This window comes from Cupriavidus sp. PB-02 (genome assembly GCF_058252315.1).
On record NZ_CM177694.1, the window covers coordinates 556057 to 1005807 of the forward strand.

A 449751-nucleotide genomic window follows, 5' to 3' on the forward strand; every position below is an offset into this window, starting at 1 on the left:
ATAGGCCAGCGACACGAACACCCGCTGCGGCCCGTTCTGGAAGAACCAGGCGCCGCGCTCGTCGCACAGGTAGTTGCGTTCGATGAAGGCGACCAGCGCCTCGTGGCGGATCGGATCGCCCGAGAGCCCGTGCTCCTGGGCGTACTCGTTGCGCAGGCGCCACTGGCCGCGCCGGTCCAGCGCGAGCCAGCCGTAGGCGTTGGGCACGTTGGGCCAGCGCGCCATGGCTTGCCTGACGATCTCGTCCATGTTCTGTCTCCTCTGCGGGCGGGCGGCGGTACCGCGCCCGCCTCACATCATGCTGTCGAAAAAGCGCAGGATCCGCGCCGGCAGCCATTCGATATGGCCGCCGAACTGCCCGGCGGGCAGCAGCGGCAGGTGGCGTCGCCAGCTGGCGTCCGGGGTCATGAAGCCGACATGGCCACCGTGCTCGGGCTGCTCCAGCCACACCTGCGGGCTGACCTCGGCCGGGCCGGGCAGGTGCCGGGCCGGCATGAAGGGGTCATTGCGTGCGTTCAGCACCAGCGTGGGCACGGCGATCTCGCGCAGCACGGGTTTGCTGGCGGCGCGGCGCCAGTAGTCGTCGGTATCGACAAAGCCATGCAGCGGCGCGGTGACCACGTTGTCGAAGGCGTACAGGTCGCGGCTGGCCAGCATGGTGTCGCGGTCGAACAGGCCGGGGAACTGCTCCAGCTTGGCCAGCGACTTGCGCTTGAGCGTCTGCAGGAACATGCGCGTATAGACCATGTTGAAGCCCACCGACAGCGCCACCCCGCCTGCCGCCAGGTCCAGCGGCGCGGAAATGGCCGCCGCCGCATGCACATGGCTGGCGGCGCCACCTTCCTCGCCCAGGAAGCGCAGCAGCGCGTTGCCGCCCAGCGAGATGCCCACCACCAGCAGTTTGCGCCCTTCGGCGCAGTGATGCCGGCGCATGCGCTCCAGCACCCAGCGGATCTCGGCGGAATCGCCCGAATGGTAGAAGCGCGGCGCCACGTTGAGCTCGCCCGAGCAGCCGCGGAAGTGCGGGATCACGCCCTGCCAGCCGCGCACGGACAGCGCATGCATCAGCGCCTGCGCATAGTGGCTGCCCGAGTCGCCCTCGAGGCCGTGGAACATCACTACCAGGGGCGAATCGGGCTCGACGGCGTGGGTGGTCCAGTCCAGGTCGATGAAATCCTGGTCGGGTGTGTCCCAGCGCTCGCGGCGGAATGTCACACGCGGTGGCCGGCGGGTGAAGCGGGCGGGGATGATGGTCTGGGCGTGGCCGCCGCGCAGCCACCAGGGCATCGTCATGCCGTCGCCGTCGCCGTAGCCATGCGCCGGCGGGGCGGAAGGATCGGCCTGCACGACGGGCGGCAGGCGATGGTGCGGAAGCTGCGTCATGCCAGCTCGGTGTTGCAACAAGCCGCGGCGCGGCCGTGCGGGTTCAGTGCAGCGCCTGCCCCGGCGCGGCCGCCACCGCGGCGACCTGCACGGCGTTGGCCGGGCTGCAGTGGATATGCGCCAGGCGCCAGCCTTCGTGGTTCTGCATCAGCACATAGGTGGTGTGCACGAACAGGTCGGCCTCGACGCGGTCGCTGCCAAAGCGCAGCGCCTCGGTCACGTCGAAGATCGACACGGCCATCGAAGCATGGCTGCTGGTTTCGATGGCATCGACCAGCACCGGCTGCTCCTCGAGCAACTGCGAGAACGCCTGGCGCAGTTGTTCGTGGCCGATCAGGCGCTGGCCGTCGGGCAGCACGCAGGTGATCGAGTCCTCGTCCAGCCACAGGCGCAGCGCGCCGTCGGCATCGCGCAGCTTGAGCGCTTCGCGAAAGGCTTCGACGATGTCTTCGGCGGAATCGAACAGGCGGGCAAAACGAGGCATGGTGGCAGTGTCAGGGGTCTTCAGGGCTGCGGCCGGGGCCGGTGCAGCAGCGTGCGCAACTCGACGAACACCATTTCTGGTTCGATTTCTTTCAGGCAGCGCAGGTGCCCCAGCGGGCACTCGCGCTTGAAGCACGGACTGCACTCCAGCTGCAGCCACATGATACTCGCAGCCTGTGATAGCGGCGGCGTGTGGCGCGGATCGCTCGAGCCGAATACGGCCACCTGCGGCCGGTTCAGCGCCGCCGTGACGTGCATCAGGCCGGAGTCGTTGCAGACCGCGGCCTCGGACAGCGCCAGCAGGTCCACGGCGTCGTCCAGCGAAGTCTGGCCGCAGAGGTTGCGCACGAACGGCGCTTCCTTGACGATCTCGTTGGCGATCTCGGCGTCCTTGGCCGAGCCCAGCGTGATCATCTGCGCGTACGGGTAGGAGCGCCGCAGCATCTGCGCCAGCTTGGCAAAGTGGCCGGCCGGCCAGCGCTTGGCCGGGCCGAACTCGGCGCCCGGGCAGAACGCGATCACGCGTGCGTGCGGCGCGATGCCGAAGCGCTCGGCGGTGGCCGCCACGCGCGCCGGGTCGACGCGCAGGCGCGGCTCGGTCAGGTTTTCAGGCAGGCGCGCGCCGGGCTTGAGCGCCAGGCGGGCGTAATGCTCCACCATCGGCGGGCGCTTGTCGCGCGGCGGGTTGGCGTGGCGGATGTTGAGCATGCCGAAGCGCGCTTCGCCGCGATAGCCGATGCGCAGCGGGATGCCGGCCAGCCACGGGATCAGCGCCGACTTGAGCGAGTTCGGCAGCACATAGGCGAGATCGTAGCCTTCGTTCTTGAGCTGCTGGGCGAACATCAGCCGCGCAGACAGCTGCAGCTTGCCGTGCGCGAGGTCGGACGGGAACACGCGGCCGATCTCGGGCATGCGCGCGAGCACGGGCGCCACCCACTTGGGCGCGAGGGCGTCGATGACCAGGCGCGGATGGCGCGCCTTGAGCAGCGCGAACAGCGGCTGCGCCATCAGGGCGTCGCCGATCCAGTTGGGGGCGATGACGAGGGCTTTCTTCATGGGCGGGGCGCTTGGAGCCGGAACGCCGGCGCGGACGCCGGGAACGCTGACGCTCCGGGCCGCCTGTGGGCGGCGGCCCGGAGCGTCAGGGTCATGCGAAAACCGGCGGCTCGGGTCAGTGGTGGCCCTTCAGCACGGTGCCCGGCTTGAGCTTGTAGACGGTACCGCAGTAGGGGCACTTGGCCTCGCCGGTGTCCGCCACGTCGAGGAACACGCGCGGATGGTAGTTCCATGCCGGGGTGTTGGCGGTGGGGCAGTGCAGCGGAATGTCTTCAGCGCCGATTTCGATGATGGTGGCGGTTTGCGTCATGGTGTTGCGGGGAGTCAAGCTTATTGTTCGATGAAACAGCGGGTGTGCCGCGCCCGCAATCACGGGCGCATGGCGCAAAAGGGCTGGAAGCCGGTGCTCAGACCAGCGTCAGCCACTTCTTGTACTTTTCTTCGGTGCCGCCCACGGCGGCAAAGAACGCGTCCTGGATCTGCTTGGTCACCGGGCCGCGGCGGCCTTCGCCGATGATGCGGTCGTCCAGTTCGCGGATCGGCGTGACTTCGGCGGCGGTGCCGGTGAAGAAGGCTTCGTCGGCGCAGTACATCTCGTCGCGGGTGATGCGCTTTTCACGCACCTCGATGCCCAGGTCGCGCGCGATGGTCAGCGTGGCGTCGCGGGTGATGCCGTCCAGGCATGAGGCCAGGTCCGGGGTGTAGATCACGCCGTTGCGCACGATAAACACGTTCTCGCCCGAGCCTTCGCTGACGTAGCCCTCGGTGTCGAGCAGCAGCGCTTCGTCGTAGCCCAGGCCGGTGGCTTCCTGGTTGGCCAGGATCGAGTTGATGTAGTAGCCGCTCGCCTTGGCGCGCACCAGCGACACGTTGACGTGGTGGCGGGTGAAGGAGGAGACCTTCACGCGGATGCCGCGCTCCATGCCTTCCTCGCCCAGGTAGGCGCCCCACGGCCAGGCCGCGATCGCCACGTGGATGGTGTTGCCCTTGGCCGACACGCCCAGCTTTTCCGAGCCGATCCACACCAGCGGGCGGATGTAGCAGGATTCCAGGTTGTTGGCGCGCACCACTTCGCGCTGGGCGGCTTCCAGGGTGGCCTCGTCGAAGGGCATGACCATCTGGAAGATCTTGGCCGAGTTGAACAGGCGGCGAGTGTGCTCCTTCAGGCGGAAGATGGCGGTGCCTTCGGGGGTCTTGTAGGCGCGCACGCCTTCGAACACGCCCATGCCGTAGTGCAGCGTATGCGTCAGCACGTGGATCTTGGCGTCGCGCCATTCGATCAGCTTGCCGTCCATCCAAATCTTGCCGTCGCGATCCGCCATCGACATGTCTATTCTCCCAGCGCCGTCAAATTAGCAAAAACGACATTGTAAGCCGCGGGGGCATGGGTCACAACGCGATGCAGGCGTTGCGGCGGTCTAGAATCCTCTTTTCCGGGCGTTTGCCGCATTTCGGACGCCATTTCTTGCTGTTCCCGCCGTTGTTGCACGTTCCCACATCCCAGAACCGCCGTGCCTTTGACCACACATCCCGGCCATGACGACCTGCCCGAACCCGGCGAGGACGGCGCCAGCCCAGCGCCGGGCCGCGACTGGCAGCAGGCGCTGGCAGCACTGCGGGCCCTGGCCGGCGCCGAACCCACAGCAGGCGCCGAGTCCCGGCGCCTGCTGTGGGCCCTGACGCTGGACGCCGACGGCGCGCCGGGCACGATCGAGCCGCTCGAGCAGGTGCGCGGCGCGCGCGGCTGGGGTAAGCCGAAGCCGGTGCCGCTGGCCCGGGTCGCCGAGGACGACCGGCTCGAGCCGTGGGATGCCCGCGTGGCGCGCGCCATCCGCCGCGACCAGTCGCACAACCGGCGCTATGTGCTGGACCGTGCCGCCGCGGTGATGGCGTTGGTGGGCCACCCGGGCGTGGTGCTGGCGCATGCGCCGTCGCAGACGCTGGAGATGGTGGAGGACGCGCCCGCGCTGGAAGCCGTCCACAGCGCCGGCCGCTACGTGCTGCGCATCTTCCCGCCGGTGCGCGAGGCGCCGGCGATGGAGGCCTACCTGCCCGCCGCCGCGCGCCAGGAGGCCGAGGGGCTGCGCCAGGTCACGGTGGTGCGCGACGGCCCGCACCGGCTGCGGGTGATCCGCTACACCCCGGCGCAGTTCGATGCCGCGCGGCTGGTCGGTGACGGCCTGGCGATCCCCGCGGACGGCCAGGCCCAGCTTGACCAGACCCTGCGCGCGCTGGCCGGCCACTTCCAGGTCCATGCCGACCAGGCAGTCGGCACGCGGGCGGTGGAGGCCGAGACGCAGCTGCGCGCCGAAGTGGCGCCCGTGGCCCGCGGCATCTCGCTGCGGCTGGTGGTGACGCCGCTGGGCCCGCTCGGGCCACGCCTGGCCCCCGGTGCGGGGCGCGAGCGCCTGATGGCCGCGGTGCGCGGCGAGACCCTGGCCACGCAGCGCGACCTCGAGGCCGAGCTGGCGAGCGTGGCCGAGGTCTTCGCCGCGCTGCCGGTGCTGGTGACCCAGTCGCCGCCGGGCGGCGAGTACACCTGGACCCTGGACGATCCCGAAGACGCGCTGTCCGTGCTGGAAGCACTGCCCGGACTGCCCGCGGTGCAGTCCGTGGAATGGCCGCGCGGCAAGGAGATCCGCGTGCTGCCGGCCGACCTGCCGCAACTCGGCGTGCAGATCGAAAGCCGCGGCGCGTGGTACCGGCTGGCGGGCGAGCTGCGCGTGGCCGAGGGGCTGGTGCTGGAATTGGGCAAGCTGATCGACTGGACCGGCAGCCAGGCCGGGCGCTTCGTGCCGATGGGGCAGGGCGTCTACGTGGCGCTGACGCGCGCGCTGCGCGGCCGGCTGCGCGACCTCGCCGGCGTCGGCGAGCGCGTCCCTGACGGCATCCGCGTGCCGCAGATGGCCACGCCGTGGCTGGACGACGTGCTGGCCGGCGTTGGCATCGACCCCGATGCGCACTTCCGCCAGCGCATCGCCCGCCTGCGCGCGGCGCGCGAAACCGAGATCGCGGTGCCGCCGACGCTGGCGGCCGAACTGCGCCCCTACCAGGAGGCCGGTTATCGCTGGGCCATGACGCTGGCCGCCTCGGGCCTGGGCGCCTGCCTGGCCGACGACATGGGCCTGGGCAAGACGCTGCAGGCGCTGGCGGTGCTGGTGGCGCGCGCCGGCGGCGGCGCCGCGCTGGTGATCGCGCCGACCTCGGTGTGCGGCAACTGGGCCGCCGAGGCGCGCCGCTTCGCGCCCACGCTCAACGTCCATGTCTACGCGGAAGGCGAACGCGAAACCCTGCTGGCCCAGGCCGGTCCGCATGACCTCGTGATCGTCTCGTACACGCTGCTGCAGCAGGCGCGCAAGGACTTCTGCGCGCGCGACTGGAACACCGTGGTCGCCGACGAGGCGCAGGCGTTCAAGAACGCGGTCACGCGGCGCGCGCAGGCGATGTACGAGCTGCCGTCAGGCTTCCGCATGGCGCTGACCGGCACGCCGGTGGAGAACCGGCTGGCCGAGCTGTGGTCGGTGATGCGCTTCTGCAACCCGGGTTTGCTGGGCTCGCTGGCGCGCTTCAACGAACACTTCGCCAACCCGATCGAGCGCGGCGGCGTGCGCGAGGCGCGCCAGCGGTTGCGCCGCATGATCGCGCCCTTCGTGCTGCGCCGGACCAAGGCGCAGGTGCTGGACGAACTGCCGCCACGCACGGAGCTGGTGATCCGGGTCGAGCCCGAGCCGGTCGAGGCTGCCCACTACGAGGCGCTGCGCCGCCAGGCCCAGACCGAAGCCGAGGCCGCGCTGGCGCGCGTGGAAGCCGCGCGCAAGGCCACCCAAGGCGCGCCGGCGGGAGCACGGGCGCGCGCCCTGGCGCAGGCCCAGCACCAGGCGCAGGCACGCATCCACGTGCTGGCGCAGCTGATGCGGCTGCGCCGCGCGGCCTGCGATCCGCGCCTGGTCACGCCCGAGATCAGCGGCCAGCTATCGGAGGGCGCCAAGCTGCGCGCCTTTGTCGACCTGGCCGGCGAGCTCGCCGCCAGTGGCCACAAGACGCTGGTGTTCAGCCAGTTCGTCGATTTCCTGCAGCTGCTGCGCCAGGGGCTTGAGTGCGCCGGGCTGGCGCTGCAATACCTGGACGGGGCCACCCCCGCGGCCGAGCGCACGCGCCGCGTGGCCGCCTTCCAGGCGGGCGAGGGCGATGTCTTCCTGATCAGCCTGAAGGCCGGCGGCTTCGGCCTGAACCTGACCGCGGCCGACTATGTGATCATCGCCGACCCGTGGTGGAACCCCGCCGCCGAAGACCAGGCCATGGGCCGCGCGCACCGCATCGGCCAGCAGCGCCCGGTGACGGTGTACCGGCTGATCAATGCCGGCACCATCGAGGAGCGCATCGTCGACCTGCACCGCGACAAGCGCGCGCTGGCCGACGGCCTGCTGGAAGCCGACGACGACAGCGCGGCGGGCACGGGCGCGCCATTGCCGGAGATCGACGAACTGGTGGGGTTGCTGCGGCGCTGACCGGTGCGGTGCGGGACGCTGTGGTGCACCATATGCCCGCACGGCATACCCTCAAGCGAACTTGGTCGTTTGGTTTTGGCAGGAACCTTGCTATCTTGTGGCGCTGGCCCGGGGCTCAGATCCCGGCCGGCCCCTTGTTCAGTCCTGACTCTTTCCGACGGTGCCCCCATGCCTAATTCGTCCCGCCTGCTTCCGCGCTTGTCCTTCCGTTCCGCTTCCCGCCTGGGCGCCGGCCTGGCCGCGCTGTGCGCCGCCGCCGCCGTGACCGGTCCGGCGCGCGCCCAGGGCCCGGGCGAATGGCCGACGCAGCCGGTGACGATCCTGATGGGCTTTACCGCCGGCTCGGGCGTCGACATCGTCGGCCGCACGCTGCAGGAATCGCTGCAGAAGTCGCTCAAGACCACCATCATCTACGACTACCGGCCCGGTGCCGGCGGCAACGTCGCCTCCGAAGTGGTGGCGCACGCCAGGCCGGATGGCTACACGCTGCTGCTCGGCACCGCCGCCACTCACGGCATCAACCCGGCGCTGTACAAGAACCTGCCGTTTGATGCCGAAGCCGATTTCACCCCGGTCGCGCCGCTGGTCGAGGTTTCCAACGTGCTGACCGTCAACCCGGCCGTGATCGACGTGAAATCGGTCAAGGAATTCATCGAGAAGGTCAAGGCCAACCCCGGCAAGTACAACTTCGCGTCCACCGGCAACGGCACCGGCACGCACCTGGCGTTTGCCGAGTTCAACGCGCGCGCCGGACTCGACATGGTCCACGTGCCGTACAAGGGCGGCCCCGATGCGCTGCAGGCGGTGGTGAAGGGCGAGGTCTGCTGCATCTTCAACCAGGTGCAGAGCGTGCTGCCGCAGTACCGCGCCGGCAAGGTGCGCCTGCTGGGCGTGACCACCAAACAGCGCGTGCAGGTGATCCCCGACGTGCCGACCATCGCCGAGAGCGGCGTGCCGGGCTTCAACAGCACCATCTGGTTCGGCTTCTTCGGCCCCAAGGGCCTGGACCCGAAGATCGCGCGCAAGATCAATGACGCGGTCAAGGTGGCGCTGGAAACGCCGGCGATTCGGCAGAAGCTGGTTGACGCCGGCAACACGCCGCGGGTTGAGACGGTGGATCAGTTCAAGGCTACGGTGAAGGCGGATCGGCAGAAGTGGGCGGGGGTGGTTAAGACGGTGGGGGCGTCGGTTGATTGAAGGGGGGCCGTCGAACATCTACCAGACGCAAACCGCAGAGGTGGCCGTCGCGCAGCTACGAGATGCCGGCCGCAGCGGAGGGCCGTCGAGCACCTACCCGATGCCTGCCACAGGCACAGCTTCAGCACGAAGACACCCCAACCCAATCCCCCTTACCCCCTAACCCCCAACCGCGTCAACAAATGCGCCAACTGCGCCTGCGTCCCCGTCGCAGTCTTGGTAAAAATCGCCTTCAACTGCGTGCGCCCAGTCTCCCGCCGGATGCCGATCAACTCACACGCCTCGGGCAGCCCGATGCCAGATGACAACTGCATCGCCAGCCGCGTTTCCGCCGGCGTCAGCCCGTAGAGATCGCGCAGCACGGCCGGCAGCGTCACCGGCGCGATGCCGGGTTCGTGGATCGCCACCAGCACGGTCGGGCGCTGCCAGTCGATGGCCAGGTGATGGGCCGGCGGCAGTGGCAGCAGGATGATCTGCGCCTGGCGGCCGGCGCCGTCGACCGCGCGCAGCGCCTGCGCCGGCTGCGGGTTGGCCGGGTCGGACACGGCGCGCAGCGCCTCGGCGAACGGGCGCGACAGGCGCCATTCTTCCTGGCGCAGGCCCGTGGCAGACATCGCCGCGGCGCTGGTTTCGACCGACACCGCGGGCAGCAGCCGCCGCACCCAGGCTTCGCCGATGCTGTTGGTCAGCAAGGCCTTGCCGTCGTCCTGGAACACGATCACGCCAAAGGGCAACCGCTCCATCAGCTGGGACGAGGCATGCGCCAGCGCCGACACCTGGTGGGTGCGGTCGCGCAGCGCGATGGCGTGGCGCACGTGCGGGATCACCCAGTCGAGCGCGCGCGCATCCTCGGGCGAATAGTGGTCGCGGCCCTGCGGGCGCTGCAGCGACAGGAACACCTCGTAGTGCGGCTTGCGCTCAACCAGGCAGGCCATCAGCGATGACAGCCCGAACTGGCGGAAGAACTCGCCATAGAAGGGCGAATGCCGCATCGCATACGCGCCCAGCTCGCGCGAATCGATATACCAGCTGCCCACCGACATGCGCGGCGCGAACGGCAGCGCCGGGTCGATGGCTTCGTAGTACTCGTGATAGGCGGCCACTTCTTCCGGCACCTGGTTGATTACCTGGTTGACCAGCACGCGCTCGTGGACGGTGTCCAGCACCACCAGCGCGGCATGCACGCTGTCGCTGGCCTGGCACAGTGCGCCGAGGCTGCGCTGCCAGGCCTCGGCATCAAAGATTCCCTCGTACAGCGCGCGAATGGTCTCGTGCATCTGTGTGTCGCTCATGGGTTCCCTTCTTCTTTTTTTGTATTTTTGGTACTTTTCGTGCCTGCTAACGCGCCGGGGGCCGGCCGCCGGATCGGCGCCGGCTGGCACGCCAGGCGTGCTCCAGATGGTGAGCTGGGGACGGCCCGTCAGGCAGGCGGCGCGCCCCCCTCCAGCGCCGCACCCAGGCGCGCCAGCAGGTGGGTCAGCTGGGCCTGGCTGTTGGTGCCGGTCTTGTGGAACACGGCCTTGAGCTGCGTGCGCGCCGTTTCATGGCGGATGTTCAGCTGCTGGCTCACTTCGGGCAGGCCCTGGCCGGTGGCCAGTTGCGTGGCCAGCCGGGTTTCCGCCCGCGTCAGGCCGTAGAGGTCGCGCAGCACGGGCGCCAGCAACAGCGGCGCGCTGTCCGCCTCATGCACCACCACCAGCGCCGCTGGCTCCTGCCACTGCTCGGCAAAGGCATGTGAGGGTGGCAGCGGCAGCACGATCACCTGCGCGGTGGTGCCGTTGCCGTCGCTGGCGCGCGCGGCCTGCGCGGCTACCGGGTGCTGCGGATCACAGGCGGCCTGCAGCATCTCGGCGAAGGGGCGCGACAGGGTCCATTCGGAGACCTTGCCGGCCGGGTCCAGCCGCCGCACCCAGCGCTCGCCGGCGCGGTTGCTCAGCAGCACCTGGCGCTGTGGCGAGAACACCAGCAGCGCAAAATTCAGGCGCTCCACCAGCTGCGTCGACAGGCGCGCCAGCACCGTCAGCCCCAGCGTGCGGTCGCGCATCGCCATGGCGCTGCGCATATGCGGGATGATCCAGTCCAGGCCGCCGGTATCGCCAGCCGAGAACAGCGGCTGCGTGCGCGCGCGCTGCATCGAGAAATAGACCTCATAGTGCGGCTGGCGCGCGACCAGGCAGGCCACGTAGGAGTGCAGGTCGAAGCGATGGAAGAAATCGCGGTAGAACGGGTGGCGCGCCATTGCGCCTTCGCCCAGTTCGCGCGCGTCGATATACCAGTCGCCCGGCCGCATGCGCGGTGCGAAATGCTTGGCCGGATCGATGGCCTGGTAGTCCGACTGGTATTCCGAAAACAGCTCCACCACCGGATTGACGATTTCGTTGACCGTGACCTGGTCGCGCACGGTGTCCCAGACCATCATCGAGGCGTGGGCCGTGCCGACCAGTTCCGTCAGGGTGCGCAGGCTCTGCTGCCAGGCACCGGGATCGAGAATGCCCTCGTACAAGCCACGGATCGCTCCGTGCATGTCGGCTTCTTTCATCTGACTACCCCCTGCATTCGCGACAAAAATGCGCGGTCCCGGCGGTGCGCCCCCGCGCACGCCCGGATGATTATTGTTATTTCCGCTTTCTTTGTTCTTATGGCCGCTATCGGGGCGGCTCTGCATTGGCTACGTGTCTGATCTAGCAGACGTTGCATACATTACCGCACTCGGGGGAACACGGGGGTATCCCCAGGACCCTTCTTCGGTGGGGGTGGGATGCCCCGCGGTGCGGAAGGTCGTTACGGTTGTGCCGATGGCGGCACACGGGAAGGCGATTCAGCCCGGAATCGGCAAAGCGTTGACCGCGATCAGGTAAAATGCCCGTTTCCCCGATTTTTCAGCGAAATCTCGCGCCAACCACCGCCATGACCTCTGTCCTGCGTCTTTCCGATCTGATTTCCCAAGGCAAAATCTCCGGCAAGCGGGTGTTTATCCGCGCCGACCTGAACGTGCCACAGGACGACGCCGGCAATATCACCGAGGACACCCGCATCCGCGCCTCGGTGCCCGCCATCCAGGCGTGCCTGGACGCCGGCGCGGCGGTGATGGTCACGTCCCACCTGGGCCGCCCGACCGAAGGCGAGCTCAAGCCCGAGGATTCGCTGGCACCGATCGCCACGCGCCTGTCCGAGCTGCTGGGCAAGCCGGTCAAGCTGGTGCAGGACTGGGTCGACGGCGTCGAAGTGGCGCCGGGCCAGGTGGTGCTGCTGGAGAACTGCCGCGTGAACAAGGGCGAGAAGAAGAACAGCGACGAGCTGGCGCAGAAGATGGCCAAGCTGTGCGACGTCTACGTCAACGACGCTTTCGGCACCGCCCACCGCGCTGAAGCCACCACCCACGGCATCGCCAAATACGCCCCGAGCGCCTGCGCCGGCCCGCTGCTGGCCGCCGAGATCGACGCGCTGGGCAAGGCCCTGGGCCAGCCGGCGCGTCCGCTGGTGGCGATCGTGGCCGGTTCCAAGGTCTCGACCAAGCTGACCATCCTGAAGTCGCTGGCCGACAAGGTCGACAACCTGATCGTCGGCGGCGGCATCGCCAATACCTTCATGCTGGCTGCCGGCCTGAAGATCGGCAAGTCACTGGCCGAAGCCGACCTGATCGGCGACGCCAAGGCCATCATCGACATCATGGCCAGGCGCGGCGCCTCGGTGCCGATCCCGGTCGACGTGGTGTGCGCCAAGGAATTCAGCGCCACCGCCGCGGCCACCGTCAAGGACGTCAAGGACGTGGCCGACGACGACATGATCCTCGACATCGGCCCCAAGACCGCCGTGCAACTGGCCGAGCAGCTCAAGGCCGCCGGCACCATCGTCTGGAACGGCCCGGTAGGCGTGTTCGAGTTTGACCAGTTCGGCAACGGCACCAAGGTGCTGGCCGAGGCCATCGCCGATTCCAAGGCGTTCTCAATCGCCGGCGGCGGCGACACGCTGGCCGCCATCGCCAAGTACGGCATTGCCGACCGCGTGGGCTATATCTCGACCGGCGGCGGTGCGTTCCTGGAATTCCTGGAAGGCAAGAAGCTGCCCGCGTTCGAAGTGCTGGAGCAGCGCGCCGCAGGCTGACGCATCCGCCGGCCCCGGCGGCATGCCACATCCCCGCGCCTCCCGGGACATCGAGCTCTGAACAAGGAATTCCGCGCATGACTCGTTCTACCAAGATCGTTGCCACCATCGGCCCCGCCTCCAGCTCGCTGGAGGTGCTCACGCGCATGATCGCGGCGGGGGTCGACGTGGTGCGGCTGAATTTCTCGCACGGCACCGCCCAGGACCATATCGACCGGGCCAGCATGGTGCGCGAGGCCGCGCAGGCGTGCGGGCGCGAAGTTGCCATCATGGCCGACCTGCAAGGCCCCAAGATCCGCGTCGGCAAGTTCGAGCACGGCAAGATCACGCTGAAGCCGGGCGATCCCTTCATCCTCGATTCCAATTGCCAGCTCGGCAACGAGGAGCGCGCCGGCCTGGACTACCAGGACCTGCCGCGCGACGTCGGCCCGGGTGACCTGCTGCTGCTCAATGACGGCCTGATCGTGCTGGTGGTGGACCGCGTGTTCGGCACCGAGATCTTCACCACCGTGCGCGTGGGCGGCGAGCTGTCCAACAACAAGGGCATCAACCGCCAGGGCGGCGGGCTGTCGGCGCCGGCGCTGACAGCCAAGGACATGGACGACATCAAGACCGCCATGGCCCTGGGCGCGGACTACGTTGCCGTCAGCTTCCCCAAGAACGCCACCGACATGGAAATGGCGCGCCAGCTCGTCGCCGTGGCCGGCCAGCCGCACGGCCACAAGGCCCGCATGATCGCCAAGATCGAGCGCGCCGAGGCCATCCATCCGGGCGTGCTGGAAGAGATCCTGCAGGCCTCCGACGGCATCATGGTGGCGCGCGGCGACCTGGCCGTGGAAGTGGGCAATGCCGCCGTGCCGGCGCTGCAGAAGCGCATGATCAAGCTGGCGCGCGAGGCCAACAAGCTGACCATCACCGCCACGCAGATGATGGAAAGCATGATCGTCAACCCGGTGCCGACGCGTGCCGAGGTCTCGGACGTGGCCAACGCCGTGCTGGACGGCACCGACGCCGTGATGCTGTCGGCCGAGACCGCCGCCGGGCGCTACCCGGTGGAGACCGTCGAAGCCATGGCCGCGGTCTGCGTCGAAGCCGAGAAGTCCGAGGTGGTGCAGCTCGACACCGATTTCCTGAACCAGACCTTTTCGCGCATCGACCAGTCGGTGGCGATGGGTGCGCTGTTCACGGCCTATCATTTGCAGGTGAAGGCGATTGCCGCGCTGACCGATTCCGGCGCCACCGCATTGTGGATGAGCCGGCACCGCATCCATGTGCCGATCTATGCGATGACGCCCAACCTGGCCTCGCAGCGCAAGATGCAGCTGTACCGCAACGTGGTGCCGCTGCCGTTGCAGTCCAGCGCCGACCGAGACACCGCGCTGGAGCAGGCGGAAGAACTGCTGCTGGCGCAAGGCGTGGTGCAGCGCGGCGATTTCATCGTGCTGACCATCGGCGAGCCGATGGGCCAGCCGGGCGGTACCAATACCCTGAAGATCGTCAGGGTAGGTAGCTGATGGTGATGGTGAAGCCGTGTGTGCCATGCCCGACTGAATGCCCGCGCGAGATGCGCGAACATGGCGCCGCCGGCAGGCTTGGGCAATAAGCGCCGACAGAAGAATACGCAGAGACACCCCATTTTTATTTAGGAGTTAGACATGCCACTCGTATCGATGCGCCAGCTGCTGGACCACGCTGCCGAGAACAGCTACGGCCTGCCGGCCTTCAACGTCAACAACCTCGAGCAAGTGCAGGCCATCATGCAGGCCGCCGACGAGGTCAACGCTCCGGTGATCATGCAAGCCTCGGCCGGCGCGCGCAAATACGCCGGCGAGCACTTCCTGCGCCACCTGATCGAGGCCGCGGTCGAGGCTTATCCTCATATCCCGGTGGTGATGCACCAGGACCACGGCCAGTCGCCGGCGATCTGCCAGGGCGCGATCGACCTGGGCTTCTCGTCGGTGATGATGGACGGTTCGCTGCGTGAAGACGGCAAGACCCCGGCCGAGTACGAGTACAACATCGACGTGACCCGCAAGGTGGTGCAGCTGGCCCACGCCGTCGGCGTGACCGTCGAAGGCGAACTGGGCTGCCTGGGCTCGCTCGAAACCGGCGAAGCCGGCGAAGAAGACGGCATCGGCGCCGTAGGCGTGCTGGACCACTCCATGCTGCTGACCGATCCCGAGCAGGCCGCCGACTTCGTCAAGGCCACCCAGCTCGACGCCCTGGCGATCGCCATCGGCACCTCGCACGGCGCCTACAAGTTCACCCGCAAGCCGACCGGCGACATCCTGGCGATCAGCCGCATCAAGGAAATCCACGCCCGCATCCCCAACACCCACCTGGTGATGCACGGCTCGTCGTCCGTTCCGCAAGAGCTGCTGGAAGAGATCCGCAAGTTCGGCGGCGACATGAAGGAAACCTACGGCGTGCCGGTCGAGGAAATCCAGGAAGCGATCAAGTACGGCGTGCGCAAGATCAACATCGACACCGACATCCGCCTGGCCATGACCGGCGCGATCCGCCGCTTCTTCGCCGAGAACCCGAGCAAGTTCGACCCGCGCGAATACCTGAAGCCGGCCCGCGAGGCCGCCAAGCAGGTGTGCAAGGCCCGCTACATCGCCTTCGGCTGCGAAGGCCAGGCCAGCAAGATCAAGCCGATCGGCCTGACCGACGTCGCACAGCAGTACAAGTCGGGCAAGCTGGCGCAGGTCGTGCAGTAATGTCCCTTGTCCGCCTTCCACGCAAGCGGAAGGCGGATTGCAGTTCCGGCCGCCGCGGCACGCTTCCAGCGCCCGGCGGCTTCGCCGTTTTATCGGAACCATCATGTCCAACGCTCTCTACCAGTCCTCCATCAATTCGCTGCCGCTGCTGGGCCACGGCAAGGTGCGCGACAACTACGCCGTCGGCGACGACAAGCTGCTGATCGTCACTACCGACCGGCTGTCGGCCTTCGACGTCATCCTGGGCGAACCGATTCCGGCCAAGGGCCGCGTGCTGAACCAGATGGCGAACTTCTGGTTCAAGAAGCTGGCGCACATCGTGCCGAACCACGAGACCGGCATCGCCCCGGAAACCGTGGTCGCGCCCGAGGAAGTGGAGCAGGTCAAGGGCCGCGCCGTGGTGGTCAAGCGCCTGAAGCCGATCCTGGTGGAAGCGGTGGTGCGAGGCTACCTCGCCGGCAGCGGCTGGAAGGACTACCAGGCCACCGGCAAGGTGTGCGGCATCCAGCTGCCGCCGGGCCTGCAGAACGCGCAGAAGCTGCCCGAGCCGATCTTCACCCCGGCCGCCAAGGCCGAGATGGGCGAGCACGACGAGAACATCTCGTTCGCCGAGGTCGAGGCCCGCATCGGCATCGCGCTGGCGCGCAAGATGCGCGAGATCTCGATCCGCCTGTACAAGGAAGCGGCCGAGTTCGCCGCCACGCGTGGCATCATCATCGCCGACACCAAGTTCGAGTTCGGCCTGGACGACAATGGCGTGCTGACCCTGATGGACGAGGTCCTGACCGCCGATTCGTCGCGCTTCTGGCCGGCCGATTCGTACCAGGTCGGCACCAACCCGCCGTCGTTCGACAAGCAGTTCGTGCGCGACTGGCTCGAGGCCGTGCGCATCGACGGCAAGCCGTGGCCGAAGACCGCGCCGGCGCCGAAGCTGCCGGACGACGTGGTCGAGAAGACCGCGGCCAAGTACCGTGAGGCGCTGACGCGGCTGACGGGCGAAGAACTGCAGTAAGCCATGGCCGTCGTTCCCGCGCGTGCGGGAGCGACCATCGAAGGAACAGATAAAGTGAGCAAGCAAGACAAGCCGCTGGTCGGCGTGGTGATGGGCAGCAGTTCCGACTGGGACGTGATGCAGCACGCGGTGGCCATGCTGAAGGATTTCGGCGTGCCGTTCGAGGCCCAGGTGGTGTCCGCGCACCGCATGGCCGACGACATGTTCCGCTATGCCGAGAGCGCGCGCAGCCGCGGCATCCGCGCCATCATCGCCGGTGCCGGCGGTGCCGCGCACCTGCCGGGCATGATCGCCGCCAAGACCATCGTGCCGGTGTTCGGCGTGCCGGTACCGTCCAAGTACCTGCGCGGCGAGGATTCGCTGCTGTCGATCGTGCAGATGCCCAAGGGCGTGCCGGTCGCCACCTTCGCCATTGGCGAGGCCGGTGCCGCAAACGCCGCGCTGCACGCGATCGCCACGCTGGCCACCACCGATGAAGCGCTGGCCGCCGCGCTGGAAGCCTTCCGCGCGAAGCAGACCGAAGCCGCGCGCGCGATGACGCTGCCGCTGTAATTCTTCGCGCAGTCCTTCTCCGCCCCATACGGAACCGAGCAATGCCCACCGATATCCATCCCTACCTCTCCGAAGCCCACACGCCGGAATCGCGCGCCGAGTTCGGCGTCGACCGTCCCGACGCGCCCATCCTGCCCGGCGCGTGGCTGGGCATGCTGGGCGGCGGCCAGCTTGGCCGCATGTTCACGCATGCGGCGCAGGCCATGGGCTATCGCGTGTGCGTGCTCGATCCGGACCAGGATAGCCCGGCGGGCGTGGTGGCGGACAAGCATATCTGCGCCCAGTACACCGACGAGGCCGCGCTGGCCGAGATGGGCAAGCTGTGCGAGGCGGTGAGCACCGAGTTCGAGAACGTGCCGTCGCTGTCGCTGGACCGCCTCGAGCAGCTCGGCGCCTTCGTCGCGCCGCGCGGCTATTGCGTGTCGATCGCGCAGAACCGCATCGGCGAGAAGAAGTTCTTCGCCGCCTGCGCCGAACGCACCGGCGTGCCCACGGCCCCGCACTGGGTGATCCAGCACGACGCCGACGTCGACCAGCTGCCCGACCACGTGCTGCCCGGCATCCTCAAGACCGCGCGCATGGGCTATGACGGCAAGGGCCAGGCGCGCGTGAAGACGCGCGACGACGTGCGCGCCGCCTGGAAGGCGATGCAGCACGTGCCATGCGTGCTGGAGCAGATGCTGCCGCTGGCCTATGAAGTGTCGGTGCTGGCCGCGCGTGCCGCGGACGGTTCCACCGCCACCTGGCCGCTCGCCGAGAACGTGCACCGCGACGGCATCCTGTTCTCGACGGAAATGCCGTCGACCAGCGTTTCGCCGGAAATCGCGGACCGCGCGCGCGCCGCCGCCGCGGCCATCGCCACCGAGATGGGCTACGTGGGCGTGCTGTGCATCGAGTTCTTCGTGCTGACCGACGGCTCGCTGGTCGCCAACGAGATGGCGCCGCGCCCGCACAACTCCGGCCACATCACCATGGACGCGTGCGAGACCAGCCAGTTCGAGCAGCAGGTGCGCGCGATGGCGCGTCTGCCGCTGGGCAACACGCGCCAGCACTCGGCCGGCAAGATGCTGAACCTGCTGGGCGATGTGTGGTTCGAGTTCGGCCTGGAACGCACCCCCGCCTGGGACGAGGTGGTGGCACAGCCCGGCGCCAAGCTGCACCTCTACGGCAAGAGCGACGCACGCCCGTCGCGCAAGATGGGCCATATCAACTGCGTGGGCGAGCATGCCGACGCGGCCGACGCTGCCTTTGCCGCTGCGGCGCAGGCGCTGCATATCCCCCTCTGAAGCCAGACTCCAAGGAACACGATGTCGCCGCGCATACCCACGGCCGCCGAACTGGACGAAGCCGTCCGCCTGCTTGAGGCCGGGGAACTGGTCGCCTTTCCCACCGAGACCGTCTACGGCCTCGGCGCCGACGCGGAGAACCCCGAGGCGGTCGCCCGCATCTTCGCGCTCAAGGGCCGGCCCTCGAACCACCCGATGATCGTGCACGTGGTCGACGGCGCCGACATCGGCTACTGGACCGACGAGGTCCCCGAGGCCGCGCAGAAGCTGATCGACGCCTTCTGGCCCGGTCCGCTGACGCTGATCCTCAAGCGTGCCGCCCATATCCACGCGGCGGTGGCAGGGGGCCAGGACAGCATCGGCCTGCGCTGCCCGTCTCACCCGGTGGCGCAGACCCTGCTGTCGCGCTTCAAGCGCGGCCGTGGCGGCATCGCGGCGCCTTCGGCGAACAAGTTCGGGCAGGTCAGCCCGACCACGGCGCAGCATGTGCGCGACGAGTTCGGCGATGCGGTGTATGTGCTGGAAGGCGACGGCGTCGAAGTCGGGATCGAATCGACCATCGTCGACCTGTCGCGGCTGGACCAGGGGATTGGGCCAGTATTGCTGCGCCCTGGTGCGATTACTGCCGCGATGATGGCGGAAGTGTTGGGGGAGGCGCCGTTGCCGCCCGACGCCGCGGCGCCGCGTGCCTCCGGCACGCTCAAGGCCCACTACGCTCCGCATACGCCGTTGTTGCTGGCCGATGCGCAGTCAGCTTCCGCGCATCTCGCAGCACTGCCGGAGGACGCCCGTGTGGCGTGGGTCGGGCGCGCGCCCTTGGCGGACCAGCGCTGTACCTGGGTGCAGGCGCCTGCGGATGCTGCGGCCTTTGCGCGGGAGTTGTATCGGCTGCTGCGCAAGCTGGATAAGCAGGGCTACACGCAGCTGATGTTCGAGCCGCTGCCGGAAGGGCCGGACTGGGCCGGCGTGCGCGACCGGTTGGAACGGGCGGCTGCGGCGTTCGCAGGGTAGGGCCCCGGCACAGGCGTCACGCAAGCGAAAACGGCTTCGCGCTCCATCGGAGGCGAAGCCGTTTTATTTTTTTCCCCTGCAGGCTCGGCGGTATCAGCCGCCAAACAGCCGCAACCCTGTATAAACCGCCATCCCCACCGCAATCATCCCCACCATCTTCCTGGTCAGCAGGTAGAACAGCGTAGCCGCTACCCCCGCCATCAGCTTGTCGTTCGACAACGCCACCGTGAAGTGCCCCTGCCACGTCATCAGGTCCGGCAGGATGATCGCCGCCAGCGCCGCCGCCGGCGCATAACGCAACGCGCGCTGGAGCCGGTCCGGCACGGTGACATGCTCGCCGGCCATCAGGAACAGCGCCCGCGTCACCACGGTCACAACGCCCATGCCAACGATGGCAATCCAGATCTCGCCATGGCTCATGCGCGGTCTCCCGGTGTTGTCTGCGTCGAGGCTGCCCGCGCGATTGCCCTGGTCTTGCGCCGGCGGCGGATCCCCCGCAATGCCGCGCGCGCTGCAAGGTCATCACTGGCCATGCCGGCAGCAATCGCCCCCACCACCGCCACCACCAGCCCGAGCCGGTATGGCAAGTCGAAGCACAGCAGCGCCAGCACCGCCGAAATCACCACCGCCATCAGCGTCGAGCGCGAACTGATGGTGGCGATCATCACCGGGATCAGCGCCAGCGTCCCCGCCACGCCCAGCCCCCAGCTGTCGGGGAAGAGACTGGCCAGCACGATGCCGATGACCGACGACACCTGCCACATCGCGAAGTTGGTCAGCGCCATGCCCCAGAAGTAGCCTTCCTTGCCGGGCTCATAGCCCGGCGTGCTGTACTTCTGCATGAAGTAGACGAAATGCAGGTCGCCGTTGAAGAAGCCCAGCACCGTGCGCCGCGGCAGCGTCAGGTAGCTGAAGTGGGGCTGCATCGCCGCGCTGAAGATCACGAAGCGCAGGTTGACCATGGTCGCGGTCAGAAAGACCGTCCACAGCGGCAGCCCGGCCGCGAACAGCGGCAGCACCGCCAGCTGCGCCGAGCCGGCGTAGACCAGCAGCGACATGCCGATGGCTTCGGGCACGGTCATCACGGATTTGCTCATCGCCACGCCGGTGACCAGGCCCCAGGAAAACACCGCGGGCAGGGACGGGGCAAAGTAGCGTGCGCCGGCGATAAAGCCGGCGCGTTCGGCGGGTGCGAAGCGATGCCAGAGGCGCAACCACACCGAGGGTTGTCGGGAAGTCATGTCTGAGGAAGAGGGGGCAATGCGGGCCCGGGGCCGAGGGCCCGCCCGGAAGGCTGCCGCCGCAGGACGCGGTCGGCACCTTGCCATTATAGGGGTGGATCGCAGCCTGGTAAGTGGCCGCTTAACAAAATGCCGCCCGGCGTTGGCGGCAGGCCACGGCCATCCGCCGCGGCCTGTCGTCGCGCGGCGTCAGGGTGCGCCGCGGTACACCCACTGCATCAGCGCGTCGTGCGCCTCCTGCGCCTGCGACGCGTTGGGGTGGTTGATCATGCTCACCACCACATAGCGGCCGCCCTCGGCCGAATCGACATAGCCGGCCAGGGCGCGCACGTCGGCCAGCGTGCCGGTCTTCAGGTAGCCGCTGCCGGCCGCGTCGGCGCGCGTCAGCCGGTTGCGCAGCGTGCCGTCGACGCCCAGGACCGGCAGCGAATCGATCAGCACCGGGCCCACGTTGCTGGCCGCGGCCTGCTGCAGCAGGCGCGCCATGTCATAGGCGCTGATGCGTTCCTCGCGCGACAGGCCCGAGCCGTTGTCTAGCACCAGGCCGGGCATTTCGAGGCCCTGGCGCGCCAGCCAGCGCCGCACCACGCGTACGGAGCGCTCGGTACTGGCCGGCCCGCCGCGGTCGATCTCGGCGCCGATGGTCAGGAACAGCTGGCGCGCCATCACGTTGTTCGAGAACTTGTTGATGTCGCGCACGATGTCGGCCAGCGGCAGCCCGTAGTGGCGCGCCAGCAGCGCCGCGCCGCGCGGCACCTGGCCGCTGCGCAGCGCGGGCACGTGGGTAAAGCGCCCGCCGGCGCGCTGCCATTCGGCGACGAAGCCGCCCCAGGTAAATTCCGCATGGGAGAGCGTGGCGATATTCAGCACCTGCTCGCCGCAGCCGCTGGAATAATCGCCGGCAAAGGACGCCAGCACGGTGCCGTCCGGCTGCGCCGCCACGGTCGGGCCGGCGCTCGATTGCCAGTCGCCGCAGCGGCCGTTGGTCAGCGTCAGCCGGTTGTCGAGCTTCAGTTGCGCCAGCGCGGGCGTGACGCTGACCGCCACGGTCTGGGTGGCCGGGTCCGGCGTCAGCGTGAACGACAGCGTCTTGAAGGCATAGAGCAGCGCATCCGGGCCGACGTTGTAGGCGCGCTGCACCTCGCCGTCGATGGTGCCGTTGCCGTCCAGGCCATCGGCAAAGTAGCTGCGGTCCAGCACCAGGTCGCCGTTGATGGTGGTGGCGCCGCCGGCGCGCGCGCTGGCCACCAGCTTGGCCATTTCCTCCGGCACCAGCTTGGGATCGCCGCGCCCGCGCAGGTAGACGTTGCCGTTGACGGTGCCGTCGCCGGTGGGCTGGGTGTCGGCGTAGAGCGAGGTCTGCCAGCGGTAATCCGGGCCTAGCAGCTGCAACCCGGCGAAGGTGGTGACCAGTTTCATGGTCGAGGCCGGGTTCATCGGCTGCTGGGCATTCCAGCTGGCGCGCGCGGCGGGCGCGCCCATCCGGATCACGTAGAAGCTGGCGGCCGAGGCCGGCACACCGGCGCGACGCAGCGCGGCGGCCACCTGCGCCGGCACGCCGGCTTGCACCAGCGCCGGGTCGGCGGCGCGGGCGGCTTTTCCTGTCTTGGTCGCCCGCTCTGCCTTGGCGGCTTTGGCGGCCTTGGTGGCACTAAGCGCCTTGGCCGGCGGCTTGGCCAGCGCCGGCGAGAGGGCGGGGCCCGCCGCCAGCAGCAGGGCAGCAGCAAGGAGGGGCGACAGGCGGCGCAGCAGCGCGCCAGGTCGCAATGCGGTTGGCGTGGCGGTTGTTCTTGGCATGGCGGCCATGTTAACGCATGCAAACCGCCAGCCGGATGACAGCAGGCTTGCCCGCTACGCCGTCAGCCGGCACGCGGCGGTGCCAGCCGTGCCAGCAGCGACTTCAGCGTAGCCTGTTCCGCCTCGGTCAGCGCCGAGCCGACATGCGCATCGTGCTCGACCACCGCCTGCGTGGCGGCTTCCAGCGTGCGGCGCCCGGCCGGGGTCAGCACCAGGCTGTAGGCGCGGCGGTCGCCCGGCGCCGGGCGGCGCGCCACCAGCTTCATCTCCTCCAGCGCATCGACCAGCAGCACCGCGCCCGAGCGCGCAATGCCGAGGATGCGAGCCAGCTCGGTCAGCTTCAGGTGCGGGTTGCGCGAGATGATCACCAGCGCCGAGAACCGCGGCGGCGTGATCTGCCACTGCCCCAGCGACACCACGAAGTCTTCGTAGATGCGGATCTGCGCGCGGCGGATGGCGTAGCCGACCAGGCTGTCGAGCACGCCATAGTCCACGTTCGGCACATGGGGATCGAAGCCGGTGTCGGCCCCCGTGCCCGCGGGATTGGGGGCGAGCGGGTCCTGCGCCTTGCGCCGCGTGCCGGCGGCGCCTGCGCCACTGTTGTTGCCTGCGGTGGCGGGTGGGTCGCCGGATGCGTCGGGATTCATTTGAGGAGCTTCCAGTTGCCGTTATCGATGGTCAGCATAACGCGGCCGCGCTGGTCAAAGCCATAGTGGTCTTGCGCGCTGAAGTTCAGCACGCCGTGCGAGACCACGATGTCCTTCTCGGTCTCCAGCGCGTGGCGCAGCGCCTGGCGGAACGCCGGCGTGCCCGGCTTGGCGTGCCTGAGCGCCACCGGCACGATCCGCTCTAGCACCAGTCCGGCATCGTAGGCGTGGGCGCCGAACTGGGTGCGGGTGTCGGCGCCGTACTGCTTCTCGTAGCGGGTGACGTAGTCCAGCCCCGGCTTGCGCACGGGGTCGCCCGCGGGCAGCTGCTCCGGCACGATCACCGGTCCGGCCGGCAGGATCGCACCGTTGACCATGCGCCCGCCGATGCGGATCAGGTCCTTGGTGGCCGCTCCGTGCGTGTGGTAGATGGTCCCGCCGTAGCCGCGCTCGCGCAGCGTGGTGTGCGGCAGCGCCGCGCCGGTGCCCGCGCCGGCGATCAGGATGGCGTCCGGCTTGACGGCGATCAGCTTGATCGCCTGCGCGGTCACGCTGGTATCGGCGCGGCCGTAGCGCTCGGTCGCGACCAGGCGGATGCCGTTGGCCGTGGCCGCGGCGGTGAAGTCCTTCAGCCAGGTCTCGCCATAGGCGTCGGCAAAGCCGATAAAGCCGATGGTCTTGATGCCGTTGTTCTTGGCGGTGGCGGCCACGGCATTGGCCATCAGCCGCACCGGCTGCGCCAGGCGGAAGGTCCAGGCGCCGCGGCCGGGCTTGAGTTCGATCGGCGAGAACGCGAGCTGCACGGTCTGGCTTTCGTCCGCGACCTCGGCGATGGCGATCGACGGTGCGACGGCCGACGAGCCGAGGATGATGTCGACCTTGTCCTCGGCGACGAAGCGGCGTGCGACCTTGGCGCCTTGCGTGGGGTCGGAGGCGTCGTCCAGCACGATGTAGCGCACCGCTTCGCCGCCGATGCGCTGGGGCAGGTAGGGCAGGGAGTTCTTTTGCGGGATGCCCAGCGATGCCGACGGGCCGGTGGTGGACAGGCTGATACCGACGGTGATGTCGGCCAGGGCGGTGCCGGTGCAAAAGGCGAGGGCGGCGGCGAGCGCCAGGCGGGTGAGCTTGGTAGGGGGCAGGGGCACCATGGTGTCTCCTCTGTCTGAATGGTCTTGTGTGTTTCTCAACCGCTTGTTTGCTCCCCTCTCCCGCTTGCGGTAAGGGCGGGGGAGAGGGAGAACACCTTGCTTAGGCTAGCTCGGGTGGCTTTGGAGCACCGGCCTATGTGTTGCCCTGCATCGACTGCCGGTCGAACCCCGCCAACTGCTTGTAGCGCAGCGAAATCGCCTCCAGCTCCGCACGCGGAATCACCTGCCCGATATCGGCAAAGCCCTGCGGCGCGCGTTCCTCGGCGAGCTGCATCACCTGCTCAGGCCCGTTCATCCGGTTGCGCAGCACGATACCCGCGGTGCGCGGCAGCCGCTCGGCCTCGTACTCGCGCAACGCGTAGCCGGTGTCGGGCGTGCCAAGCAGGCTGTCGACCAGGTAGCGCGCATCCAGGATCGCCTGCGCGCTGCCGTTCGAGCCGATCGGGTACATCGGGTGCGCGGCATCGCCCAGCAGCGTGACGCGGTCGAAGGTCCAGCGCGGCAGCGGGTCCTTGTCGACCATCGGGAATTCATAGATCGCTTCGGCGCCGTCGATCAGCGCGGGGATGTCGATCCAGTCCCATTGCCAGCCGGCGAAGGCGGCGCGGAACACGGATTTGTCGACCTGCTTGTTCCAGTCGCTGCGCGGCGGCGGGTTGGGCACACTGCCGGGCACGCTGTCGGGCACGCGCAGCTCGGCGATCCAGTTGACCAGCGAGCGGCCCTGGCGGCGCAGTGGTTCCGAGATCGGATAGGCAACGAACTTCTGGTCCTGGTGCCCGGCCATGAACATCGAGCGGCCGTCCAGGTAGGGCGGCGCCTCGGTGACCGCGCGCCACAGCATGCGGCGCGAGAAGCGGGGCGCGTCGCCGGTGGGATAGAAATGCCGACGCACCGCGGAGTGGATGCCGTCGGCGCCGACCAGCACGTCGGCGCTGGCCTCGATCTCGGCGTCGTTGTCGCGGCGGCGCAGCCCGAAGCGCACCGGCCCGCCCGCGCCGGTATCCAGCACGGTTTCGAACGCATGCCCGGTATGCACGGCGCCGTCACCGAGCCGTTCGACCACGGTGCGATGCAGCAGCATCTGGAACTCGCCGCGATGGATCGAGAACTGCGGCCAGTCGTAGCCGGCCGCGAGCCCGCGCGGCTCATGCCAGATGCGCTGGCCGAGCTTGTTGTAGTAGGACAGGGACGAGGTTTCGATGGCGAGTTCCGCCAGCGCATCGCGCAGCCCCAGCTCGGACAGGATGCGCACGGCGTGCGGCAGCAGGTTGATGCCCACGCCCAGCGGGCGCAGCGATTCGCTGGCTTCCCACACTTCGGCCTCGATGCCGTGGCGATGGCACAGCAGCGCCAGCGTCAGTCCGCCGATGCCGCCTCCGGCGATTGCGATCTTCATGGTGTCTCCTCGCTTGCAGGCGATGCCGGTGCGCGAGCGCAACGGCATCGAGTCCAGTCGAATCGAATTTTGTTATGGAGTATAACAATTCGACCGCGCGCAGCAAGGCGGGGAAAGCCCCGGAAGTGACCTGTCCGGGGTCAGGAAAAACCCGCGCTCAGCTCAGCGCCGCGCCGTCGGGCTTGGCCGTCGCGCGCTTCAGCGACGGCACCGGGAAGACGATGTCGTAGACCCAGTTGTACACCAGCGCATAGACCATATAGAAGCCGGCCACGGCGATATCCATGATCAGCGCGTCGAGCAGGCTGATATCGAGGTACCACGCCAACGACGGCAGGAACACTACCAGCAGGCCCAGTTCGAACAGGATCGCGTGCAGCACGCGCACCAGCACCGACTTGCGCAGCTGGCCGGTGATGCGCAGCATCGCCTTGTCGAACAGCAGGTTGTACAGGTAGTTCCAGCCGGTGGCGATCAGCGAGGCGACCGCGCCGATCAGTCCCATCTGGTGCAGATCGTAGCCGAACGCCCAGCTCGCCAGCGGAGCGAAGAGCAGCAGGCCGATCGCCTCAAAGCCGATGGCGTGGCGGATACGGTCCCGGGTGTTGCGCATTGGGTTCCTCCTTGCGGGGCAGAAGTACAGACCGGGCCAAGTCTATCTGCTGGGCAGGGATTGCCAAGTTGGATACTATCGGCATATCCGATAGATGCCCCAATGAGGCGCCGCATGAGTCTCTCCCTCGATCAACTGCAGGCCTTCGTTGCCGCCGCCGATACCGGCTCTTTTTCCGCCGCCGCGCGCCGGCTGGGCAAGGCCCAGTCGGTGGTCAGCGCGGCCGTGTCCAACCTGGAGATCGACGCCGGCAATGCGCTGTTCGACCGCACTGCCCGCTACCCGGTCCTGACGCCCGCCGGCGAGCGCCTGCTGGCCGAGGCCCGCGTGATCCTGGAGCGATGCGAACACTTCCGCGGTGTCGCCAAGAGCCTGGGCGAGGGCGTGGAGACGCGGCTGGTGCTGGCGGTCGACGAGCTCTATCCCGAAGAGACACTGGGCATGCTGCTGGAGGAGTTTTCCAGCCGCTTCCCCGCGGTCGAGCTGGAACTGCTGTTTCCGCTGATGGAGGACGTCAGCCGCCTGGTGCTGGAGGGCGGTGCCGATCTCGGCATCATGTGGCGGCAGGAGGTGCTGCCGCCCGCGCTGGGCTTCCATGCGCTGGGCTGGGTGCCGATGCAGATCCTGTGCGCGCCCGAGCATCCGCTGGCGGGGCAGCGCGTCGACTGGGAAGAGCTCAAGCGCTATCGCCAGCTGATGGTCGCGACCCGCACCGACAGCGAAGAGAAGATGCGCCTGCGCGTCGCTGCCGACGTGTGGTGGGTGGAAAGCCAGTGGGTGATCGTGGAGCTGGTCAAGCGCGGGCTGGGCTGGGCCTTCGTACCGTGGCACGTGGTGGCCAATTCGCCGGCCGCGGCGCGGCTGGTGTCGCCGCCGCTGGCGTTCCAGCAGCAGGACTGGCCGGTGGCGATGGAGCTGGTGTGGCACAAGCAGCGGCCGCTGGGCAAGGCCGCCACCTGGCTGCGCGAACGGATCTGCCGGCAGCCGCTGCCGCGCGCGCCGGCCGACGTCCCGGGAGAGAGCCCCGGCGCTTCCGCCTAGCGCTGGCCCACCGTGGCAGTGGCAGCGCCCCTGGTGCTTCCCGTGGTGGGGTCCCCCAGCGCCTGCGGATGCCAGCCGCCGCCCAGCGCCTTGATCAGCACCACTGCTGCCGTGTACTGGCGGCCGGTGATGGACAGCGCGGTGCGTTCGGCAGTGTAGGCGCTGGTCTGCGCGGTCAGCACGTCGAGCAGGCCCGCGGTGCCGGCGCGGTAGCGGTTGTTGACCAGCACCAGCGCCTCGCGCGCCGAGCGCAGCGCGTCGTTCTGCACCACCGCTTCCTGCTCCAGCAGCCGCTGCGCAGCGAGGTTGTCCTCGACTTCCTGGAACGCCGTCAGCACGGTCTGGCGGTAGTTGGCCACGGTCTGGTCGTAGACGGCCACCGCCTGCGCCTTGGCCGCGCTGCGCAATCCGCCGTCAAACAGCGTGCCTGCCAGCCCGCCGCCGATCGACCAGATGCGGTCGGGCAGCGACATCCAGCGCGCCAGCGTGCTGGCGGTCAGCCCGCCGCTGGCCGACAGCGACAGCGTCGGATAGTAGGCCGCCTGCGCCACGCCGATCTGCGCATTGGCCGAGGCCATGCGGCGCTCGGCCGCGCCGATGTCGGGGCGGCGCTCCAGCAGTTCCGACGGCACCGCCGCGGGAACGAGCGGCGGCGCGGCACGGAAGTCGTCGGCGGCCAGCGTCAGCGCCGCGGGCGGCTTGCCGACCAGGATGGCGATGGCGTGCTCGAGCTGCGCTCGCGTGATCTGGATATCGATCTGCTGCGCCTGCGCGCTCTTGAGCTGGGTTTCGGACTGCAGCACGTCCGAGCGCTGCGCGGTGCCGGCGGCGTACTGGTTCTGCACCAGTTGCAAGGACTTCGCGTAATCCGCCACGGTGCGGTCCAGCAACGCCTTCTGCGCATCGGCCACGCGTAGCAGGAAATAGCTCTGCGCCAGCGTCGCCTGGGTCGACAGCAGCGTCGATGCCAGGTCGGCCTGGCTGGCCTGCGCGCTCGCCTCGCTGCTTTCCACCTGGCGCCGCACGCGGCCCCACACGTCGATTTCCCAGGTCGCGCCCAGCGTCGCGCTCTGGCCGTTGAGCGTATTGCCGCCGGTGCCGCGCGCGCGCGAGGCCCCCGCCTGCGCGTCGACGATCGGGAAAAAGCCGGCGCGCGCCGCCTGCAGCGCGGCCACGGCCAGGCGGTACTGCGCCTCGGCGGCCTTGATGTTCTGGTTCGAGATCTGCACCTCGGACATCAGCGCATCGAGCTGGCTGTCGCCGAACACCGTCCACCAGTTGGCGCGCGTGGTCGCGTCCTGCGGCTCGGCAGTCTTCCAGTCGCCGCGCCAGGCGGTGGCGTCGGCCGTGCTGTCCGCAGTGCCTTCCTTGAACGCCTCCGGCACCGGCGCGTCCGGGCGCTTGTAGTCAGGGCCGACGGCACAGCCGGCCAGCAGCAGCGCGCACGCCAGCGGCACCGGCAGGGCATGGGTCAGCAGACGGGTAAAAACAGTCATCAGTTTGCGCGAGAAACCTCGGCCTTCAGGTCGGGGAGGGATAGCGCGCGACGCGAAGCGTCGCCCCTGGTCTCGCTCTCCTTTGTGGTGGGCGTTATGAAGAAATATCCATACCCGTCGCCGCGCTGGAGCAGATTGCAGTGCTTGTAGGAAATACCCTGCACGGCGCCAGCGACGGTTTGGATGTTAAAAGAGCCGGTTGCTCGGATGGCAACCCGGCCAATATGCGTACCTGCCTTTTTCCCGGAGGGAACCACCGCCTTGACCATGTCGCCGGTCTGAAAGCCGAACACGCGTTTGCTGCGCATGAGATAACCGCGCGGGAAGCCGTGAGCGGTAACGCGAGTGCGCTGATAACTACCGCGGCCGGCGCATTTGATGCGCAGTATGGGCCGTTGCCAGGGCCAGACGGAATGCACGTTGCCAACGCAGGCCGCGTCTAGCGCATGCGACTTTGGGATGTCGAGACGCCTCCGGTTGTACTTCGTCTGACCGCCGGATCCGGTTTCGACCGGCAGCCCGAAGGATTTGAGGGCATTGAGCAGGGCGAAGCGAGTTGCATTCACGGCTGCGGCGTTTCGCAGCGGTGCTTTCGCGCGCGCCAGGATGCGCTTGGCGCGATCGGGGTCCTTGCGCAGGAAGACCTCTAATGGAAGGTTCCCCTTCTTCTGGTTGCAGGGCCGGCACGCAAGCGTCAGGTTCGAAACGCGGTTGGACCCGCCTTTGGCCTTGGCGACAATGTGTTCAGTCTCCAAGGGGCGATCCGTTGCGTCGCAATATGCGCAAGTTCGGCCGAGCTTCGCCAGCAGGTACTCCTTGACCTCGTAGCCCAGGAGCGTGCCTTGCTGGTACTCAACGCCGGAGATCTCCGGGTTTTCCATGGCCTGCATGTCAAAGCGCACCAATTCCATGCTGAGGGCGGTGATTGGGGCAAGCTTGCGGAAGCGGCGCACCCATGCCGCAGTCGTCTCGACGCGGTGACGAAGGCTGGGCGCGAGCCAGCCTTCCGGCTTTCGACGATTGTCGAATCTGGCCGCGCGATAGCGCGTCATGCGCCCGCGCCGGGCCCGCCGCATGGCGCGTCGGGCAGTAAGTGCCTCGTTGATCTGCCGGCCGCGGTGGATGATCTCGGCCAGCGAAAGCACGAAGGCGTCTGGCGCGCCGCCGGCGTGCGAAGCCATTTCGCGGACGATGGCGACACCGGTCTCCTTGCTGCCTGGATCGAGCTTGAGGCGCAGCGGCTGGAGCTCACTGTCCACCAGTCGCCGGTCGGTCAGCCGGATTGCGAACGGCACCAGTCGATGCACGCGAGCCCGCCCGCGCTCGAGCAGCAAGCGGGCCCGCTTCTCGCTGCACGGCATGAGCGACTTGCCGTGCCTGTCCAGCACAAAGACTGCCATGCAATCTCTCCTACTAGGTGCCCTTACGGGCCTGGTTACGCGCCCCTTGCGGGGCGTCTCCCTTCGGCAATGTTGCGAACCGGCGATCTGCCCCGATCCGTTTCGTGCTTACCCTGTCGCTTGTCTGCAACCGGGGCTTCGAGAGGTTGGGACTAAGGAAGCATCCCAACGTCGGCCTTGCACCTGCGCGCAACGTAGCGGATTGGCTACCGCTTTGCCTGGTCAACCCGAGCTTGTCAGTTGCCTTTCAAGCTCCGGCCTTTAGGCCGGGGTAGTTGACAGCGAGTCTCTGCAAATCTAGACGGCGGCCGGCTGGTCCGGCGTGCCAGTGCCACGGCGGCGCTGGCGCCAGGCCTTGACCTTCAGGCGCCAGCGGTCCAGCGTCAGGTAAACCACCGGCGTGGTGTACAGGGTCAGCAGCTGGCTCACCACCAGCCCGCCGACAATGGAGATGCCCAGCGGCGCGCGCAGCTCGGCACCGTCGCCGCGGCCGATCGCCAGCGGCACCGCGCCCAGCAGGGCGGCCATGGTGGTCATCAGGATCGGGCGGAAGCGCAGCAGGCAGGCGCGGTAGATCGCGTCGCGCGGCGACAGCCCTTCGCGCCGTTCGGCGTCGATGGCGAAGTCGATCATCATGATCGCGTTCTTTTTCACGATGCCGATCAGCAGGATCACGCCGATCAGCGCGATGATGCTGAAGTCCGTTTTCGACGCCAGCAGCGCCAGCAGCGCGCCCACGCCCGCCGAGGGCAGCGTCGACAGGATCGTCAGCGGATGCACGTAGCTTTCATACAGCACGCCCAGCACGATATAGATCGTGATCAGCGCCGCCAGGATCAGGACCGGCTGGCTCTTGAGCGAGTCCTGGAACGCCTTGGCGCCGCCCTGGAAGTTGGCGCGCAAGGTCTCCGGCACGCCGATGCGCGCCATCTCGCGCGTGACGGCATCGGTCGCCTGCGACAGCGACATGCCCTCGGCCAGGTTGAACGAGATCGTCGACGCCGCGAACTGCCCCTGGTGGTTCACGCCCAGCGGCGTGCTGGTCGGCACCACGCGCGAGAACGCCGCCAGCGGCACGCGGTTGCCGTTGCCGGTAACCACGTAGATGTCCTTGAGCGCGTTCGGGCCCTGCAGGTATTCCTGGCTCAGCTCCATTACCACGCGGTACTGGTTGAGCGGGTGATAGATGGTCGACACCAGCCGCTGGCCGAAGGCATCGTTGAGCACCGCATCGATCTGCTGCGCGGTCACGCCCAGACGCGAGGCCGCATCGCGGTCGATGATCACCGAGGTCTGCAGGCCCTTGTCGTTGGTGTCGGTATCGATGTCCTCCAGCCCCTTCAGGTTGGACAGCGCTGCCCGCACCTTGGGCTCCCACACACGCAAGACCTCCAGATCGTCGGACTGCAGCGTGAACTGGTACTGCGAGCTGCTCTGCCGCCCGCCCACGCGGATATCCTGCACCGACTGCAGGAACAGTCTCGCGCCCGGCTCCTTGGCCAGCTTGTCGCGCAGTCGCGCAATGATCGCGTCGGCGGATTCCTTGCGCTCGGACAGCGGCTTGAGCGTGACGAACATCTGCCCCGTATTGCGCTGCGAACCGCCGGTAAAGCCGGTCACGTTCTCCACCGCCGGATCCGAGCGCACGATCGTGATAAAGCTGTCGAGCTTGCCGCGCATCGCCTGGAACGAGGTGGCCTGGTCGGCGCGGATAAAGCCGATCAGCCGGCCGGTGTCCTGCTGCGGGAAGAAGCCCTTGGGCACGATCACGTACAGGTACACGTTGAGCGCGATGGTGGCGATCAGCACCAGCCACACCAGCGGGCTCAGGCGCAGCGCCGTGGACAGCGAGCGCGCATAGCCGTCGTGCAGCCACTGGAACATGCGCTCGGTGGCGCGGAAGAAGCGGCCCTGCTTCTCCGGCTCGGGCGGACGCAGCAGCCGTGCGCACATCATCGGCGTGGTGGTCAGAGACACCACCAGCGAAACCAGGATCGCCACCGACAGCGTGATCGCGAACTCCTGGAACAGCCGGCCCACGATCCCGCCCATCATCAGCAGCGGAATGAATACCGCGATCAGCGACAGGCTCATCGACAGCACCGTGAAGCCGACCTCGCGCGCACCGCGCAGCGCCGCGGCGAGCGGCTTCATGCCTTCCTCGATGTGGCGAGAGATATTCTCCAGCACCACGATGGCATCGTCGACCACGAAGCCGGTGGCAATCGTCAGCGCCATCAGCGACAGGTTGTTCAGCGAGAACCCGGCCAGGTACATCACCGAGAAGGTGCCGATCAGCGACACCGGCACCGCCACACTGGGGATAAAGGTGGCGCGCACATTGCGCAGGAACACGAACACCACCATGATCACCAGCGCCACCGAAATCATCAGCGTGTGCTCGACCTCGCGCAGCGAGGCGCGGATGGTGGGCGTGCGGTCCATCATCACGTCCATCGAGATCGCCGCCGGGATCATCTTCTGCAGTTGCGGCAGCATCTCGTTGACGCGGTCGACGGTCTCGATGATGTTGGCGCCCGGCGAGCGGTTCAGCACCAGCAGCACCGACGGCTTGCCGTTGGCCGAGCCTGCATTGCGGATGTCCTGCACCGAGTCGACCACATTGGCCACGTCGCGCAGCCGCACCGGCACCGCGAACGAATTGGGCCCGCTGGTGGCGCTGGTGCCGCCGGTGGCGCCGCTGGTAATGGTAGTGGTGCCGCTGCTGGTGGTCAGCGTGGTCACGGTCACGCCGTTGACCACCTTGGTGCTGACGCCGCCGCTGGCGGCGGCGTTGGCGGTGCTGGCAATCAGCGCACCCGCCGACGTCGACGAGAAGGTCCCCGGCGTGGCGTAGCGGATGATCAGCGGCATGTAGTCTTCCGCCTTCATTGCCTGGTCGTTGGCGTAGACCTGCCAGTTGCTGGTGGTGTTTTCCAGCGTGCCCAGGGGCCGGTTGGCGTTGGTCGCGCTGATGGTGTTGCGCACGTCCTCCAGCGAGATGCCGTAGTTGTTCAGCGCGGTGGGATTCAGTTCCACCCGCACAGCCGGCAGCGACGCGCCGCCGATAGTGACCTGGCCCACGCCCTCCACCTGCGACAGCTTCTGCGCCAGGATGGTCGAGGCCGCGTCATAGAGCTGCCCTCGTGTCATCGTCGGCGAGGTCAGTGCGATGATCATGATCGGCGCGTCGGCCGGGTTGACCTTGCGGTAGGTCGGGTTGTTGGGCAGGCTGGTCGGCAGCGTGGCGCGCGAGGCATTGATCGCCGCCTGCACGTCGCGCGCGGCGCCGTCGATATTGCGCGACAGGTCGAACTGCAGCGTCACGCGGGTCGAGCCGAGCGAGCTGCTCGACGTGATCTCGGTCACGCCAGCGATGGTGCCGAGCGCACGCTCAAGCGGCGTGGCCACGGTGGCGGCCATCGTTTCAGGACTCGCGCCCGGCAGCGAGGCCGACACCGAGATGGTGGGGAAGTCCACCTGCGGCAGCGGCGACACCGGCAGCAGCCGCAGCGCGGCAAGCCCCGCCAGCAGGATGCCGAGCGTCAGCAGCGCGGTCGCGACCGGCCGGTGGATAAAGGCAGCGGAGAGGTTCATCGCTGCACCGGCTCCTGCGGGCCAGGCGGTTCGTCACCCGTGCCGCCTTCCTCAGGATCGCCGAAGCGCCGCTTGCGCCAGCCCTTCACGCGCGTGGCCACGCGGTCGAACGCCAGGTAGATCACCGGCGTGGTGAACAGCGTCAGCACCTGGCTGACCAGCAGGCCGCCCACCATGGTCACACCGAGCGGCCGGCGCAGCTCGCTGCCGATGCCGGAGCCCAGCATCAGCGGCAGTGCCGCCAGCAGGGCCGCCATGGTGGTCATCAGGATCGGGCGGAAACGCAGCAGGCAGGCCTGGAAGATCGCGTCGCGCGGGCGCATGCCGCCCTCGCGCTCGGCCTCGAGCGCGAAGTCGATCATCATGATCGCGTTCTTCTTGACGATACCGATCAGCAGGATGATGCCGATGATGGCAATGATGCCCAGGTCCTGCCCCGCCACCAGCAGCGCCAGCAGCGCGCCCACGCCCGCCGACGGCAGCGTCGACAGGATGGTGACGGGATGGATGGTGCTTTCATACAGCACGCCCAGCACGATATACATCGTCACCACCGCGGCCAGGATCAGCCACAGCGTGTTCGACAGCGAGGCGCGGAACGCCAGCGCGGCGCCCTGGAAGCTGGTCTGCATCGAGATCGGCAGGCCCAGCTCCTGTTCGACCTTGGTGATCTTGTCGACCGCGGCGCCCAGCGATTCGCCGTGCGCCAGGTTGAACGAGATCGTCGCCGCCGGGAACTGCCCCTGGTGGTTGATCACCAGCGGGCCGGTGCGCTCGGTGATGCGCGCGAACGCGCCCAGCGGTACCTGGCCGCCCGAGGAGGAGGGCAGGCGCAGGTCGGCCAGCGACTGCGGGCTCTTGCGGAACTCGGGCATGGTCTCCAGCACCACGCGGTACTGGCTCGACTGCGTGAAGATGGTCGACACCAGGCGCTGGCCGAAGGCACTGTACAGTGCGCTGTCGATCACCGCGGTGGTGATGCCGAAGCGCGCCGCGGCGTCGCGGTCGATATCGACATAGGCGCGCAGGCCGTTGTTCTGCTGGTCGCTGGTGACGTCGCGCAGCTCGGGTTCCTGGCGCAGGCGTTCCACCAGGTTCGGTACCCACGTGGCCAGCGTCTCGGGATCGGGATCTTCCACCGTGAACTGGTACTGCGTGCGCGACACCTTGTCTTCGATGGTCAGGTCCTGCACCGGCTGCGTGAACAGCGACACGCCGCCCAGGTCGTGCACCGCCTGCTGCAGCCGCTGCGTGACCACTTCGATGGGGTCGCGCTCGCCCTTGGGCTTGAGGTTGATCAGCATGCGCCCGGCGTTGAGCGTGGTGTTGGTGCCATCCACGCCGATAAACGACGACAGGCTTGCCACGGCCGGATCCTGCATCACCACCTTGGCCACCGCGTGCTGCTTGCGCGCCATGGCGTCGAACGAGGTGGTCTGCGCGGCCTCGGTGATGCCCTGGATCACGCCGGTGTCCTGCACCGGGAAGAAGCCCTTGGGCACCAGCAGGTACAGCAGTCCGGTCAGCACCAGCGTGGCCACGGCCACGACCAGCGTCGCCTTCTGGCGATCGAGCACCCACTCCAGCGCGCGGCCGTAGCGCTCGATCACGTTGTCGAAGAAGCGGCCGGTGGAGCGGTGGAAGCGCGACAGCTTTTCTTCCGGCACGTGGTGCAGCAGGCGCGCGCACATCATCGGCGTGAGCGTCAGCGACACCACCGCCGAGATCAGGATCGACACCGCCAGCGTGATCGCGAACTCGCGGAACAGGCGTCCGACCACGTCGCCCATGAACAGCAGCGGGATCAGCACCGCCACCAGCGAGAAGGTCAGCGAGATGATGGTGAAGCCAATTTGTTTAGAACCCTTCAGCGCCGCCTCCATCGGCGAATCGCCTTTCTCGATGTAGCGCATGATGTTCTCGATCATCACGATCGCATCGTCGACCACGAAGCCGGTGGCGATGGTCAGCGCCATCAGCGTCAGGTTGTTGATCGAGAATCCGGCCATGTACATCACGCCGAAGGTGCCGACCAGCGACAGCGGCACCGCCACGCCCGGGATGATGGTGGCGGGGATGTTGCGCAGGAACAGGAAGATCACCAGAACCACCAGCGCGATCGCCAGCAGCAGTTCGAACTGCACGTCCTCGACCGAGGCGCGGATGGTGGTGGTGCGGTCGGTCAGCAGCTGCACGTGGACCGAGGCCGGCAGCGCGTTCTGCAGCTGCGGCAGCAGCGTCTTGATGCGGTCCACCACCTCGATCACGTTGGCACCCGGCTGGCGCTGGATATTCAGCACGATCGCGGGCTTGTCGTTGGCCCATGCGGCCAGGCGGCTGTTCTCGGGGCCGTCGACGATCTCGGCCACGTCGGTGATGCGGATCGGCGCGCCGTTCTTGTAGCCCAGGATGATCTGGCGGTACTCGTCGGCCGAGCGCAGCTGGTCGTTGGCGTCGATGGTGGAGGCGCGCGCGGGCCCGTCGAAGCTGCCCTTGGCGCCGTTGACGTTGGACGACCCGATCGCGGTGCGCAGGTCGTCGATCGACATGTCCAGGGAAGCCAGTGCGGTCGGGTTGGCCTGGATGCGCACCGCGGGGCGCTGGCCGCCGCTGATGGTGACCAGCCCCACGCCCTGGATCTGCGAGATCTTCTGCGCCACGCGCGTGTCGACCATGTCCTGCAGCTTGGGCAGCGGCATGGTGTCGGAGGTCATGGCGATGGTCATGATCGGCGCGTCGGCCGGGTTGACCTTGCTGTAGACCGGCGGCATCGGCAGGTCGGACGGCAGCAGGTTGCTGCCGGCATTGATCGCGGCCTGGACCTCCTGCTCGGCCACGTCCAGCGGCAGCGTCAGCTCGAACTGCAGCGTGATCACCGAGGCGCCGCCCGACGAGGACGACGACATCTGCTTCAGGCCCGGCATCTGGCCGAACTGGCGCTCCAGTGGCGCGGTCACCGACGAGGTCATCACGTCCGGGCTGGCGCCGGGGTAGAGCGTGGTGACCTGGATGGTCGGGTAGTCCACTTCGGGCAGCGCCGACAGCGGCAGCAGCCGGTAGGCCACCAGCCCGGACAGCAGGATGGCCAGCATCAGCAGCGCCGTGGCGACCGGGCGCTCGATGAAGAGGCGTGAGGGGTTCATGCGGCGTCCTTACTGCTGCGTGCCGCTGGCGGGCGGGGCGCTGGCGCCGGCCTGGCGGTGGCGGCGGTGTTCCGCCGCCGCGCCCGACGCTGCCGCGCCGCTGGCATCGCCGTGCGCACCGCTGGCGCCGCCAGCGCCGCCACCATCGCGGCGCCGGCCGCGTGCGCGCGGCTGGCTGGCCGGCACCACCGCGGCGGCGCGCGCGGCCGGGTCCACGGCTTCGACCGTCATGCCTTCCTTGAGTCGGTCGGCGCCGTCGATGACCACGCGCTGGCCCGGCTCCAGGCCCTTGAGCACCGCATTGCGGCTGCCATCGCCCGGCCCGAGCGTGATCACCTGCACCTTGACCTTGCCGCTGTCGTCGACCGTGTAGACGAACGTGCCCTGCTGGCCGCGCTGGATCGCCGCCACCGGGATCACGGTGGCGTCCTTGAGCGTATCCACGCGCGTGCGCACGTTGACGAACTGGTTCGGGAACAGCATGCCGTCGGCATTGGGGAAGACCGCCTTGAGCTTGACCGTGCCGGTGGTGGTGTCGATCTGGTTGTCGGTGGTCAGCAGCGTGCCTTCTCCCAGCTGGTTGCGCACCTGGCGGTCCCACGCCTGCACCGGCAGTTCTTCGCCGGCATTGAGCTTCTTCAGTACCGACGGCAGGTTGTCCTCGGGGATGGTGTACATCACGGCGATCGGCTGGATCTGCGTGATCAGCGCGATGCCGTTGGTGTCGCTGGTGTTGACGATATTGCCCGGGTCGACCTGGCGCAGGCCGATGCGGCCCGACACCGGCGCCACGATCTTCGTATAGCCCAGCTGCAGGCGCGCGTTGGCGACATTGCCCTGGTCGGTCTTGACCACGCCCTCGTACTGGCGCACCAGCGCGTCCTGGGTATCGACCTGCTGCTTGGAGATCGAGTCCTGGCCCAGCAGCGTGCGGTAGCGCTGCTGGTCGAGCCTGGCGTTCTGCAGCAGCGCCTGGTCGCGCGCGAGCTGGCCCACGGCCTGGTCCAGCGCCGCCTGGAACGGGCGCGGGTCGATCTCGGCCAGCACGTCGCCGGCCTTGACCATCTGGCCTTCCTTGAACAGCACCTTCAGCAGCGGCCCCGACACCTGCGCGCGCACGGTGACGTTGGACACCGGCGTGACGTTGCCCAGGCCGTTGAGCACCACGTCCATGTCGCGCCTGGCTACCTCGGCCACCACCACCGGCGAGCGCGGCATGCCGGCGCCGCCTGGGCCCCCGCGTGCGCCGGGCCCGCTGGCGCCACCCGGCGCGCCCGCCGTGCCGGCCGGGGCCGGGCTGCGGTGGGCGTACCAGTACCAGGCGCCGCCGGCCAGCAGCAGCACCAGCAGGCCAATATAGAGCCCACGCCGGGCCGGGCGCCGGGGCGGCTTGCCTTCGGGCGGGCGCGAAGACGGAGGAGGCGAAGCGGGGGAGGGAGTAGGTTGGCCTTGTTCGGGGTTGGACATATCCGCAAATCCTGGGAGCGGCGCGCGCGGCGCGCCGGCAGTGTTCGGCTGGCAAGTGGCGATGCAGCAGTATGCCGCAACGCAAACAGCACCGGCCCGGGAGCGCGCCTGGGTGCTGCGCGGGGCCGGCGGCGGGCCGCCAAGTGCCGTGCGGCGCGCATACGCGTGGCGCCGAAGGCAAGTCATGCCGCAAGGATAATGTGCGGGGCCGGGCGCCCGTATTTCCGCGCCTGGCGGTTTTATTACAGCGGATTACCAGCGCCCCGGGTGTAACCTCCGGAAACAAAACCGCCCGGCCAATCCGGCGTGTGCGCCGCCCGGGCTGACTATCATGTGCCTATGCGAACGAACCAGCCTACCCAGATCCTCGTCGTCGACGACGATCCCGAACTCCGCGACCTGCTGCGCGAATACCTGACCCAGCAAGGTTTTGCCGTCTCGGTGATGCATGACGGCGACGGCCTGCAGGCGCGCCTGGAGCGCGAGCGCCCGGCGCTGATCGTGCTGGACCTGATGATGCCCAAGGTCGACGGCCTGACCGCGCTGCGCAACCTGCGCGCCAAGAACGACGATATCCCGGTGATCCTGCTGACCGCGCGCAGCGACGAGATCGACCGCATCGTCGGCCTGGAGATCGGCGCCGATGACTACCTGGGCAAGCCGTTCTCGCCGCGCGAGCTGCTGGCGCGCATCAACGCCGTGCTGCGCCGCAAGCTGGCGCGTCCCGCGGCCGCGCCCGAGGACCGCGAATCGGTCGCCTTCGGCCCCTTCCGCGTCAATTTCCGCCAGCGCACGCTGCAGCGCGCGGGCCAGCCGCTGTCGATCAGCGATACCGAGTTCGCGCTGCTCAAGCTGCTGCTGATGCATCCGCTCGAAGTGCTGTCGCGCGAGCGCATCGTCGAGCTGATGTACGGCAGCGCCAGCGGCATTAGCGACCGCGGCATCGACGTGCAGATCTGGCGCCTGCGCCGGCTGCTCGATGAAGACGCGCAGCGCCCGCGCTATATCCAGACCGTGCGCGGGCGTGGCTACACCTTCGTGCCCGACGAAGCGGAAGAGATGTCCGCGGGGCTCCCCGAATAAAAGCCGCGGCGCCCGCCCCCTGGCGCCGCGTGCCACCAGACCCTGCTACCCGATGAAGTTGCGACGTATCGACACCCTGTTCGGCCGCATTGCCCTGCTGATTGCTGCCGTGCTCGTGATCAGCCATTTCTCCTGGCTCGCCATCCTGCGCATGGACCGCCGCCAGCAGCAGGTCGACTACTCCGTCGAGCAGATGCTGTTCCAGCTCGACAGCATCGAGCGCGCGCTCGATGCGCGCCCGCCGGCGAAGCTGCCCAGCCTGGTGGAGACCGCCAGCACCGCCAGCGCCGAGGAGCTCGCCACTGTGCCCAAGGGCGGGCGCTCGCGCCGGCTGGTCGAGCAGTTCATCTCGCGGCTGCCGCAAGGCACCGAGATCCGCCTCGAGGACGAGACCACGCCGCGCATCTGGATCAAGCTGCCGGACCGCGCCAACTGGATCGCCATGCCGATCCTGTGGGTTCACAACCCGCCGCCGGACAACCGGCTGGTGCCGGGCGTGATGCTGGTGGTGGGCGTGGCAATCGTGTTCGCGGTGCTGATCGCGTGGCAGATCCAGCGGCCGGTGCGCGACATGGCCAATGCGGCCGAGCTACTGTCGCGCCAGCACGCGGTGCCGCCCTTGCGCGAGCGTGGACCGCACGAGCTGCGCCAGCTGATCGAGCGCTTCAACCGCATGGTGGCCGACCTGGCGCGCATCGACCAGGAGCGCAACACCATGCTGGCCGGCATCGCGCATGATTTGAAGACGCCGCTGGCGCGGCTGCGGCTGCGCGCGGAGATGCTGGCCGATCCCAAGGCTGCGGCAGGGGTCACGCGCGACGTTGAGTCCATGTCGGCGATCGTCGAGCAGTTCCTGAGCTTTGCGCAGACCAGCGAATCGACCGCGCGGCCGGTGCCGGTGGACAAGCGTGTCAACGAGCTGGCCGCGTCGCTGGCGGAGCAGGAGCGGCAGGTGGTCCTGTCATTGGGCGCGGGCGAAGGCTTCCGCATGATCGCCACGCAGCTCGACCGCATCGTCGGCAACCTGGTCGACAACGCCTATGCGTATGGCAAGCCGCCGGTGTGTATTGCCACTACGCGCACGCCCGAGGGCTACCTGCTGGTGGTGGAGGACCATGGGGCAGGCATCCCGGACGAGGACAAGGAGCGCGTTACGTTGCCCTTCGTGCGGCTGGACCCGGCACGCGGGGGGAACGCGCATTCCGGGTTGGGCCTGGCGATCGTGGACCGGCTCGTGCGGCAGGCAGGGGGGAAGCTGAACCTGGTGAATGCCGACGGTGGCGGGTTCCGGGTGGAGATGCTGTTCGGGGGAGCCGAAGCGTAAGGCTCAGACCTTCTTCTTCTCACCGATCCGGCTTTCCTTCCCAGCCAGCAGCTTGGCGATATTCTGCCGATGCCGCGCGATCAGTAGCACGCTGATCAGGGAGATCGCCCCGGCCATGATGTCGACGCCGTTCATCAGCACATGGAAGAACGGCGCGAAGATCGCCGCCACCAGTGCCGCCAGCGACGAATAGCGGAAGAAGAACGCAATGATCAGCCACGTGGCCAGCGTGCCCAGGCCCAGGATCGGGTTGATCGCCAGCAGGATGCCGGCCGCGGTGGCCACGCCCTTGCCGCCGGCAAAGCGGTGGTACACCGGGAACAGGTGACCCAGGAATACCGCCAGCGCCACCATGGCCAGGCCGGTCTCGTTCAGGCCGTAGGCAGGGCCGAAGCGCGCCGCCAGCCACACTGCCAGCCATCCCTTCAGTGCATCCCCGATCAGCGTGAAAATCGCGGCCTTCTTGTTGCCGGTGCGCAGCACATTGGTGGCGCCGGGATTGCCTGAGCCGTACGAGTGCGGGTCGGGCAGGCCCATCAGCTTGCTGACAACGACAGCGAAGGAAATGGATCCGATCAGGTAGGCGGCGAGGGCGAAAAGCAGGTTGGCCATGTGTAGTGGGGTGTTTTCGGGCTGGCGCGATTGTAGCGCGGCGGCGGGGTCGCTATGTCCGTGTCTTCCCGGATTTGCATCGAGGGACCCTTCGAATGTCTGGCGGCAGCGCCGTACCCCGCTGGATGTCCTGTACTCCGGAGTGGTGTGGCGTTCACTCGCGCGGTGGCTTGCGAGATATCGCTGACAAACGTCAAACATTCAAACCATAGCATCTGATATTTCCGCATCCCGGCTATTGGCGGCCGTTTCATCATGTGCGCCGCTGTATGGCCCGTGTGCCCTGTGCGAAGTCTCGCATCGGTGCCGGTTCCTTTTCCTGATTGTTCCCAGAAATCCCCAGCATGAATCACGCCTTACGCCGGCTTGCCAGTCGGTCCCCGGCATGTCGCGCCCTGGCCGCGCGGCCCATTCCGCTACTGTCCATCAATGCCCGGTTCGGCCGGCGCACGCTGGCCCTGTCTGCCGCCACCACCTTGCTCGCCTCCGGCTACGCAGTGGCCGGCGCCGTGGATGGCGGCACCGTCAGCGGCAACAACACCAATATCGCCATCGGCACCGGCGCGAGTTCGACCAACGCCACCAGCGAGCCGAGCATCGCCATCGGCGTAGACAGCAGGTCTACCGATGAGGCCACCGTAGCCATCGGCTACGACGCCTGGGCGATCGGCCAGCGCGGCCTCGCCCTGGGCGGCAACACCACGGCAGCCATGGATGCCGTAGCCATCGGCAGCGGTGCGCAGGCCAACTACAACAATTCGCTGATCATCGGTTCGAACACCTATGACACCAATTCCTGGGCCACGGCTTTCGGTAGCGGTTCGCGCGCGGGCCAGTTCGGGCTGGCGCTTGGCATCGAGGCGGATGCGACGGCCACGCATAGCATCGCTATCGGCCGGCAGACCGTCGCGGCGGAAGAAGCGGTCTCCCTTGGCAACCAGTCGGGGGCGACGGCGAAGGATGCGGTGGCGGTCGGCTTCAGCGCAAGGGCCGACGCTGTCAACAGCGTGGCGCTGGGCGCGTATTCCGTGGCCACGCCGATGACCAATGCCACGGCGTTCAACCCCAACCCCGGCTTTGCGCTCGCCGGCCTGGTGCCGGTGGGCCAGGTGTCGGTCGGCGCGCCCGGCGCGGAACGCCGGCTGACCAATGTCGCGGCAGGCGCCGCGCTCACCGATGCGGTCAATGTGAGCCAGCTGCAGTCGGCGTTGAGCACAATCACCCCGGTCGCCGATATCTATGCACAGTTCAACAGCCAGATCAGCGCGCTGGAACAGCAGATCACCAACGTAAGCACCGCCCAGGGCGTCGATGCCCTGTATTTCCGTGCGGATGGCAGCCAGACCAGCGCCGATGCGGCCCACGCCGCGCCGGGCACGCACGGCGTGGCGGCAGGCGCGAATGCGGTGGCCGCTGCAGACCGCAGCGTCGCCGTCGGCAACGGTGCCAGCGCCAACGCCGCGGGCGCGGTCGCGCTGGGCGCGGGCGCTTCCGCCACGGCCGCTGGCAGCGTGGCGCTGGGGGCCGACTCTGTCGCCACCCGCGAGAACACCGTATCGGTGGGCGCGGCCGGCAACGAACGCCAGATCACCAACGTGGCAGCCGGCACGGCGCCGACGGATGCGGTCAATGTGTCGCAGCTGCAGTCGGCGCAGGCCGATACGATCAACGCGGCCAACACCTATGCCGACCGCCAGGTCGCCGATGTGCGCCGCGACAGCTACGCCGGCATCGCGTCGGCCATGGCGATGGCCAGCCTGCCGCAGGCGGTGCTGCCGGGCCGGGGCATGCTCGCCATGGCGGGCAGTACCTATGGCGGACAGTCCGCGATGGCGTTGGGGCAAGTGAGCAGCCCCTTGTAAACTGCTTATAGGTGTGCAATTATTATCACTCATGAGCATACTTGCTAAAGTTACGATGAAGGAGGCGTGCGCGATGCTGGGCATCCACCCTGGCACGCTTCGCCGATGGGAGTCCGACGGGAAGATCTCCGCCGATCGGACTCCGGGTGGTCATCGTCGCTATAATTTGACCGCTCTAATGGAGTTGGCCGGCAAGAAGGTCGAGGAAGCAGAGCGCGGGCGTACTACGCTCGCCTATGCGCGCGTTTCCAGCCACGACCAGAAGGCCGATCTGGAGCGTCAGTGCCAGGTGCTGGAGTCGTTCTGCGCTGCGAAGGGATGGCCCTTCGAACTCATCCGGGATCTCGGCTCCGGCATGAACTATGAGAAGAAGGGCCTCAAGCAACTGCTCAAACGTATCTGCGCCGGAGGCGTTGATCGGCTTGTCATCACACACAAGGACCGGCTCTTGCGATTTGGTGCAGAGCTCGTTTTTGCTCTGTGCGAGCAATTCGGAACGGAAGTCGTCATCATCAATGCCAAAGGCGATTCGACGTATGAGGAGGATCTTGCCTGCGACGTGCTTGAGATCATTACCGTCTTTTCGGCGCGCCTCTATGGCAGCCGTTCCCACAAGAATCGTCACGCCATGAAAGCCCTGAAAGAGGCTGCAGATGCCATTCAAGAGGGCTGATCCCACCACTATCCAGTTCGCGAGGAAGGTCCGTCTGGTGGTGGACGCTGATGCTGCGGGCAAGCTCGACGGGCAATCCAAAATCTGCAACTGGCTATGGAATCGACTCAAGGACGAAGTCGAGACGCGCATGGCGGAGTTGTCCATCGTCGGCGGCTATGGCTATCTTGATGAGGCGCGAACCAAGAAGCTCCTGTCGGAGGTCTATTCCGAGATCGGGCTTCGCAACCTCGTGCCGCCGCTCAAGGAGCGTCATCCGTTCTTGCGCTGTGTGTTTTCTTCACCGCTGAAGAATGTCGCGCTGCGCATGGCCAAGGCCATTGCCTCGCATCGAAAGTCGAAGAATGGACAGCGCTGCGGCCCAGACGTGGGCTGGGTCAAGTACAAGGCATGGGCCAAGCACTGGATGAGCCTGGAATACGACGAGCCAGGCAAAGGCTGGAATGTTTCCCAGTTCGGTTGGCTCAACCTATCGTTCGGCGCGAACGCGCAAGGACAGCGGCTGTCGCTGCGCCTGAAGATGGAGAAGACACCCAAGGAGATCGCGAGCGCTCGCACTTGCCGGATCGTCCGCGAGGGCCGCGACCGCTATTTCGCTGTGTTCACGCTCAAGGGGCAGAAGAAGGCCAGGCAACGCGGCACGCGCGTGGTCTACATCGATCCGAACCTGAAGAACTTTGGCTACGCTCTGGATACTGAGGGGCGCGCCTTCGAATTGTCCAATCTTGAGAAGTTGAAGGAGTCGGAGCGCATTCTCGATCGGCTAACGAGTCTGCGTGACCGGTGCATAGCAAAGTCGCTGTGGGTAGATACCGTCCACGGCGATGGCACGGTGTCGACGCATTGGCGTCCCAGTCGCCGCTGGAAGCGTTTGGACGACGCTGTGGAGCGAATGCAAACCAAAGTGCGAGAACAGAAAAAGCACTTCATGTATTCGCTGGCGAACCAGCTCTGCAGGCACTACGACGTGATTGGGATCGGCAACTACGTGCCGGAGAACACCAACCACGGCAAGGGCCGCAAATACAACCGTGCGGTAAGAAACAGAACGATGCACGGTGCATTCAAGGACATTCTCTCGTGGGTCGCGACGCGCTCCAGAAAGCATGCGCTGGTGCTGGATGAAACCGGCACCACGCGAACGTGCCATGCGTGTGGTCACGTTGTCGAGGGCGGGATAGCGCCCGCAATTCGGGAGTGGGATTGCCCGGGCTGCGGCACCTGCCACCTGCGCGACGAGAATGCCTGTCAAAACGGTCTGCGGCGGCTGCTGACGCAAGTCGGCGACGCTGTGGACTGCTCCCATCTGCCCTGCTCGGGCCCCGTTCAGATTATCGGGCGGTGTGATTGGCGATTCCATCCGCAAGGATGGACGGGAGTCCCGAGAGGGGGCGCCAATGTGAATTCAATGCGCCTGCCGGAGTACCGGCAGCGAATGCGCGCGTTACCGCGCGCTCGGGTTGGTGACCGCGCGTCCAAATCTGCAAAGACGTCGCCATCAGCGATGCGTAGGCTTGCTTAGATTTGGAAGAGCGGCTTCGCGCATGTCAGACAGCGGTAACTGGGTCTACAAGGCCAACGCCACCGCGGCTACGCACGGCAGGTATGGCGTCGGGGTCGGGGCCGGCTTTCACTGGTAGCGCGCCGGCCGGGCGGCAGCTCAGTCAGGCAGCGCGCATTGCACGGGTTTGGCATCGACCAGCCCCGGCAGCAGCTTTGGGTCCAGGCTGACCAGGTAGCCGCGCCGGCCGCCGTTGATGTAGATGCGTTCCAGCTCCAGCACGGTCGCTTCCACATACACCGGCATGCGCTTGCGCGTGCCGAACGGCGAGGTGCCGCCCACCATGTAGCCGCTGTGGCGCTGCGCCACCTCGGGTTTGCACGGCTGCACGCTCTTGCAGCCGATCTGGCGCGCCAGGTTCTTGGTCGAGACCGAGCAGTCGCCGTGCATCAGCACCACCAGCGGCTGCGCGCGCTCGTCTTCCATCACCAGCGTCTTGATGACATCGTGCTCGGGTACGCCGAGCTGGCGGGCCGATTCGCCGGTGCCGCCATGCTCGACGTATTCATAGGGATGCTCGCCGAAGGCCACGCCGTGCTTGCGCAGGGATTGCGTGGCCGGGGTTTCGGAGACGTGCTTGTTTTTGCTCATGTCCTGGATGCCGCTCAGCCGCGCGGGTGGTGCTGCTGGTGCAGCTCGCGCAGGCGTTCGCGCGCGACGTGCGTGTAGATCTGGGTGGTGGAGATGTCGGCGTGGCCCAGCAGCAGCTGCACCACGCGCAGGTCGGCGCCGTGGTTGAGCAGGTGCGTGGCAAAGGCGTGCCGCAGCGTATGCGGCGACAGTGGCGCATGCACCCCGGCATCGCGCGCATGGCGCTTGATCAGGTGCCAGAACGCCTGCCGCGTCATGCCTTCGCCGCGTTGCGTGACGAAGAGGGCGTCGCAGGCGCGCCCGGCGAGCAGCGCGGGGCGCGCGCTCGCCAGGTAGCGGCGCAGCCAGTCGCCGGCCTGCTGGCCGAACGGCACCAGCCGCTCCTTGTCGCCCTTGCCGCCGACCACACGGGCCACGCCTTCGTTCAGGCCGATCTCGATGGTCTTCATCTGCGTCAGCTCCGACACGCGCAGGCCGCTGGCGTACATCAATTCGAGCATGGTGCGGTCGCGCAGGCCCAGCGGCGTGCCGGTGTCGGGCGCTTCGAGCAGCGCGTCGACCTGGGCCTCGGTCAGCGTCTTGGGGTAGCGCGGCGGCTGCTTGGCCGGGCGCAACAGCAGGCAGGGATCGGCCTCGATCATGTGCTCGCGCAGTGCCCACTGGTAGAAGCGGCGGAACACCGCCAGGCGCCGGTTGGCCGATGACGCGCGCGTCTGTGTGTGGCGCGCGTTGAAGTAGGCCGACAGCACGCTGTCGTCCACGCCCAGCAGCTCGCCACGGCCTTCATGCTGCAGCCAGCGCGCCAGCAGCGTCAGGTCGCGCCGGTAGGCGTCGATGGTGTTGCGCGACAGGCCGTCTTCCAGCCACAGCGCGTCGCAGAAGCGGCCGACCAGCGCCACGTCGGCGTCGCTGGGGGCGGCGGTACTGTCTGGCTGTATCGCGTGGGCGCCGCTCATATCAGCATGGCGCCCTCATGGCGCAGCAGCCAGCGTTTGACGTCGAGGTAGAAGCCGTCTTCGGCATGATGGGAGAAACCGCCGATGCCGCGCGCGGATACCACGCGATGACAGGGGATCACGATCGGGAAAGGGTTCTGCCCGCAGGCCTGGCCCACCGCGCGCGGCATCGCGCCGATGGCGTCGGCGATGGTGCCGTAGGTGGTCACCGCGCCGCGCGGCACCGCGGCAATGGCTTGCCAGACGCGCTGCTGGAAGTCACTGCCGGCCGGGGCCAGCGGCAGGTCGAAGCGGGCGTCGGGATCGGCGTAGTAGGCCTCGAGCTGCACCGCCAGCCGTTGTGTCAGTGCGTCGGCGGGCGCGCGGGCCTCGACGTGCTCCGGCAGGTACACGATCGCACGGATGCGTTCGCCGTCCGTGCGCACGCCGATCTTGCCGAACGGGGCAGGGAGGATGGCGTCGTAGGTGGCGGGCATGGTGGTCGGGCTGGGGCGAATGCTGGATTTTAGTGCTTTTTGGCCGGACAAGAAAAAAGGGCCGCCTTGCGGCGGGCCCTTCTGCGGTGAGATCACACCAGCCTGATCATTGCTCCAGCTTGATGTTCTGTACCTTCACAAGATTCTTCATCTTGTCGAATTCCTTCTTGATCTCCGCCGCGTGCTGCGCCGGCGTATTGCCCGACGGCTCGGCGCCGGCGGTGCGCAGGCGCTGCTGGAAGTCCTTGTCCTGCAGCGCCTTGACGGCGGCGTCGTTGAGCTTCTTGATGACGTCGTCAGGCGTGCCGGCAGGCGCCACCAGGCCGTACCAGGCCGGGTCGTTCGGCTCCTTCAGGCCCATTTCGCCGAAGGTCGGCACGTTCGGCAGCGACTCCAGGCGCTTGTTCCATGCCACCACGATCGGGCGCAGCTTGCCGGCCTTGATGTAAGGCATCGATGACGGCAGGTTGTCCACCATGATCGGCACCTGGCCGGCGAGCACGTCGTTCAGCGCCGGGCCCGCGCCACGGTAGGGGATATGGACCATGAAGGTCTTGGTCGAGACCTTGAACTGCTCGCCCAGCATATGGCCGAAGCCGCAGGTGCCCGACGAGGCGAACGAGTACTTGCCCGGGTTGGCCTTCAGCACGGCCAGGAACTCTTTGTAGTCCTTGGCCGGGAAGTTCGGGTTCACCGCGATCACGTTGGCCACGTTGGCCAGGTTGGTGATGGGCTTGAAGTCCTTGATCGGGTCGTACGACAGCTTGGGGTTGCAGGCCGGGTTCACGGCCATGGTCGACACCGTCGAGATGCCGATGGTGTAGCCGTCCGGCGCCGCCTTGGCAATCGCGTCGGCACCGATCGAACCGCCCCCGCCGGCGCGGTTTTCCACCACCACCGGCTGGCCCAGGATGCGGCTCATCTGGTCCGCCGCGCCGCGGCCGACGATGTCGGTGGTGCCGCCGGGTGCGAACGGAATGATCAGGCGGATGGGCTTGGTGGGGTAGCTCTGCGCGTGCGCCGCGCCAGCGGCGGCCGCCAGGGCCAGGGTCAGTGCGAGTTTGCCAGCTTGCATGAGATCATGTCTCCCGTCAGGAAATCCGGGCAGGGTGCCGCCCGGAAGCAAAAAAACCGTCGCAGTGCCACAGGTGGGGCAGTGCGTCGGCAGCGTAATCGAAAGGGGGGCGCCGCGCCCGGGTCAGCCGCCCGCTTATCAGCCGCCCAGCAGCCCGCGCTTGACGTCCGGATCGACCGGCCGCTCGCCCAGGAACACCCGCAGCACGGCCTGGTAGAAGTCTTCGCCCGGGATCGGACGGCCGCGCGGCGTGCCGTTGATGGCGATCACGGTACCCGTCTGCGGTGAAAAATCGAGGTTGATCACGTCGCCCTTGTGCGCGGTGCCGAGCTCTACCAGCGTGCGCTCGAACTGTGCCAGCCGCGCGGCGAGCCCCTGTACCTGCGTTTCGCTGTGGTTGTCGCTGATGCCCTGGCGCAGCGAACGCACGATCGCCGGCGGCTCGGTCTCGCGCAGCATGCGCAACTGTAGCCGCTTGGCCCCGGAGGTGCCCAATACCACGGTCGCGTTGCGGGCCTTTTCCTGCAGGTACAACGCGGCCACGTAGCCTTTGGCGAGGAAGCCGGCGCGCAGCGCGGTGCCGTTGAGCAGTAGTTCCTTGCCGCCCACTCGCGCGGCATCGTCAAAGCGCATGCCCTCGACCTCCACCGCGCGCGCCGGCGACGGCACGGCGCCCGCCGCGGTGGTGGCGCACAGTGCGACCAGCAGGGCAGCCAGGTGCAGGCGCATACCGTGCGGCAAGCCAGGGCGGGAACGGGAGCGGAGGTGGGTGTCCGGGCGCGGCGGCGCGGAACGGGTGCGGGACAACATGGCGGCGGACGTACAACTAGGCATGCCATGCTGGCGCAAATCTGGAAAAATACCTATCCGTATCTGCCCTAGTCCGCACATTACGGTTTTTTCGCCTTTATCTTCCCCAGCCTCGCTCTCGCTACAGGATGGCGGCGGCCGGATGGCACCATAGGGCACCTCAGGGCGGCGTGGGCGGATGCCGCGCCATGCTGCCATCCTCACTACAACAACGACAATGTCTCCTGCCCTGCTGCTGGTGCCGGATTTCAGCCTGATTCTGATCGGCTGGCTGCTGGTGCGCTATTCCCCTTTCGATCGCGCCTTCTGGTCCGGCGTGGAACGGCTGGTGTACTTCGTGCTGTTCCCGGCGCTGCTGCTGCAGTCGACCAACAGCGCGGTGTTCGATTTCTCGTCGACCTCGGCCATGCTCGGGCTGGCGCTGCTGGTGCTGGCCTGCGGCATGGCCGGCGGCTACGCCGTCAAATGGGTGTTGCGGCCCGACGCGATAAGCTTTGCCTCCGGCGTGCAGACTGCGTTCCGCTTCAACTCCTATATCGGGCTGGCGCTGGCCTCGCGCCTGGGCGGCACCGAGGGGCTGGCCATGATGGCGGTGATCGTCGGCTGTACCGTGCCGCTGTGTAACGTCGCGGCGGTGTGGGCGCTGGCGCGCCACGGCGAGACCGCGCTGTGGAAGGAGCTGGCGCGCAACCCGCTGATCCTGGCCACCGCGGGTGGCCTGCTGACCAACCTGATGGGGCTGCACGCGCCCGAGGTCTTGGCGATGACGCTGAACCGGCTGGGCTCGGCCTCCACCGCGCTGGGGCTGATGACGGTGGGCGCGGGCCTGCAGATGAGCGGCGCCACGGGCACGGTCGGGCCGGTGGCCTGGTGGACCGGCGTCAAGCTGCTGGCGATGCCGTGTGTGGCGTGGCTGGTGGGGCGCCACCTGCCGCTGACCACCCTGCAGTACCAGATCGTGGTGCTGTACGCTTCGCTGCCAACGGCGTCGAGCGCCTATATCCTGGCGGTGCGCATGGGCGGCAACGGGCCGATGGTGGCGGCGACGATCTCGGTGATGACGGTGGCGGCGATCGTGACCACGCCGCTGTGGCTGGCGCTGGTCAGCTAGCCACCATTGTTTGCCGCTGCCGGCGGCGGCTGGCCCTGCGCCAGCGCCCAGTCAATATGCTCGCGCACCAGCGGCGTAGCGGTTTCGCGCTGCGCCAGCAGCGCCGTGCGGATGCGCGCGGCCAATGCGGCATCCTCCGGGCGCGTGCCGGAAACCGCCGCGCGCAGGCTGTTGCCCAGCCCGACCGCCAGGTTGCGCAGCCAGCGCTCATGGCCGATGCGCCGGATCGGGCTGCCTTCCAGCCGCTGGTTGAATGCTTCCTCGGTCCATTCGAACAGGCCGACCATATCGGGCGCATCCAGCCCGTTGCGCACGTCGAAGTCCGGCACCGTGGCCACGTGCGCGAACTTGTTCCAGGGGCAGGCGAGCTGGCAGTCGTCGCAGCCGTAGACGCGGTTGCCCATCGGCGCACGGAACTCGACCGGGATTGGCCCCTTGTGCTCGATGGTCAGGTAGGAAATGCAGCGGCGCGCATCCAGCCGATAGGGCGCCACGATGGCGCGCGTGGGGCAGATATCGAGACAGCGGTGGCAGTTGCCGCAGTGGTTGGATTCGGGCGGATCGGCGGGCAGCGGGATGTCGACCAGGATCTCGCCGAGGAAGAACATCGAGCCGCCGTCGCGGTCCAGCAGCAGCGTATGCTTGCCGCGCCAGCCGAGTCCGCCCTGGCTGGCCAGCGCCACTTCCATCACCGGCGCGGAATCGGTAAAGACGCGGTAGCCGAACTTTCCGATTTCGGCCTCGATCCGGCTGGCCAGTTGCTGGAGACGGCTGCGCAGCACCTTGTGATAATCGCGGCCGCGCGCGTACAGCGACACCACCGCGGTGGCCGGATCGTCCAGCCGGGCCAGTTCATGGCGGCGCCAGTCGCCGGCATCCGCCGCCGCCCCGGCGGCGGGAACGTACGGCATGCGCGCCACGATGGCGCGCACCGTCCCGGGCACCAGTTCGGCCGGACGGGCGCGCCGCAGGCCGTGGTTCGCCATATAATCCATGTCGCCGTGGTAACCCTGCTCGAGCCAAGCCATCAGCCCCGGCTCGGCATGGCTCAGATCGACATCGGCAATGCGCACCGACGCAAAACCCAGCGCAGCGCCCCATGCGCGGATCGATGCCGCGAGCGCCGCCAGCTCCCCCGGGCCCGCGGCCGGCTGGCCGGCGTGGCTGGAGGTGGGGGCGCTTGTGGGCACGCCTGGGGGCACGTCCGTGGGCACACTGGGCGCGCCTGGCGCGCTGGCCGGCGGCTTGACTGCTGGGTCGATCATCCCTGAATTGTACGCAATGCCCTTGCTCCAAGAACGCACCCTGACGTTGCCCGACGAAGCCGCCACCGCGCGCCTGGGCGCCGCGCTGGCCTCCGCCGTGCAGGCCATGCCGCCACGCACGGTACATGTGCAGCTGTCCGGCGACCTGGGCGCCGGCAAGACCACGCTGTCGCGCGCCATCCTGCGCGCGCTGGGCCATGCGGGCAAGGTCCGCAGCCCCACCTATACGCTGTGCGAGCCCTATGAGGTCGCCCGCGCCGACGGCTCGCCGCTGACCGTCTACCACTTCGACCTGTACCGCTTTGCCGACCCGGAGGAGTGGATCGACGCGGGGTTTCGCGACTGCTTTGCCGAACCGGCCTTCAACCTGGTCGAATGGCCCGAGAAGGCCGGCAGGCTGCTCGGGGAACCGGACCTGCATGTGTTGCTCCAATCGGACATGGCCGGGCCGGATGACATGGAAAGCGATACCGGCGAGCGCCGTATCGCCGCCATGCGCGCCTATACTCACACTGGACTTACCCTGCTGAACGCATGCTGATCAAGCGACTTGCCACCGACCGCCCTGATGGACCCGACGGACTGCTGCAGGCGCGCCGCAAATGGATGGCGCAAGCACTGAAGCTGGGCGCCGGCACGGCGGTACTGACCCTCGCCGGCCCACAGATCGTGTTCGGCGCGGGCATTGTCGCGGTGCGCGTCTGGCCCGCCGAGGAATACACGCGCGTCACCATCGAGTCCGATGCGCCGCTGGCCGCGGTCCACCAGATCATCCGCGACCCCGACCGGCTGGTGGTGGACATTGACGGCCTGGACCTGTCGCCCACGCTGCGCGAGCTGGTCGCCAAGATCACCCCCAATGACCCCTATATCCAGACCGTGCGCGTTGGCCAGAACCGCCCACGCGTGGTCCGCATGGTGTTCGACCTGAAGGAAAACGTGGCGCCGCAGGTGTTCACGCTGTTGCCGATCGGCAGCTACCGCAACCGGCTGGTGTTCGACCTGTATCCGGTCAACCCGCCCGACCCGCTGTGGAAGCTGGTGCGCGAGACCGAGGAAAAGCAGCGCCGCTTCGCCACCACCGATCCCGAGCCGGGCGCCGAAGGCGTGGCCGGCGCGCCGGCCGGTGCCGAGGAAGACGCGATCGGCGCCCTGGTGCGCAGGTTCGACGAGAAGGGCGAGGTGCCCCCGACCACCGCGCCACCGCCGGTGGTCGCGGCCCGGCCCAAGCCGTCCGCACCCGTGGTGCCCACGCCCAGCGCCCCCGTGGTGCCCCCTGTGGCGCGCGACAATCCTACCGCCGAGCGCCCGTTCAAGATGCGCCGGCTGCTGACCGTGGCGATCGATCCCGGCCACGGCGGCGAAGACCCGGGCGCGATCGGCGCGGCGGGCTCGCGCGAGAAGGACGTGGTGCTGCAGATCGCGCACCGGCTGCGCGCCAAGATCGATGCCCAGCCCAATATGCGCGCGATGATGACGCGCGACGCCGACTTCTTCGTGCCGCTGAACGTGCGCGTGCAGAAGGCGCGGCGGGTGCAGGCCGACCTGTTCGTGTCGATCCACGCCGATGCCTTCCTGTCGCCGGAGGCGAAGGGCGCGTCGGTGTTCGCGCTGTCCGAGCGCGGCGCGTCGAGTACCGCGGCGCGCTGGCTGGCCAACAAGGAAAACGCCTCCGACCTGATCGGCGGCGCCAATATGGGCAACAAGGATGCGCAGGTCGCGCGCGTGCTGCTGGACCTGTCCACGACCGCGCAGATCAATGACAGCCTGCAGGTCGGCAAGGCTGTGCTGGGCGAGATCGGCGGCATCAACAAGCTGCACAAGGGCAGCGTCGAGCAGGCGGGGTTTGCCGTGCTGAAGGCGCCGGACATCCCGTCGATCCTGATCGAGACCGCCTTCATCAGCAACCCGGAAGAGGAGCGCAAGCTCAACGACAACGCGCACCAGGAGCAGCTGGCCAACGCGATCCTGAAGGGAATCCGGGCGTATTTTGCGCGCAACCCGCCGCTGTCGAAGAATCCGTCGGTCTGAGCGCCGGCAACGCATGAAAAAAACCCGGGGCACGCCCCGGGTTTTTTATCGCCGCGCGGTTCAGGCCCGCGCCGCGGCGCGATCCTCCAGCAACGCATCGCGGTTGGCATAGCGCGACGCCATCACCGAACACACGATCAGCTGCAACTGGTGGTAGACCATCAGCGGCAGCACCAGCAGCCCCAGCGCGGGATGCCCGGCGAACAGGATCTTGGCCATCGGGATGCCGTTGGCCAGGCTCTTCTTGGAGCCGCAGAACACCGCGGTGATCTCGTCCTCGACCGAGAACCCGAGCCGGCGCGCGGTGAGGGTGGTGATGCCCAGCACCACGAACAGCAGGATCGCGGCGATCAGCATCACCGCGCCGATGGTCTGCCACTGGTACTGGTGCCACAGGCCTTCCGCGGTGGCGTCGCAGAACGAGGAATAGACGATCAGCACGATCACGCCGCGGTCGATCTTGGTGGTGATGTGCTTCTTCTTCGCCAGCCAGTTGCCGATCAGCGGACGCAGCAGCTGGCCCAGCGCGAACGGCAGCAGCAGCTGCAGCGCCACGCCGGTAAGCGCCTTGCCCAGCGGCATCGACGCGCCGCTGGCGCTGATCACCAGGCCCATCAGCAGCGGCGTGACCAGCATGCCGATCAGGCCCGAGATGGTGGCGTTGAAGATCGCGCCCGACACATTGCCGCGCGCCATCGAGGTCATCGCCACCGACGACGACACCGTCGACGGCAGCGCGCACAGGAAGAACACGCCCAGCAGCAGGTCGGCCGGCAGCTGGTTGCGCAGCGACAGCATCAGCAGCACGCCGACGATCGGGAAGACCACGTAGGTGAAGGCCTGCACGAACACATGCAGGCGCCAGTGCTTGGCGCCCGCCACCAGCTTGTCGCGCGACAGCGCCGCGCCGTGCAGGAAGAAGACCAGCGCCACGCCCACGCTGGTGACCACGCCCAGGTGCAGCGGCCCGTCGCCGGCGCCGAGTTCAGGGGCCGCCAGCGCGATGGCGATGGCGGTCAGCATGATGAGGACGAAGCCGTCGATCAGGTCAAAGAGTTTCTTGAGATTGCGGACAATGCGAGACATGACTGCTGGTGGGTTAGGGTTTTGCCTAGTATTGGACGCCAGCCGGGTCTAGAATGCAAATTCATTTATAGAATCTATTTATCCGGCCGTTGCATGAATTACACACTGCGCCAGTTGCGCGTCTTCCTGGCAGTGGCGAATACCGGCGGGTTCAGCCGGGCCGCCGACACAGTCGGCCTGACCCAGCCTGCGGTGAGTCGGGGCGTCGCAGAGCTTGAGGAATCACTTGGCGTACGCCTGCTGGACCGGACCACGCGCGAAGTGGTGCTGACCGAAGCCGGCCACGCGCTGGCGCCCGCGCTGGAGCGGCTGCTGGGGCAGCTGGACGACACGCTCGAAGAAACGCGGCAGCTGGGAGAACGCTATAGCGGCCGCGTGGTGATCGCCGGCGCGCCGACCATCTCCGCCCGGCTGATGCCGATGTACGTCGCCGCCTGTGCCGCCCAATACCCGGAAATCCGCCTGACCGTGCGCGACAACGTGCAGGCCGACGGCCTGGAACAGGTGCGCGCGGGTGCGGTGGACTTCGGCGTGGTGATCGATCCGCTGGTGCGCGACGGGCTGGTGGTCGAACCGGTGGCGACCGACCCGTTCTGCTTTGTCTGCCGGCGCGACCATCCGCTGGCGCAGTCGGCCTCGGTGCCCTGGTCGGCCCTGGACGGCATGCGACTGGTGCTGCTGGACTTTGCGTCCGGCAGCCGGCCGCTGATCGACCGCGTGTTCGGACGGCACGGCGTGGTGCCGCAGGTGGTGCAGGAGTTGGGCCACTCGGCCAGCGTGTTCGGCATGGTCGAGGCCGGCATCGGCGCCTCGGTGCTGCCGTCGTTCGCGCTGCCGCTGCCGGCGGCGTCGCCGCTGGTGTGGCGCCCGCTGGTGCCGCGCGAGGAGCGCAGCATCGTCATGGTCCGGCGCGAGGATCGTTCGCTGTCGCCCGCCGCGGCGGCGGTGTGGGAGCTGGTGCGGCGCCTGACCGTGCGCGCCGAGGCGCCCGCGATGGGCGCCGCGGCCTGACCTGGCCCCATCAACCTCAGCGCGCGGTGACCATCACCGCTTCCAGTTCGAAGCTGCCGTCTGCCTGTACGCGATAGTGCTCGCGCACTTCGGCGGGCGCGACCTGCCACAGGTGGCGGATCGCCTCGATCGCCACCGGCGGGGTGCGCATGCGCTTGACCCAGCTGTCGAACTCGATGCCGATGCGCCAGATATCGGACACGTTGATGCCCTCGGCAGCAAAGCCCGCCGCCTCGAACATCGCGTGCCAGCCAGCCGGCGTGTAGTCGCGCACGTGCGAGGGATCGCGCAGCAACTCGACCGACTGCAGCCAGGTATCGCGCAACGGGTCTGGCGCACCGGCGATATCGATCAGTATCACCTTGCCGCCCGGCCGCAGCACGCGGCGGATCTCGGCCAGCGCCGCCGGCACGTCGCGCCAGTGGTGCGCGCTCATGCGCGAAACCACCGCGCAGAAGCTGGCATCCTCGAACGGCAACTGCTCCGCCGCGCCCTGGCGCGTGCGCACATTGGCCAGCCCGCGCGCTTGCGCCGCGGCGTCGACCACGGCCAGCATCTCGGCCGACAGATCGTAAGCCGTCACTTCGCCCACGACCGCTGCCGCGGCAAAGCTGGCGTGGCCGGCGCCACAGCCCAGGTCCAGCACCCGGCTGCGTGGGCGTTTGGCCTCGGGGATCAGTGCCGCCAGTTCATCCTTCAGCTGCTGCAGGTCCGCGCCCTGGGCATGGACGGCGCTGGTGAGGTAGGCGCTGGCGGTGGCGCCGAACTGGGCGGCAACGAGTTGCTGTTGTTGCATGGTGCTGGCTCCTTGGGCCGGAAGTCAGGCCTTCTTGTCGGGAGGTTGAAGGGTGGGGACTTGCCCGCGAGGCGGGTTCGGCCTACTGTAGGCGGGCTGTTTTCCCGGTACAAGTCAGCGATTTATCCTGGTATAACCGCCACCAGCCTGCCATGCCTCTGTCTGCCGATCTCTCCGATTCCTTGCCCGCATCGCCATCTTCGCGCGAAGCCGTGCTCGGCGCCTTCCTGCGCGCGCACCGCGAACGGCTGGTGCCGGCCGACGTCGGCCTCGCACCCGGACGCCGCCGCCGCACGCCAGGGCTGCGCCGCGAGGAGGTGGCGCAGCTGGCGGGCTTGAGCACGACCTGGGTGACCTGGCTGGAGCAGGGCCGGCCGGTCTCGCTGTCGGCCCGCGCGCTGGCCAGCCTGGCCGCGGCGCTGCGCCTGTCGCGGGCCGAGCGCGCCTACCTGTTCGAACTGGCCGGCAGGCGCGATCCACAGCAGGCCGCCGACGAGACCGTGCCGCCCACGGTCCTGGCCAGCGTGCACGCGGTGGCGGGGCCATCCTACCTGCTCGACCGCCAATGGACCGCGCTGGCCTGGAACGACGCCGCCGCGCGCCTGTTCACCGGCTGGCTCGACGCCGCCGGCAACGAGCGCAACCTGCTGCGCGCCATGTTCCTGTCGCCGGCGCTGCAGGTGCTGGTGGAAGACTGGCCCCACCGCGCCGCGCGCCTGGTGGCCGAATTCCGCGCGCACAGCATCCGTCACGCCGACGAGGCGCCGACGCGCGCATTGATCGATGGACTGATGGAAGAGAGCGCGGCCTTCCGCGATGCCTGGCTGTCGCAGGACGTGGAAGACCGCGAGGGCGGCCGTCGCGGCTTTCGCCATCCGGTGCTGGGCGCGCTGCAGTTCGAGCAGTTGACGCTGGTGCCGGCGGCGGCGCCGGGCCTGATGCTGGTGATGCTGCTGCCCGGCTGAGCGGGCAGCGCCTGGCAATTACTTGGGCTGCATCCGGATCGCGCCGTCCAGGCGAATCACTTCGCCGTTGAGCATGGTGTTCTCGATGATCGAGCGGGCCAGCTTGGCATACTCCGCCGGGCGGCCAAGGCGCGGCGGGAACGGCACCATATTGCCGAGCGCGTCCTGCACCTCCTGCGGCATGCCCAGCAGCATCGGCGTCTCGAAGATGCCCGGTGCAATCGTCATGCAGCGCACGCCGTCGCGCGACAGGTCGCGCGCGATCGCCAGCGTCATCGCCACCACGCCGCCCTTGGACGCGGCATAGGCCGCCTGCCCGATCTGGCCGTCGAAGGCCGCCACCGACGCGGTATTGATGATCACGCCGCGCTCGCCCTCGCCGTCGGGCGTGTTCTGCACCATCGCCGCGGCCGCCAGCCGGATCATGTTGAAGGTGCCGATCAGGTTGATGCGGATGGTCTTGTCGAAGGCATCGAGCGGATGCGGGCCGTTCTTGCCGACGGTCTTGTTGGCCGTGGCGATGCCGGCGCAGTTGACGATGCCCGACAGCCGGCCCAGCGCCTGGGCAGCCGCAACCACGGCCTGGCCATCGGCCTCCGAGGTGACATCGCAGCGCATGAACTGTCCGCCCAGTTCGGCGGCCAGCGCCTGGCCGACCGACTCGTTCAGGTCGGCGATCACGACCTTGCCGCCGGCTTCGGCCAGCATGCGCGCGGTGCCCGCGCCGAGCCCGGAGGCGCCGCCGGTGACGATGAATACGTTGCCCTGGATCTGCATTGCTTGTCTCCTCGGTGTCAGGTGGTTTTTGTTGCCGTTTACGTAAACGTCAATTCGATCGACCGTATTTTACGGAGTGACAGCGGATGTGCAAGGGGAACGGGTAAGGGGATCAAAAACAAAAAGCGGCCCGAAGGCCGCTTTCCACGTCGCGAGAAGGCGAGATGATTACTTCAACGCCTCAAATACCCGCGCGGTAATCTCATCCACATTGCCCAGCCCGGCGATCTTCCGATACTTCGGCGGCGAAACCTTTGCCGACGGGTCACCCTTGGCCGCCCAGTCCGAGTAGTAATCGACCAGCGGCCGGGTTTGTTGCGAGTACACGTCCAGGCGCTTCTTGACGGTCTCTTCCTTGTCGTCGTCGCGCTGGATCAGCGGCTCGCCGGTCTCGTCGTCCACGCCTTCCGCCTTGGGCGGGTTGTACTTGACGTGGTAGGTACGGCCCGACGCCACGTGCACGCGACGACCGCTCATGCGCTCGATGATGGCGTCGAACGGCACATCGATCTCCAGCACGTAATCGATCGCCACGCCCGCTTCCTTCATCGCCTCGGCTTGGGGAATCGTGCGCGGGAAGCCGTCGAACAGGTAGCCGTTCTTGCAGTCGTCTTCCTTAAGCCGGTCTTTCACCAGGCCGATAATGATGTCATCCGACACCAGTCCGCCCGCGTCCATGACCTTCTTGGCCTCCACGCCCAGGGGCGTGCCGGCCTTCACCGCGGCGCGCAGCATGTCGCCGGTGGAGATTTGCGGAATGCCGAACTTCTCGCAGATGAACTTGGCTTGCGTGCCTTTGCCGGCGCCAGGCGCGCCCAACAGGATCAAACGCATTTACGGGTCCTCAGAGTTTTGAATCTGGTGTGGCGGGAGATCTAGAAGGAGGGTAACGCCGTAACTTGACGCAAGACTTACTGCTGTCCTGATGCGTTCTGACTGCGTTCAACGCGGGCATTGCTCACGCATGCCTCACGCATACGGCCGGCGGCGGCTGCCAGGGGGATGGCGGCGCGGCGCACCGGACGGGCTCTATCTTTATCTCCCCACCGAGCCTTGGCCAGGCGGCGCGTTGCTTCGCGCCTGCCGGGCGGCTCTGTATCGGCAAGCATTATGCCATGAGGCGGCGCGAAATCGGCCCGAAATCCGCCCCCCTGTTCAGGTTGCAGCAGTATGAACCTGAGCGGGCAGGCGTCTTTCGGGTGTCGCATGGGCCTGGCCGTCAGGGCCCTTCCTGCGCCATCGACTGTGCCCACAACACGCGCACGCGCTCCAGGTCGGCCTGGGTGTCGACACCCGGCGCGGGCGCCGCATTGGTTTCGAGCACGGCAATGCGCTCGCCATGCCACATGGCGCGCAGCTGCTCCAGCGCCTCGACCTGCTCCAGCGGCGCCGCCGCCAGCGTCGGGAAGCGGCGCAGGAAGCCCGCGCGGTAGGCGTACAGCCCGATATGGCGCAGCACCGGCATGGCCGGCAGCGGCACCTGTGCCATCGAGGCGGGCACGGCCGGCACGCCCGACCAGGCATCGCGCGCCCACGGGATCGGCGCGCGCGAGAAATACAGCGCGCGGCCGGCGGCGTCGCACACCACCTTGACCACGTTGGGATTGAAGACCTCGGCGATCTCGTGCAGCGGGTGCGCAGCGGTGGCGATGGCGCAGTCGGCGTGGTGCGCCAGGTGCAGCGCCACCTCGTCGATCAGCGCCGGCTCGATCAGGGGCTCGTCGCCCTGCACGTTGACGACGATGACGTCGTCTGCCAGGCCCAGCTGCGCGGCCACTTCGGCCAGGCGGTCGGTGCCGGAAGGGTGGTCGGCGCGCGTCAGCACGGCTTCGACGCCGTGCGCGGCACAGGCCTGCGCGACCGCCGGCGCGTCGGTCGCGACCACGGTGCGCTGCGCCGACGACGCATGCGCGCGCTCGGCCACGCGCACGATCATCGGACGCCCGCCGATATCGGCCAGCGGCTTGTCAGGCAGCCTGGTCGAAGCCAGCCGCGCGGGAATGACGACGGTAAACGCCGGGACAGTCATGGCGCCCCCGCTCAGTTGCCGGCAGGGGCGTCGGGCTCGGGATTGACCACGCGGCCGGGGACTGACTGGCGTGCCTCGTCGGCCAGCATCACGGGGATGCCGTCGCGGATCGGGTATGCCAGCTTGTCGGCGTGGCAGATCAGTTCCTGCGCGGCGCGGTCGTATTCCAGCTTGCCCTTGCACAGCGGGCAGACCAGGATTTCAAGCAGCCGGTTGTCCATCTCGGTGTTCCTCGTTGCGTCCGGCGGCGCCGGGCGTGGCGGCCGCAGCGGCCGGCGCGGGTTTGACTTGCGCCAGCACGGCGCTGCGGATTTTGTCGATCAGGCCCGCGTCGATCACGGGCCTGGTGGGCACGACCCAGATGCGCGGGTCGTCGAAGCGCTCGCATTTTACGGCATCCTTCTCGGTGATCAGGATCACGTCGGCATCGAGCGCGTCGGGGTGGTCGGCGAACGGGTCGACGACAAAGTCATAGTGGTCGGGCAGCGGCAGCGTCTTCGGCGACAGCCCCGCGGCGCGCAGGCTGGCGAAGAAGCGTTCGGGATTGCCGATACCTGCCGCGGCCAGCACGCGGCGGCCGGCAAAGGCGCTGACCGGGCGCGCCATGGTCGGGTCGTTCAGCTGCCAGGCGTCGTCCAGTTCCAGCCGCATGCCATAGACACCGGGGCGGTCCGGCGTGGCGCGGAAGTTGGGGTCGTTGATCAGCGTGGCGTCGCGCGGGCGCGTCAGCGGTTCGCGCAGCGGGCCCGCCGGCAGCATCAGGCCATTGCCGCCCATGCGCGAGTCGAACATCACGATTTCAAAGTCGCGCTGCAGCTTGTAGTGCTGCAGCCCGTCGTCGAGCAGCAGCACGTTGACGCCGGGGTGTGAGACCAGCATGGTCTGCGCGCACAGCGCGCGGTCGGGGAAGACCCACACCGGCACGTCGGCGGCGCGCGCGATCAGCAGCGGCTCGTCGCCCACGTCGCTGGCCTGCGAGGTCGGCTTGACGCGGCGCGGGTGCCTGAGCTCGACGCCGTAGCCGCGCGATACCACGCCCGGCCGCAGCCCGGCTTCGGTCAGCGCCTGCGCCAGCGCGATCACCGCCGGCGTCTTGCCGGTGCCACCCACGGTCACGTTGCCGACCACCACCACCGGCATCGGCATCCGCGTCGACTTGAACCAGCCGCGCTGGTAGCCATGGCGGCGCACACGCGCCACCAGCCCGAACAACAGCGAAAACGGCAGCATCACCCACGCGAACCAGCCGCGGCGCTGCCACTGGGCGGTGACGAAGTCGGCAAGGGCGTGGCGGGGAACGGGCATGGATGCGGCGGGCGGTGAGTCGTGGTTGGGATGGGATTGTAGTGCGCTGGGGATCTCGCCCCCGGGCTCGCGGAGGCTCAACCATTATGGGCACTGCGCAGCGCATGCGGCAAGCCAGCCTGCCGCGTGCGCTCCAACGCGGACGCCGCTCAGCGCGGCTGGGCGCTCTGCGTGGCGAAGGTCAGGCGCGACAGCCCGGCCAGCCGCGCGGCCTCCATCACGTTGACCACGGCCTGGTGCGAGGCCTGCGCATCGGCGTTGACGATCACCACCGGCGGCTGGCCGCTGCCGGCGTCGCCGGAGGCCGCACGCAGCTGGTCCGCCAGGCTGGTGACGTCCTTCTGCTCCAGCACGTGCTTGTTGACCGAGTACACGCCGCGCGCCGACACCGACACCACGATCTCCCGCGGCCGCTGCTGGGCGCGCTCGGCGTCGGCGGTGGGCAGCTGGATCTGCAGCTCGGTATAGCGCGAGTACGTGGTCGTGATCATCAGGAAGATCAGGATCACGAGCAGCACGTCGATCAGCGGGATCAGGTTGATCTCAGGCTCTTCGCGCCGCTGGCGGGAACGGAAATGCATGGCGATGGCGTTCCGGGATCAGGCGCGCCGCTGCGGCAGGATCGCGTCCAGGAACGCGGTGGCGCGGAATTCCAGCTCGGCCACGTAGTCGTCCACGCGGCGGCGGAAGTAGCGCCAGAAGATCAGCGCCGGGATCGCCACGATCAGGCCGAAGGCGGTGTTGTACAGCGCCACCGAGATGCCGTGCGCCAGCTGTTCCGGGCTGGCGCCGGTGCCGCCCTGGCTGCCGAAGATCTCGATCATGCCAATCACCGTGCCCAGCAGCCCCATCAGCGGCGCCACCGAGGCAATCGTGCCGAGCGCGTTCAGGTAGCGCTCCAGTTCATGCGCGACCGCGCGGCCGGCTTCCTCGACCACGTCCTTGGCGGCATCGCGCGAGGTATGCGGCTGCAGCACCACGTGGCGCAGGCCGGCGGCCAGCACGCGGCCCAGCGGCGAGTTCTGCTCCAGCGTATTGACCACTTCCGGCGTGGCGCGGCGTTGCTGCGCGGCGGCCAGGGCCTCTTCATAGAGGCGGGCGGGCAGCACCTTGCTGCGCTTGAGGGTAAGGAAACGTTCGACGATCAGCGCCAGCGCGATGACCGAGGCGAGCAACAGCGGCCAGATCGGCCAGCCAGCCGCTTGAATGATGGAAAACAATTGGACCCCCGGGATCGACAAGCAATAACAAAACCCCAACCACCTGGTCGGCATGCCTTGATGCGCAGCTGGCACGCTAGCGCGGCGCGCGCTCCGGCATTGCTCTGAAAAATCAGGCGCCACTCTAACCTGCGCCCTGTCGCGCGGCAAGCGACGGCGTGCGCCGGTGTCTCGGGCGCGCATCGCCGCGCGGGGTTGCGGCGCCGTCTTTCCACAGCGCGGCGGGACAGTGTTGTGGATCGATTGTGGACAGCTGCCTGACAAGCGTGCTAACCCCTTGATCCGAAAGGCCTATGCGAGGAGTGCTTAAATCTTGTGCAAACACCTGCCATGGGCACGGCGGCGTATTGCGCACTCCCGCCGTATCCGCTTTCCCCACCCGCGAAGGCCTGGTCTGTGCGTCGGCGCACAGTCGCGCTGCGGGTGTCCACACAGGAGCGGGACAGTACTGTGGAGGGCTTGTGGAAAGCTATCTGAGAAAGTGCCTAAGTCGTTGATTTCAAAGACGCGAGTGACCGCTGCTTAAAAAACAGGCAGAAGGGCGTGGCGGAGTGGCGCGGGCCCGGCCTGAGGCCTGGCTTGGGTAAACACGGGTTTTTCCACAATCCGCAGGGAGAGCGTTGTGGATGCCCTGTGGACAATGTCGGGAGAAGCGAGATAACCCATTGATTTGTATGGCCAGATGACCTATTGCCTACAAAATATGCAGGTATGGCGGGCGTCTCTTTGGGGGCATGAGACAAAGCTGAGGACATGCTCTACGCGCAGAGAGCGCCGCTTTGCGAGTGATGCCGAAACGTCTAACGGCTTTTTCCGGCCGAAAAGTGAGGTATACGAGCCTTTTTATCCAGAGTTTCTGTGGATAACTTTGTGAACAAGCGCATCCGGGGTTCTGTAAGTGATTGATGCATAAGAGAATCAGTTACATTGCCTAATTTTTATTGCGAACACAATCCACATAAAAATCAAAGAGTTGCACGGGCCTATGCGGCTTCCGGGGCAGGCTGCGCGCATCAGCGCAACCCCCTTGACAGACCAGTTATGCTGTGGACATGTCCCATTCACGCCGCTTGCCAGCGCCGCACCATGCCCGATCTGTCGAACTTTTCGCGTGACTCTTCCTCCACCGCGTTGCGCAGCGGCCGGGACGTTATCGCTGTTGGTGAGCTAAACCACACAATCGCCAAGTTGCTCGAACGCAGCTTCCCGCTCGCGTGGGTGCGCGGCGAGATCTCCAACTTCACGCGCGCGGCCAGCGGGCACTGGTATTTCTCGCTGAAGGATGCGCGCGCACAGATCCGCTGCGTGATGTTCCGCGGCCGTAACCAGCATGTCGACTTCCAGCCACGCGAGGGCGAGGCGGTGGAGGTGCGCGCCGTGGTCACCATGTACGAGGCGCGTGGCGAACTGCAGCTGGGCGTGGAGGCGATGCGCCGCGCCGGCCTGGGCAACCTGTACGAGGCCTTCCTGCGGCTCAAGGAAAAGCTGGCGCAGGCGGGGCTGTTCGCGCCCGAGCGCAAGCGCCCGGTGCCGGCGCATCCGTGCACCATCGGCGTGGTCACGTCGCTGCAGGCCGCCGCGCTGCGCGACGTGCTGACTACGCTGCGCCGGCGCGCGCCACACGTGCCGGTGGTGGTCTACCCGGTGCCGGTACAGGGTGCGGGCGCGGCGCAGAAGATCGCCGACATGATCGACGCCGCCGATGCGCGGCGCGAGTGCGACGTGCTGATCCTGTGCCGCGGCGGGGGCAGCATCGAAGACCTGTGGTCGTTCAATGAAGAGGTGGTGGCGCACGCGATCGCGCGCTGCGCGCTGCCCGTCATTTCCGGCGTGGGCCACGAAACCGACTTCACCATTGCCGACTTCGTTGCCGACGTGCGCGCGCCCACGCCCACCGGCGCGGCCGAACTGGTCAGCCCCGACCGCGCCCACCTGCTGGCGCAGGCCAACCGCGCCCGCGACGCCCTGGCGCAATGCATGCGGCGCGGCCTGGACCTGCGCGCCCAGCACCTGGACTGGCTCGCGCGCCGGCTGCGCAGCCCGCAGGCGCAGCTGCAGGAGCGGCGCGCGCGCGTGGACAATCTGGCCCGACACTTGCGGTCGGCATTGCGCGACACCGTGGTGTCGCAGCGCCATCGCCAACAACTGCTGGCGATGCGCTGGAACGCATGCCGTCCCGACACCGCCGCCGAACACGCCCATGTGGCACGGCTGTGGCAGCGCCTGCAGAACGCCGCCGTGCGCCAGCAGGAGCGTGCCGGCCAGCGCCTGGCGCGCGCCGCCGGCGCGCTCGAACTGCTGGCGCCGCAGCGCACGCTCGAACGCGGCTACGCGGTGCTGCTCGACCAGCGCGGGCGCGCACTGCGCTCGCCCACCGAGATCCGCCCGGGCAGCGTGGTCGAAGCCCACCTGGCCGAGGGCGTGGCCGACCTGGCGATCGCCGGCGTGCAGGCCAAGCTGGCGGATTTCTGAAGCGTTGCGACGGTGCCGCGGCCGCGCCAGGAATCGCTTGCGAGACCTGCGGGAAATCCCCCGGAAACCCCCGCCCGGACAAACTAACATCGGACTTGGGGGCATTGCCCCGCGGTTTGCGCGGGTGTGGCAAGTCCCCTACAATCGGCAATTCCGGACCCCACAACCCCAACCCACAGAGACAGAACAATGGAACACAAGCTCCCCCCGCTCCCGTACGCGCATGATGCCCTGGCTCCGCACATCTCCAAGGAGACGCTGGAGTTCCATCATGACAAGCACCACCAGACCTACGTCACCAACCTGAACAACCTGATCAAGGGCACCGAGTTCGAGAACTCGACCCTCGAGGAAATCGTCAAGAAGTCGTCGGGCGGCATCTTCAACAACGCTGCCCAGGTGTGGAACCACACCTTCTACTGGGACTCGATGAAGCCGAACGGCGGCGGCCAGCCGACCGGCGCGCTGGCTGACGCCATCAACGCCAAGTGGGGCTCGTTCGACAAGTTCAAGGAAGAGTTCACCAAGACCGCCGTGGGCACCTTCGGTTCGGGCTGGGCCTGGCTGGTCAAGAAGACCGACGGTTCGCTGGACCTGGTCTCGACCTCCAACGCCGCCACCCCGCTGACCACCGACGCCAAGGCGCTGCTGACCTGCGACGTGTGGGAACACGCCTACTACATCGACTACCGCAATGCCCGTCCGAAATACGTCGAAGCATTCTGGAACGTCGTGAACTGGGACTTCGCCGGCAAGAATTTCGCTGGCTGACCGACGGTTCAGCGCGAATCGACAGCAAGGAAGCCCTCCAGCGCGAGGGCTTTCTTTCTTTTCGCCTTACTCCTTACCTGGCCATCGCGCCAGCCTGGCAGGCGGGGTTGCGGCCCGTCAGGAACCACGTATGCAGCGTGCCGATTCCTTTCGCCTCGATTGCGCCGCGCTCTTCGAACAGGAACGACTTGCCCAGCAGCTGCCTGGTCGCGTCGGTGACCTGCACCCGTCCGGCCACGCCGTGGGATTCCATCCGGCTGGCGATGTTGACCGCCGCACCCCACAAGTCGTAGATGAACTTGCGCTTGCCGATGACTCCGGCGACCACTGGCCCGCTATTGATGCCAATGCGCATCTGCAGGTTAAAGCCGGTGCGCTGGTTGAAGTGCATGAACGCTTCTGTCATGTCCAGTGCCATCTGCGCTGCCCGCACCGCGTGATCAGGCGCCGGCTCCGGCAGCCCCGCGGCTGCCATGTAGGCGTCGCCGATGGTCTTGATCTTCTCGAGGCCGCGATGGTCGGCAATGGTGTCGAACTCGGTGAAGATCTCATTGAGGACGGCAACCAGCTGCTCGGGGCTCATGCCCGCTGAAAACCGCGTGAAGGCCACGATGTCCGCGAACAGGACCGTCACGTCCGGAAAGCTGTCGGCGATGAGTTCCGGATCGCCGCTGGCGATCAGGTCAGGACGCGCTTTGAGCCGTTCAGCGATCGAGCAGGGCAGCAGATTGAGCAGCAGCCGCTCCGACAATTCCTGCTCGGCCAGAAGCCTGTCATAGAGGCTCCGGAGCTCGTCGTGCTGGCGGCGGATCAATTCCCAGCTTGCCTGCAGTTCCTCGTTCTTCCGCGCCAGCGCGGCCTCGGCGCGCTTCTTCTCGGTGATATTGCGGCCTTCCGGGAGCAGGAATACAACGTTCCCGTTCGCATCCCGGATCGGCAGCAGCGAGAAGTCGACAATGATCGTCTCCTCGCCCTCGGCCTGGACGTAGTTTTCGAAGTCGCAACGGACAAATTCGCCCTGGCTGGCGCGCTGGATCATTTCTCGCAGCAACGCCTGGGTCTCGGGCGAGACAACCCACCAGCGGGCCTCCCAGAACGGCTTCCCCCGAATGTCGTCCATCCGTATGCCAATCGCCTCGAGCGCGGCACGGTTGATCTCGAGCATCGTTCCGTGCACATCCAGCAGTCCCACGAACTGGTACATCGCGTCCAGCATGATGCGCGCGAGCTTGTCCCGCTGGGCCTGGAAATCGTCGCTCGCAGAAAGCGTGACATCTCGCACCCGGAGTTCCAGGGGGGCGGGGAACACCCGGCGGTGAATGGTAGCCATGCTTCACCTCCCGCGCCTCGGGCACCGCGACGAGCGTGGGCCCATTTTCGTCAGAAGACCGTGACTACCTTGAACCATAGTTTGTGGCCGCCAAACCGGTTCTTTTAATGCGCTGCAACCGTGCGAGGCCGTGGCTCACTCATGGTTGTCTCCCGTCAGGTGATTTTTCCTTGAGATGGATGTCGCCCGCTTCCTGGCGAGCGCATTGGCGACGTGGTATCCGGACGTGCCGCCGAGACCCGGCCCCGGATGGGTAGACGCGCCGATATGGTGGAGATGCCTGACCGGGGTCGCGTGATCCTTGACGCCCGGGACCGGCCGCCAGAACATGAACTGATCGATGCTGCATTCGCCGGAATAGGGATCGCCGCCGACGAGATTGATGTTCATCGCTTCGAGGTCTGCCGGCGACAGGACAGTCCGCCCGACGATGCTCGCCTTCAGGTTGGGAACCTGGCGCGCAATGCGGTCGATGATGCGGTCGGCGTAGCGTTCCCTGAGTTCCGGCGTCCAGCGACCGTCCGCGGGCACCGCAATCTCTCCCAGGGCATCGCCCTTGACCTGCCGCGGGCACTCGGGGACCTGGATCCAGAGCACCCAGCCACCGGCCGGGCTGCGGGATGGATCGACCGCGCACGGCTGGGCAACGCAGATCGTGCCTTCGGCCGGAAGCAGCCCTCGCTCTGCTTCGCTGACAGCCCTGGAGACGCCGTCCAGGCCCGAGCTAAGGTGCAGGTAGATGACATCCCTGAGATGGTCCTGGGGCCAGTCCGGTGGGGCGGACAGCGCCAGGTGGATCTGCATATTGCCCTTGCCATAGCGGTACTCCGCAGCCTGCTGGCGCAGGCCCGGCGGGACGTGCGCGGGGGCGAGCAGCTTGCCGTAGAGCTGGCCGGGCGTGACGTTGCAGACGATCTCCTTGCCCATGAATACGCGATCGTCCCGCGTCCGCACGCCACGCGCCGAGCCGCCTTCGACCAGGATGTCCTCGACGTCGGCATTGACATGGAAAGCGCCGCCCCGGCTCTCGACGATCCGGCGGAATGCATCGACGGTGCGGGCGTTGCCGCCCTGGACGATCGGCAGCCCCACCGCCTCCAGCGTGAACGCGACCACTTTCCCCATCAGGGCCGACATCGCGCTCTCAGGGCCCAGGCCGGTATGCAAGACCCAGGGTGCCAGCAGCGCCCGGACCAGGTCGGACCTGACCCGGGTCTCCAGCCAGCTCCGGCAACTCATCAGGGCAGGGGAGAAGAAGGCAACCGTGTCGTGCACGCCCTGCTTCCACAGACGGCCGGCCACGGTCTTTGCGACGCCGGCACTCCACAGTTTGTTGCCGAGGAGCGAGAACACCAGGCCGGCATTCTGCTCGACCTCCTGCATCGCGGCCAGATACGCATCGCCGTCGCCGTTTGCCAGGGCATTGAAGGCGCTGACATTGCGGTCGCGGGAGGTACTCAGGATCAGCGAACGGTTGTCGGGCAACAAGACGCCGGTGGGCGTGTCGTTGTTGCCATAGCTGAGTCCTGCGTGATGGAGATCGTCCTTCAGTTCGGCGTAGCCGGGCGAGGTGACAAACAACGGGTGCGCCGTCGACAACGTATCGTGCAGATAGCCGGGGGCGTTCAAGGCCTCGGTGCGAATGCATCCGCCCAGGGTGCTGTTCCGTTCCAGCACGCAGACGCGCTTGCCGCGCCTGGCGAGGACGGCGGCACAGACGAGCGAATTGATACCACTGCCGACAATGACGGCGTCATACGTATTCATGGAATATCCCGGGGGCAAGGATGAGAGGGGGGCCAGACGCTGGCATGCATATGCCATCGGCGTCTGGCCGCCGGCAGTAGCGGAATCAGGTCGCGGCAGCGTATTCGCCGCGGATCAGGTCGGCGAGATCGCTCAGGTCATTCGCGGCCCGGGCATAGCCGCCTTTGTAGAAGAGCAGGGCTTCGCGGTCCGACGTGTCGTAATGCTGGACCTCGCCAATGAAGATGACGTGGTCGCCGCCGTCGTACTGGTGCGTGTTCCGGCATTGGAACACCGCCGCGCATCCTGGCAGGACGGGAGAGCCGTCGATGCCGTCCGTGCACGGGACACCAGCGAACTTGCCGTCCGCGCCGCGTGCAAAGCGGTTGGAGACGTGCTCCTGGTCGGCTGCCAGGACGTGAATCACGAAACTGCCGGCCGTCTGGAATGCCTCGAGGCTGTAGGACTTCTTGGCGAGGCTCCACAGCACCAGGCGAGGCTCCAGCGATACCGAGCTGAAACTATTGACGGTCACGCCCCACGGCTCTCCGTCGAGGGTGCGGGTGGTGACGATGGTTACGCCCGTGGCAAAACGGCCGAGGGCATTCCGAAAATCGCGAACGTCGGTCATGGTTGTCTCCTGTGGCCTGCTTCACCAGCGATGAGGCGAGCAGGCGGCTTGTTTTCGTGTGGCTGTGGTGCTGTCTCAGGCAGCCCGGGACTGCGACTCTTGCGCGATCCAGGCCTCGGTGGCTTCCTCGTTGAACCAGTAGCTGCCGTAGTCGCGTGGATCGTTGAAGCCGTTGGCGATGCGCTGGGCGATGCGCGGTGCGTGCTGCGCAGTGGCCAGGAGCTTGACGATGTGGTCGGGCGGCGGGAACAGCAGGGAGTTGGTCCAGCGGATGACCGGCTCGGCGTAGCCTTCGTAAAGGCCGTCGAAGGTCTTCTGCATCCATGCCTTGTCGAAGGGCTGGTCGCCATGGCGCAGGATGGCTTCGAAATAGTGAAGGGCGCCCTTGGTAGCGTTGTTCGAGCCCTGGCCCGTGATCGGATCGTTGACCATGACGGCGTCGCCGAGACCCATCACCAGCCGGCCGGAGGGCAGCGTAAGGCTGGGATTGCGCACGGTCGGCGTGACGCGCCCGCTCAGGATCCCGTTGGCATCAGTGAGCTGTACGCCGGCGCAGCGCTCGCTTTCCCAGGGAAGGTAGTCGCGCAGAATGCCCAGGCAGACCTCCAGATGCTGGTCGGCGGACCTGACGTCGGCCCAGCGGTCCATCGGGCCGCCCGGAATGGCTTCGAAGACCATGATGTCGCAGGCCTGTGTTTCGCTGCTGCCCTTGGTGGTCAGGGCCGGAAACACGAAGTACTCGCCGACGCCGGGAATCAGGTTGAAATTGACGCACTCAAAGGGGCCGCTGCGCTGCATGCCGGTCACGTAGGCCAGTGCCAGCTGGCGCTGCGGTTGGCGCACGGGAGAGCGCGCATCGTTGCGGGTCAGCAGGTTGACGATCTCCCCCTTCCCGCCTGCCAGCAGGACCAGGTCATGGCTTTCGGCCAACGTTTCAAGCTCGGCGATCTCGACGTTCTCGATCCGCAAGGTGCCGCCGCGACGTTCGAACTCCGCCATCCAGCCGGGCATCTTGACGCGCTGGTCCACCGACTGCGCATAGGCATTCAGGCGGGCGCGCCAATGGATGGCCATCTCGCCTTTGCCATCTGGCGTAGGGATGGTGAGGCCGATGCCGTCCACCGTGGGGCAAAGCGCTTCCCATTGATTCATGCTCCAGTTGCGCTCGATCTGCAGGGACTGGTCGAAGATGCACTGCGAGGACATGACCTTGCCGCTCCAGACTTCCTCCGCCGTGCGGTTGGTCACCAGCGTGACCTCGTAGCCTTGATCCAGCAAGGCGCATCCGAGCAACAGGCCGGCCTGGCCTGCGCCAACAATGGCAATCTTGCGCGGCGTGATCCTGGCAATGGGATGGGTTGTCATGCGTCTCTCCAGTGGGGGGTCTTGTGCGTGTTTGGCGCAGGGCTGGCGCCAACCTGGTTGCCTGCGCGAGGGTTTGGCGGACAGCGTTATGCCGTGAGCCGGTGGATGGCTGCCTGCCGGCCCTCCGGGCCCAGGGCGCCATAGCCGCCGTCGCAGGCGTAGTCGGTACCGGTGACGAAGGCCGACGCATCGGACAGGAGAAAGAGCACCACTTGCGCAACTTCCTCAGGCTTGCCGAGACGTCCGAGCGGGTGGAAGTCGGCGGCAACGCTGTCGGCCTTTGCCTTGTCGCCGCCGCTGAGCGCGCTGATGACCGACGACCACGTCCATCCTGGCGAGACCGAGTTCACACGGATGTTGTCGGGGGCAAGGTCAAGCGCGGCGCCGCGGGTGAACTGCTGCATCGCCGCCTTGGTAATCGGGTACAGCCAGCGCCCCGACTGCGCCACGCCCGCGGAGATCGAGGCAAAGTTGACGACCGCTCCGCCGCCGCGCTTTTTCATCTCCGGCACGCATGCCTTCAGCATCATCGCCGCGCCGACGACATTGACGTTGTAGGACTCAAGCCATTGCTCGCGTGTGGAATCGGCGCCGTTGTCCACATAGGTGCAGGCGCAGTTGACGAGCAGGTCGATGCCGCGGAAGGCATCGACCGTGTCGCCGATACAGGCAGCGATGTCGGCATCGCTGGTCACGTCCACGGCGATATAGCGGCAGCGCCCCGGATGGCGCTCAGCCACATTGCGGCCGCCTTGCTGGTCGATGTCGACGACAACGACGTTGGCGCCTGCCGAGACCAGGGCCGAGACCACCGCCTCGCCAATCATCGTCGCGCCGCCGGTCACGATCGCTGTCTTGCCTTCGATTCCTTGCATGTCCGTCTCCACTTGTTGTGTTGGCTCGCACGTAGCCATGTGCAACGTAGTTTGGTGTAGCGGTGATGACGCTGCTATCCACAATCCGCCGTCCGATATCCAGATAACGAGCCGTTGCTGGCGGGCCGGGAAAAGGGGGGCGGTGGCGTCAGGAGAGAGCGGGGCGGTAGCCTTGCCGGCTGGCTGGGCGTGAAGGTATCGATTCATCCGCGAGCGCGGGGCTGAATTTGATGTATCAACGACTACGAGGAAGGGGAATGCCGCTCTGTTGCCGCCCGGCGCAGGGTCGCCGACGGAGACACGCCGAAGCGCTTCTTGTAGTAAGCCGCAAACCGGCCGAGATGCGTAAAGCCAAAGCGATATGCAATATCCGTGATGGAGGCCTGCTCAGCTCCGGCGGCGGCAATCAACGCCTGTCGCACGCAGTCCAGCCTGACGTCCCGCAGGTATGCGACCGGCGTCGTATTGAGATGGCGGCGAAAGCCTTCCTCCAGCGCCCGGATGCTCACACAGGCGACTTGCGCAAGGTCGGCGACGGTCAGCGGTGTGTCGGCATTGGCGCGGACATAATCGATCACCCGCTGCATATGACGCGGCCTGGCGGGTTCGGCGCTGCGCGCCAGGAGATAGGTGTAGGAGTGCGGCTGAAGCAGCAGCAGCGTCCGCAACAGGTAGTCCTCCATCGACGCCACCGCGGCCGGGAACTGGAGCCAGTGGGTGCCGTGCTGGTCGATATTCCTGGCAAGGTCGAGCACGGCCTGGCTCCATGGACTTGAAAGCCCTGCGTGCTGGGGCAGCGCCGGATCGAATGAAAGAGGACCGCCGGGATCGCGCCCGGTCAGCAAGGCGAAGCGGTGCTCGATCGCTTCCTTCTGGATCCACAGCAAGACTTGCGCACAATCCTCGTGCCAGTGCATCCGGGTCGGAGTATTGGGACTCAGCAGGCTGGCCGTGCGGACGTCAGAGAGTATCTGCTGCGGTCCACACTGGATTTCCGCATGCCCCGCTACCGGGATCTGGGCGAGATAGAAGTGCCCCAGGCAGCCAGGGTCGATTTCTACGTGGGCGCCATAGGCAAGGAAGTTGATGGCAGTCTCATGCAGCCGCACCAGGTTGTGCTGGACGTGCAACTGCTGCAGCGCGCCGACCACGCGCAGTTCATGCGGGCAAAAGACCGCAGCGATCTTGCCCTGGGCCTCCTCTACATCCTCGGAGCGGAAAGAGGGGTAGTTCGCCAGCATGGCTTGCGGCGAGCAGTTGTCATCACTCGCCGGGGAAGACGGTAGCTCGGCGGGTGACTGGGGGGCGGTCTGCATCGTCTCGCTCCTGGAGGATTGCAGCGTGTCTGGCTCGCCTGCGCAGCGAGAGAAGCCTGCGCAATCAGTTGCTTTATACTTAAAGTTCCTGCGGGCAGCAAGAAGGGCGCCACCCTGCCGGGCTGCCTTGCCGTGGACGAACGCTCCCGCCGTGGTATGTTCTGCCCGCGCGGCCGACGAGGCCGCTTCCCGCCACCGGACCGCATGAACCAGCCCATCGACACCGCCGACGACGATTTCGTCGACAACTACACCCCGGCCCTGCTGGCCCAGGCCAGTCAGCTGATTTCGGGGGAATTCCACGTGATCGTGCAGGCCAACGGTTTCACCATTTCGGACTGGCGCGTCCTGTCCACGCTGTCCGGCGGCAAGCCAATCAGCATCGGGGAACTGGCGCAAATCTCGGTGACCAAGCAGCCCACCGTGACGCGCCTCCTCGACCGCATGGAGGCGCAGGGCTACGTCAAGCGCATCCCCCACGAGACCGACCGGCGCATCACGCTGGTACGCATCACGCCGCGCGGGCAGAAGCTGACCTCCAGCCTGATCGCACAGGCCCGGGCTCATGAAGACCACGTGCTGGCGCCGCTCGGCAAGAAAAAGGCCGACGAACTGCGCACCACGCTGAAGCTGCTGATCGACCTGCACCGCCCGGCCAACTGAGACCAGAACTGAGCCCGGCTTCGCGCCTCAGGCCGGCCGGCGCATCTGGAACAGCGTCGATTTGCTGACCTCGTAGTAGTCGGCCGGGCCGCCACCGCGCAGGATGGGACGTGCGGCGGCGGTGTCATAGACCCCGTCCGGCAGGAAGGCGCGGTCGATATGCACGCCGACTACCTCGCCCAGCACCATCCATGTCTGGAGCATGGCGCCGTCGGCCTGGTTCAGTTGCATGACCCTGGTCGCGCGGCACTCGAACGATACCGGGCTCTCCTGCACGCGGGGCGCCGACACCAGGCGCGACGGCGTTGGCGTCAGGCCCGCCAGGCCGAATTCGTCGACCTCGGGTGCCACGCCGGCGCTGGTCATGTTCATGCGCTCGGCCAGCGGGCGCGTCACCAGGTTCCAGACAAAGTCGCCGGTGTCCTCGACGTTGCGCACGGTGTCCTTGTAGCCGACGCTGGAGAACGCCACCACCGGCGGCGTGTAGTTGAAGACGTTGAAGAATGCGTAGGGAGCCAGGTTGGCGCGCCCGGCCTTGTCAACCGTCGAAATCCAGCCGATCGGGCGCGGACCGACAATGGCGGCCAGCGGATCGTGCCGCAGCCCGTGGCCACGCGTGGGCTCGTAGAAGTGAATGTCGTCCATGTGCATATGCGCGACGTCGTCCCCGCACGGGCAGGGACGACGGAAGCGTTGGATGGCGCTCAGTACTTGCCGCTCAGCAGCTCGCCGCAACCGGCGACCTCGGTGCGCAGGTTCAGCTTGCGCAGCATCTGCCAGGTGGTGGCCACGGCGGCCGAGACGGTCGGAATGCCCGACTCGTCCTGCACCTTCTGGATCGACGGCAGCGACTGCATCTGCACGCAGGCCGACAGCACGATGGCGTCGACACCGGTGGTGTCGATGCGCTTGTAGATCTCCAGCAGGTTGGCCGGGTCCTGCGCGGCGACCTGCAGGTTGTCGGGGATCTCCAGCGCGGCGTAGTCCTTGACCTCGATGCCTTCGCTCTCGATGTACTCGACCACCATCTTCGTCAGCGGCTTCATATACGGGCACACCACCGAGACGCGCTTCGCGCCCATGGCGTGCAGGCCGTCCACCAGCGCGCCGGCGCTGGTCACCACCGGCGCGGGGTTGCCGTTGTCGACGGTGCGCTGCGTCAGGCGCGCCTCGGAGACGCGGTGATAGCCCTTGCCCATGCTCATGATGGCCACCAGGCAGGCATAGCCCAGCACATCCACGCGCGCGTCGGACAGTTCTATGGCGCAGCGGTCGCTATCGCGGTCCATGGCTTCCAGCTCTTCCTTCACCACCTTCTTCATGCGCATGCGGCTGGAGTGGAAGGTGAAGCGCTCGGCGAAGTCCTTCTCGCGCTCGCGGAACATGGCGGGGATTTCCGTCTCCATGGTGGTATTGGAAGACGGCACGATCTGCCCGATGCGCAGCGGCTTCTGGGGCGTCAGCAGGAAAGACATTTACTTGCTCTCGGAAAGGTCGAATGCGTTGAGTTCCGCTTCCTCGGCAGCGAGGTCGAAGGCCTGGCTGGCGCCGTCCAGGAACTGGGCGGGCTGCAGCGGCCGGCGGTCGACGCGCAGGTCGAAGATGTCGAAGCGGTTGTAGTGGCCGGTGATGTCGTGCATCTGGCGCGGCTGGATGCAGCGCGACAGGTCGATGTCGGCGTAGACGATGCCTTCCGCGTCGATCAGCGGCTCGCCGATGACGCGGCCGTCCGGCCCCAGGAAGCCGGAGAAGGCGCTGTTGCGGCGCGACAGCAGTTCGCGTGCCTTGGGATTCAGCGGGCTCATGGCCTCGATGATTTCCTCCGACACCGTCGAGCATGAGACCGCGGTGAACACCTTGCCCTCGAAGCAGTGAGCGGCGGCGCGCACCTTGATGGCCTCGGCCATGTCGTAGTCGGCCGGGGCCACCGGCAGCGCGATGTAGCTGGCCACGTGCATCAGCTCCCCCTGCGACAGCAGCGAAAAGCGCGCCAGCGTGTTGGTGTTCTCGCCGCAGGCCAGCGAGCCGAGCGGGCCGACGCTGGTCTGGTGCACGCGCAGCGCCGAGGCGTCGCCGTTGGCCCAGGTCAGCTTCTCGGCCCAGGTCGGCACCAGCTTGCGGTGGCGGCCCAGGATGCGGCCTTCGTGGCTGATGGTCACCAGCGTATTGAAGAGGGTGCCGACGCCGGTGCGGCTGCGTTCGTTGACGCCGACGATCACGTTGATGTGGTTGGCCTGCGCCGCCTGCGCGATCTTGCGGATCTCGGGGCCGGGGATCTCGATGGAAGCCTTGACCAGCCGCTCGAACCAGGGGCTGGCGTCGACCGGGTTGGTCAGCCAGCTCCAGTAGGGGTAGCCGGCCACGAATACCTCGGGGAAGGCGACCAGGCTGGCGCCGTTGTCGGCGGCTTCCCTGATCAGCCGGCAGACCTTGTCGACCGTGGCATCGGCATCGAGGAAGACGGGGGCGGCCTGTACGGCCGCGGCCTTGAACTTGGGCAGGTTGAGCATGTGTGTGCCTCGCTTGCAGCGGTCATCCCCGCTTGCGCGGGGACGACGGGGTTTAGACGGCCACCACCGGGTGGCGCAGCTCGCCGATGCCTTCCACCGTGGCCACCACGGTGTCGCCCGGCCACAGCCACTCCTGCGGGGTGCGGCCCGCGCCCACGCCGTCCGGCGTGCCGGTGGCGATGACGTCGCCGGGTTCCAGTGCCATGCCCTTGCTGATGTCGGCGATCAGTGCGGGCACCTTGAACAGCATGTGGCGGGTGTTGGAGCTCTGCTTGGTCACGCCGTTGACGGTCAGCGACAGGTCCAGCGTGTGCGGGTCGGGGATTTCATCGGCGGTGACGATGACCGGGCCGAACGGGGCATAGGTGTCCTGGCCCTTGGAATAGATCCACTGGCCGGCGCGGCGGCAGTCGCGCGCCGAGATGTCGATCATCACGCTGTAGCCGAACACGTAGTTGAGTGCGTCGGCTTCCTTCACGCCCTTGCCGCGCGTGCCGATGATGACGGCCAGCTCGACTTCCCAGTCCATCTGCTGGGTGATTTCCTTGTTGTGCTCGATGGCGTCGCCCGGGCCGATCACGGTGGTGGGGGGCTTGGAGAAAATCACCGGCTCCTTCGGCAGCTCCTTCGAGGTGTCCAGGCTGCGGCTGGATTCGGCGACGTGCTCGACGTAGTTCAGGCCGATGCCCCAGATGTTCTTGCGCGGACGCGGGATCGGCGCCAGCAGCTTCACGTTGGAAGCCGGCACGGCCACGCCGAACGGGAGCTTGCCGCGACATTCGTTCAGCAGCGCGCTGGTCGAGCGGACTGCCTCGGGGCCCAGGTCGATGAATTCGAGCATGGTGGAGGGAATGTCCACGCCGACGGCGGCGCCGAAGCGGGCGAGGTCAACGACATTGCCGTCGACGATGGCGCCCAGGCGGGCGGCGGCAGCGACTTCAGCGCGATAGGTTACGAGACGCATGGTTTGATGACTCCGTAAATGCCGCGTGCTTGCGGCTGCATAAGTTGGACGGTTTTCTCCCCTCTCCCATTGCATGGGAGAGGGGAGAAAACCGTCAGGAAATAATCGCCTGATGCCCGCCGTTCTCTGCCAGCGCCTGCTCGCGATACAGGCCAAGCGAATGCATCACCGGCAGGTCGTTGAAGCAGAACAGCACGGCGTCATCGCTGGCCGACGCGTTCGCGTGCTCATGGAAGGCCCACGACGGCACGCAGAAGATGTCGCGCTCGGTCCAGTCGAAGCGCTGGCCGTTGATGACCGAGTAGCCACTGCCCTTGGCGACCTGGTAGATAAAGCTGCCGGTGTGGCGGTGGGCCTTGGTGGCTTCGCCCGGACGCAGCAGCTGCATGCTGGCGCCGATGGTCGGCATCACCGGGCCGCCGGTGACCGGATTGACGTAGTGCATCAGCACGCCGTCGTAAGGGCTGCCATCGGTGACCTTGCTGTGGCGCACCAGCGCCTCGTAGGTCGGCGCCCATTCGTACTTGTAGAGCGGCGAATACGGCTTGGTCCAGTTGCCTTCATGCGGGCGCAGGCCCTTGCCGCCCCAGATCGCCGGCATGTCATCGACCGGGTGTGTCACGGCCTGCTGCAGGTCCGGGTGCACGGCATAGAAGCCGGCTTCCATGGCGTTGACCAGCGGAATATCCAGGCCGTCCTGCCAGATACAGGTGGTGCCTTCGGCCGCCACGCCATGCTCGTGCCAGGTGCCGTTGGGCGTGAGCACGAAGTCGTTGGCGTTCAGCGTCATCTTGTGGCCGTCGACGATGGTGTAGGCGCCGCTGCCTTCCATGATGAAGCGCAGCGCCGACGACGAGTGCGCATGCGCAGACGCGGCTTCGCCGGGATGCATCACCTGCAGGCCCGAGTAGAGCCAGCCCACCGCTGCCGAAACGTCCTGGCGGCCCGGGTTGTTCAGGTAGATCACGCGACGGCCGGCCTTCTCCGGCGTTACCAGGTCGACCGAACGCAGCACGTGATCCCGAAGGTCGCGGTAGCGCCATAGCACCGGCACCGATTCGGACTTCGGTTGCCACGGTTCGATCTTGTTAGCCACCGTCCAGAGCGCGCCGGTCTTGAGCGCATCGAGCTCCTTGTAGTAGGCGACCAGCTCGGGCGTGTCTTCCACGTCGGCGCGGCCGGCTACGTTCTCGCGGTAGGTGTCATACGAGGTATTCGACATCGTCTTCCTCTTGGTCTGGTTTTCTCCTCTCCCGTGGAGCGAGAGAGGGACGAGCCATCGTCAGGCGGCCGCGCGCTTGATGTTGCGCTCCAGCTGATCCTTGGCGAACAGGTACTGCTTGGGCCATTCCACGCGGCGGTAGCCCAGTTGCGCGGTCTCGCGCAGCAGCCAGGCCGGATCGGCCAGGTACGGGCGCGACAGCGCGCACAGGTCGGCGCGGCCCGAGGCGATGATCCCGTTGACGTGGTCGGCTTCGGTGATCGCGCCCACGGCGATGGTCGGCACGCCTGCCTCGTTGCGCACGCGGTCGGCGAACGGGGTCTGGAACATGCGGCCGTAGACCGGCTTCTGCTCCGGCGTGACTTCGCCGGAAGAGCAGTCGATCATGTCGGCGCCAGCTGCCTTGAACAGGCGTGCCATGGCCACCGCGTCATCGGCGCTGTTGCCGCCTTCGACCCAGTCAGTGGCGGAAATGCGCACCGACACGGGCTTGTCCTGCGGCCATGCTGCGCGCACCGCGCGCAGCACTTCCAGCGGGAAGGCCATGCGGTTTTCCAGCGAGCCGCCGTATTCGTCGCTGCGCTGGTTGGTCACAGGCGAGAGGAAGTTCGACAGCAGGTAGCCGTGGCCGGCCTGCAGCTCCAGCCAGTCAAAGCCGGCGGCTGCGGCACGCAGGGTGGCGGCGACGAAGTCATCGCACACGCGGTCCATGTCTGCGCGGGTCATGGCGCGCGGCGTCTGCGAAACGCCCGGCAGGTACGGCAGTGCGGAGGCCGAGATCAGCGGCCAGTTGCCCTCGGCCAGCGGGTGGTCCATCTGTTCCCAGCCCAGTTGCGTCGAGCCACGGCGCCCGGCGTGGCCGATCTGCACGCCGATGCGCGCGCTGGTGTGCTCATGCACGAAGCCGACGATGCCGGCGAATGCCGCGGCCTGCTGGTCATTCCACAGGCCCGGGCAACCCTGCGTGATGCGGCCCTCCGGCGACACCGCCGTCATTTCCACCATCACCAGGCCCGCACCGCCCAGTGCGCGGCTGCCCAGGTGCACCATGTGGAAATTGCCCGGCACGCCCATCTGGCACGAGTACATGGCGGTGGGCGACACCACCACCCGGTTCTTCAGTTCCACGCCGCGCACGGTGTACGGCGTCAGCATCGGCGGCACGGCGGCAGCATCCGTGCCGGCGCGTTCGGCCAGCCACGACTCGTAGCCTTCCAGCCAGGCCTTGTCGCGCACGCGCAGGTTCTCGTGCGAGATGCGCTGCGAGCGGGTCAGCAGCGAGTAGGCGAACTGCTCGGGCTCCAGGTCTTCATAGCGCCTGACGTTCTCGAACCATTCGGTCGAATTGCGCGCGGCGTTCTGGATCTTGAGCACTTCCACCGAGCGCACGGCTTCGTAGTGCTTCAGTGCATCTTCCAGCGGGCCGTCGGTGTTGCGAAGGGTGCGCGCCAGCTCGATGGCATCTTCCAGCGCCAGCTTGGTGCCGGAGCCGATCGAGAAGTGCGCGGTGTGGGCGGCATCGCCCATCAGCACCACGGGCACCTTCTTCTCCAGGCCGCTGTCGTCGGTCAGGTTGTTCCAGTGCACCCACTTCTCGCAGATCACGCGCGGGAACTGGATCCAGATCGCCGAGCCGCGCAGGTGGCCAGCGTTGCTGATCAGCGGGTTGCCATCCAGGTACGGGGCGAACAGCTTCTCGCAGTAGGCGATGCCCTCTTCCTGGCTCATCTGGTCGATGCCGGCGGCCTTCCAGGTTTCTTCCGGGGTCTCGACGATGAAGGTTGAGGTGCCGTCCTCGAAACGATAGGCGTGTGCCTGGAACCAGCCATGCTCGGTCGGCACGAAGATGAAGTTGAAGGCGTCGAACACCTTTTTCGTGCCCAGCCAGACAAAGCGGCAGTTGCGCGTGTCGATGTCGGGGCGGAAGGTGTCGGCATAGCGCTTGCGAACCACGCTGTTGAGGCCGTCGGAAGCCAGCACCAGGTCGGCGTTGTACTTGCGCGCGATGGCCTGGTCGTCCTCGACGTAGTTCTCGAACACCAGCTCCACACCGACTTCCTCGCAGCGCGCCTGCAGGATGTTCAGCAGCTTCTTGCGGCCGATACCGATAAAGCCGTGGCCGCCACTGCGCACCGCGCGGCCCTTGAAGTGGACTTCGACATCGTCCCAGCGGTTGAACGCATCGCCGATGGTCTCGGCCGAGACCGGGTCGGCCTCGCGCAGGTTGTCCATGGTGGCGTCGGAGAACACCACGCCCCAGCCGAAGGTGTCATAGGGGCGGTTGCGCTCGACCACCACGACCTTGTTGGCGGGATCCTGGAGCTTCATCAACAGGCCGAAATACAGGCCGGCGGGGCCACCGCCGATACATACAATGTTCATGGCTGCTTCCAATGAGGTTACTACCGGAGCCTTCGGCACTCGCGCTGCGGGTACGTCGGCATTCAGACGGTGGTTTCGGGAAAAGGCCGGTCTGCGAGGGCAGGGCCGTGTTCGATGGCGGCCCGCAGGTCGTCGGGCACCGGAATCGCCAGGTGCGTGTCCAGCGAGGTCATCACGATGGTCTGCGTGGCCGCCATGCGCAGCTCGCCGTCTGCGCCGGTGCAGCGCCAGGCCAGCGTGATCGACTTGCCCCCAAGGCGCACCAGTTCCAGCTCCAGCCAGACCTGGTCGCCAAAGCGGCTGATCGCCTTGAAGTCCACCTCCAGGTGCACGGTCGGCATGCCCAGCCGGCGCGCGCCGATCACGCCGTGGTAGCCGTCCGGCAACAGGGTGTCGACCCAGCGTTCGATCAGGTCGTTGAACAGCACGAAGTACTGCGGGTAGAAGACGATGCCGGCCGGGTCGCATTCCGAGAAATGGATCTTGTGCCGGCGCCGGAAGGTATGCGTAGTGCTCATGGTCTGCGGTATCTGCTATGGGGTTGGCACGTGAAGGTCACGCCAGCGCATGGCGGAGGAGGGCTTCCTTCAGCTTCTTGCCGTGCTCGTCTGCCAGCGCCGCCTCGCGCAACTCGCGCAGCGTGGCCGGGGCCAGGCGGGCACCCGCCCGCATCACGGCGTTCATCAGGGTCTGGTAGTTGGTCAGGCCGCGCACATGGGTGTCGCTGTAGCCTTTCACCAGCCGCTGGCACTGCACCACTTCCAGCGCCAGCGCCGGGTTGAGGCGCGCGGCGGCCAGCACCTGGGCCAGCCAGCTTTCGATACGCTCGGTTTCCAGCGTATAGCGCAGCGTGCTGCGGCGGATGCCGCGCAGGCGCGACACGGCCCACAGCATCAGGTAGCCGCGCAGCGAGCTGGTGGTGACCACGCGACCCGAGGTGGTGAAGCGGCGCACCAGGTGGTGCAAGAAATGCGGCTTCATCAGCCAGCGGCCGAGTCCGGCCGGCAGCGTCTCGCAGATTTCTTCCAGGCGCGGGTGCATGAACTCGTTGATCGCCAGCAGCTGCTTGTCGCCGGCGCGCACCTCGCCCCGCACGCGCGCGAAGCGCGAGTCGCGGGTCTTGAGGTCGGCCACGCGAATGGTGTCTTCGTACGACATCCACAGCGCCAGGTGGCGCGCGGTTTCGCGCAGCAGCGCGATGTCGTTGTTGCCGACGGCCCGGTGCACGGCCGCCAGCCGATCCAGGTACAGGCCGGCGTAGGCCACGTCCTGGTAGTCGATCATGCGGCGCACGCCTTCGATCACGACGGGCCAGTTCTCGGCCGGTTGTTCGACGCGGGCGCGCTGCAGTAACTGCGCAACCCTGGGATCCTGCGGCTTGAGTTCGCCCAGCGGCTTTGCAGCTTCCGCGGCGGGCGTCTCAGCGGCCTCGGCTGTGGCGAACGCCGCGCCAAAGGCGCGCAGGCTGGGCTTCACGCCCACACCGCCGCGCTCGATGGTGGCTTCGAACTGCGCACGGCTGAACGGCAGCACGCCGGTACCCGCCAGCGCGCCGAACAGCACGGCGCTGATGACGCTGCCGCTGGCTTCGGCGGCCTGCGCCATGTCGAAGCGTACAAAGCGTTTGGCGGCCTTGCCGGCATGGGCGATCAGCTCATTGCTGTCGACCCGCCCGTCGCCCATCGCGGATTTCTCCGCAATCGAATACACGCGGTGGGTGGAAGACACCAGCGTGGTACGCTCCGGCGTCACCAGTCCGCGCTGCACGGCGCGGCCGGCTTCCATCAGTTCGGAGGCGAGTACCACATCGACATCGCCAGGGGTGGGCATCAGCGCCAGCACCGGCTGGCGGCCGGCCTGCTCGGCCAGGTCGCGCGGGAACAGCTCGACGTAATAGATGGTGGCGCCGGTGCGCTGCGCCACGCCGGGCACCGACGTGGTTTGCGCGATATAGCCGTTGTGCTCGCCCAGATCCACGATCCAGTCGGCCAGCACACCGCCGCCCTCGCCACCCATGGCTAGGATGGCGACCTTGATCGGCTTGGCGCTGAGGTTGTTGGGTGCGTTCACGATTGAACCTCTCGAAACTTGGTGTTCAGAATGCAAGGCGGGTGCGGCGCGCGGCATCGCGACGCTGCAGGAAGCCGATCACGCCGTCGCGCAGGCGCTGGCGCAGCTTGTCGATGCGGGTCGGGTTGGTGACGATCTGCGCGCGATAAAACGACGGACACAGCACCGCTGCGTGCGAGACCTCGCCACACAGGCCGCAGCCCACGCAGCTGTCCAGCACGGCGGCGACCGGATCGGTGCGCAGCGGGTCCGGATTGGGCTTGATCGTCAGCGAAGGGCAGCCGGATAGCCGGATGCACGAGTGATCGCCGGTGCAGGTGTCCGAATCCACGCCAAAGCGCTCGCGCACCACGCGCTGGCCGTCGGCGATCGCCTTGCGCGTCTTCGGCTTCTCGCGGCGCTGCTTGTTCAGCATGCATTCGCTCTGCGCGATCAGCACCTTGGGACCCTTGGCGCCGGTGGTCAGCGCTTCCTTGAGGGTGGCCTTCATCGCCTTCAGGTCATAGGTGTGGCGGATGGTGCGCACCCACTTGACACCCACGCCCTTGACCGCGTCCTCGATGGCGTGGCCGGTGCTGCGGGTGTCGTTCAGCGCGGTCGAGGACAGGATGTCCTGCCCGCCGGTGGCCGATGTGTAGCTGTTGTCGACCACGATGGTCAGGTTGTCGCTCTTGTTGAAGACTGCGTTGGCGATGCCGCTGGTCAGGCCGTTGTGCCAGAAGCCGCCGTCGCCCATCACGGAGATGGCGCGCTTGCCGCCGGGCGCGTTCAGGGCCGCGGCGCTGGCGCTGCCCAGGCCGTAGCCCATGGTGGTGTTGCCCAGGTTGAACGGTGGCAGGATCGAGAACAGGTGGCAGCCGATGTCGGCGCTCACGTGGTGCTCGCCGATCTCGCGCTCGACCAGCTTCATCGCGGTGAAGATCGGGCGCTCCGGGCAGCCGGTACAGAAGCCGGGCGGGCGCGCATGCACGCTCTCGTCGACGAGCTTCTGCGGTTCCAGCAATTCGGCGGCCACGGCATCGACGGTGGCGGCCGGGGCCTGCACAAGCGGGATTACCTTGCGGGCGGGCTTCGGCTCAGGCAGCGGATCAATCTTGCCGTACTGCTCCAGGAAGGCGCGCAGCCCCTTGAGCACGGTCGCGGTGTTGTACTCGCCAGCCAGCGGCAACAGGTCCTTGCCATGCAGCGCCGCGGTGGCACCGGCCATGCGCAGGATGTTGGCGGCGTTCTGCTCGATAAAGTTGGGCTGGCCTTCTTCCAGCACCAGCACCGCGCGCTTGCCCGCGCAGAAGCGTTCCCACTCCGAATCGATCAGCGGGTAGGCCACGTTCATCACGTACAGGGGGATCTTCGACTCGCCGAACACATCGGCCAGGCCGAGCTGCTCCAGTGCGCGGATCAGCGTGTTGTAGCTGCCACCCTGCACGGCGATGCCGATGTCATCCATCTCGCCGTGGAAGAACTCATTGAGCTGGCGTTCCTCGATGAACTTCACGGCGGCGGGCCAGCGCTGCTTGATCTTCTCATGCTCGTGCACGAAGCTCGCCGGGGGCAGCACGATGCGGCTGAGGTCGCGCGTGGGATGGTCCAGCGCGTCCTGGATCGAGAAGCGGCTGCGGCGGTTGTCGGAGGCGACGAACTGGCCATGTACATGGCACGAGCGCACGCGCAGCTGGAGCATCACCGGCGTATTGGAAGCTTCGGACAAGTCAAAGCCGTCCTTCACCGCCTGCACGATGCACGGCAGGTTGGGGCGCGGATCGAGCAGCCACATCTGGGACTTCATCGCGAAGGCATGGCTGCGTTCCTGCATGATCGAGGAACCTTCGCCGTAGTCCTCGCCGACGATGATCAGCGCGCCGCCGGTGACGCCGCCCGAAGCCAGGTTGGCCAGCGCGTCCGACGCCACGTTGGTGCCCACAGTGGCCTTGAACGTTACCGCGCCGCGCAGCGGGTAGTTGACCGAGGCCGCCAGCGACGCGGCCGCGGTGGCTTCGCTCGCGCTGTTCTCGAAGCGGATGCCATGCTCGGCAAGGATGTCCTGCGCGTCGGCCAGCACGTCCATCAGGTGCGAGATCGGCGAGCCCTGGTAGCCGGCCACGTAGGCGACGCCAGACTCCAGCAGCGCCTTGGTGACCGCAAGGATGCCCTCGCCGCTGAATACCTCGCCGGAACCCAGGCGCAACTTCTTGACCTCTTCGACAAACGAACGCTCAGCCATGGCTTTTCTTCCTGATGCTCACGTTGGGGTGAGACGGATATCGTTTAAACATAAACATTTCCATAATCATATATATGTGCGGAGCTAGGGGTCACTGGGACGGCTTCCGCGGAAGCCGAAGCCCCTCCTCAGGCGATTTCTGCGTTGCTTTGCTGGCCGCCGCGAGTCACGACGACTGGTTCCCTTGCCGATGGCAGCAGCGCCACAGCCAGCGCAGCGGCGAGGCCGGCAATGGAGAACGTGATGAAATTCCAGCCGAAACTCAGGCCTGAGCCGGCGACGTAGCCGCCGACGAGCGGGCCGCTCATGGCGCCGAATCGCGCGAAGCTCAGGGCCCATCCTGTTGCCGCGGCCCGTGCGTGTGCCGGGTAGTATCCGGCCAGGTAGCCGGTGAGGATCAGGGATGCCGAGACGCTGCCCACGCCTGCCAGAGCGACCAGCAGGTAGTTGACGGCAACGGAGTTGCGGAACATCAGCGCGCCGATGGCGAGAGCGCCGATCAGGTAGAAGAGCGCAACGGTGCCACGTGCGCCCATCCTGTCGGCCGCGCCGCCCAGGAAGAGGCCGCCCACCGCGGAAGCAAGGCTGAAGATAACCAGGAAGGAAAGACTGGAGCCGAGGTCGTAGCCATTCTTGCGCATGATGGTCGGCAACCACGTATTGAGGCCGTAGACCAGCAGCAAGCCGAAGAACAGTGCGATCCAGAAGCACGCCGTCGCGCGTAGCTGCTTGCGGGCGAACATGCTCGACATCACGTCGCGCCAGGCGGCGCGGGCGGCGCTGTTGGCGGGCCGGGCTTGTGACGGCAGCCGGCCATGGCCAGTGCGATCGGCCAATGCCTGCGCTTCAGCGATTCGCCCTTGCCCCACCAGGTACTCCAGCGACTCAGGCAGCATCCACGCCATCAGGGGTATCAACACCATGGGCACGGCACCCAGGCCAATCACGCCACGCCAGCCAAGACTGGGCAACAGCCACATCGCAATGAGCGCGGCGCAGAGGATGCCCACCGAATACCCCGAGTACATCAGCCCATAGTTGAAGCTGCGGCGGTGCGGCGGCGAGTACTCGATGGTCAAGGCGGCGGCGACGGGAATGACGCCACCGAGGCCGAGCCCGCCGATGAATCGCAAGACGCCGAAGATGGCGGGCGTCGGTGCATAGGACGCGCCCAGCATGGTCAGCGAGAACAAGGAAACGCAGAGCAGCAGCATGCGGCGGCGGCCGATCATCTCGCTCAGCGTGCCGATCAGGAAGGCGCCAAAGAACATGCCGACGAGGGCATAGCTGCTGAGGGCGCCGAGTTCCAGCGGCGTCAGGTTCCAGTTGCGGTCGTCGGCGAGTGCGGGCAGTACCGCTCCCATGACGCCGACGTCATAGCCTTCAAAGAGAATCGCAAGGAAGCATACGAAAAGTACGGTATAGGTCGCGCGGGAAGCGGGGCGCCAGGGCTGAACGGTGCCAGCTGGGATCATTGTCTGTCTCCTGATGGGTGGCGGATATGGAACCGGAGAAGCCGCCAGGGAACCTGTTTCGCGCGATCGGCGCCACGCGCTCGTTGTTGTTCCACATAGTTTAGGCATAAATATATGATTGTGGAAATAGTTTTTTGAGGCGACGAAGGGAGTCTGGTCGGCGCCTCGAAGGGAGGCGCCGAGGCCGCAACTAGAACTTGTGGCGCAGGCCCAGGCCGAAGGTGTTGCCCGGGTTCAGGTCGGTTACCTTGTCATAGCGCCAGGCGGCGTAAAGGTCAGTGCGCTTGGAGAACGGGTAGTCGTAGGCCAGCGTGGTGGTATCGCGGCGGGCCGAGCCCAGCGTCTCGTTGCCGCCCTGCCAGGTACGCACCCACGTTGCCATCAGCGAGCCCGGTCCCAGCGGCGCGCTCGCGCCCACCTGCATGGTGCGGTTGCGCTGGCGGCTCAGCGTGCTGAAGCTGTTGTCCGACTGCGCGTACTGGCCGAACAGCTTGACCACCTTGAAGTCGTAGGACACGCCCGCCAGGTAGGCCATCTGGTAGCTGGCGCCGCTGGCCGCGAACTCTGGCGCATTGACCCCCACCCGCTGCACCGCCAGCGTGGCGCCAAAGTTGCCGTTGAAATAGGTGGCATTGCCGCCGTAGTTCTGCTTGCCCTGGTGGCCAGTGCTCTCCCCGGTCGCGTAGATCGCATTGAAGCGCAGCCCGCCGAAGCCCGGACTCTGGTACAGCACCGAGTTGTCCCAGGCGGTGTCGCCCGCCACCGAGTTGCCCACCGGCGCGCCCGGCGGCGTGGTGTAGGTGTGCAGGAACATCGGCGAGAACACCGCCGAGTCGGCCAGCGGGTTGAACAACAGCATGGACAAGAACCACGGCGTGGTGTTGCGTCCCAGCTTGATCGCGCCGAAGCCGCCATTCAGGCCGACAAAGGCATTGCGCCCGAACATGACGTCGCCGTCGAAGCGGCCGACCTTGCCATTGTCCGTACGGAAAAAGCTCTCCAGCGTGAACTCGGCGTTCAGGCCGTTGCCCAGCGCCTCCTGCCCCCCAATGCCCCAGTACGAGGTGGTCAGGCCGGAACTGTCGACGATCGCGGTGCCGTGGGCATCGCCACTGGCGCGCACGGAGCCGGCAAAGGCGTCGATCGTGCCGTAGAGCTGCACGGCGCTCTGGGCATGTGCGGCGCCGGAGACGAGGCTGCCGGCGGCCGCCACGGCGGCGAGGATCCTGCGTTGGTACTTCATTGTCTTCCCTTCTCTCTCTCTCTCTCTCTCTTCTCTTGTGGACGTCTGCGGTTCTGTCAGGTGGCCGCGATCGCCAGTACACGCAACGGACTGCCCGACCCGTTCTGGATCTTCAGCGGTGCCGCCACGATCAACGCGCCGGTAGGCGGCAGCTGGTCCAGGTTCTTCAGGCATTGCAGGCCGTACTTGTTCGCGCCGTGCATCAGCGTGTGGCAGGGGTACGGCAGCGGCCAGGCGTAGGACTGGCCGGCATCGGTGTTGATGGTTTCGACGCCGAAGCCGTGGACGTTGCGTTCATGGATCAGCCACTCGACCGTGGCCTGTTCCGGGCCGGGCGTATGGGCGCCGTCCTCGCGCAGGCCGAGGAACTCGGCAGGGTCGGTCTTCTTGCTCCAGTCGGTGCGCAGCAGCACCCAGGCGCCGGCGGGAATGCGGCCGTGTTCGGCTTCCCAGCGCTGCAGGTGCGAGACCGTCAGCACCCAGTCGGGGTTCTCCGCCACTTCGGCGCTGGCATCGACCACTACCGCGGGGGCGATGAAGTTGGCCGGGTCGATGGTGTCCACGGTGTTGTTGGCGTGGTCCTTGCCCGAGATCCAGTGCACCGGCGCGTCGAAATGCGTGCCGGTATGCTCGCCACAGGAGAAGTTGTTCCAGTACCAGCCCGGTCCCTTGTCGTCGTACTGGCTGATGCGTTCCATCTTGAACGCCCACACCTGCCCGAATTCGGGGGGCAGCACCAGCGCGGGGAAGTCCGGCGACAGGGTCTGGGTCAGGTCGATGATCCTTGCCTTGCCGCCGGAAAGGTCCGCGGCAAGCTGTTGCAGGGTGTTGCTCATGGGGTCTCCTTGTTGTATTCGCCGTGTCAGGCCGACGCGTGCGCCAGCCGCGTGTACCGTCCCTGCCAGTAGAGCAGCGGCGCCGGGGCCTGCTCGGCCACATGTACCGCCCGCACCCGCCCGATGATCAGGATGTGCCCGTGGCGCTCCAGCAGTTCCTCCGCCTCGCAATCCATGGCCACCACGGCATCGGCCAGCACCGGGGCACCGTCGCGGGTGAGCTGGGTCCAGGCGTCGCTGCCGTAGCGCGCGGCGCCGGCCTCGCCGCCAAAACCGGTGAAGCGCTGCGCGATCGCCTGCTGCTCCACGTGCAGCAGGTTCACGCCGAAGCGCCGCGTGCGCTGCAGCAGCCCGGCCGACGAGCTGGTCGCCTTCATCGACGCCACCAGCATCGGCGGCTCGGCCGAGAACGACGACACCGAGGTTGCGGTGAAGCCGCTGCGCTCTTCGCCTTCGGCCACCGTCACCACGGTCACCGCGCCGGCGAAGCCGCGCATCGCCTGCTTGAACTGCTGCTGTAGCGCCGCCAGCGGATCATGCTTACTGGCCGCCATGTTTCGACCCTCCGGGCTGGCGCAGGCCGCGTGCCTCCAGGATCGGCAGCACCGTGTCGCGGAAGTACGGGAACTCCTTCACGTAGTCGACGAACGACAGCGTGGTGCCCTTGAAGCCGGCTTCGGCCAGCGCACAGATGCCGTCGGCCACCTGCTCGGGCGTGCCCACCAGCGGGAAGCCGCCGTGGCCCGCCGCCATGCGGTCGCGGATCAGTGCCAGCAGGTCGTGCGGGAACGACTGCGCGTTGGCAAACTGCAGCGCCACCAGGTTGTCCACCGCCGCCCAGTCGGCGTTGTCCTGCGCAAAGTGGCGCAGGTAGTCGCGCGCTTCCTGCTCGGTCGGGCGGCACACCACGTGCGAGAAGGTCAGCACTTGCACCGGCTTGTTTGCCGCACGGGCCTTGGCTTTCAGCTCGGCCACTTCCACTTTGGACCGCGCCAGGTCGATCGCCGGCGTGAACAGAAAATTGGCGTTCTGGATGGCGAAGTCGCGGCCTTCGCCGGAACCCGCGGCGTTCAGGATCGGCGGGCGCTCGCCGTGCCACGGCTTGGGCAGGCCGTAGATGCCCTTCAGGTGGAAGTTCTCGCCGTCATAGTTGAAGGCGCCGTCGCGCTCCCAGATCTGCTTGATGACGTCGAACCACTCCTGCGCATAGCTGTAGCGCTTGTCGTGACCGGCGGCCAGCGGCAGGCCCAGGGCCTCGTACTCGGGGCGGTTCCAGCCCGCCACGATGTTCAGGCCCGCGCGGCCCTGGCCGATCTGGTCCAGCGTCGCGATCTGCTTGGCCACCACCGCCGGGTGGTTGGCCGCGGTGTGGATGGTCGCGAATACCGTCAGGTTCTTCGTCTGCGCCAGCAAGCCGGCAGCCCACGTGATCGTTTCCAGCACCGAGCCGTGGAAGTCGGTCTCGCCGCCGTAGCCGATCCAGCGCGCGATCGGCAGCATGAAATCGATGCCGGCTTCGTCCAGCATCTGCGCCAGCTTCGCGTTGTTTTCCCACGAGTTGTCCCAGCGCTCGCCGATCTTGGTCACCGACATGCCACCCGAGCAATTGGTCGCAAACGTGCCCAGTACAAAGTCCTTCGTGTTCAGAATTTTTCTCATGCGTATCTCCCGGCCAAGTAGAATCCCTGAAGCAGGCGCCGCCCGCGGATAATGCGGCGCCCGTACTGCCCTGAAAAACCCACGCACGCAACGTGCGTCGAGCTGACAATGCCCAAGACCTCGAGTAACTCCACGCCATCCGCGAAAATCGACCGCACTGCCGAGCAACATCGCTGGCACCTGGCGACGGATGATTTCAGCGTCGAGATCACCGACCTCGAATACGCCGTCATGCGGGCTTATCAGTCGTTCCTGCGGTGGCAGTCCGAATGCCTGGCGGCCGTGACCGGGATTACGCTGAGCGGGCAGGAAAATACCCTGCTGCACATCATCCGGATGCACGAGCGGCCCAAGACCATCAAGGACCTGCTGCACATGACCAATCGCCAGGACGTGCCCAACATGCAATATGAGTTGCGCAAGCTGCTCAAGGCCGAACTGGTCGACAAATACGGCAGCGCACGCACGGGCATTTACTACTTCGCCACTGACGAAGGCATAAGGGTGTGCGACGAATTCGCCCGGTTGCGGCGCGAGACACTGCTCGAGACCGCGCAAGGCGAATTCGGCCCTAAATCCGGCGCCCTGAAGGCTGCCGGACAGCTGGAACAACTGGAAAAGGTCTACGAGATCGCTACGCGTGAAATCGCGACCTATCACCGCCGTCGCTAGAAGGAGTGGTTTTGGAAACTCATCGGGGGGCGCTGTCTCCTGGTGGCGCGTGACGTACCGCGCGCATCGAATAAATAATCAAATAGAAGATTTATTTGATGCAAATGTAGCGCACTGCGGCGGGCTTCGCCACGGTTTTTACACTAGGGGAAACACTAGGGGGCTGACGGTTGCGTGTGCGCCGGTTCGGCCACAATCCTGGCGCCGACATCGCGCAGCAGCCGCTGGAAATCGGGCGACGCCAGGATGATCTTGCCCGCCGCCGCGCGCAGCCGGTCGACGGCCTCGGGAGGCAGGGAGAACGAGGTGGGCAGCTCGTTCAGGTAGGCCAGTTCCGCCTTGTCCGCCAACTGGGCGAACGAGACATCGATGGCGTAGATGGTCGAGTCCGGCGTGCGCAGCGTGGCGGCGACCGCGGCATCCTTGTTCGCCTTGAAGGCAGAGGACTGCCGGACCTGGCCCATGGAGTGCCAGCGCGCCTGGCTGTCCCTGAGCAGCTCGGTCGCCTCGTAGGAGTAGTGGTCGATGGGAACGCCCGTCGCCTTGACCAGGATCTCCAGCGTACCGGGCGCGGACTCCGATTTATCCCATGCCGTCTTTGGCGTGGACAGCGAGTTGACGACAAAGACCACGATCCTGCGCGTATGGTCGAGCGGGGTAGGCTGGCCGACCAGGTGCAGCGCTTCCATCAGCTCCAGCGCGTCCAGCACGCTGCGCATGCCCAGGTTGTCGGAAACACCGCCATCCACGAGATGGATGTAGGGCCGGTTGATGCTGTCTCCGAGTTCCGCCTCTTCCTTCAGGTGCCGGGTCGCACGCGCAGCCGGCCTGGGCGGGTCGGCGGCATCGATAAAAGGCTGGACCCAGTCGGGTGGTGCGTAGCCACAGTTGCCGCCGTAGTTATTGAGTGTAATGGGCGTCAGCACGACCGGCACGGCAGACGATGCGGCAGCGGCGCGGGACAGCCGTACCGCATTCAGGTCCGAGCAGAGTACGTCGAAGGCGCCCTGGGTGAAAGGCAGGCGGGCGCCTGTGGAAATATCCGTGGCGGATGCAATGATGAAGGGGCCTTGCCCGCGGTTCAGGTCGCCGAAAGTCGCCCCGTTGAACAGGATCTCGTCATACAGATCGGCCGCCAGTTCGGAGCGGCCCCAGCCGCCCGACCACAGGGACGGCCAGTAGGCGGGGTTGAGCGTGCGGAACGTAATCTCGCCCTGTACGTCGCGCTTGAGAAAGCGCTGCTCGTAGTCGTCGAAGAGCTTGTCGCCATAAAGGCCATAGGCGAGCGCGGTGAAGCTCCCGCCGGACACGCCGGTAATGACGCCGACATGGTCGAGCAGGCGCGACTTGACGCCTCTGGGGCCGACCACTTCCGTATTGCGCAGGAATTCCAGCACGCCGTACGAGAAGGCGGCGGCGCGTGTCCCGCCGCCCGAGAAAGCCAGGATCACCAGGTTTTCGCTGGTCTTCGCATAGTTGGGGCGCGTCGTGTATCGATAGCCGGTAGCCGGATCGGCGTGGGCAAGCGGCGGGTTGACAGGCCGGCTGGCGCAGCCGCCGAGCAGAAGCAGCAACGAAACGGCGATTACCCATGCTGGCGTCGGCAATCTGGCCATAGGTCCTCCGCAGCGAATTAGGACGAGCAAGACCGGACGTGTCGGCGTCCTTTGGCTATCACCATACTAGGCGGCTTATGTGGCGGCAGGCGCAACTTTCGAGGTTGTCCCGGCCAGCGCCGATGGACTAGACTAGATTTCACCGGTCCAAGAGACCAGTAATTAACCTCGTTGGGCTGATGCGCGGCGGTGAGATTGCCAGGGCCGTGCGTTGGCGTGGATGACACGGCGGGCGCGCCTTTTGCAGGCGGGACTCGGCCGCCCGTTGAGCCAGCAAGTGGCTTACCGATCCGATACCTTTGCGGCGATCTGCAAGGAGGCAATCGATGTTGCCCACGCCCACTTCCGAGAGAGCGCTGTCCCGGGGACTGCTCGACGTACTGATCCGTGCCGGGCTGATCGCCGTGCTGGCGATTTTCTGCTTCCAGATATTCAACCCCTTTCTCGATCTCATCGTCTGGTCCGTGATCCTGGCGATTACGATCTATCCGCTGCAGGTCAGGCTCAGGCGCAGGCTGGGCAACAATGACGGCCGTGCCGCCACGCTGATCGTCGTGATCGCGATCGCCATCATCGCGGTGCCGGCCTATCTGTTGGGCTCCGCCATGGTCGATTCGGTGGAGAATGCCATGGCCATGGTCAAGAGCGAGGGCATTCATATTCCGCCGCCGGCAGAGTCGGTAGCCGCCTGGCCGTTGATTGGCCAACGCGTGTACGACTTGTGGCAGTACGCCGCCACGGACCTGACCGGCCTGGCACAGAAGTATGCGCCGCAGATCAAGGACATCAGCCTTGCCCTGCTGGTCGCGATCGCCGGCATTGGCAAGGGTTTGCTGATCTTCATCTTCGCGCTGATCATCGGGGGCATCTTCATGGCCTACGGCGAGGCCGGCAGCCGCAGCGCCGAGCAGATTGCCTCGCGCATCTTTAGCCCGGCCAAAGGCCCGCACATCGCCAGGCTATGCACCGCGACCATCCGCGCGGTGGCGCAGGGCGTGGTCGGCATCGCCTTTATCCAGATGCTGTTGATCGGTGTCGCCTTCGTGATCAAGGGTGTTCCCGCGGCGGGCGTGCTGGCCTTACTTGTGCTGCTCCTGGGGATCGCGCAGTTGCCGGCCACGCTGATCACCATCCCGGTGATTATTTATGTCCTGGCCTCGGAGGGCGCCAACGTTGCCACCATTGTCTTCTCCATCTATGTCTTCATCGCGGGGCTGGCCGATAACGTGCTGAAGCCGCTGCTGCTGGGGCGTGGCGTCGATGTGCCGATGCCGGTGGTGTTGATCGGGGCCCTGGGCGGCATGGTCACCGGCGGCGTGATTGGCCTGTTTATCGGCCCGGTGGTGCTCGCGGTCGGCTACCAGCTGTTCTGGCAATGGGTGGAAGACCAGCCGCAGCCGCAGGCGCAGGCGCAGGAGCAGGAGGGAGACCTGGCAAACCGGCAGCAGGTCTGAGGTGGTCCGGGGCGCCCATGTCGCGCTGGCATCTTCCGTTCCGCGTCTTGCTGACCGGCGCATTCTGCCTCAGCGGCTGCGCGCGCGTGGGACCGGACTTCCAGCCGCAGCGTGAGCCCTGGGCGCAGCAGTGGCGCAGCCCGGCGCTCGACCAGGCGACGGAAATGCGTACGCAGCCGGACATCCGCGAGTGGTGGCAGGTGTTCGCCGACCCGACCCTCGAACGCCTGATTGCCGAAGCCGATGCGAACAACGCCGGCCTCAGGATCGCGGGCCTGCGGGTGATGGAAGCCCGCGCGCAGCTGGGCATTGCCCAGAGCGGGCGCTACCCTCAGCTGCAGCAGGCCAGGGCCGATGTCCTGTACACGGATAGCCGGCAGGCCGGCGGCCGCAACCCGCAAAACAATCGTTTCTGGCAATACAGCGCCGGTTTCGACATCGGCTGGGAACTGGATTTCTGGGGGCGCTTCAGCCGCGCCATCGAGTCTGCCGATGCCGCCTATTTTGCGGCCCGCGCCAACCATGAAGACGTGCTGGTACTGCTGCGGGCCCAGATGGCGGAAACCTACTTCGCGCTGCGCACAGCCGAGGCGCGGCTGCGCATCGCCCGCGACAATGCCAGGCTGCAGAAGCGCAGCTTTGAGATCACCGAGCGGCTGTTCAAGAGCGGCGAGACCGACGAGCTCGACCTGCAGCAAGCCAAGACGCAATACCTGGGCACGCTGAGCAGCATTCCTGAGTTTGAAAGCCAGATCATGCGCACGCGCAATGCGCTGGCGGTGCTGGTGGGCCGCCCCCCCGGCCCGATGCCCGAACTGTCGGAGCTGGCGGAAAAGGAAGGTGAGATCCCCCTGATCGACCGGGCCGTGCTGCAGGACGTGCCCGCCAACCTGCTGCTGCGCCGCCCCGATATCCGCGCCGCCGAGCTGCAGATTGCCGCGCAATCGGCGCTGATCGGCGTGGCGCAAGCCGAGCTCTATCCGTCGCTGACACTGCTGGGCAGCATTGTCTGGTCCGCCACCACGCTGGCCGGCACGCCCAACAGCCTGGCCCTGGTCGGCGGCCCCAGCCTGCGCTGGAACGTGTTCGACTATGGCCGGATCCGCAACAACGTGCGCGTCCAGGACGCCCGCCTGCAGCAACTGATCGTCGCCTACCAGGACGCCGTGCGACAGGCCGCGCGCGAGGCCGACGATGCCGCCAGCGGCCTGGTCAAGGCGCTGGAGCGCGAGGAAATCCTGCGCGACGGGACGGTCGCTGCCAATCGCTCGCTGACGCTGGCCAACGCGCTGTACCGCGAAGGCTATTCGGACTTCCAGCGCGTACTGGATGCCCAGCGCGCGCTTGCCACCCAGCAGGACGCCTACCTGCTCAATCGCAGCAGTGCCGTGAGCAACCTGATTGCCTTGTACAGGGCCCTGGGCGGCGGGTGGTACAGCGAGCGGCCGCTGGTCGACGCGGCCACCCGTGAACAGATGCAGCAACGCACCAACTGGGGGGACCTGCTGAATGAGCCGGGTCCCAGACCCGTCGATGCCAGCCTGCCTGAAGACCAGAGGCAGGTTCCTGTCAGCGAGCAACGATGAGCAACGACACGCCGAAGCCAGCCGAAGCGCCTGCGCCGCCCGCGCCAGCGGCGCCATCCGCGCCTGAATCCGCCGCCGCCACCGATCCGGCCAGGAAGGGGATCAGGTGGGTCCTGCTGGTGATCCTCATCAGCCTGGCCTGGTACCTCCTGGCCGACCGGCTGACCCCCTACACGCAGCAGGCGCGGGTGCAGACTTTTATCGTGCCGGTCGCGTCTGAAGTGTCCGGGCGCGTGACCCGGGTGTATGTGCGCAACAACCAGGACGTTGCGGCAGGTGCGGTCCTGTTCGAGGTCGATCCGCAGCACTACAAGATTGCCGTCGACCGCGCCCGTGCCGATCTCGAGTCGACACGCCGGCAGATCGGCGCCAGCACCGCCGGCATCGAGTCGGCGCAGGCCTCCCTGCGTGCCGCGCGCGCCAACGAGCTCAAGGCACGCCAGGACAGCGAACGCCTGGAACGCCTGTACCGCGAGGATCCCGGCACCATTTCACTGCGCCGCCTCGAAATCGCGCGCGCCAGCCTGGAGGCAGCCACCAGCCAGGTGGCCGCGGCCAAAGCCGAGGTGCAGCGCGCGCGCGAGCAGCAGGGGGGCAGCGAGGAAGAGAATGCCAAGCTGCGCAGCGCCGCCACGGCGCTGGAGAAGGCCGAGCTGGACCTTGCCAATACCCGGGTGCGGGCACGCTCGGCCGGCCTGGTCACCGACCTGCGCACCGATGCCGGCCAGTTTGCTGCTGCCGGCAACCCGGTCATGACGCTGATCACGATCCACGATATGTGGATCAATGCGGAAATGACCGAGAACAACCTAGGCCACGTCGAGCCTGGCACACCGGTTGCCATCGTGCTGGACGCACTGCCAGGCAGGATCTTCGAAGGCCGCGTGCGCAGCGTCGGCTACGGCGTCAACACCGGCCCCAGCACGCCGCCCGGCAGCCTGCCGACGGTGCAGAACAGCCGCGACTGGCTGCGCCCGGCCCAACGCTTCCCGGTGATCGTCGAGTTCAACCCGGGCGAACTGACCACGCTGCGCGGCATCCGCGTAGGCGGACAGGCCGAGGTCATGGCGTTCCCGCTGCATGGCAATCCGCTCAATCCGCTCGGCCGCGTGTTCCTGTTCCTGATGAGCTGGCTTTCCTATGTCTACTGACAGCACTGCGCCCCTGTCCGGCGCGCGCTCGCGCTCGCCCCGCGCGCAGCGCGCGCTGCGGCTGGCCAGCGGCACCGCGCTGTGCCTGGCGGCCAGCTTCGGCCTGCAGCTGCCGATCCCCATGGTCGCCCCGGTCCTCGCCGTGTTCCTGCTTGCCAGCCTCAACCGGCCGATGTCGCTCAAGGCCGGGCTGGGCCTGGCGCTGGTCGTGATGCTGACCACCGGCAGTGGGCTGCTGCTGATTCCCTTGCTGCGCCACTACGGCTTGAGCGGCGTGCTGCTGATCGGCCTCGGCCTGTTCCTGGCCTTCCGCCTTGGTCTGAGCGGCGGCAACAACCTGGTCTCCACTTTCCTGGTGGTCGGCCTGACCATGATCTCGGCCGCCGGCACTTTCGATTTCGGACTGGCGGTCACGGTCATCGAGGCGCTGGTCAAGGGACTGCTGGTCGCGGTGGCAGTGCTGGCGATCGGCCATTGGCTGTTTCCCGAACCCGCCGGTGCGCCGGCAGCGCCCGCGGCCCCGGCCTTGCCGGCTGACCAGGCTGCCTGGATCGCGCTACGCGCTACCCTGGTGGTGATGCCGGCCTACCTGCTGGCGCTGAACGATCCGGCCGGCTACATGCCGATCATCATGAAAGCGGTCAGCCTCGGCCGGCAAAGCTGCACCACCACGGCTCGCAACGCCGGCCGCGAACTCATCGGCTCGACGCTGCTCGGCGGCGCGCTGGCGATACTGTTCTGGGGCGCGCTCAGCCTGTTCGTGCACCTGTGGATGTTCTTCCTGTGGATGCTGCTGTTCGGCCTGCTGGTCGCGCGCAAGCTCTATGGCCTCAGCCCGACGCGGCAGCCGCCGAGCTTCTGGCTGAATACCCTAGTGACCCTGATTATCCTGCTGGGGCAGTCGGTGCAGGACAGCGCCGCCGGCAAGGATGTCTACACGGCATTCGCCGTGCGCATGGCACTGTTTATCGGCGTTACCCTGTATGCCTGGATGATGCTCCAGTTGCTCGATCAACCCCGCCGTGTGCGCCGACACGGCACCTGAACCGGCCCATCATGCTGCGCAATCTGCTAATCGGCCTTCCCGTGATGATGCTTTGCCTGCTGCTGCAGGCCGTCTTCATCACCATTTGCCTGCGCTACTACGTACGCTTCGACAATGTCCGGCGAAACCGCGCAGCGCTGTCGCTGGATATCCTGATGCTGGCGATGGTGATGCTGGTGACCTTGCTCGGCAATTTCGTGCAGATGGCGATCTGGGCGGTCCTGTTTATGCTGCTTGGCGAATTCAGCGACTACGCCACCGCGCTGTACCACTCCGGTGTCAACTTCGCCACGCTGGGCTACGGCGATATCGTCATGTCCGCGGACCGGCGTTTGCTGGGGCCGCTGGAGGCGGCCAACGGGATCCTGATGTTCGGCGTCTCCACCTCGGTGATGACCGCCGCGGTGCTGGACGTGATCAAGCACAACCTCGCCGGACTGCGTGGCAGCGAGCAGCCATAACCTCAGGCAAGCGGGACTCGCCGGGCTTCAGACGCCCGCCGCGCCGGACAAGACGCAAGGAGACACCATGACAATCCGAGTTGGACGATGGCTGAGCCGCAACGGCGGCGGGCTCGAGATTCTTTCCATCGGGCCGGGTGCCCATTTCACCGGGCGCTACCAGACCAAGGTGGGAAAGCCCGACCCCAATGCCTGGTTCGATACCCACGGCATGACCGACGGCGCGCTGATCGGCTTCACGGTGCTTTGGAAGAACCAGTCGGAGCAGCATGCCTCGCTGACCACCTTTGCCGGCCGCTACCTGGCCCAGGGCGAACAGGATGGCCTGGGCGATCCATCGCGCGAGCGCATCGAGGCCCAATGGGTGCTGGCCCGCCGCTACGAGGACGATGATCCCGGCAAGCCGCACGCGATGTGGGAGACTTTTATCTCCAACTCCGCCATCTGGTACTGGACGCCCTGACCGGTCATCCCAGCGCGAGGCCGGCATGGACCAGCAACTGGCGGAACACCGCCAGTCGCGCCTCGCCGGTCTGCGCCAGCCTCTGGCAGACGTGGACGTGCGCGGTCCTGTCGCTGTGGCCTAGCAAGGCGTCCTTGCACTCGCGCTCCGAGATCTCCAGGTGGACGCCGGTCAGGATCGCGCTGCCCTTGCCCACGCGTGAGCTCACGATCGCGGGCGGGTCGCCTTCGATGCCGGTATAGACGGCCAGCACCTCGGCCTCGGGCCCCGGGGCATGGCCGAAATCGAAGCGGCAGCCGCCGTGGTAGTGCGTGTAAAGCGACACCGGGGCAGTGGTCAGCCGGTCCGTCGTCCGGATCTCCACCGCGGCGGTGCTGCGCGGCGTGCCGTCATAGGCGACGCCTCCCGTGAGTTCGGGCAAGGAGCCAACCGCGACCGCATCCACGAAGCTCAGCTCCCGCGTGCCGCAAATCTCGCCCGCGCTGCCGGCGTGAAAGGCGAGTTCCCTGCACGCGTAGTACGCACCCGCGCAGATGCCAAGGTAGACCCCGCCTTGTTCGACAAAGCGCCGGATACGCGCGTTGGGGGCACCGTTCAGCGCCGCGCAATAGGGCAGGTCGGCACCGCCCGGCATGACGAACAGCACCGCGTCATCGAAGAGCGATGCGTCATGCCGGATGTCATCGGCCATGACCGCACGGATTTCGTACGCACCGGAACGAAGCTGCTGCCCGATGGTGCGCATCAGGCGCGCGGTGCCGTCGGAGGTGCCGGCATCGATATAGGTCAGGATCTGGGGCTTTGACATGATGGTTCGTCGTGATTCAGCGCAGTCTCTCGCTGTGGCTCGTGATCTTCCCCACGCAGTTGTGGTCTAATCTCATGCTTACATTGCGTTTGTCTACAATCGTAGTTCCTGAATTGCGCAGTTTCGAGTTTTCGACATGACCACACAATCCAATCGTCCCGCCAGCCGCCAACTGAGGACACTGCCTGAGCAGATCGCCGATAGCATCTTCACCGCCATCGCGAACGGCGAGTACGCCCCGGGCGAGCGCATCCGCGAAGAAGGGCTGGCCGAGCAGTTCGCAGTCAGCCGCGGACCGGTGCGCGAGGCCTTGCGCATCCTTGAGAAGGATTCGGTGGTGAACATCCTGCCCAACAAGGGCGCCCACGTCACCCAGCTCTCGATCAAGGAAGTCGCCGATATCTTTGAGATCCGCGGCAAGCTGTCCGGCACCATGATCAGCCGGCTGAGCACGGAAGAGGCGGCGCAGCTTGCGGCGACCATCGAAGCCGACGTGCGCGCGCTGGAAACGCTGGCGCAGGAGCCGGACGGCGCCGCCGCCTTCATCGAAACCTCGTTCCGCCTGGGGCGCATCCTGCGCGAGGCTTGCACCAATGAGCGCCTGGCCGAGATCCTGGGTTCGCTGGCGCGGCAGACGCTGCGCTACACCCAGCTTGGCCTGTCCACGCCGGCACGGCGCAAGGAATCGGCACGCAACTGGCGCACGCTGCAGAAGGGCCTCAAGTCGGGCAACCTCGATGCCGCGGCGGAAGCGGTCGAAAAGCTGATCGGCGATTCGATGCGCGAGGCGATCAGGCAGCTCGAAGCGCAGCGGGATGCCGCGCCGCGCGCCGCCGGAAACTGAGCGGCGGGCACAGGCTGGCAGACTGGCTTCTGGTGTCATGGCATAACCCGCTAAGCCGTGCCCAGCACCATCACCATATACGCGGACATGACCAGGCCGCCTGCCTGCACCAGGCAGTTGCGAGCGCCAGGCACCTGGCGCTCCCCGCAATCCCCGCGTAGCTGACGGACCGACTCGATCATCAGCGGCATGCCGAACATGCCGCCGTGATTGAAGGACAAGCCGCCGCCCGAGGTATTCAGCGGGAACGCTCCTCCCGGCGCGATGCGTCCCCCTTGCACGAAGGCGCCACTTTCGCCGCGCCCGCAGAATCCCAGCGCCTCCAGGCCGATCAGCACGTTGCTGGTGAACGCGTCGTAGATCTGCACGATGTCGATCTCGCTACGGCTCAGGCCGGCGCGCTCCAAGGCCAGCCGGCCCATCTCCGCGAGCACGCCGTTGTCGATCCAGTCGTCCATGCCAAACGGCGTGGCGTGCTGGATATATTGCTCCGCGAACCCTTGCACCAGCACCGGCGGGCGGCGCAAGTCGCGCGCGCGCCTGGTCCGCACCAGCACCATGGCGCCGGCGCTGTCGGTGACCTGGCAGATATCGAGCTTGCGCAGCGGGTCGGCAACCATGGGCGAGGCCAGGTAGTCGGCCATGGTCAACGGCTCGCGCGCCACCGCATGCGGATTGAGCTGCGCCCAGCGCCTGGCCGCCAGCGCGACTTCCCCAAGGTCTTCGGCGCGCGTGCCGTAGCGGTGCATGTGCAGGCGTGCCTGCATCGCGTAGAAGCCGATCGGGCTCAGCATGCCATACGGCTGCACGAACTGGCCGTTCGGCACGCGGGCATCCTGCGCGTGGCCGCCGCGCGCGCGGCTGCGGTCCAGGCGCTGTGTGCTGCCATAGGTGATCAGCGCAACATTGCACAGGCCCGCCTCCATCGCCGCCATCGCGTGGACGATATGCGTCAGGTTGGATTGCCCGCCGACCACGGTGCTGTCGACATAGCGCGGTTGTAGCCCCATGTACTCGGTCACCAGCAAGCCGGCGGCGCGGTCATCCCAGTGCGCGAAAACGGCGTCGATGTCAGAGGGCTTCAGCCCCGCGTCCAGGATCGCGAGCCGCGCCGCTTCGCATTGCAGCGACAACGCGGTGTCGCCCGGCTGGGCCTTGCCCATGCCCGCCTCGCCGACGCCCGCGATGGCATAGCGGCCACTCAGTGCTTTCGGGTCCATGTCCATCCATTCAAACCGGCTTTGATGCAGCCGTAAGCTGCGATCGCACATCCTTCTTCAGCACCTTGCCGACCGGGCTGCGTGGCAGCGTGGGCCAGAATTCCACCTGCTTGGGCGTCTTCAGGCTGCCGAAGCGCTTGCGGCACAGATCGACGATCTCGTCGGCGGTGGCATTGCAGCCGGGTTTGAGCTCGATCACGGCGGTCAGGCGCTCGCCCCAGTCGGCGTCGGGTACGCCAACCACGGCGCAGTCCTGCACCGCGGGATGTCCCCAGATCACCTGCTCGATCTCGCTCGGGTAGATGTTGAAGCCGCCGGAGATGACCATGTCCTTCTTGCGATCGACCACATACAGGTAGCCGTTCTCGTCGAACACGCCGATGTCGCCGGTATGGTGCCAGCCGAACGCGCGCGCCTCGGCGGTGGCCTTGGGGTTGTTGTAATAGCCGGGCGAAACGAGGTCGCCGCGGGCCACGATCTCGCCGCGTTCGCCCGTGCCCACGATATTGCCCTCGTCGTCCATCAGCGCAACCTCGCAGGCGCCTGACGGGCGGCCGGCGGAGGCGAGATGCTTGTCGAGCTCGGGGTCGTTGTGCACGAAATGGTCCTTGCGCGACAGGCAGGTGATGACTCCGGGCACTTCCGACTGGCCATAGCTCTGCATGAACACCTGGCCCCAGAGGGCAATGCCTTCGCGCAGCTTGTCGACCGACATCGGCGCGGCACCATACAGCACGTACTCGAGGGAGGAGCAGTCGCGCGTGCGCGCATCGGGGTGGGCGAGCAGGCGATAGATCATGGTGGGCGGCAGGAAGATATGCGTCACGCGTTCGCGCTCGATCGCTTCGAGGATCACGCCCGGATCGGCCGACGGCGCGATCACGTTGCGCGCGCCGATTCGTGCCAGTGCCACCATCGTAGCGCCCGCGGCATGCGTGAGCGGCGCCACCACCAGGTGCACGGGGTCCTTGCGCGGCGGCATGAACTGGTTGCTGATCCGGTACGCCGTCTCGAGCGAGCGGTGGCTCTGCATGATCGCCTTCGGGCGGCCGGTGGTGCCGCCGGAGGACTTGATGATCGCGATGTCGTCGGCTTCGCGCCGCACCGTCACGCGTTTCCCGGCGAAGTCCTTCACCCATTGCGCGATGTAGTGGCCGTTCGGTTCCAGCGGCTCGGTCAGCCCGATGACGCGTCCGAGCGTCGGGATTTCCCGCTTCAGGCGTTCGAGATGGGGCGCATATTGTGCGTGGCAGATCAGCACCGTGATCTCGCAGAAACTGGCGAACCAGATGATGTCCTCGATGGGATCGCGCGCGTTGAGCGGTACGAACACCGCGCCGCTGCGCATCACGCCCAGCATCGCCGGCAGCACCATCGGATGATTGGGCGAGAGCACGCCGACATGCGTGCCCGGTTGTACGTCGCGCACCAGCGCGGCGGCAACCGCATGCGATGCGCCGGCCGCGTCCTGGTAGCTCATGCGCACGTCGCCACCCTGGACGAAGATGCGGTCTGGAAATGCCGTGGCGCCGGCGTCGAAGGAATCGATGATCATGGTTTGTCTCCGGTATCGGGAATGGGCCGGGCGCTGGCGCTGCCCGTGAGCCGGAACATTGGCAGTGCGATGTCGTCGCTGATGCGTTCAAAGCACACTTCAACCGGCGCGCCGACGGCAAGGCAATCGGGGTCGGCATCGACAATGCCTGCCAGCATGCGCACGCCCTCGTCGAGCTCGATCATGCCGATCGCATAGGGCACGTGCGACGCAAAAGCGGGATGCGCGGCGACATGGCACACGGTGTAGGTGTAGATCCGCCCGCGGCCGCTGGCCTGCACCCACTCGAGCTGGTCGGACAGGCATTGCGTGCAGAAGCGGCGCGGGTAGAACTGGTGGCGCGAACAGGCGCGGCAGTACTGGAGCTCGAGCCGGCCTTCGCCCGCCGCCCGCCAGTAGTGGACGGTTTCGACGGTGGGAATCGGCTGCGGCCTTGCGAGGGAAACGTTCATGTGGCTCTCCTCAGTTCGCGCTCAGCGAGAAATCGCTGCCGGAGACCTGCACCTTCGCCTTGCTCTGGCGCTGTGCCAGGCCGGCCACGAGATCGACGACCGGGTGGTGGACGCTGAAGCTGTCGCCCGTGCCCGTCGGCGCCAGGCCGTTCACCTTCTCGTCGCCGTACATATAGCGCAGCAGCAGTTCGTCGTCGCCGATATTCTTGTAGCGCTTGCGCAAGCCCGGCAGTACCGGTTCGATCACGGGCGGCGTCAGGCTCACATCCTTCGAGCCGTTGGCAATGACCTTGTCTTTCACGTTCGCGTTGACCGGCAGCGGCAGGGCACCGAAGTACCCGCAGACATACTTCTTCACTTCGTCGGGCACGACCTTGTAGCGCTCGCCGTTGATCACGTTCATCACCGCCTGCGCGCCGATGATGGCGGGATAAGGCGTGACCATGATCGGCGAGCCGAGCTCCACGCGCACCCGCCCGATCTCTTCCAGCACGGCAGGCAGCTTGTCGGAAATGCCGGCGAGCTTGAGTTGCGATTCCAGGTTGCTCATCGCACCGCCCGCGTACTGGGTGATGTAGTGGCTGGGCTCGTATTCGGCAGGCACGCCGACCGGATGGCCTTCGCGCTCGGCCAGCGCGCCAAGATACGCGCCCACTTCGTCGAGCAAGCCGTCATTGACCACCACGTCGAAGCCGATCTCGCGCAGGTTGCGCGCAATCATCTGGCTGGCCGGCAGCGAATTGCCGTTGGCCATCGGGTCCACCGCCGTCAGGATGCTGTCGGCGCCGTGCACCGCGGCCTCGAGCGCGAGCAAGGGCCCGAGTCCGGTCAGGCAGTGGGTGTTGAATTCCAGTCGTGCCTTATCACCGATGGCCTGCTTCATTGCCGGCACCAGGGTGCGTACGCGGTCGATCGTCAGGATGCCGGCCGCATCGGCCAGCGTGACGGTCTGCACGCCAAAGCGTTCGACGGCCTCGCGCGCCTTGCGCACATACAAGGCGTCGTCATAGCCGGGCGCGATGTTGTAGCCGAGCAAGAGCGTCACGTTGGCGCCGAGCCGGCGCGCCATGGCGATGCTGGGGGCGAGGTTGTCCGAGCACATCAGCGCATCGAAGATGCCGATGTCGCGGACGCCGTTGGCGATCTGCCGCTCGACGAAGAGCTCGGTGATGTCGTCGGCCACCGGGAAGAAGCCACGCATCAGGTTGCTGCGGATGGCGGCGCGCAGCGGCGTGCGCGTGAACCGCTCGCGCAGCAGGCGGATGCGCTCGAACGGGTCCTGGTTCAGGAACAGCACGCTGGCATCGAACTGCACCAGCGCGATCGCCTGCAGCGACAGGAAGCCGGCCTGGTCCATGCGTTCCGCGATCGGCAGCATGTGCTCGGTGCGCATGCGGGTGGCCCACAGGCATTGCTGGCCGTCGCGCAGGGTGTCGTCGGTCAGGCGGATGGTGCGGCGCTTGCCGGTGCGCGCGGTTTCCGCGGCAACGAGTTTCTTGAGGTCTTCGAGCATGAGTTCAGCCCTCCGTGCCCTGGAGTTGAATCGAAACGCCGGGCCCCTGCACGCTGAGCTGTGCATAGCGGGCGGCGCGTGCCGTGAGTCCGGCGAGGAGTGCATCCGCTGGCGTGGTGGGTACATAACGCAGCGCTTCCAGCGAAGCCGGTGCGGGAAGCCCCTCCGGTGCGACGCCGCAGGCCAGGAAAAGCACCAGCGCCGCGTCATTCGACGTGGGATGTGCCGCGCGCAATGCGGCGAGCGATGGTGCCGCTGCCTTGGGCACCGCACCGACACGCTGGAGCAACGTGGCGTCGACGTTGCCTGCCGCCGCGCCGTGAACCTGTTGCAAGGCGCGGCGGACGCCGGGCCGAAGCTCGGCATAGCGCGGCAGGCCCTGCAGATGCTGCAGCGCCTGTTCCGCGATCGGCCGCGCGAACGGCGCCAGCATCGGTGGCATACCGATCTCGCTGCGGATCAGCGCGCACTCGTTGGCAAAGGCGTGCAGCTTGTGCGTCAGCCCCAGTTCGGCCAGCCGTTGCATGCACTGCGCGGCGACTTCGCCCGGCAACTGGTGCGCGTAGGGGGCGATGTCAAAGACCCAGGGGCGTGCCGGCGCAAAGCCGTGGCGATCGGCCAGTTCCGCGAGCAGCCGGTCGGCTTCGCCGACGGCATGCAGCGTCTGCTCGCTGGCTGGTGTTCCCAGTGCCAGCATGCGCAGCGATTTCAGCAGCGTGCCCAGCGCCGGCACCGAGGCGCCGTTGCCCAGTGGCGCGAACGCGGTGTCGAGCCCGTCGATGCCGAGCCGTACCGCCTCCAGCGCAACCATGGGGCCGAGCGCGGTCTGGCAGCGCAGATGGAGATCAAGAGGTGTGGCACCCGGTCCCGTGCCCAGTCCTGCGCGCAGCGCGGGCAGCAGCGTGGCCAGCCGGTCCGGGGTCAGCAGGCCGGCCTCGTCGCGCAGCATCACGCGGGTGGCGCCTGCCTCGGCCAGTGCCGCGGCCTGCTCCTGCAGCGCATCGTCGCTGTGCGTGGAGCCGTGCGCAAACGGCAGGGCGGCGATCATGGTCAGGCCAAGCGCCTTGCCGGCCTTCAGCACCGGCGCGATGCGCGCGATCTCCACCATCGGGTCGATCAGCACGATCTCGGACACGCCGCGCTGCACCAGTTCGCGCAACCACAGCGTGGCGGCCTCGGTCGGGATCACGTCGATGCCGCGCCTGCCGTGTTCCGTCAGCAGCGCAATGGCGGCGCGCAGTGCAATGCCGGGGCAGCGTTCGCGCAACAGCTCGACGCGCTGCCAGGGGTCTTCGCCCCTCGCCACGCATTGCTGCAGCGTGGCCGGGGAAGCGACTTCGATCGCCGCGGGGGCGACTGCCGCCAGCCGGGTGGCAACGGCAAGCATCATCGGCGTCGTCATGGCGCCGGCCCAGCGCGCGCTCTGGCCGTCGGTCAGGCTGACGTCTGTGTAACGCAGGGCGGGCTTGCTCATGACTTCACCTCGGCGGCAGCCTGCGCATCCTTGGCAGCCTGTTTGGCGGCGTCCTTGGCGGCCTTTTGCTCCGCCTTGCGCTGCGGCAGGAAGGTCTCTTCGACCCAGCGCGTCGTGACCCGGCCGCCGACGAAGTCTTCATGCGCCAGCACGGCGTCATGGAAGCGCGCGGTCGTGGTCGGGCCTTCGACCTGCAGGCCCTCCAGTGCAGCGCGCATGCGTGCGATGGCTTGCTCGCGCGTGGCTGCGTGGACGATCAGCTTGCCGAGCAGCGAATCGTAGTAGGGCGGCACGGTGTAGCCAGCATAGCAATGCGTATCGACGCGGATGCCTTCGCCGCTGGGCACGTCCCAGCGCGAGATCACCCCCGGACGCGGCAGGAAGTTGCGGTCCGGGTCCTCGGCGTTGATACGGCATTCAATGGCATGACCCTGCAGCTGGACGTCGTCCTGTGTGAACGACAGCGGCAACCCGGCCGCAACCCGGATCTGCTCGGCGACCAGGTCAAAGCCGGTAATCATCTCCGTCACCGGGTGCTCGACCTGGATGCGCGTGTTCATCTCGAGAAAGAAGTACTTGTTGTCGCGCTGGTCGACCACGAACTCGATCGTGCCCGCGCCGCAGTAGCCGGCGTTGCGCGTCAGGCTCACCGCGCATTCGCCCATGGCCTGGCGCATTTCCGCATCGACCGCCGGGGAGGGTGCCTCTTCGATCAGCTTCTGGTGGCGGCGCTGGGTCGAGCACTCGCGCTCGCCCAGGTAGACCACGTTGCCGTGCGCATCGGCCATCACCTGGATCTCGATGTGGCGCGCATGCTCAATGAATTTCTCCATATACAGCGTGGCGTCGCCGAACGCGGACTGGGCTTCGTTGGCGGCCGAGCGCATCAGCGATTCGAGTTCGCTCTCATCCCTGACCACCCGCATGCCGCGCCCGCCGCCGCCAGCGGTGGCCTTGATCAGCACCGGGTAGCCGATCTGCGCCCCGACGTGGCGCGCATGCGCCACATCGGCCAGCGCGCCGGAGCCGGGTACCCGCGGTACGCCAGCCTGTTCGGCCAGGCCCACGGCGGTGATCTTGTCACCCATCGCATCGATGGCTTCGGCGGACGGCCCGACGAACACCAGCCCGGCCTTGAGGCAGGCGCGCACGAACGACGAGCGCTCGGACAGGAAGCCGTAGCCGGGATGCACCGCGTCGCAGCCAGTGCGCAATGCCGCCTCGACGATCTTGTCGGCACGCAGGTAGCTCTCGGCAGCGAGCGGCGGACCGAGCACTACTACTTCGTCGGCCAGTCTGGCGGCCAGCGTATCGGTGTCCGCTTCGGAAACACCTACCACCGCCTCGATGCCCAGGGTGCGGCAGGCGCGGATCACGCGCACGGCGATCTCGCCACGGTTGGCGACGAACACGCGCCGGATATTGCGCTTTGCCACGGGGGCTTGTGCATTGTTGTGCATATTCAGCCCTCCTGTGCCGGCTTGATCAGCATCACGATCTGGCCGTGCTGCACCGGCTTGCCGTCCTCGACCGCGATGCGCTCGACGGTGCCAGCCACTTCGGCCTTGACCGAGTTGAACATCTTCATCACCTCGACCAGGCACACCGTGTCGCCGATGTTGACCGTGCTGCCCACCGCGACAAAGGCCGGCTGCTCGGGGCTGGGGTGCAGATAGAAGGTGCCGACCATCGGCGCGCGTACTGCGATCAGGCCCGCAGGCACATCTTCAAGGGGGGGCGGGCTGGCGGCCACGTCAGTCGTGGCGGGGGCTTGAGCCGGCGCGGCGGCTCGCGTTGCCGCAGGCATAGGCGCCAGCTGGGAAGCGCCTGAAGCGGCCCCGGGCTTGCGCGCATGCAGCGCGAACTCGCCGACCGTCACGTCCAGCGATTCCAGGTGTTCAGCGCTGTCGAGGATTTCGAGGATACGACGTACGTCGGTATGGGATAGGGGCATGGCTTTGTCTCCATCTACGGAAGTGTGCGCGTCTTCGTCAGCGCATGGATTCATTAAATCATGCTCACATTACTATTGTCAACAATCACAATGTAGAATAAAGTTCAGTCATCCGACGTAGGGTCGGGCTAATTCAGGAACTCGACATGACGACAGAGACGATTCGATCCGAGATCACCGGCACCGTGTGGAAGGTAGTCGTGGAGCCAGGCACCGCGCTGCAGGCCGACGACACCATCATGATTCTCGAATCCATGAAGATGGAGATCCCGGTGCTGGCGCCCGAAGACGGCCGGGTGCTCAGGCTACTGATCGCCGAGGGCGAGCCGGTGCGCGAAGGGCAGGAAATCGCGGTCTTCGAGGAAGAGTGAGCGCCATGAAGCACCCGGACGCGGAAGGAGACTGGCAAGGGGCGCCGATGCGCGTCTGTGCCGGGCATCACTTGCAAACGGTGCCGGAGCAGATCGCAGAGCGCATCTTCGCGGCCATCGAACGGGGCGAGTACGCGCCGGGCGAACGTATCCGCGAAGAAACGCTCGCCGAGCAGTTCGCGGTCAGCCGCGGACCGGTGCGCGAAGCGCTGCGCATCCTGGAGAAGGACTCGGTCGTGCGCATCCTGCCTAATCGTGGCGCGCACGTCACGCAGCTCTCCATCAAGGAGGTCTGCGACATCTTCGATATCCGCCGCGACCTGGTGGCAGCGATGATCCGCCGGCTTGGCCGCCGCAACGAAGCGGTCATTGCCTGGCTCGACGCGGAAGTGCGCGAGCTTGAAACGGTGGTACAGGGCTCCGGCCCGGGCGACGCCTATCTCGCCATCACCGACCGACTGGGGCGCATGCTGGCCGACAGTTCCGGGAACGAGCGGCTGGCGGAAATCCTGGGCTCGCTGGCGCGGCAGACGCGGCGCTACACAAAGCTCGGGCTGGCCACCGCGGCGCGGCGCGAAGAATCGGCACGCACCTGGCGGGCGCTGCTGAACGACCTGAAGGCCGGCGACGTGAACCGCGCGGCCAATGCCGTCGAACACCTGATCGACGCTTCGCGCCACGAAGCCGTCAGGCAACTGGAGGCGGACACGGCGAGCGCCGGACACGAAGCCACCGGACACGAAAGGGCGAATGCCGCCCTCCGAACAAAGGACTTGCTTCAATGAGTGCAAAGAGAATCGCAGGCCATGCCTTGTCATGGGCCGCTGGGCAGTTTCGCGACCGGCCCGCGGTCGTGTTCCGCGACCGCAGCTTCAGCTATACGCAGATCGAACGGCGCAGCAACCAGCTCGCCAACGCGCTGATCGGCCTGGGACTGCGTCCCGGCGAACGGCTCGCCGTGCTGCTCAACAACTCGGTGGAGAGCATCGACAGCCAGTTCGGCGCCGAGAAGGCGGCGCAGACCTACGTGGCCCTGAACGCGCGCCACACCTTGCGCGAACAGGCGGCGATCCTCAACGACGCCGAGGCTTCGGTGCTGATCGCCGGCGCCGAGTTTCGCGAGATTGCGCAGCAGGTGCGCCATCTCGTGCCGTCGCTGCGCCACGTGATCGGCGTGGGCTGGCAGGGCGCCGGTGTGCTCGGGTTCGATGCGCTGCTCGCCTGCGCTTCGGACCGTTTCCCGGGTCTTGAGGTGCCGGCCGACCTGCTGCTGCGTATCGCCTACACCTCGGGAACGACCGGCCAGCCGAAGGGCGTTGCCTACAGCATCGAACGCTGGGAGGCACGCCTGGCCAACCAGTTTGGTGCCATGGAATACGGCCTCGGCATCGACGACGCGATGCTTCACGTCGGCCCGCTCACCCATGCGGCCGGGGTGCACCTGCTGCCGTGCTACTTGCGTGGGGCACGCAATATCGTGGCCGACCGCTTCGATGCCGGGCAGGTGCTGGCGCAGATCGCCAGCGATCGCATCACCCAGTTGATGGTGGTGCCTACCATGCTGAGCCGCCTGCTTGAAGCGCTGGCCGCCAACCCCGCAGCCGACGTGTCTGCCCTGCGGCGCGTGCACTACGGCACCGCGCCGACGCCAACCAGCACGATCCACGAGGCGTTGCAGCGGCTGGGTCCGATCCTGCGCCAGCAATACGGCATGACCGAAGCGGTCCAGCCCTTGTCCGTGCTCTACCCGCACGAGCACCTGGAGCACGGCCAGCCCTCGGCGCGCATCGCCTCGTGCGGCCGGCCGACCACGAATGTCCGGATCACGGTGCGCGATGCCGACGGGCAAGCCTTGCCGACCGGTGAAGTAGGCGAGATCGCGCTCGCGCACCAGGGCATCGGCGCAGTGGCGTTCTGGCGCCGGCCAGACCTGGAGCGCGAATCCATCCGTGACGGCTGGTACTACAGCGGCGACCTTGGCCGCTTCGACGACGAAGGCTTTCTCTACATCGTCGGCCGCAACAAGGACATGATGATCAGCGGCGGCTTCAACGTCTATGCGCGCGAAGTCGAGGACGCGCTGCACGCGCATCCGGCAGTAGCCGAGGTGGCGGTGCTGGGCCTGCCCGACGCCGAGTGGGGCGAGGTGGTCGCCGCATTCGTGGTGCGCCGGCCCGGACAAAGCGGCGACGCCGATGCGCTCGGCCGGCATTGCGCCGGGCTGATCGCCGGCTACAAGAAACCACGCGTGATCGAGTTTGTCGACGCGCTGCCGCGCAACCATGCCGGCAAGGTGACCAAGAACGACTTGCGCGACGCCTATCTGGCGCGCCATGCAGAAGGAGCGATTTCCAAATGAACACGACTCAGGCAACCCAGCCCGCAACGCAGCCCGCAACCCAGCCTGTTACGGGCGAATGGACGGACGAACTCCATGAGCTGACACAGCGCCGCGCCATCGCGCATGCACTCGGCGGCGAGGAACAGGTCGTGCGCCATCACGCACAAGGCAAGCTCACGGCGCGCGAACGTATCGATTACTTGCTCGACGCCGGCAGCTTCGCCGAGATCGGCGTGCTGGCCGGTTCCGTCAAGTACGGTGCAGATCGCAAGCGCGAGCAATTCACGCCCAGCAATGCGGTGGTCGGCATCGGCAAGATCGATGCGCGGCGCACGGTGGTGGCGGCCGACGACTTCACGATCCGCGCCGGCTCGTCCGAAGGTTCGGTGTCGGAAAAGTGGATCTATGCCGACCGCTACGCCTGGGAGTACAAGCTGCCGATCGTGCGCATGGTCGACAGCGCCGGCGGCAGCGTCAAGCTGCTCGACAAGCTCGGCCATACCAAGATTCCGGGCTATGCCATGTTGCCGATGACGCAGCTGCTCGGCGCCGTGCCTGTGGTCGGCATCGCGCTGGGCGCCTGCGCGGGGCTCGGCGCCGTGCGGGTCGGTTCCGCCCATCTGTCCATCATGATTCGTGGCAAGAGCCAGGTCTTCGCCGGCGGGCCGCCGGTGGTGAAGCAGGCGTTGGGCCTCGACATCGACAAGGAGGGGCTCGGCGGCTACGACGCGATGCACCGTTTCAGCGGCGCGGTGAGCCTGGCCGTTGAAACCGAAGAGCAGGCCCTGGAGGCCACGCGGCGTTTCCTTTCGTACCTTCCCGGCAATGTGTGGGAACAGCCGCCGCGCGTGGCCTGCGAGGATCCGGTCGATCGCTGCGACGAGTGGCTCAACCGGGCGATCCCCGCCGACAAGCGCAAGGTCTTCCAGGCACGCAAGATCCTAAAGGCGATCTTCGACGAAGGCTCGTTGTTCGAGATGTCGCCGGACTTCGGCGGCTCGACCATCACCTGCCTGGCGCGCCTGAACGGCCATGCCGTGGGCGTGATGACCAACAACCCGATGGTGATGGGCGGCGCCCTGACGCGCGCCGCCGCGCTGAAGATGGCGCGCTTCGTCGACCTGTGCGACACCTTCCACCTGCCCATCGTCAACCTGGCCGATCAGCCGGGCGTGATGACCGGCCCCGACGCCGAACGCGAAGGCACGCTGTCCGCCGCGCTGCAGGCCATGCATGCGATCGAGCAGTCTGGCGTGCCTTGGCTGGCGATCGTGCTGCGGCGTTGCGTGGGCCTGGCCGGCGCCATGCTGAGCCCGTGGCACGGGCCGTCGGGCACCGCGCTGCCGAACCGCTATGCGTGGCCGTCGGCACGCTGGGGCTCGATTCCGGTTGAGGGCGGCGTCGCCGCGGCCTACAAGCAGGATATCGCCGCCGCCGCCGACCCGGTCGCGCACCGCCTGGACCTTGAAGCGCACTACCACGCGATCTCGTCGCCGCTGCGCACCGCCGAGCGCTTCGGTGTGCTCGACATCATCGAACCGGCGAGCACGCGGCCGCTGCTTTGCGCCTGGGTCGAAGACGCCTACCAGGCCACCGCCCGCCGCCTCGGCCCGGTCGGCCGCACGATGCGCTGAGCGAGGAGACCGTACATGACAATCACATCCGCAGTATCCGCAACATCCGCACAATCCAGCCCCGCCACCAACGTCGCGGGGGCAGGCCTCTCCACCTACGAAGAACAACGCGCCCAACTCGACGCCCGCGTCCTTGACGCTCTCGCGATGGGCGGCGAAGCCAAGCTCGCGAAGCGCCGCGCCAGCGGCCACCTGAATGCGCGTGAGCGTGTCGAGCAACTGCTGGACGCAGACTCGTTCAGCGAAACCGGGATGCTGGCCGTCTCGCTCCTGCCCGCCGATCGCGACAGCTCACCGGCCGACGCCAAGATCACCGGCACCGGCCGCATCGAAGGGCGGCGCGTGGCCGTGGTGTCGAACGACATGACGGTCATGGGCGCGTCGTCCTCTGCGATCAACATGCGCAAGATCGCCCGCTTGAAGGAGACGGCCACGCGCAGCGGCATGCCGCTGATCTTCCTGGGCGAGTCGAGCGGTTCGCGGGTGCCTGACAGCCTGGGCGCGGAAGCGATGGCCGGTGCCGGCCAGGACCCGCAGCAGTACTGCCGCCGGCGTGAAATCCCTTGGGTGAGCGCCGTGCTCGGGCCCTGCCTGGGCTCGTCGACCTGGTACACCTGCCTTTCCGATTTCGTGGTGATGCGCAAGGGCGCGTTCCTCGCGGTGTCGAGCGCGCGTGTCACGTCGCTCGCCATCGGCGAAGCGGTCGATCCCGAGGAACTCGGCGGCTGGAAGCTGCATGCCGAGCAGACCGGGCTGGTGGACGTGATTGTCAACAGCGACGAGGAAGCGCTCGCGGCGATCCGCCGCTTCCTCAGCTACCTGCCCTCGCACGCCGGTGCCCGCCCGCCGAGCGTTCCGGCTGCCGAGGCGATCGCGCCCGACGCGGACAAGCTCCTCGAACTGGTGCCGTCCGCGCGCAGCAAGACCTACGACATGCGCAAGGTCATCGCTGGCATCGTCGACGAAGGCAGCTTCCTCAACCTGAAGGATCGCTTCGGTCGTGCCGCGGTGACCGGCCTGGCGCGGCTGAATGGCGAGAGCGTCGGCATCGTCGCCTCGAATCCGATGTTCAAGGGCGGCGCGATGGACCCCGAGGCTTGCCGCAAGGTCACGTCGTTCCTGGTGATGTGCGATTCGTTCAACATTCCTGTCCTCTTCCTGGTCGACACGCCGGGCTTCCTGGTTGGCATCGAGGGCGAGCGCAAGGCTGCACCCGCGCACATCATGAACATGATTCACGCCGTGCAGCTGTGCAGCGTGCCTAAGCTGTCAGTAATCCTGCGCAAGAGCTACGGCCAGGCCTATATCAACATGGGCGGCGGCCGCAACAGCGACGAGGTGGCGGCCTGGACCAGCGCCGACACCAGCTTCATGGACCCGCAGATCGGTGTCAGCGTGCTCCACGGCATCAAGCGCGAGGACGACCCGGCGCGCTTTGACCAACTGAAGGCCGAACTGGCACGCGATACCTCGGCCTACGCACTGGCCGGCGCCTTCGGCGTGCAGGCCGTGATTGCCCCGCAGCAGACCCGCGCCTGGCTGATCGAAGCATTGGCCACCCATCGCCGCGAACGCAACGGCGGCATCGGCCAGCACGAGATGCGCTCGTGGCCGACGTACATCTGAGCGCACTTCGACCAGAAGGCTTAACCCAAGGGATGCCAGACGTGAAAACCACTACCCTGTCGGCCGTAACGGCCAACACCCCCCTGAACGCGCCCACCGGGCTGTCGCGTGCCTATGCATGGGCCGTGTTCGCGCTCACCTTTGGCCTGATGCTGTCCGACTACCTGTCGCGCCAGGTCATCGGCGCGGTCTTCCCAGCCCTGAAAGCCGAATGGGCGCTGTCCGACTCGCAGCTCGGGATGCTGGTGAGCGTGGTCTCGCTCGCCGTGGGCGTGCTGTGCGTGCCGATTTCCCTGGTCTCGGACCGCTGGGGACGCGTCAAAAGCATCACGCTGATGGCCTTCGTGTGGTGTCTTGCGACCATCGCCTGCGGCCTGGCGCAGAGCTATGGCCAGTTGCTGTTGGCGCGGATGTTCGTCGGCCTCGGCGAGGCGGCCTACGGTGCAGCGGGGGCCGCGTTGCTGGCCCATGTATTTCCCGCCAGGCAGCGCGCCGCGGTGCTGGGCGCGTTCCTGTCGGCCGGCTTGTTCGGGTCCGTACTCGGCGTGGTCGTCGGGGGCGCTGTGGCGGCCCAGGCGGGGTGGCGCATGGCGTTCTTTGCCGTGGGTGCGCCGGGCCTGCTGCTGGCCGTGATCTATCCCTTCGTCGTGCGCGACTACAAGACCGTCGCGTTGAGCGCCGAGGGGCAGGGCGATGCCGCGCCGGCCCGGCTGCGCATCGGCCAGATCGCGCGCGAAGTGTTTGCCGCGCGCTCGGGCAATCTCACCTACATCGCGAGCGGATTGCAAATGGCAATACCCGCGATCCTCATTGCATGGCTGCCGACATACCTCGGCCGCTACCAGGGCATGGATGTGAAGCAGGCCGGGCTGATGGCCGGCGTGGCCGTATTGGCTTCCGGCATCGGCATGATCTTTGGCGGCGGTCTGGCGGACCGGCTCAGCGCCAGGCACCCGCGGCGCCGGGTGCTGGTGCCCGCCGCCTATGCGGTGCTGTCGGCCCTGGTGCTAATCACCGCGTTCGCGCTGCCGCCCGGTCCGTTGGCCCTGGGCCTGATCTTCCTTGGCGCATTGTTCGCCGCGGCGCACGGCGGCTGTTCCGGGGCCATCGTTTGCGATGTCACCCATCCCGGCGTGCGCGCGACGGTGACGGCGACCATCGCCCTGGCCAACAACCTGATTGGGCTTGCGCCAGGCCCGCTGCTCGTCGGGGCGTTCTCGGACGTTCTCGGCCTGAAGCTGGCACTGACGCTGGCGCCGGTGTTTGCGCTGGCGGCTGCGGTCTTCTTCGTCCTGGCTTCGCGCAGCTACGAGGCAGACGCCGCACGCCATCGCACAAGCGGGACGCAGGAGCCGGCCTGATCGTATTCCACGACCGTTCGACCCAAATCACTGACATCAAAAGACAGGAGCGAGACATGACCATTTCCCTTTCCCCCCGCAGCCTCGGCGTCGTCCTGGGCATGGCGGTCGCCATGCTGGCGCCAACTGCGGCGTTTGCGCAGGTGCAGTCCGACAAGCCGCTTCGCATCATCGCAGCCGGGCCTGCCGGCGGTTCCCTCGACATCGTGTCGCGCCTGCTGGCCGAAGGCATGCAGAAGGAACTGCACCAGCCGGTGATCGTCGAGCCGAAGCCGGGCTCCGGCGGTGCGCTCGCGGTCAACGACCTGACGCAGGCGGCGCACGACGGCAACACGATGCTGGTTGCGCTCGATGCGCTGGTCAGCGAGATCCCCCATATCGTCAAGCTGCGTTTCGACATGTTCAGGGAGGTCAAGCCGATCGCCGAACTCGCGCGCGGCGGGCTGGTGATGGTGGGAAATCCGTCGTTGCCTGCAAAGAACCTCGCCGAGGTGATTGCCTACGTGAAGGCGAATCCGGGCAAGGTCAACTACGCCTCCTACAGCCCCGGCACCGTCTCGCACGTGATGGGGTTGCAGCTGAATCGCGCCGTCGGCATCGACATGTCGCACATCGGCTATAAGGGCACGCCCCCGGCGCTCGCCGACGTGATGGGCGGGCACGTGCAGCTGATGTTCGCAGGCATACCGAACGCGATTCCCCTGATCAAGAGCGGGAAGATCGTGCCCTTCGCCGTCAGCCTGCCCCAGCGTTCGCCGATGCTGCCCAATGTGCCGACCTTCTCCGAACTCGGCTACCCCCAGCTCGAGGCGCTGGTCTGGCTGGGCCTGTGGGTCACGCCAGACGTCCCGGCCGCGGCGCAGGCCAGGTTGCGCGAAGCCGCGCTGAAGGTCATGGCGCAGCCGGCCACGCGTGAGCGCCTGAGAGAGTTCGGCCTCGACGCGGGCCAGCCGCGCACGCCCGAAGAGATGACGAAATCGCTGCGCAGCGACTACGCGCGCATCGGCGCCGTGCTGAAGTCGATCGACTTCAAGCCGGAATGAGCGGCGTGTCATTTCCTTGGGAGGGCTCTTATATCGGAAATCGAAATAACTGAATTCCCCAATCACTGAAAGCCGACGATGATCTCAGGCAGGGCCCGGGAAGTCATTGCCCCCCGATCTCTGCAAATACTGGCCCGTTGCGGACGACCGTCAGGCCGACTGCACTCGCCATCCAAATATCCAGGGAGACTCTGATGATTGCACGACAGCTTTCGCTTGCCGGCCTGGCGCTGGCCGCATGCTTCGCCTCCGGAACCATCGGCGCCCAGCAACAGCCAATGAATCCCAAGGAAGCCATGGCGAAATTCTCCGAGAAGTTCAAGGCGGCGGACGCCAACCACGATGGCAAGCTGACCCGTGACGAAGCGCAGGCCGGTATGCCGGAGGTCTACAAGCAGTTCGACCTGATCGACACAAAAAAGAAGGGCGAGGTGACCGAGCGGCAGGTTGGCGCGTACTGGGCGGCCAAGGCGAAGCAGCGCGGTGCGGCGCAGAACCCGGGTGGGTTGAACTGAGCAACTGGTGTCGGCGGGGAACGCGCGCGGCAGTCGCGATTCCTTGCACGGCGCTGTCGGTATGCCTTGAAAGTTCGCTGACGCGATCGATCTTCAAATCGCCGGACGTGGCACATCTGCTGTCCGCCATCGCGCCGAATGATGTGAGGGCGTTGCAGCGCCCTCACGTAGCGACTGCCGCCCAGTGACCAAAGCCGCTATTCATCCCCCCTGCCTGCGTTGAACAAGCGCCCGCCACGCTCCTGCAAGAGCGCCATCAGGCGATGCGCCGCAGGCGACAGGTAGCCTTCGCGCCGGTATGTCACGCCGAGCCGGCGTTTCAGCGTTGCCTCCTTCAGCGGCACTTCGCGCAGCGGGTGCTGGCTGCCGTTCCCGGCAGCCAGCGTGTGGCGGGACAGGAAGCTGAGCAGCTCGCTCTTCGCAATGAGGCGTGGCAGCAGGGGGATCGAGTTCGCATCGATCTGCGCCGTGGGCGGCGGCAAGCCATGCGACTGGAAGGCCGCATCGAGCCATTGCCGGCTGGGGATGGACCGGGCCGGCAATACCCAGCGCCACGACAGCAGTGATTTCATCGTGATGCGGGGCAGGTCGAAGACCGGGTGATTGCGGCTCGCCGCAACGACGACCACGTCCTCGACGATGGCGCAACTGACGAAGGCGTCGTCGGACTCGGGCATGAGGCCGATCAGCAGGTCGATCGCACCTTCCCTGAGGCGCTCCCGCAAAACCAGGCTCGGTGCGACGGTGATCTCGATCGTGGTCTCCGGCGCTTCGGCGAGAAGGAGATTGCAGATCTCCGGCAACACATGTTCGGCGGCAATCGGTCCGCTGCCGATGCGGACGTGTCCCGCGTTCCCCCTGGCGAAGTCGCCAACCTCCCTGAGCGCCTCTTCCGTTGCGCCGCGCAGCATGCGCGCCCGCGCGAGCAGCACCTCGCCCACCGCGGTGAGGTGTATGCCGCGGCCTTTGCGCTCGAACAGGGCGCTGCCGAACGCATCTTCCAGCCGCTGTACCGCCTTCGTGATCGCAGGCTGCGTTCGCCCCAACTGGTCGGCAGCCTTGCCGACGTGGCCGAGTTCGGCGACTGCCTCAAAGTACCTGAGGTCCCGAAGCTGGATGTCCATCGATAACTTCCAGGAATGAAAACATGAACATTATCAAATGGACGGAATGATTTGGCCAGCCAACAATACAAGCCATAACACAGGAGACATGATGACGAAAACGCGATTCCTCGCGGCTGCCGCCGCGCTTGCCATGCTCGCGGGCAGTGCGTTCGCGCAAGCCTGGCCAGCCAGGCCGATCCGGCTGGTGGTCCCGTTTCCGCCCGGCGGCGGCACCGACACGGTTGCGCGGCTGGTGGCGGAGAAGCTGACGTCGCAGGCGGGCTGGGTCGTCGTGGTGGAGAACCGGCCCGGTGCCGGTGGCAACGTTGGTCTCGACGCGGTGGCGAAGGCGCCGGCCGACGGCTACACGATCGGTCTGGGCCAGACCGCCAACCTCGCGATCAACCCGGCGCTCTATCCGAAGATGCCGTTCGATCCGCTGAAGGACTTCGCACCCATCACGACGGTTGCCTCCCAGCCCGTCGTGCTGGTGGTCAATGCCGCGTCTTCGTTCAGGACGCTGGCAGACGTCGTTACGGCATCGAAGAGCAAGCCAGAGTCCCTGCGCATCGGCCTTGCCGGCAACGGCACGGTAGGCCATCTTGCCGGCGAGATGCTGGAGCGGCGCGCGGGCATCCGGATGCTGAACGTGCCGTACAAGGGCGCCGGCCCGGCCATGGTGGATCTGCTCGGCAACCAGGTGGACCTCAATTTCGCCAATACCGCGGCAGCGATTCCGCAACTCGCGGGGAAGAAAGTTCGCGCGTTGGCGGTGAGCTCCGCGCAACGTGTAAAAAACGTACCTGAGCTGGCGAACGTGCCCACGGTTGCCGAATCGGGGTACCCCGGCTTTGATGCGATCACCTGGACCGGCCTGATCGCGCCGGCAGGCACGCCTCAGGCCGTGGTTGACCGCATCAACGCCGAGGTGCAGAAGGCGCTGAAGAACCCTGACGTGCAAGGCAAGCTGGCCGCCGAGGGCAGTACGCCCATGGGTGGAACGCCCAGGCAGTTCGCCGAATACATCCGTACCGAGCATCAGAAGTGGGGCGCGCTGATCCGCGAGGCGAATATCAGGCTCGAATGAGCTTCCGAACGAATTCTCTGCACCCACCCGGCAAAAGCTCCACGGATCCGTCCCCCGTCTGAATGCTTGCGCTTCAACATTGAAATGTCATGACTACCATCTTCGTCACCGCTCCCAAGCTGGCGCCAGCCGGCGTGGAACTGCTCGCCCAGGCCGGCGCCCGCGTGCTCTATCTGTCCCAGCCTGACAGCGTGGAGGAAGTGGAGCGCGTCATGGCATCGGAGCCCATCGACGCGGTGATCTCGAGGACGGTCCGGCTATCGGCGAAGGCCATCGAATCCTGTCCGACGCTCAAGGTGATTTCGAAGCACGGTGTTGGGGTCAGCAATATCGATGTGGACGCGGCCACGCGCCGAGGCATTCCGGTCTACGTCACGCCGGGGGCAAACGCGCAGTCGGTGGCCGAGATGACGCTGGGCCTGATGTTCGCCGCCGCGCGGCGCATCGGCTGGATGGATGCCGAGTTGCACGGGGGCCGCTGGTCGCGCGCGCAGGACGGCGTGGAACTGCGCGGAAAGACCATCGGCCTGGCCGGTTTCGGGCAGGTCGGCCAGCGCGTGGCGACGGTATGCCTTGCGTTGGGCATGAAGGTCGTGGCGTTTGATCCGGCGCTGACGGACGGTCCCAGCCCGGTCGATGGCGCGCAACTGCTGCCGTCGCTGGCCGAACTCCTGCCGCGTGCCGACGTGTTGAGCCTGCACGTGCCGCTCAACCAACACACGCGCAACATGCTCGGTGAAGCCGCGTTCAGCCGGATGCCGCGCGGCGCGATCCTGGTCAACACGGCGCGCGGTGAGGTGGTGGACGAGGCTGCGCTGATCGCCGCCCTCCAGAGTGGCCAGCTCTATGCCGCCGGGCTGGACACCATGGCTGTCGAGCCGCTGCCTGCCGACAGCCCGCTTTCGACACTGCCGAACGTTGTGCTCACACCGCATGTGGGCGGCTCCACGCCCGCAGCGCTGGCCGCCATGGCGAGCGCCGCCGCCCGCAATGTACTGGGATGTCTGGACGGCGTTCCGGCAGAACGCTCCGCTTGTGCCAACCCGCAAGTCTTTTCCTGACCGCCCGATTACCGTTGATCCCTGGAGACCCTGATGACCACTTCCGAAACCACCGCGCCAGTGCAATGGCCCGCCGGTTACCGCATCAACCCGCGTGTCGACGGACCCGCTCCGGATATCGTGGAGGCTTTCCGCGACATGCCGGTCGCAGCCATCGGCGACTCGATGAGCCGCAACATCGGCACGGTCGGCTTGCGGCAATACCATGCCCGCCTGGACACCGTGCTGTGCGGACCCGCCGTGACGGTCCGGGTGCGCCCCGGGGACAACCTGATGATCCACAAGGCCCTGATGATGGTGCAGCCTGGCGACGTCCTGGTGATCGACGGCGGCGGCGATGTCACGCAGGCGATCGTCGGCGGCCTGATGCGGACGACGTGCATGGCGAAGAAGCTGGGCGGACTGGTCATCGACGGGGCCGTCCGCGACCTGTGCGAATGGGCGCAGGACGGCATGCCCATCTTCGCCAGGGGGCACACCCATCGCGGACCGGGCAAGGATGGCCCCGGGGAGATCAACATTGCCCTTGCCTGCGCGGGTCTGGCGGTGTTGCCCGGTGATCTCGTCGTCGGCGATGCGGATGGGGTGATCGCAGTGCCCGCCGCCGAGGCTGCCGACGTTCTCGAACGCTGCCGGGCACACCTGAAGAAAGAAGCCAGGATTCGCGCGGATAACGCGGCCGGCACATCGGATCCGGAGCGCTTCGATGCAGCGCTGCGCGCGAAGGGCCTGCCGGTCTGAAACGCCTTCCGCAACGCCTGGTGCGGCTGTCCGTTCGAGGCCATCAGCCCGCCGTCGACCGGCGGGACCTTGTCCGCAAAGCGTTGCATCGGGTTCGCCATCCGTAGGATGGCGAGTCTGCGCCCGCGGGGCTCAGCGCCCCTTCGCGTTAGGCACGCGGGTCTGGTCGATGGACGCGCCGCCGGTGCCCTTGCGCGGTTGGCCGTGCAGGCCGTCGCGGGCCGCCTTGCCCGCGCTCTCGGAGGCACTTGACCGCATTGGTCATGAAGAGCTTGTCACGGTCCAGGCCGGCCTTGCCCAGCGCCTCGTCCAGCAGGTGGCCCGCCGGGCCGACAAAGGGAGAGCCCTGCAGGTCCTCCTGCGCGCCGGGCTGCTCGCCCACCAGCATGATGCGCGCGTGCGCGGCCCCCTCGCCGGGCACGCCCTGGGTGGCGTTGCGCTACAGCGGCCGCGTGCGCGGCCCCCTCGCCGGGCACGCCCTGGGTGGCGTTGCGCTACAGCGGGCAACGACGGCATTGGTTCAGCTCAGTGCGGCTGACGGGGGGCTTCTTGCGCTCGGGCATGACGTCGGCGGCGCGGCCGCTGCCGGGTTCATGCTCGATATCCGGACGCAGCGGGCGCAGCGCGCAGCCGCACACGCGTGCCGGCCGAGGCCGTGCAGCAGACCAGGTAGTACGCGCGCTTGAACTGCTGCGCGGCTTCCAGCCTGCGCCCCGCGGCGGCTTCGGCGAACGCCGCGTGCAGGCAGCGCGCGATGCTCTCAGCCGTGCCGCCGTGCTCGAACAGGCCGGGCGGGCGTTCCTGCCACAGCTGCATCAGCACCGCCTGGCGCCGCGCTAGGGTGTGTGGTGGCCAGGCCTGGTCGCGGCTCAGCAACTCCAGCCGCGTGGCCAGCAGCGTTTCAAGCAGCACGGTCGGGCGCGCGAAGTGCCGCGGCCCGCCGGGGCGGGCATGCAATGACGGCGGGGACGAGGGGGTAGAGGGTGTGGAAGCAAGTTGCGCGTGCGTCAGCGCACTGCCGCCGCCGGCCGGATCGGCCAGGGCCGGCGGCATGCCCACGGCTTTCTGCAGTCGGATAGTCATGTCGATGCGCCAAGGGCCGCGTCGGGCGGCGTCGCATGACGGGGCTGCGCGGTTGCCTTGCAAAGGTGGTTCGGGTGCCGGTCCCGCGGCGGCGGGGCTGTGTTCAGCAGGACTTCGTTGCCGGGGACGTTCTGCTCAGACTACTTTCGCAAGGAACGTTCCAAGCCGCGGGCGGCGCCAGGTGGGCGCGCGCGGCCCGGCAACGCATGGGATTCTTGCAACGGTGCGCGTAAATACGTCGACCCACGGCCAGCCCGAGGCTGGTCAGCGTCAGTCGTCGGCAGTTTCCGCTTCCGGTTCCGTGGCCGGCGCAGCAGAGGGCCGCGTGTCGTGCCGCGCCGGCTGCACGGCCGGTTCCGCGGCGCGGATGCGCAGCACCGTCTGGCGCGAGGTATTGAACTGGCGCGCGATCTCGCTGACCGAATGGCCGGCGCGCAGCGCATGCAGGATGGCGCTGCGCTGCTCGGGCGTGTGCTTGGGCGGACGGCCGACCTGCCGCCCCATCGCCTTGGCCGCGGCGAGGCTTTCGCGCACGCGCACGCTGCGCGTGGTGCCTTCCAGCGCTGCTACGGCGCGCAACACCTCCACCGCTTCGGGTGGCGAGGCGCTGGACAGGTTCGTGCGCGACAGCTGCGCGCAATGGAGCGCCACGCCCAGCAGGCGGAAGCGCCGGATGGTGGCCAGCACCTCCTGCACGCTCCAGCCCATGCTGCACAGGCGCAGCATGACCACGGCATCGCCGGCCTGCACCTGCTGCTGCAGTGCGCGCAGGCGGGGGCGCTGCAAAGCCGGCACCGAGGCCGGCTCGCACTCCCAGAAGGCGTGGCGCGCGTCCACGTTGTAGCCGGCTTCAGCAGCGGCTTGTAGTTCTTCGTCGATGGCCTCGGGGCCAACGGCGCGATTCGAATATATGAATGTTGACGGCATGGCGGGATCTCGCACGGCAGTCTGCAATAAACGTCTGCGGCGAACGCGGAGCAAACGCAGCTGTCGCGTTTCAGTCCTTCAGTCAAAGCATTGAGCAGCCCTGCACCGGCAGCCGCATAGTGTGCGGGAAAAACGCATTAAATGCGGCTGTGCATAAGCGGGTGCTTTCGGACAGGGGGCCTGGGCTTGACGGTGGGCACTAACGCGGCTCACTCAAGCGGCTCACTGAAGCGACGCACTGACGACGCACCAACGCGACACCTCGGAGGCCATCGTCCTGGCTGCTCCAGGCGATGCTCCGGCGTGGGCAATGTCGTCGCGAACTCGCGCACATCGCTGTCGCGCGCTCCCGTCGCGATGCCTTGTGGAACAGCAAGCCGGCCAGCGCGGGGCCGGCATGGCGTTTCAGGGACCTGCGTTTGCGGATCCTGGTGCGGGCTTCTGCGATCACGGTTGTCTCCTGTCTGGAATATGCGCGGCGGCGGGGACCGCACGGATGACCGACCCGCGCAACTTTCATGCCGCGCCGCGCACGCCCGCATTGCGTCCCACGCTGCCCTCGCCGGCGCGGCGCCGCGGGCACAATTACAAGCCTTCGCGCAGGAATTGCAATGCGGCATGCGGCGCGGGTGCGCACGCTGCCCACACACGTCCTGCGGGCGTCGTGCGGTGGGCGGCAGTTGTACGGGCACGGAACCTGCCTCCCACGTAGCGAAGCCGGAACACCGCACCCCAGCCAAGGAGAACATCGTGGACAAGTCGAAGATCCCCGCAGACCAGGCCGAAGCCCTCGGCGCACTGATGGACGAGCACCGTGCGGTCAAGAAGCAGTTCAAGGCGTTCAAGGACACCGAGAACCGCGACGAGAAGGAGTCGATCGCGCTGGACGTTTGCCACCAGCTCACGGTGCATGCCACGGTCGAGGAAGAGATCTTCTACCCGGCGCTGCGCGGCGCCAGCGACGAGATCGATGACATGCTGGACGAGGCCCAGGTCGAGCACCAGGTGGCAAAGGACCTGCTCGCCGCGATCGAGGAGGACCCCGCCGGGGACCTGCTGGAAGCCAATTTCACGGTGCTTTCGGAATACGTCTCCCACCATATCGAGGAAGAGGAAGGCGAACTGTTCAAGAACGTGATCAAGGAAAAGGTCAACCTGCGCGAGGTGGCCAAGACCATGGCCGCGCGCAAGGACGAGCTGATGCGCGCAACCGCCTGATCCGCCGCGGGTGGTGGCGGGCGGACCGGTGGGCGGCCGCTGCAATGGCGGCCGCCCTTGCGCCATCACCCGCGTCTTCTTCGATGGCCTTCGTCCGCGAGGGCTTCATGCCAGCCCGGCGCAGCCGGCGCCGATAACGGGCTGCGCCCACGCAATGCCATCCCGCGCGATCTCCCGCGCCGCTCTCCCGCTTTGCGGCCCTGCGCACCTGTGGCGCCGCTACCACTGATCCTCGCTGCCAACTCGCCGCCGTGACCTGCGTCGCCCACAATGCGGTGTCGCCAGCTTGCCTGCCTACCACCTGCAGGTAGGGTCAAGCGTTGCGGTTTTGCTGCCGTTATCGTCGGATACCGCCGCAAACCGCCCGCTGTCTTGGCCGTTGCCCTGGCTGCGGCCGGCGGCCCTGACGTTTCAGATCCTGATTACCACCTTCAACGGAGTTGCGCGGAAATGCCCCGGATTGCCGATGGACTGCACCTGCCCCTGAACCTGCTCGCCGCCGCCATGGCGGCGGCCGTGCTTGCCGCCTGCGGCGGCGGTGGCGGTGATGACGCGGCATCGTCGCAGCCGCCCGCGACCACGACCACCACCACGGACAGCGAGCCCGTCACGGTCGCGCAGCCGCTGGTGATCAACGGCCTGGAGCAGGCCTGCACCGGCTGCGGCGCGGCCACCGGCTCGACCTATGCGGGCAGCGGCACCGGCATCTGGCAGCAGCGAAACGCGGGCAGTGCCGATATCGACGTCAGGTTTTCGATCAGCGGGCTGGGCGGCCAGTCGCTGTCGCTGATGCTGACCAATACCAGCGGCACCAGCCTGACGCTGCCGTCGATCAAGCCCTCGGTGCTGAGCGAGTCGGTGACCGGCCTGTCGATGCGCTCGCTCGCAAGCGTCAGCGACCCGGCTGCGTCAGCCAGCGCCGACGCCGAAGCCACGCGCCGCGAGATCGCCGGTTTCAACCGCAGCGGCTGGGCCGAGCGCGTCGCGGCGGCAGCGCCGCTGCGCAGCGTGATGAGCGCGCCCGCGCCGCAAGCCGCGTCGATGGCCACCACCCGAGGGTGGTACCACACCGACGCGACCACGCGCACCGCCAGCGTGGTACAGCAAGTCACCACCAAGGATGGCGTGACGGTCAGGCTGTGGGTGGAAGACGCGGAATACACCACGGGCAAGGTCGATGCCGCGCTGGTCGGCGCGCTGGCCAATGCCTTTGTCGGTGCCGGCAGCGCCCAGGGCGTCTACGACATGCTGAAGTCCGTGGGCGGCCCGCTGTGGGGCGCGCACAACTACCCGACCACGCTGATCGCCGGCAGTGCCCAGCCGATCGATATCGTGATCCTGAACTTCGACCGCAACAACAAGCCGTTCGGCATGGTCGGCTACTTCTGGGGGCTGCACAACCTGCTGCGCTCGGTCGATCCCACCAGCAATGAATCGGTGTCGCTGTACCTGGACGCCGAGACGCTCTACCTCGGCGGCGCCGACGGCATTCAGTCGATGAAGATGGTGATGGCGCATGAAGGCATGCACATGCAGAACTTCTACCGTCGCAGCGTGCGGATGGGGCCGTCTTACTCGTTCGACGACTGGCTCGAGGAAATGACCGCGATGATGATGGAAGATTTTGCCAGTCACACCATCGACGCCAGCTTCAACAATATCCGCGACGTGCGCATGCCCGACTATGTGCGCACCAACAGCAGCAACTGCAATCTGTTCTCGTTCACCGGCTTCGGCGCGTTCTGCGAAAGCTATTCGGTGTCCGGCACCTTCGGTGGCTTCCTGAACCGGCACCTGGGCCTGGCCTTCTTCAAGGACCTGCTGGCGCGCGGTACTACCACCGATTCCAAGACGGCGCTGGAGCAGTCCATTGCCAGTGCGCAGGTTGGCGTGACGCTGGCCGAGCAGATGCGTCGCTGGGCAGTCAGCACCAATACGCTGATGCCGAGCACGGGCCTGCCAGCCGGCTATGGCTACCCGGCGCGCACGGACAGCGGCTTTACGCTGCCGGCGATCGACCTCCAGAGCTACGCCGCGATCAAGACGGCGGCATCGACGCTGCCGTACCTGTCCGCCTACGGCAGCTACCTGGTCCGCACCGGCGCGGTCACGGGCACCTACAGCAACACCGTGCGCGTGCCGGCCAGCACCACCTTGTCGGTGGTGGCGTACTGACGCAAGAAAGATGCCGCTTCAGGCGATTTGAACGAGTCGCACAAGGCGGCCCGCCCCGCGCGGCAGGGCGGGCCGCTACGATCGATAGGTCTTTACCGCCGTACTGCCGTACCGCCCCCGCCCCATGACCTTTGTCGTAACGGATGCCTGCATCCAGTGCCGCCATACCGACTGCGTGGAAGTCTGCCCGATGTCGTGCTTCCACGAAGGGCCCAACTTCCTCTCCATCGATCCTGACCAGTGCATCGATTGCTCGATGTGCGTCCCGCTTTGCCCCGTCGGCGCGATCTACTCGGAGCACGACCTGCCCGAGGACAAGCGCCATTTCATCGCGCTGAACGCCGAGCTGTCGCGCCGGCCCGACTGGCCGCCGCTGCTGCAGGCCAAGGGCCCGATCCCCGGCCATGAGCAATGGGCCGATCATCCTGACCGGCTTGCGCTGCTGCAACGCTAGCGCACACGCGCGCCCGCGTAATCCGGGAACGCCTCCGCCAGCGTCAGCACCGTGCCGGTCAGCGCGCCGTCATAGCCCGGCAGCGCATTGACGCGCTGGCGGAAGGCCTCGCTGGTGAGCGCGCCCACCGCGCCGGCCAGCGCGGCGCTGCGCAGCATGGTCTTCTCGATCGCAAAGAAGTAGCGCTCCTTGATCACCGGCACGAACCCCAGGCCGAAGCGCCGCGCCGCCGTTTCCACGCCGAAGCCCACGTCGGCCATGCCGCTGCCGATATACGCCGCCACCGCGGCGTGGGTGAACTCGCCGTTGCTGTAGCCTTCGATGCGCGCCGGGTCGATGCCGCGCGCGGCCAGCATCAGGTCCAGCAGCAGGCGCGTGCCCGAGCCCACCTGACGGTTGACGAAGCGCACCTCGCGCCGCGTCAGGTCTTCAAGCGTGTGGATGCCGAGCGGGTTGCCCTGCCGCACGAACAGCCCCTGGCTGCGCACCGCCAGGTGCACCAGGCAGTGCGTGTCGGGTTTCAGCCACGTGGTGAAGTGACGCCACATGCCGTGTTCAAACTCGCCCACCGGCACGTGGAAGCCGGCGATATCGCACGCGCCCTCGGCCAGCGCCGCAACCGCTTCGACGCTGCCGCAGTACTTCAGGTCGTGCCGCACCTGCTGCTCGTCGAGGAAATCGCGCAGCGCCGCGACCGCAAAGCCGTGGCTGGCATGCAGCCGCACCGCCGCCTCGGACTGGTCCATTAGCTTCTTCAACTCGATTTCCAGCTCGGAAGCCAGGCTATCCAGCGTCGGCGACAGGCGCGCGCCGATCCGCTTGCTGGCCCACACCAGTTGCTGCGCCAGCGGCGTGAGGGCGCTGCCGCGGCCGCGGGTCTTGTCGATCAGCGGGCCGCCGAACAAAGCCTCGGCGTCGCGCAGGATGCCCCAGGCATAGCGGTAGGACAAGGACACGGCCTGCGCCGACTGGCTGATGCTGCCCGATTCCCCGATATGGCCGAGCAGGGCCACCAGCCGGGAAACGTCCAGGGCCTCGTCGCCAGGGCTGGCGTCGTCCCGGATCTGCAGGTGGGGAAGGATCGAGATGCGAATCATATGTAGAAAATAGCTTATTGAAGGGGCGCTGTCACTCTCATATAGTCGCTTCAACGGGCAGCCAGGCCAGATCGCAAGCCCGGAAATAGGAAAAAAATAGCATATAACGGCCCGCGCAGCCCGCTCCGTGCGGCCCCCACAGGAGACGCCATGCCAGAAACCGCTCCCATCGCACCGGCATCCGCCGACGCCGCGCGCACTGCTGCGATCGCGGCGATCGTGGCGGCACGGCAGGACCTGCCGGGCGCCTTGTTGCCGATCCTGCACGAGATCCAGGACACGCAGGGCTACATTCCCGACGACGCCGTACCCGTGATCGCCCGCGCACTCAGCCTGTCGCGTGCCGAGGTGCATGGCGTGATCACCTTCTACCACCACTTCCGCCAGCAGCCGGCGGGCCGGCACGTGGTCCAGGTCTGCCGCGCCGAAGCCTGCCAGGCGGTCGGCGCCGAAGCACTGGCCGAGCATGCGAAGCGGGCGCTGGGTTGCGGCTTCCATGAAACCAGCGCGGACGGCCAGGTGACGCTTGAGCCGGTCTATTGCCTGGGCCAGTGCGCCTGCGGCCCGGCCGTGATGGTGGGCGAGCAGCTGCACGGCTATGTCGATGCGAAGCGCTTCGATGCGCTGATCCGGTCGCTGTTCGAGGCGCAGGCCTCCAACGAAACCACGGAGGCCCAGGCATGAGCGCCACTACCACCATCTTCGTGCCGCGCGATTCCACCGCGCTGGCGCTCGGCGCGGACGATGTCGCCCGCGCCATTGCCCGCGAAGCCGCGGCTCGCGGCGACGACGTACGCATCGTGCGCAACGGCTCTCGCGGCATGTTCTGGCTGGAGCCGCTGGTCGAGGTGCAGACCGACGCCGGGCGCGTGGCCTACGGCCCGGTTGGGGTGGCGGACGTGCCCGCGTTGTTCGACGCCGGCCTGCTGCAAGGCGGCGCGCATGCGCTGGCGCACGGCCTGACCGATGAGATTCCGTTCCTGAGGAAGCAGGAGCGCCTGACCTTTGCCCGCGTTGGCATCACCGATCCGCTGTCGCTGGAGGACTACCGCGCGCATGAAGGCTTTGCCGGCCTGGAACGCGCGCTGTCCATGCAGCCCGCCGACATCGTGCAGGAAGTCACCGACTCCGGCCTGCGCGGCCGCGGCGGCGCAGCGTTCCCCACTGGCATCAAGTGGAAGACCGTGCTGGGCGCGCAGTCCGCAGTCAAGTACATCGTCTGCAATGCCGACGAAGGCGATTCGGGCACGTTCTCCGACCGCATGGTGATGGAAGACGATCCCTTCATGCTGATCGAAGGCATGACGATTGCCGGCCTCGCGGTGGGCGCGGAGCAGGGCTACATCTACTGCCGCTCCGAATACCCGCATGCCATCGCGGTGCTGGAAAGCGCGATCGGCATCGCGCGCGCGGCCAGCTGGCTGGGCGACGATATCCGCGGCAGCGGTAAGCGCTTCCACCTCGAAGTGCGCAAGGGTGCCGGCGCCTACGTCTGTGGCGAGGAAACCGCGCTGCTCGAAAGCCTGGAAGGCCGGCGCGGCGTGGTGCGCGCCAAGCCGCCGCTGCCTGCGCTGGAAGGGCTGTTCGGCAAGCCCACCGTGATCAACAACGTGATCTCGCTGGCCACCGTGCCGGTGATCCTGGCGCGCGGCGCGCAGTACTACCGCGACTACGGCATGGGCCGTTCGCGCGGCACGCTGCCGTTCCAGCTCGCAGGCAATATCAAGCAGGGCGGACTGGTCGAGAAGGCATTCGGCGTCACGCTGCGCGAACTGCTGGTCGACTACGGCGGCGGCACCCGCAGCGGCCGCGCCATCCGCGCGGTGCAGGTTGGCGGCCCGCTGGGCGCCTACCTGCCCGAGTCGCGCTTCGACGTGCCGCTGGACTACGAGGCCTATGCCGCCTTCGGCGGCGTGGTCGGCCACGGCGGCATCGTGGTGTTCGACGAGACCGTCGACATGGCAAAGCAGGCGCGCTACGCGATGGAGTTCTGCGCGGTCGAATCCTGCGGCAAATGCACGCCGTGCCGGATCGGCTCGACCCGCGGCGTCGAGGTGATGGACCGCATCATCGCCGGCGAGCAGCCCGTGAAACACGTGGCGCTGGTGCGCGACCTGTGCGACACCATGCTCAACGGCTCGCTGTGCGCGATGGGCGGCATGACGCCGTACCCGGTGCTGTCCGCGCTGAACGAATTCCCCGAGGACTTCGGCCTCGCCTCCAACCCTGCCAAGGCCGCCTGAGCGTCAACTGAGCCGCCAGGTCCCACAAGAATCGGGAGACAGATCGCCATGAATGCCCGCAACGAGATCGACTTCGGCACACCCGCCAGCGAATCCACCGAACTGGTCACCCTGGAGGTCGACGGCGTCAGCGTCACCGTGCCCGCCGGCACCTCGGTGATGCGTGCCGCGATGGAAGCCCAGATCGCCGTGCCGAAGCTGTGCGCCACCGACAGCCTCAAATCCTTCGGCTCGTGCCGCTTGTGCCTGGTCGAGATCGAGGGGCGCCGCGGTTATCCGGCATCGTGCACCACGCCGGTCGAAGCCGGCATGAAAGTGAAGACCCAGAGCGACAAGCTGGCCGACCTGCGCCGCGGCGTGATGGAGCTCTATATCTCCGACCACCCGCTCGACTGCCTGACCTGCCCGACCAACGGCAACTGCGAGCTGCAGGACATGGCCGGCGTGGTGGGACTGCGCGAAGTGCGCTACAACGACGGCGGCCCGGAAGCAAAGCCGATTGCCACGCACACAGAGATGAAGAAGGACGAATCCAATCCTTACTTCACCTACGACCCGTCCAAGTGCATCGTCTGCAATCGCTGCGTGCGCGCCTGCGAAGAAACGCAGGGCACCTTCGCGCTGACCATCAGCGGCCGCGGCTTTGACTCGCGCGTCTCGCCCGGCACCAGCCAGTCGTTCATGGAATCGGACTGCGTCTCGTGCGGCGCCTGCGTGCAGGCCTGCCCGACCGCGACGCTGACCGAGACCTCCGTCATCAAGCTCGGCCAGGCTTCGCACAGCACCGTGACCACTTGCGCCTACTGCGGCGTGGGCTGCTCGTTCAAGGCCGAGATGAAGGGCAACGAGGTGGTGCGCATGGTGCCGTACAAGGACGGCAAGGCCAACGAAGGCCACGCCTGCGTCAAGGGCCGCTTTGCCTGGGGCTATGCCACGCACAAGGACCGCATCCTCAAGCCGATGATCCGCGCGAAGATCACCGATCCGTGGCGCGAAGTGTCGTGGGAAGAAGCGATCGACTACGCCGCGTCGCAGTTCAAGCGCATCCAGGCGGAGCACGGCAAGGATTCCATCGGCGGCATCGTGTCGTCGCGCTGCACGAATGAAGAGGGCTACCTGGTCCAGAAGCTGGTGCGCGCCGCCTTCGGCAACAACAACGTCGACACCTGCGCACGCGTATGCCATTCGCCGACCGGCTACGGCCTGAAGCAGACGCTGGGCGAATCGGCCGGCACGCAGACCTTCAAGTCGGTCGAGAAGGCCGACGTGATCATGGTGATCGGGGCCAACCCGACCGACGGCCACCCGGTGTTCGCCTCGCGCATGAAGAAGCGCCTGCGCGCCGGCGCCAGGCTGATCGTGGTCGATCCGCGCCGTATCGACCTGGTCGATTCCCCGCACATCCGCGCCGACTATCACCTGCAGCTGCGCCCTGGCACCAACGTGGCGCTGGTGACGTCGCTGGCGCACGTGATCGTGACCGAAGGCCTGCTCAACGAAGCCTTCATCGCCGAGCGCTGCGAGGACCGCGCGTTCCAGCAATGGCGCGACTTTGTCGCGCTGCCGGAGAACTCGCCGGAGGCAATGGAATCCGTCACCGGCATCCCCGCTGAACAACTGCGCGGTGCCGCCCGCCTGTACGCCACCGGCGGCAACGCGGCCATCTACTACGGCCTGGGCGTGACCGAGCATGCGCAGGGCTCCACCACCGTGATGGGCATCGCCAACCTCGCCATGGCCACCGGCAATATCGGCCGCGAAGGCGTGGGCGTGAATCCGCTGCGTGGTCAGAACAACGTGCAGGGTTCGTGCGATATCGGTTCGTTCCCGCATGAACTGCCGGGCTACCGCCACGTGTCGGACTCGACCACGCGCGGCCTGTTCGAAGCCGCGTGGAATGTCGAGATCAGCCCCGAGCCGGGCCTGCGCATCCCCAATATGTTCGAGGCCGCGCTGGCCGGCAGCTTCAAGGGCCTGTACTGCCAGGGCGAGGACATCGTCCAGTCCGACCCGAACACGCAGCACGTGTCCGAAGCGCTGTCGTCGATGGAATGCATCGTGGTGCAGGACATCTTCCTGAACGAAACTGCCAAGTACGCGCATGTGTTCCTGCCGGGTTCGTCGTTCCTGGAGAAGGACGGCACCTTCACCAATGCCGAGCGCCGCATCTCGCGCGTGCGCAAGGTGATGCCGCCCAAGGCGCGCTATGCCGACTGGGAAGCGACCGTCCTGCTGGCCAATGCGCTGGGCTATCCGATGCACTACAAGCACCCGTCGGAGATCATGGACGAGATCGCGCGCCTGACGCCGACGTTCTCGGGCGTCAACTACAAGCGCCTGGACCAGCTCGGCAGCATCCAGTGGCCGTGCAACGCCGACGCGCCGGAAGGCACGCCGACCATGCATATCGACACCTTCGTGCGTGGCAAGGGTAAGTTCATCATCACCAAGTACGTGCCGACCACCGAGAAGATCACGCGCGCATTCCCGCTGATCCTGACCACCGGGCGCATCCTGTCGCAATACAACGTCGGCGCGCAGACGCGCCGGACCGAGAACGTCCACTGGCACTCCGAAGACCGGCTCGAGATCCATCCGCACGATGCAGAGGAACGCGGCATCAAGGACGGCGACTGGGTCGGCGTGCAGAGCCGGGCCGGCGATACCGTGCTGCGCGCCATCGTCAGCGAGCGCATGCAGCCGGGCGTGGTCTACACCACCTTCCACTTCCCGGAATCCGGCGCCAACGTGATTACCACCGACAACTCGGACTGGGCTACCAACTGTCCGGAATACAAGGTGACCGCGGTGCAGGTGATGCCGGTGGCGCAACCGTCGGCGTGGCAGCAGCAGTACCACGACTTCAATACGCAGCAGCTGCAGTTGCTGGAAGCGGCCAGCGCCGATCCGGCGCAAGCCGCGGCGAACTGAGCGGAGGGTGAAATCATGATGCGCTGCATGCAGTCACCGGAGATTGATCCGGCCGCGTCGGAAGACGCCGTGCCGGCTACGCACAGCACCTTTGCGGTCAACCGCTGGCGCCAGGGCGAAATCATGCTGAGCCCGGACGAAGTGGCCGAGGAAGTGCCAGTCGCGCTGGAGTACAACGGCATCTCGCACGCGGTGATGCTGGCGACGCCGGCCGACCTGGAGGACTTTGCGCTGGGCTTCAGCCTGAGCGAGGGCATTGTGTCCGCGCCGCGCGATGTCTATGACATCGAGGTCGAGATGCGCCAGCACGGTATCGCGGTGCGGCTGGAGATTGCGTCGGAAGCCTTCATGCAGCTCAAGGACCGCCGCCGCTCGCTCGCGGGTCGCACCGGCTGCGGGCTGTGCGGCACCGAGTCGCTGGAGCAGGTGATGCGCATGCCGGCACCGGTGCAGAGCGATGTCAGCTTCCACACCGACGTGATCCAGGCTGCATTTGTGCAGCTGCAGCTGCGGCAGGAGCTGCAGCGCCACACCGGCGCCACGCACGCCGCGGCGTGGCTGCGCGCAGACGGCCATGTCTCGCTGGTGCGCGAGGATGTGGGGCGCCACAACGCGCTGGACAAGCTGGCGGGCGCGCTCGCGCGCAGTGGCGAGGATATCGCCAGCGGCGCGGTGCTGGTCACCAGCCGCGCCAGCTATGAAATGGTGCTGAAGACCGCAGCCATCGGCGCCGGCCTGCTGGCGGCCGTGTCCGCGCCCACCGCGCTGGCTGTACGGCTGGCGGAGCAGTCCAACATCACGCTGGCCGGCTTCGTGCGCGCTGGTGCGCACGTGGTGTACGCCCATCCCCAACGTTTGCAACACGAAGCGAGCCTGGCATGAATGTCGACAACCTGATTACCATGGCCAACCAGATTGGCAGCTTCTTTGAGGCGATGCCGGATCGGGAGGAGGCTGTTTCGGATATTGCCGGGCATATCAAGCGGTTTTGGGAGCCGCGGATGCGGAAGGCGTTGCTTGGGCATGTGGATGCCGAGGCCGGCAATGGGCTGCTTGAGATTGTGCAGGAGGCGGTGGGGAGGTATCGGGGGATGTTGGAGTGAGAAACATCTTTTGGGATGATCGACGGCCCGGCGCTGCTGGTGACATGTTGTCGCTGTTGAAGCGCTGGGTTCAAACATCGACAACATGTCACAAGCAGCGACCAGCCGTCGAGCATCTACCAGCCCCCTTCACCTAAGCCTCAACGGCTCCAACAACGCACCGTCATACTCCCCTCGCGAAATCCTCCCAAGCTCCAGCATCCGATGCAGGATATAAGCCTGCCGCTGCCGCGCCCGCCTGGGATTAGCCACCGGATTGTTCGCCGACGGCGCCTTTGGTAACCCCGCCAACATCGCGCACTCCGCCAACGTCAGCTGATCCAGCGGCTTGCCGAAATAAGTCCGCGCCGCATCGGCGAATCCATACGCCCCCTGTCCCAGGTAGATCTTGTTCATATACAGCTCAAGGATCTCATCCTTGCTCAGCGCCTTCTCGATGCGGTAGGACAGCAGCACCTCATAGAGCTTGCGCGTATAGGTCTTGTCGCGCGACAGGTAGAAATTCCGCGCCACCTGCATGGTGATGGTCGACGCGCCCTGCGACAGGTCATCCGACAGGTTGGCAATCCCCGCTCGAATCACGCCGACATAGTCGATCCCCTCATGCACATAGAACCGCTCATCCTCGATCGCAATCACCGCGTCCGTCAGTTCGCGCGGGATCTTGTCGAAGGGCACGTAGTCGGGCGTGCGGCGGAACGCAGTGAGCGCATCGAGCGACGGCAATTGCCGGTCGACAGCCAGGATGGCGATGGTGGCGAGCAGCATGCCGCCAATGACGGCGAGCACCAGCAGCTTGATGAAGGCGGACCAGAGGCTTTTCATGCCGCATATTGTGCCAGCGCGCGGCGGCGAGGTCGCCAAACCGCCGCCGCCGCTCCCTACACCCAGCCCAGCCAGCGCCAGTACGTCGCCGCGAACAGCAGCATCATGGCGTAGCCCACGATCGTCACCGGGATGCCGATGCGCGCGAACTGCCGGCCGTTGAAGGTCTCGGTGCCCAGGCACACCATGTTCTGCGGCGCGTTGATCGGCAGGATAAACCCGAAGCTCACCGTGTAGCCCAGCAGCATGGTCATGCCGACGCGGTTGATGTCGCCCGGCAGCGTCTGCAGCACCGAGATCAGGATCGGCAGCATCGCCGCGGTCAGCGCGGTGGCGCTGGCAAAGCCCAGGTGGATCAGGATCAGGAAGGCGGCAAGGATGGCGAACACCATCACCGGACCCTGCGTGGCCAGGCCTGAATGCGCGACCACGAACTTGCCGAGCCACTGGCCGGCCTGCGTGCTCAGCAGCGCGGTGCCCAGGCTGATGCCGACGCCGAACACGATCAGTGCCCCACGGCGTGCGTTGCTGCATGGTCTTCCAGTCCATCACGCCGATGCGCGGCAGCATCAGGATCACCAGGCCGACGAAGGTCACGGTGGCGGTGTCGAAGCTGTGGAGCTTGCCTTCAGTCGCCCAGAACAGCAGCAGGCCGATCGAGACCGCGGCCAGCCGCTTCTGCGGCCCGGTCATGGGGCCGAGCGCGGACAGTTCGCGCTGCACCGCTTCCTTGCCGCCGGGGATGGCGTCGGTCTCGGCAGGCAGCAGGAAGCGCACCAGGAAGTACAGCACAACGGACATCACGATGGCCCACGGCGCGCCGGCGATCAGCCATTGCAGCCAGGTGATGCGCTCGCCCAGCAGCTTGTCCATGAAGCCCACCGTCAGCAGGTTCTGCGCCGCGGCGGTCTGGATGCCGACGTTCCAGATGCTGGTGGCCTGCGCCACGGTGATCATGATGCCGGCGGCGATATTGGATTTCTTGTCGACCCCGAAGGCAGCGATCACGCCCATCATGATCGGCACCACGCAGGCGCTGCGCGCGGTGGCGCTCGGCACCACCAGGCTCAGCGCGATGGTGACGGCAATGGTGCCGACCAGGATGCGGCGCGTGCTGGTGCCGATGGCCGACAGCGTGACCAGCGCGATGCGGCGGTCCAGCCCCGTCACGGTCATCGCCGCCGAGATAAACAGCGCCGCGGCGACTAGCGCCAGCGCGGTATTGGAGAAGCCGGCCAGCGCCATGCCCAACGCGCGCGAGGTGCCGTACAGCACGTTGGGGTCGTTGACGGTCGGCGCAAAGCCGATCAGCCCCGCCATCAGCGAGGTGATCATGATCGCGCTGGTCTCGTACGAGACCGCTTCGGTGATCCACACCACGATGGCAAAGGCCAGGATCGCGAGCATGCGGTGGCCGGCGACGGTCAGGCCTTCAGGCAGCGGGATCGCCAGCACGCCGATCAGCACGGTGACGGCGACATAGAGGCCCCAGTGCAGCGTCACCTTGGGCGCGGCTGGAACGACTGCTGCAGTGGGCGGGGCGGGCGGCGTGGGAGTGGCCGCGGAGGCGGTGGAGGAAGTGTCGGGCATCGCCATCATCCTTGTGGTTGATGATCCTCGTTGGACACCACGGCACGGACTGCTCTCGGCGATCGGGCGGCGCACCGGCGCGAAGTACCGGCGGGTTGCCGGCGCGGCGGGCAATGTCGGTCGCGAGATGGCATCCGCGTTGTGCGTGCTGCTAGCGGCCGGGCTTTTGACGCGGCCGCCGCGTCGACTAGGAATTCTCTGATGTGACGAGGAGGCTGTCGAGGCCGTGCGGCGCCTGTTTGCGCCGGCCATGACGTAGATCAAGTTTTGCTATAGGTGACGGATTTCTGAGCCGCTTCCGGCATCCCAACCTGTAAACGCAGGCGCTGCAACGCCTCGCGGCGGTTGCCGGACACCATGCGCACCGCCGCCTCGCGCGGGTGATGCATGCGTCGGGGTGATCTGAAATAATTGGAGCCGATGATGAAGGTTTTAGTACGCGGGCTGAAGGCAGGACTCAGTGCAGCGGCGCTGCACAAGGCACTCGCACGGTACGCCAGCATCCGCTCGGTGGAACTGGTGGAGGCCGGTGACCCGAAGCATCCGTGGGCTTGGGTCGATATCGACGCCAGCGCACTCGCGGTGTGGAAGCTGGTGGCGAAGCTGGACCGGCGCTATATCGCCGGGTGCCATCTGCGCTGGCATGTGCCGGCCTACCGGAGCCGCTGAACTTGCTGCAGCGCACGAGCCCGCCTCGACAAGAACAGTCAGGGAACAACAATGACCAAGTGGATTCACCGGGCGGGCTTGCTGCACGCCCATGCGGTCGTGCCGCCGGCACCGGCGGCAGGCATCGACGGGGCTGTCAGCGAAATCAGCAACGGCACTGCCAGCAACGCCATTCAGGCAGAGCTTATTTTCGACACCATCAGCAACGCGCGCGACCTCGGCGGCCTGGCCGGCGCCGATGGCCACCGGGTGCGCCACGGCCGGCTGTACCGCAGCGGCAACCCGGCGCTGGCCAGCGCCGCGGATCTTGACCGGCTGCATGCGCTGGCACTCGACATGGTGGTGGACTTCCGCTCGCCCGGCGAGAAATCGCCCGACGAGGCTGCCTTCGGCCAGCGCTTCCGCTGGATGGCGGTGCCGGTGCTGGACGGCAGCATGGCGATGGATGTGCTGATGCCGCGCCTGCGCGCCAGCACGCCGGCGCAGATGGATGCCTTCATGCTGGAGGTCTACCGCGACTTCCCGGGGCGCTACCGCGACGCCTTCGCCGGCTTTATGCGCACCGCGCAGGGCGGCAAGACGCTGCTGTTCCACTGCACCGCGGGCAAGGACCGCACCGGCTTTGCCTCGCTGCTGCTGCTGGCGGCGCTGGGCGTGGCGCAGGACGACATCCTGGCCAACTACCTGGAATCGAACCGGCGCAACGCGCAGTTCAATGAGACGGCGCTGGCGCGCATGGGGCAGCTCGGTGTGCCGGCTGAAGTGATGATGCCGCTGCTGGAAGTCCGCGCCAGCTATCTCGATGCCTCGGTGCAGGCCATCGAGCAGGGGTGGGGCAGCCTGGACAACTACCTGCGCGACGCGCTGGAGGTCGACGTCGCGCAGCTGCGCGAACACTACCTGGCCGGCTGAAGCGCGGCCAGTTCCCCGTCTTGCTGCAACGCGCAAGCGCAATGGGCCAGTATAGGCGACGAATTTATCGCTGCGATGACGGGCTCGGGCGGCCCGCCGTGCGGCTTCACGCACACCCGTTCGCGGCTTGCAGCACTCCCAGGCGGCTGCTAGGCTTGTTTTAGTTGCAATGCAACATGCGTCACTCCGGCTGCGCCGACAGCGCGCAAACGCCCGGCAGCGGCGCCAATCGGGGGAAGTGGAATGACCGCACGCATACCCGCCGGGCCGCCGCAGGGCGGCTCCGCACAAGCACCCTCCACCAGCCAGCCCGCAGGCGCCGCCAATCCGTTCGCGGCATTGGGCCAGCCGGCGCTGGAATACTTCACCGACGCCTGGCAGCGCACCGTGCTGCTGCTCGATATCCTGCGCCAGCGCGGCAACGAGTCCGCCGAGCATGAGCGCGAGGGCATGCCGGCCGTGCTGGTGTTCGAACACGAACTGCTGGCCGACGGCCGCGAACTGCCCGAGCCCGTCAACTACGCGCTGCTGCGCATCGTGCCGCCGGCCGACAGCCCGACCGATCCCGCCAAGCGCGCCTTCGTGGTGATTGACCCGCGCGCGGGCCACGGCCCCGGCATCGGCGGCTTCAAGACCGACAGCGAGATCGGCATCGCGCTGCGCAGCGGGCATCCGTGCTACTTCGTCACCTTCTTCCAGGAGCCCTGCCCGGGGCAGACCATCGAATCGGTGGCGCGCGCCGAGGCCGCCTTCCTGAAGATTGTCGGCGAGCGCCACCCGGACGCACCGGGCAAGCCCTTCGTGGTCGGCAACTGCCAGGCCGGCTGGGCGCTGATGATCCTGGCCGCGGTCGCGCCCGAGCGCACCGGGCCGCTGCTGGTGGCGGGCGCGCCGCTGGCGTACTGGTCGGGCGTGCGCGGGCGCAACCCGATGCGCTACAGCGGCGGGCTGCTGGGCGGCTCGTGGCTGGCCTCGCTGACCGCCGACATGGGCAACGGCCGCTTCGACGGTGCCTGGCTGGTGCAGAACTTCGAGCAGCTCAATCCTGCCAACACGCTGTGGCAGAAGCTTTACGACGTCTACGCCAAGGCCGATACCGAAGGCCCTCGCTTTCTCGAGTTCGAGCGCTGGTGGGGCGGCCACTTCCTGATGAACCGCGACGAGATCGACTGGATCGTGCAGAACCTGTTCGTCGGCAACCGGCTGACCGCGGGCGAGGTGCACAGCAGCGACGGCAAGACCGTAGTGGACCTGCGCAACATACGCTCGCCGGTAATCGTCTTCGCGTCCTGGGGAGACAACATCACGCCGCCGCAGCAGGCGCTGAACTGGATTCCGGACCTGTACCCCACCGACGAGGAACTGGTCGCCAACGACCAGGTGATCGTCTACTGCCTGCACCCGACCGTGGGCCACCTGGGCATCTTCGTGTCCGCCGGCGTGGCCAACCGCGAGCACAGCGAGCTGTTCTGCGCGCTGGACCTGATCGACGTGCTGCCGCCGGGCCTGTACGAGGCCAGGATCGAGGATGTCGCCCCCGACCTGCCGCACCGCGACCTGGTCGAAGGGCGCTACCTGATCCGCTTCGAGCGCCGTAGCGTGGCCGACATCCTGGCGCTGGACGATGGCCGTGACGATGAGCGCCCCTTCGAGGTGGTGCGCCGCGTGGCCGAGATCAACCAGCATATCTACGACACCTTCGTTTCGCCGTGGGTGCGCGCGATGTCCAATGAATTCAGCGCGCAATGGATGCGCGCGCTGCACCCCGCGCGGCTGGAGCGCGCGGTGGCGACCGACATGAACCCGTGGATGTCCTGGATCGGCGCGATGGCGCCGATGGTGCGCGCGAACCGCACGCCGGTATCGCCGGACAACCCGTTGCTGACGATGGAGAAGGCGGCCTCGGCGCAGATCATCAGCGCGCTCGATCAGTTCCGCGATGCACGCGACGCGTGGTACGAGCGGGCCTTCGAGGCGATCTACGGCTCGCCGGTGATGGCGGCGCTGGTGGGCCTGCGCGCGCAGGCGCCGGTCAACGTGGAATCGCCCGTCACCGTGGCGCTGCGCAGGGAGCTGGCGGAGCGCCGGCTGAGCGATGCCGAGGCGTCGATCGGGCAGGGCGGCCCGCTGGAAGCCTTCGTGCGCGTGCTGGCCTATGTGGCCGACCGCCCGAGTTCCATCGAGGAACGCCCCTTCAACCTGCTGCGCCGCATGGCACGCGAGCAGCCCGAGGGCGCGTGGCATGCCGACCTGGTGACCTTCAAGGCAGCAGTGCGCCAGCAGAGCTTTATCGTGCGGCTCGATCCGAAGCGGGCGATCCAGGCGTTGCCGGCGCTGGTGCCGGATCGCGACACGCGCCGCAGGCTGATGATGGCGGCGCATCGCGTGATGACGGTCAACGGCCCGCTGGATGGCGAGCGGCTGGCGCGCTATCGCGAGGTCGCCGAGGTGATGGGCACCGGGCATGCGCCGGAGGTTGCGGATAATGCCGGGCGTGCCGACGCAGCGGAGGGCGCGCAGGATGGGGTGCTGCCCGACGAGCACCCGCAGGCCGGCAAGCCGCAGGCCTCGCGCGCGGTGCCGCCGCGCAAGCCGGCTGCGGGCACACCGCCACGGCCACGCAATTGAGCGCCTGCAAATGCTTACTCATCGCGCCTGATGTCATCCCGGAGCCAGCCATGGTCAACGTATCCAATCCGCCGCTTGACGGCGCCCGTGTGCTGGTGGTCGGCGTGGCCAATGCCGAGTCGATCGCGTGGGGCTGCGCAAAAGCGTTTCGCGAACTCGGCGCGCAGGTCGCCATGACCTATCTGAACGACAAGGCCTATCCGCACGTGGCGCCGCTGGCCGAGGCCGTGCAGGCGCCGATCCTGATGCCGCTCAATGTGGAAGACGCCGGGCAGATGGAGGCGCTGTTCGCACGCATCCAAAGCGTGTGGGGCGGCCTCGACTCGGTGGTGCATTCGGTCGCGTTCGCGCCCAGGGCCGACCTGCAGGGCGGCCTGCTGAACTCGTCGGCCGAGGGATTCGCGCGCGCCATGGATATCTCGTGCCACTCGTTCATCCGCATGGCGCGCCATGCGGTGCCGCTGATGAAGGAAGGCGGCACGCTGTTCGCAATGAGCTATGAAGGCGCCAACCGCGTGGTGCCCAACTACGACCTGATGGGGCCGGTCAAGGCCGCGCTGGAAGCGAGCTGCCGCTACCTGGCGCATGAGCTGGGACCGAAGGGCATCCGCGTCCACGCGATCTCGCCGGGGCCGCTGAAGACCCGCGCGGCGTCGGGGCTGAAGGACTTCGACCTGCTGCTGGCCGAAGCCGCCGGCCGCGCGCCGCTGGGCGAGCTGGTCGACATCATGGATGTGGGCTTCGCCACCGCCTATCTGGCCACGCCGTATGCACGCCGCATCTCCGGCAATACGGTGTATGTGGATGGCGGCGTGCACATCATGGCATAGGGCCTCGAACCAACGCGGAATCGGATTACCATAGCCGCGTTTCCCACTTCTTCGCGGCGCCTGCGGGCGCCTCGCAACCATGCTCGAACTCCAGGGAGCCATCTGGTTCCGCTCCGGCTCGCAAGACTGGGGCGGCAAGGACCGCATCGCGCTGCTCGCCGCGATCGGCGAACAAGGCTCGATCACCGCGGCCGCGCGCGCCGTCGGCATCAGCTACAAGGCCGCATGGGATGCCATCGACGCGATGAACAACAGCGCCGGCGAGCCGCTGGTGGTGCGCGCCGCCGGCGGCAAGGGCGGCGGCGGCACGCGGCTGACCGCGCGCGGCGAGCAACTGATCCGCACCTATCGTGCGCTCGAGGATGAGCACCGGCGCTTTCTTGCGCAGCTGTCCCGGCTGGGCGAAGGTGCGGCCGAAGATGTCCATCTGATGAGGAGGATGATGATCAAGACCAGTGCGAGGAACAAGCTGTTCGGGCGCGTTGCCAGCGTGCGCGGCGGCGCGGTCAATGACGAGGTTGTGCTGGAGTTGCCTGGCGGGCAGCGGGTGGTTGCCACCATTACGCATGAGAGTGTCGAGACGCTGGAACTGGCTGAAGGTGTCGAAGCGTTTGCGCTGATCAAGGCGTCTTCGGTGCTGGTGGGGTTGCCGGATCCGGGGATGCGGTTGTCGGCGCGCAATCAGTTGCCTGGGGTGGTGTCGCGGGTGATGCCGGGGGCAGTGAATGCCGAGGTGGTGATCGAGCTGGATGGTGGCGGGACGATTGCGGCGATCGTGACCAATGGGAGCGTGGAGGCGTTGGGGCTGCAGGTGGGTTTGCCTGCGGTGGCGTTGTTCAAGGCCTCTAGTGTGATTCTGGGCGTGGTGGGGTAGCGCGCCGAGTCGAGCCCAGAGTCATCGCCTGCCGGCGGTTTGCTCCCCTCTCCCGCATGCGGGGAGAAGGGCAGGGGGAGAGGGCAGGCCTTAGGGAAGCACGACAAGCGTCAAGATGCTGCAACGAGCGGCGCAAGGGTTGCATGCAATAATAAGCACCCAAAAAAACAGCCGTTCCACAACCAATGCATGCCGCCCTGGCCGGCTTCTCCCTCGGCCTTTCCCTGATCCTTGCCATCGGTTCCCAGAATGCCTTCGTACTGCGGCAAGGGCTGCGGCGCGAGCATGTGTTCTGGGTAAGCCTGGTGTGCGCACTCTCGGATGCGCTGCTGATCCTGCTGGGCGTGTCCGGCTTTGCCGTGATGATCCGCAAGCTGCCGTGGCTGGATACGGCGATGCGCTATGGCGGCGCGGCCTTCCTGATCTGGTATGGCGCGCGCAGTTTCCTGGCTGCGTGGCGCTCGAACGCGGTGCTGGACCCGAGCGATGCCGCACCGCGCCCGCTGGGCGCGACGCTGGCGGTGTGCCTGGCATTCACCTGGCTCAATCCCCACGTGTACCTCGACACGGTGATGCTGATCGGCTCGGTGTCGACGCAGTTCGCCGGACATGCGACGGAATTCGCCGCGGGCGCGATGACCGCCTCGTTCCTGTTCTTCTTTTCGCTGGGCTATGGCGCGGCGCTGCTGCGGCCGGTGTTTGCGCGGCCGCGCGCGTGGCAGGTGCTGGAAGTGGTGATCGGCGTCACCATGTGGGTGATTGCCGCGCGCCTGCTGCTCGGCTGATTGCACGGAGACCTGTATGCCAAGAAACGTAGAGATCAAGGCCCGCATCGACAGCGTAGAGACCGTGCTACCTCGCGCTGCGGCACTGGCCGATCAAGGTCCCGAATACATCCGCCAGGATGATACCTTCTTCCAGTGCGCCAACGGGCGGCTCAAACTGCGCGAGTTCGCGCCCGACCATGGCGAGCTGATCTTCTACGCGCGCGCTGACGAGGCTGGCCCCAAGGAGAGCTTCTACATCCTGTCGCCGACGCGTTCCCCCGATACGTTGCGCGCCGCGCTGGCCGCCGCGCATGGCGAAGGCGGACGCGTGCGCAAGCTGCGCACGCTCTACCTGGCCGGCCGCACGCGCGTCCACCTGGACCGGGTCGAGGCGCTGGGCGATTTCCTGGAGCTGGAAGTGGTGCTGGCCGACGAGGAACGCGTGGAGGACGGCGTGGCCGAGGCGCACGCGCTGCTGGCGCGGCTCGGCATCCCGGCGTCGAACCTGATCGAAGGCGCCTACGTCGACCTGCTGCGCGCTCAGGCCATGCGCGCCGACACCGGCGCGTAGACCGGCGGATGTTGGCGGCTGGTGCCGCTGCCGAAGATGCGGCCTTCGCGGATTTCCAGCACGTGGTCGCCCAGGGCCTCCACGTCGGCGGGATCGTGCGAGATCACCAGCATCGGCACATCGAGGCTGGCCTGCAGCGCGCGCAGCTCGGCGCGCATGCGTGCGCGCAGTGCGGGATCCAGCGCGGAGAAGGGTTCGTCCAGCAGCACGATATCCGGCTGCGCCACCAGCGCGCGCGCCAGCGCCACGCGCTGTTTCTGGCCGCCGGAGATCTCGGCGGGATAGTTGCCGACGATATCGGCCAGGCCGAAGGCATCGATCCAGCGCTGTGCTTCCGGGTGCATCGCAGCGCGGCGCGGGTTGCGCCAGCCGCGCGACAGGCCGAAGGCGATGTTCTGCCCGACGGTCAGGTGCGGGAACAGCGCATATTCCTGGAACAGGTAGGCCACGCGGCGGTCTTGCGGCCGTATGTCGATGCCCGCCTCAGCATCGAACAGCGTGCGTCCGTTCAGCACGATGCGGCCGCTGTCGGGCGCCAGCAGGCCGGCAATGGCGCGCAGCGTCAGGCTCTTGCCCGCTCCCGAGGGGCCGAACAGCGCGATGCGGTGGCTCGCCGAATCGAAATCGATATCCAGCGCGAAATGCCGGTCGGCCGACACCATCTGCTTGCGGATGCTGACATGCATGCTCATGGTGCGGCTCAGCGGAAGACACGAGGGCGCAGGCGCCGGCGTTCGTAAAGGTGGGCGGGATTGCGCGCGGCCGCCGGCACCAGCCGCCCCGCGACCACCAGCAAGAGCACGCAGGTGACCGAGGTCACCAGTACCAGCAGGTTGGCGGTGTTGTCGTCGCCGGCCTGCACGGCTTCATAGATGGCCACCGACAGCGTCTGCGTGCGCCCGGGCAGGTTGCCCGCGATCATCAGCGTCGCGCCGAACTCGCCCAGCGCCCGCGCAAAGGCCAGCAGCACGCCGGCGATGATGCCGCGCGCGGCCAGCGGCAGCGTGACGCGGAAGAAGATGCCGGCCTCGGGCACGCCCAGGACGCGTGCGGCATTTTCCAATTGATGATCCACGCCTTCAAACGCGGCGCGCGCGGACTTGAGCACCAGCGGGAAGGCGACGATGGTGGAGGCCAGCACCGCGCCCTGCCAGGTGAAGACCAGTTCGATGCCCAGCCGCGCCAGCCACTCGCCAAATACGCCACGCCGGCCCACCAGCACCAGCAGGTAGTAGCCCAGCACGGTGGGCGGCAGCACCAGCGGCAGCGTCAGCACCGCATCGACCACGTCGCGCAGGGGCGAGCGCCAGCGCGCCAGCGCCCACGCCGCGCCGACGCCGAGCACGGCGTTCAGCGCGGTGGCCCAGCCAGCCACCTTCAGCGACAGCAGCAGCGGTACCCAGACGGCGTCCATGGTGCGCGGGTTGCGTGGTCAGGGCTTCTGGAAGCCGTAGCGCGACAGGATCGCCTGGCCTTCGGGCGAGGCGACGTAGTCGACGAACTGCGCGGCTTCCTTCTGCTGGCGCGACTGGCTGGTGACGGCGATGGGATAGGTCACCGGCGTGCGGCTCGGCACGCGCACGGCGACCCTGACCTTGTCCGGCATCACCGCTGCATCGGTGGCGAAGACAAAGCCGGCTTCGACCTCGCCGCGCGCCACGTAGTCCAGGCTCTGGCGCACGTTCTGCGCCGGCACGCCCTTGGCGGTGACGGCATCCCACAGCCCGGCTGCTTCCAGCGCGCCGCGCGTGTAGCGGCCCACCGGCACCGATGCCGGGTTGCCATAGGCGATGCGCTTGACCTCGGGGCGCATCAGGTCCTGCAGCGAGCCGATCGCCAGCTTGCTGTCCGATGGCACGATCAGTACCACCTGGTTGGTGGCAAAGTTGCGGCGCGAGGCCGGGGCGATCACATTCTCGGCCTCGGCCTTGTTCATCGCTTCCTGGTCGGCGGAGGCGAACACATCGGCCGGCGCGCCCTTGACGATCTGCTGCATCAGCACGTCCGAGGCGCCGAAGTTGAGCACCACCTGCGTGCCGGGATGGGCGCGCTGGTACGACTCGGCCAGCGACTTGAAGGCGTTGGTCAGGCTGGAGGCGGCGGAGACCACCAGGTCGGCGCCGAAGGCGGGCGGGGCGGCGAGGGCCAGCGCGGCGGCGGCGCCCGCCAGCAGGCGCGGCAGCATCCCGCAGCGGCGGGAACGGAAAGCGGACATCGGGAATCCTTGGGAAGCTCTGGCCAGCGGCGCCGTGGGGGCGGCCGCTGGAGTGTCAGGCGCAATATAAGTCTGTATATAGCGCTGCGTCAATGATGCGCCATGACGGCTGTCATGGGTATTCGGCCTGACTCAAGTGCTTTATCAGGGCTGCGAATGAGCCCCAGGGCGGAGGCCGGCGCCCGCGGGCGCCAGCCTTGCCGGCTTCATGCCGGCGGGGTGCCTTCCTTGAACAACGATTTCAACTGAGTGCGCAGTTCAGGGGTGTCCTGATGCTTGTGCACCGCCACCGCATGCTGGACCGCGGCTTCGAGCAGTTCGTCCTCGCTGTCGGCGCTCAGCGCAACCGTGCAGTTGGTTTCGCTCGGGAACTCGCGGCAATCGATAAATTTGCGTGCCATATTGCCCTCCAGACCCCGGCCCGCAGGGTGAAATGAAGCCGGTGCATCCAGTATAGGCAGGGCGACAGGTCGCTACAGCACCGGCGTCAGCACCTTGCCGTTCGTGAGGAATGCATCCAGGTTCTGCAGCGTCAGCGCGGTCATGGCGGCGCGCGTCTCGTGCGTGCCGCTGGCCATGTGCGGGGCCATCACGACATTGTCCAGCGCCAGCAGCGCGGGCGGTACCTTGGGCTCGTCCTGGAACACGTCCAGCCCCGCGCCGCCCAGGCGGCCTTCGACCAGCGCCGCCACCAGCGCCGCTTCGTCGATCACGCTGCCGCGCGAGACATTGACCAGGATGCCTTTGGGCCCGAGCGCGTCGATAACCTCGCGCGACACCAGACCGGCGGTTGCCGGGCCGCCGACGCAGGTCACCACCAGGAAGTCGGCCCACGTGGCCAGCGCCTTCAGGTCGGGCTCGAAGCGCCACGGTGCACCCTCGCGCGGGCGGCGGTTGTTGTAGGCGATCTCCATGTCGAAGCCCTGCGCGCGGCGCGCCACGATCTCGCCGATACGGCCGAGCCCGAGGATGCCGAGTTTCTTGCCCGACGCGCGCGTCGTCAGCGGGAAGCCGCCCTGCGGCCAACGCCCCGCGCGCACGAAGCGGTCGCCATATGCAATGCCGCGCGCGGCGTCGAGCAGCAGGCCGAAGGCCAGGTCGGCCACGCAATCGTTGAGCACGTCGGGCGTGTTGCTGACCTGGATGCCGCGCGCACGGGCCGCGTCCAGCGCAATCGAGTCATAGCCCACGCCGAAGCTGACGATGGCCTCCAGCCGCGGCAGCGCATCGATCAGCGCGGCGCTGCAGCCATGGCGCGCCGAGGTCACCACCACGCGCACCTGCTGCCCCTCGCTGCCCGCCCAGGCCAGCGGATCGGCCTGTTGCCACAGCGCGGCGACGCCGTATTGCTGCTGGAGGGTGGCGTTGGTCTGCGGCGCGAGCGGGCCGACCTGGAGGATCTGGGGAGCGGACATGGGAAGAGCGGAAGTCGTTGGGATAGGCGGGCAGGGCGTCGGCCCTGACGGGCAATGGTAGCGCAGGGTCACGTGCCGCGCAGGCGGCGGCAAAGCGCAGCGGACTTGCGCGCGTGCAAGATTGTGCGATGTTCGGGCACGCGGGGCGGCACCGCCGGGTTATGCTGCGGGCGTCCTCTTTTCCTGCCTCCCACGTGCCATGAAAACCATCTACCTTGCTGGCTTTGACGTCTTTCGCAAGGATGCGCTCGCCTGGGGCGAGCATCTCAAGGCGCTGTGCGCCGCGCACGGTTTCACCGGCCTGTACCCGCTCGACAAGTCCGCGCCACAGGGCCTGTCGGGCCAGGACACCGCGCGCTGGGTCTATGACGCCAATATCGCGCTGCTGCGCCGCGCCGACATGGTGGTGGCCAACCTCGACGATTTCCGCGGGCCGGGCGAGCCGGATTCCGGCACGGCGTTCGAGGTGGGTTTTGCGGTGGCGCTGCAGAAGCCGGTGTGGGGCTACAGCGCGGATGCGGGCACGCTGCGCGAGCGGGTCACGGTGGTGACCGATGAAGCAGGGCGGCCGCTGGATGCGCGCGGGTTTGTGGTGGAAGATTTCGGGTTCGGCAAGAACCTGATGCTGGCGTGTTCCGTGAAGCTGGTGCAGGGCGGGGCGGCGGAGTGCCTGGCGGCGATGGCCGCGGCGGACCGGCGTCGCGCCGCTGAAGCCGCCGCGCGGCGGGAGCGGGATCTGGCGGCCTGGGGGGATGACTGACGGCGCTGTCGTTTCTCTCCTTTGGCCAGCCCGGGCACTCCCGGCTTACCGCAGCGACTGCACGCCGGCGGCAATATCCGCCGCCGTACTCGCCACGATCTCGCGATACGCCGCCACCACCCCATCCACCGCGCCCGGTGCCGGCAGCTCAGCCTGCGTCCGCCCGCTGACCACCTTGCCATCCGGCAGCCGCCGCACCGTCCAGTTGATGGTGGCACCCGCCCGCTGCCCCACATCCGCATCGAGCCGCAGCACTTCGGTCGTGATGCGATACAGCGGCTGCACGTCTGACAACCCCTGCTGGTAGGTATCGACCGCACCCAGCGTAGCCTGTAGCCGCTGCGACAGCGCATCGCGCAGTTCATCCGGCAGCGGCGACGACCAGCGCGCCAGGTCCAGCAAGCGCAGGCTGGCGTCGCCGCCCGCGCCATCGCGCACCACCAGCTGCGGGCGGTTGAGCCGCTCCGGCACGCGCACCGGCGCGACTTCCAGCCAGAGCGTATTGGTGGAGGCCGCCGGCGTCGCCGGCGGCAACGTCGCCACCGCGGCGGGCCCCTGGGCCAGCGTGTAGTAGCGCGGTTCGGGCGAGGCACAACCGGCCACGGCGGCAGCAGCCAGCGCGCCCGCCAGAAGGCTGGTGAGAGGAAGTCGCTTCATCAATCTTTCTCCGGCTTGCCGCGCACCAGCGCTTCGGGATGGCGTTCGAGGTAATCGGTCAGGGTGCGCAGCGAGGTCGCGGTGCGCGTCAGTTCCTGCAGCATGCGGCGCGTGTCCTGCTGCAGCGGCGCGTCGGACGCGAGCGTGCCGTTGGCCGTGGTCAGCGTCTTGCGCGCGTCCTGCAGCGCCGCCAGCACCTGCGGCGCGACGTCGCCGTTGAGCTGCTGCACCAGCTTGTCGGCCGTGGCCAGCGTCTGGTTCAGGCTCGCCACCGTCTTGCGCAGGTCCTGGCCGATCTGGTCGAACGGCACCTTGTCGATGCGGTTGACGATGTCGCCAACCTGCGCCTGCAGCTGGTCGAAGGTGCCCGGGGTGGTGGCGAATTCCGGGATCGGCGCGTCCAGGTCGACCTTGGCCGGCTCCGCCTTCGGAAAGAAGTCGAGCGCCACGTAGAGCTGGCCGGTGAGCAGGTTGCCGGTGCGCAGCTGTGCGCGCATGCCGCGCTTGAGCAGCCCCTCGAGGATCTGGCGCGCGCGCACGCGGTCCTCTACGTCGCGCTCGCGGAAGCCCATGCGCGAGGGATAGAGCTCAACCACCACCGGCATGCGGAATGCCTTCTTGTCGCGCTGGTACTCGATCCCAATCGAGCGCACCTGCCCCACGTTCACGCCGCGGAAGTCCACCGGCGCGCCTGGCGACAGCCCGCGCACCGACTGGTCGAAGTTGAGCACGGCCAGCGTCGGCGCCAGTTCATCCGGTTCCTTCATCGCCTCGGCCTGGTCGCCGGCCAGCAGGAACTGCGTGTTCTCGGCGGCGGCCTCGGTGGCGGAAGTGCGGTCCGGCGCCTGGAAGGCGACGCCGCCCAGCAGCACCGTCACCAGCGACTGCGTCGACAGCTTGAGCCCGCCGGCATCGAGTTTCAGGTCCACGCCGCTGGCATGCCAGAAGCGCGAATCGGCGGTGACGAGCTTGTCATAAGGCTTGTTGACGAACACGCGCAGCGTGATGTCGCGCCCGTTGGGCTCAAGCTGGTACGCCACCACCTGGCCCACCTGCACGCGGCGGTAGTACACCGGCGAGCCGATATCGAGCGAGCCCAGTTCCGAGGCACGCAGCACAAACTGCTTGCCGGAGGCGTCGGTGGTCACCACCGGCGGCACTTCCAGGCCCTTGAAGTCGCGCGTGGATTCGCCCGACTTGCCAGCATCGACACCGATATAGGCGCCAGAGAGCAGCGTTTCCAGCCCCGACACGCCGCTGGCCGCAAAGCGCGGACGCACCACCCAGAAGCGCGTATCGGCCACGGCGAAGTTCTCGGCGTCCTTGGTCAGGTCGATCACGGCCACCACGTGCGAGCGGTCGCGCGCCAGGCGCACCGACTTGACCAGGCCGATATCGACATCCTTGTAGCGCACCGCGGTCTTGCCGGGCGTCAGGCCCTCGGCGGTGCGGAAGGTGATGGTGATCTCGGGCCCGCGCGAGGCTAGCGTATGCACCAGCAGCGAGACGCCGACCACGGCGGCGACGATCGGGATCAGCCAGACCAGCGAGGGGATCCAGCGCGCGCGGCGCCGGCGCTCGGGCCGCGGCAGGCCCGGCGGTGGGGTGCCGCCGGGCGTGGAGGGTTGGTTGTCAGTGTCGGGCATTGTTATCTTCCAGCGAATCCCACAGCAGGCGCGGATCGAAGCTCAGCGAAGCCAGCATGGTCAGGACCACGACCGCGCCAAAGGCGAGAGCGCCACCGCCGGGGATGATGGTGGCCAGCGCCCCGGCCCGCACCAGCGAGGCCAGCAGTGCCACCACGAAAATATCGAGCATGGACCAGCGGCCGATCACCTCGACCAGGCCATAGAGCCGGGTCTGCTGCCGGATCCGCCAGCGCGAGCGGAAATGTACCGAAAGCAGCAGGAAGGTCAGGATCACCATCTTCAGCAGCGGCACGATGATGCTGGCGATCAGCACCACCACGGCCAGCAGGTGCGAGCCGGACAACCACAGGTAGATCACGCCGGACAGGATGGTGTCCTGCTGCGTGCCGAGGATGGAGCGGGTGACCATCACCGGCAGCAGGTTGGCCGGAATATAGAGGATATAGGCCGCCAGCAGGAAGGCCCAGGTGCGCGCCAGGCTCTCGGGCTTGCGATGGTGCAGCGTGGCGCCGCAGCGCGGGCAGGGCTCGCCTTCGAGCGTGCTCGGGCTGACCAGGTCGCAGGCGTGGCAGGACACCAGGCCCAGGCGGCTGGCGGTGGGCACCAGTGGCAGCGGGGTGCGTTCGTCGTCGTCGGTGAGTTCGGCCACGACCTCGCGCGCGAGCTGGCGCGGGCGAGCCAGCCGAACCGGCTGCCGGGGCGGTTGCGGGGTGCCCGTCATCGGCCTTCCTCGTCCGGGGTGCCGGGGTCGCTGGCCGGGGCCTGTGCGTCGCCGTCCGGCGATTCCAGGTGGCGCCACAGGTCGCGCGGGTCGAATGACAGCATCGCCGCCAGGACGATCACCAGCGCCCCGAACGACCACAGCGCAATGCCGGGCAGCACGCGCGCCATGGTGGAGAGCTTCACCAGCGTGACCAGTACGCCGATCATGAAGACTTCGATCATGCCCCACGGCCGCGTCTGGCGGATGCCGCGCACGATGCGGTCGAAGCCGGCGGGCATGCGGTGCTGCGCCATCGGCACCAGCAGGTAGGCCATCATCAGCAGCTCGGACAGCGGGAACAGGATGGTGGTCGCGAACACCAGCGCCGCCACCAGCGCCATTTGGTCATCGTTGAGCGCCTGTACCGCGCCCAACAGCGTGGTCTGGGTGCGCACGCCCTTGAGGTCCATCTCCACGATCGGGAAGGCGTTGGAGATCAGGAACAGGACCAGCGCGGTGATGACCAGCGGCAGCAGGCGGCGGTAGTGGCGGCGGCTCTCGCGGTAGAGCTCGCCGCCGCAGCGCAGGCACAGCGCGCGTTCGCCCGGCGAGATCGGGGTGCGTTCGTAGATGGCGTCACAGTATTCGCACGCCACCAGCCGGTGCAGCGCGGCGGGCGAGGTGTCGGGCGAGGGGTCGGCCGCCGGGGGCGCGTCATGTACTGCCATCAGCCGGGATGCTTGCCGGTGGCGGCCGGCGGGACGTCGGGGTTGTCGACTACGGCCGGTGCGGAAGGGCTTGCCGGCACGGCCGAGATGGTGGGAGGGGCCGCGGCCGGGGTCGCGGCGATCGCATCGCCGGCCATCAGGTCTTGCTTCAGCTCGCCCTCCGAGCCGATGGTCCAGTCGCGCAGCAGCGCATAGGCCACTGCCAGCAGCGTCGGCCCGATAAACACGCCCAGGAAGCCGAACGCCAGCGCGCCGCCGAGCACGCCCAGCATGATCCAGATCAGCGGCAAGCCGGTGCCCTTGCTGATCAGCAGCGGCTTGACGATGTTGTCCGCCATGCTGACCACCGCCACGCCCCACACCACCAGGAAAATGGCCCAGCCGGTGGAGCCGGTGTGGTACAGCCACAGCGCCGCCGGCAGCCACACCAGCGGCGGCCCGACGGGGATCACCGACAGGAAGAAGGTGATGAAGCCCAGGATGGCCGCGCCCGGCACGCCCGCGATCCACAGGCCGATGCCGGCCAGCACGGCCTGGATAAAAGCGGTGCCCAGCACGCCGTAGACCACGCCCTTGACGGTGCTGCCGGCCAGCTCCAGCAGGTGGTCGGCACGCTCGCCGGCAATGCGGCGCATGCCCGCGCGCAGCCAGGCGATGGCGAACTCGCCGCCGGTATAGAAGAAGAAGGCCAGGATGATCGACAGGGCCAGTTGCCCCAGGCCAGCGCCGATCGAGAGCCCGGCGCCGAGCAATACATGGCCCACCGGCGCGATCAGCTTGCGCAGGTTGGCGACCATCTCGGAGTCGGCGTGGATCACGCTCTCCCAGGAACTGTGCAGGTAGGAGCCGACGAAGGGCAGGCTGCTCAGCCAATCGGGCAGCTGTGGCAGGCCCTGTTCCACATAGCGGTCGACCAGCGCGGACAGTTCGTCCAGGTGCGCGGAGAAGCTGGCGCCGGCGTAGACGAACGGGCCCAGCACGATCACGGTTGCCACCAGCACGCAGATCAGCGCCGCCAGGCCGCGCCGGTTGCCCAGCCAACGCGACAGCACTGTGTACGGGTACCACGAACTGAAGGCCAGGATGGCGCCCCACAGCAGCGCCGTGGTGAACGGCGCGAGCACCAGCAGGGAACCGCCGATCAGCACGATCAGGGCGAAAACCGCTGCGATTTTCTCGATTAACTGGCCGGAACTCATTGATGGGTCTCCCTAGGTTCCGTCCGGGTGACGGAAACGGCGTAAATATAGCTTACGGCGGGGCGGGACATCTGAAAGGGGGTGATTCAGGCGTCACTGCGGTGCGGTATGTCCGGTGGGTCCACAGTGCCATAGGATTGTGATGTTGAACAGGTTGGGGGATATGGCATGGTTGGGGTGGCTGCGGCAGGCAGTCGATGATCGACGACCTGGTCGCGGCTGGTGACATGCTGCAGCTGTTGAACCGCTTGGTTCCGCCCTCCTGGGCGGGTCACTTAGGACGGTACGGTTCACCGACGTAGGGGACAAAACAGTTCAAGCACATAGGTAACAGGTTTCTAATTTGGCTAGCCAAGCCTCAGCGTGTTACCCATGTGATTGAACTCGTTTGTCACCCATGAGGGTGTCACAGGCAGGCGCATCCCAGCCATTAGGACCCGGACGCCGCGCGCAGCGCAGCCGAAGGCGTTGATGCGATACGGTGGTTAGAAGGCGGCCTACACCCTGCATGGGGATCGTTCAAAAGTCGGTGTACGTAGGCACCGTCACTGACTCACCTGGCGTAGCAGGCTCGAACCGCGGCCACGCCAAAACGGAAATCACCGCCGCCCGAACCACCCACGCCGCCTCCTTGATAAAAGGCCAGCCGCAGGCGACGCGCTTTTTGGTTACTTTTTGTCGCTCGGACAAAAAGTGACCCGCCCAGGAGGGCGGAACCAGGCGGTTCAAACAACGACAACATGTCACCAGCCGCGACAACATGTCACCAGCAGCGAGAGCCGCCGATCATCGACATACAAGACCGCAGCCCAGAGCCCACCTTCAACCCGGAACCGCCATCACGCCGCTCTTGAGCAGCGCGGCAACCAGGTCGGACTGGGTGACCATGCCGACCACGCGGCGGTGGTCGTCGATCACCGGCGCATGATGCAAGCCGCCGTCCGAAAACGCCTGCGCCAACTCCACCATCGGCTGTTCCGCCCGAGCAGTGACCACCGCACGCGTCATCAGATCCCGCACAGTCCCGGCCAGCCGCCGCGCCCCGGTATCCCGCTGCGCCGCAAAGAAATCACTCTGGGTGATGATCCCCTCCAACCGCCGGTTGGCGTCCACCACCGGCAAGGCCTTGATGCGGTGCCGCGACAGCAGGTGGCCGGCTTCATGGGCGGGCTGGTCGGGCCGCACCATGACCACGTCGCGCGACATGATCTCGCCGCACAGCACGTTGCCGAAGTGACGGCGGTAGGCGCGCAACTGCGCGGCCACCAGGATCTGCTCGAGGTCGTCTTCTTCGATGTCGAGGAATTCGCCACGCTGCTGCAGTGCCGCGTCCAGGTCGGCACGGGTGAAACCCACGCGCTGGGTTGGCGGCACGTCCTTGGTGCCATGCTGCATCGCAGGCTCCGGCGGGCGGTGCGGGTAGCGCCGCTGCGACAGGTTGTTGAAGGCCAGCGCCATCAACAACAGCAGCATCGAATTGAACAGCACCGGCACCACCACGAAGCCGAAGCCCAGCGCACTGACCGCCGGCCCGCCGAACACCGCGGTGATCGCGACGGCGCCGCTGGGCGGATGCACGCAGCGGAACTGGAACATCAGCGCGATCGCCACCGCCACGGCGGTCGCGGCGGCCAGCCCGGGATCCGGGATCCAGCGCGCGCAGGCCACGCCGACCAGCGCAGCCAGCAGATTGCCGCCGATGATCGACCACGGCTGCGCCAGCGGACTCGACGGCACCGCGAACAGCAGCACTGCCGAGGCGCCCATCGGCGCGACGAACCAGGGGTTGAAGCCACCCAGGGTCTGGTGGCTGATCCACTCTGTGCAGAACAGGCCGAGCAGGGCGCCAATGCAACTCTTGAGGCGCTCATGGCGGTTCGCGGCGACCGGCAGCGGGACGAAAGTGCGTAACCAGGCACGGGCATTCTGCGCCAGGGCGGAGACGGCGGGGGCGGTTGGCATTCTTGTGACGGGGGGCGCTTGGGAATGGTGCACGTAATATATCACGGGGTGATATATTCGGTCGCCTTTGGTGCAGCGCATCCCAACATTGGCGCATTTTGCACCGCACAAGAACAAGGAGCCCGCCAATGTCGTCCGCCGCACCGTCCGAAAAGCGCGACTACGCCGTCAACCGCCGCCTGCTGATGCTGTCCGTCATCGCGCTCGGCATCGGTGCGCTCAGCACCGTCGCGGCTGACGTGCTGGTCAACCTGATCCGCTTCTTCACCAACCTGTTTTTCTACCAGACGCTGTCGCTGGCCGAGCGCTCGCCGGCCGGCCATGCGCTCGGTGCGTGGGTGATCGCGGTGCCGGTGCTGGGCGGGCTGATCGTCGGGCTGATGGCCCGCTACGGCAGCGACAAGATCCGCGGCCACGGCATCCCCGAGGCGATCGAGGCGGTGCTGTTCGGCAAGAGCAAGATGTCGCCGCGCGTGGCGGTGCTCAAGCCGCTGTCTTCGGGCATCGTGATCGGCAGCGGCGGGCCGTTCGGCGCCGAGGGGCCGATCATCATGACCGGCGGTTCGCTGGCGTCATTGCTGGCGCAGTACCTGCACCTGACGGCGGGCGAGCGCAAGGCGCTGCTGGTGGCAGGCGCGTGCGCCGGCATGACGGCGATCTTCGGCACGCCGGTGGCGGCGGTGCTGCTGGCGGTCGAGCTGCTGCTGTTCGAGCTGCGCCCGCGCAGCCTGCTGCCGGTGGCGCTGGCGTGCGCAGTGGCGGGCTTCCTGCGCCCGCTGTTCTTCGAGGCGGGCCCGCTGTTCCCGCTCCAGACCGCCGCGGCCGGCACGCCGGCGCTGGCCTCGTGCGTGCTGGCCGGACTGCTGTGCGGCGCGCTGGGCGCGGCACTGACGCTGGCGCTGTACCGCACTGAAGACGCGTTCTCGCGCCTGCCGGTGCACTGGATGTGGTGGCCGGCGCTCGGCGGGCTGGTGGTCGGCATCGGCGGCTATTTCGAGCCGCGCGCGCTGGGGGTGGGCTATGACGTGATCGGCGACCTGCTGAACAACCGCATCGCCATCGAGATCGCCGTGGCGCTGCTGGCCGTCAAGGCCCTGATCTGGATCGCGGCGCTGGGCTCGGGCACTTCGGGCGGGGTGCTGGCGCCGCTGCTGATGCTGGGCGCGGGACTGGGCGTGGTGCTGGCCCCGTGGCTGCCGGGCGGCTCGCCGCAGCTATGGGCGCTGGTGTGCATGGCCGGCGTGCTCGGCAGCGTGCTGGGTGCGCCGCTGACCGCGATCGTCTTTGCCTTCGGCCTGACCCATGACACGCAGGCGCTGCTGCCGCTGCTACTGACCACGGCGGTGGCGTACGGCTTCTCGGTGCTGACCATGAAGCGCTCGATCATGACCGAGAAGATCGCGCGGCGCGGCCTGCATATCTATCGCGAGTACGGCGTCGATCCGCTCGAGCGCGCGCACGTGGGCGAGCTGATGACGCGCGAGGTGGTCGCCATCGACGCCGACCTGCCGGTGGCCGAGGCCATGGCGCGCTATTTCGGCGAGCATGCCGCGCATCGCGCCTATCCGGTGGTGGCGGACGGGCGCGTGCTCGGCATGCTGGAGCGGAGCGCGATCCGGGGCCTGGCGGCGGGCGAGGTGCCGCAAGGCATGCGCTGCCGCGACCTGCTGACCACCCCAGCCCATGTGCTGCTGCCCGGCCAGACCGCGCGCGCCGCCGCCGGCAGCATGGCGGCGCTGAGCGTGGCGCGGCTGCCGGTGGTGGAGAGCGTGGAGACCATGCGCCTGGCCGGGATCCTGTCGTTGCGCGACCTGCTGCGCCCCAGCGGTCATGTGCACCATGAGGAATCGCGGCGCGAGCGCCTGCGCGGGCGCGTAGCGGCCTGAGCGTCGCCTACAGCTTGTAGGTCGACAGCAGGATGCTGGTCTCGGTGGCGCTGATGCCGTCGATCAGCCGGATCCGGTCCAGCGTGCGGTCAAAGGCCTCCAGGTTGTCGGCGCGCAGCTCGGCAATGATGTCCCAGCGCCCGTTGGTAGTGTGCAGCGCCTGCACGTTGGGCTCGCCGCGCAGCGCCTGCAGCACGGCGCGGGCCTTGTTGCCTTCCACGGCGATCGTCATCCATGCGCGGATCCGGTGTGCCTCGGCCTCGGGCCGCAGGCGCACCGTATAGCCGACGATCACCCCTTCCTTTTCCAGCTTGTCGATCCGGTTCTGCACGGTCGCGCGCGACACGCGCAGCGCCTGGGCCAGCGCGGTGACGGGCGTGCGCGCGTTGTCGCGCAGGAGTGACAGGAGCTGGTGATCGGTGGCATCCATGGCAGGCGAAAAGGGGTTGTTGGCGATTTGCCAAAGTGATCTGGCGATTTGCTGAATGGTAGGCGCAAATTGCGCATATTGCTGGCTATTAGTTAGCGCCAGCCTGCCCGAGAATTCAATCGACCGAATTCTTTCCCAACCGCCATCACGAAAAAAGGAGCCACCGTGATCAACACCCCCACGATCCTGCTTGTCGAGCCGACTTTCTACGACGTGTCGTACAGCATCAATCCGTGGATGGACCCGGCCGCCTGGGCGCGCGACCCGCGCGGCATGCACCGCAGCGCCATGGAGTCCTTCGATGCGCTGCGCGAGGCGCTGGCCCGGGCCGGCTTTGCGGTGGAGGTGGCCGCCGGCGCGCCGGGGCTGCCCGACATGGTGTTCCCGGCCAACGCCGCGGTGGTGCTCGACGGCCGCGCGCTGCTGGCGCGCTTCCGCTACCCGCAGCGGCGCGGCGAAGAAGCCCCGTTCGGCACGATCTTTGGCGCATTGCGCGAGCGCGGCCTGCTCGACGAGGTCGCGCTGCTGCCCGAAGGCTGTTTCCAGGAAGGCGCGGGCGACTGCATCTGGGACGCCAGCCGCGGCCATTTCTGGGCCGGCTTCGGGCCACGCTCGTCGCACGAGGCGGCCACCGCCGTATCGAACTACTTCGGCAAGGACGTGGTGGCACTGGAACTGGCCACCGAGCAGAGCTACCACCTCGACGTGTGCTTCTGCCCGCTGTCCGGCGGCGAAGTGCTGTACTACCCGCCCGCCTTCAGCGAAGCCGCGCTGCGCGAGCTGCGCGCACGCGTGCCGGCACGGCTGCGCATCGAGGCCACCGCGGACGACCTGCGCCACTTCAGCGTCAATGCGGTCAACCTGAACGACCAGGTGGTGATGACCCGTACCACGCCGCACCTGCGCACGGAACTGGGCCGGCGCGGCTACACGCTGCACGAGGTCGACCTGTCGCCCTTCATGCTGTCCGGCGGTGGCGCGTATTGCATGACGCTGCGGCTGGACCGCAGCAGCGGTCCGGGCATCGCCGCGGTGGCCGCCTGAAAACCACGCACGGCACAGACAGCCCATGGAGACAATTATGAAAGATTCCGCCCGGTCGCTGTTCCTCGACGCCAATGACGTGGCCCGCCTGGTGGCCGCCATCGGCGCGCAGGCCGCCATCGTGCAGATGGCCGAGCAGGTCCGGCAGGACTTCCTGCGCTGGCATGCCTTTGACAAGTCCGCGCGCCTGGCCAGCCATTCAGCGCGTGGCGTGATTGAGCTGATGCCCGTCAGCGACGGCATCCAGTACGCGTTCAAGTACGTCAACGGCCATCCGCGCAACGCGCAGCACGGCATGCCCACGGTGATGGCGTGCGGCCTGCTGGCCGAAGTGGAAACCGGCTTTCCGCTGATGCTGGCCGATCTGACGCTGGCCACCGCGCTGCGCACCGCGGCTACCTCGGCCCTGGCCGCGCGCGCCATGGCCCGGCCCGGCGCGCACAGCATGGCGCTGATCGGTAACGGGGCGCAGGCGGAATTCCAGGTACTGGCGTTTCACGCCATGCTGGGTGTGCGCGAGATTGTCGCCTATGACATCGATCCGGCCGCCACGGCACGGTTGATGCGCAACCTGTCAGGTGTTCCGGGGCTGGTGATCCGTCCGGCCGCGTCGACAGAGGCGGCGCTGGCCGGCGCCGACATCGTCTCCACCGTCACTGCCGACAAGACCCGCGCCACCATCCTGACGCCGGCTATGGTCCGTCCGGGCATGCACCTGAACGCGGTCGGCGGCGACTGCCCTGGCAAGACCGAGCTGCATCCGGATATCCTGCGTCACGCGCGCATCGTGGTGGAGTACGAACCGCAGACCCGCATCGAAGGCGAGATCCAGCAGCTGGCGGCGGAGTCGCCGGTGACCGAGCTGTGGCAGGTGCTGGCCGGTCATGCGCCCGGACGCGCCACAGCGGAGGAGGTGACGGTGTTCGATTCAGTGGGGTTTGCGCTGGAAGACTATGCCGCGCTGCGCTGGCTTTACGCCGCGGCGCACGCGCACCGCGTGGGCAGGGCGGTGGAGCTGGTGGCGATGCCGCCCGACCCGCGCAACCTGTACGGCTGGATGATGGCACAGGCCGACGGGCAAGCGGGGCTGGCACCGCCGCGCCACGTGGCGGTGGCCTGAGGCCAACGGCAAACAGGGGCCTGCGTGGCCCCTGGTCTCTTCTTGTTGACCGATGGCGCTGCGCAGCCTCAGGGGGCGCGCCCCATCATCAGCTGTGCGCGCAGGAAGCCCTTGACCTCTTCCAGCGACGGCGTCTTCAGGAACACCATGATGCCCCAGTGCTGCAGCGCGTCGGCCACGCCGTCATAGGCCTGCCGGTTGGTGATCACCGCAAAGATCACGTGCTGGCTGGCAAAGAAGTTCTGCAGCTTCTCGATGGTGGCCGACTCGTTGTCGTTCAGTTCGTCGACGTAGTAGAGCACCACGCGCGGATGCTCGCTGACTGAGGTGATGACGGTGTCGAGCACGTCATCGACCACCACGCTCTTGAGCGGCAGCCCCCACTTGCCGAGCTGGCCGTGGATGCGTTGCGCTTCCTGGTGGTTGGGATGGAACACCACCAGGTCCAGGCCGTGCGGCGATGCCGGTTCGTGGCCGATGCGCGTCGCCAGCAGGCGATGCACGGTTTCCTTGTGGATGCGCCGATGGCCGCCGTTGGTTTTCCACGCGCCGAGTTCGCCGCGTTCGACCATCTTTTGTACGGTGCCCAATGAGACATTGAGCAGTTTTGCCGCTGTTCGCGTGCTGTAGTAAGGCTTTTCAGCCAGTGCCGGATCCAGTTTCATCCAATCACCCGTAGTCCTGAAGGCAGTCGCGCCGGGAGGGCGCGCGTGGCGCCAGGCACCTGCGCCGCGTGTTCGTTACTGCCAATGGTTGACTGACCCTGTGTCCTGGCCCGCTCCCCGCCGGCCGGACGGCTGTTTATTTTTGATTTGACGTTTTTGTCATTTCCCGGGGTTGCAGCTATTTCCGCAACTTGCATTGCCTCGGGTCCGGATTTGCCGGAAGCCCATAATATGCCGCAAAGGCAAGTCTATTAGTAAGAAAAAACTATATTCCGTCGCACCTTTGTACTTCACCGCACATTTGTACCGAGGGGGTGTGGGGCAGCGACAGTAACGCAGACACCGGCGTGCCGAGGTGGTTCCCCGGCGCGCCGCAACGCCCGCGGCCGCTGTCCGAAATTCAGCAGTCGCTTCAGAAATGTCTTGTCATGCCGTGATGGATCGCCGGCAGCGAGGATGCAGGGCCAGGTTTACTGTTGGCTTACAACCCGTGCAACCCATATTTGCGCACCTTGTCGAACAGCGTGGTCTTGGCCACCCCCAGCGCTTCGCTGGCGCGGCTCAGGTTGCCGTCGTGGCGCCGCATGGCGTCGGCGATCAGCGCGCGCTCGAACTGCTCGACCGCCTGCGCCAGCGGCAGGGCCTCGGGTGCGGTGGTGCCGTGGCCCGGGTTGCAGCCCAGCCCCAGTACGTGGCGCTCGGCCAGGTTGCGCAGCTCGCGCACATTGCCTGGCCACGGGTAGGCCACCAGCGCGGCCAGCTCGGCTGGGGTGGCCGGCACCGCCTCGCGCCCGAAGCGCAGCGCGGCCTGCGCGACAAAGTGTTCGAACAGCGCCGGCACGTCTTCGCGCCGCTCGCGCAGCGGCGGCAGTTCCAGCGTGATCACGTTCAGGCGGTAGTACAGGTCCGCGCGGAACTGGCCGGCATCGGACAGCAAGCGCAGGTCAGCCTTGGTGGCGGCCACTACGCGTGCGTTGACCGGCACCGGCTGGTTGGAGCCGAGCCGTTCCACCACGCGCTCCTGCAACACGCGCAGCAGCTTGATCTGCAACGGCATCGGCATGCTCTCGATTTCATCGAGGAACAGGGTGCCGCCCTCGGCATGCTCGATCTTGCCGATGCGCCGTCGCGCAGCGCCGGTGAACGAGCCCGCCTCGTGTCCGAAAATCTCGCTTTCGAACAGCTGCTCGGGCAGCCCGCCGCAGTTGATCGCGACAAAGTTGCGCGCCTGGCGCTGGCTGGACTCGTGCAGGCAGCGCGCCACCAGTTCCTTGCCGGTGCCGGTCTCGCCGTGGATCAGCACGTTGGCGTCGGTGCCGCCGAGGTCGGCGATCAGGCGGCGCAGCCGCTCGACCGCAGGCGAATGGCCGATCAGGCGAGTTTCGAGTTTCTCGCGTCCGGCCAGGCGATCGCGCAGTTCTGATACTTCCAGCGCCAGGCGGCGCTGTTCCAGCGCGCGCCGGGTGGCGTCCACCAGTTGCTCGGGCGAGAATGGTTTTTCCAGGAAGTCGTAGGCGCCTTGCTTCATCGCCTGCACCGCCAGGCCGACGTCGCCGTGGCCGGTGATCATGATCACCGGCAGCGCCGGGTCGCGCTCGCGCAGTTGCGCCAGCAGCGCCATGCCATCCTGGCCGGGCAGGCGGATGTCGCTGACGACCACGCCCGCATAGCCGGGGCCGACCTCGCGCAGCGCGGCCTCGGCGCTGCCGACGCCGCGCGTGGCGATGCCTTCCAGGCGCAGCGCCTGCTCGCAGCCCAGGCGCACGTCGGCATCGTCCTCGACGATCAGTACGGTCAGCTCAGCCGGCATGGGATGCGTCCTTGGAGGTGGCGTCCTGCGGCGCCAGCGGCAGCACCAGCGTAAAGCAGGCGCCGCCGTCGGGGTGGTTGGTGGCGGACAGGCTGCCGCCGCTTTCATTGAGGATGCCGGCCGACAGCGTCAGGCCCAGCCCCAGTCCCTGCCCGGCGGGCTTGGTGGTGAAGAACGGTTCGAACAGCCGCGCGAAGGCGTCTTCCGACAGGCCCGAACCGTTGTCGCGCACGGTCAGGTGGACCATGCCTCCGCCGATGTGCGCGTGCAGCGCGATGCGTGGCCCGGGCTTGCCGGAGACGGCATCGAGCGCATTGCCGAGCAGGTTGACCAGCACCTGCTCGAGGCGGTTGGGATCGCACACCACCGCCAGCGTCGGGTCGATATCGCGCTGCAGCTCGGGCTGGACCGCGTCCACGCGGGTCTGCAGCAGGAACAGCGCGTTGTCCACCGCCTCGGCCAGCCGGGCCTGGCGCTTGCCATTGCCGGACTTGCGCGCGAACGACTTGAGCGCGCCGGTGATGCGGCCCATGCGTTCGACCAGGCCGATGATGGTGTCGAGGTTGGCGCGCACCGTGCCATAGTCGCCACGCTCGAGAAATTTGCCGGTATTGCCGGAAATGGTGCGCAGCGCCGCCAGCGGCTGGTTCAGCTCATGCGCGATGCCGGTCGACATCTGGCCCACCGCGGCCAGCTTGCCGGCCTGCAGCAGCCCGTCCTGCGCCTGGCGCAGCACGGTCTCGGCGCGGATGCGCTCGGCCACCTCGGCCTGCAGGCGCTGGTTGGTGGCGGACAGGTCGGCGGTGCGCTCGGCCACCTTGCGCTCCAGCTCGCTGTTGGCCGCTTCCAGCGCCGCGCGCGCCGCCAGCCGTTCGTTGACGATGCGCCGGCGCACGTTCCAGGCCGCGCCCAGCAGCAGCACGAAGGCGGTCAGCACGCCCGCCAGCGCGGCGGTGTTGAGCGCGGCCACGCGCGCCTGCGAGGTATTGGTCAGCAGCGTCAGTTGCCAGTCGGTGCCGGGCAGCGCGGCGTGCTGCGCCAGCATCGGCGGGCCGCGGCGCAGGCGCACCAGTTCATCGCTGCTGCCGCCATTGCCATTGGCGAGCTTGCGCACTGTCTCCAGCGGCAGTTGCGGCAGCGGGGCGCGGTTGTATTGCAGGCTGCGCGACAGCCGCTCGCGCGCTTCGGCCGACAGCGGGCGCAGCGCGGCCAGCTTCCACGACGGGTCCGAGGCCAGGATCACCACGCCGTTCTCGTCGGTCAGCAGCATCTGGCTGTCGGCGCCCTGCCAGCGGTTCTCCAGCGGCTCCAGGCCGATCTTGACCACCGCCACGCCGGCCGGATTGTCGCGCTCGCCCAGCGGCGCCGACAGGTAGTAGCCGGATTCGCTGCGCGTGGTGCCCACGCCGTAGAAGCGCCCCAGCTGGCCGTCCATGGCCGCGCGGAAGTAGGGGCGGAAGCTCAGGTCCTCGCCCAGGTAGCTGTCGGGGCGCTGCCAGTTGCTGGTGGCCAGCACCTTGCCGTGCGCATCCAGCACGTAGACCACGCGCGTGCCGGCGCGGGTATTGAGGGCGGCGAGATAGTCATTGGCGCGCGCCGCGCGCGCGGGGTCGTCCGGGCGCAGCAGCAGCGCGGCAATGCGCTCGTCCAGCGACAGCAGGCCGGGTACGTAGTCGTAGTGCGCCAGTTCGCTCTCCAGCGCCTGGGTGTACAGGCGCAGCTGCACCTGGCCACGCTCGGCCTGGCGCGCCAGCGCGGTGTCATAGCTGTAGCGGTAGCCGAGCGCGCCCGCCAGGCCCACCAGCAACGCCAGCGCCAGCAAGGCCAGCAGCGGGGCAGCGCCGCGCAGGCCGTGGGGCAGGCGCGCCAGGCCCGGGGCGCCGGCAGTGCCGGCAGCGGACGCTGCATCGGAGGAGGGCGAGCGGGTGGTGCCGCCGGGAGGGTGTAGCGGGCCGGTCATCAGGTGTTGGGTAAGGCAGGTGGCATAGCCGCCGCGCCGCAAGCAGGTGGCGAGGGGGCCGGCGCGGGTGCCTACTTTTACCACACCGAAGCGGCCAGTTCCTGCGCGCGAATGCAAAAAGGCCCGGTTGCCTCGTCGGCAACCGGGCCCTGGCACGCCTGGCGGACGCTGTTACTTGCCCGCCACGACCTGGACAGATGCCAGGCCGGTGGTGGTATCCGCGACGGGTTCATCCTCCTCGGACGGTACCGGCGCGCCGATGGCGCCTTCGCTTTTGGCGACGACGGCGGTGGCAATCGCATTGCCCAGCACATTGGTCACGGTGCGACCCATGTCGAGTACGTGGTCGATGCCCAGCACCAGCAGGATGCCGGCTTCCGGCAGGCCGAACATCGGCAGCACGGCGGCGACCACCACCAGCGAAGCACGCGGCACGCCGGCGATGCCCTTGCTGGTGATAAGCAGGACCAGCAGCATGGTGATCTGCTGGGTCAGCGACAGCTCGATGCCATACACCTGCGCCACGAACAGCGCGGCGAACGAGGTGTACATGATCGAGCCGTCCAGGTTGAACGAGTAGCCCAGCGGCAGCACGAAGTTGGTGATGCGCTCCTTGACGCCGAAACGGGTCAGCTGGTCGATCACCTTCGGGTAGGCCGATTCGCTGCTGGCGGTGGCGAAGCCGATCATCAGCGGGGTGCGCATCTGCTTGAGCAGGCGGAACACGTCACGGCCCAGGAAGAAGTAGCCGCCGGCGATCAGCGCCACCCACAGCAGCGCCAGCGCCAGGTACAGGCTGCCCAGCAGCTTGGCGTACACGGCCAGCACGCCCAGGCCCTGCGCGGTGATCACCGCAGCGATCGCGCCGAACACGCCCACCGGCGCGAACGCCATCACGTAGTTGGTGACCTTCAGCATCACCTCGGCCAGGCCCTCGATGGCTTGCAGCACGGGCTTGCCCACGCCGTCCTTGACGGTGCCCAGCGCGAAGCCGAAGAACAGCGAGAACACCACGATCTGCAGGATCTCGTTGTGCGCCATCGCCTCGGCGAAGCTCTTGGGGAACATGTGGGCGATGAAGTCGCGCAGGTTCAGCGCGCCGGTCTTCAGGTTCGAGGCGGCGTCAGCGGCCGGCAACGGCAGGTTCATGCCGTGGCCCGGTTGCAGCAGGTTGGCCATCACCAGGCCGAGCAGCAGCGAGGTGATCGAGGCCGCGATAAACCACATCATCGCCTTCAGGCCGATGCGGCCCACGGCGCGGCCGTCGCCCATGCTGGCGATGCCGGCCACCAGCGTGGCGAACACCAGCGGCCCGATGATCATCTTGATCATCCGCAGGAACACGTCGGTCAGGATGGACAGGTGGTCCGCAATCGATTTGGCGGTGGCGGCGTCCGGCGCCATGTTGTGCGCGGCGGTGCCGACCAGCACGCCGAGCAGCATCGCAATGAAGATCAGGGTGGGCAGTCGATTCAGTTTCATCGTGGATCAGGCCTGTGCGTCCGTTCCCTCGCGAGTGTTGATGCAGGGGCGGGCGTCTGTATTGCGGGAAGGCTGGACGGCGTTTGGGGCGCCGGGCCGGCCGTGTGTTTTGTCAGCGCGGCAACAGGTGCCTGCGGTTCGCCGGGGCGGCGATCTGGGGGGTGGGCAAGGCGGGGTCAGTCATGTGTTTCCTCCATTGTTTTTTGGCATGGGCCGGGACGCTGGGAAACGTGCCGGCCGACCTGTTGGGCGCTGTTAGCGGCGGCCTATATTGCACGCGCCGTGCCAGCTGGGAGGGGTCTCGGCTGCCCTGCAACTCGTTGAATCAAAAGGAGAAAATGATGTGCTTCCGGCGCACAGTTCGGGAATCCGGACTGTCTTGCGAGGGTGGCGTTCGGAAACCCGAACGGCGTTCTAGGTGTTAACCCGTGGATTTGCGCAAGTCTGGCACGCAAGATTACCTGTTGGGGCGGAGCGGGAAGTGACGGGTGAGGCGCCCCCGCCGGGGCCGCCGGAGGGCGGTGGCGAGGGGCTTTGGGACGGCTGAAAAGGAGGGGTTTGCGCTAGCCGCCGAGCAGCCGATAACACAGCCGCGCCGCCACGCGCGCACCGCAGCCGTCGCGGTCATAGAGGGGATTGAATTCGGCGATATCCGCCACGCGCAGCTTGCCGCTGTCGCGCAACCGCGTGGTAATGGCCTCGACCACGGCGAGCGGCACGCCATAGGCAGCCGGGGCCGAGACCCCGGGCATCACGGCCGCCGGCAGCACGTCGAGGTCGATGGTGAGGTAGACGTGGTCGGCGTCGGCCACCCACTCGTCCAGCGCGGCCAGGCGTGCTTCGAGGTGGCGTTCCTGCATGTCGACATCCTCGACATAGCGCACGCCCAGCGCGTTGGCGCGTGCGAACAGCGAGGCGGTATTGCCGAGCCGGCTCACACCCAGGCAGGCATAGTCGAAGCGGTCGCCGCGGCGCAGGCAGTCGGTGGCAATCTGGTCGAACGGCGTGCCCGAGCTGCCGGGCCGGCTGCTGCGCAGGTCGAAGTGGGCATCCAGGTTGACGATCAGCACGCGGCCGCGGTCAGCCCGCGCATCCAGGTGCGCGCGCAGCCCTTGCCACGTGCCCCAAGCCACTTCATGACCACCGCCCAGCACCAGCGGGAACGCGCCCGCGGCCAGTTCGGCGGCGACCGCTGCGCCCAGCCGCTGCTGCGCGTCTTCCAGCGCATCGCCTTCGCAGTCGATATCGCCACCGTCGATAAAGCGGCCGATGCCGTGGGCCGGCACGCCGGCGAGCGCGCGGCGGATTTCGCGCGGACCGCCGGCGGCGCCGGGGCGGCCCTGGTTGCGCAGCACGCCGGCATCGCAGCAGAAGCCGAGCAGCACCGGCACGCCTGCCTCGCGCGCCGTGGCGCACCCCGCGACGATCTCGAACAGGCGGCGGGTGTCGCCCGCCTCGCCAGCATCGCGGCGGCCGCGCCAGACCGTATCCGGTGCCAGCGGCGCCGCCAGTGTTGCAAGCTCGCTCATTTCAAGCGGCGCCCCAGCGTTTCCGGCACCATCGCCAGCCCGATCAGCGACACCAGCCCGCAGCCGATCACGTACAGAGCCGGCGCATTGGCATCACCGGTGACCTGGATCAGCCGGGTCGAGAAATACTGCGCAAAGCCGCCGAAAATCGCGATCGCCACGCAATAGGCGATCGACAGCCCGGTGGCGCGCAGCCGCTGCGGCAGCACCTCGCTGACCAGCACCATCGAGGCCGGCGCGGTCATCGACATCGGCACCGACAGGCAGCCCACCACCACGAGCAGGCGCGTGAGCGACGGCTCGGCATTGATCAGCACGAAGGCCGGGTAGATCATCACCAGCAGCGCCACGCGCGACCACAGCACCACGGTCTTGCGGCCGATGCGGTCGCTCAGCCAGCCGGCGAACGGCGACAGCACCACCTGCACCAGCGCCGCGACGCACGCCGCCCAGATGCCCAGCGATAGCGGCATCTTCAGCACGCTGACCGCGTAGTTGCTGAGGTAGTACACGACGATATAGGTCGACGAGGCCAGGCCGATCATCAGCAGGATGCTGGCGATGATCTCGCGCCCGTGGCGGCGCAGCAGCGGCCATTGTGCGGCGTGCTCGCCGTGGCGCACGGGCGTGGCGGTTTCTTCCAGCCGGCGGCGGATGACGAGGCCGACCGGGATGACGAGGATGCCGATCAGGAAGGCGAGGCGCCAGCCCCAGGCTTCCAGTTCCGCCGGCGCCAGCAGATTGCTCAGCACCAGCCCGGTAATCGCGCCCAGCAGTGCAGCAAGTCCCTGGCTGAACGGCTGCCACGCGGTATAGAAGCCGCGCGTGCGGTCATCGGCGTATTCCAGCAGCAGCGCGGTCGATGCGCCCATCTCGCCACCGATGGCAAAGCCTTGCACCAGTCGCGCCACCACCACCATGATCGGCGCCAGGATGCCGATCTGCGCGTACGGCGGCGTCACCACGAAGATCAGCGAACTCAGGCCCATCAGCCACAGCGTCAGCGCCACCGCCGGCTTGCGCCCCGCGCGGTCGGCGTACATGCCGATCAGCAGGCCACCGAGCGGGCGCATCAGGAAGCCGACGCCGAAGGTGGCGAAGGACATCAGCAGTTGCCCGGTGGGATTGTCGACGGGGAAATAGAGGCGGCCGATCAGCGTCGCAAAGAAGCTGTAGACCACGAAATCGTAGAACTCCAGGCCATTGCCGATGGTGATGGCGGCAATGGCGCGCGTGCGTGACAGCTGCGGCTGCGGCGCCGCGACCGCCACGCCGGCGGTGGTGTCGATGGACATGGGTGTCTCCGTAATCCTAAAAGGGGGGAATGGAGTTGGCCGGGCGCGCTCAGCGGCCCGGCTCGGCACAACGGCTCTTGTCGGCCGCGGGGGTCAGTCGCGCAACATCGGCAGGTCCAGGCCCTGCTCGCGTGCGCAGTCGACGGCGATCTGGTAGCCGGCGTCGGCATGGCGCATCACGCCGGTGGCAGGGTCGTTGTGCAGCACGCGGGCGATGCGGGCGGCAGCTTCATCGGTGCCGTCGCACACGATCACCACACCGGAATGCTGCGAGAAGCCCATGCCGACGCCGCCGCCGTGGTGCAGCGAGACCCAGGTCGCGCCGCTGGCGGTATTGAGCAGCGCGTTCAGCAGCGGCCAGTCGGACACGGCATCCGAGCCGTCCTGCATGGCCTCGGTCTCGCGGTTGGGGCTGGCGACCGAGCCGGAGTCCAGGTGGTCGCGGCCGATCACGACCGGCGCCGACAGCTCGCCACTGCGCACCATCTCGTTGAACGCCAGGCCCAGCTTGGCGCGCAGGCCCAGTCCCACCCAGCAGATGCGCGCCGGCAGGCCCTGGAAGCTGATGCGCTCGCGCGCCATGTCGAGCCAGCGGTGCAGGTGCTCGTCATCGGGGATCAGTTCCTTGACCTTGGCGTCGGTCTTGTAGATGTCCTGCGGATCGCCCGACAGCGCGGCCCAGCGGAACGGGCCGATGCCGCGGCAGAACAGCGGGCGGATATACGCGGGCACGAAGCCGGGGAAGTCAAAGGCATTGGCCACGCCTTCTTCCTTGGCCATCTGGCGGATGTTGTTGCCGTAGTCGAAGGTGGGCACGCCCATCTTCTGGAACGCGAGCATGGCTTGCACGTGCGCGGCCATCGAGGCCTTGGCGGCCTTGACTACCACCGCCGGCTCGCGCTGCGCGCGCTCGCGATATTCGTCCCAGCTCCAGCCTGCCGGCAGGTAGCCGTTGAGCGGGTCATGGGCGCTGGTCTGGTCAGTGACCATGTCCGGGCGCACGCCGCGGCGCACCAGCTCGGGCAGGACTTCGGCGGCGTTGGCGCACAGGGCGATCGAGATGGCCTTGCCTTGCGAGGTGTAGCGGTCGATGCGGGCGAGGGCGTCGTCCAGGTCGGTGGCTTGCTCGTCGACGTAGCGGGTCTTCAGGCGGAAATCGATGCGGCTTTGCTGGCATTCGATGTTGAGCGAGCAGGCGCCGGCCAGCGTCGCGGCCAGCGGCTGCGCGCCGCCCATGCCGCCGAGGCCAGCGGTCAGCACCCAGCGGCCCTTCAGGTCGCCGTTGTAGTGCTGGCGGCCGGCTTCGACAAAGGTTTCATACGTGCCTTGCACGATGCCCTGGCTGCCGATGTAGATCCAGCTGCCGGCGGTCATCTGGCCGTACATGGCCAGGCCCTTGGCGTCGAGTTCGTTGAAGTGTTCCCAGTTGGCCCAGTGGGGGACCAGGTTGGAGTTGGCGATCAGCACGCGGGGGGCATCGCGGTGGGTCTGGAACACGCCGACGGGTTTGCCGGACTGGACCAGCAGGGTCTGGTTGTCTTCCAGGCGGGTGAGGGCTTCGACGATGCGGTCGTAGCATTCCCAGTTGCGGGCAGCGCGGCCGATGCCGCCGTAGACGACGAGTTCTTTCGGGTTTTCTGCGACCTCGGGGTCGAGGTTGTTCATCAGCATGCGCAAGGGGGCTTCGGTGAGCCAGCTCTTGGCGGTGAGTTTGGTGCCGCGGGGGGCGCGGATTTCGGTGTCGCGGAAGCGGGTGGGGGTGGTCACGGGGTGCTCCTTTGGGGCCTAGCTTTGGACGGGGCGGCGCACTGGGTTTTATCGGCGACGCATAGGCATGTATAGTCTTGTATATACAAGTATGGATGAATTGGGGTATTCCCGGATTTGGGGGTGGATTGGGGTGGTTTTTGGGTAGAGGTGGGAAGAGGTGTGCGCTACGGGTTACGTCTTGTCGATGCTCGACGGCCCGGCGCTGCTGGTGGTTCGGGCGGCGGTGATTTCCGTTTCTATGTGAGTGAGTGACAGTGCCTTGCGAAGGCCCACTTTTGAACGATCCCCATGCAGGGCGTAGGCCGCCTGCTGACTGGGGATCGCGTCAACGCCTACGGCTGCGCTGCGCGCGGCGCATCAGCTGGGGCGAGGCGCGCGCGCCGGGAAGTGCGTCGCTGCGCTCGCACAGCGACGACGCCGGTGACGGGCTCAAGAACGCTCGCGGAGTAGAACGCAGTCGGTGGGCGCCGCACGGAAACCAAAGCCCTCCGACCAGAAGCGCCCCCTTGATAGCCAGCCGCTCAGGCGACGCGCTTTTGGTCACTTTTGTCGCTCGGACAAAAGTGACCCGCCCAGGAGGGCGGAACCAAGCGGTTCAACAACGACAACATGTCACCAGCAACACGTGCCATCGATTATCGACATCCAAGCCCGCAAAACCGCTAAGACGTAAACCTCCCCTCCAACCTATGCAACGACCCCGGATGCACCAACCGCACCGACGTCACCACTCGCCCCGCAGACCACGTCCGCCGCCGAATCAGCAAACAAGGCTCGCCCCGCTCAATATTCAGCAACCCGCATTCCTCAGGCAACGCCAACACCGCCTCAACCACATGCTCGCCTTCAGTCAAAGGCGCCACGCGCGAGAGATATTGATAGGGCGTGTCCCGAGTGAAATCCTGCTCCAGATAATCCGGCGCCACCGCAGCATTGACATACCGATCCTCCAACTGAATCGCCACATCATCCTCGTAATGCACGATCACCGAATGAAACACCCGCTGATCCAGCGCCACATCCAAAGCCGCCGCCTGCGCCGGCCCGGCGCGCTCCTCACCCAGACTGATTACCCGCGCCCGATGCCGATGCCCGCGTGAAGCAATGTCATCGGCAATATTGTTGACCGCATACAGCGCAGTCCCCCGCTTGGGTTCGGCCACAAACGTCCCAACCCCCTGCAACCGCACCAACATCCCCTCCGCCGTCAACTCCCGCAACGCGCGATGCACCGTCATCCGGCTCACCCCAAGCGCCTCCACCAGCTCCGTCTCCGACGGCACACGATGATGGGGCGGCCAGCTACCATCAGCAATCTTGCTGCTGATGTGCTGCTTGACGCGCGCATAAAGCGGCGCCGGCATAGAGTCGGACACGAGCGACAACAGGTTCCCCTTAGATAGGCGAGGTGAGAGCCGCCGAATTTATCACGCCGCGCCAGCAGGCCCGCCGCCGTCAGGACATCTCCACATCCCGCGGCCCGCACGACTGCAGGAACGCATCCAGCGGCTCCGGCCGCCCGATCGCATACCCCTGCGCATAATCCACGCCGATCGCGCGCAGCGCGTCGAGCGTGCGTTCATCCTCCACCCACTCCGCCACCGTCAGCACCCCGAGCCGGTGTCCGATATCGTTGATCGAGCTGACGATCTCCCGGTCCACCGCGTTGTCGGCGAGCTGCCGGATAAAACTGCCGTCGATCTTCAGGTAGTCCACCGGGAACTGCTTCAGGTACGCGAACGACGACAGCCCCGAGCCGAAATCATCCAGCGACACCGTGCAGCCCGCGCGCCGCATCTCCAGCACCAGCCGGTTGGCCGCGGACATGTTGTTGATCAGTGCGGTCTCGGTGATCTCCAGCCGGATGCGGCTGGCGGGCAGCGCGCTCGCTTCCAGCTCGGCATGCAGGAAGGGTAGCAGGAACGGCTCGCCCAGCGAGTTGGCCGACAGGTTGATCGACACCGACAGCCCCGGCACCGCGCGCAGCCGCTCGCCGTAGCCGCGCAGCACGTGGTGGATCACCCAGCGGTCGATATGGCCCATCAGGTCGTAGCGCTCGGCCGCGGGGATAAAGGCGCCGGGCATGATCAGCTCGCCGTGCTCGTCGACCATGCGCACCAGGATCTCGATGTGGCGGGGCTCGCTGCCCTCATCGGCATCCTCGGGCTGCAGCGCCCGGATCTCCTGCGCGAACAGGCGGAAGCGGTTGGCTTCCAGCGCGGAATGGATGCCGGCGGCGATTTCCAGCTCGCGGTGGTGACGGCGCGCGTCGCTCTCGCCGCGGCGGTAGACCGAGACGCGGCTGCGGCCGGCGGCCTTGGCGGCGTAGCAGGCCACGTCGGCGCGGCTCATCAGTTCGCTGACCGGCGGCACGTCGAGGTCGATCGCGGCGATGCCGATGCTGGCGCCCACGTCGTAGACGCGCCCCTCCCACGGGAAGCGGCGGCCGCGGATGGCGTCGATCACGTCCTGGCACACCTGCTCGGCCTGGTCCACGGTGCAGTCCTTGAGCAGCAGCGCGAACTCGTCGCCGCCCAGGCGCGCCAGCACGTCGTCGGGCCGCACGTGGTTGCGGATCAGGTAGCCCAGCTCGCGCAGCAGCACGTCGCCGGCGCCGTGGCCGGCGGTGTCGTTGACGATCTTGAAGCGGTCCAGGTCGATAAAGCACAGCGCAGCGCGGTGGCCCTGCAGCCGCGCGGCATCGCAGGCCTCTCTCAGTCGCTTCTCGAACCAGGTGCGGTTGGGCAGGCCGGTCAGCGCATCGTGCATGGCCGAGCGCGCCAGTTCGCGCTGCAGCGCGCGCGCGGTGGTGATGTCCTGGAACACCAGCACCGCGCCCAGCACCTCGCCGCGCGCGGTCAGCACCGGCGCGGCCGAGTCCTGCACGTCGTGGCGCTCGCCGGTCAGGCTCTGCAGCACCGCGCCGTCCTGCAGGTAGGCGGGCACGAGCGTGCGCAGGCAGGCCTCGACCGGGCTGGGTATCGGGTTGCCGGTGGATTCGTCGACGATGCGGAAGACCTGCTCCAGCGGCAGGCCGGTGGCGCTGGCCATGGTCCAGCCGGTCAGCTGCTCCGCGATCGGGTTCATGAAGGTCACGCGCATGGCCGCATCGGTGCAGATCACCGCATCGCCGATCGAGCGCAGCGTGATGTGCAGGCGTTCCTTCTCTTCGAACAACGCCTCGGTCAGGTGCCGCTGCTCGGTGATGTCCCAGTTGGTGCCGACCAGCGCGTAGGCGATGCCGTCGGGGTTGCGGGTAACAGTCGCCATCGCGCGCACGTGGCGCACCTCGCCGCCGGGACGCACGATGCGGTATTCGGTGTCAAACGGGGCGTCGCCGCGGATGGTCTGGCGCATCTCGGCCCTGACGCGGTTGACGTCCTCCGGATGCAGCATCTCGATCCACTGGTCCACCACCGGCGCGCCCGCGGCGGGGTCGGTGCCGTGCAGTGCATGCATGCGTGCGTCCCAGGTAATGCCGGCGCTGGTGAAGTCCCACTCCCAGATGCCCACGCCGCCGGCTTCCACCGCCAGCTGGATGCGACGCGTCAGCCGTTCCAGTTCTTGCTGCGCCAACTTGCGGGTGTGGATGTCCTCGACCTGCGTGATGAAGTGCTGCGGCTCGCCGCTGTGCTCGTCGCGCACCACCGATACCGCCAGCAGCGCCCAGCGGTACTCGCCGTCCTTGTGGCGGTAGCGCTTTTCCCGGCGGTAGGACTCGACCTCGCCCGCCAGCAGGCTGCGGGCCGCGCGCAGGTCGTCGTCCAGGTCGTCGGGGTGGGTGATCTGCTGGAAGCTGAGTTCGCACAGTTCGTCCGCGCTATAGCCGAGCAGCTCGGTCAAGGCGCGGTTGACGGTCTGCCAGCGGCCGTCCCTGCCGACCAGCGCCATGCCGATCGCCGAATGCTCCATCGCCTGACGGAAGCGCTTGTCGCTGCGGCGCAGGCTGGCGGCGCCGTGCCGGTTCTGCTCGGTGAGGTAGGCGATGCAGACCGGGAACACCATGATCACCGCCGCCGACAGCGGCACCGGCTCATGGCCGTGGGCGGCAAGCATCAGCACCTCCATGCCCAGCGTGACCACCAGCGTCAGCAGCGCAGTGGCGAACGGGTTGCCGGCCAGCGCCACCAGCACCAGCGGCAGCGACATCGCCGCGAACGGGTCGTGGCCCTGCCACTGGGCGAAGGCGCCGAAGCCAAGGCTCAGCGCCAGCAGGCCCGCCTGCGGCGCCAGCAGCGGCCGCGCGAAGGCGGCACGCACGCGCGCGGCCGTCATCGACAGCATCATCGGCAGCAGCACCGCCATACCCAGCGTGCTCGACTGCCACCAGGTCCACCACACCGGCGCAACGGGGCTGCCATAGGCATGCGCGATGATTACGGCGCCGGCGCTGGCGCCCAGCGCCGGTGCCAGGATGCCGGCCACCGCCAGCATCACCGCGAAGGCGGCCAGCGGGCCATGGCGATCGAGCCCGGCATGCCGGTCCAGCAGGCGCAGCAGCCCGGCGGCGCACAGGATCTCGAACAGGTTGGCGCCGGACAGCATCAGCGCGGTGCCGAGGCTGTCGCCGGCGGCATGGTTGGCCAGCACGCCGGCGGCCAGTATGCCCGCCAGCAGCCAGGGCCCCTCCCCGCGCGGGCGATGCAAGAGCAGCCCCAGCCCGAAGGCATTGGCCAGCCAGATCGCCGCTACGGTGCCGGGCAGTCGCGCCAGCCAGAGGCCCGCCGCCGCCAGCACGAAAAAGCCGGTGCCCGCCAGCAGCAAGGGCTGCCAGCGGCGGCGCGGCGGAGCGGGGAGGGCGGTGGCGGCCTGGTGGCTCGGTGGGGCCGTGTCGGGCGTCATGGACGGGAGTGGTGCGAAGGCGGTGATGATGGGTTGGGAGGATGTCGGCAGCGTCGGCGCGCCCCGGGCGGCTTAGGCCGCCGGCCGCGCGCGGACGCACTGCCGGCCAGCGTAGAGCGGAATGTAACGGAGGTGGGGGGCTCGCCATAACAGGGACAGCGGGCAGGTGGGGGCGTTATTTGCCACTGGTGTTCAGGGCGATTTTTTGGTAGGAGGTGTCCGCAAGCTGGGCTTCGAGCTTCGCTGTTCCCCCCGGTAACCCCACCAATAACCTCACGGGTAATCGCGCCGCGGCGGCGCCGCGACCATCATGCAGCCATGGCCTGACGCCAGCCTTTCAGGATTCCCAACCAAGACCAGGAGAACGCCATGTCCGCTGCCATCCAAGCCCAAGCCACCCCCGCTGCCGACCTCGCCACCCTCGCCGACCGCTACCTCGCCGCCTGGAATGAAACCGATGCCGCGCGCCGGCGCGAGCTGATCGCGCTGGCGTGGACGGAATCGGCAAGCTATGTCGATCCGCTGATGCGCGGCGACGGCCATGCCGGCATCGACGCCATGATCGCCGCGGTGCAGGCGAAATTCCCCGGGTTCCGCTTCACCCGCGTAAGCCCGGTCGACGCGCACGGCGAGCACCTGCGCTTTACCTGGGAACTGGGCCCGGCTGGCGAGCCCGCGCTGGTGGTCGGCACGGACTTCGCCACCGTGTCGGCCGACGGCCGGCTGGCGCGCATGACCGGCTTTATCGACCGCGCCCCGGCCGGGCTGGCCTGATCGGAGCGATCCCCGCCGCTTGGTGTCCTTCCCCACAGACAGCCCCCCGGTCCCTGGCCGCAAGCTGCTGAATCCAGGGCGGCGGACAGGGGAAGGCAAATGGCGCGTTTTCTGCGAGTGGCGGCGTTGGGGCTGGCCGGCACGGCCGTGGTGGTCGCCGCGGTGGCTTATGCCGCGGTGTGGGTGGGCGAGCGCAAGGCGGCGCGTATCGTGCCGGTCAAGGTGACGCCCGTGGCCGTGCGCGAGGACGCCGCCGCGATCGCCCACGGCAAGTACCTGTATGAGTCGCGCGGCTGCATGGAGTGCCATGGCGCCGGCGCCGGCGGCAAGCAGGTGTTCGACGATCCCAGCGGCCTGAGCGTGCGCGCGCCCGACCTGACGCAGGGCAACCCGGACATCGCCGGCTACCGGAACGTGGACTGGGTAAGGAGCATCCGGCACGGCGTGGCGCCTTCGGGCCGCCCGCTGCTGATCATGCCGAGCGAGGACTACAACCGCCTGAGCGACGAAGACCTGGGAGCGCTCGTGGGATATCTGCGCAGCCTGCCGCCGGGCATGGGCGCGCCGGCCGATATCCGCCTGTCGTGGATGGTGCGCGCGCTGTACGGCGTAGGCGTGGTGCGGGATGCGGCGTCCAAGATCGACCACAGCCTGCCGGCGCAGCCTGCCATGGTGCCGACGGCCTCGGCGCAGTACGGCGGCTATGTCGCCAATGCCTGCCTGGGTTGCCACGGGCACGATTTCAGCGGTGGCAAGATCCCCGGGGCGCCACCGGACTGGCCGCCCGCGGCGGACCTGCGACCGGTCTCGGGCGGGGCGATGTCGCGCTACGGCCAGGCCTCGGCCTTTATCGAGATGATGCGCAGCGGCAAGCGGCCCGACGGCACGCAGCTGAGCCGCGTCATGCCTTTCGATTCGTTCGGGCGCATGAACGATACCGAGCTGACGGCGCTGTACCTCTACCTTGCCGGCATGCCGCGCAAGTAAGGCTCAGCCGCGCGCCAGCCGCCGGCCGGCGGCGATGCCGGGCAGCTCGACCCAGCGGTGCAGCAGCAGCGCCAGGCCCAGCGCCAGCGCCGCGTCGATGGCAAAGCGCAGCAGCTGCAGGCCGGTCTGGTCCGGCGTCAGTTGCGGCATCAGCCGCTTGACGCCCTCGATCACCGTGGGGTGGGTCAGGTAGAGCGCGAACGACAGCTCGCCCAGCCATACCAGCGCCCGCGGCACGCGCAGCACGCCGGCGTGCTCGGCCGCCACCACGCCGGCCAGTAGCAGCGCTGCGGGCAGGCCACGGCCGATCAGGCTGAAGTCCGGCCCGACCAGCGGCAGCGACAGCGCGAACGCCGCGCCGCCGATCGCCAGCATGCCCAGCGCGATCGCGGGCGTCAGCAGGTGGCGCCAGCGCGCATAGGCCCACGCCAGCCCGCAGCCCAGCAGGAACTCCAGCACCAGCGGATTGCTCGCCATCGCCAGCCACGGCGAGGCTAACGGATAGCCCTGCGCGGGATCGGCCACCAACGTGCCGAAGCGCCACCACGGCAGCACCAGCGTGGCCAGCGCGAACAGCGCCAGCACCACCAGCAGCGCGCGCCGCCCGGCCAGCAGCAGGCCGAGCGCAAAGGCCCCGTAGAACGCCAGCTCATAGTTGAGCGACCAGCCCACATACAGCACCGGATAACCGTAATAGGGCGCCTGCGCGGTGGAAGTCGGCAGGAAGACCAGCGATGCGGCGAACGCCGCCGGCGTCACCGGGTTGAGCAGCAGCGCATGGATCGCCGACATGGTCCAGTACGGCGGCGCCAGCCGGAAACCGCGGCGGATGAGGAAGCTGAGCGGGCGCTCCGGCCTGGGCCGGGCCAGCACCGCGACCCACGCGATGATGAAGCCGCTGATGACGAAGAACACATCGACGCCGACATGGCCGCGCTTGATCACGTTGTCGGTCAGCCAGCCGAGCACCGGCGCGTCCGGGCCGCCGAGCGCAAGGCCCGAGTGGAAGACCACCACGAAGGCAGCGGCCAGTCCGCGCAGGGCCTGGATGCTGTCGAGCCGGGTGAGGGTGGGGGACTGGGTCGCGTGTGCCCGGACTGCAGATCGGGCCGGCGGTGATGAGGCCCGTGGCGTTGATGCGGTGCCGGCCCGGGGAAGGTGGTGTTCTGGAATAGTCGACGGCACTGTTTCAGCGTAGCGAATCGAAAAGCGATGAATCCATGACTGACAGCGGCCCGTTGCACAAAGTTCGTGCAAAACGGATCGGGGCGCAGGGTAGAGCGCACCGCGTCCGGCAAGGTGACCGGAATTGCACTATCCTCACCTGTCCCTTGCGCCAGGCTGCGGCGCTCGGGCCGTGCCCCCGCCACACTTGCGCAGCCGTCAGCGCCGCTTGTCGGCGCCGATTGCGGTGGCCGGAGCACCCGTAGGAACAAGCGGGCAACGTACCCAAGGAGTGTCCCCCCATGACCACCCTCAATATCAACGTCAACGGCAAGACCCGTGAAGTCGACGTGGACCCGTCCACGCCACTGCTGTGGGCGCTGCGTGACAACCTCGACATGACCGGCACCAAGTTCGGCTGCGGCATGGCCGCGTGCGGTGCCTGCACCGTGCATGTCAACGGCCAGGCCACGCGCAGCTGCGTGACGCCGGTATCCGCCGCCGCCGGCGCGCGCATCACCACCATCGAGGGCATCGCCACCGACAAGGTCGGGCGCGCCGTGCTCGACGCGTGGATCAAGCACGATGTCGCGCAATGCGGCTACTGCCAGAACGGCCAGGTGATGAGCGCCATCGGCCTGCTGCGCACCAAGAAGCGCCCCACCGATGCCGACATCGACCAGGCCATGGCCGGCAACCTGTGCCGCTGCGGCACGTACCAGCGCATCCGCGCGGCGATCAAAGACGCCGCCCGTGCGCTGGCCTGAGCGGGAGAACTGACTATGCGAATCCGAGGCATCGAGGCACTGGCCGGCGGCCAGGGCGGCAATGATGGCGAAGCGCGTCAACACGGCGGCATCGCCACGCTGGACCGCCGCAGTTTCCTGAAGCTGACCGGCCTGGCCGGCGGCGGGCTGGCACTGGGCGTGGCGCCGCTGGCGCAGGCGCAGGACGCGGCCAGGCCCAGGACCACAGCGCCGCCGCCGCAGGCGTTCCTGATCATCGCGCCGGACAACACCGTCACCGTGGCCGTGAACCGGCTTGAGTTCGGCCAGGGCGTGCACACCGCGCTGCCGATGGCGCTGGCCGAGGAGCTGGACGCCGACTGGCGCAACGTGCGCGCCACGCTGGCACCGGCCGGCGACCCGTACAAGGACCCCGCCTTCGGCATGCAGATGACCGGCGGCTCCACGGCGCTGAACCACTCGTTCGAGCAATACCGTGAACTGGGCGCGCGCGCCCGCGCCATGCTGGTGGCGGCGGCCGCGCAGCAGTGGAAGGTCGATCCGGCCAGCTGCAAGGTGGAGCAGGGCGTCATCACGTCCGGCAGTCATCGCGCCACCTTCGGCGAACTGGCGCCCGCGGCGATGGAGCTGCCCGTGCCGCAGCGGGTCACGCTGAAAGACCCGTCGCAGTTCCGCATCGTCGGCAAGCCCACGCCGCGGCTGGACTCGCGCGGCAAGATGGAGGCGACCACGCCGTTCGGCATTGATACCCGCCTGGACAAGATGGTGGTGGCGGTGGTGGCGCGCCCGCCGCGCTTCGGCGGCAAGGTCAAGAGCTTCAACGCCGACAAGGCGCGCGCGGTGCAGGGCGTGCGCGGCGTGATGCAGGTGCCGGTCGATCGCGGCGGCAGCGGCGTGGCGGTGATCGCCAGCGGCTACTGGCCGGCCAAGATGGGCCGCGATGCGCTCGATATCCAGTGGGAAGACGCGGGCTCGAAGGTGTCGTCGCAGGCGCTGTTCGACGAGTACGCGAAGCTTGCCGCGCAACCGGGCACGGTGGCGCGCCCGGGTGAGGGTGATATCGGTGCCGCCATCAACGGCGCGGCGCGCAAGATCGAGGCGGACTATCGCTTCCCATACCTCGCGCACGCGCCGATGGAGCCGCTCAACTGCACGCTGCAGCCCGAGGTTGCCGGCGGCAAGGTGCAGGCGGTCAAGGTATGGGTGGGCTCGCAGTTCCAGACCGTCGACCAGGCCGCGATCGCGCGCACGCTGGGCCTCGCGCCGGACAAGGTCGTGCTCAACACCATGATGGCCGGCGGCGGCTTCGGCCGGCGTGCGGTGCCGACCTCCGACTACATCGTGGAAGCCGCCAACGTACTCAAAGCCTGGGTCGCGGCGGGCCACGCCGAGCCGCTCAAGGTGATCTGGAGTCGCGAGGACGATATCCGCGGCGGCTACTACCGCCCGCTGCACCTGCACCGCGCCCGCATCGGGCTGGATGCGCAGGGCAAGGTGGTGGGCTGGCAGCATACCATCGTCGGCCAGTCGATCCTGAAGGGCACGCCGTTCGAGGCCTTCATGGTCAAGAACGGCGTCGACGCCACCATGACCGAAGGCATCGTCGAGAACGACTACGACCTGCCCCTGCAGATGTCGGTGCACCACCCGCAGGTGGACGTGCCGGTGCTGTGGTGGCGCTCGGTGGGCAATACGCATACCGCCTTCGTCAAGGAAACGCTGGCCGACGAAATGGCCGCCGCCGCCAAGCAGGATCCGGTGGCATTCCGCCTGGCCCGGCTCGACGAGAAGAAGCACGCGCGCCACCGCGCCGCGCTGCAGCTGGCGGTGGACAAGTCCGGCTACGGCAAGCGCAAGCTGCCCAAGGGCCATGCCTGGGGCGTGGCCGTGCACGAGTCGTTCAACACCGTGGTAGCCTACGTGGTCGACGTCTCGGTGGTGAAGGGCGAGCCGCGCGTGCACCGCGTCACCGCCGGCGTGCATGCCAACCGCGTGGTCAACCCGATGTCGGCCGAAGCCCAGATCCAGGGCGCGTGCATCTTCGGGCTGGCCATGACCAAGCCGGGGTTTGCCATCGAGATCGAATACGGCGCCGTGAAGAACAGCAACTTCCCGGACTATCCGCCGCCGCGCATCACCGATGCGCCGGTGGTGGACGTGTTCTTCGTGCCCTCGCAGGAGAATCCCACCGGCCTGGGCGAGCCCGGTGTGCCGCCGCTCGCGCCGGCGGTGGCCAACGCGCTGTTCACGCTGACGGGCAAGCGCCAGCGGCAATTGCCGTTCGTGATGGCGTAGGCGGAGCGGGCAGTATGACCGGCGGCGGTGCGCACGTCATTGCGTGCTGCCGCCGGCCATTCGCCATGCCTTGCTGAAGCGTTGCAGGTCGGCCCCCGAGGCATCGGTCACGGCCCAGTAGTCCATGCCGCCTGCCTGCCAGTGCGCGATCTGGTAGCCCTGTCGGGTCAGGGTGCCGTCAAGGTCCAGCGCTGCCTCGCGCGTGCCCGCGCCGCGCAGCACGAACACATCGATCGGATGCTGGTTGCGTCGATAGACCAGCACCGCCACCCGCTGCCCATGGATGTAGTCGAGCCGTCCGCCGACGAGCGGAAAGCCCTCGGCCGCCATGTCATGGACCGGCGGCGCGTAGTCGAGCCGCCCGTTGAACCACGGCTTGACCGTGTGGCGATCCGTCGATGCCACGTCGACGGCGTGGTCGGCGATCAGCGCGCGCACGTGGCTGCTGACCACCTCCCGGGCCAGGGCGTCTTGCGGGGAATCCCGCAACATGAACAAAGTCAGCCCGAACGCCATCGATGCCACGGTCAGTGCCGCCAGCCCGGCGTTAACGGCCGGGCGCCAGGCAAACCACTCAAGCCAGCGTCGGCGTGATGCCTCACCACCTGCCGGAAGGCCGGCCGCAGGCAGCGCGGCAGCGATCCGGGCGCGCAGGGCGGGATTTGCGCGATGATAAGTCGCGCCTTCCCGTACGGCAGTGCGCAGCGCGCGCAGGCGTCCCAGTTCGGCCGAGCACGCGGCACATTGCGCCAGGTGCTGCTCCAGGCGCAGGCTTTCCGCCGCGCCGAGTTCGTCGTCGGCGCACGCGGGGAGCAGTTCGCAAACCTCATTGCAGTCCATGACCTGTCTCCCTGGCGGGGTGCGGTGCCGGCGCCAGCCCAGCGGATGGCGGGCGTGCGTGTGCCGGCGCTTGCGCCGTGCCCTGCTGCTGCAGCGCCGTCACAGCCGCCGCCAGCATCCGCCGCCCGCGCGCCAGCCGCGACATGACCGTGCCGATGGCGATATCCGCGACGCGAGCAATGTCGCGGTAGGGCAGTTCCTCCAGTTCGCGCAGCACCAGCACTTCGCGGTAGGCCACCGGAAGCTGCTCCAGCGCACGGTGCACCAGACGCACGTCTTCCTGCCGCAGCAGCCACTGCTCGGGGCTGTCCTGGCCATCGTGCCAGGCCGGCAAGGGCTGGTTCTCGTGCAGGTCGTCATAGCTGCACACCTCGCCGGCGGACTTGCGCTTCTGGCAGGCGGTGAACCACGTATTGCGCACGATGGCCAGCAGCCACGGGCGCGGCTGGTCGCCGTGGAAACTGCCAAAGAGCCGGTAAGCGCGCAGGAAGGCTTCCTGAACCACGTCGTCGGCCTCGCTGGCGCTGCCCGACAACCAGCGCGCGAGGTTGTAGGCGGCGTCCAGTTGCGGGAGCACCAGTTCATCGAAGCGGCGGCGATCGTCGGATGCGTGCTGCATGCGTGCCTCGGTCGGTTTGTGCGCCGGCGCCGGTGGCGCACGTCCCGGGTATACCGGGGTTCCACTCAGTTTATTCCCGGTGCGGACGGATTTTTGCCGGATCGGCATTACCGGGAATAAAGCCTCCCGCAAGCCGGTATGACAGGCACATCCCTGCAACCATGCGACGGAGGCACCATGGACACACTGAAGCGACGCGATTTCCTGAGGCTGGCAGGCGCCGCCGGCGGCGCGGTCTTTGCATCGGGCCTGCCGGGCTGGGCCTTTGGGCGCGATGAGGATTTCTACTTTGTCCAGCTTTCGGATGCGCACTGGGGCTTCCAGGGGCCGGCCAACCCCGATGCGCGGGGCACGCTGCCCAAGGCCATCGCCGCCGTCAATGCGCTGCGCCAGCCGCCGGACTTCATCATGTTTACCGGCGATCTCACGCACACTACTGACGACCCGCAGGAGCGCAGGCGCCGCCTGCGCGAGTTCCAGTCGGTCATTGCCGGCCTGGGCGTCAGCACGATCCACCTGATGCCGGGCGAGCACGACGCCAGCCTCGATGCGGGTGCGGCCTACCAGGAGCTGTTCGGGCCGACGCACTACACCTTCGATCACAAAGGCGTGCATTTTGTCGTACTCGACAACGTGTCCGATCCGGCGGGGCGGGTCGGGGATGCGCAACGCGCGTGGCTGGCGGCGGACCTGGCGCGGCAACCAAAGGGCGCGCGCATCGTGGTGTTCACGCACCGCCCGCTGTTCGACCTGTATCCGCAATGGGACTGGGCCACGCGCGACGGTGCGCAGGTGATCGACACGCTGATGCCCTATCCGAACGTGACCGTGTTCTACGGCCATATCCATCAGGAGCATCACCACATGACGCGCCACATTGCGCACCACGCCGCGCGCTCGCTGATGTTCCCGCTGCCGCCGCCGGGCTCGCAGCCGCAGCGCCTGCCGGTGCCATGGGACGCCGCGCAGCCCTATCGCGGACTGGGCTGGCGCGAGGTCGAAGCGAAACCGGCGCCGGGCGCGTTCGCGCTGGCCGAGCAACCGATCGCGACCTGAGCCGGAGCCCGCCATGAATTCATCGCTGCTCGGCCGGCGCACGGCGCTGGGCTGGATGCTTGGCCTCGGCGCGGCCATGCTGGCCGGTGCCGGCCGGGGCGATGCGGCTGCGCCGCGCGTTATCCGCATCCATGCGCGCAAGTTCGTCTTTACCCCGGATCACATCCCGCTGCGTGCCGGCGAGCCGGTCGTATTCGAACTCACGGCACAGGACGTGATCATGGGCTTCAGCGTGCCGGATTTCGGCGTGCGTGCCGACGTGGCGCCGGGCGTGACCGTGCGTTTACCGGCAACGGCGCGCGGCCGCGGCAACTACGGCTTCCTGTGCGACATCTTTTGCGGATCGGGGCATGAGACGATGAACGGCATTATCGAGGTCACATAGGCGAGATCACACCGGCGGATCACACAGGCGCCGCCTGCCGACCGCCCTGGCCGGCCTGCGGGCCTGCGGCAGCGTGTTGTAATCGCGCAGCCCATAGGCTGCTCTATTGCCTTTGCCCCGCGAGCCGCGTAGAACGTAGGAAAACGGCGCCTGGAGAGGGCCGGCAGCCGCCCGTCATGCGCGGCAAAGCACAATGCCAGAGGATCGAGGTGTGGCCATGGAGACCCAAGAGAGCGCGCTGACGCTTGCCCTGATGACCCAGCCCGCGCGGGCCACGATCTGCCGCGCGCTGCTGGAAGCCGGCGAGGACGGGCTGCCCGCCGCCGAGCTGGCGCGACTGGCCGGGCTGAGCCTGCCGCGCGCCGCGCACGTGTTCCAGGAACTGATGCAGGCTGAAGTGGTGGCACTGTCCATCCGCGAGCGCCAGGTCTGCTACGTGCTCAAGGCCCGGCGCGCGGTACGCGACGCGCTGGGCTATATCGACGGCAGCGGCCTGGCTGACTGATCCTCGCGACCTGACCGGACGCATGTTGCTGCGGCCAGGCTCCACATCCTTCACGCCAGCGCGGGCGCCAGCTCGGTTGCCTACTGCTGGACCTGCTTCAGTGCCCGCTCACGCGCGGCCTGCCTTTCCTGCATGAGCCGGTATGCCGCGTAGTACTTGAAGATGTTGCGCACATAGGTGGTGGTTTCGATGCCGATCTTCTCCGCCACCACGATCTCGACATTGTTGAACCACTTGTCGGGATCCAGCCCGCGCGCCGCTGCCTCCTTGCGCATCTTGGCAATATTGCCCGGCCCGGCGTTGTAGCTGGCGAAGGCGAACAGGGGGCGGTTGGATTCCGAGAAGTGCGCGTCGGGGAAGTACTTTGTCATCAGCCGGTCCATATACTTGGCGCCGGCGTGGATGTTGGACTCGACCATCTGGATGTTGCCCACGTTCAATTCCTTGCCGGTGGCGGGCATGATCTGCATGATGCCGACGGCGCCCACACGGCTGCGCGCCTGCTGGTTGAGCTGTGATTCCTGGAAGCCCTGTGCCGCCAGCATCAGCGGGTCGAAGCCATAGTCCTTGCCGTACTTCTCGAAGAAGGCAACGGTCTGCTGGAAGCGCTTGTATTCGGCGTCGTCGGTGTTGTTCTTGATCTGCTTGATCCGGCGCATGGATTGCTTGAGCAGGTATTCCGCCACGCCCTGCTTCTTGACGTGGTTGACATAGAAATCGTCGATCGCCTGCCGCAACTGTGGACTGTTCTTGCGGAAGGCCCAGCCGACATAGCCGCCTTCGCGCACGGCGAGGTCCTGGTGCACCTTGATGTCAGGCAGGATCTGCGCCCACATTGCCGCCTTCCAGTCATCGACCACGACGATCGCCAGCAGTCCCGCATTGACCATCTCGAGCACGTCTTCGTCTTCGAGGGCATCGGGCAGCATCACCAGCTGCATTGGAGCCTTGCCGGACTCGCGCAGGCGATTGTTCAGTGCGGTCAGGCTTTCGTAATAGCTGCTCGCGCGGCGCACGTGGACGGTCTTGCCCGCCAGGTCGTCCAGGCTCTTCAGCGCCGGTGACTTCGGGCCGGTCACGATCAGCTCGCGCACCGGCTTGCGGTCACGCGGCGCGGCAAAGTCGACCAGCTTCAGCCGCGCTTCGGTCTCGGTCAGGTTGCCGGCGGCGATATCGCCCAGGCCCGCCGCCAGGTCGGGCAGCAGGCGGTCGCGTGTGGTGGGGATGATGATGACGGTGAGGGGGCGCTTGCCAAGGCGGTCGGCGTAGGTCTTGTTCAGGTAGCGCTCGAAGGCACGCACCAGCTCTGCCGTCAGTCCGCGCTCATGGCCTTTGTCGCTGAAGTAGAGCGTGCGGCTGTATGGCACCAGCACGCGGATGACGCGGCTGTTGAGCATCGTGTCGAAATCGCCCGTGCGCGGCTTGTTGGCCAGACTGAGGCCGCGCGGGGCCGCGGGAGCTGCCGTGCCGGCCGCGGCTTTCGCAGCGGGGGCCGCCGCGGGTGCGGACGCCGGTGCCGGCTTCTGCTGCGCTACGGCATACGTGCTGCACAGGCTGAACGCGCCCATCAGGCCGGACAGGAGCAGGCCTGCTAACCAGTGGTGCGGGCGAACGACGGGCATGGCGGAGATGGCAAGCCGGGCGGAAAGACGCGCGACTCCCTCATATCGAGTCTAGGCGCGATCCTGCCTGTTACAAGCCGCCAGCATCCGGAAGCTGCCGAGGGGGCAATGGAGGGGGAGGGAACAAAAGGCGAAGGGCGATAATGAAAAGTGGCCGGCTGATGCCGGCCACTAGTTCCGCGGCGGCTGGCGCTATTGCTTTGGCGCAGCCATTTCCTGCTTGGCGGTAGCGTCCGCAGCCTTGTTTTCGGTCTTGCGCTCCTGCTTGGCCGCGCCGACGTCCTGCTTGTACTCGCCCTTGGCCGCCTTCTTCTTGGCCTTGTACTCGGCCGAGGCTTTCTGGCGTGCCTCACGGCGCTCGACCAGTGGATCCTTTGGCGGTTCGATCTGGGTCACGCCGGGCGATGCGCCTTGGGAGCCTGCCGCGGCGGCAGGGACGGCCGGGGTTGCCGGGGTGGCCGGCATGCCCTGGGCGGCCGGGGTTGCCGGCGTGGCAGGGCTGGCCGGCGTCTGGGCAATCGCCGTGGCGCAAGTGAGGCCTGCCAGTCCAGCGGCAATCGCGCCGACGATCTTGGGAAGGCGAGCGGGCTGTTTTCGATTCATGGAGAACCTCCAGAGTTGTTGTCGTAGGCGCCGACAGCGGTTGTCCGGCACGACTTCTGCCGCACATTCCTGGTGGAGCCGGAATGTCACGGTTGCCCTCAGTCTAGGCAGTGCTGCGGTGTTGTGCTGTCCGTGTCGTGCCGATGCGACGTAGGGAGAATTCCTACAAAGAAACCGCCTTTCCGCCTATGGGCTCCATTATGTCTAGCCATTCGGTGTGAGCAATTTATGAGAATCTCACACCATATTTAAGCGTTCGCTGATTGCGGGCGGCCGAAACCAGCGTTGCATCCCGTTCAGTCGCATTGCATCGATTACTGCCGCTAGGCTTTCCACTTTCGGCATCACGCCGAGCCATACCATCGTCCATTGTGTCTTCCTTATTAAATCCGTGCGCGGCGATGCAGGTCACGGCCGCCGCCCCGGGCAGGTATACGCAGGAAAATCTCGACTGAATTCATGATGATCGCATTTGTGCAATTTTTTTCGCGATCTTGCCCGCAAGCGTGGCAAGCAAGACTGGTGAGTTGGCTGGCGGCAGCATTCATGGGAGCGGGTATTTTCATGTCAGCTCTCCCGTCGGCGTGGGCATCCTGCACTTATGCGGACGGCTTTGAATTGCTGAACATCACGGTTCCCTTGAGCGGGGCCATTGTTGTACCCCGTGATGCGCCCGTCGGTGCAATGCTGGCGACATTCAAGTGGGCCCCAGCGAATACCAGCCAGTTCTATGCGTCCTGTTCCGGGTCGTTCACCCGTAGCTGGACGCTTCCGGTCACGCCATACCCGGCGGGTGCGGACAAGGTCTTCCCCACCAACGTCCCCGGTATCGGGGTGAAAATCACCAACCAACAGACACCGTTTCCCATCACATCCACGGGCACAGGGTCGGTGCATTTTTATTGGGGCGGCCAGAACCTGAATTATGTTTTTGTGAAGACCGGTCCGATTTCCTATGGGACGATATCCGCTGCCAGCCTCCCGACAGTCAGGTACGATTTTGACAATTCCCTGGTTATTTATATTGCCACCGCGGCGGGAAGTATTTCGTTTAGCGCCTTCCTGTCAGACCCCGGATGTCCTGGTCGATCTTGGCGTGCATCGCACTTCGGAATTCACTGGCGTGGGAGCCTATTCTGCCTCGAAAGGATTCAATATCGCCCTGAATAATTGCCCGCCCGGGATCAATAACATCCGATACCAGATTGATGCCCTGACAAACGTGCTTGGCGGTAACGGCTCGGTCGTGGCACTCGATGGTGCATCGACGGTGACGGGAGTCGGCGTCCAGTTGCTGGATGGCTCGGACAAGCCCTTTGCGCTGGGTAGCACGGTGAGCCTGGCTGGCTTTAATGGCAGCACCGGCGGCAACTATACGATCCCCCTCCGGGCTCGCTACTACCAGACCGGCAGCAAGGTGACCAGCGGAACCGCCAACACGCTGATGACGTTCACCATGGTGTACCAATAACAATCACTATCCGCTTCGGTTGCACGACGAAGTGACGCCGCCCCGGCATCTGGGTAGCCCTGCCGACGCCTGCGGATTGTCATGGCGGCTTTGGCCTGCAGGTCAGCTCACCAGATCTGTGGGATTTGGCCGCAGTGGAGTGGCTTATTCGCCATACGGAAGCGACTGGCCGGGCGTTGTTCCCAGCAGAATGCACCCGCTTCGGGAAAACCCGCATCAAGTCCCTGTCTTGAAATGCCCCTACCCCGTCCCTATAATTAGCACTCGCCGGGGGTGAGTGCTAACAGCATGAACAGCCCCTTGCGGCACCTGAACATTTCAGACGGCCGTCGCCTCGGTAGCCGGCCGATTTGTGAATAGAAACTCACTTTTGCATCTAGGAGTCCGTATGAATCTGCGTCCTTTGCACGACCGCGTGATCGTGAAGCGTCTGGACAACGAAACCAAGACCGCGTCCGGTATCGTGATTCCCGACAACGCTGCCGAGAAGCCCGATCAAGGCGAAGTACTGGCAATCGGTCCTGGCAAGAAGGATGACAAGGGCAACAACATCGCCCTCGACGTCAAGGTCGGCGACCGTGTGCTGTTCGGCAAGTACGCCGGCCAGGCCGTGAAGGTGGAAGGCCAGGAACTGCTGGTCATGCGCGAAGAAGACATCATGGCCGTGGTGAACAAGTAATTCACCGACTGACCGCCACCCGTACAGATTTCAGGAGATTCAAGAATGGCAGCTAAAGACGTAGTGTTCGGCGACGCCGCACGTGCCAAGATGGTCGAAGGCGTGAACATCCTCGCCAACGCAGTCAAGGTGACCCTGGGCCCGAAGGGCCGCAATGTGGTGCTGGAGCGCAGCTTCGGCGGCCCGACCGTGACCAAGGACGGCGTGTCCGTGGCCAAGGAAATCGAGCTGAAGGACAAGCTGCAGAACATGGGCGCCCAGATGGTCAAGGAAGTGGCTTCCAAGACCAGCGATAACGCCGGTGACGGTACCACCACCGCAACCGTGCTGGCCCAGTCGATCGTGCGCGAAGGCATGAAGTACGTTGCCGCCGGCATGAACCCGATGGACCTGAAGCGCGGCATCGACAAGGCTGTTACCGCTGCCGTGGAAGAGCTGAAGAAGGTCAGCAAGCCCACGACCACCAGCAAGGAAATCGCCCAGGTTGGCGCGATCTCGGCCAACAGCGACACCTCGATTGGTGAGCGCATCGCCGAAGCCATGGACAAGGTCGGCAAGGAAGGCGTGATCACCGTCGAAGACGGCAAGTCGCTGGCCGACGAGCTGGAAGTCGTGGAAGGCATGCAGTTCGACCGCGGCTACCTGTCGCCGTACTTCATCAACAACCCGGAAAAGCAGGTGGTCCAGCTGGACAGCCCGTTCGTGCTGCTGTTCGACAAGAAGGTTTCGAACATCCGCGACCTGCTGCCGGTGCTGGAGCAAGTGGCCAAGGCCGGCCGCCCGCTGCTGATCATCGCTGAAGACGTCGAGGGCGAAGCCCTGGCGACCCTGGTGGTCAACAACATCCGTGGCATCCTGAAGACCGCCGCCGTCAAGGCCCCGGGCTTCGGCGACCGCCGCAAGGCCATGCTGGAAGACATCGCCATCCTGACCGGCGGCACCGTGATCGCTGAAGAGATCGGCCTGACGCTGGAAAAGGCCGGCCTGAACGACCTGGGCCAGGCCAAGCGCATCGAGATCGGCAAGGAAAACACCATCATCATCGACGGCGCCGGCGACGCAGCGGCGATCGAAGGCCGCGTGAAGCAAATCCGCGCCCAGATCGAAGAAGCGACCTCGGACTACGACCGTGAGAAGCTGCAAGAGCGCGTGGCCAAGCTGGCCGGCGGTGTTGCCGTGATCAAGGTTGGCGCTGCCACCGAAGTCGAAATGAAGGAAAAGAAGGCCCGCGTGGAAGACGCCCTGCACGCCACCCGCGCTGCGGTGGAAGAAGGCATCGTCCCCGGCGGTGGTGTGGCCCTGCTGCGTGCCCGCGCTGCGATCTCGGCACTGACCGGCGAAAACGCCGACCAGAACGCCGGTATCAAGATCGTGCTGCGCGCGATGGAAGAGCCGCTGCGCCAGATCGTGCTGAACGCCGGTGAAGAAGCGTCGGTCGTCGTTGCCAAGGTCATCGAAGGCAAGGGCAACTACGGCTACAACGCGGCTTCGGGCGAGTACGGCGACCTGGTGGAAATGGGCGTGCTGGACCCGACCAAGGTCACCCGCACCGCACTGCAGAACGCCGCTTCGGTGGCTTCGCTGATGCTGACCACCGACTGCGCCGTGGCCGAATCGCCGAAGGAAGAGTCGGCTCCGGCAATGCCGGGCGGCATGGGCGGCATGGGTGGCATGGAAGGCATGATGTAATTTGTGCCGACCGACTGCCGGTGATTGCCGGCAGGCTGTCAGACAAGAACCCCCGCGGGTGCGAGCCCGCGGGGGTTTTTATTTTGAACGGTGCCCGCTGAAGGCGCGCGCCGCGGCGTCAGACTTCGACCACGCAACACCAGTCGAAGCGCTGATTCTCCAGCTCGCCGGTACGCCGGCTGACATAGCCGCGCGGATTGCACACCACGCGCGAATCGTCGATGCAGTAGTCGAAGCTGGTGTGGGTATGGCCGTGTATCCACAGGTCGGCCTGCGCCACCAGGTCGGGCCGGCGCGAGAGGAAGCCGCCGGAAACCAGGTCATGCGAATAGCGCGGGTCCAGGCTGCCGAGGTCGGGGCCGTGATGGGTGACTACTATCGTCTTGCCGTCGAAGGGCTGCGCCAACTGGGCGGCAAGCCAGGCCGATGCGGCCTGGTGGCGCGCCAGCGCGTCCTCCGGCGTGAAGTGCCGCGCGCGGCCGTCGTCGCCGGCCAGCTCGATCAGGCGGTGGTCCAGCATCACTGCGGCGCAGGCCTGCATCGCGTCCTCGCGCCGGTCGTTGCCGAACAGCGTGTAGTCGGTCCACCAGGTGGTGCCGAGGATGCGCACGCGCCCGCGCGCGCCGCTGAACTCGGCCACCGAACCGTTGAGAACTTGCATGCCGGAGTGATCGGCGGCGGCTTCCGCCATCAACCGGTCGACGGTGTCGAAATTGCTTTCGTAGTACTCGTGGTTGCCGGGGACATAGACCACCGGCTGGCTGAAGGTGCGTGCCGCCCAGTCGATGCCGTCGCGGCCGTTGGCGATGTCGCCGGCCAGTACCACGATGTCTGCGTCGCAGTCCGGTACCGACTGCGGCATGTTGTGCTCGATATGCAGGTCGCTCAGGATGCGTAGCTTCATGGGGACTCCGGGGCGAGGTCGGCGGGGGAATTGCTTGCATTCTTTAGAAGCCTGCCGCTCCGGTCAAGTCCCGTGCCGGTTTGGCCCGTAAACAAAAAAGCCCGGAACCAGGTCCGGGCAAGGGACTGTCTGGCCGGCATTGCGCCGGGAGACAGCCGGGGGAACCGCAATTGGTTACCCGTGAGTACTATCCACCCTGTCCTGCCATCGTCGGCAACAGGACGCGATAGATCTGGATAAACGCCGGTCCCAGCAGCACCAGCAGCAGTGAGGGAAATATGGTGAAGATCAGCGGGAACAGCAGCTTGAGTGCGATCTTGGCCGCCTGCTCCTCGGCCCGCATGCGACGCTTGGTGCGCAGCATGTCCGACAGCACCCGCAGCGACTCGCCCAGGCTGGTGCCGAAGCGGTCGGCCTGGATCAGCATCGAGGCGAACTTGTCGACGTCCTCCACCCCGGTGCGCAGCGACAGGTTCGAAAGCGCCTTTTCCTTGGAGAAGCCGGAGCGCAACTCCAGCAGCATCAGTTGCAGCTCGTCGGCCAGCACCGGGCAGCGCAGCGCCAGCTCGTCGGCCACGCGCATCAGCGCCGCATCGAGCCCGAGGCCGGCTTCCACGCACACGGTCAGCAGGTCGATCACGTCGGGGAATTCTTCGAACACGGTGCGCTGCCGTTGTGACACCTTGCGCGCCAGCACCACGTTCGGCAGGTAGTAGCCGATGGCGCCCAGCACCGCCAGCAGCGCGAACATAATGTTGCGCTCCTGCATGGCCGGCTGGCCGCTGAGCGCCATCAGCCCGATCATCGGCAGCGCCACCGCCAGCACCGTCTTGGCGGCAAAGTACAGCGGCGCGGCGCTGGTGTTGCGCCAGCCGGCGTTCATGAAGCGCACGCGCAGCTGCGAGTTCTCCCAGCCTTCCTTGGGCAGCGACAGCCGCGACACGGGCTTGGACCACTGCACCAGCTTGTCGACCCAGGCCTGCACCTTGCCCGCGTCCGGCGCGACGCTCCCCGCCTGGCCCGCGAGCTGCTCCATGCGCCCCCGCATGCGGTCGGGCGAAAACACGTGCAGCACGCCGAACACCATGCCGAACGCCGCCACGAATATCAGCCCAAGCAAGATCAGCTGATCTGCCTGAAACCCCTGGATAATGCCTTGCATGATGGACTCCCGTCAGGATGGCTGTCCCTGCTTGTTATAGCGCCGCCGCTTGTGACGTTGCACGGTGCCGCCTCATACCCGGATACGGATGATCTTGCGCATCCACAGCACGCCCATGACCATCGAGAACAGCGCGCCGCCGATCATGCGCACCCCCAGCGGGTCTTCCCACAGCACCCGCATGAAGCCCGGGTTGACAACCAGGATCAGCCCGGCGGTGCAGAACGGCAGCAGCCCCAGGATCCACGCCGACAGCCGGCCCTCGGCCGACAGCACGCGGATCTTGTCGAACAGCTTCAGGCGGTCGCGCACCAGGTTGCCGATGGTGTCGAGGATCTCGGCCAGGTTGCCGCCGCTCTCGCGCTGGATCAGCACCGCGATGACGAAGTAGCGAAGGTCGTTGATCGGCACACGGATGGCGAGGTTGGTCATGGCCTCGTCCAGCGCCACGCCGTAGTTGATCTCTTCGAAGGTGGTGCGGAACTCCGGCCCGATCGGCGCCTTCATCTCTTGCCCGACCATGCCCAGCGCGCCGCTGAACGCGTGGCCCGCGCGCAGTGCGCGGCTGATCATGTCGACCGCATCCGGCAGCTGCGCTTCCATCTGCGTGAGCCGCTTATGGCGCTGCCGGATTACATGCAGCACGGGCAGCAAGCCCGCCAGCGCGGCGCCGGCCAGGATGAACGGCACGGGAACCGGGAGCAGCGGTATCAGCGCCACCGCGCACAGCACCACCAGACCGCAGTAGCCCAGCAGCTGCGCCACCGACCAGGTGCTGCCGGACTGTTCCAGCCAGCGGTCGAGCATACCGATGCGCGGCACGCTCATCAGCCACCGCTGCATGCGCGGCGAGTTGCTGAGCATGCGCTTCTTCAGGATCGACAGGCGTTCGGCGCTGACGTGGCCGCCCGCGGACAGCGCCCGCAGCCGTGCCTCGATGCGCTTGGCCGCCGGGCCGTGGGCGTTGTTCCACCACAGGTAGATGCCCTCGACGCAGAGCACCACGGCAACAAACAGCAGAATGCCGAAGGCGTAGAAGATCGTACTCATGTGTATCTCCCCGGGGTTGCTTGTCGTTGTATCTGGGCAGCCGGATTAGACTTCGTAGCGCTTGGCGGGGTCAAAGGTCTCGTCCGGCAGACCCACGCCGAACACCCGCAGCCGCTCGGAGAACTTGGGATACACGCCGGTGGCGCGGAAATGCCCGCGGACCGTGCCGTCCTTGTCCACGCCGGTACGCTGGAAGGTGAAGATCTCCTGCATGTTGATGATGTCGCCCTCCATGCCGGTGATCTCCGAGATGCTGATGATCTTGCGCCGCCCGTCGGTCATGCGCGCCGCTTGCACGATCACGGTGATGGCCGAGGCGATCTGCTGGCGCATGGCTTTTGCAGGCATGGTCAGGCCGGCCATGCTGACCATGTTCTCCAGCCGCGTCAGCGCGTCGCGCGGGGTGTTGGCGTGGATGGTGGTGAGCGAGCCTTCATGGCCGGTATTCATCGCGTTGAGCATGTCCAGCGCCTCGCCGCCGCGCACTTCGCCCAGGATGATGCGGTCCGGGCGCATGCGCAGCGCGTTGCGCACCAGCGCGCGCTGGTTGATCTCGCCCTTGCCCTCAATATTGGGCGGGCGCGTCTCCAGGCGCAGCACGTGGGGCTGGCGCATCTGCAGCTCGGCCGCGTCCTCGATGGTGATGACGCGCTCGTCCTCGGGGATAAAGCCCGACAGGATGTTCAGCAGCGTGGTCTTGCCGCTGCCGGTGCCACCCGACACCAGCACGTTGACCTTGGCCGTCGACAGCGCCTGCAGCATCTGTGCCATCGGCGGCGTCAGGCTGCGCAGGTTGACCAGGTCGGACACTTGCAGCGGATTGACCGCGAAGCGCCGGATCGACAGCAGCGGGCCGTCGATGGCCGAGGGCGGGATGATGGCATTGACGCGCGAGCCATCGGGCAGGCGCGCGTCCACCATCGGGCTGGTTTCGTCGATGCGGCGGCCCATGCGCGAGACGATCTTCTCGATCACCTTCATCAGGTGCGCGTCGTCGTAGAACACCACGTCGGTCAGCTCCAGCTTGCCGCGCCGCTCCACGTAAGTCTGGCGTGCGGTGTTGACCAGGATGTCGGACACCGTGGGATCCTTCAGCAGCGGCTCGAGCGGGCCGAAGCCGAACATCTCGTCGTAGATCTCGACGGTGAGCTGGCGGCGCTCATTGTCGTTGAGCAGTACCTTCTGTTCGTCGACGATCAGGTTGACCAGCGTGCCGATCTCCTGCCTGACCTGTTCCTGCGGAAAGCGCGCCAGGCGCTCCAGCTCGACGCGATCCAGCACGGTCTCGTGCACGTCGCGCTTGAGCGCGTGGTAGCCGGGCGAGGCGGAGGCGGTGGCCTGCCCGCCGAACTGGATCGCGGCGTGGCCGTTGGCATTGAAGGCAGGGCCGGCACCGGCCAGTTGTTCGCGGATGGACATGATGGGTTCCCCTCGTTATCTGTTTCTGTTCGGATGGATTCCGCCGGACGCTCAGGCGCTCCTGGCGCGCAGCATCAGCCGGCGCAACGGTGACACCGCCTCGGGCCGCGGGCGCCGTTCGGCTTCGGGCGAGGCCGCCAGTTGCGTGGCCATGGCCTGCAGGGCGCGTGCAATGGCGCTGCGCCGGCTCAGCTTGGCCACGGGCTCGCCGTGGCTGACGGCCTCGTCCACGACAGCAGGGTCGTCGGGCAGGGCAAAGGCCACCTTCATGCCGAAGATCTCCTCCACCGTCGCGAGCGGAATCTCGGTCTTGCGGCCAGTGCGGTTCAGCACCAGGCGGATCTTGTCGGCGGGGTAGTGCAGCGCGCGCAGGATGTCGATCAGCCGGCGGCCCGGGCGCCCGTAGGCAATGGCCGGCTCGGCCACCACGCAGATGCGGTCGCTGTGGTCCAGCATGCCGATCGACAGCGGATCGATGCTCTGGCCGATATCGAAGATCACGAAGTCGTAGTTCGGCTGCATCACCGACAGGATCCACTCCAGCTTGTCCTTCTGGATCTGGCTGGCCTTGACCGGGTCGGTGGCGCCGGCGAGCACATCGAAGCCGTTGTCCACGTGCACCAGGCAGGCATCGAGAAAGCCCGCGTCCAGCCGGTCGATCTGGCTGCAGATGTCGGGCAGCGTGGACGGCGGCGCCTTGTCGCTGACCAGGTGGGTGAGGTCGCCGAAATGCCGGTTCAGGTCCACCACCAGCACGCGCTTGGTCAGGTGGCGCGCCAGCGCATCGCCCAGGTTGGCGGCGACGAAGCTGGTGCCGGCACCGCCCTTGCACGAGATCACCGAGATCACCTGCGCGGCTTCGCGTGCGCGCGGCACATGCGTGGCCTCCACGCGCTTGAGCGCTTCGGCCAGCTGGCCCTTGTCCAGCGGCCACGACAGCACGTCGCGGATGCCGGCGCGCATGGCCTTGATCAGCACCTCGGAGCCGGGCGCCGGCGTGACCAGGATGCAGGGCAGGTCAGGGTGCTGCTGGCGCAGGGTCTCGATGGCCAGCATCTGTCCCGTGCCGATGGCCGGCAGCTCCAGGATCAGCAGGTCGGCCATGCGCAGGCGGCTGGCGTGATACGGGAAGCGCGCCAGGCCTTCCTGCAGCGACATGGCCTGGAAGTTGCCGACCGCGGCGCTAAGCCGGTTGATCTCGGCCAGCCGTTCGGCGTCTTCGGATGCGATCAGGATCTTCAGCATGATGTCCTCGCAATGCTCTGGTCGATGCTCGGGTGCGATGTAAGGGGGCGGATGGCGTCGTGGCCGCCGTTTGTCAGCTGCATACCGTGCCACCGGTCGACGTGCGCAGGCTTTCGCGCGTCATGGTGGTCGTGAACGGCGGCATGCCCAGGCTCAGCGGCACCAGCGGGATCACCGTGGCCACCGTGACGTTGGCGACGCTGACGGTGACGCTCTGGCAGGTGGAGCGGGCGGTGGCGGCGTCCGAATCGCAGCCGGCGGGCTCGTAGGCCACACTGATGTTCGAGTTCTGCAGCAGCGGCAGCAGGTCGCGCATGCGGTTCTTGATGACGGCGTCACCGGCGTCGCACACCACCGCCATGCGCGCACCCAGGCGCGTCACTTCGGCGGCGGTGTTCCAGTAGAACAGCACGCGCGAGAACTCGGCGATGCCGATCAGCAGCGTGAAGAACACGGCCGCGATCAGGCCGAATTCCACGATCGCGGCGCCACGCTGGCGCGCCCTGGCGCGGCGGGGGAGGGCGAGCGGTCTCATAGCACTTGCCTCATGACGGTGGAGATATCGCTGAAGGTCAGCCCGGCCACATTGATATAGGACTGCATCGGCGAATACGCGAAGCCGGTGATCCTGACGGCGACCAGGTTCACCGTGCCCGCCGGGGTGCCGGTGCCGCCCGGGTTGTCGTAGGTACTGACGTTGTTGAACGACTGGCCGGGGCAACCGCTGGCATCCACGCGGTCGCAGATCACGACCATGGAGGTGGTCAGCCCCGGCGCCAGCGGGGTGCCGGAGCAGGCGCTGTTGCCATACACCGCCAGGCACTTGGCCTCCGCGGCCGGATAGGTGACGTCCTCCGGCGAGAATTGCGACAGGTACCGCGTTGCGGTGCGCGTGGCCTTGGTCAGCGTGTCGTATTGGTAGATCGCGCGCCCGAACTCGGCCACGCCACAGGCCATCAGCACCATCGGCGCGAGCAGGATGCCGAATTCCACGGCGGCCACGCCGCGCTGGCGCTTGTGTGATGTCAAGAGCCGTTTCATCGTCGTCTCCTATTGCACCAGCACCGGCACCAGCGGCCCGACACCGGTGCCTGCGCCCGGCATCCCTTGCGTGGCGCAGGGGCTGCCCGCCATGCTCGAATCGCCGCGGTACTCCAGCCGCACCGTGCTGTTGTTCCCGCCTTTCTGCATGGGCTCGACCATCAGCAGGCAGGCCCAGCCGGTGACCGGGATCTTGTGGGCGCCCGGCGTGGCGAGTGTGGTGCAGTCCACGATCGGCGCCAGCACCAGGCGGCGGTCGGCGCCGGCCTCGTAGACGGACTTGGCGGCGGCACTGCCCTGCGTGTCGAGCTTCGTGGTGGCGTCGCCCTGGTAGGCGTTGTAGGCCTTGCGCGCGGCCAGGAAGTTGGGCTGCGCGTTGCCCAGGCTGTCGGTCGAGCTGCCGTCGTAGGCGTTGCTCTTGGCGATCCAGGTGGCGTCGGTATAGGTAAAGCCGGTGAAGTCAGTCACGCCCAGCGTCTTGCCAGACTTGATGATGCCGAAGCGGCTGTTCCATTCGTCGGACAGCGAGGCCTTCTCCCCGGTCGTGCCGATCTGCGCGCCCAGCGCGGGCAGGTTGCACTGGCCCGCGCCCTTGAGCTGGTTGGCCATCTCCTTGGCGCTGGTGCCGCCGGTCAGGTCGGCCCAGCCGAAGTTGCCGCCGCCATAGGCCACGCTGTCCTTGTCCTCGGTGCCGGCCTTGGTGGTCAGCCACTGGCCGATGGTGTAGCCGCCGGGCACGGGCGGGGTGGCGGTGTCGGGGCGGCACACGAACACCGGGATCGCGCAGGCAGTCTGTGCGGACGTGGTGGTCGCGACCGCGAAGGCAGCCACCGTGCTCGGCCCGATATTGACGCCGGGCAGGGCGTTGAGCACCTGCGCGAACCAGTGGGCGATGCCTGTGCGCGACACGTCGCAGCGCACGTACTTGATGGTGTCCAGCGGGTAGGTGGCCGAGTCCTTGTCGAGGAAGGGGTTGTCGAGCGAATCGGTGTAGGTGACGCTGTCGCTGGCCACCAGTTGCACCTGCTCCTTCTGGAACAGGGCCTGGTTGCGGGAGCCGGCAGTGATGCCGGCCGCTTCCGACACCATCAGCGGCGTGGCACCAGTCAGGTCGCGCGCCGCCGCCAGCGCGCAGGAATCGGCGCTGTTCTGCAGCTCGCTCTTGGCCACGTACAGCTTGCCCAGATCGAGCGCCAGGCCGATAAAGCCGACCAGCACCACGATCATGAGCCCCATGATGATGGCGACGGCGCCGCGCTGCCGCGCGTGGCGGCGCGCCAGCGTGGTGCCCTGAAGCCTGGGTCTGGTCATGATGGCGCTCCCCCGTGATCTGCTAGCGCGAACCGTTGCCGCCCATGCCCACGCCGCCGTAGCCGCCGGCGCCGAAGTCGATGGTCATGGCGGGCGTGCCGTTTTGCTGATTCCTGGACAGTGAGCGGTCGAAGTTCCTCATCGCCGCTACCGCGGTCTTGCCGTCGGTGCCGGTGACTGTGGGAAGGCCGGCCGGCGCGTCGGGGTTGATGATCTGCAGCTGCGTGACCGTGGCCAGCGCCACGCCGCGCTGGCTGTCCCAGACCGGCGTCGAGGTCATGCAGGCCGACAGCGTCAGGCAGGTCAGGCTGCCGAGCACCAGGGCGGCGGCGCCGCGCGAAAGCTTGAGGGTCTTGCTCATGATGGTTCTCCTGTGGGCGCGGCGGATCAGTTGCCGCCCGAGGCGGTGTGGCTGCCGGTGCCGGCGGTCCGTGCCTGCGCGAGACGCGCGGCGGTGGCTTCGATGCGGGCGATGCGCGCGGCGGCGGCGTCGTCGGCTGGCGGGGCGGCCGCGATGCTGCGGACGGGCGCCTGGGCTGGTGTCGGCACTTCGGCGACCGGCGGCATTGCTGTCGCGGCTGCCGGCGCCGCTGCAGGTGCGGCGGGCTCATCCAGCGGCCGTCCCGTCGGCACCGGCCCCATCGAGACCGAGGTGCCGGTCGCGGTTTCGCTGCGCGGTGCCGACGGCGCCGTGGCGGGCGCTGCGGCCGGCGCGGCGGGCTGCGACGGCGCCGGTGCGGGGATGGGGAGGGGCTTGCCGCGGCCTTCCATATTGCCCATGAAGTAGAGCGACAGCGGGTTCGGCGTGGAGAAGCTGTCGGTCGGCAGCGGGTAGTTGTTGGTCTGCATCGGCTTGACCAGGCGCGGCGTGATGATGAACACCAGCTCGGTCAGGTCCTGCTGGTACTGCGTGCTGCGGAACAGCGTGCCCAGCACCGGCACTTCGCCCGCACCCGGCAGTGCCTTCAGCGAGCCGCGTGCGCTGTCCTGCAGCAGGCCGCCGATGGCAAAGCTCTCGCCGTCGCGCATCTGCACGGTGGTGGAGGCGCGCCGCGTGGTGATCACCGGCAGCACGGTCTGGCCGGTCAGGCTGCTGCCGCGCACGGTGGCGCCGGTGGGCGACAGCTCGGACACTTCCGGTGCCACCTTCAGGTGGATGCGGCCGTTGGCCAGCACGGTGGGGGTGAACTTCAGCCCCACGCCGAACTCTTCCTCCTGCAGCGTGACGGTGCCGGCCCCGTTCAGCACATTGGCCTGCGCCACCGGGATATAGATCTTGCCGCCGGCGAGGAAGCTGGCTTCCTGGCCGCTGATGGTGACCAGGTTGGGCTCGGCCAGGATCTTGACCAGGCTATCGTTCTTCTGCGCATCGAGGGCGATATCGAAGGGCCGGTTATTGGCCTTGCTGGCGAAAATCGCGGTCGAGGCGCCGGTCAGCAGCGAGGTCACCAGGCCGCCGGTCCACGAACCGAAGCCGCCCTGCAGGTTCACCGTCGAGCCGAGCTGGTTCAGCAGCGTCTTGGAGACCTCGGCGACCTTCACTTCCAGCATCACCTGCTGCGGCGTATCGACCGACATCATGTTGAGCACGCCGCCCTTCTTGCTGCCTTCGGCCTGCGCGGCGTTGACGTAGGCCTGGGCGATGTCCATGGCCATCTGCGCGGACTGGGCGTTGGTGACGCTGCCGGTCAGCACCAGGTTGTCCGCGGCGGTCATCACGCGGATGCCGGGCTCGCCGGGCAGCAGCTGGCCGAGCGAGGTCTGCAGCCCGCCGGCATCGGCATTGACCACCACGTTGATGATGCTGCAGGAGCCGCTGCGGCCCTGCACGATCATGTTGGTGGTGCCCACGCTGCGGCCCAGCACGTAGAGCGTCTGCGGCGACACCATGGTGGCCTGCACCACGTTCGGGTTGCCCAGCGTGCGGTTGCGCACGGCCTCGGGCAGCGGGATCAGCTGCGACTTGCCGACCGGCACCACCACGCTGGATTCGTTGCGGATCGCGCCGGTGCAGTTCGGCCCGCGCGCCTCGGCGGCCGGGATGGGCGCCGGGGCGGAGTTCTGCGCGACGGTGGCGGGCGCCCCGGGCGTCATGCTGATGGTCATCTGCATCGGGCCCGCGGGCGCCTTGGCGGCGGCCGGCGTGGTCGTCTTGGTCAGGTTGCCCGCCTCCATGGCGACCTGCGCGGCGACGGCCAGCGGGGTGCAGAGGATCACGGCCAGCACCAGGGTGCGGGTGCTGCCGGCGGCTTCGGTCATTTTCTGTTTCATTTTGAATCTCCCCCCGGAGAGGTGATGCTGATCAGGATTCGTTGTCCGTCATGTCAGTCAGGGTCACGGGCTGGTCAGAAGCACTCGAGACCGCCCTGCATCCCGGCCAGCACGCCAATGCAGTTGCCGCGGGCGGGCTGTGCTGCCACCGTGCGGGTCTTGACCACGGTGCGCGTGGCGGTCTGGGTGATGACCTTGACCGGCGCCGGTTCCGGGACCTTGCCCAGCAACGTGCCCTTGGTGGCGCCGCCGGTGTTGATGTCGGCCACGTCCATCTGGTTGCGCAGCACCAGCGACAGCGTGCCTACGCTGCGCGCCACGTCCAGCTTCTCGGCCTGCTCGGGCGTGACTTCCAGCGTAACGGCGTTGACCACCTTGGGCTGGGTGTCGTCGCGGCTGACCTGCTGCGCCACTGCCAGCACCAGGATCTTCTCCAGCACGATCTTGGAGATGCTGCCGTTCTGGGTGCTCTTGGCCTCTTCGTTGGTATTGACGATCACGTCGACGTGGTTGCCCGGCAGCGCGAAGCCGGCCACGCCGACTACGTCATTGACGCGCACGGTGATGGCCCGTTTGCCGTCGTTGATCACGGCGGACAGGCCGCCCTTGGTGCCGATCGGCGCAAGCTTGGCGTCGAGGATGGGCTCGCCGCGCTGCAGGCTGGTGCGCACCACGCGGCCTTCCAGCTCCTTGAGGTCTTCGAACGCGCCCGGCGGCACGCTACCCGAGGGCCAGCTCACCAGGCGCAGCTGGCTGCCATTGAGCGGCTGCCCCAGGTTCAGGTCGGCGGCGGCAACGGCCACCTGCCGCACCGAGCTGGACGATTGCTGGACCAGCCAGCGCGATGCCGACACCACCGCCGCCACGCCGGCGACGAGGGCAATCAGCAGCATCAGGATTGCGCGTGTGTTTTTCATGATGACTCTCCCTGCAGTGATCGGTGTGTGGTGGTTGCCGTGTCAGCCCGCGGTGCGGTGCCCGCCCGGCCAGCGATGTCCCATGCCGGGGATGTCGGGTGCCGGCCGCAGCCCGTAGTAGCTCTGCCAGGCAATCAGCAAGGCTTCTTCGGTGACGTGCGCGGCGTGGCCGTGGTAGCGCACGCCGGACGCGACCAGCCGCAACAAGTCGCGCGGGATGCAGGCCAGCAGCGGCGTGTCGCCCTCGTAGTGCAGGCTCTGCACCAGGAAGTCGAAGACAGCTTCGGTGCTGGACAGGCCAAAGTCGGCGGCGGTGCGGTGGTACACCTCGCGGTAGTCGTCGATCGTCAGCGGCCCCACATAGAGCTTGCTGCCGAGCCGGCGCAGGAAGGCATCGTCGCCCAGATCGGCGGGCTCCAGGTTGCTGGAAAACACCGGCCACACATCGAAAGACACCGAGAAGCGCACGCCGGTGCGCAGCGAGAACATGTCGACGTTGCGGTCCAGCGGCACGATCCAGCGGTTGAGCAGCTCGGTCACGCCTACCAGCTGGCGGCCCAGGTCGTCAATGATGTAGATGCCGTTGTTGGCCTTCATGTGCGGCGGCGCCTGGTAGAAGCCGGAGGTGCTGTCATAGCGCAGGTCCAGCATCGACAGGGTCAGTTCGCCGCCGGACAGAACCACCGGGCGGTGGCACAGGATCCAGCGACGGTCCAGCGAGCGGTGCGCCAGCGACGCCTCGCTGTCGTCGAACGGCTTATGCACCAGCGGATCGAACACCTGGATGATTTCGCCTGCCACGGTGATCGCGTGCGGCACCGGCACCGCGCCGGGCAACAGCGCGCCCAGGCGCTGCGCCAGGTAGGTCTTGCCGCTGCCGGCCGGGCCGTAGATCATCAGCGCGCGGCAGGTGTTCAGCGCCATGCCGATCGCGTCGAGCAGGTGCAGCGGGATGACCAGGTCATGGAAGGCCGCGGTCACATCGGCCTTGGTCACCGACGCGTGGCTGACCGAATGGCGCTGCACCGCGTCGAGGTAGGCGTCCAGCGTGACCGGCGCCGCGCCGGTGTAGCTGCTGCGCGCCATGGCGTCAGCCGCGCGGGTGTAGCCCGCGTCGGTCAGGCGGAAGCGCACGTCCAGGTCGCTGGCGCCGCGGTGCGCGATCTCCAGCAGGCGCTCGCGCACTGCCACGGCGGCCACTTCGTTGACGACGGTGGCGGGCAGCTTCAGCGTATCGGTCAGCACCGCCAGCGTGACGCTGCGGTGCAGGTAGGCGGCCTTGAGCAGCAGGCCGAGCAGCAGCGAGATGTCGAGCCCCGTATCGGCGATGCTCCGGGGCAGCACGTGCCACGGCGGTACCGGCGCGCCGTGATCGGCGTGCGCGCTCCTGGCGCTTGACGGCACCGGCTCGAGATGCCGCGCTGCCTGGGCTGTTTCGTGATGCTCGATCATTGCTGTTCCCCGTTCGCTTTCTGGTGTGCGTTCTCGTTGTTCAGGCAGCAGCCTCTGGCTGCCACGGTACCGTGTCCCGCGTCATGCGCTGGCAAAGAGCAGGGCCAGCGTGCCGGCGGCGATGGCAACCCCGTAGGGCATGGAGCCGACCGAAGGACCGTGCGCTTTGCCGCGAACAATCCCGGCGATATTGCGCACCACCTGGCTGCCGTGGCGGAACCAGCAGACATGTGCCAGCGCCCAGGCCCCTCCCAGCAGGAAAGCCATCAGCGCGATCTGCAGCGCCATGGACGGCCCGAGCCATGCGCCCACGGCCGCCATCAGCTTGACGTCGCCGGCGGCCATGCCGCGCAGCGCATACAGCGGCAGGAATACGGTCAGGCCGGTGAGCCAGCCCAGCGCCCAGCCAGATAGCCCGCTGCCCAGGCCATGAATTACCAGCTGTGCCGGCAGGGCAAGCAGCCACGCACCGAACGTCAGCCAGTTCGGGATGCGACGGTGCTGCAGGTCGATGGCTGCCGCGGCAAGCACGATCGCGATGGCGATCGGGCCGATATACGGTGAGAGCGCCGAGGTGGTGTGCATGGCGTTCCTCTTGATTCAGGGCATGGCGGGCATGACTGCCACGACCATTTCGTAGAGCGCCTTGACTCTTGTGCCCAGGGTGCCGACAGCGGTAACAATGGCCATGGCAATCAGCGCAGCGATCAGCGCGTACTCGATTGCGCTCACGCCCTGTTCATCGCGTTGAAAAGCCCTCCACAGTGCAATCAGGCCCGGCATGGCAGTCTCCGAACTGGGTCTACTTGAAATCCGGGCAGGGTGTAGGGCGACGGGCTTCGCCGCCCACACCCGCACGGACCGTGCTGCTTCGATCAGGCCGGCAGCTTGAGCTTGTCGCCGATGAAGCTGAAGACCGAACTCAGGTTGGTGCCCACGGTCTGCACCGTGGTGATGATCACGACAGCGATCAGCGCAGCGATCAGGCCGTACTCGATGGCGGTAACGCCTTCTTCGTCGCGGACAAACTGCTTCAGGGTATGGGTCAGGGTTTGCATGACATTCTCCTTCTGTGGAAAAGCGCCCTCGCGGGCTTCTGGACTTGCTTGAAACACAACTACGGGTTCAGGGTCGGGTAAAGCGGCTGCTCGGGGGCGCGCAGGTGGCGCAGGCATGGAAGGGCCAGCGCCCGGCGCCGGCGCGTGCGCCGCGCGGGCTGCGTGCCTGCAGCCGGCGTTCGGCGGAGGCATGCATGCAGCGTGCGGCGTGATGGCTGTTGCCGGTGGATGCTAAGGCGCGTGGTTGCACGCTGCCGCCGCGGCGCGCACAGGCGGCCTGTGCGGCATAGCGGCGCGGAATCGCGGGCTGGCGGTCAGCTGGCATGGTTAATTTCCCCTTGTGTACGTCTGCTGTCGGCAATCGCTGTGTCGGCAGTTGCGGTGCTCCTGGCGGTGCGCCGCATGCCTGGCATAGGCAAAGCGTGGGCCAGCCTGGCGGAAACCGTTGCGGCATAAGGCTTTGCGGGCAGCGGTGCAAGCTGGCCGGCGCCGGCGCAAGGCCAAAAGCGGGGTTTCGGCCGGCGCTCGTTGCCACCTGGAAACGCTTGTGCGGCAACGGATTTCGGATGACGCGACTTTTGGCTTAGGGCTGATTGGAGCCGACACGGTGCGCAAGGCCGGCGGCCGGGTGCGCGGCTCAACCATAAGCATGAGGATCGCTGCGACGCCTACCGCGCCTGGATGAGCGCGAGGGATGGGCAGTGGTGGGTCACGCGCCACCGGCCGACAGATGGACGAGCCGCCTGCCTGGGGGACCGACGTTTCCGGATAGAAACGTCAGCCTCTCACGTGCTGCGTCGCGATGCCTCCTTCCGGCCCCCGGTGGCATCCCGCAATCCCTTGCCCGCGGCGGCTTCCGGGCATGCGCCGGGGTCGTGATTCAGAAGCGAAACGTCGGTGGCCCACACCGTGTTTCATTTCACGCCAGCCGGGCTGCGGGCTCTCCCCGTGTCTTGCGTTAATGCCTTGGCGCAACAAGACTAAGCGAAAACAGGGCGTCCCCATTGCCGCCGGTAGCGGCTGCGCAATGCGTACACAGACAGCCCGCACGGACAAGAGAACGGGGGCCTTCCATGACGCAGATATCCATGCAGCCGGTCACGCCCGGGCAGGGCACGCGCCGCGCGCCCGCCGCCCACTGGCTCGACCTCGGCCGCCTGCGCCTGTACTCGCGTGTGGCGCTGGTCTGCTATGCACTGTATTTCGGCATCTGGAGCTTCCGCGCCTGCGCACTGCAGGTGCCAGGCGTGTTCGCTCCCGGCGGCGATTTCGTCGTGTTCTGGAGCGCAGCCAAGCTGGCGCTGGCCAACGGCGCTGCCGCGCCCTACGACTACGCCATGCTGTGGCAGGTAGAACTTGCTACCGTGCCCAACCTTGCCCTCGGCTACGGTGTACTGCCGTGGCTGTATCCGCCGACCTTTCTGTTGTTTGTGCTGGCCTTCGGGCTGCTGCCGTACGGGCTGGCGACGTTCCTTTTCCTCGCCGGCGGCGCCGGCTGGTATGCGTGGGCGCTGTGCCGCACGCTTCCGCGCGAGGCATGGCTGGCCGGCATGGCCTTCCCTGGAATCGCCGTCGTGCTCGCCTGCGGCCAGAACGCGCTATGGCTGGCGGGTTGCGCCGGCCTGGCGCTGGCCTGCCTGCGCTCGCGCCCGGTGCTAGCCGGCGTGTTGCTCGGGCTGGTCACGGTGAAGCCGCACCTTGCGCTGATGTTCCCGGTGGCACTGCTGTGCGCGCGCAACTGGCGTGCGCTGGGCGCGATGGCGGCCACGGCGCTGGCGCTTGCGCTGGCAGCGCTGCTGGCATTCGGCACCGAGCCCTTCGTCGCCTTCCTGGGCAACGCCGGCCGTGCCGCCGCTGAACTGGAGAAGGGCGCCGTGCTATTCGAACGCATGCCGACCGTGTTCGTGGCGGTGAAGGCGCTGTCGGGCAGCCTGGCATTGTCCTACGCGCTGCACGCCATGGTCGCGGCAGCGGCGCTGGCTGCGGTGATCTATGCCTGGTCGCGGCCGTGCAGCTTCGCGCTGCGCGCCGCGGTACTGGCCTGCGCCGGGCTGCTGGTGCCAGCCTATCTCTGGGACTACGACCTCGCCTTCCTCGGCCTGGCCATTGCCTGGCTGGGAACGCATGGCCACCGCAATGGCTGGTTGCGCGGCGAGCGCGAACTGCTGGTGCTGCTGTGGCTGCTGCCGCTGTACGGCATGTCGCTGGGCGGGTGGATCGGCTTCCAGCCGATGCCGCTGGGCCTGATGCTGGCGCTGGCGCTGGGCGTATGGCGAATCCGGCAGGAACGGACGGGCAAGGCATCGTGTGATGCCTGATGACGAGGCGCGCGGCATCGCGCGCCGTGGAGGAAGCAGATCATGGTCAACTTTGAATCCAAGCTGCTGTCGCTGGTGGTGCCGTTCTACAACGAGGAGGCCGCGCTGCATGCGTTCTTCACCCGTGTGGTGCCGATCCTGGAAGCGATTCCGGCGACTGACTTCGAGATCGTCTGCGTCAATGACGGCAGCACGGACGATACGCTTGCCCGGCTGCTGGTCGAGACGCGGCGCGACGCGCGCATCCGCGTCATCGACCTGACGCGCAACTTCGGCAAGGAAGCCGCGCTGACCGTCGGTATCGATGAAGCGGCCGGGGATGCCGTGATCCCGTTCGACGCTGACTTGCAGGATCCTCCCGAGCTGATCCCCACGCTGGTCCAGCGCTGGCGGCAAGGCGCCGAGGTGGTCCTGGCGCAGCGCACCAGCCGGGCCAGCGACTCGTTCCTGAAGCGGGTGAGCGCGGCTGCCTACTACCGCGTGCACAACTGCCTGTCTGACCTGAAGATCCCCGAGAACGTCGGCGACTTCCGCCTGATGGACCGCGCCGTGATCAATGCGCTGAAGCAACTGCCGGAACGGCATCGCTTCATGAAGGGCCTGTTCGCGTGGGTAGGCTTCCGGACCGTGATCGTGCCCTATGAGCGCGCAGTGCGCAGCGCGGGGCGTTCCAAGTTCTCTGGCTGGCGCTTGTGGAATCTTGCGCTCGAGGGCATTACTAGCTTCAGCACCATGCCGTTGCGCAGCTGGACCTATATCGGCATCGTGATCGCGCTTGGCGCTTTCGGTTACGGCGGCTTTATCGTGGCGCGGACCCTGATCCTTGGGGTCGATGTCCCGGGCTATGCATCGCTGCTGTCAGTGCTGCTGTTCCTGGGGGGCATACAGCTGATCGGCCTGGGGGTGGTCGGCGAGTATGTCGGCCGCATCTATGATGAAGCCAAGGGACGGCCGATCTACCTGGTGCGGCGTCGCTACCAGGAAACCGGTCAGGACCGGCTGATCGCTTCCGGCAGGCGCGTGATCCGGATCGACCGCGGGAAAGTGGGCAGCGGCCGCTGATGCCGCTGATGCATTGCGGCCTGGCCGCGTGGCGATGCCTAATCCCGGTACGTCCAGGCCCGGTGCGCAAGGTAGGTGAAGACCGGCACCGTCACCACGACGCAGGCCAGGCCCACCCAATAGCTGGCCCCCACGTACTGGGCGGTCCAGGAAATGCCCATGGTCTGGCACAGCCCGAGCAGGGATACGCCGGCAAAGCGGCCCAGGGTCCGGTGGCGCAGCTGTGAAGAGAAACTCCACAGGGTGTTGAGCAGATAGGAGCAGGCTGTCGCGCACACAAAGGCCACGCAGTTTGCCGTGACCGGTGAGGTCGCCAGCGCGGTGACCAGCGTCGCGGTGATGGCGACATGCACGCCCGTCGAGGTGGCGCCCGATACCAGGAAGCGTGTGACCCGGCGCAGTTCGGGCGCGGCGGTGCTGGCGTTCACGATGCGCGCATGACGGCCATCAGGGAAATGCCGAACGGCAGCGATCCGCGTGCCAGCCAGTGGCGTTCCGTGCTGAACAGGCGGTGCAAGGCGTGGTTGACGGGTTGGGGCGGGAGGCCCGCTCCCGTTGCCTTCTGGTTGCCGCTTAGCCGGTCGCCGACGCGGGCAGCAACCGCAAGCGGAAACAGCAGCGTATTGAAATAGGACATCCGTTGCACGCGCATGCCGCAGCGCGTGGCCAGCGCATGCAGCGAGCGCCTGCTGTAGCGGCGCTGGTGATGCAGGAAAACGTCGTGGGCGCTCCATAGCCATTGGTAGGCCGGCACGGTGATGAGCACGGCTCCGCCTGGCTTTAGCATCCTTGCCGCGCAGTCCAGCGACCCGGCGTCGTCGGCAATGTGTTCAAGGCAGTCCAGCAGGCAAACCAGGTCGAAGCTGTGCTCCGCGAATGGCATGTCGTCAGGGCATCTGCCGCTGCGGATGTCGCAGGCGCCGAGGGCCTTCTCGCGTGCCAGCCGCAGGGCAGTGCCATCCATTTCCACAGCGCTGACATTGCCGAAGCGCGAGAGCATCTCAAGGTTTCCGCCGGTGCCTGCCCCGATTTCCAGGATGGAAGCGTTGCGCGGCAACGCCAGGCCGGACAGAATCGTGGCGACGATTTCGCGCCGCCCCCGGAACCACCAGTGACAGGCTTCGGTTTCGGCCATCTCAAGGTAGGCATCAGGTGACATCGGTCGGCTCCTCCGCGATGGATCGGCTAGCCCTGCACGCAGATCAACCCCAGATCCCCCTTCTTCACCTGCAGCTTGTAATCCCGCATCAGCCGGAACAGCGTCACGCGCGAGATGCCAAGCTCTGCCGCTACATCGATCAGCCGCTCATGATGTCGCTGCAGCGCCTCGATGATGGCATGCTGCTCGGCCGCCTCGCGGATCGCCGCGAGCGTCATCGGGCGTTCCTCCACGGGCGCGGCCAGTTCCAGGTCGGCGGGCTGGATCACGCCGTCCTCGCACATCGCGGCGGCATGGCGGATCCGGTTGATCAGCTCGCGCACATTGCCCGGCCAGTTGTGCAGCTGGATCGCGCGCAGCGCGGTGGGCGAGAAGCCGCGGATGCGGGCCGGCGACTGCTTGCGCACGCCCTCCAGCACGTGCTCGGCGATAAGCATGATGTCGCTGCCGCGTTCGCGCAGTGGGGGCTGGCGCACGCGCAGTACGCACAGGCGGTGGTAGAGGTCGCCGCGGAAGCGTTCGGCGGCGATCGCCGCTTCCAGGTCCACGTGCGTGGCCGAGATGATGCGCACGTCCACCTCCACCGATTCGGTGCCGCCCAGCCGTTCGATGCGCCCGGTCTCCAGGAAGCGCAGCAGGCTGGTCTGGCTCTCCAGCGGCATGTCGCCGATTTCATCGAGGAACAGCGTGCCGCCCTGGGCCATCTCGATTCGGCCGGGCTTGCGCTTGGTCGCGCCGGTGAAGGCACCGCGCTCGTAGCCGAACAGCTCGGACATCAGCAGCGTGGGCGGGATGGCGGCGCAGTTGACCGCGACGAAGGGCTTCTGCGCGCGTTCGGAGGCGCGGTGGATCGCCTGCGCGGCCAGTTCCTTGCCGGTGCCGGACTCGCCCGAGATTAGCACCGGGGTATCCCAGCGCGACACCTTCTCGATGCCGCGGAACAGTGTCTGCATGGCAGAGCAGTTGCCGATCATGCCGTCGGCGCGCGTGGTGCCGGCCACCGGGCGCTGCACGCCGGGTCGCAGCTGCGCCATGCCCTGCGCATGGCCGAGCGAGTGCGCCAGGTCGGCGGGCTCGAACGGCGCGGTGTAGTAGTCGACGAAGTACAGCCCGAGCAGGCGGCGCGCCGCGTCGGTCAGCGCATCGCGGCTGGCGACGATGCCGATCCAGCCGATCTGGGGTTGCGAGAGCCAGGGTTCGAACGACTCCAGCTCGGCATCGCTGAAGCCACAGTGCAGGTCGAGCAGGGCGGCGATGGGCTGGGCGCCGTGTGGCAGCGCATTGAGGTCGTGCAGGTTCGACGCGAAGCTGATCTTCCAGCCCCGCTGTGCGAGTAGCCTGCATAGCATGGCGTCATGGTGCTGCGACAGGTACAGCAGCGGACGATTGGCATATGCGCTCATACGATTTCCCCGGATTTTTTTTGACGAAGCCGGCGCCGGCGGATGCCGTCACTGGCTTCGGTACTGCTAAGGCTTGCGCCGGCCGCATCGTTACGTTGCCACGGCCCGGCACCCTCCCGAAAACTTGTTCTCTTGCCGCCCGGGCGCCGCGCTGCACGGGCTGACCGGCCCGTTCCCTCCGCCGTCGCGGCCTCGCCCCTGATGATGGCGTCGGTCGCGACGGCGGCTGCTTCGCTGCGCCTGCATGGCAGGCCTTCGCTACACCCCGTTTTGTCAGGCGCTCCGGCGATGCCGGGCGGCTGTCTTGTTTTCTGTATGCCGCCCGGCTTGCCGTGGCGACGCGCAGTTTCCAGGCTTCACGGGCCGCTCACGCAAGCTTGCGGCCCGTGTCCCTGAAAGACCTCCTTCTGACCTTGCCGGCGGCCACGGCAAGGTGTCCACCGATGCGGGCCAGTCCCTGCCGCGTGACCCCTCGCTTACAGCGCCAGCCCGAATCCCGCCCTGGGAGTTTGCGGGGATCGTACTGAAACTGATCTTCGGCGACCCCGTGCCACTGTGTTGCCGCTTCGGTTCCAGTCGTCCCCCTGTTCCGGGCTTCTGTTCGCGCGGACATAAGTGCGACGAACGTGCCAGAGCGGGCTAAATCGTTGATAGCAAAGGAAAAGGCGAATTTCCGGCCAGTTGTGGCCAGGCCTCGGCGAGTTATTACGTTCCGTTTTTGATACGTCGACTGGCCATTTTGTGTTGCGATGCAGCATCTGTCCGAATTGTTATGGGACGTGTTACGCACGCTCAGCGCGCCGTAGGTGCGTCATACGATACTTAGCGCCGCTGAAGGCCATCCTAAAGAGGGGAGGCCGGATTTCAAAGGTTAGGGCGCCAGGGCTCTGATGCTGCACGCGGGTGATCTCGTCCAGGAGTTTCATCCTCGTTACAACGGCGTGAAGCGTGTACCCCGGCCACAGCCCCGGCGCAGCGGGAAAGACCTCAGCCTTTTGGCGCCGCGCGCCCCGCGCAGGCGTGGTCGGGCTGAGATAAACGCCACGTTGACAGGCCTTTGCACGAATCGAGGCACGACGGCCCCAGCCGTTTCTCATCTGTTTGGATGGGGTGGGCAGATTTTTCAAGGCGGTGGGCCCGGCGTGAAATATGGTTGCATTTGTGAAACTCGGGGCCAGTAGGCGCCCTTGATGTGCACGCCGCTGACACACCGCCGCTCAGCTCGCGTAAGACGCCAACCCGTTGATTTTGCTTGCGTGGACGAAAATGATTCGTATTGCCAACATCGGCGGGCGAATCAATTTCAGGAATGAAACTGCCCGCCACTGTCAGCGCCGGCAGCGTTCGTTGGCAGCGCTTCCCTGGCGCACCTGTTCCTGCAACCACGCGTGGAATTGCTGGATCGCTTTCTCGCGCGGATTGCCCTCGCGCCAGGTGACCCAGTACTGCAGGCTCGACGGGATGCGGGTGGGCCCGATCTGCACCAGCTCGCGGCTGGCCAGATAGTCGTGCGCCAGCTGCGCGCGCGCGGTCGCCACGCCCAGCCCGGCGACCGCGGACTGCAGCATCAGCCCGGCGTCCTGGAAGATCGGGCCGCGCTCGGGCTCGTCGCCGGGCAGGCCGGCGGCTTCGAGCCAGTCGCGCCAGGGCCGCAGCGCAAAGCGCAGCATCGGCAGGCGCGGCACGTCGGCCAGCGTGAAGCCGGGGTAGCGCGCCAGCAGCGCCGGGCTGGCCACCGCGATCACATGATCCTCGATCAGGTTGTGGCACTCGAAGCCGGGCAGGTCGATGCGCTGGTGCCAGATACCCACGTCTACGCTGTACGGGTCCGGCGGCGTGATCTCGGCGTGCAGGCGCAGGTGCAGGTCCAGCGACGGCACCTGCGCGTGCAGGCTGGGCAGCCGGCGGATCAGCCAGGCATTGGCGAGGTCGGCCATCACGCTGACCTGCAGCCGCACCACCGGCGGGGCGGCGCTGTTGCCGGCCTCGCGCAGCGCGCTTTCGAGGCTGTCGAGCGCGCCGCGCACCTGCTCGGCCAGCCGCGCGCCGGCGCTGGTCGGCGTCATCTGGTTGCCGGTGCGCTGGAACAGCTTGGTGCCCAGGCTGGTCTCCAGCCCGCGGATATGGTGGCTGATGGCGCTGTGGGTGAGTGCCAGCTCTTCCGCCGCGCGCGAGAAGCTGCGGTGGCGCGTGGCGGCCTCGAGCGCGCGTAGCGCTTGCAGGGGCGGCAGGTGGACGGGGCGACCGGCTCGACTGCCGGGAGAATTGGCCATGGCCGTCAAATTCTACTCACAATTGCGGCGGGTATCTTTCGTTGGCCTTGCACCGGAATGGGGAAGACAATGCAGGCCATGACGACCACCACGACGCCTGACTTGTCTTCCGCGCCGCCGGACCTGCAACCCGCTGCGCAGCCCGCCCGGGCCCGCTGGCGCGTGCTGGCGGTGTTCTCGCTGGGCTTTCTCGTCTCCTATGTGTTCCGCGGGGTCAACCTCGGCTTTGCGCCGTACCTGACGCGCGAGCTGGGCCTGAATGCCGGCGACCTGGGCCTGCTCACCAGCTTCTACTTCCTCGGCTTTGCCTGCGCCCAGCTGCCGGCGGGCATCCTGCTGGACCGCTACGGCCCGCGCCGCACCGAGGCGGCGATGCTGCTGGTGGCGGTGGCCGGCTCGCTGGTGTTCGCGATGGCGCCCGGCATGGCCGGGTTGGCCGCTGGCCGGCTGCTGATTGGCGTGGGCGTATCGGTGTGCCTGGGCGCGGCCATCCAGGCGTTGTCGATGTGGTTCCCGCTGTCGCGCATGCCGCTGCTCAATGGCGTGGTGATGGCCATCGGCGGGCTGGGCGCAGTGCTGGTCGGCACGCCACTGTCGTGGCTGCTGTCGCTCACCGACTGGCGCACGGTCAGCGCCGGGCTGGCGGGCGTCTCGCTGGCGATGGCGGTGCTGCTGTGGTTCGGCGTGCCCGACAAGCCGCGCGCCGGCAAGGAAAGCCTGCGCGAACAGCTGCGCGGCACGCGCCAGATCCTGGCGAGCGAGCGCTTCTGGCGCGTGGTGCCGCTGACGCTGCTCAACCAGGGCGTGTTCCTGGCGGTGCAGACGCTGTGGGTCGGGGCCTTTATGCGCGACGTGGCTGGCTTCGGCCCCGCCACCAGCGCGCGACTGGTCTCGGTGATCGGCTTTGCGATGATGGCCGGCTGCGTCGGCGCGGGCTGGGCCGCGCGCCACCTGGAGCGGATTGGCGTGAGCCTGTACGCCTTTGCCGGTGCGGGCATGACCGGCTTTATCGTGGTCCAGGTGCTACTGATGGCACAGGTGCCGCTGCCGCCGGCGCTGCTGTGGGCGGCCTATGGCGTGTTCGGCTCGAGCGGCATCCTGACCTATGCGGTGCTGGCGCGCAGCTTCCCGGACGCGCTGATCGGCCGCGCCACCACGGCGCTGACGCTGACGGTGTTCCTCGCGACCTTTGCCTGCCAGGTCGGGGTCGGCTTCGTGCTGGATTTGTGGCCGGCTACCGGTGGCCAATATCCGAAGGCAGCGCACCTGGCGGCATGGAGCGGACTGGTGGTGCTGCAGGCGCTGGCGGCGGTTTGGTATCTGATGGGCGCGCGCCGCCCCCGCTGACGATTGGGCAGGGGCCGCTCAGTAAACGCCCGGCAATGCGCGAAACCGTACAGTTTCGCGATACCGGCGGTACTCGGGATCATCGGACAGCAGCTTTTCTTCCCGATTTATCCGCACCGCCTGCAGGGCATACAGGCCGGCGTAGACAAGCAAGTTCTGCAACCCGAAGTTCGTTAGCAAAAAGCCGACGTCGGCGATGAAGTAGCCCAGGTAGATCGGATGTCGCACAAATCGGTAAGCGCCGTGCGACACAATCCCACGATTGGCAGGCAGTATCCCGAACGAGAAACGCAGCGAGACCTTTGCATAGATTTGCCACGAAATCCCGAGGATCTGCAGGCCAGCCCCGAACAGTTCGGGTACCAGGCTGTTCCCTGGCCCCAGGTTTACTCCAATGAAGTAGTACGAAGCTCCCAATGAGCAGAGTACTGTGACGGGATTCCAGTCTCGCTTCTTCGGAACCCGGACAAACAGGGACAGGCCAACCGTCAGGCAATTTGCCAATACGAGCAGCAGCAAGGTGATTCGCGTTGGGTCAGCAATCCACTGCCGGATTGCCGCGTATGCGAATAATGCGAACACCAAGGCGGTGGCAGCTCTGAGACCAGCCTCCAACAGCAATTCTCGAAGGTCTATTTTGGGCGCAGGTGCCCGCCGGTCTTTCTCCGCTGCGATTTCCAACATGGTCCTCCCCTTATTCAGCGGAGTCTGAATGCTCTACCTCTCTCGCTGTGATGCAGTTGTTCACCAAGCGTAGCCCTTGAGCGCTGGAGGTCATATCGGGCAAAAGTATGTTTCGCGCATGAAAAGCTCCCCTCTCACGCAAATGCTGGCACTGGCACTTGCGAGCTGATTCGGGAGAATGGGGAAATCGCGAAGAGAGCTGGGACACCGAAGGTCGGAACGGCAATCAGCGAGGCGGGCTCGCCGGCGCATCGCTCGCCATTGTGTTCAGGACCGATGGTGAAACCATAGACAGGCCCTAGAGCACGATCGGCCGGTCGTCCAGTTCGTTAGGGTTATACCCATCATCCGACGGGAAGTGCGTGGCCAGCAGGTCGTGGATGCGCGCCACCGTGGCCAGCACCGGCTCCACCGACAGGTTCTTCCTGAGTCCGCGCGCCAGCTCGTCGCACAGCTCGCGCCAGGTGTCGGCACCCACGCGGGCGTCGATGCCGCGGTCGGCCAGCAGCTCGACCGCATGGTCGGCCAGGTTGATATAGAGCAGCACGCCGGTATGGTCTTCGGTATTCCAGACTTCCAGCGCGCCGAACAGGAAGCGGGCGCGCTCGCGCGGCGTGACCCCGGCCCAGGCATCGCCGACTGGCATGCTGGCCTCGATTACCACGCGGATCTCGCCGCGGTGGCGGGCTTCACCGGCATGCACGGCCTGGTGCAGCTGCTTCTGCGCGTCAGGCGGGAAGTGCCGGCGCGCGGCGCTGGCCGTGGTGGCGATGTGGTGCAGTGCGCGTCGCAGATTCGGCATCGTCTGTATTCCTTGCTGTCACCAGTTGCCGGAGGCGCCGCCGCCATCGAAGCCGCCGCCGCCCCCGCCGCCAAAGCCGCCACCACCGCTGCCGCCGCCAAATCCACCACCACCGCCCCAGCCGCCACCGCGACGGCCCCAGTCCTGTCCCATGCCATAGCCGCCCAGCCCGCCCAGGCCGCCGGCGATCACATCGCGGCCGCGCCGGGTGGTGACGATCTGCGGGCCGCGCCGGCGCAGGATTGCACTGAGGAAGAAGAACACGATGATCGCCAGCGGGAACAGCACCGGCAGCAAGTCGGCCAGCGCGGACGCCTGCTGCACCTTGCGTGCCTGCGGGCCCGGCAGGCCTTCCTTGTCGATGGTGGCCTGGATCGCGGAGATGCCCGCAGCCAGCCCGCCGTAGAAGTCGTTCTGGCGGAAGTGCGGCGCCATGATGTCCTGCAGGATGCGCTTGGACATGGCGTCGGTCAGCGAGCCCTGCACGCCGCGGCCCACTTCCAGCCGCATCTTGCGCAGCCCCGGCGGGTTGTCCTTGGCGATCAGCACGATCACGCCGTCGTCGATGCCCTTGCGCCCGGCGCGCCAGGCGTCGGCCACGCGGATGCTGTAGGCGTCGATGGGCTCGGGGTCGGTGGTGGGGACCATCAGCACGAAGATCTGGCTGCCGCGCTGCTGCTCGTATTCCGCCAGCACGTTTTCCAGCGCGCCGCGCTGCTGCGGCGTCAGCGTGCCGGTCAGGTCGGTGACGCGCTGGGTGAGCGGCGGCACCGGCACGAACCCGTCAGCCGCCAGCGCCGGGCCGGACAGGATTGTCGCCAGCCACAGCAGGGCGACGGCCAGCCAGCCCAGCCGCAGGCGCGAGCGCAGGGTGTGGCCCATGTGTGCAGCCTCAGAACTTGACCGCGGGCGGCGTGGAGATGGCCTTCTCGTTTTCCACCGTGAACGACGGCTTGACCGGGTACTTGAAGATCATCGCCGTCAGGTTGGTCGGGAAGCTGCGCGCCAGGATATTGAAGTCCTGCACCGCGGCGATATAGCGCTGGCGTGCCACGGTGATGCGGTTCTCGGTGCCTTCGAGCTGCGACTGCAGGTCGCGGAACGAGGCATCGGCCTTCAGTTGCGGGTAGTTCTCGGACACGGCCAGCAGGCGCGACAGTGCGCCGGACAGTTCGCCCTGCGCCTGCTGGAAGCGCTTGAAGGCTTCCGGGTCGTTCAGGGTCTCGGGCGAGACCTGGATGCTGGTGGCGGCGGCGCGGGCCTTGGTCACCGCTTCGAGGGTCTCGCGCTCGTGCGAGGCGTAGCCCTTGACGGTGTTGACCAGGTTGGGGATCAGATCGGCGCGGCGCTGGTACTGGTTGATGACTTCGCTCCAGGCCGCCTTGACCGCCTCGTCCTTGGACTGGAAGTCGTTGTAGCCGCACGCGGACAGCAGGCTGGCCATGACCGCCAGCAGCAGCCAGCGGAAGACGGATAGCGGCGAGGACAGGGACGAAGAGGCGCGCATCGGGAAACTCCGCGGGTTAGACATGGATTAAGCGAATCCCAAGTGTAGCGCACCGCCCATGTGGCAGGCGGCGCCCCGGGCGCCGCCCGCCTGACGGGGCTCAGCCGGCCGCGAACGCCTTGCGCGCGGCGTCGAGCGTGGCCGCCAGGATGGCGTCGTCGTGCTGCGCCGAAACAAAGCCGGCCTCGAATGCCGACGGCGCCAGGTAGACGCCCTGGTCCAGCATGGCGTGGAAGAAGCGGTTGAAGCGCGCGGTGTCGCTCTTGGTCACCTCGGCAAAGCTGCCGGGCACGCCGTCGCGGAAGTAGATGCCGAACATGCCGCCGACCGCATCGGCCGCGAACGGCACGCCGGCGGCCCTGGCGGCTTCGGCCAGGCCATCGGCCAGCTTGCGCGTCTGCGCCGCCAGCCGGTCGTGGAAGCCCGGCGCCTGGATCAGCTTGAGCGTGGTCAGGCCCGCGGCCACCGCCAGCGGGTTGCCCGACAGCGTGCCGGCCTGGTAGACGCCGCCCAGTGGCGCCAGTTTGGCCATGATGTCGCGCCGCCCGCCGAAGGCCGCGGCCGGCATGCCGCCGCCGATCACCTTGCCCAGGCAGGTCATGTCCGGCTTGATGCCGTAGTGCGCCTGCGCACCGCCCAGCGCCACGCGGAAGCCAGTCATCACTTCGTCAAAGATCAGCACCGCGCCGTCGCGCGTGCACAGCTCGCGCATGGCCTTCAGGAACGCATCGGTGGCGCGCACCAGGTTCATGTTGCCGGCCACTGGCTCGACGATCACCGCGGCGATCTCGCCGGCATGCTTGGCAAAGGCTTGCTCGAGCTGCTCGACGTTGTTGTACTCCAGCACCATGGTGTGGCGCGTCACGTCCGCCGGCACGCCGGCCGAAGAGGGCGCATTCTGCGTGGTGTCGGCAAAGGTCAGCAGGCCCGAGCCGGCCTTGACCAGCAGGCTGTCGGCATGGCCGTGGTAGCAGCCCTCGAACTTGATGATCAGGTCGCGGCCGGTAAAGCCACGCGCCAGGCGCAGCGCGCTCATGGTGGCCTCGGTGCCGGAGGAGACCAGGCGCACCTGCTCGATCGACGGCACCAGCTTGCAGATTTCCTCGGCCATCACGATCTCGGCCTCGGTCGGCGCGCCAAACGAGAAGCTGTGCGTGGCGGCTTCCTGGATGGCACGCACCACCTCCGGGTGGGCGTGGCCGACGATCATCGGGCCCCAGGAGCCGATGTAGTCGATATAGCGCTGGCCGTCGGCGTCCCACATATAGGCTCCCTCGGCGCGCGTGATAAAGCGCGGCGTGCCGCCCACCGAGCGGAAGGCGCGCACGGGCGAGTTGACGCCGCCGGGGATGGTCTGCTGGGCGCGGTCGAAGAGCTGCTGATTACGGGACATGGCGTTGAGGTGGGAATCAAGTCTGCGGAGAACGTGTCCGGCTGGGCCCGGAGCTTGTCGTTGACATGCGGCAAGAACAGCTGAATTTCGCTGCAATTGGCTGCCAATCATGCGCTAACAGGGTGCTAACAGGCGCGAACACGGCGGAACTGGCACGATTCCGGCGGTCGCCGGCTGGCGTCGGCGTCACGGTTTCGGTACCATCTGCGCTGGATTTTAATGGAGAGTGGCCAGAGCCTGTTATGGACGAAGAATTCAAAACTTGGATGTGCCTGATCTGCGGCTGGATCTACGACGAAGCCACAGGCGCGCCGGAAGACGGCATCGCCCCCGGGACCCGGTGGGAAGACGTGCCCATCAACTGGACCTGCCCGGAGTGCGGCGCGCGCAAGGAAGATTTCGAGATGGTTGCCATCTGACGAGCCCGGCGGGGCGGCAGGCGCCATGTCGGCTGCACGCCATCGAGGCTTCACAGAAAAGCCGCATACTGGCCGCGCGCGTCGCGCCAATGCGACAGAACGCCGACAAGGGCCCGCCGGACCGGATTGACGGCCCCCCGGCGTCTTGTCACACTCTGTTGCAAAATGACTGGCCGTCCATCCGCCATCGGTGGGGAAGACGGCAGGCAGGTGCGGGTTCCACGCACCGCCGCTGCCGGGCACAGCCCGGCCTTGAAGGGAAATAAGAATTTGTCGGGGGTCCGTCGGGGCGCGCATGGGTCGCGCTGCTTCGCACGGGTGTTCTCAAGTGATTGCCGGCGCTCTGCATGGGGCAGCTGGTCGCGGGAACAACATGCGGGTCGCTCAAACAGAAGAAAACCAGCGGGTCACTGCCGCCGGCGTCCACGCGACGCCTGGCAATTCCACACCAGATGCCACGGCGCCGCCGCGCCGCAAGGTGCTGGTGATCGACGATTCCAGCACCATCCGCCGCACGGCGGAGATATTCCTGTCGCAGGCGGGATACCAGGTGACGCTGGCCGAAGACGGCTTCGAGGCGCTGGCCAAGGTCGGCGATCTGCATCCGGACCTGGTCTTCTGCGACATCCTGATGCCCCGGCTCGACGGGTACCAGACCTGCTCCCTGATCAAGAAAAGCCCCCGGTTCCATGCCATCCCCGTGATCATGCTGTCCTCTCGCGACGGCGTGTTCGACCGCTCGCGCGGCCGCCTGGTCGGCGCGCATGACCACCTGGCCAAGCCGTTCACCCGTGAAGCGCTGCTGCAGGCCGTGCAGGGCTGCCTGTCGTGCCAGGCCGCGGGTGCCGTGCTGCCGGCCTGAGTGAACCGAACTGCATCGAAGGAAAACCTCATGACTGCCATCAACAAGATCCTGATCGTCGACGATTCCCCGACCGAAGCCCTGTTCATGTCCGACCTGCTCGGCAAGCGCGGCTTCAAGGTCGCGGTCGCCGGCAACAGCGACCAGGCCTTCGCGCGCCTGGAAGCCGAGAATTTCGACCTGATCCTCATGGACGTGGTGATGCCCGGCCAGAACGGCTACCAGGCCACCCGCGCGATCAAGCGCGACGACCGCTTCAAGGACATCCCCGTGATCATGTGCACCAGCAAGGGCCTGGACACCGACCGCATCTGGGGCATGCGCCAGGGCGCGTCCGACTACATCGTCAAGCCCGTCGACGGCGAAGAGCTGCTGGGCAAGATCGCCGCGCTGTCGCACTGATTTCGCGCGCGCATGCCGTACGGGATGCCGCCGCCACCTGTTCCGGGGACCGCCAGATGAACGCGCCACGCCAAGACCTCCGTGCCCGCCAGACCCGCTTGCAGGACTACCAGGCCATGCTGGCCCGGCGCCTGCGCGAGGCGCGCAGCCTGCCCGCGGCCGACAGCTACCTGGCGCTGCAGGTCGGGCCGCGCAACTGGTTGCTGCCGCTGGCCGACACCGGCGAGGTGCTGGACATGCGCGCGCCCAGCCGCGTGCCGCTGACACAGCCGTGGTACAGCGGGCTGGTCAACGCGCGCGGCAGCCTGCTTGGGGTGATCGATTTCAGCCTGTTCTGCGGCGGCGCGCCGACGCCGGTGCAGCCGGGCAGCAAGATCGTGGTGCTGTCGCGCCAGGTCGAGCGCGCCTGCGCCATCCTGGCCACGCGCGTGGCGGGTTTGCGCCATGCCGCCGACCTGAGCCTGCCGCACGGCGACGCGACGACGCCGTCCGCCGCCACGCGGGCCTGGGAGGGCCAGCGCTTTGCCGACCGCGACGGGCGTGACTGGCAGGTGCTGGACGTGCGCGCGCTGCTGGACGCCCCGGCGTTCCTGCAGGTAGGACGGGGCGCGGCCTGAGGTCCCGCAACAAAACAAATAACAATAACGAAGCGCAGGCCACGGCCTGCCGCACCCGGCAACGAGCCGCCGGGCACGACAACGAATAAAACGGAAGAGGGTGCTATGGGTTTCAAGAAAATCAGCCTGGGCCGGCGCAAACCGGCAGCGGATGCGGCCGCCGGCCTGGTGACCGAGCCGGGCATGGCCTATGCCGGCGGCCCGGAGCCCGCACCCGTCCCATCCGCCGCCGCCAGGGGGCTTGGCGCCACGCCGCTGGAGCAGGTCACGGCCTGGCTCGGGCGCATGCCGTTCTCGTCCCAGCAGCGGGCGCTGACGGTGGGCGTGGTGGTGTCGCTGGTGGCGCTGCTGGGCTCGGTGTACATGGACAACCGCATCGCCAACAACGCCGCGGCGCAGATCGAGATCGCCGGCGACATGCTGATGCACTCGCAGCGCCTGGGCAAGGCGGTGCCGGTGGCGCTGCTGGGCAATGCGCAGGCCTTCACGCAGCTGCGCCAGTCCAAGGACGCGCTCGCCGGGGACCTGAAGGCGCTGCAGGACGGCAGCGACGAGAAGCGCGTGCGCGCCAGCTCCGGCGCGGCCGCGCCGCTGTTGGAAACCGCGATGCAATCGTGGAAGCGCTCCGAGAAGAGCGCGGCTGACGTGCTGGCGCAGCAGCCGGTGCTGACCACCATCGGCCAGACACTGCAGATCTTCAACGCCTCCAACCCGGAGCTGCTCGAATCCGCCGAACAGGTGGCCGCGATCAAGCTGCAGTCCGGCGCCAACGCGCGCGAGGTGGCTGCTTCCGCGCAGCTGGTGATGCTGACGCAGCGCCTGGGCAAGAACCTGAACGAGTTCCTGGCCGGCGAAGGCGTCAATCCCGAGACCGCGTTCCTGCTGGGCAAGGACACCAACACCTTCCGCGAGACGCTGGACGGCCTGCTCAACGGCAGCGAGGCGCTGCGATTGTCCGCGGCCGCGGACGAAGAGACGCGCGGCTACCTGCAGCAGCTGTTGCAGCGTTTCGAGGCGGTGCAGAAGACCACCCAGACCATCCTGCAGAACCTGCCCGGCCTGATTGCGGCAAAGCGCGCGCAGCAGCAGATCTTCAACGACAACGAGGCGCTGCGCGGCGAGCTGTCGACGCTGCAGCGCGCCTATGCCGAGTCGGCGCGCTTCCGCCCGGTGACGCTGGGCGCGACCGTGGTGTCGGCGCTGATGACGCTGCTGTGCCTGGTTGGCCTGGCGGCGCTGTACCTGCGCGATTCGCGCACGCGCGCGCTGGAAGCCGAGGCGCGCGAACGCGAGGCCGAATCGCGCCGCCTGGAAGAAAAGCGCAACAACGACAACACCCAGAAGGCAATTCTGCAGCTGATGAACGAGCTGCAGGACATCGCCGACGGCGACCTGACGCGCCAGGCCACCGTGACCGAGGACATCACCGGCGCCATTGCCGACTCGGTCAACTACACCGTGGAAGAACTGCGCGAGCTGGTCGGCCGGGTGCAGCAGACCGCCGGCGAGGTGACGCAGGCCTCGGGGCAGGTGCAGTCCACCTCGACCCAGCTGGTATCGACCACCGAAGAGCAGTCGCGCCAGATCCGCCAGACCGGCGAATCGGTGGTGGAGATGGCCGACCGCATCACGCAGGTATCGCGCGGCGCTGCCGAGTCGGCCAACGTGGCGCGCGCCTCGCTGTCTGCTGCCGAGCAAGGCCAGCAGGCGGTGCAGAACGCCATCACCGGCATGAACGACATCCGCGAGCAGATCCAGGAAACCTCCAAGCGGATCAAGCGCCTGGGCGAGTCGTCGCAGGAGATCGGTGAAATCGTCGAGCTGATCTCGGACATTACCGAGCAGACCAACGTGCTGGCACTGAACGCCGCGATCCAGGCCGCGTCGGCCGGCGAGGCCGGGCGCGGTTTCTCGGTGGTGGCAGAAGAAGTGCAGCGGCTGGCCGAGCGCTCCGGCGAGGCGACCAAGCAGATCGGCGCGCTGATCCGCACCATCCAGACCGATACCCAGGATGCGGTGCACGCGATGGAGCGCAGCACCCAGGGCGTGGTCGAAGGGGCGCGGCTGTCTGACAACGCTGGCGCCGCGCTGGTCGAGATCGGCCGCGTGTCGCGCCAGCTCGCCGAGCTGATCGAGCAGATCTCGCAATCGACCTCGCATGAGGCCGACCTGGCCACCACCGTGGCCCGCCATATCGAGCGCATCCTGCAGGTCACCGAGCAGACCACCACCGGCACGCGCCAGACCGCGCAGTCGGTGCGCCAGCTGACGCTGCTGACCGAAGAGCTGCGCAACTCCGTGTCGCGATTCAAGATCGTCTGAGTGGCCGGATGACGCCTGCGACCGCTTCCGCGCATAGCGGCCCCCGCTTTGGCCACGCCTGCAAAGCCAACTCAGCGCCGGCCCGGCCCCGCCGTGGCCGGCCGCCCGCGGCCGCCCCCGTGGCGCCGCAATGGAAGCCGTCATGTCCCTGAATTTCCCTGTTCCGCGCGATGCCGCCGAAGGCGGTGCCTCGGCCGCCGGTCCCTCCGTCCCTTCCGGCCCGGCATGGCCGCAACCGGAGCCTGCGCCGCAACCTGGCGCGGCGCACGCGCTGCAAGATGCCCCCGCGGCGCCGCCGGCGCGCGACCTGTCCGGCCTGGCGTGGCTTGCCCCCAGCCTGCGCAGCGCGCTGGAAGATGCCGCCACCGAGCTGGGCCACTATGTCGATGAGGTACGCCAGGCGCCCGAGGCGCTGGGCGCGCGCGACACCACCTCGCTGCGGCTGGCCGGCCAGCACCTGCACCAGGCCGCCGGCGCGGTGCATATCGTCGGGCTGCGCGGCACCGACCCGTATTGCCAGGCCTTGCGCCGCCTGCTGGATGCCATCGACGCCGGCACGGTCGCCGCGGGCCCCGAAGCGCTGGCGGTGTTCCGCGCCGGCGTGCAGGCGCTGGCCGAGTATGTCGACGACCTGATGGCCGGCGACGACGAAGCGCCGCTGCGGCTGTTCCAGCCCTATGCGGGCGTGCTCGGGCTGCTCGCAGAAGAGCGCGTGCACCCGGCTGACCTGTGGCTCGATGAGCTGCAGATGCTGCCCGGCATGCTGCTGCCGGCAAAGAGCCCAACCGCGGTCACGCGCGCGCGCCAGCAGTTCGAAGCAGCCCTGCTCAAGGCGCTGCGGCTCCCCCCGGCGTGCGCTGACGGCGCGCTGCTGCGCGAAGCCTGGCTGCCGCTGCGTGCGGCACTGGACGCGGTACGCACCAACGAGCAGGAGGCGCGGCGCGCCACCGACCACCCTGACCGCGACGTCTGGCATGTGCTGGGGCTGGCCTTCGCGGCGCTGGCGCATGGCCTGCTGCCATCCGACCTGCTGGCCAAGCGCTTTGCCGGGCGTGTCAACCTGCTGCTGCGCCAATACCTGCAAGGGCAGGTGCGCGTGCCGCAGGCGCTGCTGAACGACGCGATGTTCCTGCTGGTGTGCACCGGCCTGGCGGGAATCCATGCGCAGGATGATGCGGCCGTGGCGGCATTGCACGCGGACATCGCGCGCACGCTCGAGGCCTTCCGCCTCGATGCCGCGCACGCCGTCGCCAATGCCGACTTCCGGCTGCGCTACTACGGCTGGCTCGACCTGATCGATACGCGCAACCTGCAGCAAGCCGCTGCTGGGCTGGAACGCGCGGCCGCCGGCGACCAGGCCGCCTGGGAAATCGCGCTGGCCGCGCTCGCCGAGGCCGCGCTGCCGCTGGCGCAGCCTGCGTTGCAGCGTTGCCTGGCGCAGGCCGTGACCCAGGGCTGGGAACGCGCGCGGGGCGAGGCGCTGGGCGCCACCGGTATCGCGCTGTTCCTGTCGCGCGCGCTGGCGCTGCCGTGGCGCGTGCACGGGCAATCCGCGCATCCCGCGGCGGCGCGCTTTGCCGCGCAGTGCGATGCGCTCGCCGACTGCCTGGCCGATCCCGGCGCGCTCGCGCCGGCGTGGCTGGCGCGCATGGTCGAGGAGGCGCGCGCGCAGGCGCTGCGCAGCGAGGCCGTGGCGCAACTGCGCGCGCAGCTCGACAGCGGCGAATCGTGGCTCGACAGCTACGACCGCAATGCCGCGCGTGCCGACGGCGCCGGGCACCTGCGTGATGCGCGCGAGGCGTTCGCCGCGCTCGGCGCCACGCTGTCACAGCTCCCAGGTTCCGCGGCGCTGCCCGAGGCGCTTGCCGCCGACGCCGCGCAGGCCGCCGCCGCGGTACAGGCCGTCAATGCGCGCCTGGCGGAGCCCGGCGATCTTGCCGACGCCGGCGCACGCGCCGCGCTGCTGGGCGCGGTGGCGGCGGAACTCGGCGTGGTCCATGCCTTTGCCGATACCCTCGAATTCGGCCGCATGCGCCGTGCCGACGCGCTCACCGAAGCCGGCGCCAGCGACGACGCGCAGGCCCCCCAGCATCCGCTGGACGCCGCGCGTGCCGCCGCCGAGGAAGCGATCCGCACCGGTGCCATCCCCGATGCGGCGCCGGTACAGCGGCTGCGCTCAGCGCTGCAGGCCCTGGCCGACCAGGCTGCCATCGACGACGATGCCGCGCTGCGCCGCCAGGCCGCCGACGCCATCACGCAGTGCAATGCGTGGCTGGCGGGCAGCGACGAGGCGGGCGGGCGCCTGGTGGTCGCGCTGGCCGCTGCGATGCCCGAGCCCGCGCCCGCACCGACCCCGCCGGCCGCGCAGGGCATGCCCGCCGCGGGCGACAGCGCGGCCATCGACGCCGAACTGCTCGATATCTTCCTGAACGAGGCCGACGAGGTGCTGGGCGGCATTGCCGGCGACCTCGGCTCGGGCCTGGAGATACTGCGCGAGGCCGACACGCTCAGCCGCGTGCGGCGCGCCTTCCATACGCTCAAGGGCTCCAGCCGCATGGTCGGCCTGCATCGCTATGGCGAAGCCGCGTGGGCGGTGGAGCAGGTGATGAACCTGTGGATCGCCGAAGCGCGCGAGCCGGTGCCGGCACTGTTGTCGCTGCTGCGCCGCGCGCATGCCGAGCTGTCGGCGTGGGTCGCGCAGCTGCACCGCGACGCGGCCGCGTGGCACGACATCGCGCCGCTGGTGGCAGCCGCCGCAGCGGTGCGCGATCCGGCCGCGCCGCCGGCCGGAGATGGCGCTGCGGGCTTGCCTGAAGCCGAGGCGCCGGCTGCCGAAGCGCCGCTGGCGGATGCCCCGGCCGATGCGGTGGAAAACGTGCCGGCCGAGCTCTCAACCGAGCCGTTGACCGAGCCGTCAACCGATAGCGGCGACGACAACGTCATCCCGTTCCGCCTGTCCGGCGGGCTGTCGAGCGAGGACGACCACTACAAGGTGATCGGGCCGGTGCGCATCGGCCTGGCGCTGTACAACGTCTACCTGCAGGAGGCCGACGACCTGCTGCGCCAGTTCACCACCGACCTGTCCGAGTGGCGCCACGAGGGGCATCCGTGCCCGAGCGAACTGGCACTGCGCGTGGCCCACACGCTGCAAGGCAGCGCCTCGACCGTGGGGCTGGAGCCGGTGCGCGAGATTGCCGAGGCGCTGGAAGCGCTGCTGCTGCAGCTCGGCTCCCACCCGGTGGTGATGCATCCGGGCGACTTCCGCCTGCTCGAGCAGGCAGTCGAGCGCCTGCGCGGCATGCTGCACCAGTTCGCCGCGGGCGTCTGGCCCGATGCCGACGCCGGCTTGCGCCGCAGCCTGGTGGAGTTCGGCGAACGGGCGCTGCTGCGCCCGCGCGTGGCCGTGCCCGCGCCGCAGGCACCGGCTGACGCCGATGGCTCGGTGGCGCAGCTGTTCGGGCAGCCGCCGGTGCAGCAGGATGAGCCGCCGCAAACGCCACCGGCGCCGCCGCCCACCCCGCACGATGCCGTGGTGATCGCGCTGCCGACCGCGCACCGCTTGCCGGTTGCGCCGGCGCAGCATGAAGACGGCGCGGAAGGCGCACCCGATCCGGTGCTGGTGCAGATTTTCCTGGAAGAGGCGCAGGGCACGCTGCCCGAGCTGGGCAAGCTGGTGCGCACCTGGGAAGCCGCACCTGACGAGGCCAGCCATGGCGGCCTGGTGCTGCGCGCGCTGCATACGCTCAAGGGCAGCGCGCGCATGGCCGGCGCGATGGCGCTGGGGCAGGCCGCGCATGAGATGGAAACGCTGCTGGACGCCAGCCTGCGCGGCCAGGGGCCGTTGGGTGTGGGGCCGCAGCTGTTCCAGCGGCTCTATGCCTGGTACGACCGCATCCTCGCGCATGCCGAGGCGCTGCAGGCGGGCCGCCTGCTGCCGGCCGACGATCCGGATGTGGTCAATGGACTGGCCGAGGCGGCGCAGGACGCAGAGGCCGAGGCCGCTGCCCCGCAGGCAACCGAAACCGTGGCCCCGGCGGCCAACCTGCCGGCCGTGCCGGGACCCTCCGACGTGATGGTCACGCTGCCGGCAACGCCCCTGGCGCCCGCAGAACCGCCACGCGCGCTGGTGCGCGTGCAGGCGCGCGCGCTCGACACACTGATCAACGAGGCCGGCGAAGTCGGCGCCACGCGCGCGCGGCTCGACAGCGAACTGGAGGCGATGCGCGCCTACCTGGGCGAACTGAACGACAACGTCGCGCGCCTGCGTGGCCAGCTGCGCGAGATCGAGATCCAGGCCGAGTCGCAGATGGCCTCGCGCATCGCCGATGCGCAGCACAAGCAGGAATTCGATCCGCTCGAGTTCGACCGCTTCACCCGCTTCCAGGAACTGACGCGGATGATGGCCGAGTCCGTCAACGACGTGGCCACCGTCGAGCAGAACCTGCAGCGCGGCTTCGACCGCGCCGCCGGCGACCTGGCCGCGCAGGCACGGCTGACGCGCGGGCTGCAGCGCGGCCTGATGCAGGCGCGCATGGTGCAGTTCGACGCGCTGGCCGAGCGGCTCTATCGCGTGGCGCGCCAGGCCGCGGCGGAGACCGGCAAGGAAGTGCGGCTGCTGATCAAGGGCGGTACGGTGGAAATCGACCGCTCGGTGCTCGACCGCATGGCCGGCCCGATCGAACACCTGATCCGCAACGCGGTGGTGCACGGCATCGAATCGGCCGCGCAGCGCCGCGCCGCGGGCAAGCCCGTCACCGGCGCACTGACGCTGGAGGTGCAGCAGGAAGGCAATGAGGTGGTGCTGCATTTCGTCGACGACGGCGGCGGGCTGGACCTGGCGCGCATTCATGCGCGCGCGGTCGAGCGCCGGCTGCTGGCGGCCGATGACGAGGGTAGCGAAGCGCGTCTCACCGAGATGATCTTTACGCCCGGCTTCTCCACCGCCGAGGCCGTGTCGGAACTTGCCGGCCGCGGCGTGGGCATGGATGTGGTGCGCGCCGAGACCGTCGCATTGGGTGGGCGCATCTCGCTGGATTCAAAGGCCGGTCAGGGCACTACCTTCACCGTGCACCTGCCGCTGACCACGGCGATCACGCAGGTGCTGGTGATCTCGCTGGGCGGGCGGCTCTATGCGGTGCCCAGCGGCATGATCGACCAGGTCCAGCAGCTGCGCACGCAGGCGCTGCTGGAGGCGTACAACCAGGGCCGCCTGCCCTTCTCCGGCGCCGAGGTCCCGTTCTACTACTTCGGCGCGCTGCTGGAAGAAGGCAACGCCGTCACCGCGGGCCGCAAGTACTCGCCGGTGGTGGTTGTACGCAGCGGCGCGGAACGCGTGGCGGTGCATGTCGACGAGGTGGTCGGCAACCGCGAAGTGGTGGTCAAGCATATCGGCCCGCACCTGGCGCGGCTGGAAGGCATTGCCGGCGCGACCACGCTGGGCGATGGCGAGATCGTGCTGATCTACAACCCGGTGGTGCTGGCGCAGCGCTTCGTGCGCGAGCGCGGTCCGCAGGCACTGCCGGCAGTGCCCACGCAGGCCGCCCCGGCGCAGCTTGGCGCGGTGGCGGAACTGGGTGGCGATGGCAGCGCCAAGCCGGTGCCGGGCCTGGCCATGCAGCCGACGGTGATGGTGGTGGACGACTCGCTGACCGTGCGCAAGGCCACCCAGCGCCTGCTGAGCCGCGCCGGCTACCAGGTGGTGCTGGCGCGCGATGGCGTGGACGCGCTCAAGCAGCTGCAAGACGTGATGCCGGATGCGATGCTGGTGGATATCGAGATGCCGAACATGGACGGCTTCGACCTGACCCGCAACGTGCGTTCCGATTCGCGCACCGCGCATATGCCGCTGGTGATGATCACCTCGCGCACGGCGGACAAGCATCGCCGCTATGCGGAGGAGATCGGCGTCAACGTGTATCTGGGCAAGCCTTATAACGAGGATGAACTGCTGGGGACGTTGCACCGGTTGCTGGGTGAGCGGGCGGCGGGGACGGCGGGGTCGGTGGCGCAGATGCTGGGGGATGGGCCGGCGGCTTGAGTCGCGCTGCGTAGTGCGCGCTGGCGGTTTGCTCCCTCTCCCGCAAGCGGGAGAGGGAGCCTGTTACTAGCAATTAATAGCCCGTCGTCCTACCAAGGGCCCTAAACACAAAAAAGCGCGACATCCAAGATGCCGCGCCTTCCTTCCTCCTCCATCGGCCGCGCCGCGAACGGCGCGCGCCATTACCAGCGCATCTGCGCGTTCTTGCCACCAGTACTGACCGTCGCCGTCTTGGTCAGGCCCTTGTAAGTCGCCCGCACGTTATACGTGCCCTGCGGCGCCTTCACCAGGCAACGCGGCCCGTCGGCGACAAAGCTGGCGACTTCCTTGCTGCCGCGCATCAGCTTGACGTCGACATCGGACAGGTATTCACCGCGCTCGCCCTGCGTGAAGAGCAGGCTCATGTTGTAGTTGCGCGCCTGTGACTGCAGCTTGACCTGTTCATCCTCGGCCACGCCGCCGCAGATATAGGTGACCGCACCAGCGGTACGCTGCACCATCGCATCACGCGGCGGCGGGGGTGCCGGCGTGGCCAGCGGCGGGCGCGGCTGGGCCGGGGCGGCGGTAGGCGGTGGCGCCGGTACGGTCGGCGGCGTGCCGCTTGGCGCCGGCAGCGGCGATGCCGTCGGCGGCGGGGCTGCCGTGCCCGGCGCAGTCATGCCCGGAGCGGGCTGCGCAGTAGCCGGCGGCATGGTGGTGGCCGGGGCAGGGGCCGGCATCGTGGCACCCGGTGTCGGCGCCATGGTGCTGTCCGGTGCAGTCGCAGCGGGGGCTGGCGTCACGGGCGCAGGCGTGGCCGGCGTCGGCGCAGGGGTGGCTTCCACCACCGGCGCCTGCGCATGGCTGGCGGCCGGCATGAAAGCGAGCAGCGCTACTACGCCGGCACCGAGCGCGATCACCAGGCGCTTGACGCGCGAGCGTCGCGCCAGGCGGGCTTCAACGCGCTCGAGCGAACGGGTAGGGGCAAACGGGGGACGTTGCGGCATCGTGGCCTCCTTGGCGTATCTCGGAATCAGATGCCCCGGAGGACCCCGTGGGGATCACTCCGGGTGTCTTCTTTTCCATGCTAGCGCGCAAGGTGGGGCGACACTGCCCGTTTTGGTCCTACATCCGCGTCAGCGGACGGCGCGTTGTGGCTCGCAAGCGGCGGGGGAGAGACTTCACGAGATCCCAAATGGAAAACCGGCCGTTTCCCCGCAGGAACGGCCGGTTTCAGGCCTTCTCAGCGGTCGCTGCGCCTACTTGCGGCCCACCACGCGCGGAGGCACCGACAACGTCAGCGCGGCGCCCACCACCAGGCACGCCGCCAGCAGGTACATGCCGGAATCGGTGCTGTGCGTCAGATCCTTGAGCCAGCCCACCGCGTACGGGCTCAGGAAGCCGGCCAGGTTACCCAGCGAATTGATCAGCGCAATGCCCGCGGCCGCGCCGGTGCCGGCGAGGAATGCGGTCGGCAGGCTCCAGAACAGGGGCAGCGTGGTCAGGATGCCGATCGTTGCCAGCGTCAGCGCCACCATGGCCAGCGTGGTGTCGCCGTGCCATTGCACCGACAGCAGCAGCCCGAACGACCCGAGCAGCGCGGGGATCGCGATATGCCAGCGGCGTTCGCCGCTGCGGTCGGCGCTGTGGGCCACCAGCACCATGCCGACCACCGCGCAGCCGTAGGGGATCGCCGTCAGCAGGCCGATATCGAGGGCGCTCTTCACACCGGTCTGCTTGATGATCGTGGGCAGCCAGAAGCTGACGCCGTACAGGCCCATGACGAAGCAGAAGTAGATCGCGCTCATCAGCCATACGCGCGGGCTGAACATCACGGTGCGGATCGGCGGGTCTTCCTTGTGCGCGTCCTCGCTGGCGATATTGCGCTCCAGCAGCGCCTTTTCTTCCGGCGTGAGCCACTTGGCGTGCGTGATGCGGTCGTCCAGGTAGGCCAGCACCCACAGCCCCACCAGGATCGACGGGATGCCTTCCAACAGGAACATCCACTGCCAGCCGGCCCAGCCGTTATGGCCGTCGAAGGCCTGCATCACCCAGCCGGACAGCGGCCCGCCGATTACGCCCGAGAGCGCGATCGCGGTCATGAAGAAGGTGGTGGTGCGGCCGCGCCGGTTGGCCGGGTACCAGTACGTCAGGTACAGGATGATGCCGGGGAAGAAGCCCGCCTCGGCGATGCCCAGCAGGAAGCGCAGCACGTAGAACATGGTCGGCGTGGTGACGAACATCATCGCCGCCGAGATCGCGCCCCAGGTGATCATGATGCGCGCGATCCAGATGCGCGCGCCGACCTTGTGCAGGATCACGTTGCTCGGTACTTCGAACAGGAAGTAGCCGATGAAGAAGATGCCCGCGCCCAGGCCGTAGACGGTCTCGCTGAACTTCAGGTCGTTGAGCATCTGCAGCTTGGCGAAGCCCACGTTGACGCGGTCGAGATAGGCGACCACGTAGCACAGCAAGAGGAAGGGCACCAGGCGCCAGCTCACCTTGCGGTAGGTGGCGTCTTCAAAGGCGGCGCCGCTGACGCCGGGGTTTACTGCGGTCGTTGTCATGCTGTCTCCTGAGGATGTTTGCGCTTCTGCGACGCGGTACAGCTGTATTACGACAAAGCCTGGCGGGCGGTGCTTACACGCAGCGTCCGCCGTCGACTTCGATGCAGGTGCCGGTGATAAAGGCTGCTTCATCCGACGCCAGGTACAGGCAGGCGTTGGCCACGTCTTGCGGCGTCGACATGCGGCCCATCGGGATGGTGGCGAGGAATCTGGCGCGGTTCTCGGGCGTGTCAGGCATGCCCATGAACTCTTCCAGCAAGGCGGTTGCGCCGATCACCGGATTGACGCAGTTGACGCGGACATTGTCCTTGCCGAGCTCGGCCGCCATCGCCTTGCTCGCGGTAATCACCGCGCCCTTGCTGCCGTTGTACCAGACCAGCCCAGGACGCGGCCGGATGCCGGCGGTCGAGGCGATATTGACGAACACGCCGCCGCCGCGCTGGCGGAAGTGCGGGATAAAGGCGCGCGCCGACCAGTAGATGCTCTTGACGTTGACGGCGTAGACGCGATCGAACTCGTCCTCGGTGACTTCCAGGATGGGCTTGTTGCGATGGGTGGTGCCGGCGTTGTTGACGACGATATGCACGTCGCCGAAGGCGGCCAGCGCGGCCTCGCGCATGGCCTCGGTGTCGTCGCCGCGCGCAACGTCGGCGCGCACCGCGCGCGCCTGGCCACCGGCATCGCGGATCGCGGCCGCCACGCGCTCGGCGGCGTCTTCGCGCAGGTCGGCCACCAGCACGCTGGCGCCTTCGCGCGCGAAGGTGTGGGCGATGCCTTCGCCGAAGCCCGAACCGCCGCCGGTGACGATCGCTACCTTGTTGGCCAGTCTCATCGCGTGTCTCCTTGTGTTGTGGTTGTCGGTGATCTGTTGGCTGTGCTTAGGTACTCAATGCGAGAACGGCCCCCGCCCACGCAGCGCGTTGGCCGTCATCATCAGCGCCAGCAAAAACGGCAGCGCGACATACAGGCACCAGTGCACGCGATCGCCCACGACGTCGCCCCACTTGCGCTTGAACACCTGCAGCCGCGGCATGCCGGAGGGATTGGTGGCGCGCTTGTTCCGCACATGCCATGCCATCCAGAAAAAGAAGATGGCAAAGGCGACGGACAGGAAATTGATGTTACCCATGTTGAATGGCGATGGCTTTCAGTGTGGTGAATCCGTACAGGGCCTCGAAGCCCTTCTCGCGGCCGTAGCCGGACTGGCCGGTGCCGCCGAAAGGCAGCTCGACACCGCCGCCGGCACCGTAGTTGTTGATAAAGACCTGGCCCGCCCGCAGCTTGTGCGCCAGGCGCAGCTGGCGCCCGCCGTCGCGGGTCCAGACGCCGGCGACGAGCCCGTACGGCGTGCCGTTGGCGAGTGCGATGGCCTCGGCCTCGGTGTCGAAAGGCATCGCCGCAAGCAGCGGGCCGAACACTTCTTCCTGCGCCAGCCGGTGCGCGGGCGGTACGTCGCGGAACAGCATCGGCACCTGGTAGTAGCCGGCCTCCGGCGCCTCGGCCACGATCTGGCCCTGCGCCATCACCGACACGCCGGCGTGCTGCGCATCGGAAACGAAGTCCCACACGCGCTGCTGCTGTTTGCGGCTGATCAGCGGGCCGCATTCCAGGTCCAGCTCCGACGGACCCACGCGCAGCGATTCGAACACCGACGCCAGCCGGTCGAGCAGGGCGTCGTAGACCGGCCGCTCCACCAGCAGCCGGCTGCCCGCCGAGCAGGTCTGGCCGGCATTCTGCACGATGCCGTTGACCACCACCGGCACCAGCGCGTCCAGGTCGGCATCGGCAAAGACGATCTGCGGCGACTTGCCGCCGAGTTCCAGCGTGACCGGCACATGGTTTTCGGCGGCGAGCTGGGCCACCTGCTTGCCGGTCTGGGGCGAGCCGGTGAACGAGATATGGTTGATGCCCGGGTGGCGCGCCAGCGCGGCGCCGGCTTCATGGCCGTAGCCGGTGATGATGTTGAGCGCACCTTCGGGCAGGCCGGCCTCGGCGGCGATCTCGGCCACGCGCAGCAAGGACAGGCAGGCGTCTTCGGCCGGCTTGACCACGCAGGCGTTGCCGGTGGCCAGTGCCGCGCCCACGCTACGCCCGAAGATCTGCAGCGGGTAGTTCCACGGAATGATGTGGCCGGTCACGCCGTGCGGCTCGCGCACGGTCAGCACGGTGTAGCCGGGGTTGTAGGGGATGGTCTGGCCGTGCAGCTTGTCCACCGCGCCGGCGTAGAACTCGAAGTAGCGCGCCACGGCGCGGGCGTCGGCGCGCGCCTGGCGCAGCGGCTTGCCGGTGTCGCGGGCCTCGAGCGTGGCCAGCTCGTCCTCATGGGCGATCAGCGCCACGGCGACGCGGTTGAGCAGGCGCACCCGCTCGGCCGGCGCCATCTGGCCCCAGGCGCCTTCGGCGGCCTGACGCGCCGCATGGACGGCGACGTTGATGTCGGTGGCGTTGCCGCGGGCGATCTCGGCGAACGGCTCGCCGCTGGACGGATCGAATACCTTGATGCGCAGGCCGTTGTCAGGCGCGATCAGGCGGTTGGCGACGAAGTGCTGGGCGTGCATGGGTGGCTCCGAAGCGGCTAGAGGGCAGCAGCACGGGGGCTGCGCAATTCAGTGACGGCTGAAGAATGCGCCATTATCGCCGACGGCGGGCGACCTGCAATGCGGCGGCTGTCAGCGTCCGGTCAGGCATGAGCCGCTATAATGCCCGCCATCCAACAACACCGCGCAGGCATCTGGAGAACCGCATGAGCTTCAACCTCGTAACCCCGGGCAAGGACATCCCCAACGATTTCAACGTCATTATCGAGATCTCGGCCCAGAGCGATCCGGTGAAGTACGAGGCCGACAAGGAAACCGGCCTGCTGTTCGTCGACCGCTTTATCGGCACCGGCATGCGCTATCCGGCCAACTACGGCTACATCCCGCAGACGCTGTCGGGCGATGGCGACCCGGTGGACGTGCTGGTGCTGTCGCCGTTCCCGATCCTGGCCGGCGCCGTGGTGCGCTGCCGTGCACTCGGCATGCTGAAGATGACCGACGAGTCGGGCGTGGACGCCAAGCTGGTCGCCGTGCCGCTGGACAAGCTGTCGCCGGCCACCGCCTACATGAAGGGCCTGTCGGACGTGCCGCAGAACACGCTGGACCAGATCAAGCACTTCTTTGAGCACTACAAGGCACTGGAAGCCGGCAAGTGGGTCAAGGTCGAAGGCTGGGCCGGCATCGAGGAAGCCCACAAGGAAATCACCGACGGCGTGGCGAACTACAAGAAGTGAGCTGCAAGAAAAATCAGCTGAATGCCGGCTGAAGCAACCCCGCTGTGGCGGGGTTTTTTGTTGCCTGCCGCTTGATGGTGGTTAGCACCCAGGCAAGTGGCTTGCGCTACGCTAGGGCGGTGCTGACGATAAGGAGAACCCACCATGGACCGCATCACGGAAATCCAGGCCTTGCCGGAGGTGTTGTCGCCGTCGCGCCGCTATGACCGGCTGGCGGTATGGCTGCACTGGGCGGTATTCCTGCTGGTAGCGCTCGCTTACGCCGCCATCGAACTGAAGGGCAACTTCGCCAAGGGCACACCGCCACGCAACTTGGCGATGCTGGTGCACGAATGGGCGGGGCTGGTGGTACTGGGACTGGCGGTGCCACGCCTGCTGTGGCGCCTGGTGCGCGGCGCGCCCATGCCGGAGCCGGGGTGGCGCCTGATGCAGCTGGCCGGGTCGGCCATGCACTGGGTGCTGTACCTGTTTATCCTGGCCCAGCCGCTGCTGGGGCTGCTGACAATCAATGCCGGCGGGCACCTGCTGGCGTTGCCGCAGCTGGGTATCGAGATTCCCGCGCTGGTGGGGCCGGATCCCGCGCTGAAGGACACCGTCAAGGAGATCCACGAGACCCTGGGCACCGCCTTCTACCTGGTGATCGGCCTGCATGCGATGGCGGCGCTGTTCCACCACTACATGCTGGGCGACAACACGCTGCGGCGGATGCTGCGCTGAGCGCAGCGATCAGGAGCGCGCGAACGGATTGCGTTCGCCCAGCTCGTCCAGGTAGGCGTCGATGCCCTGGCGCTCGCGTACCAGGAAGCGCTCGACCGCATCGGCAAAATCCGGATGCGCCAGCCAGTGCGCCGAACGCGTGGCCACCGGCAGGAAGCCGCGCGCCATCTTGTGCTCGCCCTGCGCGCCGCCTTCGAAGGTGCGGATGCCTTGCGCGATGCAGAACTCCAGCGGCTGGTAGTAGGCCGTCTCGAAGTGCAGGCACGGCTGGTATTCGAGCGCGCCCCAGTAGCGGCCGTACAGCGTGCTGACCCCGGGCGCGTCGTCGTACACCAGCAGCGAGGACGCGATGCGCCGGCCCTCGCGCTCGGCCACCACCAGCAGCAGATGCTGCGGCATGGCCGCGCCGATGCGCCGGAAGAAATCCAGGTTCAGGTAGGGCGTGGAATGGTGCTCGCGGTAGGTCTGGCGATAGCAGCGGTTGAAGAAGCGCCACGCATCGTCGTCGATCTCGGCCCCGCGCAGGTGGCGGAAGGTGATGCCGGCCTGCGCCACCTGGCGCCGCTCGGCGCGGATGTTCTTGCGCTTCTTCTGCGACAGCGTGGCAAGGAAATCGTCGAAGCTGGCATAGCGTTCGCCGCCCGGGCCTGGATCTGCGCCTTCGCCACCGTTGGTCCAGTGGAACTGCACGCCATGGCGCATCAGCATGCCGGCCTCCTGCATCAGGTCGGCCTCGGCATCGTCGGGGAACAGGATATGCAGCGACGACATCTTGCTTTCCGCCGCCAGCGTCAGGGCCACCTGCAGCAGCAGCCGGCGCGCCGCCTCGTCCTCTGCAATCAGCCGAGCCCCGCGCACCGGCGTGAACGGGATTGCCGACAGCCACTTGGGGTAGTACTCGATGCCGTGGCGCGCGTAGGCGTCGGCCCAGGCCCAGTCAAACACATACTCGCCATACGAATGCGCCTTGGCATAGAGCGGCATCGCCCCGGCCAGCCGCTCGCCGGCCCACAGCGTCAGGTAGCGCGGATGCCAGCCGGTTTCTCCGCATGCGCTGCCGCTGGCGTGCAGCGCATGCAGGAAGGCGTGGCGCAGGAAGGGCGTGGCTTCGGGCTGGTGTGACAGCAGCGCGTCCCAGGCGGCCGGGTCGATCCCGGCCAGGTCGGAGACGATCTCTGTGCGATAGCCCGGGGCGTCCGGTTGGCTGGCGTTCTGGCTGTCTGCGGCCGCGGTATTGCCGGAATCCGACTGCATTGGCAAGCTTCCGTGATCGAGAATGAGGGAGGGGTAGGGCGCGGCGGCCCTGGGCTGGCGGCCGGCCCGGTCGAGTCTACCGGAAACGGCCCACGGGCGCTGTGGAGTGCCTTGACGGCAGCGCAGGGATTGGCGACGTAGAATGGCGAGTATGCGTCACGCCACCACTTCCTGCTGAATCGCACCCGGCTGTGCCACGCGCGCCGGTGCCGCACCCCAGGTTCCCGATCATGAAGCCATCCTTCTTTAACCTCTATTCCCACGGTTTCGCGCGCGTGGCGGTCGGCGTGCCGGTCTGCCGCGTCGCCGATCCCGCCTTCAACGCGCGCGAGACGCTGGCGCTCGCCACGCAGGCCGCGCAGCAGGGCGCCGTGCTGGCTGCCTTCCCCGAACTGGGCCTGTCGGCCTACACCTGCGACGACCTGTTCCACCAGCGCACGCTGCTCGACGCCTGTGAAACGGCGCTGGGCACCATCGTCGAAGCCTCGCGCAAGCTGCCGCTGGCGATGGTGGTGGGCATGCCGCTGCGCGTGCAGCACCAGCTGTTCAACTGCGCCGTGGTGGTGGCGGCGGGCCGGGTGCAGGGCGTGGTGCCCAAGTCCTACCTGCCGAATTACTGGGAATTCTATGAAGGGCGCCAGTTCAGCGCGGCCGACTGTGCCAACGCCGACAGCGTGCGGCTGCTGGGCCAGGACGTGCCGTTCGGCGCCGGGCTGCTGTTCGATATCGAAGGGCTGCCGTTCTTCCGCTTCCACGCCGAGATCTGCGAAGACGTGTGGGTGCCGATTCCGCCGTCGTCGTTCGCCGCGCTGGCCGGCGCGACCGTGCTGGTGAACCTGTCCGCATCGAATATCGTGGTCGGCAAGTCCGGCTACCGGCACCAGCTGGTGTCGCAGCAATCGGCGCGCTGCCTGGCGGCGTACCTGTACACCTCCGCCGGCAAGGGCGAATCGTCGACCGACCTGGCCTGGGACGGCCAGGCACTGATCTGCGAGAACGGCGAACTGCTGGCGGAGTCCGAGCGCTTCTCCGATGACTCGCACCTGCTGTTCGCCGATGTCGACGTCGAGCGCCTGTCGCGCGAACGCATGCACCAGGTGACCTTTGGCCATTCGGTGCGCCGGCACAAGGAAGAGGCCGGGCGCTTCCGCGTGATCAGCTTCCCGCTGGACCTGCCGCGCGACAAGATCCTGCCGCTGTCGCGCAACGTGGCGCGCTTCCCGTACGTGCCGGCCGACCCGCGCCAGCGTGACGAGCGCTGCAACGAGGTCTACAACATCCAGGTGCAGGCGCTGGTGCAGCGGCTTTCGGCCAGCAAGATCAGCAAGGTGGTGATCGGCGTGTCCGGCGGGCTCGATTCCACTCACGCGCTGCTGGTCTGCGCCAAGGCGATGGATCGCCTCGGCCTGCCGCGCGCCAATATCCTCGCCTACACCATGCCAGGCTTCGCCACCAGCGACCGCACGCTGCAGCAGGCGCGCCAGCTGATGCAGGTGGTGGGCTGCACCGCCACCGAGATCGATATCCGCCCGAGTTGCATGGCGATGCTGAAGGACCTTGGCCACCCCTACGCCGCCGGCGAGAAGGTCTACGACGTGACCTTCGAAAACGTGCAGGCCGGCGAGCGCACCAACCACCTGTTCCGGCTCGCCAACTTCCACCATGCCATCGTGATCGGCACCGGCGACCTGAGCGAGCTGGCGCTGGGCTGGTGCACTTATGGCGTGGGCGATCACATGTCGCACTACAACGTCAACGCCAGCGTGCCCAAGACGCTGATCTCGCACCTGGTGCGCTGGGTGGCGGAAACCGGGCAGGTGGGCGAGGGCGGCTCGGATGTGCTGCTGGCGGTGTTGGGCACCGATATCAGCCCCGAGCTGGTGCCGGGCGATACCAACCACGGCCCGGAGCAGAAGACCGAGAGCACCATCGGCCCTTACGAGCTACAGGATTTCAACCTCTACTACACGCTGCGCTTCGGCTTCACGCCGTCGAAGATCGCCTTCCTGGCGCAGCACGCCTGGGGCGACCGCGAGCGCGGGGTCTGGCCCTACGGGCCGGAGGTGGCGCGCAATGAGTACGGGCTGGCGGAGATCAAGCGAAACCTGGCGATCTTCCTGGACCGGTTCTTCCGCACCAGCCAGTTCAAGCGCTCCTGCGTGCCGAATGCGCCCAAGGTGGGCTCGGGTGGCTCGCTGTCGCCGCGTGGCGACTGGCGGGCGCCGAGCGATTCGGAGTCTGTGGTGTGGCTGGCGGATCTGGAGAAAGTCCCGGACTGACAGGGCGACCCTTTTGCCGATGAGCATGGCCCGCGTGTGCGGGCCATTTTTCTTGGGAATTTCAGGCTGCAGGGCCCGACACCAGCTTGAGCCCGACCACGCCACTCAGGATCAGCCCGATGCAAGCCACGCGCGCCAGCGACACCGGCTCGCCCAGCCACAGCATGCCCAGCATCGCGGTGCCCGCGGCACCGATGCCGGTCCACACCGCATAGGCCGTGCCAACCGGCAGCACGCGCAGCGACAGTGTCAGCAGCACGATGCTGGCCAGCCCGGTGGCCACGGCATAGACACTCGGCCACAGCCGGCTGAAGCCGGCCGACCACTTCATGCCGAAGGCAAAGGCGATTTCAAGCAGGCCGGCCACGCCCAACAATATCCACGACATCGCTCAGGCGGCCAGCAGGCGCTGCGTGAAGAGGCCATGCAGCGTGCGCACGAACAGCACCGCGATCGCCAGCGTCAGCACCAGCAGGATCAGGCCCGCCACCCACGCCAGCACGCCGGTCTGCACATGCGCCGCATACTTCAGCGCCGCGTTCGACAGCGCCGCCATCGGGAAGCTGATGGCCCACCACGACGGCGCGAACGGCGCCGGGCGGCGGAACACGCGCCACGACAGCAGCAGGAACAGGAACAGGCCGAAGTAGAACAGCATGCCGGCGAACATGTCGATGTGCCCGGTCACGTTGACGTAGGCCAGGAAGCCCACCTCGAACGGCGCGATCAGGATGATCAGCGACGGCACCATGCCGGCCGGCAGCGGATCGTGGTGGACCAGGCGCGACAAGATCATGGTGAAGAACACCAGCGCCATCATCGTGCCGACCGCGATCGCAAACAGGTTGACCTCGTGCGCCCACGCCATCGGCATGGTGCCCCCGGCCACGGCGATGTCGAGCGTGGCCACGCCCGGGATCAGCCACGCCGGCACGACGTGCGTCGGATCGCCCTTGCCGCGGAAGAGGCGGCCGGCAATGACGAAGGTCAGCGCGATGGTCAGCACGGTGCCCAGCGTCCAGATCGCCTGGCCCAGCGCCTGATGGTGCACGCCGACGACCGATGACAGCAGCAGGATGGCAATGGTGATGGTGCCGAAGAAATTCCCGGCCACCGGATGGTTGAACTCGGCCCGGACCGCATCCCGGTAGCGCAGCCACTTGGCCAGGTAGCCGGCGGCCAGCGCCAGGAAGGCGAGGACGGCGACCACGCCGACGGCGTCGCCGATGGCGGGGCTGGTGCCGAAGACCGGGCCCGCGCCGCGCCATGCCATCGACAGGCCGGACAGGCCCATCACGGCGCCGAACAGGTTGACGGGGAGATTCTTCACCGAGCTGCGCGGCGCCGGCAGGCTGGCCGCGGGGTTGGCTGCAAAAGTCATAGGGGTGCGTCTGCTTCAGTGGATCGGCCGGCACGCCGTGTGCCTGGCGGGAGGGTTGCCGGGGCCGCGTCCCATGAAGGGCCCGGGCCTGGTGGAAGGAATTATGGTTGGCGCTCTCGTTGGCCGAAAGGATAAATACACGTCAGATTCGGCCAATCGAATCGCGGCCTCGGCCAGTGATGCCGCAGGGCCGGATTTCCTCCCTAGACTGCGCCCCGGTTCGATTGCGTAGCAGAGGAAAGACAGCAATGACGAGACGAATGACGAGGGGCGCCGCCCGTGCCGCCTGGCTGCTGGCCTGTTGCCTGGGCCTGGCCGCGTGCATCCAGGCGCCGATCCGGCCTCATGAAGGCGCGCCTGTTGTGCGGCACGGGCAGGGCGGTGCGCGCGAGCACGTGGACGGCGTCGATATCTGGCTGCGGGGCGAGCCGCCCCGGCCCTATGAAGTGCTGGCCTATACCAGCGTGGAAACGCCGGAAGGCTGGATCGGCGAGCGCATCCTGCTGTCGCGGGTGGCGAGCCGCGTTCGCGAGGCGGGTGGCGACGCCGCACTGCTGGATGCACAGCGCACGCGGCTGTCCACGCTACATCGCGCTGGTGGCAACACGGCATTGGCGGAGTCCCGGCGCGTCGTCGACATCACCATCGTGCGTTATCGCTAGGGCGCCGCGCCGGGCAGGGAGTGCCGGCAAATCCAGCCGGACCGGCATCAGTCTCGGCCATGCGCCTGCCATTCTGGCCGGATTTGCCTAGACTTGCGGTATCCAGCCATCGCCCATGTTCCTTGCCTTGTTGCCATGAAGATCGCAGTCCTTGCTTTCCCCGGCGTCCAGATGCTCGATCTGGCCGGTCCCCTCGACGTGTTCCATGAAGGGGCCCGGCAGGCCGGCCAGCCGGACGCCTACCAGTTCGAGATCGTCTCCCCGTCGCCCGGTATGCTGACCGCTGCCAATGGCATGCGCATCATGCCGGACGCGACGCTGGAGACTGCCAGCGCCGATATCGACACGCTGCTGGTCGCTGGCGGCCCCAGACTCAACCTGCTCGAACAGGACCAGGCGATCCGCGACTGGCTCGCGCGCCAGGCCCGCACCGTGCGGCGCATCGGCTCGGTGTGCTCGGGCGCGATGCTGCTGGCGCATGCCGGGCTGCTGGACGGCCGCAGCGCGACCACGCACTGGAATGCCACCGAGCGGCTGGCGCGGAAGTTCCCGGGCGTCAGGGTCGAGCCGGACCGGATCTTCGTGAAGGACGGCAACCTGTACACCTCGGCCGGCGTGACCGCCGGGCTGGACCTGGCGCTGGCACTGGTTGAGGAGGATTTCGGTCGGGTGGTGGCGCTGCGCGTGGCGCGCGAGCTGGTGATGTTCCTCAAGCGCCCTGGCGGGCAGTCACAGTTCAGCGCCCATCTGGCGGCGCAGACGGCTGAGCGCAACGCCATCCGCGAGGTGCAGGGATGGGTGGTGGAGAACCTGGCCTGCAACCTGTCGGTCGAGGCGCTGGCCGCGCAGGCCGGCATGAGCACGCGCAATTTCTCGCGCATCTTCAAACAGGAATGCCAGGTGACGCCGGCGGATTTCGTCGAGGGGGCGCGCATCGACGCGGCGCGCCGGCTGCTGGAAGGCTCGCGCCATCCGCTCAAGCGCGTCGCCGCGCTGACCGGATTCGGCGACACGAACAACCTGCGCCGCGCCTTCCTGCGGCGGCTGGGCGTGCCGCCGGCGGACTACAGGCGGCGCTTTCGCAGCGCCGCCTGAACAAAGTGCTGTACACAGCCTGTGCACAGCGTTTGCACAGGTTTTCCGGGGTCCTTTCCACAGGGTTGTCCACAGTGGGCCCGGCGCGGCAGGGGCCGGCGCATGCGGGCCGGCGCACGCTGCGACCGCGCCGGGCGCGGCCTTGCGGGGAATGCGGGCGGCCAATGACTGGTAAAATGCTCGCCGGAGAGCGCCGCCAGGCGTGTGAACAAACGATAAACAGGGGCCAGTCATGAAGCAGATTACCGCCATCATCAAACCGTTCAAGCTCGACGAGGTGCGTGAAGCGCTGGCTGACGTCGGCGTGACCGGGCTGACGGTGACCGAGGTGAAGGGATTTGGCCGCCAGAAGGGGCATACCGAGCTCTATCGCGGCGCCGAGTACGTGGTCGACTTCCTGCCCAAGATCAAGATTGAAGTGGTGGTGGCCGAGAACCAGCTCGACACCGTGCTGGACGCCATCGTCAAGGCCGCCCATACCGGCAAGATCGGCGACGGCAAGATCTTCGTCACCGAAATCGAGCGCGTGATCCGCATCCGCACCGGCGAACAGGACGAAGCCGCGGTCTGAGCCGCCGGCCAGAAACAAGAAAAACGCCGCGCAGGGCGGCGTTTTTGTTTGCGCCGGCGGTTTCAGCTCGGCAGCTTCCAGCCGTAGCGCACCGACACCAGCCGCATGGCGATGATCGCCACCGCCCCGGTCAGCAGCGCCGCCTCCTGCTGCACCGCCAGCCAGGTCATGCCGACATAGATCCAGCAGCCGATGAACGAGCAGGTGGCGTAGGGCGAGCGGTCGCGCAGGATCATCGGCACTTCATTGCACAGCACGTCGCGCACCACGCCGCCGAACACGGCCGAGATGATGCCCATCATCACGGCCACGGTCGGCGTCATCTGCGCCACCAGCGCCAGCGAGGCGCCGGTCACCGAGAACAGCCCCAGGCCGATCGCATCGGCCACGATGAGGGTGCGTTCGGAGGCCACCCGGCTCAACACGCGCAGCATCAGCGACGCGCCGAACGACATCGCGAAGATCAGCAGCACATAGCCTTCGTGGTCGACCCAGTAGAACGGGCGCCGGTCCAGCAGCACGTCGCGTACGGTGCCGCCGCCGAAGGCGGTGGCAAACGCCACCACGAAGGTGCCGACCACGTCCAGGCGCTGCTTGCGCGCATCGACCACGCCCGAGACGGCAAAGGCGAGCACCCCGATCACCTCCATGATGTGGAGGATCAGGGGCAGCGGCCCCATCAGCAATTCGAGGGGAAGGTGCATCCGGTGCCGGGTTGGCCGTGGATCAGGTGCGCGGCTGGCGTAGCAGCACCATCAGCGCGCCGGCGCCGCCCTCGGCCTCGCGGGCCTGCACGAAGGCGAGCACTTCTTCCTTCTGCACCAGCCAGCTGCGCACCTTGCCCTTGAGCACCGGCAGCTTGTCGGGCGAGCCCAGGCCCTTGCCGTGGATCACGCGCACGCAGCGCACGCCGTTGCGCACCGAGCGGCGCAGGAACTCCGCCAGCGCCTCGCGCGCCTCGTCGCTGCGCAGGCCGTGCAGGTCGACCTTGTCCTGCGGCACCCATTCGCCGCGGCGCAGCTTGCGGATCACGTCCATGCCGATGCCGGGGCGGCGGAACGACAGCGACTCGTCGGTTTCCAGCAGGCTTTCGACATCGAAATCATCTGACAGGGAGGCGGCCAGCACGGCCTCGTCGTTGCGGCGCGACTGCACCGGCACGGGGGCGGGCTTGCTGCCGGGCAGCGGGACGCGGTTGCGGTCGCGCAGCTGGCTGACCTGGCCAACGCTGGCGCGGAACACATCGGCTTCCTCGCGGGCGCGCTGCGCGGCCTGCTCGGCGGCCAGGCGCTCGGCTTCGCGCCGCTCGGTGTCGGCCTTGAGGGTGTCGCGCAACTTGGCCAGGTCGTTCAGGCCGAAGCGTTGGGGCGGTCGGTCGGGTTTGCGGGCGCCGTGCGTCATGAAAAATCTCCGGAGGCTCGCCGGGATTATATCGACTGGGGAGGGGTCAGGCGGTGGCGAAAAGCGGGGCGGGCGCCGGCGGGCCAGCGCGGCCCGCCGTCAGGCATCCGGCCGCGGCGGGCCGGATTGCGTTTACTTCAGGTCTTCGACAAAGCGCTGCGCATCCAGCGCGGCCATGCAGCCCGTGCCGGCGCTGGTGATGGCCTGGCGGTAGACGTGGTCCTGCACGTCGCCGGCGGCGAACACGCCCGGCACGCTGGTGGCGGTGGCATCGCCCTGCAGGCCGGACTTGGTCACCAGGTAGCCGTTCTGCATCGCCAGCTGGCCTTCGAACAGGTCAGTGTTCGGCTTGTGGCCGATGGCGATGAACACGCCCGCCAGCTTCAGTTCCTCGGTCTGGTCGCTCTTGGCGTTGCGGATGCGGATGCCGGTCACGCCGGAGTCGTCGCCCAGCACTTCGTCCAGCACGCTGTCGTAGCGGACCACGATGCGGCCTTCCTTCTCGCGCTGCAGCAGGCGGTCGACCAGGATCGGCTCGGCGCGGAAGCTGTTGCGGCGGTGGATCAGGGTGACCTTGCTGGCGATGTGCGACAGGTACAGCGCCTCTTCCACGGCGGTATTGCCGCCGCCGACCACGGCCACTTCCTGGTTCTTGTAGAAGAAGCCGTCGCAGGTGGCGCAGGCCGACACGCCGCGGCCCATGAAGGCCTCTTCCGACGGCAGGCCCAGGTACTGGGCCGAGGCGCCGGTGGCGATGATCAGTGCGTCGCAGGTGTATTCGCCGGCGTCGCCGATCAGGCGGAAGGGGCGGGCCGGCTGGCCGTTCTCGTCCACCAGCTTGGCCGTATGGATGTGATCGAAGATGATTTCAGTCTTGAATTCTTCTGCATGCGCCAGCAGGCGCTGCATCAGTTCCGGACCCTGCACGCCCTTGGCATCGCCTGGCCAGTTCTCGACGTCGGTGGTGGTCATCAGCTGGCCGCCCTGTGCCAGGCCGGTGATCAGTACCGGCTCCAGGTTGGCGCGGGCCGCGTAGACCGCGGCGGTATAGCCGGCGGGACCGGAACCGAGAATCAGCACTTTTGCGTGTTTTGCCATGATGCGTTCCTGTGGCCGGTGCGGCATGAGGCCCACCGGCATTGCTCGAAAGCGACATTATAAGAGGAGCCGCATTTGCTCACTGTTGCAAATTCCAATGGGTGCGATAGTCCCTGCCCACGTTAAAATGGCCGCCACGATGACCGTGAGTCACCCAGGTCAGTCAGTACTGACTTAGGCCGGCATCGGCTTGAGACGGATCCGAGTCAAGCATTCGGAATCACCTAAAACGCGAGTCTTATCCAGGCATGGCCCGAGCTACCACGACGACCACCCGAACCGATCCCTCAGCCTTGCCATCCCGCATCGGCAAACTGCTGGGCGAGGTGCGCTGGTTCCTGCTGCTGGCTGTCACGCTGGGCTTCCTGTGCGTGCTGGCCAGCTACAGCAAGACCGATCCCGGCTGGTCGCATGCCAACCAGGTCGCCGACATCCATAACCTGGGCGGCCGCGTCGGCGCCTGGGTCGCAGATGTGCTGTTCTTTATCTTCGGCTTCTCCGCCTACTGGCTGGCTGTGCTGCTGGTGCGCCGCTGCTGGCGCGGCTGGCGCACGCTGACGGCCGAGTTGCCCGAGCACGAGGACCACCGCCAGGGCGTGGCGGTGAGCTGGATCGGCTTCGGGCTGACGCTGTTCTCCAGCATGGGGCTGGAGGCGATCCGCATGTACCCGCTGCGCGCCGCGCTGCCGCGCGCCCCGGGCGGGGTGCTGGGCGACCTGCTGGGCGGCTGGCTGCAGGTGGCGCTGGGCTTCACCGGCGCGACGCTGCTGCTGCTGTTGCTGCTGGCGATCGGGCTGTCGCTGTTCTTCCATTTCTCGTGGCTGACGGTGGCCGAGCAGATCGGCGGCTTTGTCGAGACGCTCTTCCTCGGCTTCAAGAAGCGCCGCGAGAGCAAGCAGGACCGCATCATCGGCGAGGCCGCCAAGGTCGAGCGCAAGGAAACCGTCGAGGTGCAGCGCGTGCGCATCGAGGAGGCGGCGCCGGTGCAGATCGTGCGCCCGCAGGCGGTGCCCAAGCACGAGCGCGTCGAGCGCGAGAAGCAGCAGCCGCTGTTTGCCGATATCCAGGACTCGGACCTGCCGCCGCTGGCGCTGCTGGACCCGATCCCGCCGCACCAGGAAACCGTCAGCGCCGAGACGCTGGAATTCACCTCGCGCCTGATTGAGAAGAAGCTCAAGGACTTCGGCGTCGAGGTCAAGGTCGTGGCCGCCTACCCGGGCCCGGTCATCACCCGCTATGAGATCGAGCCGGCCACCGGCGTCAAGGGCAGCCAGGTGGTCAACCTCGCGCGCGACCTGGCGCGGTCGCTGTCGCTGGTGTCAATCCGCGTGGTCGAGACCATCCCGGGCAAGAATTACATGGGGCTGGAACTGCCCAACCCCAAGCGCCAGACCGTGCGCCTGTCAGAAATCCTCGGCTCGCAGATCTACAACGAGAGCGCGTCCAGCCTGACCATGGCGCTGGGCAAGGACATCGCCGGCAAGCCGATGGTGGCCGACCTGGCCAAGATGCCGCACTGCATGGTGGCCGGTACCACCGGCTCGGGCAAGTCGGTCGGCATCAACGCGATGATCCTGTCGCTGCTGTACAAGGCCAAGGCCGAGAGTGTGCGGCTGATCCTGATCGACCCGAAGATGCTCGAAATGAGCGTCTACGAAGGCATCCCGCACCTGCTGTGCCCGGTGGTGACCGATATGCGCCAGGCCGGCAATGCGCTGAACTGGGCGGTCGGCGAGATGGAGCGACGCTACAAGCTGATGAGCAAGCTGGGCGTGCGCAACCTGGCCGGCTACAACAAGAAGATCGACGAAGCCGCGGCCCGGGAAGAGAAGATCCCGAATCCGTTCAGCCTGACCCCGGACGCACCGGAACCGCTGGAAAGGCTGCCCACCATCGTCATCGTGATCGACGAACTGGCCGACCTGATGATGGTGGTCGGCAAGAAGGTCGAGGAGCTGATCGCGCGCATCGCGCAGAAGGCACGCGCGGCCGGCCTGCACCTGGTGCTGGCGACGCAGCGGCCGTCGGTGGACGTGATCACCGGCCTGATCAAGGCCAACGTGCCGACCCGGATCGCGTTCCAGGTCAGCAGCAAGATCGATTCGCGCACCATCCTCGACCAGCAGGGCGCCGAGGCGCTGCTGGGCATGGGCGACATGCTCTACCTGGCGCCGGGCACCGGCTTGCCGGTGCGCGTGCACGGCGCCTTTGTGTCGGACGAGGAAGTCCACCGCGTGGTGGACAAGCTCAAGGAGTCCGGCGAGGCCAACTACATCGAGGGCATCCTCGAAGGCGGGCTGACCGATGACGCCGGCGGCGGAGATGGTTTTGGCGGCGGTGCCGGCATCGGCGGTGGCGGCGGCGAGGCTGACCCGCTGTACGACCAGGCGGTCGAGGTGGTGCTGAAGAACCGGCGCGCGTCGATCTCGCTGGTGCAGCGGCATCTGCGCATCGGTTACAACCGGGCTGCGCGGCTGCTGGAGGATATGGAGAAGGCAGGGCTGGTGTCGGCGATGTCGGGCAACGGTAATCGCGACATCCTGGCGCAGGGCGGCGGTGGCGGCGATGATTGACTGCAGGGACGGTAGGGGCGATACAGGTGCCGCCCACCTCCCGTAGCGGACGGAAGGCCGCCGTGCCTGTGAGGCGTACTAGCGCCGCTTGAGCAGCAGATTGAGCTTTGCGTCGATGGATTCGAAGTGCTTGTCGACGGCATCGAAGCGTGCATCGACGGCATCAAAGCGGGCGTGGACGGCATCAAAGCGGGCGTCGACCCGGTCCAGGCGCGATTCGATACGCGACAGACGTTCTTCCACCTTGTCGACACGCCCATCCAGGCGCTCCATGCGCTTGTCCACGGCATCGAAGCGGTCCGTGACCCGCTTGTCCATCTCGGAAATCCGGGCGGAGAGCGGCCCAGTCGCCTTATCGACCTTGTCCTGCGCGGACTCGTTCAGCAACGTCATCACGGAAAAGTTGAATGCCACGCCGGCCAGGATGCCTGTGCCGACCATGGCGGGGGTGAGAGTCTTCGTGTCGGCCATTTTTTTCTGTTGTGCCTCCAGTTCGATCCTGACCCGGCGCCTGGCGATCTTGTCGACCTCGTCCCGGTCCAGCCGTCGGGAGCCGTGGCCGAGCGCCCACCGACCCTCGGTGGGCTTGTCTGGATAAGCGTTGGATGTGGTTGTGTGCACCGGTGCGAACGGCCGCTTGATAGCAGAGGAGCATGCGGCCCGACGTGGAGATAGCGCTACGTGCCTTGCCCTGCTTTGTGCTCCGCGCGCGAAAGGGAAGTGTGTCGCTCGCAGTCACCATTCGCCTTGCCTCCCCATTTCGGAGGATTCGCTGACGCATGAGCGCAGTTCGTGCAGTATCTGCCGTAATATCCGGTTACCCGGCGGCGCGCGCCGTGCGGAATCCTCTGGCTGCCGCCTGCTCTAACCAGACAAGTAGCCCGTGCGGCGGCCTTCAGCTTTGGATGCCGCGCGCGGCAACGCACCCTACAACAACCAGGACCCGATCCATGCGCAACCGCATTTTCGTGTCGGCCTGCGCCGCGCTGGCGATGTTCGCCATCCAGGCGCCGGCCCATGCCGCAGCCACCGACCAGTTGCAGAGCTTTGTCACCGGCGTGAAGAGCGCGCGCGGTGAATTCACGCAGCGCCAGGTCAAGGGGCAGGGCGCCAATACCAAGGTGACCGGCACATCCAGCGGCACCTTCGTGTTCTCGCGCCCGGGCAAGTTCACCTGGCGCTATACCAAGCCCTACGAACAACTGCTGCAGGCCGACGGCCAGACGCTCTACATCTACGACAAGGACCTCAACCAGGTCACCGAGCGCAAACTCGACGGTGCGCTCGGCTCCAGCCCCGCGGCGATCCTGTTCGGCAGCAATGACCTGGAGAAGAACTTCGTCGTGAAGAACGGTCCGACGCGCGATGGCGTGGAATGGCTGGAGCTGACGCCGAAGGCCAAGGACACGCAGTTCGAGCGCATCGGCATCGGCTTCAAGGGCGGCAACCTTGATGCCATGGAGCTGCGCGACGCGTTCGGCAACACCACGCTGCTGACCTTCTCGGGCATGCAGAAAAACCCGCCGCTGGCGGCCGATGCATTCCGGTTCACGGTGCCCAAGGGCGCCGACGTGATGAAGCAATGAGGCCCGCCATGAACGAATCCCAGGAAGGTTCAACAGGTGCCGTAGGCGCGTATCGCCGCCCCGGCTTCGCGCTGCTGGCCGGTGCCGGCGCGCTGGCGCTGGCGGCGTGCGCCAGCAGCGGTGGTGGCGCCAGCAAGTTCGATGTCGATTCCTTCCTGCGCGCGCCGGACAGCGCCTTGCCGGAAGTGCTGGGCAACCCGGCCTTCCTGCAGGCCACGCGCGTGTCCGCAAACGAATGCGCGGTGATGCTGCAATCGGCCAGCACTGGTGTGCTGGAAGACCTGCCGCCCAGCAGCAATGCGCGTGGGCCGGCGTGGTTGCTGCATCCCAAGGGCAAGCCGGAGCAGGTGTGGTTGGTGGTTAGTGAGGCGGGTGGAGAGCGGACCTGTCATGGGCCGTTGCCGGCGGATGCGATGAAGGCGCTGGCGGCAAGGGCTAAGGGTTAAGACTTCTGTGGCTGCGGGTTGCATCTTGTCGATGCTCGATGGCTTTCGCAACGCGTGCCATCGAGCAGCAAAAAGAAACTGAACCCTCCAGATCACCATGTGTCCCAGAATCCTCATGCCACGCCATACCCCTCAGGAGAACAACATGCCTGCGATGCAAACCATGATCCGTAGCCGTACCCGTCAACTGCTCTGGCTGGCAGTCGGCGGAGCGCTGCTGGCCGGTTGCGCAGCCCAGCCCGCCGAACCGTCAGCACCCGCACCGATGCCCGGCCCGCAGGGCTCGCGCGGAACCCCCGCCGGCTGCGCCGCAGACAAGGTGCCCGACGACACCCTGGTCGGCAAGCCCGAAGCCGAGGTCATCGCCTTGCTGCAAGGCTGCGCCTGGCGCCTGGGCGAGCGCGACGGCCAGCAGTTTCCCGGCACGATGGACTACAACCCCCAGCGCCGCACGCTGGGCATCAAGGCCGGCAAGGTGGTGTGGGTGCGCCGCGGCTGACTGACGTATACGGCAAGCCGCTCGCGGGCATGCAGCGCGCGGGCGGCAACCCCGGGGTACCGGGCAGGCCATTTGACCCCGCTCAACCGGCCGTCAACATGACAGAAATGTAATTTGACCGCCTGAACAAGAATCAATATTGTTTCCCGCTATCCGGAATCCAATAACCGGGCGGCACCGGATGCAGGCGGCTGCCCAAAACATGCTGGGGAGCCATCCGCGTGAAGACCACTATCCGAACCTTGCTGCCGCGCGCCGCGGCACTCGCCATCCTGGCGCTGCCGCTTGCCGCCGCCGCCCAGGAAAAGGTGATCAACCTCTATACCGCCCGGCACTACCAGACGGACGAGGCGCTGTACAACAACTTCACCAAGCAGACCGGCATCAAGATCAACCGCATCGAAGGCCAGGAAGACCCGCTGCTGGAGCGCATCCGCAATGAAGGCGCCAACAGCCCGGCGGACGTGTTCATCACCGTCGATATCGGCCGCCTGTGGCGCGCCCAGCAGGCCGGCGTGTTCGCCCCGGTCAAGTCGAAGGTGCTGGAATCGCGCATCCCGGCCAACTACCGCGATCCCAATGGCGAGTGGTTCGGCTTCTCGGCGCGCGGTCGCGTGATCGCGTACAACAAGACCGCGGTCAAGGCGGGCGATATCGCCAGCTATGAAGACCTGGCCGACCCCAAGTGGAAGGGCAAGGTCTGCACGCGTTCCAGCGGCCATGTCTACAACCTGTCGCTGGTGTCGAGCCTGATCGCCCACGACGGCGAGGCGCGCACCGAGCAATGGGCACGTGGCGTGGCCGCCAACCTGGCGCGCGTGCCCAAGGGCGGCGATACCGACCAGTTGAAGGCCGTGGCCGCCGGGGAGTGCGACGTGGCCATCTCCAACACCTACTACATCGCGCGCCTGCTGAAGTCGACCAAGCCGGAAGACAAGGCCGTGGCCGACAAGCTGGGCGTGCTGTGGCCGAACCAGTCGAGCCAGGGCGTGCACATGAACATCTCCGGCGGCGGCATGCTCAAGCATGCGCCGAACAAGGAAGCGGCGGTCAAGTTCCTGGAGTACCTGGCCAGCGACGAGGCGCAGCGCTACTTTGCCGACGGCAACAACGAATGGCCGGTGGTGCAGGGCGTCAAGGTCAGCAACCCCGCGCTGGAAGCGCTGGGCACGTTCAAGGCCGACAGCATCAACGTGGCCGAGCTGGGCAAGTACCAGCCGCAGGCGCAGAAGCTGGTGGACCGCGCCGGTTTCAAGTAAGCACGCAAGTCCCGCGGTAACGCGGTTCCTGCTACAGCAGGAACCGCTTGTTCCCCGTCACCTGGGTCGGCTCGATCTTGCGGAAGGTCAGCTTCACGCTGCTGTTGAGCCGCCGACCGGCCTGCCGCCGCACCAGCGCCCGGTGCAGCAGGCCCTTGTGCCCGACCGTGCCCTCCGCATAGGGCTGGTCCGAGGCCAAGCCCGGTGTCATCGCCGCCAGCGCCTGGTTGCGCTCGGCCGCACTCATTTCCAGCAGCTTGTCCAGGGCCATGCGCGCACGCACCTGCGCGGCCAGCGCGGTGTCGCCCGGATTGGCGCGGGCGCGCTCGGCGTCCCACGGCAGCTGCACCTTGCCGGCCAGGCGGCGCAGCGCGGCGCGCAACTCGGCACCATCCATGCGGGTTTCCTGCACGATCCAGACCGCGTCATGGCGCACGGCCGCTTCGGCATCGGCCATGCGGCGCACCAGCGCGGGCAGCAGCTCGGGGGATGAGAACTGCCGCGAACGCCGGATCGCATTCAGCGCGATGCGGCGCACCTGCGGGTTGGCGTGCTCCGCCAGGTCGGCGATGACGCGCGCGGCGGCATCGGCAGAGTGGATCATCTCGGCCAGTTGGCCGGCGAGCGAGATTTCTTCCACGCCGCTCAGCTTGTTGCGGCTGACCAGCCGGTTCAACTTGAACAGCAGGATGTGGTATCGCAGCATAGGCCCCCGTCATGCGTTCTGGCGCGGCAGGCATGCCGCTGTTCTTATCCCGGGCGAGCGCCGGGCCATGAAAGGCTATCGGCGCAGCACGGCGGGACTTTAGGGCGAACGGTTCCGGACCCGGGGAGCGTGCGATCAGCGTTGCGCTTCGCGCCGGATCGTGCGCGACAGCACGATCACTGGCAGCAGGCCGACCGCCACGATCACCAGCGAGGCGGTGGCGGCTTCGGTCAGGCGCTCGTCGGCGGCGAGGTTGTAGGCCTGCACCGCCAGCGTGTCGAAGTTGAACGGGCGCATCACGAAAGTGGCCGGCAGTTCCTTCATCACGTCGACAAAGACGATCAGCGCCGCGGTCAGCAGGCTGCCGCGCAGCATCGGGAAATGCACGCGCCGCAGCGTGGCACCAGGGCCGTGGCCAAGGCTGCGTGCGGCAGCGTCCATGCTGGGCGTGATCTTGCCCAGCCCGGCGTTGACGGTCTGCAGCGCGACGCCGAGAAAACGCACCAGCAGCGCATAGACGAGCGCCGCAATGCCGCCGGTCAGCAGCAGCCCGACGGACAGTCCGAAGTGCTGCTGCAGCCAGGCCGACATCGCATTGTCCAACCGCGCCACCGGCACCAGCACGCCCACGGCGATGACTGAACCGGGCAGGGCATAGCCCATGCCGCACAGCCGCGTCAGTCCGCGCATCAGCCAGCCCCGCCGGCCGTTGGCCGCGCGCGCGGCGTAGCCGACCGCCAGCGCGACCACCACCGCCGTAAATGCCGTGGCACTGGCCAGCAGGAAGCTGTTGCGCACCAGCCCGACAAAGCGCGGGCCGAACTGCGCGTCGCCGTCGGTGAAGGCCATGCGGCACAGCATCAGTGCGGGAATCAGGAAGCCCAGCAGCACGGGCACCGCGCACACCGCCAGCGCCAGCCAGCCGCGTGCACCATCCAGTCTCCAGGCCGCAGCCCGCCGCTGGTTGCCGTAGACCTGCGCGCGGCCGCGGCTGGCGCGTTCCATCAGCAGGATGGCAGCGACGAACAGCAGCATGCACGCCGACAACTGCGCGGCGGCGTTCTTGTCGCCGAGCGAGAACCAGGCGCGGTAGATGCCGGTGGAAAAGGTAGGGATGGCGAAGTAGGCCACCGTGCCGAAGTCGGCCAGCGTCTCCATCATTGCCAGCGCGGTGCCGGCGACGATGCCGGGACGCGCCAGCGGCAGCACCACGCGCCAGAGCCGGCTCCACGTGCCGTGGCCGAGCAGTTGCGCGGCTTCGAGCGTGTTCTGGGTTTGCTGCAGGAAGGCGGCGCGCGCAGTCAGGTAGACGTACGGGTACAGCACCAGCGAAAACAGCGCGATCGCCCCGCCCAGCGAGCGAATTTCCGGGAACCAGTATTCGCGTGCCTTCCAGCCGGTCAGTTCGCGCAGCCAGCCCTGTACCGGCCCGGCGAACTGCAGCACATCGGTGTAGGCGTAGGCGATGACATAGGCTGGCATCGCCATCGGCAGCACCAGCGCCCATTCCATCACCGAGTACCCGGGGAAACGATAGGTCGACACCAGCCAGGCGGTGGTCACGCCCAGCAGTAGCACGCCCGCGGCCACCCCCAGCAGCAACCAGACCGTATTGAGCACATATTCCGCCAGCACGGTGTCGATCAGGTGGCGCCAGGTGTCTCCGGCCGGCAGCAGCACAGCCGACGCGATCACCAGCACCGGCACGGCGATCAGCAACGCCATCGCCAGCGTGGCGAGGGTCAGGGGATGGAAGCGGCGGCGGCTGGACAGGAGCATGCGTCGGAAAGTAAGCGGAAATGCGTCGCGCAGCGCACGGCGTGGCGCCGGCGCCGCGTGCGGGCTGCCGCATTCTAGCAATGCGGGGCATACCGCGGCCGCGTGCGGGGGCGCGGTGTCCGCACTGTATCCCTATAATGCGCACATGCGAACCGATTCCTATTCCCGATTACCCGGGGCCCAGGCCCGCAGCCGGCCGGCCACCCGCGCCGGCGCGGCCGGGGCAGCCGATAGCGCCACCAACGCCGCCGTCATCGAGGTGGACCATATCCGCCACGCCTTCGGCCGCCAAGCGGTGGTCAAGGGGCTGTCGTTCTCGGTGCTGCGGGGCAATATCGCCTGCCTGCTCGGGCCGAGCGGCTGCGGCAAGACCACGGTGCTGCGCGCCATTGCCGGCTTCGAACCGCTGCAGGACGGGCGCATCGTGCTGGACGGGCAGACGGTGTCCTCGTCCGGATTGATGCTGGCGCCGGAACAGCGCCGCATCGGCATGGTGTTCCAGGACTATGCGTTGTTTCCGCACCTGGACGTGGCTGGCAACGTCGGCTTCGGGCTGACGCAGGCGAGCCGCGCCGAGCGCGCGGCGCGGGTCGACGAGGTGCTGCAGCTGGTCGGCCTCGCCGGCGCGGGCCCCAAGTATCCGCATGAGCTCTCTGGCGGCCAGCAGCAGCGCGTGGCGCTGGCGCGCGCCATGGCGCCGCGGCCGGAGTTGCTGCTGCTCGACGAGCCGTTCTCCAACCTCGACGTCGACCTGCGCGAGCGCCTGAGCCTGGAGGTGCGCGCGATCCTGAAGGCGCAGGGCACCACCGCGATCCTGGTCACGCACGACCAGTACGAGGCCTTTGCCATGGCCGACGAGATCGGCGTGATGCACGACGGCGTGATCGAGCAGTGGGGCAGCGCGCACGACCTGTACCACCGGCCGACGTCGCGCTTTGTCGCGGGCTTTATCGGGCAGGGCGTGCTGATGCCGGGCCGCCTGCGCGCCGGCTCCGAGATCGACCTTGAGTTGGGTCTGCTGCGCCCCATTGCGCCGCTGGCGCTGCCCGAAGGCGCCGCCGTCGATGTGCTGGTGCGCCCGGACGACATCGTCCATGACGACGCCAGCCCGATGCGCGCCGAGGTGGTCCACAAGGCTTTCCGCGGTGCCGAGATTCTGTACACGCTGCGCCTGGCCAGCGGCGGCCGCGTGCTGGCGCTGGTGCCGTCACACCACAACCACGCGGTGGGAGAGCTGATCGGCATCCGCGTCGAGATTGAAGACGTGGTGGCGTTTGCCGCGTAGCAGGCACGGGAGCCTTGGGGTGCCGATGGTCTACACTGTGGCGCTCTGCATTCACAAGGCTTGATTACCGTGGCGGACACGCTGTTTTCCGATACTCCCGACCGTTCCCGGCAACCGCTGGCCGAGCGCCTGCGCCCGCGCACCATCGACGAGGTGATCGGGCAGCAGCACTTGCTGGGTCCCGGCAAGCCGCTGCGCGTGGCGTTCGAGTCGGGCGAGCCACATTCGATGATTCTGTGGGGCCCGCCCGGCGTGGGCAAGACCACGCTGGCGCGGCTGATGGCCGATGCCTTCGACGCCGAGTTCATCGCGCTGTCGGCGGTGCTGTCGGGCGTCAAGGACATCCGCGAGGCGGTCGAGCGCGCCGAGCAGTTCCGCGCACACGGCCGGCGCACGCTGGTGTTCGTCGACGAAGTCCACCGCTTCAACAAGAGCCAGCAGGACGCGTTCCTGCCGCATGTGGAAAGCGGGCTGTTCACCTTTATCGGCGCCACCACCGAGAACCCCTCGTTCGAGGTCAACGGCGCTTTGCTGTCGCGCGCGGCGGTCTACGTGCTCAAGAGCCTGGACGATGCCGAGCTGACCCAGCTCGCCACGCGTGCGAGCCAAGAGCTGGGCGGCCTGAGCTGGCAGGACGAAGCGCTGCAGCTGATCGTGGCCTCGGCCGATGGCGACGGGCGCAAGCTGCTGAACAATATCGAGATCGTGGCGCGCGCCGCGCGCACCGCCGGCGCCGCGCAGATCGATACCGCGCTGCTGGGCAGCGCGCTGTCGGAAAACCTGCGCCGCTTCGACAAGGGCGGCGATGCCTTCTACGACCAGATCAGCGCGCTGCACAAGTCCGTGCGCGGCTCCGACCCCGACGCCGCGCTGTACTGGTTCTGCCGCATGATCGACGGCGGCGCCGACGCGCGCTACCTGGCGCGGCGCATCGTGCGCATGGCGTGGGAAGACATCGGCCTGGCCGATCCCCGTGCCGCGCGCATCACGCTGGACGCGGCGGAAACGTATGAGCGTCTCGGCTCCCCGGAAGGTGAACTGGCGCTGGCGCAGGCGCTGATCTACCTGGCGGTGGCGCCCAAGTCCAACGCCGGCTACAACGCTTACAACGCGGCGCGCGCCTTTGTCGGCAAGGACAAGTCGCGCGCGGTGCCGGTGCACCTGCGCAATGCGCCGACCAAGCTGATGAAGGAACTCGGCTACGGCCACGCCTACCGCTATGCGCATGACGAGCCCGAAGCCTACGCCGCCGGCGAGCACTACTTTCCGGACGACCTGAAAGCCCAGGGCTGGTACCAGCCGGTGCCGCGAGGCCTGGAGGGCAAGATTGCCGAGAAGCTGCGCCACCTGCGCGAACTGGACGATGCCTGGCACCGCGAGCAGCGCGCCGCCAAGGCCAGGGACGGTGGCAAGGGCGGCAAGGCGGGTGAGTAGGCCCTGACTGAATAGCGGCGGGATCCCGCCGCAGTTTGCTCGTGTGCGGCCATGCGGGTGCAGTAAAATGGCGGGTCCGCCGGCATGTCGCTGGCCCTGCACTTCACCAAAGCAACATGCTCGACATCCAGCTGTTCCGCAAAGACATCGACGCCGTGGCGCAACGCCTTGCCACGCGCGGCTACCAACTCGACGTGGCGGCGTTCCAGGCACTCGAGGCCGAACGCAAGCAACTGCAGACCCAGACCGAAGAACTGCAGGCGCGTCGCAACAGCCTGTCCAAGCAGATCGGCATGCTCAAGGGCAAGGGCGAGGACGCCTCGGCTGTGATGACGGAAGTCGGCGGCATCGGCGACACGCTCAAGGCCTCGGCCGCGCGGCTCGACGAGATCCAGGCGCACCTGTCCGAACTGATGCTGTCGATCCCAAACCTGCCGCACGAAAGCGTGCCGGTGGGCAACGACGAAACCCAGAACGTCGAGGTGCGCCGCGTGGGCGAGCCGCGCCAGTTCGACTTCGAAGTGCGCGACCACGTCGACGTGGGCGAGAAGCTGGGCCTGGACTTCGACACCGCGGTCAAGGTGACCGGCTCGCGCTTTTCGATGCTGCGCGGCGGCCTCGCGCGCATGAACCGCGCCCTGGTGCAGCTGATGCTTGACACCCATACGCAGGAACACGGCTACACCGAGATGTACGTGCCGTACATGGTCAACGCCGCGTCGATGCGCGGCACCGGCCAGCTGCCCAAGTTCGAGGAAGACCTGTTCAAGGTGCCGCGCAAGGTCGGCAGCGAGGAAGGCGAGCGCATCGAGAACTTCTACCTGATCCCGACCGCCGAGGTGCCGCTGACCAATATCGTGCGCGACGCCATCGTCGCGGGCGAGAAGCTGCCGCTGCGCTTCGTCGCGCATACGCCGTGCTTCCGCTCGGAAGCGGGCTCGTACGGCAAGGACACGCGCGGCATGATCCGCCAGCACCAGTTCGACAAGGTCGAGCTGGTCCACGTGGTGCCGGCCGGGCAATCGTTCGAGGCGCTGGAGGAACTGACCGGCCATGCCGAGGCAATCCTGAAAAAGCTGGAACTGCCGTTCCGCACCATCGTGCTGTGCACCGGCGACATGGGCTTCGGCAGCACCAAGACCTATGACCTGGAAGTGTGGATCCCCGCGCAGAACACCTACCGCGAGATCAGCTCGTGCTCGAACATGGGCGACTTCCAGGCGCGCCGCATGCAGGCGCGCATGCGCGTAGGGCAGGGCAAGCCGGAGCTGGTGCATACGCTCAACGGTTCGGGCCTGGCGGTGGGCCGCACGCTGGTGGCGATCCTGGAGAACTACCAGAACGCCGACGGCTCGGTCACGGTGCCGACTGCGCTGCAGTCGTACATGGGCGGCATCACGCGGCTGGAGCCTGAGGCGTAAAAAATCCGTTGTCAGCCTCTTGCATCGGCCTGCAGGACATGGCTATAATCTTGGTTTCGCCACAAGGCAACAAGTTACCGGAGAGGTGGCAGAGTGGTCGAATGTACCTGACTCGAAATCAGGCGTACCGGCGACGGTACCGTGGGTTCGAATCCCACCCTCTCCGCCATTGATAAGAAGCTGCCCGGTTCGCCGGGCAAGCAACAACCTGTAGTTACACTCGGACCGACGCACTGTGAAAGCAGGCGTCGGTTTTGTTTTTTTGCGGCCGGCAAAGCGCCGCAGCGCTCACCCCAACCGCGGGCGCGCAAGCGGCATGACGTAGTGCCGGTGCACTATCATGGCGATCCGCCATGCAGGATGCCGCACGATGACACAGCCGCCCGCCAACAACCCCTTCGCACCGGTCTTCCACGGCGATCCCGCCGAGCTTCCAACCGACTCCGCCCTGATCGCCGGCATGCCGTACCGCCACTACAAGGGTGGCGCCTATGCCGTATTCGGCATCGGCCGGCTCGAGGCCGACCTGGCGCCGGTGGTGGTCTATCGCGCGATGCGCGACCCGTCCTTGCTGTGGGTGCGCCGCGCCGATGTGTTCACCGAACCGGTTGCCACGCCGCAGGGCGAAGTGCCGCGCTTTGCGCCGGACTGGCCGGCTGCGCTGGCGTGCCTGCATTTCCTGCCGCGCAAGTCGGTGCTGGACGTGCTGGCGCTGCACGACACGCCGTACCGGCACTATCACGACCGCCGGCATATCCTTGAGATGTTCGATGCCGCCCACGCGCGCGGCATTGTGCTCGACCGCGCGCAGGCGCTGGCGGTGCTGTGCCATGACGCGGTCTATGTGGCCGGGTGCGAGCACAACGAGGCAGCGTCGGCCGCCCTGATCGAAACGGTGGCGCCCGACGTGGGCCGCGCCGTGCTGGACCGCGCCGCGCAGATCGTGCTCGACACCCGCGCGCATACCGCCAGCATTGCCGAATCCGCGACCGTGCTCGACCTCGACCTGCTCAGGCTGGCCGCGGCGCCGGACGTGTTCGATGCGCATAGCCAGGACGTGTTCGCCGAGAACCGCGCGCTGCTGGCCGCGCGCACCGGCCTGCAAGGCGAGGCGCTGCAGGCCGAATTCCTGCGCCGCCGCGCCGCATTCCTGAACAATCTGGCGCAGCGCCCGCAGCTCTTCCTGACCGATGACTTCGCCGATTCCGAGGCGCCGGCACGCGCCAATATCGCGCGCATCGTCAGCGCGGCCGGGGGCGTCCGATGATTGACGTACCGGCGCGCGCGAGCGCTTTCGCTGACGCATGGCTGACGCCGGGCACGGCGCTCGGGCTGCTGGCGTTGTTCACGCTGGTCACGGTGTTGCTGCTGAGCCTGGTGCCGCTGCTGATCGCGTTGCTGCGGCCGGTGGTGCGCTGGCTTGACCAGTGGCGCCTGTGGGGTGCCGGCACTTTGTCGGGGCGGCCGCGGCGCACGCGGCTGACCAACCTCACGCTGCGCGTGCTGGAACGCGAGGTTGCGGAGTTGCTGGTGGTGGTGCTGGCCGGCGCCGCGCTGCTGGCCTGCGGCGGCGCGTTGTTCTGGCTCGCCGGTGCCGTGGCCGAAGGCGATGAGGTGGTGCATATCGATCAGATGGTGTTCGTGCAACTGCGCGCATGGCGCACCGACTGGCTCGATATCGCGATGGTCGCCGTGACCGAACTCGGCGGTGCGCGCATTTCCGTGACCGTGGGCGTGGCGGTGTTTGCCTGGCTTTGGTGGCGGCGTGCGTGGACCGCGGCGCTGTACTGGGCCGCCGCGCTGCTGGGCGCGCGTGCCTGCGTGATGGCGCTGAAGCTGGGCATGGCGCGCGTGCGCCCGGCCAGCATCTATACCGGGCTGGAGTCGTATTCCTTCCCTAGCGGCCATGCCACCAGCAGCATGGTGACATACGGCTTCCTGGCCTTCCTGATGTGCCTGCGCCAGCCGTGGCGCGTGCGCATCCCGGTACTGGCGCTGACTGTGGTGGCGGTGGCGGCGATCGGGGTGTCACGGCTGTACCTGGGCATGCACTGGCTGTCGGACGTGGCCGCTGGCTATGCGCTGGGACTGGCGTGGATCGCGCTGCTCGGCACCGCGTACCACACGCTGCACGTGCCGGCGCCGAAGGAGTCGGTGGCGCCGTGGCGGCTGGGCGTGGTGGCAGCGGCAGCGGTGGTGATCTCGGGCAGCTACGTGGCGTGGTTCAGGATGCCGGATACGCTGGAGCGCTACCGCCAGGCAGAGTCAGCTACGCCAGCGGTGCTGGCGCTGCACCTTCCTGCCCATCCGGCAGGCGCGACACCAGCAGCTGGTCGATCTTGTGATGGTCGATGTCCAGCACTTCGAAGCGATAGCCCGCCACGGTGATCGACTCCGATTTTTTCGGAATGCGCTTGAGCGCGTAGATTACCAGCCCGCCCGCGGTATCGACATAGTCTTCGCCCGGCAGGGTGTCGAGCTCCAGCGCCTTTTTCAGGTCCACCAGCGGCGTCAGGCCGTCGACCAGCCATGAGCTGTCGTCGCGCCGCACGATCTGCTCGTCTTCGTTGGAATAGAGGATGTCGCCCATCAGCGCGCCGACGATATCGTCCAGCGTGACGATGCCCACCACCAGCCCGTACTCGTTCATCACCACGGCAAAGTTCTGGTGCATCTCGCGGAAGCGCGTCAGCGCCTCGGACAGGGTCAGCGTGTCGGGGATCACCAGCACGTTCTTGTCGTGGTGGCGGCCGATATTGTTGATCACGGTGGCGCTCTCGTCCGCCAGCAGCAGCTGCAGGATGTCCTTGGAATCGATATAGCCCTGCACGTCGTCCAGGTCGTGCCCGCACACCGGGTATTGCGCGTGCGGCTGGTTGACCAGCTTGCGGCGCACGCTGTCGGCGGGTTCGTCGAGACTCAGGTAGACCACGTCGTCGCGCGGCGTCATGATCGCCGTAATGCTCTTGAACTCGAGCTCGAACACATTCTCGATCAGATGGAGTTCGTGCTTGTGCAGCACGCCCGCCTCGGCCCCGGCATCGACCATCGCGGCGATGTCCTCGGTGGTGATCTGGTCGACCGGCTTGGTCGGCAGTCGCAGCAGCCGCAGCGTGGCATCGGCGGCGGCGTTGAAGATCCACACCAGCGGCTTGAGCACGCGCAGCAGCGTCAGCATCGGGTCGATCACCGCCACCGCGCACCGCTCAGGGAAGGTCATGGCGATGCGCTTGGGGATCAGGTCGGCAAACTGGATAAACAGCAGCGTCACGATCAGGAACGAGCCGATATTGGCCACGCGCTGGGCGTGGACCACCTGCATATAGGGCGACAGCGCTTCCAGCAGCAGGTCCGACACATGCTTCTCGCCCAGGATACCGGCGAGGATGGCCACGCTGTTGACGCCGATCTGCACGATGGTGAAGAAATTCCCGGGCTCTTCCTTGAGCAGCAGTACGCGCGTGGCGCGGCCATCGCCGCGCTCGGACAGGACTTGCAGCTTGGTGCGGCGTGCGGCGGTCAGCGCGATCTCGGAGACCGAGAAGAAGGCGCTGACTAGGACGAGGGCGAGCAGGGTCAGGATGAACATAGGATTGGCGCGTGCAAGCTGTACTTGCAGGCGGCTTGATGATGGTGCACGGCGCGCGGGGCTGTCAAATCGGCTGTCAGATCGGCTGTAAAGCGCGGCTTCTGGTGCCGGCCGGTGCGTCAAAGCTGACGGCCGGCGCTTCCAGCCGCTGCGGCAGCGTCGCGGCCAGTTCCTGCGCGGCGAGGGCGAACTGCGTGCGCAGGTCGTCGGCCAGGCTGGAACCGGCGCGGTGGCTGGCGCGCAGCAGCTGGATCTCGAACGGCAGCACCGGCGTCACCTCGTGCAGCGCCACGCGCTCCGGGCTGGCGCTGAGCGCCGTGTACTGGTCCAGCAGCGTCATGCCCAGCCCGGCGTCGACCAATGCCAGCGCCAGCGAGTAGGTCTGCACCTCCAGCGTCGAGCGCGGCTCCAGTGCGTGCCGCGCCAGGGTCTGGCGCACCAGCAGGCCGAGCGAGCTGTTGTCGTCATAGCCGATAAAGGGGCGTTCCATCAACCGCTGCATCGGCACTAGTTGGCGGCGACCGCCGGCGGGCAGCGGCTGGCCGCGCGGCACCGCCAGCAGCATGCGGCCGCTGGCCACCGGCTCGCTTGAAATCGCCTCATGGCGCGGCGGGGAAAAGGCAAAGCCCAGGTCGATCTGGTTGGCCAGCAGCGCGCCGACGATCTCGTCGGTATGGTGGGTCAGCACCTGCACCTGGGTGTCGGGGTGGCGCGCGCAGAAGCGCCGCACCGCCGGCACCAGCAGCGGGTTGGCCAGGCTGGGCGTGGCGGCCACGCGCAGGCGCCCGGCGCCCTTGTGGCGCAGGCTCTCCGAGACGCGGCGCACGCGCTCGATCTCGCCATATAGCCTTTCGACATCGCCATACAGCGCGGTCGCCTCCTGCGTGGCCTGCAGCCGGCCGCGCACGCGCTCGAACAGCCGGAAGCCGAGCGAGGCCTCGGCATGCTGCAGCACGCGCGTGACCACCGGCTGCGACACATGCAGCAGGCGCGCGGCCTCGCTGACGGTGCCGGTCAGCATCACGGCGCGGAAGACTTCGATCTGGCGCAAGCGCATGGGTTTGAAGTGTCAGGAAAGGCCATCCATAGCCTGATGACATATTCTGACACGTATTCGCATTGGGCAAGCCGGCGCCGCTGCTCTACGCTCTGGCCCATCGGTTTCAATGCACAAGGATGGCAATGCGGGTAGTGATCGTGGGCGCCGGGGTGGTCGGCATGACGACGGCGTGGCGCCTGGCCGAGGACGGCCATGAGGTGACGGTGCTGGAGCGTCACAACGGGCCGGGCGAGGAGACCAGCTTTGCCAACGGCGGCCAGCTCAGCTACAGCTATGTGGCGCCGCTGGCGGGCCCGGGCGTGATGTCCAAGGTGCCGGGCTGGCTGCTGCGGCGCGATTCGCCGATGCGCTTCCGCCCCGCAGCCGACCCGGCGCAGTGGCGCTGGCTGGCGGCCTTCATGGGCGCCTGCAACGCCGCCACCAGCGAGGCCACCACGCGCAAGCTGCTGCGGCTGGGGTTCTATTCGCGCGACCTGATGCAGGCTTTCGTCGAACAGCACCAACATCGGCACCAGCACGACGGCGGCGGCGCCGGCTTCGATTTTGCGCGGCGCGGCAAGCTGGTGGTGCACCGGGATGCGGCCGCGTTCGCCTCGGCTTGCCGGCTGCTCGATTACCAGGCCAGCCTGGGCTGCGAGCAGCAGGCGCTGGACCGTGACGCCTGCGTGGCGCTGGAGCCCGCGCTGGCCGGCATCCGCGCCGGTATTGCGGGCGCCATCTACACGCCTAGCGAGGAAGTCGGCGACTGCCACCGCTTCTGCGTATCGCTGGCACGGTTGCTGCAAGACAGCGGCGCCCGGCCGGGCGTGTCGATGCGCTTCGGCACCAGCGTGCAGGGGCTGGTGCAACAGGGCGGCCGCGTCACCGGCGTGCACACCGACACCGGCGTGGTGCCGGCCGACGTGGTCGTGGTGGCGGGCGGTATCGGCAGCGTGCCGCTGCTGCGGCCGCTGGGCGTGCGGCCGATGCTGTGGCCGCTCAAGGGTTACAGCATCACGGTGCCGATCGCCAGCGGCGCGCGCGCACCGCATATCAGCGTGACCGATTTCGCCAACAAGATCGTTTATGCCCGCATCGGCAATACACTGCGGGTGGCGGGCATGGCCGACCTGGTGCGCGGCGGTACCCGCATCGACCCGGAGCGGGTCGGCACCCTGGTGGCGCAGACGCGCGCGCTCTTCGACGGCATCGTGCCCGACCTGCCGCTGGCGCAGCTGCAGCCCTGGGCCGGCCTGCGCCCGGCGACGCCCGACGGCCTGCCGCTGGTCGGGCCGTCGCGGGTGTCCGGCCTGTGGCTGAACCTTGGCCACGGCGCGCTGGGCTTTACGCTGGCCATGGGCAGTGCCGGCCTGCTGGCCGACCGGCTGGCTGGGCGGCGCCCCACCATCGACGCAGGGGATTTCGATGCCGCGCGCGCCTAGCGCCGCCGGCATGCATCGGTTTTTGCAGTACCCGTGAGTTCGCAACTCATGACGCAGTAAGCGAAGCAGTCCACAAAACGAGCCTCAATGAACAAGCCCCACTACAAGGAGCGCGACATGAAACCACTGCACACCCGACGACCCGCCACCCGCCGCACGCTCGCGGCCGCCGCCCTGTTGCTGGCTGCCGGCGCCGCCCAGGCCGCCGACGGCGACACGCTGAAGAAGATCAAGGACAGCGGCGTGATCTCGCTGGGCTATCGCGAATCGTCGATCCCATTCTCGTACACCGACGGCAAGGAGGTGATGGGCTACTCGCACGAGATCCTGCTGCAGATCGTCGAGAAGGTGAAGAGCGATCTCAAGATGCCCAACCTGCAGGTGCGCATGACGCCGATCACTTCGCAGAACCGCATCCCGCTGGTGCAGAACGGCACCATCGATATCGAATGCGGCAGCACCACCAACAACCTGGAGCGCCAGAAGCAGGTGGCATTCTCCAACAGCCTGTTCGTCTACGGCATCAAGATGCTGACCAAGAAGGATTCGGGCGTGAAGGAGTTCACCGACCTGAAGGACCGCAACGTGGTCACCACCGCCGGCACCACCGGCGAGCGTCTCCTGGTCAAGATGAATGGCGAGAAGGCCATGAACATGAACCTGATCAGCACCAAGGACCATGGCCAGTCCTTCCTGATCCTGGAAACCAACCGCGCCGCGGCCTTCGTCATGGACGAGCCGCTGCTGTACGGCGAGCGCACCAAGGCCAAGAGCGCGGGCGACTGGGTGGTGGTCGGCGCACCACTGCAGACGGAGAACTACGCCTGCATGTTCCGCAAGGATGATCCTTCGTTCAAGAAGCTGGCCGATGGCGTGATCGCCGAGCTGCAGACCAGCGGCCGCGCCGAGAAGCTCTACAACAAGTGGTTCATGGCACCGATCCCGCCGCGCGGCATCAATATGAATTACCCGCTGTCGGCCGACATGAAGGCGCTGTTCGCGGCGCCGAACGACAAGGCCTACCAGTAAGGGCAGGGCGGTGCCGCCGTGGCGCTGACTCCGCCCGGCGGTTATTTAGCCATAATGAATCGTTATTTCCTCGTTGATAGTGTTTGCGGTAGTGTTGAGCCCGATATAGGCTCATAGCAGCACAACCGGCCGGCGGCCCTTCACGAGAGGTCGTCGGCGCTGTCTGCATACTTACTGCTTATCCGCATCCACTGGAGAATATATGCGATCGATTCGAACTGGCTGGCTCAAATCCCTGCTGGCCGCCTCGCTGCTTGCCGGCGCTGGCCTCACCGCTGCCGCGGCAAATGCCGCCGACCTGCTCGACACCGTCAAGCAGGCCGGCGTGCTGAAGATCGGCCTGGAGGGCACGTATCCCCCGTTCGGCTTCCGCGGCGCGAAGAACGAGCTGGAAGGGTTCGACGTCGACGTGGCGCGCGCGGTCGCGGGCAAGCTGGGCGTCAAGCCGGAGTTCGTCACCACCGAATGGAGCGGCATCATCGCCGGCCTGCAGGCGGGCAAGTTCGATGTGATCGTCAACCAGGTCGCCGCCACGCCGCAGCGCAAGCAGGCGCTGGATTTCTCCAAGCCCTACGTCTACTCCGAAGCGCAGCTGATCCAGCGCAAGGATGACAAGCGAGAGTTCAAGTCGCTGGAAGCGCTCAAGGGCCACAAGCTCGGCGTGAGCCTGGGCAGCAACTACAATGACCTGGCCAAGTCGGTGCCCGGCATCGACGTCAAGACCTATCCGGGCGCGCCCGAATACCTGCGCGACCTGGCGGCGCAGCGCGTCGACGCCGCGCTCAATGACCGCCTGATGGTCGCTTACCTGATCAAGACGGCCAACCTGCCGCTGCGCCCGGGCGCGGTGGTGCCGGGCGCCAGCTCGGAAGTCGCGATCCCGTTCCGCAAGGACAACCCCAAGTTTGCCCAAGCGATCGACCGCGCGCTGGATGACCTGCGCAAGGATGGCACGCTGACCAAGCTGTCGGCGAAGTGGTTCGGCACTGACGTGACCAAGCCAGCCAAGTAAGCAGGGGCGGTATCATGTCGCGGCGCGGCGGCCCCGGAGGGCTGCCGCGCCGCTTGCCATTTGCGCCGTCCGTTCATCTTCCTACGTCTCCGCCGCCTTCATGTCCGCTCTCCAGCTCGTCATCGATTCCCTGCCTGTGCTGCTGCAGGGCACGCTGCTGACCATCAAGTTCGCGTTGTGGTCGATGGTCTTCGGGCTGATGCTGGGGACGGTGGTGGCGCTTATGGGCATCAGCCACAGCCGCGTGCTCAAGGCAGTGGCGCGCACCTATGTCAGCATCATGCGCGGCACGCCGCTGCTGGTGCAGATCTTTGTCGTCTACTATGGGCTGCCCGGTGTTGGCATCGCGCTGGAACCCACCCCGGCGGGCGTGCTGACGCTCAGCCTGAACGTCGGCGCCTACCTGTCCGAGAGCATGCGCGGCGCAATCCTGGGCGTGGCGCGCGGTCAATGGCTGGCGGCCTACAGCCTGGGGCTGACGCCGGCGCAGGCGTTGCGCTACGTGGTCGGGCCGCAGGCGCTGCGGCTGGCAGTGCCGAGCCTGTCCAACAGCCTGATCAGCCTGATCAAGGACACCTCGCTGGTGTCGGTGATCACCGTGACTGAGCTGCTGCGCACGGCGCAGGAGGTGATCGCGGCCACTTACCAGCCATTGCCGCTGTACCTGGCGGTGGCGGCGATCTACTGGGTGCTGAGCACGGGCTTATCCGGGTTGCAGCATATGCTGGAGCGGCGCTTGTCGCTGCCGGGGCGGCACTGAGCGCCGCCGCACCAAAGCAAAAGGCCAGCTCCGGGGAGCTGGCCTTTTTTGTCGCCGGTGTGCGATCAGCCCTGCGTGATGCGCCCGGCGATATGCCCCAGCGCTTCTTCCACCTGGTCCACCAGGACCAGGCACAGGTCGCCCGCCTGCAGGTGCGATAGCGCGGTGTCGATGGCGAGGAACTCGCCACGGATCTCCTCGACCTTGCCGGCGCGTTGCGCGCCTTGCAGGCCCTCGCGCAGCAGCGCCAGCACCTCGCCATCGGCGCGGCCGCGCTGGCACTGGTCCTGGTACAGGATCACCTCGTCGAACACGCCGCCCAGGATCTGGGTCTGTCGGCGGATATCGTCGTCGCGGCGGTCGCCTGCACCGCTGATCACTACCACGCGCCGTTTGGCGGTGATGGTCTCGACCGCGTTGCACAGCGCCTGGATCGCATCCGGATTGTGGCCGTAGTCGGCGATCAGCGTGGCACCGCGGTAGTCGAACACGTTGAAGCGTCCGGGCGCGGTCTGCGCGTCACTGACGAAGGTGGCCAAGCCGCGGCGGATGATGGTCCAGTCGATGCCCAGCGCCCACGCGGCGGCGATCGACGACATCGCGTTCTCGACCTGGAAGCCGATGGTGCCGTTGCGCGTCAGCGGGATCTCTGCCAGCGCGATGCGTACCTCGGTATCGCCCTCGGAGGCAACGATCTCGGCGCCGTCGACGAACACCACGCGTTTGCCCTGCGCACGGTGCGTGGCCATGGCCGGCTGGTTGGGATCGTGCGCGAAGAAGGTGACGCTGCCAGGGCAGGCGTCGGCCATGCGCACCACCATCGGGTCGGCGGCATTGAGCACGGCCATGCCGTGCGGCGCGACGTTCTGCACGATCACGCTCTTGAGCACCGCCAGGTCTTCCACCGAGTTGATGAAGGAGAGGCCAAGGTGGTCCCCTTCGCCGACGTTGGTCACCACCGCCACGTCGCAGCGGTCGAAGGCCAGGCCTTCGCGCAGCAGGCCGCCGCGCGCGGTCTCGAACACGGCGGCGTCCACGTCCGGGTGCAGCAGCACGTTGCGCGCGCTGCGCGGGCCGCTGCAGTCGCCGGTGTCGATGCGCTCGCCCCGGATATACACGCCGTCGGTGCCGGTCATGCCCATGCGCAGGCCGCTGGCGGCCATGATATGGGTGATCAGGCGCACGGTCGTGGTCTTGCCGTTGGTGCCGGAGACCGCCACCACCGGGATGCGGCCATCGTTGCCATCGGCGAACATGGTCGAGACGATCGCCTCGCCGACCGCGCGGCCCTTGCCGTACGACGGCTGCAGGTGCATGCGCAAGCCCGGCGCGGCGTTGACCTCGACGATGCCGCCGGCCTGTTCCTCGAACGGCTTGAGCATGGTCTCGCACACCGCGTCGACGCCGGCGATATCCAGGCCCACCATCTGCGCCGCGGCCACGGCGCGCGCGGCGATGTCCGGGTGGACGTCGTCGGTCACGTCGGTGGCGCTGCCGCCGGTGGACAGGTTGGCGTTGTTGCGCAGCACCACGCGCGTGCCCTTGGCCGGCACGGAGTCAGCGGTCAGGTTCTGCTTGGCCAGCACGGCCAGCGCGATATCGTCGAAGCGGATTTTGGTCAGCGAGGTCGCATGGCCTTCGCCGCGGCGCGGGTCGCGGTTCACTTCCTCGACCAGCTGGCGCACGGTATGCACGCCGTCGCCGGTGACCTGCGGCGGGTCGCGGCGCGCGGCTGCCACCAGGTGCTTGCCGACCACCAGCAGGCGGAAATCATGGCCCGGGATATAGCGCTCGACGATCACGTCGGTGCTGATGTCCGAGGCGACCTCATAGGCCGTCATCACTTCCTCGCGGGTGCGGATGCGCACGGCCACGCCCTTGCCTTGGTTGCCGTCGCGCGGCTTGACCACCACCGGGGCGTCGATTTCCTGCGCGGCGGCCCAGGCTTCCTCGGCGCTGCGCACCGAGCGGCCGAGCGGCACCGGCACGCCGGCGGCGTGCAGCAGGCTCTTGGTCAGTTCCTTGTCCTGCGCGATCGATTCGGCCACGGCGCTGGTGCGGTCGGTTTCTGCGGCCTGGATGCGGCGCTGCTTGCTGCCCCAGCCGAACTGAACCATCGAACCTTGCGTCAGGCGCCGGTAGGGAATGCCGCGCGCCATGGCGGCATAGACGATCGAGCCGGTGCTCGGTCCCAGGCGCACGTCCTCGTCCAGCTCGCGCAGGCGGTGCAGCGCGTCGGCCAGGTCAAAGGCGGTGTCGGCGCGCGCGGCCAGGCACAGGGCCTCTGCCAGTTCGAAGGCGAGCCGGCCGACTTCTTCCTCGCTGTATTGCACGATGACCTGGTAGGTGCCGGGCTCGACCGTCTGTGCGGTGCGGCTGAACGTGACCGGGCAGCCGGCGGCGGCCTGCAGGCGCAGCGCCGTCATTTCCAGCACGTGGGCCAGCGACATCTCGCCGGCTTCCTCGTCCGGGTGCAGCGGCCCGACTTCCGGGAAACGGGCGCGCAGCCGGTCTTCAAAGCCGGGCAGCGCCGACAGCATGTCGGTGGCATCCTGGCAGGCCACGATGGCCTCGATGGCGGTGTGGCGGCACCACAGGTTCGGGCCCCGCAGGGCCCGGATACGTGAGACTTCCATAGAACGGTTTCCGTGTTCTTCTGTGCGCGGTTCAGCTTGGGGCCGCGCTTAGGCGCGGCGCGCAGGCTGCCCCATCCAGTGGTGCACCAGGTCGACGGTGGCGCCGGTGGCGGCCTCGTCGCACTGCAGTACCAGCAGGTCGCCCGGCACCAGCTGGCCGAGCGCGGTTTCGATGGCGCTGGCGCGCGTGCCTTCGTCGATGATCTTGGTCACGCGGCGCCCTTCATACAGGCCTTGCTTGAGCAGCGCGCGCGCTTCGGCATCGGGCAGGGCGCGCTTGACGCTGCGGTCTTCGCACAGGAAGACGCGGTCGAAATGCCGGCCCAGCACCTTGCCCTGGCGCACCAGGTCTTCATCGCGGCGCTGCACGCCGGCACCGTAGACCACCATGCGGCGATCGGCCGGGAAACGCTCCAGCGCGGCAGCCAGCGCTTCCAGCGCGGGGGCGTTGTGGGCGTCGTCGACCACCACGGTGGCGCCGTTGCGCTCGAACAGCGTGAAGCGGCCCGGCACGTCGACCTGGCCGACGTCGAAGGTCACCACGCCGGCGCGGATCAGGTCGTTGGAGATGCCCAGCGCCCAGCCTGCGGCCACGGCCGCCAGCACGTTCTCGATCTGGAACGCGACGCGGCCGGCATAGGTCAGCGGCACCGCGGTCACGTCGACCAGCGGGGTTTCGCTGTTGCCGCTGTTCCCGTTAGCCAGCACGATCTTGCCCTCGCGCAGGTACACCGCGCGCTTGCCGGCGGCGCGGTGCGACACGATCGCGGGCAGCTCCGGCGTCAGGCCGAAGAAGATCACGTCGCCGTCGCACAGTTCGGCCATTTCCACCAGGCGTTCGTCGCGCGCGTTGAGCACGGCGGCGCCGTCCTTGAGCACCACGTCGACCTGCGTGCGCAGCACGTTGTACATGCGGTCTTCGTCCTCGACGTAGTAGTCGCCGAGGTGGTCAGGCTGGTCGAAGTTGGTGACCACGCCGACCTGGCAGCGGTCATAGGGCAGGCCTTCAGACAGGATGCTGCCGCTGTCGCTCTCGAACACGGCGGCTTCTACTGCGCGATTCATCAGGATGCGGTGGGCCGCTTCCCAGTTGGCGCGGTCGCCGCCTTCCACCTGGCGGCGGTCCAGGTACAGGCCGTCGCTGCAGGCCAGGCCGGTGTGCTTGCCCGACAGCTGCAGCAGGCGCGCCACCAGACGTGCGACCACGGTCTTGCCGTTGGTGCCGGTCACGCCCACCACCGGGATGCGGCCCTGGTCGTCCTCGGGGAACAGGTGATCGACGATGGCGCGGCCCACCGGGCGAGGCGTGCCTTCGGCCGGCTTGATATGCATCAGCAGGCCGGGGCCGGCGTTGACCTCGACGATGGCGCCGCGTTGTTCGGCCAGCGGGCGCGAGATGTCCTCGGCCACCAGGTCGACGCCGGCGATGTCCAGGCCGACCACGCGCGCGGCCAGTGCGGCATGCGCAGCGACGCTCGGGTGCACGCGGTCGGTCACGTCGAAGGCGACGTTGCCATTGCGCTGGATCAGCACATTCTTGCCTTCCGGTGGCACCGAGCTGCCATCCATGCCCTGGCGCTTCAGTTCCAGGCGCGCGGCCGAATCGAGGCGCACGCGGTTCAGCGGATGGTCTTCGGTGTTGCCGCGGCGCGGATCGGAATTGATCTGCAGTTCGATCAGCTCGTCGATGGTCGACTTGCCGTCGCCGACGACGCTGGCGGTCTCGCCCATCGCGGCGGCGACCAGGCGGCCGCCGACCACCAGCAGGCGGTGTTCGTTGCCGGGGATAAAGCGCTCGACGATCACGCCGCTGCCTTCGTCGATGGCCACGCCGTAGGCGGTCTCGACTTCCTCGCGGGCCACCAGGTTGGTGAACACGCCGCGGCCGTGGTTGCCGTCATAGGGCTTGACCACCACCGGCACGCCGATGTCCTCGGCAGCGTCCCAGGCATCTTCCGGCGAATCGACCATGCGGCCTTCCGGCACCGGCACGCCGCAGGATTCCAGCAGGCTCTTGGTCAGGTCCTTGTCGCGCGAGATGCTTTCGCCGATGGCGCTGGTGCGGTCGGTCTCGGCGGTCCAGATGCGGCGCTGGCGTGCGCCGTAGCCGAGCTGGACCAGGTTGCCGTCGGACAGGCGCAGCGCCGGGATGTCGCGGTCGTCCGCGGCATCGACGATACAGGCGGTGCTCGGGCCCAGGCAGTGCTCGTCGACCAGGCGGCGCAGGTTGTCCACGGCGGCGGGGACGTCGAAGGGACGATCCTCGATCGCGGCCATGACCAGGTCGCGGGCGGTGAACAGTGCGGCGCGGGTTACTTCTTCGTGCCAGGCGCGTACGATGACCTTGTAGACGCCGCGCACCGGGGTCTCCCGGGCCTTGCCGAAGCCGCCCGGCATGCCCGCCAGGTTCTGCAGCTCAAGCGTCACGTGTTCCAGGATATGGCCCGGCCAGGTGCCTTCCTTCAGGCGTTGCAGGAAGCCGCCGCGCTCGCCGATGCTGCAGCGATGCTCGACCAGCGACGGCAGCCAGGCCGACAGGCGCTCGTAGAACCCCGGAATCGTGTTGGAGGGAAAGTCCTCCAGTTCCCCGATATCGACCCATGCCTCCAGAACGGGCCGATATGTCCACATATTCGGGCCGCGCAGCGACATGACATCGAAAATCTCAATGTCCTTCTTTTTCATTGAATTAGCTTGAGGCAGTGGGCGGAACCGCCCGAGAAATGGAAGCCTAACCTTTCAGTAACGTTACAGCGTTGTACGGGTTGACTTTCTTGGCTTAAAAGAGTTTGTGCAATGCATCAGGACCACCCGCTCGTTCGTCGTTATGTATACTGCGGGCGAATTCGCGGGCCGCCAGCGCGTGCCCGGCTTAAATTGTTTCAAGTTATGTCCGTACCCCCTGGACGCACGCCGCGCCTTACATGACCCAGTCCTCCCTGCCTGCCCTCAACACCCCCGTGGCCGAAGAGCCCTGGCGAACCGATTCCGGATCGTGGCTCCGACCCGGCGAGTCCGTCCTGGCCGGACTGGAACTGGACCTCGACGCGAGGCTGCATTTTACCCAAGGGTGGCTGGTTGTGACGGACCAGCGCATCGTTGCCCGGGCTCCCGGTGAAAAAAATGTGCGGGAATGGAACATCGGGCCTTCCCTGCGCCTGACCCACGCTGACCATGCCGGCGTCGGCACGCTGGAACTGAGCGGGCCGGGGGGGCGGTTGGCCACCTGGCGATATACGCTTGGTTACAATCCGTCCGCCTTGCGGCTGGCCGACCAGTTCCAGGCCCGCCGCGACGCCGCCAGCGCCCGCGCCACGCCCGACGCCGGCGAAGTGCCGTGCCCGACCTGCAAGGCGCCGCTGCCGCCGGAGGAGGAGCAGTGTCCGCAATGCAGCCGTGAGCTGGAAACGCCGCCTTCCACCTGGGCGCTGCTGCGCCTGTGGCGCTTCGCCCGGCCGTACCAATGGCAGTTGCTGGCCGGTTTCCTGCTCACCGTGCTGTCCACCGCCGCCACGCTGGTGCCGCCGTACCTGACCATGCCGCTGATGGACAAGGTGCTGATCCCGTTCCAGAACGGCGTGCCGATCGACTACGACCTGGTGCGGATGTACCTGGCAGGCCTCTTTGGCGCGGCGCTGGTGGCGTGGAGCCTGGGCTGGGCACGCACCTACCTGCTGGCGCGCGTATCGGAGCGCATCGGCGCCGACTTGCGTACAACTACCTACGAACACCTGCTAAAGCTTTCGCTAGAGTATTTCGGCGGCAAGCGCACCGGTGACTTGATGGCGCGTATCGGCTCGGAAAGCGACCGCATCTGTGTGTTCCTGTCGCTGCACCTGCTGGACTTCGCCACCGACGTGCTGATGATCGTGATGACCGCGGCGATCCTGGTGTCGATCAACCCGTGGCTGGCGCTGGTGACGCTGGTGCCGCTACCGTTTATCGCCTGGATGATCCACCTGGTGCGCGACCGTCTGCGCCACGGCTTCGAGAAGATCGACCGGATCTGGTCGGAGATCACCAACGTGCTGGCCGACACCATCCCGGGCATCCGCGTGGTCAAGGCGTTTGCACAGGAGAAGCGTGAAGTGGCGCGCTTCCGCGAGGCCAACAAGCACAACCTGGCGATCAACGACCGCGTCAATGCGGTGTGGTCGCTGTTCACGCCGACGGTGACGTTGCTGACTGAAATCGGCCTGCTGATCGTGTGGGTGTTCGGCATCTGGCAGGTGTCGCACAACGCCATTACGGTGGGCGTGCTGGTGGCGTTCCTGACCTATATCAGCCGCTTCTACACGCGGCTGGATTCGATGAGCCGCATCGTCTCGGTGACACAGAAGGCCGCGGCCGGCGCCAAGCGTATCTTCGACATCCTCGACCACGTGTCGAGCGTGCCGGAGCCGGTGCGGCCCGCGAAGCTCGACAAGGTCGAGGGCGCTATCGACATGCGCGACCTGGGCTTCCGCTATGGCAACCGCGCGGTGATCCGCGGGCTGGATTTGTCGATCGCGCCGGGCGAGATGATCGGCCTGGTGGGGCACAGCGGCTCGGGCAAGAGCACGCTGGTCAACCTGATCTGCCGTTTCTACGACGTGTCAGAGGGCGCGATCCGCGTCGACGGAGTCGATATCCGTTCGTTGCCGGTGTCCGAGTACCGCCGCCATATCGGGCTGGTGCTGCAGGAGCCGTTCCTGTTCTTTGGCACCATCGCCGACAACATCGCCTACGGCAAGCCCGATGCCACGCGCGAGGAGATCATCGCCGCCGCGCGCGCCGCGCATGCGCACGAATTCATCCTGCGCCTGCCGCATGGTTACGACTCGCTGGTCGGTGAGCGCGGCCAGGCGCTGTCGGGCGGCGAGCGCCAGCGCATCTCGATCGCGCGCGCGCTGCTGATCAACCCGCGCATCCTGATCATGGACGAGGCCACCTCGTCGGTCGACACCGCGACGGAGAAGGAAATCCAGAAGGCGCTCGACAACCTGGTACAGGGCCGCACCACCATCGCCATCGCGCACCGGCTGTCGACGCTGCGCAAGGCCGATCGTCTGGTGGTGATGGACCGCGGCCAGATCGTAGAGGTCGGCAGCCACGACGAGCTGCTCCTGCGAGAAGGTGCCTACTACAAGCTTTACCAGGCGCAAGCGCGCAATGTCGATACCGAAGACGACATCGAAGAAGACAAAGCCCTGATGGAAACGCCGGAGGCAGCCAATGCCTGATGACATCCAAGCGGCCACGCAGACAGCCGTGTTCACTCTTGACCGCAATGCATTCGGCCGCCTAGTGCTGACCGACGCCGACGGCACCGTCCACGAAGGCGTGGTGCCGGTGCGCGCCTTCCCGATTTCCGCGCCGCAGGGCGGCATCGGCCTGATGAGCACGGACGGGCATGAAGTGGTGTGGATTCCGCGCCTGGAAGACCTGCCACAGGCCGAGCGCAGCCTGATCGAAGAAGAGCTCGCGTCGCGCGAGTTCATGCCCGAGATCCGCCACATCGTCAGCGTGTCGACCTACGCCACACCCAGTGTGTGGACGGTGCAGACCGACCGCGGCCAGACCTCGCTGGTGCTGCGTGGAGAAGAGGCTATCCGGCGCCTGACCGGCAGCACGCTGCTGGTGTCGGACAGCCATGGCATCCACTACCTGATCCGCGACCTGATGGCGCTGGACAAGCACAGCCGCAAGATCCTGGACCGCTTCCTCTGAAGCGGCGCGGAACGGAATAGCTCATGTCCGGATTGACGTAGCCAAGGTTCGCCGCGCGCGTATCGCAGTTGACACCGACGGCATTGGTCATTGGTTGGCAAGGTTGACTGCCACCGCCATGTTGTTCATGGTTTGCAGGTACGGCATGGCTGGAGTCGATGTGCACGCGGCATGCACGAAGTGCGGTGCAGCCAGGCATGCAAACGCCAGGAGCCAGCGCCTGCGTGCGCGAGGGAAGCGGATTCGGATCATAGGTCGTAGAGTTGCGGCATGCCGGATCTGGCCCGGCAAGGGCGCCCGGATGCGCCCGATGAACAGGTTCACCGAGCCTGTTGAGGACGAAACAACTCTAGGCCGACTGCGCTACGCCTGTGCTCGGAAAACTCCTAATGCGGTGGGGAAGGTTGGGGAATCGTGCAGGCAAGCTGACTTCCTGCGTCCCAGTCACTGCGATCTGCGCCGAGATGCGCGATGGTGTGCGGGGATTAGTGCAGGAGGTCGGGCGAGTCGTCGTCCTCGTCCCAGTCCTCGTGCATGACCGGCACATCGGGCACCATGTCGAACACCATCGAGTGGTAGCGTACGCTGAACCACGCGCGGAACATCTGCAACGTCAGCGTCTCGGGCCACATCGAGTCGTCGAACCACTCGCCCAGCATGAATTCGAAGAACGCCTGCCAGCGTTTCTCGACCCAGCGCACCGCATTCTCATGCGTGTCGGCCAGTTCTTCGGGCACCAGGAACACGCTCTGGTCTTCGCGCACGTGTTCGAGCGTGAGGCCGGCGACCGGCTGCGGATCGACGGCCTGGATCCAGTCCAGGAACGGCTGTTCCGGGACCAGGGCAACCATGGAACGGTTGATGGTGAAGCGGGGATGGTCTGACATGGCGAAGGGCGTGGAGGACGGCAACCGGGTATTGTAGTCGCTCGCGGTCTCGGTGCAGTGCCAGACTGTAGACCCGCTACTGATAATCCAGTGCAAAGATCATCGCGCTCGGCACCGTCCCCGCGCGATGGCGGCGGCGCAGTTGGCCGCACAGCCGGTAAACGAAAAAACGGACCAGAAGGTCCGTTGATTCGCGACCCTGGCGCAGCGGACGCCAGGGTGAGGTGAAACTGGTGGAGCCGGCGGGAATCGAACCCGCGTCCGCAAGCCCTCCACAGAGAGTTCTACATACTTAGTTCTGTCATTTGATTTAACCGGCGCATCGCGGACGAACACGCTCTACGACGGCGAGTCACTAAATTTTCGTCTCCGGACCCGTGACACTTCCGGAGCTTATCTGACGTAAATGACCTCGCGTGGTCTTGCGACCCTAGCCCGTCAGCGAGCCAGTGCGAGGACGGCCGCAATTAAGCGGCCAGTGCGTAACGTTCGTCGTTAGCAGTTATTGCATTCCCATTGATTAACGAGGTGACGGGTCCTCGGTATGCCCTCCACTGCTTTGTAACCCACGTCGAAACCAGGTCGGCCCCAGTGAGGAAGCTGGATTGTACCCGGTTGGACGCACGCTGTCTCGAGGAGTTCCAGCCGGGGCTCGCATGTCCCATGCGGCGCACTCAGGCGACCGCGGCGGGTACCAGCAAGGGGATCAGCTCGGCGGGGTGGCGCACCAGGTGGTCGGCGCCCCACGTCTCGGGCGGTTCGCCGTCGCCGCAATAGCCATAAGCGGCTGTCACCGTGATCATCCCCGCGGCCTTGCCGGCCTGGATGTCGCGCAGGTCGTCGCCGACGTAGACGCAGCGGCGCGGATCGACGCCGGCGCTAGCGGCGGCGTGCAGCAGCGGGGCGGGGTGGGGCTTGGCATGCGGCGTAGTGTCGCCGCTGACCACGGCGCTGGCGCGCGGCGCCAGGCCGATGGCGGCCACCAGTGGCACCGTGAAGCGGGCGATCTTGTTGGTGACGATGCCCCACGGGATGCCCGCCGCCTCCAGCGCCGACAGCACCTGCGGCATGCCGTCGAACAGGTGCGTGTGAACTGCAATGTCGGCCTCGTAGTAGTCCAGGAAGATATCGCGTAGCGCGGGGAACTCCGCGTCCTCCGGGCGCAGCCCGAAGGCCGCGCCGAGCAGGCCGCGCGCGCCGTGCGAGGCGACCGGGCGCAGCTTCTCATAGGCCACCGGCGGGTTGCCGCGCTCGACCACCAGCCGGTTGGCCGCTGCCGCGAGATCCGGGGCCGTGTCCGCGAGGGTGCCGTCCAGGTCGAAAAAGACGCCTGCGATGCCCCCCGTCATGCCGCCACCCGGCGGAACGCCATCATGTAGTTCACATCGGTGTCGCGGTTCAGCGAATAGACCTGCGACAACGGGTTGTAGGTCATGCCACGCATCTCGACCAGGTCCAGGCCGGCCTGGCGGGCGAAGCGCGCCAGCTCGGACGGGGTGATGAACTTGTCGTAGTCGTGCGTGCCGCGCGGCAGCATGTTGAGCACGTACTCGGCGCCGACGATGGCCAGCAGGTAGGCCTTCAGGTTGCGATTGATGGTCGAGAAGAACACATGGCCGCCGGGCTTCACCAGCGTGGCGCAGGCGCGGACGATCGAAGCGGGATCAGGCACGTGTTCCAGCATCTCCATGCAAGTCACGACATCCACGCTGGCCGGCTCACGGGCGGCCAGCGCTTCAGCGGCGATCTCCTCGTAGTTGACCACTACACCGGACTCGAGGCTGTGCAGGTCTGCCACCTTGAGCGCCTTGGTCGAGAGATCGATGCCGCGCACGGTGGCGCCCAGGCGCGCCATGCTCTCGGACAGGATGCCACCGCCGCAGCCCACGTCGACCACGCGCTTGCCCGCAAGGCCGGCGAGGCCGTCGATCCAGCCTAGGCGCAGCGGGTTCAGCTCATGCAGCGGCTTGAATTCGCTTTCCGGGTCCCACCAGCGGTGGGCCAGCTCGCTGAACTTGTCGATTTCCTTGGGGTCGGCGTTCCGGCGCAGCGGATCCGGCGTGGCGGCGGACGGGGTTTGCGATTGCAGCGTCATCGTATGGGGGCCGGCGGCTGGCTGCCTGCGCCGGCGAATGTGAAGGGGAGGTCGGGGCAACTGTACCAAAAAAACGGTACCAAAAAAAAAGCCCAGCTTGCGCTGGGCTTTTCTTCATCGGAAAGGATCCGATTAACGCGCGCTGCGGGTGCCGACCACTTCGACTTCCACGCGGCGGTTCGGCTGCTGGCAGCCGATCTGGGCCTTGCGGTTGCCCTTGCACGACTTCGGATCGACCTTCAGCTGGCGCTTGCCCTTGCCTTCGGTGTAGACACGGTTGGCTTCAACGCCCTTGCTCACCAGGTAAGCCTTGACCGATTCAGCACGACGGATCGACAGGCGATCGTTGTACTTGTCCGAACCGAACGAGTCGGTGTGGCCCACGGCGATAATGACTTCCAGGGTGATGCCTTGCAGCTTCGAGACCAGGTCGTCCAGCTTGGCCTTGCCTTCGGGCTTCAGCACGGCCTTGTCGAAGTCGAACAGGGTGTCAGCAGCGAAAGTGACCTTCTCGCTCGACACAACCGGCGGTGCCACCGGAGCCGGCGCCGGTGCGGCCGGGGCTGCGGGGGCCAGGGCGCCGTCGCACAGGGCGTTGGCGGTGGCCGGAGTCCAGGAGCTGTCGCGCCAGCAGAGCTCGTTCGTGCCATTCTTCCACACGTACTCGCTCGTACCGTTGCCCCAGTTGTCGTTCACTGCCTTTTTTTCATAGGGGACGGACTGGGCTTGAGCGGATGCAGCCATTACTGCGGTAGCTGCAACGAGCGCGAGCTTGGCAAATTTTTTCATATTTCTCCTCTCAGGATGAGATCACCGCAGGGTTACTGCGAGCAAATGGACGAAAACAAGTCATACATTCTTCGGAGTATAACATTCTCGATGTGGCTGATGCTCCACTTCGAACAATGTCTGGCTCTTCGCTGGGGAATTGTGCCACAAGGGTCGTTTCCTAAGAAGTAAATATATTCGATTCGCCCCATGGGTTTTGGGCCTGTGGTGTTTGTGCAACATGGGTCTTGTGTCGCCCGCAAAGCCTTGTGGCATCAGGGTTTCAGGGTTTTCGCAGGGGCCCGCGGGCGCCTTCCGGGAAGCTGTCCGGAGGGGGCGAGGCGGGGGTGTCGGCATGTTAGAATGGCGTGTTGCCCCGCTGTCAGGCGCCGCCCGGCGCCACCCGCAAAAGGGCCCTGACATTCGCTTAAACCTGCCGCATAAACCACGCCGCAATGGATCCATTCGCAAAAGAAACCCTTCCGGTCTCCCTAGAAGAGGAAATGCGCCGCTCCTATCTCGATTACGCCATGAGCGTGATTGTCGGACGCGCGCTTCCCGATGTGCGGGACGGCCTGAAACCGGTACACCGGCGCGTGCTGTTTGCGATGCACGAGCTTAACAACGACTGGAACCGTCCGTACAAAAAGTCGGCCCGTATCGTCGGGGATGTGATCGGTAAATATCACCCGCACGGTGACACCGCAGTCTACGACACCATCGTGCGCATGGCGCAAGACTTCTCGCTGCGCTACATGCTGGTCGACGGCCAGGGCAATTTCGGTTCTGTCGACGGCGATAACGCCGCGGCCATGCGATATACCGAAATCCGCCTGGCGAAAATCGCCCACGAGATGCTGCACGACATCGACAAGGAAACCGTCGATTTCGACAGCAACTACGACGGCTCTGAAAAAGAGCCCACGATTCTGCCGGCCCGTATTCCCAATCTGCTAATCAATGGTTCATCCGGTATTGCGGTGGGCATGGCCACCAATATCCCGCCGCATAACCTGAATGAAATCGTCGACGGCTGTCTGCACCTGCTGCGCAACCCGCAGGCGACGGTGGATGAACTGATTGAATTGATTCCGGCTCCGGATTTTCCGACCGCCGGGATTATCTATGGCATCCAGGGCGTGCGCGAAGGCTACCGCACCGGCCGCGGCCGGGTGGTGATGCGGGCCAAGACGCACTTCGAGGACATCGACCGCGGCCAGCGCCAGGCGATCATCGTCGACGAGCTGCCCTACCAGGTGAACAAGCGCACCCTGCTCGAGCGCATCGCCGAGCTGGTCACCGAGAAGAAGGTCGAGGGCATTTCCGACATCCGCGACGAGTCGGACAAGTCCGGCATGCGCGTGGTGATCGAGCTCAAGCGTAACGAGGTGCCCGAGGTCGTCCTCAACAACCTATATAAGAACACCCAGCTGCAGGACACCTTCGGCATGAACATGGTGGCGCTGGTCGACCGCCAGCCGCGCCTGCTGAACCTGCGCCAGATGCTGGAGTACTTCCTTGCGCACCGCCGCGAGGTCGTCACCCGCCGCACGGTGTTCGAACTGCGCAAGGCGCGCGAGCGCGGCCATGTGCTGGAAGGCCTGGCCGTGGCGCTGGCCAATATCGACGAGTTCATCGCGATCATCAAGGCCGCGCCGACCCCGCCGATCGCCAAGCAGGAACTGATGGCCAAGGCCTGGGATTCGGGCCTGGTGCGCGACATGCTGGCACGTGCCGAAAACGACACTCCGGGCGGGCGCGCTTCCTATCGCCCGGACGGCCTCCCGGCCGTATTCGGCATGCAGCCGGACGGCCTGTACAAGCTGTCCGACGCCCAGGCGCAGGAAATCCTGCAAATGCGCCTGCAACGCCTCACTGGTCTCGAGCAGGATAAGATCGTCCAGGAATATCGCGACATCATGGCGGAAATCGCCGATCTGCTCGATATCCTGGCGCGCCCGGAACGCATTACCACCATCATCTCCGACGAACTCACCGCCATCCGCGCTGAATTCGGCGACGAGCGCCGCTCGCAGATCGAGCTCAACGCGACCGAACTGGACACGGAAGACCTGATCACCCCGCAGGACATGGTGGTCACGCTGTCGCACAGTGGCTATATGAAGAGCCAGCCGATTTCCGAGTACCGCGCACAGAAGCGCGGCGGACGCGGCAAGCAGGCGGCGGCGACCAAGGAAGACGACTGGATCGACACGCTGTTCGTGGCCAATACCCACGACTACATCCTGTGCTTCTCCAACCGCGGCCGCTTGTACTGGCTGAAGGTCTATGAAGTGCCGCAGGGCTCGCGCAATTCGCGCGGTCGCCCGATCGTCAATATGTTCCCGCTGTCCGAAGGCGAGAAGATCAATGTGATCCTGCCGGTGCGCCAGTTCGACGCCGAGCACTTCATCTTCATGGCCACCGCCCGCGGTACGGTCAAGAAGACAGCGCTGACCGAGTTCTCCAACCCGCGCAAGGCCGGCATCATCGCGGTCGACCTGGACGAGGGCGACTACCTGATCGGCGCCGCAGTCACCGACGGTCAGCACGACGTGATGCTGTTCTCCGACGCCGGCAAGGCGGTGCGTTTCGACGAGAACGACGTGCGCCCGATGGGTCGCCAGGCGCGCGGCGTGCGCGGCATGAACCTGGAAGACGGGCAGACCGTGATCGCCATGCTGGTGGCGCCGGCCGAGACGGCCGAAGAGGCCGAAGCCGGCACCCGCGGCAGCGTGCTGACCGCGACCGAGAACGGCTACGGCAAGCGCACTCCGATCGCCGAGTACACTCGACATGGCCGCGGCACCAAGGGGATGATTGCGATCCAGACGAGCGAGCGCAACGGCCGCGTGGTGGCTGCGGCACTGGTTTCACCTGAAGACGAGATCATGCTGATCACCACCGGTGGCGTGCTGATCCGTACCCGCGTGGGCGAAATCCGCGAAATGGGCCGCGCCACCCAGGGCGTGACGCTGATCAACGTGGACGAGGGCACCAAGCTGTCCGGGTTGCAGCGCATCGTGGAAAGTGATGCCGACAACGGCACCGGCTCCGAAGAGGCGGAAGAGGCGGACGGCGCCGCCGGGGCCGACGCCAATCCGTAGCCATTCCGTGGCCAATCTGTAGCCAATCGTAAATTGTTGCAACATTAGGACGCCGGCCGGAACTCGTTTCGCGGCTGTCCGGACTAAAACGGACGTATTTACCAGGGAGTCACAATGCTCAAAACCTTTCGACGTATCGCTGTTCTGACTGCTTTCGTTCCGACCTTCATGGTGGCGCAGCATGCTCACGCCCAGGGGGACGCGGAAAAGACCGCAGCCATCAAGGAACTGCTTTCCGTCATGCAGGCCGACCAGGCCGTCAAGGGCCAGGCCGAGAACTGGCAGCAGGGCGCCAAGCAGGAAGCCCCGCTGGTGCTGGAGCAAGTGCTGGTCGAGAACAAGACCATGAACGACAAGCAGAAGCAGGCCGCGGTCGAAAAGCTGAAGAAGAACGGCGCGGTACAGCGCATGGTCGACGGCGCCGGCTCGGCGTTCAACACCGATGGCTTCCGTAAGGATGCGATCCAGGCGCACTATGATGCCTTCGGCAAGTACTACTCGACGCAGGAACTGAAGGACCTGACCACGTTCCTGAAGTCGCCCACCGGCCAGAAGTTCATGGCCAACCAGGGCAAGGCCACCCAGGAGATCTGGGGTTCGATGATGCAGAAGTACGGCCCGCAGGTCGGCAAGTCGATGCGCGACGCCGCGGAGAAGGAAATCACCGCCGCTTCGAAGTAAGCGTGTGAGCGAACCGCCGCACTGGTCCGCAACCTTGCGGACCAGTGCGGCACTGGGGCACGGCCCCGGGTGCCCAACGGGGCGCGGGTTTGAGGGATAATGGCTGCTTGGGTAACACCGGCAGCCATTTTTCCATTCCCCCGTCTCATGAACGATCCCCAGAATCCCGCTCTTGCCGGCATGATGCAGCGTGCATTGGCCGAACGCGTCTACAACTTCTCCCCAGGCCCGGCGGCGCTGCCCGCCGAAGTGCTGCAACAGGCCGCCGAGGAGATGCTGTCATGGCACGGGACCGGGGTTTCGGTGATGGAGATGAGCCACCGCAGCCGCGAATTCGAAAGCATCCATAACGAAGCGATCGCCGACCTGCGCGAGCTGCTGCACATCCCTTCCAATTTCAAGGTGCTGTTCCTGCAAGGCGGCGCCATCGGCGAGAACGCCATCGTGCCGCTGAACCTGATGCGGCTGCGCAGCACCGAGCAGCCCAAGGCCGATTTCGTCGTGACCGGCACCTGGTCGATCAAGACCGAGCAGGAAGCGCGTCGCTATGGCACGGTCAATATCGCGGCGTCCAACGAGGCAGAGAAATTCCACCGCATCCCCGCCGTTGCAGACTGGAAGCTGTCCGATGATGCCGCTTACGTGCACTTGTGCACCAACGAGACCATCGTCGGCGTCGAGTTCCAGGAGATCCCCGACATCGGCCAGGTCAAGGGTAATCGCGTCGTGGTGGCCGATGCCTCCAGCCATATCCTGTCCCGCCCGATCGACTGGTCGCACGTGCAGGTGGTCTACGGCGGCGCGCAGAAGAATATCGGCCCGGCCGGCGTCACCATCGTGATCGTGCGCGAAGACCTGATCGGGCATGCGCATCCTCTGTGCCCGTCGGCGTTCAACTGGCGCATGGTGGCCGAGCACAACTCGATGTACAACACGCCACCGACCTATGCGATCTATATCGCCGGGTTGGTGTTCAAATGGCTCAAGCGCCAGGGCGGCGTGCAGGGGATCGAACAGAGCAATATCGCCAAGGCGGCGGCGCTGTACGACTTCCTGGACCAGAGCGATTTCTACCGCAACGAGATTCATCCGAGCTGCCGTTCGCGCATGAACGTGCCGTTCTTCCTGGGCGACGAATCGCGCAATGACGCGTTCCTCGCGCAGGCGCGGGCCAACGGCCTAGTGCAGCTCAAGGGCCATAAGACCGTGGGCGGCATGCGTGCCAGCATCTACAACGCGATGCCGCTGGAAGGCGTGATGGCGCTGGTCGATTTCATGCGCGAGTTCGAACGCACGTCCGCCTGACAGGCAACTCGCGCCCTGCCGCGCGCGACACCGCGCCGGTCGGCGCGGACAGTTTTTCTCCGGCCGCCGCGCTCCGGCGGCCCACCGGATTCATACAATGACAAGCCAAGACAGCACCCCTGCGCGCGAGGAGACGCAGCCAAACGAGCAGCCCAACGGCAACCACCTGAGCGAGGCCGAGCGCAAGCTGTCGGTTGAGCTGGCGCCGCTGCGCGAGCAGATTGACACGGTGGACCGCGAACTGCTGGCCATGCTGAACCACCGCGCCAAGCTGGCGCTCGACGTCGGCGAGGTCAAGAAGAAGTACGGCGCGCCGGTGTTCCGCCCAGAGCGCGAGCTGCAGGTGATCCGCAAGGTGCAGGGTGCCAACCCGGGCCCGCTGCTCGGCGAAAGCGTGGCAGCGATCTGGCGCGAGGTTATGTCCGCCTGCCGCGGGCTGGAAAAGCCGCTGGAAGTCGCGTTCCTGGGCCCGGTCGGCACGTTCTCCGAGCAGGCGCTGTACGCGCATTTCGGCCATGAGGTGTCGGGAGTGGCTTGCCCGAGCATCGATGAAGTGTTCCGCGCGGTGGAGGCGGGCACGGTCGAATACGGCGTGGTGCCCGTGGAAAATTCGACCGAAGGCGCGGTGTCGCGCACGCTCGACCTGTTCCTGCAGACCTCGCTGAAAATCAGCGGCGAGATCGCGCTGAAGGTGCACCACAACCTGATGGCATCCACGCCCGACATGCAGGGCGTAACGGTGGTGCGCGCCCATGCGCAGGCGCTGGCGCAGTGCCAGCACTGGCTGACGGCCAACTATCCGCACCTGGAGCGCCAGGCTGTATCGAGCAATGCCGAGGCCGCCCGCATGGCCAGCGAAGACCCGACCGTGGCCGCGATTGCCGGCGAGTCCGCCGCCAACCGCTACCACCTGCATATGGTGCGCACCCATATCCAGGACGATCCGCACAACCGCACGCGCTTTGCCGTGATCGGCCGCTACGAGACCGAGCCGTCGGGCAGCGACCAGACCTCGATGATCCTGTCCGTGCCCAACAAGGCGGGCGCGGTGTACCAGCTGCTCGCGCCGCTGGCGGAGAACGGCGTGTCGATGTGCCGCTTCGAATCGCGCCCGGCGCGCAGCGGCGCGTGGGAGTACTACTTCTACGTCGACGTGGAAGGGCACCAGCATGAGCCGGCAGTGGCGCGCGCCATCGACGAGCTGCGCCGCAACGCGGCCTACCTGAAGGTGCTGGGGTCGTATCCGTCGAGCAAGTAAGCCGCCAAGGCACGGTAAGCAAGAACAAGGAGACGAGATGGCAGAGCAGGGTAAGCAAGGCCGCGTAGTGTTCGGACCCGACTATGTGCGTGCGATCTCGCCGTACGTGGCCGGCAAGCCGATTTCCGAAGTCGCGCGCGAGTTCGGCCTGGACGAGGCCGGCATCGTCAAGCTCGCTTCCAACGAGAATCCGCTGGGCATGCCGGCATCCGCGCAGCGCGCGGTGGCGGACGCCGTGGCCGAGCTCGGCCGCTACCCCGATTCCAACGGCTTTGCGCTGAAGGCCGCGCTGTCCGCGCGCTTCGGCGTGCCGGAGGAATGGCTGACGCTCGGCAACGGCAGCAACGACATCTTGGAGCTGGCCGCGCATGCGCTGGTCGAGCCCGGCCAGTCGATCGTCTATGCCGAATATTCGTTCGCGGTCTACGCGCTGGCCACGCAGGAAATCGGCGCGCGCGCCATCGAAGTGCCCGCCCGCGACTATGGTCATGACCTGGGCGCGATGGCCGCGGCGATTGCGCCGGACACGCGCCTGGTGTTTATCGCCAACCCGAACAACCCGACTGGCACCTTCGTGCCCGCCGCGCAGATCGAGGCCTTCCTGCAGCAGGTGCCGGCGCACGTGGTGGTGGTGCTGGACGAGGCGTACAACGAATACCTCGATGCCGATCAGCAATACGATTCGGTCGCCTGGGTGCGCCGCTATCCCAACCTGCTGGTGTCGCGCACGTTCTCCAAGGCCTATGGCCTGGCCGGGCTGCGCGTCGGCTACGCGGTGGCGCAGCCGGAACTGGCCGACCTGCTCAACCGCGTGCGCCAGCCGTTCAACGTCAACAGCGTGGCGCAGGCAGCGGCTGTCGCCGCGCTCGGTGACAGCGAGTTCTTGCGCCGCAGCGCCGAACTGAACCGCGCCGGCAAGGCGCAGCTGACGGAGGCCTTCGATCGCCTCGGGCTGGAGTATGTGCCGTCGTCGGGCAACTTCGTGCTGGTGCGCGTCGGCGACGACGACGGGGCTGGTGCGCGCGTCAACCTGGCGCTGCTCAAGCAGGGCGTGATCGTGCGCCCGGTCGGCAACTACAACCTGCCGCGCTGGCTGCGCGCGACCATCGGCCTGCCCGAGGAGAACGCAGCCTTTGTCGCGGCGCTGGAGCGGGCGCTCGCGTGAGCGCGGCTACAATCGCGGCTACTACCGCGGCGTTCCCCGGCCGGCATTGCCGTCCGGTCTGCCAGTCATCGAATTACCTCGGTCCGGACCGAGCCACTGCCCGTTGCGGCCTGAGATTGTGAGTGCATTGCATTTTTCCCGTGTTGTCATTGTCGGCGTCGGCCTGATCGGCGGTTCGCTCGCGCTCGCGCTCAAGCGCGCGGGCGTGGCGGGCACGGTGGTTGGCGTGGGGCGCTCCCCCGCGTCCCTGCAGAGGGCGCTGGACCTTGGCGTGATCGACCAGGCCGCAACGCTGGAGGACGCCGCGCGCGGCGCCAGCGTGATCGTGCTGTGCGCGCCGGTGGCGCAGAACTTCGCGCTGCTGCACGCGCTGGAGCCACACCTGCAGCCCGGCACCATCGTCACCGATGCGGGCAGCACCAAGTCCGACGTGATCATGGCCGCGAAGACCGCGCTGGGCGACAAGGTCGCGCAGTTCGTGCCGGCGCACCCGATCGCCGGGCGCGAGCTCAATGGCGTCGGGGCCGCGCTGGCGGACCTCTACGTCGGCAAGAAGACCGTGCTGTGTCCGCTGCAGGAAAACGCGCGTGCCGATGTGGCCGCGGTGCGTGCCATGTGGGAAAGCGCCGGCGCGCACTGCCACGTGATGTCGGCGGTGCAGCACGACGCAGTGTTCGCCGCGGTCAGCCACCTGCCGCATGTGCTGTCGTACGCGCTGGTGGCGCAGGTCGCCAATGCAGAAGACGCGGCGCTGAAGCTGGATTTTGCCGGCGGTGGTTTTCGCGATTTCACGCGCATCGCGGCGTCTTCGCCGGAGATGTGGCGCGACATCTGCGTGGCCAACCGCGAAGCGCTGCTGCGTGAGCTGAACACCTACCAGTCGGTGCTGGCGCACCTGAAGGAGAAGATCGAGAAGGGCGACGGCGACGCGCTCGAACGCGTCTTCACACGCGCCAGCAACACGCGACTTGCCTGGGGCGCCGAGCGTGCCGCGGGCAACGGCAACAATATCGAACCCTGAGCGGCATAGTGCCGCAGCCTGATCGAATCGCCTTACCGCGGCGCCCCGGCGCCCACCAAGACATGGAACACCTGACGCTAGGCCCCCTGACCCGCGCCACCGGCACCGTCCGGTTGCCGGGCTCGAAGAGCATCTCCAACCGCGTGCTGCTGCTGGCTGCGCTGGCCACCGGCGAAACCCGCGTGCGCGACCTGCTCGATTCCGACGACACCCGCGTCATGCTGCAGGCGCTGCGCACGCTGGGCGTGGGGTGGCGGCAAGAGGACGCCGACTATATCGTCACCGGCGCCGGCGGCAATTTCCCGAACAAGGCGGCTGAGCTGTTCATGGGTAACGCCGGCACCGCGATTCGCCCGCTGACGGCCGCGCTCGCGCTGCAGGACGGCAGCTACAAGCTGTCGGGCGTGCCGCGCATGCACGAGCGGCCGATCGGCGACCTGGTCGACGGCCTGCGCCAGGTCGGGGCCGTGATCGACTATCTCGGCAACGAAGGCTTCCCGCCGCTGCATATCCAGCCGGCCAGCATCCGCATCGATGCGCCGATCCGTGTGCGCGGCGATGTGTCGAGCCAGTTCCTGACGGCGCTGCTGATGAGCCTGCCGATGGCGCAGAGCGACAGCGGTCGGATCGAGATTGAGGTGGTGGGCGAGCTGATCTCCAAGCCGTATATCGAGATCACGCTGAACCTGCTGGCGCGTTTCGGCATCCAGGTGGAGCGGCAGGGCTGGGAGCGCTTCGTGCTGCCGGCCGGCGCGGCCTACCGTTCGCCGGGCGAGATCTTTGTGGAAGGCGATGCGTCGTCGGCGTCGTATTTCCTCGCCGCCGGTGCGATCGGCGGCGGCCCGGTGCGGGTCGAAGGCGTGGGCATGGCCAGCATCCAGGGTGACGTGCGCTTTGCCGAGGCGCTTAATCGCATGGGCGCCAATGTGATGGCGGGCCACAACTGGATCGAAGTGCGTGGCACGGAACGCGACGACGGCCGCCTGCACGGCATCGAGCTGGACTGCAACCACATCCCGGATGCGGCGATGACGCTGGCGGTGGCGGCACTTTTCGCCGAAGGCACCACCACTCTGACCAATATCGCCAGCTGGCGCGTCAAGGAAACCGACCGCATCGCGGCGATGGCAACGGAACTGCGCAAGCTGGGCGCAGTCGTGGAAGAAGGGGCGGACTTCCTGCGTGTGACGCCGCCGCAACCATGGCAGACTCCGGCCGACGGCATTGGCACCTATGATGACCATCGCATGGCGATGTGTTTCTCGTTGGCCGCATTCGGGCCGCTGCCGGTGCGGATCAACGATCCGGGTTGCGTGGCGAAGACGTTCCCGGACTACTTCAGCGTGTTCGCGGGCGTTACGCGCTAACGAGGTTAGTGCTGGCGCGCGGGTTGGCAGCGCTGTCGCGAGCCGCCGCCTGGCGGCGCTCGTGCTTTTCCCAGTAGCGGTCGAAGAAGTAGTGGGCCACCGTGTTGACGGCCGGTTCGATGAAGGTGATGGCACCGCTGATGGCAAGGCTGCCGGTTAGCGCATACGTCACGCTGAACGCAATGCCGAGGTGCATGATGCCGAAGGTCAGGGTTTTTGCCATGGTAGATTGCCTCGCGACCGATACTTTAGTGTTGGCTTCGCCCGTCGCGTCAGGCGAAGCATCATGAATCAAATGATAATGATTCTCAATAGAATTAACAATCAATCGTTTCTGTGGGTGTCATAAGTAATGACTATCGTCAACGTCATCACCATTGACGGGCCGACAGCCTCGGGCAAGGGCACCGTCGCGCACAAGGTTGCCGATGCCGTGGGCTTCCACCTGCTCGACAGCGGCGCCCTGTACCGGCTGGTGGCGCTGGCCAGCGACCGTGCGGGCGTTGACCCGGCGGATATCGGCACCCTTGCAAGAATCGCTGCCCGCCTCGATGTGAAGTTCGGCCCGGACCGGGTGTGGCTGCAGGGAGAGGAAGTGAGCCGGGCGATCCGGGCCGAGGCGATCGGCAACCGGGCCTCCGCCATCGCCGTGCACCAGCCGGTGCGCGACGCGCTGACCCAGCTGCAGCGCAGCTTCCGCAAGCTGCCGGGTCTGGTGGCCGACGGCCGCGACATGGGCACCGTGATCTTCCCGGATGCCCAGCTGAAAGTGTTCCTCACGGCAAGTGTTGAAGCGCGTGCGCGCAGGCGCTATAAACAATTGATTGATAAGGGAATTTCTGCTAATATCGAAGACCTTTTGCGTGACCTCGAGACGCGCGATGCACGGGATCGCACCCGCACCGCCGCGCCGCTACGTCCCGCCGAGGATGCAAAGCTGCTGGATACCTCCGACATGACGGTGGACCAGGCAGTGGCGCAGGTGCTGGAGTGGTTTGCCGCTGTGCGGTCCGATGCATGAGATGCATGCGGACGCATAGGTAAAGCGGCGCACCCCGACAGCACCGGATGGAGCCAGCCCGGGCTTGCCCGAAGCTGGTATTTGTAAAACCTGACCCCGCTGCACTGGCAGACTGAGCGCGATAGTCGCGCCGGCCAGCGTACTGCGGATTTCACCTTACGTTTATGTCCGACCTGCAAACTAACGAATCCTTTGCCGCACTGTTCGAGGAATCGATCGCCCGCTCCAATATGAAGGCTGGCGAAGTGATTTCCGCTGAAGTCGTGCGCATCGACCACAACTTCGTGGTCGTCAACGCCGGCCTCAAGTCCGAAGCATTTGTGCCGGTAGAGGAGTTCCTGAACGACCAGGGCGAACTCGAAGTGCAGGCCGGCGACTATGTCTCCGTGGCCATCGATGCGCTCGAGAACGGCTATGGCGACACTATCCTTTCCCGCGACAAGGCCAAGCGCCTGGCATCGTGGCTGAACCTCGAGAAGGCGCTGGAAGACGGCGAGATCATCTCGGGTACCGTGACCGGCAAGGTCAAGGGCGGCCTGACGGTGATGGTCAACGGCATCCGCGCGTTCCTGCCGGGCTCGCTGGTTGACGTGCGCCCGATCAAGGACACCACCCCGTACGAAGGCAAGACCCTGGAATTCAAGGTCATCAAGCTGGATCGCAAGCGCAACAACGTGGTGCTGTCGCGCCGCGCCGTGGTCGAAGCGACCCTGGGCGAAGAGCGCCAGAAGCTGATGGAAACCCTGAAGGAAGGCGCCATCGTCAACGGTATCGTCAAGAACATCACCGACTACGGTGCGTTCGTTGACCTGGGCGGTATCGACGGCCTGCTGCACATCACCGACCTGGCCTGGCGCCGTGTCCGCCACCCCAGCGAAGTGCTGTCGGTTGGCCAGGAAATCACCGCCAAGATCCTCAAGTTCGACCAGGAAAAGAACCGCGTCTCGCTGGGCGTGAAGCAGCTGGGCGAAGATCCGTGGGTCGGCATCTCGCGCCGCTACCCGCAAGGCACCCGCCTGTTCGGCAAGGTGACCAACCTGACCGACTACGGCGCGTTCGTCGAGATCGAAGCCGGCATCGAAGGCCTGGTGCACGTGTCGGAAATGGACTGGACCAACAAGAACGTTGCCCCGTCCAAGGTTGTCCAGCTGGGCGACGAAGTCGAAGTCATGGTGCTGGATATCGACGAAGACAAGCGTCGTATCAGCCTGGGCATGAAGCAGTGCAAGGCCAATCCGTGGGACGATTTCTCGCGTAACCACAAGAAGGGCGACAAGCTGAGCGGCCAGATCAAGTCGATCACCGACTTCGGCGTGTTCATCGGCCTGCCTGGTGGCATCGACGGCCTGGTGCACCTGTCCGACCTGTCCTGGCAAGAGTCCGGCGAAGAGGCCGTGCGCAAGTACAAGAAGGGCGACGAAGTCGAAGCCGTGGTTCTGGGCATCGACGTCGACAAGGAACGCATCTCGCTGGGCATCAAGCAGCTGTCGGGCGATCCGTTCAACAACTTCATCTCGGCCAACGACAAGGGTTCGCTGGTTCAGGGCACCATCAAGGCCGTTGACGCCAAGGGCGCCGTGGTCCAGCTGGCTGACGACGTGGAAGGCTACCTGCGTGCATCGGAAATCTCCGCTGACCGCGTGGAAGATGCCCGCAATGTGCTGAAGGAAGGCGAGCAGATCACCGCCCTGGTGGTGAACGTCGACCGCAAGTCGCGCAACATCAACCTGTCGATCAAGGCCAAGGACAGCGCAGAGCAGCAAGAAGCGATGCAGAAGTTCCAGGCTGACACCGGCACGGCTGGCACGACCAACCTCGGCGCCCTGCTGAAGGCCAAGCTCGGCCAGGACAACCAGTAATCGCAGGCCCCCGCGCTTGCGCGTATGCCCATGACCAAGTCGGAGCTCGTCGAAAAACTGGCTGCCCGCTTCCCCCAGCTGCTGCTGCGGGACGCGGACATCTCGGTCAAAACGATACTCGACGCGATGTCCGAGGCGCTGGCCGATGGCCACCGCATTGAGATCCGCGGATTCGGCAGTTTTGGTCTGAACCGGCGTCCGCCTCGCGTGGGGCGCAATCCCAAGTCCGGCGAGCGTGTGCTGGTGCCCGAAAAACGGGTGCCGCACTTCAAGGCGGGCAAGGAATTGCGCGAACGGGTTGACCGCAGCCAGCCGGCGCCTCCGGGCGCCAATGGCAACGGCCATTCCGCCGCCGGCAATGGCCATGCCGCCGGCGCGGCTCAGGCCGTGCCGGGCAAGGTAGGCCAGGGCAGTGCGCCCGCCGCACCGGCGGGACTGCACGAGGGTGGATTGAATTTCGTCCGCTCCTGATTGCCCAGGCTTAGCCTGCTGCTTGTGTTGTCTGTAAGAAAGCGTCCTTCGGGGCGCTTTTTTTTGTTGGTGCCGGCGTCGAGTGGCCTTGGCACGCGCGTCGATACAGGTGCTGCATTCGTGCGCAGGCGCTTGTCAGCGGCCGCTGCCGGCGGCGCGTTAGACCCCCGGCAGGGCTGCATTACCGCCCGGTTACCGAATAGGTTAAGTGATTCCGCTACAATGCCGGGGTCTTTGCCGGACCTCGCGCGAGTGCGCCGGTGCCGCTTCCACGTCACGCTGCCACGCTGCCCAACCGCATGAAACTGTTCGCCTGGATCGTCCGCATCGTCGTTTTCGTGCTGCTGTTCGTGCTGGCGCTGCGCAATACCGCCGAAGCCTCGCTGCAGCTGTTCTTCAACGCCGTCTGGCATGCCCCGCTGATCCTGATCCTGTTCGCCGCCTTCGTGCTCGGCGCGGTGGCGGCGCTGGCCTCGGTGGCGCCCAACCTGATGCGCCAGCGCATGGAGCTTGCCCGGCTGCGCCGCGCGCTGGCCGATGCCGGCGCGCAGGCGAGCGCGTCCGCGGCAACGCCGCCGTCGCCCGCGGCAGCCGTGCCGCGCGACGGCAAGCCTGTTCCCTATAACGTAGTCGGCCCGAAAGTCTGATCCATGATGTTTGAAACCTGGTGGCTGCTGGCGCTGCCACTTGTCTTTGGCCTTGGCTGGATGGCGGCGCGCTTCGATGTGCGCCAGCTCATCAGCGAGCAGGGCGCCTTGCCACGCTCGTACTTCAAGGGCCTCAATTTCCTGCTCAACGAGCAGCCCGACAAGGCCATCGACGCCTTTATCGAGGTCGCCCGGCTCGACCCCGAAACCACCGAGCTGCACTTCGCGCTGGGCGCACTGTTCCGCCGCCGCGGTGAAACCGAGCGCGCCATCCGCGTGCACCAGAACCTGGCCACCCGGCCCGACCTGCCCGAGCCCGAGCGCGAGCATGCGCTGTACGAGCTGGGTCAGGACTTCCTGCGCGCGGGCTTGCTGGACCGCGCCGAGGAGTCGCTGCGCCGGCTGATGTCGGGACCGTACGCGGCCTCGGCCAAGCGCGTGCTGCTCGAGCTCTACGAGGTCGAGAAGGAGTGGCAGAAGGCCATCGATGCCGCGCGCGAACTGCAGACGCTGGAGCAGACGAGCTACAGCGTGCAGATCGCCCAGTTCTGCTGCGAGCTGGCGCAGGACGCGCTGCAGCGCAAGCGGCCCGAGGATGCGGTGAAGTGGCTGAACCAGGCCGTCGCCGAGAATCCCGCCAATGTGCGCGCCCCGATCCTGCTGGGCGACGTGGCCGCGGCGGCCGGCGATGCGCGTGCCGCGCTCGGCCACTGGCTCGGCATCGAACGGCAGGACGCTTCTTTTCTGCCGCTGGTGGCCGACCGCGTGGTCAAGGCCTATGCCAGCCTGCAGCAGGAGGGGACCGCGCTGGAATGGCTGCACGGCCTGCTCAAGGGCAAGCTGGCGCCAGAGCTGCTCGATACGGCGTACAAGGCCGAGCTCGACGTGAATGGCCCCGAAGCCGCGGCACGGCTGATGCGCGACCAGCTGCGCCGCCAGCCCACGTTGCTGGCGCTGACCAGGTATTTCGAGGCGCAGACAGCCGTGGCCGAGGCCGAAGCCACGGCGGGCGATGCCCCGGTGGCCGCAGAGGCGGACAGCGACGAGGACGCGAAGGAAACCACCGCTATCCGCGATCTGCTGCAGCTGCGCACCCGCAACCTGGCGCGCTACACCTGCCGCGAGTGCGGCTTCCGGGCCCGCTTGTTCTACTGGCAGTGCCCGGGCTGCAACCGCTGGGAAACCTACGCCCCGCGGCGTTCCGAGACGCTCGGCTGATCCCGGCGGACGGTGCAACAGATCTTGAACTGAAGCTATGAAAGTCACCATTATCGGCAGCGGTTATGTGGGCCTTGTCACCGGCGCCTGCCTGGCGGAACTGGGCAACGATGTGTTCTGCCTGGACCTGGACGAACAGAAGATCGCACTGCTCAATGCGGGCGGGGTGCCGATCTACGAGCCGGGCTTGCAGGAACTGATCCAGCGCAATCGCGCCGCCGGCCGACTGACCTTCTCCACCGACGTGGCCGCCAGCGTCGAGCACGCCGACGTGCAGTTCATCGCCGTGGGCACGCCGCCCGATGAAGACGGCTCGGCCGACCTGAAGTACGTACTGGCCGCGGCACGCAATATCGGCCGCCATATGACCGGCTTCAAGGTGGTGGTGGACAAGTCGACCGTGCCGGTCGGCACCGGCGACCGCGTCGCCGCCACGATCCGCGAGGAACTCGCCGCGCGTGGGCTGGAAGACCTGCAGTTCTCGGTGGTGTCCAACCCTGAGTTCCTGAAGGAAGGCGCCGCGGTCGAGGACTTCATGCGTCCGGATCGCATCGTGCTGGGCTGCAACCCTGACGTGGCGGGCCGCCACGCGCAGGCCACCATGCGCCAGCTCTACGCGCCGTTCAACCGCCACCACGAACGCACTTTCTACATGGACGTGCGCTCGGCCGAGTTCACCAAGTACGCCGCCAACTCGATGCTGGCCACCCGCATCTCGTTCATGAACGAGCTGGCCAACCTCGCCGACGAAGTGGGCGCCGATATCGAGCTGGTGCGCATGGGCATCGGCTCGGACCCGCGCATCGGCTACAGTTTCCTGTATGCCGGAGCCGGTTACGGTGGCTCGTGCTTTCCCAAGGACGTGCAGGCGCTGATGCGCACCGCCGCCGACCACGGCAAGCCGATGCGCGTGCTGGAGGCGGTGGAAGCCGTCAACGGCGCGCAGAAGCGCGTGCTAGGCGACAAGATCGTGCGCCGCTTCGGCGAGGACCTCGCCGGGCGCACCTTCGCGGTGTGGGGCCTGGCGTTCAAGCCCAATACCGACGACATGCGCGAGGCGCCGTCGCGGATCCTGGCGCGCGAGCTGGTGGCGCGCGGCGCGTCGCTGCGCATGCATGACCCGGTGTCGATGGCCGAAGCGCGGCGCGTGCTGGATGCCGACCTGGCCGACCTGCCGGGCGGCGCCGCGCGCGTGAGCTTCCACGACCACCAGATGGATGTCCTCGACGGCGCCGACGCGCTGGTGATCGTGACCGAGTGGAAGGTGTTCCGTAGCCCCGACTTCGCGCAGATCAAGCGGCGCCTGAAGACGCCGGTGATCTTCGACGGGCGCAACCTGTATGAGCCCGAGGCGATGGTCGAGAGCGGCGTGGAGTACCACGCCATCGGCCGCCCGACCAGGGCGCGGCAACGTGCCGCGAACGAATGAAGCGCGGGCGGGTCAACGGACACATCAACCGATAAGATGACAAGGCGGCCGCGGCCGCCGCGATATTGCCAAGGATCGTCATGAACAAGACCGTCATTTCGCAAGAACAGATCCGGCAGTCCCATATCCTGGTGGTTGGCGACATGATGCTGGACCGCTATTGGTTCGGCGACGTGGAGCGCATCTCGCCGGAAGCGCCGGTGCCGGTGGTGCAGGTAAAGCGCAGCGACGAGCGCCTAGGTGGCGCCGCCAACGTGGCGCGCAACGCCGCCGCGCTGGGCGCGCGCGTGGGCATGCTGGGCGTGGTCGGCGACGACGAGCCGGCGCGCACGCTCGAGGCTCTGCTGGCGGAAAGCCACGTGGAGCCCTACCTGCACCGCGATGCCAAGCTCAATACCACCATCAAGCTACGCGTGGTGGCGCACCAGCAGCAGCTGCTGCGCGTGGACTTCGAGAACGCGCCCGCGCACGAAGTGCTGGCCGCGGTACAGGACCGCTTCGTCAGCCTGATCAACGACTACCAGGTGCTGGTGCTGTCCGACTACGGCAAGGGCGGCCTGACGCACGTCACGCGCATGGTCGACGCCGGCCGCGCTGCCGGGCGCAAGGTGCTGATCGATCCCAAGGGCGAGGACTACTCGCGCTATCGTGGCGCCACACTGATCACGCCCAACCGGGCCGAGATGCGTGCCGTGGTCGGCGCCTGGAAGACCGAGGCCGACCTGACCATCCGCGCCCAGAACCTGCGCCGCGAACTGCAGCTCGAGGCACTGCTGCTGACGCGCTCGGAAGAGGGCATGACACTCTACACCGAGGCCGAGGTGCTGCACGTGTCCGCCCAGGCGCGCGAGGTCTATGATGTATCCGGTGCGGGGGATACAGTGATCGCCACGCTCGCCACCATGCTGGGCGCCGGCTTGACGCTCAAGGAAGCCGTGCAGCATGCCAACCGTGCCGGCGGCATCGTGGTGGGCAAGCTCGGCACCGCCGTCGTCACCTATCCCGAATTGTTCGGCGCCGCCCCGTGAAGCGCGGCACCACCAGACTGAAGTGACCATGACCATCATCGTGACCGGCGCTGCCGGCTTTATCGGCAGCAACCTCGTCAAGGGACTGAATGACCGCGGCGAGACCAACGTCATCGCCGTCGACAACCTGACCCGTGCGGACAAGTTCCACAACCTGGTCGACTGCGAAATCTCCGACTACCTGGACAAGCAGGACTTCCTCGAGCGCTTTGCCCGTGGCGAGTTCGGCAAGGTGCGCGCGGTGTTCCATGAAGGTGCCTGCTCCGACACCATGGAGACCGACGGCCGCTACATGATGGAGAACAACTACCGCTACACGCTGTCGCTGATGGAGAGCTGCCTGGAGCAGGGCGCGCAGTTCCTGTATGCGTCGTCGGCGGCCACCTACGGCGCCTCGCAGGTATTTCGCGAAGACCGCGAGTTCGAGCGTCCGCTGAACGTGTATGGCTACTCCAAGTTCCTGTTCGACCAGATCGTGCGGCGCCGGCTGCCGTCGGCGCTGTCGCAGATCGTCGGCTTCCGCTACTTCAACGTGTATGGCCCGCGCGAGACCCACAAGGGCCGCATGGCCTCGGTCGCGTTCCACAACTTCAACCAGTTCCGCGCCGACGGCACGGTGAAGCTGTTCGGCGAGTACAACGGCTACGGTCCGGGCATGCAGAGCCGCGACTTCATCTCGGTCGAGGACGTGGTCAAGGTCAACCTGTATTTCTTCGACCATCCGGAAAAATCCGGCATCTTCAACCTCGGCACCGGTCGCGCGCAGCCGTTCAACGACATCGCCACCACCGTTGTCAACACGCTGCGCGAGGCCGACGGCAAGCCGCGCCTGTCGCTGGAGGAACTGGTGCAGGAAGGCCTGGTCGAGTACGTCAAGTTCCCCGATGCACTGCGCGGCAAGTACCAGTGCTTTACGCAGTCGGATGTGTCCAAGCTGCGCAGTGCCGGCTATAACGAGCCCTTCCTGACCGTCGAGGAAGGCGTGGCGCGCTACTGCCGCTGGCTGCTCGAACGCGCTGGCTGACCGCCTCGCTTTTCCGCTGTTGCCGAGCCGGCCGACAGGTTTTCGTGCGGCCGGTGTCAACTTGTGTTGCCGTATGCGCCGCCGCGGCAGACTGCCCCTATCCTGACCTGGCCTCGCCGCAATGGCGGGGTGGTACCCGAGGGTACCTCCAACCATCCACAGGAAAGGAGCTTCCATGTTCAAGCACTGGGTCTGGCAATTTGTCCGGCGTTTCTCCCTGATTGCAGCCATCTGCCTGTCCGGCGGCGGCATCGCGAAAGCGGCGATCGACGTCAACACGGCGGACGAGGCGGCGCTGACCTCCATCAAGGGCGGGGGCCCCGCCACCGCCCGCAACATCGTCGACGAACGCAACAAGCGCGGGCCCTACAAGGATGCCGCGGACCTGGCCGAGCGCGTCAGTGGCGTGGGGCCCAAGTCGGTGGCAAAGCTGCAGGAGGCGGGGCTCACCTTTGGCGCCGCCGCTGCGGCGCCGGCCGCGTCTGCCAAGCCGGCGAAGGCGGCTGCCGCAGCGCCGGCAGGCGCAGCCAAGGCATCGCGCTGAGCGGCCGGCTGACTTGTACACAAGCCTGTGCCCGGTACCGTTGCGTCTGGGCATCTCCCTGTTGGTACGCCTCGTGCTACACCTCTGCGGCTTCGCACGCCTGCGGGCGCGGAGTATCATGCGGACGCCGCGCCGGCAGGATCTGCCGCGCGCGGCAGCTGACAGGCAATAAGCAGCCAGTCAGCGCCGGATCACCAACCACAATCGCGGCGGCTGCTGACTGCGCGGCCCGCCCGGAGCACAGGGAGCAGAACACATGGCGAATGGCGAGGACGCGGGATTCCTGCCTAAATGGCGGCTCAAGACCGGAGGCGTGATCGGGCCCGATGAGCGGCTGCCGGCCGGGCAGACGCTGCTGGCCGGCATCCAGCACGTGGTGGCGATGTTCGGCTCGACCGCCATCGCGCCGATCCTGATGGGCTTCAACCCCAATATCGCCATCCTGTTCTCGGGCATCGGCACGCTGATCTTCTTCCTGTGCGTGCGCGGCCGGGTGCCCAGCTACCTGGGTTCCAGCTTCGCCTTTATCGCCGTGGTGATCGCAGCCACCGGCTATGCGGGCAGCGGTCCCAACCCCAATATCCCGGTGGCGCTGGGCGGCATCATTGCCGCGGGCGCGCTGTACACGGTGATCGGGCTGGTGGTGCAGGCGGCCGGCTACGCCTGGGTGGAAAAGCTGATGCCGCCGGTGGTGACCGGTGCCGTCGTCGCGGCCATCGGCCTGAACCTGGCGCCGGTGGCCGTCAAGGCGGTCAGCGGCGCGGCGCTCGATACCTGGGTGGGCCTGCTGACGGTGGTGGCCGTTGGCCTGGTGGCGGTGCGCGCGCCCGGCATGCTCGGGCGCCTGCCGGTGCTGATCGGCGGCCTGGCCGGCTACCTGGCCTACTACCTGGGCACCAATGTGATGGGGCTGGGCAAGCCGATCGATTTCTCCGGCGTGGCTGCGGCCAGCTGGTTCGGCACGCCGGCGTTCACCGCACCGGTCTTCGAGGCTAGCGCGATGCTGCTGATCGCCCCGGTGGCGATCGTGCTGGTGGCCGAGAACCTGGGCCATATCAAGGCCATCGGGGTAATGACGGGGCGCAACCTCGACCCGTATATCGGCCGCGCCTTTATTGGCGACGGCATCGCCACCATGCTGTCGGCCGGCGGCGGCGGCACCGGCGTGACCACCTACGCCGAGAACATGGGCGTGATGGCGGTCACCAAGATCTATTCGACGCTGATCTTCGTAGTCGCGGCGGCGGTGGCCATCCTGCTGGGCTTCTCGCCCAAGTTCGGTGCACTGATCCTGACAATCCCGGGCCCCGTGATCGGCGGGCTGACCATCGTCGTGTTCGGCCTGATCGCGGCCACGGCAGGGCGGATCTGGGTGCAGAACAAGGTGGACTTTTCCAGTTCGCGCAACCTGATCACCGTGGGTGCCACGCTGACCGTGGCTGCCGGCGACCTGACGCTGAAGCTGGGCGGCATGACGCTGGGCGGCATCGGCACCGCTACCTTCGGCTGCATCCTGCTGTACCACCTGCTGGGCGAAGGCAACCACGAGGAAGGCTGAGCGGCTGCCAGGTTACGGCAGGCGGCGCGCCCGGCGCAAAGCCCGCCTGCCGGCGAGGGAAAGGTGTCTGGATTACAATGGCCGGCGACATCGATCCCCGACACCCATGGCCTACAAGACTATTGAAGACACCATCGGCAATACGCCGCTGGTCAGACTGCAGCGCATTCCCGGTGCCGCCAACGACGCGCGCGGCAATGTGATCCTCGGCAAGCTCGAAGGCAACAACCCCGCCGGTTCGGTCAAGGACCGCCCGGCGGTGTCGATGATCGCCCGAGCCGAAGCCCGCGGGCGCATCAAGCCGGGCGATACGCTGATCGAGGCGACCTCCGGCAACACCGGCATCGCGCTGGCCATGGCGGCCGCCGTGCGCGGCTACAAGATGGTGCTGATCATGCCCGAGGACCTGAGCCTCGAGCGCCGCCAGAGCATGGCGGCCTATGGTGCCGAAATCGTCCTGACCCCGGTCAAGGGCGGCATGGAATACGCCCGCGACCTGGCCGATTCGATGGAGCGCGACGGCAAGGGCGTGATCCTCGACCAGTTTGCCAATCCGGACAACCCGCAGGCGCACTACGAGGGCACCGGCCCGGAGATCTGGCGCGATACCGACGGGCGCGTCACCCACTTCGTGTCGGCGATGGGGACCACCGGCACCATCACTGGCGTGTCGCGCTACCTCAAGGAGCAGAACCCGGCGATCCAGGTCATCGGCGCACAGCCGGCCGAAGGCTCGCGCATCCCGGGCATCCGCAAGTGGCCTGAAGCGTATCTGCCCAAGATCTACGATCCCAGCCATATCGACCGCACCGAGCCGGTAAGCCAGTCCGATGCCGAGCATATGGCGCGCCGCATGGCGGCCGAAGAGGGCATCTTCTGCGGCGTTTCCGCTGCGGGCGCGCTCTGCGTGGCGCTGCGCATTGCCGAGGAAGTGGAGAACGCTACCATCGTGTTCGTGGTGTGCGACCGCGGCGACCGCTACCTGTCGACCGGCGTGTTCCCGGCCTGATCCGGACAACGCCGCAAGCAAGAAGGCCTCGCGCGTGCGAGGCCTTCTTGCTTTGTGAGGGCGCGCCGGCGTCAGCCCATCGCCGCCTTCACCGCCTCGCCCAACTGGTACACCGCAAGCGCATAGAAGAAGCTGCGGTTGTAGCGTGTCAGCACATAGAAGTTGCGCAGCCCAAGCAGGTACTCCGTCGGCAGGTCCGGCGTCGGCAGGTCCACCACCAGCACGCCGGTCTCGCCTTCGCGCGCCGGGTCGATGGGCTCGTCCACGCGCAGTCCGGCGCGGGTCAGCTGGTTGAGCGTGCGTGTCGGCCAGGGCTCGCCGTCCGCGGCCGCGGTGGCGACGCCAAGGCTGCCGGCATCGCCGGCAATGCGCCACACCACCGGGCGGCCCGGTTCCCAGCCATGCAGCTGCAGGAAGCGCGCCACGCTGCCAATCGCGTCGGTGGGGCTGTTGCGCAGGTCGGTGCGGCCGTTGTTGTCGTAGTCAACGGCGTATTCGCGCAGGCTGGTCGGCATGAACTGCGGGATGCCGATCGCGCCCGCATACGAGCCCAGCACCGAGTACACGTCAGTGCGCGTGTCGCGGCACCACAGCAGGTAGTCCGCCAGCTGGTTGCGGAACAGCGCGCTGCGCGCGTCGCGGTTGGGCGTGTCCGGGTAGTCGAAGGCCAGCGTGGACAGCGAGTCGAGCACACGGAAGGTGCCCATGTCGCGGCCGTAGATGGTTTCCACGCCGATGATGCCGACGATGACCGAGGCCGGCACGCCGAATTCGGCTTCGGCGCGGCGCAGTGTGTCGCGGTTGTCCTGCCAGAAGCGCACGCCTGCATTGATGCGGATCGGCTCGATAAAGCGCGAGCGGTAGGTACGCCAGCTTTTGCGGCCGGTGGTCGCGGGCGGCATGATCAGCCGCACCACGGTCGACGAATAGACCGCCTGGCCGAACCAGTCCTGAAGCGCGCCGCGGTCAAACTTGTGGCGCGCCACCATTTCGTCGATAAAGGCGCGGGCTTGCGGGTTGTCGCGGTAACGGCCGGGTTCGATTTCTTCCTCGCGCACGCTGACGCGGCGCTTGCCGGCGGCGAGCAGGCTGGGGGAGAGGCCGCAGAGTCCGAGTGCGGCAGCGGAAAGCGCGGCGCCCAGCAGGGGGCGTCGCAGTGAGCGCTGGGTGTCGGTCATGGTGTCCTTTGCAAGTCGCACCGAGTATAGCGGATGCCACTAAAGCAGCAGTCCGCACCGCAAGCCTGTGGGGTGGCGCGCGGTGGCTGGCCCTTGCCTGTGCTAACGTAGCGAGTGGAGACAACATTGCGACGATAAGAGATGCCGACAGGCTATTACACGCACCCGGAGTTCCAGCGGCACGAGATGGGGCATTTCCATCCCGAGTGCCCGGAACGCCTGCAGGCGATCGAGGATCACCTGATTTCGCACGGCCTGGACGGCCTGCTGGAGCGGCGCGAGCCCACGCCCGCCACGCGCGAGCAGCTCGAGCGCGTGCACCGGCCCGACTATGTCGATTCGCTGGAAAGCGCCAGCCCCGCGAGCGGCTACTACCCGATCGACCCGGATACCTCGATGAACAGCCATACGCTCGCCGCGGCAAAGCTGGCCGCGGGCGCGGCGGTGGCGGCCACCGACGCCGTGATCGCGGGCGAGCTGGAAAACGCGTTCTGCTGCGTGCGCCCGCCCGGCCACCACGCCGAACCCGACCACGCCATGGGTTTCTGCTTCTTCAACAACGTCGCCATCGCCGCGCGCCACGCGCTGCAGGCGCACGGGCTGGAGCGCGTGGCGATCATCGATTTCGACGTGCACCATGGCAACGGCACCGAAGCGGCCTTCCGCGGCGACGAGCGCGTGCTGATGTGCAGCATCTTCCAGCACCCGTTCTACCCGTACAGCGGCACCGAGCATATCGCGCCCAATATGGTGAACATCCCGCTGCCGGCGTACACCAACGGCATGGCCGTGCGCGAGGTGGTCGAGACCATCTGGCTGCCGCGGCTGAACGAGTTCCGCCCGCAGATGCTGTTTATCTCGGCCGGCTTCGACGCACACCGCGAGGACGACCTCGGGCAGATGGGGCTGGTGGAGCAGGACTACGCCTGGATCACCGGCCAGCTGGTCAACGTGGCGCGTACGCATGCGCAGGGCCGCATCGTCAGCTGCCTGGAGGGCGGCTACAACCTGAGTGCACTGGGCCGCAGCGTGCTGGCGCACCTGAAGGTCCTGATGGAACATTAGGAGACCGTCGCCATGGCCGAGAACGATGCACGCGTGGATGCGCCGCTGCTGACCGAATCGCGCGATGCCGCTGGCGTGGCGCGCCTGACCATGAACCGCCCGCAGGCGTTCAATGCCTTGTCCGAAGGGCTGTTGGATGCGCTGACCGGGGCGCTGGCGCGGATCGCTGCGGACGACTCCGTGCGCGTGGTGGTGCTGGCCGGCGCCGGCAAGGCGTTCTGCGCCGGGCACGACCTGCGCGAGATGCGGGCCTCGCCCTCGCACGACTACTACCGCCGGCTGTTCGACCGCTGCACGCGCATGATGATGGCGATCCAGAAGATGCCGCAGCCGGTGATCGCGCGCGTGCAGGGCATCGCCACCGCGGCCGGCTGCCAGCTGGTGGCGATGTGCGACCTGGCGGTGGCGGCCGATGACGCGCGCTTTGCGGTATCCGGCGTCAACCTGGGGCTGTTCTGCTCGACGCCCGGCGTGGCGCTGTCGCGCAACCTGCTGCGCAAGCAGGCGATGGAGATGCTTCTGACCGGCGACATGATCGATGCTGCGACCGCGCGCGAGCGCGGGCTGGTCAACCGGGTGGTGCCCGCCGACCAGCTGGACGACGAGGTGGCGCGCCTGGCCGCCAGCATCTGCGCCAAGCCGGTCGCCGCGGTGGCAGCCGGCAAGGGGCTGTTCTACCGCCAGCTCGAGATGGGAATTGAAGCTGCCTACCAGCTTGCCGGGCAGACCATGGCCTGCAACATGATGGCCGACTCGGCGCTGGAGGGTGTGCAGGCCTTTATTGACAAACGCGCGCCCTCGTGGCGTGGATCATAAGCAACTTCCAGGGTCTTTATATGCCGGGAACGTATAAAGACATCGGTAAAAAGTCGTTTATGGTATGAAGCGAATCGCTTAAAATACGCGCTTCACAAAAATAACGTGCGGCAACAGCGCTGGAGACCTCCGCGACTGTTGCCGTTTTCTTTTGGTCACCTTTCCATGATCGAACTGCAAGGACTGTCGCAGCGCTTCCCGGGCGCGTCAGGCGACGTGCATGCATTGCGAGACGTCAGCCTGTCGATTGCGGCGGGCGAGGTCTTCGGCATCATCGGCCGCAGCGGCGCCGGCAAGAGCACGCTGGTCCGTGCCATCAACCTGCTGAACCGGCCCACCAGCGGCCGCGTGATCGTTGCCGGCCAGGACCTGACCGCGCTGGACAACGGCGCGCTGCGCCTGGCACGCCGCGAGATCGGCATGATCTTCCAGCACTTCAACCTGCTATCGTCGCGCACCGTGTATGACAACGTGGCGCTGCCGCTGGAACTGGCCGGCAAGCCCAAGGCGGAAATTGCCGCGACCGTGCTGCCGCTGCTGGACCTGGTCGGTCTGTCGGCGCTCAAGGACCGCTTCCCGGCGCAGATCAGCGGCGGGCAGAAGCAGCGCGTGGGCATCGCGCGCGCACTGGCGAGCAAACCGAAAGTGCTGCTGTCGGACGAAGCGACTTCCGCGCTCGACCCTGAAACCACCCGCTCCATCCTCGACCTGCTCAAGCAGATCAACCGCGACCTCGGCCTGACCGTGGTGATGATCACGCACCAGATGGAAGTCATCAAACAGGTCTGCGACCGCGTGGCCGTGCTCGAAGCGGGCGAGGTGGTGGAGACCGGGCGCGTGATCGATGTGTTCCTGCGCCCGCAGCATGACGTCACCCGCGCCATGATTGGCGATGTCATTTCGCAGGAACTGCCGGCGAGCGTGCTCAAGCGCGTGGAGAGCCGGCTCGGCAACGGCCGCGACCACGTCTACCGCCTCGCCTTCACCGGCGAGGGCGTCGACCAGCCGGTGCTGGCCCAGGCGATCCGCCGCTACGGGCTGGACTTCAATATCCTGCACGGCCATATCGACGAGATCCAGGGCCAGGCCTTTGGCTCGCTGGCGATCATGGCCACCGGCGAGCTTGCCGACGTGAAGGCGGCGATGGAATACCTGCAGGCGCAAGGCGTCGTGGTGGAGGAGTTCGAGCATGTGGTCTGAGATGTCTGACCTGTTCCTGACCTCGTTCAATGAGACGCTGCTGATGGTGGCGATCTCGGGCGTGGTCGGCTCGCTGCTGGGCGTGCCGCTGGGCGTGCTGCTGCACCTGACCAACCGCGGCGGCGTGCTGTCGCACCCGCTGTTCAACCGCGGCATCGGCGTGGTGGTCAACGCGGTGCGCTCGATCCCGTTCATCATCCTGCTGGTGGTGGTGATCCCGTTCACGCGCTTTATCGTGGGTTCGTCGATCGGCACTACCGCGGCGATCGTGCCGCTGACCATCGCGGCGATCCCGTTTATCGCGCGCCTGGTGGAAAGCGCGCTGCGCGAGGTCGACAAGGGCCTGGTCGAGGCGGCCCAGTCGATGGGCGCTACCACCGGCCAGATCGTGTGGAAGGTGCTGCTGCCCGAGGCTATGCCCGGCATCGTCGCCGGCCTGACCATCACCTTCGTCAGCCTGGTCGGCTATTCGGCCATGGCCGGCGCGATCGGCGGCGGTGGCCTGGGCGACCTGGGCATCCGCTATGGCTACCAGCGCTACATCACCGAAGTGATGGTGGCGGTGGTGGTGATCCTGATCGTCTTCGTGCAGGCGGTGCAAAGCTTCGGCGACTGGCTCGTCCGGCGCATCAGCCACCGTTAAGCTCCTTATTTTGTGAAACAGGAAACACACATCATGCAACGTCGCAACCTGCTGCAATGGATTCTCGGCGCCGCGCTCGGCGCCTCGCTGGCTACTGGTGCCGTGGCCCAGGAAAAGCCGATCAAGATCGGCGTGACCGGCGGCCCGCACGCCCAGATCATGGAACAGGTGAAGAAGGTCGCCGCCAAGGACGGCCTGAACATCCAGGTGGTTGAATTCAGCGACTACATCCAGCCCAATGCCGCGCTCGCCGCCGGCGACCTGGATGCCAACAGCTACCAGCACCTGCCGTACCTGGAAGCCCAGATCAAGGACCGCGGCTACAAGTTCGCGCATATCGCCTATACCGTCACTTTCCCGATGGGCGTGTACTCCAAGAAGATCAAGTCGCTCGACCAGCTCAAGCAGGGCGCGCGCGTGGGCGTTCCCAACGACCCGACTAACGGCGGCCGCGGCCTGCTGCTGCTGCAGAGCAAGGGCGTGATCAAGCTCAAGCCCAACGCCGGCCTGAAGGCTACGCCGCTGGATATCGCCGAGAACCCCAAGAAGATCCGCATCGTCGAGCTGGACGCCGCGCAACTGCCGCGCTCGCTCGATGACCTGGACGCCGCCGCCATCAACGGCAACTACGCGGAATCGGCCGGCCTGTCGCCGACCAAGGACGCGATCGCCATGGAAGGCCCGAAAGGCCCGTACGCCAACCTGATCGCCATCCGCGAGGTCGACAAGAACAAGCCCTGGGTGGCCAAGCTGGTGAAGGCCTACCACTCGCCGGAAATCAAGCAATACGTCACTTCGACCTACAAGGAGTCCGTGATTACCGCCTGGTAAGTCGAAGGTTTCATCCAATCCGACGAGCCCCGCAAGCCCCGGTTTGCGGCAAAATCGTCGGACGGCTGGGGTCTGCCGGGCTATGCCCGGCATCATTTTGCCGATAAAATAGTACGATCGTTCGAAAAACAGGGAAGCCGCCAGCCCGGTGGTTATAATGACGAGCGAACAAAATTTCTGACTATCAGTGGAGTGAGCGCATGAAAGTACTCGTCGCAGTCAAGCGGGTGGTGGATTACAACGTCAAGGTCCGTGTCAAGGCGGACGGCACCGGCGTCGATCTGGCCAACGTCAAGATGAGCATGAACCCCTTCGACGAAATCGCCGTCGAAGAGGCCGTGCGCCTGAAGGAAGCCGGCGTTGCCACCGAAGTCGTCGCCGTGTCGTGCGGCGTCACGCAGTGCCAGGAAACCCTGCGCACCGCGATGGCCATCGGTGCCGACCGCGGCATCCTGGTGGAATCGAATGAAGACCTGCAACCGCTGGCCGTGGCCAAGCTGCTGAAGGCGCTGATCGACAAGGAACAGCCGCAACTGGTGATCCTGGGCAAGCAGGCCATCGATGATGACTCCAACCAGACCGGCCAGATGGTGGCCGCGCTGGCTGGCCTGCCGCAAGCCACGTTCGCCTCGAAGGTGGTGGTTGCCGACGGCAAGGCTTCGGTGACCCGTGAAGTGGATGGCGGCCTGGAAACGCTGTCGATCAAGCTGCCGGCCGTGGTGACCACCGACCTGCGCCTGAACGAGCCGCGCTACGTCACGCTGCCGAACATCATGAAGGCCAAGAAGAAGCCGCTCGATATCGTCAAGCCGGAAGACCTCGGCGTGGACGTGAAGCCGCGCCTGTCGACCGTGAAGGTGGTCGAGCCTGCCAAGCGCAGCGCGGGTGTGATGGTGCCGGACGTCGCGACGCTGGTGCAGAAGCTGAAGAACGAAGCCAAGGTTATCTGAGAGCGCGGGGGAGAAATAACATGACTGCACTCGTCATTGCTGAACACGACAATCAATCCATCAAGGGCGCCACGCTGAACACCGTGACCGCCGCAGCCCAATGCGGCGGCGACGTGCACGTGCTGGTGGCCGGTTCCAACGCCAAGGCCGCGGCCGACGCCGCCGCCAAGATCGCCGGCGTGACCAAGGTGCTGCTGGCCGACGCCCCGTACTTCGGTGACGGCCTGGCCGAGAACGTGGCCGAGCAGGCGCTGGCCATCGCCAACGACTACTCGCACATCCTGGCCCCGGCCACCCCGTACGGCAAGAACATCCTGCCGCGCGTGGCCGCCAAGCTGGACGTGGCCCAGATCTCGGAAATCTCCAGGGTCGACGCCCCGGACACCTTCGAGCGTCCGATCTACGCCGGCAACGCCATCGCCATCGTCAAGTCGTCCGACAAGGTCAAGGTCATCACCGTGCGCGGCACGGCCTTCGACGCCGCCGCCGCCGAAGGTGGCTCGGCCGCCGTCGAGACCCTGCCGGCCGTGGCCGACCAGGGCATCTCGCAGTTCGTCTCGCGCGAAGTGGCCAAGAGCGACCGTCCGGAACTGACCGCCGCCAAGATCATCGTCTCGGGTGGCCGTGGCGTGGGTTCGGGCGAGAACTACACCAAGGTGCTGACGCCGCTGGCCGACAAGCTGGGCGCCGCACTGGGTGCCTCGCGCGCCGCCGTGGACGCCGGCTTCGTGCCGAACGACTACCAGGTCGGCCAGACCGGCAAGATCGTCGCGCCGCAGCTGTATATCGCCGTCGGTATCTCCGGCGCGATCCAGCACCTGGCCGGCATGAAGGACTCCAAGGTGATCGTCGCGATCAACAAGGACGCCGAAGCCCCGATCTTCTCCGTGGCCGACTACGGCCTGGTGGGCGATCTGAACACCGTGGTGCCGGAGCTGGTTGCCGCACTGGGCTGATGCTGCTGCGCCGGCCACCGCCTCGCGCGGCGGCCGGCAAGGATGCACATAGAGCCGTTCCGGGGCAACCCGTGAACGGCTTTTTTATACACATTGGGAGACATCGATGACCTACCGTGCTCCGCTCAAGGACATGCTGTTCGTCATGAACGAGCTGGCTGGCCTTGAAGCCGTCAGCCAGCTGCCCGGCTTCGAGGAAGCCACGCCGGAAACGGCCGAGGCCGTGCTCGAGGAAGCCGCCAAGTTCAACGAGCAGGTCGTCGCACCGCTCAACCGTGCCGGCGACCTGGACCCGAGCAGCTGGAAGGACGGCGTCGTCACCACCACGCCAGGCTTCAAGGATGCGTTCCGCCAGTTCGGCGAGGGCGGCTGGCAGGGCGTGCTGCATCCGCAGGAGTTCGGCGGGCAGGGCCTGCCCAAGCTGATCGCCACTGCCTGCAACGAGATGCTGAACACCGCGAACCTGTCGTTCGCGCTGTGCCCGCTGCTGACCGACGGTGCCATCGAGGCGCTGCTGACGGCAGGCACGGATAAGCAGAAGGCCACCTTCCTGCCCAAGCTGATCTCGGGCGAGTGGACCGGCACCATGAACCTGACTGAGCCGCAGGCCGGCTCTGACCTGGCCGCGGTCCGCACCCGCGCCGAGCCGCAGGGCGACGGGACCTTCAAGCTGTTCGGCACCAAGATCTTCATTACCTACGGCGAGCACGACATGGCGAAGAACATCGTCCATCTCGTGCTGGCGCGCACGCCCACCGCGCCCGAGGGCGTCAAGGGCATCTCGCTGTTCATCGTGCCGAAGTTCCTGGTCAATGCCGACGGCAGCCCGGGCGAGCGCAACGACGTGCACTGCGTGTCGATCGAGCACAAGCTGGGCATCAAGGCCAGTCCTACGGCGGTGCTGCAGTTCGGCGACCACGGCGGCGCCATCGGCACGCTGGTGGGCGAAGAAAACCGCGGCCTCGAGTACATGTTCATCATGATGAACTCGGCGCGCTTCTCGGTCGGCATGCAGGGTGTGGCGGTGTCCGAGCGCGCCTACCAGCAGGCCGTGGCGTACGCGCGCGAACGCGTGCAGAGCCGCCCGGTCGACGGTTCGGCGCGCGAGGCGGTGACCATCATCCACCACCCCGACGTCAAGCGCATGCTGATGACGATGCGCGCGCTGACCGAAGGCGCACGCGCGGTCGCCTACGTGGCCGCGGCCGCGAGCGACGCGGCGCACCAGCATCCGAACGAGGCCGTGCGCCAGCAGAACCAGGACTTCTACGAGTTCCTGGTGCCGGTGGTGAAGGGCTGGAGCACCGAGCTGTCGATCGATGTCACCAGCCTGGGCGTGCAGGTGCACGGCGGCATGGGCTTTATCGAGGAAACCGGCGCGGCGCAGCACTACCGCGACGCCCGCATCCTGCCGATCTACGAAGGCACCACCGCGATCCAGGCCAACGACCTGGTCGGCCGCAAGACCGTGCGCGACGGCGGCGCGGTGGCGCGCGCGATCTGCGCGCAGATCGCCGAGACCGAGGCGGCGCTGGGCAAGCACAGCTGCGCCGGGTTCACCGCGGTGCAGGCGCAGCTGGCCAAGGGCCGCGCGGCGCTGGAAGACGTGGTGGCGTTTGTCGTGGCCAATGCCAAGTCGGACCCGAACGCCGTCTTTGCGGGCAGCGTGCCTTACCTGAAGCTGTGTGGCATCGTGTTCTCTGGCTGGCAGTTTGGCCGTGCCATGCTGGCCGCCGACGCGAAGCGTGCCGAGGATCCGGGCTTTTATGACGCCAAGATCGCCACCGCGCATTTCTTCGCGGAGCACATCCTGTCGCAGGCATCGGCATTGCGCGATGCCATCGTCAGCGGTGCGGCACCGGTGAATACGATGACGGCCGAGCAGTTCTGAGCGGCCTGTCGGTAGCTAGGGACGAAGAAGGGCGACCCCGCGGGGTCGCCCTTTTTGCTTATCGAGGCTGCGCCTGCTTCAGGCCGTGGCCGGCCGCGGTGCCAGGCGATGGCGGGCCGGCTTCAGGTAGCGGCCCACTGACAGGTCATCGGCCCGGATTGCCGGCGACGTACCCGACACCAGGTCCGACAGCAGCTTGCCCGAGCCGCAGGCCATGGTCCAGCCGAGTGTGCCGTGGCCAGTGTTCAGCCACAGGCCGCGCACCTGGGTCGGACCGACGATCGGCGTACCGTCCGGCGTCATCGGCCGCAGGCCGGTCCAGAAGGTGGCCTGGCTGACATCGCCGGCGCCCGGGAACAGGTCGGTGACCACGTGCTCGAGCGTGCGGCGCTTGGCCGGGTCCAGGCTGCGGTCGTAGCCGACGATCTGCGCCATGCCGCCCACGCGGATGCGGTCGTCGAAGCGGGTGATGGCAACCTTGTAGGTTTCGTCCAGCACCGTGGACACGGGGCTGCGCGACGGGTCGCTCAGCGGAACCGTGATCGAGAAGCCCTTGAGCGGGTACACCGGCAGGTTGGACATGCCGTGCAAGAACGGCTTCACCAGTTGCGTGGTCCAGCTGCCCAGCGCCACCACTACCAGGTCGGCGTCCATCGGCTCGCCATCGACCACGGCGCCGGTGACGGCATCGCCCTGGGTCATCAGGCTGTCGATCGAGCGGTTGTACAGGAATTTCACGCCCAGCATCTCGGCCATGCCTGCCAGCCGATGGGTAAAAAGCGCGCAGTCGCCGGTTTCATCGTTGGGAAGGCGCAGGCCGCCGGCCAGCTTGTGGCGGACGGCGGCCAGCGCCGGTTCGCTCGCCGCGAGTTCGTCGCGCGAAAGCAACTGGTAGGGCACGCCCGCTTCTTCCAGCACGGCGATGTCCTTGGCCGCGCCCTGCAGCTGCTCGTCGGTGCGGAACACCTGCAGCGTGCCTTGCTGGCGGCCTTCGTAAGCGATGCCCGTCTCGGCGCGCAGCGCGCGGATGCAATCGCGACTGTATTCGGCCAGCCGCACCATGCGCTCCTTGTTGACGGCGTAGCGCTCGGCGCTGCAGTTCAGCAGCATCTGCCACATCCACTGCAGCTGAAACAGCGTGCCGTCGGGACGGATGCTGAGCGGGGCATGTTCCTGGAACATCCACTTGATCGCCTTCAGCGGCACGCCCGGCGCTGCCCACGGCGACGCATAGCCGGGCGAGATCTGCCCCGCGTTGGCAAAACTGGTGCCGAGCGCGGGGCCCGCCTCGCGATCGACAACGGTCACTTCGTGACCGGCCTTGGCCAGGTACCACGCACTGGTGACGCCAATAACTCCGCTGCCAAGTACGAGAACGCGCATGTCCGGGGGCTCCAACTGCGATGACAAGTTGATGAAGTATTTATCTCTATACTATTGAATACAATCCAGTCATAGTTATCGAATTTTTCAGGAAAACAGGAAAAACTCATGAGAACGAGTCGCCAGCCCGTGCGTTCCCTCGATCGGCTCGACCGCAGGATCCTGACTGCGCTGCAGAGTGACGGCAGGATGTCGATGAAGGACCTGGCCGAGGCGGTCGGCCTGACCATCACGCCCTGTATCGAGCGCGTCAAGCGCCTGGAGCGCGATGGTGTCATCATGGGCTACTACGCCCGGCTGAACCCGGCGCTGCTAGGCAGCGCGCTGCTGGTGTTTGTGGAGATCTCGCTCGGCAACAAGTCGGGCAATATGTTCGAGCAGTTCCGGCGCGAGGTGCTGCGCATCCCGGAAGTGCTGGAATGTCACCTGGTGTCGGGCGATTTCGACTACCTGATCAAGGCGCGCATCCGCGAGATCGGCGAATACCGGAGGCTGCTGGGCGACATCCTGCTGCAGCTGCCCGGCGCAGCGCAGTCGAAGAGCTATGTAGTGATGGAAGAAATCAAGGAGACGCTGGCCATCTCGGTCGAAGAGAAGAGCCAGCCGGGTTGACGAAGTACACGATGGGGCGCCCCGCACACGAACCGAAGGATCATGACCGCCGCAATGCGTGGCACGATGCCGAGGCCGAACCGGAATGGCCACAGGCAGGCACGCGGCCGCCCGTTGTTGCCCGCAAGGGGCGCGGCGCTGTCAGCAACCTGCAGGGGCGTTTCGAGCGCGACCAGCGAGAGGCGTTCGACGATGGCTGGGACAGTGGGCCTGCTGACGAACCCGTGGTGGCGGATGAGACGAATGGACCAGCGCAACCCGACGCTACCTTGCCTGCACCGGAGGCGCCACTGCCGCCACTGCGCACCACGGTACGCATCGAACGCGCCCGCTCGATCCTGACGCGCAACGCCTCGCCCGACATCCCGTTCGATGTCTCGCTCAATCCCTATCGCGGCTGCGAACATGGCTGCATCTACTGCTTCGCGCGGCCGACGCACGCCTACCTCGACCTGTCGCCGGGACTTGATTTCGAAACCAAGCTATTTGCCAAGGCCAACGCAGCCGAGCGCTTGCGCGAAGCGCTGGCGCGCCCCTCATACCGCTGCGAGACCATCGCGCTGGGCGTCAACACCGACGCCTACCAGCCGATCGAGCGCGAGCAGCGCATCACGCGCGGCATCCTGGAAGTCCTGAGCGAGCACGACCATCCGGTCGCGCTGATCACCAAGTCGTCACTGATCGAGCGTGATATCGACCTGCTGGCGCCGATGGCGGCAAAGAAACTGGCAGTGGCGGCGGTCACCATTACCACGCTCGACGCCGGCATCGCGCGCACGCTGGAGCCGCGCGCGGCAACGCCGTCGCGCCGGCTGCGCACAATCCGCACGCTGACCGACGCGGGCATCCCGGTGGGCGTGAGCATCGCCCCGGTGATTCCTTTCATCACCGAGCCTGACCTGGAGCGTGTACTGGAAGCGGCGCGCGAGGCGGGCGCCGTCTATGCGAACTACATCGTGCTGCGGCTACCGTGGGAAGTGCGGCCGCTGTTTGAAGAATGGCTGCAGGCCCATTTCCCCGACCGCGCCGAGCGGGTCATGAATCGCGTGCGCGAAATGCGCGAGGGCAAAGCCTACGATGCCAGCTTTGCCACGCGCATGCGGGGGACGGGCGTGTGGGCGGACTTGCTGCGACAGCGCGTCTACAAGGCCGCCGAACGGCTCGGCTTCCGCTACAACCGGTTCGAACTGGATACTTCTCGTTTTCGCCCCCCAGCCAGGGGTCCCCGCGGCAAGGACGATCCGCAAGGTTCGCTTTTCTGAGCCCTCAGAGCCGCTTCGGTGGCCTGCTGGTCGCTGATCATGCTGCTAGCGAGATCCAGAGCGGCCTTGGCGCTCGATGGCGACAGTCCTGAGGACAGCGCCAGCCGGACGGCGATCGCCGCCAGGCGTCCTTCCTCATAGGTTGGCATGTCGGTCTGTGCTCCTTTGCGCCGCCGAAGCCATGCTTCGCCGGGCGTAGTGCCGCCGGGAGTGGGCGGTCTTTCCAGTATGGGCGATTTGCGCCAAAGCGGAGCTATCGATTGCGCCCGCCTTGATCGCGCGCAAATGTGCTTTGCACAAGGTGTCAGGTCGTATCCAATCGGTCCCAGTACGGCGGATTGCCGAAGCGCGCCGCAAAGAAATCGACAAAGGCGCGCGTCTTGGCCGGCACTAGGTGGCGGCTCGGAAACACAGCCCAGATCGACACGGCCGGCAGCACCGGGTATTCGTCCAGCACCGTCACCAGTTCGCCGCTGCGCAACAGCGGCCCCACGTCCCAGGTCGACTTGAGCGCGATGCCGACACCGGCCACCAGCGCATCGCGAATCACTTCGCCGTTGTCCACGCGCAGGTTGCCGTGCACGTTGACCACGGTCTCGCCCAGCGGCGTATCGAAGCGCCACGCCGACTGGTCGGCCAGCACCAGGCAGTTGTGCTGGCGCAGGTCGTCGGGATGGCGCGGCACGCCGTGGCGTTGCAGATAGCCGGGCGCGGCGCAGATCACGCGCCGGCTGGGCGCGAGCGGACGTGCCACCAGCGTGGAGTCCGGTAGCACGCCCATGCGCAGCGCGACGTCGATGCTGGCATCGACCAGCCCGATCACCTGATCGGTCAGGCGCAGGTCGAGCGAGATGTCGGGGTAGGCGGCCAGGAAGTCGGGCAGGGCGGGCGATACATGCTGGCGCCCGAACGAGGCAGGCGCAGTCACGCGCAGTTGCCCGCGCGGGTGCTCGGCACTGGTGCCGACCGATTGGCCGGCCAGTTCCGCCGTAGCCAGTAGTTGTTCTGCATGCAGAAGGAAACGGTCGCCATCCGCGGTCAGCGCCAGCCGGCGCGTGGTGCGATGCAGCAGCCGGCAGCCGAGGGACTGTTCGAGCCGGGCCAGCCTGGCACTGGCGGTCGAGGTGGACAGGCCGAGATCGCGCGCCGCCGCCGACAGGTTGCCCAGTGCCGCGGCGCGGGCGAAGACGGCGACGTCGAGCAGGTCGAAGTGCATCGAGCGCGCTTTGCCGCCGCCGTTGTTATTGCGAAAGGGCTCGAGCGGCCTCGACCTGCGATTCGAAGAAGGTCTGGAAGCTGATCGCCAGCCCGGCCATCAGCAGGCCGGTACCGATCAGCAGCGACAGGATCACCAGGATCACCACCGGCCAGCCGGAGCGCGTGGGTTTACCGTGCGGGTTGAAGCGCGCGTCCCATTTGTCGTCGGGGCGCAGCCCATAGACGATGGCTGCCAGGAAGGCGCTGATCACGGACACGCCGCCGGCGACGGCGAAGGTCCAGTTCAGCGCAGGGGATCCCGCATCGGCCGCCATCGAGGCAACGCCGATGACGCCCGCCAGCAGCGCCAGCAGATGGGCCCAGCCGTACAGGTCGCGCAGCCCGCCCAGGTAGAAGCGATGCGCACCGAGGCTGCCGAACAGGAACGCCAGCGCCACGGTCAGCAGCTTCGATTTGCCGCGGGTGGGCGGCGACGCGAGCGTAGAGGCATGGCGGGCGGGCGTGGCTACTGGCATGGTCGGATATCGGGCGGTTGCAGGCCGGCAGTGCACCGGCACAAGAACGGCGGCACACGGGTACCGGCCGGCACACATTGTACGCCGGCAGTCAGCGTAAGGAAGGGAGGTGCGTCAGAAGACGCGCAAGGCGGCGCTAATGCCAGCCGTCAAGCAGGATCTTGATGAAAGGGGCCGCATGCTCGCTGATATGCGTCTCGCCGTAGAGGACCAGGGTCAGGATGCCCATGAACAGGATTGATAGCGATAACTGGCCTGCGTGTTCGGCCAGGTCGCTAAAGAGGGGTGACATGACAAACCTCACAGAATTATTGTCGTTCTGGAGGCTGCGCCCGAGCCGTCTTGATCGGGTCCGACAGGAGGTGTCGGGCAGAGGCAGGTCAGTTCGATTGCCGTCTGCACTGGACGGCACGCTGTTAGCCCCGGGCAGCGCCGGGCGGCAGCCTGTGCGTCGCACCCGGAAAGCGGGGCACACACTTATATAGAGACACGGAAAGCGAGGGCGGAGTTCCGCGGAATCGGGAAAGTCGCGCGGGGGCGGCCACCGCGCTCAGCTAGCGGCCACCTTCGCGGCCACGCGCCTGCCAGCCGGGGCCGACGTTGTTCGTGCGGACGTCGTTGCGGGCTTCGTTGGGAGGAGTGGCGCGCTCCGGCGGTCGGCCGCGGTTGTCGTCGCGCGCGCCGGACAGCGCCGCGCGGCGTCCATTCAGGCGGTCGTCAGCACGAGCGCGGGCCTCCATCCGGTCGATTTGGGCCTGCACGTGGTCACGGCTTTCGGCGCGCACGCTGGCCACTTGCCAGCCGTCGCTTGATTGCAGGCGCGCGGGGCGCGCTTCGGGGCGGATTTTTTGCCAGAACGCGACCTGGGCATGACTGGCGGCTACCGCGCCGACCAGGCCCGAGGCCACCAGGATGCCAGCCACCAGGTCGCGCAGGAGAGAGCGGGTGAGCATGCGAATTCCCAGGTTCCTGTCGCGCTGTGATGCTGTTGGAAGATGGGTTCATGGTACGCATGGGCCATCAGGCCGCCTATGCCAATCCCGTTACCGGTGTAACGGATTGTTTCGGCCCCGCTGGCCCCCTTCAGGCCCCGCGCCGCGCGGGTTTCCGGGGAACTCAGGACGCTTCACGGCGTATAGCGAATCCGGTAGATCGCACCGGCCAGGTCGTCGCTGACGAGCAGCGAACCGTCGGGCGCAACCAGGACATCGGCGGGCCTTCCCCACGGCTTGCCGCCACGCAGCCAGCCCTGTGCGAACACCTCCTGCCGCACCGCCTTGCCGGACCCATCCAGCGCCACAGTGACCACGCGGTAGCCGGACGGCTTGCTGCGGTCCCAACTGCCGTGCTCGGCGATAAAGACGCTGTTGCGGTAGGCCGGCGGGAACTGCGTGCCTGTGTAGAAGCGCATGCCCAGCGCGGCCACATGCGCGCCCAGGCGGGCCACCGGCGGCACGAATTCCGAGCACGGGCGCTTGCTGCCATATTCCGGATCGGCAACGTTGCCGGCATGGCAGTACGGGTAGCCGAAATGCTGGCCGGCGGCGGTGGCGCGGTTCAGTTCGTCGTCCGGCACGTCGTCGCCCATGCGGTCGCGGCCGTTGTCGGTGAACCACAGCTCGCGGGTGGCCGGGTGCCAGTCGAAGCCGACGGTATTGCGTACGCCGCGCGCCACCACCTGCAGGTCGCTGCCGTCGGGCTTCATCTTCATGATGTTGGCGTAGCGGTTCTCGTCCGGCGCGCAGACATTGCACGGCGCGCCGACCGGCACGTACAGGTAGCCGTCCGGCCCGAAGGCGATGAATTTCCAGCCGTGGTGCGATTCGGTCGGGAAGCGATCGCTCACCACCACCGGCGCGGGCGGATTGTCGAGGCGGGACTCGATATTGTCCAGCCGCACGATCTTCGAGACCGAGGACGCGTACAGGTTGCCGTCGCGCAGCGCCACGCCGGCCGGCATGCGCAGGCCCGTGGCGACTACGCGCACCCGCGGCCTGGTGCCCAGCGCATCGGTCACCGCATAGACCTTGCCTTCGCCGCGCGAGCCGACGAAGAGCGTGCCGGACGGCGACAAGGCCATGGCGCGCGCGCCGGGCACGTCCTCTGTCACTACCTCGATGCGGAACCCGGGCGGCAGCCGGACCTGGTCCAGCGGCAAGGCGGCCCGGGCGGGGGCCGTGGCGGCGAGCAGTACAATGCCGGGCAGTACCGTACGCAGTACGGCGCGAACCATGAAGTGCAGAGCCGGGCGCATGTGGGCCTCCTGTCGCGGTTTTTGCCACGATGCCCGCACCGCCTGCGCGCGTCAATCACCTAAGTGTTTGTTTGGCCTCGGGAATTGGGCTATACTCTTGCGTTTCGTGTTCGAACGCCCTCGAACACCCCGTTTTCTGAGGAATCATTCCATGGTCGTTATCCGTCTGGCTCGCGGCGGCAGCAAGAAGCGCCCGTTCTTCAACATCGTCGCCACCGACTCGCGCAACCGTCGCGATGGTCGTTTCATTGAGCGCGTTGGTTTCTACAACCCGCTGGCTTCGGAAGGTGAAGAAGGTCTGCGCCTGGTGCAAGATCGCCTGGCCTACTGGCAAGGTGTTGGCGCCCAGCTGTCGCCGACCGTTGCCCGCCTGGTCAAGCAAGGCGCCAAGGCTGCTGCCTGATCGCCCGATAGCTGCTTGTAACGCGCCTGGCCTCTCCCGTTGGTGAGGCCAGGCGCGTTCTCGTTGCACACGTGACTGAACGCAAACAAGGCGCCGCCAAGCCGCTGAACCGACCGTTGGTTCAGCCCCAGGGCGAGCCGCAAAAGGCTCACAAACTGCCGGCGGCGCTGCTGTATGCCGAGCCCCTGCCTGAAGACCTGGTAGAGGTCGGCTACGTCGGCGCGGCCTACGGCATTCGCGGCTGGATCAAGGTCCAGCCGCATGCCGATGACGCTTCCGCGCTGCTGCATGCCCGCCGCTGGTGGCTGCTGGCGCCGCCGCAGGCGGGGCTGGTTAGTGCCAATGTCGCAGCTGACGCGGCGCATGCCCGGCCGCTCTGCGTGAAGATCGCGCAGTCGCGCGAGCACAGCGGCACGGTGGTGGCGCAAGCGACCGGCGTTGCCGACCGCAATCTTGCGGAAGCGCTCAAGGGCCGTCGCGTGTGGATCCGGCGCGCGGATTTTCCGGCGCCGGAAGAGGATGAGTTCTACTGGGTCGACCTGATCGGGTGCACCGTCAGCAACGAGCAAGGCGAGTTGCTGGGCGAGGTGTCCGGCCTGATCGACAACGGTGCCCACCAGATCCTGCAGGTGGCCTTTGTGCAGCCTGACGGCAAGACCGGTGAGCGGCTGATCCCGTTTGTCGATGCGTTCCTGCGCTCGGTCGATGCCGCGGGCAAGCGCATCGTGGTCGACTGGGGGCTCGATTACTGAACCCGTGCCTCCGCGGTGCAGGGTTAGCAAGGGAGAGAGCGGATGCAGTTCGATGTGATCACGCTGTTTCCCGAGATGTTTCGCGCGCTGACCGACTGGGGTATTACCAGCCGGGCAGCCAAGCAGCAGCGGTATGCGTTGCGCACGTGGAATCCGCGCGATTTCACCGTCGACAACTATCGCACCATCGACGATCGGCCTTATGGCGGTGGCCCTGGCATGGTGATGCTGGCCAAGCCGCTGGACGATGCGATCGATGCCGCGGTGGCAGCGCAGGCGCAAGCCGGCGTGCCCAAGCCGCATGTGGTGCTGATGTCGCCGCAGGGCAAGACGCTGTCGCATGCCAAGGTGATGGAACTGGCCGAACGGCCGGGCCTGGTCCTGCTGTGCGGCAGGTATGAGGCCATCGACCAGCGGCTGATCGACCGCCGCGTGGACGAGGAAGTCAGCCTCGGCGACTTCGTGCTGTCGGGCGGCGAACTGCCGGCGATGGCGCTGATCGATGCCGTGGTGCGGCATCTGCCCGGCGTGCTGGGCGATGCGCAGTCCGCAGTGCAGGACAGTTTCGTCAACGGCCTGCTGGATTGTCCGCACTACACGCGGCCGGAAGAATATGAAGGCGTGAGGGTGCCCGAGATCCTGCTCGGGGGCCATCACGCCGAAATCGAGAAATGGCGGCGCCAGCAGGCGCTGGCCAATACCGCGAGCAAGCGCCCCGACCTGATCGAGGCTGCTCGCGAACAAGGTTTGCTGTCCCGCGCCGACGAGAAGTTCTTGTCGGAATGGGCGGCGAAGGAAGGGCGGGGGGAAACTCCCGCCAGGTAAAACCCCATCCTCTGCCGGGGCCCGGGCAATGCCTGGGGCATACAACGCCGGCACGATGGTTATGGAGAAAAAACGATGAACATCATCGAGCAGATCGAGAAGGAAGAGATCGCGCGTCTGACCGCGAACAAGACCATCCCCGCATTCGCACCTGGCGACACCGTGATCGTCAACGTGAACGTGGTGGAAGGTACCCGCAAGCGCGTGCAGGCCTACGAAGGCGTGGTGATCGCCAAGCGTAACCGCGGCCTGAATTCGTCCTTCATCGTGCGCAAGATCTCGTCGGGTGAAGGCGTGGAACGTACGTTCCAGCTGTACTCGCCGCTGATCGCCGGCATCGAAGTGAAGCGTCGCGGCGACGTGCGTCGCGCGAAGCTGTACTACCTGCGCCAGCGTTCGGGCAAGTCCGCACGTATCAAGGAAAAGCTGGTGTCGAAGGCTGCTGTCGCTGCCAAGGCTGCGCAGTAAGCTGGACGTGCCGGCCGGGGCAGCCCGGCCAGCGTTTCCTCAGGAAGGGCACCTCACGGTGCCCTTTTTGCATTGTGTCAGCGCGGCCACGGGTGCGGCGGATTTTGCTGCGGCGCCGAAACGCGCGCTTCTGTCATACTTGCGCTTGTTATGCGTCCCGCCTTCGATCCCGAATCCCTCCCCGTCATCGACACCGACCTGCGCAACGGCGCCCTGAGCGCGCCGCGGCTGCAGGTGGACTTTATCCGGCACCGCTTCGAGGTGCCGCCGGCCTGGGCGCCGGAGCTGACCGATGAATCGCGCGTCTACGACAGCAGCCGGGGGCTGCGCGACGCCGCCGTGCTGGTGCCGCTGGTGGAGCGGCGCGATGGCCTGACGGTTCTGCTGACGCAGCGCAATGCCAACCTGAGCGCGCATGCCGGCCAGATCAGCTTCCCGGGCGGACGCCAGGAGGAGTGGGATGCCAACCGCATCGACACGGCACTGCGCGAGACGGAAGAAGAGGTGGGACTGGCGCGCGATTACGTGGAAGTGCTGGGTGCGCTGCCGGACTACATCACCGGCACCGGCTTCCACGTAAGCCCGGTGGTGGGGCTGGTGCGCGACGGCTTTACGCTGCGCCCGGACGCGTCGGAAGTGGCCGATGTCTTTGAAGTGCCGCTGGCCTTCCTGATGGATCCCTCGCATCATGAGCGGCGCCTGTTCCGCTGGGTCGACGGCGAACGGATCTTCTACGCCATGCCCTATCCGCGCGAGGACGGCGGCCACCGCTTTATCTGGGGCGCCACCGCGGGCATGCTGCGCAATCTCTACCACCTGCTGGCGGCCTGAGCCGCCTGTCTGCCCTGGACCTTAAGCCGCGGCCTGGTCCTTGCCGCCGATGCAGTGCGGGCAGCTCTTGCCGATCACGTAGTGCGGGCTTTGCTGCTCCTCTGGCGTGACCACCGCGCGGCAGGCAAAGCACTGCTTGGGGCCGGCCGGCTCCAGGTTCGGATTCAGCGCGGTGCGATAGTCGAAGACAAAGCAGTCGCCGCGATAGTGGCTGCCGCCCACTTCCTCGAAATACTTCAGGATGCCGCCCTCGAGCTGGTACACGCGCTCGACGCCGACTTCCTGCATATGGATCGCCGCCTTCTCGCAGCGGATGCCGCCGGTGCAGAATGACACCACGGTCTTGCCCTCCAGCTCCGCCTTGTGCGCGGCGACGGCCTCGGGAAATTCGCTGAACTTGGCGATGTCGTACTCGACCGCCGCCTCGAAAGTGCCGACCGCGACCTCGAAATCATTGCGCGTATCGAGCATCACCACCGGGCGGCCCTCGTCGTCGTGCCCCTGGTCCAGCCAGCGCTTCAGGTCGACCGGCCGCACCGAAGGCGCGCGGCCCGCCTCGGGGCGGATCAGCGGCATCTTCATGGTGATGATTTCCTTCTTGGCGCGCACCAGCGTGCGCTTGAAGGGCTGGTTCTCCGACAGGCTCTCCTTGGGCGCGATATCGGCAAAGCGCGCATCGGCATGCAGCCACGCCATGAAGCCGTCGATGGCTTCGCGCGGGCCGGCCAGGAACATGTTGATGCCCTCGGGCGCGAGCAGGATCGTGCCTTTCAGGCCGGCCGCTTCGCAGCGCTCGCGCATGGCCGGGCGCAGGGTCTCGATGTCGTCCAGCGAGACGAATTTGTAAGCGGAAATATTGACGATCTGCATGAGAGACTGTGCCTGCTCGGCCGCGTCCGGGAGGGCGCCGACGGCTTGCGATAACTGCCTGATTGGAAAGACGAAATTATAACGCGCCCGGGCGCTCCTGCCGCGCATTCCCAAGCACCCCGATCAGCTTTGCGATGCGGCCTCCACGCGGCGCCTGCACGGAATATTGGAGGCCGGCAAGCGGGCCGAGCCGGTACAATGTCGCCCATGTCTGCACCCCGCTTCGTACACCTCCGCCTGCATTCCGAATACTCCATCGTGGACGGCATCGTCCGCCTGGAAGACGCCGTCAAGGCCGCCGCCGCCGATGGCATGGGCGCGCTCGCCCTGACGGACCTTGCCAACGCCTTCGGGCTGATCCGTTACTACAAGGAGGCGCGCGGCAAGGGCGTGAAGCCGGTGGTCGGTGCCGACGTCTGGCTCACCAACGCCGAGGATCGCGACAAGCCATCGCGCCTGCTGCTGCTGGTGCAGGACCGCCGCGGCTACCTGAACCTGTGCATGCTGCTGTCACGCGCGTGGCTGGGCAACCAGCACCGCGGCCGCGCCGAGATCGACCCGGCCTGGTTCCTCGAGCCCGGCGAGGATGACCTGCCGCTGGCAACCGGCCTGATTGCTCTGTCGGGGGCGATGGGCGGCGATATCGGCATGGCGCTGGCCAACGGCAATGCCGACGGCGCACGCCGAGCCGCGCAGCACTGGGCGAGCGTATTCCCGCAGCGCTTCTACATCGAGCTGCAGCGTGCCGGCCACGCGGGCACCGATGCCTACGTGCAGCACGCCGTGCAGCTGGCGGCCGAGCTGCAGCTGCCGGTGGTGGCCACGCATCCGGTGCAGTTCATGACGCCGGACGACTACACCGCGCACGAGGCGCGCGTGTGCATCGCCGAGGGCGAGCTGCTGGCCAATCCGCGCCGCACCCGGCGGTTTACCACCGACCAGTACTTCAAGACCCAGGACGAGATGTGCGCGCTGTACGCGGACATCCCCTCGGCGCTGGAGAACGCGGTCGAGATCGCGCGCCGCTGCAACCTGACGCTGGAGCTGGGCAAGCCGCGCCTGCCGCTGTTCCCGACGCCCGACGGCATGTCGCTGGACGACTACCTCGTGTTCATGGCCAAGGACGGACTGGAGAAGCGCCTGGCGGTACTGTTCCCCGACGAGGCGGCGCGCGAGGCCAAGCGGCCCGAATACTACGCACGGCTGGAATTCGAGACCGGCACCATCATCAAGATGGGCTTCCCCGGCTACTTCCTGATCGTGGCCGACTTTATCAACTGGGCCAAGAACAACGGCGTGCCGGTGGGCCCGGGCCGCGGTTCGGGTGCCGGTTCGCTGGTGGCGTATGCGCTCGGCATTACCGATCTTGATCCGCTCAAGTACGCGCTGCTGTTCGAGCGTTTCCTGAACCCGGAACGGGTCTCGATGCCCGACTTCGACATCGACTTCTGCCAGCACGGCCGCGATCGCGTGATCACGTACGTGAAGGAGAAGTACGGCAAGGACGCGGTATCGCAGATCGCCACCTTCGGCACCATGGCGGCCAAGGCCGCGGTGCGCGACGTGGGCCGCGTGCTCGACCTTGGCTACGGCTTTGTCGATGGCATCGCCAAGCTGATCCCGTTCAAGCCGGGCAAGCTGGTCACCATCGAGGAGGCGAAGAAGGAAGAGCCGCTGCTCACCGAGCGCGAGAACAACGAAGAAGAAGTGCGCCAGCTGCTGGAACTGGCACAGCGCGTCGAAGGCATGACCCGCAACGTCGGCATGCACGCCGGCGGCGTGCTGATCGCACCCGGCAGGCTGACTGACTTCTGCCCCCTGTACACGCAGGGCGCGCAGAACGACGGCATGAGCGGCGTGGTCAGCCAGTACGACAAGGATGACGTCGAGGCCGCCGGCCTGGTCAAGTTCGACTTCCTGGGCCTGACTACGCTGACCATCCTGGACTGGGCCGAGCGCTATATCCGCCGCCTCGACCCGAGCAAGGCCGACTGGAACTGCAGCCATATCCCGCTCGACGACAGCCCCGCCTTCGACATCCTGAAGACGGCCAACACCGTCGCCGTGTTCCAGCTGGAAAGCCGCGGCATGCAGGGCATGCTGAAGGACGCCAAGCCTGACCGCTTCGAGGACATCATCGCGCTGGTGGCGCTGTACCGCCCGGGCCCGATGGACCTGATTCCCAGCTTCTGCGCGCGCAAGCACGGCCGCGAGAAGGTGGAGTACCCCGATCCGCGCGTCGAACCCGTCCTGAAAGAGACCTACGGCATCATGGTCTACCAGGAACAGGTGATGCAGATGGCGCAGATCATCGGCGGCTACTCGCTCGGTGGCGCCGACCTGCTGCGCCGCGCCATGGGCAAGAAGAAGCCCGAGGAGATGGCGCAGCATCGCGTGATGTTCCGCGAGGGCGCCGACAAGAACGGCCTGAGCTCGCAGCAGGCCGACGACATCTTCGACCTGATGGAGAAGTTCGCGGGCTACGGCTTCAACAAGTCGCACGCGGCCGCGTATGCGCTGCTGGCGTACTACACCGCCTGGCTCAAGGCCCACCATCCGGCCGAATTCATGGCAGCCAACATGTCGCTGGCCATGGACGACACCGACAAGGTCAAGATCCTCTACGAGGACTGCAAGCTCAACAAGCTCGCGGTGCTGCCACCGGACGTCAACGCCAGTGAATACCGCTTCGCGCCGACCGATGCCAAGACCATCCGCTATGGCCTGGGCGGCATCAAGGGCAGCGGCCAGGGCGCCATCGAAGACATCTTGCGCGCGCGCGAGGAGCGGCCCTTCACGGATCTCTTCGACTTCTGCGAACGTGTCGACCGCCGCCAGGTCAACCGCCGCACCATCGAGGCGCTGATCCGTGCCGGCGCCTTCGACAGCCTGAATGACAACCGCGCCCAGCTGTTGGCCTCGGTGCCGATCGCGATGGAGGCGGCCGAGCAGAAAGCCGAATCCGCCAACCAGGTGTCGCTGTTCGACCTGATGGGCGATGGCGGCGAGGCGCACCGCCCCGAGCTGCTCGACGAACCGCGCTGGAGCCCCAAGCGCACGCTGCAGGAAGAAAAGCAGGCGCTCGGCTACTACTTCTCAGGCCACCTGTTCGATGCCTACCGCGACGAGGTGCGCCGCTTCAACAAGGGCACGCTGGCCGCGCTGGAAAAGGAAGTGCAGGGCAACGGCGGCGGCTTCGGCCGCGACGTGCGCGGCAAGACCATCGCCGGCGTGATCAGCGGCATCCGCACGCAGATGACCCAGCGCGGCAAGATGCTGATCGTGACGCTGGACGACGGCACCGGGCTGGTCGAGATGACGGTGTTCAATGAGCTGTTCGACGCCAACCGGAATATGTTCCGCGAGGACGAGCTGCTGATCGCCACGGGGAATGCGCGGCATGATACGTTCACCGGCGGGGTGCGGTTTACGGCGGAGTCGGTGATGGACCTGGTGGCGGCGCGTGTCAGGTTTGCCAGCGCGGTGCGGCTGGCGATGAATGGCAACTCATCAACGGGGCTGCTGCGTGAACTGCTGATGCCGCACCTGGCGCGCGCCAGCGGCGCGCAGGGACTGCCGGTGCGCATCCGCTACGAGGCGAAGGCCGCCTCGTGCGAGGCAATGCTTGGCCCGGACTGGCAGGTGGTGCCTTCCGACGAGGCGTTGACGGCCCTGCGGCAGGCGCTGTCGGCGGATTGTGTCAGTACGGTGTACGAATAACTAGGGAGCAGGGCGCCGTCAGCGTCCCTCAGCCGCGTCGGAACAGGTTGCTCAGGAAGTAGAACGGCGCATAGGCCGAAGGCACGGTGGCGTACAGGAACATCCGCAGCCGATGGCCAAGCGTGACCCGGCGCGCGCCGAACAGTACCTTTAGCCGCGCGAGGTTGTCCGGCGCAGCGAAAACGTCCGCGGTGTACTGTTCGCGCGCAAGCTTGCGCGCCTTGAGCCGGCGCATGGCGTCGCCGCAGCCGGCACGCTCGGCATCCTCGATGAACTGGAGCGTCTCCGCCAGCGAACTGCGGTTGGTCAGCCGAATGCGCCGCACGAAGTCCGCCGGGGTGCGCCACTTGCGCTTGCCGGAGGTCCCGCCGCGCCGGTAGTGCACCAGAGGGCGCCTGAGGTTCAGGGCGCCGCCCATCAGCGAAGCACGCAGCGTCGTGATCTGGTCCTCGGAAATCATCCCGGGCGCCATCGGGCCAAAACGGTCGAACATGCGCCGCGTCCACGTGTGTGACGCCCCGATTACATGCGGCGGATGCGTGGCCCAGTATTCAAACGAATGGTAGGGCTCCAGGTCGCTGTGGCGAATCTGCCCGTGCAGGGCGCCGTCGTAGGCCATATCGACCAGGTCGGTGACGATCAGCTCAGGCTTGCGGTCGTGTGATAGCCAGGCCTGGACCACTTCCTTGCAGCGCGAGGGCATCGAATAGTCGTCGCCGGCAGCGACGAAGATCAGTTCGCCGTGCGACTGGGCCACCAGCTTGCTCAGGTGCGCGCTGATCCCGAGATTGGCGGGATTGCGCAGCAGCGTCACCTTGTGAGGACCGGCATAGCCTGCCAGCGCCCGTTGCGCGGCCGCATAGGTGCCATCGGTCGACGCATCGTCCGACACGAAGATCTCAAGGGCCGGGTAGTCCTGCGCCAGCGCACCCTCGATGGCATGCGCAATGAACGATTCCTGGTTGTAGGTGATCAGCAGCAGCGATACCGGCGGATATTCCTGCACAGGGCGCTGCGCGCTTTGCTCGCCGTTGCCGGGGGCCAGACTCATTTGTAGTACCTTCCTTAAGCAAGGCAGAAAGATACCATGCGGCCATGGGCTCGCCGTCCCGCCGGCGGCGCGGGGTGCGCAGAGGTACGCTGCCGCGGGTCGGTATAATGCAGGCCATAAATGGTCAGCTCGCCCCCGTACGCCGGAGCATGAGTGCCTGCCTTCCGGTGCCTCTCGCGGCGCGGCGCCGGTTGCGGTCTGCGCACATATCCGGTGCAAAGGTAACACTGTGTTTCAGTTCGCAAGTGGCGGGCGCTGCTGCGTGAAAGTCCCCTCAATGCAAGTCAATACGTACGCCGTTCGCGTGGCCGCTGTGGCCGCCGCGCTGTCTCCCAGTCTGATCCTGACGTTACAAGGCGGCACCGGCTATTGCTACTTCCTGGCAATGGCTGCTGCCCTGGTATGGCTGGCGGATGCCGAAAACCGGCGCGCTGCCGCCGGCACGCTTTCCGAATACAAGTGGTATGTCGCCGCCATGACGGCCTATCCGCTCGTCATCGTGCTGCAGCAGGTGATTCACGGCGAATTTATCGGGCGCGCCCTCGATGCGCCCGCGCGGCTGCTGTTTGTCGCGCCGATCTTCGCGCTGCTTGCCGCCGTGCCGGCCAAGGACCTGCGCCCGGTCCAGTGGGGGTGCGTCGTCGGTGCCTTCTGTGCCGCAGGCTGGTCCGTCATCAGCATCGTCGCGCCCGAAAACTGGGTCATCTCCGGCCGTGCCGGCAACCCCTTCACCAACCCGATCCCGTTTGGAGGGACTGCCCTGGTGCTGGGCTTCATGGGCGTCATTCCGCTTGGCGATGACACGCGCCGGCCTGGCTGGGAGTGGGCCTTGCGGCTGCTTGGCCTGTTGGCGGGCTGCTATGCTTCTTACGCATCGGGCAGCCGGGGCTCCTGGATTGCGGTGCCGGTGATGCTGTGGCTGTTTGCCGGGCGCTTCAGCCGAGTGCACCGGCCCACGCCGGTGTGGCGGATCGCCGGCGTGCTGCTGCTGGCGCTTGGCCTGTCCGGCCTGGCGAGCACGAACGTGGTGCAGCAGCGTTTCCACGAGGCCGTCTCTGACTTCCATCGCATGGCCATGGGCGACGAGAACAATTCCATCGGGCTGCGCATGCAATTGTGGCGCGCGTCCTGGGAGCTGTTCCAGGAGCATCCGGTGCTGGGGGTGGGCAAGGGCCGGCTGAAGGAGAGCCTGGAGGTGATGGCGTCGCAGGGCCGGACTGCGGCAGAGATCATTCACCCGCACGCGCACAACGAGGTGTTCTCGACCCTGGCGCAGATGGGCCTGATCGGACTTGCGGCCTTGCTGCTGCTGTATGTCGGATCCGCCTACTACTTCTGGAACCATCGGCATTCCAGGGATCCCGATACCGCCAATGCTGCCACCATGGGCCTGGTGCTGGTGTTCGGCACCATCGTGTACGGGCTGACCATCGATGTCTTTTCGCTGGTGATGAACACGGCGTTTTTCGCACTGACAAGCGCAACGCTGCTGGGCATCATTGCCAACCGCCGCAAGCACTCGGCCTGACCCGCCACACCGCGCCCACAGCTGCTGTATCGCGGCTCAGCCGGGTGCGGCGCTTACCAGCGCCAGCAACGCGTCGACGTGGACGGATGGCTCCGGGTTGTAGCGCAAGGCCTGCAGCGGCATGTGGATGCGGGCCTTGCCCGCCCGGGCCAGCGTTGCCGCCTGTGCCAGCGCGGCGGTGGCGGCCGCGGCGTCCAGGCGCGAGAAAGTCAGTGCGGCTTCCGGCGCGATCACTTCGAGGCAGGCGATATTGTCCGCCATGACCACCGGTGTGCCGCACAGCACCGACTCCACGCCCACCAGCCCGAATGGCTCATAGTTCGACGCCAGCACGGTGAAATCCGCGGCTCGGTACAGGTCGGCCATGTTGTCGCAATAGCCCAGTTCGCGTACGCCGGGCAGCCGCTCGCCCACCGGCCTGCCGGCCACGGCGATGACCGCCCCGCTGCCGCTTGCGGCCAGTGCCTGCGCCAGCAGCGGCAGGCCTTTGCGGCGATGGTCCGAAGACGGGAACAGGAACACCGGCTCGTCGCCGAAGCCGAACGCCGCGCGCAGGCGCGCGCGCTGCCCGTCGTCGACCACACCAAAGCGCGCGGTGTCGACCGGCGGGTACAGCAGCGCGAGCTTCGCCTCAGGCACCCCGTAGAGTTCCTTCAGTTCCTGCGCCATCAGCCGCGAGTGGGCCACCACGCGGCGCGCAGCGGCGTAGTGGCGGCGCTCGAGTTCGATCTGGCGCCGGTCCCAGAAGGTGGCGGCGCGCCCGGCGGCGAGCAGGTAACCACGGTGTGTGCCGCCGCAGATGGCGAGGTCGGCGCCGACCACGCGGTTGCAACCGATCAGCACGTCGCAATGCTGGTGGGCGTGGCGCATCCCCCAGGAGAACATGTAGTCGCGCATCTTGCCCGGCAGCCAGCGCACGTGGATGCGGTGCGCATCGACGGCGCCAAGCTCGGGCAGGCCCTTGTCGAACCGGCGTGCGAACACGGCGGGCCGCTCGCCGCGCGCGATCATGCCCCGCACGAGGTCCATGGCATAGCGTTCGAAACCGCCGCCCCGGCCAAATCGGTTGCAGGAGATGCCTGTTCTCATGGGCTTTTGCGATGTGAAGGTGGAGACGGATGCGACATGCCGCGATGGGGCGCGACAGCCGGATGCGCGTCAGCGCGGCAGCTGTTCGGGCTGGCGCTGCAGGTGCCAGAGCTTGAGGTACTTGTAGTAGCTGGCCTGGCCGTTCATCAGTGCCACCCCGAAGCCTTCGGTGCCGTCGAGGATGCTGCCGCGCAGCAACCATGTGCGCAGGAACGCCCACAGGCCGTGTCCCAGCGCCGCCGCGGGGGTCGAGCGCTTGCCGCTGCGAAAGGCCTGCATGGCACCCGCAGTGGAGTAGGCCTCGACCTTGCGCAGCACATCCGAATAGTCGCGGTAGCTGTGATGGATCAGCGCCTGCGTGAGCCGGCCGACGCGGCCGTCGACAGCAAGGTGTTCGTGAACCAGCGCATCGGTGAAGCGTCCCTTGCCCCGACGGAACAGGCGCGTGACATAGTCCGGGTACCATCCGCCGTGGCGGATAAAGCGGCCGCAGAACTCGGAAAGCCGGGGCATCTCATAGCCGTCATGGTCCTGGCGCGCAACCGCCTGCAGGATTTCGTCGCGCAAGGCATCGTTGATGCGCTCGTCTGCGTCGAGGCTGAGGATCCAGTCACCCGTGGCGGCGTCAACCGCGCGATTCTTCTGCGGCCCGAAGCCCGGCCAGTCCGCCGTCTCCACCACGCAAGCACCCATTTCCCGGGCAATTTCGCGTGTGGCGTCCGCGCTCATGCAATCCACTATAATCGCCTCGTCGCACCACTTCACGCTTTCCAGGCAGGCCCGGATGTTATGCGCCTCATTGCGGGTAATGATGACAGCGGAAATCCTCATAGGCGGATAGCGTGGTGCGGCGGGGCATAGACCGGGAGCCCGCATTGTACCTTGTGTGACCCCGGGGTTTCGCGCCGGCCGCGCCAGGCGCGCGCCCGCCTGTTTCAGTTTTCCTGAGGAATCGTTCTTGTCCAGTCAAATGGCATCAGAGTCGCAGTCCATGGCGCGGCGGCTCTGGTCTTACCTGCGCCCCGAGCTTCGCGTCTTTGTCGGCGCCATCCTTGCGATGGCGGTGGTCGCGGGCAGCGAAGGGGTGATCCCCAAGGTCGTCAACGACCTGCTCGACAAAGGCTTCGGTGGCGGCTACGCCGGCACGCTGTGGCATGTGCCCGCCATCCTGACCGGCGTGGCGCTGATCCGGGGTGTGGCGCAGTTTGCTTCCGGCTACCTGCTGAACCTGATCTCGAACCGCGTGCTGCTGAAGATGCGCATGCAGATGTTCGAGCGCCTGTTGCATGCGCCCGCGGGGTTCTTCCACCGCAACACCGCGGCATCGCTGATCAATGCGGTGATCTTCGAGGTCAACCAGGTGCTGCAGATCCTGACCAGCGTGTTCATCACGCTGGTGCGTGACTCGCTGACTGTGGTGGCACTGCTGATCTACCTGTTCTATACGAACTGGCGCCTGACGCTGATCGTCGCGGTGATCCTGCCGGTGATCGGCTACCTGATGTCCAAGATCAACCGCAGGCTGCGCAAACTCAATCGCGATCACCAGACCTACACCAACAACGCGGCCTATGTCGTGGAAGAGGCGGTGGGCGGCTTCAAGGTGGTCAAGCTGCACGGCGGCGAGTCGTATGAGCTGTCGCGCTTCCGCATCGTGGCCGAGAGGCTGAAGAACTACTCGATGCGCATGGCGGTGGCCGGCGGGCTGAACCAGCCGGTCACGGCCTTCCTGGCTGCGCTGGCGCTGTCGGTCATCATCACCATCGCGATGGTGCAGGCGCAGGGCAACCAGACCACAGTGGGCGGCTTCACCGGCTTCGTGATGGCGATGCTGCTGCTGATCTCGCCGCTCAAGCACCTGACCGACATCAACCAGCCGCTGACGCGGGGCATCACCGCGGCCGAGATGATCTTCCGGCTGATCGACGAGCCGGTCGAGCCGCAGCACGGCGGCAAGCCGCTGGGCCGCGCCCGTGGCGAACTGGCGTTGGAGAACGTCGGCTTCCGCTATGGCGAGGCGCCGCGCGCCGCGCTGGACGGCATCAACCTGCGCGTCAGCCCGGGCGAGGTGGTGGCGCTGGTGGGCCCGTCGGGCAGCGGCAAGACCACGCTGGTCAACCTGGTGCCGCGCTTCTTCGATCCCACCGACGGGCAGATCCTGCTGGACGGCATGCCGCTGCCCGAGCTGGCGCTGAAGGACCTGCGCAACCAGATCGCCTTCGTCAGCCAGGACGTGGTGCTGTTCAACGACACCGTGGCCGCCAATGTGGCGTATGGTGCGCAGTCCGAAGGCGAGATCGACATGGCGCGCGTCGAGCGCGCGCTGGCGGCCGCCTACCTGACCGAGACCGTCAAGGGCTTGCCGGAGGGTGTCAACACCAATATCGGCGACAACGGCATGAAGCTGTCCGGCGGCCAGCGCCAGCGCCTGGCGATTGCCCGCGCGCTGTACAAGGATGCGCCGATCCTGATCCTGGACGAGGCCACTTCGGCGCTGGATTCGGAATCCGAGCGCCAGGTGCAGGCAGCGCTGGAAGAACTGATGAAGGGCCGGACCACGCTGGTGATCGCGCACCGGCTGTCGACCATCGAGAACGCCGACCGCATTGCCGTGCTGGACCACGGCCGGCTGGCGGAGCAGGGCACGCACGAGCAACTGCTGGCAGCCAACGGCCTCTATGCCGGGCTGCACCGGATCCAGTTCGCGACCCAGTAAGCCATTGCAGCAGCTCCAATGAAGAAGGCCGGCACATCTGTGCCGGCCTTCTTCATTTCGCTCAGTTCTGCGAAGCCACGGGCGGCTGCACGGACATGACTTCGTCGATGGCGGCCAGCACTTCGGCCCGCGTCGGCACGTCCCCGTGGCCGCCCAGCGACACTGCGCGTCCCGGCGCAGTGACACCATACAGGTGGCGCGAGGTGGTCGTGAACAGGATCACGGTCGGGCGGCGCAGCGCGTCGGCGATATGCACGAAGCCGGTATCCATGCCGACCACCAGCGAGGCTTGGCCCACCATCTGCGCCACGCCGGTGATGCTCAGCCGCGGCATCACTTCGGCACCGGGCACGCTGGCGGCGATGGTCTCGGCCTCCTTGCGCTCGGCCTCATTGCCCCACGGCACCAGCACACGTAACCCGCGCGCGGAGATCGCGCTGCCCACGCTGATCCAGTCGGCTACTGGCCACTTCTTCTCTTCGCTCGAGGTGGCATGGAACAGCATCGCATACGGCCCCTTGGCGGCCGGCGCCGGCGTGTCCCCGGGCATCTCGAGCCCGTAGTCCATTTCTCTTGTGAGTTCGTAGCCGAAGGCGCGGCTTACGGCGCGGCGCATCCGCTGCCGTGCGCAATCTTCTTCGATATACGGCTGAAACACATGGTTGTAGGCAAAGCGCGCGCCGCTCTCGCCCAGTTCTTCCACGGGGTAGCCATAGCGATGCCGCGTACGGGCCAGGAACGAGACGATGGCGCTCTTGTAGACGCCGTGGACGTCGAGCACGGCATCGTATTTCTCGCGGCGCAACTCGCGCAGCGCGCTGAAGATCGCGCGCAAGCCTGCCCAGTTGCGCAACTTCTTGAAGCCGCGCAGCGGCGCGGCGATCACCCGGTCGATATTCGGGTTCCAGCGCGGCACATCGGCACAATAGGAGTCGGCAATCCAGTCGATCTTCACGCCGGGAAAAGCCCGCTGCAGGTCCGCGACCAGCGGCTGGGTGAAAACCATGTCGCCCAGGGATGTCAGCTTGACGATGAGAATGCGTTTCATCGGGAAGAGTATGGCGGCTCGGAAGGGGCGCTCGCCTTGTTCAGAAGGTGCGTAGTATGCCTGATCCGGTGGACATCAGTACGTGCGATCCATGCGCAACATGGCCGGCGCCGAACCCGCGCCGATCCGTTAGTATCTGAAGCAGAAGAACACCATGTGACAGACGCACAACTACAGGAGACCACCATGCCCGACCCGGCATTCCCCATCAGCCGCTACCCCGTCCCGGCCGTCGCCAACCTGCCCGACGACATCCGCGCCCGCATCCTCGAAGTCCAGGAAAAAGCCGGCTTCGTCCCCAACGTCTTCCTCGCGCTGGCGCACCGCCCGGATGAATTCCGCGCCTTCTTCGCCTATCACGACGCGCTGATGCTCAAGGAGGGCGGGCTGACCAAGGGCGAGCGCGAGATGATCGTGGTGGCGACCTCGGGCGCCAACCAGTGCCTGTATTGCGTGGTGGCGCATGGCGCGATCCTGCGCATCTACGAGAAGAAGCCGCTGGTGGCCGACCAGGTGGCGGTGAACTACCTGAAGGCGGACATCCCGCCGCGCCAGCGCGCGATGCTCGACTTTGCGATGAAGGTGTGTAAGGCGTCGCATGAAGTCGACGAGGCGGACTTTGCGGCGCTGCGCGAGCACGGCTTCTCTGACGAGGACGCCTGGGACATCGCCGCCATCACCGCGTTCTTCGGCCTGTCGAACCGGATGGCCAACTCCATCAGCATGCGCCCGAACGACGAGTTCTACCTGATGGGGCGGGTGCCGAAAGCGAAATAGCGCGCCGTTTGCCGTGACGGCTCAGCGTATCTCGGCGCATTTCCCATTGTTGGGATCGAACAGCACCGGCCACGCCTGCTCATAGATGCCGGGCGTGCAGTGCTTCTCGCAGCGGGCATGGGCCAGCGTCACGCGGCGCGGGTCCTGCCACACCAGCAGCTTGCACTGGCTGCCGTCGATGGCTTGCAGTTCGATGTGGGGCGTGTCGGCGACCTGGCGGAAGTCGGCCAGGTTGAATTCGCAACTGCCGCGCCGCGACACCCACAGCTTCCACTTCAGCGCCCGCACTTCGTTGCCCCTGACATCCATCTGCGCATCTTCGCGGAAGCCGTCTTCCTCGGTGCGCTTGCAGGTGGCGACGATATTGATGGTCTTTTGCGCGATCGGGGTGGCACGCGGCGCCTTCTTGGGTGGCGGCGCTTCGGCGATCACTGCGGGCGGCAGTGAGGGTGGGCTGGGGCGTCTTGCAATAACAGGAAACTCGACGCAGCCAGCAAGCAGCAGGACGGCCAGCAGACAGGCCCCATGGTTCGTGGCGTTCATGCCGGACTCCTCCTCGCCGACCGGCGCAGCCGTGTCCCGCTGTGTCACACCGGGACGCTGCGCGCCGGGCGCGGCATCGGTCACGATGCCGCTGACTTCCCTCGCTTAGTTATAGCGGATCGAAGCGCGAACAGGAGGAAGAGGGAGCTAGGGCGACTACCGAGGCGGGAAGGCATGCGAACCGGCAGCGCTTGCCGGCGGCCGCGCAGCCCCTTCTCCATCTGGCTTCACATCAGGATGATGTCGTACTGTTCCTGGTGGAAGGTCGATTCCACCTGCAGAGAGATCGGCTTGCCGATAAAGTCACCGAGCATGGCCAGGTGCTGGCTTTCTTCTTCCAGGAACAGGTCGATGACTTCCTGCGAGGCCAGGATGCGGAACTCGCGCGGATTGAACTGGCGCGATTCGCGCATGATCTCGCGCAGGATGTCGTAGCAGACCGTGCGCGGCGTCTTGACCTGCCCCTTGCCCTGGCATACCGGGCATTGTTCGCACAATACGTGCGCCAGCGATTCGCGCGTGCGCTTGCGCGTCATCTCCACCAGCCCGAGCTGCGAGAAGCTGTTGACCGTGATCCGGGTGCGGTCGCGCGACAGCGCGCGCTTCAGTTCAGACAGCACCGCGTCGCGGTGCTCGACATTCTCCATGTCGATGAAGTCGATGATGATGATGCCGCCGAGGTTGCGCAGCCGCAGCTGCCGCGCGATGGTGTGGGCTGCCTCCAGGTTGGTCTTGAAGATGGTGTCGTCGAAGTTGCGCGCGCCCACGTAGCCGCCGGTGTTGACGTCGATGGTCGTCATCGCCTCGGTCTGGTCGATCATCAGGTAGCCGCCTGACTTCAGGTCGACCCGGCGCGACAGCGCCTTCTCGATCTCCGCGTCGATATTGAACAGGTCGAAGATCGGGCGCTCGCCGGTGTAGTGCGACAGCCGCGGCAGCACCGCCGGCGTGTATTCCTTGGCGAACTCCACCAGCATCTGGTAGTTCTCGCGCGAGTCGATCTGGATCACGCCGGTGGCGTCGTTGATGAAGTCGCGCAGCACGCGTTGCGCCAGGTTCAGGTCCTGGTAGAGCAGGGTGGGTGCGGGCTGCGTGGTGGCGTTCTGGCGGATCGCGCCCCAGATCTTGCGCAGGTAGGCGATGTCGTTGCCAAGTTCCTCGTCGGTCGCTTCCTCGGCGATGGTGCGGACGATAAAGCCGCCGCGCTCGTCGGTGGGCACCAGGCCCTGCACGCGGCTGCGCAGCGCCTCGCGGTCCACTTCGCCTTCGATGCGCTGCGAGATGCCGATATGCGGATCCTGCGGCAGGTACACCAGCGTGCGCCCGGCAATGCTCACCTGCGTGGACAGGCGCGCGCCCTTGGTGCCGATCGGGTCCTTGATCACCTGCACCATCAGCGCCTGGCCTTCGAACAGGGTCTTCTCGATCGCCAGTTGCGGCGTGGTGCCATTGCGGTCGGCGTCGCGCGGATGCCAGATGTCGGCCACGTGCAGGAAGGCGGCGCGCTCCAGGCCGATGTCGATAAAGGCCGACTGCATGCCGGGCAGCACGCGCACGACCTTGCCCAGGTAGATATTGCCGACCAGCCCGCGCGTGAGCGTGCGTTCGACATGTAGTTCCTGGACGGCGGCCTGCTGCACGATGGCAACGCGCGTCTCTTGGGGCGTGATGTTGACGAGGATGTCTTCAGTCATAGCGGTGAAACGCGGCGCCGGTGGCCCGGCTGTATAGGGTGGCCCGGCGCGCAGGCCGGGTCTTGTCTGGGCGCGGGGGCGGGCCGCTCAGAATTGCAGGCGGGCCTGGCGAAGTAACGCCGCCGTCTCAAACAAAGGCAAGCCCATGATACCTGAATAGCTGCCCGCGATCCGCTCGACGAACTCGGCCGCGCGGCCCTGGATGCCGTAGGCGCCGGCCTTGCCGAGCGGCTCGCCGCTGGCGACATAGCGCTCGATCTCGGCGGGCTGCATCAGGCGGAAGCTGACTTCGGAAACCGACAGTGCATGGCACATCCCGGTGGTCGATACCACCGTCACGGCGGTCAGCACGCGGTGCGTGGTACCTGACAGCGAGTCAAGCATGGCCGCGGCGTCGGCGTCGTCGGCAGGCTTGCCCAGGATGCGGCCGCCCAGGCACACCGTGGTGTCGGAGGTCAGCACCGGCGCGTCGGGCAGTGCCCGGCGCTCGCGGCGGCGCAGCGCGGCTTCGGCCTTCAGCGCGCACACGCGCTGCACGTAATCGTCGGGGGTCTCGCCGGGCACCACGACTTCGAGCGCTTCAGCGTCCTCGTCGTCATCGGCAAGCAGCAGTTCATAGCGCACGCCGAGCTGGGTCAGCAATTCGCGGCGGCGCGGGCTCTGGGAGGCGAGGTAGAGGTAGTCGTGCATCGCGGGGGCGAAGATCCCGCCCGTGAAACCGGGCGGCGGAATCGGCATGGATGGAGAGCGTGCCGGTAGCCCGGCGGTGGCCCGCATTGTACCGCCAGCGGCGATAGCGACCGCCGGTGAGCGGCGGGCTCAGGCCCGGTGGTAAGGATGGTTCTGCGTGACCGACCAGGCCCGGTACAGCTGCTCGGCCAGCAGCACGCGCACCATGCCGTGCGGCAGCGTCAGGCTGGACAGGCGGATCAGGGTGCTGGCGCGCGCCTTCAGCGCCGGGTCGAGCCCGTCGGCGCCGCCGATCAGGAAGGCGACGTCGCCACCCTCGCGCTGCCAGTCGGTCAGTTGCGCAGCCAGTTGCACGGTGGTGAAGTCACGGCCGCGCTCGTCCAGCGCGACGATGCGGCACTGCTTCGACAGCGAGCCCAGCACCGTCTCGATCCGCGCGGCTTCGCGCTGCATCACGGTGGCGGCGTTGTTGCTGGAGGAGCGGGTTTCCGGCTTGACCTCGCGCAGTTCGATGCGCAACTCGGGCGGCATGCGCTTGGCATACTCGCTGAAGCCGGTTTCGATCCAGCCGGGCATCTTGTGGCCGACGGCCACGATCACCAGTTGCATGAGGACTTGTCTGCTGCGCGGCCGGCCGGCAGCCGCGCGCCCGGGAATCAGGCCGAGCGGGTGGTGCGCTTGCGGGCGGCCGGCTTGGCTGCGGCGGACTTGCTGGCTGCAGCCTTCGTTGCGGTCTTGGTAGCCGTCTTGGTGGCGGTCTTGCGTGCCGTGGTGCCGGCGGCGGTCTTGCGCGGTGCCGCGGCGCGGGTGCCGGTCGTCTTGGCGGGGGTCTTGGTGGCCGTCTTGGTTGCCGTGGTCTTGGTGGCGGTCTTGCGGGCCGGTTTGCGGATGGTGGCGATCGCGTCCGGGTCGGTGTCCTCGTGGCCCATCGGCGGCGACGGCTCCTTCATGCCTTCCGGCAGGCGGGCCAGCGCCGGGCGCAGGCTGCTGGCGCGGCGTGTGCCGCGCACGGCGGGGACGTCGTCCTCGTCTTCTTCCATCGGCTCGCTGGCCTTGGCCAGGCCGCGGGCGCCGGTGGCGAGCTTCATGCGCACCGGCTTGTCGCCCCAGATCTCTTCCAGGTTGTAGTACATGCGCAACTGGGGTTGCAGGATGTGGACCACGGCGTCGCCGCAATCGACCAGCACCCATTCGCCGGTTTCCAGTCCCTCGACCGCCACGATATGGCCGCCGGCTTCCTTGACCGTATCCCGCACCGAAGCTGCCAGCGCCTTGGTCTGGCGATTGGACGTCCCGCTGGCAATCACCACCCGGTCGAACAGCTCGGTCAGGTGGCTGGTGTCGTACACCTTGATGTCCTGCGCTTTGACATCCTCGAGGCCGTCGACGATGGCGCGTTGCAGTTTACGAATATCCATGGTGTCTTCTTGTTCAGCTGAGATCGGTTGGGTGGTGGGCGCCGGGCCTGGTCAGACCCCGGTCACGCCCTGGCCGGGGGGTCACGTCCTCGCAGGAACGTCGCGGTACAGCCCGTGGCTTGCGATGTAGTGTGCCACGCCCGGCGGCAGTTGGTCATCTGCCGGCTGGCCGGTTGCCAGGCGCTGGCGCAGATGGGTGGAAGACAGGTCGACGGCGAGCGTCTGGTCGATCCACATCCGGCCGGAGGGCGTGCATTGTATCAGGTGTGTGTCGGCCTGGCGCTCGGCCAGCGCTTCCAGCACCGGGCCCTCCAGCGCGGCCAGCTCGAAGCGCGGGCGCGTGGCGGTGCACAGGTGCACATGTGCGAACAGTTCCTGCCAGCCGTGCCAGGTGTGCAGGCGCAGCAACTGGTCGGCGCCCATCAGCCAGCACAGCGAGGCCTCGGGGCCGTATTCGGCCCGTAGCTGGCGCACGGTGTCGATGGTGTAGCTGGGGCCGGCGCGGTCCACTTCCATGCGGCTCACGCGGACCTTCGCGCCGCCGTCCGCCAGCGCGGCGGCGGCCAGTTCGGTCATGGCCAGGCGATCGGCGGCGGGCGTCACGTCGGCGCCTTTCTGCCAGGACTGGCCGGTGGGAATCCACACCAGTTCGTCCAGGTCCAGGTGCTCGGCGCACAGCCGTGCCAGCGCCAGGTGGCCGACATGGGGCGGATCGAAAGTGCCGCCGAGGATACCGAGGCGGTAGGGACGGGAGGAGTGCGGCGGTTCGCCCGCGTCGGCGGCGGGCTTGCGGTGTTGCGCAGGATTGGCCATAGGTCTGCCGTCAGGCCCAGTCGCGTGCCGGCAGGAAGTCGGTATACAGCGCCGCTTCGGGGCTGCCCGGTTCCGGTTGCCAGTCATAGCGCCAGGTCACCAGCGGCGGCATCGACATCAGGATGGATTCGGCGCGTCCGCCCGACTGCAGGCCAAACAGCGTGCCGCGGTCGAACACGAGGTTGAATTCGACGTAGCGCCCGCGCCGGTAGGCCTGGAAGTCGCGCTCGCGCTCGCCGTAGGGGGTGTCCTTGCGCGCCTGCAGGATCGGCAGGTAGGCGTCCAGGAAGGCATCGCCGACCGACTGCATCATCGCCAGGCTGCGCTCGAAGCCCAGCGCCGAGAAGTCGTCGAAGAAGATCCCGCCCACGCCGCGAGCCTCGTTGCGGTGGCGCAGGAAGAAATATTCGTCGCACCACTGCTTGAAGCGCGGGTACAGCTCGTCGCCGTAGGGCGCGAGCGCCTGCTTGCAGGTGCGGTGGAAATGGGTGCAGTCGTCGGCGTTGCCATAGTACGGCGTCAGGTCCATGCCGCCGCCGAACCACCATACCGGCTCGGCCCCGGGCTTGACCGCCAGGAAGCAGCGCACGTTCATATGGACCGTGGGCACGTACGGGTTGCGCGGATGGAACACCAGCGAGACGCCCATCGCCTCGAAGCTGCGCCCGGCCAGTTCCGGCCGGTTGGCGCTGGCCGAGGGTGGCAGGGTATCGCCGCTGACGTGCGAGAAGCCCACGCCGGCACGCTCCATCACCGTGCCGCCTTCCAGGATGCGGGTGCGGCCGCTGCCGCGCAGGCGTTCGGTGGGCGGTTTCTCCCAGGCGTCGGTCAGGAACGGCTGGCCGTCGATGGCGCCGATGGCATCGGTGATGCGGTCTTGCAGGCCGAGCAGATAGGCACGGACTGCCTGGGAATCGATCATGGTTGGCGAAGGCGGATAAAACCGGCGGATGGACCGGCTGGATGGCACGCCGGCAGCCTGTTGGCTGCCGGGTGGGTCACAGCATTGTCACGATTGTACCGGCTGGGGCGGCCGGGCGGTCGCTTGCGTCCGAAGCCGTCCGGCGCGGCGACTCAGCCGGGCCGGGGGGCGGGATCAGCGCTTGATGGCGCGGTAGCCGATATCGGTCCGGTACTGCATGCCGTCGAACTGGATCTGCTCGACCGCGGCATAGGCGGCGCGCTGCGCCGCCTTGACCGTGTCGGCCAGCCCGACCACGCACAGCACGCGCCCGCCCGAGGTCAGCAGCGTGCCGTCCTTGAGCGTGGTGCCGGCGTGGAAGGTCACGCTGTCGTCGGTCTCGGCCGGGATGCCAGTGATGGCGTCGCCCTTTCGCGGCGCGTCGGGGTAGCCGTAAGCGGCCATCACCACGCCCAGGGCGGTGCGGCGGTCCCAGTCCAGTTCGACGGCGTCGAGCTTGCCGTTGACGGCGTGCTCCATCACGTCGACCAGGTCGGTCTTCAGGCGCGCCAGGATCGGCTGCGTCTCGGGGTCGCCCATGCGGCAGTTGAATTCCAGCGTCTTCAGGTTGCCGTCCTTGTCGATCATCAGGCCGGCGTACAGGAAGCCCGTGTACGGGATGCCGTCCTTTTCCATGCCGCGCACGGTCGGCAGGATAATCTCGCGCAGCGCACGCGCATGCAGCGCGGGCGTGACCACCGGCGCGGGCGAGTAGGCGCCCATGCCGCCGGTGTTAGGACCGGCGTCGGCGTCCAGCAGGCGCTTGTGGTCTTGGCTGGTGGCCAGTGCCAGCACGTTCTTGCCGTCGACCAGCACGATAAAGCTGGCTTCCTCGCCTTCGAGGAACTCCTCGATCACCACGCGCGCGCCGGCGTCGCCGAGTCTGTTGTCGGCCAGCATCATGTCGACCGCCTGATGCGCCTCGTCCAGCGTCATTGCCACCACCACGCCCTTGCCCGCGGCCAGGCCGTCGGCCTTGATCACGATCGGCGCGCCCTGCGCGTCGATATAGGCGTGCGCCTGAGTGGCGTCGGAGAAGGTCTGGTAAGCAGCGGTAGGGATGCCGTGGCGCTGCATGAACGCCTTGGCGAAGTCCTTGGACGATTCCAGCTGCGCGGCAGCCTGGGTCGGCCCGAAAATGCGCAGGCCCTTGGCGCGGAAGATATCGACGATGCCCGCCGCCAGCGGCGCCTCGGGGCCGACCACGGTGAAGGCCACGCCTTCGCGCTCGGCAAAGGCGGCGATGACCTCGGGATCGGTCAGCGGAACATTCTGCAGGCGCTTGTCGAGCGCGGTCCCGCCGTTGCCCGGCGCGACGTACACCACTTGCACCCTGGGGGACTGGGCCAATTTCCAGGCCAGCGCGTGTTCACGTCCACCCGAGCCGACAACCAATACTTTCATGATCCACTGCCAGAAAAGAAACGCATGCAAAAAGGCGGCAGCTTGGGTCTTTGGAGCCGGGCTGCCGCCGATGGGGGCTAGATATGACTTAGTCTTCGATCACCGCGTTGGTGAAGACTTCCTGCACGTCGTCCAGGTTTTCCAGGGCGTCGAGCAGCTTCTGCATCTTGGCCGCGTCGTCGCCGGTGAAGCCGACTTCGTTCTGCGGCTTCATCACCACGTCGGCCACTTCCGCCTTGAAGCCGGCGGCTTCCAGCGCAGTCTTGACCGCGGAAAAATCGTTGGGCGGGCAGGTCACTTCGATCGAGTCGTCGTCGTTGGTGACGACGTCGTCGGCGCCGGCTTCCAGCGCCGCTTCCATCAGCTTGTCTTCCGGCGTGCCTGGCGCGAACAGGAACTGGCCGCAGTGCGTGAACATGAACGCCACCGAACCTTCGGTGCCCATGTTGCCGCCGTGCTTGGAGAAGGCATGGCGCACTTCGGCCACGGTGCGGGTGCGGTTGTCGGTCAGGCAGTCGACGATGATGGCCGCGCCGGCCAGGCCGTAGCCCTCGTAGCGGATCTCTTCGTAGTTCGCGCCTTCCAGGCCGCCCACGCCGCGCTGGATCGCGCGCTGGATGTTGTCCTTGGGCATGTTCGCGTCCATGGCCTTGTCGATCGACAGGCGCAGGCGCGGGTTGGAGTCGACATCGCCGCCGCCGAGCTTGGCGGCCACGGTGATTTCCTTGATCAGGCGGGTCCAGATCTTGCCGCGCTTGGCGTCAGCGGCAGCTTTCTTGTGTTTGATATTGGCCCATTTCGAGTGACCGGCCATGATTCTCTCCGAGACGGAAAACGCTGTTGTGCGGTGATGGAATGCGGGGTCGCCATGCGCGCCGCGGCTGGGCCGCAAGGCCTCGGGACGGCGCGCGCCAGGTGACGGATATGCCTGGCGGCTGGCTATAATCAGCCCAGGATTTTATCACGCGGGCCTGCCCGCGCCGCTGCCGTGGCGAGCCCCGCGGCATCTTGTTATCAGGAAGATCATGGCCGACCCCATCCTTATCGCCAAGAACGCCGAACTTGAACTGGTGCTGCTGCCGCAGATGGGCAACCGCCATGGGCTGATCACCGGCGCCACCGGCACCGGCAAGACCGTCACGCTGCAGACGCTGGCGCAGGGGTTCTCGCGCCTGGGGGTGCCAGTCTTCATGGCGGACGTCAAAGGTGACCTGACCGGCATTTCGCAGGCCGGTCAGCTCTCGGACAAGCTCAAGCAGCGCCTGGCCGACCTGAACCTGCGGGAGCCGGCGTGGGGCGCGTGCCCGACCACGCTGTGGGACGTGTTCGGCCAGAAGGGCCACCCGGTGCGCGCCACGGTCTCGCACATGGGGCCGCTGCTGCTGTCGCGCATGCTGGAGCTGAACGACACCCAGCAGGGCGTGCTCAACCTGGTGTTCCGCATCGCCGACGCCAACGGCCTGCTGCTGCTCGACGCCAAGGATCTGCGCGCAATGCTGCAGCACGTCGGTGACAACGCTTCGCAGTACACCACCGAGTACGGCAATATCTCGGCCGCTTCGATCGGCGCGATCCAGCGCGGGCTGATCGCGCTGGAGTCCCAGGGTGGCGATGTGTTCTTCGGCGAGCCGATGCTTAACCTCGAAGACTTTATCCAGACCGAGAAGGGCCAGGGCGTGGTCAATATCCTGGCTGCGGACAAGCTGATGAACTCGCCGCGGATGTATGCCACCTTCCTGCTGTGGATGCTGTCGGAACTGTTCGAGAAGCTGCCGGAGGCAGGGGACCTGGACAAGCCCAAGCTGGTGTTCTTCTTCGACGAGGCGCACCTGCTGTTCAACGACGCCCCCAAGGCACTGCTCGACAAGATCGAGCAGGTGGTGCGGCTGATCCGCTCCAAGGGAGTGGGCGTGTACTTCGTCACGCAGAACCCGATCGATATCCCGGACACCGTGCTGGGCCAACTCGGCAACCGCGTGCAGCACGCGCTGCGCGCGTTCACGCCGCGCGACCAGAAGGCGGTCAAGGTGGCGGCCACCACCATGCGTGCCAACCCGAAGCTGGACGTGGAGACCGCGATCGGCGAGCTGGGCGTGGGCGAGGCGCTGGTGTCGTTCCTGGATGCCAAGGGCACGCCTTGCGTGACCGAGCGGGCGTGGGTACTGCCGCCGGGAAGCCGCATCGGCCCGGCGACGGACGAGGAACGCAAGCAGTTGATCGCCAACTCGCTGGTGGCGGGTACTTACGAAACGACCGTGGACCGCGAGTCGGCCTATGAAAAGCTGCGCGGCAGCGTGGCGACGGTCGGCAATGGTAACGGCGGCACCGCCAAGGCTCCGGCCGGAAAGCCAGCCGGACAGCCAGCCGGCGAACAGGACAGCGGCTGGCTCGGCACCGCCGGCGAGATCTTCGGCACGCTGACCAAGGGCACTGGCAAGACCGGTCGCGGCGATTCGATCCTGGAATCGATGGCCAAGTCGGCCGCGCGCACGGTGGGCTCGCAGGTGGGCCGCGAACTGATCCGTGGCGTGCTGGGCAGCCTGCTCGGCAAAAAGAAGTAAGCGTCGGGAAAAAGCAGGGCGGGCCGCGGTTGCGGCCCGTTACGGTCAGCGGCGTTGCGCCGTCTGCTGTGCCTTCGCGGCTTCCGCATCCTCGCGCATCTTGCGCGCGAACATGCGCGCGAAAAACCAGCCCATGCCGATGATAAAGACGATCACGCCCAGGCTCATCAGGCCGGTGCTGGTGCTGAAGAGGATCTTGAAGGCTTCCATGCTTGGCTCCCTGTGGATTGGCGGTGCGCGCCGGCGGATTGCCGCCAGTGCCTGCCGCCAGTGTAGGGAGCCACGCGGCGCGGACTATTGAGGCCGGTCAAGCCCGCTCAGGTCCGCACCAGGCGTGACGGTCAGTTCTTGGTGCCGAACAGCCGGTCGCCCGCATCGCCCAGGCCCGGCACGATATACGCGTCGCCATCCAGGTGGCTGTCGAGCGAAGCCACGAACAGCTTCACGCCCGGATGCGCCTTCTGGAACACCTCCACGCCCTCGGGCGCCGCTACTAGCGCGACGAAGGTGATGGCCTCGTCCTTGACGCCGCGGCGCTTGAGCACCTCCACCGCGTGCACGGCGGAATAGCCGGTGGCCACCATCGGGTCGCACAGGATGAAGCTGCGATCTTCCAGGTCCGGCAGCCGCACCAGGTACTCGACCGGGCGATGCTGCTCGTCGCGGTAGACGCCGATATGGCCGATGCGCGCCGAAGGGATCAGTTCGACCAGGCCGTCGCTCATGCCGACGCCCGCGCGCAGCACCGGCACGATGGTCAGCTTCTTGCCGGCGATCACCGGCGCATCCAGCTCGACCAACGGCGTCTCGATGCGGCGCGTGGTCAGCGGCAGGTTGCGCGTGATCTCGTAGCCCATCAGCAGCGTGATCTCGCGCAGCAGCTCGCGGAAGGTGCGCGTGGAGGTCTCCTTGTCGCGCATATGCGAAAGCTTGTGCTGGATCAGCGGGTGGTCGAGGATAAACAGATTGGGAAAGCGCGGATCTTGTTTCATGGCTGGCGGGGAGGGCTCGGCGGAAGAGGGTGAAGCGGGCGGCCGGTCCGGTGGACCCGGCCGCCACGCCGTTGCAGCCGGATTGTAATGGAAGCGGGCCGCCCTGCCCGTGGCTTCGTTTCAAGACCCCGCCCAGGCCAGCGCCGTCGGCGGGCGCCCTCGACCGCCGGGACCGCCGACGGGCTCGACGCTACCTTGCCCTAATCCAGCGCGCGGTTCCTCGACTCGATATCCACCATGAAAATGGCGATCGCCGCCAGGGCAAGAAATGACGAAAGGAGCGCAAGGGCAAGTGTGAACTGGGTAGCCATGATCGGGGCAATGATCGAAGGTGCGAAGAGGCCACCGAAGCGCGCCATCGCACCCGCAGTGCCCATTCCGCTGGCCCGCAGATCCGTCGGATACACCTCAGGCGTAAAGGCGTAAAGTGCTCCCCACGTACCGAGGAGCGCAAAGCTCATCAGCAAGGTGGAGCCGACGACGAGCGCAGTGGACTGGCCCAGGCTATAGAGCATGCAACCTGCCGCGCTGAGAAGCAGGAAGCCGATCAGGGTCGGTTTCCGACCCCAACGCTCGACGCCGTGAGCGGCGAGCGCGAAGCCGGGAAGCTGCACGAGCGCGAGCAGGATCAGGAACACTTGACCACGCATGAAGCCAAAGCCCTGGCCAGCCAGCTTCACCGGGAGATAAACGAAGACGCCGTAGTAGGCGATCGAGATGAGCATCCAGGCGGCAAGCAGGCAGATGCTGCGGCGTCGGCATCCGGCCGCGAAGAGCGCAAAAACCGATTTGCGCTCCATCGGCTGCGGCTCCAGGGAGCCAATTTCCACGGAAACGCGATTGGCGGCGGCTACACGCTGAAGCACGGCGCGTGCCTCTGCTGAGCGTCCCGCTTTATTCAGATAGAGCGGAGACTCGGGAACAAAGAACCGGAAGATCACGCCGACCAGGGCGGGGATGCCAGTGACGAGGAAGATCAGCCGCCAGGCGTCATCGCCTTGCGAAACGGCAACCAGGGCAAGAACGGCGAGCAAGATCGTGCCGACGGCCCAGAATGACTCCAGCAGGACCAGCCAGCGACCGCGCCGGTCGGAGGGCAGAAACTCGGCCATCATGGTGTAGTCAACGGGCAAAGTGCCGCCGACGCCGATGCCGGTCAGGAAGCGCAGCAACAGAAGCCACTGGAAGTCCGGTGCGAAGGCGGACGCGACACCACAGATCGCGTCGATGACCACCGCCATCATGAGCACGGGTCGGCGGCCGATCCTGTCCGCAAGCCGACCGAACACGAAAGCGCCAATCAGCATGCCGACAAAGAACATCGTACCGGTCTGCAAAGCCGTCGGTACGGGGATGCCAAATGTCGCAGCAATGGACGGCGCGGTGAAGCCGATCGAGAGCACCTGCATCGCGTCAGCGAGCCAGACCAGGCCGAATATGACAAAGAGCCGATACTGGAATCGACCGACACCGGCCGCGCGGATGCCTTGCTCGATAGTGATGGTCTGAGGCGTCCCTACCCTCGCGCTTGGCTGGGGGGGCGAGCTTATCGTTGCTTCTGGGATTGTCGTTGTTGCCATTGATGAGATTGATGACGACATTTTGTCTACCTGTCTTTATAGGCTGGTTCTTGAACTCGGAAGCACACGTTTATCGAAGCAGGGCCAGACTACGGTACTCACTAATGCGTGATGCCATCGCACCGAGTTGCAACGAAACGTGGTGGCTACTTCAATCTGGCGAGGCTGGACTAACCCGGTAGCAATCTCGCAACACCTTCTTGATTCTGATACGACATAGTCACTCCTTGTTGTCTACCCTTGGTTGGTCCAGGCCCGGCCCCCGGTTGGCACGGCGGTGGACTATGCAAGCCCCGGGCCAGCGCTTCCGGTATGTAGAGGGCCAATCTTTTGGTTGTGTTGTCTCGTCTGCCGCTTGCGGCGCGCCGTCCTTGTGCGGGGAGGCACCGCTGCGTGCTCACGCCGCACTCATGTAGTGCGCACTACATGATCGTTCAGCGTAAGCTACATGAAACTGGCGGGCAAGGCCGAATTGCGATTTCCCTCCTCGGGGTTTTCCCGCGCGTGGCGCGCATGTCGCCGGCGTGGGGGCGCACGCCTCCCTGCCCGGTGGCGAAGCGCCTTGCCCGGCACGGCGTATGTGCGGTCAGCGTGGATGCGGAGGGCGTGGCGAGCCGGCCCCGCGGTTCTCAGTTGGTATTAATGGGCAGGCGTCGCGCGCAGGCGCGCGACGGTGTTCTCCAGGTCCTGCCAGGCGGGTTGGTCGGGGGCAAAGCGAGCGCGCAGGTACTGCGCCAGTTGCGCGATCTGCCGGTCGTCGAGCGTGTCGGCGTAGGCCGGCATCGCGCCCAGCTCACTGTTGGGCGGTGCCGGCATGCCTTGCAGCAGCACCTGGATGACGTTGTCGGGCAGCTTGCTGTGCAGGTTGGTGTTGAGTGCGAGCGATGGCTTGACGCCGAACTGCGCGATGCCCTGGTCTGACTGGTGGCAGACCGCGCACGCGCTCTGGTACAGGCGTTCGCCGGGACCGTTCAGGGTGAGCGCGGCCTGCGCGCTGCGCTGCTCGATTCGCGCTGCCTGCGCGGCCAGCACCGAAGGCGCTGGCGGCGGTGTGCCGAACGAGGCCACGTAGTGCGCGATTGCGCGCACGTCGGATTCTGGCAACTGCGCGAGTTCTTCCACCACCGGCGCCATTGGTCCAGCCGCGGCGCCATGATGCGGCGCATACCCGCCGCGCAGATACGTGAACAGTGCCGCTTCGGTCCACGGCACCGGTGCGTGCGAGAGCGAGGTCAGCGGCGCTGCTTCCCAGCCTTCGGCACTGCCGCCGGTCAGGTACTTGCGCCCGCCCTGTTCCGCGCCGAGCGCGTTGCGCGGCGAATGGCAGGCACTGCAGTGGCCCAGGCCTTCGGCGAGATACGCTCCGCGGTTCCATTGCGCAGAGCGCGAGGGGTCGGGCTTGAATGGTTCGTTGCGATGGAACAGCAGGTTCCAGCCCGCCAGCAGTGGCCGCATGTTGAACGGGAAAGCGAGCTGGGTTTGCGGAACCTCGGACTTCACCGGCTCGGCGGCCATCAGGTAGGCATAAAGCGCCTGCATGTCGGCATCGCTGACCTTGGCGAACGCGGTGTAGGGGAAGGCCGGGTAGAGGCGCCGCCCGTCGCGGTGGATGCCTTCGCGCATCGCGCGCTCGAACGCCGCGAACGACCAGTTGCCGATGCCGGTCTGCACATCGGGCGTGATGTTGGTGCTGTACACCGTGCCGAACGGCGTTTCCAGCGGCAGGCCGCCGGCATTCTTCACGCCGCCGGGCGCCGTGTGGCACACCGCGCAGTCGCCTGCTGCGGCCACCAGGCGGCCCCGCTCCAGCGTGGCTGCGGAGTAAAAACCGGGTTCGGGCGGTGCGATCGGCGCGATCGGCGCACGCCACGGCAATAGCGTCGCGCACAGGCCGGCTGCGGTGGCGGCAGCGGCTGCAAGCCAGCCGCGTTTCTTGCGCCGGCTGCCGCGCTTGTCTTCACTCTCGGCAAGTGCCAGGCGGATGCGTTCGGCGCTGAAAGGCGGTGCGCGCAGGCGCACGCCGGTGGCATCGAAGATGGCATTGGCGACTGCCGCTGCGGCGGGCAGCGTATCGGCCGGCCCCGCGGCGAGCTTGTCGTACCCGGTGAGCGTGCCGGCCAGGCGCACTTCCGGCAGTGCGTTGCCGGCCATCGCAGGCAGCGTCTGGGTCGTGGGTGCAGCGGATGGCCAGGTGTCGAAGGCAGGCGTGGCGGCTGTCAGTTGCAGTGCGGTGTCGGCGACTGCCTGTTCAAGCGAGCGAGTGGCGGGTACGGCTTGCGTGGGCGCCAGCGATTCGCTGTCGCGGCCCACGGTCACGCGCGTGACTGCCAGGTCGCCGGTGGTGCCGTCGACTTCCACTTCCGCCACCCACGCCGACCAGCTCTGGCCGGCATCGTGGTCGACGGTATGCGCATAAGCGAAGCCGCGGCCGCGCCGCACGTTGCCGGCCGCTGCGGCGGCACGCGGCGCGGCCGGCGTCCAGCCCGCGCGCTCGCTTACCTGCCATACCAGGGCCACGCCGCGCGCGTCGTCGAGATGCGCGAGCCGCAGCGCGATCGGATCACTGCCTGATGCGGCGGCGATTTCGTCGAGATGGGATTCGCGCGCAAAGACCTGCGCGCGGGCGGCGGCAAGCGGTGCGGCGTCGAACGCGGCGATGTCGCCGACCGTGCCGACATCGACATTGGGAATGCGGTAGGGCGGAATGCCGGCGTTGCTTGCGTGGGCCGTGTCGGTGCCGTCCGTCACTGGCGACGGCGTATGCGTCAGCCAAAGCGCCAGCGGCACCGACGGCGCGGCGGTGCCGGCGAGCGTGGAAGCGTAGGCATCGATCGCATCGCTGGCGCGTGCGGTGTCGACGCGCACGGCCAGTACTGCGTCGGATAAGCCGATGTCGTCGGCGCACAGCCGGCGCATCACCGGCTTGCCGGCGGCATGGGCAAGCAGTGCGGCGTCGGCAGCGGCGTGGTGCGCCAGCAGCGCCGGGTCGGCGCCATCGTCCGGCGCTTGCCAGCAGGCCAGCGCCACCTGCTGCGGCGCGATCCCCAGCAGCGCGGCCAGTTCCTCGCGCAACGCGCCCGGGCACGTTGCGGGCAGCCACACATACAGCATGCCATCGCGCCAGTCGGCGATGACGGTGCAGCGGGCCTGGGCACGGGTGCCGGCCAGCGGCCACTGGTAGTCCTGCGCATGGCGCGTCGCGGCGTTGGCCAGCACGTCGCCGGCGTCGCCGCGTTGCGTAATCGCGCGACGCGGGACGGGTGCGCCGTCAGCGCGCGGCGGTGCCGACCAGCGCGCCTGCAAGGCATGTGCGGCATTGGCCGCCAGCGCATCGGTCTCCGCGACAACGCCAGCAAACTGGTTGCGGAGCACCACGGCGCGCACGCCCGGCAAGGCCAGTGCCGCGTCGCGGTCAGCACTCAGCAGGCGCGGCGACAGCGGCTTGCCATCGAGCCAGCGCAGGCCGGGCGGCGTCAGCACATGGGCGACGAGGCAGATCGCGGCCGGCGGCGGCGCAAGGTCCGCCACAACGCTGGCAGGCCCGGCCTGCGGTACGAGTCTTTGCGTCACGATGCCGCTCCCTCGGCGGCCTGGCGCTGCAGCACCGCGGCGCGCTGTACCGCGCGCACGATTTCCACATGCGTGCCGCAACGACACAGGTTGAAGCGCAGTGCCTCGCGGATCTGCGCCTCGTCGGGATCGGGGTTCTGCGCGAGCAGCGCCTTCGCGGTCATGATCATGCCGTTCAGGCAGTAGCCGCATTGCGCGGCCTGCTCGTCGATAAAGGCCTGCTGGACCGGGTCGGGCTGTGTCGCCGTGCCCAGTCCTTCCAGCGTGGTGACGGCGTGGCCGACCACCGCCCTGACCGGCAGCACGCACGAGCGCGCGGCCATACCGTCCACCAGCACCGTGCAGGCGCCGCATTGCCCCAGGCCGCAGCCATACTTGGGGCCGTTGCAGGCCAGGTCGTTGCGCAGGATGTAGAGCAGCGGCGTGTCAGGCGCCACGCTCAGCGTGTGCTCGGCGTGGTTGACCTGCAGCGTCAGGGGGCGGGGCGCGTTCATCGTGGGCTGGGGGCGGTTTGGACATCACGCATCGCGGCGCCGCGCCCCTTCGTCGGCGAGGGGCTGCGGCGGCATATTGCCTGCCGGCATGCTGTGCCGGCAGGCCAGGGTCAGGCAGGCATCAGGCCGCCGCGGACAGCGGCGTGCGCCCGGCCGACACCAGCGGCACGTCGAACACATCGTAGCCGAAACACCAGTCTGGGTTCTCGTTGCTGCGCAGCCAGGTGTTGTTGTGCGAGACCAGCTGGACCTTGCCGGCGCGCTCGGCGCGGTTGGCTTCATACAGCGCGAAGGCGCTGGCATAGTCGTCCACGCCGGCCTCGGTGAAGCAGCGCGTCAGCATGGCCGCATCCTCGATCGCCATCGCGGCGCCCTGCGCCATGTGCGGCTTCATCGGATGGCAGGCGTCGCCCAGCAGCACCATGCGGCCGCGGCTCCACAGCGGCAGCGGGTCGCGCTCCAGCAGCGGCCACTTCGTCACTTCAACGGTGCCTTCGATCAGCGATTGCACGCCTTCGTGCCAGCCGTCGAACGCGGCGCGCATTTCCTCGATGCTGCTCGGCACCCAGCTCTTGCTCATGTCCCACTCGGGCTCCGGCACGCCGGTCACGTAGTAGATCTCATCCAGCTTGCTGGTGTCGAAGTAGACCATCATGTGGCGGTCGTCCGTCCACCACTTGGTGCAGCGCTCGTGCGTGAAGCCCTTGACGCGCGCGATGGGGAATACCGCACGGTGCGCCACGTAGCCGGTGTACTTGGGCGGCTCGGCGCCAAGCAGGGTTTCGCGGATGCGCGAGTTGACGCCGTCGGCGCCGATCACGATATCGGCTTCTTCCACCGTGCCGTCGGTGAAGCGCAGTTGCACCACGTCGCCCTGGTCGGTGACGCTTTCCAGCTTCATGTTGAAGAACAGCGTGCCGGGCGCCACGGCATCGGTCAGCAGCTTGTGGAAGTCACCGCGGTGCACGGTCAGGTAGCTGGCACCGTAATGTTGCAGCGCGTAGTCGCCCAGCGGGATCTGCGCGATCACCTCGCCGGTCAGCCCGTCGCGGCTGTACCAGTAGTCGGGGTGGCAGCCCATGGCGTTGAGCGCGTCCTCGATGCCGATGCGCCGCATGATCTTCATCACATTGGGGCCCACATGGATGCCAGCGCCCAGGCGCGAGAACGCCGGTGCCTGTTCATACAGCCTGACTTGGAAGCCGGCTCGCTGCAGCAGGGCGGCCGCGGCCGTCCCTCCGAGTCCGGCGCCGACAACTGCGATTCGCGGTTTGCCTTGCACGTTCTTTCTCCTGGGGCAATGACACATGGGTCGTTTGGGGGGCGGGGCGGCCATGTGGCCGACCGTTGAAAACGAGTGTACACACTCAAAATACCAACGTAAAGGAAGAAAATATCGAACCTATGGAAAACCCTTATGTAAACATGATTGATCACGCACAACGCCATTTATCGGTGAATTTATGCGCAAAAACAGGGATTGGTTAATTAAGTATGCACTGAACGAGTGAATCGTGCCCCGCGCAGATTCTGTTTGCCTATATAAAGTGTGTACACTACAATCGATCGCAGCATGCAGGGGCCGGCAGGCCAGCGCAGGCGGGTAGACAGACAAACCAATGACGGAGTCGACAGTGCAGAAAGTTTTCCGAATCGGCCAGATCGTGCCGAGCTCCAACACCACGATGGAAACCGAGATCCCGGCGATGCTGGCCGCGCGCCAGTTGGTGCGCCCTGAACGCTTCACCTTCCATTCCAGCCGGATGCGGATGAAGAAGGTGGTCAAGGAGGAACTGGCGGCGATGGACGCCGAATCCGACCGCTGCGCGGTGGAGCTGAGCGACGCCCGCGTCGACGTGCTCGGCTACGCCTGCCTGGTGGCGATCATGGCGATGGGCCACGGCTACCACCGCGTGTCCGAGCAGCGCCTGCAGGCGCATACCGCCGAGAACGGCGGCGACGCGCCGGTGATCACCAGCGCCGGCGCGCTGGTGGATGCGCTCAAGGTGATGGGCGCCAAGCGCATCGCGGTGGTGGCGCCCTACATGAAGCCGCTGACCGAGCTGGTGGTCGACTACATCCGCAATGAAGGCTACGAGGTAGTGGACTACCGCGCGCTGGAGATCCCCGACAACCTCGACGTGGGCCGCCACGACCCGTCGCGGCTGCCGGACATCGTCGCGCAGATGAATACCGCCGACGCCGATGTCATCGTGCTGTCGGCCTGCGTGCAGATGCCGTCGCTGCCGGCGGTGGCCAAGGTTGAGGCGATGACTGGCAAGCCGGTGGTCACCGCCGCTATCGCCACGACTTACGCGCTACTCAAACGCCTCGGCCTGGAGCCGGTAGTGCCGGGCGCGGGCGCGCTGCTGTCGGGCGCTTACTGAAGGAGCCGGCCATGACGACCAGCACCTTCCTCTATGGCGCCAACGTCCACGCCAACGGCATCCGCCAGCACTACCTGCGGTACGGCGGGCAGGATGGCGCGCGCGCGCAGCGCGATGCCATCGTGATCGTGCCGGGCATCACCAGCCCGGCGGTGACGTGGGGCTTTGTCGGCGAGCAGTTCGGGCGGCAGTTCGATACCTATGTGCTCGACGTGCGCGGCCGCGGCCTGTCGCAGGCCGGGCCGGAGCTGGACTACAGCCTGGACGCGCAAGCTGCCGACGTGGTCGCCTTTGCCGAAGCTCTCGGGCTGCAGCGCTATGCCATCGTCGGCCATTCGATGGGCGCTCGCATCGGCATCCGCGCCGCGCGCGGCAAGCCCGCCGGGCTGACGCGGCTGGTGCTGGTCGATCCGCCGGTGTCGGGCCCGGGGCGCCGTCCGTATCCGTCACAACTGCCCTGGTACGTCGATTCGATCCGGCTGGCGCAGCAGGGCATCGACGTCCAAGGCATGCGCCGCTTCTGCCCGACCTGGACCGAAGCACAGCTGCGCCTGCGCGCGCAGTGGCTGCACACCTGCGACGAGCGCGCGATCCTGGCCAGCTTCAACGGCTTCCATGAGGACGATATCCACGCCGACCTGCCACACGTGTCGGTGCCGGCGCTGCTGATGACCGCCGGCCGCGGCGATGTGATCCGCGCGGAAGACGCGCAAGAAATGCGCACGCTGCTGCCCGCACTGCTGGTCGCGCATGTCGCCAATGCCGGCCACATGATCCCGTGGGACGACGAGGCCGGCTTTTACCGCGCGTTCGGCGACTTCCTCGGCGAGGCGCTGAACTGAACAAGGAGCGAACATGCCTGTAAGCGATTACGACCTGACCGCGGCGTGGAAGCAGGTGCTGACGCTGTCGAAGCTGCAAGCAGGGCAGACCGTCACCGTGCTGACCGGCGCCGCCACGCACCCGCAGACGCTGCGCACGGCGATGGTGGCGGCGGCATCGATGGGCGCCATCGTCAACCGGCTCGACCTGCCGCCGGTCAACGGCGAGAAGGCGCTCAGCCGCGACGCGCTGGCTTACCTCGGCACCACGCCACTGACCGGCAACCCGGCCGCCATCGCCGCGCTGAAGGCGAGCGACCTGGTGCTGGATCTGATGACGCTGCTGTTCTCGCCAGAGCAGCACGAGATCCTGTCGCAAGGGACCAAGATCCTGCTGGCGGTGGAGCCGCCCGAAGTGCTGGCGCGGCTGGTGCCGACCGAGGCCGACCGCACCCGCGTCAAGGCCGCCACCGCGCGGCTGGCGAAGGCGCGCGAGATGCATATCGTGTCCGACGCCGGCATGGACCTGCGCTGCCGCCTCGGCGAGTTCCCCGCGATCAGCGAGTACGGCTTTGTCGACGAGCCCGGCCGCTGGGACCACTGGCCGAGCGGCTTCGTGCTGACCTGGCCGGACGAGGGCGGCACCAACGGCACCATCGTGCTGGACTGCGGCGACATCCTGCTGCCGATGAAGTCCTACCTGCAGGCGCCGATCCGCATCACGGTCGAGGCGGGCTATGTGCGCCGCATCGAAGGCGGCGTGGATGCCGAGCTGCTGGCGGACTACATGGCCTCGTTCAACGACCCCGAAGCCTATGCGATGTCGCATATCGGCTGGGGGCTGCAGCCGCGCGCGAGCTGGTCGGCGCTGGCGATGTATGACCGCGAGGCCACCATCGGCATGGACGCGCGCGCCTACGAGGGCAACTTCCTGTGCTCGTTCGGCCCCAACAATGAAGCGGGCGGCAGCCGCACCACCGCCTGCCATATCGATATCCCGGTGCGCCACTGCACCGTCAGCCTCGACGGCGAGCCGGTGGTGGTGCGCGGCAAGGTGATGGACGGCCACCAAGCCCCCGCCGCCTCGCTCTACAAGGAAATGCGCCATGAATGACGCAGTGCAGACTTACCAGCGCCAGGGCTTTGGCGCGTCGATGGAGCTCCGGGCGCCGTACGGCCTCTTGATCATCGACTTCGTCAACGGCTTTGCCGATCCGGCGGTGTTCGGCGGCGGCAATATCCCCGAAGCGATCCGCAATACGCAGCCGCTGCTGCGCACGGCGCGCGAGCAGGGCTGGCCGGTGGCGCACAGCCGCATCGTGTTTGCCGACGACGACAGCGACCACAATATCTTCACGCTGAAGGTACCGGGCATGCTGACGCTGAAGGAGCACGGCCACAACAGCGCGATCGTGCCGGAGCTGGCACCCGCGCCGGGCGAACTGGTGGTGCGCAAGACGGTGCCGTCGGCGTTCTTCGGCACCTCGCTGGCGGCGTGGCTGACGCAGCGCGGCGTGCAGACCCTGCTGGTGGCGGGTTGCGTCACCAGCGGCTGCGTGCGCGCCAGCGTGGTGGATGCGATGTCGCTGGGCTTCCGCCCGCTGGTGGTGTCGGATTGTGTGGGCGACCGGGCGTTGGGCCCGCACGAGGCCAACCTGTTCGACATGGCGCAGAAGTACGCCACCGTGCTCACCCGCGACAACGCGCTGGCGCAGATCGCGGGCGCTGGCGCCCGGGCCGCCGCCTGAGGATGGAGATGCGGCCGGGCCCGGCTTCAGCCTGCCGCCGCCCGTTTGGCGCGAGCCGCCTTGCGCGGCGCCGCCGGCGGCGCCAGGCCTGTGTCAGGCACTGCACCGGGCGCGGTCACCGCGCGCAGCACCGTCTGCTGGATCACATCGCGCCAGTGCGCCAGCGCGGGCGGGCTCATCATGGGCTCGCCCAAAAAGGCGCTGAGCGTATGATGGTTGGAATTGTAGAAGTAGCCGAGCGAAGCGATCACCATATAGACGTCGCGCGCGCCCACGTCCGGCCGGAACAGCCCCGCGGCTTTGCCGCGCGTGAGGATGCCGTCGAGCACCGACAGCGCGTAGCTGGAGATCTCCCTGAGCCGCACGGACTTCTTCGCATGCTTGCCCTGGCTCATGTTCTCGCTGGACAGGATCGCGACGAATTCCGGGTGGTCGAGGTAGTACTGCCAGATGAAGTCGATCAGTTGCGACAGCGCGCGCACCGGGTCGGCGGCGTCGAGTTCGTGTTCAAGCTTCTGCTCGGCTTCGTTGAGCTGCAGGTAGATGGTCTCGAGCACTTCGACGAACAGCTTTTCCTTGCTGCCGAAGTAGTAGTAGATCATCCGGTCGTAGGTCTTGGCCAGCGACGAGATGCGTTCGATGCGGCCGCCGTCGTAGCCGCGTTGCGCGAAAACCTTGATCGCAGCCCTGAGGATGCGGTCGCGGCTGTCCTGTGCCTGCCTGGCCCGCGTGCCGGCTGCCGCCCGCTTTGTCGTAGCTTTGGTCGCGGTCGTGATCGTCATGGTGGATGGTTAAGCTGTGCCCCTGTTGGCTCGCAGTATAACGGCGCCCCCGGGCGAGGCCGCTGAAGGAGTCTGGAAAATAATGACGGCAACGAACCTGCAACCCTCGGCACACGCCGATCCCGCCACGCCGCGCGCGCTGCGGCTGGCGCTGCTGCAGGCCACTGGCGTGCTGCTGGTCACGCGCGCCCCACAGGCAGCAACGCGCCCCGCGCCCGGCCAGCCGGGCGCGGCCTCTGACTATGTGGCGGCGCTGCCGGATATCTTCATCGCCGTGCGCGACAGCGGCGAGGTGCTGGCCTTCAACGGCCACGTCGACCTGGGAACAGGCATCCGCACGGCGCTGGCGCAGATCGTGGCCGAGGAACTCGACGTGCGGATGGAGCGCGTGCACATGGTGCTCGGCCATACCGAAGCCACGCCCAACCAGGGCCCCACCATCGCCAGCGCCTCGATCCAGATCTCGGCCCTGCCGCTGCGCCGCGCAGCCGCGCAGGCGCGTGCGTGGCTGCAGGCGCGCGCGGCGCGGCAGCTCGGCGTTGACGCTGGAAAGTTGGAGGCGGAGGACGGCCTATTCCGGGTCTCGGGCACGCAGGCCAACATCGGCTACGGCGCGCTGGTTTCCGGCGAGCATGTGGAGTTGCCGCTGGCCGATGACGTGCCGACCAAGCCGGTAGAGGCCTACCGCATCGTCGGCCGCCCGGCGGGCCGCGTCGATATCCCCGACAAGGCGCGCGGCGTGCTGAGCTTCGTCCACGACGTGCGCGTGCCCGGCATGTTGCACGGCCGCGTGGTACGCCCACCGTACGCGGGACGCGACTGCGGCGAATTCATCGGCAACAGCTTGCTGGAAGTGGATCGCGCTTCCGTGCGCGATGTGCCGGGCCTGGTCGACGTGGTAGTGCAGGGCGACTTCGTCGGCGTGGTGGCCGAGCGCGAGGAGTACGCCGTGCAGGCCGCGCGCCGGCTGCGCGTGCGCTGGAGGCCGGTACCTCCGCTGCCGGCGCTCGACGACCCCGAGCCCGCCTTGCGCGCCAATCCGGCCACGCGGCGCGAGCTGCTGGCCGACGGCGAAATGCCGGCAACCGGCAAGGTATTGCAGCGCCAGTACGTCTGGCCCTTCCAGATGCACGGTTCGATCGGTCCTTCATGCGCGGTGGCCGACTGGCACGACGATGGCCTGACCGTCTGGTCCGGCACGCAGAACCCGCATGTGCTTCGCATCGACCTGGCAAAGCTGTGCGGGCTCGGCGAAGACCGCATCGAGATCGTGCGCATGGAAGCCGCCGGCTGCTACGGCCGCAACTGCGCCGACGATGTCTGCGCCGATGCCGCGCTGTTGTCGCGCGCGGTCGGGCGGCCGGTGCGCGTGCAGTTGTCGCGCGAACAGGAGCATCTGTGGGAGCCCAAGGGCGCGGCGCAGCTAATGGACGTCAGCGCGACGCTGGGGCAGGACGGTGCGCTGCTCGGCTACGACTTCACCAGCCGCTATCCGTCCAACGATGCGCCGACGCTGGCGCTGGTGCTGACCGGTGCCGTGCCCAATGCGCCGCGCATGCTGGAGATGGGAGATCGCACCGCCGTGCCGCCGTATGCGTATGCCGCGCGGCGCATCGGTTGCGATGACACGCCGGCGATCGTACGCGCATCGTGGCTGCGCGGCGTGTCGGCATTGCCGAACGTGTTTGCGCATGAGTGCGTGATCGATGAACTGGCTGCGGAGGCAGGTGATGATCCGGTGGATTTCAGGCTGCGCCACCTGCCAGATACGCGTGCGGCCGACCTGCTGCTTGCCACCGCCGATGCCGCGGGCTGGCAGCGCGGCGCGCAAGGCTCGCGCGGCATGCCGGGTGCCGATGGTTGCCTGCGCGGCCGCGGTGTGGCCTACGCCCGCTATATCCACAGCCGCTTCCCGGGCTTCGGCGCGGCGTGGGCGGCCTGGGTGGTCGACCTGGCGGTGGATGCCGCCACCGGCCGCATCACGATCGGGAAGGTCGTGGTGGGACAAGACACCGGCATGATGGTCAATCCCGACGGCGTGCGCCACCAGATCCACGGCAACGTGGTGCAGACACTGAGCCGCGTGCTGAAGGAGCAGGTGCGTTTCGACGCTGACGGCGTTGCCAGCCGTGAATGGGGCAGCTATCCGCTGCTGACCTTCCCGGAGATTCCGCCGATCGAGGTGGTGCTGATGCCGCGGCAGTCAGAGCCGCCGATGGGGGCAGGGGAGTCGGCATCGCTGCCGGGTGCGCCGGCGATCGCCAATGCCTTGTTCGATGCGATGGGAGTGCGGCTGCGCCGGCCGCCGTTCGTGCCGGAGACCGTCCTGGCCGCGCTGCAGGCGCGCTGAAGCTGCCTGCTTGTTGAAGGTGGCGCCCGCTCAGGCGCTGCCGTTGCCCCCGTCGATCTCGCTCATCTTCCGCAGCAGGTAAGTCACCGCCACACGCTCAGCCGGATTGAGACTGCCAAACGTCTGCTCCGAAATCTGCTTCGCAAACGGCACGGTCTCGTCGATCAAGGCCAGCCCCGCCGGCGTCACCGTCACCACCACCTTGCGCCGGTCATTGGGGTCGTGCGACACGGCAATCAGCTTGCGCGCCTTCAGCCGCTCGATGATGCCGCGCACCGTAGCCTGGTCGATCGCCGTAGCCCGCACCACCTCGTTCATCGAACACGGCTGCCGGTCCCTGACCGCGCACAGCACCACGAACTGCGCCGCAGTGAGCTGCGAGTCCGGGATGGTCTGCTGGAAGATCGCCACATGGCGCTGGTACGCGCGCCGCAACAGGTGGCCTACCTGCTCGGTGAAGTCGTAGTCGTTGGCGGTCTTGTCGGACGGGTTGGAGGACTGGGGCACGTCGATGGTGATGCGGTGGATGAGCGTGCCCCGAGTATACCGATCCGGGAGAATAGCGAGAGCACCAAACGGGCTTATTCGACCGTGATGCCCGCGGTCTTCGCGACCTTGCCGAAGCGCTCGTATTCCGACTGCGTCAGCGACTGCAATTCGGCCGCGCTGGAGCCCTTCGGATTGAAGCCCGCCTGCGCCAGCTTCTCGCGCACGTCGGGGCGCGCCAGGGCCTCGACGAAGGCGGCGTTGAGCGCCTGCACCACCGGCGCCGGCAGATTGGCCGGACCATAGACGCCGAACCACGGCTCGACCGCATAACCCTGCAGGCCCGCCTCGGCCAGCGTCGGCACGTCCGGCAGCGACGGCGCGCGTTGCCTGCCCGCCACCGCCAGCGCGCGCAGCTTGCCGGCCTGGATATGCGGCAGCGACGCCGGCAGGTTGTCGAACATCACCGTGATATGGCCGCCGAGCATGTCGTTAATGGCCGGGCTGCTGCCCTTGTACGGCGCGTGCGTCAGGCTGGTCTGCGTCATCTGCGCGAACATCGCGCCGGCCAGGTGCATCGAAGTGCCGGTGCCGGCGGTCGCATAGGTCAGGCCTGGATTGGCCTTGGCGTAGGCCACCAGCTCCTTCACGTTCTTCACCGGCAGCGAGGGGCTCACTTCCAGCACGATGGTCGAGGTGCCGAGCAGGCTGATCGCGGTGAAGTCCTTGCGCGGGTCGAAGGGCACCTGCTTGTAGATATGCGGATTCAGCGCATTGGTCGAGATCGCGCCGAAGCCGATGGTGTAGCCGTCCGGCGCGGCCTTGGCCACGGCGTCCATGCCGATATTGCCGCCGGCGCCGGGGCGGTTCTCGATCACCACCGGCTGGCCCAGCTTCTCGCCCACGCGCTGGCCGACGGTGCGTGCCACCAGGTCGGTGGTGCCGCCGGCGGCGTACGGGACGACAAAGCGGATCGGCTTGGAGGGGAAGGCGTCGCCGGGGGCAGCCGTGGCGTTGAAGCTGCCGGCAAGGACAACCGCGCCGACCATTGCGGCGAGCAGGAAGGGGCGGCGGCCGGGGCGTGCGGGACAGGTCGTCATGATGGCGGGATCTCCTCAGGATATGTTGTTCTGGCGCCCGCCGTGACGCAGGCGTCGCGCGGCCATTGTATGGGATCGCAGCCATTGGCGGCTGCCCGGGAGCGTCCGGTCCGGGTGCCGATGCGGTTGCGCCTTTTCGAATACAATCGTCGGGTCGATTCGCGGGGCCGCCGTGGCGGTCCGCTTTCTCCGGCTTTCCCCGCTTTCCCGCGTATTCCCCGTGCCAGCCTCCCAGAAGCCCCTCGCCGCGCCAGCCGCGCTGCCGTCGCCGCAGCGCTCGGGGCTCGCCATCGCCGCCGTCGGCGCGGTGCTGTTCTCCGCCAAGGCCATCGTCGCCAAGCTGATGTACCGCTACGACGTCGATGCCGTCATGGTGATCACGCTGCGCATGCTGTTCGCGGTGCCGCTGTTCATGGCGATCGGCTGGTGGCAGTCGCGCCGGCTGCCGCCACTGTCGTGGGCCGACCGCGGCCGCGTGGTGTTCCTGGGCTTTATCGGCTACTACCTGTCGAGCTTCCTCGATTTCATCGGCCTGCAATACATCACCGCCGGGCTGGAGCGGCTGATCCTGTTCCTGACGCCGTCGTTCGTGCTGCTGACTACCGCGCTGCTGTTCCGCCGGCCGATCGGCAGGCGCCAGTGGGTCTCGCTGCTGCTGGCGTACGCGGGCATCGTGCTGGTGTTCGCGCATGACCTGGACGTCAGCGGCAGCCAGGTGTGGCTGGGCGGCGCGCTGGTACTGGCCAGTGCCATGACGTATGGTATCTACCTGATCCTGAGCGGCGAACTGGTGCGGCGCATCGGCTCGCTGCGGCTGGTGGCGTATGCGATGTGCGTGTCCACCGCCTGCTGCGTGATCCAGTACCTGGTGCTGGGGCGGCCGGTGGCGGAACTGGCGCAGCCCGCGCCGGTGATGTGGCTGTCACTCATCAATGCAGTGTTCTGCACCGTACTGCCGGTCTCGCTGACCATGGTGGCGGTGTCGCGCATCGGCGCGCCGCTGGCGTCGCAGGCCGGCATGATCGGCCCGGTGTCGACGCTGTTCCTCGGCTTCTGGCTGCTGGGCGAGCCGGTCAGCGGGGCGCAGTTGGCCGGCAGCGCGCTGGTGCTGGGCGGCATGTACCTGCTGTCGGCAAAGAAATCATGATGCGGGGCCGGCGCGGAGCCGGCCTGCCAACGACAACGAAACAAGGAGAAAGACATGGATCTGGGACTGCGCGGCAAGCATGCGCTGGTATGCGGCGCGAGCAAGGGCCTGGGCTTTGCCTGCGCCGATGCGCTGGCGGCTGAAGGCGTCGACGTGGTGATCGTGGCGCGCGGCGCCGAGGCGCTGGAGAAGGCCGCCGCCGGCCTGCGCGCGCGCCATGGCCGCCGCGTGATCGCGGTGGCGACCGACATCACCACGCCGGAAGGCCGCAAGGCCGCGCTCGATGCGGTGGCCAAGCTGGGCGACCTCGACATCCTGGTCAACAACGCCGGCGGCCCGCCGCCGGGCAACTTCCGCGACTGGAACCGCAACGACTGGCTGGCCGCGCTCGACGCCAACATGCTGACCCCGATCGAGCTGATCAAGGCCACCGTGGACGGCATGATCGCGCGCAAGTGGGGCCGCATCATCAATATCACCAGCGGCGCGGTCAAGGCGCCGATCGACGTGCTGGGCCTGTCCAACGGCGCGCGCTCGGGCCTGACCGGCTTTGTCGCGGGCGTCGCGCGCGAGGTGGCGCAGCATGGCGTGACCATCAACAACCTGCTGCCCGGCCCGTTCGAAACCGACCGCCTGCACAAGACCATGGAAGCCGGCGCCAAGAAGGCCGGCCTGACCGTGGATGAAGTGGCGCAGCGCCGCGCCGCGCAGAACCCGTCGCGCCGCTTCGGCGACCCGGCAGAGTTCGGTGCCACCTGCGCCTTCCTGTGCAGCCGCCACGCCGGCTACATCACCGGCCAGAACGTGCTGCTCGACGGCGGCGCCTACCCGGGCACCTTCTGACGCTACCGCATTCCGCAGTTCACCGACCCCGCAACAAGGAAACACTGATGACTCGCCCCCGCATCGCGCTGATCGCTCACGACCACAAGAAGGACGATATCGTCGCCTTCGCCACGCGCCACCGCGCGTTTCTCTCGCAGTGCGAGCTGCTGGCCACCGGGACCACCGGCGGGCGCCTGATCGACGAGGTCGGGCTGGAGGTGACGCGCATGTTGTCGGGGCCGTGGGGCGGCGACCTGCAGATCGGTGCGCAATTGGCTGAAGGCCTGGTGCGCGCCGTGGTGTTCCTGCGCGACCCGATGACGCCGCAGCCGCATGAACCCGATATCAATGCGCTGGTGCGCGCCTGCGACGTGCACAACGTGCCGTGCGCAACCAACGTGGCCACTGCCGAACTGCTGCTCGCGGGCCTGACCCGTGAGGTGGCCGACGAAGCGAAGACAGCCTGATTTCCCCAGATCGATGCAACACCATAACGAGGAGCGACGCAGATGAGCAAAGCCATCCGGATCGAACAGACCGGCGGTCCCGAAGTGATGCAGTGGGTCGATGTCGAAGTGGGAGAGCCCGGCCCCGGCCAGGTGCGCGTGCGCCATGAGGCGGTGGGCCTGAACTACATCGACGTCTATTTCCGCACCGGGCTGTACAAGCAGCCGCTGCCGGCGGGGCTGGGTATGGAAGGCGCCGGCGTGGTCGAGGCGGTGGGCGAGGGGGTCAAGCACCTGAGCGTCGGCGACCGCGTGGCCTATGCCGGCCGTCCCACCGGCGCGTATGCGCAGGTGCGCGTGATGCCGGCCGATATCGTGGTGCGGCTGCCCGACGCGATCCCGTTCGACACCGCCGCCGCAATGATGCTGCAGGGCCTGACCGCGCAGTACCTGATCCGCGACAGCTACAAGGTGCAGCCGGGCGATACGGTACTGCTGCACGCGGCCGCCGGCGGCGTCGGCCTGATCGCCAGCCAGTGGCTCAAGGCGCTGGGCGTGACGGTGATCGGCACCGTGGGCAGCGACGAAAAGGCGGAACTGGCGCGCGCCAACGGCTGCGCCCACACCATCGTCTATACGCGCGAATCGTTCGTCGACCGCGTCAAGGAGATCACCAACGGCAAGGGCGTGCCGGCGGTGTATGACTCGATCGGCAAGGACACCTTCCAGGGTTCGCTCGACTGCCTGGCGCCGCGCGGCACCATGGTCAGCTTCGGCAACGCCTCGGGCCCGGTGCCGCCGTTCGATCTCTCGGTGCTGGGCAACAAGGGTTCGCTGCGCCTGACGCGCCCCACGCTGATGACCTACGTGGTGCACCGCGAACTGCTGGAGCCGATGGTGGCAGACCTGTTCGATGCCGTGACCACCGGCAAGGTCAAGATCGACATCCGCCAGCGCTACGCGCTGTCCGAGGTGGCGCAGGCGCACCGCGACCTGGAGTCGCGCAAGACCACTGGCTCGACCATCCTGCTGCCCAACTGATCACCGGTCACGCAGGCATGCAAAAGCCCCGGGGTGCAGTTCGCAGCCCCGGGGCTTTTCTTTTGGTGCGACGCCGTCAGCGCGGCCGGACCGTGGTGGCGGCGGCGCGCGACTCCGCCTGGCGCAGAATATGCGGCGGCAGGCGCTTCAGGATCAGGTGTACCGCCAGCGGGATCAGCACCACGTCGTCAACGATGCCGAGCCCCGCAACCACGTCGGGAATGATGTCGATCGGCGAGATCGCATAGAACAGCAATCCGAGCGCGGCGGGCTTCAGCCATGCCGGCGCATCCGGGTGGCGCAGCGCGTACCAGAACAGGCGGCCGTCGCGACGAACCAGCGTCCACAGGGCCGAAAATCGCTTCAACATGAGAGGCCTCCTTCACATGGCGGCGCCTGACACTGGCGCATACGCAGATAGCTTGGGCCATTGTGGACGGCTTCAAGTTCCGGAGGTGCATGGAGATGCCTTGGGTGTTTCCAGGGCTGGCGGGTCCTCTCCCTGAGGGGAGAGGGAGAACACCTTGCTGAGGCTAGCTCGGGCGGCTTTGGTGCACCGGCAATCAGCCCGGGATCTTGCCTTCCACGCCCTCGACGTAGAACTTCACGCCATGCAGGAAGCCGTCGTCGGCAACCTGGTCCTTGGCCAGTTGCTCCTTGCCGGTGTTGTCCTTGATCGGACCCTTCCAGATCGGCGCGCTGCCATCGGCGATGCCCTTCTTGCGCTCCTCGACCAGCTTCTTGACGTCCTCAGGCACGATCGTGTTGAACGCCTTCAGGTCGATCATGCCTTCCTTCAGGCCCCACCAGGTGGTGCCATTCTTCCACTGCTTGTTCAGCACGTCTTCGACCACCTTGTTGTAGTAGACGCCCCACGAGATCACAGAGGCGGCCAGGTGGGCCTTCTCGCCGAACTTGGTCATGTCGCTGTCCCAGCCGAAGGCATACACGCCCTTCTCCTGCGCGGTCTGCACCACGGCGGCGGAGTCGGTGTTCTGCATCAGCATGTCCACGCCCTGGCCGATCAGCGTGGTAGCGGCTTCGCGCTCCTTGCCCGGATCGAACCACTTGTTGACCCACACCACCTTGACCGTGGCGTTGGGGTTGACGCTGCGCGCGCCCAGCGTGAACGAGTCGATATTGCGGATCACCTCGGGGATCGGCACCGAGGCCACCACACCCATCTTGCCGGTCTTGCTCATCTTGCCGGCGACCACGCCCGCCAGGTACGCGCCTTCATAGGTGCGCACGTCGTACTGGGCCAGGTTCTCGGCGGTCTTGAAGCCCGTGGCGTGTTCGAACCTGACGTCCGGGAATTCCTTGGCGACCTTGAGCATCGACTCCATGTAGCCGAAGGTGGTGCCGAAGATCAGCTTGTTGCCCTGGCTGGCCAGGTCGCGGAACACGCGCTCGGCGTCGGCGGCGGATTCGGGCACGTTCTCGACGAAGGTGGTCTTGACCTTGTCGCCGAACTTAGCTTCCACGGCCTTGCGGCCATTGTCATGCGCAAAGGTCCAGCCGGCATCGCCCACCGGCCCGATGTACACGAAGGCGACCTTGAGCGGCTCGGCCTTCTGCTCGGCAGCGGGCGGGGAGGCCGGGCCTGCCGTCTCGGCAGGCTTGTCGGCCTCTTTCTTGCCGCAACCGGCCAGGGCCAGCACTGCGGTGGCGGCCAGCGCCGCCAGGGTCTTCCTGCGCGTGACGATCATGATTTCTCCTTGTGATGAATTGTTGGTGCGGCTCAGGGATATTTCCGTCAGAAAAATCAGGCGTTGCCGGGGCGGAACGGCTTGCCCAGCGAGGCCGGCATGTTCAGCCGGATCCACGCCGGGTTGCGCGAGATCAGCGCCAGCACCACGATGGTGGCCGCGTACGGCAGCATCGACAGGAACTGCGACGGCACCGACACGCCGATCCCCTGCAGGTAGAACTGCAGGATGGTGACGCCGCCGAACAGCCACGCGCCCACCAGCACGCGGCCAGGGCGCCAGGTGGCAAAGGTGGTCAGCGCCAGCGCGATCCAGCCGCGGCCGGCGACCAGGTTCTCGACCCACATCGGGGTATAGACCAGCGACAGGTAGGCGCCTGCCAGCCCGCAGCAGGCGCCGCCGAACAGCAGCGCGCCGAAGCGGATGGTGCGCACCGGATAGCCCAGCGCGTGCGCCGATTCCGGCGATTCACCGATCGCGCGCAGCGTCAGCCCCGCGCGCGTGCGGAACAGGAACCACATGATGGCAATGCACAGCAGCACGCTGAAGTAGACCATCCAGTGGTGCTGGAAGAACGCCGGCCCGGCGAAGGGCAGGTCGGCCAGTCCGGGCACGGCCTTGGCCTGTGCCGGCATGGCGTAGCCGACGAAGCGCTGGCCCATGAAGGCCGACAGCCCGGTACCGAAGATCGACAACGCCAGCCCGGTTGCGACCTGGTTGGTGGCCAGCACCAGCGCCAGCCACGAGAACAGCGTGGCCATCAGCATGCCGGCGAGCGCGCCGGCGGCAAAGCCGAGCATCGGCGACTGGGTCTGGTAGCCGACCATGAAGCCGGCCACCGCCGCGACCAGCATCATGCCTTCGGCGCCCAGGTTGAGCACGCCCGAGCGTTCGTTGACCAGCAGGCCAAGCGCGGCCAGCAGCAGCGGCGTACCCGCGTTGATGGCGGTGGCGATGAGGGGAGCGAGTTGTTCCATGTTCTTTGTATGCTCCGCTCAGGCGGCCGTGGCGCGCCAGCGCAGGCGGTTTTCGATCAGCGTGTCGCAGGCCAGCAGGAAGAACAGCAGCATGCCCTGGAACACCCAGCCAAGGGCCGACGGCAGGCCCAGGCGCGACTGCGCCATCTCGCCGCCGATATAGAACAACGACATCATGATGCCGCCAAAGACGGTACCGACCGGATGCAGCCGGCCGATAAAGGCGACGATGATCGCGGTAAAGCCATAGCCCGGCGAGATCGACGGCAGCAGCTGCCCGATCGGGCCGACCACTTCGAACGCGCCTGCCAGGCCCGCGGTCGCGCCCGAGATCAGCAGCGCGCTCCACAGCGCGCCGCGCGCCGAGAAGCCGGCGTAGCGCGCCGCCGCCGGCGCGGTGCCGCCGACCTGCAGCCGGTAGCCGGCAAAGCTGCGGAACACGAACACCGTCATCACCGCCACCAGCACCAGCATCACCACAAAGCCGGCGTGCAGGCGCGAGCCAGACATCAGGTTGGGCAGCAGGTACTCGGACGAGAACACCTTGGACTGCGGGAAGTTCATGCCGTTAGGATCCTTCAGCGGCCCGTTGACCACCCACAGCAGCAGCTGCTGCGCGATATAGGTCAGCATCAGCGAGACCAGGATCTCGTTGGCGTTGAACCTGTCTTTGAGTAGCGCGGTGATCGAGGCCCACAGCATGCCGCCGACGATGCCGGCGAGCGAGGCCAGCACCAGCACCACGGTGCCGTTGATGGTCTGGCCCGGCACATCGAAATACAACACCGTGGCGCCGGCAAAGATACCGCCGGCGATCAGTTGCCCGTCGGCGCCGATGTTCCACACATTGGCCCGGTAGCAGACCGACAGGCCGAGCGCGCACAGCACCAGCGGCACGGTCTTGAGCAGTACTTCACCGATGGCGCGCTTGTCGCGCAGCGGATCGGCCAGGAAGACCTTGAGCGCGGCCACAGGGTCCTTGCCGAGCACCAGGAACAGCAGCGCGCCGAACAAGAGCGTCAGCGCCAGCGCGATCACCGGCGACGCATAGGCCATGCCGCGCGACGGCAGGCCGCGCGGCGCCAGCGTAATGGGGGAGCGGGGCAGCAGGTGTCGCATCTCAGCCATGGCTTGCGACCTCCGCGCTCGTTTGCGCCTGGGCGGGTCCGCCATCCCACAGTCCGCTCATCCACAGGCCAACCTGTTCGCGCGTGGCGGTCTCGGTCGGCACCGACGGCGACAGCCGGCCCTTGGCGATCACGTGCAGCCGGTCGCAGATCGCGAACAGCTCGTCCAGTTCTTCCGACACCACCAGGATGGCGCAGCCGGTGGCCTTCAGCGCCAGGATCTCGTTGTGGATCTGCGCCGCGGCGCCCACGTCCACGCCCCAGGTCGGTTGCGCCACGATCAGTACCTTCGGGCCGCTCTCGATCTCGCGGCCGACGATGAATTTCTGCAGGTTGCCGCCAGAGAGGCTGCGTGCGAGCGCCTCGGGTCCGCTGGCCTTGACGCGGAAGCGGTTGATCACCGTCGCGGCGAGCCCGGTGGCGGCCTTCGGCGAGATCATGCCTTGCCGAACATAGGGGGGCGTCTGGTGCGACAGCAGGATATTGGTCGACAGGCTCATGCCCGGCACCGCGCCGCGGCCCAGGCGCTCTTCCGGCACGAAGGCCAGGCCGGCGCGGCGGCGCTGCCGTGCGTCGAGCCTGCCCACCGGCTTGCCGCCGAGTTGCACGGATACGTTGTCCGCGCGCGTGTCCTCGCCAGACAGCGCCGCCAGCAGTTCCTGTTGGCCGTTGCCGGACACACCGGCGATGCCGACGATCTCGCCCGCATGAACATCCAGCGAGATCCGGTTCAGCTCGGTCGCAAACGCATGCGTGCGCGGCAGCGACAGATCCTGCACGCTCAGCCGCACCGGGCCGCGCTCCGCGGCCACGCGCGCCTCGCGCGGGGGCTCGCCGCCGATCATCAGCCGCGACAGCGAAGCCGCGGTTTCCTGGCGCGGATCGCACACGCCGGTGACCTTGCCCATGCGCATCACGGTGGCGTGATGGCACAGCGCGCGGATCTCGTCGAGCTTGTGGCTGATGTAGAGGATGCTGGTGCCTTCGGCCGCGAGTTGGCGCAGTGTGACAAAGAGCGTTTCGACGGCCTGCGGCGTCAGCACTGACGTGGGCTCGTCCAGGATCAGCAGTTGCGGGTTGGCCAGCAGTGCGCGCACGATCTCCACGCGCTGGCGCTCGCCGACCGACAGCGTATGCACATGGCGGTTGGGTTCCAGCGGCAGGCCGTAGCGCTCGGCAGTTGCGCGGATACGCTCGGCCAGTTCCTTCATGCCGCCTTGTTGCCCGATGGGCAGGCCGAGCGCGATGTTCTCGGCCACCGTCAGCGTGTCGAACAGCGAGAAGTGCTGGAACACCATCGCGATGCCCAGGTTGCGCGCATCGTGCGGGCTGTTGATGCTGACCGGCTCCCCGTTGAAGTGCATTTCGCCGGCGTCGGGCCGGACTGCGCCGAAGATAATCTTCATCAGGGTGGATTTGCCGGCGCCGTTTTCACCCAGCACGGCGTGGATTTCACCGGGGGCGACGCTGAGGCTGACGTCGTCATTGGCGACGACGCCCGGGTAGCGCTTGCTGATATGGGCCAGCGCCAGCCTGGGAGGGAGTTGAGATGTCACTGAGGCGGCTCGGGTTGTTGTAGTGGCAGCAACGTGGGGAATGCGAACAAGGCGAGTCAGAAGCGCGGCAGTGCGTGGCGCAGCATCGCCGCGACGCATTGCAGCATTCATCATGAATTCGTGATGCCAGATATTGGTGGTGAATTATATAAGTGAGCGGGGTCCGGACGGGCCGAATGCGGTGACTTTCCATGCCCTGCAACGGTTGCAGACAGGTTGCAAGTCGCATGCCGGCCACAGCATGAAAAAAGCCGCCGCCCCCTTGCGGAGGCGGCGGCTTGCAGCCTGCTAGCCGCTACGGACGGCGTCAGGCCCCGGTCGCGGCCGGGATGGTGGCGAAGCGCCCGTCGCGGAAATCCGCCAGCGTCTGGTAGATCTGCTCCTGCGTGTTCATCACGAACGGGCCGTACTGCGCGATCGGCTCGTTCAGCGGCTTGCCGGCGATCAGCAGGAAGCGCGCGTCGGACTCGGCCCGGACGATGACGCCGTCGGCCACGCCGGCATTGTCCAGCACCCCCATGCGCTGGGCCTCGAGCACGGCGCGGTCGTCGCCGTCACCGATCGACACCTCGCCCCGGTACACATAGGCAAAGGCGTTGTGCCCGTCCGGCAGCGCCTGCGCGAAGGTCTGCCCGGCTGGCAGGTGGACGTCCAGGTAGACCGGTTCGGTCACAGGCCGCGTGATCGCGCCGGCCACGCCGTGCGTGGCGCCCGCCAGCACGCGCACTGTGCCGCCGTTGTCCAGTGCCACCGTGGGAATCTCTGCGGACGGCAGGTCGCGGTACCACGGCGCGGTCATCTTGTCCGCGGCCGGCAGGTTCAGCCACAGCTGGAAGCCTTCCATGCGGCCGTCTTCCTGCTCGGGCATTTCCGAGTGCACCACGCCTGAGCCCGCCACCATCCACTGCGCGCCGCCGTTTTGCAGAAGGCCCTCGTTGCCAGCGCTGTCGCGATGGCGCATGCGGCCGGCCAGCATATAGGTGATGGTCTCGAAGCCGCGGTGCGGGTGATCGGGGAAGCCGCCGATGTAGTCGTCCTTGCTGTCGGTGCCGAAGGCATCGAGCATCAGGAACGGGTCCAGCCGGCGTTGCAGGTTCTGCGTCAGCACGCGTGTCAGCTTGACGCCGGCGCCGTCCGAGGTGGCGATGCCCCGCACGACGCGGTCCACGGCGCGCGAGCGTTGCACGGTTTCCGCGGCGGTGGCGGGAGCGGTGGCAAGGGTGGTACGGGTGTCCATGTCTTTCTCCTGTGGGCGGGTTGCACCGGCCGGTTGCGCCGTGCTTCCCGTCGTTTCAGCTACCTCGTCAATTTAGTGGTTTGGCTGGGAAAGAGTAGAGGGTCGGCCGGGAACAGATTGTTCTATCCGTGTATCGATTTGCTCGGACTTGCCGGCCAAATTCAGAACGATCCCCGGCGCGCCGGAACGGGCGCCGGTGCGTGCCGGAGAGGGCGCGTAACGCCCCGAAGTTGACGCCAAATTGGCGCCAGAAAGCGGGAAGATGACAAGATCGATGAAGATCGCTATAATAGCGCTCTCTTTGTCATCCGTTGACGCAAGAAGCAAGGTAAGGGAAAACCCCGCCAGCCCTTGCCAGTCAACGGCCAATGGATTCGGCGGCGCGCCCAAAACCTTCAATACTTGCGCTGCCACTGGCCAACCGAGCCTTACGCCAATCGCTTACCGATTGCTTGCCGGTTGCGCCGCTTCAGGGACTGCCCGTGCCTGGCACCGGCATCCCGTCAATCGGGCTCTCCGTCACCGGCGGTGGAGCCCACAGACCGTCCGCCGGCAACCCTGCCGGTCATGGCGGCAATGCAATCTGAACCGGGCCGGTGGCGCCTCCATCTCCGCAACCACCAGCCCAAATTGTTTTCCGCTGTTCGGAAGTGGCGTCTCGCGCGCTTTTCTGACCCGGAAGAGGGGAGAGTATGTCAAAGCAATCGGCACGGGCTTTTGCCTGGGCAGGACTGACGCTTGCCGCACTGGCCGCATTGGTGGCGTGGATCGGCGTCGATGTGATCCGGCAGTATCAGGAGCGCCTGCTCTACGACGTGGCCGACCACCTCCGGCTGGTGGCAATGTCCATGGCGCTGGCGCTGGCCACCGGCATTCCTGCCGGAATCGCGCTGAGCCGGCCGTGCATGCGCCGCTGGGCCGACCGGCTGATGCAGATCTTCAACGTCGGCAATACCGTGCCGTCGCTGGCGGTGCTGGCACTGGCGCTGGCCGCGCTCGGCATCGGCGAGCGGCCTGCGATCCTGGCGCTGTGGCTGGCCTCGCTGCTGCCGATCGTGCGCAACACCTATGAAGGGCTGCGCACGGTTTCGCCCACACTGCTGGAAGCGGCGCGCGGCATCGGCATGACTCCGGTGCAGCGGTTGCTGCGCGTGGAACTGCCCAACGCGCTGCCGGTGATGCTGGCCGGCATCCGCATCAGCCTGGTCATCAACGTGGGCACGGTGCCGCTGTCGTTCCTGATCGGCGCCAACAGCCTGGGCGAACTGATCTTCCCGGGCATCTACCTGAACAACCAGTCGCTGCTGCTGCTGGGCGCGGCCGCCACGGCGCTGCTGGCGCTGGCCCTGGACGCGCTCTTCGCCGCCGCCGGGCAGATGTACCTGCGCCGCCGCGGGCTGGCGCGCTGATCCTGGGGCCGATATGAAAAACCACATGCAATTCATCCGCCGCCGTGCCCGGCGCATCGCCATGGTCGTGGCTGCCGTCACGGCTTTTGCCGCGGGCCTGGCGCTGGCCACTGCGCCTGACGCGCATGCCGAAGCCACGCCGATCCGCGTGGGCGGCAAGAACTTCACCGAGCAGCTGCTGCTGTCGTCGATGACGTCGAAGTACCTGCGCGCCAAGGGCTTCACCACCGAACTGACCGCCGGCCTGGGCAGCACGCTGATGCGCCAGGCCATGGAGAGCAACCAGCTCGACGTGGTCTGGGACTACACCGGCACCGCGCTGATCGTGTTCAACAAGGTCCAGGAAAAGCTGGGGGCCAAGGAAAGCTACGAACGCGTCAAGCAGATGGACGGCGCGCGCGGGCTGGTGTGGCTGGATGCTTCCAACATCAACAACACCTACGCACTGGCGATGCCGAAGGAACGCGCGGCGGCCAGCGGCGTGACCACGCTGTCGGCCTTTGCCGAGCAGATGCGCAAGGCCGGCCCCGACGCCAGCCATCCGTTCGCGGTCGACATGGAATTCGCCGCGCGCCCGGACGGGCTGGAGCCGCTCAAGGCGCTGTACAAGCTGCCGTTCTCGCGCCGCGACGTGATCCAGCTCGACCCGGGCCTGGTCTACACGGCGCTGAAGAACAACCAGGTGGAACTGGGCCTGGTCTATGCGACCGATGGCCGCGTCAAGGGCTTCGACCTGGTGCTGCTGGAAGACGACCTGCATTTCTTCCCGCCGTACAACGCCGTGCCGGTGGTGCGCAAGCCCGTGCTCGACAAGCATCCGGAACTGGCGGGTCTGCTCAATGCGCTGGCGGCCAAGCTCGACAACGAGAGCATGACCGACATGAACTACAAGGTGGACATCGGCCAACAGCCGGTGGACAAGGTCGCGGAGGACTTCCTGCGCCGCCACGGACTGATCTGAGGAGGGCGGCATGGACTTGATCTCGTACCTGCAACACAGCTGGCCCACGCTGCTGAAAATGACCGGCGAGCACCTGGCGCTGGTGGGCTCGGCAGTGGGGCTGGCGATCCTGATCGGGGTGCCGCTGGGCATCGTGATCACGCGCTTCCGCGCGCTCGCCACGCCGCTGCTGGCGCTGGCGACGATCGTGCTGACGCTGCCGTCGATCGCGCTGTTCGGGCTGATGATCCCGATCTTCGCGCGCTTCGGCCACGCCCTCGGCTACGTGCCCGCGGTGACGGCGGTGTTCCTGTACTCGCTGCTGCCGATCATGCGCAATACCTACACCGCCCTGGCCAATGTCGACCCCGGCATCCAGGAAGCGGGCCGCGGCATCGGCATGACCACCTGGCAGCGCATGCGGCTGGTGGACCTGCCGCTGGCGGTGCCGGTGATCCTCGGCGGCGTGCGTACCGCCGTGGTGATGAATATCGGGGTTGCCACCATTGCCGCCATCATCGGCGCGGGTGGCCTTGGGGTGCTGATCCTGCAGGCGATCAGCCAGAGCAACATGAGCAAGCTGGCCGTGGGCGCGGTCCTGGTCAGCCTGCTCGCCATCGTGGCGGACGCCTTCCTGCAGTGGTTGCAGCGGGCGCTGACGCCGAAGGGGATCCGTCTATGATCGAACTCGAACAACTCACCAAGTCCTTCCCGCAAAAGAACGGCACTGAAGTGCGCGCGGTGGATGCCGTGTCGCTGAAGGTGCCGAGCGGCGAGATCTGCGTCTTCCTGGGCCCGTCGGGCTGCGGCAAGACCACCACGCTGAAGATGATCAACCGGCTGATCGAGCCGACCTCGGGCACGGTGCGCATCGAGGGCGAGGACACGCGCGGCATCGACGGCGTGACCCTGCGCCGCAAGATCGGCTATGTGATCCAGCAGATTGGCCTGTTCCCCAACATGACCATCGAAGAGAACATCATGGTGGTGCCGCGCCTGCTCGGCTGGGACAAGAAGCAATGCCGCGAGCGCGCGCGCGAACTGATGGCGATGGTGCAGCTCGATCCCAACCTGATGCTCAGCCGCTATCCGCGCGAGCTGTCGGGCGGGCAGCAGCAGCGCATCGGCGTGATCCGCGCGCTGGCGGCCGATGCGCCGGTGCTGTTGATGGACGAGCCTTTCGGCGCGGTCGACCCGATCAACCGCGAGAGCATCCAGAACGAATTCCTGCAGATGCAGCGCCAGCTCGGCAAGACCGTGATCATGGTTTCGCACGATATCGACGAAGCCATCAAGCTGGCCGACAAGGTCGCGGTGTTCCGCCGCGGCAAGCTGGTGCAGTTCGACCACCCCGACGCGCTGCTGGCGCATCCGGCCGATGAGTTCGTGCAGGCCTTCGTCGGCCATGACAACACGCTCAAGCGCCTGCTGCTGGTGCGCGCCGGCGACGCCGCCACCATGCCGCCGAGCTGCCGCCCCGACATGCCGCTGGCCGAAGCGTTGGGTGTGATGGACGACGCCGACGTGCGCCACCTGCCGGTGGTGGACGACGCGCAGCGCGCGCTCGGCTACGTGACGCGCCGCGATGCGCGTTCGGGCAAGGGCCAGTGCAGCGAGGTGATGCGCCCGTTCGCCGTCACCGCGGCGTTCGACGAGCACCTGCGCATCGTGCTGTCGCGCATGTACCAGCACAACACCAGCTGGCTGCCGGTGATGGGCGCGGACGGCGACTACCTGGGCGAGGTCACGCAGGAATCGATCGCGGGCTACCTCAGCTCCGGCCGTTCGCGCGGGCAGGCCGCGATGATGCCTTCCGCCGCTGCGATGCCTTCCGCCGCTGCACCGGCACCGCTGCGCGCGGCCGCCTGAGGCCAGCGCAGGACAGCGCCGATCGCGCTATGCTTTACGCATGCTCCGCTACTGCCGCTCGCCGTTGTGCCTGGTCGTCGAAACCCGCTGGCTGATCCCGCGCGGGTTTGACGGCTTTACGCCCGGCCCGCTGATCCTGCTGCGCCCCGGCGCCAGCGAGGCGCTGATCGAGCATGAGAAGGTCCATGTGCGCCAGTTCTGGCGCAGCTGGGGGCTGATGGGCGTGTTCTACCTGGCCAGCCGGCGCTGGCGCCTGCGCTATGAAGTGGAAGCCTACCGCGAGCAACTGCGGCACAGCCCGCCGGGTTCGGCACATGGGCTGGCGCGCGTGCTGGCGTGTAAGTACCGGCTTAAGATTTCAGAGGCCGAGGCGTACCGCCTGCTGACGCAAGGGCTGTACGACGATCCCAAGTGAAAACGGCCCGCACCGGTTGACTGGTGCGGGCCGTTTGCTGTCTGGCGGAAGCGGTGAGATTCGAACTCACGGATGGGTCACCCCATCGGCAGTTTTCAAGACTGCTGCCTTAAACCACTCGGCCACGCTTCCGGAAAGTGCGGGCATTGTAGCGCGAAAGGGTGGCCCGTTTCGCGCATCGTTGCCTGCCGACCTGACGGTCAGGTCGCGCATTATACAAGGCCCGCGTGCAACGATGGTGGTCTTGCAGTGCGGCATCGATGCCTGCGTAAACTTCCTGCCACACTTGCGGCCGCGGATGTCGGCGTCCGTCTGACATGGCGGAACCTTCTCATGCCGGCATCGCTCATATTGGCGTGCCGGGTGCAGCGGCGTGTGCCGCATTCCCGGCTTTCGCCTGGCAACAGAGGAGAACTCAAAATGCGAATCCATAGCAAGAAATGGCTGATTGTTCCGGCCGCTACCGCCGTCGCGGTGCTGGCTGGTTGTGCTGCGCCGTATAGCGGCGGCTACAGCAACACCGGCTATAACGCGCCGCCTCCGGGCTACCAGACGCCCAACACCTCGCAGGCACCTGCCGGTGCGGTGTATTACGGCCGCGTGGAATCGATCGAGCCGATCACCAACACGCAGGGCAGCTCAGGCATTCTGGGCACGGTCATCGGCGGTGCCGCCGGCGGCCTGCTGGGCCATCAGGTCGGCGGCGGGCGTGGGCAGACTGCGGCTACCATCGGCGGTGCAGTGGTCGGCGCCGTGGCTGGCAACCAGATCGAGAAGCGCGCGGGCAGCAGTACGCAGACTGCGTATCGGGTGAATGTGCGGCTCGATGATGGTCGCGTGGCGACGGTGACGCAGTCGAACCTGGGTAATTTGCAGGTCGGCATGCGGGCGCGGGTGGCTAACGACATGGCGACGCCGTACTGACGTGTCGGTCTGACGTTTGCCAGAATCTAAAGGGCTGCGGGTGCGTGGCCCTTTTTTTGGCATGTGTCTGGTAGATGCTCGACGGCCCCCTTCAATCCTTCAAAAACATTTCCTGCAAGTCATTCAAAAACCGCCTTCCAAGCTCAGTCGGCCGGATGACAGTCAGATCCGCTTCCAACAACCCCTTCGTCTCCGCCTCAGCCAACTGCTTGCTGATCGTATGCAGCGGCAACCCGGTGTAGTCATGAAAGCTTGACGCAGGCACACCATCAGTCAGCCGCAGCGCATTGAGCATGAACTCAAACGGCAACTCATCCGCCCCGACATCCCGCGCTTCCTGCACGGCATTGCCAGCCAGCGCCTGCGCCATGTAGGTAGCCGGATGCTTGTGCCGCATCTGGCGCAACACACGATGCGGGAACGACAACTTGCCGTGCGCACCCGCGCCGATCCCTAAATAGTCGCCAAAGCGCCAGTAGTTAAGATTGTGGCGCGCCTCGCGATGCGCCCTGGCGTAGGCCGAAGTCTCGTAGTGCCGATAGCCAGCTTCCGCCGTGCGCGCCTCGATCAGGTCCTGCATCTCATACGCGCTGTCGTCATCCGGCAATGCAGGCGGAAACTTGGCGAACAGCGTGTTCGGCTCCAGCGTCAGGTGGTACAGCGACAGGTGCGTAGTGCCATACGAGAGAGCGGTCTCCAGATCCTGCCTGCATTCCTCCAGCGTCTGTCCCGGCAGCGCATACATCAAATCGAGGTTGATGTTGTCAAAGCTCGCCTGCGCGATCTCGATCGCCTTGCGCGCTTCCGCGCCGCCGTGGATGCGGCCGAGCGCCTGCAGGTGGCGGTCTTTGAAACTCTGGATCCCGATCGACAGCCGGTTGATGCCGCTGGCGCGATAGCTGGCGAATTTGTCGGCCTCGAAGGTGCCGGGGTTCGCCTCCATCGTGATCTCGGCATCGGCATCAAGCGGCAGCAGCGCGCGGATATCCGACAGCAACCGGTCCATGCCCGCGGCCGACAGCAAGCTGGGCGTGCCGCCGCCGATAAAGACCGTATGCACCGGCCGGCCCCACACCAGCGGTAGCGACTGCTCCAGGTCCGCGCGCAACGCGTCCAGGTAGATGTCCTCCGGGATCTCGTGGTTGTCGGCACCCGGCGCCGCATGCGAGTTGAAATCGCAATACGGGCACTTGCGCACGCACCACGGGATATGCACGTACAGCGACAGCGGCGGCGAGCCGGGCAGGCTGATCTGCCCGGGCTTGAGCCAGAGCTGCTTGCTGTCGACGGGCGTGGCGGAAGCGGTCGGCGCGCTGCCGGCCGGTATGATCGGGATCATTGGCCTGGGCTCTCCGCGGCCTCGGCCTGCAGCCGTGCAACCAGTGCGCGCAACGCCTGCGCACGGTGACTGACCGCGTTCTTCTCCTCGGGCGACAACTCGGCAGCAGTCTTGCCCGCGCCCGGCAGCAGGAAATGCGAGTCGTAGCCAAAGCCACCCGCGCCGCGCGGTGCGTCGACGACTTCGCCGTGCCAAAGGCCTTCGGCAATGACCGGGCACGGGTCTTCCGCGTGGCGCACGAATACCAGCACGCAGTAGTAGTATGCGTGGCGGTTCAGCTTGCCGGCGAGCTGCGACACCAGGTGCGCGTTGTTGGCCGCATCCGACTTGGCCTTGCCCGCCATCTGCGCGTAGCGCGCCGAATAGACGCCGGGCGCGCCGTCCAGCGCCTGCACGCAAATGCCGGAATCGTCCGCGAGTGCGGGCAGGCCGGCCAGGCGGCTGGCATGGCGCGCCTTGGCGAGTGCGTTCTCGACGAAGGTGGCAAAGGGTTCTTCGGCCTCGGGGATGCCCAGTTCGCCCTGGGGCACCACGTCAAAGCCGAGCGGCGCCAGCAGCGTGCCGAACTCGCGCAGCTTGCCGGGGTTGTTGGAGGCCAGTACCAGGCGTTGCATGTCGATCCTGCCTCAGGCCAGGCCGAGCGCTTCACGCTGGTGCTGCACCAGGCGCGCGATGCCGGCTTCGGCCAGGCGCGTCATCGCGTCCAGGTCGGCGCGGCTGAAGGGCGCACCCTCGGCGGTGCCCTGCACCTCGACAAAGCCGCCGCTGCCGGTCATGACCACGTTCATATCGGTATCGCAGCTGCTGTCCTCGGCATAGTCGAGGTCGAGCACCGGCACGCCGTCGACCATGCCGACGGAGACCGCGGCGACAAAGTCGCGGATCGGGCTGGCGGCGATCAGGCCATCGCGCAGCATGGCGGAAACCGCGTCATGCGCGGCGACAAAGGCGCCGGTGATGGCAGCGGTGCGGGTGCCGCCGTCGGCCTGCAGCACGTCGCAGTCCAGGTGCAGCGTGTATTCGCCCAGCGCCGCCAGGTCGAACACCGAGCGCATGGCGCGGCCGATCAGGCGCTGGATCTCCTGCGTGCGGCCGGTCTGCTTGCCGCGCGCGGCCTCGCGGTCCGAGCGGGTGTGCGTGGCGCGCGGCAGCATGCCGTATTCGGCCGTGACCCAGCCTTCGCCGCTGCCCTTCTTGTGCGGCGGCACCTTGGCCAGCACGCTGGCGGTGCACAGCACCTTGGTATCGCCAAAGGCACACAGGACGGAGCCTTCGGCGTGGCGGGTGTAGTGGCGGGTAAGGCTGATGGAACGCAGCGCATCGGCTGCGCGGCCGCTGGGTCGCATGAGATGGTTTGTCCGAATCGGGGAGAGACCGCGATTCTAACGCCGCCAGCCTTTGAGCGCTGCTTTGGTGCCCCTTTGGTGCTCCTTTGGGCCCGCGTACGGCGTCAGCGCATCAGGTTGCTGGTCTTGTCGATTGCGGCGCGGATCTCGGCGATCGAGCGCTCGATCTCCTCCTCGGACAGGAGGTCGCTGTCCGACCCGGTGCGCTCCAGGATCGACGTGGTGAAGGCATTCAGCGGCAGCGTGTCGGTCATCACCGCATCCTGCCCGGTGGTGGTGCTGTCCAGTTCCCACATCATGGCGATGCCGGTGGTGTTGTCGGCGCCTTCTCCGGCGTTCTGCAGCGCCTGCTCGATCAGCGCCGGCACTGCCTGCACCACGGACAGGCGCGAGAGCTTGTCCACCACCACCGGCTCTTCCAGGCTGCCCCACAGCCCGTCCGAGCAGAGCAGGGCCACGTCGCCCGGCTCCAGCCGCACCGGCCCGCCCAGGTCGATCAGCGGCAGGTTGGGCGAGCCCAGGCAGTTGTAGAGCTTGTTGCGCTCGGGGTGGTTGGCTACCTGCATCGGCAGCACGCGCTCCTGCTGCAGCAGGTTCTCGATCTTGGAGTGGTCGCGCGTGCGCGTCAGCAGCCGGCCTTTGCGCAGCAGGTAGTAGCGCGAGTCGCCCGCGTGCGCCCAGTGGATCTGGCCGTGCTGTACCAGGCAGCAGACCACGGTCGTGCGCGGCACGTCGGCCATGCGGTGGGCTTCCGCGTAGCGGTGGATTTCGCGGTGCGCCAGCATGATGGTGTCCTGCAGGAACTCCGCTGGGTTGCGCACGGTGGGGCGCGCCTGGGCCTGGAACTGGCGGGCCAGCGTCTGCAACGCCTGCTGCGCGGCGACCTCGCCATGGGCGTGGCCGCCCAGGCCGTCGGCCAGTACCATCAGCAGCGCATCGCGCGTGAAGCAGTAGCCCATGCGATCCTGGTTGATGCGGCGGCCGCCTTTCCTGCTTTCCTGGTAGACAGAGAATCGCATGTTGGCTCGGGAAATCTAATAAATTGGCCGCGCCGGGGGCGTGGCAGGTTGTGATTTATTCGACGCTTGCGCCGGGGGCGGGCTCGTCACGCCGGCGCAGCAGCGTCAGGAAGCGCGAGGTCGGGGCGGGGCGCTCGGCCGGCACCGGCGGCTGGGCCGCGGCCTGCTCGCCCAGCGCATTGGTCTGCTCGCGCAGCTCCTTCTGCAGCCGGAACACACTCTGCGGGCGTTCGGACGGGGTCAGGCGCAGGCACCATTCGACCAGGTCCACCAGGCCGTTGGTGTAGCTGCTGCGCAGCCGCAGCACTGCCTCGCCCATGCGGTCGTCCTTCTCGCGCTGGTTGGCTTCCTGCGGCGGCATGCCAGCCATGCAGGCGTAGAGTGTCGCGCCCAGGCTGTAGATGTCGGTCCAGGGGCCCAGCTCGGAATGCTTGCCGTACAGCTCCGGCGCGGCAAAGCCGGGGGTGTACATCGGCTGGAAGCGGGCCGCTTCCATGGTCAGGGTCTGCCGCGCGGCGCCGAAATCCAGCAGGATCGGGGATTCGTCCTCGCGCAGGTAGATGTTGCCGGGCTTGATGTCCAGGTGCAGCAGCTTGTGGATATGCACCTCGCGCAGGCCGCTCATCAGGTCGTGGAAGACCTTGCGCATGAAATGCTCGCGCAGCACCTTGGCGCGGCCCTGCTGCCGGGCCGCCAGCACGTGCTCCTGCAGCGTCTTGCCCAGCTCGTAGTTCATCACCATGTAGACCGTGGCGTTCTCGCGGAAGAAGTTCACCACGCGCACCACGCTGGGATGGGAGATGCGGGCCAGCGAGCGGCCCTCTTCGAAGAAGTACTTCAGGCCCAGCCGGAACGCCGCGGCGTTTTCCTCGGGCACCACGGGGATCAGTTCGCCCGGGTTGCGCCGCGCCAGCGACGACGGCAGGTATTCCTTGATGGCAACAGGTGCGCCGGTCTCGTCGGTGGCCAGGTAGACGAAACTGAACCCCCCGCTGGCCAACTTCTTTACAATACGATAGTTGGACAACAGCGTGCCGACGGGCAGCGGTGCACTCTTCGGTTGTGTCGTGCCCTTGGACTCTGTCATGGGAATAGGGACCTGAATTGCCTCCGGATTGTCCGGGCTAATCGGTCACTTGTAAAGAACACAAATACGGGCATTATTGCCCTCCTTTCAACGTTTTGAGAGCGCTCCCGGATCCGGTCGCGGGAGGCTCGAGGAGGGCGTCTGCGGGCCGCCAGCGCCCCGGGGCCGCCCCCATTCACGAGAATATCCAATGATCCACAGCATGACAGGCTATGGCCTGGCGACGCGCCAGGCGCCATTGACCAACGCGCAGGGCGACCCCAGCGGGCGCACGGCGTCAGTTTCGGTGGAATTCCGCACTGTCAATTCGCGTTTCCTCGACCTGTTGTTCCGGGCCCCGGAAGAGTGCCGCGCCTTCGAGCCGGCTCTGCGCGAAATGCTGATGGCCGAACTGTCGCGCGGCAAGCTGGAATGCCGCATCAACCTGCAGCGCACCGACGCCGGCGGCGCCACGCTGGCGCTCAACGACGGCCTGCTGGCGCAGATCCGCGCGCTGGAAACCACGGTGGCCGCCACCTTCGCCAGCGCCGGCACGCTGCGCATGGGCGAGATCCTGCGCTGGCCGGGCGTGCTGGTCGAGCCCGAGCTGTCGCAGGATTCGCTGCGCGAAGCCGTGCTGGGCGCCGCGCGCGAGGCGCTGGACCAACTGCTGGAAGCGCGCCGTCGCGAGGGCGACGCGCTCAAGGCCACGCTGATGGAGCGGGTCGACGCCATGCTGGCGATCGTCGAGCGCCTGACGCCGACCATCCCGCAACTGATCGCGCACCACCAGGAAAAGCTGACGGAGCGCCTGCAGGAAGCCTTCAACCTGGCCGCGCCCAACGGCATGCCGTCGATGAGCCGCGACGAGATCGCCGAGCGCATCCGCCAGGAAGCCACGGTCTACGGCATCCGCATCGATATCGCCGAAGAGCTGTCGCGGCTGCAGGCGCACCTGAACGAAACGCGCCACATCCTGAAGAAGGGCGGCCAGGTCGGCAAGCGCCTGGACTTCATGATGCAGGAGCTCAACCGCGAGGCCAACACGCTCGGCTCCAAGGCCGCGGCCAAGGAACTGGCCGATGCCTCGATGGAGCTCAAGCTGCTGATCGAGCAGATGCGCGAGCAGGTCCAGAACCTCGAATAAAGACTGTCACCAGAATCATCATGAGCCCAACGTCTAAAACTGCGCCTCACACTGCCATCGATACCGTCTACCCCGGCAACCTCTTCATGGTGGTGGCGCCGTCCGGAGCCGGCAAGTCGACGCTGGTCAACAAGCTGCTGGCGCAGGACCCGGCCATCCGCCTGTCGATCTCGCACACCACCCGCGCCCCGCGCCCTGGCGAGCAGGACGGGCGCGAGTACCACTTTGTCACCGTCGACGCCTTCCGCACCGCGCGCGACCGCGGCGAGTTCCTGGAGTGGGCCGAGGTCCACGGCAACTACTACGCGACCTCGCGCGTGTGGATCGAGCAACAGATGGCGCTGGGCAACGACGTGCTGCTGGAAATCGACTGGCAAGGTGCGCAGCAGGTGCACCAGCGTTTTTCCAACGCGGTCGAGATCTTTATCCTGCCGCCGTCGCTGACCGCGCTGGAAGAGCGCCTGAAGAAGCGCGGCCAGGACGAGCCCAACGTAATCGTGCGCCGGCTGCTGGCGGCGGGCAGCGAGATGTCGCACGCGTCGGAGTCGGACTACGTCATCATCAATGAAGTCTTCGACGATGCGCTGGAGGAGTTGCGCAACGTGGTCAGGGCCACCCGTCTGCGCTTTTCGTCGCAGAAGGCGCGGCACTCGGAGCTGTTTATCGAGCTCGGCATTCACTGAGCCGATGCATGCGCGCGGAGGCGCCGCCGGCGTTTTCCGCCGCGTGCTGTAAAATGGCAACCCAACACAAGGTTTTGTCCCAAGGTGGATTTGATATGGCGCGTATTACCGTCGAAGATTGTCTGAAACACATTCCGAACCGTTTCGAGCTCGCGCTGGCGGCCACGTATCGTGCGCGCCAGCTGGTGCAGGGCCACACGCCCAAGGTCGAAGCGAAGGACAAGCCGACCGTGGTGGCACTGCGCGAGATCGCGTCGGGCCAGGTCGGCATCGAGATGCTGAAAAAGGTCCCGACCTGATCGACCAGGCGGCCCATGGCTCATCCTCGCATCGTGCCAGCACGTATCCAGCCGGATTTCCCGGGCCGCCGCCATGCCTTCGCCCCATCCGCCCTCCAAGCCTCCCACCCAGCCGTCGCCGACAGCCGTGGTGCCTGCGCACCCGCGCGGGGAGGCGCATGGGGATGCGGTTCCGCCCACGGCGCGTAAGCGCACCATTCCGGGCCAGTCTTCCGTGAACGCGCGCACCGGCGCTCCCAATCTGCCCGATCCGCTCGGCGACGATGTCGTCGGCGAACGCGCCGTCGCGCTGGCGCCGGCCAAGGCCAGGGGCGCCGCCGTGCAGGACGAACTGGCCGCGGTGCAGCAGACGACGCAGCCGGCGGCGGACAGTCTGTTTATCGATGCAGTGCTGGCGCAGTCATACCGGCACTTCTTCGGCCCGACCTCGCAGCCGGCGGTACCGCCGCGCCAGCAGGTCATTTCCATCACCCGGCTGATGGAAAAGCTCGCGTACCTGAAGGCGCCCGACCTGGCGCGGGTGCGCGAAGCCTTCCAGTTTTCCGACGAGGCCCACCTCGGCCAGTACCGCCAGAGCGGCGAGCCCTACATCACCCATCCGGTGGCGGTGGCCGAGTTGTGCGCGGACTGGAAGCTGGACGTCCAGTCCATCATGGCGGCGCTGCTGCACGACGTGATGGAAGACCAGGGCATCACCAAGAGCGAGCTGGCCGAGAAATTCGGTCCCAAGGTCGCCGAACTGGTCGATGGCCTGACCAAGCTGGACAAGCTCGAATTCCAGAGCCGCGAGCAGGCGCAGGCGGAGAGCTTCCGCAAGATGCTGCTGGCGATGGCGCGCGACGTGCGCGTGATCCTGGTGAAACTGGCCGACCGTACGCACAACATGCGCACGCTCGACTTCGTGCCGCCGGAGAAGCGCCGCCGCATCGCGGTGGAGACCATGGAGATCTATGCGCCGATCGCGCATCGTCTCGGTCTGAACACGATCTACCGCGAACTGCAGGAACTGTCGTTCAAGGTCGGCTCGCCGTTCCGCTATGCCACGCTGGAAAAAGCCGTCAAGGCCGCACGCGGCAACCGGCGCGAGGTAGTCAGGCGCATCCTGGAGGCCGCGCAGAAGGCGCTGGCCGACGCCGGCATCGTGGCCGAACTGTCTGGCCGCGAGAAGACGCTCTACAGCATCTACCGCAAGATGCACGACAAGCAGCTGTCGTTCTCGCAGGTGCTCGACGTGTACGGTTTCCGCGTGGTGGTGGAAACGCAGATGCACTGCTACATGGCGATGGGCGCGCTGCACGGGCTGTACAAGCCCATGCCTGGCAAGTTCAAGGACTACATCGCCATCCCCAAGATCAACGGCTACCAGTCGCTGCACACCACGCTGGTGGGCCCGTTCGGCACGCCGGTGGAGTTCCAGATCCGCACGCGCGACATGCACCAGATCGCCGAGGCGGGGGTGGCCGCGCACTGGATGTACAAGCACCAGGCCGATCACGCCAACGATATCCAGCAGCAGGCGCACCAGTGGCTGCAGTCGCTGCTCGATATCCAGAGCCAGACCGGCGATTCGCAGGAGTTCCTGGAGCACGTCAAGATCGACCTGTTCCCGGACGCGGTCTACGTGTTCACGCCCAAGGGCCATATCCGCGCGCTGCCGCGCGGCGCCACCGCGCTGGACTTTGCCTACGCGGTGCACAGCGACCTGGGCAACCAGTGCGTCGCGGTCAAGATCAACAATGAGCTGCTGCCGCTGCGCACCGAGCTCAAGAGCGGCGATATCGTCGAGGTGGTGACGGCGCCGTACTCCAAGCCCAATCCGGCTTGGCTGTCGTTCGTGCGCACCGGCAAGGCGCGCGCGGCGATCCGCCACTACCTGAAGACCACCAAGCTCGACGAGGCCATCCAGCTCGGCGAGCGCCTGCTGGAACAGTCCGCGCGCCAGCTCGGCATCGAGCTGAAGGCCGTGCCGCAGTCGGTGTGGGACCGCATGATCCAGTGGACCGGCAACAAGCACCGCGAAGACATCTTCGCCGACCTAGCGCTGGGCCGACGCGTGCCTGCGGTGGTGGCCAAGCGCATGGAGATCCTGCTGCAGGAGCTGTCCGGCGACGTCGACAGCGCGCTGCTGGCGGCGGTGCAGACCTTTGCCGGCGAAGAAGCGCCGGCGGTGCCGATCACCGGCGACGAAGGCATGTCGATGATCTTCTCGGCGTGCTGTCGCCCGATCCCCGGCGACTCCATCGTTGGCTACCTGGGCAAGGGCGAAGGGCTGCAGATCCATGTGCAGGATTGCAGGATCGCCAAGCGCCTGCACAGCAAGGATCCTGAGCACTGGATCGACGTGATGTGGGCCAAGAAGACCACGCGCGCCTTCGATGTGTCGATCAAGGTGATGGTGCGCAACGTCAAGGGCATCGTCGCGCGCGTCGCGGCGGACCTGACCGCCGCCGACGCCAACGTCGCGCACGTGGCGATGGAGCAGCAGGACGGCAGCCACCAGGAAGCCACGTACATGCAGTTCCTCATTCAGGTGCAGAACCGCCTGCACCTTGCCAACGTGATGCGCGGGCTGCGCCGCAACCCCGACGTCATCCGCATCTTCCGCGACCGCAACGACGGCGGCTGAGCGCCGCCGCCGGCGGCGCGCGCTTACTCGGCGCCGCGCGGCGTCGGGTAGCGGACTTCCAGGATATCGATCTGCTCGACCCCGGCAGGCGTGCGCAACGCCACGGTGTCGCCTTCGCGCGCCTTGATCAGTGCCTTGGCGATCGGCGAGATCCAGCTTACGTGGTTGCTGTCCAGGTCGACTTCATCCATGCCGACAATGGTGATGGTGGTTTCTTCGCCGGCGCGATTGACATAGGTGACGGTGGCGCCGAAAAAGATCTGGTCGTTGTCGCCCTGCAGGGACGGGTCGACCACCTCGGCCTTGTCCAGTCGGCGCGTCAGGAAGCGGATGCGGCGGTCGATTTCGCGCAGACGCTTCTTGCCGTACAGGTAGTCGCCGTTCTCGGAGCGGTCGCCATTGGATGCCGCCCACGACACGATCTGCACCACATCGGGCCGGTCGACGTCGATCAGCTGCATCAATTCATTGCGCAGGCGGTTGTAGCCTCCGGCGGTGATGTAGTTCTTGGTGCCGGGAGGTAGCGGCGTTGCGCCTTCGGGGAGGTCGTCGTCCTCGTCGCCAGACGACTCTTTGACAAATGCCTTGTTCATGGTCCGGATCACTTCTTCGGGTACTCATTATAGAAAAACGCTGGCGGGAGGCCCACATCACAAAAAAATGAGAAAAAGTTGCGGAGGGGCTTCACAAAATCCAAAACTCAGATATAATCTCTTTTCTCGAGTGCGGCTGTAGCTCAGTTGGATAGAGTACTTGGCTACGAACCAAGGGGTCGTGGGTTCGAATCCTGCCAGCCGCGCCACCTATGTAGAAAGAAGAGGGCTTCCGGAAACGGAAGCCCTTTTTGTTTCTCCGCTCTCCGTTCGTCCTCCTCGTTTCCCCCCAGTTCCATTCCAGATCGCTCGCTGACAGCGCGATTGCTGCGTCATACCTTGCACACGCACGTGCAGCCTCCTAGGCTCGAAGCAGCACCACCATATCCGACCCTGGAGCAAATTGCATGGAACACGCAGACTGGCGCGTCGAGGAGTATCGCGGCATGGACGTCTATGTCCTGGTGTCGCCGCAAGGCGGGGGCAGTATCGGGCGATGGGGTTATGAAGTGCGGGTGTCGCAGGAGGGGGCAGACCCTGCCGATGCAGGCGATACCGAGCTGCTTGCCAGCGGTCCGCAACAGTTCGCCACGCGCCATGCGGCGGAAGTGGCGGCATTCGGTGCGGGCTATGCGCTGGTGGACCGCCTGCTCGGGCCACCGGTGTGATACCTGCGCGCGGCATGCAGGCCTTGTGGCGCACCTGGATGCGCCATTGCGATTGGCGCAACGGCTTATATCAAACCGTGATCCATCGTCATTGACCTGGATCATTTTTGATTGGGGCCGGCATTCCTACGCTGGAAGCGGACGGGCGAAGTCTCGCTCGCCATTGCAGCACAAGGAGTGCCTCCGCCATGCCGGAATATGAAGGCTACAAGATCGTCTATGAAGTGATTGCGCTGCCCAAGGGCAAGTGGGCCATCCTGGTCGAGATCATCCGTCGCACCGACGGCGAGATCCTCGCAGGACGCCACAATCCCTTTCCCAATCGTTCGTTCGACACCAAGCTCGAAGCGCTGGGCCAGGTCAACCGCTCTATGTCGAGACCGCGCTCATGGCGCATGAACTGGACGGCAAACTGAAGCGCATCGCATGAAGCGCGGCACGCGCAAACATGCAGGCACGAACGATTTCACGCGCAGGCAAAGATAATGCTTGCCATGCGCGTGTGAATCAGACATAATCTTTCTCTTCAGACGCGGGGTGGAGCAGTTGGCAGCTCGTCGGGCTCATAACCCGAAGGTCGCAGGTTCAAGTCCTGCCCCCGCAACCAACGCCTTTCGCGGCATTCGCCGCAATCCTTCAAGGCGTTGCCCTATAGGCCGTCCGGCCAGATTGACTCTCACAGCTTCGATGTAATACTGCGCGACGCGCAACCATTGGCGTCTATGCGCGCACCAGTTCCGCCGCGCGCGTGAACGTATCGCGCACCAGCGGCTGGTCTTCGCGGTCGGCGGCCTGCGCGCGTTCACGCAGCCGCGAGGCCAGCACGGTCAGCGTTCCCTGCGCCTGCGGACCGCCGGCGGCCTGGCATTTCGTTACCGCCTCGCGCATCACCGTATCGAGTTCGCCGCTGACATCGGCACCATCGAAGGCGCTCACCGAAAGGGCCGAAATACGTTCCAGGTAGAGATTGACCAACGCTTCGTCATGTAGCGGTTCGGACATGTCTTCTCCTTGTCGGGGACGGGAACAGCAAAACCATTGTAGTGGAGCCGCCGCCTGCAAAGGCAGGTGTCGCAGACACTCGGCCAGGTGCACGAAGCGGTCATCGGGCTGACCGGCGTCTATCGCAACCTGCTGCGGCGCTTGGCCGACGCGTGAGCGCCACCAGCGCCCGGCGCCGTGCTTCGGCGGGGCGCTGCAGCGATGCGGCAAAGCGTGGCGCGGCTAGTCGTCGCGCCGTCGTCGCATCTGCAACTGTTCGATGGGAGAGGGCTGGATGCGCCGCCGCGCCGGGCGCAGCGCGCGGTTCGGCCACAGCACGTAGTTGGTGTGCGGGTCCAGCGGCTTGCCGAAGTACGAGACCCAGACCTGTACGCCGTGCTCGGTTTCGGCAACGATGGCCGCGACGGCGCGCGCCGCGGCGGAAGGGGACTTGAGCAGTTCCGCCAGGGCTTCGACGCCCTGCACGACATGATGCTTCACCCCTGCAAACCATGCGTACTGACGCATGGCGGACAACAAACGCTTGGTCATGAACGCTACTCTGGTGGTGTGTGGAAATGCGAATGAGCGAGTAAGACTGGCGCTCGTCCGATTTGTTCACGGCATATTTGCGGTCACTAGTATGACTGCGGCGCTATGTCACCGGCATGTCGCGAGCGCGGCATGCATCACCTGGTGCGATTTCCGTGCCGCGTGCATCACGCGGCATGTGGCGGTAACGGTGCCAGCGCAGAGAGTACCATTGCCAGCCGGTCCAGTGCGGGGTCGATAGCGAGCAGATCGATCGCGCCGAAGCCCAGCAACAGGCCTGCGCAGGTGGCGGGCTGCTGTGCATAGAACGGGTCGAGCGTGGCGAGCTCCAGGTCAGCCAGCCGCGCCATCGACACCAGCGTTTCGGTCGCCACCGGCACGCGCAGCCGCGCCGCCAGGTGGAAGCCAGCGATCGCCGGCAGCGGCTCCAGCCACGGCGACAGGTCGCCATGCAGTCGCGCCAGCAAGCGCGCGCGCCGCTGCGTGTGGCGCACATGCGAGCGCCGGATATGGCGCAGCAGGTGTCCCTCGGCCAGGAAGCGCGCCAGCGCCTGCTGGATCAGCGTCGGCGTGTACCAGTCCATCAGGTGCTTGACCTTGCGCGCCGCCGGCATCAACCACGGCGGTACCACCATGTAGCCGCCGCGCAGATTGGCCACCAGCGTTTTCGAGAAGGTGCCGAGGTAGACCACGCAGCCGTGCCGGTCCAGCGTCTGCAGCGCGTCGAGCGCCTGCCCGCCGTAGCGGAATTCGCTGTCGTAGTCGTCTTCCAGGATCACCGCATGACAGCGCGCGGCCCAGTCCAGCAGCGCCTGCCGCCGCGCCAGGCTCATCGGCACGCCCAGCGGCGACTGGTGCGAGGGCGTGACGTAGACCAGCGTGGCGTCGTTCGGCAGCGCCGCCACCACCAGCCCTTCGCCGTCGACCGGCACCGGCACCACGCGTGCGCCCATTCCCTGGAACAGCGCACGCGCCATCGGATAACCCGGATCTTCGATCGCCACCACCGCGCCCGGTCCGAGCACCAGCCTGGCCATCAGGTCGATGCCCTGCTGCGAGCCACCGCTGACCAGGATATCGGTGGGTGCGCTCTGCACTCCGCGGGTGAAGGCGATATGGCGGGCGATGGCCTGCCGCAACGCCATCTCGCCGGCGGGATCGGCCGGGCCGGCCGGACGTTGCCGCTCGGCGGCCAGTGCCGCGCGTACGCAGCGCGACCACGCCTCGTGCGGAAAGCGCGCGGTATCGGATTGGCCGGGCTGGAAGGCATAGCGCGCCGCGCCCGCCGGGCCGAGAAAGGGCGTTTCCACCGCCATCCAGCGCTGCACCGCGGGCGGCAGCACCGGCGCCGCCGCCAAGAGCACGGGCGGCCGGGCCAGCCCTTCGGCCACATAGGTGCCGTCACCGACGCGGGCATGCAGCCAGCCTTCGGCGACCAGGCGCTCATAGGCGGTGGTCACGGTCTTGCGCGCCACGCCCAGTTGGGTGCAGAGCAGGCGCGTGGGCGGCATGCGCGCTCCGGCTTCCAGGCGACCGGCCTGGATCGCGTCGCGGATCTGGTGGACGATCTGCGCGGTCAGGTCGCTGGCCTGGTCCAGGGCGAGGTGCAGTTCCATGGCGGTCCGGGGCGGGGGAAACTGGTCTACCAAGTCTGCCGTAAATTGGCCGTGTACGGCGCCAATCTGGAGGCCTATCTTTCATTCCAACGGGCACCGGCAGAACGCGCCAGGTGCCTGCAAGGATCCAACCCTGACGAACTGGAGAACCACCATGGAAGAACGGATGAACTGGCAGGACGTGGCCCCGGACGCCTACAAGGCGATGATCGGACTGGAGGTCTACCTGGCGCGCTGCTCGCTGGAATCCAGCCTGAAGGAACTGGTGAAGATCCGCGCCTCGCAGATCAACGGCTGCGCCTTCTGCCTGGACATGCACGTGGCCGACGCCCGCAAGCATGGCGAAAGCGAGCGCCGCCTGAACCTGCTGCCCGCCTGGCGCGAGGTGAGCTGGTTCACCCCGCGCGAGCGCGCCGCGCTGGCCTGGACCGAGGCACTGACACTGCTGCCGCAAAGCCAGGCGCCGGACGCGGACTACAACGCGCTGCGCGAGCAGTTCTCGGAAAAGGAAATGGCCGACCTGACGCTGCTGATCTCGGCCATCAACGCCTGGAACCGCTTCGGCGTGGGCTTCCGCCGCCAGCCGCCGGCACTGTAAGCGTCCCGCCTCGCTCTCGCCGCGGCCTGTCGATTGACAAGCCGCGGCGCGCTGCATTAGCTTCGTTGCAGATGCTGCACAAAGGGCAACCGCCGGCGGCGCCGGCAGGGGAGGCATTGTGGCGATACGGCAAGCGGAAGGGGCGCCCGCATCCACGGACAAGGTCGAGGCACGCTGTGAGCGTGGCAAGGCCCTGCGCCAGCAGGTGCCGCGTGGCGCGCATGACACCATCGGCAACGTCGACCGCGACCCCGTGGCGCTGCTGGAGACCAGCAGCGAAAGCCCGGGTGCCGCGGCTGGTGCCGCTGCGCTACGGCCGCATGATCGCCAGATCGAGCTGATGGACGCCGAGGTACGCGGCGCTGTGCGGCTGGGTGCTGGCGCGGGCGCACGCCAAGGCCAGTGGCCTCGGCGCCGAGATCAGCGGCTACCTGGGCCGCAGCGACCGCATGGCCGACGCGATGGTAGGCTATGCCAACGGCTATGCCGACCAGGTCGAGCGAGACTACGATCAATTCGTGGCCGCGTGCCGTTCGGGCCGCCTGGAGGCGCGCACCGATGCCGACATGGCTGCGGATTTCCGCGTGTAGTTTGGTAATTTTGCCTTGCCAGGAGTCTGCCCCATGACAGAAGACACCCTGCTGCAACTGATGGTGGAAGTAGAGAAGGAAGACCCGATCGACTACGCCGACCTGCCGTTCGACGACGGCGCGCTGCGCCGTCTGGCATGCCGGCTGATCGCCGAGCGCTCGGTCGAGATGGAAGCGTCCGGCCTGCCAACGGAGGCGCTGCTGGCCACGATGTGGGCCTCCACCGCCAAGCTGGTGCTGGAAAACCTGGTGCTCAATGCGCGCCTGCTGACGTTGCAGGGCCTGCCCGACGACGCGCAGGCGCTGATCGAGCGCATCGCCCGCCAGTCACGCGGCGAGTCCTGAACGCACCTGCTGGGCACCCGGCCGCGGCCGGGGCCATGTGCCGCATCCGGCTCAAGCTGCGGTGCGCCTGCCGTTTCGCTAAAATACCGGTTTTCACCCAGCCTGCCCGCAGCGCTTGTGTTGCGGCGGTGACGGTTGACCAGGAGGATTTCGGTGATCAAGTGGATAATCGTCGCGGGCTACCTCGGTGCCATCCTGTATGTGCACTTCCGCGGCAAGGTGCGCCTGCGCATCTGGCGCCAGCTGCTGGACCATTCGGCGCTGGTCGCGCCGATCAACTGCTTTATGTACGCGTTCTCGGGCGTGCCGCGCACCCCGTATATTCCGGTCGAAAAATTCCCCGACCTGGAAAAGCTGCGCGCCGCCTGGCCTGAAATCCGCGACGAAGGCCTGGCGCTGGCCGCGATGCGCAAGATCAAGGCCGCGGAAAAGAACGACGATGCCGGCTTCAATTCCTTCTTCAAGTACGGCTGGAAGCGCTTCTATCTGAAGTGGTACGAAGCCCAGCACCCGTCGGCCGAAGTGCTGTGCCCCAAGACGGTTGCGCTGCTGCGCGAACTGCCGACCGTGAAGGCCGCGATGTTCGCCGAGCTGCCGCCGGGCGGCAAGCTCAACCCGCACCGCGACCCGTTCGCCGGTTCGCTGCGCTACCACCTGGGCCTGGCCACGCCCAACGACGACCGTTGCTATATCGAGGTCGACGGCGAGCGCCACAGCTGGCGCGACGGCGAAGGCGTGGTGTTCGACGAAACCTACCTGCACTGGGCCGAGAACCGCAGCGACGCCAACCGGCTGATCCTGTTTTGCGATATCGAGCGTCCGATGCGCTATGGCTGGGCGACAAAGTTCAACCACTGGATGGGCCGCAAGGTCATGACCGCGGCCAGCTCGCCTAACGACGAGCATGACCAGACCGGCATGATCAACCGGCTGTTCCGCTTCGTCTGGCTGGGCGGGCAATACCGGCGGCGCTTCAAGGCCTGGAACCGCAAGGCCTACTACGTGGCCAAGTTCGGGCTGATCGTGGTGGGCGTGGCGTTGATCGTCTACCTGTAATACGCAAGAGAGCCGGCTTGCCGGCTCTTTGCTTTGGGCGGTCCGCCGCCTCTCCTTCACCTCGACACGGAGATCGCGATGTGCGTTCGTACCGCACTGTGGGTGGCCGGCGCCATTTGCGCGACTGGCTGCGCCACCACGCCTGCAGAACGCCCGGCAGACACCGGCGCCGCCATCGGCATGGCGAACCCCGCCTCGGTCAATTGCACGCAACGCGGCGGCAAGCTGCAGATCGTGTCGACGCCCGGCGGCCAGACTGGCATCTGCACTTTTCCGTCCGGCAAGCAGTGCGAGGAGTGGGCGCTGATGCGCGGCGAATGCTCGCCGGGCTGAAACACGCCCGGCCAGTCCCTCAGTCGCGCTGCCGCTCGTTGCCCGGCGTCTCGTAGTAGGCGCGCTTGGCGTCGTACATGCGGCTGTCCGCCAGCTTGACGGCGTCGCTGAGGCGGTCGCCCTGCACGCAGGTGGCGTGGCCGATGGAGAAGCTCAGCCGCGCGCCCGGATAGAACTGGTTGTTCAGTTCCACCACCTTGTCGATCTGTTCGACCACGGTGGCGGCGCCGCGCTCGTCGCGCCCCGGCAGCAGGATCATGAACTCGTCACCACCGATGCGGGCCACGCAGGCCTGCTCGCCCACGGCCTTCTTCAGCACCTCACCGGTGCGGCGCAGCAGTCCGTCGCCGTCGGCGTGGCCGAACTGGTCGTTGACCACCTTCAGCCCGTTCAGGTCCACCGCCACCACGCTGACCGGCCAAGGGCCCTTGCGGCCCAGCCGTGCCAGTTCGTCTTCGTAGTAGGCGCGGTTGTAGAGCTTGGTCAGCACGTCGTGCTTGCCCAGGAACTCAACATAGGCCTCGGCCTTCTTGCGCGCGGTGATGTCGGTCAGCGACACCAGCACCTGGTCCCAGTCCGCTTCGCGCCCCGGAAACACCGACCATTGCATGAAGACATCCACCGCGCGGCCGTCCAGCGCGTAGTTGATGACCTCGCGCTGCTGCCACAGCTTTTCATGCCAGAGGTCGATCAGCTGCTCGGCAAAGTGGATGCGCATGTCGTCGCGGAACACGTCGCCCAGCCGCGACAGCAGGATCTGCTTCGATTCCGCGCCGAACATCAGCAGCGTCTGCTGGTTGACGTCGAGCACGCGGATCTCCTGCATGCAGCGCGAGACAAAATCCGGATGCACGTTGAGGAAGGTGCGGAAGTCGGTGATGCCGGCGGCGCGCACCTCATCCAGCAACATCTTGACCGCGCTGAAGTCCTCCACCCACAACGACACCGGTGAATGCTCGAACACTCCGAGCGCATATTGCTCGCTGTGGCGCAGTTCGCGCTCGGTGCGCACGCGCGCGGTGATGTCCTCGACCGACAGCAGCACGCGTTCCCAGGTGTCTTCATGGCCAGGCATCACCGTGGCCTCCAGCCGGATATCGAGCCGCTCGCCGTCGAGCGTGTAGTTGACGGTCTGGCTGGCAAAGCGCTTGCCGCCATCCCACAGCTGGCCGAGTTCTTCCACGTGCTGGTCGAACATGTCGTCGCGGAACACGGTGTCGAGGTTGGCCACCAGGTCGTCGAGATCGGCCGCGCGGAACAGGTCGAGCGTGCGCTGGTTGACGGCGATCACGCGGATCAGCGCAGAGCACCGCGCCACCTGCTGCGGGTCGGCGCGCAGCCACGCGCGCAGGTCGGTAACGCCTTCGCTGCGCAACCGCTCGAAGTGCCGGCGCACGGCGCTGAAGTCTTCCAGCCACAGCGATACCGGTGCGAGCTGGAACAGGGTCGGGTAGTCGTCTGGGTGATCGCCAAGGTTGCCGGTATTGCCGGCGGGCGACGCCGCGGATGCACTGCTCAAGGCCATTCTCCTTTTTATTTTTTCCCGTGCTGCGCGGCGGTCTTTGCCGATGCCCGGGAACCAGCCGGGCCACCCCTCCTGCGCAACAGCGCACTAGGATAGGCGAGCAAGGCGTAAAAAGGGAGTGATGTTGCAAATAGACGGCGCCGCTAGCCGGCCAGCCGCTGCACCACCGAGGCCAGCGTTCCCAGCGCGCGTTCGATCTGCGTCGAGCGTGGCGTGCCGCAGTTGATGCGCAGGCAGTGGTCGAAGCGTCCGGCATTGGAGAACATCACGCCCGGCATCACGCGGATGCCGGCCGCCAGGGCCTCGTCGAACACCGCTTCGGACGAGACCTGCGCGGGCATCTCCACCCACAGGTGCATGCCGCCGCGCGGCGCGCCCAGCCGCGTGCCGGCCGGAAAGCTCGCCGCCACCGCCTGCGCGAACCATTCGCGCTGCGCCTGCAGCCGCGTGCGCAGCCGGCGCAGGTGGCGGTCATGCGCGCCGGAGGCCAGGAAGTCCGCCGCCGCCATCTGCGACAGCATCTCGTTGGGCCGCGACAGCCCGAACTTCAGCATCTCCACGCGCGCCTGCCACTTGCCCGCGGCAATCCAGCCCAGCCGCATGCCCGGCGCCAGCACCTTGTGCAGCGAGGCGCAGTGGATCACGTTGCCGCTTTCGTCCCATGCCTTGGCCGCGGCCGGCGGGGTGTCGCCGTCGGCGGTGGCCGAGAAGCAGTCGTCCTCGATCAGCGCGATGCCGCGCGCCTCGCACCACTGCACCAGCCGCGCCTTGTTCGCATCCGGCATGATGCAGCCGAGCGGGTTCTGCAGGTTGGGCACCACCGCCACCGCACGGATGTTGTCGTAGTGCTGCGCGGCCAGCTCCAGCGCCTCGAGCGAGATGCCGGTCTGCGGGCTGCAAGGGATTTCCAGCGCGCGCATGCCCAGGCTTTCCAGGATCTGCAGCAGGCCGTAGTAGGTCGGGGACTCCACCGCGATTACGTCACCGGGACCGGCTACCGCGCGCAGCGCCAGGTTGAGCGCCTCGGTGCAGCCGTTTGTGATGACGATCTCTTCCGGCGCCAGCTGCACGCGCGAGCGCAGCGCCTGGCGCGCCAGCGCGGCGCGCAGCGGGTGGTAGCCGTCGGGCTCGACCGCTTCGCCGAACAGCATCGGATGGCGGCGCAGCGCACGGGCCGCGGCGCTGCGCAGCGCTTCGGTCGGATACAGCGACGGCGCGCAATAGGCGCCGCCGAGGTTGGTGTGCACATGCTGGTGCTGGCCGCGCGCCAGCAATCCGGAAATGCGCTGGTGGATGCCGACGTACTGCGCCGGATCGGGCAAGGCCGCCGCCGGCTCGGCCAGCGCCGCCAGCGGCGAACGCTGCGGCGCCGCGACGAAATAGCCCGAGCGCGGCCGCGCTTCCAGCAAGCCGTCGCTCTCAAGTTGCCGGCAGGCCTGCAGCGCGGTGGACAGGCTGACGCTATGCAGCGCCATCAGCGCGCGCACGGACGGCATGCGGTCGCCGGCGGTGAGCGTGCCGGATTCGATGGCGCGGCGATAGTGGCCGGCAACCTGGCGGTAGAGCGGGGCGGAATCCATGGCGGCATCGTGGCGTGGTTGGCCGCATCGGTACAGATACAGAAGCGGGGCGGCTGTATCGTAACAGGGCGGAATTCGCTTTGCTGTTCTGGTCCGTGCGGTTCCGGGGTGTGCCTGCCGCGGGCGGGTGCCGGTCGATAGGCTGGAGTCCTGTGCCTGTTACCGGAGTCACGTCATGCAAAGCGATCCTGAAGACACTTCCTCCGCATCACCCTCCGTGCGGCTCGCGGCCGGTCAGAGCCTGCGCATCCGCGTGGCGGCGGGCGCCGTGCTGCATGCCAGTGCGGGCGAACTGGAAATCGTCGGGCCGCCGCAATGGCTGGCCGATACCTGCCATATGCCGCGCCAGCGGCTGCGCGCCGGCGACACGCTGGTCGTGCCCGCACGCGGCTGGCTGGAGGTTGCGGCGCGGCGCCCGGGCGCGCTGGCGATCGCGCAACCGCCGGGTTTGCTGGCACTCGTGAAGGCCTTGCTCATGCGGCCTGCGCGCCCCGGCGGCTCGGTCCGCAAGCCTGCATCCCGCCGGATTGCCGACCTCGCGCCCGAAAAACTATAAAATTGCGCTCCGGCCGGCCTGGCACGTTTGTGTGCCCAACCCCCCGGCCGCAGTTCTCGGGTTCCCCATGCTACGTCTAAGTGAAGTCAAACTCCCGCTCGACCATACCGAAAGCGACCTGGACGCCGCCGTGCGCGCCAGCGCGGCGCAGATCGGCGTCAAGGGAGACGGCCTGATCGGCTATACCGTGTTCCGCCGTGCCCACGATGCGCGCAAGCGCTCGGATATCAAGCTGACCTACATCATCGATATCGAAGTCAGTGACGAGGCCGCGGCGATCAAGCGCATGGCCGGCAAGCCGAACTGGAGCGTGACGCCCGACATGGAGTACCACTTCGTCGCGCGCGCGCAGGCCAGCAGCTCGCATCCGCGCCCGGTGGTGATCGGCATGGGCCCGTGCGGCCTGCTGGCCGGCCTGATCCTGGCGCAGTCGGGCTTCCGCCCGATCATCCTGGAGCGCGGCAAGGAAGTGCGCGAGCGCACCAAGGACACCTTCGGCCTGTGGCGCAAGAGCGTGCTCAACCCGGAGTCGAACGTGCAGTTCGGCGAAGGCGGCGCGGGCACGTTCTCGGACGGCAAGCTGTACAGCCAGATCAAGGACCCCAGGCACTATGGCCGCAAGGTGCTGAACGAGTTTGTGCGTGCCGGCGCGCCGGAGGACATCCTGTACAAGGCGCGCCCGCACATCGGTACCTTCCGCCTGGTGAGCATGGTCGAGAAGATGCGCGCCGAAATCATCGAACTGGGCGGCGAGATCCGCTTCGAGACGCGCGTCGACGATTTCGAGATCGACGACGGCCAGGTACGCGGCCTGAAGCTGTCCAACGGCGAATACCTGGAAGCCGACCACGTCATCCTGGCGGTCGGCCACAGCGCGCGCGATACCTTCGAGATGCTGCACGAGCGCGGCGTGTTCATGGAGGCCAAGCCGTTCTCGCTGGGTTTCCGCATCGAGCATCCGCAGGGGCTGATCAACCGCAGCCGCTTCGGCAAGTTCGCCGGCAACAAGCTGCTGGGCGCGGCCGACTACAAGGTGGTGCATCACTGCAGCAACGGGCGTTCGGTCTACAGCTTCTGCATGTGTCCGGGCGGCACGGTGGTGGCGGCAGCATCCGAGCCGGGCCGCGTGGTCACCAACGGTATGAGCCAGTACAAGCGCGCCGAGCGCAATGCCAACGCGGGCATCGTGGTGGGCATCACGCCGGAGGACTATCCCGGCGGCCCGCTGGCTGGCATCGAGTTCCAGCGCAAGTGGGAAGAACGCGCGTTCGAACTGGGTGGCAGCAACTACTGCGCGCCTGGCCAACTGGTGGGCGATTTCATTGCCGGCCGGCCGTCGACCTCGCTGGGCTCGGTCGAGCCCTCGTACAAGCCTGGCGTGACGCCGACCGACCTGAGCACTTCGTTGCCGGATTACGTGATCGAAGCGATTCGCGAAGGCATTCCCGAGATCGACAAGAAGCTGCCCGGCTTTGCGCTGCACGATGCGGTGCTGACCGGCGTGGAGACGCGCACTTCGTCGCCGCTGCGCATCCGCCGCAACAACGACGACTACCAGAGCATCAATGTGAAGGGCCTGTACCCGGCGGGCGAAGGTGCGGGCTATGCCGGCGGCATCTACTCGGCCGCGATCGACGGCATCGAAGTGGCCGAGGCGGTGGCGCTGAGCCTCGTCGGCGGCAAGGCCGCCGCCTAAGCCTGCTGCAGGTACGCCGCGGCGCCCAGCGCCGCGGTGCGCCCGCTGGCGAAGCATGCCGTCAGCAGGTAGCCGCCGGTGGGCGCTTCCCAGTCGAGCATCTCGCCCGCGCAGAACACGCCGGGCATTGCGCGCAGCATCAGCCGTTCATCCATCGCTTCGAAACGCACGCCGCCGGCGCTGCTGATCACTTCATCGATTGGCCGCGCGCGCAGCAGCCGCAGCGGCAGCGCCTTGAGCGAGATGGCCAGCGTGCCGGGGTCGTACATCGCGTCCTTCAGCAGGCATTCGCGCAGCAGCGCTGCCTTCACGCCCGTGATACCGAGCCGGCTTTGCAGGTGGCTCGACAGCGAACGCGAGCCGCGTGGGTGGTTGGCCTCGGTGCTGACCTGTTCGGCGTTGTGCGAAGGCAGCAGGTCCAGGTGGATGACCACGTTGCCTTCGGCTTCGAGGCGGTCACGGATCGGTGCCGACAGCGCATAGACCAGGCTGCCTTCGATGCCGTTCGCGCTGATCACGAACTCGCCCTGCCGGTAGTGCGGATGGCCGTCGGGATCCGTGAGGGCGATGGCCACCGGCTTGACCGGCGTGCCCGCGAAGCGCGAGGCAAAGCCTTCGCTCCACGCCACATCGAAACCGCAGTTGGCCGGCCGCAATGGCGCAATCTCGACACCGCGCTCCGCCAGTCGCGGCACCCACGCGCCATCCGATCCCAGCCGCGCCCAGCTTGCGCCGCCCAGCGCCAGCACCACGGCGCGAGCCTGCACGGACACTTCGCCGTGCGGCGTAGCGAAGCGCAGGGTGTGCTGCGCGCCGTCCTCCCAACCCAGCCAGCGATGGCGCATATGGAACTGCACGCCGGATTCACGCAGCCGGTGCAGCCAGGCGCGCAGCATCGGCGCGGCCTTCATGTCGGTCGGGAAGACGCGGCCCGAACTGCCGACAAAGGTGTCGATGCCAAGCCCATGCACCCACTCGCGCAGGGCCTGCGGGCCGAAGCCCGCTAGCATCGGCGCGATCTGTGCCGCGCGGGTGCCATAGCGGCCCAGGAAGGCCGGCTCCGGCTCCGCATGCGTCAGGTTCATACCGCCCTTGCCGGCCATCAGGAACTTGCGCCCGACCGACGGCATCGCGTCATACAAGGCCACGCTGACACCCTGTGCCGCCAGCACTTCGGCGGCCATCAGCCCGGCCGGGCCGCCGCCGATGATGGCAACGTCGGTACTGGTGCTGTGCAGGGAAGGGTTGAGGGAAGAGGGCATGGGGAAGCTCAAGGGACGGCGAGGGTGTTTCCGCCGCGGATTATAGAGCCTGCGGCAGCGCTAGAATGACGGTTTCCCCGAGTATTGCCATCATGTCTTCCGCCGCCACCTCCGCAGACACCGTCATTGCCGCCACCCGCCACTGGCTGGAGCGCGCCGTGATCGGGCTCAATCTGTGCCCGTTCGCCAAAAGCGTGTATGTGAAGGAACAGGTCCGCTACGTGGTCAGCACGGCCACGGAAGCGCCGGATGTGATGGACGACCTGGAACGCGAACTGCGCCTGCTGGAGGCAGCCGACCCTGCGCAGATCGACACGACGCTGCTGATCCTGCCGGATGCGGTGGCGGACTTCCTCGACTTCAACGACCTGCTGTATTTCGCCGAGCGCCTGCTCGGCAGCCTCGGCCTGGAAGGCACGCTGCAGATCGCCAGCTTCCATCCGCACTACCAGTTCGCGGGCACCGAGCCGGACGATATCGAGAACTACACCAACCGCGCCCCGTATCCGATTCTGCACCTGCTGCGCGAAGACAGCATCGCGCGCGCGGTGGCGGCGTTCCCGGATGCGGCGGATATCTACGCGCGCAACCAGGCCACCATGCGCCGCCTCGGCCATGCCGGCTGGCAGCGCTGGATGGCGGGCGAGGACGAGCCGCGGAAAGGCTGATTACGCCGGTGTGGTGAAGAAGCGCTCGCGCATCTCCTCCAGCCCGAGTTGTTCCAGCACGTCCTCGAGCCGCTCGGCCGGGCGCCGGCGCGGCAGGTCCTTGTATTGCGCGATGATCAGCTCGTTCTTCATCGAGTGTTCCCAGCCCACCAGCTCGGTCACGCTGACCTGGTAGCCGTGCGCCTCGAGCTGCAGGCAGCGCAGCACGTTGGTCACCTGGCTGCCGAACTCGCGCGTATGCAGCGGATGGCGCCAGATCTCGGTCAGCGGGTTGCCGGCCAGCAGCTTGCCCTTGTGCTTGCGCAGCACGCTTGCGACTTCCGCCTGGCAGCACGGCACCAGCACGATATGCCGCGCCTGCTTGGCCAGCGCGAAGCGGATCGCGTCGTCGGTCGCGGTATTGCACGCGTGCAGCGCGGTAACCACGTCCACCTTCGGCGGCAGCTCCGGCGAGGTGATCGAATCCGCCACCGACAGGTTCAGGAACGACATCCCCGGAAAACCCAGCCGCGCGGCCAGCGCCTGCGAGGTCTTCACCAGCTCTTCGCGGGTCTCGATGCCGTAGATGTGGGAGTCGTCCTGCAGCGTCTTGAAAAACAGGTCATACAGGATAAAGCCGAGGTAGGACTTGCCGGCGCCATGGTCGGCCAGCGTGACGCGGCCGCGGTCCTGCTTGACCTCCTGCAGCAGCGGTTCGATGAACTGGAACAGGTGGTAGACCTGCTTGAGCTTGCGCCGGCTGTCCTGGTTCATCTTGCCGTCGCGCGTCAGGATATGGAGTTCCTTGAGCAGCTCGATGGACTGGCCGGGGCGGATTTCGTGGGTATTGGACATGGGGGACTGCACAGGCTGGCAGGGCGCGGCGCGCCCTGGAATGCCGACAGTTTACCCAAAAGTCCCGCCGGGCCCCCGCCGGCGCAGGTGGCCCAGGTGGCGCAGGTGGCGCAGGTGGCGCAGACCCCACCTCGGCAGGGTATGTTGTGCGCTCAAGTTTGGCGACCCTTCTGCCGTTGGTCATAGATCGATAACAAGCGGAGCGCCGGCGCCATGGCCGGCCGTCCCGCAGTGCGGTACTGCCATGTGGAACAGCCCGTGGCGGGCTGCCTCTCCACAAGAACAGTCGGGGGACTCATGATTCACGAGTCAGGTTTGCGCCTGGAGCTCACGGAGCCAGGCGAGCAGGTGCATGCGCGCTACACGCCGGAGCCCGGCAGGTTACCGCCGGATCACGACAGCCTCAAGCAATGCCTGGCCAGCCTGGGCTGGGCCGGCGCGCGGCTGGAAGCGCGCGCGGTGGCGCAGTTCCTGGCGCAATGCCAGCGCGCCGAGCATGAGATCGACGCCACCATCGGCGCGCTGATCGACGGCGCTTTTGAACTCGATATCACCGGCGACGGCCTGGCCGTGCGGCTGACGCTGATGCCGCCCGAAGGCGGAAGGCCGGTCACCGCGGAGGACATCCGCCGTGCCGTGGCGGACCTTGGCGTGGTGGCGCCGATCCAGAGCCTTGCATTGGATGCCGCACTGGCCGAAAGCACCTGCGAGCTGCGCACCATCGCCGCCGGCGTGGCACCCCGCCAGGGCGAGCCGGCGCGCTTCGTCAACCTGCTTGAGCCGCGCAAGCCGGCGCAGGCCGACGACGAAGCCACCAAGGTCGACCTGCGCGACCTGGGCAACCTGCTGCTGCTCAGCCCCGGCACGCCGCTGATGCGCCGCATCCCGGCCGTGCCCGGCAACGACGGCGTGGACGTGTTCGGCAAGCCCATCGCGGCAGATCCTGTGGAGGATCCACCCTTCGCAGAAGGCCTCACCGGCGCGGCCGCCGATCCCGACGATGCCAACCTGCTGGTCGCGGTGATCGCAGGATCCCCTGTGGTCGGCGTCTATGGCATCTCGGTCAGCCCGGTGGTGCAGGTGGAGTCGGTCGACCTGCATTCCGGCAATGTCGCGTTCGACGGCACGCTGCGCGTGTCGGGCGATATCCGTACCGGCATGTCGGTAAGCGTGAGCGGCGACGTGGTGGTCGAAGGCACCATCGAGGCCGCCAACGTCGAGGCGGGCGGCAACGTCGTGGTCAAGGGCGGCATTATCGGCAAGGCCAAGTCCAGACACACCGAAGGCGGTATCAGCCGCGCCAGCGTGCGCTGCAAGGGCGCGGTGAAGGCGCGCTTTATCGAGAACGCCGTGGTCGAGGCCGGTACCGAGGTCACTGTCGACAGCGGCATCCGCCAGAGCGATGTTGCCGCGGGCGAGCGCATCGTGGTGGGCGGCCCCGGCGTGCAGGGCAGCATCAGCGGCGGCCGCAGCCGCGCCATGCTGGCCGTGCGCGCCGCGGTGCTGGGCGCCCCGGCCGGCACCGCCACCAGCGTGCAGGTCGGCCTGAACCCCTACGCCGACGCGCAGCGCGCCGCGCTGGAAGGCGATCGCCGCCGGCTGCTGGAAGAGCAGAACAAGGTCAGGCAACTGGTGGCGTTCTTCGCCCAGCACCCGGACAAAGCCGTCGGCGACCTGCGCGAGAAGGCGCGCGCGACGCTGTTCAAGCTCTCGCGCGACCTGTTCGAGCTGGAGGGGCGGCTGACCGAACTCGGCCAGCAGATGCAGCCCGCCGCCGACGCCGTGATCGACGCCGCGCACCGCATCCACGGCGGCGTTACGCTGCAGGTAGGCAGCCGTGTGCTCAAAGTGATGGAAGACAAGCCTGGCGGGCAGATCCGGCTCGTCGACGACCGCATCGCGGTGACCTGAGCCGGCGCCGCATAGCAAGCCTTCTGGACGCTTCCCTCCCCGGAGATTTGTACTATGCTGCAGTTATGTCCTGGGGTGCCGCAGGATGGGCGAGAAGAGCTAGCGTCGGGCAGTGAATGCAGAAGCGGAATCAGCAAACTGTGGAAGCGTTACACAGAACCGACACACGTGGCACTTGAATAACCGGAAGGCCAGCCAGCACGGCTGGCCTTCCTGCTTTCTGCGTCCCTGCAACCGCCTGCCAGCCGACCTACACTGAAGGTGCAACCACACTACCGACAGGAGGTTGCTATGGCTGCCACAATGATCACTGCGCTGGTGTTGATCGCCCTGGTTGCCTGTGCGGCGATCGTCATCTGGGTCCTGCGCGAAAAGAACCCGACGCTGCTGCAGCAACAAGAGCAGTCGGTGAAGACCTGGTTCGATCACATGATTCACCGGCATTAGAAAACGGCCTCGCGCGCGGGGCCACACGTTGTCAGCCCGCCTCGCCGGCGGGCTTTTCATTGGCGCAGGCCTCACGCCGCGAACACGCGCAACTCGTGCACGCCACTGCGCTCGCAACTTGTGCCAAGCGCGCGCCCTTCGTCCGCGAGCATCGCCAGCAGCCACGCGATATCCACTTCGCGCGCATATTGCAGCCGGAAATGGCTGCGGCGCAGCGGCACCAGCCGCAGGTCGGCGCGGCCGCCGCGATCGAAGCTGACGAAGGCCATCAGCGCCAGGTCGGGCCGGTACTCGTCGTAGCCGCCGATGCCTTCGTAGTCGTTGATGAAGTCGCCGCAGCCGTAGAGGATCGGCTTGCCCGCATGCAGCTCGATGCCGAGCGGATGGTGCGAGGAATGGCCGTGGACGATATCCGCGCCGGCGCGCCCCACCAGGCCGCGTGCGAAGGCGCGTTGCGCCGGGTCGATGCGGTAGCCCCAGTTCGGTCCCCAGTGGATTGAAATCACTACCACGTCGCCCGCCCGCCTGATGCCGCGCACTTGTGCCGCGATGCGTTCAAGCGAAGCATCGGACCAGTCATCGAGCAGGTTCACGCCCGAATGCCCGGCACTGGCGCGCCACGCCGCCGGCGTGCCGGCGTTCTCCATCGCAAAGCCAAGCACCACCACGCGGCCGCCGCCCGGCAGCGGCAACAGCGCGGCACGTGCGGCGGAGGCCTCGTCGGGGCCGGCGCCGGCATGCGCGATGTGCGCCCCGTCCAGTGCTGCCAGCGTATCGTCCAGCCCTGCGCGTCCCCAGTCGAGCACATGGTTGTTGGCCAGTACCGCGCAGTCGATGCCCGCCGCCTGCAGGCAAGCGATATTGCCCGGATGCATCCGGTAGTGCACCGACTTGCCCGGCCAGGCGTCGTCGCTGGTGGTGATGGCGGTTTCGAGATTGACGATGCGCGGCCGCGCCGCGCGGCTTTCTAGTTCCGCCAGCGCCACGCCCCACGGGTATTCCGGCGCGGCGAGGCGCGCGATCGGTCCGGCTTTGCGCTCGGCAAGGTGCACGTAGTCGAGCGCGGAATGCACATACGATTCGTGCAGCAGCGGCTGGCTGGGATGCGCGAGGATCTGGTCGATGCCGCGGCCGGTCATCACGTCGCCGCAAAGGAATAGGGGAGGTGAGGTCGAAGGGTTCATGGCGCTGTTCGTTAGGCGCTGCGATTGCGCGCCGTCGATTCATGATAGGCCGGCATGGCGGCATGATCGCCGTACCGCACTTGCCGCGCGCACTACCCAGTACACGTTTACATTCATCCGGTGCCCGCCTTAAATGGTGAAGTCATCGGTCCTCGTGGTCATCACTTCCCCATCCGCCGCGCGCCGTCCGATATTCGCAACCAGCATCGGGAGGCACATCATGGCCCAGCTATCCAGCGAACTTGTCGAGGGACTCAAGTCCCGCCTGAGGGGGCAGTTGCTGCAACCGGCCGACCCCGGCTACGACGAGGCCCGCAGCATCTGGAATGCGATGATCGACCGCCACCCGGCGCTGATCGTGCGAGCCGCCGGCACTGCCGACGTGATCGCCGCCGTCAATTTCGCGCGCGACAACGGCGTGCTGCTGGCGATACGCGGCGGCGGCCACAATATCGGCGGACTGGCGATCTGCGAAGCCGGCATGGTGCTCGACCTGTCGCAGATGAAGTCCGTGCGCGTCGATCCCAAGGCGCAGCGTGGCTACGTGGAGCCCGGCGCCACGCTGCGCGACTTCGACCATGAAGCGCAGGCCTTCGGCCTGGCCACGCCGCTGGGCATCAACTCCACCACGGGCGTCGCGGGGCTGACGCTGGGCGGCGGCTTCGGCTGGCTCAGCCGCAAGTTCGGCACCACGGTCGACAACCTGGTATCGGCGCAGGTGGTGACTGCCGACGGCAAGCTGCTGCGCGCCAGCGCCGACGAGAACGCCGACCTGTTCTGGGCGCTGCGCGGTGGCGGCGGCAACTTCGGCGTGGTGACCATGTTCGAGTTCCGCCTGCACCCGGTGGGGCCGGAAGTGTATGGCGGCCTGATCGTCTATCCGCTGGAGCAGGCGGCCGCCGTGATCCCCGCCTACCGCGAGCTGTACGAGTCGATGCCGGACGAGCTGACCGTATGGGTGGTGCTGCGCCAGGCGCCGCCGCTGCCGTTCCTGCCTCCCGAGGCGCACGGCAAGCCGATCGCGGCGCTGGCGATCTGCTATATCGGCCCGCCCGACAAGGGTCCCCAACTGGTCGAGCCGCTGCGCAAGCTTGGCACGCCCTACGGCGAGCACGTCGGCCCGATGCCATTCACCGCCTGGCAGCAGGCCTTCGATCCATTGCTGACGCCGGGCGCGCGCAACTACTGGAAGTCGCATAACTTTGCCGGCCTGGACGACGGCATGATCACGATGCTGATCGAGCAGATCGGCAAGCTGCCGTCCCCGCAGTGCGAGGTCTTTATCGGCGCGATGGGCGGCCAGACCAACCGCGTGGCCCCGGACGCGACCGCTTATGCCAGCCGCGACGCCAAGTTCATCATGAACCTGCACGGGCGCTGGGATTCGCCTGCCGACGACGACCGGTGCATCGCCTGGGCACGCGAAGTGTTCCGCGCGGCGACGCCCTATGCACTGGGCAGCGTCTACGTCAACTTTCTGACCCAGGAAGAGGTCGACCGCGTCGGCGCGGCGTACGGGCTCAACTATGACCGGCTGGTCGAGGTGAAGCGGCGCTACGACCCGGACAACCTGTTCCGTCATAACCACAACATCAACCCCTCGGCGTAGCTGGCGTAACCTGCATGCAGGGCGGGCCTGCCGGGGCAGGCCCGCCCGCCTTCACGCGGCTGCAACACTGGCATGCGAGCATTGCCGCGACCGCGTTGTATCCACAGGGAGAGCAGATGAGACCGGGAGAGGCAGATCTTGTGCGGCGTATCCACAATGAAGTCGCCGACTACTACGACGAAGAGATCGAACTGGAACTGGACGATCGCGAAGCCAGCGAGGCCTTCGGCGATCCGGTGCACCTGTCCGACGAGGCCGAGCAGGACAGCCGCCGGCGCTATTTCCGCGAGCTGTTCCGCCTGCAGGGCGAGCTGGTGCGGCTGCAGAGCTGGGTCGCCGCCACCGGGCACAAGATCGTGATCCTGTTCGAGGGGCGCGACGCCGCCGGCAAGGGCGGCGTGATCAAGCGCATCACGCAGCGGCTCAACCCGCGCGTATGCCGCGTGGCGGCACTGCCAGCGCCCAACGACCGCGAGCGCACGCAGTGGTATTTCCAGCGCTACGCCGCACACCTGCCGGCCGCCGGCGAAATCGTGCTGTTCGACCGCAGCTGGTACAACCGCGCCGGCGTCGAGCGCGTGATGGGCTTCTGCAACGACGACCAGTACGAAGAGTTCTTCCGCTCCGTGCCCGAGTTCGAGAAGATGCTGGTGCGCTCCGGCATCCAGGTGATCAAGTACTGGTTCTCGATCAGCCACGACGAACAGCGCCTGCGCTTTCTCAGCCGCATCCACGACCCGCTCAAGCAGTGGAAGCTCAGCCCGATGGACCTGGAGTCGCAGCGCCGCTGGGAGGACTACACCAAGGCCAAGGAAATCATGCTCGAGCGCACCCATATCGCCGAGGCGCCGTGGTGGGTGGTGCAGGCCGACGACAAGAAGCGCGCGCGGCTGAACTGCATCCAGCACCTGCTCAGCCAGGTGCCCTATGCGGAAGTGGAAGCGCCCACCGTGGTGTTGCCGGGGCGGGAGCGGCACGAGGACTATGTGCGGCAGCCGGTGCCGAAGGAGATGATCGTGCCGGAGGTGTATTAAGGGGGTAGGGTATGCACGGGGTGCGTCATCGGTCCCGTTGTTCGCCGGCTACCTATAATGAAAACGGCCACCTGGATAACAAGGGTGGCCGTGATCGTGGAACTGCTCGTATTCTGGGCGGCCATTCTTGCCGCCTACCTCCTGATGAAGCACGCCGGCTGCTTCAGCCAGCCTGTGCTCTATCCCGACCCCGAGCACCCGTTCCGGTACTGGTGGGCGCGGCGGGTGGGGCGCCCGCCGCCATCGCTGGCCGAGCCCAGGCAACAAGAAACCCGGAGAGCCTGACGCCGTCCGGGTTTGTGGATCGAGTCCTCAGCTCAACGCTTCATCAGTCGTCGCGCTGACGCGGCATCGCCAAATCCTGCCGTCGAGGTAACTGTGCGGTCACCGCAGCAAGCCGAAGTGGCATCAAGTCATCAATGCCGCAAACCCCCGCAGCAGGCGCTCGATGTCGTGCGCCTGGATATGTCCCATCGTGGAGATCCGGAATAGTTCGCTCGACAGCTGCCCCTGCCCTGCATAGATCACAAAGCCGCGCGCTTTCAAGCCGTCGTGCAACTGCGTGTACGACAAGCTTGCCGGCAAACGGTAGGCGCGCAGGACGACGGAGGACTGGTCCGCCGGCAACGCGCTTGCGATGCCACGCAACGCAAGTCCCGCGCGCACTTGCTCGGCCAGGGCCGCATAGTGCGCGTGCCTGGCGGGCTGGCCGCCGCTGTCGTGGAGCTCGCGCAGCGCTTCCACCAGGGCGTAGTAGGCGTGCACGGACGGGGTGAAAGGGGTGTTGCGCTGATCCTGCAGGCGTGCCAGCCGGCCAAGATCCAGGTAGTAGGTCCGGCTTGCGGCCTGGGCCAGCGCGTCACGCCGCGCGATCACGAAGGCGGCCCCCGGCACGCCGTGCAGGCACTTGTTGGCAGTGGCGGCCACGGCGGCAATGCTGCCGCCGAAGTCGATCGCCTCGGCGCCGAAGCTGCTGACGGCGTCGACCAGCAAGCGAACGCCTCGCTGGCGGCAAACGGCGTCGAGCGCGTGCAGATCGTTCAAGCGCCCGGTCGTCGTTTCATGGTGGATCACCGCCACATGGCCGATGGTCCGGTCCGCGTCGAGCATAGCGGCCAGCCGGTCGGGATCGGGCGCCTGCATCCAGTCATGCTTGAGCACCTCATGGTCGATGCGGTATTGACTCGCAATCTGCGTGATGCGCTCGCCGTACACGCCGTTCTCGACAATGAGCAGCTTGCCGCCCGCGGGCACCAGCGCGGCAATCATGCTTTCGACTGCTGCTGTGCCTGACCCAGTCATCAATATCGCAGCCCACTCGGCGGGGTCCAGCCGGTAGATGTCGAGCAGCCGCGCGCGCGCCTCGTCCTGCAAATCGAAGAATTCGCTTTCGCGATGACATAGGTCGGGCTGCAGCAGGCTGCGGCGGACGCGCTCAGACAAGGTAACCGGGCCGGGGTTGAGCAATAGCATCAGTTCTCTCCGTGATCAGCGCCGATGTGGCGCGCGAGGCGTGACTTCACTTCCGCGGGGGTGATGGTGGGCCGGGGCAGGCCATCCGGCGTGCCGGCGCGTATCATCAGCCGCACGAAACGCGAGCCGGGAGCGGGTGCACCCGGCTCGACAGGCACAGCCGCCGCAAGCCAATCGTCAAGCAGCTCGAGGCGGTCGCCTTCGACCGCCGAGGCATAGCCGCAAGCCGCCGCCACGCCGGCGAATGACACATTGGGCGACACCGTGGCCTGTGCGCCGGTCGAGTCGTGTGCGCCGTTGTCGAGCAGCACGTGCGTGAGGTTCGACGGGCCGTATGCACCCAGCGTGGCGAAGTTGCCCATGCGCATCAGGGCGGCGCCATCGCCGTCGATGGCGACCACATGCAGGTCCGGGCGCACCAGTGCGAGGCCGAGCGCAAACGGCGCCACGCAACCCATCGAGCCCACCATATAGAGCTGGTTTGGCCGGTCATCGAGCGCATACAGTTCGCGGCCGCAGAAACCGGTCGATGCCAGTACCACCGTCGAAGCGGCCGGCGTATGTGCAATCACGCGCTGCAAGGCATCGCGACGCGAAGGCAGCGCATCCGGCGCGCCCCCCCGCCATTGCGTGCGCACCGCGCATCGCGCACGCGGCGCGGGTCGATCCTGCGGCTTGAGCGCATAGGGCGCGACACTGCCCTTTTGCATGACCAGCGCGTAAGGGCGTCCGGTCGCGTCCATATGCGCCAGCGCGCGATCGAGCGCCGGGCCGATGGCGGCCGCGTCGGTCGGGAACAGCTCCCAGGGTATCTCCATGGTGTCGAGCATCGCAGGCGTGATCGGGCCCATCAGCGCGTGCTGCGGCTCGTCCGCGGTGCCCGGTTGCCCTCGCCAGGTCACGATCAGCAATTGCGGCAGGCGAAACGTCCAGGTCAGCGAAGTGAGCGGGCTCACCGCATTGCCAAGGCCGGAGTTCTGCATCATCGTGATGCCGCGCCGGCCCCCTCTGGCCCCGAGCGTCACGCCTGCGATCAGCGCTACCGCGTCGCCTTCGTTCGCCGACGAGACGTAGTGCAACGATGGATCCTGCAGCACGTAATTGATGAAGGGGGTGAGGTAGGAGCACGGCACCCCCGCATACCAAGAGAAGCCACGCGCCAGCGCCGCCTCGATAAACTGAGCCGCTTCGATCATCGGCGTTTCTCGCTGCCGGGTGCGCCCTCGGCGAACGGCATCCGGGCATGCGCGAATTCGCCCGCGCGCTGGTAGTCCTCCAGGTCGTTCACGCTGCGCCAGTGGCCGTGCACATACTTCACGTCGATCTCCTCGCCTGCATCGATCAAGGCGTTGAGCAGGTCAGGCATGTCCAGCGTGTCGAAATCCGCCCGCGCACGCAGGCCGGCAAGTGTCTGCTGCAAGGCCTCACGCCCGGCGCCGCGCACGCACAGCAGGCCGATCCAGCGCCCCTGCGGCGCCTGCCCGCCGGTGACGGCCACTTCCCGCGCCTTGTTCGACACATGCCGCAGCAGGACCTTCTGGCCGAACAGGGCGCGATCGTCAGGCGCGGAGCAGTAGGCGAAATCGCGTACGCTCTGATTCGCCGGTTGCGTCTGCGACGAGTCGACCACCACGCTGAAGCGGCAATCGCTCTCGAACAGGTCGCGCAGGAAGTAGCTGCGAAAGAGCAGGTCACCGTAGGCGATCACGGTATCTGTATGCAGGCCGTCGGCCGCGCACGCAAGCGACGCCAGTTCGCCGGTGCTTGCGTGGCGCTCGTTGCGCACCAGCTTGACACCCGTGCTCTGGATCGCATCGGCATGATAGCCACCGACCACGGTGATGTCGTGGATGCCCTGCATCTTGAAGGCGTCCACCAGCCAGCGCAGCAGCGGCTTGCCTGCGACCGGCAGCATGACCTTGGGCCGCTCGGCGGTCAGGGCGTCAAGCCCTTCACCCCGGCTCGCCGCCAGCACAACCGCCGCGCCGGGCGCCTCGGAGCCAGACAGGTACAGCCGTTCGGCGGCGGAATACTCGTCGGCATCCTGCAGGCGGAAGATCTCGCTCACCGGCGCGATACGGTCCTCGACATGAACCAGCTTCTGGGTGTCGTGGATCTCCTTGGCCACCGCCTGCATCGACGATGCCGCCGCACGGATCAGGTGGTTGGCCCAGATCACGACGCTGATGCCGGCCTGGCGGAACACCTCGGTGGGGGTGCTGTAGTACTTGGTCGGCACGATCACCAGCGGAGCGCGGCCGGCCCACTCGCGTGCGAACTCGAGGATCTCATCCGGCCGCGACAGCTTGCTGTGGATCAGGATCGCGTCGGCACCGGCCTGCCGATAGGCTTCGGCCCGGCGCAAGGCCTCGTCCATGCCCCAGCCCGCGATCAGTGCTTCCACGCGTGCGACGATCGAGAAATCGGCATCCGTCTGCGTATCCTTGCCGGCCTTGATCTTGCCGCAGAATTCGTCGATGGTGGCCAGCGGCTGGCGTTCGCCGTCGATAAAGCTGTTGGTCTTGGGGAACTGCTTGTCCTCGATGCACAAACCCACGATGCCGCGCTGTTCGAGCTTCCTCACCAGGCGCCGCACATTGTTGAAGTTGCCGTAGCCGGTATCGCCGTCGACCAGGATCGGCAAGCCGCTGGAATCGGCCATGAATTCGAGCATGTCGACCACTTGTGTCCAGCTTGCCTCGTTGTTGTCGCGCACGCCGAATTGCGCCGAGATCGCCAGGCCGGAGGCCCAGATGGCCTTGAAGCCCGCTTCGCGCACAATCCGGGCCGAGAGTCCGTTGTGGGCCTCCATCATGAATTCAAGTTCGCTGCCCACCAGCAACTGGCGCAGCGCGGCGCTGCGCGACGCCGTGGACCAAGCCGGATCGCGTGCGTTCATGGCGTGACTCCCGAGGAGACTCCAGACCGGCGCCGGAGTTCCGGCAACACTTCATCGCGCGCGCGCACGACGTCGCCCGGGAAGTCGATCTCGAGCCAGGGCGCACCGGTCACGTCCGCGATCTCGAATGCATGGCCGCCCTCCAGCAGCAGATCGCGCACGGCCTCCTCGTGCGGCATCTTCTCCTGGTTGCGCTCGACATACCCCGCGACGATCTGCGCCAGGCGGCGCGCGGTCTGCTCGCTAAAACGGAAGAAGCCGACCGACTCGCCGATCGTGTCATATTCCAGGCCCACCGCGACCTGCTTGCGCAGCTCGACTGGAAGGCCGTCCCGCAGGCAAAGCTTGACTGGCTCGTCGCCGGTTTCGAAGTCGCGGTCGATCAGCAGGCGGTTGACGCTTTCGCCGGCGACCAGCGCGGCGAGAATGCGCTCGTCGTAGAGCACGTCGGCGTCCATCAGCAGCACGTCGCCGCCGCGCGTGAGCGCGTCGGCAACGGTGTGCACGGTCAGGACGCTGCCGAGCTCGTAGCGCGGATTCAGAACGATTTCAGGATGGGGCGAACGTCCGAGCCGGTCGAGTTCGGCCTTGACCTGCTCAGGCTGGAAACCGAGCGCAAGCACGATCTCCGTGACGCCCGCCGCGTCCAGCATGCGTAGATGCCGTTCCAGCAGGGTGATGCCATCGAAGCGCAACAGGCATTTCGGGAATTGTTCTTCGGGCGGTTGCTGCAAACGCAGGCCAAGGCCCGCGGCAAGAATAATCGCTCGCATATTTTTCTCCGCTTCCATGCAAATCGCCATCAATCGGTAGCCGGCACACCCCCCATGCTTCGCCGCCGGTGGTTTCGTTCACTCCAGTACAAATACAGAAGCCCGGGCGCGCCAAGCGCGATTTCCCGGGCGCGCTTGATCAGCGACAGCGCCAGCGCCGCGTCGGCAGGCAGGCCCACCAATGGCGCGAGCAGCAGGTAGCCACCCTCCTGGGCGCCCAGCGAGCCGGGAATCGCAAACGCGGCGCCGCGGATCGCCTGCCCGGCGCTCTCCAGCAGCAAGGCGTCGAGCCAGCTGACGGGATGGCCGAGAAACCGCAGGGCCAGCCACACCTCCCCGGTGCCGACCAGCCAGCCCGCCAGGCTCAGCGCGAAGGTCGCGGCGACCTTGCCGGGCGCGCGATAGATCTGGCGCACGGCTGCGTCCACGGCATCGGCACGCGTCGTCAGCGCAGACCAATCGCGCTTTCCCGACAATTTCGACAGCAAGCGCAGCACGCGCCCAAAGAGGCCGCGCCGCTGCGCCACATAGAACCCGACCATGCACAGCGCCAGCAGCGCGGTGACGGCAATGGCCGGCAGGCGCAAATCCTCGCCCGCGCCGCGCGCCGTGGACGCGCCGAACAGCACGAGTCCGAGCACCGCGAACACCAACTGCGCGATCGCTTGCATCGTCGTGCTGACGGTGATGGCCGCGGCAGCGTCGCGCATGCGCGCACCGCGTTGCGCGAGATGGCGCACCATCACCACCGGTCCACCTAGCTGTCCGGCGGGCAGCAGGCTGTTCACGGACTCGCCCACCCAGCGCGCAAGCAGCGCGTCGCGCATGGTGCGATGCTCGGCGTGGCGATCGAACAGTACGAAGATGGCACCTGCATCCAGCGCCAGCGGCAGCAGGTGAAACGCCACCACCAGCAGGCTCAACCAGCCCGCGGACATCAGCGTCGACGCCACCGAGCCGAATCCGGTGAAGGCAATCAAGGCGACAAAGAGCGCCGCACCGACCGACAGCAAAATCATCGCCGCACGCGTCATGCCCGGGGCTGCTGGCCCTTGGCCAGCCGTTTGAATACTTGCCGGAAGCCGAAATAAGCGAGCGCGTCCTTCATATTGGAGACGAAACGCAGCCAGGGCCGCATGCCCGGGTCGGTGACGTATTCGAAGGTCAGCGACACCCGCATCTGGTTCGCCCCGAGTGGCGTGATGCGGTGGCGCAACTTGTCGCCATCGAAGAAAACGAGGCCACCGGGGGGAATCTGTACCGACCCCGCTTGCGTGGGCACATCGGGCTCGCGCGTGTGCAATTCGTAGTCGAGATGGCACGACGACTCGTCGATCACGCCGAACAGCAAGGTATAGCGCCGGCCGTTGTAGTAAGAGGTGTCGTAATGCCAGCCGATATGATCGCCCTCGCGCGTGTAGTAATAGAGCGCGTAGGCATGCGGATCCTCCTCGGGCGAAGGCAGCAGCTGCTCGCCGCAGATCTGTTCGAGCCAGCCGATCAGCGCCTTGGACCGATAGAGTTGCGCGATAAAAGGTGCGTGCTGGTCGATCGTATGGCGGCTGACGCTGCCGCCCTGCTTGTGGCCCGGGAGATAATTGCGATTGATCTGGTCTTGCAAGGCCCGGGCGCTGGCAACCAGCCCTTCCGTGACGTCGTCCGGCAGGAAGTCGCCCACATGCAAGAACGCACCCTGGCGCTCGAATTCCGCGCGCAGCACGCTGTGCCCGAGTGTGCCAACCCGTGCGGCCACCTCTGTATCGGGATCGGCACGCGCATCGGCAGGGTCGGCGAACGGCTGCTGCCGCTCGCCAGGCAGGGTGAGAAGACCCGGGTCCGCTTCGGCTTGTCCGCTCATCGGCGCCTCATGGTCTGGTAGCCGCTGTAACGGGGCGAGCGCGCCGCACGACGCGCCAGTAGTCGATGATCACCCATGCCGCGAACAAGGGCGCGCCGATCGACGCCGCCGTCAGGAACGGGGCGATGGCACTGCTCAGGGTCACAAGTGGCAGGAGGTAGAGCACATCCTCCGTCTCGAAGCCACCGACCGAGGCCTGTTTCGCGGCGGTCTTGCCAGCGAGCGCTTCGATGCGCATGCGCAAGAAGAAGATCAGCGCCACGGCCACGCCCGCCACGCTGCCGCGCACGACCCCTGACACCGCGGCGTCCGGAAACTGGCCCGAGACGCCGATCCCCATGCTGACGAAGAGCAGGATAGTGACCACTGCGTCGCTGAAAAGATCGTAGAAATGGCCTAACTTGCTGGATTTCCCGCTGATCCTCGCGAGTTCTCCGTCGGTGTGGTCAATAAAATTGGAAAGCACGACCAGCAGCGCACCGCCATTCGCCCAGGCGAAGCCGCCTTGCGTGAGGCACGCCACGCCGGCCATGCCGGTCAAAAGCCGGAGTGTGGTCAGATGATTGGGCGTAACCCAGGAATCCTTGAGCGGTTCGACAAGCCGTCGCGCCAGACGTGCGTCCCATGTGCGCGGAGCTGGCGGCGGCGCAGGCGGATCCATTGGATGGCTGCTCATCTTGCAAATACCCCGCGGCAGGAAATGCGACTTGGCCAGGACCGCAGGGCCAGTTCGCGTGCTTTGCTTGGCAGTGTTTCAATCTGCAGGACCAGGGTCGATCGCGCGCCGGATTCCGCGCTGCAGTCGCGTTCATGCAGTCGCGTCCAAACACTCAAGCCCCGCGCCAGGTGCCGTCCCTTGCGTGCACAAGTCAAGTGCACTCCGGCCTTCATTAGCGTCAATGATAGACGTGATTCCGACAAGCTGTCGAGGCAGCGACCATCTCAGCCTCGAACCCCTGATCACCCACCGCTACTAGCTGGACAAGATCGAGCCAGGCGTCGCTTGCGTGAGATGGTCGATTCATTGGCTCGGATGCGCCCTGATGAATTCCGCATCGGGATCGCATTCCAGTCCCTGCGGAATTGCCGCGGACAACCGGCTACATGGTGGCTACACGGCGCCCAGAAACAACAAAGCCCAACCGGATGGGCTGGGCTAAGTGCTTGATTTTATTGGTGCCGAAGAGAGGAATCGAACCCCCGACCTTCTCATTACGAATGAGCTGCTCTACCGACTGAGCTACTTCGGCAACATGTTCCATGTGAACTGGAACAGCCCGCAATAGTAGCAGCGTTTTATCGGCTTGGGAAGCCCCTGTGCCTCCCGGCCCTCATGCCAATAAAAACGGGGCGCCGGCCGGGCGCCCCGTTTGCTTGCCGGACGGCGAGGCTCAGGCCTTGCCTTCGGCCTCCTGGTGGTAGCGGGTGACGCGCTCCACCTCGTTCTTCGAGCCCAGGATCACTGACACTCGCTGGTGCAGTTTCTCGGGCATCACGTCCATGATGCGTTCGTGGCCATTGGTGGCGGCGCCGCCGGCCTGTTCGACCAGCATCGCCATCGGGTTGGCTTCGTACATCAGGCGCAGCTTGCCGGGCTTTCCCGGCTCGCGCTTGTCCCACGGGTACATGAAGATGCCGCCGCGGGTCAGGATGCGGTGCACGTCGGCGACCATCGAGGCGACCCAGCGCATGTTGAAGTTCTTCCCGCGCGCGCCTTCGTCGCCGGCCAGGCATTCGTCGATGTAGCGGCGCACGGGCGGAGCCCAATGGCGCATGTTCGACATGTTGATGGCGAATTCCTTGGTGTCTTCGGGGATCGTCACGTTGGACTGGGTCAGCACGAAGCTGCCGGCCTCGCGGTCCAGCGTGAACATGTGCACGCCGTTGCCGACAGTCAGCACCAGCGTGGTCTGCGGGCCGTAGACGGCGTAGCCGGCGGCGACCTGGTGGGTGCCGGGCTGCATGAAGTCGGCCTCGGTCACGGTCTGGCCGGGCTTGGGCATGTGCAGCACCGAGAAGATGGTGCCGATCGAGACGTTGACGTCGATATTGGACGAGCCGTCGAGCGGATCGAACAGCAGCAGGTATTCGCCCTTCGGGTAGCGGTTGGGAATCTCGTAGAACGATTCCATCTCTTCCGACGCCATCGCGGCGAGGTGGCCGCCCCATTCGTTGGCGTCGAGGAGCACTTCATTGGCGATCACGTCCAGCTTCTGCTGGGTTTCGCCCTGTACGTTGCCGGTGCCGGCCGAGCCCAGCACGCCGGCGAGCGCGCCCTTGCTGACGGCGTTGGAAATGGCCTTGCAGGCGCGCGCGACCACTTCGATCAGCAGCCGCAGTTCGGGCTGGATCGTGTTGTGCTTGCGCTGCTCCTCGACCAGGTAGCGCGTGAGGCTGATGCGAGTCATGGTTGGTTCTCCTTGGGTGGCCGCAATTCTACATGCCCGGCCCCGGCTGGCCGCGTTGGCGGCATTGCCGGGGGCTGGGCAAAGGGGGCGGTGCGGTGCCTCCTTGTTTGCTTTTTCCGCTCGGTTTCTCCCGTCAGGCGGCGAGCGCCTTGCCGACGATCTCGCGCACGTCGCGCGACAGCGTATTGCTGGCGGCCACGCGCTCCAGCTCGGCACGCATGCGGTCGCGCAGGTTCAGTTCGTACTTCTGCCAGCGGTCCATCACGCGCGCCAGGCGCGCGGCGACCTGCGGGTTGATGGCGTCGAGCGCCAGTACCTGGTCGGCCCAGAAGCGGTAGCCCGAGCCGTCTTCGGCGTGGAACTGCGCCGGGTTGCCGGAGCAGAAGCTGAAGATCAGCGCGCGCGCGCGGTTGGGGTTGCGCAGGTTGAAGGCGGGGTGCTCCATCAGCGCGCGCACGGTGTCGATGGTGCGCTTGCCGGCGTGCGGGCCGACTTCACCTCGCTGCATGCCCTGCAGCGAGAACCATTTGTCGATCACCAGCGCGTCGTCCTCGAAGCGCTCGTAGAAATCCGCCAGCGCATGCTCGCGGCCGGGCGCGAAGCTGTTGACCAGCGCGGACAGCGCGGCGAACCGGTCGGTCATGTTGTCGGCGGTCTGGTACTGCTGGTCGGCGAGGGCCTGCATGTCTGCATCGCGGCTGTCCGCGAGGTAGCCCAGCGCCAGGTTGCGCAGCGCGCGCTTGGCGGCCGAGGCCGCATCGGGCGAGTATGCGCCCGGGGTGGCATTGGCCTCGTAAGCGGCAAGCCAGTCGGCCCGCAGCGCGCGCGCCAGGCCTTCGCGCATGAACTGGCGGGCACGGTGGATGGCGGCGGGATCGGCCACGCCCATGCGCTCGGCCAGGTAGGCCTCGGCGGGCAGCACCAGTGCCTGCTCGCGGAAGGCTGGGTTGAGCGTGTCATCGGTCAGCACGGTGCGCATGGCCTGCACCAGCGCGGGATCGAGCTTGAGCTCGCGCCCGGCCTGCACGTCGGCCACCAGCTGCAGCAGCGCGCGGGTGGCCAGGCGCTGGCCGGCTTCCCAGCGGTTGAAGGCATCGCTGTCGTGCGACAGCAGGAAGGTGAGCTGCGCGTCGGTGTATTCGGCATCGACGATCACCGGCGCGGAGAAGTTGCGCAGCAGCGAGGGCAGCGGGGCGGCCTCGCCTTGTGGCAGGTTGATGAAGCGGAAGCTCTGCTCGGCCTGCGTGAGGTCGAGCACGCGCGTGGTGCCCGCGGGCGCGCTTTCGCCTTCGAGCTGCAGCGGCAGGTCCTGGCCCTCGGCGCCGAGCAGGCCCAGCGCGAACGGGATATGGAAGGGCTGCTTCTCGGGCGTGCCGGCGCGGGTCTCGATGCCGACCTTGGGGCAGCGCTGCGACAGCGTCAGCGTCAGGCTGCCGTCGTCGGCGTTCCACGCGGTGCGCGCGGTCACCACTGGCGTGCCGGCCTGGCTGTACCAGAGGCCGAACTGGGTCAGGTCGCGGCCGTTGGCGTCGGCCATCGCCGCGCGGAAATCGTCGCAGGTCACGGCCTGGCCGTCATGCCGCTCGAAGTAGAGGTCCATGCCCTTGCGAAAGCCCTCGCGGCCGAGCAGGGTCTGGTACATGCGCACGACCTCGGCGCCTTTCTCGTACACCGTGACGGTGTAGAAGTTATTGATCTCTTCGTAGCTGTCGGGACGCACCGGATGCGCCATCGGGCCGGCATCCTCGGGGAACTGCACCTGGCGCAGCACGCGCACGTCCTCGATGCGCTTGACCGCGCGACCGGACTCGGAGCCCATCATGTCGGCCGAGAACTCCTGGTCGCGGAACACCGTCAGGCCTTCCTTGAGTGAGAGCTGGAACCAGTCGCGGCAGGTCACGCGGTTGCCGGTCCAGTTGTGGAAGTACTCGTGGCCGACCACCGCTTCGATATTGGCGAAGTCAGTGTCGGTGGCGGTCTGCGCGTTGGCCAGCACATACTTGGTGTTGAAGATGTTCAGGCCCTTGTTCTCCATCGCGCCCATGTTGAAGTCGCCGACGGCGACGATCATGAAGCGGTCCAGGTCCAGCTCCAGCCCGAAGCGCTTTTCGTCCCAGCGGATCGAGTGGATCAGCGAATCCATGGCATGGCGGGTCTTCTCCATGTCGCGGGCCTCGACCCAGACCTGCAGCAGCTTGTCCTTGCCGGAGGCGGACTGGATGCGTTCCTCGATGCATTCGAGTTTGCCGGCGACCAGCGCGAACAGGTAGGAGGGCTTGCGGAACGGGTCTTCCCACACCGCTTCGTGGCGGCCATCGGGCAGGTCCTGTTTGCTGACGAGATTGCCGTTGGAGAGCAGCACAGGATAGGCGACGCGATCGGCGCGCAGCGTGACGCGGTAGGTCGCCATCACGTCCGGGCGGTCGAGGAAGTAGGTGATGCGGCGGAAGCCCTCGGCCTCGCACTGGGTGAAGAAGTTGCCGTTGGACACGTACAGGCCCGAGAGCGTGGTATTGGCCGCCGGCTCGCAGGCGGTGACGATCTCCAGCGTGCCCTGCGCCGGCAGGCCGGGGATGGTCAGCGTGCCAGCTTCCTGGGTCGCGTTGGCGACCGGCTTGCCGTCCAGGCTGACGCCGATCAGTTCGAGCTCCTCGCCGCACAGCACCAGCGGCGCATCGGGCGCGCCGGCCTGGCGCGCGAAGCGCAGCGTGCTGGTGACGACGGTGCGTTGCGGGTCGAGGTCCAGCACCAGGTCGGCGTGGTCGATGGCGAACGGGGGCGGGGTATAGTCCTTGCGATAGACGGTAACGGGCGTGTCGGTGCGCAGCATGGAGAGATCCTGTCTTCGGAAGACCGTTGGGAAGGGCGGGCCATGGCAGCCGGGGACAAAAGCATGGCGCCGAAGTCCTCATTGTAGCCAAGGGGTCGACGGGGCATGGTTGTCAGCCGCATCGCCGGCCACCGGGTTGCGTGGCGAGGGCCCGCCGGGAATTCCGGCGCCGCGGCGTGGTCTCAGAGACACGTGGGTTTCGAGTGGAAAGTGAGGTAGGACTATGGGGCAGCGCGCAGGCGGTGTCGGCAGTGGCAAGCAAAACGGAATGGGTCCAGGGCTGTACCGGCTCTGTGGGTCGATGGCATTGCTGGCGGCGCTGTTGCTGTCGGGCTGCGCCAGCACGGTGGTGACCGATGTCACGGCATTCCGCCAGGCCGGCTGGCAGAACGAGGCGCCGCGCACCTACAGCTTCGAGCACGCCCCGGGACAGGCGGCACAGCTGGACCGGCAGACTTACGAGGCCTGGCTGGCCACGGCACTGTCCGGCGTCGGCTTCGAGCAGGTGCCGGCGAATCAGGCGCGCTACCGTGTCAGCATGGACTATGACGCCGCGCCCGGCCTCGTGCGCGTGGCTGAGACCGTCTACCCGGATTACGGCCCATGGGGCCCGTACTGGGGTCCGTACGGTTACTACCGCCCCTGGGGCCCGTGGGGTCCGTACGGACCCTGGGGGCCGGGCTACTGGCCGCCGCAGACGGTGGTGCGGGACGTGCCGGTGACGTTCTCCAGCCTGCGTGTCTATTTCATCGAGGCTGCCACCGGCAAGCGGGTCTACCAGGTGACCGCGCAGAACCACGCCGAGAACGGCACCCTGCCGGCGGCCATGCCTTACCTGATCCGCAGCGCCTTTACCGACTTCCCGGCGGAAAGCGGCCGGCCGCGCCGCGTGACCCTTGAGGTCGAGAAGAACGCCAATTAGGGCAGCTTTTTCTGCCAACTTCAGTGTCACGAAGACAGTGCGTGCAAATGCGTGCAGGGGCATGCCCCTGCACGTTCATTGCATACCGATTGGTAAAAGCAGTTTAACTAGAACATTCCGCCCAAAAAACGGCTTCCAGACTGGCTCTGGTGGCACTTTGTGCTGATCCGTGGGCTAGAATAAGTGCTCGATTTTTCCGGCCTTGTTGCCGGAATCGTCAGTTTCGCTGCCAAGATGTTTTCTTCGCTGCCGGCCTTCGATCTGATCGCGGCTGATACGAACCATGGCGGGAGAGGGACGCTTCCGGTGCGGGGCCATTTTCCGGACGAGCCAATGAGCAGCAAGACCAGCGGTGATGCACCGCAACATGCCCCGAACAGTCCTGAAGCGCAATTGCGCCTCGCTGCGCTGGAATACCACCGCAGTCCCACCAAGGGAAAGATCCAGGTAACCGCGACCAAGGCGCTGTCCAACCAGCGCGACCTGTCGCTGGCCTACTCGCCGGGCGTGGCGTATGCCTGCGAGGAGATCGCCAAGGATCCCGCCACCGCCGCGGAGTACACCTCGCGCGCCAACCTGGTGGCGGTGGTGACCAACGGCACCGCCGTGCTGGGCCTGGGCGATATCGGTCCGCTGGCCGGCAAGCCGGTGATGGAGGGCAAGGGCTGCCTGTTCAAGAAGTTCGCCGGCATCGACGTGTTCGATATCGAGCTCGACGCGCGCGACCCGGACAAGATCGTCGAGATCGTGGCCGCGCTGGAGCCCACGCTGGGCGGCGTGAACCTGGAAGACATCAAGGCGCCGGAATGCTTCTACATCGAGCAGAAGCTGCGCGAGCGCATGAACATCCCCGTCTTCCACGATGACCAGCACGGCACCGCGATCATCTCGGCCGCGGCGCTGCTCAACGGCCTGAAGGTGGTCGGCAAGGATATCGCCAAGGTCAAGCTGGCGGTGTCGGGCGCCGGCGCCGCGGCCATCGCCTGCCTGGACACCATGGTGAGCCTCGGCGTGAAGCGCGAGAACGTCTCGGTGGTCGATTCCAAGGGCGTGATCTACGTTGGCCGCGACGCCAACATGGAAGCCAACAAGGCGCGCTACGCCCAGAACACCTCGGCCCGTACGCTGGCCGACATCGTCAAGGGCGCCGACGTCTTCCTGGGCTGCTCGACCGCCGGCGTGCTGACCGCCGAGATGGTCAAGACCATGGCCGACAAGCCCATCATCCTGGCACTGGCCAACCCCGAGCCGGAAATCCGCCCGGAAGTGGCCAAGGCCGCGCGTCCGGACTGCATCATCGCCACCGGCCGTTCGGACTACCCGAACCAGGTCAACAACGTGCTGTGCTTCCCGTACATCTTCCGCGGCGCGCTGGACTGCGGCGCGACCAAGATCACGGAAGCGATGAAGCTGGCCTGCGTCAAGGCGATCGCCGAGCTGGCCGAGGCCGAGCTGAACGACGCCGTCGCCGCCGCCTACGGTGGCCGTGAGCTGAAGTTCGGCCCGGACTACATCATCCCGACGCCGTTCGACCAGCGCCTGATCGAGAAGATCGCGCCGGCGGTGGCCAAGGCCGCGGAAGAGTCCGGCGTGGCCACGCGCCCGATCCAGGATCTCGAAGCGTATCGCCAGCAGCTCACCACCTATGTCTATCACACCGGCCTGATCATGAAGCCGGTGTTCTCCGCCGCCAAGGCCGCGCCCAAGCGCGTGGCCTACGCCGAGGGCGAGGAAGAACGCGTGCTGCGCGCGGTGCAGACCGTAGTGGACGAAGGGCTGGCCCGTCCGACCCTGATCGGTCGTCCGCACGTGATCCAGATGCGCATCGAGAAGGCCGGCCTGCGCCTCAAGGCCGGGGTGGACTTCGATCTGGTCAATCCGGAGGAAGACCCGCGCTACCGCGCTTACCACGAGGCCTACCACGCGCTGCGCGGTCGCGACGGCGTGACGCCGGACATGGCCAAGGTGGCGCTGCGCCGCTCCAACACGCTGATCGGCACGATGCTGATGCACATGGGCGATGCCGATGCGCTGCTATGCGGCACGGTCGGCCGCTTCGAGGCGCACCTCGAGCACGTGCGTGACGTGATCGGCCTGGCGCCGGGCGCCAAGGTCTTCGCCGCGATGAACGCGCTGATGCTGGAGAAGCACACGCTGTTTATCACTGACACCTTCGTCAATGACGATCCCTCCGCCGAGGAACTGGCCGCGATCGCGCAACTAGCCGCCGAGGAAATCGCGCGATTCGGCCTGGTTCCCAAGGCCGCGTTGATGTCGCATTCGATGTTCGGTTCCTCGACCCGTCCGTCGGCGCGCAAGATGCGCGAGGCTGCGGCGATCCTGGCCAAGGTGGCACCGCACCTGGAAGTGGAAGGCGAGATGCAGGGTGACGCCGCACTGGACGAAGACGTGCGCCGCCACTTCCTGCCGTCGACCAAGCTGGCCGGCAGCGCCAACCTGCTGGTGATGCCGACGCTGGACGCCGCCAATATCGCCTTCAACCTGCTCAAGATTACGGGCGGGCAGGGCGTGACCGTGGGTCCGATCCTGCTGGGCGCGGCCAAGCCGGTGCACATCCTGAACCCGCAGGCGACCACGCGCCGTATCGTCAACATGACGGCAGTGGCAGTGGCGGAGAGCGGCGCGGTGCGCTGATGCGCTGAAAGCGCGGCAAGCCAGATGCAAAAAGCCGGGTCGATGACCCGGCTTTTTGCTTGATGGTGCCCCGCCGCATTCGCACGGCGCGGGCGTGTGCCGCCGTTGCTATTGCAGCACGTTGTACTGCTCGCGCATTACTACGATGATCGACTTGGCCGCGGCAAGCTGCGGGCCAAGGTTATCGACGGCTTCCTGCGGGAAATCGACCTCGGCGCTCCAGTTGCATCCGGTATGGTCAGGCTGGTGCATTCGCACCGCGTGCAGCTCGCATTCGCCGCACTCGGGGTTGTTGTCGAGGCACTGGTTCAGGATGGCCATCAGTTCGGATCGGGTCTTTGCGTAGCGCCGCATGAGTCACCTCTCTCGCTGTAGTTTTGAGGGTCCGGATCACCAATCTAGGAAGCGTCCGGAGGCGCTTCCAATTGAATCCCCCTATGAATCTTCAGTTTTCGATCTGGTGTGCGCCGTAGCATGGGATGGCGCGGTGCAGCATCGAAGGGGCGATTTTCGACAAGAAGTGACGTGAGCGCGGCAATGAAAAAGCCCGCCGGAGAGGCGGGCCGAGTACTACCGGTGAGACGATTACGTCATCAGAACTTGTGGCGCACACCCACGCCGAAGGTGTCGCCGTGCTCGATGCCGGTGATCTTGTCGTAGTAGTAGGCGGCGTACACGTCGGTGCGCTTGGACAGGTTGTAATCGTAGGCGATGGCGAAGGTGTTGCGCTTGAAGTCGCCCAGCGAGTTGTCGGTCTTGTCGTAAGCGTACGATGCCAGCAGGCTGCCGGCGCCGATCGGCACCGACGCGCCGAACTGGCCGTTGATGTGCTTGATGTCGCCATCAACGGCCGTGGTGGCGCGCGTCTTGATGTACTGGCCCTGGGCGAACAGCTTGACCACGTTGAAGTCATACGACAGGCCGACCTGGGCGGCGTCCTGGCGCGAGAAGCCGAGGCTGGCCAGGTCGGTCGGCACCTCGCTGAAGCGGACCTGCTGGTAGGCAACGGTTGCCGCGAACGGCCCGTTGAAGTACATCAGGTTGCCGCCCCACTTGTTCTTGCCCGCAGCACCTGCCTGCTCGCCGAACGCGTAGATGAAGTTGGCGGTCAGGCCGCCGAAGTTCGGCGTGGAGTACAGCACCGAGTTGTTCCAGCCCGAATCGCCGATGATGCCCGGATCGGCCACGTTGCCGCTGACCGCGCCGAAGTAGGTGTGGAAGATCGCCGGCGAGAACACATAGGAGTCGATCAGCGGGTTGAACAGGATGGTCGACACGAAGTACGGCGTGGTGTTGCGGCCGAGCTTGATGGTGCCGGCCTTGTCGTTCTGCAGGCCGACAAAGGCATTGCGGCTGAACATCGAGTCGCCGTTGAAGCGGCCGCTGTTGCCGCTGTCGGTGCGGAAGAAGCCGTTCAGGTCGAAGATGGCCTTGGTGCCGCCGCCCAGGTCTTCGGCCCCCTTGATGCCCCAGTAAGACGTCTGCATCCCGCCAGAATTGGCGACCCATGCGCGCTCGCCCGAGCCCGGGCTCTTGACGCCGCCGATGAACATGTCGGCCTGGCCGTAGAGCGTGACGCTCGACTGGGCCATGGCCGCGCCGGAAAGAAGGGTAGCCGCTGCTGCCGCCAGCTTCAATGCCGGCTTGTACTGCTTCTGCATGTTAAGACCTCCGTGGTTTCGATCCTGCTTGGAACGTTGTGTACTGGGTCCCTGTCGGGTTCTTATCGTGTTGTTTTGCTTTTTTATTTGTGCCGCCTGGCTTGGGCTCGGTGTGGGATACCGGCGGCATCGGGGTACAGCGTTTTTGTTATGCAGGCGACGCTTTTTTCTCAGGCGGATACTAAGTCGTCAAGCCGAAACTGAGCAATGCGATGGATCTGGTTGATGCACGTTTGCAACTCGTCTTGCGGCGAGTTTTCGAGGCGGCGCGCGAACTCCGCGATGATCCCGTGACGGTCGTGGCCGCGCACGGCCAGGATGAACGGAAAGCCGAACTTCTGGTTGTAGGCGGCGTTAAGCGACTGCAGGCGGTCGAATTCCTCGGGCGTGCACAGGTTCAGGCCGGCGCCGCTCTGCTCGCGCGTGGACTCGGCGGTCAGCTCGCCGCGCACCGCGGCCTTGCCGGCCAGCTCGGGGTGGGCGCGCACCAGCTTGAGCTGCGCGGCTTCGCCGGCTTCATCGACGGCCTGGCGCAGCGCCTGCGCCAGCGCGGCAGCGTCGGCAAAGGGGCGCTGCGCGGCCGCGGCCTCGGCAAACCAGGGCGAATGTTCGTAAATGCCGCCCAGCACCTGCACGAATTCCGCGACCGGCATGAGGTTCAGTTGGGCGATGGTATGGGTCTGGCTCATGCTTGCTTCCGGGGAGTGTAGGGATGGGTTTCTGTCCAGTGGCGGGCGATATCGACACGGCGGCAGATCCACACCTTGTCGTGTCCCTGCACATAGTCGAGGAAGCGCTGCAGCGCGCGGAATCGGCCCGGGCGGCCGAGCAGGCGGCAGTGCATGCCGATCGACAGCATCTTCGGGCTGTCCAGCCCGTTGGGATCGCCTTCGTCGTACAGCACGTCGAACGCGTCCTTCAGGTACTGGAAGAACTGCTCGCCGGTGTTGAAGCCCTGCGGCGTGGCAAAGCGCATGTCGTTCGAGTCCAGCGTGTACGGCACCACCAGGTGCGGCTTCTTCTCGCCGCCGGTGACTTCCACCTCGGTCCAGAAGGGCAGGTCGTCGCCGTAGTAGTCGGAGTCGTACAGCAGGCCGCCATGCTCGACCACCAGGCGGCGCGTATTGGGGCTGTCGCGGCCGGTGTACCAGCCCAGCGGCATCTCGCCGGTCAGCTCCTTGATGATCTGCATGCCGATGCGCATATGCTCGCGCTCGGTGGCTTCGTCGATGCCTTGGTAGTGAATCCAGCGCCAGCCGTGGCAGGCGATCTCGTGGCCGAGTTCGACGAAGGCGCGCGTCAGCTCGGGATGGCGCTGCAGTGCCATCGACACCCCAAAGATCGTCAGCGGCAGGCAGCGCTTCTCGAACTCGCGCAGGATGCGCCAGACGCCCGCGCGCGAGCCGTATTCGTAGATGCCCTCCATGCTCATGTGGCGGTCGGGGTAGGCCGCGGCGCCTACGATCTCTGAGAGGAACTGTTCAGAGGCCGCGTCGCCGTGCAGCACGCAGTTCTCGCCGCCTTCTTCGTAGTTGAGCACGAACTGCAGCGCGACGCGCGCGCCGCCCGGCCAGCGGGCATGGGGCGGCTGCGCGCCGTAGCCGATGAGATCGCGTGGATAGTTCTCTTTTGTCATGTGTCGTTGCTTGCTTCAGGAGACCGGCCGGCACGCCGCGGCGCCCGCAAGTGCCGCAAAATACGCAATCAACGTGCCAGTCATGTCCGGGCGCGGCCGCGCCCGGCTACTTCAGTTACTCGGTGCCGTGCGAATTGGCGGCGGCGTTGCGCATTGCCTCTTCGCGCGACTGGATGCCGTTGTAGAACAGGTTCAGTGCCACGGCCACGATCGTGCCCAGCACGATGCCGCTGTGGGTGAACGGCCCCGTCCACTTTGGCAGGTACTGGAAGAACGTCGGTGCCAGCGTCGGGATCATGCCGGCGCCGATCGAGATCGCGACGATGAACAGGTTGTGGCGGTTGCGGTTGAAATCGCACGAACCCAGGATGCGGATGCCGGTGGCGGCCACCATGCCGAACATCACGATGCCGGCGCCGCCCAGCACGAACTGCGGCACCGAGGCCACCACGTGGGCCATCTTGGGAAACAGGCCGAAGGCGATCAGGATGATGCCGCCGGCAGCGGCCACGTAGCGCGAGCGCACGCCGGTCACGGTCACCAGGCCCACGTTCTGCGAGAACGAGGTGTAGGGGAAGGTGTTGAAGACACCGCCGATCACCGTGCCCAGGCCGTCGGCGCGCAGGCCGCGGGTCAGGTCTTCGTTGCTCAGCTTCTTGCCGGTGATGTCCGACAGCGCCAGGAACATGCCGGTCGATTCCACCAGCGTGATCAGCATGACGATGCACATCGACAGGATCGCGGTCAGCTCGAAGGTCGGCATGCCGAAGTGCAGCGGCGTGATGACGGCGACAAAGCTGGCTTCATCCAGGCCCTCGAACGAGACCTTGCCCAGCGCCATCGCCACCAGCGTGCCGGCGATGATGCCGAGCAGCACCGCGCAGTTGGCCACCAGGCCGCGGCCGTACTTGGTCAGCAGCAGGATGATCAGCAGCGTCAGCCCGGCGATGCCGAGGTTGGTCAGGTCCCCGTAGGCGAGGTTGGGCACTTCCTTGGCCACGCCGTCGATCACCGCGCGCGTGGTGGGCTGGCCGCCGGCCGCCCAGTTGATGCCCACGCGCATCAGCGACACGCCGATCAGCGTGATCACCGTGCCGGTCACCACCGGCGGGAACAGCCCGAGCATGCGTCCCATCATCGGCGCGATCAGGATGCCGAAGATCCCCGACGCGATCACGGCGCCGTAGATGCCGAGCAGGCCGACATTGGGATCGGTGCCGATGGCGATCATCGGTGCCACCGAGGCAAAGGTCACCCCCATCATTACGGGGAGGCGGATGCCGAATTTCCAGAAACCGAAGGCCTGGATCAACGTGGCGAGGCCGGCCGCGAACAGGTCGGCATTGATCAGGAACGCCAGCTGGTCCTTGGGCAGCTTGAGCGCGCCTCCCACGATCAGGGGCACGGCAACCGTGCCGGCGTACATCACCAGAACGTGCTGCAAACCGAGCGCGAGCAGGCGCCCTGAAGGCAAACGCTCGTTGGTGAGGTCCGTGGGGACCGTGGTGCTTGCTGAATTCATTGGTGCGTCTCCTCTCCTTTGGTTTGATGGGAACGCCACTGTCCTGGCCGTTGGTCCTGGGTGATCACCGGACGCATGTAGGCCTGTCGTCTCAGCACTCTGTGGTAGCCGGTGCTGTTTGCGGTCAGGCGTGGCCTTGCTTTTGGGAGCGGTGGCGGGAACACCGTGCTAGGTGGAGCGGCCTAGTACGCTGCGAAGATCGAAGCTGCCCGGCTCGTCTGGTTGCACGCGGTCCGCACAGGCGCCAAGGTGGTGCGCCATGCGCGACTGGGCCAGCGCGGCATCGCCCTGTTCCAGGGCGTCGAGGATTTCCTCGTGTTCGTCGAACGAGCAGGCGTTGTTGCCCGGGGCTTCCACGCTGGCGATCATCAGCGTGGTGCGCGATACCAGCCGGCGCATCATGTTGACCAGCAGGGCGTTGCCGGACAGTTCTGCCAGCGCCGTGTGGAACTCGGCGGACAGGCGGATCCATTTGGGGCGGTCATGCGTGAGAAAGGCCTGGCGCTCGCTGGCCACCATCTTGCGCAGCGGCGCGATCACGGTCTTGACGTCGGGCATGGCGGCGAGCTTGTCCAGCACCGCACGCTCCAGCATCTGGCGCAGCTCGAACATGTCGTGCGCCTCGTCGGTGGAGGGGCTGGCGATAAAGGCGCCGCGGTTGGGTTCGAGATCGACCATGCCATCGGCCGCGAGATGCGACAGCACCTTGCGCACGGTGTGCCGCGCGGTGGCATAGATTTCGCAAAGCGAATGCTCGGTGAGCTTGGTGCGCGGCGGCAGCCGGTGCTCCATGATCGCGTCGTAGATCTCGTGGTACATGCGCTCTTCGACCGAGCCTTTGCGGGCGGGCTTGCCCGGCTTGGCGGGGTTGATCTCGGTCGGCTCGGTAGCGGCAACATCGGCAACACCGGCAATCAGCTTCAGGCTCTTGGACATCGTGGCACCAGCAGTCAGTCAGGGCACCGTGAATCCCGGGTATCAGGGTACGGCGATCCAAAAATTGTTGACAATTATTTGGTTGTGGCCCCAGAATTGTCAACAAAACCGAGTCAGGTTTTCGACAACTCAGGGTAATCCCTGAATTGCCAACCGGGTGGGTGCAGGCGCATTGTCGCCACGCACCAACCCAGCGCCGGGATGCGTTACCAGACGTACCGAGCGGGCACCATTCCCACAAATGGTGCTAGTGAAGGCAGCGGCGCCCCTCACAACCCAATCGCAAAAGGACAAATACGATGGGACGCTTGACCACCCACGTTCTCGACACCGCTGCCGGGACGCCCGGACAAGGCATGTCGATTACTCTCCATAAAATTGTCGACAATCGCCGCGAAACCCTGAAGACCGTGGTCACCAACCACGATGGCCGCTGCGACCAGCCGTTGCTGGAAGGCGCCGACTTTGCCGTCGGCGTGTATGAGCTGGAATTCGCTGCCGGCGATTACTTCCGCGCGCAAGGCGTAAAGTTGCCCGAGCCCGCCTTCCTGGACGTGGTGCCCCTGCGCTTCGGCATTGCCGACGTCAACGCGCACTACCACGTGCCGCTCCTGGTATCGCCCTGGTCGTATTCGACCTACCGCGGCAGCTGAAGCGGTGGCATAGGGAAACAGGAGACAAGACATGGAAGGCTATATCCTCGACTGGGCCAATCTGCTGCTGCGGTGGGTGCACGTCATCACCGCCATCGCATGGATCGGCTCTTCGTTCTATTTCGTGTGGCTGGACAACAGCCTGACCAAGCCCAGCGATCCTGAGCTGCAGGAAAAAGGTGTCGGCGGCGAACTGTGGGCCGTGCACGGCGGCGGCTTCTACAACCCGCAGAAATACCTGACCGCACCGAAGACGCTGCCGGAGAACCTGCACTGGTTCTACTGGGAGTCGTATTCGACGTGGATGACCGGCTTCGGCCTGCTGGTGGTGCTGTACCTGTTCAATGCCAGCACGTTCCTGATCGACAAGAACGTGTACGACATGTCGCCCGGCGCGGCGGTCGGGCTGGCGCTGGCGTATCTGGGCGCGGGCTGGGTGGTCTATGACTGCATCTGCCGCATCTTCGGCAAGAGCGACCGTACCGTCGGCGTGCTGGTGGCGATCTACGTGGCCGTGGCGGCCTACGTGGCATGCAGCCTGTTCCAGGGCCGCGCCGCGTTTCTGCTGACCGGTGCGATGATCGCCACGATCATGAGCGCCAACGTGCTGGTGTGGATCATCCCGGGCCAGCGCAAGGTGGTTGCCGCGCTGCGCGCAGGCCAGCCGGTCGACCCGGTCCATGGCAAGAACGCCAAGCAGCGCAGCGTGCACAACACCTACTTCACGTTGCCGGTGCTGTTCGCCATGCTGTCGAACCACTACAGCATGACCTACAGCCATCAGTACAACTGGGTGGTGCTGGTCCTGATCATGCTGGCCGGTGTGCTGATCCGCCAGTTCTTCATCCTGAAGCACAAGGGCAAGATCAATATCGCCTGGCCTGCCGCCGGTGTTGCCGTGCTGGCCGGTGTTGCCGTGATGATCGCGCCGCAACCGCGCCCGGCCGTGGCCAAGAGCGAGAGCGGCGCCACCGCTGCTGCCGCCACCGTCAGCTTTGCCAAGGTGCAGGAAGTGATGAACGCCCGCTGCGTGCAGTGCCACGCCGAGCAGCCGAAGATGATGCCGACCGCGGCCAAGGGCATCAAGCTCGATACCGCGGAAGACATCAAGACTCATGCGCAGCTGATCTACCAGCAGGCCGTGCAGCAGAAGGCGATGCCGCTGGGCAACGTGACGCAGATCACCGACGACGAACGCGCACTGCTGGGGCAGTGGTTCGAAGGCGGTGCCAAGACTACCAACTGATCTGGAATCCGAGCATCGGTGATCGACGGTCCGGGGGCTGCGCAGTTGGCAGCCGTCAGTACCGGACCGGCGAGGGTTTGAACGGGGCCTTGTGCCCCGTTTTTTTTTCGGCGGCTTTATCCGCCGATATTCAGCAACGCCAGCACGCCCAGCGCCAGGAAGATCGCGGCAGCAATCTTGTGCACGAGCGCAATCGGCATCTTGTTGGCGAACTTATCCCCCAACAGCACAGCCGGCGCATTGGCGATCATCATGCCGAAGGTTGTGCCCGCCACCACCGCCAGCACGGTATCGCTAAAGCGGGCAGCCAGCGCCACCGTGGCAATCTGCGTCTTGTCGCCCATTTCGGCAAAGAAAAACGCGACGATGGTCGTGCCCAGGATGCCGATCGCCCCTTTGACCGGCTTGGCCTGCTCGGCGTCATCGAGCTTGTCGGGAATCAGCATCCACCCCGCCATCGCGATAAAGCCCAGGCCGAGAATCCAGCGCAGCAGGCTTTCGCCCAGTACGTTGGTGATCCAGCCGCCGAGCGCGCCGGCAAAGCCGTGGTTGACCAGCGTGGCGATCAGGATGCCGAGGATGATCGGGACGGGCTTGCGATAGCGCGCGGCCAGCACCAGCGACAGCAATTGCGTCTTGTCGCCCATTTCAGCAAGGGCGACGATGCCTGTGGAGACGAGGAAGGCTTCCATGTTGTTATGTGGGATAACCGGGCCGCAATGCATCGCGAGATGCCAATGACGCACACCTTTCCCGGCCCGGCCAGAAAGGTATGGTCATCGGTCTCGCCAGGCATGGACGCTGCCGGGCCAATCACAACAAGGCCGGGCGGGTCCGGAGCTGCGCACGCCATAACCGCAAGCGGTCAAGTCTGTTGACGTACGCCCCTGTCTCCCGGTGTCCGCATTGCGCGGCGCGGTGCGAGCAGGGCGGCTACTCCCCAATGGAAGTCGCGATTATAGCGGCAGCGGCGGTGATCGTCCACCGGCGCCGGGATCGCGGAAGTGACGTTCAGGCCGGTACCGGCGCATTGTCGCTGGTCTGGCGGCCGCGGAAATCGGTCCAGCACAGCGCCTTGAAGTCATACAGCTTGCAGCGGCGTGCGGTGTCGAAGTACCAGCGCCACGAGAAATTCTCGATGATGATGCGGCCCGGCAGCGCGTGTTCCAGCAGCGCCTGGGCGCGCTTGAGGCGGTACAGCGGCACGCTCATGTCGACGTGGTGGGCGGTGTGTTCCATGATGTGGTGCAACGCGGCGCCGATGCCGTGGCGGAAGCGCAGGTGCACGGTGGTCGAGACAAACGGCTGCGCCTTGGCCCACATCGCCTTGGTGTCGTACCACGCCACGCTGGTGTGGGTGTGGTGCACGTAGAGCACGAAGCCGACGGTGATGTTCCACACCAGGAACGGCAGCACGAAACCGGCGCCGACCAGCATCCACGCCGACTGGCTGGTGGCGAACGCCAGCCCGACCAGCGCGCCGATCCACGCCAGCCCGAAGGCCGCCACCAGCGCGCAGTCGCCCAGGAAGATCGGGCGGCGCGTGGCCATCTGGCGCTTGCTCGGGAAGAACAGCTTGCACCACCAGATCTCGACCAGGTAGTACAGGCCCGGGCCGAAGCCGGTGCGGTAGATGCGCTCCATCACGCGGCGCCAGCGCGGCAGCGCGTTGAATTCTTCCAGCGAGTAGGGCGCCCAGACGAAGTCGAAGCCTTTCAGGTTGGTGTAGCCGTGGTGCACCACGTTATGGCCGACTTCCCACAGGCTGTAGGGCGTCAGCGACGGCAGGAAGGTCAGCCGGCCCAGCCATTTGTTCAGGCCGCGGCGCGGCGTCAGGCTCTGGTGGCAGGCATCGTGGCCGATGATAAACAGGCGTGCGATCACCAGGCCCGCCAGCACGCCCAGCGCGAGCTTGGCGGCCCCGTGCTGGGCCAGCACCACGCCGGCCAGCACGGCGGCGAACAGCAGGTAGTCGAAGGCGAACAGCGCCAGCGCGCGCGGCGTGCTGCGCTGGCCGAGCGGAATCAGCCAGCCGCGGATGATCTTGCGCGAGGGCAGCGGTGCGTCCGGTGCGATCGGCTCCGGGAGGGGCGCGCCGTCGGGTGCGGCGCGTTTGGCATGGGCGGCATGGGGGGCATGCTCGGGATGCGCGGATTGGAATGCGGTCATGCGGAACCTTCTGGTTGCGGTCGGATTGGCGTCGGCGCGCAGCCGATGCGGATCGGGCGCGGCAGACCGCAAAGGTTAGAAGGCTTTGCCGGGAATGATCTTGACGGGCGTCAAGCCGGTGGGACGCAGGAAGCGGTAAACGCACGCCCGCCGCGTGGCGGCGGGCGCTTGCAGGCGAGATGTGACGGATCAGGCGGCCGGCACGTGGGCAGCTTCGCCCATCACATAGACGTTGTCGATCACGCGGTCATCGCCCAGCATCGCGAAGGCGAAAAGTTCTTCTTCCAGCGTTTCGGAGCGGTTGCTGCGGCGGGCGATCAGCGGCGTGGCCTTGGGGTCCAGCACGATGAAGTCGGCCTCGCAGCCTTCGCTGAAGCTGCCGACGCGGTCGGTCCAGCCCAGTGCCTCGGCGGCCGCGCGCGTGGCCAGGTAGAACATGCGCAGCGCGGTCAGGTAGTAGCCGCCCATGCGCGCCACCTTGTGCGCCGCGTTCATGGTGCGGAACATCGAGAATGAGGTGCCGCCGCCCACGTCGGTGGCCAGTGTCACGTTCAGGCGGTTGGCGTCGGACTGGTGGAAGTCGTAGAAGCCGCTGCCGAGGAACAGGTTCGAGGTGGGGCAGTGCGCCACCGCGGCGCCGCTGTCGGCCAGGCGGCGGCGGTCGTCCTGGTCCAGGTAGATGGCGTGACCGTACATCGCACCCGGGCGTAGCAGGCCGTAGTGGTCGTAGACGTCGAGGTAGCTGCGCGCATCCGGGAACAGCTCGGCGACCCATTTGACCTCGTCGCGGTTCTCGGCGACGTGGGTCTGGATAAAGGCGTCGGGGTAGGCGCGTGCCAGCTCGCCGCAGGCGGCGAGTTGCGCTTCGGTCGAGGTCGGCGCGAAGCGCGGCGTGATGGCGTAGCCGAGGCGCCCCTTGTTATGCCAGCGCGACATCAGGTCGGCGGAATCCTGCGCACCGCTCTCGGCGGTGTCGCGCAGGAACTCGGGGCAGTTGCGGTCCATCATCACCTTGCCAGTGACCATGCGCAGGTTGCGCGCCGCGCTCTCGGCAAACAGCGCCTCGGCCGAGGCCTTGTGCACCGTGCTCCAGACCACCGCGCTGGTGGTGCCGTTGCGCAGCAGTTCTTCGGTGAAGAAGCCGGCCACGCCGCGCGCGTAGTCGGGATCGGCAAAGCGGCGCTCTTCGGGGAAGGTGTAGGTCTCGAGCCAGTGCAGCAGGCCCGGCGATGGTGACGCGATCATGTCGGTCTGCGGGTAGTGCACGTGGGTATCGATAAAGCCGGGCACGATCAGCTTGCCGCGGTGGTCGACGATCTCGGCGTTGGCCGGGATGCGCGCGGCCTGCTCGGTGTAGTCGCCGGCGGCGGCGATGCGCCCGGCCGTGACGATCAGCACCCCGTCGTCCCAATACTGATACGCGTCCTCATGGAACTGCGGGTCGCGCAGGAAATGCAGCACGCGGCCGCGGATGGCGCGGGTCAGGGAAGGGGTCTTGGGGGTGTTCGTCATGGTTTGTCTCTTCTGGCCGGCCTGCGCGCAATGCGCTGCAGGCCGGGCTATTGGCATGCGCCGACGCTCAGGCCGCGGGGGCCGTGGCGGGCGGGGAGTTGGGCGGGCTCGACCAGAAATGGTCGACTTCCGCCAGGTACTCGGCCTTCTGCATGGCAGGCAGGAAGGCCGCTTCAAAGCTGTTGCGCGCGAGCTTGTGGGCATCGGCCGCGTCCAGCGGCAGCGCATCGAAGGTGGCTTCCCAGTTGGCGTTCATATAGCCGCCGAAATAAGCCGGGTCGTCCGAGTGCAGCGTGATCAACACGCCCGCATCGAGCATGCGCTTGAGCGGGTGGTCGCGCAGGTCTGGGTAGACCTTTAGCTTGACGTTCGACAGCGGGCACACGGTCAGCGCCACCCGCTCGCGCGCCAGGCGTTCGACCAGCGCCGGATCGTCGATGGCATGCACGCCGTGGTCGATGCGCTGTACCTTGAGGATGTCGAGCGCGTCGGTGACGTACTGCGCCGGGCCTTCCTCGCCCGCGTGGGCCACCAGGTTCAGGCCCAGCTCACGCGCTTTTGCGAACACGCGCGCGAATTTCTCGGGCGGGTTGCCCTGCTCTGACGAATCCAGGCCGACGCCGACGAAACGGTCGTGGTAGGGCAGCGCGGCGTCCAGCGTGGCAAAGGCGTCTTCCTCCGACAGATGGCGCAGGAAGCACAGGATCAGGCTGCTGGAGAAGTCATACTCAGTGCGCGCCTGCGCCAGGGCATCGGCGATGCCGTCGATCACCACGCCGATCGGCACGCCGCGCGCGGTATGGGTCTGCGGATCGAAGAAGATCTCGGCGTGACGGACGTTGTCGGCGACGGCGCGCTTGACGTAGTCCATGGTCATGTCGAAGAAATCTTCCTCGGTCAACAGCACGCTGGCGCCGGCGTAGTAGATATCCAGGAACGACTGCAGGTCGGTGAAGGCGTAGGCGGCGCGCAGTGCCTCGACGCTCGGGTAGGGCAGCGCGACCTGGTTGCGCTGGGCCAGCCGGAAGATCAGTTCCGGCTCGAGCGTGCCTTCGATATGCACATGCAGTTCGGCCTTGGGAGTGCGGCGGATCTTGTCCGCGAGCGCGGCATCGATGGTCATGGGGGCCTCGTTTCTGGGCTTTTCTGTACCTTCCGGCGGGCCGGCGGCACGGGTTCAGGGATGCACCGCCTCCGGGCGGCCGGCACGCAGCGCGGCGAGGCGCTGTTCGCGGACCTGGAGCAGCTGGGCGACGATGGCTACCGCAATCATAGCCGGAGCCTTGTCGATGATCCCGGGAACCCCCATGGGGCATGTCATTTCCGCAAACCGGGCGGGGTCGATGCCGTGCTCGGCCATGCGGTGTTCGAAGCGCGCGCGCTTGGTCTTGGAACCAATCAGCCCGAAGTAGGCGAAATCGGTGCGCTTCAGGATTTCTTCGCACAGGGTCTGGTCGAGCGCATGGCTGTGCGTCATGACCAGGAAATAGCTGCCCGCGGGTGCCTGCGCGACCACGGCCTCGGGCGTGTCGCTGGCCTCGGCCTCGACGTTGTCGGGCAGGCCGCCGGGGAACAGCGTGTCGCGCTCGTCGACCCAGTGCACGCGGCATGGCAGCGTGGCCAGCACCTTGACCAGCGCATGGCCGACATGGCCCGCGCCGAACAGCACCACGTGCATGGCGTCGGGCACCAGCGTGTCGATCCAGCTGCCGTCGGCGTGCAGCACGACGCCGGGGATGACGGCTTTGCTGTCCGCCTGCGCCACGGGCCCGCTGGCTGGCACGTGCCGCTGAAGCGACTTGCCAGCGGCGAAATTGCGCTCGATTGCGTCGAGCCAGCCCAGGTCGGCTTCGCCCAGCACCTCGAACGCCAGTTGCACCACGCCGCCGCAACATTGGCCGAGCGCCGGACCGAGGGGAATGCGCTCGATACGGCGCGCTTCACCGCGCACCAGCATCGCGCGCGCGATATCCATGCCGCGCCACTCCAGGTGGCCGCCGCCGATGGTGCCGACCAGGTCGTCGGCGCTGACCAGCATGCGGATGCCGGGCTCGCGCGGCGCGGAGCCCTTGACCTCGACGATGGTGACCATCGCTACCGGCACGCCGGTGCGCACCATGCGGGCGGCGTCGGCGAAGCGGAAGGGTTTGAGCGGTGTGTCCTGCATGTCGGGGGCCTTGTGGAGGTGCTTGGTATTGCTTGTGTCAGAGGTGGCGCGCGCCTGCTTCTTCCGCCGGCCCCTCGCCTGTCGACGCAGACGAGGGGGGAAAGTCCGGGGCGCCCGCAGGCGCGCGCTTCCTTGCCATCGATCAGGCCGTCGCTTCGGTTGCTGATTCGGCTGCTGATTCGGCTGCCTGTGCCGCGGCCTCGCGCACGGCTTCCACCGCGTCAAGGATCGCCTCGCTGGTGGCGGGTGCCTGCAGCGGCGGGTTGATGCGGTAGTCGCCCACCGCGGCAATCGCGTCGCGGATCGCGAAGAACACCGAGAACGGCAGCAGCAGCGGCGGCTCGCCCACCGCCTTGGAGCGGTGGATGCTGTCCTCGACGTTCTGGTTCTGGTACAGGCGCACGTTGAATTCCTCGGGGCAGTCGTTGACCGTGGGAATCTTGTACGTGGACGGTGCGTGCGTCATCAGCTTGCCGTCCTTGTTCCACCACAGTTCCTCGGTGGTCAGCCAGCCCATGCCCTGGATAAACGCGCCCTCCACCTGGCCGATGTCGATCGCCGGGTTCAACGAGCGGCCGGCGTCGTGCAGCGCGTCGGCGCGCAGCAGCTTCCATTCGCCGGTCAGCGTATCCACCAGCACCTCGGAGCAGGCGGCGCCGTAGGCGTAGTAGTAGAACGGGCGGCCGTGCAGCTTGCTCTGGTCCCAGTGCAGCTTGGGCGTGGTGTAGAAGCCGTCGGACCACAGCTGCACGCGCGACACATAGGCCTCGCGCGCCAGGTCGCCGAACGACAGGCGCAGTTCGCCCGCGCAGACCAGGTCATCGTTGAAGCGCACTTCCGACGGTTCCACGCCGGCCTTGCGCGCCGCAAACGCCGCCAGGCGCTCGCGGATCTGGCGCGCGGCGTCCTGCGCGGCCTTTCCGTTCAGGTCCGCGCCGGTCGATGCGGCGGTGGCCGAGGTGTTGGCCACCTTGCTGGTATCGGTCGCGGTCACGCGCACGCGCTCCATGCGGATGCCGAGTTCGTGTGCCACCACCATCGCCACCTTGGTATTCAGGCCCTGGCCCATCTCGGTGCCGCCGTGGTTCACCAGCACCGAGCCGTCGTTGTAGACGTGTACCAGCGCGCCGGCCTGGTTGAAGTGCGCCACGTTGAACGAGATGCCGAACTTCACCGGGGTGATGGCGATGCCCTTCTTCAGGATCGGGCTCTGCGCGTTGAACGCGCGCGTGGCCTCGCGGCGGGCGCGGTATTCGCTGGTCGCCACCAGTTCGTCGATCAGTTCGTGGATGACGTTGTCTTCCACGGTCTGGCCATAAGGCGTGACGTTGTTCTCCGTCTTGCCGTAGAAGTTGGCGCGGCGCACGTCGAGCGAATCCTTGCCGACGTTGCGGGCCACGTTGTCCAGGATGTACTCGACCGCGAACGCGCCTTGCGGGCCGCCGAAGCCGCGGAAGGCGGTGTTGCTCTGCGTGTTGGTCTTGCCGCAGTAGCCGTCGATCTGCACGTTCGGCAGCCAGTAGGCGTTGTCGAAGTGGCAGATGGCGCGGGTCATCACCGGACCCGACAGGTCGGCGGAAAAACCGGCACGCGACACCATCTCGACCTTGACGCCCTCGATGCGGCCTTCATCGTCGTGGCCGACTTCATAGTCGAACACGAAGTCATGGCGCTTGCCGGTGATCATCATGTCGTCGTCGCGGTCCGGGCGCAGCTTGACCGGGCACATCAGCTTCCAGGCAGCCAGCGCGGCGCAGCAGGCGAACAGCGCCGACTGCGACTCCTTGCCGCCGAAGCCGCCGCCCATGCGGCGGCACTCGACCAGCACCTGGTGCGCATGCCAGCCCAGCATGTGCGAGACCGCGTGCTGCATTTCGGTCGGGTGCTGGGTCGAGCACCACACGTGCATGCCGTCGTTCTCGCGCGGCGCGGCGTAGGAGATCTGGCCTTCCAGGTAGAACTGCTCCTGGCCGCCCAGGCGGATCTTGCCGCTGTCCTGGTGGGCGGCGCTTGCGATATGCGCGGCGGCTTCGCCACGCTTCAGGTGCATCGGCGGCAGCACATAGCTGCCGGCCTGGTGCGCGGCCTCCGGCGACAGCACCGGCGGCAGGTCCTCATACTCGATCACGCCCAGTCGCGCCGCGCGGCGGGCCGCATCATGCGAGCTCGCCACCACGATAAAGACCGGCTGGCCGATAAACTGCACCACGCCGCGCGCCAGGATCGGATCATCGTGGATGATCGGGCCGCAGTCGTTGCTGCCGGGGATGTCGTCCACCGTCAGCACGGCGACCACGCCGGGCGCGGCGCGCACCTTGTCGAGGGAGATCGACTGGATGCGGGCGTGCGCGCGGGTGCTCATGCCGAGCGCGGCGTGCAGCGTGCCGGCCAGCTCGGGGATATCATCCGTGTAGGTGGCGGTGCCGGCCACGTGCAGGTGGGCGGATTCATGCGGACGCGAGATGCCGACCTGCGGAACCGGTTCGGCGGCGACGCTGGCGTCGAGCAGGAAGGGTTCGGTTTGCTTGTTCATGCCGATGCTTTCCTTTTTCTCTGGCTCAGGCCGTGACGATGGCAATGGCGCCGGCGCCAGGAGCGCGGACGTTGACAGCTGCCGCAGGCAGCGCTTCATTGCTGGTTTCCAGCCAGAAGCGGTACAGCAGGTTGGCGGCGCCGCGGCTGCGGTACGACGCGGTCGCGCGCATGTCGGACAGCGGCGTGTAGTCCTGCGCCAGCGCGGCCATGCCGGCGCGGGCAGTGGCTTCGTTCCACGGCTGGCCGGTCAGGGCCGCTTCCGTGGCGGCGGCGCGCTTGGGCGTGGCGGCCATGCCGCCGAAGGCGATGCGCGCCTCGCTGACGATGCCGTCCTGCACGGTGATGCCGAATGCGGCGCACACGGCGGAAATATCCTCGTCAAAACGTTTGGACAGCTTGTAGGTGCGGAAGTGCTGCGGGCCCGCCACCGGCACGCGCAGCGCGGCGACGAATTCGCCCGGCTGCATCGCGGTCTTCTGGTAGGCCAGGTACAGGTCTTCGAGCGGCATTGTGCGGCGGGTTTCGCCGTGTTGCAGCACCACTTCCGTGCCCAGCGCGATCAGCGCCGGCATCGAGTCGCCGATGGGCGAACCGTTGGCGATATTGCCGCCCAGCGTGCCGGCATTGCGGATCGGCAGCGAGGCAAAGCGCTTCCACATTTCTTCCAGCTCGGGGTGGGAGGCGTTCAGCGCGGCATAGGCTTTCTCTAGCGTCACGGCGGCGCCGATCTCGATCATGCCGTCGCGTTCCCCGATCTGGTTAAGGTCTTCCACCTGGCCCACGTAGAGCAGGTTGCCCAGCTCGCGGAACTGCTTGGTCACCCACAGGCCGACGTCGGTGCTGCCGGCCAGGATGCGGATATCGGGCTGCGCCGCCTTGATCGTGCCGAACTCGGCCGCGGTGCGCGGAGCAAAGAACTCTTGCCCTTGCGCGCGGTAGCGGAAGGTCTCGCCGCGCTTCAGGTTGCGCAGCGTCTCGGCGATCTGCTTCGGGTCGAGCTTGTCGGCCGCTGGGGCGGGCAGGGCCATCATGCGCTCGCCGGCGTCGATGATCGGGCGATAGCCGGTGCAGCGGCACAGGTTGCCGGTCAGCGCGTCGCAGATGGTCTGGCGCGAAGGGGATTCGCCGCCGGGCGTGTGCTGCTGGTACAGCGCCCACAGCGACATCACGAAACCCGGGGTGCAGAAGCCGCATTGCGATCCGTGGCATTCGACCATGGCTTCCTGCACCGGGTGCAGCGTGCCATCGGCCTGGCGCAGGTCTTCGACCGTGATCAGGGCCTTGCCGTCGAGCGTGGGCAGGAACTGGATGCAGGAGTTGACCGCCTTGAATTCGATGTCGCCGCCGTCCTGCAACTCGCCGATCACGACGGTGCAGGCGCCGCAGTCGCCTTCGGCGCAGCCTTCCTTGGTGCCGGTGCAGCGCGCGTCCTCACGCAGGTACTGCAGCACGGTGCGGGTAATGGGGGCGTCGGATACTTCCTTGACCTGGCCGCGATGGAAAAAGCGGATGGTTTGCGTCTCCATGGTCTTCTCTCTTTTGGTGATGGCGGAAACATAGCACCCCGGCCTTTCATGCAATATTCGGCCCAGGTGATATGCGCCATCAGCAGGCACGCCGGTCGGTGCCCCTCCGCACGGAGCCAGCGCTGCCAGCCGGGTGCGATTTGACCGATTGTGGGGTGCGTGTCATACACTATGCGCCGTTCCCATCCCCCACGCCACCCATCTGGCCCCCGCCGGAGGGCCGCCATCGCCATGCACGGACGCGACCATCTCGATACTTATTTGCTGCGGGTGCTGCACACCCTGCTGACCGAGCAGAGCGTCACCCGTACCGCCGTACGCCTGGGCCAGTCGCAGCCCGCCATCAGCAACACGCTGAAGCGGCTGCGCGAGATCACCGGCGACGCCATTTTGGTGCGGGGCAAAAACGGCATGGTGCCGACCGAGCGCGGCCGCGAACTGCTGGCGCTGGCCGAGCAGAGCCTGGCCGCGATGGACCGCATCGCCCGCCCGCCGCAGCAGTTCGACCCCGCCACCACCACGCGCACCTTCCACCTGGGTGCGCCGGACTACCTGGACGCCTTCTTCCTGCCCAATATCGTCGAGCGTGTGCGCCGGCTGGCGCCTGGGGCGAAGCTGTTCGTGCATCCGATGACCTCGTCGTCGGATTTCCTGGAGGACCTGGAGCAGGGGCAGTTGGATATCGTGGTCGGCAACTGGCTGTCGCCGCCCGAGCACCTGCATATCTCGCCGCTGTTCGACGACGAGGTGGTGTGCATGCTCGGCGCGCAGCACCCGCTGGCGCGCAAGGGTCTGACGCTCAAGCACTACCTGGAGATGCCGCACCTGGCGCCGGCGCCCTATGCATCGATGCAGCGCAGCATGATCGACCAGGCGCTGGCCGAGCAGGGCTACAAGCGCAATATCCAGGTGACGTTGCCGTATTTCGGGCTGGTGCCGTATGTGCTGATGAAGACCGATATGGTTTTCACCACCGGGCGCCAGTTTGCGGCGCACTATGCGCAATACCTGCCGATCCGGATGGTGCCATCGCCGGTGTCGTTCCCGCGCATGCGCTTTTACCAGCTCTGGCACGAGCGCTGCCATGCGGCGCCGGATGTGATGTGGATGCGGCGGATGATCGCGGAGGTGGCGACAGACCTGCCGCAGTTGCCGCGGCTGGAGACCGAGGCGGGCTGAGGCAGTGGAAGACGGAGCCACGGATCGACTAAGGCTCGCCTCGCCTGCTACTGCGCGGGAGGCCGCGGAGCGCATGTTCCGATCCCTGCGGCCCCGGCTTGCCGCGGTCCTGCCACCGGACGCCGCCATCGAGCACGTGGGCGCCACGGCGGTCAGCGGGTGCCTGACGAAAGGCGATCTCGACATATCTGTCCAGGTGGGCCCAGAGGCGTTCGCTGCCGCGGACCTGGCGCTGTCGGGGCTGTTCGAACGCAACACTGGCTCGGTGCGCACGGACAGCTTTTCCGCCTTCAAGTGCGATGAGGTACGGCCACCAGTCGGAATCCAGCTGGTGGTGCGCGGGGCGCCGCTGGATGTGTTCGTCCGGTTCCGGGACAGCCTGCTGGCCGACCCGGCACTAATCGAGCGATACAACGCGCTCAAGCGTTCCCAGGAAGGCGCGGAGATGCGCGCCTACCGGGCTGCAAAATCCGCGTTCATTGCCTCGGTACTGGGGCGATCAGCCGGAGGCTAGCCCCTTGCCCCTCACTTGGCCTTGTAGTCCGGGAAGAACAACTGCTCCCCCTCGACCTTGTAGCTGGCGATGGCCTCTTGCCCTTCCTTCGACGTCATCCACTCCACCAGCTTCATCGCGTCCGTGTAGTTGGTCCCCGGATGCTTGGCCGGGTTGACCGCGATGATCCCGTACGGATTGAACATCTTCGGATCGCCTTCCAACGCGATCGCCAGGCCGGTCTTGGCGCGATAGGCGCCATAGGTGGCCCGGTCTGACAGGGTATAGGCCGGCATCTGCGCCGCCATGGTGAGCACCTCGCCCATGCCCAGGCCGGCGCTGACGTACCAGGGCTGGCCCTTGGGCTCGATGCCCAGTTGCTTCCAGTACTCCTTCTCCATCACGTCGGTGCCGGAGTTGTCGCCGCGCGAGATGAACTTGCTGCCGCTGCCGGCCACCTTGCGCAGGCCCGCGAGCACGTCCTTGCCACCCTTGATCCCGGCCGGGTCATTGGCCGGGCCGACCACGATGAAGTCGTTGTACATGACGTCGCGCCGGTTCACGCCGTAGCCGGCGGTGACGAAGGCGTCTTCCATCTTGCGGGCATGGACCAGCAGCACGTCGACGTCGCCCATCTCGCCCATCTTCATGGCCTTGCCCGAGCCGACCGCGATCACCTTCACATTGACGCCGGACTTCTGCTCGAAGCGCGGCAGCAGGTACTTCAGCAGGCCGGAATTCTCGGTGCTGGTGGTGGTGGCCAGCTTCAGTTCGCCGGCATGGGCCGCGGACAGCAGCGCCAGGCAGGCGATGGCCGTGGCGCGGCGCAGGTGACCAGGCAGGCGTTGGGCGAGGCGTGGCGACATATTCTGGCTCCTTTGTATTATGTTCTTGCCGACATAATTGCTATTCTCTCCGAGGATCGTAGAGAATGAGACAAACTACATAACAGCCGGGGTTTTCATTGTCATGCAGTCAAAATTGAAAAGTAAATATGTAAGGCAGAACATATGACGTTCCGCTTTGACCTGTTCCCCGTGATCGCGCCGGACGACAATCCGCGCGCCAACGGCAAGGTGTTCCAGCTCCTGAAGGCCGTGCGCGAAACCGGCTCGCTGCACCGCGCCGCGCGCGAGATCGGCCTGTCCTATCGGCACGCCTGGGGCGTGATGCGTACCTGGGAGGAAATGTTCGGGCGCAGCATGCTGGACATGGAGCGCGGACGCGGTGCCTCGCTGACGCGCTTTGGCGAGCGCCTGCTGCGCGCCGAGCTGCGCCTGCGCGAGTCGATCGAGCCGGCTGTGCAGAAGGCGATGGCGGAATTCATCGCCGAGCTGGATGACGCCCAGCAGCCGCAGACGTGCGTGCATTTCACCGGCAGCCATGACCCGGCGGTGGAGGTGCTGGCCGGCGCGCTTGGCCAGGCCGGCACGCCGCTGCAGCTCGATGCCGTGTTCTGCGGCAGCGTGGAGGGGCTGATCTGCCTGCAGGAGCGGCAGTCGGAGCTGGCCGGCTTCTACGTTTCGCCGGTGCAGACCGCGGGCTCGGTGGCGCACGTGACGCTGCGCAAGTGGCTGCGGCCGACCTCGGTGCGGCTGCTGCGGCTGGCGTGGCGCGAGCAGGGGCTGATCGTCGCCCCCGAGGTGGCGCGCGAGGTCCGCGACCTGCGCGACCTGGCGCGCACCCAGGCACGCTTCGTCAACCGCCAGCGCAGTTCGGGCACGCGCATGCTGTTCGACCAGTTGCTGGCCGCGCAGGGCCTGTACCCGGACCAGATCGCGGGTTATGAAGAGACCGAATTCAGCAACGAGAAGGTGGCCGAGGCGGTGCACAGCGGGCGCGCGCAGGTCGGCTTCGGGCTGCGCATGAATGCCGAGGCGCACGGGCTGGGCTTCGTGCCGCTGACGCGCGAGGCCTATTACCTGGCGCTGCGCAAGAACGACCAGACCGCCGGCTGGATGGCCCCGGTGCTGGGGCTGCTTGCCGATCCCGCCTTTGCCCGGCGCATCGAGGCGCTGCCGGGCTACACCATGGCCGAGCCGCTGGGCATCCTGACGCCGCAGGAGGCGTTGCCGTGGTTCGGGCCCGACGGCAAGGAAGAGGGCTGAAGGCGCGCCGCCGCGCCGTCTGCCCGGTCCGTATTACACTCCTTGCGAGGGCGCTCTACGTTTGCGCCCGCCCTTGCAAGGAACACCATGCTGGAAACCGCCGCGCTGGCCGCGGGCATGTCCTGGGCCAGCGGTTTTCGCCTCTACCTCGCCGTGTTCGCCGCCGGCGTGCTGGCGCGCCTGGGCTTGCTGGAGTTGCCGCCCGGGCTGCAGCCGCTGGAATCGTGGTGGGTCATCGGCGTGGCCGCGGTGCTGGCCTTGGCCGAATTCGTCGCCGACAAGGTGCCGGGTTTCGATTCGGTCTGGGACGGCATCCATACCTTCGTGCGCATTCCCGCCGGCGCCATCCTGGCGGCTGCGGCCTTCGGCCAGCTCGACCCGCAGTGGGTGGTCGCCGCGGGCCTGATCGGGGGCACGCTGGCCGGCACCGCGCATGCGGCCAAGGCCGGCACGCGCGCGCTGATCAACGTGTCGCCGGAACCGTTCTCCAATTGGGCGGCCTCATTCACTGAAGACCTGACCGCGACCGGCAGCCTGCTGCTGGCGTTCTTCCTGCCGGTGGTGTTCCTGGTCCTGTTGGTGGTGTTCCTGGTGGTCGCGATCTGGCTGATTCCCAAGCTGTGGCGCAGCGTGCGCCGGCTGCATGCGAGCCTGCGCGGCAGGACCGAACGACCCGATAGCTTGCCCGGCGGACGCTGAGTGCCGCCGGCTTTCCCTGACTGACCCGAGGCGAACCGCCGCCGGGACCCAAGAACCGAACAATCCGATGCCCTCCGAGTCCGCCATCGCCCCGACCACCCCCGCCAGTCCCGTTGCCGCCGGCGCGAGCACTGCACACGGCAGCCGTTTCTCCGCCTGGCGCCAGGCGCTGCGCATGGCGCGGCGCGACTGGCTGGCGGGGGAGCTTTACCTGCTGCTGTTCGCACTGGTGCTGGCGGTGGCGGCATTGACCAGCGTCGGCTTTATGGCCGATCGCATGCGCCTGGGGCTGGAGCGCGATGCGCGCCAGATGATCGCCTCCGACGTGCTGCTGGTGTCGGACCAGCCTTTCGATGCGGCCTTTGCGCAGCGGGCGCAAGCGGCAGGGCTGGCGGTGGCCCAGACCGTGACCTTCCCGAGCATGGCCACCGCCAACGGCAAGGCGCCGGCCGGCGGCGATGCGCCCAGCCAGCTTGCCGCGCTCAAGGCCGTGACCGACGGTTATCCGCTGCGCGGCAAGCTCAAGGTGGCCAGCGCACCGGGCGCGGCGGAGGGGCCGGCCGAGGGCATTCCGGCGCCCGGCACGGTGTGGGTCGACGAAGCGCTGCTGGGCGCGCTGGGCGTTGCCGTGGGCGATAAGCTGCAGCTCGGCAGCCGCACCTTCCGCATCGACCGCATCATCACGCAGGAACTGGATCGCGGCACCGGCTTCATGAACTTCGCGCCGCGAGTGCTGATGCCGTTGTCGGACCTGGAGGGCACCGGACTGATCGGCTGGGGCAGCCGCGTGACCTACCGCCTGCTGGTGGCCGGCCCCGACGCTGTGGGCGCCAGCTACCAGAAGTGGGCGCGGGGCGAGATCGAGCGCCGCAAGCTGCGCAACACGCGGATCGAGTCGCTGGAATCGGGCCAGCCGCAGATGCGCGCCACGCTGGACCGGGCCGAGCGTTTCCTGTCGCTGGTGGCGGTGCTGTCGTCGATGATCGCGGCGGTGGCGATCGCCATGTCGGCGCGCCGCTATATGCAGCGCCACACCGACGCCTGCGCGGTCTACAAGTGCCTGGGGCTGACGCGCGGACAGATCCTGCGCGCGTTCGGGCTGGAGTTCCTGCTGCTGGGCGCGGCCGGCGCGCTGGCCGGCGTGCTGATCGGCTATGTGGCGCATTACGGGCTGCTGCTGTCGCTGGGCGGCCTGCTCAAGGTGTCCTTGCCGCAGCCGTCGCTGCTGCCGGCGGTGGTGGGCGTGCTGGCGGGGCTGGTGCTGCTGACGGGCTTTGCGCTGCCGCCGCTGCTGGCGCTGACGCGCGTGCCGCCGCTGCGCGTGCTGCGGCGCGATATCGGGCTGCCGCCGGTGTCGGCATGGGTGGCCTATGCGCTGGGCCTGGGCGCCTTTGTTTCGCTGTTGCTGGTGGCCGCGCGCGACCTGCGGCTGGGACTGACCACGGCAGGCGGGTTTGTGGCCGCGGGAGTGGTGTTCGGGGTGCTGGCGCTGGCGTTGCTGACGCTGTTGTCGCGCCTGATGCGCGGGCGCCTGCGCGGCCGCGCGGCGATGGGCTGGCGCTTCGCGCTGGCCGTGCTGGAGCGCCGCCGCGGGGTGACGGTGCTGCAGACCGTGGCGCTGGCGGTGGGGCTGATGGCGCTGCTGCTGCTCGGCATGACCCGCAACGACCTGGTCGACTCGTGGCGCAGCGCCACGCCGGCCGATGCACCCAACCGCTTCATCATCAATATCCAGCCCGACCAGCGCGAACCGCTGCGCAAGCTGCTGGCGGGTGCGGGAATCAACGACCTGCTGTACCCGATGGTGCGCGGGCGCCTGACCCATATCGGCGAGCGCGCGATCCGTGGCGACAGCTTCGAGGACGGGCGCGCGCGCAACCTGGTGGAGCGCGAGTTCAACCTGTCCTATGCCGATGCGCTGCCCGAGGGTAACCGCGTGATTGCGGGGCGATGGTCCAACGGCGCGGATGGCGCGGAAGCGGGTGCGTCGGTGGAGGAGGGCATCGCCAAGACGCTGGGCATCCGGCTCGGCGACACGCTGCGCTTCGACGTCGCGGGCCAGGCCGTGCAGGCGCGCGTGACCTCGCTGCGCAAACTCGACTGGGGCTCGATGCGGGTCAACTTCTTCGTGATCCTGCCGCCGCAGGCGATGCAGGGGCTGCCCGAGACCTATATCACGTCGTTCCACCTGCCTGCGGCCAGTGCCGCGATGGGCAACCGGCTGATCGCGGCCTTCCCCAACATCACCGTGGTCAATACCGACATGATCCTGCGTCAGATCCAGGACATCCTGGACCAGGTGATCGCGGCGGTGGAGTTCCTGTTTATCTTCACGCTGGCCGCGGGCGTGACCGTGCTGTACGCGGCGCTGTCCGGCGCGCGCGACGAGCGCATGCGCGACGCCGGCCTGCTCAAGGCGCTGGGCGCATCGGCCGCACTGGTGCGGCAGACGCAGTACGCCGAGTTCCTGGTGGTGGGCGGGCTGGCCGGATTCCTGGCGAGCCTGGGCGCGATCGCGGTGGGCTGGGGGCTGTCGCAGTTCGTCTTTGACTTCCCGTACCGCTTTAATGCCTGGATTGTGCCGGTCGGCGTGGTTTCTGGCATGCTGTGCGCTTTTGCCGGCGGCTGGCTGGGCCTGCGCGAAGTGCTGCGCCAGCCCGCGCTGGCGACCTTGCGTGATGCCTGAAGCAACTTCACCGAGCAACTTCGGCCGCGCAGATCGAGTATGTGATGAGTACTGAATCCAACGACAAGCCCGATGTGACCGCCTTTGAACTGGTCGGCGGCGAAGCGCGCGTGCGCGAGCTGGTCGACCGCTTCTACGACCTGATGGACCTGGAGCCCGAGTTCGCCGGGCTGCGCGCGCTGCATCCGCCCTCGCTCGAGGGCTCGCGCGACAAGCTTTTCTGGTTCCTGTGCGGCTGGCTGGGCGGCCCCAACCATTTCATCGACCGCTTCGGCCATCCGCGCCTGCGCGCGCGCCATATGCCGTTCGAGATCGGCGTCAGCGAGCGCGACCAGTGGATGCGCTGCATGGCCTTGGCGATGCAGGACGTCGGCCTGCCCGAGGAACTGCAGCTGCGCCTGATGCAGGCGTTCTTCCAGACCGCCGACTGGATGCGCAACGTGGCGCGCTGAGGCGCCCGCCGTTCCATACCGAAAGGACTTCCCGCCCCATGACAGCCCCGTTGCCTGAGGCCGCCCGACGCGTGCTCGATTTCTGGTTCGATACGCCTGGTTCGGCCGGCTGGAACACCGCGCGCCGCCCTTGGTTCACCAAGTCGGACGAATACGATGCTGAGATCCGCCGTCAATTCCTCGCCGACTGGCAGGCCGCCCATGAGGGCGCCACGGACGACTGGTCGGTCACCCCCGAGGGCGCGTGCGCGCGCGTGGTGCTGCTCGACCAGTTCCCGCGCAACATGTTCCGCAACGACCCGCGCAGCTTTGCCACCGACGCGCAGGCGCTGGCGCTGGCCAAGCGCATCGTCGCCACCGGCAGGGACCGCGCGCTGCCGACCGACCACCACCGCATGTTCTGCTACATGCCGTTCGAGCATTCGGAAGCACTGGAAGACCAGGACGAGGCGGTCCGGCTGATGACGCAGCTGCGCGACGCCAGCGGCGGGAAGGTGGATGTGGTGGAGTGGGCCGAGAAGCACCGCGTGATCATCGCGCGCTATGGCCGCTTCCCGCACCGCAACGCGGTGCTGGGCAGGCAGAGTACGCCGCAGGAACTGGCGTTGCTGCGGCAGCCGGGCTCGTCGTTCTGAACGAAGCCCGGCGGCGGGGCGCGTTCAGGTCTTGTCGCGCGCCTGCTGCCACTTGTCCACGCGCACGCGCGGCGCGTCGGCCAGTTTCTGCAGCAGCGCAGCCGGCGTGTCAGCCACGTGCAGCAGATCGGCATGCACCTGCTTCATGAAACCTTCCTGCACGGCATGGGAGAGGAAGCCCAGCAAGCCGTCATAGAATCCGCCGACATTGAGCAGGCCCACCGGCTTGTCGTGGTAGCCCAGTTGCAGCCAGGTAAAGGTCTCAAACAGTTCCTCGAAGGTGCCCACGCCGCCCGGCATGGCGATAAAGGCGTCGGCTCGGTCGGCCATCATCTGCTTGCGCTCGTGCATATTGCGCACCACGTGCAGCTCGGTCAGGCCGCGGTGGCCGACTTCCTTCTGCATCAGCGCGTCGGGAATGATGCCGATGG

General features: G+C 67.1%; 407 protein-coding genes, 5 tRNA genes, 1 other RNA gene, 3 pseudogenes and 1 riboswitch (2 of these 417 cut by a window edge). Of the genes and pseudogenes, 191 read left to right on the forward strand and 225 right to left on the reverse strand.

Annotated elements, in window-relative coordinates; genetic code table 11:
* From AC10V3_RS02715 to AC10V3_RS02740, 6 genes are all read right to left on the reverse strand, one after another.
* Positions 1 to 249 carry the 5' portion of a DUF2946 family protein gene (locus AC10V3_RS02715; protein WP_490923078.1) on the reverse strand. Its footprint begins 342 nt before the window's first position, so the window shows 249 of its 591 coding nt (coding positions 1-249); the start codon lies at positions 247 to 249; its stop codon lies beyond the left edge, outside the window.
* 42 nt (positions 250 to 291) lie between these two features.
* A complete protein-coding gene (locus tag AC10V3_RS02720) occupies positions 292 to 1383 on the reverse strand; it encodes a YheT family hydrolase (protein WP_490923079.1) in 1092 nt (363 codons plus the stop codon).
* Between the two features lie 43 nt (positions 1384 to 1426).
* Positions 1427 to 1867 carry a YybH family protein gene (locus AC10V3_RS02725; protein ID WP_022533642.1) on the reverse strand — a complete coding sequence of 147 codons (441 nt, stop codon included), beginning with the start codon at positions 1865 to 1867 and terminating at the stop codon, positions 1427 to 1429.
* 20 nt (positions 1868 to 1887) lie between these two features.
* A complete protein-coding gene (waaF, locus tag AC10V3_RS02730) occupies positions 1888 to 2922 on the reverse strand; it encodes a lipopolysaccharide heptosyltransferase II (RefSeq protein WP_022533643.1) in 1035 nt (344 codons plus the stop codon).
* Positions 2923 to 3037: 115 nt separating this feature from the next.
* The gene (locus AC10V3_RS02735; RefSeq protein WP_010812205.1) at positions 3038 to 3232 is read right to left on the reverse strand and encodes a zinc-finger domain-containing protein; all 195 of its coding nucleotides are present in this window, start codon (positions 3230 to 3232) and stop codon (positions 3038 to 3040) included.
* Positions 3233 to 3329: 97 nt separating this feature from the next.
* On the reverse strand, positions 3330 to 4250 hold the full coding sequence (locus AC10V3_RS02740; RefSeq protein ID WP_022533644.1) for a branched-chain amino acid transaminase: 921 nt from the start codon (positions 4248 to 4250) through the stop codon (positions 3330 to 3332).
* Positions 4251 to 4433: 183 nt separating this feature from the next.
* Between AC10V3_RS02740 and AC10V3_RS02745 the strand changes: the two genes are divergently transcribed.
* Both AC10V3_RS02745 and AC10V3_RS02750 read left to right on the forward strand, forming a co-directional pair.
* The gene (locus AC10V3_RS02745) at positions 4434 to 7430 is read left to right on the forward strand and encodes a DEAD/DEAH box helicase (protein ID WP_022533645.1); all 2997 of its coding nucleotides are present in this window, start codon (positions 4434 to 4436) and stop codon (positions 7428 to 7430) included.
* A 168-nt stretch (positions 7431 to 7598) separates the two neighbouring features.
* Entirely contained in the window at positions 7599 to 8627 is a 1029-nt protein-coding gene (locus AC10V3_RS02750) for a Bug family tripartite tricarboxylate transporter substrate binding protein (RefSeq protein WP_022533646.1), read from the forward strand.
* Between the two features lie 152 nt (positions 8628 to 8779).
* Here the strand turns inward: AC10V3_RS02750 and AC10V3_RS02755 are convergent, their stop codons facing one another.
* Positions 8780 to 9919, reverse strand: a complete 1140-nt coding sequence (locus tag AC10V3_RS02755; protein ID WP_022533647.1) for a helix-turn-helix transcriptional regulator — start codon at positions 9917 to 9919, stop codon at positions 8780 to 8782.
* A gap of 128 nt (positions 9920 to 10047) precedes the next feature.
* Entirely contained in the window at positions 10048 to 11166 is a 1119-nt protein-coding gene (locus tag AC10V3_RS02760; RefSeq protein ID WP_490923083.1) for a helix-turn-helix transcriptional regulator, read from the reverse strand.
* A 368-nt stretch (positions 11167 to 11534) separates the two neighbouring features.
* On the opposite strand from AC10V3_RS02760, the gene AC10V3_RS02765 reads away from it, so the two are divergent.
* From AC10V3_RS02765 to AC10V3_RS02795, 7 genes are all read left to right on the forward strand, one after another.
* Positions 11535 to 12731 carry a phosphoglycerate kinase gene (locus tag AC10V3_RS02765; protein ID WP_022533649.1) on the forward strand — a complete coding sequence of 399 codons (1197 nt, stop codon included), beginning with the start codon at positions 11535 to 11537 and terminating at the stop codon, positions 12729 to 12731.
* A gap of 77 nt (positions 12732 to 12808) precedes the next feature.
* Positions 12809 to 14245: a pyruvate kinase gene (gene pyk, locus AC10V3_RS02770; protein ID WP_022533650.1), complete on the forward strand. Its 1437-nt coding sequence runs from the start codon at positions 12809 to 12811 to the stop codon at positions 14243 to 14245.
* A 141-nt stretch (positions 14246 to 14386) separates the two neighbouring features.
* On the forward strand, positions 14387 to 15451 hold the full coding sequence (fba, locus tag AC10V3_RS02775; protein ID WP_022533651.1) for a class II fructose-bisphosphate aldolase: 1065 nt from the start codon (positions 14387 to 14389) through the stop codon (positions 15449 to 15451).
* A gap of 103 nt (positions 15452 to 15554) precedes the next feature.
* On the forward strand, positions 15555 to 16463 hold the full coding sequence (locus AC10V3_RS02780) for a phosphoribosylaminoimidazolesuccinocarboxamide synthase (RefSeq protein ID WP_022533652.1): 909 nt from the start codon (positions 15555 to 15557) through the stop codon (positions 16461 to 16463).
* A 54-nt stretch (positions 16464 to 16517) separates the two neighbouring features.
* A complete protein-coding gene (purE, locus tag AC10V3_RS02785; protein WP_022533653.1) occupies positions 16518 to 17015 on the forward strand; it encodes a 5-(carboxyamino)imidazole ribonucleotide mutase in 498 nt (165 codons plus the stop codon).
* 41 nt (positions 17016 to 17056) lie between these two features.
* Positions 17057 to 18301, forward strand: a complete 1245-nt coding sequence (locus AC10V3_RS02790) for a 5-(carboxyamino)imidazole ribonucleotide synthase (protein WP_022533654.1) — start codon at positions 17057 to 17059, stop codon at positions 18299 to 18301.
* 21 nt (positions 18302 to 18322) lie between these two features.
* Positions 18323 to 19312, forward strand: coding sequence for an L-threonylcarbamoyladenylate synthase (locus AC10V3_RS02795; RefSeq protein WP_349605567.1), 990 nt, complete (start codon positions 18323 to 18325; stop codon positions 19310 to 19312).
* 93 nt (positions 19313 to 19405) lie between these two features.
* Here the strand turns inward: AC10V3_RS02795 and AC10V3_RS02800 are convergent, their stop codons facing one another.
* The 7 genes from AC10V3_RS02800 to AC10V3_RS02830 all read right to left on the reverse strand — a co-directional run bounded on the left by AC10V3_RS02800 (position 19406) and on the right by AC10V3_RS02830 (position 26157).
* Complete coding sequence (locus AC10V3_RS02800; protein ID WP_022533656.1) at positions 19406 to 19732, reverse strand: AzlD domain-containing protein; 327 nt, start codon at positions 19730 to 19732, stop codon at positions 19406 to 19408.
* Positions 19729 to 20553: an AzlC family ABC transporter permease gene (locus AC10V3_RS02805; RefSeq protein ID WP_022533657.1), complete on the reverse strand. Its 825-nt coding sequence runs from the start codon at positions 20551 to 20553 to the stop codon at positions 19729 to 19731. The genes AC10V3_RS02800 and AC10V3_RS02805 overlap by 4 nt, the downstream gene beginning before the upstream one ends.
* 189 nt (positions 20554 to 20742) lie before the next feature.
* Positions 20743 to 22359, reverse strand: coding sequence for a D-alanyl-D-alanine carboxypeptidase/D-alanyl-D-alanine endopeptidase (gene dacB / locus AC10V3_RS02810; RefSeq protein ID WP_490923084.1), 1617 nt, complete (start codon positions 22357 to 22359; stop codon positions 20743 to 20745).
* Between the two features lie 53 nt (positions 22360 to 22412).
* Positions 22413 to 22997: a MarR family winged helix-turn-helix transcriptional regulator gene (locus tag AC10V3_RS02815; protein ID WP_349605570.1), complete on the reverse strand. Its 585-nt coding sequence runs from the start codon at positions 22995 to 22997 to the stop codon at positions 22413 to 22415.
* Positions 22994 to 24145: an ABC transporter substrate-binding protein gene (locus AC10V3_RS02820; protein WP_454751582.1), complete on the reverse strand. Its 1152-nt coding sequence runs from the start codon at positions 24143 to 24145 to the stop codon at positions 22994 to 22996. The genes AC10V3_RS02815 and AC10V3_RS02820 overlap by 4 nt, the downstream gene beginning before the upstream one ends.
* 133 nt (positions 24146 to 24278) lie before the next feature.
* Positions 24279 to 25544, reverse strand: coding sequence for a flavin-dependent oxidoreductase (locus tag AC10V3_RS02825; protein ID WP_454751583.1), 1266 nt, complete (start codon positions 25542 to 25544; stop codon positions 24279 to 24281).
* Between the two features lie 157 nt (positions 25545 to 25701).
* Positions 25702 to 26157, reverse strand: a complete 456-nt coding sequence (locus AC10V3_RS02830; RefSeq protein ID WP_022533662.1) for a PACE efflux transporter — start codon at positions 26155 to 26157, stop codon at positions 25702 to 25704.
* Between the two features lie 114 nt (positions 26158 to 26271).
* On the opposite strand from AC10V3_RS02830, the gene AC10V3_RS02835 reads away from it, so the two are divergent.
* A complete protein-coding gene (locus AC10V3_RS02835; RefSeq protein ID WP_490923087.1) occupies positions 26272 to 27198 on the forward strand; it encodes a LysR family transcriptional regulator in 927 nt (308 codons plus the stop codon).
* On the opposite strand, the gene AC10V3_RS02840 is transcribed toward AC10V3_RS02835, so the two are convergent.
* The 5 genes from AC10V3_RS02840 to AC10V3_RS02860 form a co-directional block, all read right to left on the reverse strand.
* A complete protein-coding gene (locus tag AC10V3_RS02840) occupies positions 27195 to 28694 on the reverse strand; it encodes an efflux transporter outer membrane subunit (RefSeq protein WP_490923088.1) in 1500 nt (499 codons plus the stop codon). The two genes, AC10V3_RS02835 and AC10V3_RS02840, sit on opposite strands and share 4 nt — an antisense overlap.
* Positions 28694 to 30094, reverse strand: coding sequence for an RNA-guided endonuclease IscB (iscB, locus tag AC10V3_RS02845; RefSeq protein WP_022533665.1), 1401 nt, complete (start codon positions 30092 to 30094; stop codon positions 28694 to 28696). Before iscB ends, AC10V3_RS02840 begins: the two co-directional genes overlap by 1 nt.
* A 297-nt stretch (positions 30095 to 30391) precedes the next feature.
* Complete coding sequence (locus AC10V3_RS02850) at positions 30392 to 33691, reverse strand: efflux RND transporter permease subunit (RefSeq protein WP_490923090.1); 3300 nt, start codon at positions 33689 to 33691, stop codon at positions 30392 to 30394.
* Positions 33688 to 36834, reverse strand: coding sequence for an MdtB/MuxB family multidrug efflux RND transporter permease subunit (locus tag AC10V3_RS02855; RefSeq protein ID WP_454751586.1), 3147 nt, complete (start codon positions 36832 to 36834; stop codon positions 33688 to 33690). Before AC10V3_RS02855 ends, AC10V3_RS02850 begins: the two co-directional genes overlap by 4 nt.
* A gap of 9 nt (positions 36835 to 36843) precedes the next feature.
* The gene (locus AC10V3_RS02860) at positions 36844 to 38301 is read right to left on the reverse strand and encodes an MdtA/MuxA family multidrug efflux RND transporter periplasmic adaptor subunit (protein ID WP_349605578.1); all 1458 of its coding nucleotides are present in this window, start codon (positions 38299 to 38301) and stop codon (positions 36844 to 36846) included.
* A gap of 339 nt (positions 38302 to 38640) precedes the next feature.
* Between AC10V3_RS02860 and AC10V3_RS02865 the strand changes: the two genes are divergently transcribed.
* Positions 38641 to 39384, forward strand: coding sequence for a response regulator (locus tag AC10V3_RS02865; protein ID WP_022533669.1), 744 nt, complete (start codon positions 38641 to 38643; stop codon positions 39382 to 39384).
* A gap of 52 nt (positions 39385 to 39436) precedes the next feature.
* Positions 39437 to 40708 (forward strand): ATP-binding protein, encoded by a 1272-nt coding sequence (locus tag AC10V3_RS02870; RefSeq protein ID WP_022533670.1) that lies wholly within the window; start codon positions 39437 to 39439, stop codon positions 40706 to 40708.
* A 3-nt stretch (positions 40709 to 40711) separates the two neighbouring features.
* Here AC10V3_RS02870 and plsY read toward each other — a convergent pair whose 3' ends face one another.
* The gene (gene plsY, locus AC10V3_RS02875; RefSeq protein ID WP_349605580.1) at positions 40712 to 41320 is read right to left on the reverse strand and encodes a glycerol-3-phosphate 1-O-acyltransferase PlsY; all 609 of its coding nucleotides are present in this window, start codon (positions 41318 to 41320) and stop codon (positions 40712 to 40714) included.
* Between the two features lie 344 nt (positions 41321 to 41664).
* Here plsY and AC10V3_RS02880 point away from each other — a divergent pair, with 344 nt between their 5' ends.
* The 4 genes from AC10V3_RS02880 to AC10V3_RS02895 are packed head-to-tail and all read left to right on the forward strand — an operon-like array spanning position 41665 to position 45495.
* Entirely contained in the window at positions 41665 to 43182 is a 1518-nt protein-coding gene (locus AC10V3_RS02880) for a YadA family autotransporter adhesin (protein WP_349605581.1), read from the forward strand.
* A 31-nt stretch (positions 43183 to 43213) separates the two neighbouring features.
* Positions 43214 to 43855: an IS607 family transposase gene (locus tag AC10V3_RS02885; RefSeq protein ID WP_041680944.1), complete on the forward strand. Its 642-nt coding sequence runs from the start codon at positions 43214 to 43216 to the stop codon at positions 43853 to 43855.
* Positions 43836 to 45377 (forward strand): RNA-guided endonuclease InsQ/TnpB family protein, encoded by a 1542-nt coding sequence (locus AC10V3_RS02890; RefSeq protein ID WP_022533674.1) that lies wholly within the window; start codon positions 43836 to 43838, stop codon positions 45375 to 45377. Before AC10V3_RS02885 ends, AC10V3_RS02890 begins: the two co-directional genes overlap by 20 nt.
* 22 nt (positions 45378 to 45399) lie before the next feature.
* Positions 45400 to 45495: a YadA-like family protein gene (locus AC10V3_RS02895; RefSeq protein ID WP_367576161.1), complete on the forward strand. Its 96-nt coding sequence runs from the start codon at positions 45400 to 45402 to the stop codon at positions 45493 to 45495.
* 20 nt (positions 45496 to 45515) lie between these two features.
* On the opposite strand, the gene AC10V3_RS02900 is transcribed toward AC10V3_RS02895, so the two are convergent.
* The 5 genes from AC10V3_RS02900 to AC10V3_RS02920 all read right to left on the reverse strand — a co-directional run bounded on the left by AC10V3_RS02900 (position 45516) and on the right by AC10V3_RS02920 (position 49243).
* Complete coding sequence (locus AC10V3_RS02900) at positions 45516 to 46007, reverse strand: aminoacyl-tRNA deacylase (protein ID WP_349605582.1); 492 nt, start codon at positions 46005 to 46007, stop codon at positions 45516 to 45518.
* A 14-nt stretch (positions 46008 to 46021) separates the two neighbouring features.
* Entirely contained in the window at positions 46022 to 46963 is a 942-nt protein-coding gene (gene xerD, locus AC10V3_RS02905) for a site-specific tyrosine recombinase XerD (RefSeq protein WP_022533676.1), read from the reverse strand.
* Entirely contained in the window at positions 46960 to 47439 is a 480-nt protein-coding gene (locus tag AC10V3_RS02910; protein WP_041680945.1) for a methylated-DNA--[protein]-cysteine S-methyltransferase, read from the reverse strand. The genes xerD and AC10V3_RS02910 overlap by 4 nt, the downstream gene beginning before the upstream one ends.
* 106 nt (positions 47440 to 47545) lie before the next feature.
* Positions 47546 to 48514 (reverse strand): tripartite tricarboxylate transporter substrate binding protein BugE, encoded by a 969-nt coding sequence (locus tag AC10V3_RS02915; protein ID WP_349605583.1) that lies wholly within the window; start codon positions 48512 to 48514, stop codon positions 47546 to 47548.
* 138 nt (positions 48515 to 48652) lie between these two features.
* Complete coding sequence (locus AC10V3_RS02920; RefSeq protein ID WP_022533679.1) at positions 48653 to 49243, reverse strand: chalcone isomerase family protein; 591 nt, start codon at positions 49241 to 49243, stop codon at positions 48653 to 48655.
* A 298-nt stretch (positions 49244 to 49541) separates the two neighbouring features.
* Here AC10V3_RS02920 and AC10V3_RS02925 point away from each other — a divergent pair, with 298 nt between their 5' ends.
* Positions 49542 to 50435 (forward strand): AEC family transporter, encoded by an 894-nt coding sequence (locus AC10V3_RS02925; RefSeq protein ID WP_022533680.1) that lies wholly within the window; start codon positions 49542 to 49544, stop codon positions 50433 to 50435.
* On the opposite strand, the gene queG is transcribed toward AC10V3_RS02925, so the two are convergent.
* A complete protein-coding gene (gene queG / locus AC10V3_RS02930; RefSeq protein ID WP_374063644.1) occupies positions 50432 to 51700 on the reverse strand; it encodes a tRNA epoxyqueuosine(34) reductase QueG in 1269 nt (422 codons plus the stop codon). The two genes, AC10V3_RS02925 and queG, sit on opposite strands and share 4 nt — an antisense overlap.
* Before the next feature lie 16 nt (positions 51701 to 51716).
* Here queG and tsaE point away from each other — a divergent pair, with 16 nt between their 5' ends.
* Complete coding sequence (gene tsaE / locus AC10V3_RS02935; protein WP_349605585.1) at positions 51717 to 52241, forward strand: tRNA (adenosine(37)-N6)-threonylcarbamoyltransferase complex ATPase subunit type 1 TsaE; 525 nt, start codon at positions 51717 to 51719, stop codon at positions 52239 to 52241.
* Positions 52235 to 53731, forward strand: a complete 1497-nt coding sequence (locus tag AC10V3_RS02940; protein WP_022533683.1) for an N-acetylmuramoyl-L-alanine amidase — start codon at positions 52235 to 52237, stop codon at positions 53729 to 53731. The genes tsaE and AC10V3_RS02940 overlap by 7 nt, the downstream gene beginning before the upstream one ends.
* A gap of 60 nt (positions 53732 to 53791) precedes the next feature.
* Here the strand turns inward: AC10V3_RS02940 and AC10V3_RS02945 are convergent, their stop codons facing one another.
* Positions 53792 to 54817 (reverse strand): bile acid:sodium symporter family protein, encoded by a 1026-nt coding sequence (locus AC10V3_RS02945; RefSeq protein ID WP_349605586.1) that lies wholly within the window; start codon positions 54815 to 54817, stop codon positions 53792 to 53794.
* Positions 54818 to 54910: 93 nt separating this feature from the next.
* Between AC10V3_RS02945 and AC10V3_RS02950 the strand changes: the two genes are divergently transcribed.
* On the forward strand, positions 54911 to 55828 hold the full coding sequence (locus tag AC10V3_RS02950) for a LysR family transcriptional regulator (RefSeq protein WP_022533685.1): 918 nt from the start codon (positions 54911 to 54913) through the stop codon (positions 55826 to 55828).
* A 16-nt stretch (positions 55829 to 55844) separates the two neighbouring features.
* Here the strand turns inward: AC10V3_RS02950 and AC10V3_RS02955 are convergent, their stop codons facing one another.
* Positions 55845 to 56624, reverse strand: coding sequence for a class I SAM-dependent methyltransferase (locus AC10V3_RS02955; protein WP_349605588.1), 780 nt, complete (start codon positions 56622 to 56624; stop codon positions 55845 to 55847).
* Between the two features lie 152 nt (positions 56625 to 56776).
* On the opposite strand from AC10V3_RS02955, the gene AC10V3_RS02960 reads away from it, so the two are divergent.
* A complete protein-coding gene (locus tag AC10V3_RS02960; RefSeq protein WP_349605590.1) occupies positions 56777 to 57589 on the forward strand; it encodes an MmyB family transcriptional regulator in 813 nt (270 codons plus the stop codon).
* A gap of 18 nt (positions 57590 to 57607) precedes the next feature.
* On the opposite strand, the gene AC10V3_RS02965 is transcribed toward AC10V3_RS02960, so the two are convergent.
* The 7 genes from AC10V3_RS02965 to AC10V3_RS02995 all read right to left on the reverse strand — a co-directional run bounded on the left by AC10V3_RS02965 (position 57608) and on the right by AC10V3_RS02995 (position 62920).
* The gene (locus tag AC10V3_RS02965; RefSeq protein ID WP_022533688.1) at positions 57608 to 58366 is read right to left on the reverse strand and encodes a 3-hydroxyacyl-CoA dehydrogenase; all 759 of its coding nucleotides are present in this window, start codon (positions 58364 to 58366) and stop codon (positions 57608 to 57610) included.
* A 168-nt stretch (positions 58367 to 58534) separates the two neighbouring features.
* Positions 58535 to 59200, reverse strand: coding sequence for an adenylate kinase (gene adk / locus AC10V3_RS02970; RefSeq protein WP_349605591.1), 666 nt, complete (start codon positions 59198 to 59200; stop codon positions 58535 to 58537).
* A gap of 385 nt (positions 59201 to 59585) precedes the next feature.
* A complete protein-coding gene (gene kdsB, locus AC10V3_RS02975; RefSeq protein ID WP_349605592.1) occupies positions 59586 to 60395 on the reverse strand; it encodes a 3-deoxy-manno-octulosonate cytidylyltransferase in 810 nt (269 codons plus the stop codon).
* Positions 60396 to 60406: 11 nt separating this feature from the next.
* A complete protein-coding gene (locus tag AC10V3_RS02980) occupies positions 60407 to 60616 on the reverse strand; it encodes a Trm112 family protein (RefSeq protein ID WP_022533691.1) in 210 nt (69 codons plus the stop codon).
* Entirely contained in the window at positions 60597 to 61700 is a 1104-nt protein-coding gene (lpxK, locus tag AC10V3_RS02985) for a tetraacyldisaccharide 4'-kinase (protein ID WP_022533692.1), read from the reverse strand. The genes AC10V3_RS02980 and lpxK overlap by 20 nt, the downstream gene beginning before the upstream one ends.
* A gap of 149 nt (positions 61701 to 61849) precedes the next feature.
* Positions 61850 to 62281, reverse strand: a complete 432-nt coding sequence (locus AC10V3_RS02990) for an ExbD/TolR family protein (RefSeq protein WP_349605593.1) — start codon at positions 62279 to 62281, stop codon at positions 61850 to 61852.
* An 18-nt stretch (positions 62282 to 62299) separates the two neighbouring features.
* Positions 62300 to 62920 (reverse strand): MotA/TolQ/ExbB proton channel family protein, encoded by a 621-nt coding sequence (locus AC10V3_RS02995; RefSeq protein ID WP_041681241.1) that lies wholly within the window; start codon positions 62918 to 62920, stop codon positions 62300 to 62302.
* Positions 62921 to 64006: 1086 nt separating this feature from the next.
* Between AC10V3_RS02995 and xseA the strand changes: the two genes are divergently transcribed.
* The gene (xseA, locus tag AC10V3_RS03000) at positions 64007 to 65392 is read left to right on the forward strand and encodes an exodeoxyribonuclease VII large subunit (protein WP_454751587.1); all 1386 of its coding nucleotides are present in this window, start codon (positions 64007 to 64009) and stop codon (positions 65390 to 65392) included.
* A gap of 189 nt (positions 65393 to 65581) precedes the next feature.
* Positions 65582 to 66163, forward strand: a complete 582-nt coding sequence (gene sodB / locus AC10V3_RS03005; protein WP_013955690.1) for a superoxide dismutase [Fe] — start codon at positions 65582 to 65584, stop codon at positions 66161 to 66163.
* A 73-nt stretch (positions 66164 to 66236) separates the two neighbouring features.
* Here sodB and AC10V3_RS03010 read toward each other — a convergent pair whose 3' ends face one another.
* The 6 genes from AC10V3_RS03010 to AC10V3_RS03035 all read right to left on the reverse strand — a co-directional run bounded on the left by AC10V3_RS03010 (position 66237) and on the right by AC10V3_RS03035 (position 73426).
* Positions 66237 to 67493 carry an adenylate/guanylate cyclase domain-containing protein gene (locus AC10V3_RS03010; RefSeq protein ID WP_349605595.1) on the reverse strand — a complete coding sequence of 419 codons (1257 nt, stop codon included), beginning with the start codon at positions 67491 to 67493 and terminating at the stop codon, positions 66237 to 66239.
* A 135-nt stretch (positions 67494 to 67628) separates the two neighbouring features.
* Positions 67629 to 69260, reverse strand: a complete 1632-nt coding sequence (locus AC10V3_RS03015) for a phytoene desaturase family protein (RefSeq protein ID WP_349605596.1) — start codon at positions 69258 to 69260, stop codon at positions 67629 to 67631.
* Between the two features lie 85 nt (positions 69261 to 69345).
* Complete coding sequence (locus AC10V3_RS03020) at positions 69346 to 69870, reverse strand: flavin reductase family protein (protein ID WP_022533698.1); 525 nt, start codon at positions 69868 to 69870, stop codon at positions 69346 to 69348.
* Between the two features lie 75 nt (positions 69871 to 69945).
* The gene (locus AC10V3_RS03025; RefSeq protein ID WP_349605597.1) at positions 69946 to 71235 is read right to left on the reverse strand and encodes a styrene monooxygenase/indole monooxygenase family protein; all 1290 of its coding nucleotides are present in this window, start codon (positions 71233 to 71235) and stop codon (positions 69946 to 69948) included.
* 86 nt (positions 71236 to 71321) lie between these two features.
* The gene (locus AC10V3_RS03030) at positions 71322 to 72110 is read right to left on the reverse strand and encodes an SDR family oxidoreductase (protein WP_349605598.1); all 789 of its coding nucleotides are present in this window, start codon (positions 72108 to 72110) and stop codon (positions 71322 to 71324) included.
* Positions 72111 to 72352: 242 nt separating this feature from the next.
* On the reverse strand, positions 72353 to 73426 hold the full coding sequence (locus tag AC10V3_RS03035) for an AraC family transcriptional regulator (protein WP_349605599.1): 1074 nt from the start codon (positions 73424 to 73426) through the stop codon (positions 72353 to 72355).
* A gap of 204 nt (positions 73427 to 73630) precedes the next feature.
* On the opposite strand from AC10V3_RS03035, the gene AC10V3_RS03040 reads away from it, so the two are divergent.
* Positions 73631 to 74089: a MarR family winged helix-turn-helix transcriptional regulator gene (locus tag AC10V3_RS03040; protein ID WP_022533702.1), complete on the forward strand. Its 459-nt coding sequence runs from the start codon at positions 73631 to 73633 to the stop codon at positions 74087 to 74089.
* Positions 74090 to 74116: 27 nt separating this feature from the next.
* Here the strand turns inward: AC10V3_RS03040 and AC10V3_RS03045 are convergent, their stop codons facing one another.
* The 14 genes from AC10V3_RS03045 to AC10V3_RS03110 form a co-directional block, all read right to left on the reverse strand.
* Positions 74117 to 74740, reverse strand: coding sequence for a flavin reductase family protein (locus AC10V3_RS03045; protein ID WP_022533703.1), 624 nt, complete (start codon positions 74738 to 74740; stop codon positions 74117 to 74119).
* 53 nt (positions 74741 to 74793) lie between these two features.
* Positions 74794 to 75564 (reverse strand): maleate cis-trans isomerase family protein, encoded by a 771-nt coding sequence (locus tag AC10V3_RS03050; RefSeq protein WP_022533704.1) that lies wholly within the window; start codon positions 75562 to 75564, stop codon positions 74794 to 74796.
* Complete coding sequence (locus AC10V3_RS03055; RefSeq protein WP_349605600.1) at positions 75565 to 76599, reverse strand: carbon-nitrogen hydrolase family protein; 1035 nt, start codon at positions 76597 to 76599, stop codon at positions 75565 to 75567. It abuts the gene before it with no gap.
* A gap of 52 nt (positions 76600 to 76651) precedes the next feature.
* Positions 76652 to 77563: a fumarylacetoacetate hydrolase family protein gene (locus AC10V3_RS03060; protein ID WP_022533706.1), complete on the reverse strand. Its 912-nt coding sequence runs from the start codon at positions 77561 to 77563 to the stop codon at positions 76652 to 76654.
* A gap of 94 nt (positions 77564 to 77657) precedes the next feature.
* Positions 77658 to 78785, reverse strand: a complete 1128-nt coding sequence (locus AC10V3_RS03065; RefSeq protein WP_022533707.1) for a cupin domain-containing protein — start codon at positions 78783 to 78785, stop codon at positions 77658 to 77660.
* A gap of 60 nt (positions 78786 to 78845) precedes the next feature.
* Positions 78846 to 81167: a bifunctional salicylyl-CoA 5-hydroxylase/oxidoreductase gene (locus AC10V3_RS03070; protein ID WP_490923096.1), complete on the reverse strand. Its 2322-nt coding sequence runs from the start codon at positions 81165 to 81167 to the stop codon at positions 78846 to 78848.
* 62 nt (positions 81168 to 81229) lie between these two features.
* Positions 81230 to 81685, reverse strand: a complete 456-nt coding sequence (locus AC10V3_RS03075; RefSeq protein WP_022533709.1) for an acyl-CoA thioesterase — start codon at positions 81683 to 81685, stop codon at positions 81230 to 81232.
* Between the two features lie 37 nt (positions 81686 to 81722).
* The gene (locus tag AC10V3_RS03080; protein ID WP_490923650.1) at positions 81723 to 83183 is read right to left on the reverse strand and encodes an indolepyruvate oxidoreductase subunit beta family protein; all 1461 of its coding nucleotides are present in this window, start codon (positions 83181 to 83183) and stop codon (positions 81723 to 81725) included.
* Between the two features lie 79 nt (positions 83184 to 83262).
* Positions 83263 to 85458 (reverse strand): thiamine pyrophosphate-dependent enzyme, encoded by a 2196-nt coding sequence (locus AC10V3_RS03085; RefSeq protein WP_454751591.1) that lies wholly within the window; start codon positions 85456 to 85458, stop codon positions 83263 to 83265.
* A 128-nt stretch (positions 85459 to 85586) separates the two neighbouring features.
* On the reverse strand, positions 85587 to 86933 hold the full coding sequence (locus AC10V3_RS03090; protein ID WP_490923098.1) for an MFS transporter: 1347 nt from the start codon (positions 86931 to 86933) through the stop codon (positions 85587 to 85589).
* Between the two features lie 190 nt (positions 86934 to 87123).
* The gene (locus tag AC10V3_RS03095) at positions 87124 to 88176 is read right to left on the reverse strand and encodes a porin (protein ID WP_454751593.1); all 1053 of its coding nucleotides are present in this window, start codon (positions 88174 to 88176) and stop codon (positions 87124 to 87126) included.
* Positions 88177 to 88232: 56 nt separating this feature from the next.
* Positions 88233 to 89012 carry a cyclase family protein gene (locus AC10V3_RS03100; RefSeq protein ID WP_349605608.1) on the reverse strand — a complete coding sequence of 260 codons (780 nt, stop codon included), beginning with the start codon at positions 89010 to 89012 and terminating at the stop codon, positions 88233 to 88235.
* Between the two features lie 26 nt (positions 89013 to 89038).
* Positions 89039 to 89566, reverse strand: a complete 528-nt coding sequence (locus tag AC10V3_RS03105; protein WP_490923099.1) for a flavin reductase family protein — start codon at positions 89564 to 89566, stop codon at positions 89039 to 89041.
* Positions 89553 to 90671: an LLM class flavin-dependent oxidoreductase gene (locus AC10V3_RS03110; RefSeq protein WP_022533716.1), complete on the reverse strand. Its 1119-nt coding sequence runs from the start codon at positions 90669 to 90671 to the stop codon at positions 89553 to 89555. Before AC10V3_RS03110 ends, AC10V3_RS03105 begins: the two co-directional genes overlap by 14 nt.
* A gap of 108 nt (positions 90672 to 90779) precedes the next feature.
* On the opposite strand from AC10V3_RS03110, the gene AC10V3_RS03115 reads away from it, so the two are divergent.
* Positions 90780 to 91343, forward strand: coding sequence for a winged helix DNA-binding protein (locus AC10V3_RS03115; protein WP_022533717.1), 564 nt, complete (start codon positions 90780 to 90782; stop codon positions 91341 to 91343).
* Positions 91344 to 91498: 155 nt separating this feature from the next.
* Here AC10V3_RS03115 and AC10V3_RS03120 read toward each other — a convergent pair whose 3' ends face one another.
* Entirely contained in the window at positions 91499 to 92959 is a 1461-nt protein-coding gene (locus AC10V3_RS03120) for a patatin-like phospholipase family protein (RefSeq protein WP_022533718.1), read from the reverse strand.
* 326 nt (positions 92960 to 93285) lie between these two features.
* On the opposite strand from AC10V3_RS03120, the gene AC10V3_RS03125 reads away from it, so the two are divergent.
* The 6 genes from AC10V3_RS03125 (at position 93286) to AC10V3_RS03150 (ending at position 99119) form a co-directional block, all read left to right on the forward strand.
* Positions 93286 to 94413, forward strand: coding sequence for an AI-2E family transporter (locus AC10V3_RS03125; protein ID WP_490923100.1), 1128 nt, complete (start codon positions 93286 to 93288; stop codon positions 94411 to 94413).
* A gap of 17 nt (positions 94414 to 94430) precedes the next feature.
* A complete protein-coding gene (locus tag AC10V3_RS03130; RefSeq protein ID WP_490923101.1) occupies positions 94431 to 95999 on the forward strand; it encodes an efflux transporter outer membrane subunit in 1569 nt (522 codons plus the stop codon).
* Positions 95996 to 97150, forward strand: coding sequence for an HlyD family secretion protein (locus AC10V3_RS03135; RefSeq protein ID WP_490923102.1), 1155 nt, complete (start codon positions 95996 to 95998; stop codon positions 97148 to 97150). The genes AC10V3_RS03130 and AC10V3_RS03135 overlap by 4 nt, the downstream gene beginning before the upstream one ends.
* Positions 97140 to 98195, forward strand: a complete 1056-nt coding sequence (locus AC10V3_RS03140; RefSeq protein ID WP_454751595.1) for a DUF2955 domain-containing protein — start codon at positions 97140 to 97142, stop codon at positions 98193 to 98195. Before AC10V3_RS03135 ends, AC10V3_RS03140 begins: the two co-directional genes overlap by 11 nt.
* Positions 98196 to 98206: 11 nt before the next feature.
* A complete protein-coding gene (locus AC10V3_RS03145; protein ID WP_349605616.1) occupies positions 98207 to 98656 on the forward strand; it encodes an ion channel in 450 nt (149 codons plus the stop codon).
* 67 nt (positions 98657 to 98723) lie between these two features.
* A complete protein-coding gene (locus AC10V3_RS03150; RefSeq protein ID WP_349605618.1) occupies positions 98724 to 99119 on the forward strand; it encodes an avidin/streptavidin family protein in 396 nt (131 codons plus the stop codon).
* Between the two features lie 4 nt (positions 99120 to 99123).
* Here the strand turns inward: AC10V3_RS03150 and AC10V3_RS03155 are convergent, their stop codons facing one another.
* A complete protein-coding gene (locus AC10V3_RS03155) occupies positions 99124 to 99927 on the reverse strand; it encodes a BPL-N domain-containing protein (protein WP_022533725.1) in 804 nt (267 codons plus the stop codon).
* Between the two features lie 136 nt (positions 99928 to 100063).
* On the opposite strand from AC10V3_RS03155, the gene AC10V3_RS03160 reads away from it, so the two are divergent.
* The gene (locus tag AC10V3_RS03160) at positions 100064 to 100771 is read left to right on the forward strand and encodes a GntR family transcriptional regulator (RefSeq protein ID WP_022533726.1); all 708 of its coding nucleotides are present in this window, start codon (positions 100064 to 100066) and stop codon (positions 100769 to 100771) included.
* Between the two features lie 50 nt (positions 100772 to 100821).
* On the opposite strand, the gene AC10V3_RS03165 is transcribed toward AC10V3_RS03160, so the two are convergent.
* The 7 genes from AC10V3_RS03165 to accB are packed head-to-tail and all read right to left on the reverse strand — an operon-like array spanning position 100822 to position 108939.
* Positions 100822 to 101991 carry an acetyl-CoA acetyltransferase gene (locus AC10V3_RS03165; protein WP_349605620.1) on the reverse strand — a complete coding sequence of 390 codons (1170 nt, stop codon included), beginning with the start codon at positions 101989 to 101991 and terminating at the stop codon, positions 100822 to 100824.
* Between the two features lie 10 nt (positions 101992 to 102001).
* On the reverse strand, positions 102002 to 103546 hold the full coding sequence (locus AC10V3_RS03170) for an AMP-binding protein (protein ID WP_349605621.1): 1545 nt from the start codon (positions 103544 to 103546) through the stop codon (positions 102002 to 102004).
* Positions 103543 to 103998: a Zn-ribbon domain-containing OB-fold protein gene (locus tag AC10V3_RS03175; RefSeq protein ID WP_349605622.1), complete on the reverse strand. Its 456-nt coding sequence runs from the start codon at positions 103996 to 103998 to the stop codon at positions 103543 to 103545. Before AC10V3_RS03175 ends, AC10V3_RS03170 begins: the two co-directional genes overlap by 4 nt.
* A gap of 10 nt (positions 103999 to 104008) precedes the next feature.
* The gene (locus AC10V3_RS03180) at positions 104009 to 105511 is read right to left on the reverse strand and encodes a carboxylase (protein ID WP_349605623.1); all 1503 of its coding nucleotides are present in this window, start codon (positions 105509 to 105511) and stop codon (positions 104009 to 104011) included.
* A gap of 4 nt (positions 105512 to 105515) precedes the next feature.
* Positions 105516 to 106985, reverse strand: a complete 1470-nt coding sequence (locus tag AC10V3_RS03185) for a hydroxymethylglutaryl-CoA lyase-like TIM-barrel protein (protein WP_349605624.1) — start codon at positions 106983 to 106985, stop codon at positions 105516 to 105518.
* A complete protein-coding gene (gene accC / locus AC10V3_RS03190; RefSeq protein WP_349605626.1) occupies positions 106982 to 108445 on the reverse strand; it encodes an acetyl-CoA carboxylase biotin carboxylase subunit in 1464 nt (487 codons plus the stop codon). Before accC ends, AC10V3_RS03185 begins: the two co-directional genes overlap by 4 nt.
* Before the next feature lie 2 nt (positions 108446 to 108447).
* Positions 108448 to 108939 carry an acetyl-CoA carboxylase biotin carboxyl carrier protein gene (gene accB / locus AC10V3_RS03195; protein ID WP_349605627.1) on the reverse strand — a complete coding sequence of 164 codons (492 nt, stop codon included), beginning with the start codon at positions 108937 to 108939 and terminating at the stop codon, positions 108448 to 108450.
* Positions 108940 to 109085: 146 nt separating this feature from the next.
* On the opposite strand from accB, the gene AC10V3_RS03200 reads away from it, so the two are divergent.
* The 8 genes from AC10V3_RS03200 to AC10V3_RS03235 all read left to right on the forward strand — a co-directional run bounded on the left by AC10V3_RS03200 (position 109086) and on the right by AC10V3_RS03235 (position 117830).
* Complete coding sequence (locus AC10V3_RS03200) at positions 109086 to 109310, forward strand: biotin/lipoyl-binding carrier protein (protein WP_022533734.1); 225 nt, start codon at positions 109086 to 109088, stop codon at positions 109308 to 109310.
* A gap of 5 nt (positions 109311 to 109315) precedes the next feature.
* A complete protein-coding gene (locus tag AC10V3_RS03205; RefSeq protein WP_349605628.1) occupies positions 109316 to 110095 on the forward strand; it encodes a GntR family transcriptional regulator in 780 nt (259 codons plus the stop codon).
* Positions 110092 to 111669 (forward strand): class I adenylate-forming enzyme family protein, encoded by a 1578-nt coding sequence (locus AC10V3_RS03210; RefSeq protein WP_454751598.1) that lies wholly within the window; start codon positions 110092 to 110094, stop codon positions 111667 to 111669. The genes AC10V3_RS03205 and AC10V3_RS03210 overlap by 4 nt, the downstream gene beginning before the upstream one ends.
* The gene (locus tag AC10V3_RS03215; RefSeq protein ID WP_349605630.1) at positions 111666 to 113285 is read left to right on the forward strand and encodes an acyl-CoA carboxylase subunit beta; all 1620 of its coding nucleotides are present in this window, start codon (positions 111666 to 111668) and stop codon (positions 113283 to 113285) included. The genes AC10V3_RS03210 and AC10V3_RS03215 overlap by 4 nt, the downstream gene beginning before the upstream one ends.
* A gap of 15 nt (positions 113286 to 113300) precedes the next feature.
* Entirely contained in the window at positions 113301 to 114911 is a 1611-nt protein-coding gene (locus AC10V3_RS03220) for an acyl-CoA carboxylase subunit beta (RefSeq protein WP_349605632.1), read from the forward strand.
* 41 nt (positions 114912 to 114952) lie between these two features.
* On the forward strand, positions 114953 to 116272 hold the full coding sequence (locus tag AC10V3_RS03225; RefSeq protein ID WP_349605634.1) for an MFS transporter: 1320 nt from the start codon (positions 114953 to 114955) through the stop codon (positions 116270 to 116272).
* 56 nt (positions 116273 to 116328) lie between these two features.
* Positions 116329 to 117315 carry a Bug family tripartite tricarboxylate transporter substrate binding protein gene (locus AC10V3_RS03230; RefSeq protein ID WP_349605636.1) on the forward strand — a complete coding sequence of 329 codons (987 nt, stop codon included), beginning with the start codon at positions 116329 to 116331 and terminating at the stop codon, positions 117313 to 117315.
* 194 nt (positions 117316 to 117509) lie between these two features.
* Positions 117510 to 117830: an EF-hand domain-containing protein gene (locus AC10V3_RS03235; protein WP_349605638.1), complete on the forward strand. Its 321-nt coding sequence runs from the start codon at positions 117510 to 117512 to the stop codon at positions 117828 to 117830.
* Positions 117831 to 118027: 197 nt separating this feature from the next.
* On the opposite strand, the gene AC10V3_RS03240 is transcribed toward AC10V3_RS03235, so the two are convergent.
* Positions 118028 to 118954, reverse strand: a complete 927-nt coding sequence (locus AC10V3_RS03240; RefSeq protein WP_349605639.1) for a LysR family transcriptional regulator — start codon at positions 118952 to 118954, stop codon at positions 118028 to 118030.
* An 88-nt stretch (positions 118955 to 119042) separates the two neighbouring features.
* Here AC10V3_RS03240 and AC10V3_RS03245 point away from each other — a divergent pair, with 88 nt between their 5' ends.
* The 3 genes from AC10V3_RS03245 (at position 119043) to AC10V3_RS03255 (ending at position 121825) form a co-directional block, all read left to right on the forward strand.
* Complete coding sequence (locus AC10V3_RS03245; RefSeq protein WP_349605640.1) at positions 119043 to 120023, forward strand: tripartite tricarboxylate transporter substrate-binding protein; 981 nt, start codon at positions 119043 to 119045, stop codon at positions 120021 to 120023.
* 89 nt (positions 120024 to 120112) lie between these two features.
* Positions 120113 to 121084: a hydroxyacid dehydrogenase gene (locus AC10V3_RS03250; RefSeq protein ID WP_349605641.1), complete on the forward strand. Its 972-nt coding sequence runs from the start codon at positions 120113 to 120115 to the stop codon at positions 121082 to 121084.
* Between the two features lie 33 nt (positions 121085 to 121117).
* The gene (locus AC10V3_RS03255; RefSeq protein WP_349605642.1) at positions 121118 to 121825 is read left to right on the forward strand and encodes an RraA family protein; all 708 of its coding nucleotides are present in this window, start codon (positions 121118 to 121120) and stop codon (positions 121823 to 121825) included.
* Positions 121826 to 121973: 148 nt separating this feature from the next.
* Here AC10V3_RS03255 and AC10V3_RS03260 read toward each other — a convergent pair whose 3' ends face one another.
* The 3 genes from AC10V3_RS03260 to AC10V3_RS03270 all read right to left on the reverse strand — a co-directional run bounded on the left by AC10V3_RS03260 (position 121974) and on the right by AC10V3_RS03270 (position 123835).
* On the reverse strand, positions 121974 to 122246 hold the full coding sequence (locus AC10V3_RS03260) for a uracil-DNA glycosylase family protein (RefSeq protein ID WP_349605643.1): 273 nt from the start codon (positions 122244 to 122246) through the stop codon (positions 121974 to 121976).
* A gap of 170 nt (positions 122247 to 122416) precedes the next feature.
* Entirely contained in the window at positions 122417 to 122908 is a 492-nt protein-coding gene (locus AC10V3_RS03265; protein WP_349605645.1) for a hypothetical protein, read from the reverse strand.
* A 270-nt stretch (positions 122909 to 123178) separates the two neighbouring features.
* Positions 123179 to 123835 carry a recombinase family protein gene (locus AC10V3_RS03270; protein ID WP_349605647.1) on the reverse strand — a complete coding sequence of 219 codons (657 nt, stop codon included), beginning with the start codon at positions 123833 to 123835 and terminating at the stop codon, positions 123179 to 123181.
* 750 nt (positions 123836 to 124585) lie between these two features.
* Here AC10V3_RS03270 and AC10V3_RS03275 point away from each other — a divergent pair.
* The 3 genes from AC10V3_RS03275 to fdxA all read left to right on the forward strand — a co-directional run bounded on the left by AC10V3_RS03275 (position 124586) and on the right by fdxA (position 127682).
* Positions 124586 to 125053, forward strand: a complete 468-nt coding sequence (locus AC10V3_RS03275; RefSeq protein WP_022533748.1) for a hemerythrin domain-containing protein — start codon at positions 124586 to 124588, stop codon at positions 125051 to 125053.
* 450 nt (positions 125054 to 125503) lie between these two features.
* Entirely contained in the window at positions 125504 to 127228 is a 1725-nt protein-coding gene (locus AC10V3_RS03280; RefSeq protein WP_349605649.1) for a M30 family zinc metallopeptidase, read from the forward strand.
* A 124-nt stretch (positions 127229 to 127352) separates the two neighbouring features.
* On the forward strand, positions 127353 to 127682 hold the full coding sequence (gene fdxA / locus AC10V3_RS03285) for a ferredoxin FdxA (RefSeq protein ID WP_349605650.1): 330 nt from the start codon (positions 127353 to 127355) through the stop codon (positions 127680 to 127682).
* On the opposite strand, the gene AC10V3_RS03290 is transcribed toward fdxA, so the two are convergent.
* Positions 127679 to 128779, reverse strand: coding sequence for a substrate-binding domain-containing protein (locus AC10V3_RS03290; RefSeq protein ID WP_022533751.1), 1101 nt, complete (start codon positions 128777 to 128779; stop codon positions 127679 to 127681). The two genes, fdxA and AC10V3_RS03290, sit on opposite strands and share 4 nt — an antisense overlap.
* A gap of 150 nt (positions 128780 to 128929) precedes the next feature.
* Between AC10V3_RS03290 and AC10V3_RS03295 the strand changes: the two genes are divergently transcribed.
* The 5 genes from AC10V3_RS03295 to AC10V3_RS03315 are packed head-to-tail and all read left to right on the forward strand — an operon-like array spanning position 128930 to position 135056.
* Positions 128930 to 129463 (forward strand): formate dehydrogenase subunit gamma, encoded by a 534-nt coding sequence (locus tag AC10V3_RS03295; RefSeq protein WP_454751600.1) that lies wholly within the window; start codon positions 128930 to 128932, stop codon positions 129461 to 129463.
* Positions 129460 to 131022: a formate dehydrogenase beta subunit gene (locus AC10V3_RS03300; RefSeq protein WP_022533753.1), complete on the forward strand. Its 1563-nt coding sequence runs from the start codon at positions 129460 to 129462 to the stop codon at positions 131020 to 131022. Before AC10V3_RS03295 ends, AC10V3_RS03300 begins: the two co-directional genes overlap by 4 nt.
* A gap of 48 nt (positions 131023 to 131070) precedes the next feature.
* Complete coding sequence (fdhF, locus tag AC10V3_RS03305; protein WP_022533754.1) at positions 131071 to 133953, forward strand: formate dehydrogenase subunit alpha; 2883 nt, start codon at positions 131071 to 131073, stop codon at positions 133951 to 133953.
* A gap of 15 nt (positions 133954 to 133968) precedes the next feature.
* Entirely contained in the window at positions 133969 to 134835 is an 867-nt protein-coding gene (gene fdhD, locus AC10V3_RS03310; protein ID WP_349605652.1) for a formate dehydrogenase accessory sulfurtransferase FdhD, read from the forward strand.
* A complete protein-coding gene (locus tag AC10V3_RS03315; RefSeq protein WP_349605654.1) occupies positions 134832 to 135056 on the forward strand; it encodes a formate dehydrogenase subunit delta in 225 nt (74 codons plus the stop codon). The genes fdhD and AC10V3_RS03315 overlap by 4 nt, the downstream gene beginning before the upstream one ends.
* A 129-nt stretch (positions 135057 to 135185) precedes the next feature.
* Here the strand turns inward: AC10V3_RS03315 and AC10V3_RS03320 are convergent, their stop codons facing one another.
* The 3 genes and pseudogenes from AC10V3_RS03320 to AC10V3_RS03330 form a co-directional block, all read right to left on the reverse strand.
* Complete coding sequence (locus AC10V3_RS03320) at positions 135186 to 135881, reverse strand: transglycosylase domain-containing protein (RefSeq protein ID WP_022533757.1); 696 nt, start codon at positions 135879 to 135881, stop codon at positions 135186 to 135188.
* Positions 135882 to 135937: 56 nt separating this feature from the next.
* A pseudogene (locus AC10V3_RS03325) lies at positions 135938 to 137471 on the reverse strand (anion permease).
* 260 nt (positions 137472 to 137731) lie between these two features.
* Positions 137732 to 137860, reverse strand: a complete 129-nt coding sequence (locus AC10V3_RS03330) for a hypothetical protein (RefSeq protein WP_349605658.1) — start codon at positions 137858 to 137860, stop codon at positions 137732 to 137734.
* 34 nt (positions 137861 to 137894) lie between these two features.
* On the opposite strand from AC10V3_RS03330, the gene AC10V3_RS03335 reads away from it, so the two are divergent.
* The 7 genes from AC10V3_RS03335 to AC10V3_RS03365 all read left to right on the forward strand — a co-directional run bounded on the left by AC10V3_RS03335 (position 137895) and on the right by AC10V3_RS03365 (position 144722).
* Positions 137895 to 138140: an RNA-binding protein gene (locus AC10V3_RS03335; protein ID WP_022533759.1), complete on the forward strand. Its 246-nt coding sequence runs from the start codon at positions 137895 to 137897 to the stop codon at positions 138138 to 138140.
* A 51-nt stretch (positions 138141 to 138191) separates the two neighbouring features.
* Positions 138192 to 139052 (forward strand): tyrosine-protein phosphatase, encoded by an 861-nt coding sequence (locus AC10V3_RS03340; protein WP_349605660.1) that lies wholly within the window; start codon positions 138192 to 138194, stop codon positions 139050 to 139052.
* Positions 139053 to 139295: 243 nt separating this feature from the next.
* Complete coding sequence (locus AC10V3_RS03345; RefSeq protein WP_349605662.1) at positions 139296 to 141680, forward strand: DUF3141 domain-containing protein; 2385 nt, start codon at positions 139296 to 139298, stop codon at positions 141678 to 141680.
* A gap of 50 nt (positions 141681 to 141730) precedes the next feature.
* Complete coding sequence (gene fabI, locus AC10V3_RS03350; RefSeq protein WP_022533762.1) at positions 141731 to 142510, forward strand: enoyl-ACP reductase FabI; 780 nt, start codon at positions 141731 to 141733, stop codon at positions 142508 to 142510.
* Between the two features lie 79 nt (positions 142511 to 142589).
* Positions 142590 to 143384 (forward strand): TOBE domain-containing protein, encoded by a 795-nt coding sequence (locus tag AC10V3_RS03355; RefSeq protein ID WP_349605663.1) that lies wholly within the window; start codon positions 142590 to 142592, stop codon positions 143382 to 143384.
* 185 nt (positions 143385 to 143569) lie between these two features.
* Complete coding sequence (locus tag AC10V3_RS03360) at positions 143570 to 144169, forward strand: LysE/ArgO family amino acid transporter (RefSeq protein ID WP_349605664.1); 600 nt, start codon at positions 143570 to 143572, stop codon at positions 144167 to 144169.
* Positions 144170 to 144185: 16 nt separating this feature from the next.
* Positions 144186 to 144722 carry a class IV adenylate cyclase gene (locus AC10V3_RS03365; RefSeq protein ID WP_022533765.1) on the forward strand — a complete coding sequence of 179 codons (537 nt, stop codon included), beginning with the start codon at positions 144186 to 144188 and terminating at the stop codon, positions 144720 to 144722.
* Here AC10V3_RS03365 and AC10V3_RS03370 read toward each other — a convergent pair.
* From AC10V3_RS03370 to AC10V3_RS03390, 5 genes are all read right to left on the reverse strand, one after another.
* Positions 144692 to 145414, reverse strand: coding sequence for an ATP-binding cassette domain-containing protein (locus AC10V3_RS03370; RefSeq protein WP_349605666.1), 723 nt, complete (start codon positions 145412 to 145414; stop codon positions 144692 to 144694). The two genes, AC10V3_RS03365 and AC10V3_RS03370, sit on opposite strands and share 31 nt — an antisense overlap.
* Before the next feature lie 8 nt (positions 145415 to 145422).
* The gene (gene modB, locus AC10V3_RS03375; RefSeq protein WP_022533767.1) at positions 145423 to 146136 is read right to left on the reverse strand and encodes a molybdate ABC transporter permease subunit; all 714 of its coding nucleotides are present in this window, start codon (positions 146134 to 146136) and stop codon (positions 145423 to 145425) included.
* Positions 146137 to 146154: 18 nt separating this feature from the next.
* A complete protein-coding gene (gene modA, locus AC10V3_RS03380; protein WP_490923110.1) occupies positions 146155 to 146937 on the reverse strand; it encodes a molybdate ABC transporter substrate-binding protein in 783 nt (260 codons plus the stop codon).
* 206 nt (positions 146938 to 147143) lie between these two features.
* Positions 147144 to 147338, reverse strand: coding sequence for a DUF1059 domain-containing protein (locus tag AC10V3_RS03385; RefSeq protein ID WP_022533769.1), 195 nt, complete (start codon positions 147336 to 147338; stop codon positions 147144 to 147146).
* A 72-nt stretch (positions 147339 to 147410) separates the two neighbouring features.
* Positions 147411 to 148352 carry a 2-hydroxyacid dehydrogenase gene (locus AC10V3_RS03390; RefSeq protein ID WP_022533770.1) on the reverse strand — a complete coding sequence of 314 codons (942 nt, stop codon included), beginning with the start codon at positions 148350 to 148352 and terminating at the stop codon, positions 147411 to 147413.
* 199 nt (positions 148353 to 148551) lie between these two features.
* Here AC10V3_RS03390 and AC10V3_RS03395 point away from each other — a divergent pair, with 199 nt between their 5' ends.
* A complete protein-coding gene (locus tag AC10V3_RS03395) occupies positions 148552 to 149112 on the forward strand; it encodes a nucleoside 2-deoxyribosyltransferase (RefSeq protein WP_349605669.1) in 561 nt (186 codons plus the stop codon).
* A gap of 45 nt (positions 149113 to 149157) precedes the next feature.
* On the opposite strand, the gene AC10V3_RS03400 is transcribed toward AC10V3_RS03395, so the two are convergent.
* From AC10V3_RS03400 to AC10V3_RS03425, 6 genes are all read right to left on the reverse strand, one after another.
* The gene (locus AC10V3_RS03400) at positions 149158 to 149772 is read right to left on the reverse strand and encodes a PqiC family protein (RefSeq protein ID WP_349605670.1); all 615 of its coding nucleotides are present in this window, start codon (positions 149770 to 149772) and stop codon (positions 149158 to 149160) included.
* Positions 149769 to 151415 (reverse strand): PqiB family protein, encoded by a 1647-nt coding sequence (locus tag AC10V3_RS03405; protein WP_022533773.1) that lies wholly within the window; start codon positions 151413 to 151415, stop codon positions 149769 to 149771. The genes AC10V3_RS03400 and AC10V3_RS03405 overlap by 4 nt, the downstream gene beginning before the upstream one ends.
* The gene (locus AC10V3_RS03410) at positions 151402 to 152139 is read right to left on the reverse strand and encodes a paraquat-inducible protein A (protein WP_022533774.1); all 738 of its coding nucleotides are present in this window, start codon (positions 152137 to 152139) and stop codon (positions 151402 to 151404) included. Before AC10V3_RS03410 ends, AC10V3_RS03405 begins: the two co-directional genes overlap by 14 nt.
* Positions 152136 to 152849 carry a paraquat-inducible protein A gene (locus tag AC10V3_RS03415; RefSeq protein WP_022533775.1) on the reverse strand — a complete coding sequence of 238 codons (714 nt, stop codon included), beginning with the start codon at positions 152847 to 152849 and terminating at the stop codon, positions 152136 to 152138. Before AC10V3_RS03415 ends, AC10V3_RS03410 begins: the two co-directional genes overlap by 4 nt.
* Positions 152849 to 154048 (reverse strand): AI-2E family transporter, encoded by a 1200-nt coding sequence (locus AC10V3_RS03420; RefSeq protein ID WP_349605672.1) that lies wholly within the window; start codon positions 154046 to 154048, stop codon positions 152849 to 152851. Before AC10V3_RS03420 ends, AC10V3_RS03415 begins: the two co-directional genes overlap by 1 nt.
* A gap of 822 nt (positions 154049 to 154870) precedes the next feature.
* A complete protein-coding gene (locus tag AC10V3_RS03425) occupies positions 154871 to 156010 on the reverse strand; it encodes an HPP family protein (protein WP_022533777.1) in 1140 nt (379 codons plus the stop codon).
* Between the two features lie 128 nt (positions 156011 to 156138).
* On the opposite strand from AC10V3_RS03425, the gene AC10V3_RS03430 reads away from it, so the two are divergent.
* A complete protein-coding gene (locus AC10V3_RS03430; RefSeq protein ID WP_022533778.1) occupies positions 156139 to 157896 on the forward strand; it encodes a chloride channel protein in 1758 nt (585 codons plus the stop codon).
* A 7-nt stretch (positions 157897 to 157903) separates the two neighbouring features.
* Here the strand turns inward: AC10V3_RS03430 and AC10V3_RS03435 are convergent, their stop codons facing one another.
* Positions 157904 to 158326, reverse strand: a complete 423-nt coding sequence (locus tag AC10V3_RS03435) for an Lrp/AsnC family transcriptional regulator (RefSeq protein ID WP_022533779.1) — start codon at positions 158324 to 158326, stop codon at positions 157904 to 157906.
* A 165-nt stretch (positions 158327 to 158491) separates the two neighbouring features.
* On the opposite strand from AC10V3_RS03435, the gene AC10V3_RS03440 reads away from it, so the two are divergent.
* Positions 158492 to 159370, forward strand: coding sequence for a dimethylarginine dimethylaminohydrolase family protein (locus AC10V3_RS03440; RefSeq protein WP_349605673.1), 879 nt, complete (start codon positions 158492 to 158494; stop codon positions 159368 to 159370).
* A gap of 37 nt (positions 159371 to 159407) precedes the next feature.
* Positions 159408 to 160490 (forward strand): ornithine cyclodeaminase, encoded by a 1083-nt coding sequence (ocd, locus tag AC10V3_RS03445; RefSeq protein WP_022533781.1) that lies wholly within the window; start codon positions 159408 to 159410, stop codon positions 160488 to 160490.
* Positions 160491 to 160558: 68 nt separating this feature from the next.
* Here the strand turns inward: ocd and AC10V3_RS03450 are convergent, their stop codons facing one another.
* The 9 genes from AC10V3_RS03450 to AC10V3_RS03490 all read right to left on the reverse strand — a co-directional run bounded on the left by AC10V3_RS03450 (position 160559) and on the right by AC10V3_RS03490 (position 175843).
* Positions 160559 to 161155 carry a helix-turn-helix domain-containing protein gene (locus AC10V3_RS03450; RefSeq protein ID WP_022533782.1) on the reverse strand — a complete coding sequence of 199 codons (597 nt, stop codon included), beginning with the start codon at positions 161153 to 161155 and terminating at the stop codon, positions 160559 to 160561.
* 481 nt (positions 161156 to 161636) lie between these two features.
* Positions 161637 to 162965, reverse strand: coding sequence for a sigma-54-dependent transcriptional regulator (locus tag AC10V3_RS03455; RefSeq protein WP_349605675.1), 1329 nt, complete (start codon positions 162963 to 162965; stop codon positions 161637 to 161639).
* Positions 162955 to 164925: a sensor histidine kinase gene (locus AC10V3_RS03460; protein WP_022533784.1), complete on the reverse strand. Its 1971-nt coding sequence runs from the start codon at positions 164923 to 164925 to the stop codon at positions 162955 to 162957. The genes AC10V3_RS03455 and AC10V3_RS03460 overlap by 11 nt, the downstream gene beginning before the upstream one ends.
* A 171-nt stretch (positions 164926 to 165096) precedes the next feature.
* Entirely contained in the window at positions 165097 to 166407 is a 1311-nt protein-coding gene (locus AC10V3_RS03465; protein ID WP_349605677.1) for a dicarboxylate/amino acid:cation symporter, read from the reverse strand.
* Between the two features lie 563 nt (positions 166408 to 166970).
* Positions 166971 to 167936, reverse strand: coding sequence for a formimidoylglutamase (gene hutG / locus AC10V3_RS03470; protein WP_022533786.1), 966 nt, complete (start codon positions 167934 to 167936; stop codon positions 166971 to 166973).
* Positions 167933 to 169231, reverse strand: coding sequence for an MFS transporter (locus tag AC10V3_RS03475; protein WP_349605678.1), 1299 nt, complete (start codon positions 169229 to 169231; stop codon positions 167933 to 167935). Before AC10V3_RS03475 ends, hutG begins: the two co-directional genes overlap by 4 nt.
* 93 nt (positions 169232 to 169324) lie before the next feature.
* A complete protein-coding gene (hutU, locus tag AC10V3_RS03480) occupies positions 169325 to 170998 on the reverse strand; it encodes a urocanate hydratase (RefSeq protein ID WP_349605679.1) in 1674 nt (557 codons plus the stop codon).
* Between the two features lie 665 nt (positions 170999 to 171663).
* Positions 171664 to 172365, reverse strand: coding sequence for a histidine utilization transcriptional repressor HutC (gene hutC, locus AC10V3_RS03485; RefSeq protein ID WP_374063668.1), 702 nt, complete (start codon positions 172363 to 172365; stop codon positions 171664 to 171666).
* Positions 172366 to 172456: 91 nt separating this feature from the next.
* Positions 172457 to 175843, reverse strand: coding sequence for a diguanylate cyclase (locus AC10V3_RS03490; protein WP_349605681.1), 3387 nt, complete (start codon positions 175841 to 175843; stop codon positions 172457 to 172459).
* A gap of 369 nt (positions 175844 to 176212) precedes the next feature.
* Between AC10V3_RS03490 and AC10V3_RS03495 the strand changes: the two genes are divergently transcribed.
* Positions 176213 to 176617: a nuclear transport factor 2 family protein gene (locus AC10V3_RS03495; protein ID WP_349605682.1), complete on the forward strand. Its 405-nt coding sequence runs from the start codon at positions 176213 to 176215 to the stop codon at positions 176615 to 176617.
* Positions 176618 to 176716: 99 nt separating this feature from the next.
* Positions 176717 to 177604 carry a c-type cytochrome gene (locus AC10V3_RS03500; RefSeq protein WP_349605683.1) on the forward strand — a complete coding sequence of 296 codons (888 nt, stop codon included), beginning with the start codon at positions 176717 to 176719 and terminating at the stop codon, positions 177602 to 177604.
* 3 nt (positions 177605 to 177607) lie between these two features.
* Here the strand turns inward: AC10V3_RS03500 and AC10V3_RS03505 are convergent, their stop codons facing one another.
* The gene (locus AC10V3_RS03505; protein ID WP_041681257.1) at positions 177608 to 178654 is read right to left on the reverse strand and encodes an acyltransferase family protein; all 1047 of its coding nucleotides are present in this window, start codon (positions 178652 to 178654) and stop codon (positions 177608 to 177610) included.
* Positions 178655 to 179070: 416 nt separating this feature from the next.
* Between AC10V3_RS03505 and AC10V3_RS03510 the strand changes: the two genes are divergently transcribed.
* Positions 179071 to 179535, forward strand: coding sequence for a (2Fe-2S)-binding protein (locus AC10V3_RS03510; protein ID WP_022533794.1), 465 nt, complete (start codon positions 179071 to 179073; stop codon positions 179533 to 179535).
* A gap of 15 nt (positions 179536 to 179550) precedes the next feature.
* Positions 179551 to 181809: a xanthine dehydrogenase family protein molybdopterin-binding subunit gene (locus tag AC10V3_RS03515; RefSeq protein ID WP_022533795.1), complete on the forward strand. Its 2259-nt coding sequence runs from the start codon at positions 179551 to 179553 to the stop codon at positions 181807 to 181809.
* 36 nt (positions 181810 to 181845) lie between these two features.
* On the opposite strand, the gene AC10V3_RS03520 is transcribed toward AC10V3_RS03515, so the two are convergent.
* Together AC10V3_RS03520 and AC10V3_RS03525 are read right to left on the reverse strand one after the other, a co-directional pair.
* Positions 181846 to 182649, reverse strand: coding sequence for an anti-sigma factor family protein (locus tag AC10V3_RS03520; RefSeq protein ID WP_022533796.1), 804 nt, complete (start codon positions 182647 to 182649; stop codon positions 181846 to 181848).
* Positions 182636 to 183268 carry an RNA polymerase sigma factor gene (locus tag AC10V3_RS03525; protein ID WP_022533797.1) on the reverse strand — a complete coding sequence of 211 codons (633 nt, stop codon included), beginning with the start codon at positions 183266 to 183268 and terminating at the stop codon, positions 182636 to 182638. The genes AC10V3_RS03520 and AC10V3_RS03525 overlap by 14 nt, the downstream gene beginning before the upstream one ends.
* A gap of 177 nt (positions 183269 to 183445) precedes the next feature.
* Here AC10V3_RS03525 and AC10V3_RS03530 point away from each other — a divergent pair.
* The 3 genes and pseudogenes from AC10V3_RS03530 to AC10V3_RS03540 all read left to right on the forward strand — a co-directional run.
* Positions 183446 to 184334 (forward strand): annotated as a pseudogene (locus AC10V3_RS03530) (metallophosphoesterase family protein); the annotation flags it as partial.
* Positions 184335 to 184337: 3 nt separating this feature from the next.
* The gene (locus tag AC10V3_RS03535; protein ID WP_022533799.1) at positions 184338 to 184709 is read left to right on the forward strand and encodes a cupredoxin domain-containing protein; all 372 of its coding nucleotides are present in this window, start codon (positions 184338 to 184340) and stop codon (positions 184707 to 184709) included.
* Positions 184710 to 184926: 217 nt separating this feature from the next.
* On the forward strand, positions 184927 to 185214 hold the full coding sequence (locus AC10V3_RS03540; protein WP_022533800.1) for a winged helix-turn-helix domain-containing protein: 288 nt from the start codon (positions 184927 to 184929) through the stop codon (positions 185212 to 185214).
* An 80-nt stretch (positions 185215 to 185294) separates the two neighbouring features.
* Here the strand turns inward: AC10V3_RS03540 and AC10V3_RS03545 are convergent, their stop codons facing one another.
* The gene (locus AC10V3_RS03545) at positions 185295 to 186836 is read right to left on the reverse strand and encodes an MltF family protein (RefSeq protein WP_454751607.1); all 1542 of its coding nucleotides are present in this window, start codon (positions 186834 to 186836) and stop codon (positions 185295 to 185297) included.
* A gap of 192 nt (positions 186837 to 187028) precedes the next feature.
* Entirely contained in the window at positions 187029 to 187439 is a 411-nt protein-coding gene (locus tag AC10V3_RS03550) for a hypothetical protein (protein ID WP_349605686.1), read from the reverse strand.
* A 459-nt stretch (positions 187440 to 187898) separates the two neighbouring features.
* Here AC10V3_RS03550 and AC10V3_RS03555 point away from each other — a divergent pair, with 459 nt between their 5' ends.
* The 4 genes from AC10V3_RS03555 to groL all read left to right on the forward strand — a co-directional run bounded on the left by AC10V3_RS03555 (position 187899) and on the right by groL (position 191278).
* Positions 187899 to 188609, forward strand: coding sequence for a hypothetical protein (locus AC10V3_RS03555; protein ID WP_454751608.1), 711 nt, complete (start codon positions 187899 to 187901; stop codon positions 188607 to 188609).
* Entirely contained in the window at positions 188536 to 188910 is a 375-nt protein-coding gene (locus AC10V3_RS03560) for a fimbrial protein (RefSeq protein ID WP_454751609.1), read from the forward strand. The genes AC10V3_RS03555 and AC10V3_RS03560 overlap by 74 nt, the downstream gene beginning before the upstream one ends.
* A gap of 388 nt (positions 188911 to 189298) precedes the next feature.
* Positions 189299 to 189589, forward strand: a complete 291-nt coding sequence (gene groES, locus AC10V3_RS03565) for a co-chaperone GroES (protein ID WP_010813047.1) — start codon at positions 189299 to 189301, stop codon at positions 189587 to 189589.
* 45 nt (positions 189590 to 189634) lie between these two features.
* Positions 189635 to 191278, forward strand: coding sequence for a chaperonin GroEL (gene groL / locus AC10V3_RS03570; protein ID WP_349608907.1), 1644 nt, complete (start codon positions 189635 to 189637; stop codon positions 191276 to 191278).
* Between the two features lie 118 nt (positions 191279 to 191396).
* Here the strand turns inward: groL and AC10V3_RS03575 are convergent, their stop codons facing one another.
* The 16 genes from AC10V3_RS03575 to AC10V3_RS03650 all read right to left on the reverse strand — a co-directional run bounded on the left by AC10V3_RS03575 (position 191397) and on the right by AC10V3_RS03650 (position 205433).
* Positions 191397 to 192182 carry a metallophosphoesterase gene (locus AC10V3_RS03575; protein ID WP_349608908.1) on the reverse strand — a complete coding sequence of 262 codons (786 nt, stop codon included), beginning with the start codon at positions 192180 to 192182 and terminating at the stop codon, positions 191397 to 191399.
* A 187-nt stretch (positions 192183 to 192369) separates the two neighbouring features.
* Positions 192370 to 193344: a type II secretion system F family protein gene (locus tag AC10V3_RS03580; RefSeq protein ID WP_349608910.1), complete on the reverse strand. Its 975-nt coding sequence runs from the start codon at positions 193342 to 193344 to the stop codon at positions 192370 to 192372.
* Between the two features lie 72 nt (positions 193345 to 193416).
* The gene (locus AC10V3_RS03585; RefSeq protein WP_349608912.1) at positions 193417 to 194394 is read right to left on the reverse strand and encodes a type II secretion system F family protein; all 978 of its coding nucleotides are present in this window, start codon (positions 194392 to 194394) and stop codon (positions 193417 to 193419) included.
* 45 nt (positions 194395 to 194439) lie between these two features.
* The gene (locus AC10V3_RS03590; RefSeq protein WP_349608913.1) at positions 194440 to 195813 is read right to left on the reverse strand and encodes a TadA family conjugal transfer-associated ATPase; all 1374 of its coding nucleotides are present in this window, start codon (positions 195811 to 195813) and stop codon (positions 194440 to 194442) included.
* A gap of 51 nt (positions 195814 to 195864) precedes the next feature.
* Positions 195865 to 197058 carry a CpaE/TadZ family protein gene (locus tag AC10V3_RS03595; RefSeq protein WP_349608915.1) on the reverse strand — a complete coding sequence of 398 codons (1194 nt, stop codon included), beginning with the start codon at positions 197056 to 197058 and terminating at the stop codon, positions 195865 to 195867.
* A gap of 73 nt (positions 197059 to 197131) precedes the next feature.
* Positions 197132 to 197593, reverse strand: a complete 462-nt coding sequence (locus AC10V3_RS03600) for a TadE/TadG family type IV pilus assembly protein (protein ID WP_349608917.1) — start codon at positions 197591 to 197593, stop codon at positions 197132 to 197134.
* The gene (locus tag AC10V3_RS03605) at positions 197590 to 198099 is read right to left on the reverse strand and encodes a TadE/TadG family type IV pilus assembly protein (protein WP_349608919.1); all 510 of its coding nucleotides are present in this window, start codon (positions 198097 to 198099) and stop codon (positions 197590 to 197592) included. The genes AC10V3_RS03600 and AC10V3_RS03605 overlap by 4 nt, the downstream gene beginning before the upstream one ends.
* A 9-nt stretch (positions 198100 to 198108) precedes the next feature.
* The gene (locus tag AC10V3_RS03610; RefSeq protein ID WP_349608921.1) at positions 198109 to 199410 is read right to left on the reverse strand and encodes a pilus assembly protein TadG-related protein; all 1302 of its coding nucleotides are present in this window, start codon (positions 199408 to 199410) and stop codon (positions 198109 to 198111) included.
* A gap of 22 nt (positions 199411 to 199432) precedes the next feature.
* Complete coding sequence (locus AC10V3_RS03615) at positions 199433 to 199771, reverse strand: hypothetical protein (protein WP_349608923.1); 339 nt, start codon at positions 199769 to 199771, stop codon at positions 199433 to 199435.
* Between the two features lie 26 nt (positions 199772 to 199797).
* On the reverse strand, positions 199798 to 201681 hold the full coding sequence (locus tag AC10V3_RS03620) for a type II and III secretion system protein family protein (protein WP_349608925.1): 1884 nt from the start codon (positions 201679 to 201681) through the stop codon (positions 199798 to 199800).
* Between the two features lie 74 nt (positions 201682 to 201755).
* Positions 201756 to 202598, reverse strand: a complete 843-nt coding sequence (gene cpaB / locus AC10V3_RS03625; protein ID WP_349608927.1) for a Flp pilus assembly protein CpaB — start codon at positions 202596 to 202598, stop codon at positions 201756 to 201758.
* 42 nt (positions 202599 to 202640) lie between these two features.
* Entirely contained in the window at positions 202641 to 204050 is a 1410-nt protein-coding gene (locus AC10V3_RS03630) for a DUF8689 domain-containing protein (RefSeq protein WP_454751612.1), read from the reverse strand.
* Positions 204051 to 204131: 81 nt separating this feature from the next.
* On the reverse strand, positions 204132 to 204635 hold the full coding sequence (locus tag AC10V3_RS03635) for an A24 family peptidase (RefSeq protein ID WP_349608931.1): 504 nt from the start codon (positions 204633 to 204635) through the stop codon (positions 204132 to 204134).
* A 15-nt stretch (positions 204636 to 204650) separates the two neighbouring features.
* Positions 204651 to 204833 (reverse strand): Flp family type IVb pilin, encoded by a 183-nt coding sequence (locus AC10V3_RS03640; RefSeq protein ID WP_349608933.1) that lies wholly within the window; start codon positions 204831 to 204833, stop codon positions 204651 to 204653.
* 92 nt (positions 204834 to 204925) lie between these two features.
* Entirely contained in the window at positions 204926 to 205108 is a 183-nt protein-coding gene (locus AC10V3_RS03645; RefSeq protein WP_349608935.1) for a Flp family type IVb pilin, read from the reverse strand.
* Positions 205109 to 205175: 67 nt separating this feature from the next.
* Positions 205176 to 205433: a hypothetical protein gene (locus tag AC10V3_RS03650; protein ID WP_349608937.1), complete on the reverse strand. Its 258-nt coding sequence runs from the start codon at positions 205431 to 205433 to the stop codon at positions 205176 to 205178.
* 748 nt (positions 205434 to 206181) lie between these two features.
* Here AC10V3_RS03650 and AC10V3_RS03655 point away from each other — a divergent pair.
* Both AC10V3_RS03655 and AC10V3_RS03660 read left to right on the forward strand, forming a co-directional pair.
* Positions 206182 to 207426: a glycosyltransferase family 87 protein gene (locus tag AC10V3_RS03655; RefSeq protein WP_349608939.1), complete on the forward strand. Its 1245-nt coding sequence runs from the start codon at positions 206182 to 206184 to the stop codon at positions 207424 to 207426.
* A gap of 42 nt (positions 207427 to 207468) precedes the next feature.
* Positions 207469 to 208488 (forward strand): glycosyltransferase family 2 protein, encoded by a 1020-nt coding sequence (locus tag AC10V3_RS03660; protein ID WP_454751613.1) that lies wholly within the window; start codon positions 207469 to 207471, stop codon positions 208486 to 208488.
* Between the two features lie 38 nt (positions 208489 to 208526).
* On the opposite strand, the gene AC10V3_RS03665 is transcribed toward AC10V3_RS03660, so the two are convergent.
* The 4 genes from AC10V3_RS03665 to AC10V3_RS03680 all read right to left on the reverse strand — a co-directional run bounded on the left by AC10V3_RS03665 (position 208527) and on the right by AC10V3_RS03680 (position 213323).
* On the reverse strand, positions 208527 to 208916 hold the full coding sequence (locus AC10V3_RS03665) for a GtrA family protein (protein WP_349608943.1): 390 nt from the start codon (positions 208914 to 208916) through the stop codon (positions 208527 to 208529).
* Complete coding sequence (locus tag AC10V3_RS03670) at positions 208913 to 209647, reverse strand: class I SAM-dependent methyltransferase (RefSeq protein WP_349608945.1); 735 nt, start codon at positions 209645 to 209647, stop codon at positions 208913 to 208915. The genes AC10V3_RS03665 and AC10V3_RS03670 overlap by 4 nt, the downstream gene beginning before the upstream one ends.
* Positions 209648 to 209673: 26 nt before the next feature.
* Positions 209674 to 211050 (reverse strand): sigma-54 dependent transcriptional regulator, encoded by a 1377-nt coding sequence (locus tag AC10V3_RS03675; RefSeq protein ID WP_349608947.1) that lies wholly within the window; start codon positions 211048 to 211050, stop codon positions 209674 to 209676.
* 1328 nt (positions 211051 to 212378) lie between these two features.
* On the reverse strand, positions 212379 to 213323 hold the full coding sequence (locus AC10V3_RS03680; RefSeq protein ID WP_454751614.1) for a LysR substrate-binding domain-containing protein: 945 nt from the start codon (positions 213321 to 213323) through the stop codon (positions 212379 to 212381).
* 69 nt (positions 213324 to 213392) lie between these two features.
* Here AC10V3_RS03680 and AC10V3_RS03685 point away from each other — a divergent pair, with 69 nt between their 5' ends.
* Entirely contained in the window at positions 213393 to 214670 is a 1278-nt protein-coding gene (locus AC10V3_RS03685; protein ID WP_349608951.1) for an MFS transporter, read from the forward strand.
* A gap of 18 nt (positions 214671 to 214688) precedes the next feature.
* On the opposite strand, the gene AC10V3_RS03690 is transcribed toward AC10V3_RS03685, so the two are convergent.
* The 5 genes from AC10V3_RS03690 to hemL all read right to left on the reverse strand — a co-directional run bounded on the left by AC10V3_RS03690 (position 214689) and on the right by hemL (position 219056).
* The gene (locus AC10V3_RS03690) at positions 214689 to 215354 is read right to left on the reverse strand and encodes a methyltransferase family protein (RefSeq protein ID WP_349608953.1); all 666 of its coding nucleotides are present in this window, start codon (positions 215352 to 215354) and stop codon (positions 214689 to 214691) included.
* Positions 215355 to 215652: 298 nt separating this feature from the next.
* Positions 215653 to 216156, reverse strand: coding sequence for a TPM domain-containing protein (locus AC10V3_RS03695; protein ID WP_349608955.1), 504 nt, complete (start codon positions 216154 to 216156; stop codon positions 215653 to 215655).
* A gap of 18 nt (positions 216157 to 216174) precedes the next feature.
* Positions 216175 to 217038 carry a TPM domain-containing protein gene (locus tag AC10V3_RS03700; protein WP_349608957.1) on the reverse strand — a complete coding sequence of 288 codons (864 nt, stop codon included), beginning with the start codon at positions 217036 to 217038 and terminating at the stop codon, positions 216175 to 216177.
* A 10-nt stretch (positions 217039 to 217048) separates the two neighbouring features.
* On the reverse strand, positions 217049 to 217663 hold the full coding sequence (locus AC10V3_RS03705; RefSeq protein ID WP_022533829.1) for a LemA family protein: 615 nt from the start codon (positions 217661 to 217663) through the stop codon (positions 217049 to 217051).
* A 100-nt stretch (positions 217664 to 217763) separates the two neighbouring features.
* Positions 217764 to 219056 carry a glutamate-1-semialdehyde 2,1-aminomutase gene (gene hemL, locus AC10V3_RS03710; protein ID WP_022533830.1) on the reverse strand — a complete coding sequence of 431 codons (1293 nt, stop codon included), beginning with the start codon at positions 219054 to 219056 and terminating at the stop codon, positions 217764 to 217766.
* Between the two features lie 242 nt (positions 219057 to 219298).
* Here hemL and AC10V3_RS03715 point away from each other — a divergent pair, with 242 nt between their 5' ends.
* From AC10V3_RS03715 to AC10V3_RS03740, 6 genes are all read left to right on the forward strand, one after another.
* Positions 219299 to 219475, forward strand: coding sequence for a rubredoxin (locus AC10V3_RS03715; RefSeq protein ID WP_022533831.1), 177 nt, complete (start codon positions 219299 to 219301; stop codon positions 219473 to 219475).
* Positions 219476 to 219848: 373 nt separating this feature from the next.
* Positions 219849 to 220337, forward strand: a complete 489-nt coding sequence (locus AC10V3_RS03720) for a response regulator (protein WP_490923119.1) — start codon at positions 219849 to 219851, stop codon at positions 220335 to 220337.
* A gap of 30 nt (positions 220338 to 220367) precedes the next feature.
* On the forward strand, positions 220368 to 220739 hold the full coding sequence (locus AC10V3_RS03725) for a response regulator (protein ID WP_022533833.1): 372 nt from the start codon (positions 220368 to 220370) through the stop codon (positions 220737 to 220739).
* Between the two features lie 56 nt (positions 220740 to 220795).
* The gene (locus AC10V3_RS03730) at positions 220796 to 221356 is read left to right on the forward strand and encodes a chemotaxis protein CheW (RefSeq protein WP_022533834.1); all 561 of its coding nucleotides are present in this window, start codon (positions 220796 to 220798) and stop codon (positions 221354 to 221356) included.
* Between the two features lie 105 nt (positions 221357 to 221461).
* Positions 221462 to 223678, forward strand: coding sequence for a methyl-accepting chemotaxis protein (locus AC10V3_RS03735; RefSeq protein ID WP_349608964.1), 2217 nt, complete (start codon positions 221462 to 221464; stop codon positions 223676 to 223678).
* A 142-nt stretch (positions 223679 to 223820) separates the two neighbouring features.
* Positions 223821 to 229715: an Hpt domain-containing protein gene (locus tag AC10V3_RS03740; protein ID WP_454751615.1), complete on the forward strand. Its 5895-nt coding sequence runs from the start codon at positions 223821 to 223823 to the stop codon at positions 229713 to 229715.
* A gap of 182 nt (positions 229716 to 229897) precedes the next feature.
* Here AC10V3_RS03740 and AC10V3_RS03745 read toward each other — a convergent pair whose 3' ends face one another.
* The 5 genes from AC10V3_RS03745 to AC10V3_RS03765 form a co-directional block, all read right to left on the reverse strand.
* The gene (locus AC10V3_RS03745; protein WP_022533837.1) at positions 229898 to 230701 is read right to left on the reverse strand and encodes a hypothetical protein; all 804 of its coding nucleotides are present in this window, start codon (positions 230699 to 230701) and stop codon (positions 229898 to 229900) included.
* Between the two features lie 252 nt (positions 230702 to 230953).
* Positions 230954 to 232261 carry an MFS transporter gene (locus tag AC10V3_RS03750; RefSeq protein WP_454751616.1) on the reverse strand — a complete coding sequence of 436 codons (1308 nt, stop codon included), beginning with the start codon at positions 232259 to 232261 and terminating at the stop codon, positions 230954 to 230956.
* A 73-nt stretch (positions 232262 to 232334) separates the two neighbouring features.
* Positions 232335 to 233093: an SDR family oxidoreductase gene (locus AC10V3_RS03755; protein ID WP_490923120.1), complete on the reverse strand. Its 759-nt coding sequence runs from the start codon at positions 233091 to 233093 to the stop codon at positions 232335 to 232337.
* Positions 233094 to 233147: 54 nt separating this feature from the next.
* Positions 233148 to 233390, reverse strand: coding sequence for a hypothetical protein (locus AC10V3_RS03760; RefSeq protein ID WP_022533840.1), 243 nt, complete (start codon positions 233388 to 233390; stop codon positions 233148 to 233150).
* Complete coding sequence (locus AC10V3_RS03765) at positions 233383 to 234819, reverse strand: aldehyde dehydrogenase family protein (RefSeq protein ID WP_490923121.1); 1437 nt, start codon at positions 234817 to 234819, stop codon at positions 233383 to 233385. Before AC10V3_RS03765 ends, AC10V3_RS03760 begins: the two co-directional genes overlap by 8 nt.
* Positions 234820 to 235004: 185 nt before the next feature.
* Between AC10V3_RS03765 and ppa the strand changes: the two genes are divergently transcribed.
* Entirely contained in the window at positions 235005 to 235532 is a 528-nt protein-coding gene (gene ppa / locus AC10V3_RS03770) for an inorganic diphosphatase (RefSeq protein WP_022533842.1), read from the forward strand.
* 144 nt (positions 235533 to 235676) lie between these two features.
* A complete protein-coding gene (locus AC10V3_RS03775; protein WP_454751618.1) occupies positions 235677 to 236249 on the forward strand; it encodes a cytochrome b in 573 nt (190 codons plus the stop codon).
* Between the two features lie 9 nt (positions 236250 to 236258).
* Here AC10V3_RS03775 and AC10V3_RS03780 read toward each other — a convergent pair whose 3' ends face one another.
* Positions 236259 to 237503: a GNAT family N-acetyltransferase gene (locus tag AC10V3_RS03780; protein ID WP_454751619.1), complete on the reverse strand. Its 1245-nt coding sequence runs from the start codon at positions 237501 to 237503 to the stop codon at positions 236259 to 236261.
* Positions 237504 to 237733: 230 nt separating this feature from the next.
* Here AC10V3_RS03780 and AC10V3_RS03785 point away from each other — a divergent pair, with 230 nt between their 5' ends.
* Positions 237734 to 239782, forward strand: coding sequence for an NAD(+) synthase (locus tag AC10V3_RS03785; RefSeq protein WP_454751620.1), 2049 nt, complete (start codon positions 237734 to 237736; stop codon positions 239780 to 239782).
* 61 nt (positions 239783 to 239843) lie between these two features.
* Here AC10V3_RS03785 and AC10V3_RS03790 read toward each other — a convergent pair whose 3' ends face one another.
* Positions 239844 to 240170, reverse strand: a complete 327-nt coding sequence (locus AC10V3_RS03790) for a DMT family transporter (RefSeq protein WP_022533846.1) — start codon at positions 240168 to 240170, stop codon at positions 239844 to 239846.
* Positions 240171 to 240173: 3 nt separating this feature from the next.
* The gene (locus AC10V3_RS03795; protein WP_454751621.1) at positions 240174 to 241163 is read right to left on the reverse strand and encodes an SLAC1 anion channel family protein; all 990 of its coding nucleotides are present in this window, start codon (positions 241161 to 241163) and stop codon (positions 240174 to 240176) included.
* Positions 241164 to 241411: 248 nt separating this feature from the next.
* Between AC10V3_RS03795 and AC10V3_RS03800 the strand changes: the two genes are divergently transcribed.
* From AC10V3_RS03800 to glnK, 3 genes are all read left to right on the forward strand, one after another.
* Entirely contained in the window at positions 241412 to 241825 is a 414-nt protein-coding gene (locus AC10V3_RS03800; protein ID WP_041680956.1) for a hypothetical protein, read from the forward strand.
* A gap of 135 nt (positions 241826 to 241960) precedes the next feature.
* Positions 241961 to 242920 (forward strand): GlxA family transcriptional regulator, encoded by a 960-nt coding sequence (locus tag AC10V3_RS03805; RefSeq protein ID WP_022533849.1) that lies wholly within the window; start codon positions 241961 to 241963, stop codon positions 242918 to 242920.
* Positions 242921 to 243152: 232 nt separating this feature from the next.
* Positions 243153 to 243491 carry a P-II family nitrogen regulator gene (glnK, locus tag AC10V3_RS03810; RefSeq protein WP_006162803.1) on the forward strand — a complete coding sequence of 113 codons (339 nt, stop codon included), beginning with the start codon at positions 243153 to 243155 and terminating at the stop codon, positions 243489 to 243491.
* Positions 243492 to 243553: 62 nt separating this feature from the next.
* Here the strand turns inward: glnK and AC10V3_RS03815 are convergent, their stop codons facing one another.
* The 3 genes from AC10V3_RS03815 to trxB form a co-directional block, all read right to left on the reverse strand.
* Positions 243554 to 244195 carry a trimeric intracellular cation channel family protein gene (locus tag AC10V3_RS03815; protein WP_022533851.1) on the reverse strand — a complete coding sequence of 214 codons (642 nt, stop codon included), beginning with the start codon at positions 244193 to 244195 and terminating at the stop codon, positions 243554 to 243556.
* A 22-nt stretch (positions 244196 to 244217) separates the two neighbouring features.
* Positions 244218 to 244892, reverse strand: a complete 675-nt coding sequence (locus tag AC10V3_RS03820) for a Smr/MutS family protein (protein ID WP_022533852.1) — start codon at positions 244890 to 244892, stop codon at positions 244218 to 244220.
* Positions 244893 to 245024: 132 nt separating this feature from the next.
* Positions 245025 to 245990: a thioredoxin-disulfide reductase gene (gene trxB, locus AC10V3_RS03825; RefSeq protein WP_041681261.1), complete on the reverse strand. Its 966-nt coding sequence runs from the start codon at positions 245988 to 245990 to the stop codon at positions 245025 to 245027.
* Between the two features lie 248 nt (positions 245991 to 246238).
* Between trxB and AC10V3_RS03830 the strand changes: the two genes are divergently transcribed.
* The gene (locus tag AC10V3_RS03830; protein ID WP_022533854.1) at positions 246239 to 248563 is read left to right on the forward strand and encodes a DNA translocase FtsK; all 2325 of its coding nucleotides are present in this window, start codon (positions 246239 to 246241) and stop codon (positions 248561 to 248563) included.
* 78 nt (positions 248564 to 248641) lie between these two features.
* On the opposite strand, the gene AC10V3_RS03835 is transcribed toward AC10V3_RS03830, so the two are convergent.
* A complete protein-coding gene (locus tag AC10V3_RS03835; protein ID WP_349609629.1) occupies positions 248642 to 249184 on the reverse strand; it encodes a hypothetical protein in 543 nt (180 codons plus the stop codon).
* Positions 249185 to 249513: 329 nt separating this feature from the next.
* Here AC10V3_RS03835 and lolA point away from each other — a divergent pair, with 329 nt between their 5' ends.
* From lolA to AC10V3_RS03855, 4 genes are all read left to right on the forward strand, one after another.
* Positions 249514 to 250149 (forward strand): outer membrane lipoprotein chaperone LolA, encoded by a 636-nt coding sequence (lolA, locus tag AC10V3_RS03840; protein ID WP_022533856.1) that lies wholly within the window; start codon positions 249514 to 249516, stop codon positions 250147 to 250149.
* Between the two features lie 8 nt (positions 250150 to 250157).
* A complete protein-coding gene (locus tag AC10V3_RS03845) occupies positions 250158 to 250595 on the forward strand; it encodes a hypothetical protein (RefSeq protein ID WP_490923125.1) in 438 nt (145 codons plus the stop codon).
* A gap of 145 nt (positions 250596 to 250740) precedes the next feature.
* A complete protein-coding gene (locus AC10V3_RS03850; protein WP_454751622.1) occupies positions 250741 to 251094 on the forward strand; it encodes a hypothetical protein in 354 nt (117 codons plus the stop codon).
* A gap of 221 nt (positions 251095 to 251315) precedes the next feature.
* Positions 251316 to 252353: a Fe(3+) ABC transporter substrate-binding protein gene (locus AC10V3_RS03855; protein WP_490923127.1), complete on the forward strand. Its 1038-nt coding sequence runs from the start codon at positions 251316 to 251318 to the stop codon at positions 252351 to 252353.
* 31 nt (positions 252354 to 252384) lie between these two features.
* Here the strand turns inward: AC10V3_RS03855 and AC10V3_RS03860 are convergent, their stop codons facing one another.
* Both AC10V3_RS03860 and AC10V3_RS03865 read right to left on the reverse strand, forming a co-directional pair.
* Positions 252385 to 253059, reverse strand: coding sequence for a hypothetical protein (locus AC10V3_RS03860; RefSeq protein WP_490923128.1), 675 nt, complete (start codon positions 253057 to 253059; stop codon positions 252385 to 252387).
* A 135-nt stretch (positions 253060 to 253194) separates the two neighbouring features.
* Entirely contained in the window at positions 253195 to 254838 is a 1644-nt protein-coding gene (locus tag AC10V3_RS03865; RefSeq protein ID WP_490923130.1) for an ABC transporter permease, read from the reverse strand.
* 145 nt (positions 254839 to 254983) lie between these two features.
* Between AC10V3_RS03865 and AC10V3_RS03870 the strand changes: the two genes are divergently transcribed.
* The 6 genes from AC10V3_RS03870 (at position 254984) to AC10V3_RS03895 (ending at position 261366) form a co-directional block, all read left to right on the forward strand.
* Positions 254984 to 256123, forward strand: coding sequence for an ABC transporter ATP-binding protein (locus AC10V3_RS03870; RefSeq protein ID WP_490923131.1), 1140 nt, complete (start codon positions 254984 to 254986; stop codon positions 256121 to 256123).
* A 69-nt stretch (positions 256124 to 256192) separates the two neighbouring features.
* The gene (locus AC10V3_RS03875; RefSeq protein ID WP_490923133.1) at positions 256193 to 257557 is read left to right on the forward strand and encodes a replication-associated recombination protein A; all 1365 of its coding nucleotides are present in this window, start codon (positions 256193 to 256195) and stop codon (positions 257555 to 257557) included.
* Between the two features lie 116 nt (positions 257558 to 257673).
* On the forward strand, positions 257674 to 258978 hold the full coding sequence (gene serS, locus AC10V3_RS03880; RefSeq protein ID WP_022533864.1) for a serine--tRNA ligase: 1305 nt from the start codon (positions 257674 to 257676) through the stop codon (positions 258976 to 258978).
* Between the two features lie 79 nt (positions 258979 to 259057).
* Positions 259058 to 259147: transfer RNA gene (locus AC10V3_RS03885), tRNA-Ser, on the forward strand.
* Between the two features lie 171 nt (positions 259148 to 259318).
* A complete protein-coding gene (locus tag AC10V3_RS03890) occupies positions 259319 to 260245 on the forward strand; it encodes a DUF1653 domain-containing protein (RefSeq protein WP_490923134.1) in 927 nt (308 codons plus the stop codon).
* Positions 260242 to 261366 carry a phosphatase PAP2 family protein gene (locus AC10V3_RS03895; RefSeq protein WP_490923135.1) on the forward strand — a complete coding sequence of 375 codons (1125 nt, stop codon included), beginning with the start codon at positions 260242 to 260244 and terminating at the stop codon, positions 261364 to 261366. Before AC10V3_RS03890 ends, AC10V3_RS03895 begins: the two co-directional genes overlap by 4 nt.
* Here AC10V3_RS03895 and paeA read toward each other — a convergent pair.
* A complete protein-coding gene (paeA, locus tag AC10V3_RS03900; protein ID WP_022533867.1) occupies positions 261248 to 262567 on the reverse strand; it encodes a polyamine export protein PaeA in 1320 nt (439 codons plus the stop codon). The two genes, AC10V3_RS03895 and paeA, sit on opposite strands and share 119 nt — an antisense overlap.
* 76 nt (positions 262568 to 262643) lie before the next feature.
* Entirely contained in the window at positions 262644 to 263624 is a 981-nt protein-coding gene (locus tag AC10V3_RS03905; RefSeq protein ID WP_022533868.1) for a LysR family transcriptional regulator, read from the reverse strand.
* A 125-nt stretch (positions 263625 to 263749) separates the two neighbouring features.
* Between AC10V3_RS03905 and AC10V3_RS03910 the strand changes: the two genes are divergently transcribed.
* The 4 genes from AC10V3_RS03910 (at position 263750) to AC10V3_RS03925 (ending at position 267849) form a co-directional block, all read left to right on the forward strand.
* Positions 263750 to 265048 carry a D-amino acid dehydrogenase gene (locus AC10V3_RS03910; protein WP_349609623.1) on the forward strand — a complete coding sequence of 433 codons (1299 nt, stop codon included), beginning with the start codon at positions 263750 to 263752 and terminating at the stop codon, positions 265046 to 265048.
* A gap of 117 nt (positions 265049 to 265165) precedes the next feature.
* On the forward strand, positions 265166 to 266077 hold the full coding sequence (locus AC10V3_RS03915) for a glutamate/aspartate ABC transporter substrate-binding protein (protein ID WP_022533870.1): 912 nt from the start codon (positions 265166 to 265168) through the stop codon (positions 266075 to 266077).
* 202 nt (positions 266078 to 266279) lie between these two features.
* Entirely contained in the window at positions 266280 to 267089 is an 810-nt protein-coding gene (locus AC10V3_RS03920) for a transporter substrate-binding domain-containing protein (protein WP_022533871.1), read from the forward strand.
* A 100-nt stretch (positions 267090 to 267189) separates the two neighbouring features.
* A complete protein-coding gene (locus AC10V3_RS03925; RefSeq protein ID WP_022533872.1) occupies positions 267190 to 267849 on the forward strand; it encodes an amino acid ABC transporter permease in 660 nt (219 codons plus the stop codon).
* 65 nt (positions 267850 to 267914) lie between these two features.
* On the opposite strand, the gene cphA (AC10V3_RS03930) is transcribed toward AC10V3_RS03925, so the two are convergent.
* Complete coding sequence (gene cphA / locus AC10V3_RS03930; protein ID WP_022533873.1) at positions 267915 to 270485, reverse strand: cyanophycin synthetase; 2571 nt, start codon at positions 270483 to 270485, stop codon at positions 267915 to 267917.
* A 48-nt stretch (positions 270486 to 270533) separates the two neighbouring features.
* Positions 270534 to 273170 carry a cyanophycin synthetase gene (cphA, locus tag AC10V3_RS03935; protein ID WP_490923139.1) on the reverse strand — a complete coding sequence of 879 codons (2637 nt, stop codon included), beginning with the start codon at positions 273168 to 273170 and terminating at the stop codon, positions 270534 to 270536.
* 239 nt (positions 273171 to 273409) lie between these two features.
* On the opposite strand from cphA (AC10V3_RS03935), the gene AC10V3_RS03940 reads away from it, so the two are divergent.
* Both AC10V3_RS03940 and AC10V3_RS03945 read left to right on the forward strand, forming a co-directional pair.
* Complete coding sequence (locus AC10V3_RS03940) at positions 273410 to 275707, forward strand: cyanophycin metabolism-associated ABC transporter (protein ID WP_022533875.1); 2298 nt, start codon at positions 273410 to 273412, stop codon at positions 275705 to 275707.
* Entirely contained in the window at positions 275700 to 276194 is a 495-nt protein-coding gene (locus AC10V3_RS03945; RefSeq protein ID WP_022533876.1) for a cyanophycin metabolism-associated DUF1854 family protein, read from the forward strand. The genes AC10V3_RS03940 and AC10V3_RS03945 overlap by 8 nt, the downstream gene beginning before the upstream one ends.
* A 485-nt stretch (positions 276195 to 276679) precedes the next feature.
* Here AC10V3_RS03945 and AC10V3_RS03950 read toward each other — a convergent pair whose 3' ends face one another.
* From AC10V3_RS03950 to ompA, 5 genes are all read right to left on the reverse strand, one after another.
* The gene (locus AC10V3_RS03950; RefSeq protein WP_022533878.1) at positions 276680 to 277081 is read right to left on the reverse strand and encodes a hypothetical protein; all 402 of its coding nucleotides are present in this window, start codon (positions 277079 to 277081) and stop codon (positions 276680 to 276682) included.
* 231 nt (positions 277082 to 277312) lie between these two features.
* Positions 277313 to 277671: a transfer-messenger RNA gene (ssrA, locus tag AC10V3_RS03955) on the reverse strand.
* An 84-nt stretch (positions 277672 to 277755) separates the two neighbouring features.
* The gene (gene gph, locus AC10V3_RS03960; RefSeq protein ID WP_022533879.1) at positions 277756 to 278430 is read right to left on the reverse strand and encodes a phosphoglycolate phosphatase; all 675 of its coding nucleotides are present in this window, start codon (positions 278428 to 278430) and stop codon (positions 277756 to 277758) included.
* Positions 278427 to 279176 carry a bifunctional 2-polyprenyl-6-hydroxyphenol methylase/3-demethylubiquinol 3-O-methyltransferase UbiG gene (ubiG, locus tag AC10V3_RS03965; RefSeq protein ID WP_454751711.1) on the reverse strand — a complete coding sequence of 250 codons (750 nt, stop codon included), beginning with the start codon at positions 279174 to 279176 and terminating at the stop codon, positions 278427 to 278429. The genes gph and ubiG overlap by 4 nt, the downstream gene beginning before the upstream one ends.
* Positions 279177 to 279308: 132 nt before the next feature.
* On the reverse strand, positions 279309 to 279965 hold the full coding sequence (gene ompA, locus AC10V3_RS03970) for an outer membrane protein OmpA (RefSeq protein ID WP_022533881.1): 657 nt from the start codon (positions 279963 to 279965) through the stop codon (positions 279309 to 279311).
* Positions 279966 to 280399: 434 nt separating this feature from the next.
* Between ompA and gyrA the strand changes: the two genes are divergently transcribed.
* The 7 genes from gyrA (at position 280400) to aroA (ending at position 289848) form a co-directional block, all read left to right on the forward strand.
* The gene (gyrA, locus tag AC10V3_RS03975) at positions 280400 to 283051 is read left to right on the forward strand and encodes a DNA gyrase subunit A (protein WP_022533882.1); all 2652 of its coding nucleotides are present in this window, start codon (positions 280400 to 280402) and stop codon (positions 283049 to 283051) included.
* Between the two features lie 114 nt (positions 283052 to 283165).
* Entirely contained in the window at positions 283166 to 283732 is a 567-nt protein-coding gene (locus tag AC10V3_RS03980; protein WP_022533883.1) for a DUF2059 domain-containing protein, read from the forward strand.
* A 147-nt stretch (positions 283733 to 283879) separates the two neighbouring features.
* Complete coding sequence (gene serC, locus AC10V3_RS03985) at positions 283880 to 285037, forward strand: 3-phosphoserine/phosphohydroxythreonine transaminase (RefSeq protein WP_041680958.1); 1158 nt, start codon at positions 283880 to 283882, stop codon at positions 285035 to 285037.
* 97 nt (positions 285038 to 285134) lie between these two features.
* Positions 285135 to 286295 (forward strand): prephenate dehydratase, encoded by a 1161-nt coding sequence (pheA, locus tag AC10V3_RS03990; protein WP_022533885.1) that lies wholly within the window; start codon positions 285135 to 285137, stop codon positions 286293 to 286295.
* Positions 286296 to 286332: 37 nt separating this feature from the next.
* On the forward strand, positions 286333 to 287460 hold the full coding sequence (gene hisC, locus AC10V3_RS03995) for a histidinol-phosphate transaminase (RefSeq protein ID WP_454751713.1): 1128 nt from the start codon (positions 286333 to 286335) through the stop codon (positions 287458 to 287460).
* A gap of 118 nt (positions 287461 to 287578) precedes the next feature.
* A complete protein-coding gene (locus tag AC10V3_RS04000) occupies positions 287579 to 288481 on the forward strand; it encodes a prephenate dehydrogenase (protein ID WP_022533887.1) in 903 nt (300 codons plus the stop codon).
* 62 nt (positions 288482 to 288543) lie between these two features.
* The gene (aroA, locus tag AC10V3_RS04005) at positions 288544 to 289848 is read left to right on the forward strand and encodes a 3-phosphoshikimate 1-carboxyvinyltransferase (protein ID WP_490923143.1); all 1305 of its coding nucleotides are present in this window, start codon (positions 288544 to 288546) and stop codon (positions 289846 to 289848) included.
* On the opposite strand, the gene AC10V3_RS04010 is transcribed toward aroA, so the two are convergent.
* On the reverse strand, positions 289838 to 290071 hold the full coding sequence (locus AC10V3_RS04010; RefSeq protein ID WP_022533889.1) for a DUF2061 domain-containing protein: 234 nt from the start codon (positions 290069 to 290071) through the stop codon (positions 289838 to 289840). The two genes, aroA and AC10V3_RS04010, sit on opposite strands and share 11 nt — an antisense overlap.
* 129 nt (positions 290072 to 290200) lie before the next feature.
* Between AC10V3_RS04010 and cmk the strand changes: the two genes are divergently transcribed.
* From cmk to cysM, 11 genes are all read left to right on the forward strand, one after another.
* Positions 290201 to 290869, forward strand: coding sequence for a (d)CMP kinase (cmk, locus tag AC10V3_RS04015; RefSeq protein WP_022533890.1), 669 nt, complete (start codon positions 290201 to 290203; stop codon positions 290867 to 290869).
* Between the two features lie 164 nt (positions 290870 to 291033).
* Positions 291034 to 292728, forward strand: a complete 1695-nt coding sequence (rpsA, locus tag AC10V3_RS04020; RefSeq protein WP_012352088.1) for a 30S ribosomal protein S1 — start codon at positions 291034 to 291036, stop codon at positions 292726 to 292728.
* Positions 292729 to 292758: 30 nt separating this feature from the next.
* Positions 292759 to 293199, forward strand: a complete 441-nt coding sequence (locus AC10V3_RS04025; protein WP_022533891.1) for an integration host factor subunit beta — start codon at positions 292759 to 292761, stop codon at positions 293197 to 293199.
* A gap of 299 nt (positions 293200 to 293498) precedes the next feature.
* Positions 293499 to 293846, forward strand: a complete 348-nt coding sequence (locus AC10V3_RS04030; protein ID WP_041680959.1) for a LapA family protein — start codon at positions 293499 to 293501, stop codon at positions 293844 to 293846.
* A gap of 3 nt (positions 293847 to 293849) precedes the next feature.
* On the forward strand, positions 293850 to 295064 hold the full coding sequence (gene lapB / locus AC10V3_RS04035) for a lipopolysaccharide assembly protein LapB (protein ID WP_349609604.1): 1215 nt from the start codon (positions 293850 to 293852) through the stop codon (positions 295062 to 295064).
* Positions 295065 to 295101: 37 nt separating this feature from the next.
* Positions 295102 to 296493 (forward strand): UDP-glucose dehydrogenase family protein, encoded by a 1392-nt coding sequence (locus AC10V3_RS04040; RefSeq protein ID WP_022533894.1) that lies wholly within the window; start codon positions 295102 to 295104, stop codon positions 296491 to 296493.
* Between the two features lie 80 nt (positions 296494 to 296573).
* Positions 296574 to 297521 carry a D-glycero-beta-D-manno-heptose-7-phosphate kinase gene (gene rfaE1, locus AC10V3_RS04045; protein WP_022533895.1) on the forward strand — a complete coding sequence of 316 codons (948 nt, stop codon included), beginning with the start codon at positions 296574 to 296576 and terminating at the stop codon, positions 297519 to 297521.
* A gap of 28 nt (positions 297522 to 297549) precedes the next feature.
* Positions 297550 to 298545 (forward strand): ADP-glyceromanno-heptose 6-epimerase, encoded by a 996-nt coding sequence (rfaD, locus tag AC10V3_RS04050; protein WP_022533896.1) that lies wholly within the window; start codon positions 297550 to 297552, stop codon positions 298543 to 298545.
* A gap of 175 nt (positions 298546 to 298720) precedes the next feature.
* Entirely contained in the window at positions 298721 to 299089 is a 369-nt protein-coding gene (locus tag AC10V3_RS04055) for a ComEA family DNA-binding protein (RefSeq protein ID WP_022533897.1), read from the forward strand.
* Positions 299090 to 299345: 256 nt separating this feature from the next.
* Entirely contained in the window at positions 299346 to 300647 is a 1302-nt protein-coding gene (locus tag AC10V3_RS04060; protein ID WP_490923147.1) for a solute carrier family 23 protein, read from the forward strand.
* Positions 300648 to 300753: 106 nt separating this feature from the next.
* On the forward strand, positions 300754 to 301656 hold the full coding sequence (cysM, locus tag AC10V3_RS04065; RefSeq protein ID WP_022533899.1) for a cysteine synthase CysM: 903 nt from the start codon (positions 300754 to 300756) through the stop codon (positions 301654 to 301656).
* Positions 301657 to 301727: 71 nt separating this feature from the next.
* On the opposite strand, the gene mltB is transcribed toward cysM, so the two are convergent.
* Positions 301728 to 302834: a lytic murein transglycosylase B gene (gene mltB, locus AC10V3_RS04070; protein ID WP_022533900.1), complete on the reverse strand. Its 1107-nt coding sequence runs from the start codon at positions 302832 to 302834 to the stop codon at positions 301728 to 301730.
* A gap of 141 nt (positions 302835 to 302975) precedes the next feature.
* Here mltB and AC10V3_RS04075 point away from each other — a divergent pair, with 141 nt between their 5' ends.
* The 8 genes from AC10V3_RS04075 (at position 302976) to AC10V3_RS04110 (ending at position 311186) form a co-directional block, all read left to right on the forward strand.
* The gene (locus AC10V3_RS04075; protein WP_022533901.1) at positions 302976 to 303899 is read left to right on the forward strand and encodes a histone deacetylase family protein; all 924 of its coding nucleotides are present in this window, start codon (positions 302976 to 302978) and stop codon (positions 303897 to 303899) included.
* Positions 303900 to 303911: 12 nt separating this feature from the next.
* Positions 303912 to 304715: an enoyl-CoA hydratase gene (locus AC10V3_RS04080; protein WP_022533902.1), complete on the forward strand. Its 804-nt coding sequence runs from the start codon at positions 303912 to 303914 to the stop codon at positions 304713 to 304715.
* 165 nt (positions 304716 to 304880) lie between these two features.
* Complete coding sequence (locus AC10V3_RS04085; RefSeq protein ID WP_022533903.1) at positions 304881 to 305915, forward strand: methionine ABC transporter ATP-binding protein; 1035 nt, start codon at positions 304881 to 304883, stop codon at positions 305913 to 305915.
* Complete coding sequence (locus AC10V3_RS04090; protein WP_018312424.1) at positions 305905 to 306558, forward strand: methionine ABC transporter permease; 654 nt, start codon at positions 305905 to 305907, stop codon at positions 306556 to 306558. The genes AC10V3_RS04085 and AC10V3_RS04090 overlap by 11 nt, the downstream gene beginning before the upstream one ends.
* Positions 306559 to 306591: 33 nt before the next feature.
* A complete protein-coding gene (locus AC10V3_RS04095; RefSeq protein WP_022533904.1) occupies positions 306592 to 307389 on the forward strand; it encodes a MetQ/NlpA family ABC transporter substrate-binding protein in 798 nt (265 codons plus the stop codon).
* Between the two features lie 200 nt (positions 307390 to 307589).
* Positions 307590 to 308339, forward strand: a complete 750-nt coding sequence (locus AC10V3_RS04100; RefSeq protein ID WP_022533905.1) for an electron transfer flavoprotein subunit beta/FixA family protein — start codon at positions 307590 to 307592, stop codon at positions 308337 to 308339.
* A gap of 20 nt (positions 308340 to 308359) precedes the next feature.
* Positions 308360 to 309295 carry an electron transfer flavoprotein subunit alpha/FixB family protein gene (locus tag AC10V3_RS04105; protein ID WP_022533906.1) on the forward strand — a complete coding sequence of 312 codons (936 nt, stop codon included), beginning with the start codon at positions 308360 to 308362 and terminating at the stop codon, positions 309293 to 309295.
* A 106-nt stretch (positions 309296 to 309401) separates the two neighbouring features.
* The gene (locus AC10V3_RS04110; RefSeq protein ID WP_490923150.1) at positions 309402 to 311186 is read left to right on the forward strand and encodes an acyl-CoA dehydrogenase; all 1785 of its coding nucleotides are present in this window, start codon (positions 309402 to 309404) and stop codon (positions 311184 to 311186) included.
* A gap of 78 nt (positions 311187 to 311264) precedes the next feature.
* On the opposite strand, the gene AC10V3_RS04115 is transcribed toward AC10V3_RS04110, so the two are convergent.
* A complete protein-coding gene (locus AC10V3_RS04115; protein ID WP_022533908.1) occupies positions 311265 to 312569 on the reverse strand; it encodes a D-amino acid dehydrogenase in 1305 nt (434 codons plus the stop codon).
* Positions 312570 to 312677: 108 nt separating this feature from the next.
* Here AC10V3_RS04115 and AC10V3_RS04120 point away from each other — a divergent pair, with 108 nt between their 5' ends.
* Together AC10V3_RS04120 and AC10V3_RS04125 are read left to right on the forward strand one after the other, a co-directional pair.
* Complete coding sequence (locus tag AC10V3_RS04120) at positions 312678 to 313181, forward strand: Lrp/AsnC ligand binding domain-containing protein (protein WP_022533909.1); 504 nt, start codon at positions 312678 to 312680, stop codon at positions 313179 to 313181.
* 11 nt (positions 313182 to 313192) lie between these two features.
* The gene (locus AC10V3_RS04125) at positions 313193 to 314443 is read left to right on the forward strand and encodes a PA0069 family radical SAM protein (RefSeq protein ID WP_022533910.1); all 1251 of its coding nucleotides are present in this window, start codon (positions 313193 to 313195) and stop codon (positions 314441 to 314443) included.
* 304 nt (positions 314444 to 314747) lie between these two features.
* Here the strand turns inward: AC10V3_RS04125 and AC10V3_RS04130 are convergent, their stop codons facing one another.
* The 5 genes from AC10V3_RS04130 to AC10V3_RS04150 form a co-directional block, all read right to left on the reverse strand.
* Positions 314748 to 315659 (reverse strand): LysR family transcriptional regulator, encoded by a 912-nt coding sequence (locus AC10V3_RS04130; protein WP_022533911.1) that lies wholly within the window; start codon positions 315657 to 315659, stop codon positions 314748 to 314750.
* 25 nt (positions 315660 to 315684) lie between these two features.
* On the reverse strand, positions 315685 to 316176 hold the full coding sequence (locus tag AC10V3_RS04135) for an NINE protein (protein WP_022533912.1): 492 nt from the start codon (positions 316174 to 316176) through the stop codon (positions 315685 to 315687).
* A gap of 136 nt (positions 316177 to 316312) precedes the next feature.
* Positions 316313 to 316468 (reverse strand): hypothetical protein, encoded by a 156-nt coding sequence (locus AC10V3_RS04140; RefSeq protein ID WP_022533913.1) that lies wholly within the window; start codon positions 316466 to 316468, stop codon positions 316313 to 316315.
* Positions 316469 to 316730: 262 nt separating this feature from the next.
* Positions 316731 to 317129 carry a hypothetical protein gene (locus AC10V3_RS04145; protein WP_022533914.1) on the reverse strand — a complete coding sequence of 133 codons (399 nt, stop codon included), beginning with the start codon at positions 317127 to 317129 and terminating at the stop codon, positions 316731 to 316733.
* Positions 317130 to 317302: 173 nt separating this feature from the next.
* Entirely contained in the window at positions 317303 to 318430 is a 1128-nt protein-coding gene (locus AC10V3_RS04150; RefSeq protein WP_022533915.1) for a PQQ-dependent sugar dehydrogenase, read from the reverse strand.
* A gap of 151 nt (positions 318431 to 318581) precedes the next feature.
* Between AC10V3_RS04150 and rpsP the strand changes: the two genes are divergently transcribed.
* The 5 genes from rpsP to AC10V3_RS04175 all read left to right on the forward strand — a co-directional run bounded on the left by rpsP (position 318582) and on the right by AC10V3_RS04175 (position 321709).
* On the forward strand, positions 318582 to 318833 hold the full coding sequence (rpsP, locus tag AC10V3_RS04155) for a 30S ribosomal protein S16 (protein WP_022533916.1): 252 nt from the start codon (positions 318582 to 318584) through the stop codon (positions 318831 to 318833).
* Between the two features lie 71 nt (positions 318834 to 318904).
* The gene (gene rimM / locus AC10V3_RS04160; protein ID WP_022533917.1) at positions 318905 to 319585 is read left to right on the forward strand and encodes a ribosome maturation factor RimM; all 681 of its coding nucleotides are present in this window, start codon (positions 318905 to 318907) and stop codon (positions 319583 to 319585) included.
* A 42-nt stretch (positions 319586 to 319627) separates the two neighbouring features.
* The gene (trmD, locus tag AC10V3_RS04165; RefSeq protein ID WP_022533918.1) at positions 319628 to 320410 is read left to right on the forward strand and encodes a tRNA (guanosine(37)-N1)-methyltransferase TrmD; all 783 of its coding nucleotides are present in this window, start codon (positions 319628 to 319630) and stop codon (positions 320408 to 320410) included.
* Positions 320411 to 320485: 75 nt separating this feature from the next.
* A complete protein-coding gene (gene rplS / locus AC10V3_RS04170; protein WP_013955882.1) occupies positions 320486 to 320878 on the forward strand; it encodes a 50S ribosomal protein L19 in 393 nt (130 codons plus the stop codon).
* Positions 320879 to 321028: 150 nt separating this feature from the next.
* The gene (locus AC10V3_RS04175; RefSeq protein ID WP_022533919.1) at positions 321029 to 321709 is read left to right on the forward strand and encodes a CoA pyrophosphatase; all 681 of its coding nucleotides are present in this window, start codon (positions 321029 to 321031) and stop codon (positions 321707 to 321709) included.
* A 21-nt stretch (positions 321710 to 321730) separates the two neighbouring features.
* Here AC10V3_RS04175 and AC10V3_RS04180 read toward each other — a convergent pair whose 3' ends face one another.
* Positions 321731 to 322579, reverse strand: coding sequence for a sulfurtransferase (locus tag AC10V3_RS04180; protein WP_022533920.1), 849 nt, complete (start codon positions 322577 to 322579; stop codon positions 321731 to 321733).
* Between the two features lie 207 nt (positions 322580 to 322786).
* Here AC10V3_RS04180 and dnaE point away from each other — a divergent pair, with 207 nt between their 5' ends.
* A complete protein-coding gene (dnaE, locus tag AC10V3_RS04185) occupies positions 322787 to 326299 on the forward strand; it encodes a DNA polymerase III subunit alpha (protein WP_454751722.1) in 3513 nt (1170 codons plus the stop codon).
* A 28-nt stretch (positions 326300 to 326327) separates the two neighbouring features.
* Here dnaE and AC10V3_RS04190 read toward each other — a convergent pair whose 3' ends face one another.
* Positions 326328 to 327350, reverse strand: a complete 1023-nt coding sequence (locus AC10V3_RS04190; RefSeq protein ID WP_454751723.1) for a glycosyltransferase family 2 protein — start codon at positions 327348 to 327350, stop codon at positions 326328 to 326330.
* A 277-nt stretch (positions 327351 to 327627) separates the two neighbouring features.
* Between AC10V3_RS04190 and AC10V3_RS04195 the strand changes: the two genes are divergently transcribed.
* A complete protein-coding gene (locus AC10V3_RS04195; protein WP_022533923.1) occupies positions 327628 to 328878 on the forward strand; it encodes an O-antigen ligase family protein in 1251 nt (416 codons plus the stop codon).
* Between the two features lie 36 nt (positions 328879 to 328914).
* On the opposite strand, the gene AC10V3_RS04200 is transcribed toward AC10V3_RS04195, so the two are convergent.
* Complete coding sequence (locus AC10V3_RS04200) at positions 328915 to 329967, reverse strand: glycosyltransferase family 4 protein (RefSeq protein WP_022533924.1); 1053 nt, start codon at positions 329965 to 329967, stop codon at positions 328915 to 328917.
* Positions 329968 to 330036: 69 nt separating this feature from the next.
* Complete coding sequence (locus tag AC10V3_RS04205) at positions 330037 to 330798, reverse strand: glycosyltransferase family 2 protein (protein ID WP_041680960.1); 762 nt, start codon at positions 330796 to 330798, stop codon at positions 330037 to 330039.
* Positions 330799 to 330958: 160 nt separating this feature from the next.
* Between AC10V3_RS04205 and msbA the strand changes: the two genes are divergently transcribed.
* The gene (msbA, locus tag AC10V3_RS04210; protein WP_490923652.1) at positions 330959 to 332683 is read left to right on the forward strand and encodes a lipid A export permease/ATP-binding protein MsbA; all 1725 of its coding nucleotides are present in this window, start codon (positions 330959 to 330961) and stop codon (positions 332681 to 332683) included.
* 61 nt (positions 332684 to 332744) lie between these two features.
* Here msbA and waaC read toward each other — a convergent pair whose 3' ends face one another.
* Positions 332745 to 333731 (reverse strand): lipopolysaccharide heptosyltransferase I, encoded by a 987-nt coding sequence (waaC, locus tag AC10V3_RS04215; protein WP_454751724.1) that lies wholly within the window; start codon positions 333729 to 333731, stop codon positions 332745 to 332747.
* Between the two features lie 186 nt (positions 333732 to 333917).
* Between waaC and AC10V3_RS04220 the strand changes: the two genes are divergently transcribed.
* Positions 333918 to 334508: a peroxidase-related enzyme gene (locus AC10V3_RS04220; RefSeq protein WP_022533928.1), complete on the forward strand. Its 591-nt coding sequence runs from the start codon at positions 333918 to 333920 to the stop codon at positions 334506 to 334508.
* 21 nt (positions 334509 to 334529) lie between these two features.
* On the opposite strand, the gene AC10V3_RS04225 is transcribed toward AC10V3_RS04220, so the two are convergent.
* From AC10V3_RS04225 to AC10V3_RS04265, 9 genes are all read right to left on the reverse strand, one after another.
* Complete coding sequence (locus AC10V3_RS04225; protein WP_490923654.1) at positions 334530 to 335051, reverse strand: hypothetical protein; 522 nt, start codon at positions 335049 to 335051, stop codon at positions 334530 to 334532.
* 227 nt (positions 335052 to 335278) lie between these two features.
* On the reverse strand, positions 335279 to 336745 hold the full coding sequence (rng, locus tag AC10V3_RS04230) for a ribonuclease G (RefSeq protein ID WP_022533930.1): 1467 nt from the start codon (positions 336743 to 336745) through the stop codon (positions 335279 to 335281).
* Between the two features lie 87 nt (positions 336746 to 336832).
* The gene (locus AC10V3_RS04235) at positions 336833 to 337435 is read right to left on the reverse strand and encodes a Maf family protein (protein WP_490923655.1); all 603 of its coding nucleotides are present in this window, start codon (positions 337433 to 337435) and stop codon (positions 336833 to 336835) included.
* Between the two features lie 129 nt (positions 337436 to 337564).
* Positions 337565 to 338044, reverse strand: coding sequence for a 23S rRNA (pseudouridine(1915)-N(3))-methyltransferase RlmH (rlmH, locus tag AC10V3_RS04240; RefSeq protein ID WP_022533932.1), 480 nt, complete (start codon positions 338042 to 338044; stop codon positions 337565 to 337567).
* A 47-nt stretch (positions 338045 to 338091) separates the two neighbouring features.
* Positions 338092 to 338853 carry a ribosome silencing factor gene (gene rsfS / locus AC10V3_RS04245; protein WP_490923158.1) on the reverse strand — a complete coding sequence of 254 codons (762 nt, stop codon included), beginning with the start codon at positions 338851 to 338853 and terminating at the stop codon, positions 338092 to 338094.
* 81 nt (positions 338854 to 338934) lie between these two features.
* A complete protein-coding gene (locus AC10V3_RS04250) occupies positions 338935 to 339666 on the reverse strand; it encodes a nicotinate-nucleotide adenylyltransferase (RefSeq protein ID WP_490923160.1) in 732 nt (243 codons plus the stop codon).
* Between the two features lie 10 nt (positions 339667 to 339676).
* Positions 339677 to 340588, reverse strand: a complete 912-nt coding sequence (gene hemF / locus AC10V3_RS04255; protein WP_490923162.1) for an oxygen-dependent coproporphyrinogen oxidase — start codon at positions 340586 to 340588, stop codon at positions 339677 to 339679.
* A gap of 174 nt (positions 340589 to 340762) precedes the next feature.
* A complete protein-coding gene (gene purD / locus AC10V3_RS04260) occupies positions 340763 to 342031 on the reverse strand; it encodes a phosphoribosylamine--glycine ligase (protein WP_022533936.1) in 1269 nt (422 codons plus the stop codon).
* A gap of 88 nt (positions 342032 to 342119) precedes the next feature.
* Complete coding sequence (locus AC10V3_RS04265) at positions 342120 to 342845, reverse strand: YebC/PmpR family DNA-binding transcriptional regulator (protein ID WP_490923164.1); 726 nt, start codon at positions 342843 to 342845, stop codon at positions 342120 to 342122.
* A gap of 211 nt (positions 342846 to 343056) precedes the next feature.
* Between AC10V3_RS04265 and AC10V3_RS04270 the strand changes: the two genes are divergently transcribed.
* On the forward strand, positions 343057 to 344592 hold the full coding sequence (locus AC10V3_RS04270; protein WP_490923165.1) for a helicase HerA-like C-terminal domain-containing protein: 1536 nt from the start codon (positions 343057 to 343059) through the stop codon (positions 344590 to 344592).
* 45 nt (positions 344593 to 344637) lie between these two features.
* On the opposite strand, the gene AC10V3_RS04275 is transcribed toward AC10V3_RS04270, so the two are convergent.
* From AC10V3_RS04275 to AC10V3_RS04300, 6 genes are all read right to left on the reverse strand, one after another.
* A complete protein-coding gene (locus AC10V3_RS04275) occupies positions 344638 to 344802 on the reverse strand; it encodes a DUF3149 domain-containing protein (RefSeq protein WP_022533939.1) in 165 nt (54 codons plus the stop codon).
* A gap of 131 nt (positions 344803 to 344933) precedes the next feature.
* The gene (gene upp, locus AC10V3_RS04280; protein ID WP_022533940.1) at positions 344934 to 345584 is read right to left on the reverse strand and encodes a uracil phosphoribosyltransferase; all 651 of its coding nucleotides are present in this window, start codon (positions 345582 to 345584) and stop codon (positions 344934 to 344936) included.
* 200 nt (positions 345585 to 345784) lie between these two features.
* Positions 345785 to 347185, reverse strand: a complete 1401-nt coding sequence (locus AC10V3_RS04285) for an MFS transporter (protein ID WP_022533941.1) — start codon at positions 347183 to 347185, stop codon at positions 345785 to 345787.
* Between the two features lie 618 nt (positions 347186 to 347803).
* Positions 347804 to 350734 carry a c-type cytochrome gene (locus AC10V3_RS04290; RefSeq protein WP_490923167.1) on the reverse strand — a complete coding sequence of 977 codons (2931 nt, stop codon included), beginning with the start codon at positions 350732 to 350734 and terminating at the stop codon, positions 347804 to 347806.
* On the reverse strand, positions 350731 to 351228 hold the full coding sequence (locus tag AC10V3_RS04295) for a (2Fe-2S)-binding protein (RefSeq protein WP_022533943.1): 498 nt from the start codon (positions 351226 to 351228) through the stop codon (positions 350731 to 350733). Before AC10V3_RS04295 ends, AC10V3_RS04290 begins: the two co-directional genes overlap by 4 nt.
* A 121-nt stretch (positions 351229 to 351349) precedes the next feature.
* Positions 351350 to 352510, reverse strand: coding sequence for an FAD-dependent monooxygenase (locus tag AC10V3_RS04300; RefSeq protein ID WP_349609565.1), 1161 nt, complete (start codon positions 352508 to 352510; stop codon positions 351350 to 351352).
* 352 nt (positions 352511 to 352862) lie between these two features.
* Between AC10V3_RS04300 and AC10V3_RS04305 the strand changes: the two genes are divergently transcribed.
* From AC10V3_RS04305 to AC10V3_RS04320, 4 genes are read left to right on the forward strand one after another with little or no spacing between them, the layout of a single operon-like run.
* Positions 352863 to 353615, forward strand: coding sequence for a maleate cis-trans isomerase family protein (locus AC10V3_RS04305; protein WP_022533945.1), 753 nt, complete (start codon positions 352863 to 352865; stop codon positions 353613 to 353615).
* A gap of 11 nt (positions 353616 to 353626) precedes the next feature.
* Positions 353627 to 354457, forward strand: a complete 831-nt coding sequence (locus tag AC10V3_RS04310) for an alpha/beta fold hydrolase (protein WP_022533946.1) — start codon at positions 353627 to 353629, stop codon at positions 354455 to 354457.
* Positions 354458 to 354470: 13 nt separating this feature from the next.
* Positions 354471 to 355550, forward strand: coding sequence for a 2,5-dihydroxypyridine 5,6-dioxygenase NicX family protein (locus AC10V3_RS04315; RefSeq protein ID WP_490923168.1), 1080 nt, complete (start codon positions 354471 to 354473; stop codon positions 355548 to 355550).
* Positions 355543 to 356184, forward strand: coding sequence for an N-carbamoylsarcosine amidohydrolase (locus AC10V3_RS04320; RefSeq protein WP_022533948.1), 642 nt, complete (start codon positions 355543 to 355545; stop codon positions 356182 to 356184). Before AC10V3_RS04315 ends, AC10V3_RS04320 begins: the two co-directional genes overlap by 8 nt.
* A gap of 26 nt (positions 356185 to 356210) precedes the next feature.
* On the opposite strand, the gene AC10V3_RS04325 is transcribed toward AC10V3_RS04320, so the two are convergent.
* Positions 356211 to 356966, reverse strand: coding sequence for a TetR/AcrR family transcriptional regulator (locus AC10V3_RS04325; RefSeq protein ID WP_022533949.1), 756 nt, complete (start codon positions 356964 to 356966; stop codon positions 356211 to 356213).
* A gap of 82 nt (positions 356967 to 357048) precedes the next feature.
* Here AC10V3_RS04325 and AC10V3_RS04330 point away from each other — a divergent pair, with 82 nt between their 5' ends.
* Complete coding sequence (locus tag AC10V3_RS04330; protein ID WP_349609561.1) at positions 357049 to 359316, forward strand: xanthine dehydrogenase family protein molybdopterin-binding subunit; 2268 nt, start codon at positions 357049 to 357051, stop codon at positions 359314 to 359316.
* A gap of 30 nt (positions 359317 to 359346) precedes the next feature.
* On the opposite strand, the gene AC10V3_RS04335 is transcribed toward AC10V3_RS04330, so the two are convergent.
* Entirely contained in the window at positions 359347 to 359823 is a 477-nt protein-coding gene (locus AC10V3_RS04335) for a MarR family winged helix-turn-helix transcriptional regulator (RefSeq protein ID WP_490923171.1), read from the reverse strand.
* Between the two features lie 74 nt (positions 359824 to 359897).
* The gene (locus AC10V3_RS04340; protein WP_051369870.1) at positions 359898 to 360851 is read right to left on the reverse strand and encodes a Bug family tripartite tricarboxylate transporter substrate binding protein; all 954 of its coding nucleotides are present in this window, start codon (positions 360849 to 360851) and stop codon (positions 359898 to 359900) included.
* A gap of 310 nt (positions 360852 to 361161) precedes the next feature.
* On the opposite strand from AC10V3_RS04340, the gene AC10V3_RS04345 reads away from it, so the two are divergent.
* Genes AC10V3_RS04345 through AC10V3_RS04360 form a run of 4 tightly spaced genes read left to right on the forward strand, consistent with a single transcriptional unit; the run spans position 361162 to position 364361 of the window.
* A complete protein-coding gene (locus tag AC10V3_RS04345; RefSeq protein ID WP_041681271.1) occupies positions 361162 to 362049 on the forward strand; it encodes a DMT family transporter in 888 nt (295 codons plus the stop codon).
* A 54-nt stretch (positions 362050 to 362103) separates the two neighbouring features.
* A complete protein-coding gene (locus tag AC10V3_RS04350; RefSeq protein WP_022533954.1) occupies positions 362104 to 362892 on the forward strand; it encodes an SDR family oxidoreductase in 789 nt (262 codons plus the stop codon).
* A 47-nt stretch (positions 362893 to 362939) separates the two neighbouring features.
* Entirely contained in the window at positions 362940 to 363341 is a 402-nt protein-coding gene (locus AC10V3_RS04355; RefSeq protein ID WP_490923173.1) for a methylglyoxal synthase, read from the forward strand.
* 42 nt (positions 363342 to 363383) lie between these two features.
* The gene (locus AC10V3_RS04360) at positions 363384 to 364361 is read left to right on the forward strand and encodes a quinone oxidoreductase family protein (protein WP_022533956.1); all 978 of its coding nucleotides are present in this window, start codon (positions 363384 to 363386) and stop codon (positions 364359 to 364361) included.
* A gap of 76 nt (positions 364362 to 364437) precedes the next feature.
* Here AC10V3_RS04360 and AC10V3_RS04365 read toward each other — a convergent pair whose 3' ends face one another.
* The 7 genes from AC10V3_RS04365 to AC10V3_RS04395 all read right to left on the reverse strand — a co-directional run bounded on the left by AC10V3_RS04365 (position 364438) and on the right by AC10V3_RS04395 (position 371381).
* Positions 364438 to 364731, reverse strand: coding sequence for a YkvA family protein (locus AC10V3_RS04365; RefSeq protein ID WP_022533957.1), 294 nt, complete (start codon positions 364729 to 364731; stop codon positions 364438 to 364440).
* A 193-nt stretch (positions 364732 to 364924) separates the two neighbouring features.
* A complete protein-coding gene (locus AC10V3_RS04370; RefSeq protein WP_490923175.1) occupies positions 364925 to 366070 on the reverse strand; it encodes a BMP family ABC transporter substrate-binding protein in 1146 nt (381 codons plus the stop codon).
* 56 nt (positions 366071 to 366126) lie between these two features.
* Complete coding sequence (locus tag AC10V3_RS04375) at positions 366127 to 367047, reverse strand: ABC transporter permease (RefSeq protein WP_022533959.1); 921 nt, start codon at positions 367045 to 367047, stop codon at positions 366127 to 366129.
* A gap of 18 nt (positions 367048 to 367065) precedes the next feature.
* Positions 367066 to 368175, reverse strand: coding sequence for an ABC transporter permease (locus AC10V3_RS04380; RefSeq protein WP_349609555.1), 1110 nt, complete (start codon positions 368173 to 368175; stop codon positions 367066 to 367068).
* Positions 368168 to 369730: an ABC transporter ATP-binding protein gene (locus AC10V3_RS04385; RefSeq protein WP_349609553.1), complete on the reverse strand. Its 1563-nt coding sequence runs from the start codon at positions 369728 to 369730 to the stop codon at positions 368168 to 368170. Before AC10V3_RS04385 ends, AC10V3_RS04380 begins: the two co-directional genes overlap by 8 nt.
* Positions 369731 to 370037: 307 nt before the next feature.
* Entirely contained in the window at positions 370038 to 370967 is a 930-nt protein-coding gene (locus AC10V3_RS04390; protein WP_349609551.1) for a pirin family protein, read from the reverse strand.
* A gap of 72 nt (positions 370968 to 371039) precedes the next feature.
* On the reverse strand, positions 371040 to 371381 hold the full coding sequence (locus tag AC10V3_RS04395; protein ID WP_349609549.1) for a hypothetical protein: 342 nt from the start codon (positions 371379 to 371381) through the stop codon (positions 371040 to 371042).
* Between the two features lie 278 nt (positions 371382 to 371659).
* Here AC10V3_RS04395 and AC10V3_RS04400 point away from each other — a divergent pair, with 278 nt between their 5' ends.
* From AC10V3_RS04400 to AC10V3_RS04420, 5 genes are read left to right on the forward strand one after another with little or no spacing between them, the layout of a single operon-like run.
* Positions 371660 to 372376 carry an ABC transporter permease gene (locus AC10V3_RS04400; RefSeq protein WP_349609547.1) on the forward strand — a complete coding sequence of 239 codons (717 nt, stop codon included), beginning with the start codon at positions 371660 to 371662 and terminating at the stop codon, positions 372374 to 372376.
* A gap of 25 nt (positions 372377 to 372401) precedes the next feature.
* Positions 372402 to 373337 (forward strand): glycine betaine ABC transporter substrate-binding protein, encoded by a 936-nt coding sequence (locus tag AC10V3_RS04405; protein ID WP_051369682.1) that lies wholly within the window; start codon positions 372402 to 372404, stop codon positions 373335 to 373337.
* 10 nt (positions 373338 to 373347) lie between these two features.
* Positions 373348 to 373998 carry an ABC transporter permease gene (locus tag AC10V3_RS04410; protein WP_022533965.1) on the forward strand — a complete coding sequence of 217 codons (651 nt, stop codon included), beginning with the start codon at positions 373348 to 373350 and terminating at the stop codon, positions 373996 to 373998.
* Positions 373995 to 375185, forward strand: coding sequence for an osmoprotectant ABC transporter ATP-binding protein OsmV (locus AC10V3_RS04415; protein ID WP_022533966.1), 1191 nt, complete (start codon positions 373995 to 373997; stop codon positions 375183 to 375185). Before AC10V3_RS04410 ends, AC10V3_RS04415 begins: the two co-directional genes overlap by 4 nt.
* Positions 375186 to 375225: 40 nt before the next feature.
* Positions 375226 to 375600: a hypothetical protein gene (locus AC10V3_RS04420; RefSeq protein ID WP_022533967.1), complete on the forward strand. Its 375-nt coding sequence runs from the start codon at positions 375226 to 375228 to the stop codon at positions 375598 to 375600.
* A gap of 42 nt (positions 375601 to 375642) precedes the next feature.
* On the opposite strand, the gene AC10V3_RS04425 is transcribed toward AC10V3_RS04420, so the two are convergent.
* Positions 375643 to 375732, reverse strand: a tRNA-Ser gene (locus tag AC10V3_RS04425).
* Between the two features lie 288 nt (positions 375733 to 376020).
* On the opposite strand from AC10V3_RS04425, the gene AC10V3_RS04430 reads away from it, so the two are divergent.
* On the forward strand, positions 376021 to 376524 hold the full coding sequence (locus AC10V3_RS04430; protein ID WP_022533968.1) for an outer membrane lipoprotein: 504 nt from the start codon (positions 376021 to 376023) through the stop codon (positions 376522 to 376524).
* 91 nt (positions 376525 to 376615) lie between these two features.
* On the opposite strand, the gene hemW is transcribed toward AC10V3_RS04430, so the two are convergent.
* The 5 genes from hemW to AC10V3_RS04455 form a co-directional block, all read right to left on the reverse strand.
* On the reverse strand, positions 376616 to 377863 hold the full coding sequence (hemW, locus tag AC10V3_RS04435; protein ID WP_022533969.1) for a radical SAM family heme chaperone HemW: 1248 nt from the start codon (positions 377861 to 377863) through the stop codon (positions 376616 to 376618).
* On the reverse strand, positions 377860 to 378477 hold the full coding sequence (gene rdgB / locus AC10V3_RS04440) for an RdgB/HAM1 family non-canonical purine NTP pyrophosphatase (RefSeq protein WP_022533970.1): 618 nt from the start codon (positions 378475 to 378477) through the stop codon (positions 377860 to 377862). The genes hemW and rdgB overlap by 4 nt, the downstream gene beginning before the upstream one ends.
* Before the next feature lie 12 nt (positions 378478 to 378489).
* A complete protein-coding gene (gene rph / locus AC10V3_RS04445; RefSeq protein ID WP_022533971.1) occupies positions 378490 to 379209 on the reverse strand; it encodes a ribonuclease PH in 720 nt (239 codons plus the stop codon).
* A 104-nt stretch (positions 379210 to 379313) separates the two neighbouring features.
* Positions 379314 to 380228, reverse strand: a complete 915-nt coding sequence (locus tag AC10V3_RS04450) for a PP2C family protein-serine/threonine phosphatase (protein ID WP_022533972.1) — start codon at positions 380226 to 380228, stop codon at positions 379314 to 379316.
* 55 nt (positions 380229 to 380283) lie between these two features.
* Positions 380284 to 381315: a serine/threonine protein kinase gene (locus AC10V3_RS04455; RefSeq protein WP_022533973.1), complete on the reverse strand. Its 1032-nt coding sequence runs from the start codon at positions 381313 to 381315 to the stop codon at positions 380284 to 380286.
* A gap of 190 nt (positions 381316 to 381505) precedes the next feature.
* Here AC10V3_RS04455 and AC10V3_RS04460 point away from each other — a divergent pair, with 190 nt between their 5' ends.
* From AC10V3_RS04460 to AC10V3_RS04475, 4 genes are all read left to right on the forward strand, one after another.
* Positions 381506 to 382441, forward strand: coding sequence for a YicC/YloC family endoribonuclease (locus tag AC10V3_RS04460; RefSeq protein WP_349609541.1), 936 nt, complete (start codon positions 381506 to 381508; stop codon positions 382439 to 382441).
* A 20-nt stretch (positions 382442 to 382461) separates the two neighbouring features.
* A complete protein-coding gene (gene gmk, locus AC10V3_RS04465; RefSeq protein WP_022533975.1) occupies positions 382462 to 383124 on the forward strand; it encodes a guanylate kinase in 663 nt (220 codons plus the stop codon).
* Between the two features lie 95 nt (positions 383125 to 383219).
* Positions 383220 to 383423, forward strand: a complete 204-nt coding sequence (gene rpoZ, locus AC10V3_RS04470; RefSeq protein WP_006578656.1) for a DNA-directed RNA polymerase subunit omega — start codon at positions 383220 to 383222, stop codon at positions 383421 to 383423.
* Between the two features lie 214 nt (positions 383424 to 383637).
* Entirely contained in the window at positions 383638 to 386049 is a 2412-nt protein-coding gene (locus tag AC10V3_RS04475) for a RelA/SpoT family protein (protein WP_041681272.1), read from the forward strand.
* Positions 386050 to 386072: 23 nt separating this feature from the next.
* On the opposite strand, the gene greB is transcribed toward AC10V3_RS04475, so the two are convergent.
* Positions 386073 to 386642: a transcription elongation factor GreB gene (gene greB, locus AC10V3_RS04480; protein WP_022533977.1), complete on the reverse strand. Its 570-nt coding sequence runs from the start codon at positions 386640 to 386642 to the stop codon at positions 386073 to 386075.
* Positions 386643 to 386774: 132 nt separating this feature from the next.
* Here greB and AC10V3_RS04485 point away from each other — a divergent pair.
* The 4 genes from AC10V3_RS04485 to AC10V3_RS04500 all read left to right on the forward strand — a co-directional run bounded on the left by AC10V3_RS04485 (position 386775) and on the right by AC10V3_RS04500 (position 387917).
* Positions 386775 to 386851 (forward strand) — tRNA-Arg (locus AC10V3_RS04485).
* A 198-nt stretch (positions 386852 to 387049) separates the two neighbouring features.
* Complete coding sequence (locus tag AC10V3_RS04490; RefSeq protein WP_022533978.1) at positions 387050 to 387310, forward strand: hypothetical protein; 261 nt, start codon at positions 387050 to 387052, stop codon at positions 387308 to 387310.
* 188 nt (positions 387311 to 387498) lie between these two features.
* A complete protein-coding gene (locus AC10V3_RS04495) occupies positions 387499 to 387726 on the forward strand; it encodes a hypothetical protein (RefSeq protein WP_022533979.1) in 228 nt (75 codons plus the stop codon).
* Between the two features lie 115 nt (positions 387727 to 387841).
* Positions 387842 to 387917: transfer RNA gene (locus AC10V3_RS04500), tRNA-Met, on the forward strand.
* Between the two features lie 113 nt (positions 387918 to 388030).
* On the opposite strand, the gene AC10V3_RS04505 is transcribed toward AC10V3_RS04500, so the two are convergent.
* Entirely contained in the window at positions 388031 to 388312 is a 282-nt protein-coding gene (locus tag AC10V3_RS04505) for a hypothetical protein (RefSeq protein WP_022533980.1), read from the reverse strand.
* 66 nt (positions 388313 to 388378) lie between these two features.
* Here AC10V3_RS04505 and AC10V3_RS04510 point away from each other — a divergent pair, with 66 nt between their 5' ends.
* Complete coding sequence (locus tag AC10V3_RS04510; protein ID WP_022533981.1) at positions 388379 to 388468, forward strand: hypothetical protein; 90 nt, start codon at positions 388379 to 388381, stop codon at positions 388466 to 388468.
* 66 nt (positions 388469 to 388534) lie between these two features.
* On the opposite strand, the gene AC10V3_RS04515 is transcribed toward AC10V3_RS04510, so the two are convergent.
* The gene (locus AC10V3_RS04515; protein ID WP_022533982.1) at positions 388535 to 388843 is read right to left on the reverse strand and encodes a hypothetical protein; all 309 of its coding nucleotides are present in this window, start codon (positions 388841 to 388843) and stop codon (positions 388535 to 388537) included.
* Between the two features lie 167 nt (positions 388844 to 389010).
* Complete coding sequence (gene pdxR / locus AC10V3_RS04520; RefSeq protein WP_022533983.1) at positions 389011 to 390459, reverse strand: MocR-like pyridoxine biosynthesis transcription factor PdxR; 1449 nt, start codon at positions 390457 to 390459, stop codon at positions 389011 to 389013.
* 154 nt (positions 390460 to 390613) lie between these two features.
* Between pdxR and AC10V3_RS04525 the strand changes: the two genes are divergently transcribed.
* The 5 genes and pseudogenes from AC10V3_RS04525 to AC10V3_RS04545 all read left to right on the forward strand — a co-directional run bounded on the left by AC10V3_RS04525 (position 390614) and on the right by AC10V3_RS04545 (position 393381).
* Positions 390614 to 391057, forward strand: coding sequence for a carboxymuconolactone decarboxylase family protein (locus tag AC10V3_RS04525; RefSeq protein WP_022533984.1), 444 nt, complete (start codon positions 390614 to 390616; stop codon positions 391055 to 391057).
* A 353-nt stretch (positions 391058 to 391410) separates the two neighbouring features.
* Positions 391411 to 391647: pseudogene (locus tag AC10V3_RS04530) on the forward strand (DUF2252 family protein); the annotation flags it as partial.
* A 33-nt stretch (positions 391648 to 391680) separates the two neighbouring features.
* Positions 391681 to 391992 carry a hypothetical protein gene (locus tag AC10V3_RS04535; RefSeq protein ID WP_022533986.1) on the forward strand — a complete coding sequence of 104 codons (312 nt, stop codon included), beginning with the start codon at positions 391681 to 391683 and terminating at the stop codon, positions 391990 to 391992.
* Positions 391993 to 392145: 153 nt separating this feature from the next.
* Positions 392146 to 393048 carry a lipid A hydroxylase LpxO gene (gene lpxO, locus AC10V3_RS04540; RefSeq protein WP_022533987.1) on the forward strand — a complete coding sequence of 301 codons (903 nt, stop codon included), beginning with the start codon at positions 392146 to 392148 and terminating at the stop codon, positions 393046 to 393048.
* 78 nt (positions 393049 to 393126) lie between these two features.
* Positions 393127 to 393381 carry a putative hemolysin gene (locus tag AC10V3_RS04545; RefSeq protein ID WP_022533988.1) on the forward strand — a complete coding sequence of 85 codons (255 nt, stop codon included), beginning with the start codon at positions 393127 to 393129 and terminating at the stop codon, positions 393379 to 393381.
* 19 nt (positions 393382 to 393400) lie between these two features.
* Here the strand turns inward: AC10V3_RS04545 and AC10V3_RS04550 are convergent, their stop codons facing one another.
* Both AC10V3_RS04550 and AC10V3_RS04555 read right to left on the reverse strand, forming a co-directional pair.
* Positions 393401 to 394906 (reverse strand): sensor domain-containing diguanylate cyclase, encoded by a 1506-nt coding sequence (locus AC10V3_RS04550; RefSeq protein WP_349609526.1) that lies wholly within the window; start codon positions 394904 to 394906, stop codon positions 393401 to 393403.
* Between the two features lie 143 nt (positions 394907 to 395049).
* Positions 395050 to 396486, reverse strand: coding sequence for an aminotransferase-like domain-containing protein (locus AC10V3_RS04555; protein WP_022533990.1), 1437 nt, complete (start codon positions 396484 to 396486; stop codon positions 395050 to 395052).
* A gap of 175 nt (positions 396487 to 396661) precedes the next feature.
* Here AC10V3_RS04555 and AC10V3_RS04560 point away from each other — a divergent pair, with 175 nt between their 5' ends.
* A complete protein-coding gene (locus tag AC10V3_RS04560; protein WP_022533991.1) occupies positions 396662 to 397042 on the forward strand; it encodes a hypothetical protein in 381 nt (126 codons plus the stop codon).
* A 67-nt stretch (positions 397043 to 397109) separates the two neighbouring features.
* A complete protein-coding gene (locus tag AC10V3_RS04565; RefSeq protein ID WP_022533992.1) occupies positions 397110 to 398738 on the forward strand; it encodes an NAD(P)/FAD-dependent oxidoreductase in 1629 nt (542 codons plus the stop codon).
* Here the strand turns inward: AC10V3_RS04565 and AC10V3_RS04570 are convergent.
* Entirely contained in the window at positions 398735 to 400000 is a 1266-nt protein-coding gene (locus tag AC10V3_RS04570; RefSeq protein WP_022533993.1) for a TIGR03862 family flavoprotein, read from the reverse strand. The two genes, AC10V3_RS04565 and AC10V3_RS04570, sit on opposite strands and share 4 nt — an antisense overlap.
* Positions 400001 to 400092: 92 nt before the next feature.
* Between AC10V3_RS04570 and AC10V3_RS04575 the strand changes: the two genes are divergently transcribed.
* The gene (locus tag AC10V3_RS04575) at positions 400093 to 400668 is read left to right on the forward strand and encodes a DUF1415 domain-containing protein (protein WP_349609522.1); all 576 of its coding nucleotides are present in this window, start codon (positions 400093 to 400095) and stop codon (positions 400666 to 400668) included.
* Here AC10V3_RS04575 and AC10V3_RS04580 read toward each other — a convergent pair whose 3' ends face one another.
* A complete protein-coding gene (locus tag AC10V3_RS04580) occupies positions 400669 to 401502 on the reverse strand; it encodes a class I SAM-dependent methyltransferase (RefSeq protein ID WP_022533995.1) in 834 nt (277 codons plus the stop codon).
* Positions 401503 to 401799: 297 nt separating this feature from the next.
* Between AC10V3_RS04580 and AC10V3_RS04585 the strand changes: the two genes are divergently transcribed.
* Positions 401800 to 403413 carry a flagellar assembly protein A gene (locus AC10V3_RS04585; RefSeq protein ID WP_490923179.1) on the forward strand — a complete coding sequence of 538 codons (1614 nt, stop codon included), beginning with the start codon at positions 401800 to 401802 and terminating at the stop codon, positions 403411 to 403413.
* A 291-nt stretch (positions 403414 to 403704) separates the two neighbouring features.
* A complete protein-coding gene (locus AC10V3_RS04590) occupies positions 403705 to 403860 on the forward strand; it encodes a hypothetical protein (RefSeq protein WP_022533997.1) in 156 nt (51 codons plus the stop codon).
* Positions 403861 to 403931: 71 nt separating this feature from the next.
* Here the strand turns inward: AC10V3_RS04590 and AC10V3_RS04595 are convergent, their stop codons facing one another.
* Entirely contained in the window at positions 403932 to 405044 is a 1113-nt protein-coding gene (locus tag AC10V3_RS04595; protein WP_349609519.1) for a CapA family protein, read from the reverse strand.
* A gap of 220 nt (positions 405045 to 405264) precedes the next feature.
* Between AC10V3_RS04595 and AC10V3_RS04600 the strand changes: the two genes are divergently transcribed.
* The 3 genes from AC10V3_RS04600 to AC10V3_RS04610 all read left to right on the forward strand — a co-directional run bounded on the left by AC10V3_RS04600 (position 405265) and on the right by AC10V3_RS04610 (position 407972).
* The gene (locus tag AC10V3_RS04600; protein ID WP_022534000.1) at positions 405265 to 406653 is read left to right on the forward strand and encodes an FAD-binding oxidoreductase; all 1389 of its coding nucleotides are present in this window, start codon (positions 405265 to 405267) and stop codon (positions 406651 to 406653) included.
* A gap of 116 nt (positions 406654 to 406769) precedes the next feature.
* A complete protein-coding gene (gene ppk2 / locus AC10V3_RS04605) occupies positions 406770 to 407687 on the forward strand; it encodes a polyphosphate kinase 2 (RefSeq protein ID WP_041681273.1) in 918 nt (305 codons plus the stop codon).
* Positions 407688 to 407744: 57 nt separating this feature from the next.
* Positions 407745 to 407972, forward strand: a complete 228-nt coding sequence (locus AC10V3_RS04610; RefSeq protein WP_041680963.1) for a hypothetical protein — start codon at positions 407745 to 407747, stop codon at positions 407970 to 407972.
* Between the two features lie 123 nt (positions 407973 to 408095).
* Here the strand turns inward: AC10V3_RS04610 and AC10V3_RS04615 are convergent, their stop codons facing one another.
* The 10 genes from AC10V3_RS04615 to pepN form a co-directional block, all read right to left on the reverse strand.
* Entirely contained in the window at positions 408096 to 409160 is a 1065-nt protein-coding gene (locus tag AC10V3_RS04615) for a 2-aminoethylphosphonate aminotransferase (RefSeq protein WP_022534003.1), read from the reverse strand.
* On the reverse strand, positions 409160 to 410356 hold the full coding sequence (aepY, locus tag AC10V3_RS04620) for a phosphonopyruvate decarboxylase (RefSeq protein WP_022534004.1): 1197 nt from the start codon (positions 410354 to 410356) through the stop codon (positions 409160 to 409162). The genes AC10V3_RS04615 and aepY overlap by 1 nt, the downstream gene beginning before the upstream one ends.
* Positions 410353 to 412059 (reverse strand): phosphoenolpyruvate mutase, encoded by a 1707-nt coding sequence (aepX, locus tag AC10V3_RS04625; RefSeq protein WP_490923180.1) that lies wholly within the window; start codon positions 412057 to 412059, stop codon positions 410353 to 410355. Before aepX ends, aepY begins: the two co-directional genes overlap by 4 nt.
* Positions 412056 to 412832, reverse strand: coding sequence for a phosphocholine cytidylyltransferase family protein (locus tag AC10V3_RS04630; RefSeq protein ID WP_041681274.1), 777 nt, complete (start codon positions 412830 to 412832; stop codon positions 412056 to 412058). The genes aepX and AC10V3_RS04630 overlap by 4 nt, the downstream gene beginning before the upstream one ends.
* Before the next feature lie 29 nt (positions 412833 to 412861).
* On the reverse strand, positions 412862 to 413866 hold the full coding sequence (locus AC10V3_RS04635; protein WP_022534007.1) for a flippase-like domain-containing protein: 1005 nt from the start codon (positions 413864 to 413866) through the stop codon (positions 412862 to 412864).
* Complete coding sequence (locus AC10V3_RS04640; protein ID WP_022534008.1) at positions 413863 to 414690, reverse strand: HalD/BesD family halogenase; 828 nt, start codon at positions 414688 to 414690, stop codon at positions 413863 to 413865. Before AC10V3_RS04640 ends, AC10V3_RS04635 begins: the two co-directional genes overlap by 4 nt.
* 7 nt (positions 414691 to 414697) lie before the next feature.
* The gene (locus AC10V3_RS04645) at positions 414698 to 415366 is read right to left on the reverse strand and encodes a CDP-alcohol phosphatidyltransferase family protein (RefSeq protein WP_041680964.1); all 669 of its coding nucleotides are present in this window, start codon (positions 415364 to 415366) and stop codon (positions 414698 to 414700) included.
* Positions 415367 to 415864: 498 nt separating this feature from the next.
* A tRNA-Thr gene (locus AC10V3_RS04650) sits at positions 415865 to 415940 on the reverse strand.
* A gap of 141 nt (positions 415941 to 416081) precedes the next feature.
* Positions 416082 to 417098, reverse strand: coding sequence for a class 1 fructose-bisphosphatase (locus tag AC10V3_RS04655; protein WP_022534010.1), 1017 nt, complete (start codon positions 417096 to 417098; stop codon positions 416082 to 416084).
* Positions 417099 to 417231: 133 nt separating this feature from the next.
* The gene (gene pepN, locus AC10V3_RS04660) at positions 417232 to 419928 is read right to left on the reverse strand and encodes an aminopeptidase N (RefSeq protein ID WP_022534011.1); all 2697 of its coding nucleotides are present in this window, start codon (positions 419926 to 419928) and stop codon (positions 417232 to 417234) included.
* A 301-nt stretch (positions 419929 to 420229) separates the two neighbouring features.
* Between pepN and AC10V3_RS04665 the strand changes: the two genes are divergently transcribed.
* Together AC10V3_RS04665 and AC10V3_RS04670 are read left to right on the forward strand one after the other, a co-directional pair.
* The gene (locus AC10V3_RS04665) at positions 420230 to 420850 is read left to right on the forward strand and encodes a DUF4136 domain-containing protein (protein ID WP_041680965.1); all 621 of its coding nucleotides are present in this window, start codon (positions 420230 to 420232) and stop codon (positions 420848 to 420850) included.
* Positions 420851 to 421183: 333 nt separating this feature from the next.
* Positions 421184 to 423505, forward strand: a complete 2322-nt coding sequence (locus AC10V3_RS04670; RefSeq protein ID WP_022534013.1) for an NADP-dependent malic enzyme — start codon at positions 421184 to 421186, stop codon at positions 423503 to 423505.
* 108 nt (positions 423506 to 423613) lie between these two features.
* On the opposite strand, the gene AC10V3_RS04675 is transcribed toward AC10V3_RS04670, so the two are convergent.
* The 6 genes from AC10V3_RS04675 to AC10V3_RS04700 form a co-directional block, all read right to left on the reverse strand.
* Positions 423614 to 423859, reverse strand: coding sequence for a hypothetical protein (locus AC10V3_RS04675; RefSeq protein ID WP_022534014.1), 246 nt, complete (start codon positions 423857 to 423859; stop codon positions 423614 to 423616).
* A gap of 239 nt (positions 423860 to 424098) precedes the next feature.
* Positions 424099 to 425166 (reverse strand): porin, encoded by a 1068-nt coding sequence (locus AC10V3_RS04680; RefSeq protein ID WP_022534015.1) that lies wholly within the window; start codon positions 425164 to 425166, stop codon positions 424099 to 424101.
* 170 nt (positions 425167 to 425336) lie between these two features.
* Entirely contained in the window at positions 425337 to 425855 is a 519-nt protein-coding gene (uraD, locus tag AC10V3_RS04685) for a 2-oxo-4-hydroxy-4-carboxy-5-ureidoimidazoline decarboxylase (protein WP_022534016.1), read from the reverse strand.
* A complete protein-coding gene (gene puuE / locus AC10V3_RS04690) occupies positions 425852 to 426802 on the reverse strand; it encodes an allantoinase PuuE (protein ID WP_349609509.1) in 951 nt (316 codons plus the stop codon). The genes uraD and puuE overlap by 4 nt, the downstream gene beginning before the upstream one ends.
* A gap of 115 nt (positions 426803 to 426917) precedes the next feature.
* Entirely contained in the window at positions 426918 to 428324 is a 1407-nt protein-coding gene (locus AC10V3_RS04695; RefSeq protein WP_022534018.1) for a nucleobase:cation symporter-2 family protein, read from the reverse strand.
* A gap of 168 nt (positions 428325 to 428492) precedes the next feature.
* The gene (locus AC10V3_RS04700) at positions 428493 to 429260 is read right to left on the reverse strand and encodes a GntR family transcriptional regulator (protein ID WP_022534019.1); all 768 of its coding nucleotides are present in this window, start codon (positions 429258 to 429260) and stop codon (positions 428493 to 428495) included.
* 299 nt (positions 429261 to 429559) lie between these two features.
* Here AC10V3_RS04700 and uraH point away from each other — a divergent pair, with 299 nt between their 5' ends.
* Both uraH and AC10V3_RS04710 read left to right on the forward strand, forming a co-directional pair.
* A complete protein-coding gene (gene uraH / locus AC10V3_RS04705; RefSeq protein ID WP_022534020.1) occupies positions 429560 to 429913 on the forward strand; it encodes a hydroxyisourate hydrolase in 354 nt (117 codons plus the stop codon).
* A gap of 31 nt (positions 429914 to 429944) precedes the next feature.
* Positions 429945 to 431159, forward strand: coding sequence for a urate hydroxylase PuuD (locus AC10V3_RS04710; protein WP_490923181.1), 1215 nt, complete (start codon positions 429945 to 429947; stop codon positions 431157 to 431159).
* A 116-nt stretch (positions 431160 to 431275) separates the two neighbouring features.
* Here the strand turns inward: AC10V3_RS04710 and AC10V3_RS04715 are convergent, their stop codons facing one another.
* From AC10V3_RS04715 to xdhA, 7 genes are all read right to left on the reverse strand, one after another.
* Positions 431276 to 431851, reverse strand: a complete 576-nt coding sequence (locus AC10V3_RS04715; protein WP_041680966.1) for a TMEM165/GDT1 family protein — start codon at positions 431849 to 431851, stop codon at positions 431276 to 431278.
* 106 nt (positions 431852 to 431957) lie between these two features.
* A riboswitch (yybP-ykoY riboswitch) is annotated at positions 431958 to 432113 on the reverse strand.
* Positions 432114 to 432170: 57 nt separating this feature from the next.
* On the reverse strand, positions 432171 to 433328 hold the full coding sequence (locus tag AC10V3_RS04720) for a fatty acid desaturase (RefSeq protein ID WP_490923182.1): 1158 nt from the start codon (positions 433326 to 433328) through the stop codon (positions 432171 to 432173).
* A 189-nt stretch (positions 433329 to 433517) separates the two neighbouring features.
* Positions 433518 to 434840: a guanine deaminase gene (guaD, locus tag AC10V3_RS04725; protein ID WP_490923183.1), complete on the reverse strand. Its 1323-nt coding sequence runs from the start codon at positions 434838 to 434840 to the stop codon at positions 433518 to 433520.
* A 67-nt stretch (positions 434841 to 434907) separates the two neighbouring features.
* The gene (locus AC10V3_RS04730) at positions 434908 to 435963 is read right to left on the reverse strand and encodes an adenosine deaminase (protein ID WP_490923184.1); all 1056 of its coding nucleotides are present in this window, start codon (positions 435961 to 435963) and stop codon (positions 434908 to 434910) included.
* 54 nt (positions 435964 to 436017) lie between these two features.
* Complete coding sequence (gene xdhC / locus AC10V3_RS04735; protein WP_490923185.1) at positions 436018 to 437007, reverse strand: xanthine dehydrogenase accessory protein XdhC; 990 nt, start codon at positions 437005 to 437007, stop codon at positions 436018 to 436020.
* A gap of 142 nt (positions 437008 to 437149) precedes the next feature.
* A complete protein-coding gene (gene xdhB / locus AC10V3_RS04740; protein WP_454751737.1) occupies positions 437150 to 439540 on the reverse strand; it encodes a xanthine dehydrogenase molybdopterin binding subunit in 2391 nt (796 codons plus the stop codon).
* 25 nt (positions 439541 to 439565) lie between these two features.
* Positions 439566 to 441068, reverse strand: coding sequence for a xanthine dehydrogenase small subunit (gene xdhA, locus AC10V3_RS04745; RefSeq protein WP_022534028.1), 1503 nt, complete (start codon positions 441066 to 441068; stop codon positions 439566 to 439568).
* Positions 441069 to 441299: 231 nt separating this feature from the next.
* Here xdhA and AC10V3_RS04750 point away from each other — a divergent pair, with 231 nt between their 5' ends.
* Entirely contained in the window at positions 441300 to 442247 is a 948-nt protein-coding gene (locus AC10V3_RS04750) for a LysR substrate-binding domain-containing protein (protein ID WP_022534029.1), read from the forward strand.
* A gap of 73 nt (positions 442248 to 442320) precedes the next feature.
* On the forward strand, positions 442321 to 442761 hold the full coding sequence (locus AC10V3_RS04755) for a GrpB family protein (RefSeq protein WP_349609496.1): 441 nt from the start codon (positions 442321 to 442323) through the stop codon (positions 442759 to 442761).
* An 11-nt stretch (positions 442762 to 442772) separates the two neighbouring features.
* Here the strand turns inward: AC10V3_RS04755 and AC10V3_RS04760 are convergent, their stop codons facing one another.
* A complete protein-coding gene (locus AC10V3_RS04760) occupies positions 442773 to 443606 on the reverse strand; it encodes an ABC transporter substrate-binding protein (protein ID WP_490923187.1) in 834 nt (277 codons plus the stop codon).
* Positions 443607 to 443750: 144 nt separating this feature from the next.
* On the opposite strand from AC10V3_RS04760, the gene AC10V3_RS04765 reads away from it, so the two are divergent.
* The 5 genes from AC10V3_RS04765 (at position 443751) to AC10V3_RS04785 (ending at position 449320) form a co-directional block, all read left to right on the forward strand.
* Entirely contained in the window at positions 443751 to 444848 is a 1098-nt protein-coding gene (locus AC10V3_RS04765; protein WP_022534032.1) for a substrate-binding domain-containing protein, read from the forward strand.
* An 87-nt stretch (positions 444849 to 444935) separates the two neighbouring features.
* A complete protein-coding gene (locus tag AC10V3_RS04770; protein ID WP_022534033.1) occupies positions 444936 to 445547 on the forward strand; it encodes a DUF4126 domain-containing protein in 612 nt (203 codons plus the stop codon).
* Between the two features lie 67 nt (positions 445548 to 445614).
* Positions 445615 to 448233, forward strand: a complete 2619-nt coding sequence (locus tag AC10V3_RS04775; RefSeq protein ID WP_022534034.1) for an ABC transporter permease — start codon at positions 445615 to 445617, stop codon at positions 448231 to 448233.
* A gap of 44 nt (positions 448234 to 448277) precedes the next feature.
* Positions 448278 to 448685, forward strand: a complete 408-nt coding sequence (locus AC10V3_RS04780) for a group II truncated hemoglobin (protein WP_022534035.1) — start codon at positions 448278 to 448280, stop codon at positions 448683 to 448685.
* A 38-nt stretch (positions 448686 to 448723) separates the two neighbouring features.
* Entirely contained in the window at positions 448724 to 449320 is a 597-nt protein-coding gene (locus AC10V3_RS04785; protein WP_022534036.1) for a DUF924 family protein, read from the forward strand.
* Positions 449321 to 449344: 24 nt separating this feature from the next.
* Here the strand turns inward: AC10V3_RS04785 and AC10V3_RS04790 are convergent, their stop codons facing one another.
* Positions 449345 to 449751, reverse strand: the 3' portion of a protein-coding gene (locus tag AC10V3_RS04790; RefSeq protein WP_022534037.1) for an LOG family protein. 178 nt of this gene lie beyond the right edge of the window; only the last 407 of its 585 coding nucleotides appear in the window; its start codon lies off the right edge, out of view; its stop codon occupies positions 449345 to 449347.

Coding starts and splice junctions, on each gene's coding strand:
- AC10V3_RS02720 (WP_490923079.1), bottom strand. CDS start 1,383: ATGACGCAGCTTCCGCACCATCGCCTGCCGCCCGTCGTGCAGGCCGAT.
- AC10V3_RS02725 (WP_022533642.1), bottom strand. CDS start 1,867: ATGCCTCGTTTTGCCCGCCTGTTCGATTCCGCCGAAGACATCGTCGAA.
- waaF (WP_022533643.1), bottom strand. CDS start 2,922: ATGAAGAAAGCCCTCGTCATCGCCCCCAACTGGATCGGCGACGCCCTG.
- AC10V3_RS02735 (WP_010812205.1), bottom strand. CDS start 3,232: ATGACGCAAACCGCCACCATCATCGAAATCGGCGCTGAAGACATTCCG.
- AC10V3_RS02740 (WP_022533644.1), bottom strand. CDS start 4,250: ATGTCGATGGCGGATCGCGACGGCAAGATTTGGATGGACGGCAAGCTG.
- AC10V3_RS02750 (WP_022533646.1), top strand. CDS start 7,599: ATGCCTAATTCGTCCCGCCTGCTTCCGCGCTTGTCCTTCCGTTCCGCT.
- AC10V3_RS02755 (WP_022533647.1), bottom strand. CDS start 9,919: ATGAGCGACACACAGATGCACGAGACCATTCGCGCGCTGTACGAGGGA.
- AC10V3_RS02760 (WP_490923083.1), bottom strand. CDS start 11,166: ATGAAAGAAGCCGACATGCACGGAGCGATCCGTGGCTTGTACGAGGGC.
- AC10V3_RS02765 (WP_022533649.1), top strand. CDS start 11,535: ATGACCTCTGTCCTGCGTCTTTCCGATCTGATTTCCCAAGGCAAAATC.
- pyk (WP_022533650.1), top strand. CDS start 12,809: ATGACTCGTTCTACCAAGATCGTTGCCACCATCGGCCCCGCCTCCAGC.
- fba (WP_022533651.1), top strand. CDS start 14,387: ATGCCACTCGTATCGATGCGCCAGCTGCTGGACCACGCTGCCGAGAAC.
- AC10V3_RS02780 (WP_022533652.1), top strand. CDS start 15,555: ATGTCCAACGCTCTCTACCAGTCCTCCATCAATTCGCTGCCGCTGCTG.
- AC10V3_RS02790 (WP_022533654.1), top strand. CDS start 17,057: ATGCCCACCGATATCCATCCCTACCTCTCCGAAGCCCACACGCCGGAA.
- AC10V3_RS02795 (WP_349605567.1), top strand. CDS start 18,323: ATGTCGCCGCGCATACCCACGGCCGCCGAACTGGACGAAGCCGTCCGC.
- AC10V3_RS02800 (WP_022533656.1), bottom strand. CDS start 19,732: ATGAGCCATGGCGAGATCTGGATTGCCATCGTTGGCATGGGCGTTGTG.
- AC10V3_RS02805 (WP_022533657.1), bottom strand. CDS start 20,553: ATGACTTCCCGACAACCCTCGGTGTGGTTGCGCCTCTGGCATCGCTTC.
- dacB (WP_490923084.1), bottom strand. CDS start 22,359: ATGGCCGCCATGCCAAGAACAACCGCCACGCCAACCGCATTGCGACCT.
- AC10V3_RS02815 (WP_349605570.1), bottom strand. CDS start 22,997: ATGAATCCCGACGCATCCGGCGACCCACCCGCCACCGCAGGCAACAAC.
- AC10V3_RS02820 (WP_454751582.1), bottom strand. CDS start 24,145: ATGGTGCCCCTGCCCCCTACCAAGCTCACCCGCCTGGCGCTCGCCGCC.
- AC10V3_RS02825 (WP_454751583.1), bottom strand. CDS start 25,544: ATGAAGATCGCAATCGCCGGAGGCGGCATCGGCGGACTGACGCTGGCG.
- AC10V3_RS02830 (WP_022533662.1), bottom strand. CDS start 26,157: ATGCGCAACACCCGGGACCGTATCCGCCACGCCATCGGCTTTGAGGCG.
- AC10V3_RS02835 (WP_490923087.1), top strand. CDS start 26,272: ATGAGTCTCTCCCTCGATCAACTGCAGGCCTTCGTTGCCGCCGCCGAT.
- AC10V3_RS02840 (WP_490923088.1), bottom strand. CDS start 28,694: ATGACTGTTTTTACCCGTCTGCTGACCCATGCCCTGCCGGTGCCGCTG.
- iscB (WP_022533665.1), bottom strand. CDS start 30,094: ATGGCAGTCTTTGTGCTGGACAGGCACGGCAAGTCGCTCATGCCGTGC.
- AC10V3_RS02850 (WP_490923090.1), bottom strand. CDS start 33,691: ATGAACCTCTCCGCTGCCTTTATCCACCGGCCGGTCGCGACCGCGCTG.
- AC10V3_RS02855 (WP_454751586.1), bottom strand. CDS start 36,834: ATGAACCCCTCACGCCTCTTCATCGAGCGCCCGGTCGCCACGGCGCTG.
- AC10V3_RS02860 (WP_349605578.1), bottom strand. CDS start 38,301: ATGTCCAACCCCGAACAAGGCCAACCTACTCCCTCCCCCGCTTCGCCT.
- AC10V3_RS02865 (WP_022533669.1), top strand. CDS start 38,641: ATGCGAACGAACCAGCCTACCCAGATCCTCGTCGTCGACGACGATCCC.
- AC10V3_RS02870 (WP_022533670.1), top strand. CDS start 39,437: ATGAAGTTGCGACGTATCGACACCCTGTTCGGCCGCATTGCCCTGCTG.
- plsY (WP_349605580.1), bottom strand. CDS start 41,320: ATGGCCAACCTGCTTTTCGCCCTCGCCGCCTACCTGATCGGATCCATT.
- AC10V3_RS02880 (WP_349605581.1), top strand. CDS start 41,665: ATGAATCACGCCTTACGCCGGCTTGCCAGTCGGTCCCCGGCATGTCGC.
- AC10V3_RS02885 (WP_041680944.1), top strand. CDS start 43,214: ATGAGCATACTTGCTAAAGTTACGATGAAGGAGGCGTGCGCGATGCTG.
- AC10V3_RS02890 (WP_022533674.1), top strand. CDS start 43,836: ATGCCATTCAAGAGGGCTGATCCCACCACTATCCAGTTCGCGAGGAAG.
- AC10V3_RS02895 (WP_367576161.1), top strand. CDS start 45,400: ATGTCAGACAGCGGTAACTGGGTCTACAAGGCCAACGCCACCGCGGCT.
- AC10V3_RS02900 (WP_349605582.1), bottom strand. CDS start 46,007: ATGAGCAAAAACAAGCACGTCTCCGAAACCCCGGCCACGCAATCCCTG.
- xerD (WP_022533676.1), bottom strand. CDS start 46,963: ATGAGCGGCGCCCACGCGATACAGCCAGACAGTACCGCCGCCCCCAGC.
- AC10V3_RS02910 (WP_041680945.1), bottom strand. CDS start 47,439: ATGCCCGCCACCTACGACGCCATCCTCCCTGCCCCGTTCGGCAAGATC.
- AC10V3_RS02915 (WP_349605583.1), bottom strand. CDS start 48,514: ATGCAAGCTGGCAAACTCGCACTGACCCTGGCCCTGGCGGCCGCCGCT.
- AC10V3_RS02920 (WP_022533679.1), bottom strand. CDS start 49,243: ATGCGCCTGCACCTGGCTGCCCTGCTGGTCGCACTGTGCGCCACCACC.
- AC10V3_RS02925 (WP_022533680.1), top strand. CDS start 49,542: ATGTCTCCTGCCCTGCTGCTGGTGCCGGATTTCAGCCTGATTCTGATC.
- queG (WP_374063644.1), bottom strand. CDS start 51,700: ATGATCGACCCAGCAGTCAAGCCGCCGGCCAGCGCGCCAGGCGCGCCC.
- tsaE (WP_349605585.1), top strand. CDS start 51,717: ATGCCCTTGCTCCAAGAACGCACCCTGACGTTGCCCGACGAAGCCGCC.
- AC10V3_RS02940 (WP_022533683.1), top strand. CDS start 52,235: ATGCTGATCAAGCGACTTGCCACCGACCGCCCTGATGGACCCGACGGA.
- AC10V3_RS02945 (WP_349605586.1), bottom strand. CDS start 54,817: ATGTCTCGCATTGTCCGCAATCTCAAGAAACTCTTTGACCTGATCGAC.
- AC10V3_RS02950 (WP_022533685.1), top strand. CDS start 54,911: ATGAATTACACACTGCGCCAGTTGCGCGTCTTCCTGGCAGTGGCGAAT.
- AC10V3_RS02955 (WP_349605588.1), bottom strand. CDS start 56,624: ATGCAACAACAGCAACTCGTTGCCGCCCAGTTCGGCGCCACCGCCAGC.
- AC10V3_RS02960 (WP_349605590.1), top strand. CDS start 56,777: ATGCCTCTGTCTGCCGATCTCTCCGATTCCTTGCCCGCATCGCCATCT.
- AC10V3_RS02965 (WP_022533688.1), bottom strand. CDS start 58,366: ATGCAGATCCAGGGCAACGTATTCATCGTCACCGGCGGCGCCTCCGGG.
- adk (WP_349605591.1), bottom strand. CDS start 59,200: ATGCGTTTGATCCTGTTGGGCGCGCCTGGCGCCGGCAAAGGCACGCAA.
- kdsB (WP_349605592.1), bottom strand. CDS start 60,395: ATGACTGTCCCGGCGTTTACCGTCGTCATTCCCGCGCGGCTGGCTTCG.
- AC10V3_RS02980 (WP_022533691.1), bottom strand. CDS start 60,616: ATGGACAACCGGCTGCTTGAAATCCTGGTCTGCCCGCTGTGCAAGGGC.
- lpxK (WP_022533692.1), bottom strand. CDS start 61,700: ATGCCCGTTCCCCGCCACGCCCTTGCCGACTTCGTCACCGCCCAGTGG.
- AC10V3_RS02990 (WP_349605593.1), bottom strand. CDS start 62,281: ATGCATTTCCGTTCCCGCCAGCGGCGCGAAGAGCCTGAGATCAACCTG.
- xseA (WP_454751587.1), top strand. CDS start 64,007: ATGCCCGATCTGTCGAACTTTTCGCGTGACTCTTCCTCCACCGCGTTG.
- sodB (WP_013955690.1), top strand. CDS start 65,582: ATGGAACACAAGCTCCCCCCGCTCCCGTACGCGCATGATGCCCTGGCT.
- AC10V3_RS03010 (WP_349605595.1), bottom strand. CDS start 67,493: ATGGCTACCATTCACCGCCGGGTGTTCCCCGCCCCCCTGGAACTCCGG.
- AC10V3_RS03015 (WP_349605596.1), bottom strand. CDS start 69,260: ATGAATACGTATGACGCCGTCATTGTCGGCAGTGGTATCAATTCGCTC.
- AC10V3_RS03020 (WP_022533698.1), bottom strand. CDS start 69,870: ATGACCGACGTTCGCGATTTTCGGAATGCCCTCGGCCGTTTTGCCACG.
- AC10V3_RS03025 (WP_349605597.1), bottom strand. CDS start 71,235: ATGACAACCCATCCCATTGCCAGGATCACGCCGCGCAAGATTGCCATT.
- AC10V3_RS03030 (WP_349605598.1), bottom strand. CDS start 72,110: ATGCAAGGAATCGAAGGCAAGACAGCGATCGTGACCGGCGGCGCGACG.
- AC10V3_RS03035 (WP_349605599.1), bottom strand. CDS start 73,426: ATGCAGACCGCCCCCCAGTCACCCGCCGAGCTACCGTCTTCCCCGGCG.
- AC10V3_RS03040 (WP_022533702.1), top strand. CDS start 73,631: ATGAACCAGCCCATCGACACCGCCGACGACGATTTCGTCGACAACTAC.
- AC10V3_RS03045 (WP_022533703.1), bottom strand. CDS start 74,740: ATGCACATGGACGACATTCACTTCTACGAGCCCACGCGTGGCCACGGG.
- AC10V3_RS03050 (WP_022533704.1), bottom strand. CDS start 75,564: ATGTCTTTCCTGCTGACGCCCCAGAAGCCGCTGCGCATCGGGCAGATC.
- AC10V3_RS03055 (WP_349605600.1), bottom strand. CDS start 76,599: ATGCTCAACCTGCCCAAGTTCAAGGCCGCGGCCGTACAGGCCGCCCCC.
- AC10V3_RS03060 (WP_022533706.1), bottom strand. CDS start 77,563: ATGCGTCTCGTAACCTATCGCGCTGAAGTCGCTGCCGCCGCCCGCCTG.
- AC10V3_RS03065 (WP_022533707.1), bottom strand. CDS start 78,785: ATGTCGAATACCTCGTATGACACCTACCGCGAGAACGTAGCCGGCCGC.
- AC10V3_RS03070 (WP_490923096.1), bottom strand. CDS start 81,167: ATGAACATTGTATGTATCGGCGGTGGCCCCGCCGGCCTGTATTTCGGC.
- AC10V3_RS03075 (WP_022533709.1), bottom strand. CDS start 81,685: ATGAGCACTACGCATACCTTCCGGCGCCGGCACAAGATCCATTTCTCG.
- AC10V3_RS03080 (WP_490923650.1), bottom strand. CDS start 83,183: ATGGGTGGCGAGGGCGGCGGTGTGCTGGCCGACTGGATCGTGGATCTG.
- AC10V3_RS03085 (WP_454751591.1), bottom strand. CDS start 85,458: ATGGCTGAGCGTTCGTTTGTCGAAGAGGTCAAGAAGTTGCGCCTGGGT.
- AC10V3_RS03090 (WP_490923098.1), bottom strand. CDS start 86,933: ATGATCCCAGCTGGCACCGTTCAGCCCTGGCGCCCCGCTTCCCGCGCG.
- AC10V3_RS03095 (WP_454751593.1), bottom strand. CDS start 88,176: ATGAAGTACCAACGCAGGATCCTCGCCGCCGTGGCGGCCGCCGGCAGC.
- AC10V3_RS03100 (WP_349605608.1), bottom strand. CDS start 89,012: ATGAGCAACACCCTGCAACAGCTTGCCGCGGACCTTTCCGGCGGCAAG.
- AC10V3_RS03105 (WP_490923099.1), bottom strand. CDS start 89,566: ATGGCGGCCAGTAAGCATGATCCGCTGGCGGCGCTACAGCAGCAGTTC.
- AC10V3_RS03110 (WP_022533716.1), bottom strand. CDS start 90,671: ATGAGAAAAATTCTGAACACGAAGGACTTTGTACTGGGCACGTTTGCG.
- AC10V3_RS03115 (WP_022533717.1), top strand. CDS start 90,780: ATGCCCAAGACCTCGAGTAACTCCACGCCATCCGCGAAAATCGACCGC.
- AC10V3_RS03120 (WP_022533718.1), bottom strand. CDS start 92,959: ATGGCCAGATTGCCGACGCCAGCATGGGTAATCGCCGTTTCGTTGCTG.
- AC10V3_RS03125 (WP_490923100.1), top strand. CDS start 93,286: ATGTTGCCCACGCCCACTTCCGAGAGAGCGCTGTCCCGGGGACTGCTC.
- AC10V3_RS03130 (WP_490923101.1), top strand. CDS start 94,431: ATGTCGCGCTGGCATCTTCCGTTCCGCGTCTTGCTGACCGGCGCATTC.
- AC10V3_RS03135 (WP_490923102.1), top strand. CDS start 95,996: ATGAGCAACGACACGCCGAAGCCAGCCGAAGCGCCTGCGCCGCCCGCG.
- AC10V3_RS03140 (WP_454751595.1), top strand. CDS start 97,140: ATGTCTACTGACAGCACTGCGCCCCTGTCCGGCGCGCGCTCGCGCTCG.
- AC10V3_RS03145 (WP_349605616.1), top strand. CDS start 98,207: ATGCTGCGCAATCTGCTAATCGGCCTTCCCGTGATGATGCTTTGCCTG.
- AC10V3_RS03150 (WP_349605618.1), top strand. CDS start 98,724: ATGACAATCCGAGTTGGACGATGGCTGAGCCGCAACGGCGGCGGGCTC.
- AC10V3_RS03155 (WP_022533725.1), bottom strand. CDS start 99,927: ATGTCAAAGCCCCAGATCCTGACCTATATCGATGCCGGCACCTCCGAC.
- AC10V3_RS03160 (WP_022533726.1), top strand. CDS start 100,064: ATGACCACACAATCCAATCGTCCCGCCAGCCGCCAACTGAGGACACTG.
- AC10V3_RS03165 (WP_349605620.1), bottom strand. CDS start 101,991: ATGGACCCGAAAGCACTGAGTGGCCGCTATGCCATCGCGGGCGTCGGC.
- AC10V3_RS03170 (WP_349605621.1), bottom strand. CDS start 103,546: ATGATCATCGATTCCTTCGACGCCGGCGCCACGGCATTTCCAGACCGC.
- AC10V3_RS03175 (WP_349605622.1), bottom strand. CDS start 103,998: ATGAACGTTTCCCTCGCAAGGCCGCAGCCGATTCCCACCGTCGAAACC.
- AC10V3_RS03180 (WP_349605623.1), bottom strand. CDS start 105,511: ATGCTCGAAGACCTCAAGAAACTCGTTGCCGCGGAAACCGCGCGCACC.
- AC10V3_RS03185 (WP_349605624.1), bottom strand. CDS start 106,985: ATGAGCAAGCCCGCCCTGCGTTACACAGACGTCAGCCTGACCGACGGC.
- accC (WP_349605626.1), bottom strand. CDS start 108,445: ATGCACAACAATGCACAAGCCCCCGTGGCAAAGCGCAATATCCGGCGC.
- accB (WP_349605627.1), bottom strand. CDS start 108,939: ATGCCCCTATCCCATACCGACGTACGTCGTATCCTCGAAATCCTCGAC.
- AC10V3_RS03200 (WP_022533734.1), top strand. CDS start 109,086: ATGACGACAGAGACGATTCGATCCGAGATCACCGGCACCGTGTGGAAG.
- AC10V3_RS03205 (WP_349605628.1), top strand. CDS start 109,316: ATGAAGCACCCGGACGCGGAAGGAGACTGGCAAGGGGCGCCGATGCGC.
- AC10V3_RS03210 (WP_454751598.1), top strand. CDS start 110,092: ATGAGTGCAAAGAGAATCGCAGGCCATGCCTTGTCATGGGCCGCTGGG.
- AC10V3_RS03215 (WP_349605630.1), top strand. CDS start 111,666: ATGAACACGACTCAGGCAACCCAGCCCGCAACGCAGCCCGCAACCCAG.
- AC10V3_RS03220 (WP_349605632.1), top strand. CDS start 113,301: ATGACAATCACATCCGCAGTATCCGCAACATCCGCACAATCCAGCCCC.
- AC10V3_RS03230 (WP_349605636.1), top strand. CDS start 116,329: ATGACCATTTCCCTTTCCCCCCGCAGCCTCGGCGTCGTCCTGGGCATG.
- AC10V3_RS03235 (WP_349605638.1), top strand. CDS start 117,510: ATGATTGCACGACAGCTTTCGCTTGCCGGCCTGGCGCTGGCCGCATGC.
- AC10V3_RS03240 (WP_349605639.1), bottom strand. CDS start 118,954: ATGGACATCCAGCTTCGGGACCTCAGGTACTTTGAGGCAGTCGCCGAA.
- AC10V3_RS03245 (WP_349605640.1), top strand. CDS start 119,043: ATGATGACGAAAACGCGATTCCTCGCGGCTGCCGCCGCGCTTGCCATG.
- AC10V3_RS03250 (WP_349605641.1), top strand. CDS start 120,113: ATGACTACCATCTTCGTCACCGCTCCCAAGCTGGCGCCAGCCGGCGTG.
- AC10V3_RS03255 (WP_349605642.1), top strand. CDS start 121,118: ATGACCACTTCCGAAACCACCGCGCCAGTGCAATGGCCCGCCGGTTAC.
- AC10V3_RS03265 (WP_349605645.1), bottom strand. CDS start 122,908: ATGACTATCCGACTGCAGAAAGCCGTGGGCATGCCGCCGGCCCTGGCC.
- AC10V3_RS03270 (WP_349605647.1), bottom strand. CDS start 123,835: ATGCCGTCAACATTCATATATTCGAATCGCGCCGTTGGCCCCGAGGCC.
- AC10V3_RS03280 (WP_349605649.1), top strand. CDS start 125,504: ATGCCCCGGATTGCCGATGGACTGCACCTGCCCCTGAACCTGCTCGCC.
- fdxA (WP_349605650.1), top strand. CDS start 127,353: ATGACCTTTGTCGTAACGGATGCCTGCATCCAGTGCCGCCATACCGAC.
- AC10V3_RS03290 (WP_022533751.1), bottom strand. CDS start 128,779: ATGATTCGCATCTCGATCCTTCCCCACCTGCAGATCCGGGACGACGCC.
- AC10V3_RS03295 (WP_454751600.1), top strand. CDS start 128,930: ATGCCAGAAACCGCTCCCATCGCACCGGCATCCGCCGACGCCGCGCGC.
- AC10V3_RS03300 (WP_022533753.1), top strand. CDS start 129,460: ATGAGCGCCACTACCACCATCTTCGTGCCGCGCGATTCCACCGCGCTG.
- fdhF (WP_022533754.1), top strand. CDS start 131,071: ATGAATGCCCGCAACGAGATCGACTTCGGCACACCCGCCAGCGAATCC.
- fdhD (WP_349605652.1), top strand. CDS start 133,969: ATGATGCGCTGCATGCAGTCACCGGAGATTGATCCGGCCGCGTCGGAA.
- AC10V3_RS03315 (WP_349605654.1), top strand. CDS start 134,832: ATGAATGTCGACAACCTGATTACCATGGCCAACCAGATTGGCAGCTTC.
- AC10V3_RS03320 (WP_022533757.1), bottom strand. CDS start 135,881: ATGAAAAGCCTCTGGTCCGCCTTCATCAAGCTGCTGGTGCTCGCCGTC.
- AC10V3_RS03330 (WP_349605658.1), bottom strand. CDS start 137,860: ATGCATCACCCGCGCGAGGCGGCGGTGCGCATGGTGTCCGGCAACCGC.
- AC10V3_RS03335 (WP_022533759.1), top strand. CDS start 137,895: ATGAAGGTTTTAGTACGCGGGCTGAAGGCAGGACTCAGTGCAGCGGCG.
- AC10V3_RS03340 (WP_349605660.1), top strand. CDS start 138,192: ATGACCAAGTGGATTCACCGGGCGGGCTTGCTGCACGCCCATGCGGTC.
- AC10V3_RS03345 (WP_349605662.1), top strand. CDS start 139,296: ATGACCGCACGCATACCCGCCGGGCCGCCGCAGGGCGGCTCCGCACAA.
- fabI (WP_022533762.1), top strand. CDS start 141,731: ATGGTCAACGTATCCAATCCGCCGCTTGACGGCGCCCGTGTGCTGGTG.
- AC10V3_RS03355 (WP_349605663.1), top strand. CDS start 142,590: ATGCTCGAACTCCAGGGAGCCATCTGGTTCCGCTCCGGCTCGCAAGAC.
- AC10V3_RS03360 (WP_349605664.1), top strand. CDS start 143,570: ATGCATGCCGCCCTGGCCGGCTTCTCCCTCGGCCTTTCCCTGATCCTT.
- AC10V3_RS03365 (WP_022533765.1), top strand. CDS start 144,186: ATGCCAAGAAACGTAGAGATCAAGGCCCGCATCGACAGCGTAGAGACC.
- AC10V3_RS03370 (WP_349605666.1), bottom strand. CDS start 145,414: ATGAGCATGCATGTCAGCATCCGCAAGCAGATGGTGTCGGCCGACCGG.
- modB (WP_022533767.1), bottom strand. CDS start 146,136: ATGGACGCCGTCTGGGTACCGCTGCTGCTGTCGCTGAAGGTGGCTGGC.
- modA (WP_490923110.1), bottom strand. CDS start 146,937: ATGTCCGCTTTCCGTTCCCGCCGCTGCGGGATGCTGCCGCGCCTGCTG.
- AC10V3_RS03385 (WP_022533769.1), bottom strand. CDS start 147,338: ATGGCACGCAAATTTATCGATTGCCGCGAGTTCCCGAGCGAAACCAAC.
- AC10V3_RS03390 (WP_022533770.1), bottom strand. CDS start 148,352: ATGTCCGCTCCCCAGATCCTCCAGGTCGGCCCGCTCGCGCCGCAGACC.
- AC10V3_RS03395 (WP_349605669.1), top strand. CDS start 148,552: ATGAAAACCATCTACCTTGCTGGCTTTGACGTCTTTCGCAAGGATGCG.
- AC10V3_RS03405 (WP_022533773.1), bottom strand. CDS start 151,415: ATGCCCGACACTGACAACCAACCCTCCACGCCCGGCGGCACCCCACCG.
- AC10V3_RS03410 (WP_022533774.1), bottom strand. CDS start 152,139: ATGACGGGCACCCCGCAACCGCCCCGGCAGCCGGTTCGGCTGGCTCGC.
- AC10V3_RS03415 (WP_022533775.1), bottom strand. CDS start 152,849: ATGGCAGTACATGACGCGCCCCCGGCGGCCGACCCCTCGCCCGACACC.
- AC10V3_RS03420 (WP_349605672.1), bottom strand. CDS start 154,048: ATGAGTTCCGGCCAGTTAATCGAGAAAATCGCAGCGGTTTTCGCCCTG.
- AC10V3_RS03425 (WP_022533777.1), bottom strand. CDS start 156,010: ATGCCAACCGCCCCCGCCGTCTCCGCCCTGGCGCAGAATGCCCGTGCC.
- AC10V3_RS03430 (WP_022533778.1), top strand. CDS start 156,139: ATGTCGTCCGCCGCACCGTCCGAAAAGCGCGACTACGCCGTCAACCGC.
- AC10V3_RS03435 (WP_022533779.1), bottom strand. CDS start 158,326: ATGGATGCCACCGATCACCAGCTCCTGTCACTCCTGCGCGACAACGCG.
- ocd (WP_022533781.1), top strand. CDS start 159,408: ATGAAAGATTCCGCCCGGTCGCTGTTCCTCGACGCCAATGACGTGGCC.
- AC10V3_RS03450 (WP_022533782.1), bottom strand. CDS start 161,155: ATGAAACTGGATCCGGCACTGGCTGAAAAGCCTTACTACAGCACGCGA.
- AC10V3_RS03455 (WP_349605675.1), bottom strand. CDS start 162,965: ATGCCGGCTGAGCTGACCGTACTGATCGTCGAGGACGATGCCGACGTG.
- AC10V3_RS03460 (WP_022533784.1), bottom strand. CDS start 164,925: ATGACCGGCCCGCTACACCCTCCCGGCGGCACCACCCGCTCGCCCTCC.
- AC10V3_RS03465 (WP_349605677.1), bottom strand. CDS start 166,407: ATGAAACTGAATCGACTGCCCACCCTGATCTTCATTGCGATGCTGCTC.
- hutG (WP_022533786.1), bottom strand. CDS start 167,936: ATGAGCGAGCTTGCAACACTGGCGGCGCCGCTGGCACCGGATACGGTC.
- AC10V3_RS03475 (WP_349605678.1), bottom strand. CDS start 169,231: ATGTCCATCGACACCACCGCCGGCGTGGCGGTCGCGGCGCCGCAGCCG.
- hutC (WP_374063668.1), bottom strand. CDS start 172,365: ATGCCGGCGCCGCTTTATGCGCGCGTCAAGCAGCACATCAGCAGCAAG.
- AC10V3_RS03490 (WP_349605681.1), bottom strand. CDS start 175,843: ATGACGCCCGACACGGCCCCACCGAGCCACCAGGCCGCCACCGCCCTC.
- AC10V3_RS03495 (WP_349605682.1), top strand. CDS start 176,213: ATGTCCGCTGCCATCCAAGCCCAAGCCACCCCCGCTGCCGACCTCGCC.
- AC10V3_RS03500 (WP_349605683.1), top strand. CDS start 176,717: ATGGCGCGTTTTCTGCGAGTGGCGGCGTTGGGGCTGGCCGGCACGGCC.
- AC10V3_RS03510 (WP_022533794.1), top strand. CDS start 179,071: ATGACCACCCTCAATATCAACGTCAACGGCAAGACCCGTGAAGTCGAC.
- AC10V3_RS03515 (WP_022533795.1), top strand. CDS start 179,551: ATGCGAATCCGAGGCATCGAGGCACTGGCCGGCGGCCAGGGCGGCAAT.
- AC10V3_RS03520 (WP_022533796.1), bottom strand. CDS start 182,649: ATGGACTGCAATGAGGTTTGCGAACTGCTCCCCGCGTGCGCCGACGAC.
- AC10V3_RS03525 (WP_022533797.1), bottom strand. CDS start 183,268: ATGCAGCACGCATCCGACGATCGCCGCCGCTTCGATGAACTGGTGCTC.
- AC10V3_RS03535 (WP_022533799.1), top strand. CDS start 184,338: ATGAATTCATCGCTGCTCGGCCGGCGCACGGCGCTGGGCTGGATGCTT.
- AC10V3_RS03540 (WP_022533800.1), top strand. CDS start 184,927: ATGGAGACCCAAGAGAGCGCGCTGACGCTTGCCCTGATGACCCAGCCC.
- AC10V3_RS03545 (WP_454751607.1), bottom strand. CDS start 186,836: ATGCCCGTCGTTCGCCCGCACCACTGGTTAGCAGGCCTGCTCCTGTCC.
- AC10V3_RS03550 (WP_349605686.1), bottom strand. CDS start 187,439: ATGAATCGAAAACAGCCCGCTCGCCTTCCCAAGATCGTCGGCGCGATT.
- AC10V3_RS03555 (WP_454751608.1), top strand. CDS start 187,899: ATGATGATCGCATTTGTGCAATTTTTTTCGCGATCTTGCCCGCAAGCG.
- groES (WP_010813047.1), top strand. CDS start 189,299: ATGAATCTGCGTCCTTTGCACGACCGCGTGATCGTGAAGCGTCTGGAC.
- groL (WP_349608907.1), top strand. CDS start 189,635: ATGGCAGCTAAAGACGTAGTGTTCGGCGACGCCGCACGTGCCAAGATG.
- AC10V3_RS03575 (WP_349608908.1), bottom strand. CDS start 192,182: ATGAAGCTACGCATCCTGAGCGACCTGCATATCGAGCACAACATGCCG.
- AC10V3_RS03580 (WP_349608910.1), bottom strand. CDS start 193,344: ATGCAAGGCATTATCCAGGGGTTTCAGGCAGATCAGCTGATCTTGCTT.
- AC10V3_RS03585 (WP_349608912.1), bottom strand. CDS start 194,394: ATGAGTACGATCTTCTACGCCTTCGGCATTCTGCTGTTTGTTGCCGTG.
- AC10V3_RS03590 (WP_349608913.1), bottom strand. CDS start 195,813: ATGTCCATCCGCGAACAACTGGCCGGTGCCGGCCCTGCCTTCAATGCC.
- AC10V3_RS03595 (WP_349608915.1), bottom strand. CDS start 197,058: ATGCTGAAGATCCTGATCGCATCCGAAGACGCCGAACGGCTGGCCGAG.
- AC10V3_RS03600 (WP_349608917.1), bottom strand. CDS start 197,593: ATGAGACCGCTCGCCCTCCCCCGCCGCGCCAGGGCGCGCCAGCGTGGC.
- AC10V3_RS03605 (WP_349608919.1), bottom strand. CDS start 198,099: ATGAAACGGCTCTTGACATCACACAAGCGCCAGCGCGGCGTGGCCGCC.
- AC10V3_RS03610 (WP_349608921.1), bottom strand. CDS start 199,410: ATGACCAGACCCAGGCTTCAGGGCACCACGCTGGCGCGCCGCCACGCG.
- AC10V3_RS03615 (WP_349608923.1), bottom strand. CDS start 199,771: ATGAGCAAGACCCTCAAGCTTTCGCGCGGCGCCGCCGCCCTGGTGCTC.
- AC10V3_RS03620 (WP_349608925.1), bottom strand. CDS start 201,681: ATGAAACAGAAAATGACCGAAGCCGCCGGCAGCACCCGCACCCTGGTG.
- cpaB (WP_349608927.1), bottom strand. CDS start 202,598: ATGAAAAACACACGCGCAATCCTGATGCTGCTGATTGCCCTCGTCGCC.
- AC10V3_RS03630 (WP_454751612.1), bottom strand. CDS start 204,050: ATGATCGAGCATCACGAAACAGCCCAGGCAGCGCGGCATCTCGAGCCG.
- AC10V3_RS03635 (WP_349608931.1), bottom strand. CDS start 204,635: ATGCACACCACCTCGGCGCTCTCACCGTATATCGGCCCGATCGCCATC.
- AC10V3_RS03640 (WP_349608933.1), bottom strand. CDS start 204,833: ATGCCGGGCCTGATTGCACTGTGGAGGGCTTTTCAACGCGATGAACAG.
- AC10V3_RS03645 (WP_349608935.1), bottom strand. CDS start 205,108: ATGCAAACCCTGACCCATACCCTGAAGCAGTTTGTCCGCGACGAAGAA.
- AC10V3_RS03650 (WP_349608937.1), bottom strand. CDS start 205,433: ATGCCAGCTGACCGCCAGCCCGCGATTCCGCGCCGCTATGCCGCACAG.
- AC10V3_RS03655 (WP_349608939.1), top strand. CDS start 206,182: ATGACGCAGATATCCATGCAGCCGGTCACGCCCGGGCAGGGCACGCGC.
- AC10V3_RS03660 (WP_454751613.1), top strand. CDS start 207,469: ATGGTCAACTTTGAATCCAAGCTGCTGTCGCTGGTGGTGCCGTTCTAC.
- AC10V3_RS03670 (WP_349608945.1), bottom strand. CDS start 209,647: ATGTCACCTGATGCCTACCTTGAGATGGCCGAAACCGAAGCCTGTCAC.
- AC10V3_RS03675 (WP_349608947.1), bottom strand. CDS start 211,050: ATGAGCGCATATGCCAATCGTCCGCTGCTGTACCTGTCGCAGCACCAT.
- AC10V3_RS03680 (WP_454751614.1), bottom strand. CDS start 213,323: ATGGCCAATTCTCCCGGCAGTCGAGCCGGTCGCCCCGTCCACCTGCCG.
- AC10V3_RS03685 (WP_349608951.1), top strand. CDS start 213,393: ATGCAGGCCATGACGACCACCACGACGCCTGACTTGTCTTCCGCGCCG.
- AC10V3_RS03690 (WP_349608953.1), bottom strand. CDS start 215,354: ATGTTGGAAATCGCAGCGGAGAAAGACCGGCGGGCACCTGCGCCCAAA.
- AC10V3_RS03695 (WP_349608955.1), bottom strand. CDS start 216,156: ATGCCGAATCTGCGACGCGCACTGCACCACATCGCCACCACGGCCAGC.
- AC10V3_RS03700 (WP_349608957.1), bottom strand. CDS start 217,038: ATGGGCCACACCCTGCGCTCGCGCCTGCGGCTGGGCTGGCTGGCCGTC.
- AC10V3_RS03705 (WP_022533829.1), bottom strand. CDS start 217,663: ATGCGCGCCTCTTCGTCCCTGTCCTCGCCGCTATCCGTCTTCCGCTGG.
- hemL (WP_022533830.1), bottom strand. CDS start 219,056: ATGTCCCGTAATCAGCAGCTCTTCGACCGCGCCCAGCAGACCATCCCC.
- AC10V3_RS03715 (WP_022533831.1), top strand. CDS start 219,299: ATGGACGAAGAATTCAAAACTTGGATGTGCCTGATCTGCGGCTGGATC.
- AC10V3_RS03720 (WP_490923119.1), top strand. CDS start 219,849: ATGCGGGTCGCTCAAACAGAAGAAAACCAGCGGGTCACTGCCGCCGGC.
- AC10V3_RS03725 (WP_022533833.1), top strand. CDS start 220,368: ATGACTGCCATCAACAAGATCCTGATCGTCGACGATTCCCCGACCGAA.
- AC10V3_RS03730 (WP_022533834.1), top strand. CDS start 220,796: ATGAACGCGCCACGCCAAGACCTCCGTGCCCGCCAGACCCGCTTGCAG.
- AC10V3_RS03735 (WP_349608964.1), top strand. CDS start 221,462: ATGGGTTTCAAGAAAATCAGCCTGGGCCGGCGCAAACCGGCAGCGGAT.
- AC10V3_RS03740 (WP_454751615.1), top strand. CDS start 223,821: ATGTCCCTGAATTTCCCTGTTCCGCGCGATGCCGCCGAAGGCGGTGCC.
- AC10V3_RS03745 (WP_022533837.1), bottom strand. CDS start 230,701: ATGCCGCAACGTCCCCCGTTTGCCCCTACCCGTTCGCTCGAGCGCGTT.
- AC10V3_RS03750 (WP_454751616.1), bottom strand. CDS start 232,261: ATGACAACGACCGCAGTAAACCCCGGCGTCAGCGGCGCCGCCTTTGAA.
- AC10V3_RS03755 (WP_490923120.1), bottom strand. CDS start 233,093: ATGAGACTGGCCAACAAGGTAGCGATCGTCACCGGCGGCGGTTCGGGC.
- AC10V3_RS03760 (WP_022533840.1), bottom strand. CDS start 233,390: ATGGGTAACATCAATTTCCTGTCCGTCGCCTTTGCCATCTTCTTTTTC.
- AC10V3_RS03765 (WP_490923121.1), bottom strand. CDS start 234,819: ATGCACGCCCAGCACTTCGTCGCCAACCGCCTGATCGCGCCTGACAAC.
- ppa (WP_022533842.1), top strand. CDS start 235,005: ATGAGCTTCAACCTCGTAACCCCGGGCAAGGACATCCCCAACGATTTC.
- AC10V3_RS03775 (WP_454751618.1), top strand. CDS start 235,677: ATGGACCGCATCACGGAAATCCAGGCCTTGCCGGAGGTGTTGTCGCCG.
- AC10V3_RS03780 (WP_454751619.1), bottom strand. CDS start 237,503: ATGCAGTCGGATTCCGGCAATACCGCGGCCGCAGACAGCCAGAACGCC.
- AC10V3_RS03785 (WP_454751620.1), top strand. CDS start 237,734: ATGAAGCCATCCTTCTTTAACCTCTATTCCCACGGTTTCGCGCGCGTG.
- AC10V3_RS03790 (WP_022533846.1), bottom strand. CDS start 240,170: ATGTCGTGGATATTGTTGGGCGTGGCCGGCCTGCTTGAAATCGCCTTT.
- AC10V3_RS03795 (WP_454751621.1), bottom strand. CDS start 241,163: ATGACTTTTGCAGCCAACCCCGCGGCCAGCCTGCCGGCGCCGCGCAGC.
- AC10V3_RS03800 (WP_041680956.1), top strand. CDS start 241,412: ATGACGAGACGAATGACGAGGGGCGCCGCCCGTGCCGCCTGGCTGCTG.
- AC10V3_RS03805 (WP_022533849.1), top strand. CDS start 241,961: ATGAAGATCGCAGTCCTTGCTTTCCCCGGCGTCCAGATGCTCGATCTG.
- glnK (WP_006162803.1), top strand. CDS start 243,153: ATGAAGCAGATTACCGCCATCATCAAACCGTTCAAGCTCGACGAGGTG.
- AC10V3_RS03815 (WP_022533851.1), bottom strand. CDS start 244,195: ATGCACCTTCCCCTCGAATTGCTGATGGGGCCGCTGCCCCTGATCCTC.
- AC10V3_RS03820 (WP_022533852.1), bottom strand. CDS start 244,892: ATGACGCACGGCGCCCGCAAACCCGACCGACCGCCCCAACGCTTCGGC.
- trxB (WP_041681261.1), bottom strand. CDS start 245,990: ATGGCAAAACACGCAAAAGTGCTGATTCTCGGTTCCGGTCCCGCCGGC.
- AC10V3_RS03830 (WP_022533854.1), top strand. CDS start 246,239: ATGGCCCGAGCTACCACGACGACCACCCGAACCGATCCCTCAGCCTTG.
- lolA (WP_022533856.1), top strand. CDS start 249,514: ATGCGCAACCGCATTTTCGTGTCGGCCTGCGCCGCGCTGGCGATGTTC.
- AC10V3_RS03845 (WP_490923125.1), top strand. CDS start 250,158: ATGAACGAATCCCAGGAAGGTTCAACAGGTGCCGTAGGCGCGTATCGC.
- AC10V3_RS03850 (WP_454751622.1), top strand. CDS start 250,741: ATGCCTGCGATGCAAACCATGATCCGTAGCCGTACCCGTCAACTGCTC.
- AC10V3_RS03860 (WP_490923128.1), bottom strand. CDS start 253,059: ATGCTGCGATACCACATCCTGCTGTTCAAGTTGAACCGGCTGGTCAGC.
- AC10V3_RS03865 (WP_490923130.1), bottom strand. CDS start 254,838: ATGCTCCTGTCCAGCCGCCGCCGCTTCCATCCCCTGACCCTCGCCACG.
- AC10V3_RS03870 (WP_490923131.1), top strand. CDS start 254,984: ATGCGAACCGATTCCTATTCCCGATTACCCGGGGCCCAGGCCCGCAGC.
- serS (WP_022533864.1), top strand. CDS start 257,674: ATGCTCGACATCCAGCTGTTCCGCAAAGACATCGACGCCGTGGCGCAA.
- AC10V3_RS03890 (WP_490923134.1), top strand. CDS start 259,319: ATGGCGATCCGCCATGCAGGATGCCGCACGATGACACAGCCGCCCGCC.
- AC10V3_RS03895 (WP_490923135.1), top strand. CDS start 260,242: ATGATTGACGTACCGGCGCGCGCGAGCGCTTTCGCTGACGCATGGCTG.
- paeA (WP_022533867.1), bottom strand. CDS start 262,567: ATGTTCATCCTGACCCTGCTCGCCCTCGTCCTAGTCAGCGCCTTCTTC.
- AC10V3_RS03905 (WP_022533868.1), bottom strand. CDS start 263,624: ATGCGCTTGCGCCAGATCGAAGTCTTCCGCGCCGTGATGCTGACCGGC.
- AC10V3_RS03910 (WP_349609623.1), top strand. CDS start 263,750: ATGCGGGTAGTGATCGTGGGCGCCGGGGTGGTCGGCATGACGACGGCG.
- AC10V3_RS03915 (WP_022533870.1), top strand. CDS start 265,166: ATGAAACCACTGCACACCCGACGACCCGCCACCCGCCGCACGCTCGCG.
- AC10V3_RS03920 (WP_022533871.1), top strand. CDS start 266,280: ATGCGATCGATTCGAACTGGCTGGCTCAAATCCCTGCTGGCCGCCTCG.
- AC10V3_RS03925 (WP_022533872.1), top strand. CDS start 267,190: ATGTCCGCTCTCCAGCTCGTCATCGATTCCCTGCCTGTGCTGCTGCAG.
- cphA (WP_022533873.1), bottom strand. CDS start 270,485: ATGGAAGTCTCACGTATCCGGGCCCTGCGGGGCCCGAACCTGTGGTGC.
- cphA (WP_490923139.1), bottom strand. CDS start 273,170: ATGAAAAAGAAGGACATTGAGATTTTCGATGTCATGTCGCTGCGCGGC.
- AC10V3_RS03940 (WP_022533875.1), top strand. CDS start 273,410: ATGACCCAGTCCTCCCTGCCTGCCCTCAACACCCCCGTGGCCGAAGAG.
- AC10V3_RS03945 (WP_022533876.1), top strand. CDS start 275,700: ATGCCTGATGACATCCAAGCGGCCACGCAGACAGCCGTGTTCACTCTT.
- AC10V3_RS03950 (WP_022533878.1), bottom strand. CDS start 277,081: ATGTCAGACCATCCCCGCTTCACCATCAACCGTTCCATGGTTGCCCTG.
- gph (WP_022533879.1), bottom strand. CDS start 278,430: ATGACGGGGGGCATCGCAGGCGTCTTTTTCGACCTGGACGGCACCCTC.
- ubiG (WP_454751711.1), bottom strand. CDS start 279,176: ATGACGCTGCAATCGCAAACCCCGTCCGCCGCCACGCCGGATCCGCTG.
- ompA (WP_022533881.1), bottom strand. CDS start 279,965: ATGAAAAAATTTGCCAAGCTCGCGCTCGTTGCAGCTACCGCAGTAATG.
- gyrA (WP_022533882.1), top strand. CDS start 280,400: ATGGATCCATTCGCAAAAGAAACCCTTCCGGTCTCCCTAGAAGAGGAA.
- AC10V3_RS03980 (WP_022533883.1), top strand. CDS start 283,166: ATGCTCAAAACCTTTCGACGTATCGCTGTTCTGACTGCTTTCGTTCCG.
- serC (WP_041680958.1), top strand. CDS start 283,880: ATGAACGATCCCCAGAATCCCGCTCTTGCCGGCATGATGCAGCGTGCA.
- pheA (WP_022533885.1), top strand. CDS start 285,135: ATGACAAGCCAAGACAGCACCCCTGCGCGCGAGGAGACGCAGCCAAAC.
- hisC (WP_454751713.1), top strand. CDS start 286,333: ATGGCAGAGCAGGGTAAGCAAGGCCGCGTAGTGTTCGGACCCGACTAT.
- aroA (WP_490923143.1), top strand. CDS start 288,544: ATGGAACACCTGACGCTAGGCCCCCTGACCCGCGCCACCGGCACCGTC.
- AC10V3_RS04010 (WP_022533889.1), bottom strand. CDS start 290,071: ATGGCAAAAACCCTGACCTTCGGCATCATGCACCTCGGCATTGCGTTC.
- cmk (WP_022533890.1), top strand. CDS start 290,201: ATGACTATCGTCAACGTCATCACCATTGACGGGCCGACAGCCTCGGGC.
- rpsA (WP_012352088.1), top strand. CDS start 291,034: ATGTCCGACCTGCAAACTAACGAATCCTTTGCCGCACTGTTCGAGGAA.
- AC10V3_RS04025 (WP_022533891.1), top strand. CDS start 292,759: ATGACCAAGTCGGAGCTCGTCGAAAAACTGGCTGCCCGCTTCCCCCAG.
- AC10V3_RS04030 (WP_041680959.1), top strand. CDS start 293,499: ATGAAACTGTTCGCCTGGATCGTCCGCATCGTCGTTTTCGTGCTGCTG.
- lapB (WP_349609604.1), top strand. CDS start 293,850: ATGATGTTTGAAACCTGGTGGCTGCTGGCGCTGCCACTTGTCTTTGGC.
- AC10V3_RS04040 (WP_022533894.1), top strand. CDS start 295,102: ATGAAAGTCACCATTATCGGCAGCGGTTATGTGGGCCTTGTCACCGGC.
- rfaE1 (WP_022533895.1), top strand. CDS start 296,574: ATGAACAAGACCGTCATTTCGCAAGAACAGATCCGGCAGTCCCATATC.
- rfaD (WP_022533896.1), top strand. CDS start 297,550: ATGACCATCATCGTGACCGGCGCTGCCGGCTTTATCGGCAGCAACCTC.
- AC10V3_RS04055 (WP_022533897.1), top strand. CDS start 298,721: ATGTTCAAGCACTGGGTCTGGCAATTTGTCCGGCGTTTCTCCCTGATT.
- AC10V3_RS04060 (WP_490923147.1), top strand. CDS start 299,346: ATGGCGAATGGCGAGGACGCGGGATTCCTGCCTAAATGGCGGCTCAAG.
- cysM (WP_022533899.1), top strand. CDS start 300,754: ATGGCCTACAAGACTATTGAAGACACCATCGGCAATACGCCGCTGGTC.
- mltB (WP_022533900.1), bottom strand. CDS start 302,834: ATGACCGACACCCAGCGCTCACTGCGACGCCCCCTGCTGGGCGCCGCG.
- AC10V3_RS04075 (WP_022533901.1), top strand. CDS start 302,976: ATGCCGACAGGCTATTACACGCACCCGGAGTTCCAGCGGCACGAGATG.
- AC10V3_RS04080 (WP_022533902.1), top strand. CDS start 303,912: ATGGCCGAGAACGATGCACGCGTGGATGCGCCGCTGCTGACCGAATCG.
- AC10V3_RS04085 (WP_022533903.1), top strand. CDS start 304,881: ATGATCGAACTGCAAGGACTGTCGCAGCGCTTCCCGGGCGCGTCAGGC.
- AC10V3_RS04090 (WP_018312424.1), top strand. CDS start 305,905: ATGTGGTCTGAGATGTCTGACCTGTTCCTGACCTCGTTCAATGAGACG.
- AC10V3_RS04095 (WP_022533904.1), top strand. CDS start 306,592: ATGCAACGTCGCAACCTGCTGCAATGGATTCTCGGCGCCGCGCTCGGC.
- AC10V3_RS04100 (WP_022533905.1), top strand. CDS start 307,590: ATGAAAGTACTCGTCGCAGTCAAGCGGGTGGTGGATTACAACGTCAAG.
- AC10V3_RS04105 (WP_022533906.1), top strand. CDS start 308,360: ATGACTGCACTCGTCATTGCTGAACACGACAATCAATCCATCAAGGGC.
- AC10V3_RS04110 (WP_490923150.1), top strand. CDS start 309,402: ATGACCTACCGTGCTCCGCTCAAGGACATGCTGTTCGTCATGAACGAG.
- AC10V3_RS04115 (WP_022533908.1), bottom strand. CDS start 312,569: ATGCGCGTTCTCGTACTTGGCAGCGGAGTTATTGGCGTCACCAGTGCG.
- AC10V3_RS04120 (WP_022533909.1), top strand. CDS start 312,678: ATGAGAACGAGTCGCCAGCCCGTGCGTTCCCTCGATCGGCTCGACCGC.
- AC10V3_RS04125 (WP_022533910.1), top strand. CDS start 313,193: ATGGGGCGCCCCGCACACGAACCGAAGGATCATGACCGCCGCAATGCG.
- AC10V3_RS04130 (WP_022533911.1), bottom strand. CDS start 315,659: ATGCACTTCGACCTGCTCGACGTCGCCGTCTTCGCCCGCGCCGCGGCA.
- AC10V3_RS04135 (WP_022533912.1), bottom strand. CDS start 316,176: ATGCCAGTAGCCACGCCCGCCCGCCATGCCTCTACGCTCGCGTCGCCG.
- AC10V3_RS04140 (WP_022533913.1), bottom strand. CDS start 316,468: ATGTCACCCCTCTTTAGCGACCTGGCCGAACACGCAGGCCAGTTATCG.
- AC10V3_RS04145 (WP_022533914.1), bottom strand. CDS start 317,129: ATGCTCACCCGCTCTCTCCTGCGCGACCTGGTGGCTGGCATCCTGGTG.
- AC10V3_RS04150 (WP_022533915.1), bottom strand. CDS start 318,430: ATGCGCCCGGCTCTGCACTTCATGGTTCGCGCCGTACTGCGTACGGTA.
- rpsP (WP_022533916.1), top strand. CDS start 318,582: ATGGTCGTTATCCGTCTGGCTCGCGGCGGCAGCAAGAAGCGCCCGTTC.
- trmD (WP_022533918.1), top strand. CDS start 319,628: ATGCAGTTCGATGTGATCACGCTGTTTCCCGAGATGTTTCGCGCGCTG.
- rplS (WP_013955882.1), top strand. CDS start 320,486: ATGAACATCATCGAGCAGATCGAGAAGGAAGAGATCGCGCGTCTGACC.
- AC10V3_RS04175 (WP_022533919.1), top strand. CDS start 321,029: ATGCGTCCCGCCTTCGATCCCGAATCCCTCCCCGTCATCGACACCGAC.
- AC10V3_RS04180 (WP_022533920.1), bottom strand. CDS start 322,579: ATGCAGATCGTCAATATTTCCGCTTACAAATTCGTCTCGCTGGACGAC.
- dnaE (WP_454751722.1), top strand. CDS start 322,787: ATGTCTGCACCCCGCTTCGTACACCTCCGCCTGCATTCCGAATACTCC.
- AC10V3_RS04190 (WP_454751723.1), bottom strand. CDS start 327,350: ATGAGTCTGGCCCCCGGCAACGGCGAGCAAAGCGCGCAGCGCCCTGTG.
- AC10V3_RS04195 (WP_022533923.1), top strand. CDS start 327,628: ATGCAAGTCAATACGTACGCCGTTCGCGTGGCCGCTGTGGCCGCCGCG.
- AC10V3_RS04200 (WP_022533924.1), bottom strand. CDS start 329,967: ATGAGAACAGGCATCTCCTGCAACCGATTTGGCCGGGGCGGCGGTTTC.
- AC10V3_RS04205 (WP_041680960.1), bottom strand. CDS start 330,798: ATGAGGATTTCCGCTGTCATCATTACCCGCAATGAGGCGCATAACATC.
- msbA (WP_490923652.1), top strand. CDS start 330,959: ATGGCGCGGCGGCTCTGGTCTTACCTGCGCCCCGAGCTTCGCGTCTTT.
- waaC (WP_454751724.1), bottom strand. CDS start 333,731: ATGAAACGCATTCTCATCGTCAAGCTGACATCCCTGGGCGACATGGTT.
- AC10V3_RS04220 (WP_022533928.1), top strand. CDS start 333,918: ATGCCCGACCCGGCATTCCCCATCAGCCGCTACCCCGTCCCGGCCGTC.
- AC10V3_RS04225 (WP_490923654.1), bottom strand. CDS start 335,051: ATGAACGCCACGAACCATGGGGCCTGTCTGCTGGCCGTCCTGCTGCTT.
- rng (WP_022533930.1), bottom strand. CDS start 336,745: ATGACTGAAGACATCCTCGTCAACATCACGCCCCAAGAGACGCGCGTT.
- AC10V3_RS04235 (WP_490923655.1), bottom strand. CDS start 337,435: ATGCACGACTACCTCTACCTCGCCTCCCAGAGCCCGCGCCGCCGCGAA.
- rlmH (WP_022533932.1), bottom strand. CDS start 338,044: ATGCAACTGGTGATCGTGGCCGTCGGCCACAAGATGCCCGGCTGGATC.
- rsfS (WP_490923158.1), bottom strand. CDS start 338,853: ATGGATATTCGTAAACTGCAACGCGCCATCGTCGACGGCCTCGAGGAT.
- AC10V3_RS04250 (WP_490923160.1), bottom strand. CDS start 339,666: ATGGCCAATCCTGCGCAACACCGCAAGCCCGCCGCCGACGCGGGCGAA.
- hemF (WP_490923162.1), bottom strand. CDS start 340,588: ATGATCGATTCCCAGGCAGTCCGTGCCTATCTGCTCGGCCTGCAAGAC.
- purD (WP_022533936.1), bottom strand. CDS start 342,031: ATGAAAGTATTGGTTGTCGGCTCGGGTGGACGTGAACACGCGCTGGCC.
- AC10V3_RS04265 (WP_490923164.1), bottom strand. CDS start 342,845: ATGGCCGGTCACTCGAAATGGGCCAATATCAAACACAAGAAAGCTGCC.
- AC10V3_RS04270 (WP_490923165.1), top strand. CDS start 343,057: ATGGCCGACCCCATCCTTATCGCCAAGAACGCCGAACTTGAACTGGTG.
- AC10V3_RS04275 (WP_022533939.1), bottom strand. CDS start 344,802: ATGGAAGCCTTCAAGATCCTCTTCAGCACCAGCACCGGCCTGATGAGC.
- upp (WP_022533940.1), bottom strand. CDS start 345,584: ATGAAACAAGATCCGCGCTTTCCCAATCTGTTTATCCTCGACCACCCG.
- AC10V3_RS04285 (WP_022533941.1), bottom strand. CDS start 347,185: ATGTCGTCATCAATCTCATCAATGGCAACAACGACAATCCCAGAAGCA.
- AC10V3_RS04295 (WP_022533943.1), bottom strand. CDS start 351,228: ATGAACGCGCCCCGCCCCCTGACGCTGCAGGTCAACCACGCCGAGCAC.
- AC10V3_RS04310 (WP_022533946.1), top strand. CDS start 353,627: ATGACGACCAGCACCTTCCTCTATGGCGCCAACGTCCACGCCAACGGC.
- AC10V3_RS04315 (WP_490923168.1), top strand. CDS start 354,471: ATGCCTGTAAGCGATTACGACCTGACCGCGGCGTGGAAGCAGGTGCTG.
- AC10V3_RS04320 (WP_022533948.1), top strand. CDS start 355,543: ATGAATGACGCAGTGCAGACTTACCAGCGCCAGGGCTTTGGCGCGTCG.
- AC10V3_RS04325 (WP_022533949.1), bottom strand. CDS start 356,966: ATGACGATCACGACCGCGACCAAAGCTACGACAAAGCGGGCGGCAGCC.
- AC10V3_RS04330 (WP_349609561.1), top strand. CDS start 357,049: ATGACGGCAACGAACCTGCAACCCTCGGCACACGCCGATCCCGCCACG.
- AC10V3_RS04340 (WP_051369870.1), bottom strand. CDS start 360,851: ATGGTCGGCGCGGTTGTCCTTGCCGGCAGCTTCAACGCCACGGCTGCC.
- AC10V3_RS04350 (WP_022533954.1), top strand. CDS start 362,104: ATGGATCTGGGACTGCGCGGCAAGCATGCGCTGGTATGCGGCGCGAGC.
- AC10V3_RS04355 (WP_490923173.1), top strand. CDS start 362,940: ATGACTCGCCCCCGCATCGCGCTGATCGCTCACGACCACAAGAAGGAC.
- AC10V3_RS04360 (WP_022533956.1), top strand. CDS start 363,384: ATGAGCAAAGCCATCCGGATCGAACAGACCGGCGGTCCCGAAGTGATG.
- AC10V3_RS04365 (WP_022533957.1), bottom strand. CDS start 364,731: ATGTTGAAGCGATTTTCGGCCCTGTGGACGCTGGTTCGTCGCGACGGC.
- AC10V3_RS04370 (WP_490923175.1), bottom strand. CDS start 366,070: ATGATCGTCACGCGCAGGAAGACCCTGGCGGCGCTGGCCGCCACCGCA.
- AC10V3_RS04375 (WP_022533959.1), bottom strand. CDS start 367,047: ATGGAACAACTCGCTCCCCTCATCGCCACCGCCATCAACGCGGGTACG.
- AC10V3_RS04380 (WP_349609555.1), bottom strand. CDS start 368,175: ATGGCTGAGATGCGACACCTGCTGCCCCGCTCCCCCATTACGCTGGCG.
- AC10V3_RS04390 (WP_349609551.1), bottom strand. CDS start 370,967: ATGGACACCCGTACCACCCTTGCCACCGCTCCCGCCACCGCCGCGGAA.
- AC10V3_RS04400 (WP_349609547.1), top strand. CDS start 371,660: ATGTCAAAGCAATCGGCACGGGCTTTTGCCTGGGCAGGACTGACGCTT.
- AC10V3_RS04405 (WP_051369682.1), top strand. CDS start 372,402: ATGCAATTCATCCGCCGCCGTGCCCGGCGCATCGCCATGGTCGTGGCT.
- AC10V3_RS04410 (WP_022533965.1), top strand. CDS start 373,348: ATGGACTTGATCTCGTACCTGCAACACAGCTGGCCCACGCTGCTGAAA.
- AC10V3_RS04415 (WP_022533966.1), top strand. CDS start 373,995: ATGATCGAACTCGAACAACTCACCAAGTCCTTCCCGCAAAAGAACGGC.
- AC10V3_RS04420 (WP_022533967.1), top strand. CDS start 375,226: ATGCTCCGCTACTGCCGCTCGCCGTTGTGCCTGGTCGTCGAAACCCGC.
- AC10V3_RS04430 (WP_022533968.1), top strand. CDS start 376,021: ATGCGAATCCATAGCAAGAAATGGCTGATTGTTCCGGCCGCTACCGCC.
- hemW (WP_022533969.1), bottom strand. CDS start 377,863: ATGATCCCGATCATACCGGCCGGCAGCGCGCCGACCGCTTCCGCCACG.
- rdgB (WP_022533970.1), bottom strand. CDS start 378,477: ATGCAACGCCTGGTACTGGCCTCCAACAACCCCGGCAAGCTGCGCGAG.
- rph (WP_022533971.1), bottom strand. CDS start 379,209: ATGCGACCCAGCGGCCGCGCAGCCGATGCGCTGCGTTCCATCAGCCTT.
- AC10V3_RS04450 (WP_022533972.1), bottom strand. CDS start 380,228: ATGCGATTCTCTGTCTACCAGGAAAGCAGGAAAGGCGGCCGCCGCATC.
- AC10V3_RS04455 (WP_022533973.1), bottom strand. CDS start 381,315: ATGACAGAGTCCAAGGGCACGACACAACCGAAGAGTGCACCGCTGCCC.
- AC10V3_RS04460 (WP_349609541.1), top strand. CDS start 381,506: ATGATCCACAGCATGACAGGCTATGGCCTGGCGACGCGCCAGGCGCCA.
- gmk (WP_022533975.1), top strand. CDS start 382,462: ATGAGCCCAACGTCTAAAACTGCGCCTCACACTGCCATCGATACCGTC.
- rpoZ (WP_006578656.1), top strand. CDS start 383,220: ATGGCGCGTATTACCGTCGAAGATTGTCTGAAACACATTCCGAACCGT.
- greB (WP_022533977.1), bottom strand. CDS start 386,642: ATGAACAAGGCATTTGTCAAAGAGTCGTCTGGCGACGAGGACGACGAC.
- AC10V3_RS04490 (WP_022533978.1), top strand. CDS start 387,050: ATGGAACACGCAGACTGGCGCGTCGAGGAGTATCGCGGCATGGACGTC.
- AC10V3_RS04495 (WP_022533979.1), top strand. CDS start 387,499: ATGCCGGAATATGAAGGCTACAAGATCGTCTATGAAGTGATTGCGCTG.
- AC10V3_RS04505 (WP_022533980.1), bottom strand. CDS start 388,312: ATGTCCGAACCGCTACATGACGAAGCGTTGGTCAATCTCTACCTGGAA.
- AC10V3_RS04515 (WP_022533982.1), bottom strand. CDS start 388,843: ATGACCAAGCGTTTGTTGTCCGCCATGCGTCAGTACGCATGGTTTGCA.
- pdxR (WP_022533983.1), bottom strand. CDS start 390,459: ATGGAACTGCACCTCGCCCTGGACCAGGCCAGCGACCTGACCGCGCAG.
- AC10V3_RS04525 (WP_022533984.1), top strand. CDS start 390,614: ATGGAAGAACGGATGAACTGGCAGGACGTGGCCCCGGACGCCTACAAG.
- AC10V3_RS04535 (WP_022533986.1), top strand. CDS start 391,681: ATGACAGAAGACACCCTGCTGCAACTGATGGTGGAAGTAGAGAAGGAA.
- AC10V3_RS04545 (WP_022533988.1), top strand. CDS start 393,127: ATGTGCGTTCGTACCGCACTGTGGGTGGCCGGCGCCATTTGCGCGACT.
- AC10V3_RS04550 (WP_349609526.1), bottom strand. CDS start 394,906: ATGGCCTTGAGCAGTGCATCCGCGGCGTCGCCCGCCGGCAATACCGGC.
- AC10V3_RS04555 (WP_022533990.1), bottom strand. CDS start 396,486: ATGGATTCCGCCCCGCTCTACCGCCAGGTTGCCGGCCACTATCGCCGC.
- AC10V3_RS04560 (WP_022533991.1), top strand. CDS start 396,662: ATGCAAAGCGATCCTGAAGACACTTCCTCCGCATCACCCTCCGTGCGG.
- AC10V3_RS04565 (WP_022533992.1), top strand. CDS start 397,110: ATGCTACGTCTAAGTGAAGTCAAACTCCCGCTCGACCATACCGAAAGC.
- AC10V3_RS04570 (WP_022533993.1), bottom strand. CDS start 400,000: ATGCCCTCTTCCCTCAACCCTTCCCTGCACAGCACCAGTACCGACGTT.
- AC10V3_RS04575 (WP_349609522.1), top strand. CDS start 400,093: ATGTCTTCCGCCGCCACCTCCGCAGACACCGTCATTGCCGCCACCCGC.
- AC10V3_RS04580 (WP_022533995.1), bottom strand. CDS start 401,502: ATGTCCAATACCCACGAAATCCGCCCCGGCCAGTCCATCGAGCTGCTC.
- AC10V3_RS04585 (WP_490923179.1), top strand. CDS start 401,800: ATGATTCACGAGTCAGGTTTGCGCCTGGAGCTCACGGAGCCAGGCGAG.
- AC10V3_RS04590 (WP_022533997.1), top strand. CDS start 403,705: ATGGCTGCCACAATGATCACTGCGCTGGTGTTGATCGCCCTGGTTGCC.
- AC10V3_RS04595 (WP_349609519.1), bottom strand. CDS start 405,044: ATGAACCCTTCGACCTCACCTCCCCTATTCCTTTGCGGCGACGTGATG.
- AC10V3_RS04600 (WP_022534000.1), top strand. CDS start 405,265: ATGGCCCAGCTATCCAGCGAACTTGTCGAGGGACTCAAGTCCCGCCTG.
- ppk2 (WP_041681273.1), top strand. CDS start 406,770: ATGAGACCGGGAGAGGCAGATCTTGTGCGGCGTATCCACAATGAAGTC.
- AC10V3_RS04610 (WP_041680963.1), top strand. CDS start 407,745: ATGAAAACGGCCACCTGGATAACAAGGGTGGCCGTGATCGTGGAACTG.
- AC10V3_RS04615 (WP_022534003.1), bottom strand. CDS start 409,160: ATGCTATTGCTCAACCCCGGCCCGGTTACCTTGTCTGAGCGCGTCCGC.
- aepY (WP_022534004.1), bottom strand. CDS start 410,356: ATGATCGAAGCGGCTCAGTTTATCGAGGCGGCGCTGGCGCGTGGCTTC.
- aepX (WP_490923180.1), bottom strand. CDS start 412,059: ATGAACGCACGCGATCCGGCTTGGTCCACGGCGTCGCGCAGCGCCGCG.
- AC10V3_RS04630 (WP_041681274.1), bottom strand. CDS start 412,832: ATGCGAGCGATTATTCTTGCCGCGGGCCTTGGCCTGCGTTTGCAGCAA.
- AC10V3_RS04635 (WP_022534007.1), bottom strand. CDS start 413,866: ATGACGCGTGCGGCGATGATTTTGCTGTCGGTCGGTGCGGCGCTCTTT.
- AC10V3_RS04640 (WP_022534008.1), bottom strand. CDS start 414,690: ATGAGCGGACAAGCCGAAGCGGACCCGGGTCTTCTCACCCTGCCTGGC.
- AC10V3_RS04645 (WP_041680964.1), bottom strand. CDS start 415,366: ATGAGCAGCCATCCAATGGATCCGCCTGCGCCGCCGCCAGCTCCGCGC.
- AC10V3_RS04655 (WP_022534010.1), bottom strand. CDS start 417,098: ATGACTCGCATCAGCCTCACGCGCTACCTGGTCGAGGAGCAGCGCAAG.
- pepN (WP_022534011.1), bottom strand. CDS start 419,928: ATGCTGCGCACCGACACGCCCGTTACCGTCTATCGCAAGGACTATACC.
- AC10V3_RS04665 (WP_041680965.1), top strand. CDS start 420,230: ATGGCATTGCTGGCGGCGCTGTTGCTGTCGGGCTGCGCCAGCACGGTG.
- AC10V3_RS04670 (WP_022534013.1), top strand. CDS start 421,184: ATGAGCAGCAAGACCAGCGGTGATGCACCGCAACATGCCCCGAACAGT.
- AC10V3_RS04675 (WP_022534014.1), bottom strand. CDS start 423,859: ATGCGGCGCTACGCAAAGACCCGATCCGAACTGATGGCCATCCTGAAC.
- AC10V3_RS04680 (WP_022534015.1), bottom strand. CDS start 425,166: ATGCAGAAGCAGTACAAGCCGGCATTGAAGCTGGCGGCAGCAGCGGCT.
- uraD (WP_022534016.1), bottom strand. CDS start 425,855: ATGAGCCAGACCCATACCATCGCCCAACTGAACCTCATGCCGGTCGCG.
- puuE (WP_349609509.1), bottom strand. CDS start 426,802: ATGACAAAAGAGAACTATCCACGCGATCTCATCGGCTACGGCGCGCAG.
- AC10V3_RS04695 (WP_022534018.1), bottom strand. CDS start 428,324: ATGAATTCAGCAAGCACCACGGTCCCCACGGACCTCACCAACGAGCGT.
- AC10V3_RS04700 (WP_022534019.1), bottom strand. CDS start 429,260: ATGTCCAAGAGCCTGAAGCTGATTGCCGGTGTTGCCGATGTTGCCGCT.
- uraH (WP_022534020.1), top strand. CDS start 429,560: ATGGGACGCTTGACCACCCACGTTCTCGACACCGCTGCCGGGACGCCC.
- AC10V3_RS04710 (WP_490923181.1), top strand. CDS start 429,945: ATGGAAGGCTATATCCTCGACTGGGCCAATCTGCTGCTGCGGTGGGTG.
- AC10V3_RS04715 (WP_041680966.1), bottom strand. CDS start 431,851: ATGGAAGCCTTCCTCGTCTCCACAGGCATCGTCGCCCTTGCTGAAATG.
- AC10V3_RS04720 (WP_490923182.1), bottom strand. CDS start 433,328: ATGACCGCATTCCAATCCGCGCATCCCGAGCATGCCCCCCATGCCGCC.
- guaD (WP_490923183.1), bottom strand. CDS start 434,840: ATGACGAACACCCCCAAGACCCCTTCCCTGACCCGCGCCATCCGCGGC.
- AC10V3_RS04730 (WP_490923184.1), bottom strand. CDS start 435,963: ATGACCATCGATGCCGCGCTCGCGGACAAGATCCGCCGCACTCCCAAG.
- xdhC (WP_490923185.1), bottom strand. CDS start 437,007: ATGCAGGACACACCGCTCAAACCCTTCCGCTTCGCCGACGCCGCCCGC.
- xdhB (WP_454751737.1), bottom strand. CDS start 439,540: ATGAACAAGCAAACCGAACCCTTCCTGCTCGACGCCAGCGTCGCCGCC.
- xdhA (WP_022534028.1), bottom strand. CDS start 441,068: ATGGAGACGCAAACCATCCGCTTTTTCCATCGCGGCCAGGTCAAGGAA.
- AC10V3_RS04750 (WP_022534029.1), top strand. CDS start 441,300: ATGCACGGACGCGACCATCTCGATACTTATTTGCTGCGGGTGCTGCAC.
- AC10V3_RS04755 (WP_349609496.1), top strand. CDS start 442,321: ATGTTCCGATCCCTGCGGCCCCGGCTTGCCGCGGTCCTGCCACCGGAC.
- AC10V3_RS04760 (WP_490923187.1), bottom strand. CDS start 443,606: ATGTCGCCACGCCTCGCCCAACGCCTGCCTGGTCACCTGCGCCGCGCC.
- AC10V3_RS04765 (WP_022534032.1), top strand. CDS start 443,751: ATGACGTTCCGCTTTGACCTGTTCCCCGTGATCGCGCCGGACGACAAT.
- AC10V3_RS04770 (WP_022534033.1), top strand. CDS start 444,936: ATGCTGGAAACCGCCGCGCTGGCCGCGGGCATGTCCTGGGCCAGCGGT.
- AC10V3_RS04775 (WP_022534034.1), top strand. CDS start 445,615: ATGCCCTCCGAGTCCGCCATCGCCCCGACCACCCCCGCCAGTCCCGTT.
- AC10V3_RS04780 (WP_022534035.1), top strand. CDS start 448,278: ATGAGTACTGAATCCAACGACAAGCCCGATGTGACCGCCTTTGAACTG.
- AC10V3_RS04785 (WP_022534036.1), top strand. CDS start 448,724: ATGACAGCCCCGTTGCCTGAGGCCGCCCGACGCGTGCTCGATTTCTGG.